We start from the raw sequence: 454,224 nt of genomic DNA, 5'->3' as shown, positions 1-454,224 counted from the left end.
CCCATCCTTCACTGGCGAGAATCCATTGAGCAGCATGACGGCGCTGACTTGGCCGCGGTGACCGGACATCTGGGGGGGCAGCATGTCGAGCGCTCTTCAAAAGCCGTTCACAGGCGCGTCCGCAACCGCAAGATGCGAGGGGACAACTGACGTGATCGGGCTGCAGGAGCCGAGTCAGGCTTTGCGGGGATGCTACTCGGCTGCCTCGGGCGCCCCGAGACTCTTGCTGTAGAAGCCGGACGGATCGAAGCAGCATACCCGGCGCTTGCCCGACGCAAGCATGTCGCAGGCGCTGTCTATCCGGCTTTGTCGGGTTTTCGCCTGCTTGGCCGATTCAATCCAGTGGATCCAGTCCACGCGTGCCAGCGTGGTTGTCTCGTTCCATCCGGTGCCGGCGTTGGGGGAGGCGCGTAGTGCGTCGCGCAGATCATCGGGCAGCTCGGGCTCCGGCTCCTGTTTCACCGGCGCAACCACCACGTCGACCAGGTCGCCGACCCGGATGCCGGACGCGTCGCGTAGCTCCTCACTCACCCGGAGCCAGTGGCTCAATTGGCCATCCGGCTCCAGCGTGGCTTGAAACGAATGGCCATTGAGCGTGCCGTCCACCGTCGTTCTGCCACGTCGGGGAAGCAGGTCGCTGGCCGCCTTTGGCAAGACGAGGAAGGCCCAGTGGTCGTCCTTGGCCGACGTGGCCGGGCGAAGCAGGGTTGCCGCGAAGCGGGCCTTGCCGCATGTCTTGTTCATTGAAAAAATCCCTCCGCTTTCTGCAGTCTTCCCGCTTGCACGATCGCCCCGGGTCGAAACATCGAGGCGATTGCCGTGAGGACACGCGTGGCGGGCTCAGGCCGTCTGGACCATCTTCCAACCGTTCCCCGACGGATCGCGGAAGCCGGCGTCCACGTTGCCGTAGCGTTCGGTCGGCTCCTGGGTGAATTCCACACCATTGGCGCGCAACCGCTCGTACAAGGCGCGGCAATCATCGACATGCAACACCAGCGGAGGCATCGCGCCCTTGGCCACCAATTCGCGCAGGGTTCGTGCCGTCGCCTCGTCATGCATCGGGGCCTGCGGCGTGAACAGTCCCAGCTGGAAGGATGGTTGATCCGGGTGCTGCACCGTGAGCCAGCGGAACGGACCGTTTTGCACATCGGTGTGCACGACAAAGCCCAGCTTGTCGACATAGAAACCGAGCGCCTCATCCTGGTCCCGCACGTACAGCCCTGCCACACCGATCGCATTGCTCATGACACCTCCTCTGGTTGAGCTGTCATCTTGACCTTCACTTCGCGGTGTCGCTTCTCCGAAACTGCGGCATCGAGGTGGGGGCGGCGACCGGCGCTGGCGTAGCATGCCGGGATCCGGGCCAGATCATGTGTCGCGGCGCGCTCATGCCGCCGCGACTCACTCGGGCTCCGGCCGGTCACGTCACGGAACGTGCGGCCGAATGTCCCCAGACTCTGCCAGCCCGTCATGAATGCAATCTCGGTGACGGACAGGTCGGTCTCGCGCAGCAGCGCCGTCGCCCGCTCGAGGCGGCGACTGAGCAAATAGCGATGGGGCGGAATGCCGAAAGCGTCCTTGAACGAGCGCGCGAAGTGGGCCGCCGAGACACGACTGATTTGCGCCAGTCGTTGTACCGGCCACGCCTCGTGCGGAAAGGCGTCCATGCGATCCTTGGCACGCAGCAGACGTCGCAGCAGGGATGGCGTGATCCTGCCCGGCGCTCTTGGCTTGGTGCCTTCCGGTAATGTTTCCATGGCTTTTGGACGCTGACGAGTTGGTGAGAACCGTAGCGAGTAACGCTTGGCGTGCTGACCGGATCCACGTGCGGTTCTGCGGTTGCTGGATTCTGTCATCGAGCCGGACAACGGGTCACCGGGATCTGTTACTTGGGCCGACTGCGCGGTGGATGGATAGCCTTGTCGAACTGCTTGCGCCAGGCGGGTCGCTTGCCGCGGTAAGCGAGGAACAGTTCGCCGGAGCGTCCGTCGCCGGCGTCGCGTGAAAAGAGAAAACTCTCGCCGTCGGGCAGGAACATCGGACCGATCTCGGTGCCGGTGGCGTTGACCGCGGATCCGAGGCGCTCACGTGCCTGCCAGCCGCCGGCCCCGCGTGTGACGCGGAAGAATCCCTGATCGGTGGCCAGAAGAGCCCACTTCCCGTCAGGCGAGGGCAGGAATTCATATTCGGCGCCCGTGCTGTTGATCGCTGGTCCGGCATTCTCCACCTGCCAGTGTCCATCCTTCTCCCGACGTGCGCGCCAGATGTCGTCCTTGCCGATCCCGCCGGCGCGGCGGGATCCGAAATAGAGCCAACCGTCCGATGCCGGCCGCGGGAACCATTCGGCGGCATCGGAGTTGACTGGCACCGGCAGCTGCTGCGGCGTCGCCCATTGGCCGATGTCGTCACGATGAGCCACCCAGATGTCCAGGGCGTCGCTGCTCAAGGCACCCGTGGCTCGAGTGGAAATGAAGAACATCGAACGTCCGTCCGGTGTGAACCAGGGATCGGCCTCCAGACCCGCCGCAGCCAGCGGTGCCGGCTCGGCCTCGGACCATCCGTGCGCAGTGCGACGGCTCAGCAGCAAGCGCCAGCCCGAGAAACTTCGGTCGCTGCGAACGAACCACAGATCCCCGGTAAGCGGATCCAGCGCCGGATGCGATTCCCATCGATCGCTGCTCACACCAGCGGCATCCCAGGGTTCCACCGTGTAATCCAGGGAGTTGTCGACATGCTTCATCGATGTGGCTCTGCCCGGAAATGAGGCCAAGACTGCGGCCAGCGTCGCGACCACGATGGCGATGAGAACACGATGCAGCACCAAGGTGGACTGCAAGCGTGGTCTTCCAAAGAAGATTCCTCGTCCGGAATGAAAGTCGGAAGTGATCTTGTCCATTTTCGACGGCTCGGCCGGTGTCTCCCCGAAAATGGTATCAGCGCAGAACAACGTTTGCCCGGTCGAGCGATGCTGCGTCGTGGGAACGGGAAGCGGCCGGGCTGGATCAGGGTGGCAAGCCGGAAAGCCGGTAGCGTTCACCCCTCAGCAACAGCGCCCGCCGCCTCCCTTGTAACGTGCTTCCTGCCTTTCGAGAAAAAACGCTTCATAGCTCGGCACCTTTCGTTCGGGATGGTGCTGGCGCAGGTGTTTCACGTAGGTGTCGTAGTCGGGAATGCCGCAGCAAAGTCGCGCGGTCTGCACCGCCCACTTGCGGATTGATCGAAAGCGGATATTCATTACGCCCCTCAACCGATGACGCGGACAAGCGCCACGTAAGGCTCTTCGTGCGCGGTTGAATGATTGGTGCGCCATGCCTTGATCAACGCACGCAGGCAGAACAGCAGCATCGCCACGACCAGCGCCATGAACAGGCCGGTGAGGGCCATGTCCACATAGTTGTTGGTGACGATACGCTGCATTTCGGCCGCATTCTTCGCCGGCGCCAGCAAGGCCCCCTCCTGGATACCTTGTGCAAATTTTTGGGCGGCGGCGGTGAAGCTGATCGGGCCGAGCAGTTTCTGGTAACCGGCGGTCATGGTGCAGATGATCAGCCACAGCGCCGGAATGCCCGGCACCCATACGTAGCGTTCGCGCTTGAGTTTCACCACCACCACGGTGGCAAGCATCAGGGCGATCGCCGCCAGCATCTGGTTGGCGATGCCGAACAGCGGCCACAAGGTGTTGATGCCGCCCAATGGGTCGACCGCGCCCTGGTACAGAAAGTAACCCCACAGGAACACGCAGATCGCGGTGGCCAGCAGGTTGCCGGTCCACGATTCGGTTTCCTGCAACGGCCTGTGAATCAGGCCCGCAATCTCCTGGATCATGAAGCGGCCCACGCGGGTGCCGGCGTCCACCGTAGTCAGGATGAACAGCGCTTCGAACAGGATTGCGTAGTGGTACCAGAACGCCATCATGCCGCCGCCGGGCAGGATATGGTGCAGCAGCTGGGCCATGCCCACCGCCAGCGTCGGGGCACCGCCGGCACGACTGAGAATGCTGTTTTCGCCGATGTTGCGGGCCGTCTCGACCAGCTCGGCCGGGGTCACCACGAAGCCCCACTGGCTGATCGTGGTGGCGGCATCCTGCACCGTGCCGCCGATGATCGCGCTGGGCGAATTCATCGCAAAATACACGCCCGGGTGCAGGTAGGTGGCGGCGATCAGCGCCATGATTGCCACGAACGCCTCCATCAGCATGCCGCCGTAACCGACCATGCGCGCCTGGCCCTCGTTGGCGAGCAGCTTGGGCGTGGTGCCGGAGGCAATGATCGAATGCCAGCCGGAGACCGCGCCGCAGGCGATGGTGATGAACAGGAACGGGAACAGGTTGCCGGCGAACACGGGCCCCGTGCCGTCAATGAATTTCGTCACGGCCGGCATTTGCAGGGTCGGCGCGGCGATGAAGATCGCCAGCGCCAGCAGCGCGATGGTGCCGATCTTGAGAAAGGTGGACAGGTAGTCGCGCGGTGCCAGCAGCAGCCACACCGGCAGCACCGAGGCGCAGAAGCCATAGGCGATCAGCAGCCAGGCCAGCGCTCTGGCGTCGAAGTCGAACAGCGGCGCGAGCGTGCCGGAATCGGCCACGTACTTTCCAAACCAGATCGACGCCAACAGTAGAACCAGTCCGATCACCGAGACTTCGAGAATCCGTCCCGGACGGAACCAGCGCATGTAACCTCCCATCAGGAAGGCAATCGGAATCGTGCAGGCCACGGTGAAGGTGCCCCAGGGGCTGTGCGTGAGCGCCTTGACCACCACCAGCGCCAGCACCGCCAGCACGATCATCATCAGTACCAGCACCCCGATCATCGCCACGATGCCGGGGACCGGCCCCAGTTCCTCGCGCAGCATGTGGCCCAGCGAGCGCGCGTCGCGACGGAGGGACAGGCCGAGTATCATGAAATCCTGCACCGCGCCGGCAAACACCACGCCGAACAGGATCCACAGCGTGCCCGGCAGATACCCCATCTGCGCGGCCAGCACCGGACCGACCAGCGGGCCGGCACCGGCAATGGCGGCAAAATGGTGGCCGAACACCACCCACTTGTCGGTCGGCACGTAGTCCAGTCCGTCGTTGCGCAACACCGACGGCGGAGCGCGGGTGGGATCGAGCCTGAGTACCGAATGTTCGACGAACTTGCCGTAGAAGCGGTAGCCGATCGAGAAGACCGCAAGGGACGCGGCGACCAGCCAGATCGCGTTGATCGACTCGCCGCGACGCAGCGCCACCACGCCGAGACAGATCGCGCCGACGATGGCGATGGCGGCCCAGAGAATTTTGCTGGCGGGACTGGACTTGAGCATGGCGGTGGCTTGCATGGGCACGTCTCCTGGCAGTTCGCCAAGATTCCGCCCGGACGCCGCTACGGTCAATGCCGGCGCGTACTTGTTCGCGTGGCGACGGGTCGAGCAAGTCGCGTGGGCCAACGGGCGTACACTGACTCGTCCGACTGCCACCCAGGGAGCTTGTCATGGTTACCCGGATCACTTGCGTTGCTCTCGGTGTCGCCGTCGCCATCATGTCATTGCCCGTGCATGCCACCGGTTCCGGTCAGTTCAAGGACCTGCTCAACAAGGTCAGGCAATCGACGCACAAGACCGATTCGTCACAACTCGACAGCAACCTGCCGACCAGTGACATCGCCGCCGGCCTCAAGGAGGCGCTGGCCCAGGGCACCACCAACGCGATCAACAGCCTCGGCCGCAACGGTGGCTTCTGGAACAACCCCAAGGTACGGATTCCATTGCCGGGCAAGCTGGAACAGGCCGGCAAGCTGGCGCGCCAGCTGGGGCAGGGGGCGAAGGTGGACGCGTTCGAGTTGAGCATGAATCGGGCCGCCGAAAAGGCGGTGCCGCAGGTGGCGCAGATCTTCGGCGATGCGATCCGCAAGATGACACTCAACGACGCCCGCGGCATTCTCACCGGCGGCGACCACGCGGCCACCGACTATTTTCGCCGCGTCGCCGGCGATGCGTTGACCACGCGCATCCATCCGATCGTGGCCAGGGCCACCAGCAGCGTCGGGGTCACGCAGAAGTACAAATCGTTCACCTCCGGCAGCAACGCGGGCGCGCTGGGTGACATGCTGGGCAAGTTCGGCGGCAGCAAGTCCGACCACGGCAGCAGTTCGCTGGATCTGGATGATTACGTGACGAAGCAGACGATCAATGGCTTGTTCACCGAAATCGGCGCGCAGGAACAATCCATTCGCAGCAACCCCGGCGCCCGCACCACGGACTTGCTGAAGAAGGTGTTCGGCGGCAAGTGAGGGCAGGTACATAGGTTTTGTTCACGCGCTGGTGGTCAGCATGTGGGGCGTGAACCACTGGCAACGGCGAGGTGCGCATGATTCGTGAAATCCTGAAGATGGGCGACGCCCGCCTGCTGCGCATCGCGCCGTAGGTACCGTCCTCGATGTTCGGCAGCGCCGAGCTGGATACGCTGATCGCCGACATGTTCGAAACCATGCACGATGCCGATGGCGTGGGGCTGGCCGCTCCGCAGATCGGCGTCGACCTGCAACTGGTGATTTTCGGTTTCGAGCACTCGGATCGTTATCCCGACGCGCCCGAAGTACCGCAGACGATTCTGCTCAACCCGGTGATCACGCCGCTCTCGCATGACATGGAGGAGGGCTGGGAGGGCTGCCTGTCGGTACCCGGCCTGCGTGGGGCGGTGAGCCGGTATTCGCTGATCCGCTACGAGGGTGTCGATCCGCACGGTGCGCGGATCGAGCGCACCGCCGAGGGCTTCCATGCCCGTGTGGTCCAGCATGAGTGCGATCATCTGATCGGCCGGCTGTATCCGACGCGGATCACCGATTTCAGCAAGTTCGGTTACACCGAGGTGCTTTTTCCGGGCGAGCAACTGGGGGACGATTGATGCGAGCCATCTGGAACGACGCGGTGCTTGCCGAAAGTGACGATACGGTCATGCTCGAAGGCAATCACTACTTCCCCGCCGATGCCTTGCGGCGCGAGCATTTTCGCGACAGCGACCACCACAGCAGCTGCCCATGGAAGGGCATGGCGAGCTACTACGACGTGGTCGTGGGTGCCGAAGTCAACCCGAACGCCGCCTGGTATTACCCGCAGCCCAAGGACGCGGCGAAACAGATCGGCGGTCGCGTGGCGTTCTGGAAGGGTGTGCAGGTGGTAGCGTGATCACGTGGTCGCCGCGGTCGATGCCGATGCGCAGCATGCGCTGCGCATCGGCCAAACAGCTGCATGACCACATGTCGCAGGACAGCATCGGAGTTGTTGCAGGATGGCGTTGGTCGGCAATACCTGGGCGCATTCAAACAACTAATGAACCCGCAGTGGCGTACGCTGCAGGGCGCGATCCTCGTCGCCGGAGATGTCCAATGAAGAAAGAAGATGAAACGCACATGCAGATGGTGTCTGCGGAAATCAGTTCCGAGTCACTGACCGGCATGGTGATCTTCCGGCCGCATTGCGCGACGCGGAGCGGCCGCAGCGTAGCGGGTGGCCCCAAGAGCGGAAACTGGTATGCCTTGCGCCCGGCGGAAGTGCGCAGCTTCGCCCGCGCCTTGCTGGATGCGGCGGACGAGCTGGACCTGAAGACAAAGGCGCTGCAGGCGGCGAAGAACGTGGCGGCCGTGGGCTGACGGCGCCCGATTGGCGGCGCCTTGGGTCGGACATCATCGACGCGATCGCGCGGGGCTCGAGGGCGTTGTCGTGGGGCCTTCACCGGCGGCGTCAGAGACTGCATTGTCGCTTGGCAGGCGCGATGCGCAGCTTGGATAGGGTGCCGCTTCTCCAGGAATCCTGGCGCACAGGAAAACCGGCATGAGCTGTTTGAGCCGGCCCAGCCAGTGTTGTTTGTCGAAGGTGACGCGGGTTGCTTGTGCCGGCCCGCGCTCGGCCCACTGGATCGTGTAATAGTCCTGCGTTCCCTTGATCGCGATGATCAGGGCCGCTTCGCTGTGTGGAGTGCCGCCGTCATTGACGGTACCGCATGCCACGAAAGCCAAGGCGGCGGGGTATCCGTCGATGGGCGGATTTCCAAGATCGCCGACGCTGATGGTGTCGGGACAGGCGTTCTTGAATCCGTCTGCAATCCTGTTGAGCAACATTGCTGGAGGCGGCCCGGGATTGGCGGCCACGCCCTTGTAGCCTGTGATGGTGATCATCCGGGTCCATCGCTCGGCAGTTTCTCCCTGCGGCACGGCTTCGCGGATGTAGGCGTGGGCGCTGGTTTGCTCATTGACCACGTGGAAGTCGAGCGGCATCTTGAAGGCCACCAACTGGGTGAAGATCGGCGAAATGGCCAGCAGGCTGGTCGCCTTTTCCGGGCTCGACGTGGTGTGCGGCACCTTCGCGGCGGCCACTTGAATACTGGTGCCGGCGAGAAGCGCCAGCAGGATGGAGCGTATGATCATGGCCAGTCCCTTGTGTGCGTGTCGTGCGTCGCGGTCGCCCCTGCGCGGCATGTGCCGGCAAGTGCATGTCCGCACTCGGGGAATAGCATAGTCAGCCGGCGCGGCGACGCTGTAGGGAAAGGGCGTCGATTGCCGTCAGCGCCTTCTTTTCATGACATCGGCGCGAGCGATCGTCGTTCGGAGCTTGTGAATTGGCGCACGCAAGTGACTTTCTTCCATCACGCGCCCGGCCATTGAGTGCCCGACGCGCGTCAGGTCATCCGTGACCGGGCCTCGCGTTTGAATGGATACCCAGCTCTCAGCGGTGGAGGTTGATCGCGTCGCGCAGGGCCATGGCGGCAGTGCGTGCGGCTGCGGCGAAATGCTCGTCGTGACCGGCATAGATGATGCCGCGCGACGAGTTGATCATCAGGCCGTCGCCCTGCGCGGTGCAGCCTGCGCGCGTCACCGCGTTGATGTCGCCGCCTTGCGCGCCAATGCCCGGCACCAGCAAGGGCATGTCGCCCACCAACGCGCGCACGTGGCGGATTTCCTCCGGCCAGGTGGCGCCAGTGACCAGGGCGCAGTTGCCGTTGGCGTTCCAGTCGCGCGCGATGGTTTCGGCCACGCGCAGGTAGAGCGGGGTGCCGCCGCAATCCAGCGCCTGGAAATCGGCACCGCCGGGATTGGATGTGCGGCAGAGCAGGATCACGCCCTTGTCGGCGCGATCGAGAAACGGCTGGATCGAATCGCGGCCCATGTAGGGGTTGAGCGTCACCGCGTCGGCGCCGAAACGGTCGAACGCCTCGCTGACGTAGTGCTGCGCGGTGGAACCGATGTCGCCGCGCTTGGCGTCGAGGATCACCGGCACGCCGGGATGGTTGGCGTGGATATGAGCGATCAACCGTTCCAGCGCGTCCTCGGCCCGCAGGGCCGCGAAGTGGGCGATTTGCGGCTTGAACGCGCAAACCAGGTCGGCCGTCGCGTCAACGATGCTGCGGCAGAACTCGAACACCGAGTCTGCCTGGTCACGCAGGTGCACGGGGAATTTCGCCGGCTCCGGATCGAGACCCACGCAGACCAGCGAGTCGTGATCTTTCCAGGCTTGCTGCAGCGACTGCATGAAGTGCATCGGGATCTCCTGGTTGAGAAGTGAGGGAAGAGGAGTGAGGAGTGAGAGGAAGCCGGTTCGCCCATCCCTCTCTCTAAATACGCACTCATCCTGCACTCATCCCACTCACTCCTGTTTATCGAGAAGCGAGGCGCAAAGTTGAGCTTGCGAGCCATTGCCTTCTCTCACTTCTCACTCCTCTCCACTCACTTCTGCCTTCAAGCCAGCTTCTTGTACTTCACCCGATGCGGCCGTGCAGCTTCGTCGCCGAGGCGGCGCTTCTTGTCGGCTTCGTACTCGTTGTAGTTGCCAGGGAAGAATTCGACGTGCGAATCGCCTTCGAACGCGATGATGTGCGTGGCGATGCGGTCGAGGAACCAGCGGTCATGCGAGATCACGATCGCGGAACCCGGGAATTCCAGCAAGGCGTCTTCCAGCGCGCGCAGGGTTTCCACGTCCAGGTCGTTGGACGGCTCATCGAGCAGCAGCACGTTGCCGCCCTGCAGCAGGGTCTTGGCCATGTGCAGGCGACCGCGCTCACCGCCGGACAGGCTGCCGACGATCTTCTGCTGGTCGGTGCCCTTGAAGTTGAAGCGGCCGATGTAGGCGCGCGACTGGATCTCGAAGTTGCCGATGGTGAGGATGTCCGAACCGCCGGACACTTCCTGCCACACGTTGTTCTTCGGATCGAGCGCGTCGCGTGACTGGTCGACGTAGGCCAGCTTGGTGGTGTGGCCCAGCTTGACCTCGCCCGAGTCCGGCGTCTCCTTGCCCATGATCATCTTCATCATGGTCGACTTGCCCGCACCGTTCGGGCCGATCACGCCGATGATGGCACCCGGTGGCACCTTGAACGACAGGTCCTCGATCAGCATGCGGTCGCCGAACGACTTGGTCACGTTCTTGAACTCGATTACTTCCTGGCCCAGGCGCTCGCCCGGCGGAATGAAGATCTCGTTGGTCTCGTTGCGGCGCTGGTAATCGACCGAGTTCAGCTCCTCGAAGCGGGCCAGGCGGGCCTTGCCCTTGGACTGGCGGCCCTTGGCGGCCGAACGCACCCACTCCAGCTCCTTGGCGATTGCCTTCTGGCGCGACTTCTCCTGATTGGCTTCCTGCTTCAGGCGCCCGTCCTTCTGCTCCAGCCATTCGGTGTAGTTGCCCTTCCACGGAATACCGCGGCCGCGATCGAGTTCGAGAATCCACTCGGCGGCGTTGTCGAGGAAGTAGCGATCATGGGTGACCGCCACCACGGTGCCGGGATAGTCGTGCAGGAATTTCTCCAGCCAGTCCACCGATTCGGCATCCAGATGGTTGGTCGGTTCGTCCAGCAGCAGCATGTCCGGCTTGGACAGCAGCAGGCGGCACAACGCCACGCGGCGCTTCTCGCCTCCGGAGAGCGGGCCGACGACCGCATCCCATGGCGGCAGGCGCAGTGCATCGGCGGCCACTTCGAGCTGGCGCTCCAGCGCGTGTGCGTCGTTCGCGGCCAGCAGGTTTTCCAGCTGTTCCTGTTCCTTGGCCAGCTTGTCGAAATCGGCGTCTTCCTCGGCGTAGGCCGCGTAGACCTCTTCCAACCGCTTTTGCGCATCGAGGATTTCGGAAACACCTTCCTCGACCACTTCGCGCACGGTCTTTTCCGGGTTCAGGTCCGGCTCCTGCGCCAGGTAACCGATCTTGGTGCCGGGCTGGGCGCGGGCTTCACCCTGGAAATCGGTGTCCACGCCGGCCATGATCCGCAGCACGGTGGACTTGCCCGCGCCGTTGACGCCGAGCAGGCCGATCTTGGCGCCGGGGAAGAAGCTGAGCGAGATGTCCTTGATGATCTGCCGCTTCGGCGGGACGATCTTGCTGACCCCGTTCATGGTGTAGATGTACTGCGAGCTCATGCAACCTCCGAAAGCGTGCGCCGCGCCGGCCGTATGGCGGGTGCGGAAAGGGAATGCGTCAAACCGGGCATTATAAGACACGAGGCGACTTGAGGGGTCAGAGTGCCTTTTCGTCTGGACGAAAAGGCACTCTGACCCCGGTTCCGGACCCCGGCCCCGGCGGCTCGCTGGCCGCAACCGCGCGGCAGCGCTACACTTTCCGGCTAAACCTGCTCCCCATCTGCCGAGGCCCGAATGTTTCCGAAGAACTGCACGATCGCCGGTTATGACGATGAACTGGCCAAGGCCATCGCGGACGAGGGTCGGCGCCAGGAGGATCACGTCGAGCTGATCGCCTCGGAGAACTACGCCAGCCCACGGGTGATGGAGGCGCAGGGCTCCAAGCTCACCAACAAGTACGCGGAAGGCTATCCCGGCAAGCGCTACTACGGCGGCTGTGAGTACGTCGACGTGGCCGAGAAGCTGGCCATCGAGCGCCTCAAGCAACTGTACGACTGTGACTACGCCAACGTGCAGCCGCATTCCGGTTCGCAGGCCAATCAGGCGGTTTATCTGGCGCTGCTGCAGCCGGGAGACACCATCCTGGGCATGAGCCTGGCGCATGGCGGTCACCTCACTCATGGTGCCAAGCCGAACGTCAGCGGCAAGCTGTTCAATGCCGTGCAGTACGGCGTCGACGAGCAAGGCCTGATCGACTATGACGAAGTGCAGCGACTGGCGACCGAGCATCGGCCCAAGATGCTGGTGGGCGGGTTCAGCGCCTATTCGCAGGTGGTCGACTGGGCGCGCATGCGCCAGATCGCCGATTCGGTCGGCGCGATCTTCTTCGTCGACATGGCCCACGTCGCCGGCCTGGTCGCCGCTGGTGTCTACCCGAGCCCGCTGCCGCATGCCCACGTGGTCACCTCGACCACCCACAAGACCCTGCGTGGTCCGCGCGGCGGCCTGATCGTGGCGAAGGGCGCCGGCGAGGAAATCGAGAAGAAGCTGCAGTCGATCGTGTTTCCCGGCATCCAGGGCGGCCCGCTGATGCACGTGATCGCGGCCAAGGCCGTGGCATTCAAGGAAGCGCTGGAGCCCGATTTCAAGGCCTACCAGACCCAGGTGGTGAAGAACGCCAAGGCGATGGCGAAAACCTTCATCGAGCGCGGTTACAAGATCGTCTCCGGCGGCACCGAGAACCACCTGATGCTGGTCGACATGATCGGCAAGGAAGTCACCGGCAAGGCGGCGGAAGAGGCGCTGGGCAAGGCGCACATCACGGTCAACAAGAACGCCGTGCCAAACGACCCGCGCAAGCCGTTCGTCACCTCCGGCCTGCGCATCGGCACCCCCGCCGTCACCACGCGTGGCTACAAGGAAGCGGACGTCACCGAGCTGACCGGCTGGATTTGCGACGTGCTGGACGCACCCGATGACGAAGCCGTCATCGCCCGCGTGCGCGACGCGGTGACGGCGCAGTGCAAGAAGTTTCCGGTGTACGGTTGAGAGCGAGAAGTGAGTGAAGAGGAGTGAGAAGTGAGAGAAAGCCCAGGTTGATGCTTCCCTCTCGTTTCTCACTTCTCTACTCTCACTCCTGACTTTATGCATTGCCCCTTCTGCCAGCACGAAGACACCCGCGTGATTGACTCGCGCCTGACCGAGGACGGTTCGAGCGTGCGGCGTCGGCGCGAGTGCCCGCAGTGCGGTGAGCGCTTCAACACCTACGAGACCGCCGAGTTGAAGCTGCCGGCGGTGGTGAAGAGTGGCGAGCGGCGCGAGGTGTTCGACGAGCGCAAGCTGCGGGTGAGCTTCGAGCGCGCCTTGCAGAAGAGGCCGGTGGCCACCCACGACGTGGATAGTTCGGTCCGCGTCATCGTCAACGACCTGCGCAAGAGTGGCGAGCGTGAGGTGGCGTCGCGCCAGGTGGGTGAGCTGGTGATGCGCGAGCTCAAGAAACTCGATCAGGTCGCCTACGTGCGCTTCGCCTCGGTCTACCGCAAGTTCGAGGACGTCCAGGCGTTTCGCGAGGAGATCGAGAAGCTCGAGCGCGATCTGCCCGAACTGGACGGATTGCAGTTGCCTTTGCTCGACGAGAGCAAACGTGGCAGCAAATGATGTGTGCTCGCAGGCGCCAGTCCCCGTAGGGCGGGCTCTGCCCGCCATCGCGCGTCCGCGCAACGCCGAAACATGCGATGACCGAACACACGCGCTTCGTTCGATGCGACGCGGGCTTGATCTCGTGCACCTTGAAAGGCGGCGGGCGGAGCCCGCCCTACGCGACATCGGACCCGCTGTTGACGCGGGGCATCGGTGGCTGCCCATCCGCATGAAACCAGCGGCACCGGCCTTGGTAGGGCGGGCTCTGCCCGCCATCGCGCGTCCACGCAACGCCGAAACATGCGACGACGGATCACACTCGCTTCGTTCAATGCGTCGCGGGCTTGATCTCGTGCACCTTGAAAGGCGGCGGGCGGAGCCCTCCCTACGCGACATCGGACCCGCTGTTGACGCGGGGCATCGGTGGCTGCCCATCCGCATGAAACCAGCGGCACCGGCCCTCGTAGGGCGGGCTCTGCCCGCCATCGCTTGTGAGCGAGCCAGGATTTTTGCCCGGTTCTCCCATGCCGGCGACAACGCCACATCCAGGTTTTCCGTCGAGTCGGAGGGTGATGCATGAGCGATCCTGCGTTCAGCGCCATCGATCACGTGCACATGGCGCAAGCCTTGCGGCTGGCCGAGCGCGGCCTGTTCACGACCCAGCCCAATCCGCGCGTCGGTTGCGTCATCGCCCATGGCGATGAAGTCGTCGGCACGGGTTTCCATCAGCGTGCCGGTGCACCGCATGCGGAAGTGTTTGCCTTGCGCGCGGCGGGCGATCGCGCGCGCGGCGCCACCGCCTACGTGACGCTGGAGCCATGCGCACACCAGGGTCGTACGCCGCCGTGCGCCGATGCGCTGGTTGCCGCTGGCGTGCGGCGCGTGGTGATTGCCAGCGAAGACCCGTTCCCGCAAGTCAACGGTCGAGGTATCGACAAGTTGCGCGCAGCGGGTATCGCGGTTCAGACCGGGTTGATGCGCGAGGCGGCACGCGAACTGAACATCGGCTTCTTCAGCCGCATCGAGCGTGGCCGTCCATTCGTGCGGGTGAAGCTGGCGATGAGCCTGGACGGGCGCACCGCGCTGGCCAATGGCGAGTCGAAGTGGATCACCGGTGAGGCAGCACGCGTCGATGTACAGCGCTGGCGCGCGCGCAGCTCGGCGATCCTCGGCGGCAGTGGCACGGTACTGGCGGATAATCCGCGATTCACCGTGCGCTTGCCCCGGGGCGAGGCGTTCAGTCCGCCGTTGCGTGTGTTGCTGGATCGTCAGCTGCGTACGCCTTCGGGCAGTCATGTACTCGACGGCTCGGTGCCCACCTTGCTGCTGCATGGCGCCGCGGCATCCTGTGCCGACGACCGCTTCGCGCCGGTCGAACAGATGGTCGTGGCGTCCCCGGGCGACAAGATCGACCTGTCCGCGGTGCTTGAGTTGCTGGCGGCACGTCAATGCAACGAGGTACATGTGGAGGCGGGGCCGACCTTGTGCGGCGCGCTGTTCGCCGCCGGCGTGGTCGACGAACTGCTGCTCTACGTCGCGCCGTTGCTGCTGGGCGACAGCGGTCGGGCGTTGCTGCATTTGCCCAACATTGCCGAAATGGCGCAGCGTTGGCGGCTTCAGGTGCTGGAACAGCGTCAGGTCGGCGCGGATTGGCGCCTGCGTCTGCGGCCGGCCTGAGCGCCCCCGCTTCGTGCCAGCGTGGTGCGGTGTTCCGGCCTGGCAGTGCTAGAATCCGCTGGTCGGCCGTTGGTCGGCAACCAATACAGCGTCTTCAGGGCGGGGCGAAATTCCCCACCGGCGGTAGGCCCTTCGGGGCGAGCCCGCGAGCGCTTCCGGCCACACCGGAAGGTCAGCAGATCCGGTCAGACTCCGGAGCCGACGGTTGGATGCGGGCAACCGCTTCCTCACAGTCCGGATAAAGAGAAGACGGCACGGCTTGCGATCTCCGGATGGCACGTCAGGCCTCATGCCTTGAGGCGTTTTTCGCAGCTTCATCCGACGCGGGAAACGTTTCATGAAATTCAAAGTCACTCTTTGCCGCACCAGCTTCCCGGAAAGCCCGAGCTTCCGGCCTGCGCTCCTGCCGGAGCCGTGCTGATGTTTACCGGCATCATCCAGGCCGTGGGGCGCATCGCGCGACTGGAACCGCGTGGCGGCGATGTGCGCCTGCATGTCGGCACCGCCGACCTCGACTTGGCAGACGTGCAGCTGGGCGACTCGATTGCCGTCTCCGGCGTGTGCCTTACTGCGATCACGCTGGATAGGCACGGCTTCAGCGCGGATGTCTCCAATGAAACCCTCTCGCTGACCTCGCTGGGACAGCTCAAGCCCGGCGACCCGGTAAACCTGGAAAAGGCATTGCGATTGGCCGATCGCCTCGGTGGCCATCTGGTGTCAGGCCATGTCGACGGGTTGGGCAAGGTGGTCTCGATTAGCCCGGATGGTCGCTCACAGCGCTGGACATTCGAGGTGCCGGCAGCGATTTCGCGCTACATCGCGGCGAAGGGTTCGGTGTGCATCGACGGAACCAGTCTTACCGTGAATGAGGTCAGCGGTCACCGCTTCGGCGTCAACCTGATCCCGCACACGGTCGAGCACACCGCGTTCCACGCACGACGCGTCGGTGACGCGGTGAATATCGAAGTCGACGTGATCGCTCGTTATGTCGAGCGGCTGCTGTCCAGTGGTGAAGCGCCAAAGCTGGACGAGGCCTTCCTCAAACAGCACGGTTTCGCCTGAAGGCGAGAAGTGAGTGGAGAGAAGTGAGGAGTGAGAGAGATCTGGCTCGCTCCTGCTTTCTCTCACTGCTCACTTCTCTTCCCTCACTCCGCCATATCCTGAATCATCAAGACGCCCCGAGACCTATCCATGCCCTTCAACACCATCCCCGAACTCCTCGAAGACATCCGCGCCGGCCGCATGGTGGTGATCCTCGATGACGAAGACCGCGAGAATGAGGGCGACCTCATCATGGCTGCGCAGATGGTGCGGCCGGAGGACATCAATTTCATGGTGCGCGAGGCACGCGGCCTGGTCTGCGTCACCTTGACCGAACAGCGCACGCGCCAGCTTGGGCTGCGCCCGATGGTCAGCGACAACACGTCTTCGTACCACACCAATTTCACCGTTTCGATCGAGGCCGCCGAAGGCGTCACCACCGGCATTTCGGCGCACGACCGCGCGCGCACCATCCAGGTCGCGGTGAAGAGCGATGCCAAGCCACAGGATCTCGCCCAGCCCGGCCATATCTTTCCGCTCACCGCGCAGCCCGGTGGCGTGCTGACCCGCGCCGGCCATACCGAGGCCGGATGCGACCTGGCGGGTCTGGCCGGACTTGAGCCGTCGGCCGTGCTGATCGAGATCCTGCACGAGGATGGCTCGATGGCGCGCCGTCCCGAGCTGGAAATCTTCGCGGCGAAACATGGCCTGAAGATCGGTTCCATCGCGGATCTGATCCGTTACCGGCTGGAAACCGAGAAGACCGTGCAGCGCGTGCATGAGGAAGCGGTGGAGACCGAGTTCGGCACATTCCAGCTGGTGGCTTATCGCGACGTGATCCGCCGCGGCCTGCACTTCGCACTGGTGCGCGGGCAGGTGGATGACGGCGCGCCGGTGCTTTCGCGCGTGCATGTGCGCAACACCCTCTCCGACGTGCTGCACCTCAAGCGCGACGACCTCGGCCTCACCGTGACCGCGGCGCTGCGCCAGATCGCCGACGAGGACCGCGGCGTGCTGCTGGTGTTGTCCGGCGAAGACACGCCCGAGGCGCTGCTCGCGCGGTTGCACGGTGAGCCGGCTACGCAAGCCCCGGAGGAGGCGCAGCAGCAGGAGTGGCGGCAACTGGGGCTGGGCGCGCAGATCCTGGGTGATCTTGGCGTGCGCCAGCTGCGCGTGCTGGGTACGCCGCGCAAGCTGGTGGGCCTGGGCGGTTTCGGACTGGAAGTGGTCGAGTACGTCTGACCGGATCAGCTGTCGGCCGGCACCGGCTCGCGCACGCGCAGGGTGAACGCTCCAGCCAGCAGCAAGCTGGCGCCGCCCAGCGCCAGCGCGTAGATCGGCTGGTCATCGAAGCACAGCCGCAACAGCAGGCCAAGCACGCTGGCGGCCATCAATTGCGGGATCACGATGAAGAAATTGAAGATGCCCATGTACACGCCCATCTTGTGTGCCGGCAGGTTGTCCGACAGCATCGCGTAGGGCAGCGACAGGATCGAGGCCCACGCCACACCGACACCCACCATCGACAGCAACAGCCAGTCCGGGTCGCGGATGAGCAGGAACGAGAGCAGTCCTGCGCCACCCAGCCACAGGTTGACCAGATGGCTCCAGCGCAGACCGATGCGGCGCACCAGCAGAGGGATCACCAGGGCGGCCAGCGCGGCGAAGCCGTTGTAGGCACCCATCAACACGCCGACCCAGTTGGCGCCGGTGTTGTAGGCGACCGAGTGCGGATCACTGCTGCCGAATTGCACGGCGGTCACCGCGGGCGTGGTGAAGATCCACATCGCGAACAGCGCAAACCAGGAGAAGAACTGCACGATGGCGAGCCGACGCATGGCATCGGGCATGGCGTAGAGATCGCCCATGACCTGACGCAACATGCCCTGGCTGCGGCTGAAGGCCAGCCACGCGAACAATGCGCCGAACGCCAGCAGGCCGCCGGCCAGCACGTAGAGTTCCTTCTCCAGCGAAAAGTGCCGGATCGCCAGCAGCACCAGCAGGCCGGCGACGAGCAGCAGCAGGCCCGGCCGCCAGGCGCGCGAGGTCTCGACCGGTAGCGGCTCGGCGGTGTCGTCGAAGGCGCGCAGTTGCTCGGGCGGATACTCGCGCGTGGAGATGACCGTCCACAGGACGGTGCCCATCAGCAGCGCGCCACCCGCGTAGAACGCGTACTTGACCGTGTCCGGAATCATGCCGTCGGGCGCCACGTTGCTCACGCCGATCTTGGTCAACAACCATGGCATCAACGAGGCCACCACCGCGCCCACGCCGATGAATACGCTCTGCATCGAGAAGCCGCGTGGTCGCTGGTGTTCAGGCAACTGGTCGCCGACGAAAGCGCGGAATGGCTCCATCGACACGTTGAACGACGCATCCATGATCCACAGCAGGCCCGCAGCGACCCACAGCGCGGGCGAGTTCGGCATCGCCAGCAGGGCCAGCGTGGCGAGCACGGCGCCGGCCAGGAAATAGGGGCGACGACGGCCGAGCCGGTTCCAGGTGCGGTCCGAATAGTGGCCGATGATCGGCTGCACGATCAGCCCGGTGAGCGGCGCGGCCACCCACAGGATCGGGATGTCGTTCACCTCGGCGCCCAGGGTCTGGAAGATCCGGCTCACGTTCGCATTCTGCAGCGCGAAGCCGAACTGGATGCCCAGAAAACCGAAACACATGTTCCAGATCTGCCAGAACGACAGTTCGGGCTTTTTGCTCATGGTGTGCCGGTTCCGTTCGCCAGCGGCGCGATCTGCAAGGCGTCGATGTCAGCCTGGTTCAATGGCCCGTCGATGCCGCCGGCACCGCCGGTGTAGTGCGCGAAGTTCTGCAGGTAGCTCATGTTGAAACCGTCTTGCAGCGCGAACGTGCAGCGGGCGTTTGCCTCGGTGTTGAAATCGGCGTAGGTGGACTGTTGCGTGGCCACGCTGTGCGGCATCACCAGCGGCACGCGCCGCGTGTCGCCGCCGTCGCAGTGGATGGCCAGCCATTTCACCGAGGCGGTTACGCCGGTACTTATCGGGCCGTTGGCGTTTCGATAGTCCACCCACACGCGATAGTTGCCGGTGGCGGGCGCTACCCACTGGCGCGGCCAATGCCCGCTGATCTTGTCGACCTGACCGGCGCAGGTGGCGGGGCTGGGCAGTGATTCCAGGTCGTGCGCATCGACACGAGTGGCGCGCACACAGATGAGCCCGGCGGTTCGCGGCAAGCTGCCGCTGCCATCGATGCTGCTGGCGCGCTTCCCGTTGACGTAGAGCTGGAGCTTGCCGTCACCCTTGACCGTCCAGTGTGTGCCGTCGGCTTCCAGTGTCGGCGCGGCTGGCGCAATCGGCGAATACAGGGGGGCGTCGGTACGCAAAGGTGGCGCGTCCACCTGGATCGACTTAAGCATCACCGTGGTGTGCGTGCCCTGCGTGCGAACGTGACCGGCAACCAGCAGGTTGCCGTCGCGCTGCCTGGGTAATTGCAGGGTGATCTGGCGATCGGGCAGGTTCAGGCTGATCGCGTTGCGCTCGCCGAACAGGGTGGGTATCAGCGAGGAAGGCAGTTTCGGCTGCACGCGGCCGTCCTCGCGGAGGCCGAACACGCCCTCGGTGACCACATCGAGGTAGGCCGCCACCGACCACAGCTGGCGCGGCGAATTGACCACCGGGCCGCTGAGGGTGCCATCGTCGACGTGCTGGCCCTGGGTCAGCAGCTCGTAGTTCTCCAAGTTGGAACCGTACAGCGCGGCGCCGCGCATCACCGAGCGGATTTCGTGGGCGATGCGTGCAGGGTCGTTCACCTTGCGCGCGGCACGCAGCGCGTAGGCGCTGACGAACGGCCAGATCGCGCGGTTGTGGTAGATCGGCTGGTCGATCCGTTCGGGCCACATCACGGGGCTGCCGGCAGGCCACGTGGGATAGTTCTCCAGCGTCTGGCGGGCACGCTCACCGTCTGCCACGCCACTGGTGACCGCCAGCGAGATGCCGAGCAGGTCGTAGCTGTCGATCGGGGTGCCGTCACCACCGATATAGCTCATGTACATGCCGCGTTCCGCGCGCCAGAAATGGCTGTTGATCGCCTGCTTCAGTGCCACCGCCTGGATGCGGTAATTGTTTTCGGCGGTGGCTTCGTGGTGCATCCCGGCCAGCTTTGCGGCCAGTTGCAGTGCCTCGTAGTGCAGCACGTTGGTGGACAGCGCAAACGACTGGCCGATGAAGCGAACATTGTCGGCGGTCCAGTCCGGGTAGCTCTGTTCGCGCCAGTCCATGAACGAGGTTTCGCCGCGATACAGGCCGAACCTGGCGTCGAACACGTATTGCCGATCCTGCACCAGGGTATCGCGCAAGGCGGTCCATACCTGGTCGGCAAACGCCTGGTCATCCAGCAGATGCCGGGCACCCAGGAACCAGACCACGCGGTCGGTGCTGATCGGCCAGCTGCCGCCCGAACCGGTGTCCTGCATCACGTACGAACCCTGCGGCGCGCTCGGCACGCGCACCCCGGACAGCTTGAATTCCAGACCGTTGCGGGCACGCGCCGCATCGAACCGCCACAGGCCCAGGTCGACCGAATAGGAAAGGTCACGCGTCCATACATACGGCCACTTCAGTCCGGTCTCGAAGCAGTGGCAGGGGATCGGCTGGCCGTGATCGAACGCGCCGTCGCGGATCGCGGTGACCGAGTCCAGTCGCAAATCGTCCTGCGCCATGGCGTACAGACCATCGAACAGCGTGCTGGCGGTATCAGCCTTGAGCGGCTGTGAGGAAATCACCCGCTGGCCGAATGGCCACGCCAGCGTGTAGTTGTCCTGCGCGTCGCGACGGATGCTCACATGCACCCCGTGCCAGTCCAGACCGTCCGTCCAGACGGGTGCGGTCGCGGGGGTTGCGGCCATGGTGGCTGCCAGCAGCAGGCTCAGCATGGGGCGGCAACCGGGATCGGGGCGTGGGTCATGTGAGTCATGCGATGGATTCTCCAGCAGCTGTTATGTCATGGCGATGCGCGGCTTGCATGTTGCGACTGCAGCATCGGCACGCCGTCATCCGCCCGGCCATCCCGCATGGTAGGCAGCGACAGCCGCTCGCGGCCAGTCGATGCATACGTATTCATGCCGGGGCTGGCGCTGGTTGCGTACGGATCCTCGGTCACCCCGCATGGCGGGTTCTTGTCAGCGAGTCGGCGCTGACTGCATAGTGATTGTCGTCGCGACGACACTTGGATCAATGCATGCGGGTACGGCTGGAAGATGTAGCGCGCCGCGCGGGCGTATCGCCCAAGACCGTGTCGCGCGTGCTCAACGACGAGGCCAACGTCAGTGACGCCACGCGCCAGCGCGTGTCCGCGGCGATGGAGGCGATGGACTATCGGCCGCTGTCTTCGGCGCGCAGCCTGGCCGGCAATCGCTCCTTCCTGGTGGCGATGCTGTACGACAACAACGACAACCCGGCCTCGACCTACCTGGCCGAGATCCAGGACGGCGTGCTCGAGGCCTGCGACACTCATCGCTACAACATGATGGTGCGTCCGCTGCGCATGCGTGGCGACGATTTCAACCGTCGGCTGGATGCCTTGATCTCGGACCACCATCCCGATGGCGTGGTGCTCACGCCACCGATCACCGACTACAAGCCGCTGCTCCGGCAACTGCGCGAGCGCAATGTCGCCTGTGCTTGCGTGTCGCCGGTGCACCCGGGCAAGGCCATCGGGGTGGCGATGGACGAGGTGCAGGCGGCGGCGGCCCTGGTTCAGCACCTGCTCGAGCTCGGCCATCGACGCATTGCCCATGTGGTGGGCATCCGCGATCACGGGGCGAGTCGGTGGCGGTTGGCGGGTTATCGCGCGGCGATGGCGGCGGCCGGACTGGCCGAGGATCCGGCGCTGGTGGTGCAGGGTGCCTTCAATTTCGGCTCCGGGGTCGCGGCGGCGCGAAAGTTGTTTGCGCTCAAGGATCGCCCCACCGCGGTGTTCGCCGCCAACGACGACATGGCGACCGGAGTCATGTGGGCCGCCAACGAATACGGCTTGAAGGTGCCGCAGGATCTGTCCGTCTGCGGCTTCGACGACATTCCGCTGGCCAGCCAGCTGTGGCCCGCGCTGACCACCGTGCGTCAGCCCAGCCGCGAGATGGGACGCATCGCCGCCACCCAGCTGCTGGAGTTGCTGCGTGGTCGTGGTCCAGGCGCGATGGTGCAGATTCCGTTCGCGCTGCAACTGCGCGAGTCCACCGGCGCGGTGCCGGCCAAACCCCGCAAGCGTTGATCGGGCAGGCCGCGGCTGCGGCCGAAGGAGATTTTTCAGGGTCAGTTGACAGCGCTGTCATTTTCGGAGAATACTCGGCCCCACTGTCCACCGGCGTGATCGAAACGGGCAGTCATCGAGGGGATGCCGTGTACCCAGTTGCTGCCCGTTGCCATCGTGTGATTTGCCTGGCTGGCCTGGTCGCCGCGCTGGCAGTCGTGCCGTTGCCGGCGATGACGGCCTCGGCCGCGGTGCATCCGGATCGCTGGCCGACGGTGCGCCGGGCGCTTCCGGTGGACCCGGCCATCGAGGCACAGATCAAGCGCCTGCTTGCCGGCATGTCGGTCGAGGACAAGGTCGGGCAACTGATCCAGGCAGACATCTCCACCATCACGCCGGACGACCTGAAGACTTATCGTCTGGGTTCGGTGCTGGCGGGCGGCAACAGCGGTCCGGATGGCAATGACTTTGCCAGTGCGGCGCAGTGGAAAGCCCTCGTGGCGCAGTTCCACGCCGCCGCGCTGCAGCCGGTGACCGGTCACAGCGCGATCCCGCTGCTGTTCGGCATCGATGCCGTGCACGGCAACAACAACGTGATCGGGGCCACGCTGTTCCCGCAGAACTCGGCACTGGGTGCCACCCGCGACCCTGCGCTGATCCGCGAGATCGGTCGCGCCACGGCGCAGGAAGTGCGCGCCACCGGTATCGACTGGACCTTCGCGCCCACCGTCGCGGTGCCGCAGGACGACCGCTGGGGACGCACGTACGAGGGCTACGCGCAGGATCCCGCGCTGATCGCGACATACGCGCGTGCCATGGTCGAGGGCCTGCAGGGCCGGCCCGGCGGCGAGGACTTTCTGGGCAACGACCGGGTGGTTGCCACCGCCAAGCATTTCCTCGGCGACGGCGGCACCTTCGAGGGGCGCGACCAGGGCGACGCGCGCGTCAGCGAGCAGCAACTTCGCGACGTGCATGGCGTGGGCTACGTGGCGGCGATCGGCGAGGGCGTGCAGACCGTGATGGCGTCGTTCTCCAGCTGGAACGGGGTGAAGATGCACGGCAACCACGCCCTGCTGACAGATGTGTTGAAGCAGCGCATGGGTTTCGACGGATTCGTGGTCGGCGACTGGAACGCGCACGGCCAGCTGGACGGCTGCAGCAACGAAAGCTGCGCCAGGGCGATCAACGCCGGCGTCGACATGTTGATGGCGCCGGACAGCTGGCGCGGCCTGTATGCGAACACGCTGGCCCAGGTGAAATCCGGTCGGATCTCACGCGCGCGTCTGGATGATGCGGTGATCCGCATCCTGCGCGTGAAGCTGCGCGCGGGTCTGTTCGACCCTGGCCACGACACCACCGGTGGCCTGCCGTTGTCGACGCTGGGCTCGCCTGCGCATCGGGCGCTGGCACGTCGCGCCGTGCGCGAGTCGCTGGTGTTGCTGAAGAACCGTGGGGACGTGCTGCCGATCGATCCGCGCAAGCGCATCCTGGTGGTAGGCGAGGGCGCCGACAATCTGTCGCAGCAATCCGGTGGCTGGACGATCAGCTGGCAAGGGTCGGGGGTGGGTCCGGCGCAGTTGCCGGGCGCGCAGTCGATCTGGTCGGGGATCGAACAGCAGGTCAGGGCGGCTGGTGGCAGCGCGGTGTTGTCGCGTGACGGCAGTTACGCACGGAAACCCGACGTCGCGATTGTCGTGTTCGGCGAGCAGCCCTATGCCGAGTTTCAGGGCGATCTGAAAAACTTCGCCTACCGCCCGGGCAACGACCACGATCTCGATCTGCTGCGCAAGTTCAAGCAGGCCGGCGTACCGGTGGTGGCGGTCTTTCTCGCCGGCCGGCCGCTTTGGGTGAATCGGGAGATCAATGCGTCCGATGCATTCGTGATGGCGTGGCTGCCGGGTTCCGAAGGTGGCGGCGTGGCCGACGTGCTGCTGCGCAAGGCAGATGGCAGCATCGATGCGGATTTCCGCGGCAAGCTGTCTTTTGCGTGGCCGCGCACCGCGATGCAGGTTGCGCAAGCGTCAGGTCAGAAGCCGCAATATCCGTACGGCTTCGGGCTGACGTATGCCGATCACGATCGCGCGGGAGATCTTCCCGAAGTCTCCGGACTCAGCGGCACGCAGGATGCAACCGATGTGTTCTTGAATCACGGCAAGCCGGGCGCAGCCATGCAACTCGTCGTGGCCGACCCGGCAGGGCCGGCACGCGTGGTCGACAGCGTGCCGATGGCCAGCGTGCAGGACGGCGTGCGGATCACCGGGGTCGACTACAAGGCGCAGGAAGACGCGCGCCGTATCCGCTGGAGCGGTGCCGGTGGCACGCTGGCGTTGCGCTCCACGCAACCGATCGATCTTGATCGCGAAACCAACGGCGACCTGATGCTGGTGATGACCATGCGCGCGGATGCCGTGCCGGCCAGCGGCGCGGTGTCGCTGGGCATGGATTGCGCGGTTGCGTGCAAGGCTCGGGTGCCATTTCGCGCTGCGCTGGCGAAGCTGCCCCGTGGCCAGTGGCACACCGTCGGCATCGCGTTGAAATGCATGCGCCAGGCCGGCGCCACGATGGGCGCGCTGCGTGCGCCATTTCTGATCGAAAGTCGCGAACCGCTGCAGCTGTCGCTGTCGCAGGTGCGCCTGGACACCCGCGCGGACACGGTACTGCCGTGCCCGGCGGGTTGAACGACGGCGATGGAGCGCCGGCAACTCGCGGGCAAACGCGCCGCAACGCAGGCGGCCAGAGCGATCCGGTGTGGTTTGGGGGCCGTGCCGGTGGGGATTTCACCCCAGGTTGTCCCGCTCGACGGGTGGCATCCACGCAGTCCATACGTTTCAACGATCGCAAGCACGGGGAGTAAGAACATGAACATGTCCAGCCACAAGGCCTGGCTCACGCGGGGCGCGGCGCTTGCCATGCTGCTGTTGCTGAGCGCGCCGGCCATCGCCCAGGACACGTCGGCTACCACGCCAACGTCGACCACGTCCGGCACGCAGAAGTCGAAAAAGGATGCCACCAACCTGAAACCGGTCATGGTCACCGTGGAGCTTCGCGCGCAGAACCTGCAGAAATATGCAGGTACGGCACAGTCGCTGAGTTCCGAAGATCTGCGCGGCATGTCCATCAACAGCGTCAAGAGCCTGCAGGTGGATGTCCCGGGTCTGAGCATCGCCAATCAGGAAGGCAATGTGGAGATCTTCATCCGCGGCGTCGGTTCGGCGAACAGCACCGAGCTGGGCGACCCGGCGGTGGCGCCGCATCTCAATGGTGACTACATTCCGCGCCCGCGCGGCCTGGGCTTGATGTTCTACGACCTGGACCGGGTCGAAGTGAACAAGGGCCCGCAAGGTACCCTGCGCGGTCGCAACGCGTTGGGCGGCACGCTCAACATCGTCACCAAGAAGCCGGAACTGGGCGTCCTGGGTGGCTATGTCCAGGGCGAAATAGGCAACTCGAACTCGCCCGGCGCCGAGGCGGCGCTGAACATTCCCGTCGGCGAAAAGTCGGCGCTGCGCTTTTCCGGCTACGCCTTGCGCAAGGACAGCAACGAGTTCACCAATGCCGGCGAGGACAAGCGCCTGACGCCAGCCGGCCTGCAGAAGGAAGGTGACGTGCGCGCATCTTTCCTGAGCAAGCCGACCGACCGGCTGTCGATCTTCCTGATGGCCGACTACGGGCACGAGGGCGGCACCGGCTATCCCGGGGCGAACATCTATTCGGCCACCCAGGCCGGCTATTTTCCCGACGATCTTGACTTGCGCAAGGTTGTCTACCGCGGCCCGCAAGGCACGCTGAACAACCACATCTGGGGCGTGCAGACCCAGATCGACTACAAGTTCGATCCCTTCAACCTGGAATACAGCGGCAGCTATCGCAGCGTTCGCTTTGCGCAGACCAATGCTTCGTCCGACGGCGTGCTGTGGCCCGGTCGCGACGTCAGCCCGCAGGGCGAGGATTACGACGTGTGGTCCGACAACTACTGGCAGACCCGCTCCAAGGCCACCACCCACCAGCTGCTGCTGACCTCGCCGGAGGATTCGACGCTGGTATGGACGCTGGGAGGCTTCTACTTCAAGGAGGACCAGCAGGTCGGCTACATGGCGCTAGTGGACAAGGGCTATTGCTGCTACTCGGGCACCGAGTTCACCATGCCCAAGGTGCCGGGTCGCTCGCATGCTTTCTTCGGTGACATCACGTTTCCGGTCAGCGATCGCCTGCGCCTGAAATTCGGCGCCCGCCACACTGAGGAGAGCAAGCAGCGCATCGGCATCGGCGGCAATTGGGCATTGACCATCGGCGGCGACGGCTACGGCTGCTGCTTCGCCACCCGCCTGGGTACCGAGGGCTTCGAGCCATCCCTGCTGGATCGTCCGAGCTTCGATGTCGCCAACCTGACCACGAACGCGCAGAAGGCGCAGTTCCTGATCGATGGCGTGCTCGAGCCGGGCGCGCGCGACACCTTGCTGCAGCAGCTTTCCGGCGTGGTCGACGGCAGCCATTCGAATGGTTTGTGCGTCGATCGTCCGGATACCAACAACGGCGGCGCCGTAACCTGCCCGCCCAATGGCGAGAACTCCTTTCTCAACCTGACCATTCCCGGTCCGCAGCGCGGCAGTTCGAAGTTCAAGTACAACGACTTCCGCACCGGCTTCGAGTTCGACGTCAGCGACACCAGCCTGCTCTATGGCACGGTCAGCACCGGCCACAAATCCGGCGGCTTCAACGACAGCTTCGATCCGAACGTGATTCCCAGCACCTACAAGCCCGAGAAGCTGGTGGCATGGGAACTGGGCTCGAAGAACCAGTTCGACCTGGCCGGCCACCCGGGTACCTTCAACGCGTCCGGCTTCTACTACAACTACACCAACCAGGTGTTCCAGGACCTCACTACAATCGCCGTGGACCAGTTCGGCCAGGCCACCGGCTTCTCGCTGGTCAACCGCAACGTGGCCAAGTCCAAGCTCTACGGCGCGGAGTTGCAGAGCACGCTGCGCTTCGATCACGGCTTCATGCTCGATCTGAACGCCTTGCTGCTGCACACCGAGATCACCAGCGGCATCGTGGCTGACACGCGCAGCCAGAACTTCGCCGGCAATGCAGGTGGCATCACTTCGCTGATCAGCCTCAAGGGCAATGAGCTGCCACTGGCCTCCAGATTCTGGGGCGCCGCGCGACTTCAGCAATACATCGACATGAGTCGCGGCACGTTCGATTGGCAGGCGCTGGTGAGCTATCGCTCGTCCTACTATCTCACTCAGTACAATCTGGATCCGGTGGTTTTCGTGAAGGACAACCTGGGCACGGTCGATCGCGTGGTGGGTGCGGCCGAGGCAGGCTTTCCAGACCGGCAGAAGGGCTTTTTCACCGTCAATCTGGGTTTCGGCTTCTCGCCCGACGGCAGCATCTGGCGCTTCGAGGGCTATGTGTCGAACCTGTTCGACAAGCAGGCCTCGCAGAAGGCGCTGGTCGGCTCAGGCATCAACGTGCGCTTCCTCAACGACGCGCGCTCCTACGGCATCCGCGCCCGCGCCGAGTTCTGACTCGACTGCATGCCGGTACGCCGCTCGCGCGTACCGGCTTTCCCCGTGCTTCCCTCCACCGTCGGCAGCCAGTCGGCGGTGTTTTTTTTGCAGCGCCCAAGACGGCTCGACCACCACCAGGGCCGCAGGCGGAATGCTGATCTTGAATTTGTCTACAGACCGCGAAAGGGTGATCCCTGGGCGCCCGATTCGTCCTTCGACAGCGGCGGGAAGGGCCGAGGGTCGATGTATGGTTGCACCGGAGAGTGGCGTCTGAAGCTGTCCAGCATCTGGAAGGCTTGGCCCTCCGCGCGAGCTTTCTGTACTGCCGTCAGCGGGTGCGGAAGAAAGAAATCCAGGCCAAGACCTGATCGCCAGTCGCCTCTGAGCTCGATAACCCGGGAAACCGCATAGCCGAGCTCCGGATTGCCCTGTTTCGAATACATCAGATAGGCCGCCAGCTTGGAGAGCGCGAAGCTGGAGCCATTCATGCCCGCCGTCATCAGCTTTCCACCGGCTTCCGGATCTCCCCGCATCAGTTGTCGCGACGCGAGCTCGACGGCAGCGACCTGGTCACCATGGGCGGCGGCTTGTTCAAGGGTGAAGTCCGAGGCGCTGGAATACGCAGCCACCTGCTGGCTGTTGGGATAGCCGTTGCGATCCAGCCAGCGCTGTTCCTCCACGCTTTCGGCCACAAACGCATCGTTCTCCAGCGGCAGCCCGTCTCGTGTCCTGGGGACGCGGAAGAACGGATCCATGGGAGCGCGAGGCCGGGGCTTCCCGCCCGTGATCGGCAAGAAGAACGCCGGGCCGCTGTTTCGGCCTGCGCTGTGATCGGCCGCCAGAGCCATGGTTGACGCAGTTGCCGGCGCCTCCGCATGTCGAGCGCGTGCATCCGGCTGATGAGTGTCGCCGGCCGGGTAATACTTCAGCAGAGCAATTCCGAAGACGCAGGCGGCAACCACGACCAGGCCAGTGCGCAGTTTCATGTCGACAGAATCCCTTCACTCCCCAAGTGCTTGTCTTCTAGTGCGTTTGCGTGGCGTCGTCAACTCCCAAATCCAGCCCGCCTGAACGTGGCGCCGGTGTGGATACACCGGACGCCACGTGACTGTCCAGGCCCAACTATTGCGCCAGGATGGCGCCGTAATGACCGTTCACCGTCACCGTGACCTGGCCGTTCTGCACGGTGTAGTGCTGGCCGGAGAGCAGGTCGGTGACGCTGCTGCCGTTGGTCATGCTCAACTGATACACCGGCACGCTCGCGCTGTGGCTGGTGCTGTCGTTGTTCAGCACCACCGCGATGCGGTTGCCGGCATCGAAGCGGCCGTAGGCGTAGAGCTTGCTGGTGTCGTTGGTGAGCAAGGTCATGAACGAGCCGGTACGCAGTGCCGGATACGCCCGCCGGATCGCGGTGAGCTTGCCGGCAAGCGCTACCGCACTGTTGGTGCTGTTGCCGGTGTTCCAGTCGAAGGTGCGGCGGTTGTCCGGATCGGCGCCGCCCTGAATGCCGTATTCGTCGCCGTAGTAGATCGTCGGCGTGCCGACGTAGGTCATCTGGAAGATCAAGGCGAGGTAGGTCTTCCAGATGTCGCCGCCGGCACGGTTGCCGAAACGGGTGATGTCGTGGCTGCTGAGGAAGTTGGACATCGTCTGCTGCACGCCGATGGGATAGTTGGCGCGCGTGCCGCGCAGCCAGTTGTCGAACTGGCTGACGCTGAGCGACGCGCTGCCGCCGCCGTAGTCCTTGCCCGTGATCCACTCCGAGACCGGCTGGGTGAAGCCGTCGTAGTTCATCGCGTTGTCCCACTGGTCGCCGCCGGCGGTCCACGGGGCGGCATTGCCCCAGAACTCACCCAGGATGTCGGCATTGCTGTTGACCGACTTCACCGCACTGCGCAACTCGGCCATGATCTGGTGGTTGGTCGTGTCGCTGCCGCTGCCGCCTCCTGCGTCAAGGTACTGCGCCGCGTCCAGGCGCCAGCCGTCGATCGAGTAGGGTGCCTTGAGGTACTTTTTCACTACCGAGGTGCTGGCGCCGTAGATCGCGTTGCGCACGGCGGAGCCGCTGGCACCGTAGTTCAGCTTGGGCATGCTGGCGATGCCGAAGAAGCCGGAGTAGCTGTTCGGCCAGCTCTGGAACGTGTACCAGCTGTACCAGGTGCTGGACTTCGATTCGTAGGCACCATTGGTCGAAGTCCACCAGTTGTAGCGGTCGAACCATTGGCTGGTGTCACCGGTGTGGTTGAACACGCCGTCGAGGAGCACGTAGCCCTTCGGGCCGTTGCTGGTGGCATGGATGTCGGCAATCAGGGTCTGCAGCGTGGTGTTGCTGCCGAACGCGGGGTCGACGGTGTTGTAGTCCTCGGTGTCGTACTTGTGGTTGGTCGGCGACAGGAAAATCGGGTTGAGATAGATGATGTTGGCGCCAACCGTGTTCTTGATGTAGCCGAGCTTCTGGTCGATGCCGCTCAGGTCGCCGCCGAAGAACACGGCGCTGTTGCAACCGCTCACGTTGGAGACCACGCTGCTGCCCCACGCATGCTTCTCGGTGGCGCAGCCGGCGTATGTGTACTGGCCGTTGCTCACGTCGTTGGCGGTGCTGCCGTTGTAGAAGCGGTCGGGAAAGATCTGGTACATCACGCCGTTCTTCATCCAGTCCGGCGTCTTGAAACCGGGAAGAATGAAGAAGTCGCCGCTGGACGGCTCGGCGGAGGTGGTGCCGGCGGCATTCAGCCACGCCGTCGCGCTGCCGTCGTTGATCTGGAATCGGTAGTACTTCTTCGAGGCGCTGGCTGGCACCGTGCCTTTCCAGTAGTCGAAAGTGCCGGTGGCGTCGTTCGCCGACCAGTTCATCGTGACCCAGTGAAAGGCACCGTCGGCGCTGTCGTAGTACTTGATGTTGGCGCTGGTGATGTCGCCCTTGAACGTGCGCAGGGTCAGTGTCACCGACTGGCTGGCCGTCGGCTCGGCGTGGTTGTCGAACAACGGCCCCTGGTCGTGGAACAGGCCGTTCCATTCCACGTTGTTGTCGTTGCTGGCCGCCTGGGCGGCGGGTACGGCGCTGACCAGCAGGCTGGCGCAAATGGCCATCCAGAGTGCGGCGCGCACCTTGTGTCGTGGTGTGATCCGGGTGGATTGCGGACGGGAAAGCGGTATGGCTTCGTACATCGTTCTTCTCCTCCAGTGGTGAACCCACGCCGATGGCATGGGCTTGTCAGGAACGCAGCCTCCCCCGCACACGGCCATTCAGCCGTGCGTTTGAGTGCTGGTTCCCCCCGAGGGACGTGACGCGAAAACCTACAGCTGCGCTTGTCCCCATATCAGCGCGAATTTGTGCGCCTGGTCCGCGGCCACCTTGAGGTAGGTGACCGGACCGAACCGATCCTTGCCCGTGGCCCAGCCTTCTCCGCCACTGTTCTCGAGCAAATCCAGGCTGTCGAACGAGCGCAGCGTGCTGTTGCTGCGGACTCGTTCGGCAGCGTGGCCATGGATCTTCAGCAAGTAGAACTGCAGCGCCGGCTTGAAGCTGCCGGCGGGAACACCCAGCTCGAGTTGCACCGAGCCTTGCTTGCGCTGCACGCTCAGCCGTTGGCTGAACCAGGCGCCGTGCTCGTAGGCGTAGGTGGTGCCGTCGTCGTCGTAATAGTCGAACGTGCTGCGCCGGTCGCCGGGGAAGACGTCGACCGTGACTTCGGTCAGCGGCTTTTCGCCGACGTAATCCATGGGTGGCTGGGTGGGGATGATGGCGCCTGCGCGCACGAACAGCGGGATGTCAGCCCAACCCTTGCTGTCGATCGGCAACGTGATCGCCTGGCCGCCGCGATAGATCTTGCCGTTGAACCAGTCCGTCCATGTCCCCGCGGGCAGGTAGATGGTCTTTTCGGTCTGACCCTGCTGCACGACCGGCGAGACCAGCAGGTAGTCGCCGAACATCCAGCTGTCGACATCGTTGCGCAGCTTCGGGTCATGCGGCCAACCGAAGATCAAGGGTCGCACCAGACCGACTCCGCTGACGCGGCGCTGGTGTTCGTAGCTGTAGATGTAGGGAATCAGGTGGTAGCGCAGACGGATTGCCGCGGTGGCGGCTTTTTCGGCGACGGGGCCGTAGACCCACGGCTGGCGCTTTTCGTCGAACGTGCCGTGCACGCGGAAGATCGGGGTGAAGGCGCCGAACTCGATCCAGCGCGCGTAGTTCTCGTCCGAAGGATGGCCCTTGAAGCCGCCGCCATCCATGCCCCATTGCATCGCGCCGACGTTGATCGCGCTGAGCATGCGCGCGCGCTGGCCGGCCATGCTGGCGAAGCCGGTGTCGATGTCACCCGACCACAGGCCGTAGGAGTAGCGCTGCGAGCCGAGCCAGAAATTGCGATTGACCGACCACACGCGCTTGTCGGAAACGCGTCGCTGCGCGTCGTACAGCGCGCGCTGCATGTTCATGAACTCGGTGTCGCTGCCGGTGGTGTCGGCTTCGTCGTTCCACCAGCCGACGATGCCCTTGTCGAAGCCGTATTTCACCGCCAGGTCGCCGAACCAGGTGCGTGCGGCGGGGATATCAAAGTCGATGTTCTTCACCGGCTTGTGCGAGAAGTAGTCGTCGCTGACCTTTTCGCCGGGCACCCAGAACTGGTGTTCGGTGGCGTAGCGGCCTTCCACCGTATCGACATGCAGGCGCGGTTTCATGATGCCGGTGAGCTGCATGCCCTGCGTCTGCAGCTGGCTTGCCAGTTTGCCGGTGGGGCCATCGGGGAACTTCACCGGGTTCCAGCGGAACTCGCCGTAGTTGTCCTCACCCCAGGCCTTCCAGTCGAAGTCGAGGGTGAAGTTGTCGATCGGGATGTGTTTGGCGCGGTAGGTGTGGACGATCTGCAGCAGTTCCTTCTGGTCGATGCCCCACTGGCTGTTGGTAAAGCCCATGGCCCATTTCGGGAACAGTGGCGTGTGGCCGCTGAGGTCGGCGATCGCGCCGAAAATCGCCTTGGGCGCGCCCACGATCACATAGAGGTCCATCGGCTTCGGCACAGGTGCGGCGATGTTGATGCTCGCCGGCGCAAGCGTGAACTGACCGCCGTCGATATCTGCCAGTACGGCGTAGCCGGCGGTGCTCCAGGCCAGCGGTGCGCCAGCCCAGCCTTGCTCGCCGGCCTTTGCCTCCAGCTTGCCCTGGCGCAGCATGCCGGCGCTGACGTCGGTTTCGAAGGCGTCGTAGCCGCTGACGCCGTACATCGCATCGTCCGCCGCGTGGTCGAGGGTGAGCTTGCCGCCAGCCAGTGCGGAGAGGTTGGTGGCGTGCAGCAGTACGTGGCCATCGGCAGCGGCGATGGACAGACTATGGGTGGCGCGGTCGTAGCGTACCCGCACTTGCAGCGAGGCCAGGGTGAGTGTCGTCGCCGCTTTGTTGGTGACTGGCGGGGTTGGCTTTGGCGCGGGGTCGAGCACCATCGTCCGTGCGGGCGACTTGCCGTCGACCAAGGCGCTCAAATGCACGACGTTGGCGGCGCGCAGGGTGACCCGCACGGTGCCGGCGTCGGTGGGGATGTCGAGGTGTGTGCTGACCGCCGGTTGGGCCACCGACGCATTGGCGGAGGCCGCAGCGAGCAGCAGCGTCACGGCGAACACACGGGCGAGCGGGGCGGGCGGTCGGATCATGGGCGGATTCCGTGGTGGGTTCGATGCGCTAGCGCACGCGGCTCGGTTGAACGTGGGTGAGCGTAAGGGCGCTGGATTCCCGCCTTTGCGTGTGTGGCGGCTCCTTCCTGATTGACGCGGCGTGGACGACGGGCTTCGTGGTTCATTGCGTCGTGGCCCCGGTTGGCTGCAGCACGGCCGAGCCGTAGGCGGGGAGACGCAGCTTGCCCTGCGTCAGTTCGGTATCGGGCGCCGTGTGCTCGCGCACGACAGCGAAACGTTGCAGCTCGTGAGTGCCCAGCGCGATGGTCTGGGCGTGATCCGACAGGTTGTGCACGACCAGCACATCCGCGTTGGCGTCGGACAACTCCCACGCGATCAGCTGCGGATTGCCGAGGTCGCGCGTGACGAGCGCACCGTCGCGCAGCGCGCTGATGTGGCGCCGCCAGCCGATCAGTTCGCGATAGCGTGCAAGCAACGAGTGCGGGTCGGCCTGTTGCGCCTGCACCGTGATGTCTGGGCCATCGCCTGCAGTGAAGTCCTTCCAGCGCGTTTCGTCGGTACCCAGGGGGTCGCGATACCAGCGCATCGGTTCGCGCAGGTCGGGGTCGGGCTTCTCGCCGCGCATGCCGAGCTCTTCGCCGTAGTAGATGAAGGGCTCGCCGGGCAGGGTCAGCAGCATCGCGGCGGCGATGCGCATCTGCCGCGGGTTGTCGTGCAGCTGGCTCATCACGCGTTCCTGGTCATGGTTGGACAGGAACGGGATGTCCACACCGTGCTTCCCGGTGACGGCGTGGTAGGCGCGCGAGGTGCGATCGAGCAGCCCGGCCAACTTGCCGACCTGCCCGCTGCGGGCACTCTCGATCAGCTGGGTCGCGAGCGGAAAATTGAACACTCCGCTCAGCGGCTTGAACCAGGGTGCCAGCTCCGCTTCGGTGTCGCGCGTCACCTCGCCGACCAGGTACGCGTCGGGGTCGACCGTGTCCACGCCCTGGCGGAACTCGGTCCACCAAGCCAGATTCTTCGCCAGGATCTTCGGGTCGTCGCGCTGGCTCTCGAAGTCGTAGTAGACATGCTGGGCCGCATCGAGGCGGAAACCGTCGACGCCGCGCTTCAACCAGAACCGGCCGATCTTGATCATCTCCTTGCGCACCGCCGGGTTGTCGAAATTCAGGTCCGGCATGTCGGCGACGAAGATGCCCAGGTAGTGCTGTTTGCCCAGCGCGTGCCAGGCCGGCGATCCGGTGGCGCTGATCGCCGCCAGGTTGGTGTGTTTGTCCGACCACTGATACCAATCGTGATACGGGCTCGCCGGATCGCGTGCAGCCTTGAACCACGGATGCTCGCTGCTGCTGTGGTTGATCACCAGGTCCATGATGACCTTGATGCCGCGCTGGTGCGCGGCGGCCAGCAGGCGATCGAAATCGGCCAGCGTGCCGTATTGCGGGTTGATGCCGTAATAATCGGTGACGTCGTAGCCGTGGTAGCTGGGCGAGGGGTTGATCGGCATCAGCCAGATGCCGCTGACGCCCAGCGACTTGAGGTAATCGAGCTTGGCAGTGACACCGTTGAGGTCGCCGATTCCGTCACCGTTGGTGTCGTACCAGCTGCGCACGAAGATCTCGTACCACACGCCCGAAGCGGCTTGCGGCGCGTGGCCGGGGGCCGCTGGCGCCTTCGCCTGCAACGGGCTTGCCGTGACCAGCAAGGCGACCAGGGCAAACAAGGTGTAGCGCAGGCGTATGGGCATGGGGGCTCCGTTATGCAATCAGCAAGGCTGGCGGGCAGTGCCCGCCCTACGGTGGGGGTCGTACATGCGCGTAGGGCGGGCTCTGCCCGCCGGCTCCCACGTGCCGACCACATGGTCTTGGGTGCTCAAGGTCCACCGGCATGGCAATGGTTGGCAACAAAGCGGGCATGGTCGGGCATGCTCGCTGCCGCGCGGCCGATCAGCGTGCGCATGTCCGCGAGGAAACCGTCCAGCTGCGCCTCGCTCAGGGTGTCGGCCAACGGATGATGTGACTGCGGTTCGATGTGCTGGCCGATCATCGCCTGCAGCCAGGCGATTTCGGTGAACAGCTCCTCGTGCTCGCGGAAAATCTGCCCGTGACCGCGGAACAGGGCGATCTTGCGCTCCAGCCCCGGCGGGATGTCCATGGCCGCGCACTGTCGCCAGAAAGCGGAGTCGTCGCGTTCGGTGGCCTTGTAATGCAGGATCAGGAAATCACGAATACTCTCGTATTCGAAGCGGGTCTGTCGGTTGTATTCGTCGACCAGCACGGGATCGCAATCCCGATCCGGAAACATCGCCAGCAGCCGACTGATGCCGGACTGGATCAGGTGGATGCTGGTCGACTCCAGTGGCTCCATGAAGCCCGCGGCCAGGCCCAGTGCCACGCAGTTGCGCTGCCATGCCTTGCAGCGCATGCCGGTGGTGAAGCGCAGCGGCCGCGGATCGCCGAGCGCCTCGCCATCGAGATTGGCCAGCAGCATCGCGCTGGCCTCGTCATCGCTGAGATGCTGGCTGGAATAAACATGCCCGTTGCCAGTGCGATGCTGCAACGGTACCCGCCATTGCCAACCCGCCGTGCGCGCCGTGGCACGGGTGTACGGCCATAGCGGTTCGCTGCGTTCGCAGGCCACGGCCATGGCGCGATCGCACGGCAGCCAGTGTTGCCAGTTTTCGTAACCGGTCTTGAGCGCGCCCTCGATCAGCAGACCACGAAAGCCCGAGCAATCGACGAAGAGGTCGCCCGCGATCGTCTCGCCACTCTCCAGTTGCACGGATTCGATGAAGCCATCGTGTTCACGCAGCTGCACGCTGACGACCTTGCCCTCGGTGCGTTGCACGACGGCCGGATCGCAGCGCTTGCGAAGATATTGGCCGTAGAGCCCGGCATCGAAGTGGTACGCGTACTTGATGCCGCCGAGCGGACTGCTGCCTACCTTGTCCATGCGCGCGAAGCGGTGCTGATTTGCCGCCTGCGTGTTCAGCGAGTACGCCCACAAGTCGCTGTCTGGGTGGCGCTGGCGCTCCCGCAACCAGTAATGATGGAAGCCGATCAGCCCCAACGGCAGGCCGATGTCGCTGAACGCATGCAGGTAGGAGTCGCCCAGGCGCCCGAAGTTGTTCAACTGCACGCCCAGCTTGAAAGTGCCCTGGGTGGCCTTCAGCATGTCGTCCTCGTCGATGCCGAGGAAGGCATTGATGTGGCGGATCTGCGGAATGGTGGCCTCGCCCACGCCGACGATGCCGATCTGGTCCGATTCGATCAGCCGGATCTGCACCGCAGTGCCAAGCGCCTTGGCCAGTAGCGCGGCGGTCATCCAGCCGGCCGTACCGCCGCCGACGATGACTACCTTCTGGATGGGTTGTGCATTCATGCCGTTGCCATGCGCCAGGTTTGTGACCACGGTTCAGTAGCTCAGGTGTCGTGTCCCTGTCAAAAAAAGAGCCCCGTTGATCTTGCGCAACGGGGCTCACAGGGGAGCAGGTTCAATTGCACTTACTGGAACTTGTAGGAGACCCCTAGCTCGTACATGCGACCGTAGCGTTCCCAGGTCAGTACCTGGCGCGGGTCGTTGTTCTGGAACGTGGTGAAGATCTTGTTGGACAGGTTGGAGCCCTGCGCGATGAGGGTCAGCCCCTTCAGCGAGCCGGAATCAAACGTGTAGCTCACCTGGGCATCGTACGTGCTGCCGCCCTGGATGGTCTGCTCGATGCGGCTGGCGCTGATACCCGACACACGGCCAAGGAAGCTCGAACGGTAGCTGTCGCTGACGCGCGCCTCGAAACCCTTGTGCTGGTAGTACAGGGTGCCGTTGGCGACCCACTTGGACAGGCCCGGCACGGTAATCGGGTCGGAGTTGCCCGGGAATACCAGCGAGCTCTTGGTGCGGTTGCCGGTGAGGATCACGCCGAAGCCGTCCAGCGGCTGGGCGATCAGGTTGAACGGCAGGTTCAAGGTGACCTGGGCACCCTTCACGTAACCGCGGCCTTCGTTGGTGGGACCGGACACGATGCCCTGCGTCGTACCCAGCTGGGCCAGCTGCGCCGGGGTCAGGCCGAACGGCAGGAACGAGCTGAAATCGTACAGATACGCCGAATTCGGGTTGATGTAGTCCTTCAGCTTGATGAAGTAGCCGGACAGCGCGACATAGCCGCCACCACCGCGGCACAGGTCGGAATTCTTCTGGTCGGTGGAGCTGCACTGATAGCTGTTGCCACCCGAGAAATAGTGCTCGTAGCTGACGTTGTAGTTGTCGGCCATGGTCGGCTCGAGCTTGGCATTGCCACCGGAAGCGCTGAAGTAGGACTGGTTCGGGTCGGTTTCCTGCAGATGCGTGATGTTGCCGCTCACCCCAAGGCTGGCATTCATCTGATCCATGCGCGGGCGGGCCATGGTGCGGGCCGCGCTGACGCGCAGGTCGTCATTGGCGCTGAAACCGAAGATCAGGTTGGCGCTGGGCAGGTAGCGGTTGAAGCTGGTGCTGCCCACCACCGGGATCAGCGTGATCGCGTTGCCGGTGACTGCACTACCCGGCGCCACGCGCTCGCCGGTGGCACGCTGCGAGGTGTGCGAGGCCTGCACGCCGAAGTTGCCGCGCAGGCTGACGTCGCCCAGGTAGGTGTCGACATTGAATTGCACGTAGGGAGTGAACGTCTTCTCGCGCACCTCCCAGTCTGGCGGCATCGACAGCGAGGAGCCGAACGTCGGCACGCTGTCCAGCGTGCCCTTGCTGATCAGGTCGAGCGGGTTGTAGCAGAGCTGCGAGGCGATACCCATCCACGACAGCGGGTTGCAGGTGTTGCCGGTGAACGGCGCGGTGGTGACGGCGCTGCCGCCGCTGATGGTGCCGCCGCCCAGGGTCAGGAAGCTCTGGTCGATGTGGTAGGTCTTGTTGCGCGTGCTGTGGGTGACGCCGAACTCCACATTGGCGATCGGACCGTCGGCGAAACTGCGCTTGGCCGCGAGGCGCAGGTTGGCGAGGTAGTCCACCGTGTGCGGCGCGTTGATGAAACCGGCCTGCACCACGTCGTTGCCGCCGCCCCAGCCCTGCGGGTCGGTCAGCATCACGCCCTGCGTGTAGTCCAGCGACGAACCGAGATAGAGCAGACCATTGTTACGCTCGTCGAAGTTGACCGTATCGAGCGCACCATTGGCCGCGCCGAAGCCGGTGCCGGAGTAGCTCTCCAGATTGATGTCATCGCGGGTGGCGCGCGAATAGTTCACGTCCGCGTCGATCGACCAGTCCTCGTTGATGGTGAACTGGTTGTCCCAGTTGAAGTTGTAGACCCGCGCCTTGGTGCGGTTGTAATCGTTGCGGATCACCGGTTTGACGTTGGTGTAAGTGCCGCTCTGAATGAAGCCGTTCTGCACTACACCGCCCGGCTGCAGCTGAGCTGAACTGTAGAACAGCGGAAACTCCATACCCTTGGCCTGCTGGGTTTCCTTGAAGTCGTCGTAGGTGACGTCTACGGTTCCGGTGTAGTGCTCGTTCGGCCGCCATTGCACGGTGGCGAGCAGGCCGTTGCGCTTCATGGTGTCAGTGATGCCGTAGTTCTTCGAGCCGCCGATCACCTTGTTGCCGTTGGCATCGTCAGCGTAGCCCCACGGCCCCTGGTGCTGGATCTGCGACGGGCTGTTCTCGACGTCCACGCCGAGGGTGACGCCAAGCGTATTGTTGGCGAACTGGTGAACCCACACGCCGTTGAGGTTGTAGCCCTTGTTGCTCACGCCCGGGCCGTCCGCCAGCTGCGACATGTCGTTCCAGATGTAGCGTGCGTTGATGGCCGCCTCGGGGCCGCTCTTGTCCAGCGGCCGGATGGTGTGCATGTCGACCGTGCCGGTGAGGCCTTGGCCGATCAGGTCCGCGGATGGCGACAAGTGAACCACCACGTTGTCGAACCAGCTCGACGGATACTGGTCAAACTGCACGTCGCGGTTGTTCGAGGTGGATACCTGCTGGCCGCCGTTGATCAACGCGGTGGAGAAATCCGGGCCGAGGCCGTGGATGGAGAGCACCTGCGGGCGACCGCTCACGGTCTGTACCGCCAGGCCCGGCAGGCGACCCAGCGCGTCGGCAATGCTCACGCCGGGCAGCTTGCCGACCTGCTCGGCCGATACCGCCTCGACGATCGTGCTGGCGTTGCGCTTGAGCGCCGTGGAATTCTCGATACTGCTGGCGAAGCCGGTGACCTCAACGGTCTGCAACTGGGTTGCGTTCCGCTTGGTCGTCTTGCGGTCGCGCTTTTCCTTGCTGGTGGCAGCATCCGCCGCAGTGCCGTCCTGTGTCGCCGAAGTGTCTTGCTGACTGGCGGCCTGGGTGGATAGCGGCGTTGCCGCGTAAGCCGTGGTGAACGCGCAGAAGCCGACCGATGCCAATGCCAGCGCAAGCATGTTGTGTTTGAGTATCACCGTTGTCCCCTCCCAGGGTTGTGCCGAAATCTTGTGATGGTTGTGTTGGTTGGCAGAAGCATCCGGTCGGCGACGTCGTGCTACTGGCGTGCGGCCGATTCGGTGAAGCCGATGTTAGGACGGTGATACGCCGTCAAACCGTTCCTGCATACGTATTCATTCTGTTGCGGTGCGTCGCAAACGCGGCGTCGCCGATTCCCCGGGGCCTCCGAAGCTTGCACTGGAATACGGCCATGACGGTATTGCAGATTACGCCCGGAGCGCTTTATTCCAGTGCTTTTTACCGATACGACAGGGTTCGGTATGGACGGCCATATGGCATGGCAAGCGTGGATGTTGCAGGGCGATATGCGCCATCCATGAATACGTATGCACGATCGCGGCACCCGCGCATGCAGCCATTAAGCTGCCTGCCAGGCCCGGCAGTGCGCGTCACGTGGCGTGTGCGGAAATCCGGGCGGCAACTGCATGGACATGCGTAATGAGTGATGCCTCCTGGTGGCGCGGTGCCGTCATCTACCAGATCTATCCGCGCAGTTTCCTCGACACCGACGGCGATGGGGTGGGCGACCTGCCGGGCATTGTCGAGCGGCTGGACTATGTCGCCGACCTGGGCGTCGACGCGATCTGGATCGCGCCGTTCTTCAAATCGCCGATGGCGGATTTCGGCTACGACATTGCCGACTACCGCGATGTCGATCCGCTGTTCGGCACGCTGGACGACTTCGACCGCCTGCTGGCGAAGGCGCACCGGCTGGGCCTGAAGGTGATGATCGACCAAGTGCTCAGCCACACCTCGGTCGAGCACGCCTGGTTTCGCGAAAGCCGGCAGAGTCGCGACAACCCGAAAGCCGACTGGTACGTGTGGGCGGACCCGCGGCCAGACGGCACGGCGCCGAACAACTGGCTGTCGCTGTTTGGCGGCAGCGCATGGCAGTGGGAGCCACGGCGCGGCCAGTATTACCTGCACAACTTCCTGGCCTCGCAGCCGGATCTCAATTTTCATCACCCCGAGGTACGGGCGGCGGCGCTGGACAGCATGCGGTTCTGGCTGGATCGGGGCGTGGATGGCGTTCGCCTGGATGCGATCAACTTCTGCTTCCACGATCGCCACCTGCGTGACAATCCGGCCAAGCCGAAGGAAAAGCGCGTCGGTCGCGGCTTCAGCCCGGACAATCCGTACGCGTTCCAGTATCACCACTACAACAACACCCAGCCCGAGAACCTGGCCTTCCTGGGCGAACTGCGCGCGTTGATGGACTGCTATCCGGATGTCGCCGCGCTAGGCGAGATCTCCTCGGAGGATTCGCTGGCGACGATGGCCGAGTACACCCGCCATGGTCGGCTGCACATGGGCTACAGCTTCGAACTGTTGACCGATGATTTCAGCGCGGCGCACATCCGCGACACGGTGCGCCAGCTGGAAGCGCAGATGACCGAGGGCTGGCCGTGCTGGGCCATTTCCAACCATGACGTGGAGCGCGTGCTGAGCCGCTGGGGCAACGGCGACGCGTCGGCGCAACTGGCCAACCTGTTCACCGCGATGGTCTGTTCCTTGCGCGGCTCGGTGTGCGTCTACCAGGGCGAGGAGCTGGGCCTGACCGAGGCGGACGTACCCTATGAGTCATTGCGCGATCCTTACGGCATCGCGTTCTGGCCGCAGTTCAAGGGCCGCGATGGTTGCCGCACGCCGATGCCGTGGAACGATGCCGACGTGCAGGCGGGTTTCAGTCACGGCATGCCGTGGTTGCCGGTGCCGGAGGAGCACCGCGCACGCGCGGTAGCGCAGCAACAGGCCGATCCGCACTCGGTATTGAACGGCTTTCGCGCCTTCATGCGCTGGCGCCAGACGCAGCCGGCGCTGCGCTGGGGCGAGATCGAGTTCATCGAAACGGCCGAACCGGTGTTGGCATTCGTGCGCCGGTTCGAAGGGCAGGCATTGCTGGTGATGTTCAATCTTGCTGGTGTCGACGTCGATTGTGAGCTGTCCCCGGACTGGCTTGGCGCCAGCGCTGTCGAGGGTCATGGTTTGGCGCAGGGACGGCTGGGCAATGGTCGCCTGCATCTGCCGGGCCATGGTGCGTGGTTTGCCCGCGTCGGTTGAAGCCACATCAGACGAAGGTGTGTCTGGTGTGGTTTCTTGTTTGAGCGTTGTCGCGTTGGGTGGCTTCAGTCGCGATGTTTCTGATGCGGGTTGTCAGCGAGGTTGTCGCGAATTGTAGGAGCGCACCTTGTGCGCGATTGCTCTTATTCGATTTCGATCGTGCGCAATGGCTCGACGCCGTACCAAGAGCATTCGCGCACAGGGTGCGCTCCTACAGACGTGCTATTTGCGCTCGGCCGCCGTGGCTTCGCGCGCGGCGCGGAACTCGGAATCCTTGCTCCAGCCGGGCCATTGGTCCGAATTGGCGAGCTGGCTGCCCACCGTGTAGAGCAGTTGCAGGTCGCGAGCCATGCCGGTGAATGGCCAGCTTGCCTTCCATTCGTCGGAAGGCTGGTGGTAGTGCTTGGCGGTGTACTCCGCTTCCGCGGCCTTGCCGGCCTTCACGCCGCCGTCGATCCAGTCGTTGCCTGAGCCGAACGAGATGGCCGGCACGCCGCGCTTGGCGAAGGAGAAGTGATCGGAGCGGAAGAAATAGCCTGCCTCCGGTTTCGGGTCTGGCGTGTAGACCATGTTGAACTGCTTGGCGTCGGCGACCAGGTCATCCAGCAGGCCGAGCTTGGCGTTGCCCGAGATGGTGAAGTTGCGGGTCGGCCCGTACGGATCGAGTGCGTCCATGTTGATGACGCCAGCGGTCGGGGCCAGCGGATACAGCGGATGGGTGGCGTAGTACTCCGAGCCCAGCAGACCTTTTTCCTCGGCGGTGACATTGAGGAACACCACCGAACGCTCCGGCTGCGGCGCGTGCGCGAAGGCCCGGCCCATCTCGATCAACGCCGCGGTGCCGGTGGCGTTGTCGACCGCGCCGTTGTAGATGCGGTCGCCGGTCTTGTCCGGCAGGCCGATGCCCAGATGATCCCAGTGCGCGCTGTAGATCACGGTCTGGTCCGGGTGCTTGCTGCCGATCACGCGGCCGACGATGTTGTGCGAGGTGATCACGCTCTTGTCGACCTTGAAGTTGGCCGACAGGCTTTCGCCCTTGAGCGCCACCGGCTTGAACGCGCGCGTCTGCGCCTGCTTCTTCAGCGTGTCGAAGTCCAGCCCGGCGTGCTTGAACATCTGCACCGCCAGATCGCGCTGGATCCAGCCCTCGAGTTGCGGATGCACCTTGCCAGGGTCATCCCGCACGATATCGAACATGGTGTTGGTGTTGGAGTTCTTCACCGTGGCCCAGCCGTACGAGGCCGGGGCGGTTTCATGGATCACCAGCAGGCCCAGCGCGCCCTGGCGGGCGGCTTCCTCGTACTTGTAAGTCCAGCGACCGTAATAGGTCATCGCCTTGCCGCCGAAGTCGCCCTTGCCGGTCTCGAAGTCGGGGTCGTTGACCAGGACCACGGCGATCTTGCCGTGCAGGTCGACACCCTTGAAGTCGTCCCAGTTGCGCTCGGGTGCCTTGACGCCGTAACCGACGAAAACCAGCGGGGCATCGCTGATATCCACCGAAGTGGAGCCGTCCATCGGCGCGCGAATGGCGATCTGCTGGCCCTGGGTCAACGGCTCGCTCTTGCTGCCCAGCTTCAGGCTCAGCGAAGGCTGGCCGATGATCTCGGTGCGCAGCAAGGGCACGGCCTGTGTCCACGATCGTTTGCCATCCTTGAGGTCGCCGCCTGGCTGCAGGCCCGCGGCCTTCATCTGCGCCACCACGTAGTCGATGGTTTTCGCTTCGGCCGGGGTGGCCGGGCCACGACCCTCGAAGGCGTCGGAGGACAGCGTCTTGACCACGTCAGAGAGTCGCTGCGTGCTGAAAGTAGGCGTGTCGGCCGCTTGTGCGCCGGCACAGGCGGAGATGATGAGCGCGGACAAGAGCAATCGCTTCACGGGCAGTCACCAGGTGGGGGAAGGGCCCTTGATACTAGCAGCCCGTCGAACCCGGGTCGGCCAATCGGCGAATGCGCGTCCGAATCGCCCCGGGTTTGCTTTCACCCCACCGGCGCATCGTCCGGAGCCACCCGGCCCGACGGCCGGGTGGCATGTCGCCAGGTGGTCCGTGCGCGTCTGGCGACGGACCCGTCGCGGGAGAGTCAATCCGTGCCGATGACCTTGCCGGTGTTTGCGTCAATGCGCAGTTTGACCTTGTTGCCGGCAGCATTGTCCGCCTTGGCTTTCCACACGCCGTCGTCAAAATCGACATCGTGCACGTGCGTGTAACCCTGGGTTTCCAGCGCGGCTTCCACGTCATGCTTGCTCAGCGTCGACACCTGTTCATCCGGGTACACCTTGCCGGTACTGGCATCGATGCGCACGTCCACGTGATCGCCATTGGCGCTCTTGGCCTCGGCGTGCCACATGCCATCCTTGAACTTCAGATCGTGAACCTTGGTGTAGCCCTGCTCGGTGAGCTTGCTGTGCACCTGCGGTTCGGTGAGTGCCTGTTGCGCCATCGCGGCAGAGTTTGTGCCCAGCGAAAGTACGCCGACGGCCAGGGCAAAGACCAGGGTGGGAATGGTGCTTTTCATGAAGGCGACCTCGTTGCTTGCGGAAAGCAAGAGTCTCGGGTGGCCCATGAAAACATGGAGTGAATGTGGGCGTGAACACAGCCCAACGGTTCAGCAAGAAAACCTGTTCCGGCATCTGCCGGAATCGCACGACCGCTGCCGGGGAACTCCCGAGCAGCGGTCGTGCGGGTGGATCAGACCGCGGCGTCCTTCAGCTTCTTCAGCGGGCGCACCTTCACCTTCACGGTGGCGGGCTTGGCCGCAAAGACCTGCTCCAGGCCGGTGAACGGGTTCTTGCCCTTGCGCTTCGGCTTGGCGGGAACCTTCACCGCATTGATCTTGAACAGGCCGGGCAAGGTGAACTGGCCAGCGCCCTTCTTGTTGACCGAGGCAAGCACGGTGGACTCGAGGCCGGCGAGCACAGCCTTGACCGACTTCGCTTCGACGTTGGTCTGCGCGGCGATATGCGCGATCAGCGCGGACTTGGACAAGGGCTCCTTCAGCGGCTTGACCGGAGCGGCGACCTTGGCGGGCTTGGCAGCCTTGGCGGGAGCCTTCTTGGCGGGTGCTTTCTTGGCAGTGGTTTTGGTAGCCATGGATTTCGTCTCGTTAGTAAGAAACTCCGGCTTTGAAGGGCTCGGAGGCCTCGCGGCCTGCACAATGTAGCGAAATTTTGAGCGTTTTACGCAATTCACCTGAAATAAAGTGCTTTGGACGCAGCTGTCGTTCACCCGATCGGGTCGAATCAGGGGTCATTTTCCCGATTGCCGTTGATTGGATAGCTGTTCACCGGCCCGCGCACCGGCTGCCACAGCATGCGGTCCAGACGCAGCTCGCGCGGGTCACGGAACTGGTTGATGCCGATGGTCATGCCGATGTGGCCATCACGCGGCTGCGCCCGATACGTGCCGAACACCCGGTCCCACCACGACAGGTTGAAACCGAAGTTGGAGTTGGTCTCCGCCGGATGCCAGGAGTGATGCACGCGATGCATGTCCGGTGTGACCAGCACCCAGCGAAGCCCTAGATCCAGCCGTCGCGGCAGGCCGACATTGCCGTGGTTGAACATCGAAGTGACATTCAGCACCACTTCGAAGGCCAGCACCGCGACTGCCGGTGTTCCCAGCGCAACGATGACGCCCAGCTTGATCACCAGCGACAACAGGATCTCCAGCGGATGGAAGCGCGCGCCGGTGGTCAGGTCGAATTCGAGATCGGTGTGATGCATGCGGTGCAGCCTCCACAACAGCGGCACCGCATGAAACATCACGTGTTGCAGATAGATCGCCAGGTCCAGCAACAGCATCGACGCCACGATGGCCAACCAGCCCGACATGCCCAGCGCGTGGAACAGTCCCCAGCCATGAGCTTCGGTGTACAGCGCCACGCCGACGGCGGCGGCAGGGAACAGCAGCCGCACCAGCAAGCTGTCGAGCACCACGATGCCAAGGTTGGCTGGCCAGCGCTTCCAACGTCCGATGGCTTGCTCGCGTCTCGGCGCCAGCACTTCCCACAGCGCCATCACCGCGAAGATCCCGGCGAAGGCACCGAGACGGACCGCGGGTTCATGGGCTAAAAGGAATGAGGTCACGATCGACGGTCCGATATGCTGCGGCACGTGCACGATGCTCGCACGAATTTGCCTGGCCAGCATGATGCTGGTGCGCGACCCTGGGCGCGGATGGTCATGGTGATATCTGACTCGTGAGCCGGTTGTGGGCCTGATCTGCCGTGGTCGCCGGATGATGCGGGAATATCCGCAGGACTGAGGCCGCCGCGACGCAGTCCGCAAGGTGGCGCGAACCTCGTCGTGACGGGCTGCGCCGAACGCGTGCACGATCCAATTCGGCGTCCGGTTCGTATCGGAGACACTGCGGTGGCCCGCGCAGTCAAGAAAGGTGTGTAACCGAAGCGCCAGTCCAAGCGAATCAATCGGCACGGGTTCCTCCACTGGTCACGCTTGCATCATCGCTTGCCCGGCTATGCTCGGCGCCAATGACGCCCAAGGTTTTCAAGGTTGATGAAAAGCAAGCTCACCTCAATTCGCTGGCTGGTCGTCATTGCGCTGCTCGGTGCGGTGGTGGCGTTCTTTGCCCTGGGTCTGCAGCACCAGCTGAGCCTGGAGACGCTGAAGGCGCGCCAGCACGATCTGGATGCATTTCGGCAGGCCCACCCGGTCGGGCTTGCTGCCGGGTTCTTTGTGGTCTACGTGGCAGTCACGGCGCTTTCGTTGCCAGCGGCGACCTTGTTGACCCTGGCGGCGGGTGCGGTGTTCGGCCTGCTCGAAGGAACCTTGCTGGTGTCGTTCGCCTCCAGCGTCGGCGCGACGGTGGCCATGCTGGCCAGCCGCTTCGTGTTGCGCGATACGGTGCAGGAGCGTTTCGGCAAGCGCCTGACCACGATCAACGAGGGCATGCGGCGTGAAGGCGCGTTTTACCTGTTCACGCTGCGACTGGTGCCGGTGATCCCGTTCTTCGTGGTCAACCTGGTGATGGGCCTGACCACGCTCCCCGCGCGCACGTTCTACTGGGTCAGCCAGCTCGGCATGCTGGCTGCCACCGTGGTGTTCGTGAACGCCGGCACCCAGCTGGCCGGCCTGCATTCGCTGTCGGGCATTTTGTCGCCGCGGATCATCGGCTCGTTCGTGTTGCTGGGCGTGTTTCCGCTGCTGGCGCGCTGGATCGTGGCGCGGGTGAAGGCGCGGCGGGTGTACGCCCGCTGGCCCAAGCCGAAGAAGTTCGATCGCAACCTGGTGGTGATCGGTGCGGGTTCGGCCGGCCTGGTCAGCGCGTATATTGCCGCCACGGTGCGCGCCAAGGTCACCCTGATCGAAAGGCACGAGATGGGCGGCGATTGCCTCAACACCGGCTGCGTGCCATCGAAGGCGCTGATACACGCCGCGAAGCTGGCTGCGCAGGCGCGTGTCGCAGGCCAGGTCGGGGTGACGACGGCCGCGGTGCAGGTGGATTTTCGTGCGGTGATGGAGCGCGTGCAGCAGGCGATCGCCACGGTGGCACCGCATGATTCGGTCGAGCGCTATCGCGAGCTCGGCGTCGATGTGCAGCGTGGTCAGGCGCGGATCGTTTCGCCATGGATCGTGGAAGTGGACGGCCAGCCGATCACCACCCGGTCGATCGTGATCGCCTCCGGCGCCGAGCCGTTCGTGCCGCCGATCAGCGGCATCGAAGACAGCGGCTACCTCACCTCCGACACGCTGTGGCAACTGCGCGAACTGCCACCGCGGCTGCTGGTGATGGGCGGCGGGCCGATCGGTTGCGAACTGGCGCAGGCCTTCGCGCGACTCGGCTCGCGCGTGACCCAGGTCGAGGCGATGGATCGGTTGCTGCTGCGCGAGGATGACGAGGTGTCGGACTTCGTGCAGGCACGGCTCGAGGCCGACGGCGTGGATGTACGCACGGGACACAAGGCGGTGGCGGTCGAGCGTGATGGCAAGGACCAGGTGCTGGTCTGCGAAGCAGGTGGCGAGCGCGTGCGCCTTCCCTACGACCAGTTGCTGATAGCCGTCGGACGCAAGCCACGCACGACGGGGTTCGGCCTGGAAGCACTGGGCATTCCGGCCGAGCGCACGGTGGAGACCGATGCCTGGCTCGCCACGCCGTACCCGAACATCTACGCCTGCGGCGATGTCGCCGGCCCGTATCAGTTCACCCATACCGCCGCGCATCAGGCGTGGTACGCCGCGGTCAACGCGTTGTTCGGCCAGTTCAAACGATTCCGTGTCGACTACTCGGTGATTCCCGCGGTGACCTTCGTCGATCCGGAGGTGGCACGCGTCGGCCTCAACGAGCGCGAGGCGCGGCAGCAAGGTGTCGCGTACGAGGTCACCCGCTACGAACTGGACGATCTTGATCGCGCGATCGCTGAGAACCATGCGCGTGGCTTCGTCAAGGTCCTGACCGTGCCCGGCAAGGACCGCATCCTGGGCGCCACCATCGTCGGCCAGCATGCCGGCGAGACGTTGGCCGAATTCGTGCTGGCGATGCGCCATGGGCTGGGCCTGAACAAGATTCTCGGCACTATTCATGCGTATCCCACCTGGGCCGAGGCGAACAAGTACGCTGCGGGCAACTGGAAGAAGGCGCATGCTCCCGAACGCGTGCTGGGTTGGCTGGCGCGCTATCACAGGTGGCGTCGCCAATGAATTTTTCGATGAAGGTTTTCGCGCTGTCGTTGATCCTCGCGTCCGCCGCATGGGCTGCGTCCGCCGCCGTCACCTTGCGTTTTTCCGATACGGCGCCCGGTGCCGGCTTGCCGTCGGGGTGGAAAGCCTATGCGATGTCGCGGCATCACCCCGCCGCTCGCATGGCGGTCGTTCGCGATGGCAACGACGTGGTGTTCAACATCGATGCCAACCACGCTGCGGGCGCCATCGCCCACCACCTGGACGTTTCCGCAAACACGACCCTGAGCTGGCGCTGGAAGGTCGATCACAGCGTCGCCAAAGCCAACTTGTCGAAGAAATCGGGCGATGATTTCGCCGCCCGTGTTTATGTGTTCTTCGACGTGCCGCGGTCACGACTGTCCTGGCTGCAACGCATGAAGCTGAATCTGGCTCGCCGGACGCTCGGCCATGAAATGCCAACCGCTGCCTTGTGTTACGTATGGGACAACCGCCATCCGGTCGGCACCATGGCACCCAATGCCTACACCGACCTGGTTCGCATCATCGTCCTGCAGAGTGGCAATGCACATGCGGGTACCTGGCAGCTCCAGCAGCGCGACCTGGCTGCGGATTTTCGCGCCGCTTTCGGTCGCCCCGCACCGCGTGTCACCGGCATCGCGCTGGCCTCCGACACCGACAATACCCGCGGACACGTGAAGGCATGGTTCGGCGACCTGACCCTTGCCTCGGATTCGACGCCGTCGGTGACATCGGGGGCAGGGCGATGAAAGGCAGGCACACGCCAAGTTCGAACGCAATCCTGATCAGGAGCACTCGCCAGTGAACGCTGTTCTTTCCACCAGCCTGCCCTCGTTTGCGCGTACCTTGCGCGAAGCCGGTCTGAGTCTTCCGCGCACACCGCTGGAAATTCTGCAGGTCAACGTGGGCAAGCTGTGCGACCTGGCCTGTCAGCATTGCCATGTCGAGGCCGGACCCAAGCGTACCGAAATCATGCAGGCGGCCACGGTCGACCGCCTGCTCGACTTGCTGGCCGATGCGCCAGCCATTCACACGGTGGACCTGACCGGTGGCGCGCCGGAGTTGAATCCGCATTTCCGCACCCTGGTGCACGGGTCGCGTGCGCTGGGCAAGACCGTGATCGACCGCTGCAACCTCACCGTGCTGTTCCGGCCGGGGCAGGAGGACACCGCCGAGTTCCTCGCCGCGCAGGGCGTCAAGGTCGTTGCCTCGCTGCCGTGCTACAGCAAGGCCAATGTGGAGAAGCAGCGCGGTCAGCATGTGTTCGACCCCAGTTTGCGCGCCTTGCGCCAGCTCAACGCGCTCGGCTACGGCCGGCCGGGCAGCGGGCTGGAACTGGACCTGGTCTACAACCCGATCGGCGCCACCTTGCCGCCGTCGCAGGCGTCGCTGGAGGCGACCTACAGGGACCAGCTGGCCGAGCATTTCGGCATCGTGTTCAACCGCCTGTTCACCATCACCAACATGCCGATCAAGCGCTTCCTGCATCTGCTGGAACGCGAGGGCCGCCATGACAGTTACATGCACACCCTGCTCGATGCGTTCAATCCACGCGCGGCGCTGGGCGTGATGTGCCGCAACCTGCTGTCGGTGGACTGGCGCGGGCAGTTGTACGACTGCGACTTCAACCAGGCGCTGGAGCTGCCGCAGGGCGGGCGCGAACGCAGCATCTGGGATATCCAGTCACTGACCGACGTTGAACGCGATCCGATCGTGTTTGGCGATCATTGTTACGGCTGCACCGCGGGCGCGGGCAGCTCCTGTGGCGGCTCACTGACGTTGTAGGAGCGCACCCTGTGCGCGAATGGCGGGCGCAGCCCGCCTGCCACAACCTACAGCAAAAGCATCGCGCACAGGGTGCGCTCCTACACCAACACATTTGAAGCGAAGCATCGACAATGACCGAAACCAACCGACCCGAAGCCGACGACTCGCAGGTGCGCGACAGTGTTCGCGACTATTACGGTGAAACGCTGAAAAGCAGCGCTGACTTGCGTACCACGGCCTGTTGCAGCGTCGACGCGATGCCGCAGGATGTGCGCACGATTCTGGCGCAGTTGCACCCGGAGGTGCTCGCGCGCTTCTACGGCTGCGGCTCACCGCTGCCGCCGGCGCTGGATGGCATGACCGTGCTCGACCTCGGCTGCGGCAGCGGCCGGGACGCCTATCTGTTGTCGAGCATGGTTGGTGAGCGTGGCCGCGTGATCGGCGTGGACATGACTGCGCAGCAACTGGAGGTAGCGGAGCGCCACCGCGCATTTCATGCCAAGGCGTTCGGACACGCACGCTCAAATGTCGAGTTTCACCTGGGCGACCTGGCCGACCTGGCGACGCTCGGCATCGCCGACAACTCGGTCGATGTGGTGGTATCCAACTGCGTGCTGAACCTGGTGCCGGACAAGCGCCGTGCGTTTGCCGAAACCTTCCGCGTGCTCAAGCCCGGCGGTGAGCTGTACTTTTCCGACGTGTTCAGCGACCGCCGCCTGCCACGCGAGTTGCTGGCCGACCCGGTCCTGCTGGGCGAATGCCTGGCGGGTGCACTCTACGTGGAGGACTTCCGCCGGCTGCTCGCCGAACTGGGCGTGGCCGATGCGCGCGTCTGCGCACGCAGCCCGATCGCGATCACCGATGCGGCCATCGAGCAACGCATCGGTTTCGCCCACTTCGAGTCGATTACCTGGCGCGCTTTCAAGCTGCCGCTGGAGGATCGCTGCGAGGACTATGGGCAGGTCGCCACTTACCAGGGCAGTCTACCCGGGCACCTGCATGGTTTCGATCTGGATGATCACCATCGGTTCGAGCGCGATCGCCCGATGCTGGTTTGCGGCAATACCGCTGACATGCTGTCGGGTACTCGCTACGCGGCGCATTTCCGCATCGATGGCGACAAGCATCGGCATCACGGCTTGTTCGATTGTGCGCCTGCCAGCGTGGCCGGCAGCGCAACCAGCTGCGTCGCACCAGGCTGCTGCTGAGTCCGCCGATGTCCGATATGGATCATCCCCTTGGCACCTCGCTTTCCGTGGTCGTGCCGCTGGCACCGGGTGAAAGCGAATGGCAACCGCTGCTGGTGCAACTCGCGGCGTTGCCAGCCGGCAGTGAGGTGATCGTGGTGTCTGCCGATGACGTGTCGCGGTTGCCGCCCCCGGCATGGCCGGCGCGGTTGCGTTACCGCGCCTGCCGCAGCGAGCCTGGCCGTGCGCGCCAGCAGAACCTGGGCGCGCAGCTGGCCAGCGGCGACTGGTTGTGGTTCGTGCATGCCGACTCGCGCCTGCGCGCGGACACCTTGGGTTCGTTGCAGGACTTCATTGTGCAAGGCAGCGCGGCGCTGGGCTGGTTCTCGCTGGCATTCCGCCATGACGGGCCACGCTGGACCGCGTTGAACGCGGTTGGCGCGAACTGGCGTGCGCGCTGGCTGGGGCTGCCGTTCGGCGATCAGGGTTTGCTGCTGCCGCGCGCGAGCTTCGACGCGCTGCACGGGTTCGATGAGCAGGCCAGTTATGGCGAGGATCACCTGCTGGTCTGGGCTGCGCGCCAAGCCGGTTTGCCGTTGCGGCACATTCCTGCGGTGCTGGAGACCAGCGCACGCAAATATGCGCGGCACGGTTGGCTACGCACCACGCTGCGCCATTGGCGACTGACTGCCGCGCAGGCCTGGCCGGCGTGGCGCGCCGCGCGCAGGAGCCGGGCATGACGGCGGCGCTGGCCATCTTCGTCAAGACGCCCGGTTTGTCGCCGGTGAAAACGCGGCTTGCCGCCGGCATCGGCGTGCCCGCGGCGCAGCGCTTCCACCAACTGGCCGCAGCGGCTACCGCGGACGTCGCGCGTGCTTGCGGGTCCTGGCTGACGCCGTACTGGGCGATTGCCGAAGCCGATCCGGCCGCCGTGGCTGCGTGGCCGGGCTTTGCGTCATTGCATCAAGGGCAGGGTGGTCTTGGTGAGCGTCTGCACTCGGTGTATGCCCGGCTCCAGGCCCGACATGGTGCTGTGCTGCTGATCGGTGCTGATGCCCCGCAATTGACTGTCGCGTTGCTGCAGCGCGCGCTCAGCTTGCTGGACGACCCCCGCACTCCGTTCCTGATCGGCGATGCCAGCGATGGTGGCTTCTGGCTGTTCGGTGGTCGCGCGGCGATTCCCGCCCGGGTGTGGTCGGCCGTGCGCTATTCGCAGGCGCAGACCACATCGGAACTGCGGCAGCAACTGGCACCCCACGGCGTCGCTGCCAACGTGGGGCTCCTGACCGATGTCGACAATGTCGAGGATCTGCCGGCACTGCATGACGCCCTCGGCGCCCTCGATGCGCCGTGGCCGGGGCAGCTGGTCTTGCGGCAATGGCTCGATGGCGTGCTCATGCCCGTTGGTTCGGCGAGGTGTGACGCATGAGCATTGCCCTGTTGATCACCGTCTTGCTGCTGGCGGCAAGCAATGGCGCCAACGACAACTTCAAGGGCGTGGCCGCCCTGTACGGCAGCCGCACGGTGAGTTATCGGGTGGCGCTTGGCTGGGCCAGCGTCACGACGCTGGCCGGCTCACTGGCTTCGGTATGGCTTGCGCAGGCCTTGCTCACGACCTTCACCGGTGCCGGTCTGGTGACCGCGGATATCGCCGCTCAGACGAGCTTTGCGCTGGCGGTGGCGCTCGGCGCGGCGCTGACCATTGCGCTCGCCACCTGGCGCGGACTGCCGGTGTCGACGACACACGCCTTGCTGGGTGCGATGGCCGGAGCCGGACTGATTGCGGTGGGCTCGGGCCTGCATTTCGCTTCGCTGGGGCGCGTGTTTCTGCTGCCGTTGCTGGCCAGCCCGATCATTGCGATCGTCCCGGCGTTCCTGCTCGCGCCGCTGCTGCGCCGCTGGGTCGCCGGTCATCAGGAGCGGCGCACCGAGTGTCTGTGCGTCGAGCGTGACGCGCTGGTCACAGCGGAAGGGTTCGTGTCGCGTCAAAGCCTTGCGCTGCGTAGCGGGTCCCTGGTCGAGTGTGCCGAGCGGAACGCGCAGACCGTGGCGCAGGTTCGCGGATTCAGCCTGGTCGACGCGATGCACTTCCTGCTGGCCGGCGCGGTCGGATTTGCGCGCGGCCTCAACGACACACCGAAAATAGCCGCACTGCTGCTGCCGGCCGCCCTGCTGGACGGCCATGTTGCCGTCGCGGCGGTGGCCGCGGCCATGTTGATCGGTGGTCTGGTGGGCGCGCGGCAGGTGGCGCGAACCATGAGCGACAAGATCACCCGGCTGGACATGGGCGCGGGACTGGCCGCCAGCCTGACCACCGCCTTGCTGGTGGGTACCGCCAGCTTCAACGGCCTGCCGGTATCGACCACCCACGTTTCGGTCGGCGCGCTGGCCGGTGCCGGTGCCAGCGGCGGGCAGGGCGGGGTGGATCGTCAGGTGATGAAAGGCATCGTATGGTCGTGGGTGATCACCTTGCCGATCGGTGCGGTATTCGGCGCGCTGCTTTACGCCGGCATGTCATAGCTCATCGGGTTGCGCGTGCGCACGCGGCACGGGCGGGTGGGGCGTGGTCGCTACGCCTTGCGTTTGCGTCGCGGCTTGGCCTGTGCGGCGGCAATCAAGTTCTGCAAGTAGGCGATGCCTTCCTCCTCCGGGAAAAAGGCGACCACGTCGGCCACGCTCAGCTCATGCCGTTTGCGCAGCGCCAGGAACTCCTCGCGGGCCATCGCCAGGCGTTGCGTGGCGGCGGCCTTCTTGCTCAGCGGTTTGGCGGGCTGCTGCCGTTCGACCTTGCGCTCGAGTCGGGCCAGTTCTTCCTGGAACTGGCGGAAGTCGTATTTCGGGGAAGTCATCTTCGATCGCTTGGGTTGGGCCTGACCCCGTCATTTTCGCATGTTCCCCGCCGCATGCACCGATGCCTGATTCAACCGGTCCGAGCCATCCGCGGCACAACGGCAGGTGCCGGATTGTGACGCGCGGCGGCATATGCCCTGGAAAAGCGTGCCGCACAACTGTCGTTCTCGGTCACTTCGGCTGCCGGCGTACCGGCGCGCTTTACCCGCTCATGCGGCTGGCGCGAACCTGCGCTCACAGCCTCCACGATCGGCGTCTCCGACCGTGAGCGCGCCAGCGCCTCATGCAGGCGGTCTTCGATCGTGGGCCCGGTCAGCGCCTTGCGGCATGCGGCATGGCGCAGCAGGAACTGAATCGCCAGCTCCTCCGGCGAGCAGGTGACATTGGTGCTATCGATGACTTCTTCCATGGCGGCTTCTCGATGTCAGAACCGAAGCGGTTCACCGAGAGTGCAGCAGCATTCGTGCCAACTGCGTCACAAAAACGAACAGACCCGCTTCGTTAGGCGGGCCTGTTCGGTTGTTCTGATGGTGGCCGGGGACGGAATCGAACCGCCGACACGGGGATTTTCAATCCCCTGCTCTACCAACTGAGCTACCCGGCCGGAAACTGGCTGCCACTGGCGACTGCGCGAGCCGCAGATGTTGCGTGGAGCCGCGCATTAGACCGAATGCGCGAGGATTCGTCAAGACTGGTCGCTGGGTGGAGTGAAGCCGGCGGCTTGCGCGACGTCGCCGCCGAACAGGAAATTCTCCATCTGTTCGGCGAGATATTTGCGCGATTTCGGATCGAGCGGGTTGAGGCGGTACTCGTTGATCAGGGTGGTCTGGTGGGCCAGCCATTGTTGCCAGGCTTGCCTGGAGATTTCCGCGTAGATGCGCTGGCCGAGCGGGCCGGGCCAGGGCGCGAAGTCGAGACCTTCGGCGTCAATGTCGAGCTTGCTGCAATGGATGGTGCGACTCATGGTTTCATTCCTGTGCGACCCGCGTGGACGGATCTCGGCAGAGTATGCGGCAGGTGTCCGGTCAGGTTCGCTGATCTGCAGCAGGAGGCATGCGTGCGACGAGCGGGCACGGCGCCTTGGCGGCGCGTCACCGGATTATCGACGATGTCGCGCTGTTGGTCGACGAGTCGGTGGTTGGGGTCGCGTCGCGCACGACGCCCAGGCGCGTTGGCGCGCCCGGGCTTGCCCGCGCTGACCGCGGGCAACGTCGACGAAGCCGGTTTACGCCGCCGCCTGGGTCTCGTTGGCCGAGGCGTAGACCTGGTCGGCCCATTGGGTGGCGCTCAGGTACACCGCCGCCATGCGCTGGATGCGCTGGGGTGTGGCGGATTCGCTGGTCATCTTGCCGGCCTCCCAGGTGAGGATCTGCTTCAGCAGGGAGCCGAACGGGCCGCTGTGGTCGGTGAGGGCATCGCTGACCTCGGGGACCAGTCGCAGATGGCTCAGCAGGAAGTCCATCGGGGCGCACATCAAGGTGTCAAGCAGCGAGAACAGACCGACCGTGAACGCCGTCTCGGGACCGCCGTTGGGCATGCCGGTGGCCAGCTTTTCGCACATGTGGGCGCGGATCAGGGCGGCACGCAGCAGTTCGGGCGGCTGGTCGTCCATGCTGCACATGGACATGGTCTCGATCCAGTTGCGCATGCGGGTCACGCCGAAGAAGATCGCGGCCTGCTGCACGGATTTGAGCTGGCGCGGCAGGGCGAAGTAGGCGGAGTTCACGCAGCTGAGCAGTTTGTAGCTGAGTACCGCATCGTCGCGAATGATGTTGCCCAGCTCGACCGGGCCGGGGTTGTCCTGCTGCAGCGCGCCCATCAGGCGCAGCATGCTCATGCGGTTGCCGGTCAGTACCGGCACGGCGACCGGTTGCGGCATCAGCAGGAAGCGACCCTGGACGGCCTGGATCGGCAGTTCGATGCAGCGTTCGTGGGTTTCGTGCTCGTTGACCTGGCCGAGAATCACGCGCAGGCCGCGGGCATGCAGGGACTCGACCCGTTCTTTCAGGGTTTCGGGGCTGAGCGCAGTGGCATCGAGTCGCACCAGTTGCACCATCTGCAACAGCATCTGCATCGAGCGGTCTGCCTCCAGATCGAGGTCGCCTGCTTCAAGCAGCAACTGGCAACCGCGTTCGGCCATCTGCTGCAGCTGCCTCATCAGGCGTTCGTCGTCGGCTACCGAAGGCGGCACCACCACTCCGAGGCGGGGCTGATGCAACAGCACGTCGGAATCCTCCGGCAGCAGTTCCGGCGGCAGGTTCAGGAACGCGCGGTTGCCGCGAACCAGTCGGGTCAACGAGCCGTCGGTGATCGTGGAGAGCACGCTGCGCAGCAGATTCTCGTCGTCGCCGGGTTCGCGGTGGAAGACGATCTCATAGGCGAACAGGTTGCGTTCGCGATCGAGCATCGGCGTACGCAACACCGGCAATGGGGTGCTTGCCTGATTGTGCTGTGCCCCGGCAACGGCGGGTTGGGGCGAGGCGGCGATGGAGGAGGCTTGGAAGTTGCTCATGATCGGTCATCGCGGTCGGCGCGAGGCAAGCCAGCGGCTGCCTCGCTGTCAGTGGGAGAATCGCCTGCGGGGACAGGTGGCGTGGGCGTGAGGGTTCATGTCGAGAATCATGCCGCGGCACGCACTTGCGAACGCAGGCTGCCATGCAGCTCGCCGGAGCGGCCGTAGAGTTCGTTCTCCCCGGGATGGCCGGTGAGCACGGCGAGCGCCTGACGTACCTGGGTCAGACGCTGGCTGACGAAGCTGCCGTTGCGCTGGTTCAGCGCGTGGCACTCGCGCAGCGACTGCACCACCCGCTGCCACTCGGATTCGAGCATGGCGTGCCGGGCGGGCTGTTCGCGGTGCAGCAACCGGCGCTCGGTATCGAGCTGTTCCAGTTGCTGCATGAATGCCTGCTTCTGTGTGCCTGCCTGGTCCAGTGCCTCGGCGTCGGCGCTGTCCAGCGCGCGGCGTTCGGCATCCAGCACCGTGAGCAGTTGGTCGGCGGCGCGCTGCATGTCGTCCAGAACGGACGCAAGCGCATCGTTCAGTTCGTGCTGCAGCGGCTTGTTCATGCCTTGTCCGTGCCGCCGAGCTGCTGGTCCATGGCGAGCATCTTGTCGGCGATGCGGCTGGCATCCACCTTGTAGCTGCCATCGGCCAATGCCTGACGGATCTGTTCCACGCGTTTGGCGTCGACCGGGGCTGTTTCGTTCTGGCGCGCGGCCTCCTGCAGCGCCCGCGCCGAATCGGTCAGCTTGAGCTGATCGCCGTTGCGAGGCGCCGCCACGGAAGCATCTGCCGGTGCAGCCGTGCCCGCCGAGGCGCTGTTGCCCGGGTTGTTGGTGGTCTGCGGAAACTTCGGCAAGCCGTTGTTTGTAATTGTCGTATTCATGGATCCATTCCTGATGGAGTGTGCCCTGTAACTGGATAATCGGCCGCTTTTGCGGAAACTTTAGGGTCGATTCGCCAGGTCGACGAAAAAATGACGGTCATGGCGGATTTCATGGCAAGGCCACCACCACGCCGGGTGCGCTGACCCTGGCGTCCACGACCCGGCCCGAGCTGGCATTGCGTACGCGCAGGCGGGCGCCGTTGTCGCCGCTGCCCAACGCCACGCCGTCAGCGCGGACCTCGATGCCGTCCAGCCTGGCCAGCACTTGCACATGGTCGCCGGCACGCACCATGCGTCTGCCGCCGAGTGTAGCGGGAGTGAGCACGCTGCCGCGCGCCACCGCACGTGACAGCGAGCGGCCGGCGATCTGCTGGAAATTCTCGATGTAGCCATAGCCGAGCCGGGTGACGTCGCGCTCCTCGCTGCGTACGTCCGCGGCACCGATGCCGTCGCCGCGCAGCAGGGCGTGGGTACTCACCAGCACGTTGCGGAAAAGCTTCAGCCGCACCGGGACGCGTACGGTCCAGCCGCCAGCTTGCGGACATTGCACCGGTACGGTCATGCGCGACCTGGCCTGGGCCTGATCGGAAATGATGGCGCGCAGGGGCTGGTCGCATGGCGCCAGCTGCAGCCGCAGGTCCAGCGGCTCGGTGCTGACTTCGATCCGGCTGCCGGGCTGCGCAAAGTGGCTGCGTATCCCCTGTTCGGCCGCGGCGCGCAAGCTCTCCAGGGATTGTGTGTCGGCCGCGCGCACGGGGCCATGCATGCCAAGCCACAGCATCAGGGCCACCCCGGGGGACGCGATGAAAGCGCGAAGACTCATGCGTCGACCAGCAGCGCGCCGAGCTGTGCCAGCAGGGCGTCTCGTCCGGCTTCGAGTTTCTGTGCGACCTCGTTGGCCTGCTCGAGCTGGCCCTCGTTGAGCAGGGCGACGAAGCGGTTGCCCTGCTCGCTCAGTGCCGTGCCGGCCTGGCTGAATGCAGCGGCGTCACCCGAACCATGGCGTGCCAGGGCAAGGCGGTCGACGCTGCGGGTGAGGGTATGCGTGTCGAACCAGCGACGATCCAGTGCGCTGGGCTCGAGCAGGGCCAGTTCCATCGCCTGACGCAGGTTCAGTGCTGCCTCGCGCACGGTCAGGCTGAGGCTGGCCGGATCGTTGCCGCTTTCGCCTTCGAGCCAGTCGAGACCCAGGCGGTGTGCCAGCAGGGCGGCGCGGTGAAGCGATTCGGATTGCCGGCGTGCTTCGGTGCTGCGCCGTTGCAGTGCACCCAGTGCGGCTTGCGTCGCGGTGGCGCGCGCGTGCTGCGTGTCGTGACCTTGTTGCAGGGTGCGGATACGTTCGCTGGCGGTGCGCAGCGTGGCGCTGCCCTTCTCCAGCAGATTGCTGGACTGGCTTACCCCGGCTTGCGCGCGCTCGAGTTGCTGCAAGCCGTGGCTGACATCACCATCCAGCTGCAATGAGAAGTCGCCGATCGAGCCGGTGACGGACTCGATCTCGGTCGTGGTCAGTGCCGTCTTTTCGGCCAGTTGCTTCACCTCGTCGGCGACCACCGCAAAGCCGCGCCCGGCGTCGCCGGCACGTGCAGCCTCGATCGCGGCGTTCAAGGCCACGAGGTTGGTCTGGTGGGCAATTTCCTGCACCGTGCCGGTGAGCTTGCGGATCTGGGCGACCTGTTCGGCCAGTTTGCTCTGGTTTCGGTTCATCACGGTCAGCGCCGTGCGCAACAGCCGCAGCTGGCCATCCAGTTCCTTGACGCCGTCCGTGCCGGCGCTGCCAGCCTGGCTGGCCTGGTCCAGGTCGACACCCACTTGCTGCAATGCCGTCGAGATCCCGGCGCTTCCATCCGTCAATCGATCGACGCTGCTGCGGCTGTCGGTGGCGGCCTTGTCGAGGGCGGTCTGCTCGCGCGACAGTTGTTGTACGGCGCCGAGCACGAGGCTTTGCTGCTCCATGGTCTGCAGCGCCACCGAGGAGGGCGCGCGGCTGGCGACGCGAGCCAGCAGCGGCGCCAGCGCTTGCGCTGCGCGAGGATACTTGCGCCGCAACACGGCGACCTGGGCATCGTTGCCCTTGGCCGCGGCCTCCGCCAGTGCGGCGATATGCTGATTCCAGATCAAACTCATGAGGCGGGCATCATCTTCTAGGTGGACGGATACGGTGGCTGCATCGGCGAAAATCTTCAGGACTTGAGCAAGCAAGTCACGTGCCATGGGGGAGCGGCCGCTTTGCGCGGGGCATGTCGCGAGGGGTGGCGGGCGGAGCCCGCCCTACGGGGTGCGGTCGCACGATTGCGCTACGGCTAAAGCGTGGGGCCATCCGGTCGATAGCCATGCAGACACCGTCGCGCTGGCGACGACGCACCTTGAGGAGGCCGCATGAGCGGCACATTGCTGGAAAAGGTAGAGCGACATACACGGTTGGCCGGGCACAACCGCGTGGCGATGCTGCTGTTCCGGCTGGGCGACGAGCAGTTGTTCGGCATCAACGTGTTCAAGGTGCGTGAGGTATTGCGGCGTCCCCCGATGGAGCGCATGCAGGGCGTGCACGAGTTGATGGCGGGCAGTTGCGACTATCGCGGCCAGACCATTCCGGTGATCGATCTTGCGGCCGCACTGGGCTACGCGCCGCTGCGTGATGTGGCCTCGGCGCACTTGATGGTGACCGAGTTCAGCCGCTCGGTGCAGGGCTTTCTGGTCGCCGACTTGCAGCGGATGGTGCATTGCCAGGGCGAGGCGATGTCCACGCCGGCTTCTTCGCTGGGCTTCGGCGCGCGGGTCAATGCGGTCACGCGTATCGATGGCGTGCTGCTGGCAGTGATCGATGTCGAGCACGTGCTGGCGAGCATAGATTCGGCATCGCCCGAGCTCTCGGGCCAACTGCAACGCGAAGCCTCCACCCGTTCGTTGGCCAATCGCCGGGTGATGGTGGTGGATGACTCGGGCATTGCGCGGCGGCGCGTGGTCAAGATGTTCAAGCAGATGGAGATGGAGTGCGTGGTGGCCGGCGACGGGCGCGAGGCGCTGGAGCGGTTGCTTGAGCTGGCGGAGGGTGATCCGGCCAACGCCATCGAGCTGGTGGTGTCGGATATCGAGATGCCGCGACTGGATGGCTATGCGTTGACCCGCGCCATCCGCGAGACGCCGGCGCTGCGCCGGCTGAAGGTGGTGCTGCACAGTTCGCTCAGTGGTCTGTTCAACGAGGCGATGATCAAGGAGGTCAAGGCAGACCGCTTTGTCGCCAAGTTCCAGCCCGATCTGCTGGCGCAGGCGGTGATGGAGTTGTTGCCCGAGGAATTCACGCCGGCCCCGGCGGCGTCCGCCAGCTGACACACCGGCAACGCGACGCGCAGGCGTCAACAAACCGTCTTTCCGCGCCGGTGGATGCCTGACGCGTAACGCTCCTGTCTGGAAAATCCAGCAGCGGCAACGACTTGCAGTGCGTGGCATGCAACTTGCCTTTCGCTCCGTGCAGCAACTGCACGCGGAGCAACGCAATGATTCCAGCCACCGACAATCTATTTGGCATCCACACCAAGGCGCTCGACGTATGGCAGCGCCGTACCGAGGTGCTGGCCAACAACCTGGCCAATGCCGACACCCCCGGCTATCTGGCGCGCGATGTCGATTTTCGCAAGGCGCTGGCCGCGGCCAGCGGGCAGGTCAACGGCGTTGCGCTGGAGACCGACAACCCCGGCCAGATCAGCGCCGGCGGCCGCTCCGCCGAAACATTGGCCTACCGCGTGCCGACCCAGCCGAGCATGGATGGCAACACCGTCGATGCCCAGGTCGAGCAGGCCGCCTTTGCCGCCAACGGCGTGCATTACCAGGCCAGCCTGTCCTTCATCACCGCGCAAATCCGCATGTTGCGGACTGCCATCAGCGGGAGTTGAGGGCGATGTCACTCTTTTCCGTTTTCAATGTGGCCGGCTCCGGCATGGCCGCGCAGTCGACGCGCCTGAACACCGTGGCCAGCAACCTGGCCAACGCCGACAGCGTCTCCAGCACGGCCGAAGGCGCGTACCGCTCGCGCGAGCCGCTGTTCGCCGCGGTGAAGAATCAGCTCGATGCCGGCAAGAACGATGTCGGCGAAGGCGTGCAGGTGCTCGGCGTCACCGAGAGCCAGGCCGCGATTCCCAGCCGCTACGAGCCGGGCAATCCGTTGGCCAATGCCGATGGCTATGTCTTCGCCAGCAACGTCAACCCGGTCGACGAGCTGGTCAACATGATTTCCGCCTCGCGCTCCTACCAGAACAACGTCGAGGTGATGAACTCGACGCGCCAGCTGATGCAGAAAACGCTGGACCTCGGCAAGTGAGGCCTGAAGCGATGAACAAGCAACACGCACCCATGAGGAACGCGGCATGAGCGACATGGCAATCGGCGGTCCCGCCACCTCCAGCGCGGCCCAGGCGGCCAGCCTGGGCAAGGAAAAAACCCTGAAACAGTCGGACTTTCTGAGTCTGCTGGTGCAGCAGATGCGCAACCAGGATCCGACCAAGCCGGCCGACTCCTCGCAGATGGTCAGCCAGTTGGCGCAGATCAGCCAGGTGTCGGCGACACAGGCGCTGCAGACCTCGTTCGATGCGCTGAGCCAGTCGATGCAGGGCAATCAGCTGTTGCAGGCCAGCAGCATGGTCGGGCGCAGCGTGGTCGTGCCTTCGGCTGCCGGCACCTTGCAGGACGCAGGTCTGGATGGCGCGGTGAACGTGCCCGAAGGCAGCGGCCAGGTGCTGGTGCAGGTCACCGACGGCGATGGCAACGTGCTGCGCACGCTCAATCTGGGTACGCCCGGACAAGGACTGGCGCCGTTCCATTGGGACGGCAAGGGCGAAGACGGTGTCGCGTTGCCCAAGGGCACCTATGGACTGAAGGCACAGATCGGCAATACCGCGGTGACTACCTACGTGACCGGCAAGGTCAACGGCGTGGGCATGACCGGCGCCGATGGCGCCTATCTGGATGTGGACGGTTTTGGTGGGGTCCTGCTGAGTCAGGTCGCGCAGATCAATTGACGGGCCCGTCGGGCTCCAACACACAGGAATCAAGCAGATGGCTTTCAATATCGCACTGAGCGGTCTCAACGCGGCCTCCAAGGACCTCGAGGTCACCGCCAACAACATCGCCAACACCGGCACCACCGGTTTCAAGGGCTCGCGCGCCGAGTTCGCCGAGCTGTTCAACGCCGCCGGTCCCAACCTCAGCTCCAGCCAGACCGGCAGCGGCGTGCGCCTGACCAACGTGGCCCAGCAGTTCAGCGCCGGCAGCGTGGAAACCACCAACAACAGCCTGGATTTCGCGATCAGTGGCGATGGCTTCTTCACCCTGAAAGACGGCAAGGGTTTCTCCTACACCCGCGCCGGAGCTTTTCACAAGGATCCGAACGGCTTTGTCATCAATGCCGCCCATCAGCGCCTGCAGGTGTATCCGCCGACCCCGAACGGCTTTGACAACAGCACCATGGTCGACCTGCAAATGCTCACCTCGCAGAATGCGGCCAAGGCCAGCAGTGTCGTGCAGATGGCGCTGAACCTGCCGTCGGACGCCACGCCCCCTGCGACGGCGTTCAATCCGCTCAGCGACCCGGACAGCTTCAACCAGTCCACCCCGTTCACCGTCTATGACTCGCTCGGCGCCACCCACAACGGCACCGTGTATTTCGTCAAGGACGCGGCAGCCAACACCTGGGGCGCGAACCTTTACATCGACGGCGCATCGGTGGGTGCGGCGCAGCCGCTCACGTTCAACAGCAGCGGTGCGCTGGTGGCTCCGGCCAACGGCAAGCTGAGCTTCCCCGGCGTGGTGGTCAGCCCCGGTTCCGACCCGATGCAGTTGACCCTGGACTTGGGCAAGGCAACCCAGTTCGGCAATACCTACGGCGTGACCGCGATCAACCAGGACGGTTACCCGACCGGCACCCTGGCGAATATCGACGTGTCCAGCGAGGGCATCGTCCAGGCCAAGTATTCCAACGGCCAGACCACGTCGCTGGGACAGCTGGCGATGGCGAAATTCTCCAACGAGCAGGGCCTGCGCCAGCTCGACAACACCAACTGGGCCGCCTCCTACGACTCCGGTACGCCGGTGATGGGCGCAGCCGGCAACGGCACCTTCGGTGCGATCCAGGCCGGCGCGCTGGAAGCCTCCAACACCGCCGACCTCACCGCGCAGCTGGTCAACATGATCAAGGCGCAGCGCAACTACCAGGCCAATGCGCAGGTGATCTCGACCGACAACCAGCTGACCCAGACCATCATCAACATTCGCAATTGAGAAGTGAGCCGCCAGCAGTGAGGAGTGAGAGAACGCGATTTTCTCTCGTTTCTCACTCCTCTCCACTCACTCCTTGAGGATTTTTTCGTGGACAGATCGCTTTACGTAGCCATGACCGGCGCCACGCAGATGATGCGCGAGCAGTCCGAGGTGGCACACAACCTGGCCAACGCCGACACGGTCGGCTTCAAGGCCCAGCTTTCGGCGTTCCAGCCGCTGACGGTGCAGGGGCCGGGCCTGCCCACGCGCGTCAATGGCGTGGCGCATGGCCTGGGCGTGGACATGCGCCAGGGCGGCCAGATCGAAACCGGTCGCGAGCTGGATGTGGCGGTGCAGGGCAGCGGCTGGATCGCGGTGCAGGGCGCCGACGGCAGTGAGGGCTATACGCGCGCCGGCGAACTGCGACTGACCTCCGACGGCTTGCTCACCGACGCCCGCGGCAACCTGGTACTGGGCGAGGGTGGCCCGATCAGCGTGCCGCAAAGCAGCCAGATGAACATCGGTGCCGACGGCACGGTGTCGGTGGTGCCGATGGGGCAGTCGCCGGAAACCATCGCGGCGGTCGGCCGCATCAAGCTGGTGAATCCGCCAACCGACGAGCTGTCGCTGGGCACCGACGGGTTGATGCATCTGAATGACGGCGGCACGGCCAGCGCGGATTCCACGGTCGCCCTCAAATCCGGCGTGCTGGAGTCCAGCAACGTCAATCCTTCGCAGACCCTGGTGCAGATGATCCAGCTGTCGCGGCAGTACGAACTGCAGATCCGCGCGATCCACAGCGCGGACGAGAACGCGCAGTCGGCCTCGCGCCTGCTGCAGATGACCTGATCCAGCACACGCGCACGCCTTTTCACAGAGACATCCAGACGTCCAGACGGAGTCCATCGACATGTTTTCATCCTTGTGGGTAGCCAAGACCGGCCTCGATGCGCAGCAAACGCGCATGGACGTCATCTCCAACAATCTCGCCAACGCCAACACCACCGGCTACAAGAGCGCACGCGCCTCGTTCCAGGACCTGGTCTACCAGAACCTGCGCCAGCCGGGCGGCCAGACCACCGAGCAGACCCAGGCGCCTTCGGGCCTGATGCTGGGCACTGGCGTGCGCGTGGTGGGCAGCGAGAAGCTGTTCACGCAGGGCAATATCGAGCAGACCGGCAACTCGCTGGACGTGGCCGTGCAGGGTCGTGGTTTCCTGCAGGTGACCATGCCCGATGGCACCATCGCCTACACCCGCGACGGTTCCCTGCACATGGACCAGAACGGCCAGATCGTCACGGCCAACGGCTACGCGCTGGACCCCGCGATCAGCGTGCCGGCCAATGCGCAGAGCATCACCATCGGCAGCGACGGCACGGTCAGCGTGAGCTTGCCCGGGCAGGCGGCCACGCAACAGGTCGGCACCGTGCAGTTGGCCGACTTCATCAACCCTGCCGGCCTGCAGCCCAATGGCGACAACCTCTATCTGGAAACCGCATCCAGCGGCTCGCCGCAGATCGGTCAGCCCGGTCTCAATGGCCTGGGCACGCTGGCGCAAGGTGCGCTGGAAAGCTCCAACGTCAACGTCGTCGAGCAGATGGTCAACATGATCGAGACCCAGCGCACCTACGAGATGAATTCGAAGGCGGTATCCGCTGCCGACTCGATGCTGCAGTTCCTCACCAACAAGACCTGAGACGTGCCGTGATGAAGAATCGTTTTCGCATTCCGCTGGTTCTGTGCGCGCTCGCCGTGATGGCCGGCTGCGCCAGCGCACCGCACGCGCGCGACGATGCCCAGTGGGCACCGACGCCGCCACCGATGCAGGCCGCCGCACCGGTGCAGGCCGACGGTTCCATCTACCACGACGCGCAGAATATGGAACTGTTTGCCGATCCGCGCGCCCATCGCGTGGGCGACATCCTCACCGTGGCTCTGGTCGAGAGCACCCAGGCCAGCAAGAAGGCCAGCACCACCACCAGCAAGACCGACAAGGCCGATATCGGCGCGCCGAACTTGCTTGGCAAGGTGATCACCGCCGGCGGTCGAAGCGCCTCATTCGGACTGGACGGCGAGCGGAAGTTCGACGGCAGCGGCTCCAGCAGCCAGAGCAACCAGCTTACCGGTCAGATCACGGTGACGGTGGCGCAGCGCCTCAGCAACGGCAATCTGATGGTGCGCGGCGAAAAGTGGCTGACCATCAACCAGGGGCAGGAACTGGTGCGCATCTCCGGCATCGTGCGCCCGCAGGACATCGGCCAGGACAACGTGGTGCCGTCGACGCGTGTCGCCGACGCACGTATCAGCTACACCGGCCGCGGCAGCCTGGCTGACGCGAACTCGCGCGGTTGGTTGTCGCGCTTCTTCAATTCCAAATGGATGCCCTTTTGATGAAAGCCATGCAAGCCAATTCACGTGGCGCTGCTTGCTACACGGCGCGCCTGCCGCAGGGTGGCGGGCAGAGCCCGCCCTACGGGCACCGCGTAGGGCGGGCTCTGCCCGCCAGCACAGCCACGCACAACGCGAAAATCTTGCTGGTCACGGCGCTGTTGCTCTTGTTCGGGCTGGCCTCTCCCGCCCACGCCGACAAGATCCGCGACCTGGTGCAGGTGCAGGGCGTACGCAGCAACCAGCTGATCGGCTACGGCCTGGTGGTGGGCCTGGATGGCTCGGGTGACCAGACCACGCAGGCACCCTTCACCACGCAAAGCCTGGAAAACATGCTGCAGCAGTTCGGCATCACCGTGCCGCCCAATGCGCGACCGCAGTTGAAGAATGCGGCGGCGGTGATGGTGACGGCGGACCTGCCGGCATTTGCCAAGCCCGGCCAGACCATCGATGTCACGGTGGCCTCGATCGGCAACGCCAAGAGCATTCGCGGTGGCCAGCTGTTGATGGCGCCGTTGCGCGGTGCCGACGGCAACGTCTACGCGGTGGCGCAGGGCAGCGTGGTGATCGGCGGCATCAGCGCGCAGGGCAAGAGCGGCTCCAGCGTGCAGGTGAACATCTCCGCCAGCGGACGGATTCCCAATGGCGCCTCGGTGGAGCGCGTGGTGCCGTCGTCGTTTGCCGCCGGTGGCGACCTGATGCTGAACCTCAATACCGCGGACTTCACCACGGCTACCCGCATCGCTGCGGCGATCAACAAGGCTTACGGCGCAGGGACCGCACAGCCCGTGGATGGCGGCACCGTTTCGGTGCGCGGTCCGCAGGACCCGGCGCAGAAAGTGGCGTGGCTGGGCGATATCCAGAGCCTCGATGTGCAGCCGGGCGATGCGCCCGCGCGGATCGTGGTCAATTCGCGCACCGGAACGGTGGTGATCGGTTCGGACGTGCGGGTCACCGCCGCTGCGGTGGCGCATGGCGCGATCCAGGTGACGATCTCCGAGCAGCCGCAGGTCAGCCAGCCGGCGCCCTTCAGCCAGGGCCAGACCGCGATCGTGCCCAACAGCAGCGTGCAGGTCAGCGAGGAAGGCGCGCACATGTTCAAGTTCGGCCCGGGCGTGAGCCTGGATGCGATCGTGCGTGCGGTGAACCAGGTCGGCGCAACGCCCAGCGACCTGATCTCGATCCTGCAGGCGTTGAAGCAGGCTGGCGCGCTTCATGCAGACCTTGTAGTGATTTGAACAACGCGACGGAATCATGACGCCTCTCAACAGCACATCACCCGCGCTGGATACCTGGACCGAACTGTCCGGATTCCAGCAATTGCGTGCGCAGGCGCGCAGCGATGGTGGCAAGAGCGCGCTGCCGGCGGTGGCGAAGCAGTTCGAGGCGATCTTCACCCAGATGATGCTGAAGTCCATGCGTGACGCGAATGCCAGCATGGGCAGCGACATTGCCGGAAGCGAGCAGGTCAACTCGTATCGCGACATGTTCGACCAGCAGTTGTCGCTGAGCCTGGCCAACGGCAAGAACGGCCTGGGCATTGCGAAGATGCTGGTACGCCAGCTGGGCGGCAAACACGCGCAGGAGCAGGCGGCGCAGGTACCGGCGCAGGACTTCCGCGTCCCCGCCGCCAGCGTCGTCAATGCCAACGTGCGCGCACTGTTGCAGCTGGGTTCGGAGCCGTCGTCGCGCGAGCAGGATGATGGTCTGCTGGCGGGCAACCTCGGCGGCATGCCGTCGACCGCGGCGCCCGGTTCCTCCTGGCAGCACACGCTCGATCGGATGGCCCGCGGCGCGATGGATGTGGCCAGCACCGCGTCCAAGCTGCTGCCCGGCGGTGATCCGGTCAGTTTCGTGCGTGCACTGGCGCCGCACGCCGAAGTCGCGGCGAAGAAGCTCGGCGTATCAGTGCGTGCATTGTTGGCGCAGGCGGCATTGGAAACGGGTTGGGGCAAGCACTTGCCCAGCCATGGCGACGGCAGCAGCAGCTTCAACCTGTTCGGCATCAAGGCCGGCAGCAGCTGGAACGGCGACAAGGTCAACGTATCCACGCTGGAGTATGAACACGGCATGGCGGTACGCAAGCGGGACGCGTTCCGCGCCTACGATTCCCCGTCCGACTCGTTCGCCGACTACGCGCGGCTGATTTCCGAAAGCCCGCGCTACGCGCAGGCGCTGGGCCAGGGCGAGAACATCGCCGCCTTTGCCCGTGGGCTGGTGCATGGTGGCTATGCCACCGACCCGGCCTACGTGGCCAAGATCACCGCGATCGCCAACAGCGCGCAGATGCGCGAGGCGCTCGCCGGCCTGCCCGTCGACGGAGGTGCAGAGTGAGCTTCCTGGTTTTCGCCGACGAACGTGCGATGCAGAGTGGTGCCGCGCTGTTGCCTGGCTCTTCTCTCACTCCTCACTCCTCTCCACTCACTCCTCCCCCGCCCCGGGGTCAAGAAACCGTCACGCCGGTCGATACCGTCACCACACACCGCGCAAACGCGACGGTGAACTCGTTGCCGAGGATGTTCCACCATGGCTGACATGCTTTCGACCGGCGTGTCCGGGCTGCTTGCCTCGCAGATCGGACTGAGCACCGTGGGCCACAACGTGGCCAACGTGAATACCGATGGCTACAGCCGCCAGTTGGTGTCGTTCGGTGCGCGCCTGCCCGAGGGACAGGCCGGATTCTATGTCGGCACCGGCGTCAACACCGTCGCCGTGCAGCGGGCGTACAGCCAATTCCTGAACAGTTCGCTGTGGTCGGCCGCATCGGGCCAAGGGCGGGCCAGCACGATGTCCAGCCTTACCAGTCAGCTCAACAACCAACTCGCAGGCAGTTCCAACCTGCAGACTTCACTGGACAGCTTCTACGGCGCGGTGCAGGACGTGGCCAATGCGCCGTCGGATACCGCATCGCGCGAAGTGCTGCTGGCACGCGCCGGCGGACTGGCCACGACCTTTCGCGCGCTGTCAGGCCAGTTCAGCCAGCTTTCCGGCCAGGTCCAGCAGCAGATCGGCGACACGGTCGATGCGATCAACAGCGACAGCCAGTCGATCGCCAAGTTGAACAAGCTGATCCGGTCGCACTCGTCCACCGACAGCTCGCCGCCTGCCGATCTGCTTGACCAGCGCGACGCGCTGGTCAAGAAACTGGCTGGCGAAGTCGGCGTGACCGTGGTGCCGCAGAACGACCACACCATCAGCATCTTCGTGGGCAACGGGCAGGCGCTGGTCACCGGTGCCGAGGCCCATCCACTGGGTACGGCAAAAAACGTGTACGACGCTACCCGGGTGGAGGTCGTGGGTGCCGGCTCGGGCAGCGTGATCAGTGGCCGCATCGGCGGTGGTGCCCTGGGCGCGCTGCTGGATTTCCGCAGCAACGTGCTCGACCCGGCGCAGACGCAGCTGGGGCGCTCGGCGCAGGCGCTGGCCGGCGCGTTCAATGCACAGCACGAGCAGGGCGTCGACCTGCACGGCGACGTGGGTGGCCCGTTTTTCAATGTGGCCGGACCGGTGGTGCAGGGTGCCTCGACCAATACCGGTAGCGGCACGCTGGATGCCAGCATCGGCGACCTCGGCGCGTTGACCGGCAAGGACTATCTGCTGAGTTATGACGGCAGCAACTGGAGCATGCGCGACACCCATGGCGCGGCGGTGGCTCTCAGCGGCAGTGGTACCGCGGCTGATCCGTTCACGGCCGCCGGGCTGAGCCTGGTGGTGGGCGGCAGCGCCAGTGCAGGCGACAGTTTCCGCGTGCAGCCCAGTCGCGCCGCCGCAGGCAGTTTCACGGTCGCGATCGACGACCCCGACAAGGTGGCCGCCGCCGCGCCGTTCGCGGTCAGCGCGGGCAGTGGCAACGCCGGCACGGCCTCGCCCAGCGTCAGCATCAGCGATGGCAGCAATGCCAACCTGATGAATCCAAGCTCGATCGTGTTCACTTCACCCACCAGCTACAGCGTCGACGGCGGGGCCGCGCAAACCTTCACGCCCGGTCAGCCGATCGTGCACAACGGCTGGAGCATGCAGCTGAGCGGTGCGCCCCAGGCCGGCGACAGCTTCAGCCTAAAGGCCAACAGCAATGCGCAGGGTGACAACAGCAATGCGCTGATGCTGGGCAAGGTTGCCAATCTTGGCGTGCTCGACGGTGGCGTCACCAGCACCGGTCGCGCCTACAGCCAGCTGGTCAGCCAGGTCGGCAGCGCCGGCGCGCTGGCCAAGGACGACCTGACCACGCAAGCCGCGGTCTACAGCCAGGCGATGAGTTCCCAGCAAAGCGTCTCCGGCGTGAACCTGGACGAGGAGGCGGCCAACCTGGTGCGTTACCAGCAGGCCTACCAGGCCTCGGCGCAGGTCATCAGCACTGCCAACAGCATATTCAGCGCCTTGCTCGGCGCGGTGCGGAGTTAAGTCATGCGAGTTTCCACCAGCTGGATGCAGCAGCAGTCCGTCGGCAACATGATGAACCGGCAGGGCGACCTGTCCGACCTCAACACACAGCTCAGCACGGGCAAGCGGATCAACCAGCCGTCCGACGATCCGGTCGGCGCGGCGCGTGCGCTGGACATGTCGCACCTGATCGCCGATTCCGCGCAATACCAGCGCAATATCACCTCAGCCAACTCACGGCTGGGCCTGGAAGACCAGACCCTGTCCAACACCAGCAATGTGCTGGGGCGCGTGCGCACCTTGTTGCTGCAGGCGGCCAATGGCAGTCAGACCGACGAAACCCGTGGCGACATCGCTTCGGAGATGGTGCAGTTGCGCGAGCAACTGCTGGGCCAGGCGAACAGCACCGACGGCCAGGGCGAATACATTTTTGCGGGCAATCGCACCGGCACCCAGCCGTTCGTGTCGCAGGGCAGCGTCAGCTATTTCGGTGACTCAGGCCAGCGCATGGTGGCGGCCGGCCCCGGTTTGCAGGTGGCCACCGGCGATCCCGGCAGCGCCGTGTTCGTGAATGTTCCGACCGGCAACGGCACGTTCGCCGTGAGCGCCAGCGCCGGCAATTCCGGCAAGGCCGTGGCCGGCGCCAGCAGCGTCACCGATCCCTCGGCGAATCCGTCGGCATGGGATGGCGGCAGCTACAGCATCGTGTTCACTGCCGCCAATGCCTATGAAGTGCGCGATGGTGGCGGCGCCATCCTGGAAAGTGGCAGCTACGACCCGGACAAGGGTGGCAGCATCACCTTCCGCGGCGCACAGGTCGCCTTCAACGGTGCGCCGGACGCGGGCGACACGTTTGCATTGGGCGCTTCCGGCAAGCAGGACATCTTCACCACGCTGGACAACATCATCGGCACGCTGCGCACGCCCAACGGCGGTGGAGCGCAGATGCAGAACGACATCAACACCGAGTTCGCGAATCTCGACCAGGCGATCGACACGATCACCCGAACGCGGGGCAAGGTCGGCGCGCGCATGAATGCGCTCGACCAGCAAGGCGCACTCAATGATGACCTCACCCTGCAATACAAGACGTCGCTGTCGAACGTGCAGGATCTGAACTACTACGACGCCATCAGCCAGCTCGGTGCGCAGACCACGGCACTGCAGGCGGCGCAGCAGACGTTCACGAAAGTGCAGGGTTCAAAATTGTTCGATTATTTACGTTGACAAGGCTCAAGTTTTGGTGTGACGGGTCGAAACAGTCCACAAGGCGGATGCATTCAATGGTGAATCCCCGCCGGATTGTCTGAGCCGACCATTGTCGGCATACCAACTCGATTCGGAGAATTCCCATGGTCATGAGTGTCAACACCAACATCAGCTCGCTGAATGCCCAGAAGAACCTGGCTGCCACGCAGAGCAAGCTCGCCACTGCCATCGAGCGCCTGTCCTCGGGCATGCGCATCAACAGCGCGAAAGACGACGCCGCCGGCCTCGCCATTTCCACCCGCTTCACCACCCAGATCAACGGCCTGAACCAGGCGGTCAGCAATGCCAACGACGGCATCTCGCTGGCGCAGACCACCGAGTCGGCGCTGAACGAGGTGACCAACAACATGCAGCGTATCCGTACGCTGGCCGTGCAGTCCGCCAACGCCACCAACTCCGACAGCGATCGCGCTGCGCTCGATGCCGAAGTTCAGCAGCGTCTGGCCGAGATCACCCGTATCTCGCAGCAGACCACCTTCAACGGCCGCCACGTGCTGGACGGCAGCTTCGGCAGCGCCGCGTTCCAGATCGGCGCCAATGTCGGCGAGACGATTTCGGTGAACCTGAGCCAGGGTGCTGGTGCTTCCCAGATCGGCCAGATGGCTTCTTCGGCCTCGGGTGATGTCAGCAGCTTGTTCCAGTCCGGCGGTAGCGCGGCAACTGCGGCTTCCTACACCTCTGGCACGATCACCGCCGGCGACTACAGTTCCAGTAACAAGACTTTCACCGTCGACGGCAACAGCGTCACCCTGTCAGCGGACTACACCTCCAGTGGCACGAGTGCCATGGCGACCGATATCGGCACGGCATTGGGCGCCAGCTACAACGTCACCGAGGCTGCCGGCAAGATCACCATCGCCAAGGCTGCTGCCGGTGCTGGTGCAGCGCCGACCATCGGTGGTACGGATGCAGCACTGCTTACCGCAGGCGGTACGGCCACGGCGGGTGCGGATTCGGTTGCGGGTACTCCGTCTAACCTGGTCCTGAGCAGCGGCGATCTGACCATCGGTGGCACCGACATGGCGGGCAGCTACAAGGATGCCCAGAGCCTGGTCGACGCCATCAACGGCAAGGGTATCGCCGGGGTTTCCGCCTACTACGACAGCACCAGCAAGAATGTGCACCTGAACTCGCAGACGGATCTGACCGTGGCCGGCACCAAGTCCGGTTCCGGCGCGGGCAACCTGAACTTCAGCGGTGCCGGTTCGGCCATCACGGCGGGTGGCGACCTTGCCTCCAGCAACGTGAAGACCGTCAATGGTGCCAACGACACCATCAGCCGCATCGATGCAGCGTTGGGCACCATCAGCTCCATGCGCAGCGACCTGGGCGCGGTGCAGAACCGCTTCACCTCGACCATCGCCAACCTGCAGACCATCTCGCAGAACCTGTCTGCCTCGCGCAGCCAGATCCAGGACGCGGATTTCGCTCAGGAAACGGCGAACATGTCCAGCGCCAACATCCTGCAACAGGCCGGTGTCTCGGTGCTGGCGCAGGCCAACGCCTCCACGCAGAGCGTGCTGAAGCTCCTGCAGTAACTGCTTGACCCCGAGGTGGCCGCGGAAAATCGCGGCCACCCCCCCATTTCAAGGAACCGCGCTCATGCCAATCACTGTCGGCTCAACTGCACCCACCACGGGTTTGCTGACATCCATGGGCGTGGGTTCCGGACTCGATGTGGCAACGCTGGTGGACAAGCTGGTGGCCGCCAAGAAGGCGCCGCAGCAGAACCAGATCACCAACCAGGCCGCATCGGCCAATACCCAGCTCTCCGCCCTGGGCCAGGTCAGCGCGGCCTTGTCGGCCTTGCAGTCGGCCATGGCCTCGATAACCGACGGCAGTGCCTTCAGTGCGCGCCAGGTCACCTCGGGCGATGCGGATGTGTTGGGCGCCAGCGCAAACGGCAGCCCGGTCAGCGGCAGCTATACGATCGACGTCAGCCGGCTGGCCACCTCGCTCAAGGCTTCCTCCCATGCGTTTGCCGACAGCAGCGCCAAGGTCGGCACCGGCACGCTCACCATCGCGGTGGATGGCCAGTCGATGGCTCTGGAGCTCGACGACAGCAACAACTCGCTGGCCCAGGTGCGCGACGCCATCAACAAGGCCAGCGACAACCCGGGCGTCAGCGCCACCATCGTCAACGGCACCGATGGTGCCCACCTGGTGCTGAGCGGTACTCGTACCGGCGCTGCCAACGGTTTCGTCGTGAGCAGCACGGGCGGTGACGGCGGCCTCGCTGCGTTGAATTACGACGCCGCTGCCGGCAGCGGCAACGCGTTGAACGTGATCACGTCGGCGCAGGATGCGCAGTACACGATCGATGGCCTGGCCGGCAACAGCGCCGGCAACAGTGTCAGCAACGCCATCGACGGGCTCACCCTCAACCTCAACAAGATCGGCGAAAGCACGGTCACGGTCGCCAATGACGGCAGCAAGGCGACCAGCGCGTTGACCAACCTGGTCAACACCTACAACAGTTTCGTGGGGATCTACCAGAACCTTACCAAGTACGACGCCACCAGCGGCACGGCAGGCGCCATGATCGGCGACGCCACCCTCAATGGCATCAACAGCACGCTTTCACGGCTGGTTGGCGGCACGGCCAACGGCAGCAGCCTGTCCTCGTTGGGCATTTCGCTGCAGGTCGACGGCACGCTCAAGCTGGACAACGACAAGCTCAAGACGGCGCTGGCCGATGGCGGCAAGCAGGCGGCCAGTCTTTTCGGCGGGCCCGATGGCTTTGCCAGCAAATTGAATACTCAGCTCGACCAGTGGGTTGGCAGCAACGGCGTGCTGGCCAGTCGCACCGACAGCATCAGCCAGCAACTGACGGATCTGAAGGCCCAGCAATCCACGCTGGACACCCGGATGCAGGACCTCACCGCGCGCTACCAGGCCCAGTTCACCGCGCTGGACACGCTGATGAGCAAGCTCAACAGCACCAGCAGCTACCTGCAGCAGCAGTTCGACGCGCTGACCAACAGCAACAAGAAATAGTCCGCAAGACTCCGGACGGGAGACGATCATGGGTTTCGGTTACGGCGCAGGCGCCTATCAGCAAGTTCGTTCACACGGTGGCGTGGAGTCGGCCAGTCCGCATGGCCTGATCACCTTGCTCATGGATGGCGCGCTCGAGCGCCTGGTGAAGGCGCGAGCACACATGGTGCGCGGTGAAGTGGCTGCCAAGGGCGAGACCATCAGCAAGTGCATAGAGATCATCGGCGGGCTGCGTGACGGACTGGATCCGAAAGTGGAGCCGGCGATGGTCGAGCGCCTGGACTCGCTTTACGAGTACATGAGCCGGCGCCTGCTGCAGGCCAATATGCAGGATGACGCCACCATCATCGACGAAGTCAGCAAGCTGCTGCAGCAAGTGCGCGACAGCTGGGTGCAGATCGCGCCGGCCGCGGCCAGCCGTGCCGTGGGAGCGTGAGCATCGACATGTCCATTTGTGTCGACGACCCGCCGTTGACCCAAGCGCTGGCCATCACCCGCGCGATGCTGGCGGCAGCCAAGGTCGCCGATTGGGACGAGTTGCAGCAGCTGGAACAGGTCCGCGAGCCGCTGGTACGCCGCGAGCATCCCACCGACGTGATCAGCCGCGCCCAGATCGAACAGATCCTGGCCTACGATCGCCAGTTGCAGGCCTTGCTTGGCAACGCCCGCAATGAAGTGGCCCGTTCGTGGCAGGGCGAGCACGCCCGTTTCCAGGCCATCGCCGCCTACGCCCGACCCTGAAACCCCGGTCGCTGCCATACGGCTCCATGCGGGAGCAGGGCAAGCCGGCACCTGATGTGCCATGCAGGGCCTCATATCGAAGTACGATGGCGTGCATCGGCCGACTGAGGGGAGCGCTGCGATGGGTAACGCCAGATGGGATGAATTCGAGCAGCGGGTGAGCGTGGAGGAACTGCTCCACCTGACGGTCGAACCGATATCGTGGCCGATGCCGCGGGCGCGGACGATGGCCCTGACCGAGAAGAACAGCAATGCCCTGGCCGCGATCGCCGCACTCGAGGAGCGCCGCGTGGAAGCGGCCGAGGACGACAATCCGCTGGTGCAGGAAATTCGCCGGATGGATGCCAAACTCACCGCCCTGGTGGATATCCTCAATCAACTCCTGACTCCGACCGAGAGTCTGCCGGGGCTGCGTCTGGTTCGCTTCAACGCGCGTGGCGCGGTGATACCGACGGAGCTGGTGCCGGCCAGTGAGGCGATGCTTTTGAGCCTGCGTTTCGATCATTGCCGCAGTTTGTCGCTGGAGCTTCCGGCTCGGATCGAGCGTCAACTGGAGGATGGTCGAACCTTCGTGGCGTTCCTCACGCCGAACGATGCCCAAAGTGACGCAATTGAGCGACTAGTTTTTCGCCATCACCGACGTAAAGTGGCAGAGTCGCGCCAGTTGCCCGAGTGAGTCGGCCAACTTCCATGTGCGCGGGCGTGACATGGATCAAGCATGCGCGTGACGCAGTTCGCAAAATTGGATGCACATGTGTAGGGATTCCCCTGCATGGCACGGCATGCCAACCGCGCGGCAGCGCGCGGGTTCCCTGCAAGTTTCCGCGCACGTAAATTCTCCATCCGTTTGGCATCAGTCATTTACGCGGCACAACTAGAACTCGTTGAGGAACTTTCACGACGTAAAACTTCTGACAGGTGACATTTCACCGACACCAGAGCGCCAAAATTTGGCCTCCTTATTGCACTTGGTTCATCAGGCCAGCGACGGATCGTCGGCACGGATGAAACAGCGGCCTCACCGGACGTGGGGACCGAGCCAAAAGTTGCGGTACGGAGAATGAGATGCAGAAGTTTGACTTCCTGGTGATCGAATCGGACGAGGCACGTGTCAACGCGGTGATGTCGGCGCTCCAGTTCCTGGGCTACCACCCGCAGCACGGCGCAAGTTGCGATGACACCAGTGAATCCACCCATGCCTGGCGTGGGCTTTACGTGGGTCATGTCGAGAACGATGCCGAGGCGGAGCGCCAGCTTTCCATGCTCGGTGCCAGCGCCGCGCATATCCCCCTGCTGCTGGCCGAGGACTCTTCCTGGCGTCAGCGCTTGAGTGCCCCGAAATCGCCGTTCGCCGAGCGCGTGGCCCCGCTGAGCTTCCCGCTCAGTTACGAAAAGCTGACCGAAGCCATGCGCAACGTCTATGCGCGGCTGCTGGGTGATCAGGGCGGCGCTCTGCGCTTTGTCGGCAATTCCGCGCCCATGGTTCGCGTCAACGGCTTGATCCGCCAGGTGGCGCCGTTCGATTCGAGCGTGCTGGTGTTGGGTGAGTCCGGTACCGGCAAGGAAATGGTTGCCCGCGCCATTCATGAAAACTCGCCGCGTCGCGACAAGCCGTTCGTGGCGATCAACTGCGGCGCGATCCCCGCCGAACTGCTCGAAAGCGAACTGTTCGGCCACGAGAAGGGGGCCTTCACTGGCGCGATCAGTGCGCGCAAGGGCCGTTTCGAGATGGCCGAGGGCGGCACCCTGTTCCTGGACGAGATCGGCGACATGAGCTTGCCGATGCAGGTGAAGCTGCTGCGCGTGCTGCAGGAGCGCGCCTACGAGCGTGTCGGCGGCAACAAGACCCAGCGTTGCGACGTGCGCATCATCGCCGCTACCCATCGCAACCTGGAGCAGTCGATCGCCGAGGACCGTTTCCGCGAAGACCTGTATTACCGCCTCAGCGTGTTCCCGCTGGAGCTGCCCTCGCTGCGCGAGCGGCTGGAAGATCTGCCGACCCTGATCTCCGAATTCAACCTGCGCCTGGCGCGCCGCGGACTGGGCGCGGTGCGCTTCAGCACCAGCGCGATGCAGTCACTGCGCGCGCATGCCTGGCCCGGCAACGTGCGCGAGCTGTCCAATCTGGTCGAGCGGATGGCGATCCTGTTCCCGCACGGCGAGGTCCGCAGCAGCGACCTGCCGGCAAAGTATCGCGGTCACGCAGTCTCCGACGACGTCAACGGTGCGGCCTTGCTGGCGATGATGGCCGAAGAGCCGCCGATGACCGAGGCCGTCGCGCAACACGCGGTTCAGTCCGAGCGCCTGTTGCCGGAAGATGGCCTGGACCTGAAGGATCACCTGGCCGACATCGAGGTCGGGTTGATCCGTCAGGCGCTTGACGCCACCGGCGGCGTGGTGGCCCATGCCGCACGCCTGCTGCACATGCAGCGCACCACCCTGGTGGAGAAGCTGCGCAAGTACGGCTTGCAGAACAGCATGGCGGCTTAGAAGGCCGGGATTGGGGATTCGGTACTTGCTACGAGGTACCCCAAAGGCCGTCGCCAACCATGCCCGACCCCAACAAGTCCCAGGCACCGAACACCGAACACCAAAAAGTTCTGGCACGCGTAATGCATCCACCCTCAAGCAAACCCGTCACGTGCCGGGATTCCGTCACCAAGGAAGCACCGAGATGAGCTCCATCGACGTCAACAACCTGCTGTCACAGATGCGCCAGATGAGCGCCCAGGTCCGCCCCCTGGATGCCGCGCCAAAGGCTGCGCCGATCGGTGCGCCACAGGCCGGAGGACAGGCAGACTTTTCCTCCTTGCTCAAGCAGTCGATTTCAGCCGTGGGACGCAGCCAGATGGAAGCGGGCCGCATGGCCGCGAGTTTCGAGCGTGGTGATCCGGGTGCGGATCTCGGCCGCACGATGATCGCGGTGCAGAAGGCCGATCTCTCGCTGCGCACCATGGTGGAAGTACGCAACAAGATGGTCGATGCGTACAAGGACATCATGAACATGCCGGTCTGACGTTTCGCGCATAGACCCCATTCCGCCTTCATCACAAGAGCAACACCATGGCAGACAACGCCATCGCGGCCACCGACAACACGGAAGGTGCGCGACCGGACCCCTTCAAGCAGATAGCCCGCAGCCCGGCCACGCGCCAGATCCTGCTGCTGGTCGGCATTGCCGCCGCGGTGGCGTTCGGCGTGGCGGTGGTGTTGTGGTCGCGCGGGCCGAACTATGGCCTGTTGTATGCCGGGCTGGATCAGAAGGATGCCGCCGCTGTGGCGCAGGAGCTGCAAGGCTCCAACACGCCGTTCCAGTTGAGCAGTGATGGCTCCTCGATCATGGCGCCCGCCGCCGACCTGGCCGCCTTGCGCCTCAAGCTGGCTGCCAAGGGCCTGCCCCAGGGCAGCGCGGGCAGCAGCGTGCTGCCGGGCAACGATTCTCCCTTTGGCATGAGCGACCTGGCCGAACGGACTCGCTACCAGCAATTGCTGGAGTCGGACCTCAGTTCCACCATCAGCGGTTTGCAGTCGATCCGCGCCGCCCGCGTGCATCTGGCGATGCCCAAGCCCTCGGCCTTCATTCGTGACAACCGCGAAGCCAGCGCCTCGGTGCTGGTCACGCTGTACCAGGGGCGGCAACTGGATGCTGGCCAGGTCGCCGCGATCGTGCACCTGGTCGCTTCCAGCGTGCCGGGGCTCGACGCCCGCCAGGTTTCCGTCATCGATCAGCAGGGGCAATTGCTGACCACCGACCCGAGCAGCCCCGCTGCGGTGGGGGACGACCGCATGCGGATGGCCACGCGCATCGAAAACACCTATGCACAACGCATCGAGGAATTGCTGACGCCGTTGGTCGGCCCGGGCCGCGTGCGTGCGCAGGTCTACGCCGATCTCGACTTCAGCAAGTCGGAAAAGGCCACCGAAACATTCGGACACGATCATCCGGCGCTGCGCAGCGAGCAGACTAGCAGCGAACGGCGTGGCGGCGGCGCGGCAGCGGGCGGCGTGCCCGGCGCCCTCAGCAATCAGCCCCCCACCATGGTGGCGCAGCCGACGGCGGCCAATCCCGATGCCGGCAAGGCCAATGGCAAGCCGAGTCCCACCAGCAACACCGCTACCACCGCGGATGCCGGTGGTGACGTGTCGAGCAGCGCCACCCGCAACTACGAGCTCGATCGCACCATCAGTCATGTGAGCGACCCGGCCGGGCGCCTGGCGCGCCTGACCGTCGCCGTGGTGCTGGACAACAAGCTGGTGGACAAGGGGCCGGCCACTGCCGGCAGCTCCAGCACGCCAGCGAATGCCACGAGCGTGCCGTTCACTGCGGAGGAACTGCAGCGCCTGACCGAGTTGACCAAGAACGCGGTTGGCTTCGATGCCGCGCGAGGTGACAGCGTCACCGTGGTGAATCAGCCCTTCCATCGTCCGGCGGCGCTCGACGCTCCGCCCGAGCGCCCGCTGTGGGAGCAGCCGGGTGTGATGGACCTGATCAAGCAGGGCATTGGCGTGCTGATCGCCTTGCTGGTGGCCTTTGGCCTGTTGCGGCCACTGTTGAAGGGCGTCACCCGCAGCGAGGCCACGGCGAAAGCCTTGCCGGCGCCCATGCCGAAGATATCGGTGAAGGTGGATGACGACGCATCGGCCGACGCGCCGGCAAAACTTTCCCACGCCGCTCCCACACTCGAATACGAACAGCGCATCGGGCAGGCGCGCCAGATGGTCGGCGAAAACTCCAAACAGGTAGCGCAGGTCGTGAAGAACTGGGTGAACGCAGATGGCAACTAATCGAGCCGAAGCACCGGTCAGCGGTGCCCAGCGTGCGGCAATCCTCCTGCTCACCCTGGGTGAGCAGGATGCGGCCGAGGTACTCAAGCATCTCAGCGCGCGCGACGTGCAGACGATAGGCACCGCCATGGCAGCCCTTTCCAGCGTGTCGCGCGAGCATGTCCAGCAAGTGCTGGACAAGCTCGACGAAGACATGGGCCGGCAGACGTCGCTGGGCGTCGGTACCGAGGAATACATCCGCAAGATCCTGGTCAATGCGCTGGGTGAGAGCAAGGCAGGTGGGCTGATCGACCGCATTCTGCTGGGCCGCAGCAGCAAGGGCCTGGAATCGCTGAAGTGGATGGAAAGCCGCGCGATCGCCGAGATGGTCAGCAACGAGCACCCACAGATCATCGCCCTGGTGCTGGCGCACCTCGATCCGGACCAGGCTGCCGAAGTGATCGGCTACCTGCCGCCGCGCGTGCGTTCGGACGCGGTGATGCGCATTGCCACGCTTGACGGCGTGCAGCCGCATGCATTGAACGAACTGGATGAAGTCATGGAGCGGCAGTTCTCGGGCAGTTCCAACAAGTTGAAATCCGCCAATGTGGGCGGCATCAAGGCCGCCGCCGACATTCTCAATGCGATGGAAGGCAGCCGCGAGAGCGAGTTGATTGCCGCGATCCGCAGTCAGGACGAGTCGCTGGGCGAGAAGATCGAGGAGCTGATGTTCGTGTTCGAGGACCTCGTCGGTCTGGACGATCGCGGCATGCAGACCCTGCTGCGCGAAGTGCCGTCGGCCACCCTGATCACGGCCTTGAAGGGCGCCGAACCGGATATCCGCGAGAAGATCTTCGCCAACATGTCCAAGCGTGCGGCCGACATGATGCGCGACGACCTGGAGGTGAAGGGTCCGGTGCGCTTGAGTGAGGTCGACGCCGCCCAGAAGGAAGTGCTTGGTATCGCCCGCAAGCTGTCCGACGCGGGCCAGCTCAGCCTGGCCGGCGGCGGGGATGAATACGTCTGATGACCAGCGTGTTCCACAGCATGGACGACGACTTCCAGCGTTGGGAGATGCCCGACGTAGGCATCCATGACGGCAGGTCGGATGCTGCCAACGCCATGGCGCAGCCCACCGTGCACGAACTGGAGGCGTTGGAGCAGCAGGCTCGCGACGAAGGCTATGCCGCCGGCATGGCCCAGGGCTTGGCCGAAAGCCGGGCAAAGGCAGAGCAGCAACTGGGCGAGCGCATGGCCGAGCTGGACGCGCTCTACCGGGCTGCGGCGCAACCGCTGCAGTTGCTGGATGACCAGGCGGCCGACGAATTGGCGCAGCTGGCGCTGGTGGTGGCGCGACGGGTGGTCATGCACGAGCTGAAAGCCACGCCCGCGTTGATTGCCAACGTGGTGCGCAAGGCCGCCGACGCGCTGCCCATGGCCACGCGCGAGCTGCGCGTGCATCTGCATCCTGATGACCTGGCCCTGGTGCAGGAGCTGGGCAGCGCCGATCGGCACTGGCTGCTGCTTGCCGATGCCAGCCTGGAACGCGGTGGCTGCCGCCTGGAGAGCGAACGGTCACGCCTGGATGCGCGCGTGGAAACTCGCCTGGCCGCCGTGATCGATGCCGTGCTTGGCGACGAATCCGCCCGCGACGGGGAGGATGCATGAATCCCGAATTGACCGATCAGGCGCGCAACGCCCGCTGGCGCGACCAGTTTGCGGCCAGTCGCACGCGTGCCGGGCAGGCTCATGTCCTGTCGGTGGAAGGCAGCCTGCGTCGGGTCGTGGGCCTCACGCTGGAGGCGGAAGGTTGCGAAGCGGCGCTCGGCGCGCGCTGCCTGGTGGATACCGCCGACGGCGCCACCCTCGATACGGAAGTGGTCGGCTTTGCCGATGAACGCCTGCTGCTGATGCCGGTGGGCGACATGCATGGCGTCCTGCCCAACGCACGCGTGCGACCGTGTGCGCGGACGGGCGGTCTGCCGGTGGGCACGGCCCTGCTTGGTCGCGTGATCGGCGCCGACGGGACGCCGCTGGATGGCCTGGGTCCGCTGGATTCGAACGAACACGCCGCACTAAAGTGCGCACCGATCAACCCGATGGCACGCAAGCCGATCGATGCGCCGCTCGACGTCGGCGTGCGCGCCATCAATGCCTTGCTCACCGTCGGTCGCGGCCAGCGATTGGGACTGTTCGCCGGTTCCGGCGTGGGCAAGTCGACCTTGCTCGGCATGATGACGCGCTACACCAACGCGGACGTGGTCGTGGTCGGCCTGATCGGCGAGCGTGGCCGCGAGGTGAAGGAGTTCGTCGAGCAGACCCTGGGCGAGGAGGGTCGTCGTCGCGCCGTGATCGTGGCCGCGCCGGCCGACGCGCCGCCGCTCAAGCGACTGCGCGGCGCGCAGTACGCCACCGCCATTGCCGAATGGTTTCGCGACCGCGGCCAGCGCGTGTTGTTGCTGATGGATTCGCTGACCCGTTACGCCCAGGCACAGCGCGAGATTGCGCTGGCCATTGGCGAGCCACCGGCGACCAAGGGCTATCCGCCGTCGGTGTTCGCGATGATGCCGGCACTGGTCGAGCGTGCCGGCAATGATGCCGAGGGTCGTGGTTCGATCACCGCCTTCTACACCGTGCTGACCGAAGGCGACGATTACCGCCATGACCCGATTGCCGACGCCTCGCGCGCCATCCTGGACGGCCACATCGTGCTGTCGCGTGATCTGGCCGAGGCCGGACACTACCCCGCCATCGACATCGAGGCTTCGATCAGCCGCGTGATGCCCGCCGTGGCGATGCGCGAACACATGCGCTCTGCACAGCGCTTCCGCCAGATCTACTCCGCCTACCGCCAGCAGCGCGATCTGATCGCGGTGGGTGCCTACCAGAAAGGTTCCGACCCGCAAGTGGACCTGGCCATCGAAATGTGGCCGCAACTGCGCGCCTTCCTGCAGCAGGAAGTGGATGAACCGATGACCCTCGACCAGGCGATTGCCAGCCTGGCCGAACTTGCCGAACAGGTGAACGCATGAATTCGCGAGCCAGCCGACTGCAACCTGCCGTGGATCAGGCCAAACAGCGCAGCGAGGACGCCCTGGCCCAATTCGCATCGCAGCAGCAGGTGCTGACCAAGGCCGAGCACCAGCTGAGCGAGCTGCGTCGCTACCGCGAGGAATATGCCAGCACCGGTGATGCACTGCCCAGCGTGAGCGCCATGCTCAACCGGCAGAGCTTCATCCAGCGTATCGACCAGGCGATCGCGCAGCAGACCACCGAGATCGCGCGCCACCAGCGGCAGCTCGAAAAGGCGCGCGAGCAATGGAAACACAACCATGCGCGCGAATGCGCGCTGGACAGCGTTGTTGCCCAGCATCTCGAAACCGAACGCCGCGCGGAAGAGCGCCACGAGCAGTCCGAGATCGACGAACGCTTCCAGCACCGGCGGTCCTCATGACGGACGTCGCCGGAGATCCCATGAACAGGCACACCTGTCCCCGCGTGCACCAGAGCTGCAGCGCACGCTCGTTCCTTGCAGGAGTTTTCATGCCATGACCGCCCACGCCGTCGGCACACCCTCTGCCGTCCCCGTATCGCCGAAAGGTGCGCCCAACACGCCTGCGCAGGGAGCGGCTGCGGGGTTCGAGCAGCAACTGCATGCCGCGCGTCAACGCGGTGGATCGGCGTCGCGGGAACAGGGCGCCGCCACCCAGCCGCATCCGCAGCGAGACGCGGACCCTCGTCCTGATCGTCGGAGCGATATGTCGCCGACGAGGCCAGACTCACGTCCTTCGGACAGCAGTGCAGGCCGATCGGACAAGGGTCGGGTCGGCGCTTCCGGCGCGACTGCGGCGGCATCGACGGAAACCTCCAAACCCGCCGTTGCGGCCGACGCGCAGGTGCCACCGGCCTCGAGTACGTCAGCACCATCAGTGGTGGAGGCCATCACGGATACTGCGCCGGGAGAAGCCGAGCCTGTGGCCAAGGATGGCGACGGCAACGAACAGGGCGCGGCCGCACTGGTTGGCGCGATGCTGGCCCTGATCGGTCCGGCGGCGGGCAAGGTTCTGGCGCCTGCTGCTGCCGCTTCACCGGCGCATTCGGGCGATCCCGTCGCTGCCGCGGCCGGAGCCCCCATGCTGCTGCAGGTCGGTGATGCCGCCGCGATGGCGGTGACCACCAGCATCGCCAGCACCGCCATGCCGGCCCAGCTGCTCGCTGCCGACGGCCTGTCGCTCAGCCCGAAAAGTGTGCGCGACCCGGTCCGCACCGACGCGGCGTCGGCGCTGATCTTGTCGGCGCCGCCAGCGGCCGCGCATACGGCGCCGGTCAGCGTACCGGTCGCGGCTCCGGCCGGCAGTCATGCTTTCGCGCAGGAGCTGGGCCAGCAGATGAGCTGGTTCGTCGGCCAGGACGTCAAGCACGCGCGCATCCGGCTGCACCCCGAGGAGCTCGGTTCGCTCGACTTGAAGATCAGCGTGAACCACGGACGGGTCGACGTCGTGTTTCATGCACAACATCCCGGTGCAGTCACCGCCGTGCAGCAAAGTCTCCCGCAGCTGGACCAGATGCTGGCGCAGCACGGGCTCTCGCTGGGCAATACCGAAGTAGGGCAGCATGATCGCGGCGAACATGCCGGCAACGGTAGTCATGGCGACGGTGTGGCCGAGATCGACGAGGTCCAGGGCCCGGGTTTGACCACGCCAGTGAGCCGGCTGGGCCTGCTCGATGCGTTTGCGTGACAAGGACCGTCTGGCGCGCCGGAACGACCTGATCCGCAGCGAATCATCGCGCTGAACGCCGTCGCTTTCCCCGCGACGCGGGGGAAGCTGCCCGAAGGGCTGATGGGGGCGCTCTTGTCATGCCCGGAATACATCACAGCGCCCACTTCCGCCTTCGGCATCTTCCCGCCGCTCCGATCCGCGGATCGGCGTCGGCATGACGACACTTCCGCCGACCTGGTGCTGATGGCGTCGCGTCGCCGTACCGGCGCGCGTCAAGAAAGCGCCACCGGGTCGGGCGCAGATCTTTGACGGATACGCAACGCATTGAAATAACGAAATATATTTTGATGGCACGCGGATTGCTTTATTCGCTTGTGCCATCGCTGGCGCTTCCATTTCATTCAACCCAACAAGAGGTTTCCATGGACAACGACGAGCAGCCTGAAGTGGCAGAGGAATTGCCGGCAAAGCGCCGCTTTCCCATGAAGATGGTTGTCGTTCTGATCGTGTTGGCAGTCCTGGGTGGCGGCGGCTACTTCTGGATGTCGGGCCATGCAGGCGCAGCCAAGGCGGACAAGGCGAAGGTGACCGAGGCCAGCAAGCCGGAGATCTATCTCCCGCTGGAGCCGGCCTTCGTGGTGACGTTTCGTGACGGCGATGCGCTGCGCTACCTGCAGGTGGGCATCACCTTGATGGCGCACGATCAAAAGGCGATCGACGTGGCCAAGGAGGCCAATCCGGTCGTGCGTGACGGCTTGGTGTCATTGTTCAGCGATCAGAAATTTGACGTCATCAGCGAGGCGGCCGGTCGCGAGAAGTTGCAGGCAGATGCGCTTGCCAGCGTGCGCGAGATCGTGAAGAAGCGACTCGGCCGGCCCGGCATAGACGCCTTGTACTTCACCAGTTTCGTGATTCAGTAACCGGGGTCCGCGCGCATGAGCGATCTGCTTTCCCAGGATGAAATCGACGCGTTGATGGATGGCGTCACCGGTGGCGCGGTTGCCACCGGCAATGACGAACCGTTGCCGAGCGATGCCGTCGTCCCGTTCGACTTTACCCAGCAGGACCGCATCGTCCGCGGTCGTCTTCCGACCCTGGAGATGGTCAACGACCGCTTCGCCCGATTCTTCCGCACCGCACTGTTCGGCGTGCTGCGCAAGACCTGCGAAGTGTCCGTGCTGGGCGTGAAGATGGTGAAATTTGCCGAGTACGTGCATGGGCTATCGCTGCCGAGCAACCTGAACCTGGTTCGGATCAAGCCGTTGCGCGGCACTGCGCTGGTGGTATTCGAGCCGCGCCTGGTGTTCACCGTCATCGACAATTTCTTCGGCGGCGACGGGCGCTTTCACGCGCGCATCGAGGGCCGCGATTTCACGGCGACCGAGAATCGGGTGATCCAGATCATGCTGACTGAGCTGTTCGGCGCGATGCATGAAGCATGGGCGCCGGTGCTCGGGCTGGACTTCGAGTACCTCAGTTCCGAGATCAACCCCCAGTTCGCCAACATCGTGAGCCCGACCGAAACCGTGGTGGTGTCGCGCTTCCACGTGGAGCTCGATGGCGGCGGCGGGGAAGTGAACCTGACCATGCCCTACGCGATGGTCGAGCCGATCCGCACGCTGCTCGACGCCGGCGTGCAGAGCGACCGGATGGATCGCGACGACCGTTTTGCCGAGATGCTGCAAGAGGAAGTGCTTGACGCCGAGGTGGACCTCAGTTCGCTGCTGCTGGAAACACGCCTCAGCCTTGGCGAGTTCCTGCACTTGCGACCCGGCGACGTGATTCCGGTGCAGTTGCCCGAGATGGCGCTCGTCTACGCCGAGGATGTTCCGGTGTTCCGCGGGCGCTATGGCCGCTCCAATGGCCGCAACGCCATACGTTTCCATGCCCAGACGGGTCGCCGCGAAAGAGCTGCGATCAAAGATCAAATCAAACAGAAGAGCCCAGCATGAACGAGACCACAGACACAGCAGTTGCCGACGCCGGCGAGCGCGTCCAGTTCGATGCCTTGCAAGGCGCGGCGACGGATGGCGGCGACGTCAACCTCGACATGATCCTGGATGTGCCGGTAACCCTGGCGATGGAAGTCGGGCGTACCCGCATCAGCATCCGCAACCTGCTGCAGCTCAACCAGGGTTCGGTGGTGGAGCTGGATCGCGCCGCGGGCGAGCCCCTGGATGTATTCGTCAACGGCACCCTGGTCGCGCATGGCGAGGTGGTGGTGATCAACGAGAAGTTCGGCATCCGCCTGACCGACGTGATCAGCCCTGCCGAGCGGGTGCGAAAGCTGCGCTGATGAGCACCATGGGCCTTATCCTCGCTGCCGCGCCAGCGGCCGCACCCGAGTTCAACGCGGCGGGCGAGCTGGCGCGAGTCATTCTCAGCCTGGTCGGCATCATCGCGATGATCCTCGTGGCCGGCTGGATGACCCGGCGCATGCAGCGCCGCGGGCCAGGCGGCGGCAGTCGCCGGATTCGTTGCGTGGAGTCGTTCGCGGTGGGCACGCGCGAGCGTTTGCTGCTGCTCGATGCCGATGGCAAGCGCATGTTGATCGGGATGGGCCCTGGCGGCATGCGCACCTTGCATGTCTACGAAGGCGCGGCACCCGACGATGCGGAGAATCCGCAGACCACGGGCACGGCCAAGCCGGTATTCGCGGACATGCTGGCACGCCTGAGGGCGCGCACATGAAGCACTGGCGCTGGATACTCGCGGCCCTGTTGCTGGTGCTGCCGGCGACCACGCTGGCGGTGACGCCGGGCATTCCGCTGGTGAACGTGCAGCCCGCCGCGGGTGGCGGTCAAAGCTGGACGCTGTCGCTGCAGATGCTGGCGTTGATGACGGCCTTGACCCTGCTGCCGGCCATCGCGCTGATGATGACCTCGTTCACCCGTATCATCATCGTGCTCGGCTTCCTGCGCCAGGCCTTGGGCACGCAATCGACGCCGCCGAACCAGGTGCTGCTCGGCCTGGCCTTGTTCCTGACCCTTTTCGTGATGTCGCCGGTGCTGACGCGCTCGTACCAGGACGGCGTGAAGCCGTACATGGACGGCCAGATCACCGCCGAGCAGGCGTTGCCCGCCGCGTCCGGACCGTTCAAGCAGTTCATGCTCGACCAGACGCGGGAGGCGGATCTGCAGTTGTTCACCCGGTTGGCGAAGGAGAAACCTTATGCCAGCAAGGCGGACGTGCCGTTCAAGGTGGCGATGCCGGCGTTCCTCACCAGTGAGCTGAAGACGGCCTTCCAGATGGGCTTTCTGCTGTTCATCCCGTTCCTGATCATCGATCTGGTGGTGGCCAGCGTGCTGATGTCGATGGGCATGATGATGGTGTCGCCGATGATCATCTCGCTGCCATTCAAGATCATGTTGTTCGTGCTGGTCGATGGGTGGACGTTGTTGCTGGGAACGTTGGCGGGGAGTTTTTACACGTGAATGCGCTCGCGCAAACCACCCGGGCCCTCCATTTTGCGGATGTGCAGGCAAAGAGACTTTGTGGGCCGGCGCTTGCAGCAGCGGGCCACCCTCATCTGCACTTATGGCGTTCGCTGCGCGAACGCAATGCCAGCGCACGTCACCACTCCACCGTCATCCCAGCTTTCGCTGGGACGACGAGCCGGAGAGCGGCAATTCGGCGTCCCCCGCTGCAGCTCCGCGCGTGCGGAGCTTTTCTCTCATCCCTCTTCGCTGCAGCCCACCGTCCCGCCGTCATCCCAGCGAAAGCTGGGATCCAGCGCCTTCGGAGCGCTGTGGAGTCGCTGGGTCCCAGCTTTCGCTGGGACGACGAGCCGGAGAGCGGCAATTCGGCGTCCCCCGCTGCAGCCCGCGCGTGCGGAGCTTTTCTCTCATCCCTCTTCGCTGCAGCTCACCGTCTCACCGTCATCCCAGCGAAAGCTGGGATCCAGTGCCTCGAAGTGCCGTGGAGTCGCTGGGTCCGAGCGTTCGCTGGGGCGACGAGCCGGAAAACGGCAATTCGACGTTTCCCGCACCAGCTTTCCCGCGCGCAGTGCTTTTCTCTCACTCCTCACTCCTCTTCACTCACTCCTCTTCACTCACTCCTCTCCCTTCACTCCTAGCCCGCCATGACCCCTGAATCCATCATGGAAATCGGCCAGCACGCGCTGTATGTCGCGATGATGGTCGCCGCGCCGCTGCTGCTCACTGCCCTGGCGGTGGGCCTGCTGGTAGGTGTGATCCAGGCGGCGACGCAGATCAACGAGATGACGCTCAGCTTTATTCCCAAGCTGATCGCGATGGCGCTGGTGGCGTTGGTCGCCGGCCCGTGGATGCTTCGGCTGCTGGTGCAGTTCACGACACAGCTGATCGAAGGTTTGCCCGGCGCAATCAAATGACAGCGGTGGACCTGGCCTTGCTGCCAGCATGGCTTGGCAGCTTCTTCTGGGCGCTGGGGCGGGTCAGTGGCTTGTTCCTGATCGCGCCGGTGTTCAGCGCCACCGTGATTTCCGCGCGTATCCGCATCGGTCTGGTGGTGGTGGTGACGCTGGTGCTGACTCCGCTGGCACCGGTCACGATCGATCCGATGAGTGGGGCCGGCATCGCCACGATGGCTGGCCAGGTACTGGTGGGTGCGGCGGTGGGGTTTGTGCTGAAGCTGGTGTTCGAGGCGGTGTCCTTCGGCGGCGAACTGGTGGCGCAGAGCATGAGCCTGGGTTTTGCCGAGGTGGTCAATCCGCAGGCGGGCGGCAGTTCCACCGTGCTCAGCCAGTTCTACCTGCTGTTGGTGACCCTGCTGTTTCTGGTGATGAATGGCCACCTGCAACTGATCTCGCTGCTGGCCGACAGCTTCCACAGCCTTCCGCCCGGTACGCCGGCGATCAGCGCGAATGCGTTGCACGCGGTGGTGGCCTTTGGCACCGAACTGTTTGCGGGCGCGGTGCGTGTGGCGCTTCCGGCGATGACCTCCCTGCTGGTGGTGAACATCGGCTTTGCCGCGATCAGTCGGGCGGCGCCGTCGATGAATCTGTTCGCGGTGGGTTTTCCCATCACCGTTTCGCTGGGCTTCATTGCCTTGTGGCTGGCGCTGCGCAGCCTGCCTGGCGCCTTCGAGGCGTTGCAGGGCCATGCGTGGTCGCTGATGCGCGAACTTTTCGGGAGCTGAGATCATGAGCAGGCTCTGCGATGTCTGACGACAGCGACCAGGAAAAAACCGAAGAACCTACCGAAAAACGACTGCGCGAATCTCGCGAAAAGGGCGAGGTTCCGCGATCGCGTGACCTGTCGGGCGCGATCGTGGTGCTGGCCGGTGTGGCTGCGCTGATGAACAGCGGCGAGAGTGGCTTGCGCCACGCGAAGCGCATCTTCGAGTTGGGTCTGGGTTATTCGCGCGAATCGCTGTTCTCCGACGCCTTGCCGGGGCGCTCGCTGCACGCGGCGATGCATGAGGCGCTGCTGCTGTTTGCGCCGGTGGCCATTGCCACGATGGTGGGCACCCTGGTCGCGCCGCTGCTGCTGGGCGGGATCAACTTCAGCGCGAAGGCGCTGGAGCCGAAGTTCGAGCGGCTCGATCCGATCAAGGGGCTGGGCAAGATCTTTGCGCTGCGTGGGCTGGTCGAGCTGGGCAAGGCGCTGCTGAAGCTGTTGTTCATCGGCACCGCGCTGGGGCTGCTGCTGATGCACTGGCAGGGCGCGCTGCAAGCCACCGGCCGCGGCTCGGTGACGGCCGGCATTGCGCAGTCGATCGGCCTGCTCGGCCAGGCCGCGTTGTGGTTCGGTTCGATGCTGGCGCTGATCGGCGCCATCGACGCGCTGTACCAGAAGTACGACCACGCGAAGAACCTGCGCATGACCAAGCAGGAAATCAATGACGAGATGAAGGAGAGCGAGGGCAACCCCGAGATGAAGGGGCGCATTCGCCAGGTGCAACAGGCGCAGTCGCGTCAACGCATGATGGAGGAATTGCCCAAGGCCGATGTGGTGGTGGTCAACCCCACCCACTTTGCCGTGGCGCTGCGCTACGACGACGGGCGGATGGGTGCCCCGCGCGTGATCGCCAAGGGCGCGGACGTTCTGGCGCAACAAATCCGACTCGTGGCGGGAACCCATCACATTCCCCTGGTCGAGGCGCCGCCGTTGGCACGCGCCTTGTATGCAACGACTGAGGTGGGTCGGGAAATCCCGGCGTCGCTGTTTGTCGCGGTGGCCCAGGTGCTTGCCTACGTCTACCAGCTGAAGCAAGCAACGGCGCAGGGTGAGAGCCCGCCCGACGCACCAAACCCCGAGGTCGATCCGGACCTGATGGGCCCATATCGCGATGCATGACGAGTCAAAACCATGACGGGTGCAGATGTACTAGGCAACTTCAAACACCTCGCGCGACGGGGTGTTGGCGCTCCAGTGATGATGCTGGCGATGCTTGGCATGCTGATGCTGCCGATGCCGCCCTTCATCCTGGACATCCTGTTCAGTTTCAACATCGCGCTGTCGCTGGTGATCCTGCTGGCCGTGGTCTACGTGATGCGCCCGCTGGAGTTCGCCGCGTTCCCCACCGTGGTGCTGATGGCCACCTTGCTGCGCCTGGCGCTCAACATCGCCTCCACCCGAGTGGTGCTGCTGCACGGGCATGACGGCCCCGGTGCCGCCGGCAAGGTGATCGAAGCCTTCGGCGAATTCGTCATCGGCGGCAACTTCGCGGTCGGCCTGGTCGTGTTCGCGATCATCGTGGTGATCAACTTCGTGGTGATCACCAAGGGCGCCACCCGCGTGTCCGAGGTGACCGCGCGATTCACCCTCGATGCGATGCCCGGCAAGCAGATGGCAATCGACGCCGATCTCAACGCCGGCCTGCTGACCCAGGAACAGGCGCGCGAGCGGCGCCAGGAAGTGCGCGAGGAGGCGGACTTCTACGGCTCGATGGATGGTGCCTCCAAGTTCGTGCGCGGTGACGCCACCGCCGGCATCCTGATTCTCTTCATCAACATCATCGGCGGATTCTTCGTCGGCGTGATGCAACACAACCTTTCCGCCGCCGAATCGGCCAAGACCTATACGCTGCTGACCATCGGTGACGGTCTGGTGGCGCAGGTGCCTGCGCTGATGCTGTCGGTGGCGGCGGCGATCATCGTCACGCGCGTGTCCAAGTCGCAGGACATGGGTCGGCAGGTGCTTGGCCAGGTCTTCGGCCAGCCCCGTGCGCTGGCCGTGGCCGCCGTGGTGCTGGGCGTGATGGGCATCATCCCCGGCATGCCGAACGTGGCGTTCCTGCTGCTGAGCGCCGCCTGCGGTGCCGTCGCCTGGTTGCTGCACAAGCGCGAGCGCGAAACCCGCGCCCGTCTGGCCGAAGCGGTGGAAGAAGCGCCGGCGGCCAGCACGCCTGCCGAGCGGCTGGAGCTGGGCTGGGAGGATGTGGCCAGCGTCGACCCGCTCGGTCTGGAAGTGGGCTACCGCCTGATACCCCTGGTGGATGTGCACCAGGGAGGCGAGTTGATGGGCCGGATCAAGTCGGTACGCCGCAAGCTGTCGCAGGAACTCGGCTTCCTGGTGCCGGCGGTGCATATCCGCGACAACCTGGACCTGGGGCCCAACACGTATCGGATCACCCTGATGGGCGTGCCGATGGGCGAGGCCGAGGTGCACAACGATCGCCTGATGGCGATCAACCCGGGCCAGGTGCACGGCACCCTGCAGGGCATTGCCACGCAGGACCCGGCGTTCGGCCTGGAAGCGGTATGGATCGAGAGCGGGCAGCGCGAGCTGGCGCAGAGCTACGGCTATACCGTGGTCGACCCCGGCACGGTGATCGCCACCCACCTGTCGCACATCCTGCAGGGCCACGCGCACGAGCTGCTCAGCCACCAGGACGTGCAGCAGCTGCTTGATCGCCTCGCCGCCACCGCGCCGAAGCTGGTCGAGGACCTGGTGCCCAAGCGCCTGTCGCTGGGCGTGGTGGTCAAGGTGCTGCAGAACCTGCTGGCCGAACGCGTGCCGATCCGCAACATGCGCAGCATCGTCGAATCCTTGGCGGAGCACGCGGCGCAGAGTCAGGATCCCGGCGTTTTGAGCGCCGCCGTGCGCGTGACGCTGGGTCGCCAGATCGTGCAGGAAATCACCGGGCTGGGCACCGAGGTGCCGGTCATCACGCTGGCGCCGGAGCTCGAACAGATCCTGCTGGGTTCCCTTGCCGGCAGCGGCGGGGTGGCCGGAGCCGCGGTGGAACCGGGCCTTGCCGACCGTCTGCAGCAGAGTGTGGCGGACGCCGCGCGTCGCCAGGAAATGAGCGGCGAACCCGCCGTATTGCTGGTCGCGCCGCAGCTTCGGCCGTGGTTGGCGAGGTTTACGCGCCATGTGGCACAAAACCTGCACGTACTGGCTTACAACGAGGTGCCGGACAACCGCAGCGTGCGTTTGGTCCAGGCATTGGGGCGATGAAAAGCAGGGAATCGGGAATGGGAAATAGAGACTCGCAAATGCCAAGTTCGCAGCGACCCACCGGGAGTCTTGCTTTGACCGATTCCCGATTCCCCGTTCCCCATTCCCGTTCGCGGAGCAAGCAATGAAAATCAAACGTTTCGTGGCCGCCGACATGCGCCAGGCCATGCGCGACGTACGCGAAGAGCAGGGCCCGGACGCCGTGATCCTGTCGACGCGCCGCATTGACGACGGCATCGAGATCATCGCCGCGCTCGATTATGACGAGGCGCTGATGCGCGAGGCCTCGCGTCAGGGCACGCCCAAGGCGGAAGCACCTGCGCCGCGCGCGGAAAGCCCGGCCTCTTCGGCGCGCCCGCCATCGATGCCGCCTCCGCTCGCGCCACGGCCAGTGCCTGAAACGCCGGCGCCGGTTGCGGCCAAACCCGCGCCCCAGGCATCGCCGCGTCGTGTGGCGGCTCCCGCCGCGGCAACGCCGCGTACGGCGACAGCTGCCGCGCCGGAGCCCGCGCCGCTCGCGACGGAGCGCCCGGTGCTGCTGCCGATGATGGAGCGCGCCGCGCACGACACCGCGCAGCTGCGCAGCGAGCTGGGCAGCATGCGCGAACTGCTGGAAATGCAGCTCTCGAGCCTGGCCTGGAACGACATGGAGCGGCGCCAGCCGTTGCGTGCGCGGGTGTTGCGCGAGATGACCCGCATCGGCATCGAGTCGGACGTGGCCCGCATTCTGGTCGACGAACTCCCCGAACAGATCAATCCCGAGCAGGCGCGTTACCTGCCGCTGGGCATGCTCAGCCGCCGCCTGGCCGTGAGTGGCCGCGGCCTGGTCTGCGACGAACCCGGCGTCACGGCCCTGGTCGGGCCCACCGGCGTGGGCAAGACCACCACCATCGCCAAACTTGCCGCCCGCGCGGTGCTGCGTCGCGGCGCCGACGAAGTGGCCCTGGTCAGTACCGATCATTACCGCATCGGCGCCGCCGCCCAGCTCGAACACTATGGCCGCCTGCTCGGCGTGCGCGTCTATCCCGCCTACGACGGGGAGAGTCTGCGCAAGGTGCTGGAGATCCTGCGTGGTCGCCACACCGTGCTGATCGACACCGCCGGTGTCGCCGGCAACGATCCGCGGCTCAACCAGCAACTGGACATCCTCGCCGACGCCAACGAGTTGCGCGCGACCCTGGTGCTGGCGGCCAACACCCATGCGCAGTCGCTGGACGACGCGGTACGCGCCTACCTGCCGCTGAAGCCGCACTCCTGCATTCTGACCAAGCTGGATGAGGCGCCGAACCTGGGTGGCGCGCTGTCGGTGCTGATCCGGCACAACCTGCCGCTGGACTACACCACCGACGGCCAGCGTGTGCCCGAGGACATCGCTGCCGCCGACGCGCGCGCGCTGGTTTGCCGCACCGCCCAATCACTGAAGAGCAACGCCCCCGATGATGGCCTGATGGCCGAGAAATTCGGTTTCGCGGTGGCGAACGCATGAACGGAGTACTTGCAATGGATCAGGCCTCCGGGCTGCAACAGATGCTGGCCAAGGCCGCGGCGCAACCTGCGGCCCAGCCGACGGCACCCACGGTCGTCCCGGTCAGCCACCAGGCCAGCAGTCTCCTTGGTGCGGGCAAGCAGCAACGCACACCGTGTCGCGCGATTGCCGTGGCTGGCGGCAAGGGCGGCGTCGGCAAGAGCACCGTGGCGGTGAACCTGGCGATGGCCTTGTCGATCGCCGACCACGAAGTCGTGTTGCTGGATGCCGACATGGGCCTGGCCAATGTCGACGTCATGCTCGGCCTCACGCCATCTCGTCATATCGGGCACCTGCTCGATGGCGAGTGCACGCTGGAGGAACTGCTGCTGCCGGCCGCGCGCGGCCTGCAAGTGGTGCCGGCCGGTTCCGGCACGCGCCGCCTGGCGCAATTGAACAACGGCGAGCACGCCGCAATCATCCGCGCGTTCGACGAGCTGGCCCGTCCCCCCGAATACCTGGTGGTGGATACCGCCGCCGGGCTTGCCGACAACGTGACCATGTTCGCTGCCGCCGCCTCCGAGGTGATCCTGGTGGTTTGCGACGAGCCGGCTTCGCTGACCGATGCCTACGGACTGACCAAGGTGCTCAGTCGCGACTACGGCGTGCGCCGGGTCCGCATGGTCGCCAACATGGTGCGCAACGAAGGTGATGCGCGCGTGCTGCATCAAAAGCTGGCGCGAGTCAGTGACCGGTTTCTCGATGTGGTGATCGATTTCAGTGGATGGATACCGCATGACGAGCGTCTGCGCCAGGCCATTCGCAGGCAATGTGCCGTCGTCGACGTGTGGCCATCGAGCCATTCGTCGCAGGCATTCAAGAAATTGGCTGACCTGGTCGATAAATGGGCGGAGCCTGACCGCGCCGCGCTCGACCGGATCGCCTTCTTTGGCGGTCGGACCGTACCGGCTGGTGAGGTGCCGTGATGAGTGTGGCTTCGGAATATCTGCAAGTTTCCCGCGAAAGTGCCGATGACCTGGTAAAGCGGCATGCGCCACTGGTGCGGCGGATCGCCTATCACTTGATGGGCCGGTTGCCAGCCAGTGTCGACGTGGGTGACCTGATTCAATCGGGAATGATCGGTTTGTTGGAAGCAGCGCGAAATTTTGCACAGGACCGGGGCGCCAGCTTCGAGACCTTTGCGGGGATCCGCATTCGCGGCGCGATGCTGGATGAGTTGCGTCGTACCGACTGGGCGCCGCGTTCGGTTCATCGCAAGACCCGTGAAGTGGCCGAGACCATTCGTCAGATCGAGACTGAAACCGGTGCGGAGGCGGACGAAAAAGAGGTTATCCGGCGTCTGGGGATCAGCGCCGAGGAGTATCACCAGGTGCTGGCCGATGCCGCTTGCGTGCGCCTGCTGAGCCTGACCGCGTCGGACGACAGCGAAGAGGGCGGCGTGATGGACGTGGCCGACGAGGGCAGCCTCGGGCCGGAGGACAGCATCGAGCGCGACGGCATGCGCGAGGCGTTGGCCGAAGCGATCACCGGGCTGCCCGAGCGCGAGCAGCTGGTGATGTCCCTGTACTACGAGCAGGAGTTGAACCTGAAGGAAATCGGAGCAGTGCTGGGGGTGAGCGAATCGCGCGTCTGCCAGATCCATGGGCAAGCCGTCGTCCGGCTGCGCTCGAGACTCACCGGGTGGCGCGCCTGACCAGGCTCGGCATTCGATCAATTCAAGGGCCGCCGAACGGCCCGTAGCGCACGTGGAGAGAGCGTTGGACAAGAACATGAAAATCCTGGTGGTGGACGACTTTTCCACCATGCGGCGAATCGTACGAAACCTGCTGGTGGAGCTCGGCTTCAGCGGCGCCCTGATCCAGGAGGCGGATGATGGCGAGAGCGCGATCGCGCTACTCCGCAGCACGCCGTTTGATCTTGTCGTGACGGACTGGAACATGCCCAACATGACCGGCATCGACTTGTTGCGTGCCATACGGGCCGAAGAGTCCCTGAGGGGCATGCCGGTGCTGATGGTGACCGCCGAGAACAATCGCGACCAGATCATCGCTGCCGCCCAGGCCGGCGTGAACGGCTATATCGTCAAGCCGTTCAGTGCTGCCACGCTGCAGGAGAAGCTCACCAAGATCTTCGAGCGCATCGCCGCCAGTGGAGCCGCCGCATGAGCGCCCTGCACGCCATCGCGGCCAGCGACGCCTTGCCCAGCGAGCTGCGCGAGTTGCTCAACAGTCCCGAAGGCCCGGCCTTCGAGCAGGCCCTCGACGCCATCGTGCGCCAGCGCGAACAGAACATGTTTCGCGCGTTGGGCCAGCTTGCGCGCGACCTTCACGACGCGGTGCGCCGACTGGGTAGCGACCTGGCCCAAGATGGCTTTCGCGGCAATGTCGCCGACGCCCGCCAGTACCTGCAGGATGCGCTGGAGATGAGCTCTGCAGCAGCCCATCGGACGATCGATTTCGCCGAACGCATGCGGCCGCAGGCCGAGGCGCTGGCCGTCGACGCTGCCGAGGTACTCAAGTGGACGCAGGGCAGTGATCCGGCCGGCGTGCTGGCGCGTGAGTCGGTGATGTTTGCCGACAGCTGCCGCGAAGGCCTGGCCGACCTGGTCGTGGCGCAATCGTGGCAGGACCTGACCGGCCAACGCATCAAGAAGGTCGACAGCTTCATCGGCACGGTCGAATCGACGCTGCTCGAACTGGTTCGCCTGACCGGTGCACTGGCGGGTACCGACATGCCGGAAAGCGTCGCCAAAATATCCAGCCAGGAAGAAGCCGACCGCCTGCTCAGCGAATTCGGGTTTTGAAGAGAGCCTGCTTATGGTCCCCAAGCATCCCGCGTTGTCATCGAGAGGCCGGCAGGTGCTAGTGCGTGGCGCAGCGCCTGATTGGCCGTCAGGTCAAGCCGCGTGCTGGCGCGTGGCGGCCTCTCGAGGACAACCCCGACACTTGTCAGTGCCGGGGCCGGGCCTGTTTGCCCCCGTGCGGGCGTCATCACTCAGTCGTGGACGGACGTCCACTCCCGCGTTTTTCCTTGGCCTGCGCGCAAACAGCTCCCGGCGCGGGGCGCTTGGGGACCACAAGCAGGCTCTGGCGTCATGAACGCGGAATTCGACCTCGAGTTGCGCCAGGATTTCCTGGTCGAGGCCGGCGAGTTGCTGGAGCGGCTCGGCGAGCAGCTGGTTGCGCTGGAAGCCTCGCCGCGCGACAGCGAGCTGCTCAACGCCGTATTCCGCGCATTCCACACGGTCAAGGGCGGTGCCGGCTTTCTGGCGCTGGAGCCGATGGTGTTGCTGTGCCATCACGCCGAGGATCTGCTGAACGAGGCACGCAACGGCAAGGTGTCGCTCAACGCCAACCATATGGATGCCTTGCTGCAGGGACTCGACCTGCTCAACGACATGATGGCCGGGGTCAGTGCCGATACGCCGCTGTCGACGCCTCCACCGGCTCTGCTGCAGGCGCTGTTGCCACGTGTCGCCGCGCCGGTGGTGGCGCCGCCGGCAGCATCGCCCGCTGCCGAAGGTGCACCGATCAACGACGACGAGTTCGAGGCCTTGCTCGACAGCATGTACGGAAACGCCGTGCCCGGCACGGTCGAGCCGGCGCCGGTGCCGGTGGCGTCAGCGCCAGCCGCCACCATCGACGATGACGAATTCGAGGCGCTGCTCGATACCTTGCACGGCAAGCCAGCCGCGGCTGACGCCAAGCCTTCGCCGCCAGCGCCGCCGGTGGCGGAAGCCAAACCGGCGGCACGCCACGCGGTGACCGCCGAGAGCTCGGTGCGGGTGGATACCGCCAGGCTCGATCTGCTGGTCAACTACGCGGGTGAGCTGGTGCTGGTACGCAATCGCCTGCTCAGTCTGGCGGCGCGTCTCGGTGACGAGTCACTGGCGACGGCCGCGGGCGAGCTCGACCGCGTGACCGATGATCTGCAGGGTGCCGTCATGGGCATGCGCATGCAGCCGGTGGGACGATTGTTCCAGCGCTTTCCGCGCATCGTGCGCGACCTGGCTCGTCAACTGGGCAAGGACGTGGAGCTGGTGCTGGAAGGCGAGGGCACCGATCTCGATCGTGGCCTGGTCGAGGCCCTTGCCGATCCACTCATCCACCTGTTGCGCAATGCACTCGATCATGGCGTGGAGATGCCGGCCGACCGCGAGCATGCCGGCAAGCCGCGCAAGGGCCGCATCTGTCTGTCCGCGAGCCAGCGCGGTGAGCGCATCGTGATTTCGGTGAGCGACGATGGCGGCGGCATGGATCCGGAAATCCTGCGCCGCAAGGCGCTCGAGAAAGGCGTGATCGACCGGGCACAGGCCGAGCGTCTGAGTGAAGCAGAGTGCTACGAATTGATCTTCCGTCCCGGCTTCAGCACGGCGGCGGCGGTGTCGGACATCTCCGGCCGCGGTGTCGGCATGGACGTGGTGAAAACCCGCGTGGCCGAGTTGGGCGGCACCTTGCGCGTGCAATCGAAGCTGGGCCAGGGCAGCGAACTGGAGTTGACCGTGCCGCTGACGCTGGCGGTATTGCGTGTGCTGATGGTGCGCGTCGACAACCGCCTGCTGGCGCTGCCGCTGGGCAACGTGGAAGAAGTGTTCGAACTGACCCCTGGCCAGGATCGCATGCTCGACGGACGGTTGGTGGCCGATCATCGCGGTCGTGCCTTGCCGCTTGCCGATCTGTCGTTGTGGGTTGGCGTCGAGACCGGCTTTGCGCGACACGTGGTGGTACTGCACATCGGCCACCAACGCGTGGGCTGCATGGTGCATGAGGTGCTCGGTCGGGAGGATGTCATCGTCAAACCGCTGGGCTCGCTGTTTTCCGACGTGTCCGGCATTGCCGGCGCCACCGTGACCGGCGATGGCCGACTGGCCCTGGTGATGGATCTGGCTGGCCTGGTCGCAGGTACCGACCAGCTGTTTGCTTCGCTGCAACTGGAAGGCTGACCGGCATGGACAGAATCAGCACCATCGGTACGATCCTGGGATTCGTGGTGATCATCCTCGGCACCGTGCTGAAGGGATCGACGGTGGAAGCACTGTGGAACCCGGCCGCGTTCGTCATCGTGTTCTTCGGCACGCTGGCGGCGCTGCTGGTGCAGAACCAGGGCAAGGTGATCAAGCACGCGCTGTCGATGATGAAGCTGATCTATCGACCGCCGCAGCATCAGCCGCACGACCTGATCAGCCGCATCGTGGGCTGGAGCGAAATCACCCGCCGTCAGGGTCTGCTGGGGCTGGAGCCGCAGATCGACCAGGAACGCGACCCGTTCATCAACAAGGGTCTGCAGATGCTGGTCGACGGTGGCGAGCCGGACACCATCCGCAGTGTGCTGGAGGTGGACCTCGATACCCGCGAGGCGGTAGACCTGGCTGGTGCCAAGGTCTACGAGAACGCCGGCATCTACTCGCCTACGCTGGGCATCATCGGCGCGGTGATGGGGTTGATGGCGGTGATGCAGAACCTGTCCGACCCGAGCAAGCTCGGTCACGGCATTGCCGCGGCGTTCGTGGCCACCATCTATGGCGTGGCGTTGGCCAACATGTTCATGCTGCCGATGTCGGCGCGGTTGAAGGCGCTGGTCGGCAAGCAGTCGCGGATGCGCGAGATCCTGATCGAAGGGCTGGTGTCGATTGCCCAGGGTGACAACCCGCGCCAGATCGAGGCGCGCTTGCAGGGTTACATCGAATGAGGAAGCACAAACACGAGGAACATCTCAACCATGAGGCGTGGGCGATTCCCTACGCCGATCTGATGACCTTGTTGCTCGCGTTTTTCGTGGTGATGTATGCCGTTTCGGTGGTCAACGAAGGCAAGTACCGGGTGATGTCCCAGTCGCTGATTCAGGCCTTCAATGGCTCCAGCAGCGCGATCGCGCCGTCGCCTGGCAAAGCGAGTACGCCTGGTGTCGTCTCGCTGGATCGGGCCGCGGCGACCAGCCATGTCGCGTTGCCGATCGTGCTGCATTCACCGCCGGCGTCAGCGGATCAGGGCCGTCCGGGACTCGCGCCGCAGAACCTCGACACCATCGAGAATCAGGTGCGTCACGCGCTGCAGCCGCTGATCGACCGCAATCTGGTGGTCGTGCGACACAAGAAGGACTGGCTGGAGATCGAAATCCGCACCGATATCCTGTTCCCAAGCGGCGTGGCGCAGCTTTCTTCCTCGGCTGACGCGGTACTGCAGAACCTGGCAACCATCCTGGCCCGATTCCCGAACCCGTTGCGGGTGGAGGGGTTCACCGACAACGTGCCGATCAGCACGCCGCAATATCCATCGAACTGGGAGTTGTCGGCGGCGCGTGCCGCCAGCGTGGCGCGATTGTTCGCGGACGGCGGCGTGGCACCGGATCGGCTGGGCATCATTGGCTGGGGCGAAGTACGACCATTGGCCGACAATGCGACCGCAGCCGGCCGCAACCAGAACCGGCGCGTGCTGGTGGTCGTAATGAACGCGGCGAATGCCAACCCGCGGCAGCAAAGCGATATGGGCCATCTGCGTGACATGGCCGGTCCGTCAGGCCCGGCGCTGAGCGCCGATGGCGTCACCGCAGCGGCGCGTGCGCCCGCGGTGCGGGCAGCGGCCGATGATCACGCCGGCCTGCCGACCACTCCGTCGATGATTGCAACGGAAGCGACGTCTCGCGGTCAGGCCGCGCAGCCCGCCGACGAATCATCGCGCCCCGTGACGCGACGCGTCAGTCCGGATCGGTGATCCGATGTCTTCAGCCCTTGATCGTGAAAATTTGCCATGAACGCTCCTGCTTCCACTGCAACACCTGCGCAGGCCGACCAGCAATGGCTGTCATTCCAGATCGGTCCGCAGGTGTACGCGGCGCCCCTGGTGGCGGTGAACGAGGTGATCCGCGATGGCGACATCACACCGGTACCTGGCGCCGCCGCCGACATCCTGGGCGTGCGCCATTTGCGTGGGCGGATCGTTCCGGTGCTGGACGGTTGCCGGCGGATGGGCGTGACCCCACCGAAGCTGGATCCGGCCAGTGTCCGCATCATCATGCTGGCACATGCCGGCCAGCTGATCGGGTTGCGGGTAGACGCGGTGGGCGAGCTGTTGTGTACTGAGGGCATCGAGATCGAGCCGCCGCCGCCGGGTCGTGCCAGGCGCAGCGATGATCCGGTGACCGGCGTCCTGTCCTGGCAGGGCGGATTCGTGGCATTGCTTGACGTACGCAAGCTGTGTCGACTCAGCGGAGAAGGTGCGCATGTGGCTTGAGATCGGGGTTGCGGTCCTGCTCCTGCTGGCACTGGCCCAGTCGGCCCTGCTGTTTCATTTGTGGCGTGAGTCTTCCCGGCTCAGGCAACGCGTCGAGCTGTTGTCGCATGGCGCCTCGCACGCATTCACCGATGTGCCGACCTCGATGCTGGTCACGGCGCTGGGGCGGCTGGAACAGCAGCTACGCCAGATCGTGCAGGAGCCGCCACCGACCCGCCAGTCCTACGAGCTGGCCCAGCAACTGGCGCGGGAAGGCGCCGACCTGGAGCAGCTGGTCAGTCGTTGTGGCTTGTCGCGCGACGAGGCCCGGCTGGTCATGCAGATGCACCCGGCCAATTCCTGATCCCACCCTGCTATTCCTCGGCGGCGTCGTAGATCGTCGCCAGCACCGAGGCGGCCGAGGCGTAGAGCTGTACCGGAATGTCGTCGCGCAGGCGCAGCGCGGCCAGCAGCGCGGCAATCTGGGCGTCATGATGCAGTGGCACGCCGAGTTCCCTGGCACGCGCCAGCAACAGCTCCAGTGACTGGGGCGGCATCGGTTGCGCCTCATCGTCGCCACTGGACAGACGCAGGCTGACCCGACGTACTGGCGGCTGGGTACTCATGCCGTCGCCTTCAGCAGCAACGCGCCGCTGCTGCCATGGGATTGCGGTACGCCGACCTGGCAGCTCAGCTGGTCGAGCAGCACGCCGCAGGCCGCCAATCGCTGTCGCAGGGGAGTGAACTGCCGCTCCAGCTTCTGTGCCGTTTCGCTCCGTTCGGCCCACATGCGCACCGACAGTCGCGGTTCGCGCAATTGCAGTTCACCCTGGATCGGACCCAGCGCCGGAAGATCCAGGGCAAAACCCAGGTTCCAGCTCTGACCACCATCGACGGTGTCGACGCTGTGTTCCAGTCTGATCTGCAATACGTCGTGTCCATCCTTGCCCAGCAGCGGGATCTCGACGACCCAGGCCGCGGCGGGGTTGGCACTGGCATCGAGCTGGGCCACCTCGATGCGCGCCAGTGCCGCCTTGACGTCCCCGTGCAGGCGTTGCAACAGCGTTGCCACATCGGTGTCCGCGGAAAGCGGAGGCAACGGCAGGCGCGCCTGCGCCTGCAGATTCCGCTGCAGAAGAGGCGGGTCGATGTCGGCACGGCCCGACGGCGGCGGCGCCGCCTGGCGCTTGTCGAGCAAGCCGGCCAGACGCAGCAGGGCACCCTTCCAGTCGTCGGTGGTCAACGCGGGTTGTTGCCCGTGCGGGCCCAGCAGGCGGGACTCGAAGAACAGCCCGCTGCGTCGGATCGCTTCGCGCAGTCCGTCGCCCTTGGTGATCTCCGCCGGCGTGCGCAATGCCTGCTCCAGAACCGCCAGAGCGGTTCGTATGTCGGGCGGCAATTGGCGCAGCGCTGGCCGCTGGGCCAGCGCCGTCAGCGTGGCGAGCAATGGCGTATAGCCATTCTGCTGCGGCAGCCGTTCGCGCAACATGCGCTGGAAGGTGGGATCGGCGGTATGCGCGAGGACCTCCAGCTGCGGCTGCGCGCCCAGGCTGAGCACGCGAACCTGGAAGTGGGACGGCAGCTGGCCATGTGCCACATCCGCCTCGACGGTGAGGGCTCCCACCTGCAGCACCAGCAGCCCCGTCGGGCTTACCCCCAGCGGCCGCGCCGACAGCACGGCGCCAATACGCCAACTCTGGGCCGTGGTGCCGGAAGCGGCACCAGCCCAGGTAAGCGCAGCGATGCTGATGGGTGGAATGTTCAAACGTGGGCTTCCTGCGCCGGGCGCGGGTAGGGAAAGGGGGCGGTCGTAGTGGACATCGGCCGCTCTGGAGAATACTTGAGCGAATATTTCGAAAGAATTTTCGAACGAGGCGACTCCACCAGCGTACTTGAGAAACCCGCCTTGCGTCTGCCGCCTGGAGGCGCTTTGACCGGCGGGTCGTTTGCAGCTCATGGTTTGAAGCCCATGGGCACCACACGAAGCCATGCCGCCATGTGGCATCGCGGCACTCGCTGTCGACTTGACCAGCGCGGGCCTAAAGCGATCCGCCGATCGGCCGATAGAACCGACGTCAGCGCGTATCGCGCAATCGGAGTCGAGGCATGACCGGCAAGCGAACGACCAAGCGGACCAAGGCGGACAAGGCGCAGATGGAGACATCCGCCGCTGCAGCAGGCACGGATGATGCCGCGGCCGTGGTGGAACTTCCGGCGGACTGCCGGCTGGCCGCGCAGGCCGTCTTGAAGGCGCGGTTGGAGGAAGTCTTGCACAGGGGCGAAATCGTGCTCGACGTGGAAGGGCTCGAGCGCGTCGATACCGCGGCCCTGCAATTGCTGGTGCTGTTCCGGCGTGAGCTGGAGAGCCAGGGTGGAGCGCTCCGCTGGCGTGGTGCGAACGCAGTCTTGAGTGAAGCGGCCGGCCTGCTCGGGCTGGAGCAGTTATTGAACCTGCCAGCGGCAACGCTGGCCTGATTACTGAGGTGGCAGCATGGCAAAGATTCTTGCAGTAGACGACTCGGCTTCGATGCGCGGCATGGTGGCGTTCACCCTGCGTGGAGCGGGCCACGAAGTGACCGAGGCGGAGAATGGGCAACTGGCGCTCGACGCCGCGCGCGGCAGCGCGTTCGAACTAGTGCTGGCCGACGTCAACATGCCGGTGATGGACGGCATTGCCATGGTGCGCGAAATGCGCGCCATGGATGCGTACAAGGGCGTGCCGATCCTGATGCTCACCACCGAGTCGCACACCGAAAAGAAGATGGAAGGCAAGGCCGCCGGCGCCACCGGCTGGCTGGTCAAGCCGTTCGATCCGGAACAGCTGCTGTCGACGGTCAAGCGCGTGCTGGGCTGAGCAACGGTCCCTTGCTGCCGGCATCGCGGGACATTCGTGCCAGCCAACGGCCGCGGGTGAAGCCGCGGCGTCGGCTCATCGGGACTCTTCCGGCGTTCGCGGCATACCGTTTCTGAAGCAGCCGGCGAGGCTCTGGCCGCGACGGCGGAATCTGTCACACCCCTGAAGGAAAATCCATGAGTGCGGTCGATCTGACTCAATTCCACAAGACGTTCTTCGAAGAAAGCCTGGAAGGGCTGGACGCGATGGAGGCTGCCTTGCTGGCACTGGATTCCGGTTCGACCGACAGCGAACTGGTGCACACGATTTTCCGTGCTGCGCACTCCATCAAGGGCGGCGCGGCCACGTTCGGCTTCACCGACGTGGCAGCGTTCACGCATGTCGCCGAGTCGCTGCTGGAAGAGGTGCGCAGCGAGCGACGCGGCGTGGACGAGCAGTTGATCGACCTGATGCTGCGGTCGGTCGATTGCCTGCGTGCGATGCTTGCGCGATCCCGCAGTGGCCAGACGGTGGCCGACGCGGAGACCGAGGCCTTGCGCGCCGAACTGGTTTGCCTGGTCAGCGGCGAGTCGGCTGCGCCGGCGGCGACTGCTGCAGCGGCGGCGGCGCCGGGGGCGGGCTGGAACATCCGTTTCGTCGCGCTGCCGCACCTGCTGCAGACCGGCAACGACCCGCTGCGTCTGTTCCGCGAACTGCAACAACTTGGGCGGCTGGAAGTGTTGCGCGCCTTTGTGGTCGATGCCGCACCGGCCACGCTGGCCGAGCTCGACCCGGGTCAGTGTTTTCTCGGGTGGGAGCTGCGCCTGCACGGCGACGTGGCGCGCGCCGATGTCGATGCCGTCTTCGATTGGCTCGACGGCGACTGCGAACTGACCATCGAGCCAGTCGCCGACGCAGCGCCGATGGCGCCCGCATCGCCGCCCGCGGTCGCACCGGCGGCGGCCGCTGCTGCGCCGGCACCGCGACCGGGGCAGTCGCCGCGTCCGGTACGCGAGACCGCGACGGCTTCCAGCGACAGTGGTTCGATCCGCGTCGGCGTGGACAAGGTCGATGCCTTGATCAACATGATGGGTGAGCTGGTCATCACCCAGTCGATGCTCAGCAACATCGGCGAGCATTTCGACCTCTCGCAGCTGGAGCGTTTGCGCGAGGGCCTGGTGCTGCTGGAACGCAACACGCGGGAACTGCAGGAAAGCGTGATGCGCATACGCATGCTGCCGATCGCCTCCGTATTCAACCGCTTCCCGCGGCTGGTGCGCGACCTCGAACACAAGCTCGGCAAACAGGTCAAGCTGGAACTGCACGGTGAGCACACCGAGCTCGACAAGTCGGTATTGGAAAAAATCGGCGACCCGCTGGTGCACCTGGTGCGCAATGCGATCGATCATGGCCTGGAATCGCCCGAGAAGCGTCGCGCCGCGGGCAAGCCGGAAACTGGTACGCTCCGGCTCGACGCCCATCACGAGGGTGGCAATATCGTGGTGCAGATCAGCGACGACGGCGCCGGTCTCAATCGCGCGGCCATTATCGGCAAGGCCGAGCAGCGTGGCCTGATCAGTCCCGGTCAGAAACTCGACGACGCCGAGGTGGCTGAGCTGATCTTCCAGCCGGGCTTCTCCACCGCCGACCAGGCCACCGACCTTTCCGGTCGTGGCGTCGGCATGGACGTGGTGCGCCGCAACGTGCGCGATCTCGGTGGCAGCGTCAGCGTGCGCAGCGAGACCGGCAAGGGCAGCGTGTTCACCATCGCATTGCCGTTGACCCTCGCCATCATCGATGGCCTGGTCACCGCGGTCGGGCACGAGCGCTATATCGTGCCGCTGATCTCCATCGTCGAATCGTTGCGACTGCGCCCGGACATGGTGCGCAAGATCGCCGGCGGTGGCGAGGTATTCCACTTCCGTGACGCCTACCTTCCGATCATGCGCCTGCACCGTACGTTCGGCTGTGGCGAGGCCGTCACGGATATCGAGCGTGGCATCGTGGTGGTGGTCGAAGAAGAGAATCGTCGCGTGGGCCTGCTGGTGGATGACCTGCTCGGCCAGCAACAGGCGGTGGTGAAGTCGCTGGAGGCCCACTACCAGCGCGTCGAGGGCATTTCCGGCGCGACCATCCTGAGCGATGGTTCGGTGGCGCTGATTGTCGACGTCAGCGGCGTGGTGCGGTTGAGCCAGCAGAGCAAGGCCAAGGCAGCCTGAGCGACGGCAAAGCCCGATCCTGCCGCAACGGGCAAAGCCTCGCGCCCGAGCCGAGATGCGTAGCGGCAACCCCAGGTTTCCTCCCGGCTTCAGGAGCAGTCATCCGCGAACGCGGGTCGTCGGCGCGTCTCTGCGGCGGTCGTGCGCGTGGTGGCTGATGCCCAAGGCCCGATCAGCGTTGGTCCCGGGGATTCCCTCGCACCGCTCAAGTTTCGCGTCCTCACGCCGAAACAGACAGGGAAATCGGTCTCGGCAAAGCTCCTTCACGAGGTAACCCTTCCATGTATCAGAACGACCAGGGCACGGCACCAACCGTGCAGCAGCTGACTTTCAACCTGGCGGGCGAAGAGTATGGCGTCGACATCCTGTCAGTGCGCGAAATCCGTGGCTGGTCGCGTGTCACCCGCATACCGCAGACGCCAGCGCACCTGCTTGGCGTCTTGAACCTCCGTGGCGCGATCGTGCCGATCATGGATTTGCGCCTGCGTTTCGGCCTGGAGCGCGAGGATTACGGCGAAAACACGGTGGTGATCATCGTAGCCGTTGCCGAACGCTTGTTCGGCATCGTGGTGGACGCGGTGTCTGACGTGGTCGATATCGATCCGGGCGCGATCAAGCCGGTGCCAGACATGGGTGCCGTGGTGGATACGCGCTACCTGAAGGGGCTCGCTACCCACGTCGAACGCATGGTGATGTTGCTGGACGTGGAGAAGCTGATGCGTCCGGAAGATGTTGAAACGCTGGATGTTGCGCTTGCGCAAGTCCAGGAAGTCGAAGTTGCCGCATGAATCGGGGGAAATCCATGAAGATCAAGAACGTCCTGGCGCGCTTCGCCAAACTGTCCAGCCTCAGCGTCAAGGCGCGCCTGATCGGCGTACTCGGCCTGCTCGGCGCCATGCTGATCATTGGTGCGGTCGTTGGCCTTGAGGCCATGAAGATGCAAAACGACGCCACGCGCCAGATCTACGAGGAGGGCATGGTCCCGGCCAATCTGGTCTCCAGCATCGCGCAGCGCTCGCTGATGTCGTACATCGCCCTGGGTGAGGCCGTCTCGTTGCTCGACCGGCCTGACCAGATGAAGCAGAAGGTCGACGACTTCCACAAGGCGCAGGCCGACATCATCGCGTTGCGCAAGAAGCTGGCTGCGATCCCGATGGATGACGCGGTCGCAAAACTCTACAAGGGGTGGACGGCAAGCGACCCCGACATGGAGTCGGGCAGCAACGACTTGCTGCAGGCACTGGCCGCCAAGGACGAAAGCTCCCCCGACATGCTCGACATGCAGCTGCGTCCCTTGATGCTGGATCGGCAAGGCCGCCTGGCCAAGGTCCTGGAGCAGCAACGTGCCGACGCACAGCAGAAGTTTCTGCAACAAGCGAAGCACTACGAGAGCGTCCGCAGGATGACCCTGGCAGCGCTCGCTGGTGGCCTGCTTCTGGCACTGATCATGGCGGTCCTGTTGATCCGCTCGATCACCGGCCGGCTGGCGCGTGCCGTGTCCTATGCCCATGCCATCGCCGAAGGGCGACTGGGTCACAACATCCGCGTCGGCCGCATGGACGAGCTGGGCCGGTTGATTGATGCGTTTCGCACGATGGACGACAGGCTCAGTGAAATCGTCGGCGAGGTACGCCAGGGCTCCGACGCGGTGAGTACCGCGGCGCAGCAGATCACCCGTGGCAACGACGATCTCAGCCAGCGCACGCAGGAGCAGGCCTCCAGCCTGGAGGAAACAGCCTCGTCGATGGAGGAAATGACCTCCACCGTGAAGCAGAACGCGGAAAATGCGAGTCACGCCAACCAGTTGGCCCGCGGGGCCCGCGAGCAGGCCGAAGTCGGCGGCGAAGTGGCGGGCAGGGCGATTGCCGCCATGGCCGAGATCGACGCCTCCAGCCGCAAGATCGGCGACATCGTCGGCCTGATCCAGGACATCGCCTTCCAGACCAACCTGCTGGCGCTCAATGCCGCCGTGGAAGCGGCGCGTGCCGGCGAGCAGGGTCGCGGGTTTGCGGTGGTGGCTACCGAGGTGCGCAGCCTGGCGCAGCGCAGCGCCGGTGCGGCCAAGGAGATCAAGGGTCTGATCGCCGACAGCGACGAGAAGGTGCGCACCGGTTCGGAGCTGGTCAACCAGTCGGGCAAGGCGCTGGCCGAGATCGTCGACAGCGTGAAAAAGGTCACCGACATCGTGGCGGAGATTGCCGCCGCCAGCCAGGAACAGTCCGCCGGCATCGACCAGGTCAACAATGCCGTGATGCAAATGGACGAGATGACCCAGCAGAATGCCGCCCTGGTGGAGCAGGCCTCGGCCGCCGCCCGCGCGATGCAGGAGCAGGCCGGCGAACTGAACAGCCAGGTGAGCTTCTTCCGCGTGGCCAATGGTGGCGCTGCCGAGGCAGAGTCCTCGGCGCATCGCGTCCGCAATGTCAGCGTCGAGACTGAGGCCGTGTTTGCGGCCGTGCGCAACAGCGCTCCGCAGAAAGCAAAAGCGGTGGTCGAAGCGCAGCCCGTGGAGGCTGGCGCCTGGACGGAGTTCTAGCGTGAACACCGCTGCAGCCGCGCATGATGAACTGGCAACTGCCGAAAGTGGCGCGCCCTCCGTGCTGGGGGACGCCGAGTTCGAATTCTTGCGCAAGTTCGTCTACGAGCACTGTGGCATCTCGCTGGGTGAGCACAAGCGCCAGCTGGTCCAGGGGCGCCTGTTCCGTCGTCTGCGCGCCCTGGGTCTCCCGGGCTTCGCCAGCTATTGCGACCTGTTGCGCAACGATCCGCAGAGTGAACTTGGTGAACTGGCCAGCGCCATCAGCACCAATGTCACCTCGTTTTTTCGCGAAGTGCATCACTACGACCTGCTCGAGAACGACCTGTTGCCGCGCTGGCTGCAGGAAAAGCGCCGTTGCAACGACCGTTTGCGAATATGGTCGGCGGGTTGCTCCACCGGCGAGGAGCCCTACGCGCTGGCGATGGTGCTGGCCGAGGCGATCGACAAGCATGGCGCCAGCGGCGCCAACGCGAAGATTCTCGCAACGGATCTGTCACCGCAGGCGCTGGAGACGGCCCGAAAAGGCGTCTATCCGCTGGAGCGACTGGCCGGGATCAGCGACGATCGTCGTCGTCGCTGGATGTTGCGTGGTTCGGGCCAATACGAAGGGCTTGCCAGCGTGCATCCACGGCTGCGCGAACTGGTCTCGATCCAGCCGCTGAACTTGTTGCATGCGTGGCCGATGAAGGGACCATTCGACGCGATCTTCTGTCGCAACGTGGTGATCTACTTCGACCAGCGGACCAAGCAGCGGCTGTTCCAGCGCTACGCACAGTTGCTGCCGGTGGGGGGCTATCTGTTTCTCGGACACAGCGAATCGCTGCACGGCATCAATGACGATTTCGAGCTGATGGGCCGGACTGTCTACCGGAAGAAGCGCTGATGACTGTACTGGTTGCCGATCGCCGCGTGACGCCGGCCATTTCGCCGGCTCCGCCCGGCTTCGAGCATCTGCGTCGGTTCTGGGATCCGGTGCATGCCTGCATGACGGTGAAGGTATTGCCTGGCGAGTACTACGTCAGCGATCAGGAGGAGATGGTCAGCACCGTGCTCGGATCATGCGTGTCGGTCTGCATCCACGACGCGCGCCTGCGTTTCGGTGGCATGAACCATTTCATGCTGCCCGAACCGGTCGGTGAGCGCGACAGTTGGTCCTCCACCGTGGGGCGTGCGGCGCGTTACGGCAGCGATGCGATGGAGCAGCTGATCAACGCGATCATCAAGGTAGGCGGCAGGCGTGCGGACATGCGTCTGAAGGTGTTTGGCGGTGGGCGCGTATTGGCCCAGATGAGCGATGTGGGCAAGCGCAACATCGAATTCGTGAAGCGCTACATCGCGACCGAGGAGCTTACCCTGCTGGCCTCCGACCTCGGGGGCGAGTATCCGCGCCAGGTGCAGTTCTTTCCGCACAGTGGCCGTGCGCGCGTACGCCTGCTGCAGCGCAGTGACGACCGCAAGCTGGTGGCCGACGAACGCGGTTACCTCAAGCGTTTGGCAAATGATCCGATAACAGGTGAGGTCGAGCTCTTTTAGCACCGCTTCGCGGACAGGGCTTCGATACGGTGGCACTCCGGTACACACGGGTTTTGCGACCACACGGCAAGGTGAGATGGGAAAACAATGGAAAGAGTGCGCGTTCTTGTAGTCGACGATTCCGCATTGGTGCGCAAGCTGATGTCGACCATGCTTGCCTCCGATCCGGGCATCGACGTGGTGGGAACCGCGGCCGATCCTTTGATTGCGCGCGAGAAGATCAAGCAGCTCAATCCCGACGTGCTGACGCTCGACGTCGAGATGCCGCGCATGGACGGCATCACCTTCCTGGAGAACCTGATGCGGTTGCGGCCGATGCCGGTGGTGATGGTGTCGTCGCTGACGGTGGAAGGCGCCGAGGTGACCCTGCGTGCGCTGGAAATGGGCGCGGTGGATTTCTTCGGCAAGCCTGACCAGGACCTGGCCAGCCGGTTCAACGAAAGCGCGCAGGAGATCTGCGAGAAGGTCAAGCTGGCGGCACGCACCAAACCCCGGGCACGCACCACGGTACGCAAACTGGACGTACCCCCGCGGCTATCCGCCGATGCGGTATTGCCGCGGGCGCAAACGGCGGGCACGCGCGGCGGCAGCCCGATCATCGCCATCGGCGCGTCCACGGGAGGTACCGAGGCAGTGCGCGTGGTGCTGGAGTCGATGCCGCCGGATGCGCCGCCGATTCTGGTGACCCAGCACATTCCCGCGGCTTTCAGTGGTCCGTTCGCCCAGCGCATGGATCGCTGTTCCGCGATGCGGGTATGCGAGGCGCGCGATGGCCAGCCGATCCAGACCGGTCACGCCTACATCGCTCCCGGTGGCCAGCATCTGCTGGTGATGTGGGATGGCGCGAAGCATGTCTGTCGACTGCACGACGGTCCGGCGGTCAACCGGCACAAACCCAGCGTGGACGTGCTGTTCCGTTCGATGGCCGCCAGCGCTGGCGCGGCGACGATCGCGGCCCTGCTGACCGGCATGGGCGATGACGGCGCCCGCGGCCTGCTCGAGCTGCGCCAGGCCGGCGCGGCCACGCTGGTGCAGGACGAGAGCAGCTCGGTGGTCTGGGGCATGCCCGGATCTGCATGGAAACTTGGTGCGGCCAGCGAAATGCAGCCGCTCGACCACATTGCATCGCGCCTGCTCGCACTGGCGCGTCAACCCCAAGCCGTCGCCGCGCGCGGCTGACACCAGGTATCACATCATGGCCCTCCTATCCTCATCCTTCTTCACTGCGCGACCGGTCATCGGCGGCGTCGCCAGCGCACTGGCCCTGCTGCTGTCGCTGCTGTGGCAGCCGCCCTGGCTGGCGCCCGTGTTGGTGATCGTGCTGACCATCGTGTGGATCATCGAGACCCGGCCGCGCCGCGAAGCGATCGCGCCACCCGCCGCAGCCAGCAATTCCGTACCGGTGCGCGAGGCGCTGGAGGACGTGCGCGGCGCCCTGGTCGACGAGCTCGGGCATGCCACCCGCGAACTTCATCAGGGCCTGGACCTGCTGCGCGATGCCGTGCTGGAGCTGGGTGGCGGTTTTGATGGCCTCTCCAACAAGACGGCCCTGCAGCAGTCATTGCTCAAGCAGATCATCGACGTGCAGGACGGCGGCGTTTCGGTGCAGGACTTCGCCACGCGCACCAGCGACCTGCTGGAGCACTTCGTGGGCATGATCGTGCAGATGTCGCGCGAGAGCCTGCGCATCGTCTACCGCATCGACGGCATGGCGAAAGAGATGGACGCCGTGTTCGGCCTGCTGAAGAATGTCAACACCATTGCCGAGGAAACCAACCTGCTGGCGCTGAACGCCGCCATCGAGGCAGCCCGTGCCGGCGAATCCGGTCGCGGCTTCGCCGTGGTGGCCGGCGAAATCCGCAATCTGGCCAGCAATTCCAACCAGTTCAACGAGCAGATCGGCAGCCATGTCGAGCGCGCCCGCACCGCGATGGGTCAATTGCGCGGCCTGGTCGGCGCGATGGCTTCGCAGGATCTCAACGTGGCGTTGTCGGCCAAGGGCGGTATCGACGCGATGATGGCGCACGTCACCGAGAGCGATGCGCGCACCAGCGCGGTCGCCGACCAGGTGGTGGAAATCAATCGCGGGCTCGGCAGCGACGTATCCACCACGATCCGCTCGCTGCAGTTCGAGGACATCCTGAGCCAGCTCATCACGCAAACCCGCACGCGGCTCATGGAGCTGCAGGAAGTCACTGCCGAATGCACCCGCGACATCGAGGAATTGGCCTGCGCGCCGCTGGAGGCCGATGCCTTGGAGGATCGTGCCCAGCGTGTACGCAGTCGGCTGGCCATCCAGCGCGAGAAGGCGCGGCTGCGCTCACGCGGCCCGGCCCTGCAGAGCTCGATGGATGCGGGCGAAATCGAACTCTTCTGAAGGACAAAAGCCATGATCGTTCATCACGACAGCGAACACGATTGCCTGACCCTGCAACTGGGTGAGCGATTCGATTTCAGCATCCACCGCGACTTCCACGAAGCCTGCCTGGGCAATGGCAAGGTATCGCGCAGCTATCTCATCGATCTGGGCGAGGTCACGCACATGGACAGCTCCGCGCTGGGCATGCTGCTGTTGCTGCGTGAACACGCCGGTGCAGAGCGCGCCGATATCCGCATCGTCAATGCGGGCAGCGAATTGCGCGGCACGCTTCGCGTGGCTGGGTTCGACAAGCTGTTCGTGTTGCATTGAGCCAGTCGCGGGTTGCCTTCACAGTACGGAAAGACCGGCGGGCGGAGCCCGCCCTACGGTTGCGGGCTTCGATCATCTTCCCGGCGCCGTAGGGCGGGCTTTGCCCGCCGGCCCTTGCCGCAGCGGTGCCCACATTCCCCCAAGCTCTCTTTGCCGGCTTCGGAAAAGCGCCCAGCAAAAAGGCTCCTTGCGGAGCCTTTTTGCTGGGCGCTTGTCGATCGGGTTACCAGGAGCGTACGCCGACGATGCTGGCAGTGAAGCTGGCCATGCCGGGCTGATAGTGGAACAGGCGACCGAGGTCGAACTTCACCGTCTGGCCGGGGGTGATGTTTGAAGTGCCGGCCGGCCATGCCTTCTTGGTCTGGATGACGTTGCCGGCGTCGTCCTTGATGTCGATGCGGACTTGCGCCGCCGAGGCGGTCGCGCAATTGTTCATCAGCTGGCCTTCCAGCGTAAGCCGAGTACGCAGGCCGCTTGCCACCGCCGGCTTGAAATCGGTGATGGCGAAATCCTTGATGCTGCATTCCGCGTGGACAGCGAGCGGCGCCAGCAACAGGACGGAGGAAATGAGCAGTTTTTTCATGGGTGGATGCCGTCCCCGCGTGGTTTCAGAATGGGTACGTATCTCATCGACCGGGCGGCCGGAAACTTTAGCGGATCATCGAAAAACGCCCGGAACCGTTGCTATCGGAGGCAGGTCAAGCGTGGCAACCGGCGGGCGCTCAGCGGTTTCAGCCGACCATTTTCGCGAGCATCGCCTGGCCGTGGTCCGGGTCAGTTCGCGACGAATCGGCGCTCGCGCTACAACCAGCGTGCGCGCTTGAGCCCGATGTAGATGCCGCCGACGATGGTCGCCATCAAGACGATCATCGCGGGGTAGGCCCAGGGGCGGCTGAGTTCGGGCATGTGCGTGAAATTCATGCCGTACCAGCTGGTGAGCAGGGTAGGCGCGGCCAGCATGGCGGCCCAACCGGCCAGCTTCTTCATCACTTCGTTCTGGCGCAGGCTGACCAGCGAGAGGTTGACGTTGATGGCGGCGGTGAGCATTTCGCGCATCGCGCTGATGGCTTCGTTGACACGGAAGGCGTGGTCGTAGACGTCGCGGAAATACGCGCGCAGCTCGTCGGGGATCAGGTTTGGATGCAAACGGATCAGCTGCTGCACGATGTCCTGCAGCGGTGCCACGGCGAGCCGCAACGTCATCAGGTCGCGCTGCATGTCGTAGAGCCGACGCACGGTGCTGCTCTTGAACGTCTCGCCGAAAATGTCCTGTTCGAGTTGCTGAACCTCTTCGCGGAAGTCACGCACGATCGGCAGCAAGTTGTCGACGATGAAATCGAGTACGCCGTAGAGGCCGTAGCTGGGGCCATGCGCCAGCAGCTCCGGGGCCTGCTCGCAGGTGCGCCGCGCGGGCGCGTAGGAGAGCGAGGCGCCGTGGCGGATGGTGACCAGGTACCGCGGGCCGAGAAAGATGTGGGTTTCGCCGAATTCCAGCTCGCCATTGATCAGCTGGGCCGTCTGTACCACCAGGAACAGCGAGTCGCCGTAGCTCTCGATCTTGGTGCGCTGGTGCGCATTGTGCGCGTCCTCGATGGCCAGGTCGTGCAGGCCGAATTCCTCCTGCAGTTTTTCCAGCAGCGGCTCGTCCGGTTCGTGAAGGCCGACCCAGACAAAAGTGTCGGGATCCTCCAATACGTCGCTGATCCCGTCGAGGGTAATCTCGCCCACCCGCTTGCCGTCACGGTGATAGGCGATGCAGTTGACCACCATGGGCTCGTCGCTGGTGGGCGGGTCGGCGGGTGGTGGAATCAGGTTCATGCCCGCATGATGCCGTGCCGCGGGAGAAGGGGCAACGCATTCACGCTGGCGAAAGCGGATATGACGAGTTTCGGGAGTCGCGCCGTGTGCGCAACGCGGAATCAGTGATTGCGGCGCAGGCTCCACGCCAATGCCAGCCAGCAAGGCAGTGCGAACAGCAGCCACGGCTGGTTTTGCTGCACAGTACCGGGCAGCAGGTGCAACGCCACGGCGGCGACCGCGGCGAGCAGTTGCACGGCGATCACCCCGTCGATGAAGCGTGACGCGGCGAATCCGCGGCGTGATCGCCACAGCGTGGGCAGCAGCAGGAAGGCCAGCGGATTGAACAGCAGCAAATTCGCGTTGGCCCAGGCCGCGTGATGGCTGGTCAAGGTCCACAGGCCCAGCAGGAACAGGCCGACCAGTCCGGCCGCTACCAGATAAATCGTGCCGAGCACGGCATAACCGGTGGGCCAGCCGCGCCGGCACAGCACGATCAGCACGCCCAGGGCCAGGCCAGCCGCGCCCAGTGGCAGGCGCAGGTCCGGCGGCGATGCGGGCGGCACGTCGAGCCGGTTGGGGGAGAGCAGCTTCTCGCTCTGGACGAGTGCCTGCGGCGCCATGCCCGGTGCCGCAATGCGGACTTCGCGCACCTGCTCCTGCAGCACGCGGGGCAGGAAACTCTCCTGCCAGGCATTGAGTGGCCGATCGGCGTAGGGGCCCAGTCCCAGGTCGAGCAGCACCATCAACCAGGGCTGCGCGCTCATCAGGCGGTCGGTTTGCTGGCGGAACGTCATGCCACCCGGTCGCGCGGTGAGTTGCTGCTTCAGCGCGCCACCCAGGGCCTTGTCGAGTGCGTCGCGCACCCGGGTGGCACAGTTGTCGTCGAAATAATCGTAGTTGTAGCCGGCGTTCGCCGGGCGAAGGTTCCACAGCAGGTCGTCGCGCAAGTCGGCGGCCTGGTCGGCGCTGAGCGCCAGCCGCTGGCGCGTCACCGATCGGCCCACGCCCACGTAGTAGGACACTTCCTCGTCGGTCGGCTCGGCGTCCATCATGTAGTGCATGTGGCCGCGGGCGAAATTCAGCAGGAAGTTCTTCTCGGCGAAATCGAAGACGCCGTAGTTGAAGTTGACGGCTTCGCCAGACACGCGGTCGCGCAGCTCGATCGCGTCATGGCCGAATCGCTCCCAATATGTTTCGCCAGGACCATAGGTGACCAGCGAAACCTCAAGGTCCGCTCCGGGCGCGTCAGCCACTCCGGCACGGGCAGGTACGGGCGAAGCAAGGAGCGCAGCCACCAGCAGTGCGAGCATGCACAAGAAGGGTTTCATGCGTCCTGCACATCGGATTGCCGTGCCACGCGGAACTGCTGCACGCGCCGGTCATCCGCTTCGGTGACGTGGAACAGGTAGTCGCCGATCATGGTCTCCTCACCCACTTCCGGCAGATGGCCGAACTCGGAGGTGACCATGCCGCCCACGGTGTCGTACTCCTCGTCGGAGAACACCGCGCCGGTGTTCTCGTTGAAATCCTCGATCGGTGTCAGCGCGCTGACCAGCCAGTCGCCGCCGGGTTGCTGGTGCATCAGTTCGGGCTCGTCGTCGTCATCATGCTCGTCGTCGATCTCGCCGACGATTTCCTCGAGCACGTCCTCGATCGTGACCAGGCCGGCCACGCCACCGTATTCGTTGACCACCAGCGCCATGTGGTTGCGCGACAGCCGGAATTCCTCCAGCAGCACATTCAGCCGCATCGACTCGGGGATAAGTACCGCCGGGCGCAGGATCGAACGGATGTCGAAATGCTCGGCCGCACCGAAATACTTGAGCAGGTCCTTGGCCAGCAGGATGCCGAGGATCTCGTCCTTGTCCTCGCCATGCACGGGGAAACGTGAATGGCCGGATTCGACCACCACGGACAGCAGGTCGGAAAGCGTTGCGTCGATGGGGAGCATCACGATCTGGGCGCGCGGCACCATCACGTCGTCGACGTCGAGTTCGGTGACCTTGATCGCACCCTCGACCATGGTGAGCGTGTCGGCGGACAGCAAGCCGTTGGTCTGTGCTGCGCGCAGCTCATCAAGCAACTCGTTGCGGTTGCGCGGCTCGCCGGAAAACAGGTGGCCCAGTCGATCCCACCAGGTACGGTGGACCGGGCCGCTGGTACTGCCAGGGTCGTCGTTCATCACTCTTTGCGATTCAGCCGGAAAACAGGCGGAAAGCCGATTCTAGCGGAAAAATAGCCGTGCTTCAGGGCAGCCGTTCAGGTGCCGTGGCTGATCTGCAGCCGTCTCAGGCGTAGGGATTGGCGATGCCCAGGTCGGCGAGAATGCGTGTTTCCAGCGCTTCCATCGCCTCGGCTTCGCGATCTTCGATGTGATCGTGCCCCAGCAGGTGGAGCACGCCGTGGATGGTCAGGTGGGCCCAGTGGTCACGCGCAGCCTTGCCCTGCTCGGCAGCCTCGCGCCGAACCACCGGGGCGCAGATGGCCAGGTCGCCGATCAGCGGCAGCATCACCCCCGGCGGCAGTTCGGCCGGGAAGGAGAGCACGTTGGTGGCGTAATCCTTGCCGCGATAGTCGCGGTTCAGCGCGCGTCCTTCATCGGTGCCGACGATGCGGAGCGACAGCTCGGCCGGCTTGCGCCGTTTCGCGCCCCGCAGCGCCGCCTCGACCCAGCGGCGAAAGCTGGTGGACGCGGGCAGGCCGGCGCGCGGCACGGCATACCCGACATGTACGGTGACGGATTGCCCGCTCATTGCCTGTCTTCGTCCGACTGCTCGAACGATTCGTAGGCACGCACGATTTTCGCCACCAGCGGATGACGCACCACGTCGCGCGAGCTGAAGAAGGTGAAGCTGATGCCGTTGACGCCGCGCAACACCTCGATCGCCTGGCGCAGGCCCGAGCGGGTCTGGCGCGGCAGGTCGACCTGGGTGACGTCGCCGGTGATTACCGCCACGGTACCGAAGCCGATGCGGGTGAGGAACATCTTCATCTGCTCGACCGTGGTGTTCTGCGCTTCGTCGAGGATCACGTAGGAGTCGTTGAGCGTGCGTCCGCGCATGTAGGCCAGCGGGGCGATCTCGATCACGTTGCGCTCGATCAGCTTGGCAACCTTCTCGAAGCCGAGCATTTCGTAAAGTGCGTCATACAGCGGGCGCAGGTAGGGGTCGACCTTCTGGCTGAGATCGCCGGGCAGGAAGCCCAGCTTTTCGCCGGCCTCGACGGCCGGGCGCACCAGGATCAAGCGCTGCACCCGGTTCGCCTCCAGCGCTTCCACCGCACTGGCCACGGCGAGATAGGTCTTGCCGGTACCGGCCGGGCCCACGCCGAAGTTGATGTCGTGGGTGGCGATGGCATGCAGGTAGCGCGCCTGATTCGGTCCGCGGCCCTTGATCACGCCGCGTTTGACCTTGATCACGACTTCCTGCGTGCCTTCGGTGTCGGCAACGAGCTCATCAATGCCGGATTCCGCCAGGTGCAGGTTGACCTTGGGGCCAGTCAACGCTTCGTCTGCGGTACTGGCGTAGAGCGCGCGGAGTACCTTTTCGGTGGCCTTGGCCGGGGCATCGTCACCGATCACCTGGAAGATGCTGCCGCGGTGGTTGATCTCCACGCCCAGCCGCAACTCCACCTGGCGCAGGTGTTCGTCGAACGGTCCGCACAGGTTGGCCAGCCGCGCGTTGTCTTCCGGGTCGAGCGCGAAATCGCGCTGGTTGATGCCGTTGGTCATGGGGCCTCTGGATTGCGGTGGTTTGCCGGTGCATGCCTGCAGAAACAGAGATCTCAGGCCGCCACGTCGTCGGCGACTTTCACCCGCCCACGCAACGAGTTGGCCATGGCCTCGGTGATTTCCACGTCGATGAACTGGCCGATCAGGCGGGGATTGCCCGGGAAGTTCACGAAGCGCATGTTCTCGGTACGGCCGGTGAGCTCGCTGGGGTCGCGGGTGCTGGGCTTTTCCACCAGCACGCGTTGCACGCTGCCGATCATGGCCTGGCTGATCTTGCGGGCGTTGGCGTTGATGGCCGCCTGCAGGCGCATCAGCCGCTCGTGCTTTTCCGTCGCCGGGGTGTCGTCGGCCAGGTTTGCCGCCGGGGTGCCGGGGCGGGCGGAAAAGATGAAGGAGAAGCTCTGGTCGAAGCCGATATCCTCGATCAGCTTCATGGTCTTGCCGAAGTCTTCCTCGGTTTCGCCCGGGAAGCCGACGATGAAATCGGACGAGATGCAGATGTCCGGGCGCACCGCGCGCAGCTTGCGGATCTTCTGCTTGAATTCGAGCGCCGTGTAACCGCGCTTCATCGCGCTGAGGATGCGGTCCGAACCGGCCTGCACAGGCAGGTGCAGGTAATTGGCCAACTGCGGCACGTTGGCGTAGGCCTCGATCAGCGAGTCGGAAAATTCCAGCGGATGCGAGGTGGTGAAGCGGATGCGGCCAATCCCGTCGATCTGCGCGATGGCGTGGATCAACACGGCCAGGTCGGCCAGGCCGCCGTCGTGCATGGGGCCGCGATACGCGTTGACGTTCTGGCCGAGCAGGTTCACTTCGCGCACGCCCTGCGCGGCAAGCTGGGCCACTTCCACCAGCACGTCGTCGAACGGACGACTGATCTCCTCGCCACGGGTGTACGGCACCACACAGTAGCTGCAGTATTTCGAACAGCCTTCCATGATCGAGACAAAGGCGGTCGGACCTTCCGCACGCGGCTCGGGCAGGCAGTCGAACTTCTCGATCTCGGGGAAGCTGATGTCGACCTGGGGCAGGCCGCTGCTGCGCTGCTTTTCGATCAGCTCGGGCAAACGATGCAGGGTCTGCGGGCCGAACACGAGGTCGACATAGGGCGCGCGCTTGACGATGGCCTCGCCCTCCTGCGACGCCACGCACCCACCCACCCCGATCAACACCGGCTTGCCGTCGCGCTTGTGCTGTTTCCATCGGCCGAGCTGGCTGAATACCTTTTCCTGCGCCTTCTCGCGGATCGAGCAGGTGTTGATCAGGATCACGTCCGCCTCGGACTCGTCCTGGGTCAGTTCCATGCCGTGCGACTCGCGCAGCACGTCGGCCATCTTGGCCGAGTCGTACTCGTTCATCTGGCAGCCGTGGGTCTTGATGAAGAGTTTGCCGCTCATCGGATGGACACCGTGGTTCGTGGATCAGAAGCGGAAATCCGCTGAACCGCGCAGTTTACCCTTGTGGCGGTGCACCTGCCAGATCAAGCACTTGGGTGCACGGTGGCCGGTGCCGGCGCGAATCTCGGCTTCGCGACGACGGAGGGTTGAACCAGAGCGGCGCGCAGTGCCCGCCCTGCAGGACCATGGAATGAGAACTACGCACTTGGCGTCGGCGGCGCATGGCGGCACACTGCGCCCATGTCCGGTGCCGCCAGCTACGGGGGAAGCGTCGATCGGTCGGCCCGTTGCTTCCCGTTACGTTCGATCCTTGCCGGGGTCGCGCTGCTGGCTGCCTGTCTGTATGGCGACGCGGCGCTGGCCGGTACGCTCTACCAGTGCACCGGCAACAGTGGCGAAACGGTGTACAGCAGCAGCCGTGCCGGCTACCGCGGTTGCCATCCGATCCGCAGCTATGCGGAACCCAGGGTGCAAAAGCCGCGGCGCCAGGCGCCACCACGTGCGCGCACCTCATTGAGTGGCGTGACCGGCGCCGTCACCACCACCGGACGCAGCCTGTTTGCCGACGGTGCGCGGGCGGTGTCGATCGATGGTGTTCGCGGGAGTGTCGTCACCACCGGGCAGGCCGTGGGTGGCGCCCGGGTGCAGCGCGAGTCGCTCGCGTCCGTGAGCGGCTCGGCGGCGACCACCGCCAAGCTGCCGTTGGCTGCGGCTGCGGCGGGTACGCCGGGTCAGTGGCGCTATCGCGAATCGCAAGCCGACACGACATTGGCTGCACCGGCAGTGGCGAGCGCCTCCGACAATCGGGTACTGCGCGGAGCGGTCTATCGCGTCGTGCGCAGCGACGGCAGCGTGGAATACACCAACGTCCGGCCGGCCGGCGGCAAGGGGCGGGCGGTGACCATGCTGTTCAGCTACATCTCGACCTGCGTCGCCTGCAATCTGCACTCGACGATCCGCTGGAACAGCGTGGCGTTGAATCTCGATGCCTATGCCGACACGATTCGCGCCGCCAGCATCGAGTACGGCGTCGACGAGGCCTTCCTGCGCGCCATCATTCACGCCGAGAGCGCGTTCAATCCGCGGGCGCTCTCGATCAAGGGTGCGCAGGGGCTGATGCAGTTGATGCCGGGCACGGCCAGCGACATGGGCGTGCTGGATGCGTTCAATTCCGACCAGAACATCCGTGGTGGCGCCCGCTACCTGAGCCTGCTGCTGCATGATTTTCACGGCAACGAGCGTCTGGCTGCAGCCGCCTACAACGCCGGCCCGGGGGCGGTGCAGCGCTACCAGGGCGTGCCGCCCTACGCCGAAACCCGGGTTTACGTGGAGCGGGTGGAGACCCTGCGCAAACGTTACGGTGAGGCGATCCATCCACCTCTGGCGTCACGCGGATCTGGTTGAGCGCGGGTTCCGTGTTGTTCGGCACATGGCGGCCGTGTTTCCGCGGCAGCGACCGTGGCTACTGCTCCAGCGTGGCGTTGCCGCGCATCGCCGGCCGCTGCGCCAGGGTTATTTCGACCTGAAACGGGCTGCCGTTGCGCAGTCCGGAGACCTTCACCTGACTGCCGGGCTTCAGCGCAGCCTCGCGCCGACGCAGGTCGGCCGGGTCCAGGATATCGTGCTGGCCAATGCGCAGCAGGATATCGCGTGGCCTGAGTCCAGCCTGCGCCGCAGGTCCGCCCGGATAGACCGCAGTGACCTGGACGCCACGTGCCGCTGCTGGCAAGCCGCTGTTGGCGGCTACCGGCACAAACGCGTAGTCGGCACCGATCCAGCCGCGCACCACATGGCCACTGGTGATCAGCTGGTCCAGCACCTTGGTCGCGGTCGCCACCGGAATGGCGAAACCGATACCTTCGGCATTGGCGGCCTGGCCCTTGCCGATCAACAACGTATTGATACCGACCAGTTGGCCCTGGGTATTGACCAGCGCGCCACCGGAATTACCCAGGTTGATGGCGGCGTCGGTCTGGATGAAGTCCTCCGCGCTGGAGCTGTTCAGCTGGCGTCCGATGGCGCTGACGATGCCCATGGTGACGGTCTGATTGAGTCCGAACGGATTGCCGATCGCCAACACCACGTCGCCGGGGCGCAACTGTTTCGGGTCGGCCATGTGAATCACCGGCAGGTTGCTGGCGTCGATTTTCAGCACGGCCAGGTCGGTTTCCTGGTCGGAGCCGACCAGGCTGGCCTTGGCGATGCGGCCGTCGTACAACAGCACCTGGATGTCCTGCGCGTTGGCGATCACGTGGTTGTTGGTCAGCACATAGTCCTGCCCGCGGGCGCTGACGATCACGCCGGAACCCAGGGTCTGCTCACGGTGTTGATAGGTGGTGGGCTGGCCGCCAAACAACTGCTGCAGCACGGGGTTGTCGTACATGCGCAGGGCTTGTTCGGTGACGATCTTGTTGGCGTAGATATTCACCACTGACGGTGCTGCCGCGGCTACCGCGTCGGCATACGAGGTCGGGCCGGAGCTGACATGGCTTATGCTGGTTGCCGGAGCTTGCGCGGGAGCCAGTCCGAATCTCATGCGCAACCGCTCGCCGCTGCCCGGCCAGAGCAGGCCGACGACGAAAGCCAGCGCCAGGCCCAAAATGACGAAGCGAGCGATGAAAAGCAGTGTGCCGGCGGCATGTTTCATGTCGAGATGGGGTCTTCCGGCAAGCAGAGTCAAAAGGTGTCGGGCGGACCCGTCGCGTATCCGGTTTATTGTACGAGGCCGCCCCTGACGCTACACTAACGCGATTTTTCGGGGCCCCAAACCCCACCCTGGGATGACACTTGCATGTATCGGAGAGCCTGATGGCGAACGAAGTCGTCGATCACGGCCGCCGCCGTTTCCTGACAGCAACCACTGCGGTGGTTGGTGGTATCGGAATCGTCTCGGCAGCTGTGCCTTTCATCAAGTCATGGGAACCCAGCGCGCGGGCCAAGGCCGCTGGCGCTCCGGTTACCCAGTCGCTGAAAAAGGTCGAGAAGGGCCAGCAGCTGATTGTGGCCTGGCGCAGCTTGCCGATCTTCATCGTCAACCGCACGCCGAAGCAGCTGGCGCAATTGCCGAAGGTGGATTCCCTGCTGGTCGATCCCAAGTCGGAAGTCGACCAGCAGCCCAAGTACGCGCAGAACGAAACGCGTTCGATCAAGCCCGAGTGGCTGGTGATGATCGGCATTTGCACGCATCTGGGCTGCGTGCCGGATTTCTATGGCGAGATCAAGCCGGAGCCGTTTGATCCGAACTGGAAAGGCGGCTACTACTGCCCCTGCCATCATTCGCATTACGACATTGCCGGCCGCGTCTACAAGAACATGCCGGCGCCGAAGAACATGCAGATCCCGCCGTATCACTTTGTGGACGACACGACCGTGCAGATTGGCGTGGATCCGAAGGAGGCTGGCTGATGGCCAACGTATTCAGCAACATCGGCGCATGGGTCAACGAGCGTGCGCCGGGCATGATGCCGATGTATCGGGCGCACATGACCGAGTACTACGCGCCGAAGAACTTCAACCTCTGGTATTACTTCGGCTCGCTGGCGATCCTGGTGCTGGTCAACCAGATCGTCACCGGCATCTTCCTCACCATGAACTACAACCCGAGCGCGGCGGGAGCCTTCGACTCGGTGCAGTACATCATGCGTGACGTGGAGTGGGGCTGGCTGATCCGCTACATGCACTCGACCGGCGCCTCCTTGTTCTTCGTGGTGGTGTTCCTGCACATGTTCCGCGGCATCATGTACGGCTCGTACAAGAAGCCGCGCGAGCTGGTGTGGCTGCTCGGCATGCTGATCTTCCTGGTGCTGATGGCCGAGGCCTTCATGGGCTATGTGCTGCCGTGGGGCAACATGTCGTTCTGGGGCGCCAAGGTGATCATCTCCCTGTTCGGCACCATCCCCTACATCGGCAGCTCGCTGGTGGACTGGATCATGGGCGACTTCCTGCCTGGCGATGCCACGCTGAACCGCTTCTTCGCCCTGCACGTGATCGCGTTGCCGCTGGTCTTGCTGCTGCTGGTGGTGCTGCACATCGCAGCACTGCACGAGGTAGGCTCGAACAACCCCGATGGCGTGGAAATCAAGAAGGGTCCCAAGGGCAACCGCTGGGATGCGTTGAAGCCCGCTGACGGCATTCCGTTCCACCCGTACTACACGGTGAAGGACCTGGTTGGCGTGGGCTTTTTCCTGCTGATCGCGGCGTTCATCATCTTCTTCGCGCCAACCCTGGGTGGCTGGTTCCTGGAACATGACAACGCCATTCCGGCCAACAACCTGCTGACGCCCGCCGAGATCAAGCCGGTGTGGTATTTCACGCCGTTCTACGCGATCGTGCGAATGATCCCGTCCTTCCTTGGCAGCGCGGTGTGGGGTGTGATCGCGATGTTCAGCGCGATTGCCGTGCTGTTCGCGATGCCGTGGCTGGACCGCGGCGAGGTCAAATCGATCCGCTATCGCGGCACTGGCTACAAGGTGGCGCTGGGCATCTTCGTGCTTTCCTTCCTTGGTCTTGGTTCAGTGGGCGCGGGAATTACCGCCGAGGTCATTCCGGCATGGTTCGGCAACGTCGACATGACGTTCTGGGAGAACCTGTTCGGCCGGCTCATGACGCTGCTGTACTTCGGTTTCTTTGCCTTCCTCTGGGCTTATACCTATTTCGGCTGGGAGAAGACCAAGCCGGTTCCGGATCGGGTGACCACGCATGACTAAGCCGCAGACCACGATGAAGTATCTCCTTTCGGGCATCGCACTGGCGTTCGGCCTGCTGGTCGGCAATCTGCCGGCGCATGCCGAAGGTGGCAAGGTCCCGCTGATGAAGTCCGGCGCCGATGTGCGCGACCAGGCTTCGCTGCAACGTGGCGCAAGGTTGTTCTTCAACTATTGCGTCGGTTGCCACTCGTTGAAGTACATGCGCTACTCGCGCATGGCCGACGATCTTGGCCTGACCGAGAACGAGGTCATGCAGAACCTCAACTTCACCGGTGGCAAATTTCAGGATCCGGTGATTTCGCACATGCCTGCGGATCTGGCCAAGACCTGGTTCGGCAAGGACCCGCCCGACCTCTCGCTGGAAGTGGATGCGAAGGGTGCCGACTGGGTCTATACCTATCTCAACTCCTTCTACCTCGATCCGCACAGTCCGATCGGCTGGAACAACACGGCCTTGCCGAATGCCGCGATGCCGTTCCCGTTGTGGGAACTGCAAGGGATGCAGACCGCCGTGATGAATCCGGCGGAGGACGGCGGCAGCGCCACGGTCCAGAAGCTGGTGTTGTCGCAGCCGGGCAAGATGACCCCGGCGCAGTACCAGCAGGCAACGCGTGACCTGACCAGCTTCCTGCAGTACGTCTCCGAACCGGCAGCCCTGCAGCGACATCATTACGGCATATGGGTCATTCTCTTCCTGGCCTTGCTGACCTTCCTGTTTGCCCTGCTCAAGAAGGAATACTGGAAGGACGTCCACTGAGCCCGATGGCACTCACGGACGCGGCGACCCACGGGTCGCCGCGTCCGTATCAACGATGGGGAATCACGCATGGTTCAAAGCCCCCGCTTGCGTAACGCATTGACGCTGTACACGACGGCAGGTGACATCCAGTGTCATCGCGCACGGCTGGTTCTGGCCGCCAAGGGGGTCAGTTACGAGCGCGTGCTGGTGGATCCGGCCAAGCCGCCACAGGATCTGATCGACCTGAATCGCTACGCCAGCACGCCGACCCTGATTGATCGGGACCTGACCCTGTTCGACACGGCGGTGGTGTGCGAATACATCGATGAACGCTATCCGCATCCGCCGCTGATGCCGATCGATCCGCAATCGCGCGCGCGGCTGCGGGTGGCGGCGGTGAGGGTGGAAAAGGACTGGGTCAGCGAGGTTGACACGATACGCGCAGGTGGTCGGGCGGCGGATGGTGCCCGCAAGCGGCTGCGCGAGCAATTGCTGTCGAGCGTACCGCTGTTCAAGGCGTCGAAGTTCTTCCTCAACCCCGAGATGAGCCTGGTCGATTGCCTGGTGGCACCGGTGATCTGGCGACTGCCCTGGTTGCAGGTGGATCTGGGTCGCGAAGGCAAGCCGATCATCGACTACGGCGAGCGCCTGTTCCATAGTCAGGGTTTTTCGCGCAGTATGACTGACGAGGAAAAGGCGATGCGGCAGGTCCATGAACAAGCGTGACGACGTCCCGATGAGCTCCAATCGCCCGTACCTGCTGCGGGCGATCTACGACTGGATCAGCGACAACCAGTTGACGCCCTATATCCTGGTGGACGCTGGCGCGCCTGGCGTGCGGGTTCCGCCGCAGGTCATCCAGAATGGGCAGGTCGTCCTCAATCTGGCCACCCGTGCCGTGGTCAATCTCGATCTCGGCAATGACTGGATCAGCTTCCAGGCGAGGTTTTCCGGCGTCAGTCAGGCCATTCAGATCCCGGTGCAGGCGGTGCTTGCGCTGTACGCCCAGGAGAACGGGCAGGGCATGATGTTCCCGGCCGACGGTGAAGGGAGCGACAGTCCGCCGCCGTCCGATTCGCCACCGGACGAGCCTTCCGCCGGCGACAGCGAAGGTTCCGACAAGCCCAAGCGCGGTGCGCCGCATTTGCGCGTGGTGAAGTAATCACCTGTTGTTGCCGCGACGGTTGGGCGTCGTCAGTGCAGCCGATTCCCTTGCCGTGGGCGCAAGGCAACGACTTTGCCCGGACCAGTCGCGGCGCCGTTGTCTCCCGGTGGCAGCGCTTCGATGCTGGGCAAGCTCACGCTGGTGAGCGAGCTTCCGATCATCCACAGCCGGCCCGGGGCCCGGTCATGCCCCTCGATGCTCACCTCGAAGCCGTAGCAACGCTCGACCCGACGCAGGCCGTTGACGCGGCGCAGGCGCAGGGCATGCAAACCAACAGTTTCGTCGAGCAACTGCAAATTGTGCAGCTGGCATTGTCGTCGCGCCTCGCGCACCGCGCGCTCACGCGCCACGCTGAGCTTCAGCCAAAGCCCGACCGTGGCGCCAAGCACCAGCAAAAGCAGAAGGTTGGACAAGTCGGACATGTCCCCAGTGTGTGGGCGGGGGTGTCCCGGCGCAAGGCGCCGCTCGCGCTATACGCTCCGTCCGCTTGCGGCAGCTGCGCGAGTTGGTGGCGGCTCAGTGCAGTTGCAGGCGCAAGGACAGGTCGATGGCGCGTACATGCTTGGTCAGTGCGCCAACCGAGATGAAGTCGACGCCGGTACTGGCAAATTCGCCGATCGTCTGCAGATCGACATTGCCGGATACCTCCAGCGGGACCCGTCCGCCCGTGCGCTTCACTGCTTCGCGCATGTCGGCCAGTTCGAAATTGTCCAGCATGATCCGGTCGGCGCCGGCACGCAGCGCCTGCTCGAGTTCGTCGAGGTTTTCCACCTCCACCTCCAGCGGCAGCTCGGGGTGAAGCTCCCGCGCTGCGGCTACCGCGGCGGCAATGCCGCCCGCCGCGATGATGTGGTTTTCCTTGATCAGGATCGCGTCGTAAAGGCCCATGCGCTGGTTGTGACCGCCGCCACAACGTACGGCATATTTCTGCGCCACGCGCAGGCCGGGCACGGTCTTGCGTGTGTCCAGCACACGCACGCCACTGCCGGCCACTGCGGCGACGTAGTCGGCGGTGATGGTGGCGGTGGCCGAGAGCAGTTGCAGAAAATTCAACGCCGACCGCTCCGCACTGACCAGCGAGCGTGCTTGCCCGGAGAGGCTGCAGATCAGGCTGCCGGGAGCGACGCGATCGCCATCCCGAACCCGCCAGTCGATCCGCACGGAAGGATCGAACCGCCGGAAGCACGCATCGAACCACGCGCTGCCAGCGATCACCGCGGCATCGCGACAGGTCAGCCGGGCCTGCGCTTGTGCCTCGACCGGCAACAAGCCACCGGTGGCATCGCCGCTTCCCAGGTCTTCCTCCAACGCACGCTCGACATCGGCGGCAACCTGTTCTGCATCAGGTTGCCCGAACAAATCTGCTTGCGTCATGTGGCGTCCGTCGAGGGTTCGGGGGCGTCCTCGGTCTGGCTCAGCTTGCCCACGATCGCGGTCATGGCACGGTCGAACAAGGCGTTGGCTGCCAGCACGCGGGCGTGACCGTCGCTGAACAGCGCGGCCAGTTCACGCGGTGCGTAATCCGCCACCTTCAGGCCGCGCCGATTGACGAACAGGTAGCGACCACTCATCGGGCTGATCCAGGACAACTTGGCCCGGGCAGGAGGTTCGTCCTCGAGCGTGAACTCGAGCCAGTTCCCGGGCTGCAGTGCCTGCACCTGATGCCATTCGGGACTGTCCGGCGGCACTTCGACCAGTTCCTCGGCATCAAGGATGTCTTCGGGTTCGGCCTGCTGATCGATCACAGGCTGGATATTGTCGGGAATTGCCAGCATCGCCGTGTCTTCTTCGCCCATGGCGGCAGCGTCCGGCGCGCCCTGTTGGGGTGCTTCGCCAAGTTGCTGACGGTAGTAGGCGCGCAACTGCCCCAGCAGCTTTTCGACGTCCTGCTCCTGGAAAGCGACATTGGCCAAACCCAGCCGCAGGGCGCGCTCGATGCCCGGGAGCATCGAACGCAGGGTCTGTCGGCTGGTGGTGTCGTTGGCCGGATGGGTGCTGGCGATGAACTCGTCGATGAAACGCAGCCCGCTCTTGAACTCGGGCGAGTCGTCACCCTGGCGCAACAACGTCAGCACCAGGTGGTTGGCCCAGGCGCGGGCGAGCACGCCATGCACCAGCGGCGGCAATTTCTGCGTGCCAATGCGGTCCAGGATCTCGCGCGCCGCACGGCGGCGGGCCTGATCGAGCTTCTCGCGACCGCGGGTGGATTCGGCCACGCGCTGCTCGGCCAACTCGGAGCGACGCTTGTTGACCTCCTGGAATTGCTGCAGGTCGGTCAGCAGGCGCTCGAAGATGCTCATGTCGTCGTCGAAGTCGTGCAGCAACTGGTCGACGATCGACTTCACTTTTTCATGCAGGCGATGGTCACGGTCCGATTCCTCGGACCAGCCCTTCGCCTGTTCCGCCAGGCAGTCCAGCAAGCGCCGTGCAGGATGCTGACGGTGTGCGAACAGCTTGCGGTCGAGGATGGCGGCCTTCAGGTAGGGGATCTGCAGCCGTGCCAGCATCACCTGCATCGCAGCCGGCAGGTTGCGGTCTTCCAGGATGAACTCGAACAGCATGCCGACGAGGTCGATGGTGTCCTCGTCCATGCTGGCAACATGGCTGGGACGTTCGCCGCGCAGGGCGCCGATCTGGGTAAGCAGTTGCGCCTTGAGCTGCATGACTTCGCGGCTCAGCGCGGCGGCATCGCCCACGTCGTCGTAGGACAGCGGACCGGCGCTGACGATCTGGCTTTGCAGCACGCTGAGCGCACCAAGCAGTTCGTTGGCTGATGGCAGCGGGCCGCTTGCTGTGGCGTGTGCGCCAGCTTCACGGCCGATGCCGCCGCCAGCGTGACCGCGGCGCGCACTGAACAGCGCATGCAGGGTATGCAGCAGATCGTCGGGAATCTCTCCGTTCTCGTCGCCAACGGTTGATCCATCGGGACCGGAGCCTGCCGCACCCGATGCGCGAGCCGGCATTTTCTGGCCACCGCGCGCAACCTGATGCCGCAATTGCGGCAGGACGCCGGCGCGAACCAGTTCGTTGTTGATTTCCTGGTAGAGCTCTTCCAGCAACGACAGCACGTAGCGATCAAACAGTTTGTAGATGATCAGCTTGACCCGCATGTCGGCGGTGAGCTCCTGCAGCGCCTGGCGGAACGCCTGGGACAGGATGGCGGGGGCCACCGGGTTGTTGGTTTCGTCGATCTTGTGGCCGCCACAGATCACGGACAGCCGCTGGTTGACCGCGAACAGATCCCGCGCCAGGCGCGCTTCGTTCTTGCTGATCATGCTGGTGATGGCCAGCGATTCCTCCAGCTCGCTTTCCGCCACCAGGCTCAATTCCGCCGAACCTATCGAAGGCTGCTCGGTTGGCCCGGTCTTGGAATTCGAAGGGTGTGCCAGATTGCTCAGATTGCGGGCGATGGTGCCGAGAAAATTCCGTTCGATGCCGGGGCGCTGTTTGCGGACCTCCCGCATGCCATCGAAATAATGCATCTGGGCCGCGTTGTTTTCGGCCTTTTCCGCCAGGTCAAAAAGCGCGTCATCAACTTGCTCGAAGGCATTGCCGACCCACTGCAGGAGTCTCTTGCCGGCGATGCGGCGGACCGCACTGAGCAACTCGCCAACACGCTCGCTGGACGGATCCATGCGCTGGCTCAAGTTGACAACTTTGGTAGGCTCGCTGGCTTCGTTCATCGCCACATCCCCGTCATAGGTGCTCCGCGCGCGCTTAGCCGGGCCAAGAAAAATGGCGCAGGAACCGACGATAAGCCAAATTGCGGTCTTGCGCCATGCCCGTCAATCCCGTGATCCAACATCGGAGTCCGGAATGTGACGTGGTCAAGGTTTCATCAGCCCGTTCCCCGCGCCTCGCTTTCCGCAGGGGTCCGATTGAGGCGTGGTGACAGGGTCTTGCCACCTGGATCGAAGCGGGTCTCTCGATGACATCCTGCTGGTCGCGCGTCGCCAGCATTCAGGCCATCGGAAACTCCGACAACTGCAAGGTGCCGATACCTTCTTCGGGCAGCATGACCGGAATGCCGTCCTCGATCCGGTAAATCACCTTGTCGTCGGTGGTGATGAGGGCGTCGGCGAGGTGCTCGCGCACCGGCACGCCGGCGACCGTCTCGACCTTGCCGGCGGCGATGGCCTGGTTCAGTGCATCCAACTGCGAACGCAGCAGCGGCCGTATCGGCATCTTGCTGACCGGGCAGCACAGGATTTCGAGAAGACGCTTGTCCATGGTCGCCTGGGTTCGGGTGTGTCTGGTCGGGAAAGCCCGTACAATAGCCGTTTTTGGGCGTTCCGGCCATGACAACAGCATCCAAGCCGCCGCGCGTGGGCGTGGTGATGGGTTCGCGTTCGGATTGGGAAACCATGCAGCACGCGGCCGAGGTACTGACCGAGTTGGGCGTGGCGCACGAGGTGCGCGTGGTCTCCGCGCATCGCACGCCGGACCTTCTTTTCAGCTATGCCGAGCAGGCGCCGGAACGGGGCATCCAGGTGATCATCGCCGGTGCCGGTGGTGCCGCTCATCTGCCCGGCATGCTGGCTGCCAAGACGCGGCTGCCGGTGTTCGGCGTGCCGGTCCAGTCGAAGGCACTCAACGGGATGGATTCGTTGTTGTCGATTGCCCAGATGCCGGCGGGCATTCCGGTGGGCACGCTGGCGATCGGACGGGCCGGCGCGGTGAATGCCGGTTTGCTGGCCGTCGCGGTGCTGGCCCTGCATGACCCGGATTTGTCTCGCGCGCTGGACGATTGGCGGTCGCGTCAGACCAAGGCCGTGCTCGAACAACCGGATCCTCGCGCATGAGTGGGCAGCATCAACCCGTGGTGGGCATTCTCGGTGGTGGGCAACTGGCCCGCATGCTGGCGCTGGCTGCTGCGCCGCTCGGCGCCAAGTCACTGGTGGTGGATGGTTCGGCTGATGCCTGCGCCGGCCAGGTCGCTCCGCTGGTGGTGGCCGACTGGACCGATTACGCGGCGCTGGAGGCCTTTGCTGCGCAAGTCGACGTGGTCACCTTCGATTTCGAGAACGTGCCAGCTGAAACTGCGCGCTGGCTGACCGAGCGCGTGGCAGTCTGCCCCGTACCGCGGGCGCTGGCGGTGGCGCAGGATCGGCTGGCCGAAAAGACCCTGTTCCGCGAATGCGGCCTGTCGACACCGGACTTCATGACGGTGGATACCCGTGAAGAACTGGACCAGGCGCTGGCGGCGGTCGGCGCGCCGGCGATCCTGAAGACGCGCCGGTTCGGCTATGACGGCAAGGGCCAGTTCCGCCTGCACAAGCTGGCCGATGCCGATGCGGCGTGGGCGGCACTTGGCGCGCAGGCGTCGCAGCACGGCCTGATCCTGGAGGCCTTCGTGCCATTCGAACGCGAGCTGTCGGTGATCGCCGTGCGTGGGCGTGATGGTGATTTCCGTACCTGGCCGCTGACCCGCAACTGGCATGTCGACGGGGTGCTGTCGATGAGCCTCGCACCCGCGCCACACCTGGGCGAACTGCAGCAGCGCGCCACCGAGCTGGCGCGCACGCTGGCCGAGCGGCTGGATTATGTCGGCGTGTTTGCGTTGGAGCTGTTCGTCAAGGATGGCGAGTTGCTGGGCAACGAGATGGCGCCGCGGGTGCACAACTCCGGTCACTGGACCATCGAGGGCGCCCACACCAGCCAGTTCGAGAATCATGTGCGTGCCGTGCTTGGCCTGCCGCTGGGTGATACCGGGGCGCGCGGGTTGTCGGCGATGCTCAATTGGGTGGGAGACCTGCCCGAGCGGGACGCCGCACTCAAGATTCCCGGCGCGCATTGGCACGACTACGGCAAGCAGGCGCGCCCGGGTCGCAAGGTGGGTCACGCCACGGTGTGTGCGGCCGACGCCGGAACACTGGCTGAGCGGCTGGACGCCCTGGCTGGTGCGCTGGGTCGTCAGGCGCAGGTACAACCCACCGTCGACGCATTGCGCAGCTGACCGTCAGGAGCTGCGTGTTACCGCTGGTCTGGTTTGTTCCAGGCGGTTTTTTCGTGGTGTCGCCGCCATCCCTTGACGCGCGTTGCCACCGATCTCCCGTTCCCGAAGAGGTCGCGGAGCCTTCGCGACTGGTGCGGAGATCGACAAATTCCAAGGATCCCCCGATGTACCTTTCATTCGCGCAAGCGAAGAACAACACCCTGTCTGGCCTTACGGTCGCCTTCGCGCTGGTGCCGGAGGCGATCGCCTTCGCGGTGATTGCCCACGTCAACCCGCTGACCGGCCTGTATGCCGCTTTCATGATGTGCCTGATCACGGCGGTGCTCGGTGGCCGGCCCGGGATGATTTCCGGGGCGACCGGTGCCATCGCGGTGGTGATCGTGGCGCTGGTGGTGCAGCACGGCGTGCAGTACCTGTTTGCCGCCGTGGTGCTGATGGGCTTGCTGCAACTGCTGTTCGGTGCGCTGCGCCTGGGCAAGTTCATCCGCATGGTGCCGCACCCGGTGATGCTGGGTTTCGTCAACGGTCTGGCGATCGTGATCTTCCTGGCCCAGATGCCGCATTTCCAGCAGCACGGTCACTGGGTGGCCGGCCGGGTCCTGTGGGTGATGCTGGGCCTGGTGGCGCTGGCGATGACGATCATCTACCTGCTGCCACGCGTGACCAGGGCGGTCCCTTCGGCGCTGGTGGCTATCGTGGCGGTCGCCTTGCTGACCAATGCCGCCGGCATCGATACGCGCACGGTGGGCGACCTGGCTTCGATCAAGGGTGGTCTGCCCAGCTTCCATCTTCCCGACGTGCCATGGGATCTCGACACCCTGCGCATCGTGTTTCCCTATGCCCTGATCATGGCGATGGTCGGGTTGATCGAGTCGCTGCTGACGTTGAACCTGATCGACGAGATGACCGACACGCGCGGCAAACCGAACCGTGAGTGCCTGGCGCAGGGCACGGCAAACATGGTCACCGGGCTGTTTGGTGGCATGGGTGGTTGCGCCATGATCGGGCAGAGCATGATCAATGTCGGCGCCGGCGCCACCCATCGCCTGTCCGGGATCGTCGCCGGGCTGGGTCTGCTGAGCTTCATCCTGTTCGGTTCGGCGCTGATCGAGCGGATTCCGCTGGCGGCGCTGATCGGGGTGATGTTCGTGGTAGCCGCGAAGACCTTTGCCTGGGGTAGCGTGCGCGTGCTGCGCAAAGTGCCGCGCGCCGATGCGGCGGTGATCGTGGCAGTCACCGTGGTGACCATCTTCACCGACCTGGCCGTGGTGGTGGTGCTCGGCGTGGTGATCTCCGCGCTGGTGTTTGCATGGCAGCATGCCAGCCAGATCGAGGTGCGCACGCGCATCGACGCCGCCGGAGCCAAGGTCTACGAATTGAAGGGCAGCCTGTTCTTCGCCTCGACCCGGGGCTTTCAGGGCTTGTTCACGCCGAAAGACGACCCGTCGCGGGTGATCGTGGAATTCGGTCAGGCCAGGGTGATGGACCACTCGGCGATCGAGGCGATCGACGCGCTGGCCGAGCGCTACCAGAAACTTGGCAAGAGCCTGCATCTGCGCCATCTGAGTCCCGACTGCGCCGAGCTGTTGCTCAAGGCCGGCGGCATGGTCGAATCCAATGCCGTGGAAGATCCGCACTACCACCTGGCCGACGATCGCCTCGGCTGATCCGGTGGGCCGGCCATGAAAAAAGCGGAGCCGTCACCGGCTCCGCTTGTTGATCAGGCTGCGGGGCTCAGGCGAGGTTCTTCGCCGCGAATTCCCAGTTCACCAGATGCCAGAACGCCTCCAGATACTTCGGGCGGGCGTTGCGGTAGTCGATGTAGTAGGCGTGCTCCCACACATCGGCGGTGAACAGCGGCTTGTCGCTGCCGGTGATCGGGGTAGCCGCGTTCGAGGTGTTGACGATGCCGAGCGAGCCATCCGGACGCTGCACCAGCCAGGTCCAGCCGGAGCCGAAGTTGCCGGCGGCGGACTTGCTGAACTCCTCCTTGAACTTGGCGAACGAGCCGAACGCCTTGTTGATGGCGTCGGCCAGCTTGCCGCTGGGCTCACCACCGCCCTTGGGGCTCATCGAGTTCCAGTAGAACGTGTGGTTCCAGGTTTGCGCGGCGTTGTTGAACATGCCGCCGGAGGACTTCTTGATGATGTCCTCGAGTTTCGCATCGGCGAACTCGGTGCCCTCGATCATCTTGTTGAGGTTGGTCACGTAGGCTTGATGATGCTTGCCGTAGTGGAACTCCAGCGTCTCGGCGGAGATGTGGGGTTCCAGGGCATTTTTTTCGTAAGGAAGCGGCGGAAGTTCGATGGCCATGGTTGGCTCCTTGGCGGTTGCTGAGGGAGAGAATGTCGGCGCTGCAGCCAGCGCGTGACGGGCGGCTGATACAATACCGGACTGCCTGCATTGTAAAGATGAAACCGCAACCATGGATATCAACGACCGAATCAAGGCGATGCTGGCCGCGCATCCCATCGTGCTTTTCATGAAGGGTACGCCGCAGTTTCCGATGTGCGGCTTTTCCAGTCGAGCCGCCAGGGCACTCGCCGAGGCCGGTGCGCAGTTCCATGCCGTCAACGTGCTGGCCGATCCGCAGATTCGCGCTGCCCTGCCGCACTTCGCCAACTGGCCGACATTCCCGCAGTTGTACATCCATGGCGAACTGATCGGTGGTTGCGACATCATCGAGGATTTGATGGCGGCCGGCGAACTGGGCCGCATGGCCAGTGATGTCGCGGGGATGGCGTCGTGACCGGTTTGTCCGTGGAGCATCTGCCCACCGCCTGGCAGCCGACAGCCGACTCCCTTGCCGGTCGCGTGGTGCTGGTCACTGGCGCCTATGGCGGCCTTGGCAGTGCCGTGGCGCGTGCGGTCATGCGTGCCGGCGCGACCGTGGTCATCACCGGCAAGCGCAAGCGCCAGTTGGAAAAACTCTACGACGCGTTGCGCGAGGATGGCCTGGCCGAACCGGTGATCCATCCGCTGGACATGGAGGTGGCCACGCCGAAGGAATACGCCGCGCTGGCGGGAGGGCTGGAGCGCGATTTCGGTCGTCTCGACGGCATCGTGCACTGCGCCGCCAGTTTTGCCGGCCTGACCCCGATCGCCATGCACAAGCCGGATGACTGGCTGCGCGCCATGCATGTCAATGTCAACGCACCGTTTGCCCTGACCCAGGCCTGCCTGCCCTTGCTAACCCAGGCCAGCGACAGCGCCGTGGTGTTCGTGCTGGACAACCCCGAACTGCTGCAGCGTGCGCATTGGGGCGGCTACGGCGTGTCAAAGGCGGCGCTGGAGCGGCTGGTGGCGATCCTGCACGAGGAAACCGACGAAAGTCCGCTGCGGGTACACGCCCTGTTGCCCGCGCCGATGCGCACCTCGTTGCGGCAACTTGCCTATTTCGGCGAGGACATCATGCAGCAACCGACACCCGATGCCAGCGCGGACGCGGTGGTCTACCTGCTCGGTCCGGAAGCGCTGGCCGCACGCGGTGCGGTGCTGGACCTGCGCGCGGAATGAACGGCGGTCACGAGCATCGAGCAGCGGAGCGGAAATGGAATCGCAAATGACCACGCTGTCAGCGGGAATCATGTTGTTCCTGATCATGGATCCGCTCGGCAATATCCCGTTTTTCCTGAGTCTGCTCAAGGGCGTACCGCCGCGCCGCCGACGCGTCATCATGGTGCGCGAGCTGCTGATTGCCCTGGGGGTGTTGCTGGTCTTCCTGTTTGGTGGTCAGCAGTTCCTGCACGTGATGCAGTTGAAACCGGACTCGATCAGCATCGCCGGCGGCATCGTGCTGTTCCTGATCGGCATTCGCATGGTGTTTCCGCCGGCCGATGGTGGCGGTATCTTCGGCAAACCGGGGCAGGGCGAGCCATTCATCGTGCCGATGGCGATCCCCGGCGTGGCCGGCCCCTCGGCGATGGCAGCCCTGCTGTTGCTGACCAATACCCAGCCCGGTCGCACCGCCGACTGGGTGATGGCGCTGCTGCTGGCGTGGCTGGCCACGTCCGTCATCCTGCTCAGTGCCACCTACCTGTTCCGCTGGCTGGGCGAAAGCGTCCTGACCGCGCTGGAGCGCGTGATGGGCATGCTGTTGATCGCCCTGTCGGTGCAGATGTTCATGGCCGGTGTGGCGTCGTTCCTGCATTCGGTGCCGTGAAGCCACGGGAACGGGATGATCTGGCGTTCGGGACGCGTCGCCGCGGCACGCCGTCCATCGCGTCGGCGACAGGTTGATTCAGGGCAGGGGCGGATGCTCACGCGGGACACGAACCCGTGTTCCGGCTGACATCTGGCACCCGTCCGCGGGCCATCGCGGATGACGTGCCAATGTCGTAAAAGTGTCATACAATGTCGTTAAACTCCTCTTAACAATTAGTTGGCAGATGGGAAGTATTCCTGCGCGCCAACAAGTTCGTCACCGACCTGTTGCGGGAAGGTGCGGATGCAGGATCAGGGGCTACCAAGTGGAATCGCTGCAATGCCTGGGTCGTCCGGGCTGCAGCTGATTTGATTCCGTGACGTAAATACTTTCGTTGTGAACCCGAGGGTCGAACAAGATATGAACAGCCGAATTCGCGCCAAAGTCCTGCCGTTTGCGATTGCCGCCTTGCTTGCGGGCGCACCGGCCATGGCCCAGAACGTGACCTCGTCCGCCGTGACGGGGCGAGTCCTCGACGCCAGTGGCCAGCCAGTCGCCGGAGCCTCCGTGCAGATCGTGCACGAGCCATCGGGCACCACCAAGACGGCCACGACCGATGCCGATGGCCGCTACTCCGCGCAGGGTTTGCGCGTGGGCGGTCCGTTCGACATCACGGTGTCCAAGACCGGCATGGGCCAGGCGGAGAAGACCAACGTCTATCTGCAGCTTGGTCAGGTTTCAGCGGTCAACCTGCAGATGAGCACGTCCGGTATTCAGGCCAAGGATCTCAGTGCGGTCACTGTCACCGCCTCGGCGCTCAGCCAGATCTTCTCGGCGGACAACAAGGGCCTGTCGATGAACGTCTCGCAGCGCCAGCTCGAGACGACCCCCCAGGGCAACCGTTCCATCGATGACATCGCCCGGCTGGATCCCCGCATCAACGTCACCGATCAGGGCGACGGCTCGATCTCGATGGCCGGCTTGCCGAACCGCTACAACAACATCAGCGTCGACGGCATCTCCCAGGGCGACCCCTATGGCCTGAACGCCAACGGCCTGCCGTACCAGGGTTCGCCGATCTCGGTCGACACGATTGGTGAGTACAACATCTCCACCGCCAACTTCGACGTCACCTCCGACACGGTCGGTGCCGACATCAACGCGGTCACCAAGTCGGGTACCAACGAGTTCCATGGCTCGGTGTACTACGCCTATCGCAATGCCAACAAGATGGTCGGCAACGCCGGCTGGCTGGACAAGGGTGACCCTGGTTACGACTACACCGGTTATCAGCGCGACTGGACCGGCGGCGTCACGGTTGGCGGTCCGATCATCAAGGACAAGCTGTTCTTCTTCTTCTCCGCCGAACAAGAGAAGACCACGGGCATTGGCGCCGACTCGTCCAATGGCCTGGATCCGTCGCTGACCGGCCCGTCCACCTCCAACAAGATCTCGCCCAGCGACCTGCAGCAGGTCATCGACACCGCCAAGGCACTCGGCCTGCAGCCGGGCACCTTCGGTGCCGGCGCGGTCGGCCTGACCGACAAGCGCTACCTCGGCAAGATCGACTGGAACATCAACAACAACCATCGTGCCAGCCTGACCTACCAGTACACCAAGGAAAACCAGCCCATCGTGCAGGGCAACAGCTCCAACCAGGTGGGCTTGAGCAGCTACTGGTACAGCAAGGACAGCCTGACCAAGAACGCCGCGCTGCAGTTCTATGACGATTGGAGCGAGAACTTCTCGACCGAGGCCAAGATCAGCTACCAGACGTTCGAACAGCTTGCCGGCAATGCAATCAACCAGCCGCAGGTCAAGGTGTATCTGGATGCTTCCGGGCGTGGCCCGTCCGTGAACCTGGGCGAGGATCAGTATCGCCACGAGAACGCCATCAACACGAAGAAGTGGTCGGCATTCATCGCCGGCACCTATTTCCTGGGCGATCACACGATCAAGGGCGGTATCGACTTCCAGCGTGACCAGATCTACAACCTGTTCGGCCGCACCGAGCACGGCAATTACACGTTCTACGGACTGGCCAATTTCGCCAACGCCGACTACGACTCGTATTTCCTGTATCAGCCGGCGCCGGGCTACACGCTCAACGACGTGGCGGCGCAGTGGGTGTACAGCCAGTACAGCCCGTTCATCCAGGATACCTGGCAGGTCAACAGCAACCTGTCGCTGACCTATGGTCTGCGCATGAACATTCCGCAGTCGAACCACAAGCCGTTCTACAACGCGGAGTTCGAGCAGGCGTTCGGCTATCCGAACAACAACAGCCTGGGCAGCAAGAACAAGGTGGTCGAGCCGCGCTTTGCGTTCAACTATGCCTTCAACACCGAACGCATGATGCAGCTGCGCGGTGGTATCGGCCTGTTCCAGACCTTCCCGCCGACGGTGTGGATGACCAACCCGTACCAGAACAACGGACTCACGGTGGCCAGCTACTCGTCGTTCGATCCAGCCAATGCGGCATTCAGCCCCGATCCGTATCACCAGAACATTCCTACCGGCACGCAGGTGCAGCCGGCGGGCGTCGTCGATACGATCTCCTCCGACTTCAAACTGCCCAGCGTGTGGAAAACCACGCTGGCGTTTGATGCCGAGCTGCCCTGGTGGGGCGTCGTCGGGTCGGTGGAGTTGCAGCACATCCAGGCCAAAGACGCCATTTTCTACCAGGCGATCAACATCGGCGCGCCGACCGGCACGTTGCCAGACGGACGCTTCCAGTATTGGAAGACGCCCGGCGAGCGTGGCAGCAGCAAGGATGCCGCCGCAAACCGCAACCCGGCGTTTGACCAGCAGTCCACCCTGCTGACCAATACCAACAAGGGCAAATCCGACAGCCTGACGCTGGCACTGTCCAAGCCGTTCTCGCAGAACTGGTTCGGCGACGTCAGCCTCACCTTCAGCCATGCCACCGACGTCAATCCGGGCAACAGCTCGCAGGCGTTCTCCGGCTACAAGTACATCGTGCGCACCAACGTGAACGACGAAGTAGTGGCCACTGCCGACCGCAATATTCCCAAGGCGCTCAAGGCGTCGTTGACCTGGCAGCATGCGTTCTTCGGCGACTACAAGACCAGCGTGTCTGCGTTCTACAACGGCCACAGCGGCCTGCCGTACAGCTGGATCTTCTCCGGCGACGTGAATGGCGACGGCATCACCTATCAGGATCCGGTCTACATCCCGACGGTGAACGACGCGAAAGTCAGTTATGGCAGCGCATCGCCCGAGCTGATCCAGCAGTTCCAGGACTATATTGCCGGCAACAAGTACCTCAGCCGGCATCGTGGCCAGATCGCCGGGCGCAATGCCGATCACTACGGCTGGGTGAACCAGCTCGACATGAGCTTCTCGCAGGAAGTCCCGGGCATCTTCAAGGGCAACAAGGGCGTGGTGCGCCTGGATGTCTACAACTTCCTGAACCTGCTCAACAATGACTGGGGTCAGACCGTCAATGGCCAGTTCAATACCCGCACCCTCGCCGGTTACAATGGCGTGAATGCGCAGGGACAGTACATCTACTACCTGCCCACCGACCAGAACGGCAATTACCAGCCGCAGCAACTGACGGTGTATGACGCCGGTTCCAACCCGACTCGTGTGGTGTCGCGCTGGTCGGCCATGCTGACCTTGCGTTACACGTTCTGAGCTTCCCGCTGGTCGTGATCAGAAGCCGGCGCCTTCGGGCGCCGGTTTTTTTTCAGGGTGTGCCTTGACCTGACTGTTGCCACGCGTGAAGCTAGCCGACTCGCCACGGCACTGCATGACGCAGCGACGCCGTCAGCGATGGAGAGCTGGACGAATGAAACAAACTGAAACTACCGCGGTCGCCAAAGCGGCTACCGTCAGTGCCCGCGTATCCCCGATTGGTGGCCTGGATATTCTTTCACGCAACGAAGTGGCGAAGCTGCGCGACGCCAGCGGCTCTGGCCTGCATGCCTTGCTGCGCCGCTGCGCGCTGGCAGTGCTGACCTCGGGCAATATCAGCGACGACCCCCGCGCGATCCTCGAACAGTACCCGGACTTCGACATCCAGGTATTGCAGCAGGATCGCGGGATCAAGATCGAGCTGTCGAACGCGCCGGCGCAGGCCTTCGTCGACGGTCAGATCATTCGCGGCATCAACGAGCTGCTGGTTGCGGTGGTGCGCGACATTGTCTACGTATCGACCCAACTGGAGCAGCCCGGTCATGAACTCGAGGGTTCGGAGGGGCTGACCCAGAGCGTGTTCGAAATCCTGCGCAACGCGCGCATCCTGCACCCCAACATCGACCCCAGTCTGGTGGTGTGCTGGGGCGGCCACTCGATTTCGCGCGAGGAATACGACTACACCAAGGCGGTGGGCTACCAGCTGGGGTTGCGCGGCCTTGATATCTGTACGGGCTGCGGCCCCGGCGCGATGAAGGGTCCGATGAAAGGCGCCACCATCGGCCACTCCAAGCAGCGCCACCTGCCCAATCGCTATATCGGCATCACCGAGCCGGGCATCATTGCTGCCGAATCACCGAACCCGATCGTCAACCACCTGGTGATCATGCCGGATATCGAGAAGCGGCTAGAGGCTTTCGTGCGCATGGGACATGGCATCATCGTGTTCCCCGGTGGCGTGGGTACGGCCGAGGAGATCCTTTACCTGCTCGGCATCCTGCTGCACCCGGACAATGCAGGCATTCCCTTCCCCCTGGTATTCACCGGACCGCGGGAATCCGCTGCCTATTTCGAGCAGATCGACCGCTTCCTGCGGCTGAGTCTGGGCGAGGAGGTCGCAAGTCACTACCAGATTATCGTGGACGATCCGGCACGGGTCGCACGCACGATGGTCAAGGGTCTGGACAAGGTACGCCAGAACCGGCTCGACACCAAGGATGCGTTCTTCTTCAACTGGGCACTGCAGATACCCCTGGAATTCCAGCAGCCATTCCGGCCCACCCACGAGGCGATGAGTGCGCTGCAGATCCATCATGATCGGCCGGTGCATGAATTGGCGGCGGATCTGCGCCGCGCATTTTCCGGAATCGTTGCCGGCAACGTGAAGGAGGAGGGCGTTCGCGCCATCGAGCAACACGGGCCTTTTGCGATCGACGGCGATACGGACATCATGCGTGCTCTGGACAAGCTGCTGCAGGCCTTCGTGCAGCAGCACCGCATGAAGCTGCCCGGGGGCGCGGCCTACGTACCGTGCTATCGCGTGGTGACCCATTGATCGAGACTGCATTCTTTGCAGTTGCACCTTGACAGTTCGCTGTCGCGTCGACAAACTACGCAGCTCACGCCCGAATAGCTCAGCTGGTTAGAGCACTTGACTGTTAATCAGGGGGTCGCTGGTTCGAGTCCAGCTTCGGGCGCCAGACAGAACAAAAGGCCGGCAGGAAACTGCCGGCCTTTTGTATTTTCCGCACGCGTGAAAAAGGGCGCCGGAGCGCCCTCGGGTCATGTTGCGAAACACGCCGCGTTCAGCGCACCTTGAACAGCACCGGCATCCAGTTGCCCCCTGCATAGGACTCCTTGCGGCGGCGATGCATGCGCTCGATGGTTTCCACGCGCCGTGCTTCGGCCCATTCGACCCGATTCAGCATCAAACCCTGGGTGCTCTCGCCGCGGCGTGTCGCCTCATTGTCGCGCCAATGACGGAAGTCGTTGTAGGCCTCTATCTCGTGGTGCAGCTCACGCACGCAAAGCTCGATCATGATGGCGTCGTCGAGGAAGCCCAGCACAGGAACATTGTCCGGGAGAATGTCGTCCGGGCTCGAGAAGTAGGCGAGCGCCGCGAGCACGTTGTCCCGGTCGGCCTCGGGCAGGCCGAAGCCGGCGTCTTCGACCATGGCAACCATGGTGTGCAACTGCTTCAAGCGGCTCGTGATGAAATCGGGCAAATCCTTGCCCTCGGTCTGATTCAGCAATTCACGTGTGGCGCCGACGATGCTCACCGCGTCGAGCGTGTCCACCTTTTTCTCCGCATTCTTGATGCTGTCCACAAACAACTTCAGATCCGAGTCGCTGAGGGTGATGCAGATATCCAGGCTCATGGGGGAAACTCGCAGGTGGCTGGGGAAAGATGCAAAGCGTATGCCTGCAAGCACGCGGCAGTCAATTGGCACGACCCCGGGGCTCGAGCGCGCTGCGCCGTCCAGCTGCGGCTGCGACCATGTCGTCGAACCGCACGACCCGGGCGCATGATTCTTCCCCGGGGAATTCAGGATGTCGGGGACGCCGGGAAGTGGTCAGGATGATTTCGATCGTTGTGTGATCGGATCAATCTTCTGCCTTGCTGCCGGCTTCGACCAGTTCCTTGAGGAGTTGAAAGATCTCCCGGTAGGCCTTGGGCGGCTTGTTCGGTGCATCCTTCTCGATGCGAGCCTGCCGCACAAGTGAGCGCAGGCGCTGTCGATCCACCTGTGGGTGCTCGGCAATCAGTTCGGACAATGCGTCTTCATCCCCGGCAACGAGGCGGTCACGCATCGATTCGAGCCTATGCATCGCCGCAGTGTCCTGGCGCTGTTTCTCGCGGTTTTCGCCCAGCTCGGCCTTCACGGCGGCGAAGTCTTCGTCATCGTGGCGGCGCATGACCTTGGCCAGAAAGGCGAGCTGGCGCTTTCTTGCGCCGTGTGCGCTCATGCGACGGGTGATGTCGATCTCGCGACGCACGTCGTCGGGCAACGGGAGTTTCGCCAGCCGGCTTGGTGCCAGCTCGACCAGTTGGCCGGCGAGGGTCAGCACCGCGAGTGCTTCGCGTCGCTGCTGGGTACGGCTGGGGCCGTAGTCCTCGTCGTCGAGTTCGTTCTGGTTGCGGCTGCGGCTGGGGCTCACGATGGATTCCGGAATGGTGGTGGGTCAGGTTTGCGGATGGTCAACGGAGGACGCGTCGTCGGGTTGTTCCAGCGCGAAACGGGCGATGGGCACGCCGTCCAGCCGGATGGTTTCGCAGAACATCGCGAGCGGGCGTACCCACAGACCGTATCCACCGTAGAGCGCCTGGTAGACCACCAGTGGTTCCATGGTCTCGCTGTGTCGCGCCGTACCCAGCACGCGGTAACGTTGGCCCTTGTAGTGACGGTAGACGCCGGTGACGGGTTGCATGCGATCAATGGCTGGCGTCGCCTTTCAATATGGCTGGGGCGACCCCATCTGCCTCTGGTTATGCGTCGACCGTCTATTCTACCCGCCCCATGCCGAGGAAAGCCCCACGTGAGTGAAGTTGCCATCAGCGAGGATCGCAGCACGTCTGAACTCGACCGACTTGCCGACCTGGCCGAGAATGTGATTCGTCGCGCCCGTGCCGCCGGTGCCAGCCAGGCCGAGGTCGCCGCCAGCATCGACACCGGCCTCAGCGTGAACGTGCGCCTGGGCGAGGTCGAGACGGTCGAACACACCCGCGACCGCGGTTTCGGGCTCACGGTGTATTTCGGTCAGCGCAAGGGCTCGGCCAGCACGGCCGACCTCAATCCCGATTCGATCCAGGCCACGCTCGACCAGGCGTGCGCGATTGCCCGCTACACCGAGGCCGATCCGGCCGCTGGCCTGGCCGATGCGGCGCGGATGGCCACGGCATTCCCGGACCTCGACCTGTGGCATCCGTGGGAGATCGACACGGCGCGCGCGATCGAGCTGGGCATCGAAATCGAGGACGCCGGACGCGCTCATCCCGGTATCCGCAACTCCGAGGGTGCCAACGTGCAGGCAGGGCAGGGTTTGTCGGTGTACGCCAACTCCCATGGTTTCGTGGGGCGCGAGCGCGGCACCCGCCATGCGCTGTCGCTGGCGCTGATCGCCGGTGACGAAGACGGCATGCAGCGCGACTACTGGTACGACAGCGTGCGTGATGCCGCCCACTTCATGAGCGCCAAGGCGCTGGGCGACAAGGCCGCCCAACGCACCTTGGCGCGGATGGGCGCGCGCGGCCTGTCGACGCGGCAATGCCCGGTGTTGTTCGCACCGGAGCTGGCGCGCAGTCTGATCGGCCATCTGCTCGCCGCTGCCAGCGGTGGCTCGCTGTATCGGCGCGCCAGCTTCCTGCTCGATCAGGTGGGCAAGCCGGTGATGCCGGCATGGCTGAACATCCGCGAGCGACCGCATCTGGTCGGCGGGCAGGGTTCGGCGAATTTCGACGCCGAGGGCGTGGCCACGCGCGACAGTTCCCTGGTCGAAAATGGAGTGCTGGCGCGCTACATGCTCGGCAGCTATTCGGCACGTAAGCTCGGGCTGGAATCCACCGGCAACGCCGGCGGCGTGCACAACCTGATCGTGGAAGCCGGGGCGCAGGACGCCGAGCGTTCCGACTTTGCCGGCATGCTGCAGCGCCTGGGCACCGGCCTGCTGTTGACCGAGGTGATGGGTCAGGGAGTTTCCATCGTCACCGGCGACTATTCGCGTGGGGCGTCAGGCTTCTGGGTGGAGAACGGTCAGATCGCCTATCCGGTGGAAGGCATCACCATAGCCGCCAACCTGCGCGGCATGTTCAACGGGATCGTCGCCGTGGGCACGGACGTCGATGAGCGTTCGCACGTGCTGACGGGCTCGATCCTGCTCGACCGGATGACGGTGGCCGGCGAGTAGCGCATCGCGATGACGAGCCCGCCATGCCGCGGGTTTGCAAGGTGTTGGTGCTCACTGCCGCAGGGGCGGGCTTTGCCCGCCGCCCTGTGACCCAGTGCACCGCCGCTGAGACGGCGGGCAGAGCCCGCCCTTCGGCGCCTTGTCAGTCCGTGCCGAAAGTCCACTCGGCAGCGCGCCCGATGCTTGCTAGCATCAACCCACCGGCGAACCGTTGCCGCACGTTCCCACTTCGTAGGAGATGCGCATGAGTGTTCCACCCGAATCCGTGAATCCACCCCCGCCAAGCGAGCCCGTGGCCGGTATCCCGCCCGCCGAGGAACGGCAGTGGGCGATGTTTGCCCATCTCTCGGCGCTGCTCGGTGCCATCCTTACCGGCGCCTTGGGCGGCGGCTGGGGCTGTTTCATCGGCCCGCTGGTGATCTGGCTGATCAAGAAGGACACCATGCCGTTCGTCAATGACCAGGGCAAGGAGGCGTTGAACTTCAACATCACGGTGGCCATCGCGTTCGTGGTGTTGATGCTGTTGACCGTGATGACACTCGGTATCGGCCTGATCATCACGATCCCGTTATGGATCATCATCGGCATCGGCTGGCTGGTGTTCACCATCATCGCGGCCATCAAGGCGAACGAGGGCGTGCTCTACCGCTACCCATTCACTTTGCGACTGATCAAGTAACTGCGTTATCAGGATGACAACAGGAAGGCAGCCCAGCGGCTGCCTTCCTGTTTCAGTTGCGGCGGCTGGCCGAGTAGTGCGCCAGTTCGCGCAGCAGGCTGGCGCGCTCGCCCCACGGCGCGATGGCAGCCAATGCGATTTCGGTCAGTTCGTTGAGGCGGGTGCGCGAGGCGTCCAGCCCGATGATCGATGGAAATGTCGGCTTGGCGGCGGCGGCGTCCTTGCCCGCAGTCTTGCCGATCACCGCCGATTCGCCTTCCACGTCGAGGATGTCGTCGCGCACCTGGAAAGCCAGGCCGACGGCGCTGGCGTAGGCATCCAGTGCCGCGAGTGCATGGTTGTCTGCGCCCGCGGTGAGGGCACCCAGTTGCACCGAGGCGCGGATGAGCGCGCCGGTCTTGCAGGCGTGCATGTGTTCGAGTTCGGCGAGGCTGAGGGACCGCCCCACGGCGGCCAGGTCCAGTGCCTGGCCCCCGGCCATGCCTTCGGCGCCGCAGGCGCGGCCCAGCGCCTGCAGCATGGCAATGCGTACTGCCGGTTCGATGGCATCGACGTGATGCTCGGCCAGCAGCTCGAAGGCGAGTGCCTGCAGGGCGTCGCCCGCGAGGATCGCCATCGCTTCGCCGAACACGACGTGACAAGTCGGGCGGCCGCGCCGCAGGGCGTCGTCGTCCATGGCGGGCAGATCATCGTGGACCAGCGAGTAGGCGTGGATCAGCTCCACCGCACACGCGGCCGCATCCAGCGACGGACCGGTTTCGCCCAGTACCGCCGCCGCCGCATACACCAGCATCGGACGCAGCCGTTTGCCGCCGCCGAGTACCGCATAACGCATGGCACGGTGCAGTTCGGCAGGGGAATGATCGGCCGCTGGCAGATGGCGATCCAGCGCCTGCTCGGCGCGCCGGATCAGTGACTGCAGCGCGGGGCCGAGCTCGGTGGGCTCAGGTTTCGGGTTCAAACGGTTCGGCGTCGTCGGGGGCTTCGGGATCAAGCAGCAGGCGTACGCGAAGTTCGGCCTGTTGCAGCGATTGCTGGCAGTGGCGGAACAGCCCGATGCCGCGCTCGAACGAGGCGAGCGATTCGTCCAGGCTCAGCTCACCGCCCTCCATCTTCGCGACCAGTTGCTCCAGCTCATCGAGGGAGTGTTCGAAGTCGGCGGCGGGAGCGGATTCGGCGGGTGCGGGAGCGGTCTTGGCCATGGGCCGCCAAGCTAGCGCAGCAGGCGTGAGGAATCAATCCGGAAAGCTGATTCATCAAGCGATCCGATTCACCAATGATGTGCGAGCCCGCGACTCCCGCCGGGCAGGGTCGCCTCCTTTCCCGCTGGCCAGAGGGCATTGAGGAGTGCGAGCCTGTCGAAGCAGATCAGCGTCCCGGTCGCCAGCATGGGCGCGTGGCGGCATGCTCGAAGATGCGGGTTCCGTGCGCACTGGCCCAGCGATCGGCTACCGCAACCAGCTCATCGTCGGCGTAAAGCAGCGGGCAGGCGTTGCGTTGCCATGGCGGCAATCGTGCCTGTTGGAACAGGTCGCGCAGTTCGCGCGTGTGTGCGTCGCCGGCGGGTTTGAGGCGCTCGCCGCCGCGGCGCAGCCGAACTTGCAGCGGCGCAGCGAGACGGGTTTCGCTGAGCTCCAGCGCCAGCTCGCCGCCGTCGGGCAGGGATAGCGGCTCGCCGCGCCACGCGCGCTGCCAGTCGGAGGAAATCGGGTCTTGCGCGGGCAGGGCCCATAACCGCCCCCTCCAGATATGCAGCTCGGTGCCAGCCCAGCGGACGCAAGGGAGTTGGCCTGTCCGCGCGCCGCACTGGCGTTCGATCTGCCGGCGCTGCGCGGCGCTGGGCGCGCTCAGCCCGCGAGCGTGCAGCCAGTGGTCCAGCAACGGCTCGCGCAGCGCCGGCAAGAGTGCCAGCCAGCCCCGGGCATCCAGGCTGCCGCTGGCGGGGTCGTGGAGCGTGTCGAAGGCGCCCAGCCACTGGCTGCGCAGCGCCTCGGCCGCGGCGCGACTGAGCGCAGCGCTATGCAGGATCGAGTCGGCTGCCTGCGGCCAGTGCCTGGCAAGGCGTGGCAGGATCTCATGCCGCAGGTGGTTGCGTGCCAGCCGGGTATCGTCGTTGGACGGATCGTCGATGCACGGAAGCTGGTGGCTGTCCACGTAGGCGCGCAATTGCGTGCGAGGCAGTGTCAGCAGGGGTCGCCACAAGTGGCCGCGACCGAACCGGCGCAGAGCGTGCATGCCGCCCAGGCCGTCCGGCCCAGCGCCACGCAACAGCTTCAGCAGGACCGTCTCGACCTGGTCGTCGCGATGATGGGCGAAAAGCAGATACTCGCCCTCGCCAAGCCGGTCCGCGAGGGCGGCGTGCCGCGCATCGCGTGCGGCCGCCTCCAGCCCCTTGCCGCTGTCGTGTGCCACTGCCACGTGCAGCACTTCGCAGGCCACGTCGAGCGAGCCGCAGAACTGGCGGCAATGTTCGGCCCAGCCAGCGCTGTCGACCTGCAGGCCATGGTCGACATGCAGCGCACGCAGACCACGCCCTCGCGCGTCCGGCGATTGTGCCAGTGCATGCAGCAGGGCGGTGGAGTCGGCGCCGCCGCTGAAGGCCACCGCCAGCGGTGCTGCGGGCAGCCCTGCCAGCGCGGCGGACAGGTGTCGGTGCAGCGGGTCGCTCACTTCCGGCCGCTGCGGGGGCGCACGTACAGGTGCTTGCCATTGCCGATCTGGCGTTCGTCCGTCTCGAACAGACCGATGCCGTTGATCAGGCCACTGAGCTTGGCGTAGCCGTAGTTGCGGGAATCGAAATCGGGCGACTGCTTGTTGATGATGCTGCCGACGACGCCGAGACTCGCCCAGCCCGAGTCATCCGAGGCCGCCTCGATTGCGTTGCGCAGCAGGTTCATCAGTTGGCTGTCGCCGCGCAGTTCCTTCACACTGCGGCGCTTCACGCCACCGCTGGGTTCGGCCTCGGTGGCTTGCACCAGCACTTCGGTATAGATGAACTTGTCGCAGGCGGTGCGGAACGGCTCGGGCGTTTTCCTCTCGCCGAAACCGTAGACGGTCTGGCCCGATTCCCGGATGCGCGAGGCGAGTCGGGTGAAATCACTGTCGCTGGAGACGATGCAGAAGCCGTCGAAGCGCTCGGAGTAGAGCAGATCCATCGCGTCGATGATCATCGCCGAGTCGGTGGCATTCTTGCCCACCGTGTAGCGGAACTGCTGGATCGGCTGGATCGAGTGCCGCAGCAGCACATCCTTCCAGCCGTTGAGATCGGGCTTGGTCCAGTCACCGTAGATACGCTTGACGTGCGCCGTGCCGTACTTGGCCACCTCGGCCATCAGGCCTTCGACAATCGCCGGACGGGCGTTGTCGGCGTCGATCAGGACGGCAAGTTTGTCGTGGGCCATGACGGGTTCCGGCAGCAGGGGGCAGTGCTGATGGTAACGCCACGGGATGATTGACTGCAGGAGCGCATCGCGCACCGGGTGAATATGCCGCGCGCGCTCATGGTCGTGGCACGCCGTGGGGCGGGCTCTGCCCGTCGGCGTTGCCACGAGGTGATGCAAGAGCGGCGGGCGGAGCCCGCCCTACGCGAGCAGAAAAGGCATCGCGCGCGGGGCGCGTCTATTCCTGGAAGGCGCCGTAGCTGCGCAGGCGCTTGTAGCGCCGTTCGAGCAGGTCGGGCACGGGTACCGCCTCGAGTTCGTCCAGTTGTTTGAGAAGCACGGCTTTCAGGCGGATCGCCATCGAGCGCGGGTTGCGATGGGCGCCGCCCAGCGGCTCGCGGATGACCTTGTCGACGAGGCCCAGTTCAAGCAGGCGTGGCGCGGTCATGCCAAGCGCCTCCGCCGCGTCCTTCGCCTTGTCGCCACTTTTCCACAAGATCGAGGCGCAACCCTCGGGTGTGATCACCGAATAGGTGGAGTACTGCAGCATGTTGGTGAGGTCGCCCACGCCGATCGCCAGTGCGCCGCCGGAGCCACCTTCGCCGATCACGGTACAGATGATCGGCACCTTCAGTTCGGCCATCTCCAGCAGGTTGCGGGCGATCGCCTCGCTCTGGCCGCGCTCCTCGGCGCCGACACCGGGATAGGCTCCGGGGGTGTCGATCAAGGTCAGCACGGGAAGGTTGAAGCGCTCGGCCATCTGCATCAGGCGCAGCGCCTTGCGGTAACCCTCCGGTCGCGGCATGCCGAAATTGCGGCGCACCTTGGCCTTGGTGTCGCGGCCCTTCTGGTGGCCGATGATCATCACCGCCCGCCCGTTGATACGACCCAGTCCACCCACGATGGCGGCATCCTCGGCGTACATGCGGTCGCCAGCCAGTTCGTGGAACTCCTCGCAGATCACGCCGATGTAGTCCAGCGTGTACGGACGTGCGGGGTGCCGTGACAGCTGGGTGGTCTGCCATGAATTCAGGTTGCGGAAAATGTCGGCGGTCTTGACCTTCACTTTCTGCCGAAGGCGGGCCACCTCCTCGTCAATATTGAACGCCTGATCGTCGCTGGCATGGCGAAGCTCTTCGATCTTCGCGTCCAGTTCGGCGATGGGTTGTTCGAAATCAAGGAAGTTGGGATTCATCTGCTGCATTTTGAGGCACCGAAGCGTTCCAGTATACCGTTCCGCCAACAAAGGCGAGAACGGCGCCGTATGGCTGTGACCCGGTCCTCACAAGCCTGCAGCAGGCGGCGCCATTGCGCTATCGTGGGCCTGTCAGGCATCCACCCCAGCGGAACTCCCTCATGTCAGGCAAATCAGTCATCGACAACGCCAAGCTCGATCGCATCGTGGCCGAAGCACGCCGCAACGCCGAGCAGCGTGAACGGGGTTATCGCGAACGGGCACTGAAGATGTATCCGTGGGTATGCGGCCGCTGCGCGCGCGAGTTCACCCGCGCCAACCTGCAGGAGCTGACCGTGCATCACCGCAACCACGATCACGACTTCAACCCGCCCGATGGCAGCAACTGGGAGCTGCTGTGCGTGTATTGCCACGACAACGAACACGCGCGGCATATCGACCACGTGCGCGGCGGCGTGATGGCAGTCGAGGAAGCGCCGCCGGCGACCGGCAATCCGTTCGCCGACCTGAAGACGATGATGGAGCGCGGCAGGAAATGAACGCGTCATCGCAACCGCTCGCGTAGGGCGGGCTCTGCCCGCCGCTCCTGCATCACATCGTCGCGAAATCGGCGGGCGGAGCCCGCCCTGCGATGTGCCGCGACGCGCAGGCGCGCACAGGGTGCGCGCCTACGCGTCAGGTTGCTTGACGATGCGCAACCGCACCGCCTGCACGCCAGGTAGCGCCCGTACCACGCGCAACAGATCGGGGATGGCGTCCACGCGCCAGTCCTCACCCAGCTCGAGGTCGGCCTGGGCGCTCTGGTTGCGATAGCCGTGCAGGGTGACGCTGGCGCGGCCGCCACGGTAGCCGGCCAAGGCCTGTTGCAGCTGGCCGACAAAATCCGGGCCGATACCGTTCAATTTCAACTGCAGCAGTCGAGCATGCTTGCGGCAAGCGTCGCTCAGCGAGCAGGCGCTGCGTGCGCGCACCTGAAAACCGCCGCCGGAAAACTCGTCGATGCGCAGGCCGCCCTCGACAACCAGAATCTCGCCGCGGGTCAGCAGCGGCGCCACCTGCTGGTACAACTCGCCGAAGAAACTCACTTCGATGCTGCCGCCACCGTCCTCCAGGCGCACGAACGCGTCGCTGTCGCCGCGTTTGCGCACGGCGCCGACCATGCCGGCCACGGTCCACGGCGTGTCCGGGCCGCGGCGGAAGCGGTTGTTGTCACCGTCGTCGTTCTTGCGCGGTCTTGGCGGTTGGTAACGGTCGACAATCTCGCCGAGCGGGCAGGTTGACAACTGTGCCAACTCCTCCTTCCAGGGATCGGTGGGATGGCCTGAGAGATAGTGACCCAAGGTGTCGCGCTCGCCCTGCAGCCGCTGCTCCAGCGGCCACTCCGGGGCCGTAGGCAGATCGATCTTGAGCACGGGCGTGGCGCTGCCCACCGCGGCGCCGAACATGTCGTTCTGGCCAGATTGGCGGTCGCGCAGGTGTTGTTCCGCAGCCTTGATTGCATCGGGCAGTTGCAGCATCAGGCTGGCGCGGTTGGCTGCCAGGGTATCCAGCGCGCCGGAGAGGATCAGCGCCTCCAGCACCCGCCGGTTGAGCTTGTTCGGATCGACCCGGCGGCAGAAGTCGGCCAGATCGGTGTAGGCGCCGTTGCCCCGCTCGGCGACGATGGCCTCGCAGGCGCCGTGCCCGACCCCCTTGATCGCGCCCAGCCCGTACTGGATGACCTTGGGCTCGATCGCCACGAACATGTAGTCGGAAGCATTGACGTCCGGCGGTTGCACCACGATGTCCAGTGCGCGCGCCTCGTTGAGAAAGGTCACCACCTTGTCGGTGTTGTCCATGTCCGCGGAAATCGTGGCGGCCATGAATTCGGCGGGGTAATGGGCCTTCAGCCACGCGGTCTGGTAGGAAACCAGCGCATAGGCGGCCGCATGCGACTTGTTGAAGCCGTAGCCGGCGAACTTCTCCATGAGGTCGAAGATCGAATCAGCCGTCTCGCCTGACAGGCCGTCCCTGGCGGCACCCACGCGGAAGATGGCGCGGTGCTTGACCATCTCCTCGACTTTCTTCTTGCCCATGGCACGGCGCAACAGGTCGGCGCCGCCGAGCGTGTAGCCGCCGACGATCTGCGCCATCTGCATCACCTGCTCCTGATAAACCATGATGCCGTAGGTCTCTTTCAGGATCGGCTCGACGCGCGGATCGGGATATTCCACTTCCTCACGGCCGTGCTTGCGCGCGATGAAGCTGGGAATCAGGTCCATCGGGCCGGGCCGGTACAACGCCACCAGCGCGATGATGTCCTCGAAGCGATCGGGTTTGGCATCCTTCAGCATGCGCTGCATGCCGGAGGACTCGAGCTGGAACACCGCCACGGTCCGGGCTTTCTTCAGCAGCTCGTAGGGTTTGGGGTCATCCAGTGGAATCTGCGAGATGTCCAGCGGTGCCTCACCCAGGCAATCCGCTGTTGCCGCAGGCTGCTCACCATTTTCTTCCCCTGCGTGCATGGAAAGATGCCCGGCGGGCAGGTGGGGTCGCTCTTTCGCGCGGCGCTGATTGATCGCCTTGACCGCCCAGTCGATGATCGTCAGCGTGCGCAGACCGAGGAAGTCGAACTTCACCAGGCCGACGGCCTCCACATCATCTTTGTCGTACTGGGTCACCACGCCGCCGCCGCCGGCTTCGCAGTAAAGCGGGGCGAAGTCGGTGAGCGGGGTGGGTGCGATCACCACGCCGCCGGCATGCTTGCCGGCATTGCGGGTGAGGTTTTCCAGCTTCAGTGCAAGATCGATCAGCGCGCGTGCGTCCTCGTCCTGCTGGTAGGCATCGCAGAATTCCTTGACGACGCGATCGGTTTCCTTCTTCGATTTTTCCGAGAGACCCAGTGCGTCGGACAGGGTCAGGTCGAGCGGGCGCGGCGGCACCATCTTGGCCAGTCGATCGACCTGGCCGTAGGGCATGCTGAGCACGCGACCGGAATCACGCAGTACGGCCTTGGCCGCCATCGAGCCGTAGGTGATGATCTGGCTGACCTTGTCGCGGCCGTATTTGCGCGCGACGTAGTCGATCACCTCGTCGCGCCGATCCATGCAGAAATCGATGTCGAAGTCAGGCATCGACACGCGTTCGGGGTTGAGGAACCGCTCGAACAGAAGGTCGAACTGCAGCGGGTCGAGATCGGTGATCTTCAGCGCCCACGCCACCAGCGAGCCGGCGCCGGAACCGCGGCCGGGACCGACCGGAATACCGTGCTGCTTGGCCCAGTTGATGAAGTCCGCCACGATCAGGAAGTAGCCGGGGAAGCCCATCTCGATGATGACGTCCAGCTCGCGTTCCAGCCGTGCCTCGTAGTCGGCCAGCGTGTGGTTGGCGGCCAGTGGCGCCGCGCTCAGACGATCGCGCAAGCCCTGGCGCGACAACTCGCGGATATGGCTGTTGAGGTCGTGGCCGTCGGGTACCGGAAAATCCGGGAGGTAATACGTGCCGAACTCCAGCTCCAGGGTGCAGCGTTTGGCCAGCTCGACGGTGTTTTCCAGCGCCTCGGGGAGATCCGCGAACAGCGCGGCCATCTCCTCGGGTGTTTTCAGGTACTGCTGGTTGCTGTAGTCACGCGGACGTTTGGGATCGGCCAGCACCCGGCCCTGGTTGATGCACACGCGCGCCTCGTGGGCATCGAAATCGTCCTGCTTGAGGAAGCGGGTGTCGTTGCTGGCCACCACCGGCAGGTCGAGTTCGGCGGCCAGCAGCAAGGCGGCGCTGTTCCAGTTCTCCTCACCGTCGCGACCGCAGCGGGTGAGTTCCAGGTAGAGCCGGTCGGGGAACAGGCGCGCCAGCGGCCGCAGACTTGCCAACGCGGCGTTGCTGCCCTGGTTGAGCGCGATGCGCGCCACCTCGCTGTCGCGCCCGAGCAGGGCGATCAGGCCGCTGCATGCCTCTCCTTGCAGCCAGCTGGCGTCGACCAGTGCGCGCCCCCCGTGCTGGCCTTCCTGCCACGCGCGCGAGACCAGACGCGACAGGTTCAGATAACCGTCACGGTTCTGGCACAGCAGGGTCATTCGCCACGGTCGCGGGTCGTCGGGCGCGGCCACTTGCAGGTCGCAGCCGCCAATCGGTTTGATACCGGCGGCGTTGCAGGCCTTGTAGAACTTGACCAGCGCGAACATGTTGCATTCGTCGGTCAGCGCCACGGCCGGTATGCCGTCGCGCACGCAGGCGGCGACCAGCGCCTTGATGCGGATGGTCGAATCGACCAGCGAATATTCGCTGTGCAGATGCAGGTGGGTAAAGCTGACGGTCATGCCGATCTACGCAAGGTATCCTCGCAGGCTACCCGGCGCTGCGTGCAGCGGCAAGATTGACTTGTACGGCGTTTGCGCGAAGGGCGCTGGACCTTGGTACGAACGTGCATTCAGCGTGTCGGGACGGTTGTCGTGGCAACTGAGGGTTCGCGCAGCAACGCGTTGATTTCACCGACCAGGGTGTCCAGCATGTCTGCGTCATAGCCCACATGAACGTGCGCGATGGTTCCGTCGCGATGCAACATCACCATCACCGGTATGCCGCTGACGCCGTAGGGTTTGCCGATGGCGCCATCACGATCCCAGGTGACGAGCAGTTCCGGCAGGCTCTTGTGCAAGGCCCTTGACGCGCGGACGAAGGTCTTGCGCTCCTCACGATGATTGATGGCAACGACCTGCAGCGCCATGCCACGCTCGGTAGCCAGCGCCTGCATCCTTGCCAGCACCGGCATTTCCTTCATGCAGTAGCCGCACCAGGTGGCCCAGAAGCTGATCACCACGACCTTGCCTTGCAGCGAGGAGATAGTCACATCTTGTCCACGCAGCGTGGTGCCCAGCGTGTCCGGCGGCGTATCGCCTGGCTGCAGCCCCGATGTGCCGCCGGCATTGGCCACGGCGCTGCAGCTCAACAGCAGACCAAGCAGTGCTATCGCGATTCTGCGCATGTCGTCTGTTCCCCCAAGACTGTTGCCAGCATAGCAACGAGTAGCCATCCTGCGCGGTGATGAGGCCCGGCGCGTGAGCCCGGAACACTCAGAATAGCCTCGCCTGATCCAGCAGGACGCGCACTGGCGCGAAGCTGCGTCGGTGTTGCGCGCATGGCCCGAGCTCACGCAGCGAAGCGAGGTGCGCAGGGGTCGGGTAGCCCTTGTGTATGGCGAAGCCGTAGCCCGGATGCAGGCCATCGAGCTGCACCATCAGGCGGTCGCGGGTGACCTTGGCCAGGATCGACGCCGCACCGATCGCCGGTTCCAGCGCATCGCCGCCGACGATGGCTCGACCCGGGCAGGGCAGGTCCTTCGGCAGTTTGTTGCCGTCGATCAGCGCTTCGATGGCGGCAGGTGCGAGGGCACCGACGGCGCGGCTCATGCCGGCCATGGTGGCCTGGAAAATATTCAGCCGATCGATCTCGTCAGGCTCGATCAGCACGATGCAGTACGCCAGTGCACGCTCGATGATTTGCGGGTAGAGCGCCTCGCGGCGCTGGTGGCTGAGCTTCTTCGAATCATTCAGCCCGGTGATCGGTCGCGCCGGATCCAGGATGACGGCAGCCACCGCCAGGGGACCGGCCAGCGGACCACGGCCAGCCTCGTCGACCCCGGCCACAAGCGCCCCGCACCCATCGCGTTCCACGGTTCTTGCGTTCGCTTCGACTTCCCTCCGGGGGGAGGGCTGAGGCGATGGGCTGGTGCCGGGAGAAGACTCAGCCATGGGGCGGCGCTGGCTCCTCGATAAGCTCCGCAATGGCCGCCGCCGCGCGGCCGCCGGCTTGCCCCTCCAGTCCGCTGCGCAAGGCAAGGTGCAGATGCTCGAAGGCGGCGACGATCGCCCCGCGTCGCTCGCTGTCCCTGAACAAGTCGAGCGTGGCGGCAGCCAGGTTTTCGGCGGTGCAGTTGTCCTGCATCAATTCGGGTACGAGCAGTTCGCCACCCAGGCCACTGGCTCGGGCCAGGATATTCGGCAGCGAGTAGATGTCGGTCTTCACCATCTTCAGCGCATGGGCGATGCGGTAGCTGGTCGGCGTGACCCGATAGCCCACTACCATCGGTCGCTTGGCCAGCATGGCCTCCAACGTGGCGGTGCCTGACGCCAGCAGCACCACGTCGGCGGCCAGCATCGCTTCGTGCGCCTGGCCGTCCAGCAGCAGCGGTGTCGACTCGGCGGCTGGCATCGTGGCGAGCAACTCCTGAAGGCGTGCGTGCACCCGAGGATTGGCTGCCGGAATGACGATGCGCAGCCCGGGCAGGGCAGCGGCGACTTGACTGGCTGCCTCAAGGAAAATCCTTCCAAGCCGCTTCACCTCGGACAGGCGGCTCCCCGGCAGCACGGCCAGGACAGGTGCCTGCTGCGGCAGCTGAAGCGTTTCCCGCGCACCGCTGCGATCGGCGACGAGCGCAAAGCGGTCGGCCAGCGGATGTCCGACGAAACGCGCATCGACGCGATGCTTGGCATAGATCGCCGGCTCCATCGGGAACAGGCAAAGCACGCGGTGGGCGCTGCGCCCGATTTTCTCGGCGCGCTTTTCGCGCCAGGCCCAGACCGAGGGACTCACATAGTGCACGGTACGCAAGCCCGCCTGCTTCAGGCGCTGCTCCACGCCCAGGTTGAAGTCCGGCGCGTCGATACCGACCACCACGTCCGGCCGGATCTCCAGCAATCGCGCGACGAGCGAGCGGCGCAGGCGCAACAATCGCGGCAGATGGCTGATGACTTCGCTGAAACCGAACAGCGACAACTCGCGGATGTCATACCAGGATTCGAAGCCTTCGCGCTGCATGCGCGAACCGCCTATGCCGACGAAGCGTGCTTGCGGATAGCGCTGCCGCAGCGCGCTGATCAGGTCGGCGCCGAGCTGGTCGCCGGAGTCCTCGCCAGCCAGGATGGCGATGGTTGGGGAGCCGGGAATCGGGAATCGGGAATCGGAGATTGCGGGGGCCTCTTTGCGTACTGGTTCGGTCGAAGTCATGGTGTCAGCGGAAAAGCAGGCGCGAAACGCCTGCGGATGATGGAGTGCGACTGGACGCTTCGCTCTGCAGCCATTCCCGATTCTCCATTCCCGATTCCCGGCCTAGCGCGCCAGCGAACGTCCGCTGTGATCGAGGAAATCCAGCATGGCGCGCACGTCATCGCTCTGGGTGGCCTGTTCGGCGAGCTTTTCGCGCGCCTCGGGCAGCGACAGGCCGGCCATGTACAAGGTGCGATAGGCGCGCTTGATCGCGGCGATGCGCGTGCTGTCGAAACCGCGGCGCTTCAGGCCCTCGCTGTTGATGCCGCGCGGCCGGCCCTGCTGCTCGTTCGCCATCATCACGAACGGCGGCACGTCGTGGCCGACCAGGCAGCCCATGCCGATGAAGGCATGCGCGCCGACCTTGCAGAACTGGTGCACGCCGGAATAGCCGGAGAGAATGGTCCAGTCGCCGATTTCCACGTGTCCGGCCAGCGCCGAATAGTTGGAGAACACGACGTGGTCGCCGATCTGGCAGTCATGGGCGATGTGCACGTAAGCCAGCACCCAGTTGTCGTTGCCGAGGCGGGTGGCGCCGCCGCCGTCGCCGGTGCCGCGGTTGATGGTGACGAATTCGCGGATCAGGTTGCGGTCTCCGATCACCAGTTCGGTGCGTTCGCCGGCAAACTTCTTGTCCTGCGGATCGCCGCCGAGCGAGGCGAACTGCGCGATGCGGTTGTCGCAGCCGATTCGGGTCGGGCCTTCGATCACCACATGCGGGCCGATCACCGTGCGCTCGCCGATTTCCACCTCGGCGCCTATGACGCTGTAAGCGCCGACGGTGACGTTGGCGCCGATGACGGCGGATGGATCGATCTGGGCGGTAGGATGAATCGGGCCGGGTGGGCTCACTTTTCGGACCTCGCAGCGCACATCAGTTCGCAGCTGGCTATCTCCTTGCCATCGACCACGGTGCGCGCAAGGAACAAGCCCATGCCACGCATTTGCCGCTTCAGGCTCACTTCCAGGCGCAACTGGTCGCCAGGTACCACCGGCGCGCTGAAGCGCGCGTTGTCGACCTTGGCCAGGTAGAAAAGCGGGCTGCCGTTGTCGCCCTTGAGGCGGCGACTGATCTGGGTCAGCAGGCCAGCGGCCTGGGCCATGGCTTCGATGATCAAGACACCGGGCATCACCGGATGTCCGGGGAAATGTCCCTCGAAAAAGGGTTCGTTGATGGTCACGTTCTTCAGTGCCACCACGCTCACTTCCGGCACGATCTCGACCACGCGATCCACCAGCAGGAACGGATAGCGATGTGGCAGCAGCTGCTTGATCTGCCCGATGGTGATCGGCATGGTCACGGCGCCGACTTGTTCATTCATGGTTGCTGTCCTTCTCCAGCGCCGACCATCGGCGCACATACTCGTCCAGTCGCTTGAAGCGTGCTGCGTTCTTTCGCCACAGTCGATTGTCCTGCAACGGGGTGCCCGAGGAGTACTCGCCCGCTTCGCGGATCGAATGCGTCACCAGGCTTTTTGCCGTAATGGTAACCCGGTCAGCCAGTTCCAGATGACCGAGTACGCCGGCATTGCCGCCGATCATGCAGTAGCGGCCGATTTTCGCGCTTCCAGCCACCGCCGCACAGCCTGCCATCGCCGTGTGCGCACCGACATGCACGTTGTGGGCGATCTGGATCTGGTTGTCCAGGCGCACGTCTTCCTCCAGCACGGTGTCATCCAGCGCGCCGCGGTCGATGGTGGTGTTGGCGCCGATCTCGCAGTCGTCGCCGATGCGCACGCCGCCGAGCTGCGGCAACTTGATCCAGGCGCCGTGGCCGGGAGCATCTCGGTCGAATGCCAGGCCGAATCCATCGGAGCCGATCACCGCGCCCGGATGGATCAGCACGCGCTTGCCCAAGGCTACCCGCGTGACCAGGGTCACCCGCGCCACCAGTCGCGACTGGGCGCCTACCGTGCAGCGTTCACCGATGATGCAGTGCGGCCCCAGAACGACGCCATCCTCGATCACGGCCCCCGCTTCGATCACGCAGCCGGGGCCGATGCTGGCGCTGGCGCTCACCCGCGCATCAGGCGCCACCACGGCACTGGGGTGCACGCCCACGGGCGCCGCGGGCAACTGTTCGAACAGGGAGGCAATCCGCGCGTAGGCGACGTAGGGATCTTTCGCGACCAGCGCGCTGGTCGGGCAATCGGCAAGGTTTTCCTCGCGCAGTACCACGGCGCCGGCACGGGTCGAGAGCAGCTGGGCGGTGTACTTGCCGTTGGACAGGAAGCTCAGCTCGCTGCTGCCTGCGCCAGCCAGCGTGCCGACGCCAGTCACCACACGGGCAGGATCGCCATGCATCCCCAGCCCGAATCGCTCGGCCAGTTCGGCTACCGAATAATGGATTGCATTCATGCCTGCTCCGGACTATGCGGGTCATTGTAGGGCGTGATCCTGCCCGGCGCAGCGCGCCCCCACGGGAGCGGGCAGGCGTGGCAGCGCCACGCCCGCCCGTCGCGCCCGCTGCATCAGGGCGCGCGGACAGTGCTCAGAACTGGCTGCCGAAGGTGAACTGGATCCGCTCCTCGTAGTGACTGTCTGCGGCCTGCGAGCGGAACGGCACCGCCAGGCTGATGATCAGCGGGCCGATCGGCGCCTGCCAATGCACCGACACGCCGGCGGACGCGCGCAGGGTGCTGGCGTCGAAGCTCTGGTAGTTCTTGTACGCATTGCCGACGTCGGTGAACAGCGACACGCGGGCGGTGTTGACGTCCTTCAGGAAGGGCAACGGCAGGTACAGCTCGGCGGTGCCGAGCACCTTGAATGCGCCGCCGATGGGCTGCGCGTAGTAGCCCAGCGAGCATTGGCCGTTGGCTGCCGGCACGCTGCCATCGATGCAGACGCGTGGCCCCAGCGTGTTGTCCTGGAAACCGCGCACGTCGCGCACGCCGCCGGAGAAGAAGTTGGCGAAGAACGGGAAGTCCTGGCGCATGTCCTGCATCACGTAGCCGGGCCGCGCGGCTTCGGTGGCTGCTTTGAGCGCGGCGAATTGGGTGTCGTCGATGCCGTTGCTGCCATAGGTCTTGCCGTAGCCGACCTGGCCATCGAGATACAGCACGAAGCCCTTGCCGACCGGCCAGTAGTGGTTGGCCTCGGCAGTCAGCTTCCAGTACTGCACGGTCGAGCCGGGCAACGCGATTTCAGTCGAGGCGGACAACAGACCACCGCGCGTCGGCGCCCAGTAACCGTTGCGGGTATCGTGGTTCCAGCCCAGAGTGCCGGTCCAGGAATGGATCGTCTTGTTGCCGATCTGGTTCTGGTAGTCGATAAGCTGCTGCGGGCTGTAGTTCGGGATCAGGTTGACCTTGTTGCTGCTGATGCCCAGGCCGACGCGCACGCCATCGGTTTCGCTGATCGGAATGCCCAGGTAGGTGGAGAAGCCCTTGGCGCTGGTGCTGTAGTTGGCGAAATCCTGGTTGCCGTAGTCGGTCTTCGAATAGTTGACGCTGTAGCCGATACCGATGCCGTTGTCGGTCAGGTACGGGTTGAAATAGTTGGCCCCGAAGCTGGTCTGGTAGGTGCTGCGCGAACCGCTCACGGAGAAGCTGTCGCCGCTGCCGAACAGGTTGTTCTGGCTCAGCGAGGCGTTCAGGATGAGGCCGGCGTACTGCGAGTAGCCCACGCCGAACTGAACGCTGCCGGCAGACTGCTCCTCGACCTTGACGGTGACATCCACCTTGTCCTCGGTGCCGGGCACCTTCTTCTTGTCGATGTCGACAGTCTTGAAGTAGCCCAGTCGCTGCAGGCGGATCTTGGAACGGTCGATCGCGGCCTGCGAGTACATCGAACCCTCGAGCTGACGCATTTCACGACGCAGCACGTTGTCTTCGGTCTTGGTGTTGCCCTGGAAGATCACGCGGCGCACGTACACGCGCTGGCCCGGCTCGATGTACATGGTCAGGTCGACCGTGTGCTTTTCCTTGTCGAGTTTCGGGATCGGCGTGACCTTGGCATAGGCATAGCCGATATTGGCGAGCACGGCCTTGATCGCCTTGCTGCTGTTTTCGATGGCGCCGCGGTTGAAGATGTCGCCATCCTTGACGAATACCAGTCGACGCATCGTCGCCTCGGGCAAGACCAGATCGCCGAGCAGGTGGACGTCGCTGACCTTGTAGATGTCGCCTTCCTTGATGCTGGCATCGATGTACATGTTGCGCTTGTCCGGCGAAATGGTCACCTGGGTGGAGTCCACGCCGAAATCCGCGTAGCCGCGGTTCATGTAATACGACTGCAGCTTTTCCAGGTCGCCGGAAAGCTTCTCGCGGGAATACTGGTCGTTCTTGGAGTACCAGGACAGCCAGTTCGGCGTGCCCGATTCGAAATCGCTGCGGATCTGCTTGTCGGTGAAGGCGTGGTTGCCGAGGATGTTGATCTCCCGGACCTTGGCCGCCTTGCCCTCGCGGATCTCGATGTCGATGGCGACGCGGTTGCGATCAAGCCGGGTGACGTGCGGGTCGACCGACACGTTGTACTTGCCGCGGTTGTAGTACTGCCGGATCAGTTCCTGCTGCACGCTGTCGATCGCCAGCCGATCGAAGGTTTCACCTTCGGCGATGCCGGTCTGCTTGAGTCCCTTCTTCAGGTCGTCGGTCTTGATGTCCTTGTTGCCACGAATGGTCAACTTGGCGATCGACGGCCGTTCGGTCACTTTGATCACCAGGATGTTGCCGTCGCGATCGAGTTCCACATCGCTGAAGAACTTGGTCTGGTACAGCGCCTTGATCGCGCGTTGTGCCTCGGCATTGGTGAGCCGGTCTCCCTTGTTCACCGGCAGGTAGTTGAATACCGTGCCTGCGGAAATGCGGCTGAGACCGTCGATGCGGATGTCCGAGACCACGAAGGGCTCGAATGCAAACGCATTGGCGGTGAGGGAGGCAAGCAGGATCAGCGCGGCGATACGCTTCATCGTCGATTCCGTTGGGTTATTTCGATGGAGCAGCCTGCGCGGCCGCTCCGATCAACGCATGCGACAGGGGCGAGCCCTGTCGCGAAAAAAAGACCGCGTCCCGCGAATACACCGCCGGCCAGGCCAGCGCGATCGAGTGCGACTGGTGCTGGCTGACAGGTCGTCGCCGGGTCGAGGTCGAGGGCGGTCCGCGTCACGACAGCAAGGTACGTTGAATGTCGTTGTAAAGCGTCCACCCGACCAGACTGAACAGCAGCATCAGTCCGATGTACTGGCCTACGACCATGACCTGCTCGCTGACCGGGCTGCCCTTGACCAGTTCGATCAGATAATACAGCAGGTGCCCGCCATCCAGAACCGGGATCGGCAGCAGGTTCAGGATTGCCAGGCTGAGCGAGACCATCGCCAGAAACTGTAGGAACCAGGCCAGTCCCATGCTCGCTGACGCGTTGGCGTACTGCGCGATACCGATCACGCTGGAGATGTTCTTGGTCGAGGCGTGGCCGTCGAGCATGCTGCCGATCATGCTGAAGGTCTGCCGGGTATTGCGCCAAGTGGTGGCGAGCGCGGCTGAAAGCGCCCTGATCGGGCCGTACTGGACGGTGGCGGGTTCCGGCCGGGGCGGAGAAACGCCAAGCATCCATTTTGCCGGCTGGCCAGCCAGCGATTCCCACTTGGCGGTGACGTCGATGTTCAGCGGTCGGCCATCGCGCTGCACGGCGATAGTCAGTCGGGGCGACTTTGCGGCGGCGCTCTGCACGAGCTGGCCGAGGCTGTCGAAATCCGTCACCGGCTGCCCATTCACGCTGACGATCCGGTCGCCGCCCTGGATGCCGGCCAGCGCGGCCGGCTGGCCCGCCTTCACCGTGCCGGCAATCGCCGGCGGTGGCGCCAGGGTGAGGCCGAGCTGCTTGAAGTACTGGTCGATCGGTTTGCCGGCAGGCAACCGGTCCAGCGGCAGCGTCAACTGGCGCACCTGACCATCGGGCTGGCGTACGGTCATCGGCAGCGGGGTCAGTGCCAGCAGGGCGTTGCCGATGGTCTCCATCGAGTCGCTCCAGGTGGAGACGTCGCGTCCGTTCACGCTGAGGATGCGATCGCCCGGCTGGACTCCGGCTTCGGCGGCGATGCTTTGCGGCGCGGCCGTCACGATGGGTGCGAAATCGCTGCGTCCGAGCATGAACATCAGCCACAGCGCCGCGATCGTGAAGATCACGTTGAAACCCGGTCCGGCCGCCACGATGGCGATGCGTTTCCATACCGACTTGCCGGTGAACTCCTGGTCACGCAAGGCTGGATCGACTTCGCCTTCGCGCGCGTCGAGCATCTTCACGTAGCCGCCCAGCGGAATTGCGGCGATCCAGTATTCGGTGCCATCGCGGCCCACGCGCTTCCAGATGGCCTTGCCGAAACCGACCGAGAAGCGCAGCACCTTCACCCCACAGCGGCGCGCGACCCAGTAGTGGCCAAATTCATGGAAGGTCACCAGTACGCCAAGCGTCACCAGCAACCAGAACACCGAGCCGAAAAAGGAAGTCATCAAGTACCGGGGCGGAAAGTCATCTGGGCAAGAATATCAGCAAGCACTGCGCAACACGCGCCGGGCTGCTTCGCGGGCCATCTGATCGCGCTGCAGCAAGGTCTGGATATCGACCACAGCTTGCGCCGGCAGTTCCGCAAGCACGCTGTCGACCACGTCCGCAATCGACAGGAACGGCAGCGCGCCGGCCAGGAATGCCTCCACGGCGACCTCGTTGGCGGCGTTCAGCACGGCCGGGGCGTCGCCGCCGGCACGGAGCGCCTGATAGGCCAGTGCCAGGCAGCGGAAGGTGGCCAGGTCCGGGGCTTCGAACTGCAGCGGCGCGCAGGCGGCCAGGTCCAGTGACGCCACGCCGGATTCGATCCGTTCAGGCCAGGCCAGCGCATGGGCGATCGCCGTGCGCATGTCCGGGTTGCCCAACTGGGCCAGAACGGAACCGTCGACATATTCGACCATCGAATGGATCATGCTTTGCGCGTGGACCACCACGTCGATGGCGTCGGCTGGCGCACCGAACAGATGGTGCGCCTCGATCACTTCGAGTCCCTTGTTCATCAAGGTGGCCGAGTCGACCGAGATCTTGCGGCCCATCACCCAGTTTGGATGCTTGCAGGCCTGGTCCGGGGTGATCTCGGCCAGCTCGGCACGCGAACGACCGCGAAACGGTCCACCCGAGGCGGTGAGTATCAGGCGGCGGACACCGCTCCTGTCCAGCTCCGGGCGGCCACCCGGCAGGCACTGGAAGATGGCGTTGTGTTCGGAATCCACCGGGATCAACGTGCTGCCGCCGTCGGCCACGGCCTGCAACAGCAGGGGGCCGGCCATCACGATGGATTCCTTGTTCGCCAGCAGCAGGCGCTTGCCGCTGCTGGCGGCGGCCAGGGTGGATTCCAGCCCGGCGGCGCCGACGATCGCGGCGACCACGGTGTCACACAGGCTGCCGGCCGCGGCGGCGGTCAGGGCCGCCGGGCCGCTGGCCACTTCGCAACGCACGCCGGCGGCTGCCAGTCTGCGCGAGAGTTCCGCTTCCAGCGCTGCGTCGGCAATCACTGCCAGGTCCGGCCGGTGTTGGGCGCACAGGGCGACCAGCGCTTCGACCTGGCGGTGTGCGGTGAGCACCGTGGCGCGGAAGCGCTCCGGGTGGCGCGCTATCACGTCAAGCGTGTTGCCACCGATCGAACCAGTGGCGCCGAGGACGGCAACCTTGTGCATCATGAGCAGGCTCTAGAGATCCAGCAGCAGCAGGCCGGCGGCGAAGATCGGCAGCGCGGCAAACACGCTGTCCAGTCGGTCCATCAGGCCACCGTGACCGGGAAAGATGCTGCCCGAATCCTTCACCTGGGCATGCCGCTTCATCAAACTCTCGATCAGGTCGCCGACAATCGAGACGGCCACCGTGATCGCCGCCAATAAGGCCAGGCCAAGCAAGGCGGCGCCACGGACGCCGAGCAGCCAGCCACCCAGCTCGGCCACCAGCACCCCGGCCACCATGGCGCCGTACGCGCCGGCCCAGGTCTTTCCCGGGCTGATCTGCGGCGCCAGCTTGCGCTTGCCGAACGTGCGGCCGCTGGTGTACGCACCGATGTCAGAGGCCCACACGATCACCAGCGCCAGCAAGGTCCACCAATGGCCGTGCGGCACCCGGGCATGGATGCTGGTCAGTGCGACCCAGGTCGGGAAGATCACGAACGCGCCGGCGATCAGCTTCAGCGCGAGGTTTTCGCGAGTCGGTGCGGCGGCAAACGCGAAATGACGCAGCCACAGGCACGCCACGATCCACCACGCGACGCCACCAGCCAGCAGCCATGGCGTCCAGGCCGTGTCCTGGGCAAGCCAAAGCAGTACAAACGCAGTGGCGGCCATGACCAGCAGCACGATGCGACCGGCGAGGTTCTTGAGTCCGCTCAATTGCGCCCATTCCCACCATGCGGCGAGAAAGGCCAGGGCGACGATCGCTCCGAAAATGCCGGTGTCCGGCAGCAGGATGATCAGGATCGCCAGCGGCGCGAGCACCAGGGCGGTGAGAATGCGCTGAAGCAGCATGGGAATCCTCTAGGTGGCGACCTGCTCGCTGGTGCGGCCGTAGCGGCGCTCCCGGCGAGCATAGTCATCGATGGCCTCGCGCAGGCAAGCCTGGTCGAAATCGGGCCACAAGGTGTCGGTAAAGTACAGCTCGGCGTAGGCGACCTGCCACAGCAGGAAATTGCTGATGCGGCGTTCGCCTCCGGTGCGGATGAACAGGTCCAGCGGTGGCAGTTCGGCCAGGCTCATCCATTGGCCCAGTCGCGCCTCACTGATCTCGTCGGCCTTCAGCTCGCCGCGGCCCACGGCCGCGGCAGCCTGGCGGCAGGCCTGCACGATGTCCCAGCGGCCGCCGTAGCTCACCGCCACGTTCACGTGCAGGGTGTCATTGCCCGCGGTATGCGCCATCGCTGCCCGCATGCGCTCGCGCAGCGGCGCGTCGAAGGCGGCCAGGTCACCGATGAAGCGCAGGCGCACGCCGTGACCGTGCAATTCGTCCACTTCCTTGTCCAGTGCGCGCAGGAACAATCCCATCAGCGCCCCGACCTCGTCCTCCGGTCGTTGCCAGTTCTCGCTGGAGAACGCGAACAGGGTGAGGACCTGCACGCCCTCGCGCAGGCAGGCCTCGACCGTTTCCCGCACCGCCTTGCGGCCGGCGTTGTGGCCGAAACTGCGTGGGCGATGCCGCGCTCTTGCCCAACGTCCGTTGCCGTCCATCACGATGGCGATGTGACGCGGTACCCGGGCGCTGTCGATGCTGTTCGTCATCGGCTGCGTGTTCCACGAGCCGGCACCGCATTCCGCCCGATCACGCCGGGGAACGACAACAGGGCCGGGGTCACGTGCGGATTCGCCACGACAGGCTGCGCGGGTGCGTGGACGTCAATGGCTCCCGGCCGATCCATCATCAAAGGGCCATCAGCTCCTCTTCCTTGGCCTTCACGACGGCATCGACATCCTTGACGGCGCCATCGGTCAGCTTCTGGATTTCGTCGTCGAAGCGGCGATCGTCATCCTCGGTGATCAGCTTTTCCTTGAGCAGATCCTTTACTTGCTGCAAGGCGTCGCGGCGCACATTGCGAATCGCGATCTTGGCGTTCTCGCCTTCGTGGCCGACCAGCTTGGCCAGCTCCTTGCGGCGCTCTTCGGTGAGTGCCGGCATGTTGAGGCGGATCACCGTGCCGGCGGTGGTCGGCGTGATGCCGATGTCGGAGGCCATCAAGGCCTTCTCGATCGGCGCCACCATGGTTTTCTCCCATGGCGTGATGAGGATGGTGCGCGCGTCCGCCAGCGATACCGAGGCGACCTGCGACAGCGCGGTGTCGGTGCCGTAGTAGGACACCTTGATGTGGTCCACCAAGGTGGTGCTGGCACGGCCGGTGCGGATCCGCGTGAGGTCGTGCTTGAGCGATTCGATGCTCTTGCCCATGCGGGTCCGGGCATCGTTCTTGATGTCGTTGAGCATGTATTTATTCCCGGTGGATCTGGCAACGTTCAAGTATAGCAGTGGCAGTCGCTTCGCCTGCCGGCAGAGCCGGCTTCGGCAGGCGAGGATCAGTGGACCAGGGTGCCGACCGACTCGCCGCGCATGATGCGCATCAGGTTGCCCGGCACGGTCATGTTGTAGATGCGCAGCGGCATGCCGTGGTCACGGCACAGCGCGATGGCGGCGGTATCCATCACCTGCAGGTTGCGCTGGATCACGTCGCTGTAGGTCAGCTCCTCGTAGCGCGTCGCGTTGGCGTCGCGTGCCGGATCGGCGGTGTACACGCCGTCGACCTTGGTCGCCTTCAGCACCAGGTCGGCACCGATCTCCACGGCGCGCAGGGCAGCGGCCGAGTCGGTGGTGAAGAACGGATTGCCGGTGCCGGCGGCCAGCAGCACGATGCGCCCCTTTTCGATGTGGCGGATCGCGCGGCGGCGGATGTAGTCCTCGGCGACGTCGTGGATCTGGATCGCGCTCATCACGCGCGCGTAGCCGCCGCGCTTCTCGATCGCGTCGGCCATCGCCAGTGCGTTCATGACCGTGGCCAGCATGCCCATGTGGTCGCCGGTGACGCGGTCCATGCCTGCGGCAGCCAGGCCGGCGCCGCGAAAGATGTTGCCACCGCCGATCACGATGCCGATCTGCACGCCGGTGCGCTGCACCTCGATGATCTCGTCGGCCAGCCGGCCGATCACCTTCGGATCGATGCCGTAGTCGGCATCGCCCATCAGCGCCTCACCGGAGAGCTTGAGCAGGATGCGGTGGTACGTGGGCTGGTCGCTCATGAGGTCTCCGGATTATGTGGGGCAAACCGGCGCATTGTAGCCCAGCGCGGCGCTCTTGAACGAAGAGTCGGCCGGAACAGCCGGGAAATGCATGTCCGCGAAGCCTGGCCCCCACGGCCTGCAAAACAACAAGGGCCACGGTTTCCCGTGGCCCTTCGTATGCAGTACCTGGATCTTGCTTGAAGGCCGGCCATCGATGGCCGGTACTTCGGATTACCGCAGGCCTGCCTGCTTCATCACTTCGGCGGCGAAATCCTCTTCGGCCTTCTCGATGCCTTCGCCAACCGCGAGACGGACAACCGAGGTCACGTCGGCGCTTTCCTTCTTCAGCGCGTCGGCCACGGTCATGTTGGTGTCCAGCACATAGGCCTGGCCCAGCAGGGTCACTTCGGAGACGATCTTGTGGATCTTGCCGGTGATGATTTTCTCGAGGATCTCGGCCGGCTTGGCCTTGTCCTTGTCGGACATCACGCTCAGCGCGATTTCCTTTTCCTTGGCGATGAACTCGGCCGGCACGTCCTCGGCACGGATGTGCGCGGGGTTCATGGCGGCCACGTGCATCGCGATGCCCTTGGCCAGGTCTTCGGAACCGCCGGTGAGCGCCACCAGCACGCCGATGCGGCCGCCGTGGATGTAGCTGCCGATCACGCCGTCACTCTCCACGCGAGCCATGCGGCGCACGTCGATCTTCTCGCCGACCGTGACGACCAGCGACTTGGCGGCCTCTTCGACGGTGCCTCCGCCCGGGAACGATGCAGCCTTCAGGGCCTCGACATCGGCGGCGCCGGACTTCAGGGCCACGTCGGCGACGGCGTCGCTGAACTTCAGGAAGCTGGCGTCCTTCCCGACGAAATCGGTTTCGCAGTTGATCTCGACCAGGACGGCCTTGCCGTGGTCCTGGGCGGCCACGACCCGGCCTTCGGCGGCGATGCGGCTGGCTTTCTTGTCGGCCTTGGCCAGGCCGGACTTGCGCAGCCACTCCATCGCGGCGTCGATGTCGCCCGTGTTCTCGACCAGGGCCTTCTTGCATTCCATCATGCCGGCGCCGGACCGCTCGCGCAGCTCCTTCACCATTTGGGCGGAAATGTTGCTCATCGGTAATTCTCCAATGCTTTGGAATGCGCGACAGCGACTGAACGCTGTCGCGCGTTGAACTTGAAGCAGGGCCTGGCGGCGGGGTCAGTGACCGCCGCCGCGGCGCTTACTTGGCGGCGGGAGCGCCGTCGCGCGAACCACGGCCGCCGTCACGGCGCGGGGCAGCCTTGCGTGGTGCGGCTTCGCGGCGCGGACGGTCGACCTTGGCCACCGGGTTGCCTTCCTCGTCAAGCTCGACGAAGTCGTTGCCGTCACCCTGGGCGGCGGCAGGCGCGGCGGCCTTGCCTTCGAGGATGGCGTCGGCGGCGGCGCGGGCGTACAGCTGGATCGCACGGATCGCGTCGTCGTTGCCCGGAATGGCGTAGTCGACCAGGTCCGGGTTGTAGTTGGTGTCGACCACGGCGACCACCGGAATGCCGAGCTTCTTGGCTTCCTGCACGGCGATGTCTTCGTGGCCGATGTCGATCACGAACAGCGCGTCGGGCAGACGATTCATGTCCTTGATGCCACCCAGCGAGGCCTGCAGCTTGTCGCGCTCGCGGCGACGGGCCAGCACTTCGTGCTTGACCAGCTTGTCGAAGCTGCCATCGGTCTCGGCCGCTTCCAGCTCCTTCAGGCGTGACACGGACTGCTTCACGGTGCGGAAGTTGGTCAGCATGCCGCCGAGCCAGCGCGAAGTGACGAACGGCATGCCGGCGCGCGCTGCCTCTTCGGCCAACGGCTCACGGGCCGAACGCTTGGTGCCGACGAACAGGATGGTGCCGCGCTTCTGCGCCATGCCCGACAGGAAATTCATCGCGTCGGTGAGCAGCGGCAGGCTCTTTTCGAGGTTGATGATGTGGATCTTGCCGCGGGCGCCGAAGATGTACGGTGCCATCTTGGGGTTCCAGTAACGGGTCTGGTGACCGAAATGGACGCCGGCTTCCAGCATCTGACGCATGGTGACTTGTGCCATGGGTGTAACTCCGATTGTCGGCTCCCTTGGAGGGAACCTGGGGGTTGGGACCTCCACGCATCCCCGGCTTCGACCGCGACTGGCCCGATTCAAGTGGTGGGCAAGGCGCAGCACCCCGAAGGCGGTGCCGATACGTGTGTGGCGTTGGTTTGGGGTGTTGTACCGCTCGGCGCTACAATCCCCGTTCGCTTTGCGCTGGCAGATCGTCGAAACGGCGACGTCAGATCAGCAAAACTCCGAAATTGTAGCCGGTTCGCCGGCAGCGCGGCAAGTCACTGGATTCCAGGGAATTGCGCCGCCATATGAGTGGAATCCATGGCCATTACCCTGAAATCCCCCCAAGACCTCGACGGCATGCGTGTCGCCGGCAAGCTCGCGGCCGAAGTGCTGGCCATGCTCAAGGAGTACGTCAAGCCCGGCGTCACCACCGAGGAGCTTGATCGCCGCGCCTACGAGCACATCGTCAATGTGCAGAAGGCGATCCCCGCCAACGTGGGTTACCACGGCTTTCCCAAGACCCTGTGCACCTCGGTCAACCATGTGATCTGCCATGGCATACCCAATGAAGGCAAGGTGCTCAAGGACGGCGATATCGTCAATATCGACGTGACCGTGATCAAGGATGGCTGGCACGGCGACACCAGCCGCATGTACGTCGCCGGCACCCCGTCGGTACTGGCCAAACGGCTGGTCGATACCACGTTCGAGGCGATGATGTGCGGCATCCGCGCGGTGCGCCCGGGTGCCACCCTGGGCGATGTCGGTCATGCCGTCCAGCAGCATGCCGAAGCGGCGGGATTTTCAGTGGTTCGCGAGTACTGCGGGCACGGCATAGGCAAGATCTACCACGACGAGCCGCAGGTGCTGCACTATGGCAAGCCCGGCACCGGCATCGAGCTGAAGAAGGGCATGACCTTCACGGTCGAGCCGATGGTCAACGCCGGCAAGCCGCAGACCCGCCAGTTGCCTGACGGCTGGACCGTGGTGACCAAGGATCACTCGCTCTCGGCACAATGGGAGCACACCTTGGCGGTGACCGATGACGGTTTCGAGATCCTCACGCCCTGGCCCGATGCCTGATTGATCCGGGACGCGGGCAGCAGCCCGCTGCCGGGCTGCGCTGTCGCCATCGTTGGTGTCTTCAGGCTGCTGCGATTCCCGATTCCCGATTCCCGATTCCCGATTCCCGGCCTAACGCATCACCCGCGCGCGAGTTACTACCGATACAGGCCTCTGACGTCATGTCGCCAGCAACCGCCACGCTTGTCCTGCCACCCTTGCCGCGTCTGCCGGTGGCCGTGCCCCGTTCCGGCGTATCGAAGGACGCGCGCCGCGCACTGCGTCAGCTGCTTGGCGACGTCGACCGGTCACTGGCCACCGCGTTCCGCGACGGCGCTGATGCCGGCGAACTCGCGCGGCGGCGTGGCGCTTCGGTGTCAGCGGTGGTCGCCCACGTCTGGATGGCGTGTCTGGGCGAGGTCACCGATACCGCGCTGTTCGCGGTAGGCGGTTTCGGACGAGGCCTGCTGTTTCCCTGTTCCGACGTGGATCTGCTGGCGCTGGCGACGGCACCGGAGCCGGCGCGTCTGCGTGCGCTGGAGCAGTTTTTCGCCACCTTGTGGGACATCGGCCTGAAAGTCGGCAACGCGGTGCGCGAGCCGGAACAGTGCCGGGAATTGGCCGCGCACGATGCCAGCGTGTTCACCAGTCTGCTGGATGCGCGGCGGCTGGCCGGCGACCCGGCATTCGATGCCAAGCTGCGCGCCATCGTCGATGATCCGGCGCTGTGGCCGCCGCGTGAGTATCTCGCCGCACGCCTGGCCGAGCGCAATGCGCGGCACGCCCGTTTTGACGACACCGCCTACAACCTGGAGCCGAATCTCAAAGACGGTCCCGGTGGGCTGCGCACGCTGGATTCGTTGCGCTGGATGGGCCGGCGGCTGGCGCAGGCGGGCGATCTTTCCGAAATGGTCGCCGAGGGTCTGCTGGACCCGGCCGAACAGACCCAGTTGGAGCAGGCCGAGTCGACCTTGCGCCGCTACCGCTATGCCCTGCATCTGGAAGCCGGCCGAGCCGAGGAGCGCTTGCTGTTCGACTATCAGCAAGGCCTGGCGAAGCGATTGGGCTTCGAGGACGAACACGCCAAGAATCTTGGCGTCGAGCAATTCATGCAGGGCTACTACCGGGCGGCCAGCCAGGTCGAGCGACTCGGCGTGCAGGTGGCCGAACGCTTCGAGGAAATGCTGGAGTCGCCCGGCGAAGAACAGCCGGTAGGCACCGACTTCGTGCGTTACGGCACGCGCCTGGCCGCGCGCGATCCGGAGTTGTTCATGCAGCGACCTGCGGCCCTGGTCGAGATATTCATTGCCCGGCTCGACCAGACGGGCGTGGCCGGTTTCAGCGCCAACACCATGCGGCGCATCCACCAGGCCACGGATGCCCACGGCGGCTTGCTGGCCCAGGATGACGAGGTGCTGGCAGCGTTCCTGCGTCTGCTCCGGCGCGGCGCCCCGGCGGTGGAAGCGTTGTGGCGGATGAACCGGCACGGTCTGTTGGCCGCGATCCTGCCCGCGTTCGGGAAAGTGTTCGGGCGCATGCAGTACGACCTGTTCCACGTCTACACGGTCGACGAACATACCCTGCGCGTCCTGCGTAACATGGCGCGTTTCGCCGACCCGGCGGCCCGTGCCGAGTTTCCGCTGGGTTGCGAGATCTGGGGCAAGTTGCCGAAGCCGGAAATCCTGTTGCTGGCGGCCTTGTTCCACGACATCGCCAAGGGCCGCGGCGGCGACCATTCGGTGCTTGGCGAGCAGGATGCACGTGAATTCTGCGCGCGCCTCGGGCTGCCTGCGGGTGACATCGAGCGGGTGGCCTGGCTGGTGCGTCACCATCTGCTGATGAGCACCACCGCCCAGCGCCAGGACATCACCGACGCCGAAGTGGTGCACCGCTTTTCCGAGCTGGTGGGCGAACGGGAACGGCTCAGCCAACTGTATCTGCTGACCATCGCCGACATCATCGGCACCAGTCCGCGGTTGTGGAACGGCTGGAAGGACCGCCTGCTCTCCGATCTCTACACGGCGACTCGCTATGCCCTGCGTAGCGATGTGGAACTGCCGCTCGATGCGGGCGTGCGGATGCGCGAGTGTCAGGAGCATGCGCTGGCCCTGCTGCGGGATGATGATTTTTCCGAAGCGGAGGTGGAGCGTGTCTGGAGCGAATTTCCCCAGCTCAGCTTCCTGCGTCACCGTCCCGAGCAGATCGCCTGGCAGACGACGGAGATCCTGCGTGCGCAGGGCAAGCTGCCGTTGGTGGCGGTGCAGCCGCTGTCGGTGCGCGGCAGCACCGAACTGTTCGTCTATGCGCCGGATCGTGACGGCCTGTTTGCCACCGTCACGGCGGTGCTGGACCGCCTGCGTTTCTGGGTGATGGAGTCGCGCATCCTCAGTTCGCCGACGGGCATGGCGCTGGATACCTTCCAGTTGCTGGAGGCCGACAGTCAGAAGCCGGCCAGCGCGGCGCGCGCCGAAGAACTGCAGCAGCGCCTGCAGCGTGCCCTGGCATTGTCGGACGGGGTGCAGCCCAGCAAGCGCAATTTGTCGCGTCACCAGAAGCACTTCCAGATGACGCCGAAGATCAGCTTTCATGCCGCTGGCGAACGCACCCAGATGGCGCTGGTGGGCACCGACTGGCCCGGCTTGCTGGCAGCCGTGGCGCAGGTGATGGTGAGCGAGGACGTGCGTGTGCACGACGCGCGCATTGCCACGTTCGGCGAACGTGTCGAGGACTTCTTCCAGCTCACCGACCGGCACAATGCACCGCTCGATGCGGCGCGACAGGAACGATTGCTGCAAGCCTTGCTTGCGCGCGTGGGTCCCGAGCGGGAGTGATACCGGCGCATCGCGTTATCATGCCGACCGCTGCGCTGCGCAGCGGCCACCTATTTTCGTCATGACCTACCTGTTGATCAAGTCGCTGCACCTGCTGTTCGTGATTGCCTGGATGGCCACCGTGTTCTATCTGCCGCGCATCCTGGTGAACCTGGCGGAGGCTTCGGGCGAGCCCGCGGTGCAGGCGCGACTGCAGTTGATGGGGCGTCGCCTGTACAAGTTCGGCCACAACATGTTCGGCATCGCCTTCGTCTTCGGGTTGGCCTTGTGGCAGGGTTGGCGCGTATTTCCCACGGCGCTGCCACACGTCACCGCCGGTACCCACTGGATCGACGCCAAGCTCACCCTGGTGGCATTGCTTTTCGTGTATTTCGTGTGGGCCGGCCGTATGCTCAAGCGCAGCATCAATGGCGGTGCACTGCCCGCCGCGCGCACTCTGCGCTGGTTCAACGAGTTGCCGGTGCTGCTGTTGTTCGGCGTGATCTACCTGGTGATCGCCAAGCCGTTCTGAACACGTGGCGTCCGTTGTCAGGCACTCTCCGACATCCCTGATGCGAGCAAAGCGGATGTCGTTTCGTTGCTCCCCGTTTCGCGGCAATGGCGAAGTGGCAGCGCAGACTGTTGATAATTCGCGCGTCTCGCGTTCGTGGCGTCATGGTTGGTGACAGCTTCATGGAATGCCTTTCCGAGGTCAGCCCCGGTTCGTGCTTCCGAGCAGCTTCTATCCAGTCCTGCGGCGCACTGGCGTTGACACCGCCGGCGCGCCGGGCTAGCTTTTCGCTATCCGCGACCGACCAAGGTGGCCCGCAGGCAACTGCCGGCCGAGAGTGCGACATGGACACTACGACTTTCTGAAGCTGGCTCTTCGCGCCGAGGCATCCGGGGGCGCGTGGCGCCCTTTTTTATTGGATTCGACTTTTCCGTCCATGGCACGGGCAGGGGACATCGGATCTCCCCGACAGACTTTCCAGCAATGTACGCCGCAGCGGCGTGCCGGTAATCGAACATGATCCAGATCACTCTCCCCGACGGCAGCAAGAAGCCTTTTGAACATCCTGTTACGGTGCAGGACGTGGCCGCCTCGATCGGCGCCGGCCTGGCCAAGGCCACCCTGGCCGGCAAGGTCGATGGCCAACTGGTGGACGCCAGTTTCCCGATTGAACGGGATGCCAGCCTGCAGATCGTCACCGAAAAAAGCCCCGAGGCGCTGGAAATCCTGCGCCACTCCACAGCGCACCTGATGGGTCAGGCGGTGCAGCGGTTGTTTCCCGGCGCGCAGGTCACGATCGGGCCGGTGATCGAAAACGGCTTTTACTACGACTTTGCCTACGAGCGTCCGTTCACGCCCGAAGACCTGCCCAAAATCGAAGCCGAAATGCACAAGATCGTCGACGAAAAGCTGCCGGTGACGCGCAGCGTGAAGTCGCGCGACGAGGCGGTGGCGTTCTTCCGGGGCCTCGGCGAACACTACAAGGCCGAGATCATCGAGGGCATTCCGGCCGATCAGGATCTTTCCCTGTATTCACAGGGCGAGTTCACCGACCTGTGCCGCGGCCCGCACGTGCCGAACACCAGCAAGCTGCATTCGTTCAAGCTGATGAAGGTGGCTGGCGCCTACTGGCGCGGCGATTCTAACAACGCGATGCTCAGCCGCATCTATGGCACCGCGTGGCTCAACGACAAGGACCTGAAGGCGTACCTGTTTCAGCTGGAAGAGGCGGAAAAGCGCGACCACCGCAAGATCGGCAAGCAGTTGGACCTGTTCCACCAGCAGGAAGAGAGCCCCGGCATGGTGTTCTGGCACCCCAACGGCTGGGCGATCTGGCAGCAGGTCGAGCAATACATGCGCAATGTGTACCGCACCAGCGGTTACCAGGAAGTACGTTGCCCGATGGTGCTGGACGTGTCGCTGTGGAAGAAGTCCGGGCACTGGGACAACTACAAGGAGAACATGTTCTTCACCGAGTCGGAGAAGCACACCTTCGCGTTGCGCCCGATGAACTGCCCCGGCCACGTGCAGATCTTCAACGAAGGCCTGCGCAGCTACCGTGACCTGCCATTGCGCTACGGCGAATTCGGTGGCTGCCACCGCAACGAACCCTCGGGTGCGCTGCACGGCATCATGCGCGTGCGTGCGTTCACGCAGGACGACGGCCACATTTTCTGCACGCCTGAACAGATCGAATCGGAGGTCACCGCCTTCCATCAGCAGGCCATGCAGGTTTACGCCGACTTCGGCTTCGAAAACATTGACGTGGCCCTGGCCTTGCGCCCGGAGCAGCGTATCGGTGACGACGGCGTGTGGGATCGCGCCGAAGCTGCGCTGCGTGGAGCATTGGCTGCGGCTGGCGTGACGTGGACCGAACTGCCGGGCGAAGGGGCTTTCTACGGTCCCAAGATCGAGTACCACATGAAGGACTCCATCGGCCGCGATTGGCAGGTCGGCACCATGCAGGTGGATTTCATGATGCCCGAACGGCTTGGCGCCGAATATGTGGACGAGCAGTCGCACAAGCAGCATCCGGTGATGCTGCACCGGGCCATCGTGGGCTCGATGGAGCGTTTCATCGGCATCCTGATCGAACACCATGCCGGGCTGTTGCCACCCTGGCTGGCGCCGGTGCAGGCGGTGGTCCTCAACATCACCGACGCGCAGGCCGATTACGTCGCGCAGGTGACGCAAACCCTTGTCGACAAAGGTTTCCGGGTACAATCGGATTTGCGCAACGAGAAAGTCGGCTATAAAATCCGCGAACATACGATGCAGAAAGTGCCGTACCTGCTCGTGGTCGGTGACCGCGAGAAAGAGACAGGCAATGTTTCTGTGCGTACCCGTTCCGGCGAGGATCTGGGCAGCATGGCGCTGGCCGATTTCGTCGAACGACTCGGGGCCGAAACGCGACGCTAGGGCGTCGAGCGGCCTTTTTCATTACTTCTTCTGGAGGATCGTGGTATCGCAACCACCGACAACAAGGGCAATCGTCGCAATCAGGAAATCCGTGTGCCGCGGGTACGTGTCATTGGCGCGGATTCCGAGCAGCTTGGCATTCTGAGCCGTGACGAGGCGCTGGCACTGGCACAGGACGCCGGCATGGACCTGGTCGAAATCCAACCGAACGGCGACCCACCGGTCTGCCGGATCATGGATTACGGCAAGTACAAGTTCGAGGCCCAGAAGAAGGCCCAGGCCGCCAAGAAGAAGCAGAAGCAGGTCGAGATCAAGGAAGTGAAATTCCGCCCGGTCACCGACATCGGTGACTACCAGATCAAACTGCGCAAGATGCTCGCCTTTCTGGAAGAGGGCGACAAGGTCAAGGTCACCATCCGCTTCCGCGGTCGCGAAATGTCGCACCAGGATCTGGGCCAGAACCTGGCCCGCAAGATCCAGGAAGATGTGGGCGACAACGGTCAGGTCGAGTCGTATCCGCGGCTTGAGGGTCGCCAGATGGTCATGATGATCGGACCGAAGAAGAAATAGGCCGGCGCCTGCGGCGTCGCGTTTGGTAGGAGCGCACCCTGTGCGCGATGGCTCTGGAAATGGTTCGGCGTTCCGAAACAAGGGCAATCGCGCACAGGGTGCGCTCCTACTGGTATCGGGGTGGGGAACTCCGTATAATCGCCGGTTCGACCCGCCGGATGGGTCGTGCACCGATCGTGGCAGGACGGAAAGCGTGGTCCCCCGGGCCACCGCCAGATCAGTCAGAAACCGGAGCGGTCCAGACCGGATCAGCTCCATACAAGGAACTACCCATGCCCAAGATCAAGACAAACCGGGCGGCTGCGAAGCGTTTTCGCAAGACCGCGTCGGGCAAAATCAAGTGCGGCCATGCCTTCCGGTCACATATCCTGACCAAGAAGTCGACCAAGTTGAAGCGCAGCCTGCGTGCCAAGAACCACCTGAAGGCGTGTGACGTCCCGGGTGTTGCTCGCATGTTGCCCTATTGAAGACGAGGAGATAAACCATGGCTCGTGTAAAGCGTGGCGTTACCGCCCGTCGTCGTCACAAGAAAATCATCGGTCGCGCGAAGGGTTACTACAATGCCCGCCGCAAGGTCTTCCGCGTTGCCAACCAGGCCGTCATCAAGGCTGGCCAGTACGCGTACATCGGCCGCAAACAGCGCAAGCGCCAGTTCCGTGCCCTGTGGATCGTCCGCATCAATGCGGCGGCCCGCATGTTCGGCCTGTCCTACAGCCGCCTGATCAATGGCCTGTCCAAGGCCGGTATCACGGTGGACCGCAAGGTGCTGGCCGATATCGCCGTGCACGACATCAAGGCTTTTGGCGTGATTGCCGAGAAAGCGAAGGCCAGTCTGGCGGCGTAGTTTGTGCGCTCATCCTTGATCGCGTAGATCAAGAGCGGTCATCCATGGCCGCACTCTTCAAAAGAGCGAACGTTCGCGGGGAGGGGGCCAAAGCCTCTTCCCCGTTTTCGTTTCTGTGGGTCCTCAGTGGGAATCGCATCGATGGACGATCTGGACAGCCGCGCCGCGCAGGCGCTGGCCGATATCGACAAGGCCGACACGCTGGAGGCGCTCGACGCGCTGCGCGTGGGCCTGTTGGGCAAGAGCGGCATCGTTACCGCTGCGCTGAAAACGCTGGGCGCGCTGGCGCCGGACGAGCGCAAGGCGCGCGGTGCCGAGGTGAACCTGGTCAAGCAGCGTCTCGCCGATGCGCTCGCTGCGCGCAAGACGGTACTGGAGCAGGGCGAACTGGATCGTCGGCTGGCCTCCGAGACGATCGACATCTCGCTGCCCGGTCGGGACGGTGAACGTGGCGGCATCCATCCGATCACGCGGGCACTGGAGCGCATCGCCGCCATTTTTTCGCGGCTGGGTTACCAGCGCGTCGACGGCCCGGAAATCGAGGATGACTGGCACAACTTCGAGGCACTGAACTTTCCGCCGCACCACCCGGCGCGCGCGATGCATGACACCTTCTACTTCGGTGACGGGCGCCTGCTGCGCACGCATACCTCGCCGGTGCAGATCCGCGCGATGGCCGGTCGCCAGCCGCCGATCCGGATCATCGCGCCGGGCAAGGTCTACCGCAGCGATTCGGACCAGACCCATTCGCCGATGTTCCACCAGATCGAGGGGCTGCTCGTGGACGAGACTTCCAGCTTCGCCGATCTCAAGGGCACGCTGGGCGAATTCGTGCGCGCCTTCTTCGAGCGCGATTTCGAGATGCGCCTGCGCCCCAGCCACTTCCCTTTCACCGAGCCCTCGGCCGAAGTGGACATCCGCTGGGTGGCCGAGGACGGCAGCTCGCGCTGGCTCGAAGTGCTGGGTTGCGGCATGGTGCATCCGAACGTGCTGAAGAATTGCGGCATCGATCCGGAGCGCTATACCGGTTTTGCGTTCGGCCTGGGCGTGGAGCGCTTTGCGATGCTGCGCTATGGCGTCTCCGACCTGCGCGCATTCTTCGAGAACGACCTGCGCTTCCTGAAACAATTTGCCTGAGAAGCGCGGGATTCGGGATTGGGGGTTCGGGATTCGCAAGAGCCTCGATTCCTCGCTTTTCCGAATCCCCAATCCCAATTCCGAATCCCGGACTTCAATCCATGAAATTCTCCGAAAACTGGCTGCGTGAACTGGTCGAGATCAAGGCGGACCGCGCCGCGCTGGCGCATGCCCTGACCATGGCCGGGCTGGAAGTCGAAGAGCTCACGCCGCTGGGCGATGACCTGAACGGTGTGGTGGTGGCCGAGATCGTCGCTGCCGAGAAACATCCGCAAGCCGATCGCCTGCAGGTGTGCGCGGTTGACGCGGGGCAGGGCACGCCGCTGCAGATCGTTTGCGGTGCACCGAGCGCGCGCGTCGGCATCAAGGTTCCGTTGGCGACGGTCGGGGCCACGTTGCCCGGTGGTATCGCCATCAAGGCGGCAAGGCTGCGCGGCGTGGAATCGTCGGGCATGCTGTGCTCGGCGAAGGAATTGGGTATCGACAACGATGCGTCGGGCCTGCTCGAGTTGCCGCTGGACGCACCGGTGGGCCAGTCGCTGGCCGAATATCTGGGTCTGCCCGATGCCAGCATCGAACTGAACCTCACGCCGAACCGGCCGGATTGCCTGGGCATGCTGGGTCTGGCGCATGACGTGGCGGCCTTGTTCGGCAGCGCGGTGAAAGTATCGACACAAGCGGCTGCGCCGGTGACCAGCGAGGCCCGTCGCGGCATTCGCCTGGACGCAGGCAAGGATGCACCACGCTATCTCGGCCGCATCATCGAAGGCATCGATGCGACAGCGCGCACGCCGCTATGGCTGGCTGAACGCCTGCGTCGCGCCGGCCTGCATCCGATCAGCGCCGTGGTCGATGTCACCAATTACGTGATGCTGGAACTGGGTCAGCCGCTTCACGCGTTCGACAACGACGCGCTCGAGGGCGACATCGTGGTGCGTCACGCGCAAGCGGGCGAGACGCTGAAGACCCTCGACGGTGCCGAGGCCAAGCTCGACCCGGGCTTCGTGCTGATTGCCGATGAAAAGAAGGGCCTGGCCGTGGCCGGCGTCATGGGTGGTTACGACTCGCGGGTCACCGACGCCAGCAGCAGCATTTTCCTGGAGTCCGCGCATTTCGCGCCGGCAGCGATCATGGGGCGTGCACGCAAGCTTGGCTTGCACACGGATGCTTCGCATCGCTTCGAGCGCGGCGTGGACCCGGAGCTGCCACGACGCGCGTTGGAGCGTGCCACCGAACTGCTGCTGGCGATTGTCGGGGGGCAAGCGGGGCCGGTGCTGGTCGCGGAGAACCTGGCCGACCTGCGGGCACCGACTGCGGTGACGCTGCGCCGTGCCCGGCTCAGGCGCGTGCTGGGCGTCGAGGTGGCTGATGCCGAGGTCGCACGCATCTTCACTGCGCTGGGCATGCAGGTGGTGGTGACGCCCGATGGCTGGCAAGTCACTGCGCCGAGCAGTCGCTTCGACATCGTGCGGGAGGAGGACCTGATCGAGGAGGTCGCCCGCATCTTCGGCTACGACAACATCCCCACGGCCACGCCGACCGGCGCATTGACGCTGGCGATCGAGCCGGAGGCGCGGATCGGTGAACTGGCCTTGCGCGAACAGCTCGCGGCCCGCGGCTATTACGAAGCAGTGAACCTGTCGTTCGTGGCGGCGGATCTTTTGACCCGTTGGGGCTTCCGTGAACGACTGGTGCCGCTGGCCAATCCGTTGTCGGCCGACCTGGCCGTGATGCGGCCATCGTTGCTGCCGGGCCTGATCGAATCCCTGCGCCACAACCGCGCGCGCCAGCAGGATCGCGTACGTCTGTTCGAGCTCGCTCGCGTGTTCAGGCAAGACGCGTCCCTGTCCGAAACATCGGCCATGCCTGACCGCGCTCCTCGATCCGCCGGTGATCCGCCGGTGGAAACACCCAGCCTCGCCATCGTGGCCTGCGGCAACGCGCGCGCGGAACAATGGGGCGAGCCGGCGCGGGCGCTGGACTTCCATGATCTCAAAGGCGATCTCGATGCCTTGATCAGCTGGGGTGGCGAGCCTCAGCGATGGACCATGCACAGCGACGGCCTGCCGAGCTGGCTGCATCCGGGACGTGGCGCACGGGTAGCACGAGATGGCGAAACCGTCGGCTATCTCGGTGCGCTGCATCCGCAGCTCGCCAAGGACCTGGGCCTGGGTGCCGATGTCCATGTGCTCGAAGTGGCGCTCGAGCCCATGCTGGCCCGTCGCCTGCCGCAAGCGACTGCAATTCCCCGCTTCCCCGCCGTACGTCGCGATATCGCCATGGATCTGCCGGAAACCGTCAGCTGGTCACAGATCGAGAAAGCGGTTCGCAGCACGCTGGCGGGGCGGCTGAAAGAGCTGCGCCTGTTTGATCGTTACAGCGGCAAAGGTGTCGAAGCGGGCCGAAAGAGTCTCGCTATGGGCTTGATTTTACAGGACGCTTCGCGCACGCTTACGGATGACGACGCGGATCGCTGGGTGCGCGAAGCGGTGAATGCGTTGGAGCAGATATGTCAGGGGAAACTGCGAGGATGAGATGGCGCTGACCAAGGCGGAAATGGCCGAGCGGCTTTTCCTTGATGTGGGTCTCAACAAGCGTGAGGCGAAGGAATTCGTGGACGCCTACTTCGAGGTCGTCCGCGGTGCACTGGAAAATGGCGAGCAGGTGAAGTTGTCCGGTTTCGGCAATTTCGACCTGCGTATGAAAAACCAGCGGCCGGGACGCAACCCCAAGACCGGCGAGGAGATCCCGATCTCCGCGCGGCGGGTGGTAACGTTCCGACCGGGGCAGAAACTCAAGGTGAGAGTCGAGGGCTATGCTGGATCAAGGGAATAACACCGAACTGCCAGCCATTCCGGCCAAGCGCTACTTCACCATTGGTGAAGTGGGCGAGTTGTGCGGTGTGAAGCCCCATGTGCTGCGTTACTGGGAGCAGGAGTTTCCGGCACTCAACCCGGTCAAGCGTCGCGGCAATCGTCGCTATTACCAACGCCACGATGTGCTGATGATCCGCCAGATCCGCTCGTTGCTGTACGACGAAGGGTTCACCATCACCGGCGCCCGTGCGCGCCTGGAAGGTCCGCAGGCACGCCTGGAATCAAGCATGTCGCACCAGATCGTCCGCCAGGTACGACTTGAACTGGAAGAAGTGCTGGCGCTGCTGCGTCGCTGAATGCTTCCGAAGGTGATACACAGCTGCTAGAATTGCCAGCTTGCCGCAAGTCGGGGCGTAGCGCAGCCTGGTAGCGCATCTGCCTGGGGGGCAGAGGGTCGTCGGTTCGAATCCGGCCGCCCCGACCAGTTGGCATGGACATGAAAAAAGCGCCCATCGGGGCGCTTTTTTCATGTCGGGATTCGGGATTCGGGATTTGGACGAGCCAGAGCTCTGGCATCGCGGTCGCTTTTGCAATTTCCAAATCCCAAATCCCAAATCCCGTCAATCAATACAACACCCGGCTCCGCAACGTCCCCGGAATTGCCGCCAGCTTGGCCTTGAGTTGGTGCGCCTGCGTCTCGTCGGCGCTCACGTCGATCACGACGTAGCCGACCTCGCTGTCGGTCTGCAGGAACTGCGCGTCGATGTTGAGGTTGCCGGCCGAGAACAATTCGTTGATGCGCGACAGTGTGCCGGGCACGTTCCTGTGAATGTGCAGCAGGCGCATGCTGTCGGGATGCTCGGGCAGAGTGACCTCGGGGAAGTTCACGGCCGACAGGGTGGAACCGTTGTCGCTGTAGCGCACCAGCTTGCTGGCCACCTCGATGCCGATATTGTCCTGCGCCTCGAGCGTGCTGCCGCCGATGTGCGGGGTCAGGATCACGTTGTCCATGCCGACCAGTGGCGAGATGAACGGGTCGCCGTTGCCCTTCGGCTCGACCGGGAACACATCCACCGCCGCACCGGCCAGTCGGCCCTCGCGCAAGGCCTCGGCCAGCGCGTCGATGTCGACCACGCTGCCGCGCGAAGCGTTGATCAGCATCGCGCCGGCACGCATCCTGGCCAGTTGTTCGGCCTTGATCATCATCTGTGTCGCCGGGGTCTCCGGCACATGCAGAGTGACCACGTCCGAGCGCTCCAGCAGCTCGTCCAGACTGGAGACCGCACGCGCATTGCCGAGTGACAGCTTGGTCTCGATGTCGTGGAAGATCACGCGCATGCCGAGACCTTCGGCCAGCACGCCGACCTGGGTGCCGATGTGACCGTAGCCGACGATGCCGAGTACCTTGTCGCGTGTCTCGTAGCTGCCGCTGGCTGACTTGGCCCAGCCGCTTCGATGGCATTGCGCGTTCTTCTGCGGAATGCCGCGCAGGAGCATGATCGCTTCGGCGATCACCAACTCCGCCACGCTGCGGGTATTCGAATAGGGTGCGTTGAACACCGGCACGCCCAGCCGACGTGCCGCGCGCAGATCCACCTGGTTGGTCCCGATGCAGAAGCAGCCCACGGCGATCAGGCGCTTGGCATGGGCCAGCACCTCATCCGTGAGCTGGGTGCGTGAGCGCAGGCCGACGATATGCGCATCGGCGATGCGTGCCTTCAACTCGTCTTCCGGAAGCGATTTGGCGTGCAGTTCGACCTGGCTGTAGCCGGCGCGGTGGAATGTCTCGACCGCGCTGGCGCTGATCCCCTCCAGCAGCAATACCTTGATGTCCTGACGGGGAAAGGAAGTCTGCATCGCACCGGCCCATGTGTGGAGGAGGCCCTACTATGCCAGAGCTTGCGACAAATTGCGGCACTGCAGCACTGGACGTGGATGGATGCGGCTGGCAGGCTGTGCCCTTCACTCCGGAGCCGCGCATGTCCGAACCCCGTCTCGCCGAACTGGCCCGCCAATGGCCCGACCTGCGCTTGCTCACCGACCCAGGTGATCTGGAGCATTACGGTCGCGACTGGACGCGCCGCTGGTCCCCCGCGCCGCTGGCCATCGCCTTGCCGTCCAGCGTGGACGAAGTGCAGGCCATCGTGCGCTGGGCGAACGAGCAGCGCGTGGCAATCGTGCCGTCCGGTGGCCGCACCGGCCTGTCCGGCGGCGCGGTAGCGGCGAACGGCGAGCTGGTGGTGAGTCTGGAGCGCATGAACCGGGTTGTGGAATTCAACGAAGTGGACCGCACCCTCACCGTGCAGCCGGGCATGATCCTGCAACAGGTGCAGGAGGCGGCGTGCGGGCGCGGGCTGGTCTATCCGGTCGATTTCGCTGCGCGTGGCTCGTGCTCGATCGGCGGCAACATTGCCACCAACGCCGGCGGCATCCGGGTGATCCGGTACGGCAATACGCGGGAGTGGATCGCCGGCCTCAAAGTGGTTGCCGGCAACGGCGAGTTGCTCGAGCTCAACCGGGGCCTGATCAAGAACTCCAGCGGCTACGATTTCCGCCAGCTCGTGATCGGTTCGGAAGGCACCCTGGGCATCGTGGTCGAGGCCACGCTTAAGCTGACCGATCCGCCGCCCCCGTCGCAGGTGATGTTGCTAGCGCTGCCCAACATGGATGCGCTGATGGAGGTGTTCGCACTGTTCCGTGCGCGACTGTCCTTGCAGGCATTCGAGTTCTTCACCGACCGCGCGCTGCAACACGTGCTGGCGCATGGTGCGCAGCGCGCCATCGACGGCGATCACCCGTACTACGTGGTCACCGAATTCGACGCGGCCGACGAGCAGCAGCAGGAACTGGCGTTGACGGCGTTCGAGCATGCGTTGGAGCAGGGCTGGGTCAGCGACGGTGTCATCGCACAGAGCGAGGCGCAGGCAGCGGCCTTGTGGCGACTTCGCGAAGGCATCACCGAGAGTCTGGCACCGCGACGGCCGTACAAGAACGATGTGTCGGTACGGATCAGTGCGGTGCCCGGCTTCCTGTGCGAGATGCAGGCCTTGCTGGCGCACGAATATCCCGGCGTCGAGGTGGTCTGGTTCGGCCACATCGGCGACGGCAACCTGCACATCAATGTGCTGCGCCCGGAGGGCCTCGACGAAGAGGCGTTCATCGCGCAGTGCGAGCAGGTGACCCGATTGCTGGCCGCCACCTTGCACTGCCACGGCGGCAGCATTTCGGCCGAGCATGGCATTGGCCTGGTCAAGCGCGCCTATCTCGAAAGTACGCGAAGCAAGTCGGAGATTGCCTTGATGCGGGGTGTGCGCAAGGTGTTCGATCCGAACGGCATCCTCAACCCCGGCAAGCTGTTCGCTGGCGAGTGAGGGTCGGCAAACCGCGCCCGTGCTAGGCTTGTGGGCTTGTCCGTCGGATTCGAGGAACTTTCATGTCGTCGTCGCCGTTGCGTGCGCTGTATCCCGAGATCGAGCCTTACGACCGCGGTTTCCTGCAGGTATCGTCACTGCACACGCTGTACTACGAGCAGAGCGGCAATCCGGAAGGCAAACCGGTGGTGTTCGTGCACGGAGGTCCCGGTGGCGGCACCAGCCCGAAATGCCGGCGTTTCTTCGATCCAGCGGTCTATCGCATCGTGCTGTTCGACCAGCGCGGCTGTGGCCAGTCCACGCCGCACGCGGAGCTGACCGACAACACCACCTGGGACCTGGTCGCCGACATCGAGCGGGTGCGCGAGCATCTGGGCATCGAGCGCTGGCAGGTTTTCGGCGGCTCGTGGGGTTCCACGCTGGCGCTGGCCTATGCGCAGACCCATCCGGACAAGGTGACCGAGCTGGTGCTGCGCGGCATCTTCATGCTGCGTCGCCGGGAGCTGGAGTGGTTCTACCAGGAAGGTTGCGACATGCTCTATCCGGACGCGTGGGAGACTTATGTCAACGCGATTCCCGAGGCCGAGCGCGGCGACTTGATGAGTGCCTATCATCGCCGTCTGACCAGTCCCGACGCGAAAACACGCACGGACGCCGCGCGTGCATGGTCGGTGTGGGAAGGCGCCACCAGCTTCCTCCATCAGGACAAGTCGCACATCGAATCCAGTGGCGAAGACGAATTCGCGCTGGCCTTCGCACGCATCGAATGCCATTACTTCGTCCATGGCGGATTCTTCGAGCACGACGACCAACTGCTGCGAAACGTCGATCGCATCCGCCATATACCGGCGGTCATCGTGCAGGGCCGCTACGACGTGGTTTGCCCGCTGCGCAGTGCATGGGATCTTCATCGCGCGTGGCCCGAGGCCGACCTTCACATCGTGCAGGATGCCGGTCATTCCGCCTTCGAACCGGGCATCTTGCATCAGTTGCTGGAGGCAACGGATCGTTTCGGCGCCTGACGATACGTCTGGATCACAAGAGCCGCGCCCAATCGGGCGCGGCTCTTGTGTTTCATCCGCCCGGCAGTTTCCACGCTGACGGACCGAGTGTGTTCACCAGTGCGATCGGTGGATCAGGGGAACGAACAGATCCACCACGAATCCATCGTGGTCGGATACGCCGATGGCGCGGGTCCAGTCGGTGGCACTGGCGGCGTCGTCCTGGGTCTGTACCGGCGCATCGAGGTCGGCACGGCCGAATTGCATGCGCACGAAGCGCAACCGTGCCGGCAGGTTGAGCAAGGCGTGGTCGAGCACCTGGAAGGTCGGCACGGTGCGTCCCGGATTGCCGCTTCCAGCCTTGGTATAACCCTGGATCTCGCCGAAATCCTGCGTGTAGAGGAAGGAATACCGGTCGTTGGCCGGCACCGAGGTCACCGCATTCCACAAGGCCGGGCGCACGATGTTGCCGCCGAGCTTGAGCAGGTTCTGGCTGTCATCGTAGCGACCGGCGATGAGGTTCACCACGTCGGTCCAGCCGTCCGTGAACTGATAGGCATTGAAGTCGCCCACCACCATCAGCGGCATTCTCGGGTCGGCCTTCTGCAATGCCTCCACCTGGGTGGCCACCGACTTGGCCTGCAGGAATCGCTTCTCGCGATCGCGCACGGCTGCTGCGGTGTCGTCGTCGACGTTCTGGCGTGCTTTCATGTGCACGGCGATCACGTGGAACTGCATCCGTCCGGCGCGCGCGGTGAGCAGCAATGGCGGGTGGTCGTGGAGGTAGGCGGTATGCCCGCTGTCGTCCCAGGTGTCCTCGGCAGCGAGCTGCTGTACCGAGAGAACCTGCACGCGATCAGGACGAACCAGAAAGCCCACGTTGATCCCACTGGGGTCGTGGCCGGGCAGCAGGTAGGCGTTGTAGGTTACGCCGTAGTCGTCGTGGAGCTGGCGAGCCAGGCCCTGCAGGAGTGGCAAGGTTTCAACTTCTTCCACGGACAGCACGTCAGGTAGCCCCAGCACGCTGCCCACGTAGCTGGACAGGCGCCGGGTCTTCAGCGCCACCTCGTCCGGCGTGGGTTCATGGCTGCCGCCGCTGCAGGTGTACACAGTGTCGAATACGCTGTCGCAGAAGCGTTCCATGTTGAACGCGCCGATGCGCAGCGCCAGCAACGGGGTGGGCGAAACCGGGCGCGGTATCGGAGCGGCGTAGGTCAACTTGAAGTGGGTCGGGATGAAGGTGTATGCGCCGAAGTCATAGGAGATCACGCCTTCCGCGCGGAACGTACTGCCGCCGTTGAACGGGGTGTCGAGGGGTACGGCGCCGAAGTCGGCAGTGTTCATCTTGAACACCTCCGGATTGCCGCTCCAGTTGGGCAAGTCCACGCCGGCCGGCACCGCTACGCCGAACACCACGCCGGGTTGGCGTAGCGAGCGCTGGCCATTGGCCGTGATGCTCACCTCGGCATACGGTTCGCTGCTGAAGCGCTTGTTGCCCGTGTTGATCATGCCGTGATTGATCCGCACCCGCATGCTCATGAAGCACTGGAAGTTGGTGGCGCCGCAGGAAAGCTGGTTCGGATCCGATGAAGGCGTGTTTCGGTTGAACATGATCGCGCGCGGCAAGGGCGCATGCTGATCGACCACGGTGACCGTAGGATTCTTGAGCTCGGTGAGGCCGTAGAAGTCATCCACCACGGCCGCCACGTCCACCGCGTTGCCCACGCTTACGGTGGGGGCGCTGCCGGTGAAGACATACACGCCGTTGGAGGTGAGCGGGCTGGCATCGGCCCTCGCGTCGGGCGTCTGCATGGTGAAGCCCTGGGGACCCACGACGGTGACCACGTTGTCGTGGGTGAGCACTGGCTTCCCAAGCAGGGCGGGGCTCTGCCCGCTGCCGTTGATCTGCCAGATTTCCGCGGCAATCGGGATGTCATAGAGGATCGTGCCGGTCGCACTGGCATGACCCAGGGCCACGCCGTCGCCGGGGTCGCTCAGCTTTGCGGTGAAGGTCTTGTTGTCGCTGGGCGAGGTGCGGCCGTGCACCAGCACATTGAACGTGACCTGGGTCGCCCCGGCGGCGACGGTCAGGGTCGTATCCACCGGTTCGTAGTCGACTCCGGCTTGCGCACTGCCATCCTCCGTCGCCACATGCACGCTCACGCCATCGGCGGGTGCGGGCTGGCTCATGCTGATGGTGAATGGCATTGCCACGTCGCCAGCGCCGCGTACGCTGAAGCTGCTGTCGGCGATCGACAGCGAGGGGCCCAGCGTGATGCAAGGGCTGCTGCTGTTGTGTGGAGCGGTAGGACTGACCTGGACGAAGTCGGCACTGTTGTCGCCGGTGTCCTGGGGCAGGCCGGCGGCACTCTGCCGCCGTTGGTAGCCCTGATCAGTATTGCTGCTGCCCAGCGAGGCCAGTGGTGTGCCGGCCTTGTAGGCCGAGCCGCTGCTCAGACCGACCTGGTCGACGATGCTGCCGCTCGTGTCGAGCACAGCCAGACCGCCGGTATCGGTGATGCCGGTGGCGTAGGTGAGGTCGCCCGGTACGCTGCCGGAGTAGCCGCTGCTGGCGCTGTTGGTCAGCAGCAGGTAGCAACCGGGAGGCAGCTGGGTGCCGGTGGGGAAGGTCAGTCGCGTGCCGGTCGTGCCGCTGGCGTTGGAGGCATTGAGCTTGTAGCCGGACAGGTCGAGTGCTGCCGGTCCGGCGTTGAACAACTGCACGAATTCGTCATTGCCGCCGGCCGGGCCGCGGACGCGAAACTGGTCGATACTGAGGTCCGCAGCCTGCGCCGCGAACGTCGAAACCAGGCCAGCCAGCAACAGCCAGAGGCCGCGTTGCGCGTGCTTTCCGAACATGATGTTTCCCCGTGGCGTCCGGAGGGCCGGAACGGGACGAGTTTAGTAACGCACGGTGACGATTTCGTGAAGTCTGTAGGGTGGTCGCCGAGGCGCAGCCTGCGCCCGGATACAGGGGCGGCTACCCGGATGGCAGCTGCTTGGTGCCGAAGATCTTGTCGCCGGCGTCGCCCAGGCCAGGCAGGATGTAACCCTGTTCGTTGAGTCGCCGGTCGATCGATGCCGTGTAGATCTCGATGTCGGGATGGGCGGCGGTGATGCGCTCCAGGCCTTCCGGTGCGGCGACCAGGAACAGGCCCTTGATGCGTTTGCAACCGGCCGCCTTGAGCATGTCGACGGTGGCGACCAGCGTGCCGGCGGTGGCCAGCATCGGGTCGACGATCAAGGCGATGCGTTCGTCCATGCGGCCGCTCAGCTTCTCGTAATAGGCCACCGGTTTCAGGGTCTTCTCGTCACGCTGCACACCGACCACGCTGACCTTGGCCGCAGGGATCAGGTCGAGGACGCCCGGCAACATGCCCAGACCGGCGCGCAGGATCGGCACGATGGTGATCTTCCGGCCCTTGATCCGTTGCACTCGCAGCGGGCCTGCCCATCCCTCGATCTCTTCCTCGATGGTTTCCAGATCCTTGGTAGCCTCGTAGGTGAGCAGGGCGGCGACCTCGGCGGCCAGCTCGCGGAACTCCTTGGTGCTGATGCCCGCGTGGCGCATCAGGCCGAGCTTGTGCTGAATCAGGGGATGGCGAACTTCGACGATCTTCATCAGTGACTGTCTTCGCGTGGCGGCGCGTGGCGCGACAGTCCGAAGCTTAGCGAAGCGGCCCTGCCCACGCACCCTCGCGGGTAGGCGTGAGCAAGGCCGGGCTGTGGTGACGTGGCCTATTTCGCTGCGGCTGCGGCACCGCCTTTCAGGCAACCGCTCATGAAGGTCTTCCGTTCGGCGCCCTTGAGTGCCTTGGCCTTGGCGTCCGCATTGCAGGCTTTCATCTTGTCCTGCTGCGCCTGCCGGGCTGACGGAGCGGCGGCATGGCCCTTCAGGCAGGAACTCATGAAGGCCTTGCGTTCAGCACCCTTCTTGCCGGTCGCCTGCTTGTTGCAGTCGATCATGCGATTTTGTTGAGCGGTATGCGGTTTGCTGGCCGGAGCCGCGCGGCTGGCTTGCGGGGCGGCCGCGAAGGCGGCGCCGGCGAAGGCAAAGGCGGCACTGACGGCAAGCAGGCGTAGAGATATCGACATCGTGGAATCCTCCCTCGGTTGGCCGGCGGTTGCCGGCTTGAGGAGTCTATGCCCGGCATCGGCTTCCGGGCAGTAGGTGAATTCCGATGATCGTGAAGTATTCAGCTGCGGCGGGCGGAGGGCCTCGCCGCAGCTGCGCCAGGGCATCCCTGGTGGCCGGACTCAGGCGGCTTCGGCCTTCGCCTTGCGCGGGCCTTCCAGCAGCGCCTTGCGCACGTGGGCGACGACCAGGTCGACCTCGGCACTGGTGACCTTGAAATGCGGGGTGAAACGCAGCGAGTTGGTGCCGCCGTGGATCACGCCGATGCCGTGCTCACGCATGAATTCCTCGGTGGAGTCCGCGCCGTAGCACTTGTACTCCGGTGCCAGCTCGCAGGAGAACAGCAAGCCGGTACCCTGCACCTTGGTGATCAGGCCACCGAGTTCGTTCTTCAGCGCGTTGAGCTTGTCGACGAACTCCTTGCCGCGCTCGCGGATATTGGTGCGCACTTCTTCGTTCAGCTCGCCCAGGGTTGCCAGGGCCACGTCCAGCGCGCGCGGGTTGGCGGTCATGGTGTTGCCATAGATGCCCTTGCGGTAGAGCTTGGCCGTGGCGTCGGTGACGGCCAGCACGGACAGCGGATACTGACCGGCGTTGAGTGCCTTGGAGAAGGTCTCCATGTCCGGGGCCGGCAGTGTTTCGAAGCCGGGGTAGTCGGTGATCGACAACACGCCATGCGCGCGCAGGCCGGCCTGGATCGAATCGACCAGCAGCAAGGTGCCATGCGCCTCGGTCAACGAACGCGCAGCCTTGTAGAACTCCACGGTGACCGCGCGGCCCGGATCGCCTTCGCCCATCACCGGCTCCAGGAACATCGCCTCGATGAACCAGCCATGCTTGTCCGCGTCGGCAAAGGCGGCCTCCAGTTGCGCCACGTCGTAGGGCGCCACGGTGATCACGCTGTTTTCGTGGCGGTAGCTGGCCAGGTGCTGCTGGTATACCTTGCGCGTGGAGTCGGAATACAACGCCGGCTTGTCGGTGCGGCCGTGGAAGGCGCCCTTGACGACCAGGCGCTTGATCGTGCGGCCAGCGTAGCGGCCATCGGTGTCGGTCATGGCCTTGGCATTGACATCCGCGATGCGGCAGGCCAGCGAGACGGACTCGGAACCGGAATTGAGGCACATGTAACGGGCGTACGGGCTGCCGCCACGCCGGCGACCGAGTTCCTTGTCCATGGCCGCGCTGAAGTGCAGCTGCGCCACGCTTGGCGACATCACGTTGGCCATCACCTGGGGGCGGGCCAGCGCGTCCAGAATGGACTGGTCGTTGTGACCGAAGCCGAGCATGCCGTAGCCGCCGCTGTCATGCACCACGGCACCCTTCAGGGTGACGATCCACGGGCCGCGTGCGGCTGCCGCCAGGTACGGGTTGATCGCATCGTCCGGATAGAAATTGACGAAGCCCGCCTGCGCCTGGGCAAGTTGTTCGGCCTCGTCCAGCTTCAGGAAGTCGGCCATGTCGGCACGCAGCTCCTGGTGCCGCGCCACGGCTTCGGCAACCGCCTGTCCCAGCAGCGGATCGCTTTCCGCCATGCGTTCGATGCTGGCGTCGTCCAGACCCGTGGTGCGCGGCTTGCCGCCGAAGTCGCGCAATTCGCGCAATTGGTTGATGATGCCCATGTTGAATCCTCCTCAATCTCCGCCGGACGGCATGCAAGGCCGGGTGGCGGGTGGCGGGTGATGAAAGCGTGGCGGGAAGCGCAGGATGAAAAGCGTTTCCTCAATGTTTTCAGCTCGTTCAGGCAGCTGCTGGAGTGCGATATGCGCCGGTCTTATCCGTCACAGGATACCTTGACGCGGCGGCCGCCGTAACCCCGTGCCCATCGCCGGATGACGCCTGTCACCTTCGACGGCTGACGCCGGCGACTGCCATCGCAGGCATGTTTTGCAGAGGATGAACGGCACTGGAGGAGTCTCATGCCACATGCCCGTCATCCCATTGCCCGCCTCGATGGCGCCGTCAAGCGCTATGGCCCGCTCACTGCGCTCGACGGGGTCGATCTGCAGCTGAAATCCGGCGAACTGCTGGCCTTGCTCGGCCCCAACGGGGCGGGCAAGACCACCGCGATCGGTCTTTTGCTGGGGCTGATCCGCGCCGATCTCGGCACGGTCGACCTGTTCGGCATGGACCCGCAGCGGATCGAGGCACGCCGCCGCATCGGCGTGATGTTGCAGAACGCCGAGCTGCCGCCGACCTTGCGGGTAGGCGAATTGCTGCGACTCACGGCCAGCTACTACCCGGCGCCGCGCACGCCGGCCGAAAGCGCAGAACTGGCCGGAATCACCGACCTGCTGCAGCGGCCCTACGCGAAGTTGTCCGGGGGCCAGCAGCGGCGTGTGCAGTTTGCGCTGGCGTTGTGCGGCAGGCCGGAGCTGCTGTTTCTTGACGAGCCGACCGTGGGCATGGATATCGAGGCGCGCCAGAACCTGTGGACGGCGATCCGTCAATTGCTGGCCGAGGGTTGTTCGGTGTTGCTCACCACGCATTATCTGGAAGAGGCCGAGGCGCTGGCCGACCGCGTCAGTGTGATGGCGCATGGCCGCATGATCCACGAGGGTACGGTCGACCAGTTGCGCGCACGGGTGGCGTTGAAGCGCATTCGTTGTCGCAGCGCGCTGTCGGTCGACACCGTGCGTGATTGGCCGGAGGTGAGCGAGGCGCGTCTGCAAAGCGAGCACCTGCACATCGCGGCTGCCGATGCCGAGGCCGTGGTGCGGCGCCTGCTCCATGCCGATGCGAGCTTGTGCGAACTCGAAGTGCAGCGTGCCGGTCTGGCCGAAGCTTTCAGCGAACTGACCCGCAATGCCGACTCGCCCGCGACGACCGACCGACGCGAGGCCGCCTGAGATGGAAACCCGCATGACTGCCCGGACATCCACCTTGCCCCAAGGCATGCCCCGCGCCCGTGTCATCGGCGCCTATCTGGAGGAGGCGCGCAGCGAATGCCTGCGCTACATGCGTAGCCCCGCCTTCATGTTGCCGATCATGTTGTTTCCGGCGATGTTCTACCTGCTGTTCGGCGTGCTGATGGCCAAGGCCAATGGTGCGGACGCCGCGCGTTACCTGCTGGCCAGCTATGGCGTATTCGGCGTGATGAGTCCGGGCCTGTTCGGCTTCGGCATTTCGCTGGCGCTGGAACGCGACGGCGGCTTGCTCACTTACAAGCGAGCTCTGCCGATGCCGCCGGGTGCCTACCTGCTGGGCAAGATGGTGATGGCGATGGCCGCCGCCGGCGTGGTCATCCTGCTGCTGCTGGCGATGGCAGTGACGGTCGGCCATGTGACGCTGAGTCTGCAGCAGGCGGGTGCCTTGCTGCTCACCGGCGTGCTCGGCGTGCTGCCGTTCTGTGCGTTGGGCATGTTCGTCGGCACATTGATCAAGGGGCAGGGCGCGCCCGGCATGCTGCAAATCATCTATTTGCCGATGGCGTTCATGTCCGGGCTGTGGTTTCCGCTGCCGATGTTGCCGAAGTTCCTGCAGCAGATCGCGCCGGTCTGGCCAAGCTACCACCTCGACATGCTGGCGCTCGCTGCGGTGGGCGTGAAGCAGGGGTCGCTGCCGGGACATGTGCTGGTGCTGACCGGATCCACTGCAGGCTTCCTGCTGCTGGCGGCGCGACGTCTGCGCCGGTACGGTTGAAGTACGATGTTGGCTGAGCCTGTTTCCGTGTGGATTGTGAAGCGATGATTCCGGAATCTATCGCCCGATGGTTCGTTCCCGCGCCGGATTCCGCCGTCGCCGACGATGTTCGCCGGGGAAAATCACCCTGGGCCGACAGCGTGCACCTGATGTGGTCGTTCTGGATCTTCATCACGCCGTTGTTCGACCGTGGCTTGAGCGGCTACACCAGCACCTGGTTGCTGTTTACCCTGGGCACCTATCCGGTATTCCTGTTGCTGTTCGCCAAAATTCAGTTGGCATCGCGCAAATCACGCCACTTCTATGCCTGGGGCATGGCGGCGCTGTGTTTTGGCGTGATGCGCTGGTATCCCAGCGGCTTGAGTTACTTCGTGTATGCCTGCGTGATGCTGGGCCACTGTGATCTGCGCCACTATCGCCGCTACGTGGCGCAGATCGTGGCGCTCAACCTGATTTACGTCGCGCTGGGCTGGTGGATGGGCTATCCAAGGGCACTGCTGGTGATCATGCCGGTCACAGTCCTTGTCATCTGCACGATAGTTGCGGTGGAGCAACTCAACGAACAAAAAGACGCCGCGCTCAGCCTTTCGCACGATGAAGTGCGTCGGCTGGCCGCCACCGCCGAGCGCGAGAGAATCGGGCGCGACCTGCATGACCTGCTCGGTCACACGCTGTCGCTGATCACGCTGAAGCTGGAATTGTCGCGCAAATTGTTCGATCGCGATGTGGACGCGGCGAGGCGTGAAGTGGAGGAGGTCGAAAAGGTTGCTCGGCACGCGCTGGCCGAGGTACGCAGCGCGGTTACCGGCATCCGCAATACGGATCTGGCCGAAGAGCTGGCGTCGGCGCAGTTGCTGCTGGAGTCCTCCCGGGTGCATCTTGATTACGACCATCCACCCACCGATTTGCCGCAGGATACGGAGCGGGTGTTTTCCCTGATCCTGCGCGAAGCGGTCACCAATATCGCGCGTCATGCCGAAGCCAGTTCCGCCACGATCCATTTCGTGCGCGAACACGCGGGCGTGCGCATGCTGGTCAGCGACAACGGCCGTGGTGGAATCGATGGTGACGGCAACGGTTTGCGCGGCATGCGCGAACGCGTGCGGGCGCTGGGCGGCACGCTGGAGATCGATTCGCCGCGTCGCGGCGGTACCCGCTTGCTGGTGAAGGCATCGGTGCCCGTGTTGCGGTTGGTGGCATCATCTACCGCGGGCGGGCCGACCACGACTGCGGCAAACGGACACTCTGTCGCCTGATCTTTCCTCTCTTCGGTGCAATCCATGACGATTCGACAACGGCCGCAACCGTGCAGTCAGCTGCGGGGCGCATCCACATGATCCGCGTCCTGCTGGCCGAGGATCAGGCGATGGTGCGCGGCGCGCTCTCCGCGCTGCTCGCGCTGGAATCCGACATCGAGGTGCTCGGCTCGGCACCCGATGGCGAAGCGGCATGGCGCGAGATCCAGCGCCTGAAACCCGACGTGCTGGTCACCGACATCGAAATGCCTGGGTTGACCGGACTGGAGCTGGCCCAGCGCATCCAGCGCCAGGAATTGCCGATCAAGGTGGTGATCGTCACCACGTTTGCTCGCCCGGGCTTCCTGCGGCGTGCGCTCGATGCCGGCGTGTCCGGCTATCTGCTCAAGGACGCGCCGGCCGAAAACCTTGCCGAGGCGCTGCGCACCGTACACCGCGGTGGTCGGTCGATCGACCCGCAGCTGGCGCTGGAGGCCTGGTCGGAAGCCGACCCGTTGAACGATCGCGAACGTCAGGTGTTGCGTCTGGCCGGCGAAGGCCAGTCCGCGAGCGACATCGCCACGCAATTGGGTTTGTCGCATGGCACCGTGCGAAATTATCTTTCGGAAGCCATCGGCAAGCTTGGCGTGGCCAACCGCATCGAGGCGTACCGGTTGGCGCGGCAGAAAGGCTGGCTGTGACGCCGCTGTGGGCAGGTTCTGTCAGGGCTGATTGTGCGGGCTCCTGATACCCGCCGGGCGGGGCAGGAGTTCGTCAATCCGTGGCGCGGGCAACCCATCCATCACGATGGGCGATGCGCAGCGCCACCCATGCCATGGCCCCGGCTCGCGTCAGCATGAAACCCAGAAATGCCAGCCACAGCCCGTGATTTCCCCAGCCGCGCAGGCCCAGCGCCAGCAGCACGAAAACCACGCCGGCGAACAGCATGGTGTCGCGCATTTCCCGGGCGCGGGTAGCACCCACGAAAAGACCATCCAGCAGGTAGCTCCACACCCCGATCAAGGGCAGCAGGGCCAGATAGGGGAGGTATTGATACGCGATCGCGCGCACGCCAGCCATGTCTGTCTGCAGATCGATGAAGCCGTGGCCGGCGATGCCGAAGAACACGGCGAAAAACAGGCTTCCGATCAACGACCAGCCGCCAGCAACGACAAGTGCGCGACGCAAGGCGGGACGGTTGCCGGCACCGATCGCGGCTCCGCTGAGCGCCTCCACCGCATTGGCCAGGCCATCCAATGCAAAGACAGCCAGCACCAGGCCGTTGAGCAGCAGCGCATTGGCGGCGACCACGCCGGAGCCCATGCGCGCGCCCAGAATGGTGACCGCAAAGAACACGCCTTGCAGCACCAGGCTGCGAATCAGGATGTCGCGATTGACCGACAACAGGGGACGCCAGGCGCTCCATGAGCGCAACGTTCCGCGCTGCAGGTTGCCGGGATGTCGGCGAAGTTGTCGCGGCACGGCAGCGAGTCCCGCCAGCACGCCGAGCCATTCGCCGCAGACCGATGCTGCGGCAATACCGGCCACGTCCCAGTGAAAGCCCAGCACGAAGAGCAGGTTCAGCGCGATGTTGACCAGGTTGGTAACGACCGTTACACGCAGAGCCATCCGGGCGTTGTGCATGCCCAAAAACCAGCCCACCAGGGCGGCGTTGATCAGCGCCGCAGGGAGGCCCAGCAAGCGGATATGCAGATAGGTGCGGGTCAGCGCATCGAGCGCCGACGATGGCTTCATCAGCTGGAGTACGGATCCAAGCAGCGGCAGCGAGAGCAGCAACACCGCCGTCGCGAGCCCCAGCGCAAGCAGCATGGCCTGCACCAGCAGGCGCCGCAGCGCGTCGCCATCGGCGCGGCCGCTGGCTTGCGCGGCAAAACCTATGGTGCCCATGCGCAGAAAGCCGAACACCCAGATCGGCAGCGCGTATACGGCACTGCCGACGGCTACCGCGGCGAGTTGTCCGGGATGCGACAGATGTCCGGCCACCGTGCTGTCGACCAGCGACACCAGTGGCACGGTCAGGTTCGACACGATCATCGGTGCGGCAAGCATCCAGACCTTGCGATGGGTCGGGCGATGTAGCCAATCGTGGCGCAGTGGGTGCATGCGGTTGCCGGTTCGGACTCTCCGCATTCTCCCATCCGCGACAAGCCATGCCCATCCGGCGGTCGCGGATGCCAGTCAGGACGTGCTGCGCGATAATGCACTGTTGCCCGCCGTCCGCGGGCGCCAGCAGAGCCATGTGTGAAGAAGTCCGATTTCGATTTCGAGTTGCCCCACGAACTGATTGCCCAGGTGCCGCTGCCGGAGCGCTCGGCCAGCCGCATGCTGGTACTGGATGTGGCGGCGCAATCGAGGCAGGACCGCATGTTCCGCGAGCTGCCGGAGATCCTGCGTCCCGGTGATCTGCTGGTGTTCAACGACACCCGGGTATTGCCGGCGCGACTGTATGGACGCAAGGAAAGCGGTGGCGCCGTGGAGATCCTGATCGAGCGGGTCACCGGTGCGCACGAGGCCACGGTGCAGCTGGGCGTCAGCAAGAAGCCGAAGGAAGGCGGTCGGATCGAACTGGCTGACGGCAGCCACGCGGTGGTGCTGGGACGCGACGAAAGCTTCTTCCGGTTGCGTTTCGAGGCGCCGGAACCGTTGGAGAAGCTGCTGCTGAAACTGGGCGAGATGCCGCTTCCTCCCTATATCGAGCGGCAGGCCGATGCCAACGACATGGAGCGATACCAGACGGTGTTTGCGCGCGAACCCGGTGCCGTGGCGGCGCCGACCGCCGGGTTGCATTTCGATGAGGCCATCCTGGCTCAGCTGCGCGAGCGCGGCGTCGACTTCGGTTACGTGACCTTGCATGTCGGCGCCGGCACGTTCCAGCCGGTACGCGCGGACGATCTGGAAAACCACCACATGCACAAGGAATGGCTGAATGTCGGTGCGCATCTGATCGGGCAGATCCGTCGTACCCGCGCCAACGGCGGTCGGGTGATCGCGGTCGGTACCACCGTGGTGCGCGCGCTGGAAAGCGCCAGCAAGGATGGTGTGCTGCATCCCTTTTCCGGCGAGACGCAGATCTTCATCTTTCCCGGCTACAAGTTCAGCAGCATCGACGGCCTGCTCACCAACTTCCATCTGCCGCAGTCCACCCTGGTCATGCTGGTGTCGGCGTTGGCCGGGCGCGAGTTCATTCTGGACAGCTACCGCCATGCGGTTGAACAGCGCTATCGCTTCTTTTCGTATGGCGATGCGATGTTGATCTTGCCGCACGGGATGGGGTCAGAGTCACTTTTCGCAGGCGAAAAGTGACTCTGACCCCTCGCGGAACCGATAATGCCCGGATGACTTCCCTCCGATTCGACCTCCACGCCACCGACGGCGCGGCCCGCCGTGGCCAGCTCACTTTTGCGCGCGGCACGATCCAGACGCCGGCCTTCATGCCCGTGGGTACCTACGGTTCCGTCAAGGCGATGACACCGCGGGATGTCGTCGCGACGGGCGCCGAGATCATCCTGGGCAATACGTTTCACCTGTTTCTGCGGCCCGGGCTGGAGATCGTCGAGAAGTTCGGCGGACTGCACAAGTTCATCGGCTGGGACAAGCCGATTCTCACCGACTCGGGCGGCTTCCAGGTGTTCTCGCTGGCGCACAAGCGCAAGATTTCCGAGCAAGGCGTGACGTTTGCGTCGCCGGTGGATGGTTCGAAGGTCTTCCTGTCGCCGGAAGTGTCGATGCGGATCCAGAAGGCGCTGGATTCGGACATCGCGATGATTTTCGACGAGTGCACGCCCTATCCGGCGACCGAGAAGGTGGCCGGCGAATCCATGGAACTGAGCCTGCGCTGGGCCGAGCGCTCGCGCCGCGCCTTCGACGACCTTGACAACCCCAACGCGCTGTTCGGCATCGTGCAGGGCGGCGTGCATGAAAACCTGCGCCGGCGTTCCGCTGCCGGCCTGGTCGGGATCGGGTTCGACGGCTATGCGGTAGGTGGCCTGGCCGTGGGCGAGCCGGAGGCCGAGCGCAACCACGCGCTGGACTTCACCGTGCCGCTGTTGCCGGTGAATTGCCCGCGCTACCTGATGGGCGTGGGCCGGCCCGAGGACATCGTCGAAGCGGTGCGCCGCGGAATCGACATGTTCGATTGCGTCATGCCGACCCGTAACGCGCGCAACGGTTTCCTGTTCACGGCCGAAGGCACGCTGCGTATCCGCAATGCGAAATACGCCGGCGATACGGCGGTGATCGAGGAGGGTTGCGACTGCTATTCGTGCACGCACGGCTTCAGTCGTGCCTACCTGCGGCATCTCGATCGCTGCAACGAGATCCTGGGCAGCCAGCTCGCCACCATGCACAACCTGCGCTACTACCAGCGTTTGATGGCCGGCCTGCGCGAGGCGATCGCGGGCCGCACGCTGGACGCCTTCGTGGCGGAGTTCTACGCCAGGCGGCAGGCTGCGGCGATGATGTCGAGGTAATCCGGTACGGTAGGGCGGGCTCTGCCCGCCGCTGTTCCCGGGGCGCCATTGTAAAGACGGCGGGTGGAGCCTGCCCTGCGGCGCCGGGGTGACCCGACGTGCGGCGAGCCGGTCACGCCGGGCTTGCAATGTTCCCGGTCTGCCCTCAACAAGGCACCCATGCTTGTGGTTACGTGCCAAGAGGCGCCGTGCACGCGTTGAGGGTGCATGGCATAATCGAGAATCTTTTATCGGGCGTTCAGCTGAAATCGCTGATGGCGCCACAACTTGCGAGACAGAATGATGAGTTTTCCGCTTTCCCCCGTGATCGCCCAGGCCGCTGCACCGCAGGGTGGCGGCATGTCCATGATCATCATGATGGTGGTCCTGTTCGGCCTGATGTATTTCATGATGATCCGGCCGCAGATGAAGCGGCAGAAGGAGCATCGCGCGCTGGTGGCTGCCCTGGCCAAGGGCGACGAAGTGGTCACCAATGGCGGCATTGCCGGCCGTGTGGAAGAGGTGGGCGAGACCTTCATCACGGTGGAAATCGCGGCCAACGTGAAGATCAAGGTGCAGAAGGGTGCGGTTCAACAGGTGCTGCCCAAGGGCTCGCTGAAGTCCGCGTGATGGTGTCGGGACATGCCTGCCGGCCCGGTGCTGGCGCAGGCATGACCCGTTTTCCTCGATTGTTGCTACCGCCGCGGCCAGGTTGCCGCGGCTTTGACGGGCTCAACGCATGAGTGATTTTCCCCGCTGGAAGTACGCGCTGGTTGCGCTGGTGATGCTGTTCGGCGTGATTTACGCGCTACCGAATGCCTTCATCCCCGTACCTGCTGTCCAGGTCTCCGCCAACCGCGGCGCTCCGCCGATCGACCAGACCTTGCGCCAGAGCGTGGAGGCAACGCTGCAGCAGAAGCACATCCCGTTCGGCCATGTGCAGGTGGAGGGCGACAACCTGCTGGCGACGTTCTCCAATACCGACGTGCAGAAGAGCGGTTCGGATGCGATCAAGGAGCTGCTGGGCGACAAGTACACCGTGGCCTTCAAGTTGCAGTCCACCGTGCCGGCCTGGCTGGGTGCGATCGGAGCCCGTTCCATGCCGCTGGGCCTGGATTTGCAGGGCGGCGTGCACTTCCTCATGAAGGTCGACGAGAACGACGTCATCGACAAGCAGGAGAGCAGCTACGCGGACGATATCCGCAGCCTGCTGCGCGACAAGAAGATCCGTTACGAGTCGGTGGCGCGCAGCTCGGTGCGCGGCCAGGGCATCACGGTGGTGCTGCGCTCGGCCGAAGACCGCTCCAAGGCATCGGACAGCATTGCCAACGAATACAACGACCTGCTCGTTTCCAACGGACCCAGCACCGGCGACCGCTATGTACTGAAGGCGGTGATCAAGCCCGACAAGCTGCGCGAGATCTCGCGCGGCGCGATCACCCAGAACCTGCAGACGTTGCGCAACCGCATCAACGCGTTGGGCGTTTCCGAGCCGCTGATCCAGCAGCAGGGCGAAAACCACATCGTCGTCGACCTGGCGGGCGTGCAGGATCCGGCCGAGGCAAAGAAGTTGATCGGCACGGTCGCGACGCTGGAGTATCGGCCGGGCATCGGCCATCCGGGCGATCCGCAGGCGGTGGAAGCCGCCAGGACCGGGAATATCCCGCCGGACGCCAACCTCTACTACATGCGTGATGACCACCGCCCGGTGCTGGTCAGCAAGAAGGTCATCGTGACCGGCAAGGATCTGGTTGACGCTTCCTCGGGCATCGATCAGCAAAGCGGCACGCCCAAGGTCGACGTAACCCTGAATGCCGCCGGCGCACGCAAGATGAGCGATTTCACCAATGCCAACGTCGGCAAGCCGATGGCGGTGGTCTACGTCGAGCGCGTGACCGAGACCACGATGGTCGACGGCAAGGAAGTGCGCACCCCCAAGGTCACCGAATCGGTGATCAACGACGCCAACATCGCCAGCCCGTTCGGCAAGCAGTTCCAGACCACCGGCCTGGGCAGCCCGAAAGAGGCTTCCGACCTTGCGCTGCTGCTCAAGGGCGGTGCGTTCGCGGCTCCGGTGGACATCATCGAGGAAGGCGTGATCGGTTCCAGCCTGGGTGCCGACAACATCGACAAGGGCTTCAAGTCGGTGATGCTGGGCCTGGCCCTGGTGCTGCTGGCCGCCGCGATCTACTACAAGCTGTTCGGCCTGGTCGCCGATATCGCGTTGTTCTTCAACCTGGTGATCCTGATTGCGGTGATGTCGCTGATCGGGGTGACCCTGACCATGCCCGGCATTGCCGGTATCGTGCTGACACTGGGCATGGCTATTGACGCCAACGTGCTGATTTGTGAGCGCGTGCGAGAGGAGTTGCGCAATGGCTCCACCCCGCACGCCTCGATCCGCGCCGGTTACGAGAAGGCCTGGTCGACCATTCTGGACGCCAACGTCACCCACTTGATCGCCTCGCTGGCATTGACCACGATGGGTACCGGTGCGATCAAGGGTTTCGGCGTCACGCTGATGATCGGCATCCTGACCTCGCTGTTCACCTCGGTAACGCTGACCCACGCGTTCACGGCGGCGATCCACGGCAACCGCAAGCTCAAGACGCTGTCGGTCTAAGGAACCCTCATGGAAATTTTCAATCACGACAGCAACATCAACTTCCTTGGGATGCGCAAGTACAGCATCGCCATTGCGCTCCTGCTGATGATCGGTTCGATCGTGCTAATCGCGACCAAGGGGCTCAACTACGGGATGGACTTCACCGGCGGCGTCTCCATGACGGTCGACTACGACCAGCCGGTGGAGATCGCCGACGTGCGCGGTGCGCTGGCCAAGAGCGGCTTCGCCGATGCCGTTGTGCAGAGTCTGGGTGGCACGCGCGTGGTCTCGATCCGCTTCCAGGCCAAGGACGACAAGGAGGCGATTCTGGCCAACGGTACGGTCAATCTCGATCGGGTCTCCGCCGACGTGATGAAGGAGCTGCAGGCCGCCAGGCCGGATGCGAAGCTGAAGAGTCGCGACTTCGTCAGTGCCGAAGTCGGTGCGGAGCTCAAGACCGACGGCACCTGGGCCGCGCTGTTCGTGATCCTGGGCATCATGGCCTACCTGTGGATCCGCTTCGAGCGTCGCTTCGCGATTGCCGCCGTGGCGACGGAAATCCATGACGTGTTGGTCACGCTGGGCATCATCGCGCTGGTGCAGCGCGAGTTCGACATGACCGTGCTGGCCTCGGTGCTGGCGGTGATCGGCTACTCGATCAACGACAAGGTGGTGGTGTTCGACCGCATCCGCGAACTGTTCCGCCTGGCACGCAAGGCCGAGCCGGAGGAGATTCTCAACCGCTCGATCAACAACACCTTGTCGCGAACCATCATCACCTCGCTGTTCACGGGTATCACCATGGGCGCGATGTGGCTCATCGGCGGCCCGGCGGTGCACGGCTTCGCCATCACCATGCTGATCGGCATTCTGGTCGGCACCTTGTCCTCGATCTTCGTGGCCAGCCCGATCCTGCTGTGGCTGGGCGTGTCGAAGAAGGACCTGATGCCGGTGACCAAGGACAACCCGGAACTGGCACGCCGTCCCTAGATCTGGCTCGGTTGTCTTCGACGAAAGGCCCGGCATCGCCGGGCCTTTGCTTTTTCGGGGCGCCGACAGGCCATGCGTAGTCGGGTCGAATATCACGCTACATATTTTCCGCGAGTGGTCGATAAGAGGGAATCGATCCACGTAATGGAACTACCATGCTTGTTGTCGTCGGTACCCTGGTTGTCCTTGTCAGCGTCCTGGGTGGTTACCTGCTGTCGCATGGACAGCTGTTGGCGTTGTGGCAACCTTACGAGCTGCTGATCATCGGTGGCGGCGCGGCGGGAGCCTTCCTGACGGCCAACCCGATGAAGATCGTGAAGGCAGCATTTCGCGACATGATGGGGCTGCTCAAGGGTCCCAAGTACCGTCGCCAGGACTACGTCGACCTGCTGTCCCTGCTCTACGACATCTTCAGCCTGATGCGCAAGAATGGACTGCTCAGCCTGGAATCCCATATCGAGGATCCAGCCAGCAGCGAGGTGTTTGCCGCCTATCCGCGCCTTCTCGCGGAGCATCACCTGATCGAGTTCATCACCGACTGCCTGCGCCTGGTCGTGGGGGGCAGCATGAATCCGATGGAGCTCGAACAGCTGCTGGAAGTCGAGATCGAAACCCATCATCACGAAGCCGAAGCACCCGCGATGGCGGTGATGAAATCCGCCGACGCGCTGCCAGGGTTTGGCATCGTGGCGGCCGTGCTCGGCATCGTGACCACCATGTCGCAGCTCAGTGGCGATACCTCCAAGATCGGCGAACACATCGCCGGCGCACTGGTGGGTACCTTCCTGGGCATCCTGCTTTGCTATGGATTCGCGGGGCCGCTGGCATCGGCGATGGAAAGCAAGGTGCAGGAGGACGGCAAGGCCTTCGAATGCGTGAAGGTCGCGATGATGGCCAACTTGCGAGGCTACAACCCGATGGTGTCGGTGGAGTTTGCGCGCAAGTCACTGTCCGGCCAGGCGCGCCCGAGCTTCGTCGATCTTGAAGGCCACCTCAAAGGCGCACGTGCCGGGGCAGCCTGATGAGTGAAGACTCCGTACAGCCCATCATCATCCGCAAGGCAAGGCGCCAGAAGCACGGCCATCACGGCGGTGCGTGGAAGGTGGCTTATGCGGATTTCGTCACGGCGATGATGGCTTTCTTCCTGGTGATGTGGATCATCGGCATAGGCACCCGCGAACAAAAGGCGGCGATTTCGGAGTATTTCAAGAACCCCAGCATGACCCCGGGCGCGGCAACCATGGCGCCACCGGGCAAGGCCGGTCCGGGCGGCGCCAGCGACAGCATGATCCAGTTGGGCGGCGCGATGGATCTGCCCCGCGGGCCGGGCGCGGACAAGCATGGCGCGCCGGCGGTCAAGAAAGATGTCAAGGACGCGCTCAAGCAAGCGCGCGAGGCGGACAAGGCACGCTTGCAACAGTTGATGAAACAATTGAATGCGGCAATCCAGAACAGTCAGGCGCTGGCGCCGTTCAAGGATCAGTTGCTGCTGGATATCACGCCGGAAGGTTTGCGCATCCAGATCGTCGACAAGCAGAATCGGCCGATGTTCGACATCGGCAGTGCCAGGCTCAAGCCCTATACGGTGGAGATCCTGCACGAGCTGGGCGAGTCGATCGACGGCGTGCCCAACAAGATCAGCATCTCCGGCCATACCGACGATGCGCCGTATACCAGCGAGCACAACTACAGTAACTGGGAATTGTCGGCCGATCGCGGCAATGCCGCGCGACGTGCACTGATCGCGGGCGGGCTGGAGGCCGACAAGATCTCGCGCGTCGTGGGTCTGGCCGCTTCGGTGCCCTTCGACAAGCAGAACCCGGCCGATCCGATCAACCGCCGCATCAGCATCATCGTGATGACCTCCCAGGCCGAGAATGCGGCGCGCTCCCAGGAAATGGCAGAGGGCAAGGACACGGTTCCGGCGACACCGCCAAAACCCTTGCCCGCCACAAACCCGCCGGCCCCGCTGATCGTGCAGCCCCGCCCCACGACCGCGCAGGCGCGGTTGCCGGCTGCGCCTGCGGTGATTCGTCCAGCCACTGCCTCGGACGTGCAGGCAAACCTGGTTCAGGTATCTTCGAAACCTGCGTCGCCGTGAACCTCAGCGCGGGTGCCGCCGCCAGCGGCGGCTGTGATATCGGCGTCGAGGCGGGCAAGCCGGGCGGGAGTGCCGACATCCGTCCACCGACCTGCGTGGCGGGTGCCGGTGACGGCCTGGTTGGCGATCGCAGGCCCGAGCACCTCGCGCAGCTTGAATGAAGGCGGCTGGATCGGGGCGCCGCTGGTTTCAACAGCCGCGCCCTTCCACCCCTGCGGCAATTCGCGGCGAAACACGCCGATACCGCTGAAAGTCAGCTTCGGCTCGCCCGACAGCTGCAGCACGCCCTGCGCGTCCAGCGCAAAATCGCCTTCCGGGTGATGCGCCGGATTGTCCACCATCAGCAGATGCGCCAGCCCGACCGGTTCGGCCGGCAACATGCCGAGGTCGGCGTCGCACCAGATGTCGCCGCTGATCGCGAGAAACGGTTCCGGTCCCAGCAGCGGCAGCGCGTTGAGCATGCCGCCGCCGGTTTCCAGCGGCGTTGGCCCTTCATAGGCGTAGCGGATGCGCAGGCCCCAGCGCGAGCCGTCGCCAAGCGTGTCCGGGAACTGTTCGGCCAGGTGCGAGGTGTTGATCACCACGTAGTGCACGCCGGCTGCGGCGAGCCGCTCCAGATGCCATGCGATCAGTGGCTTGCCGCCCACCGGCAGCAAGGGCTTGGGCGTCTGGTCGGTCAGCGGGCGCATGCGCTCGCCCAGACCAGCGGCAAAGATCAGGGCGTGCCTCATGCAACGGCCACGCGCAGGTCGCGCTCGCCGACGCAGCGTTCGAGCAGCGTCGTGAAATCGGCCAGTTCCGGATATCGTCCGGCCACCTCGATCACGTAGTCGTACACCCGCGGCAGGTCTGCCAGATAACCCTGTTTGCCGTCGCGATAATGCAGTCGGCAAAAGATACCCAGCACCTTGATGTGCCGCTGCAAGCCGATCAGGTCGAACCAGCGGCGGAAGCGCTCCTGGTCGATGTCGGCACCGATCAGCTGCGCCGCGTGCAGCCGTCGCCGGTAGTTTTCGGCCCAGGCCTCCACCCGCTCGCGCTCCCACCGGATGTAGCAGTCGCGCAGCAGCGAGGCGAGGTCATACGTGATGGGGCCGAACAGGGCGCCCTGAAAGTCGATGATCCCCGGATTGTTGCTGTCGACCACGAGCAGGTTGCGGCTGTGGAAATCGCGATGCACGAAACAGCGCGGTTGTTCCACCGCGCTGGCCAGCAGGAGGGTGAAAGCGGCTTCCAGCACGTCCCATTCCCCGCATTCGGGCGTGAAGCCGAGATGTCTCGTGAGAAACCACTCCGGCATGATTTCCAGCTCGCGCTGCAGGAACGCACGGTCGTACGACGGCATGCCTGCCACATCGACATCACGCTGCATGCGCAACAGAGCGTCCATCGCATCGCCGTAGAGCGCGTCCACGCTGGCATCGTTCAACGCCGGCAGATAAAGGCGGTCGCCCAGATCCTCGATCAGCAGAAAGCCCTGGTGCAGATCGTGCGCATGAACGGCGGGCACGTGCAGGCCGGCGGCGGCCAGGCGTGCGCCGATCTGCAGCCAGGGTGCGGGATCTTCCTGCGCCGGCGGCGAATCCATCAGGATGCAGCTGCGTTCGCCGCGCCATGTGCGCCAGTAGCTGCGGAAGCTGGCATCGACGGAGGCTGGTACCAGGGTGGCGGCCGGGTCGCCAAGCGTAGTGCGAAGCCAGCAAAGGCGGGCGCTGGGGCGGTCTTGAAGGCTGTCCATGAAGTCGGTCGCTGACGAAACGTCGACAGCTTATCAGGCCATGACGACGCGTCCCGCGATCAGGACAAATTGTAGGCACGCTCTTCGTGCAGCGCCAGATCCAGGCCGATCTGCTCCTGCTCGTCGCTGACGCGCAAGCCGATCGTCCAGTCGACCAGCTTCAGGATCAGCCAGCTCAGCAGGGCGCTCCACAGGATGGTGAAGCCGACGCCCTTGGTCTGGATCCACAGTTGTCCGCCCATACTGCTCACATGGCCAAAGCCACCCAGCGAGGCCGAGGCAAACGGTCCGGTCAACAGGGCGCCGACAATGCCTGCGACGGCGTGCACGCCAAACACGTCCAGCGTGTCGTCGTAGCGTAGCCAGTGCTTGAGTCGGGTGGCGGTGAAGAAACACACTGCGCCGGCGATCAGGCCCAGTATCAGTGCGCCACCCGGTCCGATCGTGCCGGCGGCCGGGGTGACCGCGACCAGGCCGGCGACGGCGCCGGAGACGATGCCGAGCACGCTGGCGCGTCGATGGATCAGCCATTCCACGCTGATCCAGCCAATCGCCGCGGCGGCGGTGGCGATCTGGGTGGCCAGCATGGCCATGCCGGCACTGCCGTTGGCGGCCAGCGCCGACCCGGCATTGAAGCCGAACCAGCCCAGCCACAGCAGGCTGCCGCCCATCACCGTGAAGCCGAGGTTGTGCGGGGGCATGTGCAGGTGCGGCCAGCCGCGTCGCTTGCCGAGCACCAGGCAGGCGACCAGGCCGGCGATGCCGGCGTTGATGTGCACCACGGTGCCGCCCGCGAAGTCGATCACGCCCATGTCGCCCAGCAGCGAGCCCGGTCCGCTCCACACCATGTGTGCCATCGGCAGGTACACGAAGGTCATCCACAGCGCGCTGAACCACAACATCGCGCTGAACTTCATGCGTTCGGCGAAGGCGCCGATGATCAGTACCGGGGTGATGATCGCGAAGGTGAGCTGGAACATCACGTACACACTTTGCGGCACCGTCTGCACCATCGAGTCCGGGCTCATGCCGGCGAGCATGGCGTGATGGAAGCCGCCGAGGATCGAATGCCAGTTGAAATGACCGGCGACCATGCCGCTTGTGTCGAAAGCCAGGGTGTAGCCGTAGATCACCCACAGCACGGTGACCATGGCGGTGATCGCGAAGCACTGCATCATCACCGAAAGCAGATTCTTGGCCCGCACCATGCCGCCATAAAACAGCGCGGCGCCGGGTAGCGTCATCATCAACACCAGCATGCTGGCCACCAGCATCCAGGCCGTATCGCCACTGTCGAGTGCGGTCGATCCTTGCGCGTGAGCGGACCCTGCAAATGCCAGCAATCCAGCGCACGCCGCAAGACGAACCGGCGCGCGGCCTCTGCCGATTCCCGATTCCCCACTCCCCATTCCCGGCTCAAAGCGCATCGACGTCGACCTCCTGCGTGCGGATACGAATGACCTGTTCCAGCTCGGTCACGAAGATCTTGCCGTCGCCGATCTTGCCGGTGCGGGCGGCGCTGCCGATCGCCTCGATGGCGTGATCGAGACGCTCGTCGCTGACCGCCAGCTCGATCTTCAGCTTGGGCAGGAAGTCGACCACGTACTCGGCGCCGCGATACAGCTCGGTGTGACCGTGCTGCCGCCCGAAGCCCTTGACCTCGGTCACGGTCATCCCCTCGACGCCGACCTCGCTCAGGGCTGCGCGCACGTCGTCAAGGGTGAACGGCTTGATGATCGCCGTGATCCACTTCATGGCATGCCTCCGCGCTTGAGTCTTGATCCTGCTCAGCAGGATGCGTGCCAGCCCGCGGCGGTGGGGCAAGAGCCCGGTTTGTGCGTCATTCGCGTGTCGACATGCACGAAACACGCGCAATCGGGGCGCCGGGTTGCCCGATTCTGGTGCGCGCGTCGGCATTGACCCCGGCGGCTCGAATCAGTACCATTTTAGTCCCGATTCAATCCGTTCGAGCCCGAACGCCCATGCTCCGCGTCAGCCGACTCACCGATTACGCAACCGTGGTGATGACCTGCATCGCCGCGCATCCGACCGATGTGCTCAGCACGGCGCAGATTGCCGACGAGACGCATCTGGAACTGCCCACGGTGAGCAAGCTGCTGAAGGCCCTGGGCCACGCCGAACTGGTCGAGTCTTTTCGCGGGGTCAACGGTGGCTACCGGCTGGCCCGTCCGGCCAGCACGATTTCGCTGGCCGAGATCGTCGAGGCCCTGGAAGGTCCGATCGGCATGACCGAATGCAGCGTGGCCGACGGCCAGTGCGACCGCGAGGCGCAGTGTGGCGTGCGCGGCAGCTGGCAGCGCATCAACAGCGTGCTGGACCAGACGCTGCGGGCCGTCAGCCTGGCCGACATGCTCAAGCCGTTGCCCGCGAAGCGAAAAATTGCCGTGACCGTGAAAACCGGCGAGGCCATCACCGAATGAACAGCATGATCAACGAAAGCAGCAGCGCCACCACCTTGCGCGACAACGCCGACGTGGCCGAGGTACTCGGCCGCACGTATTCGGCCGGCTTCATCACCCAGATCGAGATGACCGGCTTGCCGCCGGGGCTGGACGAGGGCACGGTCCGCGCCATTTCCGCGATCAAGCACGAGCCCGAGTGGATGACCCAGTGGCGACTGGACGCCTTCCGCCACTGGCAGACCATGCCCAAGCCTGACTGGGCCAAGCTCAAGATCGACCCGATCGATTACCAGGCGATCAGTTACTACGCCGCGCCCAAGGTGCAACCGAAGTCGCTGGACGAGGTAGACCCCGCGCTGCTGGAAACCTACGAGAAACTCGGCATCCCCCTGCACGAACGGGCCGCGCTGGCCGGCGTGGCGGTGGATGCAGTGTTCGATTCGGTTTCCGTCGGCACCACCTTCCGCAAGCAACTGGCCGACGCGGGCGTGCTGTTCTGCTCGATGAGCGAGGCGATCCGCGAGTATCCGGACATCGTGCGCAAGTATCTCGGCAGCGTGGTGCCCACCGGCGACAATTTCTTCGCGGCGCTGAACTCGGCGGTGTTTTCCGACGGCAGCTTCGTGTTCATTCCCAAGGGCGTGCGCTGCCCGATGGAGCTGTCCACCTACTTCCGCATCAATGCGCAGAACACTGGCCAGTTCGAGCGCACTCTGATCGTGGCCGAGGAGGGCAGCCATGTGTCCTACCTCGAAGGCTGCACCGCGCCGAAGCGCGACGAGAACCAGCTGCATGCGGCGGTGGTCGAGCTGGTGGCGCTGGAGAAGGCGCAGATCAAGTATTCGACGGTGCAGAACTGGTATCCCGGCGACGAGAACGGTTTGGGCGGCATCTACAACTTCGTGACCAAGCGCGGCGACTGCCGTGGCGACGACTCGAAGATCAGCTGGACCCAGGTGGAAACCGGCTCGGCGATCACCTGGAAATACCCCAGCGTGATCCTGCGCGGGGACCGCTCGGTCGGCGAGTTCTACTCGGTGGCGCTGACACACCATCACCAGCAGGCCGACACCGGCACCAAGATGATCCACCTGGGCAAGCAGACCAAGTCCAAGATCGTTTCCAAGGGCATCAGCGCCGGGCGCAGCTCCAACAGCTACCGCGGCCTGGTGAAGATGGAGAAGGGCGCCGAGGGCGCGCGCAACTACACCCAGTGCGACAGCCTGCTGATCGGCAAGAAGTGCGGCGCGCACACTTTCCCGTACATGGAAGTGAAGAACCCCACCGCGATCGTCGAACACGAAGCCACCACCTCGAAGATCTCCGACGACCAGATGTTCTACTGCCGCGCCCGCGGCATCGGCGAAGAAGATGCCGTGTCGATGATCGTTGACGGCTTCTGCAAGCAGGTGTTCCGCGAGCTGCCGATGGAGTTCGCGGTGGAGGCGAAGAAATTGCTTGAAGTCAGTCTTGAGGGTGCTGTTGGCTGACTGACGTCGGGATTCGGGATTCGGGATTCGGGATTGGCAAGAGCCCTCCCGGGTGCCTGACCCGAATCCCGAATCCCGAATATCAAATCCCGGATCTTGAAATGCTGAAAATCGAAAACCTGCACGCCCGTGTCGAGGGCAAGGAAATCCTCAAGGGGCTCAGCCTCACCGTGAATGCGGGTGAAGTGCACGCGATCATGGGTCCGAATGGCGCCGGCAAGTCGACCCTGGGCAACGTGCTGTCCGGACGCGAAGGGTATGAGGTGACCGACGGCACGGTCAGCTACAACGGCATGGATCTGCTCACGATGGCGCCGGAAGCGCGCGCCGCGACCGGCGTGTTCCTGGCGTTCCAGTACCCGGTGGAAATTCCCGGCGTCAACAACACCTATTTCCTGCGCGCGGCATTGAACGCGCAGCGCAAGACCCGCGGCGAGAAGGAGCTCGATTCGATGCAGTTCCTGAAGCTGGTGCGTGAAAAGCTGAAAGTGATGCAAATCTCCGACGAGCTGCTGCATCGCGCGGTCAACGAGGGCTTCTCCGGCGGCGAGAAGAAGCGCAACGAGATTTTCCAGATGGCGGTGCTGGAGCCGAAGCTGGCGATCCTCGACGAGACCGATTCCGGGCTGGACATCGATGCGCTGAAACAGGTGGCGCAGGGCGTCAATACGCTGCGCTCGCCCGATCGAGCCTTCCTGATGATCACCCACTACCAGCGCCTGCTCGACTACGTGGTGCCGGATTTCGTGCATGTCCTGGCGGACGGCCGCATTGTCGAGAGCGGTGACAAGTCGCTGGCGTTGAAGCTGGAGGAACACGGTTACGCCGGTCTGGCCGATCGTCACCCCGCGGGAGCGGTGGCATGAGCCAGCCCGCTTCATTGCCGCTGGTGGATTCGCTGCTGCATGCGCCGCTGCCGCGCAGCGGGATCGCCTGGCTGGACGATGCGCGGCAGGAAAACCTCGAGGCATTCGTCGCCACCGGCTTGCCCGATGCGCGGGTGGAAGCGTGGAAATACACCGCGCTGCGCGCGCTGGGCCAACGTCGATTTGTCGCTGCCGATCCGGCGGCGTCGGACGTCGCCGTGGACGCGAACCGCATGGCGCTGCCGGGGGTGGACGGACCCCGGCTGGTTTTCGTCAACGGCGTGTTTCGTGCCGAGCTGTCGGAACTGGGCAAGCTGCCCGAAGGGTTGACCCTGCAGCCGTTGTCGCAGGCGCTCACGGGTGACTCGGAGCCGCTGCGCTTCGCCCTGTCCCGGCACTACCGCGAACCCGGCGATGCATTTGCCCGCATCAACGCCGCGCAGGCACGTGACGGCGTGGTGTTGCGGATTGCGGCCAAGGCGAAGATCGTCTTGCCAGTCCACCTTGTGTTCATGGCCGCGGCCACCGATGCCGATCTGGCGTGGCATGTCCGCAACGTGATCGAGCTGGGTGACGGTGCCGAACTGGAACTGGTGGAACACCATCTGGCCAACGGTGAGCCGACGCATCTTGGCACCCTGGTCAGCGACATCGCGCTGCGTGAGGGCGCGCGGCTGCAGCACACCGTGCTGCAGAACGCGGCGATCGGCACCAACCTGATCCGGCGCAGCAGCCTGCATCTGCAGGCCCGGGCCGAGGCCACCCTGCATGTGTTCGAACTGGGCGGTGCGCTGGTGCGCCATGACCTCAGGGCCGAGCTGGTCGGCGACGGGGCGCAGCTGCATACCCGCGGCGTGTTCATGCCGCACGGTCGCCAGCACATCGACACCCAGCTGGCGATCCGCCATCAGGCACTGAATACCACCTCCGATTCCAATTGGCGTGGCGTTGCCAATGATCGCGCACGAGGCGTGTTCCGTGGCGCCATCGTGGTGGCGCCGGGCGCCGATGGCACCGACGCCAATCTCAGCAACAAGAACCTGTTGCTGTCGCGCAGCGCCGAGATCGATACCAAGCCGGAGCTGGAAATCTATGCCGACGAAGTAAAGGCCGCCCATGGCGCCACCGTCGGCCAGCTCGACGAGCGATCGCTGTTCTACCTGCGTTCGCGCGGCATCCCGCTGGCCGAAGCGCGTGCCCTGCTCACGGCCGCCTTCTGTCGCGCGGTGCTGGGCGACCTGCCCAACGAACCGCTGCGTGAGCATCTGTCCACCCTGCTGGTCGAACAATTGCCCAATACATGAACCACCTGGCCAGCGAGCACGTTGACGTCCGGAAAACCCTCACCCCAGCCGGGAGAGAGCTGGGGTGAGGGGGGCTGTCGAAGCGACCGCGCCGTAGGGCGGGCACTGCCCGCCGGCTCTTGCCGAGGGACGAAGAAGTGGCAAGCCGGTGCCCAACCCGGCCCACGCAAAAGCTGCATCACACCAACAAGACCACGCCCCCATGACCGAAGCCACCAGCACCCCCACCGTCTTCGACGTCCAGCGCATCCGCGCGGACTTCCCGCTGCTCGCCCGCAGCGTGCACGGCAAGCCGCTGGTGTATCTGGACAACGCCAACACCAGCCAGAAGCCGCTGACGGTGATCGAGGCGATGAACACCCACTACCGCGAGCACAACGCGAACGTGTCGCGGGCGGTGCACCAGCTGGGCGAGGAAGCCACGGCGGCATACGAAGGAACGCGCGACAAGCTGGCGCGCTTCATCAATGCGCCTTCCCGCAACGAGCTGATCCTCACCTCGGGCACCACCCAGGCCACCAACCTGGTGGCCTACAGCTACGTGCTGCCGCGGCTGAAGCCCGGCGATGCGATCCTGACCTCGGTGATGGAGCACCACGCGAATATCGTGCCGTGGCAACTGGTGGCCGCGCGCAAGGCGGGCGTGGTGAAGGCGGCGCCGATCAACGAACGCGGCGAGCTGGTCGTCGAGCAATACCTCGACATGCTGACGCCGGAAGTGAAGCTGGCCTGCGTCACCCAGGTTTCCAATGTGCTTGGCACGGTCAATCCGGTACGCGAGATTGCCAGGGAATGTCGCAAGCGCGGCATTCCGCTGCTGGTCGATGGCTCGCAGGCCGTGCCACACCGGCCGGTGGACGTGCAGGCGCTGGGTTGCGATTTCTATGCGTTTACCGGCCACAAGATGCTGGCGGCGACCGGCACCGGCGCGCTGTGGGCGAAGGCTGAGCACCTGGAGGCGATGCCGCCATTCTTCGGCGGCGGCGAGATGATCCGCGAGGTTCGGTTCAGCGGCACCACGTTTGCCGCGCCCCCGCACAAGTTCGAGGCGGGTACGCCGAACATCGCCGGCTTCGTCGGCATGGCCGCGGCGATCGACTACTACCAGTCGGTGGGCTTCGAGGCGATCCATGCGTGGGAGCAGAAGTTGCTGGCCTACGCCACCGAACGCCTGCGCGAAATTCCGGGCCTGCGCATCTTTGGCGAGGCGCCCGAGAAGGAGCCGGTGATCTCGTTCCTGATTGAAGGTGCGCAAGCCACCGACCTGGCCACCCTGCTCGACCTCGAAGGCGTGGCCGTGCGCTCCGGCCACCATTGTGCGCATCCGTTGATGCAGTTCTACGGCGTGCCCGCCACGTTGCGTGCCTCGTTGGCGTTCTACAACACGCGCGAGGAAATCGACGCCTTCATCACGGCGTTGCTCAAGGTGCGACAGCTGCTGCGCTGATCTGCCGCCGGCCTGCTGCAGGGTTCCTGCCACCGTGGCAGGGCATTATGCTGGCCGTAGTCCCCATCGATCATCCCCATGCTTGCCACGTTCCCTTCGTTCATCCGCGTACCGCTGGCGATGCTGGCGCTCACGCTCAATATCCTGCTGCATATCATCTTCGTGTTCCTGTTCACCTTGTTCAAGCTGGTGCTGCCGATCCCGCTGATCCGGCGTGCCTGCTCGCGCGCGTTGGTGTGGATCGCGGAGAGCTGGATCGGCGTCAACAACGTCTTGTTCGGACTGTTCACCCGTATCCGCTGGCAACTTGAAGGGCTGGACGGTTTGCGGCGTGATGGCAGCTACCTGGTGCTGTGCAACCACCAGAGCTGGGTGGACATCCCGGTACTGCAAAAGATCTTCAATCGACGGATTCCCTTCCTGCGCTTCTTCCTGAAGCAGGAACTGATCTGGGTGCCGCTGCTGGGGCCGGCGTGGTGGGCGCTGGATTTTCCGTTCATGAAGCGCTATTCGCGGCAAACCCTGCTGCGCCATCCGGAATTGCAGGGCAAGGACCGCGAGGCCACCCGGCGGGCCTGCGAGAAATTTCGTCACATGCCGGTGTCGGTGATGAATTTTGCCGAGGGCACGCGCTTCACCCAGGCCAAGCACGATGAGCAGAAGTCGCCGTTCCGTCACCTGTTGCGGCCCAAGGCCGGTGGCGTGGCCTTCGTGCTGGACGCCATGGGCGACGCGCTGCACGCCATACTCGATGTCACCATCGTCTATCCCGCTGGGGCGTGCACGATGATGGACCTGATCGCCGGGCGCGTGCGCGAGGTTCGGGTGCACGTGCGCGAACGCCCGATCGGTCCCGATCTGATCGGCAGTTACGATGACGACCCGGCTTTCCGCGGGCGAGTGAAGGCGTGGATGAAGGACCTGTGGGCGGACAAGGACGCCGAGGCCGCCCGCATGCACCTCGATCCGGTGGGCTCGCCTGAAGGAGGGTGACATGCGCATTCTGATCGTGGGTGCCGGTGCCACGGGTGGTTACTTCGGCGGCCGCCTGTTGCAGCACGGACGCGACGTGACCTTCCTCGTGCGCGACCGGCGTGAGCAACAGCTGCAGCGGCACGGTCTGGTGATCCGCAGCGCCACCGGCGATACGGATCTGCCCAATCCACCCGTCGTGGCTTCAGCTGCGCTGCGCGAGCCGTTCGATCTGGTTGTGCTGAGCTGCAAGGCGTATGGCCTGGAACAGGCGATGACCGATATCGCCCCGGCGATAGGGCCGGACACCGCCATCCTGCCCTTGCTCAACGGCATGCGGCATCTCGATCTGCTCGACGGCAAGTTCGGCAAGCAGCACGTGCTTGGCGGCCAGTGCGCGATCTCCGCCACCCTCGATGCGCAAGGCGCCGTGCATCACCTGAACCGGATGCACAGCCTCACCTTCGGCGAGCGTGACGGTAGCGCGTCGGCACGCATGCAGCGGATCACCGAGGCCCTTGCAGACGCGGGCTTCCACTCGCGCCCCAGCAACACGGTGATGCAGGAGATGTGGGACAAATGGATCTTCCTGGCCTCCCTGGCCGGCATCACCTGCCTGATGCGCGGTCCGGTCGGGCTGATCGTGGCCAGTCCTGGCGGGGCTGCGGCCGCACTGGCCCTGTTCGAAGAGTGCCGTTCGGTGGCGGAGCGTTTCGGACATGCTCCAGATGAACGCGTTCTGGAGCGTGCCCGCGGCATGTTGACCGAACCGGGTTCCGAACTGGCTGCCTCCATGCTGCGCGACCTGCAGGGTGGCCATCCGATCGAAGCCGACCAGATCATCGGCGACATGCTGATTCGCGCCCGGCAGCATGACCTGCCAGCCGCGATGCTTGCGCTGGTCTGCACCCATCTCAAGGTTTACGAAGCCAGCCGACTGGCCAGCCAGCCTGCCTGAGTCGCATCAAGCCGCACGCCGTCTGCTGCAGATCATGGTGGCTGGGCGGTGGCCGGCATTATCATGCGACCGATGACCAACACGACTACCCTCTTTTCGTTTCGTTCGGCTGCGACCGCCGATGTCCCTGCCATCGTCGCCCTGGTCGAATCGGCCTATCGTGGCGAATCCGGCCTGCGCGGCTGGACCACGGAATCGCACTTGCTCGATGGCCAGCGCACGGATGCAGCAGACGTGGGGGCATTGATCGCGCGGCAGCACAGCCGCGTGCTGCTCGCCGAGCGTGACGGTCAGCTCAAGGCGAGCTGCCATGTCGAACGACAGGGCGTTGTCGCGTATTTCGGCATGTTCGCGGTGGACCCGGGCGAGCAGGGCAGTGGCCTGGGCAAGCGGATGCTGGCCGAAGCCGAGCGCATGGCGCGCGACGAATGGCATTGCCCCGCGATGCGCATGAGCGTGATCGTGCAGCGCGACGAGCTGATCGCCTGGTACGAGCGTCGTGGTTACCGGCGCACCGGTGAGTATCAGCCGTTTCCCTACGGCGACGAGCGTTTCGGCATACCGCGTCGCGACGATCTGCACTTCGAGGTATTGCTCAAGGATCTCACGGAGTTGAGCGCATGAATGACTGGATCAGGGTAGGTACCCGCAGCGAATTCCTGCCGGGCGAATTCAAGGTGGTGTGGGATGGCGACACGCCCATCGCGGTGTACAACATCGACGGCGCCCTGTACGCCGTCGAGGACACCTGCACGCACGATGGCGGTGATCTTGCCGGTGGCGAGGTATTCGGCTTCGAGGTGGAGTGCCCGCGGCATGGAGCACGTTTCGACTTGCGCACCGGTGCGGTGACCAGGCCGCCGGCGTACGAGCCGATCGCCAGCTTTCCGGTACGCGAGGAGGATGGGGCGATCTGGACCCGGGACGATCGGTGAGAATGGCGCGCCTGGGCCGATAGTGGCGTCCGGGAACCAGCCGTCAGCATGCCGGGACGGCCGCCTTCCCGGCTGCTGCGGTCGTCGTCCGACCATGTTGCCTCATCGGCTTTGCATGCAGCGAGCTGTCTGGGCGGGTGTGGCCGGAGCGCCGCGGACCCGCCCCGCGTTTGATACCACGACGGCCAGTGCCGAACGCTTGCTGCCGGGTTCACAGAACACCAGCGTCAGGTTGCTGCCGCCGGCACTTCCGTCGGGCTGGAACCGCACGTCGTGGCGTCCGCGGCTGCTGGTAATGTGCAGGCCGGCGTAGGCAGCACGTGTGTATGACGGCCCACCATCGGGTTGGTGGTCGCCATCGATGTCGTGGCCGATCAGCCAGCCGTGCTCCCATCGGGTGCCACCACTGCACTGCCTGCCGTCCGGGGTCGGGCAGAACAAGGTGCGCTTGCCGCTGGTGGCGGCGCGGCTGCGCGCGTGCTGCAGCGCGGTCATGAAGTCGCTCTGCGCCACCTGCAGCCGGTTGCGACCGAGCACGTGCCGCAGCGACGGCAGCGCAACGCCGGCAAGGGTGCCGATGATGGCGAGGATCATGATCTGCTCGATCAGGCTGATGCCACGTTGGGCGCGAGGTACTCCGGATCTCGGTGACGGGATCATCATTCCGCTTCCTGCGATATGCCGAGATCCCATGCTAGGGGGGCGACGTGACCGTCCCAGCAGCCTGGTGCAGGCATTCCTGTCGGCTTCTGCTGACGCGGCTTGTCAGCAGGCCTGATTTAAAATGGCATGCCTCGCCCACATCTGTAGCCGATGACTGACCGCTTCCAGCTCGCCGCCCCCTACCAGCCCGCCGGTGATCAGCCGCAGGCGATCGAACGCCTGGCCGAGGGGTTCGAGGCCGGACTGGCGGCGCAAACCCTGCTTGGCGTCACCGGCTCGGGCAAGACCTACACCATTGCCAACGTGATCGAGCGCGTGCAGCGGCCGACCATCGTGATGGCGCCGAACAAGACGCTTGCTGCGCAGCTTTACGGCGAATTCAGGGAATTCTTTCCGCACAATGCGGTGGAGTATTTCGTCAGCTATTACGACTACTACCAGCCGGAAGCCTACGTGGTGGCGTCGGACACCTTCATCGAGAAGGATTCGTCGATCAACGACCACATCGAGCAGATGCGACTGTCGGCCACCAAGGCGTTGCTGTCACGACGCGATGCGATCATCGTGGCATCGGTCTCGGCGATCTATGGTCTGGGCAATCCCGAGGATTACCTGTCGCTGCGTCTGATCCTCGCCAAGGGCGAGCGCATCGACCAGCGCAAGCTGATCCACCAGCTGACCGAGCTGCAATACACGCGCAACGAGATGGAGCTTCGCCGTGGCACCTACCGCGTGCGTGGCGAGATCATCGACGTGTTTCCCGCCGAGTCCGAGACCGAGGCCTTGCGCATCGAGCTGTTCGATGGCGAAGTGGAAAACATGGTGCTGTTTGATCCCCTGACCGGCGAGACCATCCGCAAGGTGCCGCGTTACACGGTCTATCCGCGTACCCACTACGCCAGCACGCGCGCCAGCGTGCTCAACGCGATCGAGACGATCAAGGTCGAGCTGAAGGATCGGCTGGAGTATCTGTACAAGGAGAACAAGCTGGTCGAGGCGCAGCGGCTGGAGCAACGTACCCGCTTCGATCTGGAGATGATGGCCGAGGTCGGTTATTGCCAGGGCATCGAAAACTACTCGCGTCACCTGACCCGGCGCGAACCCGGTGAACCGCCCCCCACGCTGTTCGATTACCTGCCCGCCGACGGCCTGCTGGTGGTGGACGAATCGCACGTCACCGTGCCGCAGCTGGGCGCGATGTTCAAGGGCGACCGCTCGCGCAAGGAGACCCTGGTCGAGTTCGGCTTCCGGCTGCCGTCGGCGATGGACAACCGACCGCTGCGTTTCGAGGAATGGGAAGCCCGGGTGCCGCGTGCCATCTACGTATCGGCCACGCCGCGTGATTATGAGCTGCAGAAATCCGGCGATGCGGTCACCGAGCTGGTGGTACGCCCGACCGGCCTGGTCGATCCGGAAGTCGAGGTGCGTCCGGTGCGCACCCAGGTCGACGACCTGCTCAGCGAGGCGCACAAGCGCGTGGCGATGGGCGACCGCGTGCTCGTCACCACACTCACCAAACGCATGGCCGAGAACCTCACCGAATACCTCGCCGAGCATGACGTCAAGGTGCGCTACCTGCATTCGGACGTCGATACCGTCGAGCGCAGCGAGATCATCCGCGACCTGCGCCTGGGTGAGTTCGACGTGCTGGTCGGCATCAACCTGCTGCGTGAAGGCCTGGACATGCCCGAGGTGTCGCTGGTGGCCATTCTCGATGCCGACAAGGAGGGCTTCCTGCGCTCCACCGGCTCGCTGATCCAGACCATCGGCCGCGCCGCCCGCAACGTCCGGGGCAAGGCGATCCTGTATGCCGATGCGGTGACTCGCTCGATGCAGGCAGCCATGGATGAGACCGCACGGCGTCGCGAAAAGCAGGTGGCCTACAACGAGGCTCACGGGATCACCCCAAAGACCGTGGTGCGACGCATTGCCGACATCATGGAAGGTGCGCGCAGCGAGTCGGGCAATCGACGCGGCAAGTCACAGTCGCGCAGCCGCGCGGTGGCCGAGCAGGGGGCGGACTACGCAGGTCTCGACGCACAGCAGGCGGCAAGCATGCTGAAGAAGCTGGAAGCACAGATGTACAAGCACGCGCAGAATCTGGAATTCGAGGCAGCGGCCCGCCTGCGCGACCAGATCCATCAGCTGCGCGAACAGACCCTGCGTTGATATTGTCCAGGCATATTGTCGCCAGCCGCGCGCTACCGTATACTGCGCGGCTCGCGCGGCATGGCCGATGCGACGGGCGGTTAGCTCAGCGGTAGAGCACTACCTTGACATGGTAGGGGTCACAAGTTCGATCCTTGTACCGCCCACCACATTCCAGGACCCACTCGATCGAGTGGCGCAGAAAAGGGGAGCCCGTCCGGGCTCCCCTTTTCGCTGTGTGGCTCGGCCCGCGGACGGCGTTCCGGTCGGAGTCGCCGCTGCTGCGATATTCAGGCGTAAGCGCGGCCGCGTTCGCGCTGTGGCGGGTAATAGGCGAACACATGGCTGTTGCTGCCGTAGAAATCCATGTTGTCGATATGCTCGCCGCCGAGACGTTCGGCCAGCCGGTCGGAGGCTTCGTTGCCGATGCGCACCAGGCTGATTACGCGTTGGGCATGCAGCTGTTTCCAGGCGAAATCGAGCACCGCGCTGCCTGCTTCGGTGGCGTAACCCTGGTGGCGGTAGTCCGGCTTGAGCATCCAGCCCAGTTCCAGGTCCGGCCAGCCGTCGGGGTACATCAGGCCGGCGCGGCCGATGAACTTGCCGCTGTCCTTGAGCTCGAGCGCCCACATGCCGCAGCCGCGCAGTTGCCAGTGGCCAAGCAGCATGGCCAGCGAGCGCCAGGCATTGGTGCGGTCCAGCGGTTGGCCGTCGCCGACCCAGCGCGTACTCTCCGGATCGGCCAGCATCGCGGCGTAGTCGTCGAAGTGTTGCTCGGTGAGCGCGGTCAGGCGCAGTCGCGCCGTTTCAATGGTAGGTATTTCAAACATCACGATTGACTATCAGGCAGACCATCACGTCCGGATCGGAGTGGTTGCCAGCAGTTCGGCGAGGGCCCGGGTACTGCTGGCCAGACTCTCCTGCCAGGACAACCCGGTTATTGTCTCACCTGTGGCCGAATCGACAAAATCCTCGGCCTGGCCGGGTGGCAGCAGGTGGCGATAGTCCACCGTGATCTCGCTGCCTGGCGGCAGTTCGGTCAACGCGAACACAAAACCCAGGTGCCACAGTGCGTTGGGCGTGAAACTGTGGTTGAGATAGCACTCGTCAGGCCAGTCCGGCGACAGCGTGTAGCGGTCCTCGAACCAGCGTGCCGCCGCGTGCCATTGGCTGCGCAGCTCCGCCGAGGCGTCGATCTCGGCCTGGTGAAACGTCTGGTCGATGCCGTCGGGCGCCGTGATGATGCGTCCGGCAGCCACCGTCTCGTCGATGAACAGCCCCTTGCCGGCCCCGGCGATCGTGGATGCGGCAATGTGATAGCGCGGAAGGATCATGACGAGGTGGCGGCAGCTGCGGCGCGCGAGTGTAACGCAGGCGACGCGTCCGCGGCGCCACCTGCGAGGAACGTCAGAACGCCGGAAACGGGCTATCCGGCATCTGCGGACTTGCGTTGACGGGGCCCGGTCTTGGCGGCCGCATTCGTTGCGGCCGTTTGGTCGGAAAGAAGAATCGCACTGCGGTTGCGTTCGATCGTGGCCTTGCCGATGCCCTTGACGTGCTTCAGGTCGTCGGCCTTCTTGAACGGGCCGTGCGCTTCGCGCCAGGCCACGATGGCCTGGGCCCGCGAGGCGCCGATGCCGTCGAGCGACTTGGCGATGGTCTTGGCGTCGGCCTGGTTGATGTTGACCGGGGTGGCCGCGAACAGCAGGCCGGGTGCGGCCAAGGTCAGCGCAAGGGCGAGCGTGGCGAGTTTGTGGAACATGGCTTTCCTCCATGAATGACAAATGGTTGAGGTGTTGCGGCGGGTCGACGCCGCGTCACCACGATGCGCGGCGCCGGTGGCGCGCACAGTCGGGCTTGCAGCCCCGTCACCGTGCGGATTGCGCGCGTGCGGTTGTGGGTGTGGACCGTGCGCGGTGTCGGTGCCGCCGGAGCGCGCTGCTACAATGTCCCATTGTTCGCAAGCCGGAGTGCCGTCCATGGATACCAACCGCCTGTCCCGTTTCGTCAGTGATTTGTGGGATGCCGAGATCGTGCCGCAACTTGTGGAATACATTCGCATTCCCAACAAGTCGCCGATGTTCGACAAGGACTGGGCCAGTCACGGGCACATGGATGCCGCGGTGAAGCTGATGGAAACCTGGGCGAATTCCAAGCTGAGCCAGCTGCCCGGTGCCACGCTGGAGGTGGTGCGGCTGGAAGGGCGCACGCCGCTGATCTTCATCGACGTGCCGGGGCAGGGCGACGATACGGTGATGCTCTACGGCCACCTCGACAAGCAGCCGGAAATGACCGGCTGGGCCGACGATCTCGGCCCGTGGAAGCCGGTAATCAAGGGCGACAAGCTCTACGGTCGCGGCGGTGCCGATGATGGTTACGCGATCTTCGGTTCGCTGGCCGCGCTGCTGGCGCTGCAGGAGCAGGGCATCCCGCATGCGCGCTGCGTGATCATGATCGAGGCTTGCGAGGAGTCGGGCAGCTACGACCTGCCGCACTATGTGGATCACCTGGCGCCGCGCATCGGCAGCCCGTCGCTGGTGGTGTGCCTGGATTCGGGCTGTGGCAATTATGACCAGCTGTGGCTGACCACGTCGCTGCGTGGCATGACCGGCGGCAACCTCAGCGTGCAGGTGCTCGAAGAAGGCGTGCATTCCGGCGATGCCTCCGGCGTGGTGCCATCCAGCTTCCGCATCCTGCGCGACCTGCTGTCGCGACTGGAGGATCCGGCAACCGGCAAGATCAAGCCGAAGGAGCTCTACGTCGAGATTCCGGCCGAGCGGGTCGAGCAGGCGAAGGCTTCGGCGGATGTGCTGGGCACCGACATCTACAGCAAATTCCCGTGGGTCGACGGCATGCAGCCGGTCACCGACGACCTCACCGAACTGGTGCTCAACCGCACCTGGCGCCCGCAACTGGCGGTGACCGGTATCGGCGGCATCCCGCCGCTGGAAAGCGCCGGCAACGTGCTGCGCCCGCACACGGCAGTGAAGCTCAGTCTGCGCGTGCCGCCCACGCTCAGTGGCGCCAAGGCCGGCGCCTTCGTCAAGGAATTGCTGGAAACCGATCCGCCGTATGGCGCCAAGGTCAGCTTCACGCTGGAGAAGGACGGCAGCGGCTGGAATGCGCCGGCGCTGTCGCCGTGGCTGGCCGAGGCGGTCAGCGAAGCTTCGGAGCATTACTTCGGCGCACCGGCCACCTACATGGGCGAGGGTGGCAGCATCCCGTTCATGGGCATGCTGGGCGAGAAATTCCCGAAAGCCCAATTCCTGATCACCGGCGTGCTCGGCCCGCATTCCAACGCGCACGGTCCGAACGAGTTCCTGCACATTCCCACCGGCAAGAAGGTCTCGATGGTGGTGGCCGAGGTGGTGGCACGCCATCACCAGCAGGGCGGCAAGGCCTGATCCAGGTCTTCAGCGCATGGAAACCGACACCGGCTGGCTGACGGAAAACTGGACGCAAATCCAGCGCCGCGTCGAGGCGGCCTGCCTCGAAGCCGGTCGCGATCCATCCGAAGTCACCATTTTGCCAGTCAGCAAGACGTTCGGCCCGGAGATCATCCGGGCCGGCGTGGCGTTGGGCATGCGCCGCTTCGGCGAGAACAAGGCGCAGGAGATCCGTGACAAGGCCGAGCCGCTGGCCGATTGCGGCATCGACTGGGTGATGATCGGCCACCTGCAGACCAACAAGGCCAAAGACGTCGCCCGCCTGGCCAGTGAGGTGCAGTCACTGGACAGGCCGGCCTTGGCCGAGGCCCTGGATCGCCGGCTGCAACTCGAAGGTCGGGCCATCGACGTGCTGGTGCAGGTAAAGACCTCGTCCGAGCCGAGCAAATACGGACTGCCGCCTGAACAGCTGCCCGGTTTTCTGGATGCTCTGCGCGGCTATGACACTTTGCGCGTGCGCGGCCTGATGACCCTGGCGATCCAGTCCCGCGATCCGGTCGAGATCCGTGCCTGTTTCCGGTTGTTGCGTGAGCTGCGTGATCAAGCGGAATCGCAAGGCCATGATTTACCGAAACTTTCCATGGGCATGAGTGGGGACTTCCCGCTCGCCATCGCCGAAGGTGCGACCGAAGTGCGGATCGGCACGGCGATTTTCGGCAAGCGGCCCTATCCCGATTCGTATTACTGGCCTGAATCCCCAACGAAGTCGTAACCGTCGCAAAATCAATGACTTGGATGAAGTGTGTCCGGTGTCCCGGTTTTCTGAAACGACAGAGTTCAATTAACGCCGATCCAACATCTGGACTATTCCCCTTTGCTAACTTCACGGGCTAGTCACGTCGTCAGCATCTGCAGGCGGCAAATCCTGTGAATCTCTGGGGATTTTCCCTGCATGCCCATCCATCGCCTGACCGTGTTCGCCGTGCTCGCCTCGGTGCTGCTTATTTCCGGTCCCCTGCACGCCACCGATACGCCGACCGCCAGCCAATCGTTGATCAGCGCTCCCGTGGCGGCCAAGGTGGCTTCACCGCTATTGCATCAGCTGCCGGCGTTCAGCCCCGCATCTCGCCTCGGGCAATCGGTACTTCCCGACGACACGCAGGCGCTGCTGGCCAGTGCCGCGACGCCGGATTCGAAAGCGACCACAGGATCGGACGCCAACCCGGATACTGCGGCCAGCATCGCCAAACAGAACATCACGGACCTGCGCAAGGCACTGCTTGCGGCCGCGATGAGCCTGCGCGACATCCGTTACGTGCGCGGTGGCCGTGATCCTTCCACCGGATTCGATTGCAGCGGCTTCGTGCGCTACGTGTTCGCGCACGCGATCGGCCTGCAGCTGCCGAGCACCTCGGCGACGCAGTTCATGGCGGGCGTCAAGGTCAAGCGCGCCGACATCAAACCCGGCGACCTGGTGTTTTTCCACACACGCGGCCGCCGCATCTCGCATGTGGGAATCTACATTTCCAATGGACGTTTCATCCACTCGCCGACCACCGGCAAGTCGGTGGAGATCTCCAGCCTGGACGATGGCTACTGGGCCAAGCGCTTCGTTGGCGCCAAGCGACCTGAAGCGATGGAACTTGCTGCCAGCAAGGGTTGAGCTTGATCCCGTCGAGTCCAGCAAGAGCCGCCTTCGGGCGGCTTTTTCGCCATCAGGGCGCCCGTGTCATCCTGGCGCACGGTGAACGATTCCCCGTGGCCCGGGTCAACGCAGGGCGCATGGTTTGGCGGGCGCATTCGCCGCATGGCCATAACTGACCATCACCGTTACGCTTGTCCGATTTCATGGAAGCTGCTCGATGCCTTTTGATCTGCCACCTGTTACGCGCAACCTGCTGATCGCCAATGTCGTGGTGTTCCTGCTTCAGTTGGCCATGCACGACCCAGGCAGCCTGGCGCTGACCCAGCATTTTGCGCTGTGGCCGATCGGCCCGGATGTCAGCGGGATTGCGCCTGACGGAAATCTGGTTACCGGTGGCTTTCGCGTTTGGCAATTGGTGACTTATGCGTTCCTGCACGGCGGTTTCGCGCACATTGCGTTCAACATGTTCGCCTTGTTCATGTTCGGCGGCGCGATCGAGCGCACGTTCGGCGCGCGCAATTTCGTCATTTACTATTTCGTCTGCGCGATCGTGGCCGCGCTCGCTCAGCTGATCGTGGTGCACTACTTCACCCACGGCTTCTATCCGACGCTGGGTGCCTCGGGTGCAATCTTCGGTCTGCTGCTGGCATTCGGCATGCTGTATCCGCACGAGAAGATGATGCTGATCTTCCTGCCGGTGCCGATTCCGGCGTGGATCTTCGTGATCGGTTATGCCGCGGTGGAACTCGTGCTGGGCGTTACCGGCACCCAGGCCGGCGTGGCCCATTTTGCCCATCTCGGCGGCATGGTCGGTGGCATCGTCTTGATCCAATACTGGCGCGGCAAGTTTCCGATCAAGCCGAAACGGCGGTTGATGCGCTGAGAGCGCCAGCATCACTTCGGGCGGGTGCGGCCACGCCGGTTTTTCACGTTTCGTCCGTAACCTGCGCAAGAGCGGCGGGCAAAGCCCGCCCTACGTGCTCGCTCTCGTAGGGCGGGCTCTGCCCGCCGCTCTTCCTGCACCAGCGAGACAAAACGCACAAGTCCGGCGGGCCCGCCCTACGGGGATGGGCTCAGCGCAGTGACAGGAAGTCCGCGCTGACGACGAAGCGCACGGCATCCAGGCGGACGCGCGATGAGGGGAGGGCGGCGAGCAGGGCGCTGCGTTCGTCAGTGACGGCGGTGATTTCGGCGTCGCTGATCGAGGGGTTCACGGCGCGCAGCGCCAACAGGCGCGAGAGTTCGGCATCGAGGGTTTCGGTGGCCAACGTCAGGGCCGAATCGATGCTGGCCTGGCTGTGGGTGCTGGCCAGTGCTTCGGTGCGGGCGAGCATCGGCGGCACCAGCTTGCCGAGGAACTTGCGGTAGCGCGCCACCTCGATGTTGCGGTCGCCGGCCTTGCGCAGCGCGGTCTCGCTTGGCGTGAAATCGACACGCTCGGAAAGCCTGGTGTCGACGGTGACGACGATCGGCATCGGCGGCAGGAAGCGTTCGGCGTCGAGCCGGCGGTCGGCGACGCATTCCAGCACGTATACCGCCTGCAGCAGGGCGGTGCGCGCCGGCAGCGCATCATCCACCATGAACGCAGCGTTGCCCAGTTCGCCGGACAAGGCCAGATCCAAGGCGCCAGCGACCAGCGGATGGTCGAGCCGGAGCAGCGGCAATTCCTCGCGCGCCAGGGCCACCTCGCGCGCGAACGTTACGGACTGCGGACCCTCGGCGAAGCCGGGCAGGGCATCGGTGGACAGGTATTGCGGATCGAGCAGCAGAACCTGGCCGCCGAGGTCCTCGACGTGGATGCCGAAGGCTTCGAGCAGGCGCTGGATGAAGGCGTCGCGGGCGGGATCGTTGTCGTCGCGCGCGAACGCCTGTGGCAGCTCGTCGGCGTGCAGGTCGCGGCTGGCCGCCAGTTCCAGCAGATGGTCGCGGCCACCACGGATCAATTCGGCCATCTGTTTGTGACTGGCCCGCGTTTCGGCCAGCAGGGCGTCCAGTTCCTGGTCGCGGTTGTCATCGCCGCGGGCGTGTTCGTCGGCCAGTTGGGCCAGCGGTTCACCGTAGCGACGCAGCAATTCGCGACCGTCCGCGGGGCTCATCTGGAACGCATTCACGCCCTGGTCGTACCAGCGTGCCAACACGTGTTGGGCGCTGTCGGTGACGGCCAGGATGTGGATGTGGATATCGTGCTTCTGGCCGATCCGGTCGAGTCGTCCGATACGCTGCTCCAGCAGGTCGGGGTCGAGCGGAAGATCCCACAGGATCAGCCGGTGGGCGAACTGGAAGTTGCGTCCTTCCGAGCCGATTTCCGAACACAGCAACAGCCGCGCGCCGTCCGGCTGGGCAAAGTACGCGGCGTTGCGGTCGCGCTGCACGATGCCCAGACCCTCGTGGAAACGTGCCACGCCAACGCCACTCCGGGTGCGCAGCACCTCTTCCAGCGCCAGCACCTTGGCCTGGCTGCGGCAGATCAGCAGGAACTTGTCCTGCGGATGCTTCTCGAGCAGATCGACCAGGGCGTCCACGCGCGGGTCGGCGCTGTAATCCACTTCGACCAGGGTCGCGGGTTGCTGGGTGTCGCCATGGAATTCGGCCAGCAGCGCCTGGCGCGTGCTTTCGTCCACATCATCGGCGTCGATCAGGTGCCATTCGGGCAGGCGCTTCGGAAAGCCGCCCACGCCGGCGCGGTTGTTGCGGAACATCGCGCGGCCGGTGCCGTGGCGGTCGATCAGCGCGGCGAGCAGCTCGCGCGCGTTGGCCGGTTTGGTTGAATCCGCCAGCTGCGCGGTGAGGGTCTCGTCGCCGTCGAACGCCTCGGCGAGGATGGCGCGCTGGCTGTCGTCCAGCGCCTCGCCGTCGAGCAGGCGGTCGGCGATCTTCGACAATGCCTGCCAGGTTTCTGCCTCGGCCAGATAGCCGTCCAGATCGTGATAGCGCTGCGGGTCGAGCAGGCGCAGGCGGGCGAAGTGACCGCTGCGGCCTAGCTGTTCCGGCGTGGCGGTGAGCAGGATCACGCCGGGGATCGCCTGGGCCAGTTGCTCGACCATGCGATAGCGCGGACTAGCCTCTTGCGGTGACCATGCCAGGTGATGCGCCTCGTCGACCACCAGCAGGTCCCACGGAGCGTCGAGCAGTTGCTGCGCGTGTTTCGGCGAATTTTCCAGGAAGCCGAAATCGGCGATCACCAGTTGCTCGTCTTCGAAGGGATTGACCGCCGCGTCATCGCCAGCCTGTTCGAGCGCCTCGCAGCGTTCCGCGTCGTAGATCGCAAAGCTGAGGTTGAAGCGGCGCAGCAGTTCGACGAACCATTGGTAGACCAGGGTGTCGGGCAGCAACAGCAGCACGCGCGAGGCGCGGCCGGTAGCCAGTTGGCGCGCGATGATCATGCCCGCCTCAATTGTTTTGCCCAGGCCGACTTCGTCGGCCAGCAGCACGCGTGGCGGCCGTCGCGCCGAGGCGATGCCGGCCACGCGCAGCTGGTGCGGTACCAGCCCGATCCGCGCGGCGGCCAAGCCCCACATCGGCGATCGGCGCGCTTCGGCGCGGCGGCGAAGCCCTTCCAGGCGCAGCTCGAACTGCGCCACCGAATCGGTGCGGCCACCGATCAGGCGGTCGTCGGCCTGGCTCACGCTTTGCTCGTCGTCGAGCTGGCCTTCCTCCAGTTCGCGACCTTCACCGCGGTAAATCAGCAGTTCGTCGCGGATTTCCACGCGTTCGACCAGGAAGGCGATGCCCTTGCCGGCGACGCGCTGTCCCGCGCGGAACTCGGCGCGCAGCAGCGGCGCCGAATCGATCGCGTACGGCCTGAGCACGCCGGCCTTGGCAAACAGCACCTGCACGCCGCGCCCTTCGACACGGAGCACGGTGCCGAGACCCAGTTCGGGCTCGGCGGAGGAGATCCAGCGTTGACCAGGAACAAACATTGCACAGCCAGTGACGTCGGGGACCGACAATTATCCGCTGTGGGGGGCGTCGATGGAACCGTTGTCTGGAGATTGCCGATTCAGGTTTCGGCCCACTGCCGCAGCAGGTTGTGATACACGCCGGTCAGTTGCAGCACGGCAGCGATATCGGCGCCGGTGCGGGAAAGCGTCTGGATCGAGGTATCCAGCTCGAACAGCAGGCGGCGCCGGCCATCGTCGCGGATCAGGCTTTGCACCCAGAAGAAGGATGCCAGCCGTGCGCCGCGGGTGACCGGGGCCACGCGATGCAGGCTGCTGGAAGGGTAGATGATCAAATCGCCGGCGGGCAGCTTCACCTCATGCTCGCCATAGGTGTCGCTGATGATCAGTTCGCCGCCGTCGTAGTCCTGTGGCTCGTTGAGGAACAGCGAGCAGGAGATGTCGCTGCGCAGCTGCACACCGTCGTCCGGCAAGGCCATCACCGCGCCATCGACGTGGAAGCCATACTGTCCGCCATCGGCGTAACGGTTGAAGCGCGGTGGTAGCATGCGTTGCGGCAGGGTTGCCGCGTGGTACAGCGGATGTCGTGCCAGCGCGGCCTGCACATGTTGGCCGAGTTGCCGCCGCAACGGCGAACCATCGGGCAGTTGCTGGTTGCGCTTGACCTGCGCCCCCTGCGTACCCACGGTTTCGCGGCCATCGGTCCAGTCCGCTGTCTCCAGCGCCGCGCGCATCTGCGCGACTTGTTCGGCATTCAGGACGTCAGGGATGTGAAGCAGCATGACTTTATTTTCGGGATTGGGGATTCGGGATTCGGGATTCGGGATGTGCAGGAGCCGCGCGTGCGGCGCGCGCCCCCTGCACGGTTTCGTCGGTCAGAAGCTGAAATTCGCGGTCAGCATCGCCGAGCGTGGTGCACCCGGGATGTAACGATAGCCGCTCTTGTTGATCGAGGCGACGTAGTTCTTGTCGAACAGGTTGTACACGTTCAATTGCAGCTCGACGTGCTTGTTCACCGGATAGCTGGCCATCGCGTCGACCACCCAGTACGAGTCGGTGTAGGTCGGCGTGCCGATTGCGCCATCGGTGCCGCGATGCAGTTTGCCCGCGTAGCGCGCACCACCGCCAATGGTGAGGTTGAAGGGCAGGCGGTAGGTGGTCCACGCGGTGAAGGCACTTTTCGGCGTATAGGCCAGCGCGCTGGATCCATCGGAGGTGACGGCACTGCCCTTGGTCACCTTGGTATCCATCACGGTGTAACCCGCGCTGACGGCCCAGTTGCGGCTGAGTCTGCCGACGGCGTTGATTTCCACGCCCTGCACACGCTTCTTGCCGACCTGATAATAGTTCGCCGGATCGGTCGGATCCTGCTCCAGCTGGTTGTTCACCGTGGTGCGATACAAGGCGCCGGTGAGCAGCAGCTTGTCGTCGAGCAGGTTCCACTTGGTACCGAATTCCACGGTGCGCGATTGCTGTGGATCGAGGTCCGGGTTGTCCAGGCTTCTGCTTGAACTGCTGAAAGTCAGCGTATTGCCGCCAGGCGGGTCCTGCGCCATGGCAAAGTTGGCGTAGATGCTGCCGTTGGCGCTGGGCTTGAACAAGATGCCGAGTTTGTAATTGGGCAAGTTGTCGGAGACGCGGGTGTTGATGTACGGCACGATGCTGCCGTCGGGCAACGTGCCGCAGGATGGCCCGCGGCGCCCGCCGCAGGCGGCGGTGCTGCTGTAGTCGGTGCGGTAGTGATCGAGCCGCGCGCCGGCATTGAGCTGCCAATGCTTGCCGAACTTCAGCGTGTCGAAGACGTAGGCTGCCACGGTGTTGGTCTTGCCGTTGGTGTAGGCGCCGGTGGGGCCATACACAAGACCGCTGACGTCGGCATCGGGACGATAGAGGTTGGCGGCCGGCCAGCTGCTGCCGTCGCCTGCCGCCATGCCGAGCGTCGTGGCCTTTTCCTGGGTCAGCTCGATGCCCGTGCTGAGGTTGTGGGTGACGGCGCCGGTCTCGAACTTTGCGGTCAGATTGGTCTGGTTGGTGACGATACGGTTCGCCTGGTGCTTGAAGTTCGGCAGGTTGCGCGTCACCGTCCAGGAGGTCGGATCGGTCGGGTCCGGGGTGAGCAGATTGGCTGCCGTCGCCGTGAACGAGGTCAACAGGTAATCCTGTCGCGTACGGCCCCAGCGCAGCGTGTCGTGCAACGCCAGGTTGTCGGAAAAATCGTGCTGGATGATGGCGGTGAACATGTCCGCCTGGACATCGTCATGGTCTTGCCGGGTGCCGTAGAAATTGTGCGGGTCCACTTTCGGAGCGTCGCCGACGAAGGGCCGAATCGGATCGGGGCTGCTGTAACCAGGCAGGCCGATCGTGGGGACGCCGCCGTCAGGGGTGTTGTCCTGCTTCACGTGCAGCAGGTCGAGGTAGACGCGCGTCGGCGTGCCCAGTCCGAAGGCCAGCGACGGTGCCACACCCCAGCGGTTGTTCTGCACGTGGTCGCGCCCGGCCAGACCGCTGTCTTGGCCCATCACGTTGAGCCGGAACGCGGTATTCTCGCCGATCGCCTGGTTCCAGTCGGCGGTGGCGCGCTTGTGCTGGCCGCTGCCGTAGGCGATCGAGCCGGATACGCCGTTGTCCAGCAAAGGCTGCTTGCTGACCATGTTGATCGCACCGGTGGGCGCGGTGCGGCCGTATTCGGTGCCGTCCGGGCCCTTGGTGATCTCGATCTGCTCGACGTTGAACACGTCGCGCGAGATCGAACCGAGGTCGCGCACGCCATCGACGAAGATGCTGCCGGAGCTGTCGAAACCACGCATGAAGATCGCGTCACCGGTGCTGGTGGAGCCGTTCTCGCCAGCGTAGAAGGTGCCCACACCGGGGCTGTTGCGCAGGGCCTCGGTCAAGGTGGTGGCGCCCTGCTGCTGGATCAGGTCGCGCCCGATGATGCTTACCGTCTGGGTGGTATCCAGCAGCGGCTGGGTGAATTTCGGCGAGGACAGCTGGTCGATGCGGTAGTCGGGGCCGGCGTAGCCGTCGACCTGGACGCGGGGCAAGCTTTTCGCTTGCGCGATCATGGCCTCGGTCGACGGCGAAGGTTCTGGCGCGTCCGCGCCGTGGACGGGCGAGGCCAGGGCGAGACTGCCGAGCAAGGCCGTGGTCAGCAAGCCGGGAACTAGTGATGGCGTGGCACGGCGGACGGGATGCTTCCGGCTCTTGATCGGACTCATGAAGGTTCCTCTGGATGAATGACTGGATGGGATTCGCTGGCACGCTTGCGCGGCGTCGACTCCCGCTGGCAGCAAGCCAGCGCGAATCGCGTGCGTCCGGCGGCAACGACCACGGCGGCGCACACGATATTGCCAATGAGAATGATTTGCAATAACTATGACGCAGGTCATGGCACCGGCCGGCGCTTCAGTCGCACGCGGAAAAGCAAACGGCCCTGCGCTTTCGCGCAGGGCCGTTTGCTTGCGTCGCCTCACTGATGCCGCATCGGACTCATCCCGACAGGAAGATCCGGGCGGCGTGCGGCATGGGTGTTACCAGATCTTCACCTGCTTGTCGGCTGGCCGGACCATGGCGTCGCCGGCTTTGCATTGAAACGCCTGGGCGAACGCCGGCATGTTGGACGGCGCACCGATGGCGCGGAACTTCATCGGCGAATGCGGATCGGCGTTCAAGTAGACCATCTGCGCCTTGTCGCGGATGCTGCCACGCCACACGCGTGCCCAGTTGAGGAAGAAACGCTGGTCCTCGGTATAGCCGTCGATCTTTTCCTTGGCTTCCGCCGGATGATTCTTCAGTGCAGTCTGCAGCGCGTCATAGGCGATGTTCAGGCCACCCAGATCGGCGATGTTCTCGCCCAGGGTCAGCTTGCCGTTGACGTGCAGGTCGGGGTGATCGGGCAGCGGAGCGTAGTTGTCGAACTGATCGACCAGTCGTTGTGCGCGTTCGTCGAACTGCTTCTTGTCCTCCGGCGTCCACCAGTTGTTCAGATTGCCGCTGCCGTCGAACTGGCTGCCCTGGTCGTCGAAGCCATGGCTGGCTTCGTGGCCGATCACCGCGCCGATGCCGCCGTAGTTGATGGCGTCGTCGCCATGCGCATAGAAGAACGGCGGCTGCAGGATCGCGGCCGGGAAGTTGATGGTGTTGTCGGTGGGGTTGTAATAGGCGTTGACCGTCTGCGGCGTCATGAACCACTCCTTGCGGTCCGTCGGCTGGCCGATCTTGGCGATGTCGTAGTCGTAGTCGAACTTTTGAGCCGCCTCCATGTTGGCGAAGTAGTTGTCCGGACTGATTTTCAGGCCGTCCCAGCTGCGCCACTTGTCGGGGTAGCCGATCTTGGGCAGGAACTTGTTCCACTTGTCGATCGCCTTGGCCTTGGTTTCGGCGCTCATCCAGTCCAGGTTCTCGATGCGGTGCTTCAGGGCGTCGCGCACGTTGGTGACCAGCTGCTCGGCGCGCTGCTTCGCGTCCGGCGGGAAATACTTGGCCACGTACAGCTGGCCCAGCGCCTGGCCCATCGCATCGTTGACCGAGCTCAGTGAACGTTTCCACTGCGGCTTCTGCTCGGGCTGGCCGCGCAGGGTCTTGTCGTAGAAATCGAAACGCGCATCGACGAACGGCTCGGACAGCGCGTCGGCGGCGCCGGAGATCGTGTGAGCCGCCAGGTAGGCCTTCCATTCGGCCAGCGGCGCGCTGGCCAGCAGCTTGTCCATCTCGGCGAAGAACTTGGGCTGCGACAGCGAGAAACCCTTGTCGATGGTGACGCCTTGCGCCTGGAAGAACTTGTTCCAGTCAAAATGCGGGGTGACCTTGTTGGCCTCGGCCACGGTCACGAAGTGGTACTGGTTTTCAGGCTTGCGCATCTCCACGCGGGGAATGGAATGCTTGGCCAACTCGGTTTCGAACTTCATCGCCAGGTCGGCCTTCTTCGCCGCTTCCTTGGCCGGGGTGCCGGTCAGTTCGAACAACTTGGCCAGGTATTTCACGTACTCGGCGCGGACGTCCTTGTATTTGGCGTCGGTGTAGTAGTCGGGTGTGGGCAAGCCCAGACCGCCCTGCACCGCATAGGCGATCTGCATCTTGGCGTTCTTGTAGTCGGCGCGAGCGCCAAAGCGGAACACGGCGCTGTCACCCCTGGTGAAGGACTGGTTCAGCCATGCCGGGATGTCCTTGTTCGACTTCAGCGCGTCGATCTTCGCCAGGTAGGGCTTGAGCGGCTCGAAACCGGCCTTGTTGCGGGCGTCCATGTTCATGCTGGAGCGGTACAGCCAGCCGATTTTCTGCTCGATCGAGCCGGGCGCCGCACTGTCGGCGTTCTTGTCCGCGGCGTCGACCAGTTCGTGCTGATCTTTCAGACTCTTTTCGCGCAGCAGGTTGAACGAACCCCACACGGTCTGGTCGGCCGGGATCGGGTTGGCGGCGATCCACTTGGCGTTGACGAACTGGTTGAAGTCCTGGCACGCCTGCTGGGACGTGCCCAGCTCGCTGACATCGAACACGCTGGGTGCCGGTGCCGGTGCCGCGGCCGTGCTCGAGGCGCTGGCCGTGCTGGCGCTGCTGGCGGGGGCAGCCGGGGTGTTGGCGGACTCCTGCTTGCCGCAGGCGGTCAGCGCCAACGCCACGCTGGCAGCGAGTACCAGCGGTTTCAAATAGGTTTTTGTCATGGCTCGAGTCTCCGGTGTGGGTTTGCCCGCAGGCGCTGCGTTGGATCCGTGCGGCCGCAGCAAGGCTCAAGGCTGCGGCAGCGCCGATCCACGCTAGGCCAAACGTCATGGGTCAGACAGTGTCAAAGGTCAGGGGCGGGGGTGCCGCGCGTGGACGCCATCGGCAGTGAAGCACGGGTGATGTTCTGCGGGTGCGAAGGGGGTTGCCTGGTCGCCCGGCGGCGCAAGAAAAGAGGCTCCGCATCTGCATGCGGAGCCTCGGGGCTTTCAGGTGAAAGCAGGTTGCGGGCTTACCAGATGTTTACCTGCTTGTCGGTTGGCCGCACCATCGGGTCGCCTGCCTTGCACTGGAACGCCTTGGCGAACGCCGGCATGTTCGACGGCGCGCCCATCGCGCGCAGCGAAGCCGGAGCGTGCGGATCGGTGTTCAGGCGCAACAAGGCCTGCTTCTCGCGGATGCTGCCGCGCCACACGCGCGCCCAGTTGAGGAAGAAGCGCTGGTCTTCGGTGTAGCCGTCGATCTTCTTGCCGGCTTCTTCGGGGTGCTGTTTCAGGGCTACCTGCAGCGCGTCATAGGCCACGTTGAGGCCACCCAGATCGGCGATGTTCTCGCCCAGGGTCAGCTGGCCGTTGACGTGCGCATCCGGCTTGTCCTTGATCGGCGTGTAATCGTTGAACTGCTGTACCAGCTTGGCGGTGCGTGCGTCGAACTTGGCACGATCGTCCTTGGTCCACCAGTTGACGTTGTTGCCGGCCCCATCGAACTGGCTGCCCTGGTCGTCGAAGCCGTGGCTGGCTTCGTGGCCGATCACCGCGCCGATACCGCCGTAGTTGATCGCGTCATCCGCCTTGGCATCGAAGAACGGCGGCTGCAGGATCGCGGCCGGGAAGTTGATCGTGTTGTCGGTGGGGTTGTAATACGCGTTGACCGTCTGCGGCGTCATGCCCCATTCCTTGCGGTCGGTGGGCGTGCCGATCTTGGCGATGTCGTAGTCGTAATTGAACTTCGAAGCCGCCTCGAGGTTGGCGTAGTAGTTGTCCGGAGTGATCTTCAGACCATCCCAGCTGCGCCACTTGTCGGGGTAGCCGATCTTGGGCAGGAAGGTGTCCCACTTGGCGATCGCCTTGGCCTTGGTCTCGGCGCTCATCCAGTCGAGGTTCTCGATGCGTGCCTTCAGCGCATTGCGCACGTTGGTGACCAGTTCCTCGGCGCGCTGCTTGGCTTCCGGGGTGAACTCCTGCTCCACGTAGAGTTCGCCCAGCGCCATGCCCATCGAGCCGTTGACCGCGCTCAGCACCTGCTTCCAGCGCGGCTTCTGCTCCGGCTGGCCGGACAGGGTCTTGCCGTAGAAGTCGAACTTGTTGTCGCGGAAGTTCTTGCTCAGCGCATTGGAGGCGTCATCGATGGTGTGGAAGCGCAGGTACGCCTGCCACTGGCTGACCGGCGCCTTGGCCAGCAGCTTGTCGAACTCGGCGAAGAACTTCGGTTGCGACAGCGAGAAGCCCTTGTCGATGGTCACGCCCTGGGCCTTGAAGAACTTCTCCCAGCTGAAATGCGGCGTGACCTTGTCGGCGTCCTTGATGCTGACGAAGTGGTACTGGTTTTCCGGCGTGCGCAGCTCGACCGGGGCCAGCGAGGCAGCGGCCAGCTTGGTTTCGAAGGCCATGACCTGATCGGCCTGCTGCTTCGCGTCGGCGGCAGGGACGCCGGTCAGCTCCAGCGTCTTGGCGATGTAGTCAAGGTAGGCCTTGCGCAGGTCCGCGTGCTTCGGGTCGGTGTAGTAATCCTTGGTCGGCAGGCCCAGGCCGGACTGGAAGGTGTAGCCGATCTGCGTTTCCGCGTGCTTGAAATCGGCGCCGGAGCCGAACTGGAACACCTGCATGTCGCCGCTGGCGAAGCTCTTGTTCAGATAGTCCCCCACGTCCTGGCTGTTCTTCAGCTTGGAGATCTCGGCCAGCTTGGGCTTGATCGGATCGAAGCCGGCCTTGTCGATGGCCGCTTCGTCCATGCCGGACTTGTACAGGAAGCCGATCTTCTGCTTGATGGAGCCATCAGCTGCCTGGTCGGCGTTTTTGGCCGCATTCTCGACGATGGTGTGCTGGGTCTTGAGGCTGTTCTCGGCGAGCTCGTCGAAGGCGCCCCAGCGGGTGCGATCGGCGGGGATCGGATTGGCGTCGACCCACTTGGCATTGACGAACTGGTTGAAGTCCTGGCACGCCTCGGTCGGCGCGCCCAGTTCGCTGACGTCGAAGATGCTCTTGCGGTTGTCTACCGCGGCGGTGGTGCTGGCGGTGGCAGGCGCGCTGCTGCTGGCGCTGGGTGCATTGTTCGCCGCGTCGGGCTTGCCGCAGGCCGTCAGCGCAAGGGCTACGCTGATCGCCAGTGCGATCGGCTTCAGATACTGCTTGGTCATGGATGTCCTTCTGGATGAGTGGGGTTGCCCGTCGGGCAGGTTGAAAAGCGGGATGGCCGCGCGCGTATGCTCCCCCGGTGGCGCGGACATGGCCGGTTACGCTAGGTCAATCGTCATGGGTCAGATAGTGTCAAAGGTCAGGGTAGCCAGGTGCTGGTTCCTGCGCGGATGCCGGGGGCGACCGGTTCCTCGGGAGGCTCACTCGTTGGCGTCGGTGCCGACGTGCCGCGCGATGGTCGATGGCGAGGCGGGCAGGAAGTCGGGTGCCACAGCGCCGCCGGAAATGATGAATGCCATGGCCTGGTCCATGGTCCAGTCGGTCGGGGTCAACTCATCGACCGGCACCAGCTCCAGATAGCCGCCGGTGGGATTGGGTGTGGTGGGGATATACACCGCCGCCATCTCGCGGCCGGTGCCTTCCTCGATCATTACCCGGGTGACGAAGCCGACCACCTTCATGCCACGGCGTGGAAAGTCGATCAGCACCACGCGTTGCAGGCCGCCGGGCTTGTTCTGCAGTGCGGCCATCAGCTTCTTGGTGCCACCATAAATGGTCTGCACCCACGGGATGCGGGCCAGCAGTGCGTCGAAGCCGTTGAGGAAGCGCTGGCCGATCACGCGAGTTGCCACAAACCCCAGCACGTACAGCGACACCAGCGTGATCAGCAGCGCAACGACGAAGGTCAGCCATTGCGCATTCAGCGCATCCGCCGTTCGCGGCGCGACCAGCGACAGGGCGCCGAGCAAGGCGGCAACCAGCGGTGCGCCGATTCCCGCCAGCACCCCCAGCACGAATTTGAACACCAGCCAGGTCACCCATAGCGGGATGAAGGTCAGCAGGCCGGTCAGCAGGTAGCGTTTGAGGCGCAGCGGTGGCATCGATCTATCCCTTGGTGCGGGTTTCACATTGTAAGTGGTGACGCCATGCCTGCAGTGATTCCGTGAACGGAATCGGCACGCGTCTGGCGGGGCATGAGACGTGCCCAAGATGGGCCGCCTTGGCAGTGATCGTCGGATTGGGCTAGCTTGCATGTTTTCACGGGGGGATTTCCATGAAGCGACTGCTTGGCGTGCTGCTGTTCGCGTTGCTTGTTGTGAGTGCGGTCCATGCGCAGGCGGTTGCGACGTCATCGCCACCTCCAGCGCCGGCGCAGACGACCCGGATGACTGAATCCGCTGCCCCGTTCAACGTCAACGCCGCCACCGAAGCCTACATGGCCGAGCTGACGCCGGCGCAGCGGGCCAACTCCGATGCGTATTTCGAAGGCGGTTACTGGCTGATCCTGTGGGATTTGCTGGTGGCGCTGGGCGTGGCCTGGTTGCTGCTGGGCACGAGGTTGTCCGCGCGCATGCGCAACCTCGCCGAGCGTGCGACCCGCCTGCGCTGGTTGCAGACAGCGATCTATGCCGTGCAGTACATCGTGCTGGTGACCCTGCTGACCCTGCCCTGGAACATCTACGAAGGCTACTTCCGCGAGCACCAGTACGGCCTGTCCAACATGACCTTCGGCAGCTGGCTGGGCGAACAGGCGACGGGATTGATGGTGGAATTGATCCTGGCCACGGCGGCGCTGGTGATCATTTATGCGGTTATTCGCAAGGCCACGCGCACGTGGTGGCTGTGGGGTGCCGGCGTGGCGATCGTGTTCGCGATGTTCACGGCCACCATCGCGCCCGTGTACATCGCACCGCTGTTCAATACTTACAAGTCACTGCCGGACACTCCGCTCAAGGCGGAGATCCTGTCGATGGCTCGCGCCAACGGCATTCCCGCGACCGATGTCTACTGGTTCGACGCCTCGCGCCAGAGCAAACGCATCAGTGCCAACGTCAGCGGCATGTTCGGCACTACCCGCATCAGCCTCAACGACAACCTGCTCAAGCGCGGGTCGCCGGAGGAGGTCAAGGCCGTGCTCGGTCACGAGATGGGGCACTACGTGCTCAACCACGTCTACAAGGGCATCGTCTTCTTCGGCGTCATCATCGTGATCGGCTTCGCTTTCGTGCGCTGGGGCTTCGGCTGGGCGGAACGGCGCTGGGGTGAGCGCTGGGGGCTGCGCGGGGTCGGTGATGTGGCCGGCTTGCCGCTGATCGTCGCCTTGTTCGCGATTTTCATGTTCGTGATGACGCCGGTGAACAACACCATCACCCGCAGCATGGAGGCCGAGGCCGATGCGTTCGGCCTGAATGCCGCGCGCCAGCCCGACGGCTTTGCCCAGGCGGCGGTGCAGCTTTCCGAATACCGCAAGATGCATCCCGGCCCGATCGAGGAATTTCTGTTCTTCGACCATCCCAGCGGGTGGCAGCGCATCCATCGCGCGATGGTATGGAAGGCCGAACACTTGAAAGATGCCGACGTGCGTCGCGGCGACGCGTTCGCGCCGCCGGGCGCGCACTGAGGCAGCCCATGCAACCAATGCGCGTAGCGGCAAGCTGCGCGCGTTGTCATTACCGTTCGGCGGGCTGCTTGCTCAGCATTTCACCCGTCCGCCGGCAAGCTGCGTGCAAGGTTGGTACACCGGTGGTGACGGCGGTGTCCAACGGCTGCCTGGGTCGCGATCGTGGCGGTACGGCCCGCGCCAGTACGGCGGAGGTATTCCGCCCCAGTAGGTGGGCGCGTACTCGGGCACCGGCTGGGACAATTCATCGCGGTACTGCTCGTTCTGCTGGCGCAGCGCGTCGTTTTCCGCTTCCAGTCGGTTGCGGTCGGCGATCTGGTCCTGCATGGCTTGCTGTTGCGCTTGGTACTCGCGTTGCTGCGCGGCGAGGGCCTCCTCATGCTGACGTTGGGCCTTTTCTTCCTGCGCTTGTCGATACGCCGCCAGGCGCGCCTCGTAGAGCGCGTCGAGGTGGCGGGCGTCGGCATACTGTTTGGCCAGCTTGTCCTGGCCCAGGCGCAGGTAGCGATCGATCACCTCGCTGTCGTCGGCCTTGTGCAGCAATTCACCGTTGCCGGCGGGGCAGGGGTGATCCGTGTAGGCAACGGTGCCGCCCGGCTGCGGGCATTTGTAGATGTTCTGCGCAGAGGCAGCCGGTGCGAGCAGCCACAGCGCGATGGCAACACCCGGAAGAAGCAATCCGTAAGTCGAGGCTTTCATGGCAGCATTCACTCTGCATCAGCGTGGCTTAACATCGCGTGGATGAAAGCTTGCGCGTCGCGCAGGCCGGTGTCCAGCCGTTGGCGGCGCGTTCACTCCTTGCCGGGGATTTGCAACCCGCGTGCCACTGCCGGTCGCGCCAACGCGCGCTCCAGCCATGCGGGGACGTGTTTCAGGTGATCGTATTCCACCAGCTCGCGTGCCTCGTAGAAGGTAATCAGGTTGTCTACCCAGCCGAGCGTGGCGATGTCGGCAATGCTGTAGTCATCGCCCATGATCCAGTGGCGGCCGGCGAGGCGATCGTCGAGCACGTGAAGCAGCCGTTTCGATTCGTTGACGTAGCGTTCGAGCGGGCGCTTGTCGGTGAGCTCCTTGCCGGCGAACTTGTTGAAGTAGCCAAGCTGTCCGAACATCGGGCCGATCGAGGCCATCTGGAAGAACACCCACTGGATGCACTCCCAGCGCTGCGCTGGCTCGGTCGGGATGAAGCGGCCGCTCTTGTCGGCCAGGTACAGCAGGATCGCGCCCGACTCGAACAAGGCCATCGGCTCACCACCCGGACCGGTCGGATCGATGATCGCGGGAATCTTGCCGTTGGGGTTGAGCGACAGGAACTCCGGTGTATGGCTTTCGTCGGCCGTGATGTCGACCAGGTGCGGCTCATACGGCAAGCCGGTTTCCTCCAGCATGATCGATACCTTCACGCCGTTCGGCGTGTTCAGCGAATACAGCTGGATGCGGTCGGGATGTTGCGCGGGCCAGCGCGTGGTGATGGGGAATCGCGACAGGTTTGGCAAACTCGTTCTCTCCGTCATTGAACATGCGTGGTGCATGGAGCGCATGGACCAGCAAGGGGGAATGCGAGCTTATCGGAACAGCCGTGAAGTGTTTTCAATTCGTCGCATGCATGCGCTTGATGCGTACCGTGCTGCCGCCCTTGAAGGTGACGACGAAGGTCGCGCCGTCATGCTTTTGCGACTGCACCGGAATCGGGGCCGCGGTTCTGGCAGCTTGCAGTGCATGCCGGTTTTCGGCGGCCAGCAGTCCCACCGGAATCAGGGTCAGTGGCGGGCTGATCGCCTGGAAGTTGTTGAAGCGGCTGCCGCACAGTCGGCAGCTCATCCCCGCGCCCAGCCACGGCAGTTGCTTGAGCCAGATGAAGTATTTGTTCTCGTGCTTGATCCAGATCCGGTTTTCGCTGTTGGCGACCGTTCCGGTCGCACCACCGGCGTTCCACACGCGCACGACGTGGGCCTCGCTGCAATCGGCGCGGGCGCACTCCTGCAACACCAGGTACTCATCGTCCGCAAGCTGGATCGGCTGGATGCTGAGGATGTCGTCCTTGACCAGCGCCTGCGCCGGGAACACCACGAATGGCATGCGTGAGTCGACCTTGAAATCGCCGGAAATCAGGTAGCCGCGGTGCGTCCTGCTGTAGGGGGCGGTGACCGTGACTTCGGGCAGGTTGGTTTGTGGCAGCGTCGGATCAGTCTGTGCCAGCGCTGGACAAACCAGCAGGCACAGGCACCATCCGATGACGACAGGAACGATCCATGGCTTGTTCATGGCGTCTCCTCTTGATCCATCGCGTCGGTGCAGGGCTTCTTCGCCGCAGGATACGCCGACCAAGATTTTGTTTCAGGAGGATGCCGCGGGTGCTTCCAACGCAGGCTGCGCGCCGGCATGGCGCCAGGCACGCAGGCCGATGACTGCCAGCACGACGAAGCCTGCATAAAGCACGGACGTGATCAGCAGGTGCTTGTAGATGTATTCGCCGACATAGATCACGTCGACCGCAATCCACAGCCACCACGCCGCGATGTGGCGGCGGCCCTGCCACCATTGCGCGACCAGGCTGAAGGCGGTCAGCGCCGCGTCCAGCCAGGGCAGCGCGGCATCGGTCCAGCGATGCATGGAGTAGCCGAGCAGCAGCGCCGCCAGCGCGCCGATCGCCACGTGGCCGATCGCCTGCATGCGCGGCAGCGGCGCAACCTGGACGCGGCCATCGTCACCCATATGCTGCAGCCAGCGACGCCAGCCGTAGATGATCAGGCCGGCGAAGGCCAACTGCAGCAAGGCATCGGAATACAACTTCGCGTCGATGAAGATCCCGCTGTAGACAAGCACCGACACCAACCCGACCGGCCAGCACCATGGTCGCCGTTTGGCCGTGAGCCATACGGCCCAGGCGCTGATCAGGGCGCCGATGAGTTCGATCCAGGCCATCAGAAGGCGTAGCTCAGTGACAGGCGGGCCAGTCGTGGTGCGCCGGGGAACAGGTAGCTGTCGCCACCGGTGGTGCCCGTGTCGCGCCAGTAGAAGCGGTTGAACACATTGTCCACCGACAGCCGCCAGGTCAGCGCATGATTGTTCCACGTCGTGGCATAGCGCAGCCCGGCATCGAACACGTGGTAGGCCGGCACGCGAACCGCGCCATCCGGCGTGGCGACGTTGGAAGAGGCGTAGCGCCAGCCGCCGAGCAGGCTCAGCTTTGGCGCGAACGGCAGCCGGTAGTCGGCATGCAAGGCGCTGCGGAAGCGTGGCACGTTGACGACTTGATGGCCTTCGTACGACGGCGTGCCTGTGTTCTCGGCGCGCGCCTGGATGACGTTGGCACTGGCGACGATCCGCAGGTTGTCGCCGAGTTTGCCGTGTGCGCCAAGCTCGAGACCGCTGTGCACTTCTTGTCCGCGTTGAATGAAGGTGAAGCCTTCGGGCGTGCTGTCCGGTTGGGCGAACTGGTAGGGCTGGTGGATGCGATAGACCGCACCGGTGAGATCCAGCGCATCGCTGACCTGGACCTTGAGTCCGGCCTCTACCTGACGCGAGAGCCGCGGACCCAGCAGAGTGCCGCCGTTGCTGGTCCAGTAGGGCGCTTCGATGCCCAGCGAAAGCCCTTCGCTGTAACTCAGGTAGACGGTGGTCGGCGCATTCGGCTGCCACAGCACGGCAGCCTGTGGCAGCGCCTTGCTCAGTCGGGTATCGCGCTCCGGCGCACCGGTGTCGTCGTAGCTGCGTTCGTGCAGGTGCACCAGGCGCTCGCCGGCGATCAGCTGCCAGTGGTCGCCGAGGTGGACGCGATCGAGTGCGAACAGCGGATGCTGCCAACTGGTCAGTCGACGCACGGAGATGCCGGGCTGGTTGGGCGACGGCGCGAAATAGGGCGGATCGACCTGGTCGATATTGCCGGTGCCAACGTAGTCGTACACGTAGGCACGGCGGTCGATGGTGCGGCGGAATGCGCTGGCGCCGATGCTCAGCTCATGGCTCAGCGCACCGGTGTACAGGTGGCCTTCGAGGACGGCGCGCGCCTCGTCGCTGACCCGGGTGTCGTCGGGGCTGCGGAAATCGTAGATGTCGTAGTCGCCATTCGGCGCAAAGAACCAGCCGGGCGTGGTGCCGTCGGCGCAGTCGCTGGAGTAGAAGCAGCCATAGGCGAAGGCCACGTTGTCGTCGATCACGCTGCGGCTGTGGCCACCGGCCAGGCGCAGGCGCCAGTCGTCGCTCAGCGTGTAGTCGAAGCGCAGGCTGCTGTTGGACGAGTCGATGCCAACCGGCTGTTGCCACGGTTCGAAGCCGAGCATGCGCGAAGCATCTGCATGTTCCGGAATGGTGGTGCCGCCGAGCAGCTGGTAGCCGGATACCGAACGCTGGCCGCTGGTCTGGTAGTCGCTGTCCAGCTCCAGCGTGGCCTTGTCGCTGACTTTCCAGTCGGCTGCCAGAGACAGCATGCTGCGCCGGCCATCGGCGTGGCGCACATAGGAGTGGATGTCCTCGTGTGCCGCATTCACGCGCAGTCCGAATGTCGGCGTGAGCCAGCCACCGATGTCCAGCGCGCCGTAGCGCGAGCCGTGCGAATCGGTGCCCAGGGTCACGGTGCGTACATCGGCCGGCCGCTTGCTGACGTAGTTGACCACGCCGCCCGGCGCCATCACGCCGGCCTCGATCCCGGCCAGACCTTTGAGGATTTCCACGCGCTGGCGATCTTCCAGCGGAATCTTCTGCTCGCCGGTGATGTTCAGATTGTTGCCGCGGAAACCGGTGGCCGGGTCCAGCGGATAGCCGCGGATCGAGATGTCCTGGTAGTAGCCGACCGGCGCGTAGTTGTCGCCCAGTGAGGCGTCCTCGCGCGCCAGTTCGCTCAGCGTGCGGACCTGGCGATCGTCCAGCTGTTCACGTGTGACCACCGTGACCGAGGCCGGGGTGTCGTGCAGCGAAGCATTGCCGTAGCTGTCGATCCCGCTGTTGCGCTTTTCCGGGGCGCGGGCCTCCACATGCACGGGGCTGAGGTCGGTGGCCTGCGGTGCACCGGTCGATTCGGCCAGCGCGGTGGCGTCGGGTTTCGCGTCAGCGGCATGGGCGGCATGGGTCAGGCCGAACGTGGCCAGCAGGGCAAGTACAAGGGGGGAGCGTGTCATCGTCGTCGCCTTCGGGGTTGCAGACGAAGCGACGGCAAGCCGACACGCCCGCCCGGACGCATCGACTTTGCAAGCTCCCTACGCCGGTACAAACCGGATCAGGTTCCAAGGGACTCTCTCAGCCCGGCTTCGCCAGGCACCCCCGCTTCAAGAGCGCGTATTGAAACACGAATGGGCACAGTTTGCCGAGACCGTCTCGCATGCCACAAAACTTCCGACACGCAGGGCAGGCTCCGCCCGCCGCTCGCGCTCCGCGTTCTACCACACCACAACGCAAAAGGCCGATGGCAAGTGCCCGCGATTACGCGCCGCTGGAAAGCCCGCGAATAGACTGCAGCAGCACCTGCCCGGCGGGCGTGCCGAACCACGCGGCGTGGCCACACAGGAACGCGTCGTAGGCAACATCGGCGCTCGCCGTCGAGTGCGTGATGGCGTGGAAGTACTCCACTTCGGACAGCGCGAAATCCACATGGACCAGCGGCAGCAGATCGGCCAGCAAACAAATGTCATCATCATCCAGTGGCCGGATCTCGCGATAGCCTTCGATCAGCGCTCGGGCGATGTCGGGATGAATCGCCTGCAAGCCGGTGTCCAGTCGCAGCCAGGCGATGGCATTGCGCTCGATGGCGGTGGCCAGATCGAACAGCGCGCAGTTCGCGGCAGCCAGGCCGAAGTCGAGGACTGCGGTGATGCTTGCGTCGTCGCCGGCGTCACTCCAGCACAGGTTCGAGACATGCCAGTCGCCATGGGTCCACATGCGTGGCTCACGAATCAGCCGCGGCTGGAGCCTGGCATGCCACGGAGCGAACAATGCGGCGAGATCCTCCTGCCAATCGCGGCGTCGGAGATAGTCCGCCAGGCCGGGTCGTTGCGACAGGTCCGCACGCAACGCCGCCACCGGATCGGCGGCGGCAATCAGCTCGCTGCGTGCCACGAGGATGTGGGTTCGGCGCTGCGCGGCGTCGTAGTCCGTGCCTGCCTGGTGCAGCCTGGCGAGCATGCGTCCGGCGCTGAGCGCGTGCCTCCGATTGGCCAGCGGCTCCCAGGAAATCGTCTCGCGATAGAGGTCGATGCCGGCGGCGCGCTGGTGTATTTCGTAGGTCCAGTCGCCCATTGATACGGCGCTTTCGCCTTCCAGATCGAGCATCACTTCCGGGACGGGCATGCCCTGGCCGCGCAGGTGTGCCATGAAGCGATGCTCTTCGGTCAGCGTGGCGACGGTGCGCACGCGCTGGTGATGCCGCTTAACGAAATACGCGCCCGCGGTGGTCTCGACCAGACAGGCCGCCGATAGCGGTCGCGGACTGTGCCATGCGATGCGCAGTGGCGAACCCGGTTGCGGATAGCGCTGCAACAGCGACTCGAGTTCCGACGAGGTCAAAGCTGGCCAGTCCGGCGCGATTTCGTCGCCGGCCAGTCCGTGCACGAGATGATCGGAATTCATGGAGAGGTGCAGGCAACCTTGCCGATAAGTCGGGCTGGATTATGGCCGATGGGCACCGCCGCTGCTTTCCGCCCGCGCCGCTATCGCGTTTAATGGGCGGCTCATTCCGAGGTCTGCCGTGATTCCATGAGTGCATTGCTGTTGCTTTTCGTGTGCCTGTTCCTGGGCGTGCTGGTGGCCCGCTTTGCCAGGCCGCCGGCCGGCATCGTGCAAGGCATCAACTGGTGGGTGCTGAACGTGGCCCTGGCGGCGTTGGTGCTGGAGTTGATTCCGAAGCTCAAGGTCGATGCGCAGCTATGGTTTCCGGTGGCGGCGATGTGGCTCACCTTTGGCGGCGCATGGCTGCTGTTCGGCCTGCTCGGCCCGCGCCTGGGCTGGTCGCGGCAACGAACCGGCGCGCTCATTCTGGTGTGCGGTCTGGGCAACACCGCCTACATGGGGTACCCGCTGATCCAGGCCTTGCATGGCAAGGCCGGATTGGCGGTGGCGGTGGTGGCCGACCAGCTAGGCGCATTTCCGGTGCTGGCTTCGGCCGGCATCGTGGTGGCGTCGATCTACTCGGGACGTACGCCGCATCCGCGTCTGATGCTTCGTCGGGTCCTGTCCTTCCCGCCGTTCCTGGCGCTGCTGCTGGGCATCGTGGTCGGTCGGCTTGGTGGCTGGCCGGACTGGATGAATGGCGTCCTTGCGCCGATCGGAGCCACGCTGACTCCCCTGGCGCTGTTCTCGGTCGGACTGCAGTTCAAGTTCCACCCGGGCCAACGCCAACTCGGCGCGACAAGCCTGGGCTTGGGGTGGAAACTGCTGCTGGCCCCGTTGCTGTGCTGGCTGATGGGTGCGGCGGCCGGGGTGGATGGCCTGGTGCTCACGGTGGGAGTGCTGCAGGCGGCGATGGCGCCGATGGTGTCGGCGGCCATTCTGGCCGATGAGTACGATCTCGAACCGGCCTTGGCCAACACGGTGCTGGGCGCCGGGATTGTGCTGTCGCTGCTCACGGTGCCGCTGGGCAACCTCTTGCTGGGAGGCGCAACGCCGTGACGACGCTTGCTTCCGGAGGGCGCTGCACCGAGACTTGGCAAGGGATTCCAGAGAGCAGGGGCTCGTGTCATGTCTGGCTTTGAGCTGATCCGCAAATTCTTCGGAGGGGAGCATGGCGAGCGCCGTGCGGTACCGCGCAGCGGCGTGCCCAGCAATGCACACATTCTGGTGGTGGATGACTCGCCCACGATCCGGGCCGTGCTTGGCAAGATGCTGAGTCAGGACAGCCACATCGTGCTCAAGGCAGGTGATGGCGAGACGGCCATCAAGATGGCTCGTGCCGAGCTGCCTGACCTGATTTTTCTGGACATCGTGATGCCGGGCATGAACGGCTTCGCCGTGCTGCGCGCTTTGCGCCGCGAACCGCTTACCCACGATATTCCCATTGTGATGATCAGCGGCAACCTGCAGGCGACCGAACAGTTTTACGTGCAGCGCTTCGGCGCCGACGATTTCATGAAGAAACCATTCGGTCGCGGCGAAGTGTTCGCGCGCTTGCAGCACCTGACCCAGTCCGGTCGATTGGTGGTGCGTCCTCGCACGACGGCGCCGGTGTTGCCAGACGAGCCCGCGCTCACTTCGGACGAGCACGCCGCGATTCCGGACATCGCCATGCCGGATCCGGAAGACATGGTGCCGCCGCGAGGCGAAGCGTCCTGACCCGTCTGGTGGAGTGCTGGCCGCGATGACGCTGCCCGATTCCGGATCCGCCGAACTGCGTGCCGACGTCTGGTTGTGGGCGGCGCGGTTTTTCAAGACGCGCGGCCTGGCCCGACAGGCGATCGAGGCGGGTCGGGTCGAGGTCAATGATGCCGGTTGCAAACCTGCCAAGGCCCTGCACGTGGGAGACCAGTTGCGTATCGGGCGCGGCCAGGAGCGTCTGGAAGTCGCCGTGCTGGCCCTTGCATCACGACGCGGGCCGGCCAGCGAAGCCCAGCAGCTCTATCGCGAAACGGAGGCCAGTCGGATCGCGCGCGAAGCCTTGCGCGAACAGCGTCGCCTGAGCGGAGCGGCGTTTGACCATCCGCCGAAGCGCCCGGACAAACAGGCTCGACGGCAATTGCGGAAGATCAAGGACTTGCGCTGAAAACCTCGCGTTGAGCAGTACGTCGCAAAACGTCGGATGCATCTGCGCGAGTATGCGTGCATTCCCACGAGGCGCGCCTGTCGCGCACCTCCCGCGACCCGGAGAACTGCATGGACGGACTGGTACGCAAGAGCGGCATCGGTTTCATCAAGCGACTGCTGGGCGGGCAAGCCGTCGAGGCCCAGCATGCGCAGACCACCCACGGCGCACGCATGCTGGTGGTGGATGACTCGCCCACGATCTGCGCCGTGCTGGGCAAGATGCTGGGCCAGGATGGCTACCACGTGCTGAAGGCGACGGACGGTACCGCTGCCATTGAACTGGCACGCAGCGAGACGCCGGCCTTGATTTTTCTCGACGTGGTGATGCCCGGCATGAACGGTTTCAGCGTGTTGCGTGCGCTGCGCCACGATCCGCTGACGCGCGAGATCCCGATCATCATGATCAGCGGCAACCAGCAAGCCACCGAGCAGTTCTACCTGCAGCGTTACGGCGCCGATGATTTCATGAAAAAGCCGTTCGACCGCGATGACGTGTACGAGCGCATTGGGCACCTGGTGGCTGCCGGGCGACTGGCGGCACGTGACGCCTCGGCAGCAGGGGCGCTTTCACTGCCGGTGTTGCAAGCCGAAGTGCTCGACAGCATCCCCGACATCGCGATGCCCGATGCGGGTGAGTCGGGCCATGGCGAGACGCCGGTGGTGGCACTGGAACACGTGGCCTGAATCCCGCGCGGCGTCCAATGCGCCGCAAGAATGGTTTTCCGCGGTCGCGGCTCAAGCCTCATCTTCGGATCGGTAGATCGCCAACTCGGGGTTGCGCCGGAACGTGAAGATCAGGCTGGTTTCGATGTGTGCCACCTCGGGCCGGGTCGTGAAGGCGTCCAGGGCGAAATCGCGCAGGTGATCGCTGTTGGCCACTGCCACGTGCAGCAGATAGTCGTTGGCGCCGGCCACGTGGTAGAACGCCAGCACCTCGCGCAGGGTCAGCAGGTAGGCATGAAATGCATTCAGGTCGTCGCGGGAATGGCGTGCCAGGCGCACGCTGATCATTGCCTGCAGACCGATTCCCACGGCGGCCGGCGCGATCTCCGCGTGATAGCCGCTGATCGCACCACTCTCGCGTAACCGACGCACCCTTTCCAACGCCGTCGAGGCTGCCACGCCGATGCGTTCGGCCAGCGTCTTGTTGGGCAGTCGAGCGTTCTTTCGCAGCTCGCGCAGTATGGCGAAGTCGATTCGATCAAGGCGCATTGCAGAGGCTTCCTCGAAATATAATTCGGTGATGAATTTTCGATGCGGCCAATGATTCTAGACTGGGACTAATTTGTCGAATGGAGTGGGTCCTGATGTCACGTCTCGAAACCCTCGGTGTGCATGCCGGTCGCGAAGATTTCGGCGAGCTTGGCGTGCATGCACCACCGCTGGACCTGTCCACCACCTATCCGGTGCGCGATCTCGCCGAAGGCACCGCCAGCTTCGACGCGCTGGTGGGCGGCGCGGCCACGGCCGCCAATCCGATCTACGCGCGGCTGCACAATCCCACGGTGGCGCGCTTCGAAAACGCGCTGGCCCAACTGGAGGGCACCACCGACGCAGTGGCGTTCGGTTCCGGCATGGCGGCGATGTCGGCATGCCTGCTTGCTGCAGGGCAGCGCGGCAAGCATGTACTGGCGGTGCGTCCGCTGTACGGCACCAACGATCATCTGCTGAAATCCGGCCTGCTCGGTATCACCACGCGCTGGGTCGAACCGAAGGATGTGGCCGGCGCGGTCAACGCCGACACGGCGCTGGTCATCATCGAGACGCCGGCGAATCCCACGCTGGACCTGATCGACATCGCCGCCGTCGTGAAGGCCGCCGGGTCGGTGCCGGTGCTGGTCGATTCCACCTTTGCCACGCCCGTGCTGCAGCAGCCTGCGGCGCTCGGCGCCACGCTGGTCTTGCACAGCGCCACCAAGTTCCTCGGAGGCCACGGCGACGTGATCGCCGGCGTGGTTGCCTGCGATGCGGAGTGGGGCGCGGCGCTGCGCCAGGTGCGCGCGGCAACCGGCGGTCTGTTGCATCCGCTGGGCGCCTACCTGTTGCATCGCGGCTTGCAGACACTGTCGCTGCGCGTGCTGAAGGCGCAGGACAATGCGCGCAAGTTGTCGAAGTTGCTGGCCGCGCATCCGGCGGTGACCAAGGTCTGTTATCCCGGCCTCGGTACCGTGGCGAATGCGCATCTGGTGGACACCCAGATGTCGGGACCGGGCAGCCTGATGGCATTCGAAGTGCGCGGCGGTCATGCGGCGGCGGCCCAGGTCATGGCGGCAGTGCGACTGGCCACGCCGGCGGTGAGCCTGGGTTCGGTCGACACCCTGATCCAGCATCCGGCCGGACTGACCCATCGCGTCGTCGACGCGGCGACCCAGGCGCAACACGGCATCACGCCGGGCCTGCTGCGCCTGTCGGTCGGCATCGAGCATCTGGACGACCTCTGGAACGACCTGGCGCAGGCGCTGCGCGGCATATCGGCGGCCGAGGCGGCCTGAGCCGCCGCTTGCCATGCAGGCCACCTTGGTGATGCCGAGGGCTGAAGGCATCTGACTCATGGTTTGCGTAAGTCCCTTCCCCCGTTTACGGGGGAAGGTGCCCGACAGGGCGGATGGGGGCGCTTTGATTGGCGGTTCGCACGCGGCGCATCGACACGGCTCGTCGCCACGGCAGGGTTGATCAAGGATCGAACGCAGGCGCGGCCACGTCTGCATACGGCTTGCGGGGCTGGAGATCGACGAGTTCAGCGCGGCCTCAAAAGTCGATGACGTTGCCCACCACGATCTGCAATCCGTTTGACACACCCGGCCCCTGACGCAGGGGTCGGGACACCGTGAAATACAGAACGCGATCGTAGGCGCCGCGCAGGTTGCCGATGCGGAATCCGGCGCCGGCCGAGGCATACCACGGGCTCCAGTCGGGCGAGGTGCTGCCTTCGACGCGGGCGGCATCGACAAAGACCACGTAGCCGAGCTGGAAGGTGTTGAACAACACCGTCGAGGAGACCAGTCGGTCGGCCACCGTCAGCCGCAGCCGGCGCGATCCGGTGGCATAGAAATTGGGGTAGCCACGCAGGGCCTGGAAGCCACCGACATAGAGCCGGTTTTCGGGATCCGGGTGGTTCAGCAAGGCATAGTCGGCATGCGCGACCAGGGTTTGCCGCGGCGACACCTGGGCATATGCGGTTGCCGACATGCGCAGGTCCAGGTTGCGCCATTGTCCGCTGCGTTGCCGACCCGCCAGCGACGCGTTTGACAGGATCAGGACTGCCGGAGCCGGTTGCCAGCCCTTGCTTGCTTCCAGCGACAGCGCGGGGCCACTTTGGGTGCTGCCCAACGCGGTGCTGTCCAGCAGCAGGTTGCCGGACAGGTCCCAGCCCAGGTTGTAGTCCTCGACCCGCGCCACGGACTGGATGTTGGTGAAACTGGCGTAGCGGTCCTGGTGCAGGTTGAAGCTTGGACCGACCCCGGCCAGCGTGCGCTGATCGGCGAATGGCGGCGGCAACTGATTCGGCTTGATCAGCCGCGGCGCCGCGTAACGGTAGCTGGCACGCCGCGCCGCAAGACCCAGCCGCAACACGGTGTCGCCTGATGCATATATGCGGTGCTGCCATTGTGCCTTGTACGAGTTTTCGCGTGCCGGCAACTGCCAGACCTGATCGCCACGTTCGTAGAAGTTGAGATCGAGCTTCTGGTTCAGCGCGTCGAAACTGCTTGACCATGGCGTGGTGTCGAGCCGGAACGGCCGCGCCACCGACAGCATGGCGCGGCGTCCGTCAGACAAACGCGCGTATTGCGCCCCCAGCGTCCATGACGTGCCGGCCAGCGCAGGTGAGGAATACGCCACATAGTCCTCGCTGCGCTCCAGCGTCTTCTGGTGCCCGATGCCGATGCTGCGGCCGCTGCCGAGCACATCGGTATCCTGGATATTGAAGCGGAACTGGTTGGCATTGCCTGCATGGGAGAAACGTGCGTCAAGGCGCAGTGTCCAGGCGTCCCTGACCCTCACCTGCGTGGTGACCGTGCCGTCGCTGCACGCTACCGGAACGATGTCCGCAGAGCGCAGGTAGACCTGCTGACGCAAGCGCCGCGTGGCCTGGTAGACGCGCTTGGCCGAAACCGGCTCACCCGGTGCAACCAGCAACAATTGCCGTATCACCCAGGCGCGCGTGGGGATGTGCAGGTGGTTGGCCGTGCGTGCGTACCACACGTTCTGGCCGGGTTGGTCCGGGTCGTAGACGTTGGTGACCCGGACGTCGATCGCGCCGAAACGCAGGCCGGCTCGCTCGATGGCCAGCCACTGCGCCTGACCCGCCCAGCGGGACCGGGATTCGGAGTCGGGCTCCGGGCACGCTGCGCTGGCGCCGGTACTCATGGCGAGCAGGCCCACGAACGCTGCACACGATCTGAGCATGACGTACTCCAATCCATCCGCAGGAGATGGTTTCGAGTCAGGCAGGGTCATGCTAACCCGGCGTGGGTGCGGTGAAGTGTCTATCGTGTTAAGTAGTCGGTGGGAGTGTCGTGGGTGGGTGCCGTGATTTTGCGGACAGCTTCGATCCATGACGTCTTTTCAGCCTTGGAGCCGAGCCTGTGACCGACCCCAGCCATGCCCTGATCCAGTCCGATCCTGCGGTGCTTGGCGTGTTGTTCGCCGTCCTGGCGCTGGTGTTCTGGACCAGCAACAAGCCGCAACGGGGCTGGCAGGCGTTCTATCGTTTCGTGCCGGCCTTGCTGCTGTGCTATTTCATCCCCGGCCTGCTCAATACGCTGGGCGTGATCGACGGCCACGATTCGAACCTGTATCCGGTGGCGCGCGACTACCTGCTGCCCGCGGCGCTGATTTTGCTGACCCTTTCCAGCGACCTGGGCGGGATCGTGCGACTGGGACCCAAGGCCATCGTGATGTTTCTGGTCGGCACCGCCAGTGTCGTGATCGGCGGGCCGATCGCCTTCTTGCTGATGAACGCGATCGACCCGGCGTTGATGCATGCGGGCAGCGGTTCGGATGCGGTATGGCGCGGCATGACCACGGTGGCCGGAAGCTGGATCGGCGGCGGCGCCAATCAGGCGGCGATGAAGGAGGTGTTCGAGGTCGGGCCCGACAACTTCGCCCGTTTCATCGCGGTGGACGTGATCGTGGCCAACCTGTGGCTGGCGGTGCTGCTTTGGATGGCCGGCCGCGCGCGCCAGATCGATGCCTGGACCGGTGCCGACACCAGCGCCCTGGACGATTTGCGCAAGCGTATCGAAGGCTTTCAAGCCGAGCACCGGCGCGTCCCCAGCCTGACCGACCTGATGGTGATTGCCGCCATCGGTTTCGGTCTCACCGGGCTGTCGCATGCGTTGGCCGGCACGATCGCGCCGTGGCTGGCGATGCATGCGCCGGGACTGGCGCGCTTCAGCCTGACGTCGCATTTTTTCTGGGTGGTGGTGCTGGCCACCAGTTTCGGATTGCTGCTCTCTTTCAGCCGCGCGCGCAAGCTCGAAGGTGCAGGGGCATCCACCGTAGGGTCGGTGTGTCTTTATGTGCTGGTCGCAACCATCGGCATGCACATGGACATTCGCACGGTATTTTCCGACCCGCATCTGTTCGCGCTGGGCGCGATCTGGATCGCCTTTCATGGCCTCGCCATGCTCGGCGTGGCCTGGCTGATCCGCGCGCCGGTGTTCTACATGGCGGTCGGCTCGCAGGCCAACATCGGCGGCGCGGCCTCGGCGCCGGTGGTGGCATCGGCATTTCATCCGGCACTGGCCTCGGTCGGCGTGCTGCTGGCCGTTTTCGGCTATTCGCTGGGCACCTATGCGGCCTGGGCTTGCGGTCAGTTGCTGCGCCTGGTGGCGGGCGGCTGAATTGCTCTGGCACGCGGCCGGTGTCGTGTCAGCGGGTCGGGAGCGCGCGCGAGCTCATCGAGCTCGTGGCCAGAGTCACCCTGCGCACTGTGTGGTCAGGTGATGTCCTTGAGTCGATACAGCGCCTGCAACGCCTCGCGCGGCGTCAGGCTGTCCGGGTCAAGTTCGGACACAGCCTTTTCGACGGCGGAGGGCGCCTGCGCGGTGAACAGGCCCAACTGCGGTGAACTGGTTCCGGATTCGCCCGTGTTCGCAAGAGGGTTGTTGTGCATGCCCTTCTCCAGCCGGAGCAGGGTCTTGCGCGCGTCGGCGATGACCGCCTTGGGCAGGCCGGCGAGGGCGGCCACCTGCAGTCCGAAACTGCGATTGGCCGGGCCGTCTTTCACGGCATGCATGAATACCAGTTGCTCGCCCCGCTGCTGGTCGTGAATCTCGACCGCGTCCAGATGCACGTTGGCGATCGACGGGAACTCGCCGGCCAGTTCGGTCAGTTCGAAATAATGGGTGGCGAACAGCGTGTACGCGCGGCAATGGCGCGCCAGGTGCACCGCGGCGGCGCGGGCCAGTGACAGTCCATCGTAGGTGCTGGTGCCGCGACCGACCTCGTCCATCAGCACCAGGCTGTCGGCCGTGGCGTTGTGCAGGATATTGGCGGTTTCGCTCATTTCCACCATGAAGGTGGACTGTCCGCGCGATAAATCATCGCCGGCGCCGATACGGGTGAAGATGCGGTCGATCGGACCGATCACGGCGCGACTGGCGGGCACGTAACTGCCGATGTGGGCGAGCAGCACGATCAGCGCGTTCTGGCGCATGTAGGTGCTCTTGCCGCCCATGTTCGGACCGGTGATTACCAGCATGCGACGGTGGTCGTCGAGTTGCAGATCGTTCGGCTCGAACGGCTCGTCGCGGACTTTCTCCACCACCGGGTGCCGACCCCGTTCGACCGCTATGCCGGGATCGTCGCTGAGTTCGGGGGCGCTCCAGTCCAGCGCCTCGGCGCGCTCGGCCAGGGTGGCGAGCACATCCAGCGCAGCAATGGCGCTGGCTGCCGCCTTCAGTGGTTCGAGCCTTTCGGTGAGCGTGTCGAGCAAGGCCTCGTACAAGGCGCGTTCGCGCATCAGCGAACGTTCCTTCGCCGACAGCACCTTGTCCTCGAAGTTTTTCAGCTCCTCGGTGATGTAGCGCTCGGCATTCTTGGTGGTCTGGCGGCGCGTGTAATGGGTGGGCGCCTTGTCCGATTGTGCCTTGCTGATCTCGATGTAGTAGCCGTGGACGCGGTTGTAGCCGACCTTGAGCGTGCTGATGCCGCTGGCCGCTTTCTCGCGTTCCTCCAGCTCGACCAGGTACTGGTCGGCGTGGGTGGACAGGCGGCGCAGCTCGTCCAGCTCCGCATCGTAGCCGTCGGCGATCACGCCGCCGTCGCGTTGCAGCACTGGCGGCTGGTCGACCACGGCGCGAGTCAGCAGCGATGCGGTGTCTGCATGGTCGCCAATGCTTTCGACCAGGGTGTGCAGCAGCGGGCTGTCCAGCCTGGCGATGCTTTCGCGCAACTTCGGTGCGGCCCCCAAGCCATCGCGCAGGGTGGACAAGTCACGCGGACGCGCCGAGCGCAGGGCCACGCGGGCGAGGATGCGTTCCAGATCGCCGATGCCGCGCAGCAACTCGCGCAGACTGTCGTGACTGCGGCTGTCGATCAGCATGCCGATCGCCTGATGCCGTCGGCGCAGCACCGGGCGCGAACGCAGCGGGCGGGTCAGCCAGCGGCGCAGCAGTCGCGCACCCATCGGCGTCACCGTCTCGTCCAGCACGCCGAGCAGGGTGTGCTCGGTGCGCCCGCTGGGGTGCGTATCCAGTTCCAGGTTGCGGCGGGTGGCGGCATCCAGCGCAATCGTCTCGCTGGCGCTTTCCACCGCCATGCCGGTGAGATGCGGCAGCGCGCTTTTCTGGGTTTCCTCGACGTAGCCGAGCAGGCAGCCCGCGGCGGCGATGGCCAGCGGCATGCCTTCCACGCCGAAGCCACCAAGGTCCCGGGTACCGAAGAAGCGGTTGAGCTCGCGTTTTGCCGCATCGGCGTCGAAGTGCCAGGGTGGCCGCTTGCGCAGGCCGGGCAGGGCGCTGACCAGTTTCGGCCAGGCCACGTCCTCGCCGATCAGGGTTTCTGCAGGCTGCAGTCGCGCCAGTTCGGCAGCCAGCGCCTCGGCGCTGGGTACTTCGCTGAGCAGGAAACGGCCGCTGGACAAGTCCACCCATGCCAGGCCGTAGCTCGCGTTCGGACCGGCGGCAATGGACAGCAACAGGTTGTCGCGTCGGTCTTCCAGCAGCGCGGCGTCGGTCACCGTGCCGGGTGTGATGATGCGTACCACCTTGCGCTCGACGATACCCTTGGCCAGCGCCGGATCGCCGATCTGTTCGCAGATCGCCACCGACTCGCCCAGCCGTACCAGTCGCGCCAGGTAATTCTCAGCCGCGTGATACGGCACGCCCGCCATCGGAATCGGTGCGCCAGCCGATTGCCCGCGCTGGGTCAACGTGATGTCGAGCAGACGCGCGGCCTTGCGCGCGTCGTCGTAGAACAACTCGTAGAAATCGCCCATGCGGAAGAACAGCAACACGTCCGGGTGCTCGGCTTTCGCCGAGAGGTACTGGCGCATGAACGGGGTGTGCTTGGTGAGATCGTCTTGGCTCATGCAATGCAAGTCTTGGCGTGGTCGCGTGGAACGGGTAGAACAGTGGATTTGCGCTTGGCGCAAACGCATTCAAGTCCGGGAGTCTCGCATGGAGTTGTCATCCGTTCCTACCGACGCCGAACTGCTGGCACTCGCCAGCGAGGTGGCCGATGAGGTGCAGCGCTGTCGATTGACGCTGGTCACGGCCGAATCCTGCACCGGTGGCTGGATCGCCAAGACCTTGACCGACCTGCCGGGCAGCTCGGCGTGGTTCGATGCCGGCGTGGTGACCTACAGCTATGAGGCAAAAGAGGCGCTGCTGGGGGTCAATCCGCGCACGTTGGAGCTGACCGGCGCGGTGAGCGAGGAGACCGTGCTGGAGATGGTCGCCGGTGCCCTGGCTCGGTTTGGCGCCGGTGTGGCGGTAGCGGTGACCGGTATTGCCGGCCCCACCGGTGGCACGTCGGACAAACCGGTCGGCACGGTATGGATCGGCTGGAAGTGCCGCGGCGGCTACGCGCATGCCCGCATGTTCCGGTTTCCGGGCGATCGCGAGGCCGTGCGTCGGCAAACCGTGGCGGCGGCGCTCGAAGGTTTGCGGAAAACCCTGACGGCATGAGGCGTCGCAGGCCGCCAGACCGGCTTGACGTATGTGGGATACTGCGATTTCCCGCCGCCGGCCATTCGCGATCGCGCCGGCCCGCCCGGCCGCTGATCGCAGCCGGTGAGATTCGACCCGGGCATCATGCCTGCCATTCACAGCCCAACCGGAATACACACGATGGATGACAACAAGCGCAAGGCGCTCACCTCCGCCCTCGGCCAGATCGAAAAGCAGTTCGGCAAGGGTGCCGTGATGCGCATGGGCGACCGCGTCAACGAAGCGATCGAAACCATCTCCACCGGTTCGCTGGGGCTCGATATCGCCCTCGGCGTCGGCGGCCTGCCGCGTGGCCGAGTGGTCGAGATCTACGGCCCGGAATCCTCCGGCAAGACCACCATGACCCTGCAGGCCATCGCCAGCTGCCAGCGCGCCGGCGGCACCGCGGCCTTCATCGACGCCGAGCACGCGCTTGACCCGACCTATGCCGAGAAGCTGGGCGTCAAGGTGGACGACCTGCTGGTGTCGCAGCCCGATACCGGCGAGCAGGCGCTGGAAATCGCCGACATGCTGGTGCGCTCCGGCGCGGTGGACATGGTGGTGGTCGATTCGGTTGCCGCGCTGACTCCGAAGGCGGAAATCGAAGGCGAGATGGGTGATTCCCACGTCGGCCTGCACGCCCGCCTGATGAGCCAGGCGCTGCGCAAGCTCACCGCCAACATCAAGAAATCCGGCTGCCTGGTGATCTTCATCAACCAGATCCGCATGAAGATCGGCGTGATGTTCGGCAGCCCCGAGACCACCACCGGCGGCAATGCGCTGAAGTTCTACGCCTCGGTGCGCCTGGATATCCGTCGCATCGGCGCGGTGAAGAAGGGCGAGGAGATCATCGGCTCGGAGACCCGCGTGAAAGTGGTCAAGAACAAGGTGGCGCCGCCGTTCCGCAAGTGCGAGTTCGAGATCCTCTACGGCGAGGGCACCTCGCGCGAAGGTGAGATCATCGAGCTGGGCGTGGCCGAGAATCTGATCGACAAATCCGGTGCCTGGTACAGCTACAAGGGCGACCGCATCGGCCAGGGCAAGGAGAATGTGCGCCAGTTCCTGCGCGACAACCCCGCCATCGCCAACGAGGTGGACGCGGAACTGCGTGCCCGCCTGCTGGTGCCGGTCGGCAAGCCTGCCGCCGCGGGCCCGGAAGAGGCCCTCGAGGAAGCGTGATCCGTGGCGGTTGATGCCACTGGCTGCAATGCATGGCCCGGTCTGTCCGGGCCATGTGCGTTTGCATGGCCATGAAACGCCGGCCCGGCCGGGATCGATCCGGCACCGGCGCATCCGGTGACAAGGCCGCCCGACCCAGGCGCAGCGCCTACGACAAGGCACTGGGTCTGCTCGCGCGCCGGGAACATTCGCGCAAGGAGCTCCAGGCCAAACTGCGCCAGGGTGGCTACGACGGCGAAGAAACCGCCGCCGCGATTGATCGGCTCGGTGAGCAGCACTACCAGGACGATGATCGCTTCGCCGAAGTGCTGCTGCGCAGCCGAATCGCCCAGGGTTATGGTCCGCTGCGCCTGCGCATCGAGCTGAAAAGTCACGGCGTTCCCGACACGCGCATTCGCGAATTGCTGGAAGAGGCCGATGCCGATTGGGACGCGCTGGCCGCGGCCCAGTTGCGGCGCCGCTACGGCGCAGCGGGCAGCGCGGACCACGCCGAACGCGCCCGTCGCGCGCAGTTCCTCTTGCGTCGCGGCTTTCCGGCCGCCACAGTACGGAGTGTCACCCACGCCGAAGTGGACGAGGCCGCCGACGATATTTCCTGAAATCCATCATCCGAAGATGCTGGGTGGATGGATCGACTGGCCCGTTTGCCGCGTGGATTCCTTACGCCAGCCACCGCGATACGCATGAAAACCTCAGAAATCCGCTCTGCCTTCCTCGAATTCTTCCGCGCGCGGGGCCACACCGTGGTGCCGTCCAGTTCGCTGGTGCCGTCCAACGATCCGACCCTGATGTTCACCAACTCGGGCATGGTCCAGTTCAAGAACGTATTCCTGGGCAGCGAGAAGCCCGGGTACGTCCGCGCGGTCGACGTGCAGCGCTGCCTGCGTGCCGGTGGCAAGCACAACGACCTGGACGCGGTGGGTTACACCGCGCGGCACCACACGTTCTTCGAGATGCTGGGCAACTGGTCGTTCGGCGACTACTTCAAGCGCGAGGCCATCGCCTGGGCCTGGGAAATGCTGACCCAGGTGTTCAAGCTGCCGCCAGACCGGCTTACCGTCACCGTCTACCACACCGACGACGAGGCCTGGGCGATCTGGCACGACGAGATCGGCGTACCGGCCGAGCGCATCATCCGCATCGGTGACAACAAGGGCGGTCCATTCGCTTCGGACAACTTCTGGCAGATGGCCGACACCGGCCCGTGCGGTCCCAGTTCGGAAATCTTCTACGACCACGGCCCGCACATCGCCGGCGGTCCGCCGGGCTCGCCGGAGGAGGATGGCGATCGATTCATCGAGATCTGGAACCTGGTGTTCATGCAGTTCGACCGGGCGCCGGACGGCACGCTTAGCCCGCTGCCGGCACCGTGCGTGGACACCGGCATGGGTCTGGAACGGCTGGCGGCGATTCTGCAGAACGTCCATTCAAACTACGAGATCGACCTGTTCGCCCGCCTGATCCGCGTTGCCGCTGAACTGACCGGCACGAAGGACCTCGGCAACAAGTCGTTGCGCGTGATCGCCGACCACATCCGCGCCTGTGCGTTCCTGATTGTCGATGGTGTGTTGCCATCCAACGAAGGCCGCGGCTACGTGCTGCGCCGGATCATCCGCCGCGCCCTGCGCCATGGCTGGATGCTGGGTGTGCGCGGCGACTTTTTCTGGAAGATGGTCGCCCCGCTGGTGGCCGAGATGGGCGAGGCCTATCCCGAACTGGGCGCCAAGCAGGCCTTTGTCGAGGATGCGCTGCGCACCGAAGAGCAGCGTTTCGGCGAAACGCTGGAACACGGCATGCGCTTGTTCGACGACATTGCCGACAAGATCGGCACCGGCAAGGGCGGCAAAACCATTCCGGGCGACGAGGCGTTTCGCCTCTATGACACCTACGGCTTTCCGGTCGACCTCACTGCCGACATCGCGCGCGAACGCGGGCTCGAGGTGGACATGGCCGGCTTCGAGCAGGCCATGAACGAACAGCGCGAGCGCGCCCGCGCTGCCGGCCGGTTCGAGGCGAAAGGGCAAATCCCCGCCGATCTGGTCAGCCAGCTTGCGCCTACCACATTCCTGGGCCACGACGCCTTGCATGGCAGCGGCAGCAAGGTGCTCGGCATCGTGCAGAAGGGCCGGCAACTGGAACAACTGGCCGATGGCGAGCAAGGCATCCTGATCCTGGACCGCACGCCGTTCTACGCCGAATCCGGTGGCCAGGTAGGCGACACCGGCACGCTGTCGAACGCCGCCGGTCGCTTCGATGTAGGCGATACCTCGAAGTTGGGTGGCGCGTTCTTCGGCCATGTCGGTACCTGGCGCGGCAAGCAGCCCCTGCGCAGCGGCGACCTGCTTGATGCCGAGGTGGATGGCGCGCGTCGCCAGTCCATCGTGCTCAATCATTCGGCCACGCATCTGCTGCATGCGGCGTTGCGCCAGGTGCTGGGCGAGCATGTCACGCAGAAGGGTTCGCTGGTGGCGCCCGAACGCCTGCGCTTCGACTTCTCGCACAACAAGCCGGTCAGCCGCGAGGAACTGGATCGGGTCGAGGCGATGGTGAATGCCCAGGTGCGTCGCAACGCGGCCGCCGAGGTAAGCAACATGGGTTACGACGAGGCGATCGAATCGGGCGCCATGGCCCTGTTCGGCGAAAAATACGGTGACGAGGTGCGCGTGCTGAAGATGGGCGACTTCTCCACCGAGCTCTGCGGCGGCACCCATGTCGGCCGCACCGGTGACATCGGCTTGTTCAAGATCGTCAGCGAGTCCGGCGTGGCCTCCGGTGTGCGCCGCATCGAGGCGGTCACTGGTGAGGGCGCGCTGAGCTGGGTAGCCGACGAGGAGCGCCGTCTCGACGAGTTGTCGCACCTGCTGTCGAGCAGTGGCGAAGAAGTCGTGACCAAACTGCGCCAATTGCTGGATCGCCAGAAAAAGCTGGAGCGCGAGCTGGAGTCACTGCGCGCCAAGGCCGCTGGCTCCGCCACCGCCGATCTGGCCGGTTCGGCCACCGACGTGGCTGGCATCAAGGTCGTTGCCGCCCGCCTGGAGGGGCTTGATGCCAAGTCGTTGCGTGACAGCGTTGACCAGCTCAAGCAGCAGCTCGGCGATTGCGTGGTGCTGCTCGCGGGCGCGGCCGATGGTCGCGTGTCGCTGATTGCCGGTGTGCACGGCAAGGCGCTGGAGAAGGTCAAGGCTGGCGATGTCGTCGCCCATGTGGCGGCCCGGATCGGCGGCAAGGGTGGTGGCCGCCCGGACATGGCTCAGGGCGGTGGATCCGACACCCCGGAGTTGCCGGCCATCCTGGCCGAGCTGCCCGGTTGGGTTGCCAGTCGATGACTCGCAACCCAACCAGCTCCCCGATTTGTCGGTTGGCCGCATTGCGTCGATGATTCCTGACCGGTTAGTATCCGCAGAGGTCGACTTTGCCAAAAAGGTGAAGCCGCCAGTCAGGACCCTCAGGAGGTGTTTTGGCTGTGAGCCGGGAAGGCGGTAGGGCCTTCGACGGATCAAAACGTCGAGTTGTGGATGGACGGACGCTCAGGGGTGAGGCAGCGTCGATCCACTAGCCTGTGACCAGCAGCTTATTTATGGAGTAGTAAACATGTTGATTCTGACCCGCCGGGTCGGTGAGACCCTGATGATCGGCGACGAGGTGACCGTCACCGTTCTTGGCGTAAAAGGCAATCAGGTACGCATCGGCATCAACGCACCGAAAACCGTGGCCGTCCATCGCGAGGAAATCTACCAGCGAATCAAGGGCGAAAACGACGGTGACGTTGCGCCTGAAGGCACTGGCGAGCACTGATCGCACCATTCAGGACTTTACCTGGACCGCGCCGGTCAGTATCCTTGCCGGCTCCGCAGCAATGCGGAAAAACCCCGGAGAGATGCCCGAGTGGCCGAAGGGGCTCCCCTGCTAAGGGAGTATCGGGCTAAACACCTGATCGAGGGTTCGAATCCCTCTCTCTCCGCCAGATACGCAAAGCGCCCCGCAAGGGGCGTTTTGCGTATCTGGCGGAGAGAGAGGTGTGGACGAACCCTCTGGTTCGACAATTTTGTCTGGAACAAAATTGGACAGCCGAAGGCTGGCCCCGCAGCGCGCAGCGCGTAGGGGTGAATCCCATGGATGGGATTCACAATCCCTCGCAGACTCCATGCCGACCCGCACCCCATCGAAGCCGGCGTTTTGCGTATCTGGCGGAGAGAGAGGTGTGGACGAACCCTTCGGTTCGACAAAATTGTCTGGAACAATTTTGGACAGCCGCAGGCTGGCCCCGCAGCGCGCAGCGCGTAGGGGTGAATCCCATGGATGGGATTCACAATCCCCTGACTCCACGCCACCGGCTCGTTCATTGATGCCCGTTGCCCCGCAAGGGGCGTTTTGCGTATCTGGCGGAGAGAGGTGGTGGACGAACCCTCCGTTCGACAAATTCGTCTGGAACGAATTTGGACAGCCGAAGGCTGGCCCCGAAGCGCGCAGCGCGCAAGGGTGAATCCCATGGATGGGATTCACAATCCCGGACTCCACGCCGCGCTGTCGCCGATTGATAGCACGTGGCCCCGCAAGGAGCGTTTTGCGTATCTGGCGGAGAGAGATGTGTGGACGACCCTCCCGGTTACTCGGCACGTCCTGTGCCTCGCCCTTCGGGCCATCGGCTACGCCGATGTTCGCTCCGGCATCCTGCGTCCGCGAGCGACAATTTCGTCTGGAACGTCAAGGATAGCCGCAGGCCGGCCCTGGAGCACGCAACGCGTAAGGGAGAACTCCCCATCAACGCGATGCTGAACGAAGCAAGCCCCCGTCGGGGCGTTTTCGCGTGTCTCGCGGAGAGATGTGGTAAGCGCACCCTTGCGGCTACTCGGCATATCCCACATGAGTGAAAAGAGACTGATTACAGCGCATTGGCGAGCGACTGCTTATGCCGACCGACCAATTCCGACCCATTTCCGCCGGTCGCGAGTGGCTGCTTTGTGGCAGCCATTTGAGGAGTCGACCGGCTGTTATCGGCCCGAGCAATCTTGGGCTCCGCTTTGACTGCTCCTCGCCGATCTAAACCTGGCGCGTACACGTTCACTGAAGCAAAGGGCGGGTTTCACCCACAACTGACTGGTGGCGGTAGCCAAGTACCTCGTACCCAACGACGGTGATGGCTGGCACGCAGGTGACGACAACCAGACAGATCGCCATCTCGACACCGAGGACGGCCGCGACAACGGCACCGGCCAACGTCACCGCACTCGCGGCGAGAAGCCACACGTGGAGAGGGTCCGGGCGACGCACGAGGTAATGGTAAAGGCCATACACGAGGCCGATGAATACGCCTACCGGAACCGCCACGGTGAGCAGGGCGCCAAGCGCACCAGTGGCCGTCTTTCCTTCTACGAAAAGCGCAGCCACACGCAAGCCGGCGCCGACTGCGATGATCGAGGTGACGATGAACATCTGTGCGTAGGCCCAGGCGAAAGCGCGGGATCGATGCTCGTGCAGGGCTCGCCCCGAGGGAAGCAGGTAATAGACCCACCACAGACCAAACGTCAGTCCCACGCCGGCAACGCAAACAAGCACTGCGTCCAGCGTCCAGCCTTGCCGCCCGATCACGGCGCTCATCGCGTCGACCGTGCCGACGACTGACTCGCCCAAGGCAATGACCGCAAAAAGACTGTAGCGCTCGGCGATGTGATGAGCGTGCCACGGCGTGCCGCCGTCCTTGCGCTCGGCCAGCCACGGTGCTGCAAATTCGATCGACCAGAGTACGCAGAAAATTACCACGCCCAGGACTAGACTCGTGTTGAGGAAAGCCCACGCGACCCAACCGATCTGGGCGATCGAGATGGTGATGGCATAGGTCAGACAAGCACGCCGCCGGCGCGGGTCTTGCCACGCAGCGCGCGACCACTGAAAGACCATCGCGGCGCGCATCACCACATAGCCGAGCACCGTTCCGGAGGCGTCAAGATGCACCCCATGCCCGATCGACTTGAACATCGGCGGCAGGCCGATGGCCAAAATTAATACGCCGGTCATCTGCACCATGGTGGCCACGCGAAACACCCAATCGTCGGTGTCATAGGCCGAGGCAAACCACGAAAAATTGACCCAGGCCCAGCAGATAATCGAGGCGGCGAAGCCGAAGCCGAGGAATGCGGCTCCGTAGTGAGCCGCACCAAATGCCTCCGCGAACTGGAAGGCCGCCACGCCAAAGCTCGTTGCGAAGGTCAGGTCGAACAGCAGTTCGAGTGGGGTAGCCACCCGATGCTGTTCATGCGGGTCGCGTCCGACCATGCGCCGAACGTGGTGGTGGACAGATTCTGCGCTGGACGACGATGTGCTCATGGGGAATACCGCGGCTCATTGATATCGTCATTGTGTCGCTGTGAGTCGTTCGAATGAAGATGTCCCTCATTCCTATGAGCGAAAACCCTGATTTGTCCTGCCGGAATTGTCGACGCCGAGGTTTCCTGCAGATGCAAGTCCGCGGAATTGATGGCTGTCTGGATCGGGGCTCCGCGGTCGTTGCGCGCCGAGCCTCTTGAATGTTGCGCTTCAACGCCGCCCACGCGATGGCGAACCACGGTGCGTGCATGCCCATAATTGACTCGCGTCAAGAACTCGCTCGCTTGGCAAGAATCCGCTGACCGTGTGAGCGTCAATTTCGTCAGTGCAGGGTGATGCTCAACGGCTTTCGAACGGCCCCGTTGCGGCAAGCATCCGAAGTAGCCGACCGGCCGTTCTTGGCCGACAACAGCCACTTGCGTCGAAATTCGATCATCCTCTCGTTGGGCCATCCCACGGCAGCGAGTTCGCACGACCATCACCATCAATCCGCCCACAAAACCACATCTGATTTCAACCAACTCCCAATCCCCGCAACTCCACTCCATCTCGATCCACCCGCAGCACCGACCCGTGCTCATACCAATCCCCCAGCACGATCCGCTCCGCAGGCTCCCCGTCCAGCTCGAACCGATGCACGGCCGGCCGATGCGTATGCCCATGAATCAACCGGCTCACGCCGGCCTTGCGCATCGCATCCGCCACCGCACTGGCATTCACATCCATGATGCTCTCCATCGTGCTGCCGGTATGCGCCTTGCTGTCTGCGCGTGCTTTTGCCGCAAACGCGCGACGGGCCTCAAGCGGCATCGACAGGATCTGCGCCTGCCACTCGGGCGTGCGCACTTGCCGTCGCACCGCCTGATAGGCGACGTCGTCGGTGCACAGCACGTCGCCGTGCATCAGCAGGGTGGGGCGGCCTCCAATCTCGTGCACGACGCCGTCGTCGAGTACGGTGAAGCCGGCACGTTCAGCGAATTGCCGGCCCAACATGAAGTCGCGGTTGCCGACCATGAAGTACACCGGTACGCCGGCATCGCGGAGGGCACGGGTGGCGGTGGCAATGCGTCGCGGCAGTTCGGCATCGTCGTCGTCGCCAATCCAGGCTTCGACCAGGTCGCCGAGGATGTACAACGCGTCTGCCTGGCGCACTTCGTCGCTGGCCAGGTAGCGCTCGAACAGATCGGTGATGTGTGGTCGGGCGGCATCCAGATGCAGGTCGGCGATGAACAGCGTGGCCATCCTGCGCTCAACCCTTGGCCGGATGCTTGACGGGCTTGGCTGCAGCGGGTTTGGCAGATTTCGCCTTGGCTGGTGCGGCGGCGCTACTGCCCGACGCTGGCGTGCCTTCACTGACGATGCGCGCGCTTTCGATCACCACCAGCGGCTTGGGCACGTCGCCGGCAAATGGACCAAGTGCACGCGTGGGCAGCGCGGCGATCTTGTCCAGCACATCCATGCCCTTGGTGACCTTGCCGAACACCGCGAAACCCCAGGTAAGACCGCTCTGGTTGCCGACGAAATCCAGCCGGCGATTGTCGACCAGGTTGAAGAAGAACTGCGCCGTGCCGGAATTGGGATCAACGCCGCGCGCGACGGCGATGGTGCCGCGCAGGTTCGAAAGGCCGTTGTCGGCCTCGCTGGGGATTGCCGGTCGGGTCCGCTTGGGCTGCAGCTCGCGCGTGTACAGGCCGCCTTGCACCAGATAGCCGGGGATCACCCGGTGCAACACGGTGCCATCGTAGAAACCATCGCGCACGTATTGCAGGAAATTCGCCACGCTCTTGGGCGCCTTGTCCGGGTACAGTTCCAGCGTGATGTCACCCTCGGAGGTGTGCAGCAGCACCTGGGGTTCAGCCGCGGCAGGCGTCGCGTCGGCGGTGGCGGGCTTGGCGTTTTGCGCCGGCAGGCCGGGCGGCAGGATCAGCAAGGCGGCGACGAGCAGAGATTTCAACATGGGCATGAGGCTGTCCGGATATGCGCACATGATACGCGGCAACGCGTGGAGGGGTTTTTCATGGCCGTGGCCGTCACTTGCTGGAGATGTCCAGTTTCACGCCGAGGTCAGCCATGGGTGACTGCTCCTGCTGCAGGTCGGCGGCGGTGAGCGGGCGCTGCTCGAACCAGCCGACAGGAATTTTCAGGCGCAGCGACTTGCTGCTGGCGGAAAGCTGCATTTGCGGCAGCGACTCGGCGCGCCGGGCACGCCGGAACAGCACGGCCAGGCGCAGCAGGGCGGTGATCTGCCGGGCCAGCGCGCGATAGCGCAACGGCAAGGCGCTGATGATGGACTTGTCCGGCTTCCGTCGATGCATCTCGACCACGGCAGCTAGCAGCTCCTGTTCCTGGCGCGAGAAGCCGGCCAGGTCGGCGTGGCGCAGGATGTAGGCGCCATGACGGTGGTGCTGGCTGTGTGCGATGGCGAGGCCGATTTCATGCACGCGTGCGGCCCAGGACAGCCATTCCCGTGCATCGGCATCAAGTTTCCAGCTGCGCGCCACCTGGTCGAACAGCATCAGCGCAGTCGATTCGACGCGTCGTGCCTGCGCGCGATCGACGCCGTAGCGCGTGGCCAGAGCGTCGATGCTAGCCGTGCGCGGATCGCTGCCACCGGCACGCCCGAGCAGATCCCACAGCAGGCCTTCGCGCATCGAGCTTTCGCATACGCGCAGCCGCTCGATGCCGAGCGCGGCAAATGCCGCCTCCATGATCACCACGCCGCCGGCGAGCACCGGCGCACGCTCGGCCGCCAGGCCCGGCAGTTTCAGCGTGCCGATCTGGCCGTGGTCGATCAACGCATCGCGCAACGAGGCGAGTGCTGCCGGCGTGATGCCGTCATCGCAGAATTTCATGGCTTGCACCACCGCGCCGATCGACTTGGTGGTGCCGGACGAACCGTAAGCATCCTGCCAGCCGGACTCGCGGTAATCCTCGGCGAATTGCTGCAACAGCACGCCGATCTCGCTGGTGGCACGCTGCCAGCGCTTGGTGGTGAGCTTGCCGCCGGGGAAGAACCGCAGCGTCGAGGCGATGCAGCCGGCTTGCACGCTCTCGGTGTGCAGCGGCGCCAGGCCACGGCCGATGATGAATTCGGTGCTGCCACCGCCGACGTCGATCACCAGCCGAGGCTCGCGCGACGCGGGCAAGTCGTGCGCCGCGCCGAGGAAGATCAGGCGACCTTCCTCGCGGCCGGATACCACTTCGACCGGATGGCCGAGGGCGGCTTCGGCGGCACTCAGGAAGGTCTGCGGCGAGGCCAGCCGGCGCACGGTGTTGGTGGCCACGGCGCGTACCCGCATCGACGGCAGCCCGGCGATGCGCTGGCCGAAGCGAGCCAGGCAGGCCAGCGCGCGGCTGCGACGCTCGGCGTCGAGACTGCCGTCGGGACGCAGGCCGGCGGCCATGCGCACGGTGTCGCGCAGGCGGTCGATCACGCGGGGTTCGCCGTGCTCCATCCGCGCGACCACCATGTGGAAGCTGTTGGAACCCATGTCCACGGCCGCCATCAGCTCGCCATCGCGGATCGGGGTCGGTTCAGTCGGGCTCACGCCGGGGCTCCCGCAGCGGCAAAGCGTCGATTCTCGCACGCATGGGCGCGCTGCGTGCGCGCGCTGAAGCTCACTGGCAGATCCTTGCCAGCAGGCCCTGTTGCGCGCTGTAGGGCGGGTTGTTTCCAGGCTCGGCGCGCACGTAGCGGCCATCGCTGCCGAGCAGCCAGGCCTGGGTGTTGTCGGCCAGGCCGTTGGCCAGCGTTTCCTCGAAGACGCGCGCGGCCAGCTCGGGGTCGAGGATGGGGAATGCCACCTCGATCCGCCGCATCAGATTGCGTTCCATCCAGTCGGCGCTGGCGCAGTAGATTTCAGGTTCGCCGTTGTTGGCGAACCAGTACACGCGGCTGTGTTCGAGGAAGCGTCCCACGATGGAACGGACCCGGATGCGCTCGGAAATACCGGGCAAGCCGGGGCGCAGGGTGCAGGCGCCGCGCACGATCAGGTCGATCTCCACACCCGCTTGCGAGGCGCGATAGAGCGCCTCGATCACGCGCGCGTCGTTGAGTGCGTTGAGCTTGGCCACCAGGCGCGCGGGACGACCTGCCAGCGCGTGGGCAGTCTCGCGTTCGATGCGCGCCAGGATGCCCGGGTACAGCGTGAACGGTGAATGCAGCAGTCGTTTCAGTTCGATGATGGGGCCCAACCCCGACAGCTGCTGGAACACCTTGTGCAGGTCTTCCCCGATTTCCGGGTTCGCCGTCATCAGGCCGATGTCGGTGTAGACGCGGCTGTTGGCCTGGTGGTAGTTGCCGGTGGACAGGTGCGCATAGCGGCGAAGCGTGTTGCCCTCCCGGCGCACGATCAACATCATCTTGGCGTGGGTCTTGTAGCCGACCACGCCATAGACCACCTGTACGCCCGCCTCCTGCAGGCGTGTGGCCAGGCGGATGTTGGCCTCTTCGTCGAAGCGCGCGCGCAGCTCGATCACCACGGTGACATCCTTGCCCTGGCGCGCTGCCTCCACCAGCAGGTCGACCAGCGGGGTGTCCTCGCCGGCGCGGTACAGGGTCTGCTTGATCGCCAGCACCTGCGGGTCGGCCGTGGCCTGGCGCAGCAGGTCGATCACCGCCGCAAAGCTCTGGTAGGGATGGTGCAACAGCACATCGCGTCGGCTGATCAGCTCGAACTTGCTGTGGGTGGCGTCCAGCGCGGGCGGCAGTTGCGGGGTGAAGCGCGGAAACTTCAGTTCGGGACGATCCAGCCAGTCATAGATCGAGCCGGCGCGAATGATGTTGACCGGGCCGTCGCAACGGTAGACGTCGGCATCGTCGAGCTGGAAATTCTCCACCAGCATGGCGGTGATCGCCTGCGGGCAGTCGTTGGCGATCTCCAGTCGCACCGGGCGTGCGTAGCCACGACCGACCAGCTCCTCGCTGAGGGCGAGCGCGAGGTTTTCCACCTCGGCCTCCTCGACGATAAGCTCGCTGTTGCGGGTGACCCGGAACTGGTACGAGCCGACCACCTTGAGACCGGGGAACATCAGGTCGACGAAGGCCTGCAGCAGTTCGGCCAGGAACACGAAGTGATCGCCCGGTCCGCTGACCTCGTTGGGTACGCGGATGATGCGCGGGAGCGAGCGCGGCGCACGGACCAGGGCCATGTGGCCCTCGTGGCCGAAGGCGTCGCGCCCCTGCAGCACCACCGCGATGTTCAGCGTCTTGTTGAGGATGCGCGGAAACGGATGCGCCGGGTCGAGGCCCAGTGGCGACAGCACGGGCAGCACCTCATGCTCGAAATAGCCCTGCAACCAGCGGTGCTGGCGCGGCGTCCATTGCTTGCGGGTGAGGATATGGACCTTTTCCTGCTCAAGCTGTGGCCGAATCTGCTCCTGCCAGGCGGCGTAGACCTCCGCAACCAGATCCAGCACGCGGCTGCGGATCTGTGCCAGCAATTCGCCCGAGGGGACGCCGTCCGGACCGGGCGCGGCCGAGCCGTAAGCATGGTGGTGCTTGAGCATCGCCACCCGTACCTCGAAGAACTCGTCGAGGTTGTTGGCGACGATGCTCAGGTAGCGCACACGCTCCAGCAAGGGCACGGCCGTATCACGCCCCATCGCCAGCACGCGGAAGTTGAACTCCAGCGCCGCCAGCTCGCGGCTGAAATACAGCTGCGGAGCATCGAGGTCGACATCGCGTGGCATGCGGGCAGAGGGTCTGGACATACCCCATTCTGGCGCATGGCGCGCGCCAAATACATGGTGCGGCGCGGTGGCGCATCCTTTCGCTCGTCATTCCAGCGCAAGCTGGAATCCAGTGTCTTCCAGGAGTTGCGGCGACACCCGATCCGGCTCGTCAGAATGACGGCTTGTTCAGATCTTCGCTAACCGTGTGCCTGCCAGGCATTTGCCGGCGTCGCGTCAAGTCCGAAGCACAGGCGCCCACGGCAAGCTTCACCCGGCTGCAGCTGTTGACCGTCGGGGTTGTCCTTGGTCTGGATCCTGCGCTTGCGCAGCTCCAGCAACAGCGGCGTGAGTTCGGTGATGCGGGCCTGGATGCGGGCGCGTGCGTAGTAGTCCAGGTCGTCGCGCTTGAGCAGGCGCTTGAGCTGTTCCATCGCGTCGAACGGCCGCCCGGAGTAGTAACTGGCATCGGCGTAGGCTTCGCCGGCGCGCACGCTGTCGCCGGCGGCGTCGCTGGCGCGCGCGTAGGCGCTGTAGATTTCCGGTTCGCTGGCATCGTTGAGCATCGGCCGCAGCAGGCTCGCGGCGAGGCCGGCCTGGGTCTTGTCGGCACCGGCCGTCAGCGCCTTGGCGTAGGCGAGCGCCACCGCCCGATCGCGCGGTGATTGCGCGTTGAGCTCCTGATAGATCGCCAGCGCGGAGGCGCGCTGGCCGGCTTGCAGCTCGGCGTCGGCCAGCGCCAGCTTCAGGATCTGGTTGTCCGGCGCGCTGCGCAACAACGGCTGCAACTGGCCGATCGCAAGCGCGCCACGTCCGCTGCGAGTGAGCGCAAGTGCGTAGCCGTAGCGGTTGGCCGGCGTGTCGAACTCGCGGCGGTTCTGCAGGTTGGAGCTGTAGTAGGTCGCCTCGCGCGTGGCGTCCCCGGCCAGCACACGCACCCGTTCGCGCATCAAGGCATAGGTGTCGTCGCCGGCGCCGGGTTTCGCCGGCGCGTTGAGGACGGCCGGATTCTTGACGAAGGCGATCGGCGCGGTGGTCATGGCCCATTGCCTGCTATCCAGAGTGGCCGCAGGGCGCTGCTTCTGGCCCGCAATCAGCGTACCGGCACGCGCCTTCGCGTCGCTGATGCGCATGGTCGTCACCGGGTGGGTCTGCAGCAGGGCCGGCACATCCCGGCCGCCGGCACCGGTGCTGAGCACATCCTGCATGCGCTGGAAGAAGTCGGCCATGGCGTTGGGATCGAAGCCCGCCCGCGCCAGGGTCTGGATGCCGACACGGTCGGCCTCGATCTCGTCCTTGCGCGTGAAGTTGATCGACTTCTGCGCTATCAGGCCCTGGCCACCGGCGAGCACAGCCATCGGCGCATCGCCGCTGTGGCTGGTGGCGCCGGCCGCGATGGCGCCGAGCAATACCAGCGCCATCAGCGGGGCGTCCTTTTTGGAATCCTCGAAGGCACGCTGCAAATGTTTTTGCGTGATATGGCCGATTTCGTGCGCGATCACGCTGGCCAGTTCGCTTTCGTTGCGCGTGATCGTGAACAGGCCGGAGTTGATCGCGATATAACCGCCGGGGGCAGCGAACGCATTGATCTCCGGATCCTTGGCGATAAAGAAGGTGAAGTGATCCTTGGGCTGGTCGGAGCTGGCCGCCAGTCGATGGCCCAGGTCGTTGATGTAATCGTCGAGCAGGGGGTCGTCGACCACCATGTCGAGCGCACGCATCTGGCGCAGCATGGAGGCGCCGTAGTCCTGCGCCTCCTGCGGCGAAATCAGCGCTTCGGCCGAGCTGCCCAGGTCGGGCAGGCGTACGTCATCCTGGGCCCCGGCCGTGCAGGCGAGGCTGGCGGTGATCAGCGCCGTCAACAGGCGCGCGCTAAGACGTCGTGGTGTCATGGCCATCGGTACGCGACAATAGCATTGTGACCGCGGGCAAGGGTGTCGGTTCCTCGGCTTGCGTTGTGTCCGGACGGTCCCCATTTAATCAACTGGATTTTCGCTATTTCGGAGTTTTCGTGATGCCCAAGATCGAGGTCTATTCCACGGCGGTTTGTCCTTACTGCGTGGCCGCCAAGAACCTGCTCAAGTCGCGTGGACTGGAGTGGACCGAGGTGCGCGTGGACACCGATCCGGCGCAGCGTGAGACGATGCTGGCGCGCAGCGGTGGCGCCCGTACCGTGCCGCAGATCTTCGTCAACGACCAACACGTCGGTGGTTTCGACGAGTTGGCGGCGGCCGATCGCAGCGGCAAGCTGAAGCAGATGCTGGAGTCCGCCGCATGAGCGACAAGTTGGCCGAGTTCAGCGCGTTCCGCCAGCGCATGAACGAGCGCATCCTGGCCGAGGACAACCAGGTCGTGCGCCGCTTCTTTGCGCTGGATACGCAGACCTACAAGGCCGGCGCGCTCGACGTGAAAACCAAGGAGATGCTTGGCCTGGTCGCGTCGATGGTGCTGCGCTGCGACGATTGCATCAGTTATCACGTGGCCCAGTGCAAGCAGGCCGGGGTGCAGCGTGACGAGTTCTTCGAGATATTCAGCGTGGGGCTGGTGGTCGGGGGATCGATCGTGATCCCGCACTTGCGCCGTGCGGTGGATTTCCTCGACCAGCTCGAAGCCGGCGAGCCCAGCACGCCGGAATGCGCCGATCACGCCTGACAGCCTGTAGGGCGGGCTCCGCCCGCCGGCTTTTCCTGGATGCCACGGCGGGCAGAGCCCGCCCTACGCAAATCCGCCGCGTTCCCGACTCCCGGTCATGCGAGTTTCCGCGATGGTCCGTGCGAGGATTTGCAACGCCTCATTCGCGCTGCAGGCTGTCCGGCAAGGGCAGCTTGAGCGATAATGGGCGGTCTTGACGTGCGCCTTTTCATGCGCGCATGCGATCAGTCCCCAAGGAGTCCCCCATGAACAAAACCATCGCCGTGATCCCGGGCGACGGCATCGGCCCGGAGATCATGACTGCCACGCTGCGCGTGCTCGACGCGCTGGACTGTGGCCTGAAGTACGAAATGATCGACGCCGGCATGGTCGCCCTGGAAAAGCACGGCGACCTGCTGCCCAAGGCCACGCTGGACAAGATCGCCGAGCACAAGGTGGCCCTGAAAGGCCCGCTGACCACGCCGATCGGCGGAGGCTTCACTTCGGTCAACGTCACGCTGCGGCGGCACTTCGACCTCTACGCGAATGTGCGCCCCGCGGTCAGCTTCCCGGGCACCAAGTCGCGTTACGAGAACATCGACATCATCACCGTGCGCGAAAACACCGAAGGTGCGTATCGCGCCGAGGGACAGACCCTGTCCGAAGACGGCGAGATCGCCGAATCGGTGGCGCGCAACACGCGCAAGGGCAGCAGCCGGATCGTGCGCTACGCCTTCGAGTTGGCGGTGAAGAAGGGCCGCAAGAAGGTCACCGCGGTGCACAAGGCGAACATCCTCAAGACCAGCTCGGGCCTGTTCCTCAACGTGGCGCGCGAGATCGCCAAGGAGTATCCGCAGATCGAGTTCAACGAGATGATCGTGGACAACACCTGCATGCAGCTGGTGATGCGCCCCGAGCAGTTCGACGTGATCGTCACCACCAACCTGTTCGGCGACATCCTTTCCGACCTGTGCGCCGGCCTCGTCGGCGGCCTCGGCCTGGCGCCGGGGGACAACATCGGCGAGCACGCGGCGATCTTCGAGGCGGTGCACGGCTCGGCGCCGGACATCGCCGGCAAGGGCATAGCCAATCCGTGCGCGCTGCTGCTGGCCGCCGCCGACATGCTCGACTACCTGGACATGGTGGCCAAGGGCGACCAGCTGCGCCATGCGATCCGCGCCACCATGACCGACGACCGCGACAGCGTGACGCCCGACCTTGGCGGCAAAGGCAGCACCAGCAGCTTCGCCGACGCCATCGTGAGGCGCATCAAGGGCTGAGCCCCGATGGTGCCGGGATCAAGACAGCCGCGGCTTGTCACCGCGGCTTTTTGTTGGTGCATCCGTTAGCCAGTTGCATGAAGCGTCAATGCATGATCGGCCAGGGCGCCAGGAAGATAATCCACAGCAATGCCAGGATGCCGACGTACTTGCCGGCCTTGTAAACCCCCTTGTGCCGCCGCTTGAACTCCTTCTTCCAGTGGTGCATCGCGCCCTTGCGCTGGCTGAGCGCATACAGCCGGTTGATGAAACCGGTCTTCTCGGTGTCTTCGTTCGGCGAGGCGGTGATCTTGCCCATGAACGCGCCGACGCGATGATTGATCGCGCTCATCCAGCGCGTGCGCAAGGGCCGCTCGACGTCGGCGAACAGGATCACCCGGGTCTGGTCGGTCTTGTTTTCGACCCAATGCACGAAGGTCTCGTCGAACACCACGTCCTTGCCGTCGCCCCAGGCGTGTTCTTCGCCGTCGACGAAGATGCGGCAGTCGCGCGAGTTCGGCGTGATCAGGCCCAGGTGATAGCGCAGCGAGCCCGCGAACGGATCGCGATGGGGATTGAGCTTGCTGTTGGGTGCCAGGGTGGCGAACATCGCCGCCTTGATCCCGGGGATGGCATTGAGCAACTCGACCGTCTTCGGGCACAGCGCCTGCGCCGACGCCAGCGGCTCGCCGTACCACTTCAGGTAGAAGCGCTTCCAGCCCTGCTTGATGAAACTGTTGAAACTGGCGTCGTCGTTCTTCGTGGTGCCACGGATATGCCCCCGGTCAGTCAGGTGCAACGCCTCGTCGCGGATCGTTTCCCAGTTCGCCTGCAGCAAATCCAGCTCGGGAAAGCCGCGCCGGTCGAGGATCGGCTTGGCCGGCACCGCCGAGAACGCATACATCAACAGGTTGTAGGGCGCGAACACCGCCGAGTGGTCCACCAATTGCCGGTCGAAGCGCAGCCGCACACGCCCGCGCAGATGTACCAGCAGCACGCACAGTGCGAAGAAGACGAACAGGGCGAGCAGAATCAGGCGCGGCGTGAAGATCATGGCGGCGGTACGGCATGGGGTGATCAGGGGGCCATTGTAGCGGGATGCCGGAGGCGGGCTGGGTTGAGAGCAGTGTTCGGTGTTCGGTGTTCAGTTTTCAGTGACGAGCCTTCAAGATGCCGAGCACCGAACACCGAACACCGAACACCGAAAGCCGAAAGCCGAAAACCAGCCCCTACATCATCTCCGCCGCAAAGTCCGCCAACCTCGACCGCTCGCCGCGCCGCAAGGTGATGTGCGCCGAATGTTCCCAGTCCTTGAATCGATCCACCGCATAGGTAAGCCCGGAGGTCGTTTCGGTGAGGTAGGGCGTGTCGATCTGCTCGACATTGCCCAGGCAGATGATCTTGGTGCCGGGGCCGGCGCGGGTGATCAGGGTTTTCATCTGTTTAGGAGTGAGGTTCTGGGCCTCGTCGATGATCAGGTAGCGTGACAGGAAGGTGCGCCCGCGCATGAAGTTGAGCGAGCGGATCTTGATGCGCGAGGCGAGCAGGTCGTTGGTGGCCTGGCGGCCCCAGCTGCCGCCGTCTTCGGGGTTGGCCAGTACTTCCAGGTTGTCGGTCAGGGCGCCCATCCATGGCGTCATCTTTTCCTCCTCGGTGCCGGGCAGGAAGCCGATGTCCTCACCCACCGACACGGTGGCGCGGGTCATGATGATCTCGCGATAACGCTGCTGGTCCATGACCTGGGCCAGTCCGGCAGCCAGCGCGAGCAGGGTCTTGCCGGTACCGGCATTGCCGAGCAGGGTGACGAAGTCGATCTCCGGATCCATCAGGGCGTTCAGCGCGAAATTCTGCTCGCGGTTGCGCGCGCCGATGCCCCATACGTGGTGATTGGCGTGGGAGTGGTCGTCCAGCAGCACCAGCGTGGCGTGCTCGTCATCGAGTTTTAGTACGCGCAGTTCGATCTCGTTGTCGCCCGGCAGATACAGGCACTCATTCGGGTGCCATTCTTCATCGTCGCGGCGATCGAGTTCGTAGTAGGTGCGGCCGTGGTCGGTCCACGAGCGGACTTCCGGATGCCGATCCCAGAAGTCGGCGGGCAGTTCGGCCGAGCCGGTGTAGAGCAGGGAGAAATCGTCCAGCGCGCGGTCGTTTTCGTAGTCTTCGGCGACCAGCCCGTTGATGCGCGCCTTGATCCGCAGGTTGATGTCCTTGGTGACCAGGATCACGTCGCGATCGGCGTTCTGGTCACGCAGCTCGATCACCGCGGCGAGAATCTGGTTGTCGGCCTTGGCGTGGCCGTTGCTGCTGGTGCGGTGCTGAAAGTACAGCCGTCCCACGGAGCCGCCGCGCTTGAGCTTGATGCCCTGCGGGTTGGCCAGTTCCAGGCCTTCGCCGAGATCATGCTGCTTGCCTGTCTCGATCAGCTCGTTGAGGAAGCGGCTGACCTGGCGGCCGTTGCGCGAGACTTCCGAAGCACCTTTCTTCTTCTCGTCGAGTTCCTCCAGCACGGTCATCGGGATAAAGACGTCGTGCTCTTCGAAGCGGAACAGCGAGGTCGGGTCATGCAGCAGGACGTTGGTATCGAGAGCGTAGATGCGCTTGCTTCCGGTCATGCGGAAGTGTCCTCACTGGTGGGTGGATTAAACGAGCGGTCGAGGGTCATGCAAGATCAGCTGGTGGGAATCGCGTCCAGCACGGCCTGGGCGTGGCCGGGGACTTTGACTCCACGCCATTCGCTTGCCAGTTTGCCGTCGGGGTCGATCAGGAATGTGCTGCGCACGATGCCCATGTGGCGCTTGCCGTAGAGCACTTTTTCGTGGATCACGTCGAACGCGCGGCACCAGGTTTCATCCGGGTCGGACACCAGCGGGAAGGGGAGTTCCTGCTTGCTGGCGAAGTTCGCATGCGATTTTTGCGAGTCGCGCGAGACACCCACGATCTGCGCGTTGCGCTTGCGAAAACGCGGGTAGAGGTCGCGAAAATCCTTCGCTTCGTTGGTGCAACCGGGGGTCGAGTCTTTCGGATAGAAATAGACCACGACCCATTGGCCTTTGAGACTGTTCAGTTTCAGCTCGCTGCCATCGCCGGTGACGCCTTTCAGCGCCGGCAGCTTTTTGCCGATATCGGGCATGACGACTCCTGCACGGCGATGTGAAGCCGTGACGTGAAGGGGGAAATGATGGCTGGATTTGCGGGGGCGCTTGCCGTGACCTCGGCCAGGTCGTCTGCTGCGGCGGACTTGACGGTGGTGAATCGACGCGCTGGCTGCAATGCAACGGCCCTCCGGCTGGCTTGTGACCACAGACTAGCGCGGTTGAGTTGCTCCGGGACAGCCCTTGTCAGCGGGGCGATATCGCGCGATGCTCGGCGGATTGTCAGCAGTCCGTCGGCTCAGAATTTCACCGGATCCATGATCGCGTCGAGATTCAGGCCATCGCAAAGCTCGAGGAAGTCATCGCGCAACGCGGCAATGTGGATGTCCGCCGGAATGCCGATGGTGAACTGGGCCTGGAACATCTCCGCGCCGGTCTGCATGGCGTGGTAGCGGGTGGAGTTGAGCTGCTCCACGCTGATGTCGCGCTGGCTGAAGAATTCCACGATTCTGGCCACGATGCCGGGGCGGTCGGCGGCCACCACTTCCACCAGATAGGGCAGCAGGTGCGCGCTGTTTTCGCGTGGGCCGGTGCGGTAGTGCACCAGGTGCAGGCTCTCGTCGCGACCCAGCTTGGCCAGCGCCGTTTCCAGCTTGGCCAGCGCGTCCCAGGCGCCACTGGCCAGCAGCATCAACGAGACTTCCGTGCCGATCGTCGAGACGCGCGATTCGGAAAGATTGCAGCCGGCATCGGCAATGCGTCGGGCCAGCGCCAGCAACGGAGACTTGCCCGCCGGCGTGAGCGCCTGGATCAGCAGATGGTTGTCGTTGCCCGCACGGCTGACCGCGGGGGGAGCAGCGGAGGAAGGTTTCAAGAAAGTCCACCTGTGGGTGTCGTTCTGCGCGTTGCGAAAGCGCCAGACTACTCCGATCAAGCTTACTTGCCCGTCTTGCGAGGCGGCAAGTAACATGTGTGGCTTGCCTTGGCAGCAGGATCGGGTCGTGAACATTCGTGGAAGCATCTGTGCACTGGTCACGCCGTTCGCGGCTGACGGTGCGCTCGACCTGGAGGCCTTCGGGCGTCTGCTCGACTACCAGATCGATGGCGGCACCCAGGCGCTGGTGGTGGCCGGCTCGACCGGTGAAGCACACATGCTTGAGCATGACGAGTTCGATCGTCTGCTGGCGTTTGCCATCGAGCACGTCGCCGGCAGGGTTCCGGTGGTCGCCGGCACCGGCGAGGCGGGCACCGCCAAGACCGTGGCGATGACCCGTCGCGCACAGGCGCTAGGCGCCGACGCGGCGCTGGTGGTGACGCCTTTCTACGTGCGACCCACGCAAGAGGGTCTGTATCGGCATTTCATGGCGGTGGCTGACGGGGCCGGCTTGCCGGTGCTGCTGTACAACGTTCCGGGCCGTACCGGCTGCGACCTGTTGCCCGACACCGTGGCCAGATTGCGCGAGCACCCCGCGATCATCGGCATCAAGGAGGCGCGCGGCGATCAGGAGCGGATTTCGGCGCTGGCGGAACTTGTGCGCGAGGATTTCGTCTATCTGTCCGGCGATGACGGTAGCGCCAGCCAGGCAATGCTGGCGGGCGCGGCCGGCACGGTGTCGGTGGTGGCCAACCTGGTGCCGCAGGCCTTTCGTGCGCTGTGCGACGCAGCGACCGGTGGTGACAAGGCCGGGGCGCAACGTTGTCATGCAGCGCTGGAGCCCCTGTTGCGGGCGCTGGATTGCGCGCCGAACCCGATTTCGGTCAAGGCGGGCCTGCCGCCACTGGGCCTGGGTCTGGCCTTGCCCCGTCTGCCCCTGGTGGAACTGAACGAGGGCGCGGAACGCACCCGATTGCACCAGGCGCTGTCCAGTCTGGCATGCTTGGCGACTGCGGCTGGTTGAAGTCGGCCTCACTCATACTCACGGAATTTGACTCAATGAAGAAAACCTCCCTCCTCGTGGCCTTGCCGGCACTGGCCCTCTCCGGCCTGCTGCTCTCCGGCTGCGGCATGTTTCGTTCGCACAAGGCGTGGGAAAAGGCCCGGCAGGAGGCACCACTGGAGATCCCGCCGAGTCTCGACCGCCCGTCTACCAGCGATGCGCTGGTGATTCCACCGCCCGGTGCCAACCAACCGACGGCCAATGGCGCAACGGCCGCGGTGGCGGGCGTTCCCGGTCAGGCTGGACAGGTGTCGGACGGTTTCGTGCACTCCGGCGGCGTCGACAGTGTCTACCAGCAGGTGGGCCAGACACTGGCCGATGGCAGCCTGGGGCAGGTCGTCAGCCATGATGACGCCACGCATACCTACGTGATCAGCGTTGCCGGCACTGCGGTCAAGCACAAGAAGCGGGGCTTTTTCAGCCGCCTGTTCGGGCGCGACAAGAATGATGCCGCTGGCACCAGCGACGGTGGCACGCATCAGGTGCAGATCAGCATCGGCAACAGCGGTACGGACGCGAGCGAGATCCGCGCCCAGAGCGATTCGCTGGCCGTCGTGGCCGGCGTGATCGACGTCCTGAAATCGAAGCTGGGCAAATAAGCAGCAGTCGCCCGGCACGGCGCGTGCCACAGATGAAAAAGCCGCCTCGAAGGCGGCTTTTTCGTATCGGGGATTGCCGGTGATCAGCGTTCCAGCAGATCCAGCTTGCCTGGCTTGCCTTCCCAGTCTTTCGCGTCGGCCGGAGCATCCTTGCGCTCGGTGATCACCGGCCAATCCTTGGCCAACTCGGCATTCAGCGCCACCAGCGCTTCCTGACCGGCCGGCACGTCGTCTTCCGGATAGATCGCGTTGATCGGGCACTCCGGCTCGCACAAGGTGCAGTCGATGCACTCGTCCGGATCGATCACCAGGAAATTGGGACCTTCATGAAACGCGTCGACCGGACACACCTCGACACAGTCGGTGTACTTGCACTTGATGCAATTGTCGATGACAACAAAAGTCATGGAGCAAAGCTCGTCTGAATGACACGGTGAGCGAGTGTCGCAGAACGCGGGCTCTTGTGAGAAGTGCGGCCAGCGATGGCCGCCTGTGATCTCTGTTCGAACCGTGGACTGCACGTGGCAGTCCGCTACCCGGAGTGCGGCGATCAGGGATGATCGCACAAATAATGGTACTCCCTACGAGACTCGAACTCGTGTTCCCGCCGTGAGAGGGCGGTGTCCTAGGCCACTAGACGAAGGGAGCGTTGTGCTGCGAGGCGCGCTAGTATAGCGGAATTGTTTCGTGCGGCAACTTCCGGTTGGCAGCCCCTGGCGTCGAATTCGGAGTGCGCCACACGGATGTGCTTGTTGCCGTCATGCCGGAGGATCGGCGATGCTCGGCATCGTGAATCAAGGCTACTACGGGGCGACGCCGCCCCGCCAAGGATCTCAACCGCTTGAATCTTCAACCAGGCACCGATTTTGCACCCGCGCTGCGGATCATTCCGCGCGATCAGCACATCATTTCGCGGAAGAACATCTCCAAGGCGGCGTTGCGTGTGCTGTACCGGCTCCACGACGCCGGTTATGACGCCTATCTCGTCGGCGGCGCCGTGCGTGACCTGTTGCTGGGCGTGCAGCCCAAGGATTTCGATGTCGCCACCAACGCGACCCCGGATGAAGTGAAAAAGCTGTTCCGCAACTGCCGCCTGATCGGCCGCCGATTCCGGCTCGCGCATGTGGTGTTCGGACCGGAGATCATCGAGGTGGCGACCTTCCGTGGCACTGGCGAGGAAGGTGGCGACGGCGACCGCCATATCGTCGACGGACGCATCGTGCGCGACAACATCTGGGGCACGATCGAGGAGGACGCGATTCGCCGCGACTTCCGCGTCAACGCCATGTACTACGACATCAGCGACTTCTCGGTGCGTGATTATGTCGGCGGCATGCAGGATCTCGAAGACCGCGTGCTGCGGCTGATCGGCGATCCCGAGGTGCGCTATCACGAAGACCCGGTGCGCATGCTGCGCGCCGCGCGCCTGGCGGCCAAGCTCGGCATGCATATCGATGCCGCCGCGATGGCGCCGTTCGAATCACTGGGCCCGCTGCTGGCCGATGCCGCGCCGGCGCGCCTGTTCGATGAATCGTTGAAGATGTTCCTGAGCGGCAATGGCCTCAAGAGTTTCCGCATGCTGGAACATTGCGGCTTGCTGAAGTTCCTGTTTCCGGCGACCGCGCGGGCGCTCAAGCGCGGCGATGCCGCCCTGCGTTCGCTGGTCGAGCAGGGGCTGGCCAATACCGATGCGCGGATCAGCGAAGGCAAGTCGGTCACTCCGGCTTTTCTGTTCGCCGTGCTGTTGTGGGGTGAAGTGCGCGGCCAGGCGATCCAGGCCATCGAGGCGGGCCAGGATGGCAACGAGGCCTGGGCTCGTGCTGCCACCAAAGTGGTCGGGGAGCAATGTCAGCGCGTGGCGATCCCGCGGCGGTTCACCTTCACCATGGAGGAGATCTGGTCGCTGCAGCCGCGTTTCGAGCAGGTCCAGCGCAAGCGCGTGTTCCGCCTGATGGCGCACCCGCGCTTTCGCGCAGCGTTCGATTTCCTGTTGCTGCGTGCCGAGGAGTCCGCGACTACGCGCGAACTGGGTCAATGGTGGGCGCATGCACAACGATTGCCGCACGAGGTCCTCGCCGCGGCATTGCCGGCAACGGCGGGCTCGGCCGCGGCTGAAGCCATGCCGGCACCGGCGGTGCGCAAGCCGCCGCGCCCGCGGCGGCGGCGCCGCAAGCGCAGCGACACGTCGAGTTCCGAGTGAGCCTGGCCTACGTCGCACTGGGCAGCAATCTCGGCGATCCGCGGCAACAGGTACTCGATGCCATGGCGGCGCTGGGCGACTTGCCCGGAACTCGCGTGCTGCAGCGTTCGGCGCTGTACCGCACGGCGCCATGGGGCGTGCTGGACCAGCCGCCGTTCATCAATGCCGTGGTCGAACTGGAGACCGATTTGTCGGCGCAGGCGTTGTTGCAGCGCTTGCTGCTGATCGAGCAGCAGGCCGGCCGGGTCCGCGCCGAACGCAACGGGCCGCGCACGCTGGATCTGGATCTGCTGCATGTCGACGACGCGCAATGCCACAGCGACGCCTTGACCTTGCCGCACCCGCGCCTGGCCGAGCGGGCCTTCGTGCTGCTGCCGCTGCACGATGTGGCGCCGACCTTGCAACTGCCCGGTCTGGGCAACGTGGCGGAATTGCTGGCCCGGGTCGATCTTGCCGGTTGCGAGCGATTGCTTGGGCCATAATTGGCGACTGTCCCCCCCTGATCAGGAACTGCCGTGTACGTGCAAAACGCCAATGTGCCCGACCGCAAGCGAGTGACCGTGCCGGGGCTGCGCGCGATGAAGTCACAGGGGAAGCGCATCGTCATGCTCACGGCCTATGACGCCAGTTTTGCGTGGCAACTGGAAGCAGCCGGGATCGACGTGGCGCTGGTCGGGGACTCGCTCGGCATGGTGGTGCAGGGGCATGCCAGCACCTTGCCGGTGACGCTGGAGCACATGGTCTATCACACCGCTGCGGTGGCCCGCGGTTTGTCCGCGACCCTGCTGGTGGCCGACCTGCCGTTCATGGCCGATCGCGACGTGGCGCACGTGCTCGAGGCCGGCGCCAGGTTGGTCGGTGAAGCGGGTGCGGCGATGGTGAAGATCGAGGGCGCGTCGGCCCACGTCCTGGAGGGGATTTCGGCGTTGACCTCTCGTTCCATTCCGGTCTGTGCCCACCTGGGACTGACCCCGCAATCGGTGCATCGCTTCGGTGGTTTCCGTATCCAGGGTCGCGAGCAGGACGCCGCGGACCGCGTGCTGGAAGAGGCATTGGCCGTGCAGGCTGCGGGCGCCGAGCTGCTGGTGATCGAGGGGGTGCCGGTCGAGTTGGGCCGCCGCGTGACCGAGGCGTTGATGATCCCGGTGATCGGCATCGGCGCAGGTCCGCATTGCGACGGCCAGGTGCTGGTGATTCATGACATGCTCGGCGTCACGCCCGGCAAGCGGCCGAAGTTCAGCAAGGATTTTCTGGCCGGCCACGACTCGGTGGCGGCGGCGATCACGGCGTATGCCGAGGATGTGCGCAATGGCGTGTTCCCGGCGCCAGAGCACTGTTTCAACTGAGCCACTTCGACTGAGCCACGGGTCCCGGCGCCATGCAAACCGTACAAGATGCTCCCGCCCTGCGTGCCGCCATTCGCGGTTGGCGTGACAAGGGCCAGATCGTCGGCTTCGTGCCGACCATGGGCAACCTGCACGCGGGCCATCAGTCGCTGATCCGGCTGGCGCGGGCGCGCGCGGATCGGGTCGTCGCCAGCGTGTTCGTCAATCCCACGCAGTTCGGGCCGAACGAGGATTTCGAACGCTATCCGCGCACCCTGGTGCAGGATCAGGCGGCGCTGGCGGACGAGTACTGCGACCTGCTGTTTGCCCCCGATGTGACCACGATTTATCCGTACGGCGCCTCGCACAGCGTGAGCCTGCGGGTGCCGCAGATCACCGAGGTGCTGGAGGGCGCGCATCGGGCCGGTCATTTCGACGGTGTGGCGACCGTGGTGTGCAAGCTGTTCAACCTGGTGCAGCCCGATCTGGTCGTGTTTGGCCAGAAGGATTTCCAGCAACTCAAGGTGATCGAGCGGATGGTGCGCGACCTGTCGTTGCCGGTGAAGGTGATTGCGGCGCCGACCATGCGTGCGGAGGATGGCCTGGCGCTCAGTTCGCGCAACCAGTACCTGTCCGCCGCCGAGCGTGCACGCGCGCCGGTGATCCACGACACCTTGACCACCATGGCTGAACTGCTGCGCAAGGGTCATCCGTGGCAGGCATTGGAGCAGGTCGCCGACGCGCGGCTGCGGCGGGCCGGTTTCAGCCCCGACTATGCCGTGATCCGACGTGCCGAAGACCTGGCCGAGCCGGCAGAAGGGCAGCGCGATGGCCTGATTGCCTTGATCGCCGCTCGTCTGGGCACCACCCGCCTGATCGACAACTTGCTCATCGACTGAAACGTCCCCATGTTTCTGCACGTCGGCCGCTGATGTTGCAGTGCAGCGCCATCGGCTCGATAATCAACGACTTTGCAGCGTCCTGCGGGAATCTTTTTCATGCACCTGAACATGCTCAAGGCCAAGATCCACCGTGCCACGGTGACCCACGCCGAACTTCATTACGAAGGCTCGATCGCGATCGACGGCTTGCTGCTGGATGCGTCCGGGATCCGCGAGTACGAACAGATCCACGCGTGGAACGTCAACAATGGCAAGCGCTTCGTCACCTATGCGCTGCGTGCCGAGGAAGGCTCGGGCATCATCTCGGTGAACGGCAGTGCGGCTCACAGCGCCACGCCGGGTGACATCGTGATCATCGCGGCGTTCGCGCAGCTGAACGAGGCGGAGCTGGAGAAATTCAAGCCGACCTGCGTGTACATCGCCGCCGGTGCAGGCAACCACATCAGTCACACCAATCGCTCGATTCCCAAGCAGATGGCTGCTGCCTGAAGCCGGCGTGATTCAAGGTGCCTGCACCACGGTGCCTTGGTGAAACACGATCTTCCATTCGCCTGATTCGCGCCGCCAGATCGTGCTTCGTCGGGTGAGTCGCTGGCTCTGGCGCAGCGTGTAGGTGAGCAGGTAGAGCGCACTGGCGAGCTCGCGGCAATGGAAGTCTGTCGATTCCCACTCCGATTCGTCCACACTCTGGTGCTGGCGTGCGTCGAGCACGTTCAGCACGTACTGGCGGCTGTAGCGTTGGCCGGAGGCGCCGATTTCCCAGAAATCCGCCGTGGTCATGCGCTCGTGGTCAGCACGGGACTGGCCGAATTCGCGTTGATGGAAAATCGGCTCGCGCCGGCGCAGTTCCTCCAGTACGCCGGCCAGGTGTGGCGCGGTGGTCCGGTCGGGTTCTTGTTCGCTGCTCATGCTGGGGCCTTGTTATCTGCTTGGCGCTGCAGCGCCCACGCCACATGTTCGCGCACCACCGCCGACGCATCGTCGGCGCGCTGGTTCAGTGCCACGCAGATCGCCTCGCTGGGCGGCGCGTTGCCCAGCGCCACCGCGATGTTGCGCAGCCAGCCCTCGTAGCCGGTGCGGCGGATCGCCATGCCCTCGGTGCGCTTGAGAAATTCCTGCTCGGTCCAGGCGAACAGTTCGATCAGCTTGGCGCCATCCAGGCTGTGCCGCGGCGCGAAGTCCGCTTCGGTGGCGACCTGGGCGAATTTGTTCCAGGGGCACACCAGCTGGCAGTCGTCGCAACCGAAAATGCGGTTGCCCATCGGTGCGCGTAGCTCTTCGGGGATGCTGCCCTTGAGCTCGATCGTGAGATACGAGATGCAGCGCTTGGCATCGAGCTGGTGCGGCCCGAGGATCGCCTGGGTCGGGCAGACTTCGATGCAACGCGTGCAAGTGCCGCAATGCGCCGTGGCAGGCGGGTCCACCGGTAGCGGCAGATCCGTGTAGAGCTCACCCAGGAAAAAGTACGAACCCGCGCTGCGATTGATCAGCACGGTGTGCTTGCCGATCCAGCCCAGCCCGGCGTTGCGCGCCAGCGCCTTTTCGAGCACCGGGGCTGAATCCACGTAGGCGCGGTAGCCGAAATCGCCAACCACGCCGTGTATGCGTTCGGCCAGTTTCTGCAGGCGGTTGCGCATCAGCTTGTGGTAGTCCCGACCCAACGCATAGCGCGACACATAGCCGGCCTCGCCATCGCCCAGCACGTCCCACGCATTGGCGGTGCCGGGCGGGATGTAATCCATGCGTACCGAAATGACCCGTTGCGTGCCGGCCTCGAGCTCGGCCGGACGGGTACGCTTGGTGCCATGACGCGCCATGTATTCCATCTCGCCGTGATAGCCCGCATCGAGCCAGCGCTCGAGGTGCTGCTCGTCCTCGGCCAGGTCGGTGCCACTGATGCCGGCATCGGCAAAACCCAGTTCGATCGCCCATTGCTTGATGTTGCGGGCGAGCGCGGTGTAGTCAGGAGTAGTTGGGTTGGGCATGGACATCTGTCCATTGTAAGCGTGGCTCTATAATCCGCGGCATGCCCGAGTACCAGCACCGCCGCGATCTGCACACCGTCGAACGCATGCGCGAGATCGATCGGGCGGCGCTGGCGACGCTGGACATCTCCGGGATCGAGTTGATGCGTCGCGCCTCCGGCGCCGCATTGACGAGTTTGCGTCGGTACTGGCCGCAAGTGCGCAGGATCTGTGTGCACTGCGGACCAGGCAACAACGGCGGCGACGGCTTCCTGCTGGCCGTGCTGGCGCGCGACGCCGGGATGCATGTCGATGTGGTGGGCTTGACCGAGGCCTCGCACGGTGATGCCGCGAAGGCGCGCGCCGAATGGGAGCAGGGCGGCGGTCGGATCGATGTTTGGGATGAGCACGACGAGTTGCCCGAGGCGGAACTGCATGTGGACGCCATGTACGGCATCGGCCTCAATCGCGAGCCCGGCCCGGCTGCCGCGAGCCTGATCGAATGCCTCAACGCCAGCGGCGTGCCGGTACTGGCACTGGATGTGCCATCCGGACTGAATGCGGACACCGGGCAATCCCCCGGTGCCGCCGTTCGCGCGGATCTGACCGTGAGCTTCATCGCCAACAAGCGTGGCCTGCACACGGGCCGCGCCGCCGATCTTGTCGGCGCGCTGGAACTGGCCATGCTCGGCGTGCCTGCCAGCGTGTATGCGAAGGTGCCGCCGGACGCGAGGCTGCTGACTGCCGAAGCACTGCCGCCGCGCGCTCATTACGGCAACAAGGGCAACTACGGCCATGTGCTGGTGATCGGTGGCGGGCAGGGCATGGCGGGCGCGGTTCACCTCGCCGGTGCGGCGGCACTTCGCGCTGGCGCCGGCAAGGTGAGCGTGGCGACGCGTGCCGAACACGTGTCTGCACTGAACGCGGCGCGGCCCGAACTGATGGCGCGCGGCGTCGATGGACCGCAGGTGCTGCAGTCGATGCTCGAGCATGCCGACGTGCTGGCACTCGGCCCGGGACTGGGCCAGTCGGCATGGGGGCATGCGCTGTGGTTCACGGCGCTGGAACATGACGGTCCGCTGGTGCTGGATGCCGACGGGTTGAATCTGCTGGCGAAAGAGCCGCGACAGTTCCAGGCGCCGACGGTGTTGACCCCGCATCCCGGCGAGGCGGCGCGCCTGCTCGGGATCGACGTGGCCGAGGTCGAACGCGACCGCTTCGCGGCTGCGCGAGAGTTGGCCAGCCGATACGCCGCCGTCACGGTCCTGAAAGGTGCGGGTAGCCTGATTGCCCATCCGGATGGACGTCTGGACGTCTGTCCGTGGGGCAACCCCGGGATGGCCTCGGGCGGCATGGGCGATCTGCTCACCGGCATCATTGCCGCCTTGCTGGCGCAAGGCTGCAGCGCGTGGCAGGCGGCCTGCATCGGTGCGGGTCTGCACGCGCGTGCCGGCGATCGCGCGGCTCAGGCGGGCGAGCGCGGGCTGCTGGCCAGCGACTTGCTGGCTCCCCTGCGTATGCTTGGCAATGGCTTGCCTGTAGACGAGCGTGAAGCATGACAACGACAGTCGACACCGAACCGCTCTGGCCACTGCCCGATGAAGCGGCGACCGCAGCGCTGGCGCGGCGCATGGCCGGATTGCTGGATGAAGGGCTGGTGCTCTACCTGCACGGTCCGCTGGGCGCGGGCAAGACCAGTTTTGCGCGTGCTTTGCTGACCACCCTGGGCGTGGGCGAACGGGTAAAAAGTCCGACCTACAGCTTGATGGAAGGCTATACGGCAAGGGATCGACCGGCCTGGCATCTGGATCTCTATCGGATCGCCGACCCCGGCGAACTCGAATGGCTGGGCCTCGACGCACTGACCGATCCCGAGGCGTTGGTGCTGGTGGAGTGGCCCGAGCGCGGAGCCGGCGCCTTGCCAGCCGCGGACCTCGAGCTGTGCCTGGACTACGCCGGCGAGGGCCGCCAGGCGAGACTGCGGGCTTTCACCGCGCGCGGTGACCGGCTGCTCCAGCGAATGCGCTGACCACGGCCAAGTACTTGCTCCAGCTTGGAATTTTCCTGATCCGACCGATCCGGCAAGGATCTGTTCGGAATGCGTAACTTGCGGTTGATTGCTTGATATCGCCTGATGAATGGCTTGCAGGTGGCGGATATTAAAAGGAAAAGCTTCTTGCATTCGCTTCGCGACTGCGCTTCAATGCGGCTCATGAGGGGCTACCTGAACAACCTGGCCGGTCTTTTCGTCGCTGCGATCCTGGCGAGCGCCCCGCTGGCCGGTGCGCGGGCCGCCGAGGTCAAGGACGCGCGTGTATGGGCAGGCCCGCAGTACACCAGGGTGGTGCTCGACGCGAACGGGCCGCTGCATTACAAGATCGACCAGAAGGATGGCCAGATCGTGGTCGACCTGAGCGACAGCAAGGCCGCGGTCGATTTTTCCGCACCGGCGGCGCAGGGGTTGTACCGCGGGCTGAGCCATGCGCGCAGCGGCAACAACCTGCTGCTCACCGCCAATGTCGACCCGTCCAGCCGGCTCAAGAGTTTCGTGCTCAAGCCGGCCGGCGGTGAAAACTACCGATTGGTGCTGGATCTCTACCCCGGCGAGGCCAAGGGCGCCGACAGCGCGGCAGGGACAGCGTCACCTGTGACCTTGTCCTTCAGCAATCCCACGCACAGTCGCCGGGTGGCCGCCGAGCAAGCCGCGGCCATGCTCAACGGACAACGCGCCGTCGTCGTGGCGATCGATGCCGGCCACGGCGGCAAGGATCAGGGCGCGCATGGTCCGCGCGGTACGCTGGAGAAGAACGTGACCCTGGCCGTGGCGCGTGATCTGGCCAAGGAAATCAATCGCCAGCCGGGCATGAAGGCGGTGTTGACCCGTGACAGCGACGTCTTCATCCCGCTCAAGCAACGCTACGAGATTGCGCGCGAGCACAACGCGGACCTGTTCGTTTCGATCCACGCCGACTCCTTCACCAGCGATGACGCGAGGGGATCATCGGTGTGGGTGCTGTCGCCGCGCGGCAAGACCAGCATGGCGGCACGCTGGCTTGCCGATGGCCAGAACCGTGCCGACCTGATCGGCGGCATCAGCCTGGACGACAAGGACGACAGCCTGGCCAAGGTCCTGCTGGACCTCCAGCAGGGCTGGGCCATCCAGGCCAGCGACGAGGTGGCCAACAACGTGCTCAAGGCACTGGCCAAGCTGGGCCCCACGCATCGCGGTCATGTCGAGCATGCCAACTTCGTGGTACTGCGCTCGCCTGACGTGCCCTCGATCCTGGTCGAGACGGCCTTCATCAGCAATCCGGTGGAAGAGCGCAAGTTGCGCGATCCGGCCCACCAGAAGCTGCTTGCCAACGCGGTGATGTCTGGCGTGAAGGGCTATTTCGAATCGACGCCGCCACCGGGCACCTGGTTTGCGGCGCAGGCGGCCAAACGCAACGGCACGCGCCTGGCCTCGGTCGCCAGCCCGACCAGTGGCAAGTCGATCGGCACGTTGCCCGCACACTCGGACCGGCACCGGGTGGGACGCGGTGAGAGCCTGAGCAGCATCGCGCGGCAATACGGCGTCAGCGTGGGCGCGCTGAAGAGCGCCAACCAGATGAACACGAATACCGTGCGTGCCGGTGCGGTGTTGACGATTCCCGCGGGCTGATAGCGAACCACGGCCTGCGGGCTGTTAAAGTTCGCGGATGCCTGTCATCCGCCCGCTTCCCCCCGAACTCATCAACCAGATCGCCGCGGGCGAGGTCATTGAGCGACCGTCGTCCGTGGTCAAGGAACTGGTCGAAAACAGCCTCGACGCCGGTGCCACCCGGATCGAGGTGGACGTGGAGGCCGGTGGTGCGCGACTGATCCGCGTGCGTGATGACGGTGGCGGCATTCATGCCGACGAATTGCCGCTGGCCGTGGCCTCGCACGCGACCAGCAAGATCGGCAGCTTCGACGACCTGGAGCACGTCGCCAGCATGGGTTTTCGCGGCGAGGCATTGGCGTCGGTGTCGTCGGTCTCGCGCTTCACGCTGACCTCGCGAGTGCGCGGCCAGGACGCGGCGTTCCGGGTCGAGGTCGATGGCGGCAAGTTGCAGGCTGCGCGCCCTGCGCAGCATCCGCCAGGCACCAGCGTCGAGGTGCGCGACCTGTTCCACAACGTGCCGGCACGACGAAAATTCATGCGTGCCGAGCGCACCGAGTTTGCCCATATCGACGACTTGCTCAAGTCGTTGGCGCTGGCACGCAGTGCGGTGGAGTTTCGCCTCAGTCACAACGGCAAGCCGGTGCGCATCTGGAAGGCCGCGCGCGACGAACAGGCCGCGTTGCAGCGGGTCGCCGAAGTGCTCGGCGCGGAATTCCCGCAGCAAAGTCTGCGGATCGATCATGCGGCTGCCGGACTGCATCTGTCCGGCTGGGTCGGGTTGCCGACCGCGTCGCGATCGCAGGCTGATTCCCAGTATTTCTACGTCAATGGTCGGCTGGTGCGCGACCGCATCGTGGCGCACGCGGTGCGGCAGGCCTATGCCGACGTGCTGTTTCATGGTCGCCACGCCGCTTTCGTGCTGTACCTGGAACTGGACCCGGCCGGCGTCGACGTGAACGTGCATCCGGCCAAGCATGAGGTGCGCTTCCGCGAGCAGCGGCTGGTGCATGACTTCCTGTTCCGCACCCTGCACGAGGCGCTGGCTCGGACGCGCGCCGGGCAGGTGGCTTCGCAGGCGCGGGAATCCGATGGCGGCCTGCGCATGGCCACCGCCGCATCAACGCCTGCGACCATGCAACCGGCGTGGCCGGCGCGTGCCGACCAGAGCCGGTTGTCGCTGGGCGTGCGCGACCAGCCCTTGGCCGATTACGCGGCATTGCTTGGCGAGCCGTCATCGACCGCGGTCATCGCCGAGATGGAGCCGGGCGAAGCGCCGCCGCTGGGTTTTGCCATCGCCCAGCTCAAGAGCATTTACGTGCTCGCCGAGAATGCGCACGGTCTGATCCTGGTCGACATGCACGCGGCGCACGAGCGGATTACCTACGAGAAGTTGAAAACCGGCCGATCCGGCAGCAACCTGCGCTCACAGATGCTGCTGGTGCCGCTGTCGATCGCGGTGAGCGCGAAGGAAGCCGCGGCGGCGGAAGAATATGCCGAGCCATTGGCGGGCTGGGGCCTGGAGCTGTCACGCAGTGGTCCGGCCAGTGTCGTGGTGCGCCGCATTCCCGCCCTGCTTGAAGGTGCCGATGTGGCGCAGCTGAGCCGTGACGTGTTGTCCGAGTTGGCTCAGCACGGCAGTTCGCGGCGACTGCAGGAACTGGAGAACGAGCTGCTTTCGACCATGGCCTGCCATGGTTCGGTGCGCGCCGGTCGCCGCCTGACCATCCCGGAAATGAACGCGCTGCTGCGCGAGATGGAAGCCACTGAACGCTCCGGACAATGCAATCATGGCCGCCCCACCTGGGTGCAGCTGGGCATGGGCGAGCTGGACAAGCTGTTCATGCGCGGTCGCTGAAGGTGTCGGGACAAATTCGAATCTGGGGAAAATTGATGATACGCAGCAGTCTGATCGTTGCCGCCGCCATACTGGGAGTCGCTACCGTGCACGCCACCGACGTTGATCACTACAAACAGGACATCGAGCAGTGGCACGCCGGTCGGGTCGAACGGCTGACCGCGCCGGATGGCTGGTTGAGTCTGATCGGCCTGGAATGGCTCAAGCCCGGCGACAACCGCATCGGCAGCGCTGCCGACAACGACATCGTGCTGAAGGCCGGACCCGCGCACCTGGGTGTGATCACGCTGGCCGCGGATGGCCGCATGCAACTCACCCTTGCGCCGGACAGTGGCGCGCTCATCGACGGCAAGCCCATCGCGCAGGCCGTGCTGGTCGACGATGCGCATGCCGGCGATGCCGCCCCCACCACGGTGAGCTTCGGTACGGCGAGCTTCTACGCCATCGACCGCAGCGGCCGCAAAGGGCTGCGCGTGAAGGACACCAACGCACCGACCCGCAAGCACTTCGCGGGCATCGACTCATTCCCGATCGACCCGTCGTGGCGGATCGAGGCGACCTGGGTACCCGCCAAGCCCGGCGAAACGCTGGAGATGGGGACGGCCATCGGCACGGTCGACAAGTTCCCGGTGCCGGGCAAGCTGGAGTTCACGCGGGACGGCAAGGCATTCGCGTTGCTGCCGGTGATCGAGGAGCCGGGCGATGCGCAGTACTTCGTGGTGTTCGCCGACCGTACCAGCGGCAAGGAAACCTACGGTGCGGCTCGCTTCGTCTATGTCGATCCGCCCAAGGACGGCAAGGTCGTGCTGGATTTCAACAAGGCCTACAACCCGCCGTGTGCCTTCACGCCATTCGCGACGTGCCCGCTGGCGCCGCCGGAAAACCGGCTGGACTTGCGCGTGACGGCTGGCGAGAAGAAATACGCCGGCGGGCATTGAGCCAGCTGACTTCACGCAGGGCGGACTCCGCCCGCCGGCTGTTCCCCGGGACGCCGATGGCGGGCATAGCCCGCCCTACGGTATCGGCGCAATGCCTGAGTCATCCCTCATCACGCCTTGAACCCCCACGTAGGGCGGGCTCCGCCCGCCGGCTGTTCCGCGGGACGCCGATGGCGGGCATAGCCCGCCCTACGGCATCGGCGCAATGCTTGATTCATCCCTCATCATGCCTTGAACCCCCACGTGGGGCGGGCTCCGCCCGCCGGCCGTTCCGCGAGACGCCGATGGCGGGCATAGCCCGCCCTACGGCATCGGCGCAATGCCTGAGTCATCCATCATCATGCCTTGAACCCCCACGTCGGGCGGGCTCCGCCCGCCGGCTGTTCCGCGGGACGCCGATGGCGGGCATAGCCCGCCCTACGGCATCGGCGCAATGCTTGAGTCATCCATCATCACGCCTTGAACCCCACGTAGGGCGGGCTCCGCCCGCCGGCTTTGGCGGGGCATGATAATGGCGGGCAAAGCCCGCCCTACCGACCCTTGAATTCGGCCTTGCGCTTTTCCAGGAAGGCGCTGGTGCCTTCGCGCATGTCGTCAGTGGAAAACGCCAGTGCGAAGCCCTGCGTTTCGAACTCCAGGCCCTGGTCCAGTGCGGTTTCACCGCCTTGCAGCACTGCATCGAGAATGCCCGCGGCTGCCAACGGCGCCGCGGCGGCGAGCTGATCGGCCAATGCGCTGACTGCCTCGTCCAACCCCTCGGCGGCGACCAGACGAGTCACCACGCCCAGCTCAAAGGCGCGCTGGGCGTTTATCACCGCGCCGGTCAGGCACAGCTCCAGCGCCGCGCCGCGGCCGGCCAGCCGCAGCAGGCGCTGGGTGCCGCCGAAGCCGGGAATCAGGCCGAGGTTGATTTCCGGTTGTCCGAATTTCGCCTTCTCGCTGGCCACGCGCAGGTGGCAGGCCATGGCCAGTTCCATGCCACCACCGAGCGCGAAGCCCTGGATACGGGCGATCACCGGTTTGCCCAGACGCTCGATCGAACTCATCAGGCGCTGGCCGGCGCGCGAGAAGGCCTGTGCCTGGGTCGGCGTGTAGGCGTTCATCTCGGCGATATCGGCACCGGCCACGAACGCCTTTTCGCCTGCGCCGGTCAACACCACCACCCGCACGGCATCGTCCTGGGCGGCCTGCGCAAAGGCCAGCGTCAACTCATTGAGCGTGTCACGGTTCAGCGCATTGAGTTTGTCGGGGCGATTGACCACGATGGTGCGTACCGCGCCGCGGTTGCTGGTTTCCAGGTTGCGAAAGGCCATGATCGGCTCCATGGGGAACGAGTTGTCGATGGTAGCAGCGGGAACCTTTGCGGGCGGCGGGTTTCTCAGACCCGTATGCATGGCGGCATGCGATGCAGGGTTCATGCATGGCACGCGCGGCTCATCTTCATCAGAGAGAGCATGGATTGATGGCGACAAGTGCAACACGGCTTATTGGTTTTCTGCTCGTTGGTGCGTTGCTGGGCGGCGCGCTGCGAGCGCAGGAGTCCGCCCCGGCCGCGAGCACGACGACCCAGCCGGACAAAGCCGAGCTTTCCTATGCGATCGGGTACCAGATCGGCAGCCGCTTTGCCGAAGGCACGCCGGATGTCGACTTGCCCACGCTGCAGCGGGCGATTGCCGACGCCTACGCCAAACGCAAGCCGGCGGTGCCGATCCAGCAGATGCAGGCACAACTGCAGCAGCTGCAGGAGCAGATGCACCGCGACGCGCTGGCCCAGTTCAAGCGCATCGCTGCGGCCAACGCACGCAAGAGCGCGGCATTCATGGCGCAGAACCGCAAGAAGCCCGGCGTGGTGCAATTGCCGTCGGGTGTCCAGTATTCCGTGCTGAGCAAGGGTGCCGGCACGGTACACCCCACGGTCACCAGCACCGTGGTGTTGAACTATCGCGGCATGCTGGTCGATGGCACCGAGTTCGACAGCACCCTGGCGCACGGTGCGCCGGTGAGTTTTCCGGTGGACAAGATGATCCCCGGCTGGCGCGACGTGATTCCGCGCATGCATGTGGGCGATCGCTGGAAAGTGGTTATCCCGCCGCAACTCGCGTACGGCGAGGAGGGCATGTTGCCCCGCATCGGCCCGAACGAGGCACTGCGATTCGAGATCGAATTGCTGGCCATCAAGCCTGATCATGACCAGCGCTGAGGGGCGCCGGTGCTACCATGAGTCGGCATGTCGAACGCCCCGGATACTTCGCCCCCCGCCCCGCTGACCCCCTGTACCGGCGTCTGCCGATTGGACGGGCGCGGCTTTTGCGAGGGTTGCCAGCGCAACGGCGAGGAAATCGCTCGCTGGCGGACGATGAGCGATTTCGAGCGGCTGCATGTGATGCAGGTGATCCTGCCGCGGCGCCGGCAGCCGTGATCGATGAGAAGCTCGACGACGTGGTCGGCGCGTTGTTGCCGCTGACGACGCCACCGACCGGTTCGGGTTGGAACCATGCGGACATGTCGCGACTGCTCGGTACCCCCGAACGCCGACCTGCAGCCGTACTGGTGGGCTTTCGCGAAGGCGTGCAGCCGCGGTTGGTGCTCACGGTGCGCAACGACAACCTGCATGCGCACGCCGGCCAGGTGGCCTTCCCCGGTGGCGGTACCGAGCCCGGCGATGATGACGCCCTGACCACGGCATTGCGCGAAAGCGAGGAGGAGATCGGGCTGGATCGCAAGCTGGTGAGGCCGCTGGGTTATCTGGATCGGTTCGAGACCATCAGCGGCTTCTGCATCACGCCGGTGGTGGCGGCGATCGACGCCAGTGCGCGCCTGTACCCGGCACCCGACGAAGTCTCCGAGGTGTTCGAGGTACCGTTGTCGTTCCTGCTGGAGCCGGCAAACCTGCGGCGCTACACCATGGAGTGGCGCGGCCATCGCCGGCCGATGGTGGAGTTCGTCCATGGTGGCCATCGCATCTGGGGTGCTACCGCCGCCATGCTCTACAACCTGCTCGAGAGGATGGGCCGAACATGACGCTGAAGACCAGCTTGATCGACGTCGCCGAACTGGCAGCATTGCCGTCGGAAACGGTGGTGATCGTTGATTGCCGCTTCGATCTGGGCGATCCCGACAAGGCCGAGCAGGATTATCGGCAGGGTCACATTCCCGGCGCGGTCTACGCCAGCCTGGATCGCGACTTGTCGGACCTGTCGCGGATCAGCGAAGGCCTCGGACGGCATCCGCTGCCGCTGCAGGCCGCGTTCGAGGCCTTGCTGTCGCGCTGGGGGTGGCAAGCCGGCATGCAGATCGTCAGCTACGACGCTGCCGGCGGTGCGCTGGCTGCGGCGCGGCTGTGGTGGTTGTTGCGCCTGGCCGGAGTTCGCACTGCCGCGGTCTTGAACGGCGGCTACCCGGCATGGTTGGCAGCAGACTTGCCGACCGAGTCGGGCGTCGCGGCGTCCCGACCGGCGAGCAGCGTGTCATTGCAATACGACGCAAGCCAGGTCCTGATCGACCACGCGGCTGTCGCCGACGGCGCGGCGGGGCAATTGCTGGACGCCCGCGCCGCGCCGCGTTATCGCGGCGATGTCGAGCCGCTGGATCGTGTGGGTGGACACGTGCCTGGCGCGTTGAACCGGCCGTTCGCCGACAACCTGGGCAGCGATGGCCGCTTCAAGCCGGCGGCGCAGTTGCGCGACGAATTCAATGCGGTGCTTCATGGCACGGCATCCGACCAGGTGATCCACATGTGCGGCTCCGGTGTCACCGCCTGCCACAACCTGCTGGCGATGGAATATGCCGGCCTGCATGGATCACGGCTGTACGCACCGTCGTGGAGCGGTTGGGTCAGCGACCCGGCCCGTCCGGTGGCCAAGGGCTGATCTGCAGGAATGCACTCCTGCAGACATGCGGGTCTCAGCCTTTGCTCTTCAAACGTGCAACCAGCTGTTGCAGCACGGCCTGTGTCTCGGGGTGGAAGAACGCTTCGATGAAGTCGTCCAGCGGAAGTGCGTCCATATCGGCGTAGGCGTTGGCAAGATCCGCGCGGGCCAGTTCGCGGGTGGTCAACATGGCGTGCGAAGGCAGCGCCAGCAGTTCTCCCAGCCAATGCAGGGCGCGCTTGGTGACCTGGTCGACGCCGGTGAGTTCGTCGACGAAGCCACAGGCGAGCGCGTCGGCGGATTCGATCATCGCGCCGGAGACCAGCAGCCGCTCGGCGCGGTAGGTGCCCACCACGCGGCGCAGCGCCAGCTGGATCGCTTCGGGGACGATCAAGCCCACCTGGACTTCATTGAGGCCGATCCGAAACGGACCTTCGGCCATCACCCGGTAATCGCAGAACAGCGCCAGCACGGCGCCGCCAGCCGGGCTGTGGCCGGTGATCGCCGCCACCAGCGGAATCGGTGCACGCGCCATGCTGCCGCACAGGGCGAAAAATTCCTGCCAGTATTCACGCACGCCCTGGCGGTCGAGTTGGAGTAGGGCAGGCACATCCACGCCCGCGGAGAAAAGCCCCTGCGCGCCGGACAACACGATGCCGCGCACGCCTTCACGGACGCTGTCGTCGATCGCCTTGTGCAGCGCCTGCAGCAATTCCAGGTTCAGCGCGTTCACCGGCGGTCGGGCCAGCTGGATTTCGCGGATGGCGCTGTCGTGGGTGGTCAGTTTGAGCATGGTGTACTCCGTTTGAATTACTGCGGCTGTTCGTCGGCAGTCCAGCTGTAGCGCACGGCATAGTTCAACGTGGCCTTGCCGTGGGCGGGCACCTCGACGCGGAATTCGAGGGTGTCGGTGGTCTGGGTGGTCGGCTTGCTGCTGGAGGAAACCAGCTTCCACTCGCGCCAGCGGTTCGGATGTTCGCGTACCGTCACCGTGCGCGCCTGGTCGCCGGCATTGCTGAGGTCGATGCGGAAGGCCTCGTCCAGCGTGCGGCCCTGCTTGTCGACATGGAAACTGGTGCGCGAGCGCTCGGCACGCAGGTCGAACGGCGTGCCCAGCGTGATCGTGGCGTCACTGCCCTTGGGGGTATCGTTGATGCGGCCTTCGCCGACGAATTGCGGAACACCGTGGCGATCAGCCGTGAGCACGCGCAGGTAGCCGGCGGGCAGGCTGTCGAACGCCTTCAATTTCAGCGTGCTGATGATGGCGCCGCCAGACTGGTCGAAATCACGATTGAGATTGGGCTGCCGCGGCTGGTACGCGTTGCCGTTTTCCAGCAGGGTAGTGCGCACGCAGTCCAGCGCGCGCGTGGCGTACAGCGGCACCTGGCTGACGCTGCCGTCGGGCAGGTTGACCGGGTCGGGCAGGGTGAAGCTGCGATAGTCGCCGACGCTGTCTTGTTGCGGCATGGCTTCGGCTTTGGCGTTGAAGCCTCGCGCCATCGCCATCATCGGGCGCGGGCCGGAAGGCTTGGACATGTTCGGCTCGCCGGCGATCAGGGTCAGCTCGGCGTCGTTCCAGTTGCGCCCGCTGCGATTGGCAATGCTGGCGCGTGCTTCGAACTGCATGCGGCAAGTGGCGCCCGGCTGCAGCGTGGCCACGTAGGCGGCGCGCCAGCCGAGACCGGAGGTGGGATAGCTGAGCGAGGCCTTGGCCGGGCCACTGCGGCTGGCATCCACGAGCAGATCCAGGCTTGAACCGGTCGGGAACGAGCCGTCGCCCGAACGCACCGCCGCGTAGTCTTGAACCAGCGTGGTCCCGGCTACGCCTTTGACCAGCAACCCGTTGCCCGCACGCAGCAGGGTGCCATCCGCGAGTGATTCGCCATTGCTGCCCAACACGTTGATCTTGTGCCCGACCAGCCCGGTCAACGCACCCGACGCGCCTTCGGCAAGCAGCAGGCGTTGCGACAAGACCTTGGCATTCCCATCGGGAAAGCCAAGGGCGATCGCTTCGGGATCGATGTGGAGGGGAAGATCGCCGAGGGTCACGTCATGCGTGCCGGCAGCGAGTTGCAAGGTCCGCTGCTCGCGCACCACGGCATAGCCGTCGTCGACGCTGCCCTCGCCACTGCTGGCATACAGCGCGCTGCTGTCGCTGCGATACACCGTCAGTGCGGTGGGGCTGGCTGCATGGGCCGGCGCAAGCCCGGCCAAGGCGAGAGTGCATGCAACGGAAAGGGTCAGTGCGCTGCGCGGTGATGTGGTCATCGAGCAAACTCCATCATGGAAACCAGGCCCCATCATAATGATGGCAGGTGAATGGTTTGCGTGGGTGGGATCTTCCGCGCAACGCCTCGGCACCATCAAGGAGTGGCATCGTGAGCTGCAGCCCGGATCGAAGCGGGCAGCGCCGCCGACTTGCCGGTGGCGGGGTTCATCCACACCATCACCACATGACCGTCGCTGTACAGGCAACTGGCGGCATCGGCATCGACGATGCGGTGGGCAAGCGTCAGCGAGCTGTTGCCCAGTCGCGTGCAGCGCAGCTCGATGTGCAGCGTGGCCGGCCAGGCGATCGGGCGACGATATTGCAGTTCGCTGGCCGCCAGGACCGGCATGGCATCCTCGCTGAACCAGTCGCGCACGTGCCGCAGCCACTGCAGGCGTGCTTCTTCCAGGTAGGTCAGGTAGTTGGAGTTGTTGACGTGGTTGAACGCATCGAGGTCACGCCAGCGCACGCCGAGGGTGGCGACGAACAGTGGCGTGTCGGTGTTGACGGCGGCGCTGGATTCAGCGGATTTCATGGGCGTTTTTTCCTTCCGCGCATCGGCTTGTACTTGTCGGCCGAGGCGATGTGTTTGGTGGCGGCTTTGACCCGCTTGGGAGCACCCGGTTTTTTTGACTTGACCGGCTTCAGATGGGGCGCGAGAAAGTGTCCCGTGTGCGAGGCGGCTGTGGCCGCGACCGTCTCCGGCGTGCCGGCGACGAGGATGCGGCCGCCGCCGTCACCACCTTCAGGACCAAGGTCGACGACCCAGTCGGCGGTCTTGATCACATCGAGGTTGTGTTCGATCACCACCACCGTATTGCCCTGGTCGACCAGCTGGTGCAGCACGTCGAGCAGCTGTTCGATATCGTGGAAGTGCAAGCCGGTGGTGGGTTCGTCGAGGATGTACAGGGTGCGGCCGGTATCGCGCTTGGACAGTTCCTTGGACAGCTTCACGCGTTGCGCCTCGCCGCCGGACAGCGTGGTCGCGCTCTGGCCGAGCTTGATGTAGTCCAGCCCCACCGCCCGCAGCGTGTCGAGCTTGCGCGCGATGGTCGGTACGTTCTCGAACAACTTCAGCGCATCCTCCACCGTCATGTCGAGCACGTCGGCGATGGTGTGGCCCTTGTACAGCACTTCCAGCGTCTCGCGGTTGTAGCGCTTGCCGTGGCACACGTCGCAGGGCACGTAGACGTCGGGCAGGAAGTGCATTTCCACCTTGATCATGCCGTCGCCTTCGCAGGCCTCGCAGCGGCCGCCGCGCACGTTGAAGCTGAAGCGACCCGGCGTGTAGCCGCGGGCGCGTGCTTCAGGCACCTGCGCAAACATCTCGCGCAACGGCGTGAACAGCCCCGTGTAGGTGGCGGGGTTGGAGCGCGGGGTGCGGCCGATCGGCGACTGGTTGATGTCGACGACCTTGTCGAACAGGTCCATGTTCTCGACCGACTTGTACGGTGCCGCCTGCGTGCCGGCTCCGTTCAATTCGGCGGCAGCGAGGTGGAACAGCGTGTCGTTGATCAGGGTGGACTTGCCCGAGCCGGACACGCCGGTGATGCAGGTGAACAAGCCGGCCGGCACCGACAGGTCGATGTTCTTGAGGTTGTTGCCGCTGGCTCCCCTGAGGTGCAGCCACGACTCCTCGTTGATCGGCTGGCGGCGTTCCTTCGGTACTTCGATCGCGCGTGCGCCGGAGAGGAACTGCCCGGTGACCGAGCGCGGCGAATCGAGCATGTCCTGCACGCTGCCCTGCGCCACGATCTCGCCGCCGTGCACGCCGGCGCCGGGGCCGATGTCGAGCACATGGTCGGCCATGCGGATCGCGTCCTCGTCGTGCTCGACCACGATCACCGTGTTGCCGAGATCACGCAGACGAGTGAGCGTACCGAGCAGGCGCGCGTTGTCGCGCTGGTGCAGGCCGATCGAGGGTTCGTCCAGCACGTACATCACGCCGACCAGGCCGGCGCCGATCTGCGAGGCCAGGCGGATGCGCTGCGCTTCGCCGCCCGACAAAGAGTCGGCCTGGCGATCCAGGGTGAGGTAGTTCAGGCCGACATCGTTGAGGAAGGTCAGGCGCTCACGGATCTCCTTGACGATCTTCGCCGCAATTTCGCCACGCCAGCCGACCAGCTTGAGGTCGGCGAAGAACGCCAGCGCGTCGTCGATCGAGCGATGGGTCAGTGACGGCAGCGCGTGGTCCGCGACGAACACGTTGCGCGCCGAGCGATTCAGTCGCTGGCCCTCGCAAGCGGGGCAGGGCTGGTCGCTGATGTACTTGGCCAGTTCCTCGCGCACGGCAGAGGATTCGGTTTCCTTGTAGCGCCGTTCGAGGTTCGGCAGGATGCCTTCGAACGCATGCTCGCGGGTCACCTTGCCGCCGCGTTCGGTGAGGTAGCGGAACGCGATCCTTTCCTTGCCGCTGCCGTAAAGCACGGCCTTCCGTACTTCGGCGGAAAGCTCCTGCCACGGCGTGTCCACGTCAAAGCCGTAGTGCGCCGCCAACGAAAGGATCAGTTGGAAGTAGTGCGCATTGCGCCGGTCCCAGCCGCGCACCGCGCCGCTGGCCAGGGAGAGTTCGGGATGACGTACCACCCGTTCCGCATCGAACACCTGGGTCACGCCCAGGCCGTCACAGCCCGGGCACGCGCCGATCGGCGAGTTGAACGAGAACAGGCGCGGCTCCAGCTCCGGCAGCGAGTAGTCGCACACCGGGCAGGAAAAGCGCGAGGACAGCAGTTGTTCGGGCACGGCCGGATCATCCATGTTGGCCACGATCACCAGACCGTCGCCAAGGCGCAACGCCGTCTCGAATGACTCGGCCAGGCGCTGCTTGATGTCCTCGCGCGGACGGAATCGGTCGATGACGGCTTCGATGGTGTGCTTCTGGCGCAGGGTCAGCGGCGGCACCGCATCCAGGTCGTGGACTGTGCCATCGACGCGTGCGCGCACGAAACCCTGCGCGCGCAGTTGTTCGAACACTTGCACGTGTTCGCCCTTGCGCTCGCGGATCACCGGCGCCAGCAACATGTAGCGCTTCTCCGCATCCAGCGCCAGCGTGGCGTCCACCATCTGGCTCACCGTCTGCGCTTCCAGCGGCGTGCCGTGGTCCGGGCAACGCGGGGTGCCCACGCGGGCGTACAGCAGGCGCAGGTAGTCGTACACCTCGGTGATCGTGCCCACGGTGGAGCGCGGATTGTGCGAGGTGGATTTCTGCTCGATCGAGATCGCCGGCGACAGGCCTTCGATATGGTCGACGTCGGGCTTTTCCATCATCGACAGGAACTGGCGTGCGTACGCGGAAAGAGATTCCACGTAGCGCCGCTGGCCTTCGGCATAGATCGTGTCGAAGGCCAGCGAGGATTTGCCCGAACCGGACAGGCCGGTGATCACGATCAGCTGGTCGCGTGGCAGGTCGAGGTCGATGTTCTTGAGGTTGTGCGTGCGTGCGCCGCGGATGCGAATGGTGTCCATGGACGCCGTATATGGGGGGGATCGATTACTATACCAAGTAGTTCTGCTGGTTCAGCGAATCGTGGGTACTGGTGTGACCTGGTGAAGCCTTCACCGCCACCCGGGCAGACCTCCAACTATCGACAGGAGAAGAAAGTCATGCGCAAGCGGATCGGAATCGTGGTTGGCGCGGCCTTCGCCCTGGCCGCCAGCTGTCAGGTCGCGGCGGCACCGCCCAGCAAGCAGCAGGTGCGCCAATTGTTCGAAGTCATGCATCTGGACCAGATGTTCGGCCAGATGAACTCGCAGATGGCCGGCATCATGGGCCAGGCGGCGCCCTGCGTGCCTGCGTCGTACTGGCAGAACTTCATCGACGCCAGTGGTACCGAGCAATTGATGGACAAGATGGTGCCTGTGTACCAGAAGCACTTCACCGCCGAGGACGTGGCCGGCCTGCTGAAGTTCTACAAATCGCCGCTGGGCCAGAAGGTCATCAGCCAGATGCCGGTGACCATGGCCGAGGGCATGAAGATCGGCCAGCAGTGGGGGCGTGAGCGCGGCGAGGCGATGATCAAGGAGCTGCAACAGAAGGGCACGCTGGACGCCAATGGCCGCTGCCTGGCCAGTCCTGCGACGGCGGGGTCGGCGGCGGCGCCGCCCACCGGTCACTGAGCCGTCCCGCCGCCCCTGCCGCGATGCCTTCGCGGGCCCGGTTCGGGCTGGATGGTCAGTATTTGACCAGCCCGGACTTCGCTCGCTATAATCCGCGATTCGCCGGGCCTGAATGGGCGCGGACGATACCCAAGAGAATAACGACAGAAGGGCATTCCCATGAGTTATGCAGTCATCAAGACCGGTGGCAAGCAGTACCGTGTGCAGCAGGGAGACGTGCTGCGCGTGGAGCTGTTGACCGCCGATGAAGGCGCCACGGTGAGCTTCGACCAGGTGTTGCTGGTCGGCACGGGCGAGTCGATCACGGTCGGTGCGCCGGTCGTGGAAGGCGCCACCGTCAGTGCCACCGTGCGCAAGCATGGTCGCGCCGACAAGATCCGCATCATCAAGTTCCGCCGCCGCAAGCACTACAAGCGTCAGCAGGGCCATCGGCAGCATTTCACCGAAATCGAGATCACGGGCATCAACGCCTGAGCAACTGGAGCATTGAGTCATGGCACATAAAAAAGGCGTAGGTTCCAGCCGCAACGGTCGCGATTCGAACCCGAAATACCTCGGCGTCAAGGTCTACGGTGGCCAGGCCATCGAAGCCGGCAACATCATCGTGCGTCAGCGCGGCACCCAGTTCCATCCGGGTACCGGCGTGGGCCTGGGTCGCGACCACACGCTGTTCGCGCTGGTCGATGGCAAGGTCCATTTCGCCGTGCGCGGCGACAAGAACCGTCGATTCGTCGACGTCGTGCAGGCGTAAGCCTTTCGCGATGCGGCAGCGAAGGCCCCGCTTCGGCGGGGTTTTTCGTTTTTGCGCGGGATTCGGGATGACCAGACATTCGTCTGTTGAAAGCGGGGATTCGGGATTCGCAAGAGCCCCGACACTCTGCGTCCCGTACCATATCCACGATTGCCCGCTCTTTCCAATCCCGAATCCCGACTCCCCAATCCCGGCCCTCAAATGAAATTCGTCGACGAAGCAATCATCAAAGTCCAGGCCGGCGATGGCGGCAATGGCTGCATCAGCTTCCGGCGCGAGAAGTTCATCCCGTTCGGCGGTCCCGACGGCGGCGACGGCGGATCCGGCGGCTCGGTCTGGCTGGTCGCCGACGAAGGCCTCAATACCCTGGTCGATTTCCGCCATCAGCGCAGCTTCAAGGCGCAGCGCGGCCAGAACGGCATGGGTAGCCAGATGTATGGCAAGGGCGGCGACGACAACACGATTCGGGTGCCGGTCGGCACCATGATCACCAATGTCGACACCGACGAGGTGATCGGCGACCTGACCAGCCACGGCCAGCGCATGCTGGTGGCACAGGGCGGCAAGGGCGGGCTGGGCAATATCCATTTCAAGAGTTCGGTAAACCGCGCGCCGCGCAAGGCCACGCCGGGCACGCCGGGCGACGTGCGCGAGCTCAAGCTTGAATTGCGCCTGCTGGCCGATGTCGGGCTGCTTGGCTTCCCCAATGCCGGCAAGTCCACCTTCATTCGCGCCGTATCGGCGGCAACGCCGCGCGTGGCCGATTACCCGTTCACCACCCTGCATCCAAACCTCGGGGTGGTAAGCCTTGGCGTGGACCAGAGCTTCGTGATCGCCGACATTCCCGGCCTGATCGAGGGTGCCGCCGAGGGCGCCGGGCTGGGCATCCAGTTCCTGCGCCACGTCGCGCGCACCAGCCTGCTGCTGCACCTGGTCGACATCGCGCCGATCGATGGTTCCGACGTGGCCGAGCAGGTGCGTGCGATCGAGCTGGAACTGGAAAAATTCAACCCGGAACTGCTGGAACGCCCACGCTGGCTGCTGCTGAACAAGGCCGACATGCTGGCGCAGGACGAGCGCGACGAGGTAGCGCGCAAGGTCATTGCCGAGCTGGGCTGGACCCAGCCTTGGTTCCTGATTTCGGCCATCGCCCGCGACAACACGCTGGAGGTCTGCCAGCAGGTGCAGCAATTCTTCGAGACCGCGCGTCAGGTCAGCGAGGAGCGCACCGAAATGTTGCCGGGCGACGTGCGCCGGCGCGGGGAAGATCCGCAGGATTGATGCGACGCACGGGTCACGGTGCGAGCAAGCGCCGCACACTGTCGAGTTGGTGCCTGGCCAGACGCTGACGCGCTGCGGCATCCATGTCATCCATGTGCTGCAGGGACCATCGATCCATGGCCTGCAAGACCGCAAACACCAGTTCGCCCTGCAGCGACGCTGGCAGGTCGCTGCGCACCGCGCCACAGTCCCGACCGGTCGCCAGCACTTGCTCCAACCATTGCGCGGCACGGCCCAGCGCCTGTTGCAGCGCCGGGCTCTGCGCGACTGGCGCATCGGGCAGGTAGAAGAGCTTGCCCGCGTCGGTGTACCACGGCTGCCGGGCGGATACCGCCAGCAACCGGGCCATCAGCTCGGCGATGCGGTCCCAATAAGCGGCCCCCGCGAGCGCAGCCGGCGCTGGGACGTCCAGATCGCGGACCAGGGCCTCGGTGGCTGCCGTCACCACGTGCTCGAACAGCGCCTGCTTCGATGAAAAGTAGTGATAGAACGAACTCTTGCTCATCGCGCAGGTGTGGATGATCGCGTTCAGCGATGCGCGTTCGTAGCCCGCCCGCGCGAACTCGTTGGCGGCCGTGACCAGCAAGTGCTGGTAGCGCTCGGGCTTCATCGAAACGGCTGCGGAAGGAGACATGGGGCACAGCGTAGCTTGACTGGACCGGCCGGTCCAATCTGGTTAGGATGCACCGATTGGACCGACCGGTCCAGTGGGAGAACGCCATGCTCACATCCGTTTCCGTGGAACAGCAATTGGATCAGGTGCAGGACGACCCATTGCGCGTATTGATCGTGGGTGCCGGCGTCGCCGGCCTCACCCTGGCGCAACTGCTGCGCGCGCAGGGGCTGAATCCGGTACTCGTGGAACGCGAGAGCGCCGCTGCCGATGAGGGCTACATGCTCGGTTTGTTGCCGCTGGTCGATTCGGCGATCTCGCACATCGGCGTGCAGCGCGCGTATCGCCAGCGCAGCATGTCCCTGCATCGCTACCAGGTGCGCGGGCGCCACGGGCAGGTGCTGCGCGAATACGAGCTGGGGGAGTTGTTCAACAATTTCGGTGACTACCGCGGCATCGCGCGCGGTGCATTGCTGCAGGCGTTGGCCGAGGGTGGCGCGCCGGTGAGTTACGCCGCGACGCTCAAGGCCGCGACGGCAACCGATGACGCTGTAGCCGCCATCCTGCAGGACGGGAGTGCAAAGCCCGAGCACGAGATCGACGCCGAGTTCGACCTCGTGGTGGCAGCCGACGGCATCCACTCGTCGACGCGCGGATTGATTCTGCGACCGGACCAGGTCACGACCTACGACTCCGGCTGGGGTGGCTGGGTGACATGGATGGATGGCGATCCGGCGCAGGCCGATCTGTACGAGGAAATCTGGGGTGCCGGATTCTTCGTCGGTGCCTATCCGGTGAAGGACCGCGTCGGCGTATTCATCGGCGGCGATCAGCGCGACACCCGGCACGGAGCGCAGCATTTCGTCGAACGCATTCGCGCCGATCTGTCGGCGCCGGGCGCACGCATGACTCGCGCCATAGACGCACTGGCGGCCAACGTCGAGCCGTATTACTGGCATCTCGCCGATTGCCGCAGCGCAGTCTGGTCGGTAGGTCGCACGGTCCTGCTCGGCGATGCGGCGGCCGGTTTTCTGCCGACCGCCGGGGTGGGCGCGGCGATGGCGATGGAGTCGGCCGGCGTGCTGGCCGCGCGACTGACTGGCGCCAGCCGAACGGCCGTGCCGCAAGTTCTGCGCGACTACGAACGTACCCAGCGGCCACGGGTCGAGGCGGCGCAGGACAATTCGCGGACGCTGGCCAAGCTGATGTTCCACCGCAGCCGTGCACTCGCGGCCGTGCGCGATGCCATCACCCCGCACATCACGCTGAAGCGTGCGCTCGGCCCGATCCGCAGCTTGCTGGAAAACGCTCCGCAGGATTGAACCGCATTACATCCGGAACACGCCGTAACGCTGTGGCTCGATCGGGGCGTTCATCGACGCCGAGATGGCCAGCCCCAGCACGCGGCGGGTATCGACCGGATCGATGATGCCGTCGTCCCACAGCCGGGCACTGGCGTAATAGGGGTGGCCCTGGCGTTCGTACTGCTCGCGCAACGGCGCCTTGAAGGCTTCTTCCTCATCGGCGGACCACTCACCGCCGCGCGCCTCGATGCCGTCGCGCTTGACCGTGGCCAGCACGCTGGCCGCCTGCTCACCGCCCATCACGCTGATGCGCGCATTCGGCCACATCCACAGGAAGCGGGCGCCGTAGGCGCGGCCGCACATCGCGTAGTTGCCGGCGCCGAAACTGCCGCCGATCACCACGGTGAATTTCGGCACGTGCGAGCACGCCACCGCGGTCACCATTTTGGCGCCGTCCTTGGCGATGCCGGCCTGTTCGTACTTCTTGCCGACCATGAAGCCGGTGATGTTCTGCAGGAATACCAGCGGCACGTTGCGCTGGTTGCACAGCTCGATGAAGTGCGCGCCCTTGAGCGCGCTCTCGGCGAACAGGATGCCGTTGTTGGCGACGATGCCGACCGGGTAGCCGTGGATGTGGGCGAAGCCGCAGACCAGGGTCTTGCCGTAGCGCGCCTTGAACTCGTGGAATTCGGAGCCGTCGACGATGCGCGCGATCACCTCGCGGATGTCGAACGGGCGACGCGTATCGGCAGGGATCACCCCGTACAATTCCTCGGCCGGATACTTCGGCTCCACCGGCGTACGCAGCGCCAGCGGCATCTGCCTGGTGCGATTGAGATGCCCGACGATGTCGCGCGCGATCGACAGCGCGTGCGCATCGTTCTCGGCGAAGTGATCGGCCACGCCGGAGATCGAGGTATGGACATCCGCGCCACCGAGCGTTTCCGCATCCACCACCTCGCCGGTAGCCGCCTTCACCAGGGGCGGCCCGCCCAGGAAGATCGTACCCTGTTCGCGCACGATGATGGTCTCGTCACTCATCGCCGGTACATAGGCGCCGCCGGCGGTGCACGAACCCATCACCACCGCGATCTGCGGAATGTTCAGCGCCGACATCCGCGCCTGGTTGTAGAAGATCCGGCCGAAGTGCTCCTTGTCCGGGAACACCTCGTCCTGCAGCGGCAGGAAGGCGCCGCCGGAGTCGACCAGGTAAACGCAGGGTAGGCGATTTTCCAATGCCACTTCCTGCGCTCGCAGATGCTTTTTCACCGTCATCGGGAAATACGTGCCGCCCTTGACCGTGGCGTCGTTCGCGACCACCACCACCTCGGTGCCGTTGACCCGGCCAATGCCCGTGATCAGTCCCGCGGCAGGCGCGGCATCGTCGTACATGCCATGTGCCGCCAGCGGCGAGAGTTCCAGGAAGGGTGAGCCCGGATCGAGCAGGGCGCGGATGCGCTCGCGCGGCGGCAGTTTGCCGCGAGCCACGTGCTTCTCGCGAGCCTTGGCTCCGCCGCCTTCCGCCGTGCGTGCCAGTTCGCGCTGCAAGTCTTCGACCACGCTGCGCAATTGCGTGCTGCTGGCCTGGAACTCGGGAGAACGGGGATCGATCTGCGATGTAATGACACTCATGGATGCGGGCTCACGGAGAAATGAAAGGCTCCCAGGGACGCTCCATGATAGCCGGCGATCGCCAACCACCGAAATTGCCTTCTGGTCCATCAAGCGACCCACAAAAAAAACGGCCGCGCGAGGCGGCCGTTTTTCATGCACAGTGCGGAAAGATCAATGACCCTTCGCAGCGTCCTTGGCCTTGTCAGCAGCGTCCTTCGCGTTGCTGGCAGCGCTCTTGGCAGCGTCAGCGGCCTTGTCGGCTGCATCGGCAGCATTGCCTGCGGCATCCTTGGCCATCGACATCGAGTCCTTGGCGGCGTCGGATTCGGCCGGAGCCATTGCCGAAGCTGCACTGGCAGCGCTGGCGGCCTGGTTTGCCGCGTTGCTGGCCGCGTCAGCCGCGTTGCCAGCCTGGCTCGCAGCCTGCTCGGTAGCGGTGTTCGGAGCAGCCGCAGCTGCCTGCTGGGCCTGATCCGCAGCCTGCTGAGCGGTGTCAGCGGACTTTTGGGCGTCTTGCGCGGAATCCTGCGCGCCATTGCTGCATGCCGCCAACAGCGCGACGAGCGCGGCGGCGAGTAGGGTACGCGTAAACTTCATGGTGGATCTCCTTTGCCGTGGAATGCCGTTTGGCCGTGTATTAATAACGCGTTCGCGGGAATTGCGCCACATCTTTGTGGTGTCGAATGGGGAGTAATTGAAAACCGATTTACGCAAACGTCAGGTGAAGGCTTCGAGGTGCTCCTGATTCGTCGCGTGGTTTGACTCCGGATGCTTCGACTCATCGAGCACGACCCGGCCGCCCGTTGAACCGATCCGGTCGTCCTCAGTCGATGCATTCCAGGGCGATCGCCGTCGCTTCGCCGCCACCGATGCACAAGGTGGCCACGCCACGACGCAGGCCGCGGGTTTTCATGGCGTTGATCAGGGTGACCACCAGGCGTGTGCCGCTGCAGCCGATGGGGTGGCCCAGCGCGCAGGCGCCGCCGTTGACGTTGAGCTTGTCGTGCGCAATGCCCAGTTCCTTCATTGGGGTCATCGCGACTACCGCGAAGGCCTCGTTGACCTCCCACAGGTCGACGTCCTCGACCTTCCAGCCGGCCTTGTCCAGCACTTTCTGGATCGCGCCCACCGGCGCCGTGGTGAACCACTCCGGCTCCTGCGAGTGGGTGGCATGCGCCACGATGCGTGCCAGCGGCTTCAGGCCACGCTTGGCGGCATCGTCGGCCGACAGCATCACCACGGCCGCCGCGCCGTCGGAGATGCTTGAGGAACTGGCGGCGGTGACCGTGCCGTTTTCCTTGCGGAAGGCCGGACGCAGGTTCGGGATCTTGGCGACATCGGAGCGGCCCGGCTGTTCGTCGGTGTCGACCTGCACGTCACCCTTGCGGCCGCTGACCGTCACCGGCACGATTTCATCGGCAAACGCGCCATTGGCCTGGGCGGCCTTGGCCCGGTTCACCGACTCGATCGCGAAGGCGTCCTGGTCTTCGCGGCTGAAGTGGTACTTGTCGGCACACGATTCGGCGAACACACCCATCGACTTGCCGTCGTAAGGATTGGTCAGGCCGTCCCAGGCCATGTGGTCGACCAGTTGGCCGTCGCCGTAGCGGATACCGGTGCGGGCGTTGACCATGTGCGGCGCGTTGGTCATCGACTCCATGCCGCCGGCCACCACCACACTGGCCGAGCCGGCCTTGATCAGGTCGTGTCCCAGCATGATCGACTTCATGCCCGAGCCGCACACCTTGTTGATCGTGGTGCAGCCGGTGCCGGTGGGCAGGTCGGCGGCCAATGCGGCCTGGCGGGCCGGTGCCTGGCCGAGGTTCGCCGGCAGCACGCAGCCCATGATCACCTCGCTGACGTCGGCAGGAGCCACGCCGGACTGCGACAGCGCGGCACGCATGGCGATGGCACCCAGGGTCGGGCTGGGGACGCCGGTGAACTGACCAAGGAACGAGCCGATGGGCGTGCGCTTGGAACCGACGATGACGACACTGGAATCCGACATGGTGACACTCCGCTGGGTAACTGGAAGGCGCGAACGCCAGGAAACTATCTCCCGATTATCGCAGTCCGGCAGGAACGGCAGCAAATCGGGAGGGCGCGTGCAGGAACCGGCGCTGTCGCACGTTTCATTGGCTTTTCGTTGTGCCAAGATGCGCAAGGGAGCGCGGCAATCCGGATCGGGGGGAATGCCTGCGCAGATAGTCAATTCGGGAGGGATGCAGGATGAACGGGATCGAAGCTGGGTGGCGCCGTACCAACGTGGCCCTGGTGGCGGCGCTGGCCTTGGCGTTGAGCGCGTGTGGCGGTGGCGGCAATGGCCTGATCAAGCCGCCGCCGGTGAACCCCTCCGGACCTCCTGCACCGCCACCGGCGCCACCCCCGGCACCACCACCTGCGCCGCCGCCGGCGGATCAGCCGCCGCTGGATGCCCAACTGGCGCTGACCAATACGTATGTGGCGCACGATCAAGGCTTCATTGGCAGCGGTATCACCATCGGCGTCGTCGACAGCGGCATCATGCGCAACAATCCGGCCGTGGCCGGGCGGGTCAAGCAGGAACTGATCTACGTCGACTCGACCGTGAACAATACGAAGATCGATGACGTGGTCGGGCACGGCACGTGGGTCTCCCAGATCGCGGCCGGCAAGGCATTCGACAAATTCCCGGGTGGCATTGCGCCCGGAGCAAGCCTCGTGTCAGCCCGTATCATCAGCGACAAGGAGCCGCAGGATGACGGTTCGGGCCAGGGCAACAAGGTCACCGCCGACGATGCCTCGTTCTTTGCCAACACGCTCAACCCGGCCTTGATCAGCGCCGGCGTGCAGGTGATGAACAATTCCTGGGGCGGCATTTACTGGGACACCACCGACGCCACGATCAACAAGGCATTTGCCGACGCCTACCGTCCCTTCGTGGTGCAGCACGGCGGCCTGGTGGTATTTGCCGCAGGCAACGATTCCAGGAGTGATCCCAGCGATATTGCAGCCTTGCCCAACCTGGACCCGCAGCTCGAACAAGGCTGGCTGGTCGCGGTGGCGGTGGACAGCAACCATCCGGGTCAGCTGGCCAGCTACTCGAATGCCTGCGGCAAGGCGATGAGCTACTGCCTGGCCGCACCGGGCGACGTGATCGTGCTGGACAAGGACACCACCAGCGCCACCACCTCCCCGGACTACTACATCGTCAAGGGCACCTCGTTTGCCGCGCCCACGGTATCGGGTGCCGCCGCCGTGGTATGGCAGGCCTTCCCGTATTTCACCAATGATCTGGTGCGCCAGACCCTGCTGGGTACGGCCGACGACCTCGGTGATCCGGGTCCGGACGCCGTGTTCGGCTACGGCGAGCTGAACGTCGGCAAGGCGGTGAATGGTCCGGGCAAGTTCGATTGGGGCGATGTCACGGTGAGCTTCAGCGGGCAGTCGACCTGGAGCAACCCGATTTCCGGTGCCGGTGGCCTGATCAAGCAGGGCACGGGTACGCTGAACCTCACGCAGCCCTCTACCTATACCGGCACGACCCGGATCGAAGGTGGCGTGTTGACGGCCAAGGCATTGGCCGGCACGGTCAACATCGATGCGCAAGGTACCTTGAGCGGCACGCCGACGATCGGCGGCGGCGTCAACAATGCCGGTGTGCTCGGTGTGGCGGGTGGCGACGTCAACGTGGCCGGCAACTACACCCAGAGTGGCAACGGCCGGCTGGCGCTGTCGCTGGGCTCGGCGCTGCGCGTGAGCGGTACGGCCAGCATCACCGGCGGCGATCTGTACGTGACCGGCATGGAAAGCGGCTACGTGGTCAATTCGCATACCGATGTGCTCACTGCCGACGGCGGCTTGAGCGGCAAGTTCAGCGCGCTCAACAAGAGTTCGAACGTCACCTTGCTCACCGCCACGTTGAACTACGACACCAACAGCGCCTGGCTGGACGTGTCGCAGGTCAAGGTCACCGCGGTGCAGGGCATGAGCTACACGCCGGCCTCCTTCGGTGCCGCGCAGCGGGTGCAGAAGGCGTTCGACCAGATCAACGTCCAACTGGGCCCGGCCGCACCGTCCGGAATCGCGCCGGCATCGGCCAGCTTCATCCAGGGCGCGGGCAGCCTGCAGCACTCGTCCAGCATCGACACCATGCAGAACTCGCTGCAGAGCCTCTCGGGCCAGCTGCATGCCGCCAGCGCAGCGATGACGCTGCAGGCCATCGACGCGGGAACGCGGGCCTTGTCCAGTCACTTCGATGACCTGGTCGATCACCCGCAAGCCGGTGGGTGGACGCAGAACCTCGGCTATCACGGTGACCTGTCGCGCAGCGGCTACAGCAATGTCGGCGTCGACCTCAGTGGCTGGCTGGTCGGCCAGGACTTCCGCGTCGCCGGCAACGGCGTGGCGGGTTACGCAATCAGCCAGAGCCAGGGCCTCGGGCGGCTGGCAGACAGCGCCGACCAGGGCCGTAGCCACGCGCTGGAAGGCATGCTGTACGGCGGCGTGATCCGTGGTTCGTGGTACACGATGGGTCGCTTCGGCGTGGGCGCGTACCGGGAAAACATGCGCCGACAGGTGCAGCTGGGCGACCAGTTTGCCGGCGTGGCGAGCAATGTGAACGGCCGTTACGGCGTGGCCTATGGCGAAAGCGGCTATCGCCTGTCGCTGGGCCGCACCCAGGTGACGCCCTACATCAACCTGCAGTACGCCCAATTGCAACGGGATGGCTTCAACGAATGGGGCGCGTACGGTTTCGGCCTGAAATCCTCGGCGCAGACCACGGCCTTGTGGAAGGCCGGCGCAGGATTCCGTGCCACCCGTTCCTGGGCATTGGCCAACGGTGGCAGCCTGAGCCTGCAAGGACGCATGCTGTGGCAGCGTTCGTTCGGTGTGCGTGGGGAGCTGTTTGACGCCAGCTTCAGTGGCATCAACCAGTTTGCTCCGGTCAGCGGCATCGGCCTGTCGCGCTACGGTGGCGTGGCCGGCACCACGCTGGACTGGACGATGAACCCGCGCGCAAGCCTGCAGCTGGGATACGACCGATCCTTCGGTCAGCGTCAGCAAGCGCAGATGGGTAGCTTGAGTTTCAACTGGGCGTTCTGACGGCGTCGCCCGATCGTGGACGACGCCGTAGGGCGGGCCATGCCCGCCGCTCCGACCCGCGTCGCAAACGGCGGGCGGAGCCCGCCCTACACAAGCGGCTTGCGTGGTGCACGGCACCGTAGGGCGGGCTGTGCCCGCCGCCCGGTCCGCGTCGCAAATGGCGGGCGGAGCCCGCCCTACAAAAGCGCACAGATGGATCACCGCGTAGGGCGGGCTATGCCCGCCGCCTTCGACTCGCGTCGCCATTGGCCTCGTGTGCGAGCGTCAAGCCTTGCCGTGGAACAGCTCGCGGCCGATCAGCATGCGCCGGATCTCATTGGTGCCGGCGCCGATCTCGTACAGCTTGGCGTCGCGCAACAGGCGTCCGGCCGGGAACTCGTTGATATAGCCGTTGCCGCCCAGGCTCTGGATTGCTTCCAGCGCCACCTGCACCGCGTTGACCGAGGCATTGAGCAGGCAGGCGGCCGGGTCGATGCGTGACTTCACGCCGGCATCGAACTGTTGCGCCACCATGTAGGCGAAGCCGCGCGAGGATTGCAGCCGCGTGTACATGTCGGCGATCTTCGCCTGCATCACGCCGAAGGTGCCGATCGGCGCGTTGAACTGCTTGCGCTCGCGCACGTAGGGCAGGGCGATGTCCAGCGCCGCTTGCATCAATCCGAGCGGGCCGCCGGAAAGCACCAGTCGCTCGGTGTCCAGGCCGCTCATCAGCACGCGCACGCCTTCGTTGACCTCACCGACGATGTTCTCCTCGGGAATCTCGCAATCCTCGAACACCAGCTCGCAGGTGTTGGATCCGCGCATGCCGAGCTTGTCGAGCTTCTGCGCCGTCTGGAAACCCTTCATGCCTTTCTCGACGATGAAGGCGGTCATGCAGCGGCTGCCGGCGGTACGCGGCGCGGTGCGCATGTAGACCAGCAGCACGTCGGCGTCGGGTCCGTTGGTGATCCACATCTTGTTGCCGTTGGCGACCCACACATCGCCCTTCTTCTCGGCCTTGCAGGTCATCGAACCGACCACGTCCGAGCCGGCGCCGGGTTCGCTCATCGCCAGCGCGCCCACGTATTCGCCCGAGCACATCTTCGGGATGTACTTGCGCCGCTGCGCCTCGTTGCCGTTATGGAAGATGTTCTGCACGGCGAGATTGGAATGGGCGCCGTAGGACAGACCGACCGAGCCCGAGGCGCGCGAGATCTCCTCCATCGCCACCATGTGGGCCAGGAAACCCAGGCCGCTGCCGCCGTACTCCTCCGGAATCGTCACCCCGAGCAGGCCCATCTCGCCGAATTTTTTCCACAGGTCGGCGGGAAACAGGTTGTCGCGGTCGATCCTGTCGGCGCGCGGCGCGATCTCCTTTTCCGCGAAACCGTGCACGGACTCGCGCAGCAGGTCGATATCTTCTCCAAGCGGAAACGGTCGCATCGCTTACTCCATGGGTGCAGGCTGGGGTGTCCAAGGCCATGATTTTAGCGCACGCAGCACCTCAACGCCGGACCGTGGGGCGGACCGTGCGCGCGCCGGGAGGGCCGATCCGCGCAACGCCTGTTACAGCTGCGATTCGATCGGCAGCCAGCTCATCGCGCGAGTGACGGTGCGCAACCACCAGCCCGCGTCGGGTTCATGCGTGAGTACCCTCGGCGGTTGCGTGCTGCCATCCAGCCATTGGGTCGAGCCGTCCGGGCCAAGTTGCACCAGATAGCTCAACGTGGGCGAAGCCAGACGCAGGTATTCCTGGCGCAAATCGTGCGCCAGTCCGGCGTCGTCGAACAGCACGCCCATCTCGGTGTTGAGATTGGCCGAGCGCGGGTCGAGGTTGAACGAGCCGACGAAGCCGCGCTCGCCGTCGATCACGAAGGCCTTGGTATGCAGGCTGGCGCCGCTGCTGCCGAACAGACTCTGGCCCAGCTTCGGGCCGTTGCGGCGGATCTCGAACAGATGCACGCCACCTTCGAGAAGTTTCCGCCGGTAACGCTCGTAGCCACTGTGTACCGCAGGTACATCATTTGCAGCCAGCGAATTGGTGACCACGCCGACCCGTGCGCCTGCCCGCGACAGACCCACCAGTGTCGCGGTGCCGTGCGTGCCGGGTACGAAGTAGGGCGAGATCAGCAACACCTCGCTGTGCCCGCCAGCCAGATGCGCGCTCAGACGCTGCACCAGCCAGTGGCTGCGGTCGCTGGAGCGTGCCTTCAGCGGCGGATCGGAGGCGACCACGATGTTGGCGCTCCAGTGCACGGACAGTTCGTGATTCACCAGTCGCTGGGCGGACGGCGAGTCGGCGACACGCTGCAGATATGCCTTTGCGCCCGGCAGTGCGGCCTCGCTGGTGAGCTGCGCCACCAGGGTCTGCAGGGCCTGCGGTGTCTGCGGGTTCAGTGCCCCGATCGGCACCGCCGCGCTGGAGTTCCAGAAGTCGTCGAAGATGGCGCTGGCGTCGGCGACTGCCGGGCCGGCGAGGAGCATGTCCAGGTCGCGGAAGTTCACGTGGCTTTCGGCGTCGAAATATTCATCGCCGATGTTGCGGCCGCCGACCACGGCGAGCCGGCCGTCCACGATCCACGCCTTGTTGTGCATGCGATGGTTGACGCTGAAGAAGCGCTGCACCATCTCCAGCGATCGCCAGATGCCACTGCGGTTGCGGAACGGGTTGTACAGGCGCACCTCGATATTCGGATGCGCATCCAGCGCCAGCATCGCGGGGTCCAGCGCCTTGGTGTTGATGTCATCGAGCAGGATGCGCACGCGCACGCCGCGCTCGGCGGCGGCATAAGCCTCGCGTGCCAGCAGGTGGCCGACCAGGTCGTCGTGCCACATGTAGTACTGCAGATCCAGGCTGCGCCCGGCCAGGCGTGCCGATGCCGCACGCACCGCGAAGGCGTCCAGTCCCTCCGGCAGCAAGGTCGCCGCGGTCTGGCCGGGATGACTGGCGAGGTAGGGCGCGAGTTCGCGGTCGAGCCGAGTCTGCGCCGGTTGCACGGGCAAGGCCGTGCTGGGTGCGCCGGTGGCGCGCGGGGTCAGGTGGTCGGCGAGCAGCAGCCCGCTCAATACCAGCAGCACCAGGGCCAGCAAACCCCAACCCAGCCAGATCATCATCCTGCGCATCCTTGACACCTCCTGCGCACGATTATTCCGTTTATGACGCTATATGTGCAAAGGCCTGCCGCGATCAACGGCAGGCCTTTGGCGATCACGCGTACCAACATCAGGCACGGCGCGGTGGAGCGTGCTTACTGTCCGCGCATGCGGCCCTGGAAGCGGGTGCCGTTGTTGCCCATGTGCGGCAGTTTGATCTTGCCGATCGCGGCAATGCGCTCCTCGGCCATGCGGTCGGCGGCCAGGTAGGTCGGGATGTTCTCGGTCTTGCTGATCTCGAAGATCCGGCCCAGGTTGTAGTAGATCGTGCGCATCATGCGCATCGCGCGCTCGCGGTTGTAGCCGTCGATCTCCAGCGACACGTTCATCACGCCGCCCGCGTTGACCGCATAGTCCGGCGCGTAAAGCACGCCGCGACGGGTCAGCTCATCGCCGATCTCGTCGGTGGCCAGCTGGTTGTTGGCCGGGCCGCAGATGATCTTGGCCTTGATCCGGTCGATGGTCTGTTCGTTGACCGTGCCGCCCAGGGCGCACGGGCTGTACACGTCCGCGTCCACGTCGTAGATCTCGTCCAGGCCCACGGCTTCGCAGCCCAGCTCGTCCACGCAGCGCTGCACCACGTCCTTGTTGATGTCGGTGACGAACACCTTGGCACCCTGCTCGCGCAGCAGTTTGATGAACTCGCCGCCGACATGGCCCGCGCCCTGCACGGCGTAGCTGTACTTGCCCACGTCCTCGTTGCCGTGCTTGAACTGCAGCGTGGCCATCAGGCCCTGCAGCGTGCCGTAGGCGGTGAACGGCGAGGGGTCGCCCGAACCGCCATGGACCTGGTGCACGCCGGTGACGTACTCGGTCTCGCGAAATACATACTCCATGTCGTTGACGTCGATGCCGACGTCCTCGGCGGTGATGTAGCGACCGTTGAGCGAGTTGATGAAGCGACCGAAGGCGCGGAACAGCGCCTCGGACTTGTCCTTGCTCGGATCGCCGATGATCACCGCCTTGCCGCCGCCCAGGTTCAGGCCGGCCACCGCGTTCTTGTAGGTCATGCCGCGCGACAAGCGCAGCACGTCGTTCACCGCTTCGGCCTCGGTCTTGTACGGCCACATGCGCAGGCCGCCGAGCGCGGGGCCCAGCACCGTGTTGTGGATCGCGACGATGGCTTTCAGCCCCGCATCCTTGTTGTGGCAGAACACGACTTCTTCGTGACCGGTCTTGTCGATGGTTTCAAAGATCATTGCAGCGGTGACTCCATGGATTGACGTTGCCCGAAGGCATCGCCCGATGAGCAGCGGGATTGATGTTGACCCGCCAGACGTGAATAAACATTCGAAACTGATCGCCCCGGCCGTAGCCAGGGCGATCGATCAAAACGCGAAGTTTAGTACGTCGCATCGCTGCGCGATGATGCGGTGCGTCAAGTCACCACCGTATGGCGGCGCGCAAGCCTGCCCGTTCGCGGTGGCTGGCGCCGTCGGCGATCAGCCGCTGACCCACACACCGGCACGCCAGTGCCAGCCATCGCCGCGGCGCACCCAGTGCGGGTGCTCGTAGCGGTAGCCGGCGCGCACCGGCTCCCAGTGGCCGCGCACGGCCACATAGCGGCGACCGTTCCAGCGCCAGTAGCCGTGTGCCCAGATATAGCCCGGGCGCGGGCGAACCCGTTCCACCACCCATACCGGTGGCGCTTGCGGGGCCACCAGTTCCACCGCCCCTCCATATACAGGTCGCTCGACCACGACCGGTCGCCGGTGTACCGGTGCCACCACGCAACCGCTGGCGAGTGCCACTGCCATCACCAGCGGAACCAGTGCAATACGACGCAATGCCATCATCAGTTCAGTCCTTACGGTGCAGGTTGGAAGGTGGTGTGCTCAGCGTGCCCAGTAACCGGCGTGGAAGCGCCAGTCGCGGCCGTGACGGACCCAGCGTGCCGGGCGGTAGTGGTAGCCGGGGCGCACGTGTACCCAGTAGCCACCCACCCACACGTGACGATGGGCGGGGGCATTCCAGCGCCAGTAGCCTGGTGCCCAGATGTAGCCGCGACGCGGTGCCGGGACACGCTCGACGCGAACAGGCGGCGGCGGAACACCGATGCGGACGCCTACCGCGACCTGCGTGTGTGCGGCGGCGGGTGGCGCCCAGCTTGCTCCGGCAAAGGCCAGGCCGAATCCGGCCAGCAAGGCCAGCTTGAGTGGGGTGCGGGTCATCGCGTTCTCCGTCGGCGCCGCGTTGTGCGGCTGTCACGACGAAAAACGACGGAAAGCGCGCGTCGTTGACGGCGCGCGCCGGTCTCGTTCAGCTGGCGATTAGGCCGTCGGGCCTACATCCGGCAGTTCGGCGCATGCCCGCTGGCGCGCGCCTGCTGGTACACCGGCAGCAGTTGCTGGGCCTGCCGGCCCAGGGTCTGCGCCCGGCCGCCCGGGGACGGATGGGTGGACAGGAACGCCGGCGGCTTGCTGCCGCCTTGCGCATCCATCTTCTGCCACAGCGTCACCGCCGCGCGGGGGTCGAACCCGGCCTTGGCCATGTAGCGCTGGCCCAGCGTGTCGGCCTCGCTTTCCTGGGTGCGCGAGAACGGCAGCAGAACACCCAACTGAGCGCCAGCACCGAGCAAAGCGCCCACCTGGTCCGGATTCACGCCGCGGCTGCCCGCATACGCCGAACCCGCCGCCACCGCCGCCTGCGCAGCCAGGTTGTCCGACACCCGTTCAGCCCCATGGCGCGCGACCACGTGAGCCAGTTCGTGCCCCAGCACCACCGCCAGTTGATCCTGGTTGCTGGCCAGCTTGAACATGCCCTGGTTCACGCCAATCCGGCCGCCGGGCAGGGCGAACGCGTTGGCGCTGTCGTCGCCGACGATCTGCACCTCCCATTGCTGGGTGTTCCATGGCGGCGGCAGCACCGCAATCAGCGCGTTCGCCACGCACGTCGCGTAGGCGCGCTCGCGCGGCGCGTTCACGAATTTGCCCTGCTTGCGCATGTCGTTGAAGGCAGACAGGCCCATCTGGCTCATCTGGCTGTCCGAGACCATCATCAATTGCGAGCGCCCGGTGGGCGAGGTGACACAGCCGGCCAACGCGGTGGCGGCAACGGCGACAAGCAGGTAGCGGTGTTTCATCGGTGATCCCTCAAAGTCATCATGACAAGTGCTCGCAGATGCCATCAGCAGACCATGCGCGCAGTCAACGCGATGTTCATTTCCCGGTCCGATGACTACGCAGCCTTGCCGGAGCACACTGGCATGCAGCACGTGGCTGGCATGGTGCCACAGGCGGTCGCACGCGACTTTTCCGCGTGTTTACGGCGGTTCCACTAGAATCGACGGGTTAAGCAACGATGCCGGAGTAGTCATGAGTTCCCCTGCCCACCACGTTCCCGCCAGCACCGCGCCCGCCGAAACGGCCCCGCTGCGCTTCGTCACCGCCGCCAGCCTGTTCGATGGCCACGACGCGGCCATCAACATCATGCGGCGCATCATCCAGAGCCAGGGGGCGGAGGTCATCCACCTCGGCCACAATCGCTCGGTCGAGGACGTGGTGCGCGCCGCGCTGCAGGAGGACGCCGACGCCATCGCCATGTCGTCCTACCAGGGCGGCCATGTCGAGTACTTCAAGTACATGGTCGACATGCTCAAGGAGAAGGGCGCCAGCCATATCCGCGTGTTCGGCGGCGGCGGCGGCACCATCACGCCCGAGGAGATCAAGGAGCTGGAAGCCTACGGCGTGGAGCGCATCTACCACCCCAACGACGGCATGCACCTGGGTCTGGTGCACATGATCGAGGATGTCATGAGCCGCACGCGTGCGGCTCGGGATTCGAGATTGGGGATACGGGATTCGAAAAAGCTGGAAAACGTCAGCGTCGAGGATGAAATCAGCATCGGCGCGATGCTCAGTGCCATTGAAGAAGGGCATTTTTCCGAAGACGAACTCGCCAAACTCCGGAAGCAGTGGGCACGCGGTTCTGCCGAAACTCCCACAAGGGGACTTCCCTCCGGTCGCCAAATCCCGAATCCCAAATCCCGGACACCCGTACTCGGCCTCACCGGCACCGGCGGCGCAGGCAAGTCGTCCGTGGTCGACGAACTGCTGCTGCGCTTCCTGCAGGCATTCCCCGAGATGCGCATCGCCGTACTGGCCGTCGACCCCACCCGCCGTCGCAGCGGCGGCGCACTGCTGGGCGATCGCATCCGCATGAATTCGCTGCGCAGCCATCGCGTCTACATGCGGTCCATGGCCACCCGCCGCCAGCACGCTGCCACCAGCGTGGTACTGCACGACTGCATCGACTTCCTGAAAAGCCAGCCCTACGACCTGGTGATCGTGGAAACCGCCGGCATCGGCCAGAGCGATTCGGAGATCGTCGACCTGGTCGACTTCCCCGCCTACGTGATGACCAGCGACTACGGCGCCGCCAGCCAGCTGGAGAAGATCGACATGATCGACTTCGCCGAGCTGATCGTGCTCAACAAGTTCGACAAGCGCGGCGCCGAGGACGCCCTGCGCGACGTGCGCAAGCAGTGGAAGCGCAACCGCACCGCGTTCAGTGTCAAGGACGAGGACGTCCCCGCGTACCCCACCATCGCCAGCCAGTTCAACGACCCGGGCATCACCTGGATGTTTGTCAACCTGTGCCGTCTGATGCGCGAAAAACTGAACCTCGGCGAGGAACCCGACCACAACACCGCCCCTGTAGGAGCGCACCCTGTGCGCGATCACGTCGCGACAGACGCCGAGGAGAAAAGTATCGCCCACAAGGTGGGCTCCTACACAAGCAAATGCGACTGGAAGCCCGACCTCGACACCACGCTGAAGGAACCGCGCGCCACCGTGCTGATCCCCGGCGCCCGCGTACGCTATCTGGCCGAAATCGCCGAGCAGGGCCGCGCCATCAACAAGGCCATCGAAAGCCAGGCCGAGTACGCCAGCAAGGCGCAGCACTATTACGAGGCACTCAAGGAACTGGGCGACGACAAGCTGCCCAAGCCACTGGAGTTGTATCGCAACGCCGAACTGCACGATGCCGTCATCCCAGCGAAAGCTGGGATCCAGTCAAGTACACCGCGCGAAGCGCACGACACCCGCTCTGAGTCACTGGACCCCAGCGTTCGCTCGGGTGACGAGGAAAAGGGTCAAGCCTCCTCGCGCGGGGTCGACCGCTCCATGCTCCTCCTGCGTCAGCGCTACAACTCCGCGCTCAAGGAACTAACCCACGAAGCCATCGAGCAACTGCGCCACTGGCCGGCCCTGTTCGAATCCGTCACCGCCGACGTCAACCAATACAAGGTGCGCGACAAGGTCATCCGCGTCGACAACTACCGCGAATCCCTGAGCCACCAGAAAATCCCCAAGGTCGCCCCGCCCAAGTCAAAAGATTGGGGTGAACTGCTCACCTTCCTCGGCAAGGAAAACCTGCCCGGCCACTACCCCTACACCGGCGGCGTATACCCGTACCGCCGCAGCGGCGAAGACCCCACCCGCATGTTCGCCGGCGAAGGCACGCCCGAGCGCACCAACCGCCGCTTCCACTACCTCAGCCAGGGCGGCGCCGCCACGCGCCTGTCCACCGCGTTCGACTCGGTCACCCTGTACGGCGAAGACCCGGCCCCGCGCCCGGACATCTTCGGCAAGATCGGCAACTCCGGCGTCAACATCGCCACCCTGGACGACATGAAGAAGCTGTACTCCGGCTTCGACCTGTCCGCGCCGACCACCTCGGTGTCGATGACCATCAACGGCCCCGCGCCGATGATCCTGGCGATGTTCATGAACACCGCCATCGACCAGAACGTGGAGAAATACCTGCGCGAAGACAACGCCCGCTGGGCGGCGGCGCAAAAGAAGATCGACAAGCTCTACGAGGGCAAGCAGCGCCCGCAGTACCACGGCGAGTTGCCCAAGGGCAACGAAGGCCTGGGGCTGGGCCTGCTCGGTGTCTGCGGCGATGAACTGGTCGATGCCGAAACCTACGCGAAGATCAAGACCGACACCCTGACCAGGGTGCGCGGCACCGTGCAGGCCGACATTCTGAAGGAGGACCAGGCGCAGAACACCTGCATCTTCAGCACCGAATTCGCGCTGCGCATGATGGGCGACATCCAGCAGTACTTCGTCGACCACAAGGTGCGCAACTTCTACTCGGTGTCGATCAGCGGATACCACATCGCCGAAGCCGGGGCCAACCCGATCAGCCAGCTCGCCTTCACCCTCAGCAACGGCTTCACCATCGTCGAGTATTACCTGGCCCGCGGCATGAAGGTGGACGACTTCGCGCCCAACTTGAGCTTCTTCTTCTCCAACGGCATGGACCCGGAATACACCGTGATCGGCCGCGTCGCCCGCCGCATCTGGGCCCGCGCCATGCGCGAGCGCTACGGCGCCAGCAGCCGCAGCCAGATGATGAAGTACCACATCCAGACGTCCGGCCGCTCACTGCACGCGCAGGAGATCCAGTTCAACGACATCCGTACCACGCTGCAGGCGATGTATGCCCTGTTCGACAACTGCAACTCGCTGCACACCAACGCCTACGACGAGGCGATCACCACGCCCACCGAGGACAGCGTGCGCCGCGCGGTGGCGATCCAGATGATCATCAACAAGGAGCTGGGGCTGAACTTCAACGAGAACCCGTGGCAGGGGAGTTATGTGGTCGACACGCTGACCGACCTGGTCGAGGAGGCGGTGTACAAGGAGTTCGAGGCGATCAGCGAGCGGGGCGGGGTGCTTGGCGCGATGGATACGATGTACCAGCGCGGGAAGATCCAGGAAGAGTCGATGTATTACGAGCACAAGAAGCATGATGGGTCGTTGCCGTTGATTGGCGTGAACACCTTTTTGCCGAGGGAGCATGCGGGGGAGATTGCGACGGAGATCGAGTTGATTCGGTCGACGGAGGAGGAGAAGGGGGTGCAGATTGCTAATGTGCGGAGCTATGGGGAGGCTCGGAACTCGCTGGCTGCGGATAGCTTGAAGGTGCTACAAATGACGGCGCGGGAGAGGCGGAATGTGTTTGAGCAGTTGATTGAGGCGGTCAAGTACAACTCGTTGGGGCAGATTTCGCATGCGTTGTATGAGGTGGGGGGGGAGTATCGGAGGAATATGTGAGGAGGGCAAAACCTTACCTTTAGTAAGGAACAATCTGGGCCGATCCTACGATTTTCACCATATACGCCGTTCGCTTATCCGAAAGATAATCACATCAAGGAATCAGTAGAAAATCATGGCTACGATGAAAATCGAATCGCTTGGCATTGGAAAACTGCTTGATAGCCTCAGATCATCGGCATGGCTCGTTCCGTCATTTCAACGCGATTTCGTGTGGTCTGAGGGAGACGTTGTCAATCTTGTGACGTCGATAATTGACGCCCGCCCTATTGGAATGGCTACTCTATGGGAGCAGCCGGACGAGACTGCACTCGATCTGGATGCAGTAAATATTCCTGATCGTACAAATGCCGATGGTACGCCAGGATTTGCCAGATTCTCTGATCCCAGTAACCGGCCGAATAAGGTTTTCGCGATACTTGATGGTCGGCAGAGGTGCACTGCCATCGCGATGGCCTTTGGCGGTTTCCGGGCGAAAGACTCGCGACGCAAGTTCTCTGGTAGGTTCTACCTAAACGTGGCCGCGGAAGATCCGCTTCAACGCATTGTCTATTTGAAAGATCCTGAGGTCCGGAGCCGCCAGCTTGACACGGAAGCAAACTGCATAGCTCAAGGTCTCTTCCCGTTGGCAAGCTATGTTCCGGATGAGCCACTCTTCCAGCAGTGGATGAGATATCTTCAGGCGATATATAAGCCAGAGTTCTACCCAAGCGGTGTGTTGCCTGCTGAAGGCGAAATAGCGAGACGAGATGAAATTTTAAAATCAGCGTTTAGCGGAATCAACGAAACCCTTTTGGCAGTCTATATTGTTCCTCAGACTTATAGTCTTGGAGAAATATGTGAGATATTCGAAACTTTGAATACCACCGGAACCAAAGTTTCAACCGTCGACTTGATTCATAGCTGGCTTTACACGGACACGTCGCGCGATGGCCTTCAGCCGCTTTCCTTGAGGGACTGGATAGATGAGTTAGGTCAGCTTAGGGGTGCAGTCGGTTGGTCGGACCGCGCCAATCGTCCCGAGCTCATAGCCCAGGTAGTTACTGCGTGTTACATCGCGAGAGGCGAGGAAAAGCCTCACCCCCGTAAGGTCGGAAGGCGAAATATTGCAACTGTAAACTCTGTGAAGGCCGGTGACCTGCTAGCTACGCCTTCGGAGCATTGGATCGAAATTTCAAATAACACCGACCGAGTCGCTGAGTTTCTTGATGGATTTCAACGCTGCGTAGCTAATGGGAATTTTCCATATTGGCAATCCCCTTATCCAGTCACGGCCGCAATATACGTTGCGGTTAGGTGGTTTATGTTGGTCGACGCTGGATATAGACAGCAATGGTCGCTCGCAGAGCTTGAGGCTATATTCCGCGCCTTCTACTGGAGGAACGCGTTGCTTGGCAGGTACGATCAAGGCTTCCTTAGTCAGCTAGGCACCGATCTTCGCGAATTGATGAGTCAGCTCTTGCAGCGCAAGGAATTCGATTCTTCGAATAGATGGGCTATCGAGTCTGATAATTGGTTATCAACTTATATGACAGGAATTATGCCTACACGTGAACAGCTCATTGAAGCGCTTACAGATGGGCGGCCCAGCGGTGCTCGCTTGCGCGCTCTGACTCTGCCTCTTCTGACGAGTGTGCGCCGAGACCTCCTAGATCCAAATATTGACCTGACGTATCCGAGTGAGTCGGCGCTGGAGTTGCACCACATCTATCCCAAGCAGTGGTGCAAAGACAATAGACACGGTGACCTCGCAGCTGTTCTGGATCCTTCACTGGCAGGAAAGGACTATGTAAATTCTATATCGAATTTGATGCCACTTTGCCGTGATTCTAATCAAAGATGGAAGGCACGACTTCCAGGGCGTGCACTTACGGACGCTGATATCAGCTACCAGAACGCAGGTCCGAGATTGGATGAGCTTTTTATTGATCGGGCCTGTTACGACGCCCTTACGGCATCCCAGCCAAGCCCGGGTCTTTTTTGGGAGAAAAGAGCCGCTTTAATTGCGGACAGGCTCATTTCCTTGTGCAATATATCGATTAGGTAAGTCAAGCAATGCCGGTTCCTACCACCTTGGCAGGTTTTATGGCTGCTGCTTACGGGCGGGGGTGCGAAGCTTCGCTATCCGATCTCGCATTGCTTTTGGGGCTCCCGCTGGAGGCGCATCCATTTGATACATCCGCTGCGATCCAAAAGAGACTCGATGAGTTCGGCCTATTGCTAGTGCCCGCGTTGCCTTTCGGTAGTTTCGAATCACCTCGTCTTGTGTGTTGTGACTCAGTTGATGTTGACGAAGAGAAGGTGAAATTCGAGCTATCTGAGGGTGAAAGCGCGACGGTCGAATTTAAATCGTCGTTGCTTTTCGATCATCAGCGCGCACAAACGGGTCACTTTCAGAAGCGGGCAGATCTTCGCTCAGAGGCTGTCCTGGACAGTACCTTAAAGACCGTCGCAGGTTTCATGAATGCGGATGGTGGCGTTGTTTACATTGGCGTTGACGATGCGTCAAAGTGTATTGGTATAGCGTACGACTTTGAATTTCTTGGCGCAAAAGCTGATATTGATGGGTGGGAGTTATTTTTCCGGGATAAAGTGAAGGCTAACTTTCTTGATGGAACCACCGCAAACAACTTTGTCCGGAATCGATACTTTCAGTTAAACGGTGTGACGATTGTCAGAGTTCAAGTGTCTGCAACGAGGAGCGTTGCGTATTTGAAAAGGTCTGGCCGAGGCGCGTTCGAGGTATTCGTTCGTCAAGGAAACCGGACAGTGAGTCTGTCTATGCCAGAATTCGAGGCGTTTGTCAGCGCACGCGTTGCCGGAGCCGCGCGGTAACAAAAGGCAACAAAGACGGGGAGCCGGAGAGCTAACCGGGTCAGAGCGTGAGGTTTGCCCACGAATTCATGTCACAAAAGGGGTCAGAGACATTATTGTCCACAAAAAAAAGATGACAAAGGGGTCAGAGATATTATTTTGTAGAAGATAAATGTCGCTGACGCTTTGTTTCTGTCTAACCATTAACGTCATGTGCAAGGAGCTGGGCGTGAATCCTGATATCTTCATTACAGATTTCGAACGAACAGAAAACACTGATCGAATCCATGCGGTTCTCGGCAGGGCCCTGATACTGGCGACGCGATTTGATTCAATGTGTGAGAAGGCTGCGGTATTCTTACAATTGAGGGAGGGTTTAGTTGTAAGCGGCTTGATTGGGGAAGCGGAATACGCCGAGTTCGCTTTGAAGGTCGCCGAGAAAGACGAGCGTCTTGTTGATAACATTAATTCTCTCCCACTTTCGAAAAAGGTACTAGTTATACTTCATGATGCGAGAAAGGCGCGAAATTTGGTCGCTCATGATCTCGCTAGAAATTTGACAGGTTGCTTAGACACTAAAGTTGATGAAGCCGAGTTGTTTCGGACGGTGTCTGATCTCGTTATTGATATCGCGTATGGTGATTTGGCGATTTGTCTCGCACTTACCGATCTTGATCATGGGCCGGCGCCTATAGACGCATTCGTAATTCCGTACAAAGACAAGATCGTGAACTGGGTAGTTGGGATATAACGCAAAAGAAAACAGGAAAAAGGTGTCCAGGAGCACAGGAGCATGCAGGAGCATGGGGTCACAGGAGCACAGGAGCACAGGAGCATGCAGGAGCACAGGAGCACAGGAGCACAGGAGCACAGGAGCACCGAATAAAGGGGACGTGGCCAATCGAGCCCGGGGTCAGGTCTAGCATCGTAGCATCTGCCGGAGTAGGCTCAATCGCATGGCCCGACCTGTTCGCCTTGAATTCGGTGGTGCGCTTTATCACGTGACGGCGCGTGGAGATCGCCGTGAGGCAATTTATGAGGATGACGTAGACCGCGAGCACTTTCTGGAGGTGCTTGGTGAGGTGGTTGGGCAGTTCAACTGGTGTTGCCATGCGTACTGCCTGATGAGCAATCACTACCACCTGGTGATCGCGACGCGGGACGGGAATTTGTCGAAAGGTATGCGCCAGCTCCATGGCGTGTTCACGCAATGGAGCAACCGTCGCCACCACCGCACGGGTCACCTGTTCCAGGGACGCTATAAGGCAATCCTGGTCGATGCCGACAGTTATCTGCTGGAATTGACGCGTTACGTTGTGTTGAATCCGGTGCGCGCGTACATGGTGGACTCACCCGCCAAGTGGCCGTGGAGCAGCTATCGAGCGGTCACCGGTGAGGCCTGTGCACCGGTGTGGCTGGAGACCGACGGCCTCCTTGCGCAGTTTGGAACGCGCCGCGCGCGAGCCGTAGCGGCGTACGAGAAGTTTGTGCATGAGGGGATAGAAGGCGAGTCGATCTGGAAGCATTTGAATCGCCAGGTATTCCTCGGGGACGATGCCTTTGTCTCCGGCGCGCACCAGAAGGCCGAACAGCGACCGGACGACGTCAACATTCCTCGCGCTCAGCGGCGGCCGCCGGCGCCACCATTGAAGGCGATTGCGAAAGCCTACCCGGATCGCGACAGCGCCATGCGGGCGGCGTGGGCGACCGGTGAGTACAGCTACACACAGATTGCGGCCTACTTCGGCGTTCACTTCACCACGGTCGGACGCATCGTCCGCCGGGCTGGTTAGAAGCTCGACTGCAATTATGCTGGACCTACCCCTTTGACGGTGACTGTGCTGTGGGTGCGCCCGTCAGCGGTAGGCATGAGCTTGATTGTCCTCGCCTCTTTTGCGCACTTTATGCTGCGCCCCCGTTTCGCGGGCAAGGGCCAAACATGTGTTACAAAGCTGGGCCTGTCCTTTGCTTGAGCGCCCATGTCTCGTCTGGTTGATCAGATCAAGCAAGCTGTCGCGGCCTTTGTCGGCTGCAAGACCAGCCCTGCGCTGATCGGGGGCTTGGCGCTGGCCGCGCACCAAGTGGTTCGTGCCACGCGCAACGTCGACTTTCTCGCCGACGCAGATGACGCGGAGCGGTTGCACGAAATTCTGCTGGCGCTCGGCTATCGTTGCGTTCACCGCAGCGAGGATGCCGCCAACTATCTCCGTGATGACGAAGGGCTGGATCTGCTCTACGCCCATCGACCCATCGCGCGACGATTGCTGAGCGAAGCCATCGAGCGTGAAACCGTCATGGGGACATTGCGCGTGATCAGTGCGGAAGGCCTGATCGGGTTCAAGCTGCAGGCGCTGGTCAACAATCCTTCCCGCCTGCGAGACATCGAGGATATCCAGGCGCTGTTGCGTGCGCAGCGCGACCGGCTCAACATGGCCGAAGTGCGAGAATATTTCGTGATGTTTGATCGTGCGGAGATGCTGGATGGGATACTCGACGAAATCGCTGCCGAAGATCGCTGAGGGTATGCGAGAGCCGCTTGCTGGGGGGCGTGTTCTCGACATTGTCCAGTTGGGGAAGGGTGATTTGTCGGACTGGGTAGAGTTGATGGAGGCGGTAGAGGCGTTGTGCCCGGTGTGGCCAATTGTTGAGCGAGAGATGGCGCTGACTGGCAAGACCAAGCTCTAACGAAACAAGGGCTAATTGGCCACGTCCCCTTTTTTCACCTTTTCGACCCCGGTTTTGGATCGCGCCGGCGGTCACCAGCGGCCGTCTTGGCGGCCGGAGGTCGCTTCCCTCAGGCAGCCGCTTTGCGATTGCGCGGGCCTGCCTCAGTCAGTCTTTTTCCGGCACCAGCATCGTTGGTGCAATGCCGAACATGCGACGGCAGGTGCGGCTGAGATGGGCTGAATCGGCAAAGCCGGCCTGCTGCGCCGCCTCCGTCCACGAACCGCCTGTCATGCCCCGGGCAACGGCGAAGCCGACACGTGCCCACAGCAGGTAGGCGCGAAAGGAAATGCCCGTCTGGGCGACAAAAAGATGGCGAAAGCGGCTTGGGGACAGGTGAGCCATGGTGGCCGCCTGGGCCAGCGTGAGCGCCTCGCCAGGGTGCCCGCGTATGCGGTCGATCACGACAGCGATGCGCCGGTCGACGGTTTCCTGCGCTACCGGTACCCGGGCGAGGTGTTCGACGAGGCGTTGCGCCGCGTCGATCAGTGCGCGTTCCGTACCTCGCGCGTCGAACACGTCAAGGAGCGCGGCAGCCGGTGATGCGAGAGCGTCATTGCGCAAGAGGCTGATGTCTTGCTGGCCGTGGCGTTCGATCAGCGTCCGGCCGGCTGCGGTTTCCGGTTCAACGAAGACAATCGCGACAGTGTGACCGCAACCGTCGAAAACGTGCCAGCGATCGGGCATGACCAGCGCCGCTGAGGTCTTTCGCCAGACATCTCCTGCGTCGCCGCGGATCCGGAAGGTTCCTGTCGCCGTGAGCGTGATCTGGATCGCGTGGTGGCAGTGCGCCTGCGCCTGGCCGGTGTTGCGACCGATCCAGACACTGCCGCCTTTCCACATGGCCACGCGGCCAATCCCGATGACGCTTCGGTGAGGTGCGGGGTCGACGAAATCAGGGGCTGCTGACATGGCAGTTTCAGCGGTGACCAAGTGGGTGAAGATTAGCCGTTTGATTCAAGCGCGCGCCAGTGAGGACCGCGAAAATGGCTCCACGGATCGACGTCCGTAACCTCATCCACCAGGAGATATCCAATGAATACATTCAACACCATGGCTTGCGAATGCACGACCTGCGCGGGCGTGACCTGTACCTGCGGCTGCCAGGCTGCACCGGTTGCCTGCGCTTGCGGCTGCGCGGACGGTCGTCCCTGCCGCTGCGATGATGCGGCGTGATATCCAATCCGGCGGCGTGCGATGTGCACGCCGCCGGTGGGATGCAGTCATGAATCATGACCTAATCATTTTCGACCTGGATGGCACGCTGGCGGATTCGTTTCCGTTCTTCGTCAGCGTGCATAACCTTCTGGCGGACCGGCACGGTTTCCGCCGCCTGGAAGCGGACGAGATCGAGGCCTTGCGAGGCCATTCCCCACGCGAATTGATGCACCATGCGCGACTTCCGCGATGGAAGCTGCCCTTTGTCGCCCGGAGTTTCATGAAGCTGATGCGTGATGCTGACGTGCAGCTGTTCGATGGTGTTGGCGAAGCCCTGCAGGCGTTGCATGCAAGCGGTGTACTGCTCGCGCTGGTCTCGTCCAATGCCGAGGACAATTGCCGGCGGATACTGGGAGCAGTGCATTGGCGGCGCTTCGCGCACACCGAGTGCGGCGTGTCGATTTTTGGCAAGGCCAAGCGGATCGCGCGTGTGCTCGACGCTACCGGCACGTCGCCGTGGCGTGCGCTGTATGTTGGTGACCAGATCACGGATGCCGAGGCGGCGCACGCGGCCGGTGTGGACTTCGGCGCCGTTGCCTGGGGGTACGCCACGGCGCGGTCCCTCAGGCGCGGACATCCCACGCACGTGTTCAGCGACGTGGGCGAACTGGTGATGCTCGCCCGCGCGGCCGGAAGGTCGAGGCCTGCGAAGGTGCAGTGACGGCACGCTTGCATGTCAGCGGCGTGCGGGTTGAAGCCGGATGACTCAGGCATCGAAAGTGTTGCGCGCAACCCGCAAGGAGTTTCGCCATGACCAGGCGCTTTTGTGCAGCCCGAATCCCTCGGCGTTCCACGGAAAGCCCATGGTGTGCCCGATGCATCGCAAGTGGGATCGCGAAACAGGGGTCGCGAAACAGAGGTCAGTGTGCACTTTCGGTGAGAAGATCCGCTCGCAAGGGAAACCGGGACGGAGGAAGTTAGATCCCCGCGCCATCGGCTTCGGCGTGACTCGGGCAATAAAGGAAACGTGGCCAATTAATCCTCATCCTTTGCGCGGAAATTGTCCCTGACGCCCTTTCCGAAATTAATCCCATAAGCCAATTATGTTGCTTTGGGTATTAGGAGAGCCACACTTGGGGCACTGAATGCGAGATTCCGCGGCTGTCGTCCGTACTAGCCCCAGCAGCCTCCTGGTCTGTGGCGGCGAGTAGGTTTGTGCCGGAGAACACTCGGTGTCGCAACGTGGGCACTGGCAGTGGCTATTGCCTAGCGCGAGCAATGACGAGCGCTCGCGGCGAGCCCCCGCTGTACCCGAGAACAAAAGTTCGCAATGAGTGCACACCAATATTTCTTGTGGACCAGATCCGAGCATGCCTGAGCCGATATGCAATTGATCCGACTCATAGCCACATTGAGTACAGGAGACCATTTTTATGATGCCCATATTGCATCTCTCCGAATCAGGGGTGGCCAGAAACAGGGGTAGAAACAGGGGCCAGAATGCACTTTCCGCGTACCACTCTTGAGTTTTTTGCGCGGGCGTCCGATTTTCGCCGGCCCTGCGCGACGTGACAGCTGCGGCGAGACAGGGGTCAGTGTGCACTTTCGGCGAGAAGATGCTCTCGTAAAGTCGAATTTGACCCCTGGTTCGGACCCCTGTTTCGATTGGAAGAGGCTGTTTCTGGACGCCGGGCCGTGTATCCGAGAGAATCGGTGATCACTAGTCAAGAAGGTGGCTCGATGACGCAGAACGGCACAAGGATCTGGATGTTCGCGCGCGTGCAGGCTGTGCTTTCGGTGCTGTTGATTGTTCTGGCTCGATGGTATCAGTCCATGCATCCACCGCACGGCTCCTCCGTTGGTAGCAGTTTCGCCATCATTGGTTTGCAGATGGCCGATTCGGTCGTATTGTCGTTCCTTGCTGGACTCGTGACCTGGGCAATCCTCGGGCGCACGCTCCGGTACGCACCCGCCGCCTTTTTTGGTCTGCGCTACACACTGCTCGCATTGCTTGGCATGCTTTTGATTTGGGGGCTGGCACTGTCGCTCACGCACTTCGGGGAGCCATTCTCGGACCTGATGTTATTCGTGAACATTTTCGTCTACGGCGCACCGATCATGATGGTCCTCGCCGGGGCGGTGGCGGCTCGCGGCGGGCGACGAAGCGCATCCTCGGTCGCGACACCTCGCGCTGGTTTGTAATCGTGATTCGAGGCTAATCGGGTAAGAGCCCCTTTCAGGCTGAGTCGCACTGGGCTAATCCGGCGGGAGCGTAGCCTGGAGCGACGGGGTGGATGGTTGGCAGGCTTGGGTGGTGTTTGATTTGAGGCAAGGGTGGCAGGGACAGGTTTTGACGAGGGGACGTGATGCAGGGATTGGTTCCATTGCTGCTTGTTGCCGTTGCGTTCGCGCTCGGCATGTTGCCAATTTTTCTCGTTGTCGTGTGGGTATGGTGGCAGCGCCGATGTGATCTGAGGCGGTCCCCGCTGACCGAGGAGCTGCTGAATCTTCCCGGCGAACAGGCGCAGCGCGAAGCCTATCGCTTGATGGAGGTCGGCGGCGAACGGCTTCTTCTCGCCGTCGTTGTCGGTCCGATGATGCTCGCGATGTGGGCGCTTCAACGGGTTGACAGGCAATTCTTCCGCTTTGGAATTGCGGAAGCGACTTCGCTGGTCATCGTTTTTGCGGTAGCGGGCTGGAGCGCATGGTCGGCGGCGAGGATTCTGCGCAGGCGACGCAAGTATCTCGATGGCCTTGCAGCGGAACGCGCAACCGCTCAAGCGCTTGCTTCGCTCACGTCGCGTGGCTGCGCGATCTATCACGACTTTCCCGCTGGCAAGTTCAACCTTGATCACATCGTGGTGGGGCCTAGCGCCGTTTTCATGATCGAGACCAAGTCGAGGCGAAAACCCGCAGCGCCCGGAAAGAAGAGTGCGGCTGTCAGATTCGATGGCGAAGTGCTGGAGTTTCCGGACTTCCGTGACGTGAAGATGCTTGACCAGACGCGCGCTCAGACTCGTTGGCTGAGCGACTACCTGTATCGCAAGACCGGAGAGCGGGTGCCTGTTGAACCTGTCCTGGCTCTCCCGGGCTGGTACGTGACATGTTCCGTGCCGTCACCAACGGTGCGCGTCATCAACCCCAAGATGTGTAAGTTCATGGGCGATGCCAACGGCAAGCCGATGCCCACGCCGCAGCGCCGCAGGATCATGACCGCCATCGAGGAACGCTACGAAAAAGGGTGACGTTCACTTGTAGTCGATTGAATGGTTGCGCGGTAGGCCGCCATGTTTCGATCAAACAAAGGGGACGTGGCCAATTAGCAAAAGTGGCATGCAGAAGCGTGGTCGGGTTCATTTACAGTCGTTTGAATCTGCGAGCCCCCCTATTTGAGAATCGCTTCCCTCAGTAGCGTCAGGTAACGTCGTCGATCGGGGTCATCGAGAAAGCAGGGCGGGCGGTTGTTGCCGCGCTGAACCACGTGTTGCCGAATGCCGGGCAAGTCGCGTCGTGGTTGTCCGGCCATGGCCGGAGGATCGGCCTGGCCAGGCCGCACCGATAACATTACTTGTCAGCATGAGTTGTCGGTGATGAGCTCTTGCGTCTGTTCGACCAGTACATGGCCCACGAAGCGCCCACTGAAAGCACGATCAGGTCAAGCACTACCGCAAAGATTCCGAAAACCGTCCGCCCTGCCAATGCATTGGTGGCAGCGTCCATCGGGACGGAACCACCTAGCGGCGCCGCGGAAATCTCGAATTGCCTGATGCCCGGTCCGAATGCAACCCAGTTCAGCGCCAGAATGAACCCGGCAGCGACGATTGCAACGCTGCAGCGGATCGATATTGTCGCTATTGCATCAAACCCCAATCCCCACAACACGCAGCCGATCCCGAATGCGGCAAAGATCGCCGTCACGGTCGCGACCCATGGCCAATCCCCGGCAGTAAAGCGGTGCGTGCCTGGAACCAGCCCACAGGCTGCGAAAACCAGCAGCGCAGCCCCGAGCACGAACAAGATGCCAAACGGAATAGCTGCCATTCGCAGCATGATTCAATTCTCCTGACGTGTCTGGGCGAAGAATGCGTGGCGTTGCGGTGTTGCGGGTGAGTATCCCGCCATCGTGCAGCAGCGGATAGGTGGGTCGTTGCTGCAGCGTGTTGAACCCACCAGCGTGTCGGGCGACGGTATGGCAAAAGGGTGCCGGGAATGAATGGCACTCACTCAAGCGCAAAGCCCCGCAGTTCCGTCATTTCTGCCAAGGCAGGAATTCAGTGCCGGCGGTCTTCGTCGTGCCAGCGAGGCTCCTGCATGCGCATGACCGATCATCCATGCTTCAGCTGCTGCAGATAGGCCCGGATACGCCGTGCATTGGTGCCCACATCGCTTTTGCCCACACGCGACACGGAACGCACGTCGATGCGGCTGCCGTCGGCGGCGGGGGCCACACGGATCACCACGTCGTCCTTGAAACCGAACCATGGCGTGGTGTCGGTGGCTTCGATGCGACCCGTGGATGGATCGCTCGCCACGATCTGCCAGCCCATGGCATGTGCTGTCTGCAACGCTCGGTTGAAGGCCTGGGGCGGCGCTTCCGTGGTGATGTACGGGAGGATATCCGGGTACGCCTGCGCCTGCTGCGTTGCCACGGGCGGCCCGCCGTAGGTCGCCGGGTTGGGGGCGTTGGCGCGCAGAGGAAGGATTGCCACGAACGCTGGCGGGTGCGTGGTGTCCGTGCTGATGTCATGGATTGGCGGCACGGTTTTCGCCAGGCGCAGATTGTTCCATGGCACGAATGCCACACCCGCGCCGAGCACCAGCGCGATGCCGAGCATGCGGCCATGGCCTCGGCGCAATCGCGGCAGCAGCAACATGACCAAGGCGCTTGCGGCAGCGGCGAGCCCGATGTACGTGGCCCAGCGCATCAGGCTGAAGCCGGTGCCGAAGTCCCACAGGGCCAGGCGGGTGCCTGGCCCGGCGACCAACAGCAGCAAGGCAGCAACGATCGCCAGGGTGATTGCAAGATGTGGAGGCTTCATGGCGTGCTCTCTGGTTGGCGCGGAATGTCCGGTGCGAAACGCGGCGGCCGCTGGGTATGCAGGAGCAGCGTACCGGTCCCTGGGTCGCTGCGCACCGTTACCGAGAAAACAGGGGGAAGCCACAGCGCGCCGGCACCGACGAGGACGGGCAGCGTGAAAGGCTGCAGGACCTGCTTGCATCTGACCCGCGGCGCCGATGGCGCGCACCGGGCGAAGAAAATCACCGGGGGAGAATGACGTTTCCCGAGATTTGCCGGGCCTGCGGGAGCGACTGATCTTGAAGGATCCGACGCAGCTTGCGGCAGCGCCCAATGGCTCAGCGGCATGTCTGGCGTGTGCGCACTTCCGTCGCCATGCGCGTAGCATCGGGGCCGCTTTTCGCCGGGCCGTTGTTGTCGGATGGATTCGGCTGAAAGCGGTGAGTCTTCGACGCCAGATATCAAGATGGGGAGAAGTCCATGAGCATCGCGCCAACAGGCAGCATTCCGATTCAAAGCGTTCTGGACCTGATCAAGTTCAGCGTGGTCGTGGTGGCCATTCTGGTGACCGGGTTTTCGCTGGTGGGGGCGATTGCCCTTTGGCGGGCCGGGCAGGACGGCACGAAAGAGTTTTTCCAGATGTTCGAGCGGTTGCAGATGCTGCATCTGCTGACGGTGATGTTCGTCATCGGCTCGGCGACCGTGCTTGGTTTGCTCGGCATACTCGATTCCAACGGAATCACCGGTATTCTCAGCGGCGTCGCCGGCTATGTGCTTGGTGGTCTGAATCGCTCGCCTGCGGCTGGCGTGGTCAAGAGGTCCTTCCGGCCATCTTCCCAGTCGGGCGTTCAGCGGGGCCGGGCCTAGCCTGGGTCAGGTCTGGGCGCAGGAAGACAACGGCATCAAATGCAACGGCAGGACTCTCATTCCGTCGGTCACGATCCCCAACAAGAAATGCGCTGACTGCGGCCAGCCTTGGGCTCACGCAAGCTTCAGACGCCAGGGAATGTACTCGCCTGTTCAACCATTTTCGTTGCTGTTTGGCCGAAGTGGACCCGACCCCGTTCCGCGAGGCCTTGTGCCAGGTGGTCGAGCAACTGGCGCACTTTGGGCGACAGGTGGCGGTTGTGCGGGTAGACCGCCCAGATGCCTTCCTCGGGCTGCTGGTACTGCGTCAACAGGGCGATCAGCTGCCCCGAGTCCAGGTGCGGCTGCACGTAGTAGTCCGGCAGCTGCACGATACCCACGCCTTTCAGGGCCGCGTCGAGCAAGGCCCAGCCGCTGCCGCAACTGATGTTGCCCTTGATCCTGAGGCTTCGGGCCTTGTGGTTTTCCTGGAAGCGCCAATGGTCCTGGCTGCCTCGCAGGCAGTTGTGATTTTCCAGCTCGGACAGGGAATGCGGGGTGCCGCGGTTTGCCAGGTACCGGGGTGACGCACACACGTACTGGGTTCGTGAGGCGAGCCGCCGGGCCATCAAGGTGGAGCTCTCCAGCGTGCCCATGCGCACGGCCAGGTCGTAACCCTCGGCCACCAGGTCCAGCGTGCGGTTGGTCAGGTTCAACTGCACGTCGAGCTCCGGATACTGCAGCACGAGATCATTGACCAGTGGCGCGATGGCTTTTTCGCCATAAATCACCGGTGCGGTGATCCGCAACTTGCCGCGCGGGGCCGATTGAAAATTGGTGACCGTGCGTTCGGCTTCCGCCAGTGCGTCGAGCACCTGGCGGCAATGCTGGAAATAGATCTGCCCGGTTTCCGTCACCGAGACCTTGCGGGTGGTTCGGTGGAACAGCTTGGTGCCCAGCCGGGCCTCCAGCGCGCTGACCTGCCGGCTGACCTGGGCGGTGGAAATCCCCAGCCGCTTCGCCGCCTGCGTGAAACTCTCCGTCTCGGCGACGGCCACGAATTCGGTGACACCTTCCCATCCAAACATGGTCAGCCCTGGTGCTCGACATGCCGTCGGAACGCGCAGGTCAGCGCGCTCGTATTGTTACTACAGGGTAAAAGTGCTTTGTCCAATGATGTGATTATAGGTTTGTGTGTAATCAATACAATAGTGTCACGGCGCCACTCAATCACGGCGCGAACGGACGCCAATGCCCTGCCACCGGCTTTCTGGAGCCCACGACATGACCGATTTCATGCGGTCGATCACTGGCTCCCATGGCCTGAGCTCCACGTGTCAGCGTCACGATCCGGCTTCACCGTGAGCGCCACGCCGTCCTTCCGCGCCGCGCACCACGCACCTCACGACGCGGCCCCTCCAGGTTTCTCGAATCGCGCAACCCACCGAGGATAAACATGTCCCAGATCATCAAATCCCGGGCCGCCATTGCATGGGGTCCCAACCAGGCACTGTCCATCGAGGAAGTGGATGTGATGCCGCCGCAAGCCGGCGAGGTGCGGATCCGCATCATCGCCACGGGCGTCTGCCATACCGATGCGTTCACCTTGTCCGGCGCTGATCCGGAAGGCATTTTCCCGGTCATCCTCGGCCACGAGGGTGGCGGCATCGTGGAGTCGGTCGGTGCAGGCGTCACCAGCGTCAAAGTGGGCGACCACGTGATCCCGCTGTACACGCCGGAATGTGGCGAGTGCAAATTCTGCAGGTCTGGCAAGACCAACCTGTGCCAGAAGATTCGCGAGACGCAGGGCAAGGGACTGATGCCGGACGGCACCACCCGTTTCTTCAAGGATGGCAAGCCGATATTCCACTACATGGGCTGTTCGACGTTCTCCGAGTACACGGTGCTGCCGGAAATCGCGCTGGCCAAGGTCAACCAGGAGGCGCCGCTGGAAGAGGTCTGCCTGCTGGGTTGTGGCGTGACCACCGGCATGGGCGCGGTGATGAACACCGCCAAGGTCGAGGAGGGTGCCAGCGTCGCCATCTTCGGGCTGGGTGGCATCGGCTTGTCGGCGATCATCGGCGCCACCATGGCCAAGGCCGGCCGCATCATCGCGATCGACATCAACGAGTGCAAGTTCGAGCTGGCGCGCAAGCTGGGTGCCACCGATTGCATCAACCCGAAGGACTACGACAAGCCGATCCAGGAGATGATCGTCGCGTTGACCGACGGCGGCGTGGATTACTCGTTCGAGTGCATCGGCAACGTCAACGTGATGCGCTCCGCGCTCGAGTGCTGCCACAAGGGCTGGGGTGAGTCGGTGATCATCGGCGTGGCCGGTGCCGGCCAGGAGATCTCGACCCGCCCGTTCCAATTGGTGACCGGTCGCGTCTGGCGTGGTTCGGCGTTCGGCGGCGTCAAGGGCCGCTCGGAGCTGCCCGGCATCGTCGACCGCTACATGCAGGGTGAATTCAATCTCGACGACTTCATCACCCACACCATGGGGCTGGACCAGATCAACGAAGCCTTCGAGCTGATGCATGCGGGCAAGAGCATCCGCAGCGTGATCCATTTCAACAAATAAGGCGGCGCGGCCACTCCAAACGGGTGGCCGCCCTGATGACGAGGACCATCCGATGACGATAGAGAATGTGAGTTGCAACCGCATGTTCGGTGGCTGGAACAAGCAATACCGGCACGCTTCGAGCAGCCTCGATTGCGATATGCGCTTTGCCATCTATTTGCCGCCGCAGGCGTCCAACGGGCACAAGGTGCCGGTGCTGTACTGGCTCTCGGGCCTGACCTGCACCGACGAGAACTTCATGCACAAGGCTGGTGCCCAACGCATCGCCGCCGAGCTCGGCATCGCGATCGTGGCCCCGGACACCAGCCCCCGCGGCGACGCGGTGGCGGATGCCGACGGTTACGACCTGGGCCAGGGCGCCGGCTTCTACGTGAATGCCACGCAACGTCCGTGGAGCGAGCACTACCGGATGTACGACTACGTGCTGGATGAGTTGCCGCAACTGATCGAGTCCACCTTCCCGGTCAACAAGGAGCGCTCGATCTCCGGTCACTCCATGGGTGGCCACGGCGCGCTGGTGCTGGCGCTGCGCAATCCGGAGCGGTTCAAATCGGTGTCGGCCTTCAGCCCGATCAGCAACCCGGTCAATAGTCCGTGGGGCAAGAAGGCGCTGTCTGCTTATCTGGGAAAAAACACCGACAGCTGGGCGGACTACGACGCCAGCCTGCTGATGCGCCGTGCCAGCCAGTTCGTGCCGGCTCTGGTCGATCAGGGTGAGGCCGACGAGTTCCTGGCCGAACAGCTCAAGCCCGAGGCGCTGCTGGCCGCCGCCAGGACCAGCGGGTATCCGCTGGTGCTCAACCGCCATGAAGGCTATGACCACAGCTACTTCTTCATCGCCAGCTTCATCGAGGAGCACCTGCGCTTTCATGCCAGGCACCTGAGGAAGGACTGAACAAGTCCTGCCAGTACGTCATTCCCGCGAAGGCGGGAATCCAGCGTCCTTGATTTTCATTGGCTTGGAGTCGCTGGATCCCAGCTTTCGCTGGGATGACGAGCGAGAGCCGACTGGTTCGGTGATTCCGGAAGGTCTTAACAAGTCCTGCCACTACGTCATTCCCGCGAAAGCGGGAATCCAGCGTCCTTGATTTTCACGGGCCTGGAGTCGCTGGATCCCGGCTTGCGCCGGGATGACGAGCGAGAGCCGACTGGTTCGGTGGTTCCCTGAGAGGAAGGTCTTACAAGTCCTGCCACTACGTCATTCCCGCGAAGGCGGGAATCCAGCGTCCTCGATTTTCACGGGCCTGGAGTCGCTGGATCCCGGCTTGCGCCGGGTTGACGAGCGAGAGCCGACTGGCTCGGGGGTTCCCTGAGAGGAAGGTCTGAACAAGTCCTGCCACTACGTCATTCCCGCGAAAGCGGGAATCCAGCGTCCTCGATTTTCACGTGCCTGGCGTCGCTCGATCCCGGCATGCGCCGGGATGACGAGCGAGAGCCGACTGGTTCGGGGGTTCCCTGAGAGGAAGGTCTGAACAAGTCCTGTCAGTACGTCATTCCCGCGAAAGCGGGAATCCAGCGTCCTCGATTTTCACGTGCCTGGCGTCGCTGGATCCCGGCTTGCGCCGGGATGACGAGCGAGAGCCGACCGGCTCGGGGGTTCCCTGAATCGCTGGTGCCATTCCGGCGAGGCGCTACCGGAGTGAGTCGAGGTTGCCGCGCGGAGCGGGCGGGGCGGCGACAAAGAGACTGCAGTTTTCGCGCTGGTTTTCCGGAGATCGTTTAACTTCACTTTTACCGGCGTCTGGTACTTGGTATATCTGCTGTCGAAGACTTGTTACAGGACCCGGGGGATTGATGGCGCGCGGATGGTTGGTGATTCTTGGATTTGTCGTCAGCGCTGCTTTGCGTGCGGGTGCCCCTGAAGGTTCGGTAGACCATGTCATCGACGGCGAGATGTCTGCTTCCGGAATGCCCGGACTGGCCTACGCGATCGTCACGGACGGCCAAATCACATCCGTAGGGGAGCGCGGAGTGGTCAGGATGGGAGGCGACAGGAAAGTCACGCCGGATACGACCTTCCTGACCGGATCCATCTCCAAGAGTTTTACGGCGCTCGCCGTGATGCAGCTGGTCGAAGCAGGCAAGGTCGATCTGGATGCCACGATCTCGCATTATCTTGACGATTTCGCGGGGCACCCTGCCGGCGCCATCACGATCAGGCAGCTGCTAAGTCACACCAGCGGCTTCTCCACACTGCAAGGCAACACCTCACCCGCGGTCACCACCCGGGGCAAGGACGCGCTGACGCGCCGGGTTGAGCAACTGGCAGCGGTGACGCCGGCCTACAAACCTGGCGAAAGGTGGGAGTACTCCAATACGAACTACCAGATTCTTGGCCGCCTGATCGAAGTCGTGAGCGGGCAGGAATACCAGGCCTACGTGGCAAGCCACATCCTGCAGCCGGTCGGCATGCAGCACAGCTTCGTCGCCGACGGCGAGATCCATCGCTCGATGGCGATCGGTCACCGGCCATGGTTTGGCACCGAACGACCGCTGCCCGTCCACCGGACCGATCGCACCACGGCTCCGCAAGGGGGCATTGTTGCCAGTGCCGGGGATCTTGCGCGTTATCTGCGCATGATGATGAATGGCAAGGACGATGTGCTGAGTGCAGCCGGCAAGGCGCTGATGATGCGTCCCGCCAGCAAGGCGTCGCCGTTTTACGGCTTTGGCTGGTTTGTGGATTCCGGCAGCGGGAAGGTCTGGCACGGTGGAACGAGCCCCGGTTTCGAAACGCGCGCGACGATGCTGCCGGCCGAGAAGAAAGCCGTGGTCGTACTGGTCAACGCGGGAAGCGGACTGGGTTTTGCACAAACCGCTCCGCTGCTTGATGGCATTACCGCCAGAGCGCTTGGGTTGCCGTACGAGAACGAAGGGTCCGGATGGGCACTGAAGGCCTGGTTCATCGGTGTGGTGGTTCTGCCTGTCATCTACGCGCTGAGCATGGTTTGGGCATGGCGCTTCCGCGTCAGGCTTCGCGCCAAGTCCAGATCGGGCTTGTTCGGCATCTTCAGCCTGTGGTTCCCGTTGCTCACCACGCTTGGCGCGGCATGGGTCTTTCTCAGTCTGGCGCCAACATTGAATGGGGCTCCCCTCAGCACGATCATCCTGTTTCAGCCCGATTTTGGTTGGGCGCTGATCGCAAGCGCGGTGGCTGGATTGCTCTGGGCGGTGTTCCGGCTTGGGGTGGCTTATACCGGAAAGCCTGCGGCGGACCGGGTCGAATGATTTTCGGCACGCATCGTTCACATGGCCCGGGCAAGGCATGAGCTGGAGGAAGCACATGCGTAACCATGTGCATTCCAGTCGGTCACAACCCAGGCCCCAACACACGCAACCGATTCCCCATGACGCGAATATCGCCGTGACCGTCACGATCCACGGCACGTCTGCGACCGTGAAAACCCGTGCACTCGGAACGACGCCGCCAGCGGCGAGAATCCGCGATTCCGCACCGAGCAGGAACGAGAGTCCAAACGGGATGGCTGCCATTCGCAACACCATTCAATCATCCTCACGAAGTTGGCGATGATCCGGGCCAGGAGCCTGGAAGCCGGTGATGGCGGGCATCGATCGCTGCAACGCGATTTCCCCGGATGCATGGGGCAATAATTTGGGCAAGTAGCAGCGTCACGTGGCAATTTCCGACGCCTTGTTTCCGCAACTGAACGACGCCAGTCCCCTTGTCTACCTGACACCTGCTGCTCTCGTCTTCCTGCACGCGTGTCCCTCTCGAATCCTGTGGCGCGCCGTGCGCGAGGTGGCTCGCGTGAGTCCGTCGGGCGGCATGGCCCGACCCGACGGCAAAGGAGCGGATCGGCCGCTCACCCCGGGTTGCTCCGCAGTACTTTCGGCACGCTCCTCGGGATGTGGTTGCGTCTAATTTTGGCGCGCCTCGAGCATCCGATTCGTTCAAGGGGAAGGAGCGACATGCCAACCATGAACCGCCGTGCATTCCTGAAACTGTCCGCGGCATTGGGCGCGGCCCTCGCTGTCGGCTGCGTGCCGGTACGGCCGTCGTCGAGCGGCTGGCGGGAGCGTCGTGATCTCTATCCGCAGGGTGTCGCGTCGGGCGATCCCGACGACCAGAGCGTGCTGCTGTGGACGCGACGTCCGTATGCTGACGGGCGTGGGAACGGCGTCTTGCTGGTTGAAGTGGCGGACGATGCAGCGTTTACGCGCGTCGTCGCCACGACTACGGTGCGGGTGCTGGCCGAGTCGGACTGGACTTGTCGCGTGCTGGTCGCGGGCCTGCAACCGGCGCGCGAATACTGGTATCGCTTCACTGACGAGGCGGGCAACGGCAGTCGGATCGGGCGCACGTTGACGGCGCCATCGCATGATGATCCGCGGCCCGCGCGATTCGCGTTTGTCAGCTGCCAGGATGTCTGCGAAGGCGCGCTCAACGCCTACCGGAGAATGATCTGGGAGGACGAACGCGCCGCGCAGGAAGACCGCCTCGGCTTCGTGCTCCACCTGGGCGACTTCGTCTATGAGGTGGTGCAGTATCCGGATCAGGTCAGGGACGGTCATCGCTACGACCGCATCATCACATTTCCGGTGCGCTTTCCGCATGGAAAGACGGTCGCCGGGAACCGCTTCTGGGTTCCCGCATCGCTGGACGACTACCGCGTGCTCTATCACGCCTACCTGCAGGATCCTGACTTGCAGGATGCGCGCGCACGCTGGCCGTTCGTCGCGATCTGGGACAACCATGAATTTTCCTGGCGCGGCTGGCAGTCCATCCAGGAATTCGACGAGGGCCTGGTTCCCGCGCAGACGCTCAAGGTGGCGGCGAACCAGGCCTGGTTCGAATACCAGCCGGCCCGCGTATCGCCGCCGGGCCGAAGCCTGGAAGCATTCGACGCGCCCGACGTGGTCGATACGCCGGTGACGGATTTTGATGACCATGGCCTGGGACTGGAAGCCAACAACCTCGCCGCCATCGACAGCCTGATCGCCTATCGTGCGCTGCGTTGGGGCCGGCATATCGACCTGATCATCACCGACCAGCACAGCTTTCGCTCGCGCGACCCCGCTTCGCACGACGGAGTGCGTGCGCTGTTCAAAGGCGACGCGCTGGGTTGGGTTCCCGAGGAACTGGCAATGCAGCTCGACGGTGGCCGCGAATTCGCCAACGGCCACCCGCCGGCGAAGTTGTCGTTCGGCGACAACAGCGTGGCCAATTATCGCGCGGGCGAACCCGCGCAGACGATGCTGGGAGCAACGCAGAAGGCCTGGTTCCTCGAGCGTTTGAAGGGCGCGACGGCTACCTGGAAGATCTGGGGCAATTCGCTGGGCACCCCCGACTGGCGCGTCGACCCGCAAAATCTCCCGGCGGCGCTGGGTCAGTGGCCGGGCGCGGGGTTTGCGGTCATGGCCACCAGCGACTGGGGCGGCGCGTATCACGAACGCGCCGAGATATTCGATGTCGTGCGCGACGCCGGCATCACCGGTTTTGCGATCGTCTCCGGCGACCGGCACAGCTTTTGGGCGGGCTACGCAGCGAAAGCCTTGCCGCCCGCGCCGTTCGAGCCCGTAGGCGTCACCTTCGTCGGTGGCTCGATCTCCTCTCCGGGCATGGCCGAAGCCAACGAGCACAACCTGAAAATGGACAATCCATTGCGGCCGCTGTACGTCGCCAACCCCGGTGGGGGGCCCGCGCAGCCCACGGTCAACCTGCTGCTCCATCATGGCGTGCGCTCGGCGCTCGAATACGCACGCAGCGGCGACCTGGCGAAGGCGCACGCAGCACGCAACCCGGAATTGGCGCCGCATCTTTCCTTCGTCGACATGGGTGGGCACGGCTATGCGACGGTTCGCGTCGACGGCGAAGCGATGCTGACGGAGTTCGTGTGCATACCGCGTCCGATTGCGCGCAGTCCGCGCGAAGACGGCGGACCACTGCGCTATCGCGTACGGCACGAAGTGCCGTTGTGGCGCCCCGGTGAAAAACCCCGCATGCGACAGACGATCGTGGAAGGCGATCCGGGATTGGCGGTGTGAAGCATTCCCGCGTCATGGCCGAACATGGGAGAGCGGCTCAGGCACACAACGCTGCTTGCGGACCCGCGAAGCGCTGCGGCTCCCACGTTCTCGCGAACGCAGGAACCCACCGCCCTGGGCTTTCTCCAAGGTTTTCAGGATCCTTCCCTTGGGGAAGATGATGGTTCAAACCACTACCAGCCTTGCCAAAGCCTCGCCAGCACCATGGAGGTGGCCGGGGTCGTTACCCCTCGCGCTTGCGCCATGCGCAGGTGCGCAACACGGCGAGCAGGCCGAGCCCGAGTCCAAGCATGGACAGGGCACCGGGCTCCGGCACCGAATGAGGCTGGCCCGGAATGAACGTGTCGGCCGTGACGTTGACGGCATAGCCGTTGGTTACCCCGTGGTCCTCCAGCAGGATCTGCAGGAAATGCGTGCCTGCGCCAAGATCACCCAGGGCGTAGGAATATTCTCCCAGATAGAACGAGCCGGGTGCACGGGCTCCGCCGATATAAGTGCCATCGAGCCAGACGAACAGACCGTTGTCGACACCGAATTGCGCCACCACGTTGGTCGCGCCCAGAGTGTCGAACCGATAGATCACCGCGACTTCGGTGCCAACCGCCCAGCCGTTGGGAATGGAGGACTCGTAGCTCCAGTTCGCATTCAGATTGAGCGGATCGGCGAGCCAGTTGCCGAGTGCGGCATTGGCAGCCGTAAGGTCCGGCGCGGTGGCGAAGGTGACCGTCGAATCGTTGGAAGTCGGAAAGTACCCCGTCGAGGTGTTCCCGCCGTTGGTATCGTTCAGCGCGTTTCCAATGCTGTCGTTGTAGTAGCCGGGATCGCTGGTCTGCACCAACACCACGGTCCCATTCGCCACTCCAGCCACCGCAAACAAGGCGGCGACGGAGAAGATTTGCAGAGTCTTCATCTGGATTCCCCAAGTAACGGCCAATCCGGCATGGATTTCTGGCCACCGGAACTCAAGCAATTATCAGGCCAGTGCCGGCATGGGTTTCAAAACAATGCGTTGGAGGTATGGGCGGCATGGTTCTTGCCGAAACTGTAAAGTTTTCCGACAAAATGGAGGGCGCGCCCAGCGCCGGGTGGAACGAGCCGGTGAGTGCAGCGCGCCCCCGGGCAGCTCGACCGGGTGTCTGGTATCGAAACGCAACGCGTGGTGCTGTTCGGTATGAGAGCCTGGGGGCGCGGGGGCTGGTGAGACGATGGCGTCTGGCCGGCCTTGTTGAAAATCTGAAGCCTGTGGTTCCATCTGTCGGCCGAGGCGTGAAAGCTCTTCCCGCCCGGGTCGGGCTCGAAGGAGGTGCCATCCAGCGTCCTCGTGTGCGGGAGTCAACCGCAAGCGCGCCGGACGGTTTGCCCGGGTCTTCCCTCAGGCTGGGCGTGTTGCCGTCGCGGGCAAATGACACCCCCGAGGTTCCTGCCCGGCTTTTCAGGAACACTTTTTCTACACATCCAATAAGGTGCATTGTGCGCACGTCGTACACATCGACGTGGCGATCTCAGCCATACCGGACAAATCCTGCAGGGGGATTCCATGAAGAAGTATCTGCAATTGCTCGCCTTTGGCTGGCTCACCTGCCTGGTGATGCCCGCGGTAGCCACTGACACTCACGCCGCGCTGCTGAAGAGCGTGCACGGTGATGTACAAATCACACGGCACGACAAGACATTCCCCGCGGTCAGCGGCGGCACGTTGGAGGTTTCGGACCGGATCGTCACGGCGCCAGGTGCGCAAGCGGCCATCGTGTTCCGGGATGGCACGCTGCTCACCCTGGGTTCGGGCGCCGATATCCGCGTGCGCGACTACGTGTTTGAACCCAAGAGCGACAAGTTTGCCTTTTCGCTTTATCTGGCCAAGGGGTCAGCGATCTACGAGTCCGGCAAGATCGGCAAACTGGCGCCGCAATCCGTGAAGGTCGAGACACCGAAAGCGACCGTAGGCGTGCGCGGCACGCGCTTTCTCATCGAAGCCAACTGATACGGCGAAGATGATTCGAGCATGAGCGATCCAGGCATGAGCAGTTGGCGCATGAGCACGCGGTGGTTTGCGCTCGTGCTGCTGGTGATGGGAGGGGTCCTGTCCGGTTGCGCGACCACCCGGGTCACGTTGCTGCCCGATCATGGCGGCCACGTCGGTGCGGTCACGGTGTCCAATGCGCACGGTACGCAACGCATCGACCAGGCATTCAGTACCGTGTCGGTAGGGTCGTCCGCAGCACCGGGGACGCCGCGCGCGGAGGACCGTCAGGCATTCGAGAAGGCGCATCAGGCATTGCTGGCCGCGCAGCCGACGCCGCCGCGGGTGTTCAGGCTGAACTTTCTGTTCGACAGCCTGGAACTGACCCCTGCCTCCAGGGAATTGCTGCCCAAGGTCATGCAGGTGGTGCTGGAGCGCAGTCCCACCGAGGTCACCGTGTTCGGTTACGCCGACTCGGCAGGAACCGCGGCCTACAACCTGGAACTGTCGGCGCAGCGCGCCCGGTCGGTGGCGCGTCTGTTGAAGCGGATCAATCCCCGACTGCCGATCGAGATCAGGTATTTCGGCGACAAGGATCCGCTCGTGCCTTCGCCGCCAGGCGTGCCCGAACCTAGAAACCGGCGGGCCGAAATTGTCATTCTTTGAGCGGTCGGCGATGAGTTTGGGGGCCTCGTCCGCTCGGCTGCCGCGGCGCCAGGCTTTCTGCCTGTTCCTGGCGGGCATGGCAATCGCGTTGCTCATCGGATTGGCTGGCTTGTTCGAGGTGGGGCCTTCGGCGAGGTTGAACAGGGTCCTGCTGGACGGCTTGTTGGTGCATACCGCATCGCATGCACCAGCGGCCGGCACGGTGGTGGTGGATATTGATGACGTCAGCCTGTCGGCCCTCGGCCAGTGGCCCTGGCCGCGCTATCGCATCGCGGAACTGGTCAAGCGCATCGCCGCTGCGCGTCCTGCGGCAATCGCGATGGATGTGGTGTTTCCCGAGCCCGACCGTACCTCGCTCGCCGACGTGCAGAAGACATTCCGGCGCGACTTCGGCCTGGATGTCTCGATCAGTGGCGTGCCCGCCGGATTGCTCGACAACGATGGCTACCTCGGCCACGAAATGGCCCTTGCCGATGTCGTTGGCGCGCGCTACTTCTACTTCGACCACGTCACCCGAACAAGCGCTCCGGTACGCCCGGGAGTGGGCTTCGAAGGTCGTCTCGACCTGTTGCAGATCGCGCAGGCGCCCGGGGTTCTCGAAAGCGTCGATCCGATTGCCTCGCAAACCCGGGTCAGCGGATTCCTGAACAGCCGGGCGGACGATGATGGTGTCCTGCGACGGCTGCCGTTGATGATCCAGTACGACGGCGTGATGCATGCCAGCCTGGCCCTTGCCGCGACCATGCGCGCGCTCGGTGTCGGATCTGCCTCGGTCAAGTCCGGTCCGAACGGACTGTCCCTGCAGGTGGGGTCCCACCGCATTCCCATTGACCGTGCGGGCTATGCGGTACTGCGCTTCAGTGGACTTTCGCAGCACTATGCTGGCGTGCCCGCCGTCGACGTCCTGGACGGACACGTGCGTGACGCGGACTTGCGCGGCAAGATCGTGTTCATCGGCTCGTCGGCGGTCGGCCTGCGCGACGTGGATCGCACGGCCGTCGATCCCACATTCTCCGGCTTGAAGGTCCAGTCGGTGATGGCACAGGATATTTTGGACAACAACGCCGTGCGATTGCCCGCATGGGGTGGCACAGCGGCATTGCTGCTTGGCCTGCTTGTTGCCCTGGTGTGTTGTGTGCTGTTTGTCAGCGGTCGCGGCCTTCTCGCTCTGGTGATTTTCTGCGTGTCGTCCGGCGCGGTGCTGCTGGCGGTTGCTACCGCGGTCTTCGTGCGCAGCGGGATATTCGTCCCGGTGGCGGTTCCGCTGCTTGTTGCAGCGACCCTGCTGGTGCTCTCCTTCATCGTGCGCTTCGCGCTCAACCACCGCCGTGCGCAACGACTGCGCAAGCAGTTGGAGAACGCCCGCCAGATCACCATCGAGTCGATGGCGGCGGTGGCTGAAACCCGCGACTCAGACACTGGCGCGCACATCAAGCGCACCCAGCACTACGTGCGAGCCATCGCCAGGCAGTTGCAGCGCACGGGCAAGCATCCCGCGACGCTGACCAGGGAATACATTGACCTGCTGTTTCTGTCCGCACCGCTGCATGACATCGGCAAGGTCGGGGTGCCGGACAACATCCTGCTCAAGCCCGGACCGCTGACCGCCGACGAACTGAAGATCATGCGGCAGCACGCGAAGTTCGGGCGGGAGATCATCCTAAGCACGGCGAAACACATCGAAGGGGAGAACTTCCTGGCGATCGCCGGCGACATCGCCGCCACGCACCACGAAAAATGGGACGGTACGGGTTACCCGGACGGGCTCAGCGGCGAAGACATTCCGTTGTCGGGCCGCATCATGGCGGTCGCCGACATTTATGATGCCTTGATCAACCGTCGTTGTTACAAGGACCCGTTCCCCCACGATCGGGCGAAGGCGATGATGGAGGAGCTGCGTGGCACCACGTTCGATCCCGCAGTGCTGGATGCGTTCTTCGCGATCGAAATGGAAGTCGTGGAGATTGCCACGCGCTTCAGCGACACCCAATAGCGCCCGGGCCGATCACCGAGTTCGCCTTTACCGGCTCTGCCTGGATCCGCGCAAGATTGACGATCGGTGACTCACGTCCCTGAAGTGCTTGCAGGCTCGCCGCAATCAGGGCCGCGCGGACAATCCGCGTTCGCGGGGCTCGCAAGAAGGTTCCTCATCGGTTTATTCTCGCGTCTCCTGGGGTTCATCGCGTCAAGACACCGGAAATTCGTCGCGGCATGCATTGGCGTGGCGCGGCTACCGGTCGGGGGAGGGGAACTTGATCTTTTATGTGACGGCCTTGGTGCTCGTTGTCGGCACGATCTGGCTGTTCAATCAGCTGACACGCCTGCGCAACCAGGTTCGCAATGCGTGGAGCGACGTCGATGTGCAGCTGCAGCGCCGCCATGACCTCGTGCCCATGTTGGTTGAAGCGGTCAAGGGTTACGCCACTCATGAGCGACAGTTGCTGGAGAGGATCGCAGTGGAACGGGGTGCTGCGTTGCGCGCCCTCGGCCCCGCGCAGCGGATAACGCCGGAGATCGCCCTCGGGGGGTGTTTGGATCGGCTGATCGCGCTGCGGGAGGCCTATCCTGCGCTCAAGGCCAGTGGAAACTTCACGCAGCTATCGACCCAGTTGGTGGAGGTCGAAGACAACCTGCAACATGCGCGACGCTTCTACAATGGTTCGGTTCGTGACTACAACACAGCCAAGGAAACTTTCCCTGCGGTATTGATCGCGCGCGCGTTCGCGTTCAAGGCAGCGGAATTCTTTGCCGCCGGCGCCGATGCCGCTGCCCCCGTCGCGGTGAAGGTCGGGGAGCCTGCGTGAGTGGCGGCGGGTGGTCGCTGAAGCTTGCGGGCATTTCCGTGCGGGACGGGTGCGTACGCCAGTTGTTGCTCCTGCTGCTTGCGCTGCTTGCGACTGGCGCCAGCGCGCAACAGGCGCGCCCATACAGTGGCAACCCGGTCATCATGGATCGCACCGCGTCGATCACAGTCAACGATGATCGCTCGATCACGGTCAGCGAGACTACCCGCGTCGATCAAGTCGTGCCGCTGCCGTTCCATCGCGACATCGCGCTCGGCAACCGCGATTGGTCGGCGACTGATGTCGTCGTGCTCAGTGCCAGCGCGGACGGCAATCCCGTTCCGGCACAAGTTGGTGATTACGCTGGCGGTGTGCGCATTACGCTGGGGACCGCAGGTGCCCGAGGCATGCGCGAGTACAAACTGATGTGTCGCATTGACCATGCGGTGGTCCATTACGCCAACGAGGATCGCCTGGATTGGCCCGTGGTGTCACGGAGCAACCCTTTCGCGCTGGATGAAGCGGAAGTGCATATCGTGCTGCCGGAAGACGCGCCGCCGCAGCGGACCCGCGCGTGGTTTCGTCATGGCCGCGATGACCTCCACATGTATTCCGACCAGGACAGCGTGCACGACAACAAGGTGCTGCTCTACTGGCCTCACGGACTTGGCGCCGAGCAAACGCTTTCGGTGGCGGTTTCGTATGTGCCGGGCGGGGTCGTCCCGGAGTCGGCGGTTGTGGCGCCCGGACCTGCCGCGCCGCCGGGATGGATGTTTGATGGTCGCGTATGGCTGGCACTGCTGGTGGTGTATTACCTGCTGGTCAGATTTGTCTTCGCGCGTCCTGATCGCAAGGCGTTGATCCCGGAGTACGGTCCGCCACACGGTTATTCCGCGGCGGCATTACGCATGCTGTGGAACAAGGGCTATGACAGCAAATGCCTTGCGACCGGCATACTTGGGGTTGCCGCCAAGGGCGGGCTGCGACTCGGGCAGCAGGCGGACGGCACCTACGTGGCGACCCGTGACGGTCCCGACGATATTCCCGCCCTGACGATCGACGAGCGGGCGTTGCGTTCCTCGCTGTTCACGCTGGCGCCTTCGATGGCATTCACCGCCGCAAATGCCGACGGCCTCGATCTGGTCGAAACCCGTTTCCGCGCCGTGTTGGGATTTCGCGGCATGCACGAGCCCGAGGACAATCAGGATTGGCTGCTCTTTCCGGGCTGGTTGATCACCCTGGCCGGGGTGGCCCTGTTGTTCTTCGCCGGCCGCGATCCGCTGCTGCCAGCCGCGGAACTGGTTGCCACCATGGCGATCGTCACCATGGTTGTGGCCGTGTTGATCAGAATGGTTCCAGCGGGCTTGCTGCGCGCCATTCGCGTTCAAGCGGTCGCTGCCGCGTTGATCTGCATCGCGGCATGGATCGTCGGCGGTGGCGGCGCCAACGCGTGGTGGGTCACGATACTGCTGGCGGCGCAGATGGTCGCCGGTTGGTGGGTGCTGCAGCTGCCGTCCGGCGAGTCCGAGCTGGTACGCAAGATACGGGGCTTCCGCTGGTACCTTGGCACGGCAGAACAGCAGGACATGGATGCACGCTACCGGCCATCGCTGCATCCTGATCTGCACGAGAGCTTTCTTCCCTACGCGATGGCGCTTGATGTCGAGGTGGCCTGGAACCGACGTTTCGCGGAGACGCTGCAGCAAAACGACGGGCAGGGCTTCGTGGAGAGCCTCAACCAGGACCGCCCGGGTCACACCAAAGCGGCGCTTGACCTTCTGGCGTTTGCCAGGGCCTTGGCCGAGTCCCGCGTGCCGACAGCCTGAGGGAAGCGCGGCCGACGTCCAAGGTGTGCTCGCCGGGTCTGGTGCCGATCGTCGCGTAGGTCAGCGCTTGCCGCACGCGCCGACCTCCGGGGATTGAATGTCGGGTCGCCGACTTGAATCGTCGACTGGTCGAGAGGCTCGCAGATGTCGAGATCAGCCGCGCCGGGCGGCCTCGATTGCGGCAATGTCGATCCTGGTCATTCCCATCATGGCATCGAACGCGCGCTTGGCCACGGCGGGATCAGGATCCGTGACCGCGGCAGTCAGCGCCCGGGGGGTGATCTGCCACGACAGACCCCATCGATCCTTGCACCAGCCGCAGTTGCTGGCCTCGCCGCCGTTGTCGATGATCGCGTTCCACAATCGGTCGGTTTCGGCCTGATCGTCGGTCGCCACTTGAAATGAAAACGCCTCGCTCGGGGTAAATGCAGGGCCTCCGTTCAACCCCAGGCATGGAATGCCCATGACCGTGAACTCGACCGTCAGTACGTCGCCCTGCTTGCCGGCGGGGTAGTCCCCCGGAGCACGATGGACGGCGCCCACGCGGCTATCCGGAAACGTGGCTGCGTAGAACGTGGCTGCCTCCAGCGCGGTGCCGTCATACCAGAGGCAAATGGTGTTCTTGCTGATCATGGGGGTTCTCCTGGACATGGGTTGCGTGTGCTTCCTGTTCCTCGACGCATGGAGGGCGCGCAGATCGACACACGGACATCGGCCAATTCATGCCACGCCGGATGGGCCAGGGGCCGAACTCCCAGGGCTCCAGCGCGGCGTGAAGCTTGTCGATGGCCGTTTCCGGAAACTGTCGCCATTCTTTACAAAATTTGCCGTTCCGCCGCGTCCTGTGCAGGTCAAGTTTCGCAAGAACAGTCATTTGAATCATTGGCATATTTGATGCTCAACGAAGTTGACAGGGGTAACCGACGGACCTGCGACTACGCGCAGGGAGTCCACGAAGTGAGGGTAAGACAGATGAATACCCAAAGACCCGGGATCGTGCGCACCGGATTTGTTACCGCGGCAGCGTTGGTCCTGTTTGTACTCGTTCCGATGGCCAGCGCCAACGTCGTCCGCATCAACTTCCACGGAGCTGCCGGCAACGGTTACGCCGACTTGACACTCGCCCCGGCCGCAGGAGCCGACGTGGTCAATCCCGCACATCCCCCCTTGACGATCTCAACGGCAAGCGGCAGCTTCAATGGAGCAGGCATCACCGGCGTGCAGGCTCTCAACCACGCACCGCTACCGGCCGGCGAAGTGCTGCCGGACAGCTACAGTCTGTTTTCCATTCCGGGCTACGGCGACCACGACGGTGTTTCCTACGACAATTTGTTCTACCCGAACGGCTCGCCTCTGATCTGTTATGTGAACGGGGATCTCGTCTATCCGTTTTCCGGAGGATTCCTGGACCTGATGGGCGTGATGTTCACGCTGGACAATGGCAACTACCTGGACTTGTGGAGTTTCGGGGTGACAGCTCCCGAATTCTTCGGACCATCCTGGCCGGGCGGGTTGGCCTATGGAATGAAGGTCATCACGCCGACTGCCGACGGATACGAAGTCTTGCCATTCGCACCGTTCGCCACGGCCTCGGTACCGGAACCGGACTTGCTGTGGATGTTTGGCGCTGCGCTGGTGGCACTGTTTGGATGGCGCCGCTGGGCGGAGTCACGCAGGGTCCGATAAGCCGGGTATGCAGCGGGCCACTGAAGCGAGCAGCGCGGACAACACCTCTCACCGCGCTGCTCGACTGGCGAGCTTGCCATGCGGGAGTCCCGCCACTCGTCGCTTCCCGCTTCAGCCCCAAGCCAACTCACTTGCTGCACACAAACGATTGGTCAGTCTTCACAGGGTGTGACCCGTTTTTGCCTGGTGGAGAGATCGATGTCCGAAGATATTGCCAAGACCGACGCCGACTACGTACAGGACACGCTGGCTCAGTTGAAGGAGATGCAGCATTACTCCAAGAACAATATTGAAGCGCTATCCAGCGCGTGGATGTTGTTCGAGGGCAGATTGTCCGGCCTCAAGCGCACCGAGCAGATCGGTGATCTGATGGACCGCCAGGGACAGCTTCACGACGCGCTGGAAGCCATGATCACGGATCTTGAGGAAGTGTGGGAGAAGTTGCAGCCCGAGCCACCGCAGGAGTGAGCCAGCCCGCGGTCCGGCGCGACCGGGTGGCTCCAGGGTTCTTGCTGGCATGGTAGCGGGGCCGGATTGGCCGGGAGTTTGCGGGTCGTGAACGCCGCGATGAAGTTTGCGGCCCACACCCGGCGCCGGCTGAGTCCTGTTGATCCCCTTGACCCCCACAAGCAAAGACGCCAGGACTTGCCTGGCGTCTTGTCTGTCGTGAAAGCTCCGGCTGGGGAGTGTCGGCGTCATCCATGACGCGTGCCCCGGATGAGGCAAGGCTGACGAGGGTGGCGCTGCAGAGTTGTGCATCCGGCGACTGATGCGAACTCCATGAACTACGCCTTTCCCTCTCAGCCAGTGTCCATTTCGACTACAACATCGATAGGTGCATGACGCAACGACGGAATCGCTTCACGACTGCCGGGCGGCTTTGCGTTGCCGCATCACACCCAGCCCGATCAGCCCGAGGCCCAGCAGAAAGATGCCGGCAGGCTTCGGCTCCGGGACGGTCACGGGATCCAGGCCCTCGATGACGTCGTTGCCGCAATACATGGTCCAATGGAAGCCGAAGCTGTTGGGATCAAGGTTCAGGCCCGTCGTATCAAAACTGAAACTCAGAAAGTCGCTGCCGACAGTCCACGACCCGGTGTTGTTCGTCGCAGTCGCCCGGGACTTGTTCACCGCCACTTCCTGCCCATTGCGGTAGATGCAGCGGCCGGCGCAATTCATGAAGTCGTCGGAGAGCAGCGCGTCGGGGTTGTGGTTGCCAGCGCTACCAGCGCCAAGCGCGTAGACGGTGCCGGTGCCACCCGTGTTGCTGAGCGGGTTGTCCAGCGAAAACGCGTATGTCCAGTGATTGCCGTTGGCGGCATTGTCGCTGTCGTAAGGGCTTGAGCCCTTCGGCGTCCAGCCGGTTGAGAGGAACAGATCGCCGTAGCCTATCCCCGTACCATTCTTGGTCCACTGCGCATCTATGCCGGCGTGCCCGGCGAATTTGGTATGTATGATGACGGTGAGCTGGTTGCCGGACCGACTTCCTTCCATGCTGTCGATATTGAAGGTGGTCACTCCGGGGCTGCTGATCACGTCCCCGCGACCGTGCCCGTTGCCACCGTGGTAGGTATCGTTCAGCACCGTGGCCGAGGCGCTGGAAAAAACGACCGTCAGGCCGAGCGCCGCGATCCATATCGGTAATCTAGATTTCATGATGTCCCCCTGTGGACTGACAAACCCCCGGAGATGGGCCTTGGCTTGGTAGTGACTGGTCTCCCAATCGGCCTGGCGTTCCCTCTCGGGGCGTACGTTTCGATGGCCGCAAATTACTCGATGCCGGTTCGCGGTCAGTCAAAAACCAGCAAAATGCGTGCCGCGTCATGATGTGTTTAAAATCAGTGACTTGGGGAGACGCCGGTTCTTCCATCAGCCAATTTTGTAAATTATCTCGACAATTATGGCCGCGACAGGCAGTGCCACCATGTCGTGGCTGGAGTTCATCGTGCGACCATGACTTGATCCGTCATGCTTGCTTCCACCCGGGACGCGATATGGAAACCATCCACGTGGTACAGCCGTTCGACCGTGCGAAGGACGGCTTGAAACCAGGCGCCGTCCTGCAGTTCAAAACGGCTGACGAGGCGGCGCGCCGGGCAGGGTTGCTGGCTGACAAGCATGTCGGCGTCATTGCCTACAGCATGGATGTGGACGAAGACAGCGGAGACTACGGCACGCCGCGAGTGTTGTTCGAGTCGGGGGAAGTACCCGAACTCGGATAGCCCTGAAAAGTGGTTGGGGTTCACGGGATTCCGTCCCGACCCCACGCAGGCCTGAGGGAGCCAGGGCGGCTATCATCGCGGCATGTCCAAGCTGCTCATGAATCTGCGTAATGTCCCCGATGACGAGGCCGACGATGTGCGCGCGATGCTCGACGCGCACAGGATCGCGTTCTACGAAACCAGGCCCAGCATCTGGGGTGTCTCGGCCGGCGGAATCTGGATCACTGAAGACTCCGATTTTGCGGATGCCAGGCGTGCGATGGACAAGTACCAGCAGCAGCGCGCCACACGTGCCCGTGCCGAATACGCCGCTGCCAGGCGCGCCGGCACCGCAGACACGTTCATCACGCTGCTTCGTGCAGATCCCGCGCGCGTCGTGCTGAGTGTGTTGGGCATACTTTTCGCGCTGGCCCTGGTGACGCTTCCGTTTTTCCTGCTGCGCGGGTAGGGCTGCCGGTCGGGAAAAGTGAATGGGTGCTCCTGGCTTCCCACCAGCACGGCGCATGCAGTTTGCAGCGAGTGTCGAGCGTTCCGGTCTAGTGTTGCCTGGCCTGTTGTTGCTTGCGGCGTCCCTTCCTGAGTAGGCCGCCGAGCACGAGCAGGCTCAAGCCGGGAAAGAAGTTGGCCAGCTTGCTGACGAAGCCGCGGCTGGCTGGCATGATGATTTCGAGTGGCGCCTTGGTCAGTGCGCGATCAAGGATCGCGTCCACGACTTCCTGCGTGCTCAGCGAGCGCCCGCCGGAAAAGGTCAGGGCGGCCTGTTCGTAATCGACCTGCAGCTCCAGCATTGGCGTCTGTACGGCGTCGGGACAGACCACGGTCAACTTGACTCCGCTGTCGCGCAGTTCCTGCGCCACTGCGAGCGTGTAGCTGCGCACCGCGAACTTCGAGGCGCTGTACAGCGACAGTCCGGGGATCGCGGCGATGCCGGCCAGCGAAGCCACGTTGACGATATGGCCGTGGCCTTGCGCCTTCATCAGCCGCGCTGCGGCGCGGGTGCCATGAATCGTGCCCTTGGTGTTGATGTCGATGTGGAAGTCCACGTCGGCCGCGGTGGATTCATGGCAGTAGCCTGGCTTGAGTACGCCGGCCACGTTCACCAGAACGTCGAGCTGGCCCCAGCGCTGCTGCAGTTGATCGAACAAGCCATCCCACGCTGCCGCATCGCGTACATCCAGCGCCGTGATCCACAGCTGTTCGGGAGTGGCTGCAAATGGCTGCAGCGATTCCATCGGTGCCGGGTTGACGTCCGTGGCGCAGACGCGCTCGCCACGCTGAAGCAAGGCCGTGGCCAGTTGCGCGCCGATGCCGGAGGCTGCGCCGGTAACAAGGTAGGTCTTCAACGCTTCAGTTTCCGTACAGAGCAGGATAATGACGGTTACGCGCGCCTCGGCAGCTGCAACGTACCGTACTGCAGATCGCCCACGCTGACGGTGGGATGCGTGCGCGGGAACAGCCAGTGTCCCTGTGCTTCGGAGCTGGGCGCCATGTTCGGGTAGCCGTCGAAGCGTGGCGACGGCCCGGCGATTTCCTTTTCCTGGATCATCGAGATGTACTGGTCCACGCCGTATTCCAGCGTATTGCCGTTGAGGATCACCTCGGCGCCGGTGTAGCGCGCGAACTCCGCCACCCCGGGCACGCGTGAATGCAGTGGTGCGTACGCGTCCAGCGATACGCCGTTCTCGCTGGTGACATGCACGCCGCCGTCGGTGGAGGCCACGATCGAGTGGTTGCCTTCGGTATGTCCCTTGGTGCGCACCAGTGCCACGCCTTCGCCAAGGAACACGTCGTGATCGAGCAGCACCACCTTGTTCGGCGGCACGTGCTTGACGCCGTCCGGACAGTACCACTGGTTCTGCCAGGGAATAAGCGACTGCGCGCTCTCCCATTCCTCGCGCATCACCAGCAGTTTCGCGTTGGGGAAGATAGCCGGCTGCTCGTCATTGCCGAGCCAGCGCGTCACCCGCTGTGTGTGCAGGTGGTCGTAGGTGAGGTAGTCGATGTCCTCGGGCCCGAGGCCGATGCTGGCGAGGCAGTTCAGCACGGTGTTGGTCTTCTTGAAGATCAGACGTTCGACCATGCTCTCGAACGGGCCGCTTTTCTTGCCCAGCCGGGTGAAGAATGGGGTCTCTTTCTGGTGCTCCCAGTCCGAAGGCGATGCCAGCAACGTCTTGACGCCCTCGGTCGACTGGAACTGGATCACGAACAATCGATTGACCAGATGCAGGTACGGCGAGAACGAACTGAATGCATTGAGGTAGGCGAACCTGGTCGGGTATGGCACCCGCACCAGCTCGAATGAGCGGTAGAACAACACCTTCGATTGCGCCAGCAGGTCGCGACGGAAATCCCCGGCCGCCTCGCGCACATTGTCGATGCGCTCCAACGGTCGCGCCGCGTTGCGCGTGCCGTCGAAGTACTTGCTCTCACGAATGATGCTCATCGAACCACCCCGTGCATGTTGATGATCGGCCCACGCTTCTACGTCACACGCCGATTGCCGCTGTGGTCGACAGGATAGTCCAGCGCAGCGCGATCCCACTCGCCAGCCTCGGCCGCAGCCTCGTAGGTGCTTTGCAGGAAGGCCAGCAGTGCGTCGTCGGGCACATCGGCCCTGCGCACGGCCTCGTAAGGCAGAACGAATTCGCCCAAGCCCTGGTGATAATAGGCCGCCGCCGGCTTGACCGGATACTCGGCGAAGCCGTCCGGCGCCGGATAGGCGTAAGCGTAGAACGCTGCTTCGCCGAGACCAGACCCCGCCCAGAACCCGGCGCTGGAGAGTTCGTGGGAATAGGCCTCTCGCATGACCCAGTCGGCGCAGTTCGGCGCGCCGCCCGGATGAGGTGGTGCGTTGCGGCCAGAAAAGCGCGTCACGGCCAGATCGAACGAGCCCCAGAACAGGTGAACCGGGCTGACTTTGCCGAGAAAGCGTGCGCGAAACACGGTCAACACGCGGTCCACCTGCACCAGCGCCTGCCAGAAGCGATGCATGGCCTCGGCATCGTAGCTTGTGTCCGACGTGTTGCTTTCAAACGGAATGGCGACTTCGACCTCGACCGGACGCGTGAAAATATCGACCCGGATGCCCAGTTCGCGCAGGCTGTCCATCAGCTGGCGGTAAAATGCGGCCACAGTCATGGGGCGCAGCCCGAAATGGCGTTCGTCCCCATCGGAGGTGCGCACAGCGAGCGCGTGATTGGCGAAATCAAAGTCGATCGCAAAGCTTCGGCCTTGGTATGGAATGGGCGACGTCGTCAGCCCACGTGGAGTCACGTACAGTGCGTTGCCCCAGGAATGATTGATCCAGGGGCCAAGTTCCAGGCGTATCTTGCCCACGATCTGCGACCACATGTGCACGGTGTCAGCGGTGCCCTGCCAATCCGCGAGGGCAGGCAGTTCGGGCCACCGGTTCGGGCTCGCGATATCGATCATGCCAGTACTCCTCTTTTGCGTTATGGGCTGCATACTGCGGCCATGCACTGCGTCACCGTCCGTTCTCTTTCACCAACGTAGGCTGCAAGGTTCAGACTTTCGCATGAAAGAGGGTCGTGCCAAACAACACGATCGACAACGAGCCGGCCGGGCCTGAAACAACCCATCGGCGCCGATCACGCCGGCATTCAAACCTGGCAATCCCAAGGAGACTGTTTGATGAAACTGACCATCGTCCTGACCAGCACCCGCCCCGGCCGGGTCGGCAAGACCGTCGCGGATTGGTTCCACGCCCATGCCCAGGCCAACCCGGCCGGTTTCGAAATCGGGTTTGTGGATCTTGCAGAGGTCGACCTGCCGCTGCTGGATGAACCCAATCATCCCGCCATGCAGAAATACGAGCACGCGCACACCAAGCGCTGGTCGAAGATCGTTGGCGAGTCGGATGCGTTCATCTTCGTGCTGCCGGAGTACAACTACACGGCGCCGCCGTCTTTCATCAACGCGATTGATTACCTGTACAAGGAATGGAACTACAAGCCGGCCGGCTTCGTGAGCTATGGCGGCATCTCGGGCGGCATTCGTTCGACCGAGACCGCCAAGCACATCCTGACCACCGTCGAGATGGTGCCGATCAAGCAGCAGGTGATGATTCCGATGGTGGCCAATCACCTGGTGGATGGCACGTTCACGCCGACCGAGGTTCATGAGCGGAGCGCCAGCACCCTGCTGGACACCATGGCCCTTTGGGCCAAGGCGCTGAAGAGCATGCGCTGAATCCGGGATGGGTCTGGAGGGTCGCGCCTCAACGGGCCAGCCCTCCACGGGTGACAGGCACAAGTGACCGGAGTCTGAGAATCACGCACATTTTCGGGGCCTGCGCGCACGCTGGCGCGCCCTCCACCATCACATTGCGCATGGCCGCCATGAAGAAAGCACTGGTTTTCGGCTCCACCGGCTTCATCGGCTCGCAACTGCTGCCGATGCTGCTCGCGAGTACCGATTACGACCGCGTCACGATCGTCGTCCGGCGCGATCCGGGCGTGGCACACGCAAAGCTGGTCACGCTCGTCGGCGATCTCGACACGCTGCCCTCATTGGCCGAGCGGATTGACGTGGACGACGTCTTCATCGCTCTCGGCACGACCAAGGCCAAGGAGCCCGATGAGGCCGCCTACTACCGCATCGACCACGACTACCCCGTGCAGGCTGCCGCGCTGGCACAGTCACGCGGTGCGTCGGGCGTGTTTCTGGTCTCGGCTGTCGGTGCGGATCCGGGCTCGTCGGTGTTCTACCTCCGTACCAAGGGTGAGGCCGAGCGCGATGTCACCGCACTGGGCATCGCGCGCACGCACATCTTCCGGCCTTCCCAGTTGCTGGGGCAGCGAGAGGAGAATCGACCGCTCGAGCGCTTCATCATCGCGGTGTGGCCGGCGATCGACTGGATGCTGGTGGGCGGCGCGCGCAAGTACCGCGGCATTGCGGGCGTGGACGTTGCGCGAGCGATGTTGGGCGCCGCCAGCGACGGCGCGAAGGGCGTGCATATCCATGAATGGGCCGACCTGCAGGCGCTGGCCTCGCGCTGAGTCGAAACATGCGATGCCGCCCTGCCGGGCAAACGAACCAGGGAAATGTCAGCGACAGTTTCCGAACGGTGCCGTCTACGAGTTCGGTGGGGTGGCGCCTGAAAATTTCACCGCGTTGGCGCCACTGATCGGCCCGGCAACTCTGGCTTGTTCGCTGATGTAGAGCTTGACCGGTCGTTTGAAGGTCAACGGGCCGTTCACGCTGGCGCCCGCGCCGATCACGATTCGCGGCACGTGGTTGTCGCCGAAGTTGAAGTGGAAACCGAAGATGCTGTTTCCCTTGCCGTTGTCGCTGGTCTTTCCCACGTCGATGCCGCCATCGACCACGGCGTTGCCCGCAATGTGTATATCCCCATTCGTCGTGGTGATGCCATGGCCGACGTGGGCGCCATTGATCTGGATGCGACCGTTGACGTTGGTCAGGGCACCGTTCACGGCCGAGCCTGCCGCAAGGTTGAGCGCGCCATTGACCGTCGTTGCGTCGCCCGAAACCGTGGCGTTCTCTCCGAGCGTGATGTCGCCGTTGACGGTAGTGGCCGAGCCCGCTTGCGCGCCGCTGGCGAGCTGGATGGACCCGTTGACTGTGGTTGCCTTGTCGGCCCTGGCGTTGGTCTGCAGATGTACCGAGCCGTTCACCGTCCTTGCGTCGGAGACGTGGGTGCCCGCAGCAACCTCCACGGAGCCGTTGACGCCGTTCACGCAGGCGGCGAGGGCGAGTGGCAATACCAGCAGGGTGAAGACGTATGTGGCCAGACGTGCGCGTCGCATGGCAGCCTCGTGCGCGTGACGGAGAAAGGACCCGGGAAAATGATCCTGCAGCAGCGCCGGTCGTTTGCCAATAGGCCTTTTGCCAGGGTCCCTCGAAACCATGGCGCGTTCCCCGGCAGTACAGAGGGCCCGCTGGGCATCCGCTCCGGCCGCTGTACGGGATCAAGCCTCGGCGGGTTTGCGCGCAGCCACGTTGACCAGCGTTTCCTCGCGTTGGCCCGGTGGCGGCGGACGCTTCAAGTGCCAGCGTTCGAGCAGGCCGAAATCGCGGGCGCGACTCCACCACAAATAGGGCAGCGATACCTGCTCCTGGTCGAAACGGAAGCCCTGCTCGCGCAGCATCTGCAGGTAACCGTCGGCGCTTTTCTGCACATGCATCGGATGACGGAAGAACCAGCGGATCACCCAGGTGTCGATGTATGCCTTGGTCGATTCGGCGAACAGCAACCAACCGCCCGGCTTCAGCACGCGCCAGAATTCGGCCAGCGCGCGTTCCTGTTCAACCAGGTGATGGAAGGTCTGGTGGCAGAAGACGATGTCCACGCTGGCGTCCGGCAAGCGGATGCTCGCGCAGTCGCTGGCCATCAGTTCGAGCCCCAGCTGTTGGCGCTCGGCCTCCGCGCGCGACAGCTCCAGGCTGTGCGGATCGGCATCCAGCCCGATCATTCGCTGCGGTTCAAAGGCCTCGCGCAACAGCTTGAACGATTTGCCCTGGCCGCAACCGACATCCAGCAGCACGCCGCCGCGTGGAGCTTGTTCGCCGCACAGGCGCTTGAGATCGTTGATGGCCACGCGCAGCACATGGTGCTGCCACACGAAGGTGCTGAGGAAGCGGAATCCGATACGGGTCTCTTCGACGTAGGTCGGACTGGCGCAAGTCATGGTGGGCTGATCGGGCGGCATGTGCGGACTCATGGAGGACAAAAATGGAGGGTGCACTTTATCCATAAATCCGACTCCGTTCCGAATGGCGTCGACTCAAGTTCGTCTTCCTCGCGAAAGCGAGGGGCCAGAGGCCTTTGGTGGTCTGGCGAAGACCGAAGGCACTGGATTCCTGCATTCGCAGGAATGACGACATGGCGGGACTCCGTGCTTGAGTCAGGGCCATTCGCCTTCGCTGCCGCTTTTGTCCTTTCGACCAAGTCGCCGCCGTGCGTGTTCGATGTCGGCGAGATGCTCTGCTATGGCGTGGAACCTCCGTCAGTGCCGCCAAAGCTGCGATCCGTCGCCTCAGCTGCAGTCGAGACGGTCGCCAGCGGGAGTCGGGGTACACTTTTGCGTTGCAATCAATCTCGCGGCATCACGCCGGCAACCCACACTGGAACAAGGTGGACGTCATGCACACATCCCGATCTTCCGGCGTTGATCCTGACGGTCTGCGCGAATACTCGGTGGTCTTCACCGATCGCGCGCTCAATCACATGTCGCAGCGCTTTCAACAGGTCATGCGCGATCTGTCGACGCATCTGAAAGCGGTCTACCACGCCGATGCTGTCGCGCTCGTTCCCGGCGGCGGTACCACCGGCATGGAGTCCGTGGCGCGTCAGTTCGCGCACGGCAAAGACGTGTTGATCATCCGCAATGGCTGGTTCAGTTATCGCTGGAGCCAGATCCTCGACACCGGCGGGATACCCGCATGCACGATCGTGCTCAAGGCTCGCCCGACCAGCGCCGCGCATCAGGCTCCGTTCGTGCCGCCGCCCATTGATGAAGTCATGGCCAGCATTGCCGAACACAAACCTGCGCTGGTATTCGCCGCGCACGTCGAGACGTCCTCCGGCATCCTGCTGCCTGATGACTATCTGCAGAGCGTGGCTACGGCTGTTCACGCGCATGGCGGTCTGTTCGTGCTCGACTGCATCGCCAGTGGCGCGCTCTGGGTGAACATGCGACAGATAGGCGTGGATGTGCTGCTTTCGGCTCCGCAAAAATCCTGGAGCTCGATGCCGTGCGCGGCCCTGGTGATGTTGTCGGCGAACGCGGAGGCGTGCCTCAAGACGACGCAAAGCTCCAGTTTCACGCTGGATCTGGCCAAATGGCGCGCCGTCATGCTGGCCTACGAAAAGGGCGGTCACGCCTACCACTCCACCATGCCCACGGACGCGCTGGCGCGCCTGCGCGATGCGATGGCTGAAACCATCGAATTGGGTCTGGACAACGCCCGCCAGGCACAAATCGAACTTGGCCGAAAGGTACGCGCCTTGCTGGCCAGGCGTGGCCTGCCCAGCGTCGCGGCGGAGGGTTTCCAGGCTCCCGGTGTCGTGGTGAGCTACACCGACGACGACGCCATCCACGGTGGCAGTGCGTTTGCGGCGCATGGCATGCAGATTGCCGCCGGCACTCCGCTGGCTTGCGACGAGCCCGACGACTTCAAGACTTTCCGGCTGGGCCTGTTCGGCATCGACAAGCTCAAGGATGTGAACGGCACGGTGCAGGCGCTGGACGACGTACTCGCGCAAATCCAGGGGTGAAGGCAGCGGGTCCAACCGCCAATCAAAACGGGCTCGCGTCCTGACGGCTCCGTGCGGTCATGGCGATGCCGGATAGCCATGTTGCCTGAGGATGCGCAGCACCTTGTCGACCGGCAGGGCATCGACCTTGTGTCCATCGCGCCCGGTCATGTCGTCGGCCTGGAACAGGGAGTTGATGATCGCCTCTTCGGTTGCCTCGATCGCGGCCATGAACAGTGGCGACATGGCGTCATTGTCCAGCGCAGTGACCTGGCGCGTGGGTTCCCTCGCGTCGTACGCGACGCGGTTTGCCTCGTAGGTCGAGAACGCGACCACATAATCGCCGCTCCCGTTCGACGCGATGCCGCCGGTTCGTGCCAGGCCAAGCATTCCCCGCTTGGCAAGACGCTGGAGGTTGCGCGAACCCAGTGGCGCGTCGGTGGCCACCACGATCATGCACGAACCGTCGGGCGACTCGTTCAATTTGTCGCTGAGGTAGTACTTGTGCAACGCCTTGCCGATCGACACGCCATTGACGCGCAGCACGCCACCGAAATTGGTCTGCACCAGCACGCCAACCGTGTAGCCGCCGAGGTTCGCCGGCAATTTCCGCGAGGACGTGCCAATGCCGCCCTTGAAGCCGAAAGCGACGGTGCCGGTGCCGGCACCGACATTGCCTTGCTGCACCTTGCCACCGGCGGCTGACGCGATGGCGTCCAGCACGTCCTGCCGGGCCACATGGCGACCGCGGATATCGTTCAGGTAACCATCATTGGTTTCTCCGACCACCGGATTGACGGAATGCACGTCGCCATTGGCAGGGAACGAGAACGTGTAGTCGATCAAGGCCTCGGCCGCTGCCGGGACGCTCAGGGTGTTGGTCAGCACGATCGGCGTCTCGATATTGCCGAGCTCCGCAATCTGGGTAGTGCCGATGAGTTTGCCGAAGCCATTGCCGACGTATACCGCGGCGGGAACCTTGTGTTGGAAGACATTTCCCGCGTAGGGCAGGATCGCCGTCACGCCGGTGCGGATGTTGTCTCCCTTCACCAGTGTTTTCTGGCCGACCTCGACGCCCGGCACGTCGGTGATGGCGTTCAGGGTGCCGGGCTGCAGCACGCCGATCACGACGCCGTACTCGCGCAGGTTCTTGTGCTGGGCCATGGCTGGTGCGGACACCAGGCAGAGCAGCCCCACGAGAATGCTGGCGTTGCGCATGCGACGGACCTCCACATCGGCGGAAAGCGGAGTCTACCGTGTCGTGCGGCGGCTGGTGACTTGGGGGCGGTCACACCATCGCCTCGAGCTCCCCGATCGCGCGTTCAAACCGGTCCAGCGCTCGTCGATAAGGATCTGGCGTGGCGAGATCAACGCCTGCCGCGGCGATGAGTTTGTACGCGTCGTTCGAATTGCCCGCCCGCAGCATGTCGAGGTAACGCTCGCGCGCCGGCGTGCCTTCGCGATGAATGGCATCGAGCATGGCGGTGGCGGCCGTCAGGCAGGTGGCGTACTGATAAACGTAGAAGTCCATGTAAAAGTGGACCACGCGCGTCCACATGACGTTGCTGTGCGGATGCATCTGGATCTTGGGGCCGTAGTATTCCGCGAGGAGCTTGCCGTATGTCTCGCTCATCTGCGGTCCCGAGGGCGGCGCACCCTGTTCGGCGGCCGTGTTGATGGCCAGCTCGAAGTCGGCGAACAGCGACTGGATGAAAAGCGTGCCGCGATACTGTTCGCAGAAGCGGTCGAGGTAGAAAACCTTTTCCTCCCGCGTGTCGGCGTGGGCGGCGAGGTACTCCAGCAACAGCAATTCGTTGAGTTTGGAGGGGATCTCGGCCACGAACGTGGGGAAGTCGAACAGTGGATGCGGCTGCGCGCGCGCCAGCCAACTGTGCATGGCATGGCCCCACTCGTGTGCGTAGGTCGACAGGCTGTCGAAGTTTTCGCGGTAATTGAGCAGCACATAGGGGTGGGTGTAAGCCTGCCCGATCACGAAACCGCCGTCGCGCTTGCCTTTCCGCGGCAAGGTGTCGGCCCATCGCTTCATCGTGTTGGCGGCGAATTCACCCGCGTAATCGGGCCCCAGCGGCGCCACTGCGCGCATGGTGGTTTCGCGCGCTTGCGCGAGTGTCCACTTCCGGTTCAGGGATACAGCGGGGGCGTTGATGTCCCAGATGGCCAGGCGATCCACGCCCAGCAGCCGGCGCTTGGTCTCGAGGTAGCGGTGGTGTAGCGGCATGCGTGCCTTGACCTCGCGCAGCAGCGTGTCATAGACGGCCCTGGGTGTATTGGTGGCATCCAGACTGGCGGCCAGCGAACTCGGATACCCGCGTGCCTTCGAAAGGAAGGCGTTACCGGCTACCTCGGCGCCAAGCACGTCGCCGAGCGTGCGTTCATAACCGTGCAGCGTCGTGGCGAACAAGTCGTACGCGCGGGCGCGGTCGGCGGGCCCGGCAGTATTCATGGCTGTCGTGTAACCTTCCAGGTCGAGCCGGAGCTTGCCGGACGGAAGCTCGATTTTCGGAAACACGATGTCGGATGAGAGCAGAGTCTGGCGTGTTCGCTGGGGCGCAGCGAGGACGGCCTGGGACGAAGCCAGCAACGCTTCCCCCTGGGCATCGAGGGTGTGAGGGGCCTTACGGAAAGTCGACGTCAGCGGGTAGCGGTAGATGTCCAGCCGGCTGTCCTGGGCAAGCATCGCCAGGACGCGACTCTCGCCCAGCTCCAGCAGGGCCCGGTTGCGCCAGGCCATGGCCTGGTTAAGTTGAGCCGCCAACGCATTGGCACGCGCGGCGCGTTGGGCATTGGCTGCAACGCGCAAGTCTTCGCTCGACTTGAGCATGGCATACACCTGCAGACGCAGGGTGCGCAACGAGACGGCATCATGATGGTTCAGCGTGGCGAACAGTGTTGCGGCGCTGTCCAGCCCATTCGCGGGTGGCGCCAGCGACGGGACCAATCCCTTCAGCACTTCGGCTTCTGCGTCCCACGCTGAGGCGCTTGGGAAAAGATCGGCCAGATCCCAGGTGGTCGGTACTTCGCCGGCTGAGGCCTTGGCACCTGCGCCTTTTGCGACCTGCGCGATGCCTCCCAGGCCGGCGCCGAGCGGCAGCAGGAGCAGGGCGGTGTTGAAGCGGCGGCGGGAAAGGGAGATACATGGAGACGTCATGGAGTTCCTTGATTCGGTCGATTCATGCGGACGCCATCCCTCTTCCGCATGGGGTGCTTGCATGAATCCTGAGATACGGTGCACGGTGCTGGCTTGGACGTTATTGCTGGGCGTACTTTCCGGGAGAAATTCCGAGAACACGCTGGAAGTGACGTGTGAAATGGCTCTGGTCGCAATAGCCCATCTCCAGTGCTACCTCGGCGATCGGCCGCCCCGCGAGCAGGGCGGCGCGTGACTCAAAAACACGTCGCTGGTTGCGATAGGCAATGGGGCTCAGCCCAACGTCACCGCGAAAAAGATGGGCCACGCGATAGACGCTCAAACCGCAGGCCGTCGCCAATTCCTCGAGTCCGAAGTCTTCCCGGAAATGTTCGTCGATGAAATCGCGAGCGCGCGAGATCGCGTGGCGAATTGACGGGAGCTCGGTGTCCGGGGAATTCTCCGTGTTGTTCGCAGCGAGTGCGTGGACCAGCGCCATCATCACCGCCTCCTGTTCGAGTCTGCTCTCCGGCGCGGCCCAGAGCGCCCTGTGCGCACCAAGGAGCGCACGTCCGAGCGCCTTGTCAGCCGATCTGGGACCGGCAAACGCAAGGCGTGATACACGCATGCCGTCTTGCAGGAAGATCGAAACGACATGCTCGGGAAGATAGAAAACGCGGGAGGAAAGCACTTCCGCTCCGACGCACCGATTGGCATGCGCTTCGCCTGGATGAAGCTGCAACACGTCGCCCGTCTCGATGAGATGGTCCGTATCGTTGACGCGGAGGATTTGCGTGCCTCTCACCAAGGTGCCCACGACGTACTCGGGATGCGCGTGCAAAGGAAACGCGCGATGCAGATACGACGCATGCACGAGCTCGACCCCGGGGAGATGGCTTGGTCGGCGAAAGAGGGTTTGGTCGCGATGTGCTCGTGTCGTCATGGATTCTGTGCCAGCGAATGGCTCTTCAGATTGCGTAGTCGCCGGTGGGCGCTTTCGTCGCAGGCGTCAGTAGTGGATCCAGGCAGGTTGGTACGCTGGCTCGCCACCCGTGTCGGTTTCGGCCAGCAACAGGTAGGTCGCATGGCCCAACCTTGGTGCGGGCCTGATCAAGGCATTTTAAACAATGAATGTGCGGATGGTTGGTGCTCGCGATCGCGCGCCGCCGGATCTCTGCATGCGGCCAGCATGCAATTCGTACGCGGGTTCATCTCGCCAATCACGGGTGCTGGCGGTAGAACTGCGTGAGAAGTCGATACACCTCCGGCAAGTGCTGGCGCAGTGCTGCCGGCGCTTCGAAAAACTGCTCACTGGCCACCGCGAAGAACTCGGCCGGGCTCTCCAGCGCATACGGGTCGATGGGCAGCTCGGCCCCCGAGCGCTTCTCCTCCTGCAGCCGGTCCCATGCGCTCGAGAAGATCTCCCACCATGCGTGACGGTCCATGCGTCGGTGCAGTGGCGGAAAGCCGTTGGCGTCGCCGTTGAGCATGTCGAGCTTGTGGGCCATTTCGTGAATGACCACGTTGTGGCCGGGCTGCTGCCCGATCTTTAGCACATCCGCCCACGACAGGATTACCGGCCCGCGTCCCCACGCTTCACCGGCCAGCACGGCGTTGGTCTGGTGGACTACGCCCGCGGCATCCACGTGCTCGCGCCGCGGAATGAACGCGGCCGGGTACACGATCACGCTGTGCCAACCGTCGTACCAGTCGAAGCCCAGCTTCAGGATCGGTACGCAGGCGTGGGTTGCCAGCAAGACGCGGTCGGCTTCATCCAGATGCAAGCCCTGCACCGGTTCCAGCGATTTGCGGTCCAGGAACAGCGTAGCCAGCACGCGCAGCGTGGCCTGGTCCGAAGCACCCAGCCGGCGCGCCGGGGCACAGTGCTCGAGCGCGGCTCGCCAGGGCGCTTCGGCGATCGGGCGCCGGGCGATGAGGCGCCGCACGCGCCAGTTTCTGATTTTGTCGAACATGGCCGGATCCCGGAAGGAGTCGCATGATCCGAAGATGGGGGCGCGTTCCCCGGATGCCACAGCCCGGCGACGGCCGTCGCCCGGCGTTAGACTGCAGCAGAACTTTCTGGCCCAGGCGGAGACGACATGAAACGCGTAACGGGGATCGGCGGCATTTTCTTCAAATCGAATGATCCTGAAGCGCTTGGTGCCTGGTACCGGGATCACCTTGGCTTGGACTTGACCGATTGGGGTGGCGCCGTTTTCAACTGGGGCGGCCCCGGCAGCGAAAAAGGCATGACGCTCTGGAGCGCTTTCAAGCAGGACACGCCCTATCTGGAGCCTGGAACGGCCAGCTTCATGGTCAACTTTCGGGTCGCCGACCTGCATGCGCTGCTTGCTGCGCTGAAAAGCGAAGGCTGTAATGTCATGGACAAGACCGACGAATCGGAGCAAGGCAAGTTCGGTTGGGTGATCGACCCCGAAGGCAACAAGGTCGAGCTGTGGGAACCGCCCGCCACAGAGTGACTGGCGGCCTGTGGCCGTGCGCGTTTTCGTGGCAGCGGCAAGGTTTCGCCGCGCTTTGGGTACACTGCACCGGTATTTTTCCCGTCCCGCGACTCACCATCCCGCCTGCTTCGCGGGCGACATCATTCCCATCCTTGCAATGCTCCACCTCATCAGCGGCGTGACTGACAGCATCTTCCCGACCATCTTTGCCCCGTCGTACCACGAGCGACGCCCGGTCTCCGGGGCCGATCTGCCGTGCGGCCGCGGGGTGCGCTGATGGCCGGGTATCCATTCGGTCGCGTGCGCGACTTTGGCCGGAGCTCCGTCGTCGAGGTCGGCGCGGTGAGGGAGCTGCCACTCACGCCATGAGCAGCATGTTCCATTCGCTCAAGAGCTATAACTACCGGCTGTGGGCGGGTGGTGCACTGGTGTCCAACGTGGGCACCTGGATGCAACGCGTCGGGCAGGACTGGCTGGTGCTTACCGTGCTCACCGATCACAGCGCGACGGCGGTCGGTACGGTGATGGCGCTGCAGTTCGGGCCGCCCCTGTTGCTGCTGCCGCTGAGCGGACTTGCCGCCGATCACCTGGACCGCCGCAAGCTGCTGATCGTCACCCAGGGCCTTGCCGGGCTGCTGGCGCTGGGCCTGGGTCTGGTCACGGTTACCGGCGTGGTGCAGCTGTGGCAGGTGTACGGCTTTGCGTTGGCGCTGGGCTGCGTCACCGCATTCGACGCGCCGGCCCGCCAGGCGTTCGTGTCGGATCTGGTCTATGACGAGGATCTGGCCAATGCCGTGGCGCTGAACTCGGCTTCCTTCAATGCCGCGCGCATGTTCGGTCCGGCGGTGGCGGGCGTGTTGATTGCGGCGGTTGGCGAAGGCTGGTTGTTCCTGATCAATGCGGGTTCCTACGCGGCGGTGCTGGTGTCGCTGTGGTTTCTTCGAATTCACGAACTGCACGTCGAGGCGCGACCGGCAAGCACGCGCGGCAGCTTGCTGGCGGGGTTTCGTTATGTGGGACAGCGGCCCGACCTGATCGCGGTGCTGGTGATGCTGTTCCTGCTCGGCACGTTCGGCTTCAATTTCGCGATCTTCATCTCGACCATGTCGGTGACCGTGTTCCACGGCGACGCCAGTCAATACGGCTTGCTGACCTCGGCGATGGCGGCGGGCACCATGTGTGGCGCCTTGCTGTCGGCGCGCCGGGCGTTTCCCGGCATGGTCCTGATGGCTTCGTCATCGGCTGCCTTCGGCATCACCCTGGCCGTGGCGGCCGCAATGCCCGGCGCCTACCTGTTCGCGGCCGTGCTGTTTTTCGTCGGCCTGGCGGCGCTCACCTTCATGACGGCCAGCAACTCCATGATGCAGCTCACCACCGAGCGCGCCATGCGCGGCCGGGTGCTGGCGCTGCGTATCGCCGTGGTCATGGGCGGTACGCCGATCGGCGCGCCGCTGGTCGGTTGGGTGGTTGATCGTTTTGGTGCGCGCTGGGCGTTGGGCGTCGGCGCGCTGGCGGGCCTCGCGGCAGCCGGCGTCGCGGTGGCGTATCTGGTCAGGCATCGCCATCTGCGTCTGTCTCGGGCTGATGGACGGCTGCGCCTGGCCATCCACCCCGAGCCGGCGGACGTGATAGCCGCTCGCGTGGCAGCCGGCGAGCGGGTGACCTGAGCCGAAGGCGGCCGCGTCGCCAGGTTCCTTTCCTGCATGCGCTTCCCGTTGCCGGTTCAGGCTTTCCCCAGCGGCAACAATATCGCGCTGCGCCCGTCGGACCCGTGCTCGATCGTCACCGTCGCCTTGTGATAATCCGCCGGCTTGGCGAAGAGGATGTTGGGCACCCAGGTTTGCGGGTTGCGGTCGTAGAGCGGGAACAGGCTGGACTGGATCTGCACCATGATCCGGTGACCGGGCTTGAACTCGTAGTTCACGGTCGGCAGGCGGAACTTGTATTCCTGCACCAGGTTTGCCGGAATCGGTGACGGATCGGCGAAGCTGCTGCGATAGCGCCCGCGGAAGATGTCGAGCGAGACCGGCAGCTCGTAGCCGCCCATGGCGGGATCGGCGGGGTCGGTGCCGGGATAGACGTCAATCAACTTGACCACGAAGTCGCCATCGGTGCCGGTGGTCCGGGCGAAGAGGTCGGCGATCGGCGCGCCCTGGACCGTTACGGTTTGGGTCAGTACCGGCGTGGTGTAGGACAGCACGTCGGGCCGGTCCGTCACGAAGCGCTGGTCGTGGACCAGCCATGCGCGCCAGCGGTCGTTCTTCGCCGGAATCGGACGCGGCAGGTACGGCACCGGCTTGGCCGGATCGGACACGTAGCTGTCGCTGCCGCCGTTCGGCTGCTGGAAACCCAGCCCCATGTTTGCCTGCAGGTAGAGCGGGGTGAGTTGCTGGTCGCTTGCCGCCTCCCAGTCGGTGAAGCTGTCCCAGCGCTTTTCCACTGCGTTGTAGATCATCGCTTCGGGGAGTGGCTTGGCCAGCGGCGTGTCGCGCAGGTAATGGTTGAACCAGGGAATCATCACCTGCCGGCGGAACTGGGCGGTGGTGTTGCCAGGCCACTTGAGTGGCCCGATGTGCCAGCCATCGCGGTTGATCTGGCTGTGCCACCAGGGGCCGATCACGAGGTGGTTGTTGCTGCGGTGCCCGGCCTTCTCGAGCGCTTCCCAGGCGTGGACGGCGCCGTAGATATCCTCCTGATCCCACAAGCCCTGCAGCCACGTCGTGGGCACGCTGGAATGATGCGCGGCGAGCATCTTGTCCAGGGCCTGGAGCTGCCAGAAGGCGTCGTAGGCCGGATGGGCAGCAAAACGGTTCCACCAGGGAAGCTGCCTGAAACCGTTGGCGTCCGCGTAGTCGCCCGCCGAACCGGCCTGGAGGAAGTTGGTGTAGTCGTCGTAATTCGCGCGCGGAATGCCTTCTCCCGAACCCTTCACCGTGGTCTGGCCGCTGAAGTAATCGAGGTTCACCTGGCGCAGGGCGCCGTAGTGGTACCAGTCGTCACCCATCCAGCCGTCTATCATCGGGCTCTCCGGCGCTGCAGCCTTCAGTGCGCGATGCGGGTGGAGCAGGGCCATCGCGACGGTCCAGCCGTCATAGGAGGAGCCGATCATGCCGACCTTGCCGTTCGATGCCTTGATGTTCTTCACCAGCCAGTCGATGGTGTCCCAGGCATCGGTGGTGTCGTCGGTCCTGGTCGGGTTGAGCGGCCCCATCGGCGGCCGCGTCATGACGTACTTGCCTTCGGAGCCGTATTTGCCGCGCACGTCCTGCCACACCAGGATGGTGCTGCCGTCGGCCCAGTCCTTGTCGCCCGACCACACGGCGTCGGCCATGTGCAGGCTGTTGTTCGGGATGAAGCCGTCAGCCTTGTACGGCGTGCGTTCCAGCAGCATCGGCAGATCGTGCGCGCCCTTCGGGATCATGATCACGGTGTGCAGCTTCACGCCATCGCGCATCGGGATCATGACTTCGCGCTTGACGTAGTCGAAGTTGCCCTGCGGCTGTTTCCAGTTGGCCGGAATGTCTGACCCGGTCTGCACCATGTCCGGTGTGACCTTCGCCGAAGCCTGACCGGTTGCGGGTGCAGCAAATGCGGCGGCCGACCAGAGCAGGGCAAGCGGGACGAATAGCAGGCGCAAAGCGGCAGTTTTCATGTGGGTAGGGTCCTCATGATGGCGAAGGTGTCGGGGCTGCGCGGGTCACGTATCGGCTGCGCAGCGCGATCCAATCATCCAGCTTGACCATCTGGAAGTCGACTCCTGCAGCGCTGCTCGGGAAAGCTGCCCTCATCCGCCCTGCCGCGCACCTTCCCCGTGAACGATGGAAGGGCACTCTGCGGCAGCCCATTCACGACGGCGTCCGTGAACTGTCCCTTCCCCCGCAAAGCGCGGGAAGGTGCCCGACTGGGCGGATCGGGCGCCTTTACTATGCGGGCAAGCAAGTTTCAGACATGTCTGCCCTCAGCGGACATGCGCTCGGTCCACTGTTTGAGCAGATCCCGAAAGAGTCAGGGACGTCCCGTCGGCAGCTTCAGGCCCGCAGCAATGCGGGAATGTCGACATCCAGATCCAGCGCGTCTTCGATGCCGACAATGGCGTCGGACTGATCGTCAAGATCGAGCTGGACGGGCTCGATGTCCTCGTTGGAGGACAGGTTACGGAAAGCCTTCACGGTCGGAGTCAGGGTGCTGTTGTGGCCCTGGGCCAGAACCACGGCGAGACGATCGGATTGCAGTCGCACCAAGGTGCCGGTGGGGTAGATCCCGATCATTCTGACGAAGGTGTGGAATATTTCGCGATCGAAATGGCCGTCCTGCCATTCGGCCATGCGCCGAATGGCTTCGACGGGCTCCCAGCCTTTCTTGTAGGGACGGTTGGAGGTGATCGCATCGTACACGTCGCAGATGGCGCCCATGCGCGCCGCACGGCTGATGTTCGCTTCGGAAAGCTTGTCGGGATAGCCGCTTCCATCGATCTTTTCGTGGTGGTGAAGGCAGACGTCGAGTGTGACCGCATGGGTGCCGGGAACACTGCGCAGGATGTCCCAGCCGATCTGCGGATGCAGTCGGATGGAAGACATCTCCAGCGGATCCAGACGCCCGGGCTTGTTCAGCACCTTGTCGGCGATGCCTACCTTGCCGATGTCGTGCAGCAGCCCGGCCATGCCCAGCTCCCGCAGGTCCCCACCTTCGACGCCGAGTCGGCGGCCCAGTGCCATCATCAGCGCGGCAACCGCGACCGAATGCAGATAGGTGTAGTCGTCCTTCTTCTTCAGTCGCACCACGCTGAGCATGGCCGCCGGGTTGCGCATGATTGCGTCGTTCACCTCCTCGACGATGTCGGTGGCGGCATCCATGCTCAATGCCCTGCCCATGCGCGCATCGTGAAACAACGCCTTCGCCACGCCCTTGGCGCGATCGCGCACAGCCTCGGCTCGAACCACTTCGTTGCCGAAGGCCGTGCGCGGCGGTACGAGTCCCGTTTCCGCAACGGGCGTCGCGGCGGCCTCGTCCGGGTTGGGCGCTGACGTGTCCGACACCATCGGAACGACATCCGCACCCTTGTCGGTATCGATCCAGACCTCCTTGTCACCCAGCGCCCGCAAGGTGCGGAGAGTCTTTGCGTCGGACACCAGAAACGACCCTTTCCAGAACGGATGGTCGATCCACTTGCCGCAAATTTTGTGGACGTACATGCCCCGTGTGACCTGGGTGATCGGGACTTTTTTCAGCGGCGAGTTCATGCGTTTGTGCGTCCGAGGCTCGTCAATCTGCAGCACCTTCCATTCGATCGGCCGACCACAAGTGCGCTGATGCGCACCGCCAGACGCGTCCGTCATCCACTTGATGAACGTGGTTTCTCCACGAAGCGGGGGTACCTCGTACGCCTATCGGCGCTGCTCGCCGAAACTTTAGTCGTGGCTATTTTTGTCACGGCAAGGACTCGTGTGGACTTGCGTTCGGCAAGCGGATGTCCCGCAGTCATCACGCGGCGCCGCGGGCGGCGTCGGCTCCGTGATGCGCCGATCGCCGATGGCAACCTGCGATGTCACCCTTGTCCTTGACAACTATTTTCGAGCGCCTTGCTCGGGCACTCTTGCATGCAGACGTCAGGCCACGCGCCGGTGGGACATTCCATCCGCCTGGCAAGCCTCGCAGCCATTTGACCACCTCGCGCACGCACGTTGTTGGGCAACAGGTTTTTCGTGAGGGCCCTGGAATCCACCGCGCGTGACTGTCGTCCTTCGACTTCCCAAGACATAGAGAGTGCCGATGACTCAAGGCCACAACTTGACCGCCACCGACACCGATGCCGCACGCATCAACCAACACATCAGTTCGTTCCGCATGGCCCGCCTGGCTGCCCTTGTGGCATTTTTCCCCGCCACGTCGGCTTGGGCTGCCACCGCGCCAGCCACGAAGCCCGACGATCGCATCAATGCGCTGTTCGCCCCGGTGGCGCAGGCCATTTCCGATGTGGTGTTCTATCCGATTCCACTGGGCAACGGCGCCACCATGCCGGCGATGGTGCTGTGGCTGATCGTGGCGGCGACTTTTTTCACCGTGTATTTCCGCTTCATCAATTTGCGCGGTTTCAAGCAGGGGCTGCGGTTGATCCGCGGGGATTATGCCCATCGTCACGACAAGGGTGAGGTCACCCACTTCCAGGCGCTGGCGACGGCGTTGTCGGGTACGGTGGGTCTGGGCAACATCGCCGGCGTCGCCATTGCGATCAGCATCGGCGGGCCCGGCGCCACGTTCTGGATGATCGTTGCCGGCCTGCTGGGCATGAGTTCGAAATTCGTGGAGTGCACGCTGGGCGTCAAGTACCGCCGGCACAACGCCGATGGCAGCGTGTCCGGGGGCCCGATGCATTACCTGACCCGCGGCATTGCCGAGCAGTACCCGCGCCTCAAGGGGTTCGGCAAGCTGCTGGCGATCGTCTTTGCGGTCTGCTGTATCGGTGGCTCGCTGGGTGGTGGCAACATGTTCCAGGCCAACCAGACCTTTCAGCAGTTCGTCGCCATGAGCGGCGGCCAGGCCAGCGTGCTTGCCGACAAGGGGTGGTTGTTCGGCCTGGTGATGGCCGTGATGGTAGGGCTGGTGATCATCGGCGGGATCAAGTCGATCGCGCGGGTCACCTGCAAGCTGGTGCCGTTCATGGCGATCCTCTATGTGGCCTGCAGCCTGTGGATCATCTTTTCCGACATCGGTTTCGCTGGCCAGGCTTTCCAGGCCATTGTCTCCGGGGCTTTCACGCCCGAGGCCGGGTATGGCGGCTTCGTCGGCGTGTTGATCCAGGGCTTCCGCCGCGCCGCGTTCTCCAACGAAGCCGGCATCGGTTCGGCGGCGATCGCCCATTCGGCGGTGCGCACCGCCGAACCGGTCACCGAAGGCCTGGTCGCGCTGTGGGAACCGTTCATCGATACCGTCGTGGTCTGCACCATGACCGCGGTTGTCATCGTCATCACCGGCATGTATCAGCAGGAAGGCGTCGGCGACGGCGTCGCACTGACGTCGATGGCTTACGCCTCGGTGCTGCCGTGGTTCCCGTATCTGTTGACGGCCGCCGTGTTCATGTTCGCATTCTCGACCATGCTGGCGTGGTCCTACTATGGCGAGAAATCCGCCTGTTACCTGTTTGGTGAATCCAGGCGCGTCGCGATCGGGTACAAGCTGTTGTTCTGCGTGTTCGTCGTGGTCGGCGCAGCCAGCAACATGGCGGCGGTGGTCGAGTTCTCCGATTCGATGATCTTCGTGATGGCGCTGCCCAACGTGATCGGCCTGTACCTGCTGGCGCCGGTGGTCAAGCGCGAGCTGGACAGCTACCTGGCGCGCGTCCGCAGCGGCGAAATCCGCAACTACCGGAAACGGCCGATGGCGGAACCCGCGGGCTGATGGCCAATTGCCGGCATAGGGCTGGATCGAGTGGCTCCGTGTTCACCGGGCGTCCTTGTCCGGCGGATGTCCTGCTGGCCGATGCCCACGTTGACCCGGGCAGCGCAATCCCGTCGCGAGATTGCGTCCCAGGCCCGCGACGAATCGGAATCGACGACGTGTCCCGTCCCTCAGGTCGCCTCGGCGCGAATCAGCCACAGTTCGCCGCGTCGCGCCGGGGGGTGGCGACCAAACAGGACGAACATCGGCGCGAGCAATCGCACGTCCCAGCCAAGTCGGCGTATGCGGCGGAAAGGGCTGCAAACCACCTGCTCGGCGCGGATGGTGAAGCCTGCCTCATGCAGTGCTTTTTCAAGTACCCACGGACTCAGTGGCGTAATGTGGCCCTGCTCGCGATAGTCGACATCGCGGAACCACTGGAACTGGCCGCTGCGCAGAAACAGCGCCTGCGACACCGGATTGGCAATATTCGGGGTGGAAAGCACCAGTTGTCCGCCGGTGGGCAGCAAGGCCCGGATCTGGCGCAGTACCTCTCGCGGATTTTCCAGGTGTTCGATGATTTCCAGGGCCATCACAGCGTCAAAGCCCCGTGGCCATTGTGCAGCGAACGCGCCATTGAGATCAGCCGCCACGAAAGGCACGTGCGCGGGTTTGAAACTCTCGGCGAAAAGGTCGCTGGCGGTGACGTCGAAACCCAGGTCAGCCAGTCGCAACGACATCGCGCCGCTGCCGGCGCCGAATTCCAGTACACGCGCGTGACTGGCGACGGCGTTGCCCAGCAGCCGCGCAGCCGCCTCGTGCAACCCGGGCGCGGCGTAGATCGGCAGTCCCTTGTATTCGCGCATGGGCCGCCCGTCAAAGCCGGTACGAAAGCTCTCGGCGCGGCTGTTGACCTGATCGTTGTCCGGCGGAAGCGTGGCTGGCATCGGGTGATGCTCGGGGAGAGCGCCAGGTGCGCGTGGCGCGAGTGTACCAGTCCCGTCCCGGACAACACCCACTGGCAGCCTGTGTGCTAGAAGGTCGGTTCTTTGCCACTTGCCCGGCCGTGCGCCACGGTGCATCTCAAGCTTTCCCGGGTTTGCGCGATACAGTGATGACTTCCGAGTGAGACGGCACCCGAGCATGGATATTCGCTACGAGCCGGTGACCGGGCCGGTCAGTTCGCTGCAACTTGGTGATCTCATCGGTGCGTTCAGCTATGCGCTGGATCTAACCGAAGGCCAGCCGCCGGGCCATTGCGTGCGCTGCGCATGGATCGGCGTCCATGTCGGGCGGCGCCTGGGCATGGATGCTGACGCCTTGTGGGCGCTGTACTACACCCTCCTGCTCAAGGACCTGGGTTGCAGCAGCAATGCCGCACGCATTTGCGAGTTGTACCTGGCGGACGATCGCCGGTTCAAGCACGATTTCAAGCGTGTCGGCGCGAACGCGTCGAGTCTGATGCGCTTCGTGGTCAGTCACACCGGACCGGGTGATCGTTGGCACAAGCGGTTGTCGGCGCTGTTGTTCATCATGCGCAATGGCTCGCAGGTGTCCCGCGAGTTGATCCAGACCCGCTGCACGCGAGGGGCCGACATCGCGCGTCAGCTGCGCTTTCCCGAAAGCGTCGCCGGCGCGGTGCATGGGCTGGACGAGCACTTCGACGGCAGTGGTCAACCGGAAGGGCGCGGCGGCGACGCGATTCCACTGGGTTCGCGGATCGCGCTGCTGGCGCAAGTGGTGGACGTGTTTCATTTCAGCAGCGGTCGCGAGGCGGCGCTGGCCGAGGTACGCAGCCGGTCCGGCAGCTGGTTCGATCCCGTGGTGGTCGAGGCGTTCGAGGCCGTCGCGGCCGAACCGGCGTTCTGGCAGACCCTGGCGGGTGAGGACATCGATGCAGCGGTTCGAACGCTGGAACCGGCCGGGGCCGCGTTTGCGGTGGACGAGGATTATCTCGATGCGATCGCGCTGGCGTTCGGCAGCGTCGTGGATGCCAAGAGCCCGTTCACCGCTGGCCACAGCGGCCGCGTCGCGGATGTCTCCGATCGTGTCGCCGAGCACCTGGGGGTTCCGGCAGCGCGTCGACGCTGGCTTCGGCGAGCCGCACTGCTGCATGACGTGGGCAAGCTTGGCGTGAGCAACACGATCCTGGACAAGCCGGGCAGACTCGATGCCGAGGAATGGGAGTCGATCAGGAAGCACGCGTCGTACAGCGAGGACATCCTTGCCCGCGTTCCACCTTTCGCCGAGTTGGCACGGATCGCCGGGGCGCACCACGAGCGTCTTGACGGCGGCGGCTACCCACGCGGCCTGACGGGCACGCAGATCGCGCTGGAAACCCGCATCATCACGGTCGCCGACATCTTCGACGCGATCACCTCCGAACGCCCCTATCACGCGGCTACCCCGGTGGAGAAGACACTGGACATCATGCGCGGCATGGTAGGCGCGTCGCTGGACCGGAGCTGCTTCGAGGCACTGGAGTCGGTGGCGCGCGCGTGACGCGGACGGGCGCGCGGCATGCGGCTGTACTGACTGTCGAGGCATTCCGTCAGCAGCTTAAGGTGGCGCATTTTCATGCAACGCTTGATGCGGATCGTGCTTTGACGCAATGACGCACCGCCTCGGCGCGGCTCCACGCTGCGCCGGCACGTGGCCGAATGTCCTGCCGCGGCGTGATTCTCGCGATGCGCCGATTCAGAGTCGTTCGAGCGGGCTCACATCTGATCGGGCGTCAAGGAAAATGACTCGATCCTTCCCACCTTGCGCAGGGCTTGCTGCACCGCCGGCCGCGCAACGACCGCGTTCCAACGTTTGCTCAGCTTGGCGCCAAGCGGGGTGTGACGTATTTCGGCGTAATGCTGCATCTCGACCAGGGCACTGCTTCGCCACGACTCATTCTTGAGGCGTTGGATGAGTAGTGTGGCGGCGCCATCGCGATCGTTGTCGACCAGCAGTGCCTGCTGCCACAAGCCGATCGCGTCTGCCTGATGCTTGCGCATGTAGGCCAGGTATTTGTCGATGGCGGGCTGGTCGTGTTGTTGTACCGCGACCTTCAGCTTTACCAGCTGCAGGTTCATCCGGCCGTATGGGCTCATTTCGCCCAGTTCGGAGACCATGTCGAGCGCGCGGACGGGTTGCATGAGATTCGCGTAGTAGTCGCCCAGATTGATGATCTGACTGACGTTCATGCCGCCCCGTTCTGGTCTCCGGGCGGCGACGGCCCATTGTTCGGCCGCGTCGTCCCAGCGACCGAGTCGCATGAGCGCACGGGCGCGCTGGGCAAGGATCCAGACATATCGGTCGTCGAAGTCCGAATAGATGGATTTGCCCTTGCCGGCGCGGGCTGCCGCCACCACGGCATCGGTGACGGCCAGTACCTGCTCGTATTGCCGGGTATCGAGAAGCAGGGCCTGCAGCGTGGTGAGCGGGCGTAGCCGGTCGGGGTGGGCGGCAACCGAAGCATGCGCGGCGGCAAGTTCTGCGGCGACCGCCCGATCCACACTGAACGTCTGCAGGTTGTGCAGCGTCACGGGATCGAAGCGCTTGTCGACAAGCATGGACAGGATGACCCGGGCCGAGTTGATGCGCGACGCCGTGGTGACAGCCTGCGCGGTGTTGCCTTCCTTCTGCAGCAAACCGGCGAGATCGCGCCAGAGCATGCTGGGTTGGCCGTCGCGATCCGTCCATCTGGCATCGAACAGCGCCTGCAACATGGCTTGCCTGACATGGGTATGCGCTGTGTCCGCCGCGAGTTCGTTGTTGATGACGTAGATGGGCTGGTCGGAGATCGTGCGGAGCACGTCGGGCCAATGCCGTCCGAGGACGGTAATGGAGAATGCGCTGTCTGCGTAATCCCCGATGGCATAGGCCGTTCCCGCTCGATCCAGCCAAGCTTCGCTGTCAGCGCGCGGGAGTGCGGTGGCCCGTACCAGCATGCCGTGCGCCTCGGCCTGGCGGTCGGTGTCCCGCATCGCCAGTGCGCCGATCGTGAACAAGGTCTTGTAGCGCAATTCGTCCGAAAGTTGCGCGAAACGGCTGTCATATGCGGCTTGGTACAAGAGCGGCGTTGCGCTTTCCGGGTTGTCTTGGGCAGCTTCGCGCAGGCCGGCCATCACGGTCTGGATGAGCGCCTTTGGCGCTGCGGATGACTCGCTGGATTTCTTCGCTGCCGCTGCGGCGTCGAAAGCGTGTGCTGTACACGTTGCGGCGAGCAACGCCACGATCATCAAGATGGAGCGCATGATTTCCCCTGTCGGAAGCTGGATGCGCGCAATGGAAACCGCGGCTCGCTTCCCAACCGGGAATCTACAACATGGATGCGGGTCCCTGCAGCATGGGTGGAGCATGAGGCGGCAGCGAGGGCAAGGTGTCCGGGAGGCGCTCGTTGCGGGTACGGGCTTGATCGGTGACCGACGAGGTGGAAATTTACCTGGTGCCGCCAGCGCCTTGCGGATCCGGCACGGGCCGGAGAGCGTGCATGGTCGCGCCGCTTCGAGCGACTGACGAGTGCGTTACACGCGTCCTGTCACGGGTATCAGCGCTCCCGTGATTGCCGAGGACTGCTCGGACAACAGAAACAGGATCACGTTGGCGAGCTGCTGCGGCGTGACCCAGCGGGCGAAGTCGGCGGTGGGCATGTCGGCGCGGTTGGGCGGCGTATCAAGGATGCTGGGCAGCAGCGCGTTCACGGTGATGTCGCGCTCCTTGAGTTCCTCGGCCAGGGTTTCGGTGAGGCGCATCACGCCAGACTTGGAGGCGGTATAGGCGCCGATGCCGGCGCCGGCCTTCAACGCGGAAGCCGCGCCGATATTGACGATGCGGCCACCGGCCTCGAGGTGTTCCAGCGCGGCCTGACTGGCGGCCACCGCGGTGCGCAGGTTGATGCGGTACAGCAGATCCCAGGTGTCCAGATCACCGTCGGCCACGGTTTCGTAGCGGAAGGTACCGGCGATATTTACCAGCGCGTCGAGTCCGCCCATCGATGTCGCCGCCGCAGTCAGCGCCTCCTTCGCGGCATGCGGATCGGCAAGATCCACACCGCCCAGGCATGTGGCATCGCCAAGCCCGCCAGCCGGCGGATCGGTGCGATCGATGGCGACCACACGGGCACCTGCGCCGAGCGCGGCATGAACGGTGGCGCTACCCAGCGCGCCGAAACCACCGGTGACTGCGATGCGTCGATTTTCCAGTTGCATGGTGTTCTCCCGTACGGTCAATGGGGAAGGATAGCCCGCGCACCTTGTGCCGCAAAGGGAGATGGGCAGGCAAGCTCGGATTGACGATGGCGGTGACGCACGCAAGCTGCTGTTCTGATCCTGCTGCAGCAAGGCAAAATCACGCTTTCACAACCCGCTCCGGGCTACGTTTCAGGGATTGCGGCAAGCACCGCGTTCCTTGGAGTAGTGTCATGCAAAAGAATCTCGTTCATTTCATTCCCGCGTTGCTGCTTGCATGCGCGACGCCCATCGCTGCGCAGGCGGCTGACGGTACCAGCGCGGCGTCGAAGCAGGTGGCGACTGCCACCTCGCATGCCGGCATGGCGCTCGGTGCGGGTGATGTGAACATGGTGCATACGCATCTGCATCACGTCATCAACTGTCTGGTCGGGCCCATGGGCGAGGCATTCGACAGCTCGGCCGGGAACCCCTGCAAGGGCATGGGCAATGGCGCGATTGTCGACGCCAAGGGCGAAGCGGCGATCGAGGGTACGTTGCGCACGGCGTATCGCGAGGCGGAAGAAGGCCTGCAAGCGAAGACGCTCGACCGTGCCCACGCCGATGCGCAGAAGGTGCTGAGCACGCTGCAAGAGGTCAAGTAGGCAGCTTGTCGCTTGTCGACGGGCCCGCTCCGGGCGTGCGTCCCGGCCCGGGCAGCACGGCTTTGTCCGAGTAGATCGGGCGGCTGAACCGATCATTCTCTGACGGCGGCGGATTCCGGTAGGATTCGGAGCTTGGGGGGGAATCGGAGCAGGGCCTTGGGGATGCACGGGATGCGCTCGGCGTGGCGTACGTGGGCTACGCAGGACGGTTGGTTGAGGGCGGCCGTGATCGGCACTCTGCTGATACTGATGCCTGCCGTCGGGTTCGCGGCGGAGTACGCGATCGGGCCGGTTCCTGCGTGGGTGGTCCCCACCCGGCCCGGCGTGTCCGGCGCGAACCAGGCCAGTCAGGGCAGCGATGGCGTGGCCTATCTGTTGACGGACAAGCAGATCCTGGCGGGCGATCAGTATGTGACGTATCACCGGCTGGTCAGCACCGCGCTCAATGCCGATGGCGTGGACTCGGTGGCAAACATCGAGATTCCATTCGATCCCTCCTATCAGAAGCTGGTGCTGCACTCGATCCGCATCGTGCGCGATGGCCGGGTCATTCCCAAGTTGGCCACGGCCAAGATCCGCGTGCTGCAACGCGAGACCGAGCTGGAGACGCGGATCTACGACGGTACCAAGACGGTCAACGTGTTCCTCGACGACGTGCGCGTGGGCGACACGATCGACTACGCGTACAGCAGGTTCGGTCGCAATCCCGTGTTCCATGGACGCGATTTTGGCGGATTGGGACTGCAGTTCGGGGTGCCGGTGGCGCGCGTTCACGTGCGACTGCTGGTGCCGCTGGATCGGCACCTGACGATCGCCCTGCGCAACATGACGATGCAGGGGACCGTCAGCGAACACGACGGGCTGCGTGAGCATGTGTGGGACCTGGTCGACCCGCCGGTGCTTCACGTGGACAAGGGCGCGCCTGACTGGTACTCGCCATACGCCGAAGTGAACTGGAGCGAGTTTCCCGACTGGTCGGCGGTGGCGCGCTGGGCACAGCCGCTGTACCGGGTGCCGGCGACGCTGGACCGGTCGCTGCAGACGCAGGTCGATCGCATCGCGAAGGCCGAGAAGACGCCCGCCGGGCGGATGCTGGCGGCGTTGCGCCTGGTCCAGGGCGAGGTTCGCTACCTCGGCGTGGAGATTGGCGAGAATTCGCATGCGCCAAACCCGCCCAGCGTGGTGTTCGCGCGTCGCTTCGGTGATTGCAAGGACAAGACCCTGCTCACCCTGACCCTGCTGCAGCACCTGGGCATCGAGGCGCATGCGGCGCTGGTCAACACGCGCCTGCAGCGTGGTCTTGCCGACGTGCTGCCCAGTCCTGGGGCATTCGATCATGTGCTGGTCCAGGCACATGTTGACGGCAAGACGTGGTGGATCGACCCCACGCGCCGTACCCAGAACGCCGATCTTGCCCATCTGTATCAGCCGGATTACGGCCCGGCGCTGGTCGTGGATGCTGCGACGCAGGGACTTGTCGCGATGGCGCGGGCCAGGCCCGACGCATCGAGCCAGAAACTGCGCGTGATGTTCGATGCCAGCGATGGCTTCGACAAGCCGGTGCGCTACACGGTGGAAACCACGACCAGCGGCGCCGCTGCCGAATCGATCCGTGGGTACTTGTCCTCGACCAATCTGGCGGATGTACAGAAGAACTACCTGAATTTCTACGCCAGCGACTATCCGCACCTCACGGTGGCTGCGCCGATTCAGGTCCACGACGATGAGGCGGCCAATCGCGTCACCACCCTGGAGACGTACACCATCCCCGACATGGCCTCGCCATCGGCGGATGGCGCGGGTCACGTCGCGGCAGTCCATCTGTCCGACATCGTGCAGGCACTGCGTGATCCGGCCGTGACCGTCCGCAAGTCTCCGTTGCAGCTGGCCTATCCGTATGATGTGAGCCAGCGCACCGAGGTGCGCATGCCGGAGGACTGGTCGGTCAAGCCACACTCGACGACGATCGATGATCCGGCCTTCCACTTCGTGCAAACGGTGGCGAGGAATGGACGGCAGCTGATCATCACCGACCACTTCCAGACGCTGACGGACGAAGTGCCCGCGAAGGACATGGCACGCTATCTGGGCAATCTGGCGCGCGCGCGGAATCTGGCCGGGTATCAGTTCTCGTGGGGCAACCCCCTGGCAAACAGCTCCGGCAGCCAGGCGTCGGGAATGGATCGAATGAACTGGCCGGTCGCTTTGCTGGCGCTGGGCATGCTCGGATTCTTTGCCTGGTTGGCCAGGGTCACCTACACGTACGATCCGGTGCCCGCGAAAGATCCCGACACCAGCTTGGTCGGGATCGGCGGCTGGTTGTTGGTACTGACGTTGATGCTGGCGATAAGGCCGCTGGCGTTTGGCGCCGGTCTGGTTCGCATGGTCGACGCCTTGTCGATCGACAGATGGTCGTTGCTGACAACCTACGGGAGCAGCAGCTACAACGCCTTGTGGGCGCCTCTGCTGCTGTTCGAACTGGCTGCCAATCTGGCACAGGTCGTGTTTTCCCTGTTGTTGCTTGTCCTGCTTTTCAAACGCCGCAGCAGTTTCCCGCGAATGGCGATCGTACTGCTGGTGGCTGCCATCCTGCTGCAGGTGAGCGATCTGGTGCTCATGAAAGCGATACCGGGCCTGACGGTATCTTCGGACGACATTTCGAGGGTGGTGGGGGGTGCCCTCGGGGTCATGCTCTGGGCGGCCTATCTGTCGAACTCGCAGCGCGTCAAGGCAACCTTTGTGAGGCGATATCGCGCAAGTGTTCCGCCGCTGCCCGAGCCAGCCAGGGCGGCTGGCGTTGGCCGGTTGGCGATGGTCGAGGAGGCCAGCCGAACCGATTGAACCCGGACATCCGGCGGTGACCCAAGCCCGCGTTGGAGCTTGCTGCCGCGGACGGACTTGAATCGATGGCAGAGCGCGCGTTTCGCGCGCTTGCGACCGATGCTCGCGGGCCAAGGAAGGAACTGATATCCGGAATTGACTGCGCCGGACCTGTAAAACCGGCGTCGTGGTGCTAGTTTTGTCGACCTGTTCCTGTCGGAGTTCATCATGTCATCTGCTTCCCCCGCTCACTTTCGGCAAATGACAGGACATGTTGCGGCCTGTCTTGCCCTTGCTGCATCGCTGGCGTTTGTCAGCGGCCCGGCATCTGCGCAGCAGCAACGCAGCAACCAGGTGCCAGCGCCGCAGGACACGCCGTACCCGGGCACCATCACGCTCCAGGTCGATGCCAGCAATACCGCCCAGGGCATCTTCCGGGTGCACGAATCGATTCCGGTGGCGGCAGGCCCGTTGACCCTGTTGTATCCGCAATGGATTCCCGGCAGCCATTCGCCGGTGGGTCCGGTCGACATGCTGGCCGGGCTCAAGCTGAGCGCGGATGGCAAGCCGATCAAGTGGACGCGCGACAAGTACAACGTTTACGCGTTCCACCTTGACGTGCCTGCGGGCGTCACAAAACTTGAAGCGGACTTCCAGTATCTGTCCCCGCGCACGGGCGGGTTCGAGGTCACCGACCGCATGATGGACATGATGTGGAGCAGCATGTCGCTGTATCCCGCGGGTTACTACTCGCGCGGCATCACCTTCGCGCCAAGTGTGAAGCTGGCGAAGGGCTGGCAGCTGGGCACCGCACTGGAGACGGCGTCGCACTCGGGCGATACGACCACCTTCAAGCCGGTCCCGTACAACACGCTGGTCGATTCGCCGATTTACGCGGGCCGCTACTTCAAGCGCGTCGATCTCAATCCGGGCGCCAAGGTACCGGTGCACCTGGACATCGTCGCCGACGCGCCAAAGTACCTGGAGATGACGCCCGAGCAGCTGAAGGTGCATCGCGCCCTGGTGACCCAGGCGCTGAAGTTGTTCGACTCGCAGCACTACGATCACTACGACTTCCTGTTCTCGCTGTCGGACGTGCTGGCGGGCAACGGTACCGAACACCATCAGTCCAGCGAGGACGGGATGGACGCGGATTACTTCACCGCGTGGGCCGACAATGCGCCCAACCGCGATCTGCTGGCGCACGAGTACACCCATTCCTGGAACGGCAAGTTCCGCCGCCCGGCGGACCTGTGGACGCCGAATTTCAACGTGCCGATGGGTGACTCGTTGTTGTGGGTCTACGAGGGGCAGACCCAGTACTGGGGCTTCGTGTTGACCGCGCGTGCGGGCATGTGGACCCCGCAGCAGTTCCGCGATGCGCTGGCGATGGTGGCGGCCAATTACGACCGCAACCGACCGGGCTTCGGCTGGCGCACGCTGGAGGACACCACCAACGATCCCACCGCGGCGCGGCGCTCGGGCCTGCCGTATCGCAGCTGGCAGATGAGCGAGGAGTATTACAGCGGCGGCCAGATGATGTGGCTGGCGGTGGACGCCAGGATTCGAGCGCTCACCCACGATCGCAAATCGCTGGACGATTTCGCGCGCGCGTTCTTCGGCATGGATGACGGTAGCTTCGTCACCAGGACCTACACCTTCGACGATGTCGTGGCGGCGCTGAACGGCGTGGTGAAGAACGACTGGGCCGAGTTCCTGCGCGCCCGTGTCGATACGCTCGACCCGCCATTGCAAGGCGGCCTGGCCGCATCCGGCTGGAAGCTGGTCTACACCGACAAGGAAAGCACCTACGAGAAGCAATACAACAGCCGGCGGGAATCCCCGCGGCATCTGTTCAACTTCACCTGGTCGATCGGGCTGACCATGGGCAAGGACGGACAGATCAACGACGTTCGCTGGAACGGCCCCGCATTCAAGGCTGGTGTCAGCACCGGCGCCACCCTGGTTTCGGTCAACGGCCAGGCCTATACGCAGGACGTGCTGAAAGACGCGATCGCGGCGGCGAAAAACGACAAGGCGCCGATCAAGCTGATGCTGAAATACCAGGGCGAGTTCAAGACCGTGCCGGTGGACTACCACGACGGCCTGCAGTATCCGCATCTGGTGCGGATCGACGGTACGCCCGACTATCTGAGCCAGATCATCGCGGCACGAAAGTAGGAGTGACGCAGAGCCGCGCGGTGTCGCTGACGTTGCCTGGTTTCCGGTTGGGGTTGGCGCCAACGGCGGGGCATGGGTTCCATCGATGGTGTGGAGGAGATGTGTCATGAATTTGCGTGCTGGTTTGTCGGTGTTTGCATGCGTGCTGAGCCTCGGGCTGGCCGCGCCGGCGTGGGGCGCGAGCGCCCCGCTGCGGGTGATGACGTTCAATGTGCGGGTACCGGTGGATACCGGCATGAACGCGTGGGCGAACCGGCGCGACCTGATGGTGCAAGTCATCAAGGCCGAGCATCCGGACGTGCTCGGCACGCAGGAGCTGACCCAGGAGCAGGGCGAATATCTCGCGGCGCACCTTCCCGGTTACGCCTGGTTCGGACAAGGGCGCGATGGCGGTACCAGGGGTGAGCACATGGGCGTGTTCTATCGCACGGACCGCCTGAAGGTGCTGCGTTCCGGTGACTTCTGGTTGTCCGATACGCCAGACATCCCCGGCAGCAAGACCTGGGGCCAACCGTACCCGCGCATGGTGACCTGGGCGCGGTTCCGGCTACGCGACGGCGGCGGCACGTTCGACTACTTCAACACGCACTTTCCGTACCTTGAGCAGGATGTCCACGCTCGCATGTTGAGTGCGCAGGAGATCATGCGACGGATCACGGCGCTGCCGTCATCGGATCGGGTGATCCTGGCCGGGGATTTCAATTGCAGTCCCGACACCCCCGTCCACGCGAAGTTGACCACGACGCTGCATGACGCCTGGGTCACGGCAGCCGCGCGCTCCGGCCCGGCCAAGACGTTTCACAACTTCACCGGCACGCCTGACCGGCGCATCGACTGGATCCTCACGCGTGGTTTCAAGGCGCGCGATGTGCGTACCGTCACCACCCACGAAAGTGCGCGTTACCCGTCCGACCATTTTCCGGTAGTGGCAGATCTGATCAAGGAGTAGCTGGCCTGCCAGTTGTCGTCGCACCTCGGCTGCAGGCGGTCCTTCACGTAGGGCGGGCTCTGCCCGCCGGCTTTTGTGCAAGTCGCGGCGGGCAGAGCCCGCCCTACGGGTTCGTTGCGGTGGTTCGGGTTTGCCGCGATTTGGTTATCCAAATGGAGGCTCTGCGGCGTGAGCCGGCGCGCGCCATCGCGGGTGACGTGCATGTCGCCGTCGCGCCACAGCTGCACGCGGTCGCGCCACGCACCACGTAGGGCGGGCTCTGCCCGCCAGCTTTTGTGCAAGTCGCGGCGGGCAGAGCCCGCCCTACGGGTTCGTTGCGGTGGTTCGGGTTTGCCGCGATTTGGTTATCCGAATGGAGTCTCTGCGGCGTGAACCGGCGCGCGCCATCGCGGGTGACGTGCATGTCGCCGTCGAGCCACAGCTGCACGCGGTCACACCACGCACCACGTAGGGCGGGCACTGCCCGCCGGCTTCTCGGCTTCTGCGCAAGTCGCGGCGGGCGGAGCCCGCCCTACGGGTTCGTTGCGGTGATTCGGGTTTGTCGCGATTTGGTTATCCGAATGGAGGCTCTGCGGGGTGAGTCGGCGCGCGCCATCGCGGGTGACGTGCATGTCGCCGTCGAGCCACAGCTGCACGCGGTCACGCCACGCACCACGTAGGGCGGGCTCTGCCCGCCGGCTTCTCGGCCTTTGCGCAAGTCGCGGCGGGCAGAGCCCGCCCTACGGGTTGGTTGCGGTGATTCGGGTTTGTCGTGATTTGCTTAGCCGAACGGCTGCTCGATCGACGGGCTCTGCGGCGTGAACCAGCGCGCGCCGTCGGGGGTGATGTGCATGTCGTCTTCGAGCCGCACGCCGAATTCACCGGGAATGTAGATGCCGGGCTCGTCACTGAAGGTCATGTTCGGTTCGAGTCGACGCGTATTGCCTTGTACCAGGTAGTACCACTCGTGCATGTCCATGCCGATGCCATGGCCGACGCGGTGGCTGAAGTATTTGTAGCCGGGACCGTAACCGGCATCCACGATCACCTGGCGCGCAGCGGCATCCACGGACTCCATCGTGGCGCCCGGATGCGCCGCCTTCAATGCGGCCTGCTGGGCGCGGCGCACGATGTCGAATACGCGCTTCATCTTGTCGGTGGCCTTGCCCAGCACGAAGGTGCGGGTGAGGTCGCTCTGGTAGCCGCCGACCTTGCAGCCGTCATCGAGCATGATCACTGTGCCTTCGCTGATGTGCTGCGGTACGGGTGAGCCGTGCGGCGAGGCGGTGAACGCGCCGACGTTGATACTGACCTCGCCCTGCAGGCCTTGCTGTGCATAGGCCGCATCGACCAGATCGGAAATCTGCTGCTGGGTCATGCCCGGTTGCAGCGCCTTCCACACGGCGTGATAGACGGCCAGGGTGGCGTCGTTGGCCAGTTGCATCAAGGCCAGTTCCGCCGGGCTCTTGATCGAGCGGCAACCGGCGATGACCGGCGTGGCGCTGACCAGGGTGACATGGGGTGCCGCCTGGGCAATGCCGAATTGCTTGGCCGAGCGCAGTTGCTCCTCGATGCCCAGCGTGCCTGTGCTGGCGTGCCATTCGGCGAGGACGCCGGCAATCAGCTTGTAGGGATCTTCGTTTTCCTGCCAGGTACGCACGTCTTTCTTGCCGACGCTGATCTGCTCGAGCGTGCGCTCGCGCTCGAACGCCGGGGTGATGAAGACCGGATCGCCGGACCTGGGCAACAACATGCCCGTGGTGCGCTCGCTGACCCACCAGCGAATGCCGGTGAAATATTCCAGTGAGGTGCCGCCGCCCATGAAGATGGCGTCCATCCCGTGATCCGCCATCAGCCGTTGCGCCTTGCGCAGTCGGGCTTCTCGCTCGGTATCGGTGATCGGCACGGCAAGTGGCGCGACTGGCTTCAAGGCCGTGATCGAGGGTGGCAACGGGGTGGCGCAGCCCTCCGCTCTCGCTGCGCCCGTCGCCAGCCATGGCAAGGCTGCCGCCCCCAACGAGGTGGCTTTGAGGAATCGACGGCGTTCAGGTTTCATGTCTTCATCAATGTGCATCGGCCACTCCGTGCATGCAGGAAATTCATTCTTGCACCAGAGAGCGCACCGCGATACATGCGGAAGTTCCGCATCCGTCGATGTCCTGTCAGGCCCGCAGACCTACGCGCCGGACTTTTTGTCCTTCTGCTTGCGTGCCTTGGCCCGGGCCTGGGCACTACCGGCCTTGCGTTGTCGAGGATGATCGCGTGCTGCAGCGTCTTCCTGTTCGTGCTTGGCGTTTTCGGTGCCGCGCTTGGCCATTTGCCGGTCGTCGGTTTTCATGAGGTTCTCGCCTGTGATGGGTTGGCACACCATGCGGGGCATCGGGTTAAGAGGGCATCATCGTTGCGTCGAGGGAGGAGCGTTGCGCGGTGAAACTTCGACGTCAGGCACTCATCAAGTTCTAGAATGGGCTGTTGCCTGATCTTCATTCGATGGACGATCTGAACGTCCTCTCCGTCAGCCCCAGTCTCCGGAAAATTCCATGCGTTCGCTTGTCTGCTTCTGTCTGTTGCTCGCTTTGCCTGCTCTCGCTTCGCCACCGGCGTTGGCCAAGGACAAGCAGAGCGTCGGCCAGCAACGCGAGGATGTGCTGTTCTGGACCCAGGCCCAGCACACCGCACGCTTCTCGCGGATGTACGAAATCTTCCCGGCGGATCGCGTGGCGCACGGTACCCATGTGCATGCCCTGGTGCAGGGCGCAGCACTTGTTCCGCGTTGGGCTGACGGCTCCACCACGCTGGTCAGCTACATGAAGCAGCACCACCTGGCTGGCGTGATGGTGCTTCAGCACGGGCGTATCCGCCTGGAGCGCTATGCGGCCGGTTTCGGGCCGGACAAGCGCTGGACATCCTTTTCCGTGGCCAAATCGGTCACGTCCACCTTGCTGGGCATCGCCTTGCAACGCGGAGACATTCACAGCCTCGACGACACGCTGGATACCTACATCCCGCAATTGCGCCACAGTGCGTATGCCAAGGTGACCGTGCAGCAGTTGCTGACCATGACCTCCGGCGTGCGCTGGAACGAGGATTATGCGGACCCGCACTCCGACGTGGCGCAGATGTACCGCAGTGCTTGCGAGAACGGTCAGCCGCACGTGATCTCGTACCTGGCGAAGCTGCCGCGCGAGTGGCCTGCGGGCAGCCATTGGAACTACAACACGGCTGAAACCGATCTGCTCGGCATCCTGGTCCAGCGTGCCACCCAGGAATCGCTGGCGAGTTTCCTGTCGCAGACGATCTGGAAGCCCTATGGCATGGCTGCGGACGCCTACTGGCTGAAGGACGAATGCGACGGCAGCGATACCGGTGGCAGCGGTCTGTCCGCCACGCTCGCCGACTACGCCCGCATCGGCCAATTCATGCTTGATGGTGGGCGCATCGACGGCACGCCGATGATCGCCGACGCCTGGATGCATGGCGCCCTGCGTCGGCAGCAGGAGGTGAACAGTCCCGGCCATGGCTACGGTTATCTGTGGTGGACCGATGCGGATGGGAGTTACGCCGCAATCGGCATCTACGGCCAGATGGTCTACGTCGATCCGGCGCGGCAACTGGTGATCGTGCAACTGGGTGCCTGGCCACAGGCAACATCGAAGGCGCTGGTGGCGTCACGGCGGGCGTTCGTGGCAGCCGTCAAGCGGGCCGCTGACGCGACACCTTGAGTGCGTCGCGCACCGCGCCGGTCAGTGGCGTGTGGCCAGCACACCATCCAGTGCCAGTTGCGTCTTGAACCCGGCTTTCTCCAGCCGCTTCGCCACCTCGCGTGGTACGTCGCGACCGCTGGTCAGCTTGTTCGGGCTGCCGGTGTAGTGGAACAGGCGCCCGCCGGAACGCAGCACGCGAGCAAGCTGGTCATAAAACACCTGCGAATACAGCTCGCCGGCGATGCCGAAGCGCGGCGGATCGTGCAGCAGCGCGTCCATCGACGCGTCGCCGATGCGGGTGATCGCCTGTGACACGTCGGCATGTTCCAGCTGCAAGCGGCCACCACTGCTGATTGCATCAGGATCCGGCGACCACGGATTGAGCGTGCGCAACCACAGCACGTCGACGTTCTTCTCGAACGAATGGATACGCGCCGCGCCAGCCTCCAGGCAACAGGCGGCGAAGTAGCCCAGGCCACCGCAGGTATCGAGCACCTGCTTGCCGCGAGCCCCGACCAGCGCCACCTTGCGGCGCGCATCCTCGATGGGCGATTCCTTCGACGTCGGCAGCATCTTGATGCCGTCGATCTCGAACGTCGGCGCACCCCATTCGGTCGGCACCAGCTTGATCAGCGAACCGGAAAAGCGCGCGGCGGGAACAAATTCGTCGCCATCCCAACAGTAGATCGTGCGGTCCTTCAGCTTGGGCGGATACGGGTAGCTCTGCGCGCGCCGGCTCCAGGCCCCGGGTTGCAGCGAAACGTCTTCCGTGGAGAGCCCGAGATCAAGCGAGCCGGTCCATGCCGTGCTGCCCGTATCGCGCGCGGCCGCCAGGGCTTCAGCAACCTGGCGCGTGAGCAGGGGGCCGGAATAATGCGACACGATGGGAACTCCCTGGGTGGTGTTGGTCGTTGGGATGGCATCTGCCTGACGCGCTCGGCGCCCACGTGCTCGTCGAAAGTGTACAGGGCGACGCAAGCGTGCAGGCCTTGAGCAGGAGCGAGTCCTGCGCGGGGAACGCAAGGTGCATGAGCCAACCGTTTCTTGCGCTCGACGGGCGTAGACTGGCAGCTAGCATTTCGTGAGTTTCCCCTTCGGAGGTATTCATTCCCATGTCAACGATTACAGGTTGGGTCGCCACGGCCCCCAAACAGCCGCTCCAGTGGCAGACCATCGATGCCGGCGCGCTCGGCGCGGAAGAGGTCGAGGTCCGCGTCGACTATTGTGGCGTCTGCCATTCCGATCTGTCGGTACTGCACAACGACTGGGGGAACGCGCGCTATCCGTTTATTCCCGGCCACGAAGTGATCGGCACGATCACGGCACTCGGGCCACAGGCCAAGGGCTTGCAGGTCGGGCAGCGCGTCGGCATCGGCTGGACCAACGGCAGCTGCATGCATTGCCAATCGTGTCTTTCCGGCGACCAGCACCTGTGCAGGGAATCGGTGGCAACCATCCTGGGTCACAACGGCGGCTTCGCGGACAAGCTGCGCGCGCATTGGGCGTGGGCGATTCCGCTGCCGGAGACGATCGACCTGGCCAGCGCCGGTCCGTTGCTGTGTGGCGGCATCACGGTATTCAAACCGTTCCTCGCCTACGACATCCCGCCGACGGCACGGGTCGGTGTGGTCGGCATCGGTGGACTGGGCCATATGGCGATCAAGTTTGCCGCCGCCTGGGGTTGTGAAGTCACCGCATTCACTTCCACGCCGGCCAAGGCGGAGGAGGCGCGCAGCTTCGGGGCGCATCACGTGGTGGGCAGCCGTGATCCGGAGGCGCTGAAGTCGATTGCCGGGTCGCTCGACCTGTTGCTGGTCACGGTCAACGTGCCGATGGATTGGAACGCCTTGCTCGGCACCCTGGCCAAGCGCGGTCGCATGCATGTCGTCGGCGTGGTTACCGAGCCGATTCCGGTGCCGGCATTCGCCCTGATTTCCGGCCAGCGCGATGTATCCGGTTCGCCGACCGGCGCGCCGGTGGATCTGGCGCGGATGCTGGATTTTGCCGCGCGCCACGACATCCGCCCGCAAGTGGAGCATTTCCCGATGAGCCAGGCCAATGAAGCGCTGGCCCACCTCGAAGCCGGCAAGGCTCGCTACCGCATCGTGCTGGATGCGCAGGGCGGCAAGTAAACGTTGCCCAGGGCTTTTGCTGATGCAGGTCATCACGTCCGCGGGTGCAGCGCCGTAGCATGAAGTGGGCGCACCCGCGCACGGCATGGCGCAATCCGGGAGGCTTGCAGCAGCATGGGCATGTTCAGATCAGAATGGTTTTCCGCTCAAGGCGATACGGTTTCGCTTGCGGGCATGCATCGTGTCGTTTCCATGCCAGCCACGCCCGCACCTGCCTCCCTGACGGGAACACAACCTCCGGTGCGGGTGATCTACGCCAGCGAAACGGGCGTGGCCGAGCACCTTGCGCACGACACCTTGCGTTCCTTGCAACACGCCGGAGTAGCTTGCACGCTGCTGCCGTTCGATGAGCTCGACCTCGAGATGCTGAAGACTATCGGCCACGCCTTGTTCGTGGTCAGCACCTGCTACGACGGTGATCCTCCGGACATGGCCGAGGAGTTCTGCCGCCAGTGCATGGGCCAGCCGGTGCCGTTGCCGCACCTTCGCTATGGCCTGTTGTCGCTGGGTGACAGCTATTACGACGAATTCTGCGGTTTCGGGCGGCAGCTGCACCGATGGCTGCAGGCCGGCGGTGCGCAAACCTTGTTCGAGCCGGTCGAGATGGATAACGAGGATGAGGATGCAGCGCGGCGCTGGCACGAGAATGTCGACGTCGTGATCCGGCTTCGTCGTGGCGGCGCCAAGGCATGAGTGCGCCGACACGTTTCTCGTGGTGTGAACGCATCAGCCCGGCGCTGCCATTTGCAGTGATGGCAGCGCTCGCCATCATCGGTGGCGGAGCGCTCGCTGCCGCGATGGCGCACGCGCCGAGTCGAAAGTTGTTGTGGACGGTGGCCTACCTGGTGCTGGTCGTCGGCGTGACTCAGGCAGCGCTGGGCGTGGGGCAGGCGCTGCTGGCGACCAGCGAGACGGCGAGGTCGATGCGGGCGGTCGAATGGGTGATGTTCAACCTCGGCAGCACCGGCGTGGTCGGCGGGACGTTGTGGTCGTGCGGCCTGCTGGTCCAGGCCGGGACCTTGCTGTTTGCAGTGGCGCTGGCGATGTTCGCCTACGCGACTCGTCGTGCACAGGCAGGCTGGCCGATTCATGCCTATCGCGCACTGCTGGTGTTCATCGGCGGGAGTGCCGTCGTCGGCCTCGTCCTGGCTGCGCTGCGTGGCTCATCCTGAGCACCGGCAGCCTGTGGGGTCGCGACCGGCATGGTGCGCGATTTGCGTAACGTTGAAGAGCCGGCGGGCAGAGGCCGCCCTACGGCGCGGCGGGAGCGTGGCGCGTAGGGCGGGCTTTGCCCGCCGGCTTTTCGCCACTCCTGCGACCAATTCTCGCACCGGCTCACCCAAGCTGGACGAGAGCTGAAGCGCGCACCGTGATGTGTTGACCCTCGGTGCCTGCGGCGTATAGTAGTTGTTGTTATGACTACTAACAAACACGACACGACCACTTCGCATGCGCTGCAACAACTCGGCTTCACCGAATACGAGGCGCGTGCCTACACCGCTCTGGTGACTGGCGGTGAGCTCAACGGCTATGCGCTGGCCAAGGCCAGCGGCATTCCGCGAGCGAACATTTATGCGGTGGCGGACAAGCTGGTGCTGCGCGGCGCCGTCCAGCGGGTCGAGCGTCCGACGGGCGCGGCGTATGTCGCCGTTGCCCCGGAAGCCTTGCTGCAGCGCATGGAAGGCGAGCGGCGCAAGAGCATGGACGAGGCACGGCAGGCGCTGGCCCGGCTGTCACGGGAAAACCATCCCCCGCTGGTTCTCAACCTGCGCGATGCCGAAGTGCTCGAGCGCGCGGCACAGCTGATCGATGCCAGCACCAAGAGCCTGCGCATCGCACTGCAACCCTCGGAAGCGGCGCAACTGGCTTCACACCTGCGTGAAGCGCGCGAGCGCGGGGTTGCGATTACCACGTTGTGCATGGATCGGTGCGAGACCGAGTGCGGTGGGTGTGTGGGCAATATCCACCGCGGCCATCCCACGCCTTCGGGCGACTCGCGCTGGCTGCTGATCGTGAGCGACAACCTTGCCGCCGTGCTCGGTTACTTCGCGCCCGCCAGCGTCACAGCCGTATTCACTGAACAACCCCTGGTGGTGGAACTGGCCACCGCCTACATCCAGCAAAGCACCACGTTGGCGATCCTGGCCGGTGCGCTGGCCGGACGCTTCGAAGACTTGCTGCCGACCAAGACTCGGCACGCGCTGGATAGCTTGTACCCGGCCAGAGATTTTCTCGCGCATATGCGCGACTTGAGCAATGCCACGCCCTGAACGACGTGACGCGTTTCCACGTAATGGAGGTTTGATCATGAACATGCGTAAAAATGTATTGGTGGCTGTGCTGGCCCTGGGCGGCATTGCGTTTGCCGGAACTTCGATGGCGGCCGGTGAAGCGCCGGCGGCAACATCTGCGGCGCAGTCGCAGATGAATGCGTCGACGATGAACTGGTTTGGTGGTGAGGCCTACAATGGCGCGCCGGCGCTTGAGGTCACGGCAGCCCTGGTCAAGGCCGGTGGCGGCGCCAGCAACTTCAAGTTCTCCACCGCGCTGGTGTCGATGCTGGGCGAGAAGACGGTCAACGCCGAAGTCGCCAAGCTGACCAAGCAGTACGGTCATGAGAACGTCACGAACTTCATCAATGGCATGACGTTTGCCGTCAAGGACGGACTCAAGCGCGCCACCGCGGCCGGCGTCAGGCTGCCGGCCGCACCGGCCGACCTCAAGGGCGTCAAACTCGCCGAGACCCTGGTGAGCGCGGGCACGACCTCCGACGGTACCTGGTGGTCGGGCTTCCTGTTCGACAAGGCACTGTCGCATGACATCCACGTCCAGGTGATGCAGGACATCGACGCCAAGTATGGTCATGGCGCCGATGAAAACACCCACAAGATCCTCAACCAGGCGATGTACGACGTCGCCCAGGCGTTGAAGGTGAAGAACGTGAAGCTGGCATCGTTGCACTGATACCGGGCACATGCCGGCTCGCAGTCTCGAGCCGGCACGACGAGGCGAGGGCGCAGGCTCTCGCCTCGTCGTATGTGCGAGATGCGGATTTGGCGAAAGCATGATCGGCATGGCGCTAACGCGGGGTGTACATGCGCGCGACTAGGCTGAGTGACGGACTGCGCGCATCATGGTCGTTGAGTCCTGGAACGTGCTGGCGGCATCGGCCTTCGCATCGGGAGAATTCGAGATGGCATCGGAAACGGGATTGCAACGATTTGTCGCCGCGCGGGATTTCCTGCTGGCGCATCGCAACGACCGGGATGGTGCATGCCGCGACTTTCGCTGGCCCGAGCTGAACGAGTTCAACTGGGCGCTGGATTATTTCGATGAGCTTGCCCGCGGTGAGCACGCGGAGCACACGGCCCTGTGGCTGGTGGACGAGGATGGCAGCGAGGTGCGCCTGAGTTTCGCGGACTTGTCGGCACGCTCCAACCAGGCGGCCAACTTCCTGCGCGAGTTGGGCGTCAAGCGTGGCGATCGCATCCTGCTGATGCTCGGCAACGTGGCGCCGCTGTGGGAGGCGACGCTGGCGGCCATGAAGCTTGGCGCAGTGGTGGTGCCGACCACGATGCTGGCCGGCAGCGATGACCTGCGCGATCGCATGCAGCGCGGCGAGGTGAAGTACGTGATTGCCGCGGCCGACCAATGCGACGGTTTCGAGGCAGTCGGCCTCGACTTCACCCGCATTGCCGTGGGCGCGGCGCCTCGTGGCTGGCATGAGTATGCACAGGCCTATCGGCTGTCGAGCGATTTCACGCCCGACGGCATCACGCATGCCGAAGACCCGATGCTGCTGTATTTCACCTCGGGCACCACGTCGCGGCCCAAGCTGGTGATGCATTCGCAGCAGAGCTATCCGGTGGGGCATCTGTCGACGATGTACTGGATCGGGATCAAGCCGGGTGACATCCACCTCAATGTCAGCCAGCCTGGTTGGGCCAAACACGCGTGGAGTTGCCTGTTCGCACCGTGGAATGCGGCGGCCACCATCTTCCTCTACAACAGCGCGCGCTTCGATGCCGTCGGCCTGCTTGGCGCGCTGGAAAAATATGCGGTGACGACGATGTGCGCGCCGCCGACCGTGTGGCGGATGCTCATCCAGCAGGACCTGGCCCGCTTCAAGATGAGCCTGCGCGAGTTGTGCAGTGCGGGCGAACCGCTCAACAGCGAAGTCATCGGGCAGGTGCGCAAGGCGTGGGGACTGACCATTCGCGATGGCTACGGCCAGACCGAAACGACGGCGATCGCCTGCAATCCGCCCGGGCAGGAGGTGGTCCCGGGTTCGATGGGGCGGCCGTCGCCCGGTTTCCGGATCGAGCTGCTGGATGCCGACGGCAAGCCGGCCGACGAGGGCGAAATCGCCCTGGCGATGGAGCCGCGACCGCTGGGGCTGATGATCGGCTATGCAGACGACGCCAGCCGCTCGCGGCATATCGGTACGGACGGCTATTACCGTACCGGCGACGTGGCCGCGCGCGACGCCGATGGCAACATCACCTACATCGGCCGCGCCGATGACGTGTTCAAGTGCTCCGACTATCGGATCAGCCCGTTCGAGCTGGAAAGCGTGCTGATCGAACACCCGGCGGTGGCCGAGGCGGCGATCGTGCCCAGCCCCGATCCCGTGCGCCTGTCGGTGCCCAAGGCCTTCGTCAGCCTGGTCGTCGGGCGCGAGCCGAGTATGGAACTGGCCGGCGATATCCTCCAGTTCGTGCGCGGGCGTCTGGCGCCGTACAAGCGCATCCGACGGCTGGAGTTCGTGGACCTGCCCAAGACCATCTCGGGCAAGATCCGCCGCGTCGATCTGCGCAAGGCCGAGCTTGCGCGTGACATCGATCAACGTTTGCCGGGCGAGTATTTCGACCGGGATTTTAGTCATTGAGACGGGTTGCTTGCTTGCTCGTCGTCGCGAAAATGCACTACCGACCCCCTGCAACCCTTGAATTGCTGCACTCGTGCATCAATTTTTGCAAGGCCGACCACTGTATGTACGCAAGAGGTTCGATTCCATCCAGATGAGCAAAATCAGACCATTTCGCGAACAATCCGTGCCGCCATGGAAGCGCGCCGTACTGAAGGTGGGCAGCAGCCTGCTGGCCTCCGTGAACGGTGGTCTGGGGACGCGTTATGCGCTCGGCCTGGCGCAATTCATCACGGCCTGCCACGCATCCGGCCGCGAAATCGTCCTGGTGTCCTCTGGCGCGGTGGCGGCAGGGCGGATGCTGCTCAAGGAACATTCCGACGACGACACCAGCAGCGCTGCGCGGCAGGCCATGGCCGCACTGGGCCAAACGCACACCGTGGCGCTGTGGCAGCGCCTGCTCGATCGCCCGCTGGCCCAGGTTCTGTTGACCCATGACGACCTGCGCAATCGCCGCCGCTATCTCAATGCGCGTTCGACCTTGCGCGAGTTGCTGAAGCACGGCGTGTTGCCGGTGGTCAACGAAAACGACACGGTGGCCATCGACGAGCTTACCCTCGGCGACAATGACAACCTGGCGGCCATCGTGGCTGCACTGGTCGATGCCGACCTTCTGCTGATAGCGACCGACATCGATGGCCTCTACACCTCCGATCCTCGTTACAGCGAGGACGCGCAGCCGATCGACGAAGTCAGTGAATTGACGCCCGAAATCATGGCGATGGCCGGGGCCGCCGGCACTTCGCATGGCACAGGTGGCATGCGCACCAAGCTGGAGGCCGCAGAGAAGGCCGCCGCCGCGGGGATCGAGACGATCCTCTTCAATGGTTGCGACAACCAGGTGGTCAGCCTGCTTTCACGCGATCTGCTGCGCGGGACACGTCTGCGCACGGGGTCATCACGCCTGAAGGAACGAAAGTACTGGTTGCGCCATGCGCCAGCGGCCAACGGCTTCATTCGCGTTGATGACAGTACAAGTGCTCTCATCAGTTCCGGTGGTGCGTCGCTTCTGCCACGCGGAATCACCGCCGTCGACGGTGAATTCCACCGCGGCGACGTGGTGGAAGTGGTAGGTGGCAATGATGACGACACCTATCCGGTCGGTCGCGGCATCACGCAATACGGCGCGGCGGAAATCAATCGCATCATCGGTTGTCATTCCCATGAAATCGCCGAACGCCTGGGTTATACCTACGGTGAGCCGGTGATGCATCGCGACGACCTGGTTACCCACGATCCTCGCAACGAGGAGCTGGTGTCACGCCATTCCGGAGCTGCCCCGTGACACGGAGCGCCGCGCCGCAGGCTCTGCAACAACAGGGTATCAGTCGGGCGACAGGCGCTGCCTGATCTTGTCCGCCACGCGCAAGGCGTTGGCGATGATGGTCAGGGTGGGATTCACCGCGCCGATCGAGGGAAAGAAGCTGGCGTCGGTGAGGTAGAGGTTGTCCAGCTCGTGCGCCTTGCAGTCCAGGTCGAGCACTGAACACGTCGGGTCGGTGCCGAAGCGCGCCGTACCGGCCTGGTGCGCCGTGCCGCCGATCGGAATGTTCTTGCCAAGATACAGCTTGCGTTCGAGCAGTACCGGATGGGCATTCTGTCTGCTCAGCATCTGCTCGAGCTTCTTCTTGAGGCGATGGTGCGCCTCCATGTTGTTTTCAGTGAGTTCGAGGATCACCTTGTCGCCGTCGTAGCGGATGCGGTTTTCCGGGCGCGGCAGGTCTTCGCTGGATAGCCAGAAATCCATCGAGTGTCGCGCCATCGTTTCGAACGGCATCTTCGGTAGCCACTCCAGCCACTCGGGCAAGGCTTCGCCGCGGATCTGCGCCCCATGCGATTTCGCGCACATCTGCATCAGGCCCAGCGGATATTCCCAATCATCGCTGCCGAAGTACCAGTCGCTTACGGCCAGGGTCTTCTGGAATACGGTGTTGTTCGGCTCCTTCAGCAGGGCCATCAGGATCGACTGGTTGTGACGCATGTAATTCCGTCCGACCTGATCCGAACCGTTGGCCAGACCGTTCGGATGCTTGTCGTTGGCCGAGCGCAACAGCAGCAGTGCCGACGAGAGCGCGCCGCAGGCGACGACCACGATGTCGGCGCCGTAGCGTTCCTGCTCGCCATTGCGGGTGACGTTGACCGTCGAAACCGTCCTGCCGGAGGCATCGGTTTCCAGCGTGGAAACATACGCGCCGGTGAGCAAGGTGAGATTGGGGTGTGCCTTCAGCGCCGGGTCGACGCACATCACCTGGGCATCCGCCTTGCCGTTGAGCGGGGAAGGGTAGCCATCGAAGTAGGGCGTACGGATGCACGGGCTGTCGGGTGCGGTCTTGCCGTCCTTCTCGTCGAGCAGGATGCCCATCGGCAGGTGGAACGGATGCAGCCCGTCGCTCTGCAGGCTGTCGTGCAGGGCCTGTACACGAGGCTCATGTGCCACGGGGGGATACGGGTAAGGGCTGTTGGACCACGGTTCGTTGGGGTCCTCGCCGCGTTTGCCATGCACGTGGAACAATGCTTCGGCTTCGCCGTAGTATGGCTCGAAATCGTCGTACTTCAGCGGCCACGCCGGCGAGATGCCGTCTTGGTGCCGGAGCTCGCCGAAGTCTCGCTCGCGCAGTCGGAACAGCGCGGCACCGTACACCTTGGAGTTGCCACCGACGTAGTAGTGCAAGCCCGGGTGAAATGTCTCGCCGTCCTTGCCGTACCAGGTTTCCGGTGCCTGGTATTTGCCTTCGACGAAGACCTTCTGCGAGTCCCAGTTGTCCACCGAACGCGGCAGATAGTCACCACGCTCCAGCAGCAGGATCTTCTTGCCGGTGGGCGCGAGCTTGTGTGCCAGCGAGGCGCCACCGGGGCCGCTGCCGATGACAATGATGTCGTAGTGATTGTCGGACATGCCCGCTCAGCCGCCGGTGGCGAAGCCGGGGTACAAGGTCATGCCGCCATCCACGAACAAGGTCGTGCCGAGCACGTAATCGGATTGGTCCGAGGCCAGCCACACGGCTGCGCGCGCGATGTCTTCGGGCTCGCCGATGCGGCCATAGGGCACCAGCGTCATCAGCGCCTTGTAGGCATCGGCTGTGTTCCACGCGCTGGTGTTGATGGGTGTGCGTATCGCGCCGGGCGCAATCGCGTTGACACGTATCTTCAATGGCGCCACTTCCTGGGCCAGGCTTTCCATCAGCTGCTTGATGCCGCCCTTGGATGAGGCGTAATTGGCATGCCCGGCCCAGGGAATCTCCTGATGCACCGAACTCATGCAGATGATCTTGCCGGCGGCGCAGGACACTTCCGGCACCACGCCGCGACGGCTGAACTCGCGCACCGCCTCGCGGGCGCACAGGAATTGCCCCGTGAGATTGACGCCGATCACCTTGTTCCACTCCGCCAGGGTCATTTCCCTGAAGGCGGAATCACGCTGCAAGCCGGCATTGGCCACCAGGATGTCGACCGTGCCGAACGTCCCGATCATCTGCTTGAACATCGCCGCGACCTGATCTTCGTCGGACACGTCGGCCTTGATCTTGGTGGCTTTGACGCCAAAACCCTCAATCTTGTGGACCACCGCCTGCGCTGCATCGTCGTCGACGACGTAATTGACCACCACGTCGGCACCGGCTTCGCCCAATGCCAACGCCACGCCACGTCCGATGCCGGAGTTGGCGCCGGTGACGATCGCCTTCTGACCTTTCAACAGTTTCGGGACGGCAAGTTTCGGAGCGGTGGATTCGGGATCGGTTTGCGACACGAAGACATCCTCATGCAGTGGGCTTCACAAGGCCGTCAGCATGCTCGTCGTGCCGTCATGCGCATGTGACAAAGCGGCCGGCCGCTGGCGCAAGTTCTCGCGATTCTGGGTCGGTGCCTGCCCCCATCGTGGCTCGCGTCGCTGTGCTTTCCGTGGAGTGTGTCGAGTCCGTTGACCGGAAGGCGACAGTCCATTCACCGAGGTACTCGCATGCTTGATTCTTGTGGCATCACCGGGTCGGTCATTTGTTCAGTCTTGTCGTCAGCTTTCTCATCCGCCTCGTGCTGGTGGCGTTGTTCCTGCCGTTCAGTGCGATGGACAAGCTGCTCAACACCGATGCAGCGGTGGATCAGGCCCAGGGCAGCGTGCACTCGCGTGCGTTGTCCTGGGTGTTGATCGGCGTGGCCTTGTTCGTCGAGGTGGTGATGTCGCTGGCGATACTCACCGGCGTTCTCGACCGTCTGGCCGCGGTGATTCTCGCCGGCTATTGCATGGTCACCGCGCTGCTCTGGAAGCAGTTCTGGAAGGCCGACGACTTTCGCCTCAACGGCCCGAGCAAGGGCCGCGAGGTGTTCTGGGACTTCCTGAAGAACTTCGCCGTGGCCGGCGGCTTTCTGGTGCTGGCGACGGGGGGCACCGCCTACGGTGTCACCCATCTGATGCTGCATCCGCTTTCTTCCTCGCATCCCTATAGTTCGGTGCCGCTGGATCTGCACGCGCCGAACGTGTACGCCACCAATCCGCCTGCAGGAGTGTTGCGATGAGCGAACAGACAAAGCCGAGCGTGCCGTACTGGCACATCTGGACCGACAAGGACGGGGTCAGCCATCAGCAGCAATGTGCACTCACCGAGTTCGAACTGGGTTCGATGGGCGGCGGTGCCGATCCCCAGTGGAAGGGCAACAAGACGACCGGCAAGATGACCACCATGGTCACCGTGCAACCCGTCGGTTGGGTCGGCGAATGGCACGAGAACCCGAAGCCGCAGTGGATCATCCCGTTGTCCGGCCGCTGGTCGGTCGAGTCGATGGATGGCACGAAAGTCGAGTTGGGGCCGGGCGATCTTTCCTTCGGTGGCGACCAGCATTGCAAGGAAAAGGACGGCCGCAAAGGCCACCGATCGGCCACGGTGGGCGACGCGCCGACGGTCTTGATGGTGGTGCAGTTCGAGGGGATTCCCACGCCGAAGTCACCCTGCGTCTTCGAATGAGGCCATTGTCATGAGCGACACCGATGCTTTTGTCACCTTCGATCCCGTCTTCAATCAGTACGTGTTGCCGAATGCGCCGCTGGAGGAGCTTGCCGGGGGCTTCCGCTGGGTGGAGGGGTTGGTGTGGATGGGTGACGCGGACTGCCTGCTGTTCGAGGACCTGCCGCGCAACCGCACCATGCGTTACATCGAGAATGCTGGTGTCTCGGTCTACCGGGAGCCATCGCACTACGCGAACGGCCAATGTCGCGACCGCCAGGGGCGGCTGATCTCCTGCTCGCATCGCGATCGCTGCCTCTATCGCACCGAATTGGACGGCAAGGTCACCAAGCTGGTCGACAAGCACGCCGGCAAACGCCTCAACGCGCCCAACGACGTCACCGTGAAGTCCGACGGCACGATCTGGTTCTCCGATCCGCTGTATGGCATCCAGCGCGATTACGAGGGCGGCATCCAGGAATCCGAGCAGTCGCCCGCGCTTTACCGGTTCGATCCCGACAGCGGCAAGATCACCATCGCCGCGGGGGATTTCGACGGCCCCAACGGGCTGGCCTTTTCGCCCGACGAAAAGCGCCTGTACGTCTGCGAAACCGGCGACATGACCACCGAAAACCCCAAGCAGTACATCCGCGCGTTCGACGTGGACGCCAAGGGCAAACTGCACGGTGGCGAGATCTTCCACAAGGTCGATCCGGGCTTTGCCGATGGCATCGCCATGGACGAGGACGGCAACATCTGGTCCAGCGCGGCAGATGGCGTGCATTGCATCGACCCCAAGGGGCGCCTGCTGGGCAAGATCCTGGTGCCGTACCTGGTGTCCAACCTCACGTTCGGAGGCTACTGGAAGAACCGTCTCTTCATCGGCGGTTCGCACACCCTGTATGCGATCTTCCTCAATCGACGAGGTGCGGGATGGCCGTGACTTCACGCACTGCCGGCATTCACGTGGCGGGTCTGCTGCATCTGCGCCTGTGCAGCGCGCAGGCGAAGTCGCTGGCGACGTTCTATGAGACGGCGCTGGGGTTTCGTCGGCTCGCGGTGGAGCATCTTTCCGGCGCGCGGGCACAAGAGCGTTTCGGGATCACGGGGCGCGCGCTGCGCATCACGCTGGAACTAGGCGCGCAGCGAATCAAGCTGTTGCAGTTTGTCGACCAGCCCGGCCGCGACTATCCCGCCGACAGCAGCGCCTCGGATCAAGCCTTCCAGCACTTCGCGATCGTGGTCACCGACATGGCCGAGGCGATGGCGCAGTTGTCACGGGTATCCGGCTGGACTCCGATCACGCGCGATGGCCCGCAACAGCTGCCCGCATCGTCCGGTGGCGTCACCGCGTTCAAGTTTCGCGATCCCGAAGGCCACCCACTGGAGCTCCTGGCCTTTCCGTCCGACAACATGCCGGCACGCTGGGCGGCCCAGCAGGGTGCCGGCCCGTTCCTTGGCATCGACCACTCCGCGATCAGCGTGGCAGACGGCAAACGGAGCGCGGCCTTCTACGAGTCACTCGGGCTCACGCAGTCCCAGCGCTCCGTGAACGACGATCCGGCACAAGCCAGGCTCGATGGTCTCGAGCATCCGCAGGTGGAAGTGATTGCGATGGAGCCGGCCCGGGCGACACCGCACGTGGAGTTGCTGTGCTACGGCGATGCGGAAAAGGATGGCCAGCTCGCTCTGCGTGCGAATGACGTGGCGGCAACTTGCCTGGTGTTCGAGCCCGACCAGCATTGCATCCGACCCGAAGCGTCCTTTGCGCCCGTACTGGATCTGATGGACCCGGATGGGCATCGACTCGCCGTCGTCTGGCCGGAGCGCTGACGGGAACCTCGCGTTTGGGGATCACCCATGCCCCGCATACTTCATCAACGATTTCAGGGGCGCCTGCCGATGTGTTTCTCCGCCACCGCCAGCTTTGCGAGCAGTGCCGTCATTGGCGTCATCGGAATTGGCACCCTGGCGCGCACCAGGCATCGCAACGAGTGGCTGTTCGCCTCGATTCCCTTGCTGTTTGCCTTGCACCAGTTCGCCGAGGGTGCGGTCTGGCTCGGTCTGACCGGGGATGGCGTGCTGGGAGCGGTCAAACCCTGGGGTTTCGCCTACATGTTGTATGCGCAGGGGCTGCTGACCCTGTTGATCCCGCTCAGCGTGTGGTTGATCGAGCCGGATCGCACGCGCCGCCGGATGGTGCTTCCGTTCCTGCTGCTTGGCGCGGCCATGACGCTATACATGCTGTGGGCGCTGGTGACATTTCCCACGGCAATCTACGTGGAAGAGCACAGCGTGGTGTACCGGAACGCCGCCAGCAGCCACTTGTGGATCGCCGTGCTTTACGTCATCGCCACCTGCGGCGCGCTGTTCTTTTCGGGTTATCGCTACATCGTGGCGTTGGGCGCGGTGAACCTGGCTGGCGTCCTGTTGACCATCTGGTTCAAGCAATATGCCTTCACCTCGGTCTGGTGCGCCTACGCTGCTGTCGTCAGCGCGCTGGTCTACGTTCATTTCAGCCGTCGTCGCCGGGCCGAGCGGCGCGGGAAGGTACTCAAGCACTGAGTGTGTCAGTGCCATCCGACTGCGGTGGCATCTTGCTCACGGGGACCCGGGGATCGCCATGCGTATCGCCAGGCTCGCCATGATCCAGATCGTGCCGGCCACCATGATGGTCAGCAGCAGCACCGAGAACAGGATCAGTTGCAGGTCGTCACGCTTCTTCTTGAAGCCGATTTGCAGAAAAAAGCGGAAGTGCACCAGCATCTGCACCAGTGCAAACGCGCCGATGATGATCAACAACGTGGTGCGCGAAATGCCGCCGGGCGTCCACTGCACCAGCGCAAAGGGCACGAGCGTGAGCAGCAGGGCCAGGCCGGCACCCCAGACGTAGGAGTGAAAGTGCTGCCGTTCTTCACGTTTGAGTTCGGCACGATCTTCGGCCGTGTGTGTTGGCTCGCTCATGTCAGCCCCGCCAGGTAAACCACCGAGAAGATGGCGATCCAGATAATGTCCAGAAAGTGCCAGAACAGCGCCAGCCGCATGATGCCCAGCTTGGTTTTCGTATCCAGCCCGTAACGCGCGATCTGGCCCAGCAGGCAGATCAACCAGAGGCAGCCGGCCGCGACATGCACGCCGTGCAGTGGCACGAGGTCGAAGAACGCCGAAAGGAAGCCGCTGCGGCTGGGTACGCCGCCCTTGGCGAACATGCTGCTGAAATCATGCAGCTCGAAACCCAGGAAGGCCACCCCCAGCACCAGGGTGACCAGCATCCAGCCGACCAGCCGGGTCTTGCCGTGCTTGTATTTCAGCGCCAGCGAGGCCATGCCGAAAGTGAAGCTGCTGGCCAGCAGCAGCATGGTCTCGCTGAACACGCTTTTGATGTCGTACAGGTCGCGTGGCCCCGGACCTCCGGCGGTGGCGTGCAATGAAGTCACGTAGGTGGCGAACACCATGCCGAACAGGATGGCATCGCTCATCAGGAATGCCCAGAACCCGAACATCACGGTTCCGGCTGCCTCGTCGTCCTTGCCGTGCGCAGGCCCCAGGTTGAGGCCCGGATGCTTGATCACTTGCTCGCTCATGGGACCACTCCGTCAGCTTCCTGTCGGGCCAGCCCGACGTTGGTCGGCTTGCATTCGTCGGCGCGGGACACGGCCGTGGCCTGGGTGACGGCATCGACCCACCGATGGTGTTCCTGCCGCACCTGCTGCGCGGAGACGATGCGGGTCGTCTCGCGCGCGAAGCTGCGAATGATCATGCTGGCTATCGCGGCGAGGAAGGATGCGATCACCAACCACCAGATATGCCAGACCAGACCGAACGCGAGCGCGAAGCCGATGGCGGCGATCGCCGGGCCCATCGCGCTGTTCCTCGGCAGCTCGATGTCGACGTAGGTATCCGGCCGCTGGTATGCACGCCCCTGCTCCTTGGCCGCAGTGAATGCATCACGACCTTCCACGTGCGGGATCACCGCGAAGTTGTACTCCGGCGGCGGTGCAGAATTTGCCCATTCCAGGGTGCGACCTGCCCAGGGATCGCCGACGAACACGCGATTGTCGTTGCGGTCCCGGATCGACACCCACAATTGCCACAGCAAGGCCAGCAGAGCGACCAGAATCAGCAGTGCGCCCACGAAAGCCACCCATTCCAGCGGCACATAACGCGCTTCGGTATAGGCTACGGTGCGGCGTGGCAGGCCCATGATGCCCAGCGCGTACAGCGGGAAGAACGCACCGACGAAGCCGAAGATCCAGCACAGCGCCGAGATCAGGCCCCAGCGTTCGTTGAGGCGGAAACCGAACGCCTTGGGAAACCAGAAGTGGTAGGCGGAAAGCATGCCGAACAGCACGCCCGGCACGGCCACATTGTGGAAGTGTGCCACCAGAAATACCGTGTTGTGGACCTGGTAGTCGATGGTGGGGTTGGCCAGCAGGATGCCGCTCATGCCGCCCAGCACGAACAACACAATGAAGCCCAGCGCGTAGACCATTGGCACCGTGAGACGCACGCGACCGCGAAACATGGTCCACATCCAGTCGTAGATTTTCACGCCGGTCGGAATTCCGATCAGCATGGAGGCAATGCCGAACACGGCGTTGATGTTCGCGTTCTGGCCCATGGTGAAAAAATGGTGCAGCCAGACCGTGAACGACAGGATCGCGATGGTCATGGTGGCCATCACCAGCGACCGGTAACCGAACAGCGCCTTGCCGGAAAACGTGGAGATCGTTTCGGAGTACACGCCGAACGCCGGCAGGATCAGGATGTAGACCTCGGGGTGGCCAAACAACCAGAACAGGTTGGCGAAATTCATCATGTTGCCGCCAAGGTCGTTCGTGAAATAGTGGAAGCCGAGGTAGCGATCCAGCGCCAGTTGCGCCGTGGCCACGGTCAGTGGCGGCATCGCGAAAATCATGATGATGGCGGTGCACAACGCGGTCCACGTGAACAGCGGCATCCGCATCAGCTTCATGCCCGGTGCCCGCTCCTTGTAGATCGTCACCGCAAAGTTGATGCCGGTGAGGGTCGAGCCTAGCCCTGCAAGACCGAGCGACCAGATCCAGTAATCCGGCCCAACACCGGGGCTGAAATTGGCCTCCGTGTAAGGCGGATAGCCGAACCAGCCGCCGGTGGAAAACTTGCCGATCACCAGCGAGACCATCACCAGCGCGGCGCCAGCGGCGGTCAGGCCGAGACTGATCGAGTTCAGCACGGGGAAGGATACGTCGCGTGCGCCGATCTGCATCGGCATCACGTAGTTGATGACGCCGGTGAGGAACGGCATCGCCATGAAGAAGATCATGATCGTGCCGTGGGTGCTGAACAGTTCAGCGAAATGCTCGGGCGAGAGAAATCCGCCACCCAGTCCGAACGCCTGTTGCGCCCGCATCAACACCGCCTCGATCAGCGCGCGTGCCAGCATCACCAGGGCGATCACGATGTACATGATGCCGATCCTCTTGTGGTCCGGGCTGGTCAGCCAGTTCGACCACAGCGGACGCCACAGCTTGTACCTGGTCAGCAGCACGACAAGCACGACCGCTCCGATCACCACCAGGGAGGCGGCGCCGGTAGCGATGATTCCGTTGATGACGTTGCCCCTGGTCGGATGCTGCAGCATGTCCCAGAACGGCAGCGACGACCACTGCAGCCGCCCCAGCGGGTGGTCGAAGATGGCGGCGATGTTCATCGTGTTTGTTCCGTTGCGGCATCGGCGGCGTCATGGGTCTGCGTCGCTGCGTGTTTGTGATCGAAGGCGGACTCCGGAAGCGTCGACGTTCCTTCCATGGTGGCTTTGACCACGGCCGGGAAAAGCGATTTGCTGGCGCCCGTGAAATACACGTTGCCATCCATCGAGCGCGCGCCGGGCAGGGCGGCAATCAAGTCTGCCCGGGAACTGCGCCGCGCGAGAATCGTCAGGTTCTTTGCGTCCAGCGGCAAGCCGGTCGTGCGCGCCTTGTTGATCCACGCCTTGAAGTCGGCTGGCGACATCGCCACCGCCGAGAACTTCTGCAGATGGAAGCCGTTGCCGTTGTACATGGTGTTTTCGCCCAGGGATTTGCCGGGCTTGCTTGCCTCCAGGTTGAGCTGCGACACCATGCCGCCCATGGCATAGATCTGGCTGCCCAGCGAGGGAATGAAGAACGACTGCATCACCGTGGCCGAGGTCATGTGCAAGGACACCGGTCGTCCCACCGGCAGCGCCAGCGTGCCCACGCTTGCGATGCCCTGGTCGGGATAGATGAACAGCCACTTCCAGTCGTAACCGATGACCTGCACCCGCAGCGGCGCCTGATGGGATGCGATCGGCTTGTACGGATCGAGCTTGTGCGTGTCGCGCCAGACGAAAGTTGCCAGCACGATCACGATGACGACGGGACCACTCCACGACATGATTTCGAGGAACCTGGAATACTCCCACTTCGGCGTGTACCCGGGTTTCTTATTGCCATAGCGGTAGCGCCAGACAAAGAGCGGCAGCAGCAGGAAGATCGGCCCAGCCACCAGCACGGCCATCACGCCGACCACCCAATAGAAGTGCCAACGCTGCTGGTGCGCGATGGGTCCTTGCGGGTCGAGAAACGTGAGATGGCTGTCCCCCGCGCAGGCGGCCAGAAGCAGCACGCCACAGCAAAGCGCAGCCATTCGCAGCACATGAAGCACCAAGCCCCGGCGTGCGCCGAGCTTGTGCGATGTTGGGAACAAACAGGAGAGTCCAACCGTCCGCGCGCTGGTTCGCTCGCCACCAATGCGCGCGCTTGAGCAATCGTCCGTGCGATTCACGATATCATTTTCCTCATTCTCAGGCCGAACCGAGGCTCGCGTGTGCGTCGATGCGCACGCGTCTGCCCGATGGCCGCCGTGTTTCCACAAGCCGGTTTCAGCTCAACCAGCCACCGCGGAATCCAAGCCGTTTCAGGCCCTTCACGAACACACTGGAGCTTCTGCACAACTCCCAGATCAGTCCGGTGCGTGCGTTCTCGATCATCATGACCACGAGCCCCTGATCAATGCCGAAGCAAGCCGGCGCCACCCAGCCGGTTCGCGTGTCACCGGGCAGGGAAGGATTGATCGCGCCTACGAATTGGCCGTGATTCAGCGCGTCAGGATAAGTATTCAGCATGGCGCGGATGCCGTTCATGGCCGGCTCGGGAGCGTGCGCGACGCAGGTGCTGGCTGCCCACGGCACCAGCGTGCCGTCGTCCGGTCCCGCGGTCACGCCGCGAGCTGCATAGCCGTCGAACTGGATCGTGTCGCCGTTGCGCAAGGTCAGCTTGCCGTGCGGGCCCGCGCACGCCGACAACCCCCAGATGTGTTCGCCATAACCTACATGGTTGCGCGGATTGAGCCGCGCATACTCCCGTTGCACGTCAATCGCGCGACGAGTGTTCTCGAAGTAGTCGATATCCGCGTGGCGGTTCACGTGACCGTCCTGCAAGCCGCGCAAGTCGAGCCACGCTTGCGGAAAGAGATGTATGAATAGCGGCGTGGCGTGTATCCATTCCAGGCCGGCGTTATAGTGCCAGGCGTAACCTTCGGCGTCCTTCTCGAACGCCTCACGCGGCAACGGGTGCGATGTCGACGCCACTCCGATAACGTAGAGAAGCAGCGCTTCGGTATAGCCTTCCCAGTCAGCCTTCCTGAAGCCGTCGCCGGGTTTCCATGATTGGTTGATCTCGCCGTTCGCGTCCAGCGTCCAGCTCCAGTCGGCGCGTTCCAGCAGCTCGCTGGCCAGGGAACGAATCTCCTGTTCTGACTTGTTCTTGCGGTCAAAATAGGTGCTCGCGACATTCATGCCGGCGAACAGCATCGCTGTGTCGATGGTGGACAGCTCGCTTGCCTGCGCCCGTTCGCCGCTTTTCATGTCGAGGAAGTGGTAGTAGAAGCCTTTGTGCCCGGTGGCGCAGGCGTCGCTGCCCTGGCGACTCTCGGCGAAAAATCGCAATGTCCTCAAGGTAACCTCTGCCGCCTGCTTGCGACTCATCCAGTTGCGTGCCGCAGCCACCGGATAGCAGGACAGGGCGAATCCTGTGGCGGCGGTGCTGGCCGGGGCGCCCGGCTTGCTGCTGTCCGCAATCAGTCCATTGTCCGGGTTGGCGTTCTCGGTGAAATAGCGGAAAGCGTCGGACTGCAGTTTGTCCAGCAGGTTCTGGTCGCTGGCGCTGAACGCGTGCGGCGGATCCGTATCAGCGCGAGCTTTCGTCGCCGATTTCTCTTCCGTCTCGAACTGCAATTCGATGGCGGTGACCGACTGCGGTTGCACGGTGACTTCCAAGCCGGCCGTCTTGCCGGAAACCTGGAGCTTGAGGCTTTCAGGCTCCATCCGCGACGCTGCGACCATCGCCGCGACTTCGTCAGCGTCGGGATAGCGCGGCTCGCCCTGGATCTTCCATACGGCCTTGGCATTGGCATGGTCCGCGTCAATGCGAAACAGCCGCGCACTGGCTACCCCTGGCAGTTTGAAGAGTTCCAGGTTTATTGTTTCGGCCTTGACCGGATGCAGCGGCAACGCCAGGTTGACGATGATCACCGTTGCGCGGCCGTCGCCCCTGACGACCCACACCTGCACCGTGTCGTGCTCGCCCTTGACCGGCAGCTTTTCCTCGCCGAGCCGATGCAACAGCTCGTAGGTACGGTAGACGGGTTTGGGAATGCCGTGGATGGTCATCATTCCGAAGCCACCCTGGAACGGTTTGGACGGGAAATAGTTTTCCTCGAAGATGTCCGAGAAGGTCCAATAGCTGTACGCGTCCACCAGGGTGCCCATGTTCAACATCGCCTGCATCACGTAGGCAGCGGCGTATGGCTCATCGTGCAGTTCGTCGCGGGGATTCGATGACGTGCACCACTCGGTGTAGTAGAGCGGCCTCTTGCCGACCTGCTTGCGCACCTTCTTCGCGCGTTCGCGCAGGATGCCGATCTTGCTGTCCGAAAGCGTCTGCCTGGTGTCGTCTCCGGGGCTGCCACGTGCGTCGGTGGGATAGGTGTGCGTGCTGACGAAGTCCGGTGGCACCCCGGCCTTCGAGCAGAAGTCCAGGAACTCGTCGATCCAGGCGTTCTGCGCCGTCACTGGCCCGCCCACGGTGATGTCGGGGTGTACATGCTTGAGCGCCTTGTGCGTGACCTCGAACAGGTGGAAATAGTCTTCCCGGCTGCCGGTCCAGAAGCTCTCCATGTTCGGTTCGTTCCATACCTCGATGGGCCATGTGGCCACTTCGTTGGCGCCGTAGCGATCGATCCAGTGGCTGACCGCCTTGGAGACCAGCGTGGCCCATTGGCCGTAGTCGGCTGGGGGCGTGACGTTTGCCTTGTAATGAAAGGTAGTCTGGTCGCCGGAGGCCAACGGCGTCGGCATGAAGCTCAGCTCCACGATGGGACGCATGTCGATCGATCGCAGGAAATCGTAGATCTGATCGGCGTTGTGGAACGAATAGATGAGTTCATCGTCCTGGTCGATGACGGTATTCATGTCGTCGTCGAGCAAACCGTGGAAGCGGACATGGCGAAAGCCGAGTTCCTCCCGGCACTGCCTGAGTTGGGCCTGCCAGTCCGCGCGGAGGGCGAGGGTGGCATGACCGCTGCCGACACAGTGCTCCCAGAAGTGCGGCAAGGCTTCGGGCTTGGCGGAAAAATCGCAGGTGAAACGTGTGGTCATGGTGGAGTCGCTCGACGGAGTGGACACGATCGCAAGCGAGCCAGACACGGGATGGGCCGGGATGACCCGGGCGCAAGATGTCTGGCGGGCGGCAGATCAAAAACGGTAAACCTGCCAACGTGACGATTCAGCGATGGCGACACGATCAGACGTCGGACACCGGGTCGCATGAATATCCGTCTGCAGCTTCTTGCGGAACTCGGCGCATGCCATCGGACACCACGCTTCACCATCCGCGCACGGGAGATGTACCTCATTTTCATGGGCGGACGCGCAGCCTTGCGAAGTCGCTGTACGCAGCGCCCTCTTCGAGTCACCTCAATCCCGGGACCACCATGAGCCAGACAGTTGCCGACTACATCCTCCAACGCCTCAGTGATTGGGGCATCCGCCGCATCTTCGGTTTTCCCGGTGATGGCATCAACGGCATCATGGGCGCGATGGGACGCGCCGACGACCGCTTCGACTACGTGCGCGTAAGGCATGAGGAGATGGCCGCGTTCATGGCCGGTGGGCATGCCAAGTTCACCGGCGAAGTGGGCGTGTGCATGGCTACCTCCGGTCCGGGCGCCATCCATCTGTTGAACGGCCTGTACGACGCGAAGATGGACCACATGCCGGTGGTCGCCATCGTCGGGCAGCAGGCACGCAGCGCCCTGGGGAGCGACTACCAGCAGGAGGTGGACCTGCAGACCCTGTTCGGCGATGTCTGCGGATACGTGGAAACCCTGATGGTGCCGGCGCAGGCCCGCGTGGTGGTGGATCGTGCCATCCGCATCGCTGCCGCCGAACGCTGCGTGACCTGCATCATCGTGCCCAACGACTTGCAGGAACTTGACGCCGTGTCCAGTCCCCCGCGCAAGCATGGCGAGGTGTACTCGGGCGTCGGGTACGCCAATCCCCGCCCGGTTCCGACGGATGAAGACTTGCAGAAGGCGGCTGACGTGCTCAACGCCGGCCGCAAGGTGGCGATCCTCATCGGTGCCGGGGCCTTGCAGGCGGGTGATGAGGTGATTGCCGTGGCCAACCGGCTGGACGCGGGCGTGGCCAAGGCGCTGTTGGGCAAGGCCGCGTTGCCGGATGACTTGCCGTTCGTCACCGGCTCGATCGGCTTGTTGGGAACCAAGCCCAGCTGGCAGATGATGAGCGATTGCGACACCTTGCTGATGGTCGGCACCACCTTCCCGTATGCCGAGTTCCTGCCCGAGGACGGGCAGGCGCGGGCGGTGCAGATCGACATTGATCCGCGCAACGTGTCGATGCGCTATCCGACCGAAGTGAACCTGATCGGTGACAGCGCAGCCGTGCTCAAGCGCCTGCTGCCGCTGCTCAAGCCCAAAGACAATCCCGATTGGCGCGAACGGATCGAGGTGAACGTGCGCAAGTGGTGGCGCGCGCTGGAAGCCAAGGCAATGGAGCCGGCGAACCCGATCAATCCGCAGCGCATCTTCTGGGAGTTGTCGCCACGACTGCCCGACGACGTGATCCTTTGCGGCGATTGCGGCTCGCACACCAACTGGTACGCGCGCGACGTGAAGATGCGCAAGGGCATGATGGGTTCGCTGTCGGGCAAGCTGGCGACCATGGGCAGCGGCGTTCCCTATGCAATCGCGGCCAAATTCGCTCATCCCGACCGGCCGGTGCTGGCGATCGTGGGCGATGGCGCCATGCAGATGAACGGCAACGCGGAGCTGATCACGGTCAAGCAATACTGGAAGCAATGGAGCAACCCCACCTTCGTGGTCATGGTGCTGGTCAACCATGACCTGAACCAGGTGACATGGGAACAGCGCGTGCTGGCCGGTGATCCCAAGTACGAGGCATCCCAGTACGTGGAAGACTTTTCCTATTCGCGCTATGCCGAAGACATGCTCGGCTTCAAGGGCATCCGGGTGGACAAACCGGAAGATCTCGGCAAGGCATGGAAGGACGCGTTCGCAGCGGACCGCCCCGTTCTGCTGGAAATCATGTCCGATCCGGACGTGCCCCCGCTGCCGCCGCACATCACGCTCGCCCAGGCCAAGGCATTTACCGAGACTCTGATGAAGGGTGACCCGAACGAAGTGGGCATCATCCGGCAGAGCGTGCGCGACCTGATGGCGGGCCTGCTGCCTGGCGAGAAGGATTGACCGGAGGGGTCCCGTGACAGCCGCGCGCAAACAGACGGGAACGGCCCCGGTGAAACCGGGGCACAAGGCCGGCGCCGCACTTTCGTCGTTGCCCCGGATCGATGCGGTCGAGGCGGTAGCCTACAGTGTTCCCACGGACTCCCCGGAAGCCGATGGCACGTTGGAATGGGATGCGACCACGATCGTGATTGCCACCATTCGCAGCGGCGACCACGCCGGCATCGGCTACACCTATGCACACCGCGGCACCGCGCTGGTGATAGTCGACGCGCTGCGCGATGCGCTGCTCGGCGGTTGTCCGCTCGATATCCCCGGCCTGTGGACGTCCATGTACCGCAGCATCCGCAACATCGGCAGGCCCGGGATGGGGATGATGGCCATGGCGGCCGCAGATCACGCGCTTTGGGATCTCAAGGGCAAGCTGCTTGGCCGTTCCGTGATCGACCTGCTTGGTCATGCGCGCCCCGCCGTGCCCGTGTATGGCAGCGGGGGCTTCACGTCCTACCCGGTGAAGCAACTGCAGGAGCAGCTCTCCGGCTGGGTGGAGCAGGGCATCCCGCAAGTGAAGATGAAGGTCGGAACCAATCCCGCGGTCGACCCGGCAAGGGTGCGTGCGGCACGCAAGGCTATCGGCAAGGATGCCCGGCTCATGGTGGATGCCAATGGCGCCTACACCCGCAAGCAGGCACTCGCGCTCGCGCGGGAATTCGCGACCGAGGACGTGTGTTGGTTCGAAGAGCCGCGCCCGTCGCGGGATCTCGATGCCTTGCGCCTGATCCGTGACCGCGCACCCGCCGGCATGGACATCGCCGCGGGTGAATACGGCTGGGGTGACCATCATTTTCGCGCCATGCTGAGTGCTGGCGCGGTCGATGTCCTGCAGATCGACAGCACCCGCTGTGGTGGCTTCACCGGTTTCATGCAGTGCGCCGCCGTGGCGCGGGGTTTCGAGATCCCGGTATCCGCGCACTGCGCGCCGCATCTGCATGCGCATGTGTGCAGCGCCGTGCCGCTGCTGGAACACGTCGAGTATTTTCACGACCACGTGCGCATCGAGTCGATGTTTTTCGACGGGCTGCCGCAACTTCGCGACGGAACCCTGCGCGTGGATCGCTCGCGGCCTGGCCTCGGACTGGAGCTGAAGCAACGCGATGTGGAGCGCTTCCGCGTCCAGACGTGACACTACCCAAGAGGAGACTGCGGATGAATTCGACCACGCCAGGGCCGATCGGCCAGCATCAATGGGCCATTGCCGAGGGGTATATCCCACCGGGGAGCACGGACGGAGGCGATGCCCGACTGGTCAGCCACGAAGCGGCCTGCATCCTCAATGCCGGCGACAAGGAGGCGCATGTCGTGCTGTACATCTATTTCAAGGACCGGGAGCCGGCCGGCCCCTACCGCGTGACGGTACCGCCCCGCCGCACGCTGCACTTGGGTTTCAACGACCTCGAAGAACCCGAGCCGATACCGCGTGACACGCCCTATGCCAGCGTCATCGAATCCGACGTGCCGATCGTGGTGCAGCATACGAGGCTGGATACGCGCCAGGCTGCCCTTGGCGTGATGACAACGGTCGCATACGCGGGCGGCGGTTCCGGTTGAGACGGTCTCGCAAGCCAGATGCGCACGGCCTCAAGCCGACGCAGGTCGCGGCGGCGGCGTTGAGGACGCACATCAGGACGGGCCTCTCGGGAATCATCGGATGATCACTGCGCGAATAGCCCTCAGGCTGGACACGAAGGCCGCCTTGCGGCGGCCTTCCTTCCAGCGAGGAGACTCGCTGGGCTATCGGACGTAGTATGCGTTCATCTTGTCGGTGAACTGCTGATCCGCGAAGTCCGGCCAGTGGTCCTTGTCGAAGCCTGGCGCGTTCTTGAGATACTCCTTGTCCATCTTCAGCAGCAGCTGTTTGTTCTCGCCATCGACGACCAGCGCCTGCCATGGCACGGCGAACAGCTTTTCGCCCATGCCCAGAATGCCGCCGAACGAGAGGACGGCATAGGCAACCTTTCCGGTCGTGGTGTCGATCATGATGTCCTTGAGATCACCGAGCGACTCATCCTTGTGATTCTTGACGGCATCGCCGTTCAGGGTCGATGCGGAAAGAAAACGTGGGGCCTGGGTCATGGGAATGTCCTGTGGTTGGAAGGCGGCGCATGGGCCGCGGGTACGACTACTGTCGCAGCGGGCACGTCTTCTTGCGGTCAACGATTTGTCCACCGCGGGTCACGAGCGCTCGCCAGACAGCGGTCACCGCTCGGTGGACACGGGCATCATCGCGGGGTCGCCATTCGAGCGAAACGGAATCGCCCCTGGCGTCTCGCCCGGCAGGGCCGGGTGGGTGCGTCCCAGTGTGATGTTCTTGGCGGCTCGCACGTGTCGGTTGGCGTAGGTCCAGATCTCGCCGGTTTCGGTAATCAACACCGTCCAGTAAAGATCGGATTCCGGACCGTAGTCCAGCAAGATGTGGGCGAAACCCTCGCCCTTGGGTGTCGTCATGGGGATGGGTGGGTCCAGCTGCAGCATGCTCATGGGCTTGTCTTTGGCAGTTCTTCCGGGCAATGGGGTGACCTTCGTGGCCGGACAGGGGAGCGGCGGATGGCTCTCCTGTTCCGCGCGTTTCGCTACGGCGTGGTGCGACGCGGATAGCGGTGCAGGTGATAAACACGATGTACCTGGCCTGCACCCAGCCACCCACCCAGCGAGGCGGCGACCAGCGCGAGCAAGGCACTGATGAAGGCTATCCAGAGCGTCATCGCCGCATAGTGGGCTGCCTTGTCGGCGGCGAGCTTCGAGTCGCGCGTGGCCGATTGGATCTCCGGCGCCAGTTGTGAGAGCGAACTGGCTGCATCGGCCTGACTGGTGCCGCTCTCCGCTGCAAGGAGCGCGCTGGCGGTGTCTTGATGGCCGGCGATGAGCGCGGCGGTAATCGGCGCGGCCAGGGTGCGATCACGGCGGACGTCCGGGGAGATCAGCCGGGCGATGTTTGCGTCCAACACGGTCACTGTGGCGGGAACGGTCGGAGTGGTCGCCGTTGTAGTGCTTCCAGCCTCGGAGGCATGCAGGTTCGCGATGGCTCCGTGCGAGGTCACGGCCTGGGAAAGACCAAAGGCGATCCAGATGGCTGTGGCCACCATCGACATTCCCCATACGGCCACTCCGTGGACCGCACCGATCGTGTCGTCATTGCGACCATCGAACCAGCTCGCGAACATTCCACCGAGGAACAAGGCTGCCACCCAGGTGAGAATCATCCAGATCGCCGTGCCGATGCCGATGCCTTTCGCGCTGTCCGCAGCGTCCCACGCGTTGAAACTGGAGAATCCGAGCGCAAGGCCTGCAACGTAGAGCAGGGCGGCGATACCGGTGGCTACGAACCACCCGGCAAAAATTGCCTTGAAGCTCAGGGAAGGCGTGTCGATGACATCGCCTGGGGTCAGTACAGCATCGACGACGGGCATGGCTCTCTCCTGAATGGATGATGCGGCAAGGACGGCGCGGGGGGAGTCATGCGCAGCCGCGGAGCAACGCGATGATGATCAAGATGGGAATCGGCACGCCGAGAAGCCACATCAAGACATAGCCGATGCCGCCCTTCTGGTTGCCGGCACCGCTGCCGAGCTTGCGATCGTTGATGCCCATGGGGTTGCTCCGCAAGAGTGAAAGTGATGGGGTGGCGAGAGAAAGATTGATCGCATCCTTGTCTATGGGTCGTGATGCGAGGCTTCAGCGTCGCAGCGCATGAATGACGTCTGCATGCAATCGATTGCGTGACGTTCAAGTCGCGGCGTCCATCAATCCGTCCAGGCCCTGGTTCACGTCGCCGATACCAGCCCACGGATCGGAACGCAGCCGCGCCAACCGTTTCGGTGTGGTCACGATGTCATAGTCATGTCCACTCTTGAGCTTGCCCAGCTCGGTCCAGCGCAGCGGAACGGCCACCGGCGCGCCCGCGCGGGCACGCAGGGAGTACGACGCCACGCTCGTTGCGCCGCGCGCATTGCGCAGATAGTCGACATAGATGAGCCGATTGCGACGTGCCTTGCTGGCAGTGGCAATGAACTCCAGAGTATGCGATTTCGCCAGCGTGCTGGCGAAAGCCTGCGCGAAGTCCTTGGCCTGCGGCCACGGACAGCCGGGTTTGAGCGGAACCACGACATGCAAGCCCTTGCCACCCGTGGTGCGCACGAAAGATTCCAGCCCGAGATCGCGCAGCCGGTCCCGAATCAGCCGCGCGGCCGCGATCATGCGCGACCAGGCGACGTCCGGTCCGGGATCGAGGTCGAACACGAGGCGGTCGGCGAGATCAGGGTCCGTCGTCGTGGCGCCCCAGGGGTGAAATTCGAGTGAACCAAACTGCACCAGCTCGATGACGGATTGAGCATCGCGCGGGAATATGTATACCGCCGAGCCACCGGACTCCTCCTTCAAACGTACTTCGCCTACGTGTTCCAGTCCCTGGATTACGTGCTTCTGGAAAAAGCAGGATTTCGCCGTTCCCTCCGGGCATCGGATGACCGACGTGGGTCGATCCATCACGCCCGGCAGGAACCATTTCATGACCTTCGTGTAGTAATCGGCCACATCCTGCTTGGTATACCCATCCTCGGGGAATACGACCCGCTCGGGGTGAGTGATCTTGATCTTTGCACGTGATGTTGTTGCGGCCGGCTTGCGACCTGAAGAGCGATGCTTGTTCGGTTTGCCCGCCGGAGTACGGTCGGCATCGCTCAGGTCCAGTACGGTTTTGTCATGGCGCATGGTTTTCAGGCTCGGCTGGCGAAGAAGATTATTGTTTCCGATGCCGCGATAGAACACTTCGACTACCGACGAGGGTTTGACCCAGCGTGCCCCGCGCAGCAAAGGGTCGATGCCGCTGAGCTTCATTGGCGGTTTGTCGAGACCACGTCCCGCAAGTTGCGCGCCAAGTTCCTGCAGCTGGGCCTCGGTGAAGCCCGTGCCGACGCGCCCTGCGTAGATCCATGCGGATGCCACCTTCGGGTCGGGACGCGCCAGCAAGAGTGAGCCGAAGCCATTTAGGCTACCCTTTGGCGCGGTGTAGCCCACCACCGCGAACTCGTCGCTTTCCAGCCGCTTCACCTTCAGCCAGTCGTCACCGCGACCGGCGCGATATGGTGAGTCGACACGCTTGCAGATGATGCCCTCCAGCTTCTGCTCGCTGGCCATGCGAAATGCGGCGTCGCCGTTGCCGATGGTGTGCGTGCTGAACGCCAGAGCCGTCGGTGCGTGCGCCAGCAGGTCCTGCAGCAGGCGCTTGCGGTCGAGCAAACTGCATCGGCTCAGGTCGCTGCCCTCCAGGTAGGGCATGTCAAACAGCATGTAGACCAACGGCCGCTGTGCTTCGCCGGAGAGGGTCTTTTGCAGGCCGTTGAAGTCGCTGTGGCCATTGTCGTCCAGCGCGATCAGTTCGCCGTCAAGACGTGCCGATTGCAGACCGAGCTCCGCCAGAGAGCGCGCGATATCGGGCAGGCGATCATTCCAGGCCAGCGCGTTGCGTGACCAAAGCCGCACTTCGCCACCGGCGATCGCCGCCAGGATCCGGTAGCCGTCCCACTTCACTTCATGCAACCAGCGGTCGCCTTGCGGCGGCGCATCCCGCAGGCGTGCAAGCTCGGGCTTGAAGAAGTCGGAACTGGCGGCTGAAGTGCGGGCGCCATCCAACGCCTGCGCCGCCCTGGCCAGCCGGGCACGGGGCACTCGTCCAGGCTTGGGCGGCTTCTTGGTGCGTGCCGTGGACTTTCTGGCGGCAGCTTTCAATGCGGGAGTCCGGGCCGCGTCTTTCGTGCTCCGCTTCATCCGGACATCCAGCAAATCGTCCGCTTCGACATCGCCGGCATAGGCATCCCTGGCCTTGATGAGGAACCACGCAGGCTGGCGTTCCTTGCGACCACTGCGAACAAGGTGCCAGCCGCCCTTGAGGCGGGAGCCAAACAGTTGGAAACGCAGGTGACCCTTGAGCAACTGAGTGTCGGCATCACCCTCTGTGCTCCAGACACCTGTATCGAACTGGTCCACATGGCCCTTGCCGTAGCCATGCTCGATATCACCCTCGAAATCGGCATAGGACACCGGATGGTCTTCCACTTCGACTGCCAACCGCTTCACCTTGGGATCGTAACTTGGACCCTTGGGAACAGCCCAGCTTCTCAGCACATCACCTACCTGCAGACGGAAGTCGAAGTGACGACGACTGGCGTGATGGAGCTGCACCACGAAGATCGCGCGCTTTCCCGGTCCCGACGTGGTGGTTGCAGTCGGTTCGCGGGTTTTGCTGAAGTCCCGCTTGCGTTCGTACTCACGCAGTGTGCTCATGTCGGATCGTCGCTCAGGCCGTCCGGAGGCCATCGGAAGTCAGCTGGTGGGACCGCCCATCACCGGCAAAACGGCTCCGGAGATATAGCTGGCGCAAGAAGGCGCTGCCAGGAATACATAGGCCGGCGCGACTTCTTCGGGCTGGGCCGGTCTTTCCATGACGCTGGATTTGCCGAACTTCCGAATCTGCTCGCGCGTCTGGTCGGCAGGGTTGAGCGGGGTCCACACGGGCCCCGGCGCGACGGCGTTGACCCTGATACCGCGTTTGACCATGTTCAGCGCGAGCGCCTTGGTGAAGGCGTGGATGCCGCCCTTCGTCATCGAATAATCCAGCAACTTGTCGTTGCCGAACAGGCCGGTCTCCGAGCCCGTATTGATGATCGAGCATCCGCTGCCAAGGTGCGGCGAGGCTGCGCGGGCCATATGGAAATATCCATAAAGATTGGTGCGCAAGGTTTCGTCGAAATGCGCGTCGGTGATGTCCTCGATGGACTCCACGTGTTCCTGGAATGCCGCGTTGTTGACGAGCACCGACAGTTTGCCAAAGGCCTTTACCGTCTGTTCCACCGCTTGCCGGCAGAACGCGGGATCGCGGACGTCGCCGCGGATCAGCAGGCAACGCCGGCCTTCGCCCTCCACGTGATCACGCGTCTCCTGCGCATCCACATCTTCGCTCAGGTATACGATCGCAACGTCGGCTCCTTCGCGCGCGAACAACACCGCGACTGCGCGGCCGATACCGGAGTCGCCGCCTGTGATCAACGCGCTCATCCCGGCGAGCTTGCCGCTGCCGACATAGCTGGGGGCCAGAAACTGTGGGCGAGGATCAAGGTCGCTTTCGATGCCGGGTTTGCGATGATGCTGCGCTGGCAAGGGGTTGGACGGCCTGACCTCATCCGATGTCGGTTTGCCGGATGACTTCTTGCCCTGACGTTCCCTTTTTTTGGTCAAGCGTTCGGCGGCGGCCTGAATCGCACGCTGGCGTTCCTGTGTGGCTCCCGCTGACGTGCTGGAAGAAGTCGATTTGGTGGCGGATTTTGCTTTCCTGGATGTGGCCATGCGTGGACTCCGATTCGTGCCGTGGCACCCTACGACCGGCTGCGTCGGTTGAAAGTGAAGTCTCCGACGAATTCTTTGACAACGTCTCCACATCGCTCGGTCGATAGTCCGCGAACTTGACAAGCGCTCCGGGAGCAAGGCCATGCCAGAAAAGAAAACGCGCGCCGCTGCCGCCAAAGACAAGAAGCAGGGCAAATCGGCGTCTACCCAGGCTGGTGAGTACGTCCAAGAGGAGATCGAGCACGTGCGGGAAGGCAAGCACGGTGCGCGATCGACCAAACAGGCCATCGCGATTGGCTTGTCCAAGGCCAGGCGCGATGGCGTCGACGTGAAGCCCGGCAAGACGGCGAGCAAGTCGACGAAAAAGAAGGCCGCACAGGACAAGAAGGCCTCGCATGATCGCCACAAGCCGTCGTCCACGCGGTCCAAGGCAACCAAAAAGGCGCTGAACAAGGAAGGGCACACCGCCGCGTCCAAATCGTCCCTGTCGAAACATGCGAAGAAGTCGGCAAGTGAGCGAACTGCGGCTTCACGTTCGGCGGCCGCCAAAAAGGCCGCGCAAACCAAGGGCGCCGCAGGGCGCTCGGCGGCAGCGAAGAAGGCCGCGCGTACCAGGGCACGCAACCAGTCCTGATAGCCATCACGAGGCACCGGAGATCGCACCCATGGCTCGTCCCATCTGGACTGGAACCCTTTCTTTCGGGCTGCTCAACGTACCGGTGTCGTTGATGTCCGGGCAGCGCAGCGTCGACCTGCACTTTCGCATGCTCGACAGCCGCAGCAACACGCCGGTCCGCTACGAGCGTGTGAACGCGGAGACCGGCGAAGAGGTGCCCTGGAAGGAAATCGTCAAGGCGTTCGAATATGCCAAGGGCAGCTACGTCGTGCTGGAGCCGGACGACATAAAAGCCGCTTCTTCCGAAGGGCGCGAGGCGGTAGAGGTGGAGGCGTTCGTCGATGCCGATGCGATAGGACCCGAATACTTCGAGAAGCCGTACATCCTGGTGCCGGGAAAGAAGGCGGAGAAGGGTTACGTACTATTGCGTGAAACGCTCAAGCGCACCGGCAAGATAGGCATTGCGCGAGTCGTCATACGCACTCGCGAGTACTTGTCGGCAGTGATGCCGCACGACGATGCGCTCATGCTGCTGTTGTTGCGCTACCCGCAGGAGCTGATCGACGCCGACGATTACAAGATTCCGCAAGGCACCGCATCGCAATTCCGCATCTCGGCAAAGGAAATCGAGATGGCGGAACAGCTGATCAAATCCATGAGCAGCGAATGGAAGCCGGGCGACTATCGCGACGAGTTCCGCGAGCGCCTGCGCAAGGTGATCGAGAAGCGCATGAAGTCCCAGGGCGTGGTGTCGCCGGCAGCTGAGGATGATACCGAGATTCCCGAGAACGCAAGCACCAACGTGGTGGACTTCATGGCACTGCTGAAACAAAGCCTGGACAGCAACAAGCGTACTCCAGCCAAGAAGGCCGCGGCGAAGTCCTCGACCGCAAAGAAGTCGAAAACCTCCAAGTCATCGGCTTCCTCTGGCACGAAAAAGAGTTCCGCCGGGAAAGCCTCAAAAGCAAAGGCTGCGCGCAAGACGGGTTGACCGCCAGCGGTGTCACGCGAAGCGGACCGCCAGATCAGCTGGCGTCGTGGCGATGCAGGACTTCTTTCACCACGCAATCCGGGTGCCGCAGGCGCAATTGGACTGAGCGGGAGGAGAGGTGCACCGAATGGATATGTTTGAGATGAGTTTGCCTTGGTGGATGTTTATCCTGCGCGGTGTTGTCGCGTATATCGGCCTGCTGGTGCTGTTGCGCTGCACGGGAAAGCATAGTCTGGGTGAGCTGTCGCCATTCGACATGCTGGTGCTCGTTTTCGTGGGCAGCATGATGCGCACGGCGATCCTGGGCGACGATCACTCGCTGATTGGCCCGTTCATTGCGGTTGCATCAATTTTCGGCCTGGACAAGATTCTGGCGGTCTTGTCCGCGCGTTCGCGGCGATTCAACCGGCTTCTCGAAGGGGTGCCATCGTTGCTGGCCAGCGGAGGCAGGGCCATGCCGGATGCATTGCGCCAGCATTCGATACCCCAGGAAGCGTTCGAGCGCGCATTGCGCACGCATGGCGTGCGTAATGTCGACGAGGTGGAGGAGGCCCGATTGGAACCAAACGGCACCATAACCATCATCAAGCGGTCGTCCAAACCCTAGGTGTCGCGGCTCGCGATTGCCTTGGCAGGGCACGAGGCGTCGACGTACACACTCGAGAGGGTCGGCGCCTCTCAAAAGTAGAGTTGAGCCCGTACTTCGAATACTTGCGGATCCACTGGTGCAAGGTAAGCATTGACCGGACTGTGGTCCGCGCGGGCGCGAACGTAATCAGCCTGCAATTTCAGATGCTCTCCCAGATACCAGTTTGCGCCGAGGGTCCAGTCATGCTGGCGACCGCCGCGGACAACGCCGTCCTGCAGGGAGAGTTCGCTGTAGCGAATCGCGAGTTCCACGGCACCGTAGCGATGCGCCGGCCTGGTGTTGACGAAGTAGCTGTCCTTGTAAACGCGCGACTCGCCGGTAAGCATCCAGGAGCCGAACAGGTAGTAGCCGCTTCCTCCGAAATCTGGAAGGTTATTCGTGCGATGGACGCGCACCTGCAGATATTCGCCTTGCGTGTAGAACGGACCATGCATCACGCCAATTTCCAGGCCCGCGCGGTCGACGGAATGGCTATCAGGCATCTTGCCGGTGTCGACGAGAGTGGTTTGAGTCAAGCCGGCTTCGGGCGGGCTGCTGAATTGGGCAACGCGATTTTCCGGAAGCTCCCGCGAGGCAGATATGCCCAGGTGCACCGTATCTGTCTGCGTCTTGACAGGCGCATAAACCACGCGACCGGAATAGCCGTGCCCGTCATGTTGGCCATCCAGATCGCCTCCGGAGTAGTACGCAGCGGACAACAACCAGTGCGGTATCTTGTCGTAACTCCAATCGACCCCGAGTCGGCGATCTTCATAGATCGCCGCCACCGGCAACGAGGGTTCCAGGAAAGTCGCGGCAGTGGCGCTTTCGGTCGACTCCCAACCGACCTGGGTCTTGAACTGACCGACGCGGAAGTCGCCCGCCTTCGGCGAGCTGTACTTGAGGTAGTTATCTGTCCAGCTTGCCGACCAGTCGTAGCCCAGATCCACCTCGAACCCGTTGGGCGCCTTGATGTATGCGTCGAGCTCCTTGCGTCGCCAGGCATGCGCGTCCTCGAACAGCGGTGTGCCTGTCGCGGGATCAAGAACATCTCCAGAGAAGTCGTTGAGGTCGTATTGGTAAAGTCCGTTGAGGCCGTATTCATATCCGGCGCTCGTGGTGGTCTTGGTGGGCCAGTCGCCGAGCAGATCCGCGGCGCATGCTTGTGACACGCAACCCCATGCGATCAGTCCCAAAACGATCCCATGCCACTTCATTGCCAAGCCCTCCCGATAGCCGTTTGCCCCGTGTGATCACTCGCTGCCTTTCTTTCGAAGGTTCGTGCGCATCTTCGCCACGTCTGCCGCGGATACCGTACTGGCGTGATTGCCCCACGCGTTGCGGATGTAACTGACGACCGCAGCGACTTGCGCATCGTCGAGCTTTTCGTTGAATGCGGGCATCCTGAGTCCGGTGGGTTTGGTCTCCGTCGCGGCAATTCCCGCACCGCCGAGCACCACTCGTATCATCGTTTCCGGTTTGGCGGCCTGCACCGCGGAACTTCCTTTCAACTCCGGAAACACCTGCGGCTGGCCCTGTCCACCATCCATGTGACAGCCGGCGCAGTCATCGACATAAACGGCAGCCCCGAGAGATCGCGTGTTGTTGTCCAGATCGCTCGAGTCTGCTTTCGACTCCGGCGCGGGCATGTCCTTCAGAAAGCTGGCGATGGCATTCAAGTCCGCGTCTGACAGGTACTGCGTCGAATGGGCAATGACTTCGGCCATTGCGCCCGCCGCTGCCGTCTTGTCGTTGGAACCGGTCTTGAGGTATTCGACGATCTCCGGTGCCGTCCAGCCGCCCAGCCCGTCACGCAAGCCACCCGCCAGACTTGGCGCGAAAGACCCTACCAGCAGGCCGCCATGGAGCGGTTTGCCGGTGGGTGCGCCGGCGAAGTTCGGGTCGGTGTGGCAGGCGCCACAATGTCCGACGCCCTCGACCAGATAGGCGCCGCGGTTCCACTGGTCCGATTTGTGCGGGTCGCGAGCGAACGTGCCCTCGTTGAAATACATCTTGTTCCATACCCCCATGACGCTTCGATCGGACATCGGCCACGGCAACTCTGGTTTGCGGTCGACCTGACGCACCGGTTTGAGCGTGTCCAGATAGGCCTTGATGGCGCGCACATCGTCCGGGGTGACCCGCGTGTACCAGAGGTAGGGCATGGCGGGGTACAGGTGATCTTTCTGGCGATCGAGCCCCCGGTGCATCGCGCGATAGAAGTCCGTCTCGCTCCATTTGCCGATGCCGGTGTCGTTGTCCGGGGTGATGTTGGTGGAGTAGATGATGCCGAACGGTGTCAGTACAGGCCGCCCGCCGGCGAACGGCTCGCCACCATCGGCCGTGTGGCAGTACGCACAGTCACCGGCGCGCACCAGGTAGCGACCGCGCTGCACCGTTGAAAACCCCGGGGCGTCGTGTGCTGGCAGGATCGTGCCGGCCCAGTCCGCACGCGTGACAGCGTTGTCGTGGTGGCACGCGGAGAGTGTGATTCCTGTCGTCGCGACTATCGCGGCCGCAAACCATCGAGTTACGGATTTCATGCGCATGCCTTCCATAACGGCGGACCCTGGCCTCAGGCCTGTACCAGGGGCCCCGGATTCTTGATGTACAGGTTCTTGATGGCGTCGGCGGCCCAGAAGGCCAGCGCGCCTACCGTGCCGGTGGGGTTGTAGCCGGCGTTCTGCGGAAACACGCTGGAGCCCACCACGAATACGTTGGGCACATCCCACGACTGCAGGTAGCGGTTGACCACGCTGGTTTTCGGATCGTCGCCCATGGCCGTGCCGCCGGTGTTGTGGGTGGTCTGGTACGGGATGATCGAGTAGTGACCCTTGCGTGGTTTTGCGTGGTACGAGCGTGGTTTCATCGCCTTGGCGATCAAGGTGGCCTTGTCGGTGAGGAAGTCCGACATGTCGTGTTCGTTCTTGTGGAAGTCGAACGTCATGCGCAACAGCGGGTTGCCGTAGCTGTCGCGATAGGTCGGATCAAGGTCCAGATAGGAGTCGCGATAGCTCATCACGCTGCCATGCGTGGCGATGCTGGCGGCCTTCAGATAGTTTTCCTGCATGCCCTTCTTCCAGCCGGCGCCCCACTTCGGGGTGTCCTCGGGAAGATAATGCTGCAGGATCGGGCGGCCGCCGGTGCTCCACAGCGCGATATAGCCACCGCCGACGAAACCCAGCGGACCGTGATCGAAGTTGTCGCCATTGAATTCGTCGATAGCCTGGCCAAGCGCACCGGCTCCCATGAACGGATTGAGGGTCTCGTTGGTGAATACGTCCACCGCCGAGGTGATCTGATATGCATAGTTGCGCCCGACCACACCGGTGTTGGCGATCGGGTCGTAGGGTTGTCCGATCTTTGACAGCAGGAGCATGTGCACATTGTGCTGGGCGAATGCACAGCTGATCACGAGCCGGGCCGGTTGCACGAATTCACGGCCTTGCGCGTCGACGTACGTGACGCCGGTGGCACGCTTGCCAGTCGAGTCCAGGTTGATGCGAGTTACTTCGCATTGGGTACGGTAGGAGAAGTTGCTCTTCTTCAGCAGCACCGGCAGGATCGTCGTCTGTGGGCTGGCCTTGGAATAGTTGCCACAGCCGAACCATTCGCAGTACCCGCAATAGGTACACGCCCCCATCTGCACGCCGTAGATGTTTTTGTACGGTTGCGAGGTGTTTGAAGCGGGACAGGGGAATGGCTTGAAACCGTTCTCTTTGGCGGCCTTGTCGAACAGCACGGTGGCAGCGCTGCGCTTGAGTGGCGGATTGGGGTACCCGCGCTGGCGCGGTCCCTCGAACGGGTTGCCGCCGGGCTGGATTTCCCCCTTGATGTTGCCGGCGTGCCCCGATACGCCATTGAGATAATCGAAGCGATCGTAGTGCGGCTCCAGGTCGTCGTAGGTGACGCCCCAATCCTGGATCGTCATGTTCTCCGGAATGAAGTCCTTGCCGTAGCGCTGTTCGTAGTGGCTGCGAATCTTGAAATCGCTGGGCAGGAATCTCCAATGCTGCCCGTTCCAGTGCACCGCCGCACCGCCGACACCCGCTGCGGGCAGGAACGAGCCGAGATGTCGCATCGGCAACGCGGTCTGGTCCATTGAATTGCGGAACGTCAGCGTTTCGCGCTCGGGCTCCTCGAACAAGCCGTTGCGCACGGCGTAACGCAGTTCATCCTGGATCGTTGTCGTTGAGAAATCCGGCACCGTGTCGCGAAATCCGCCGCGTTCCAGGGCCAGCACTTGCAGTCCTGCATCGGTGAGCTCCTGCGCGAGGATGGACGCGGTCAGGCCGAATCCGATCAGTACCACTTCCACTTCCGGCAGCTTGGTCGCCATCGTTCAACCCCCGTCGCGCTCAAGGTCACCGCGGCCCTTCAAGCCGACTACAGGCAGCGTGTAGGCCTTTCCGTACTGCTCGATCTGCGCGACATAGTTGTAGCGCGGCCCGGGAAAGCCGATGAGCTTCCAGCCAGCAAAATCGCGGTTGCCTCCATACATCGGGTCGGCCAGATACCCCTCCTGGGTGTTCTTCCACAACATCGTGAAGAACTCCTTCGACGGGGCGTCGGGCAGTTCGATATCTCCGCTCTCCAGACCATGCAACACCTCGTCTCGCGTTGCGGACGGCAGCTCATCGAAGCGCTTGCGGTATTTGTTCCGGCAATACGCCTCTATGTCACGGATCGCCGTGCGATACAGCTGCGCGGGACTGAGCTTGGATTGATAGCCCTGCTGCTTGGTGCCCTCCTTCCACGGACCGCGCATGTACCAGGTCTGGGCCATGCCGTACGGTCCACTCAACTGACGGTCGATGAAGGTGGTGACGCCGGCTCCCTTCGCGCCGGGGTGCTGGGCATCATCGGGGATCAACTGCTCCATCGCGGCGTCCAGGAAGCGCTTTTCGTCACTGCTGAGAAATTGCGGTCCGGGCCGATTGGCGGCGACGAGGTCCGCGTGAGGGGAGGGTTTGGTGCAGCCAAATAGTGCAGTTGCAGGAACCGCCAAGCCCACGGCCTGGAGGAAATGCCGACGCGAGGTAAGGGTGTCCATGTTCGCTCTTCTTTTTGCGATCGATTGGGTCACGACACGAGATCGAGCGGGAACCTAAACCTGAAATAGTCAACGAGTAGTGAAACCATTCGAAGTCATTCGGCGTCCGGACCAACACGAAGTCGTCCTATGGAGCGCCGTGTGTCCCCTGCACGCCGGATAGGCGTTTCACCACGCGGGCTGCGCGTAGATGCGACCCCTCCCGGGCACGTTTCATGGTGATGGGTGGCCGTGCGCAATCGCCGCGACGATGAACTCTGCTCGGTCGGCATTCTTGAAATCGATGGGTTGGATGCAAGGTCGTACACGAAACAAACATCTTCGCTTCACGACAGCGCGTGCACGTTCTCACGGAGGAAATGAAATCCTGGATGACAGAGCACGTCCGCTTTCACCGCGTCGGTTCTCCATGGGCGACTCATGGAACTGTCATTCGGGACGGAATGCCCAAAGCATCGGCGCACTTCGTCGGATTTCAATCATCAGTTGTCGCGAACACGGGAACGCCCATGAAAGACCGGTCGGAAGTCGTCGTCATTACTGGAGCATCTGCCGGTGTGGGTCGAGCCACGGCGAAGCGCTTTGCACGTGACGGAGCAAGCATTGCGTTGATTGCCCGCGGCAGCAAGGCGCTCGATGGAGCGGCGGAGGAGTTGCGCGAGACGGGTTGCAATGTGCTGGCAATTGCCGTGGATGTTTCGGATGCAGAGCAAGTCGAGGCAGCCGTCGAGCGCATCGAGCAGGAGCTGGGCCCGATCGACATCTGGATCAACGCGGCCATGGCAACGATCTTTGCGCCGGTCAGCGAGATCAGCGCCGCCGAATTCCGGCGTGCTACCGAGGTGACATACCTGGGCACCGTGCACTGCACGATGTCGGCACTCAAGCGCATGCGGTCGCGCGATCGCGGAAAAATCGTGCAGGTGGGCTCGGCGCTGGCGTATCGCGCCATTCCACTGCAGTCGGCGTATTGCGGCGCCAAGTTCGCGATTCGTGGTTTCACCGATGCGCTTCGGGTGGAGCTGATGCACGAGAAAAGCAAGGTCACTGTAACGATGGTGCAGCTGTCGGCGTTCAACACGCCACAGTTCCAATGGGGGCGCACCCGATTGCCACGCCGACCGCAGCCGGTACCGCCCATCTTCCAACCTGAGGTTGCGGCCGACGGCATCCATTACGCAGCACATCATCGGCGACGTGAGCTATGGGTCGGATTCCCCGCCGTGAAGGCGATCCTCGGCAATGGGCTGGTGCCGTGGCTGGCTGATCGAAAGCTCGCGAAGGCGGGCTACTCCGGGCAGATGGACGATCAACCCGTACCAGCAGATCGGCCAGATAACCTGTTCGAGGCTGTGGACCGGGATCTCGGCACCCACGGGCGTTTCGACGATCGCTCGCGCAGCTTCAGTCCGCAGTTGTGGGCGACTACGCATCGATGCGCCGTCGCGGCGGCGCTGATGGCGGCCGCATGGGTCATGACGCGGGCGATGCGGCCCGATCGGGGAAGCCGGCGTGACGGGCGGGGTAGCGACGAATGAACCTGATTGGCGCGGCGCGGGCCGCCGGACGGCCTCCTGCGCGGAGGAAAGATGGATGATGCAACCTCGACGCAGTGATACCACGACGCTATTCCTGCTGGGTGGGTTGGCTGTTGCTGCGGCTGCGCTGGGCCGGCGCAGGCCGACGGGTGTCTCGCGTCGGCCGTTGCCGAGGAATCCGAAGCAGCCGAAGAAGGTTCCGGTCGCCCGTCAGGAGCAGGTGCATATCACCTCGGCGCGCCGCTTCAACCACAGCTCGTCGCTGCTGGCGCTCTCGGTCCTCGCAGACAGCGGGATCGAGCACTACCGCGGATCGTTCGAGAACCCGGCGATGTACGTTCCGCTGGCGTCCGCCACGTTGTCCTTGTTTGCCGGCCTTCACGGCGGTCACGATCGGCGTTCCGCGGCGCATCCGGTGCGGCACGGCATTTACGCGTTCGCCTGTCTGGCTGGTCTGGCGGGCACCGGGTTTCACCTTTACAACGTGACCAAACGAGTCGGCGGCTGGAGCTGGAACAACTTGTTCTACGGGGCGCCGCTGGGCGCGCCGACGGCGCTGCTGCTGTCCGGGGGTCTGGGCGCGATCGGAGAGCGCCTGCGCGACCAGCCTGCCGAAGAGCCGCGACTGCTCGGCATGCCGGCGGGCCGCGCGCTGGCGCTGGCGGTCAGTGCCGGGTTGGTCGGTACGGTGGCCGAGGTAGGTTTGTTGCACTTCCGCGGCGCGTTCCAGCATCGGGCAATGTATGCGCCGGTACTCATCTCCCCGGTGACCGCGGTGCTGATGGCGGGGACGGCGCTGGCTCGGCCGCACGCGCGGCCGCTCACTCGCTGGTGGCTGAAACTGACTACATGGCTCGGTCTGATCGGCGTGGCCTTCCACGCCCGCGGCATCGCCCGTTGCCAAGGCGGCTGGCGCAACTGGAGCCAGAACATCCTGAGTGGTCCGCCGTTGCCGGCGCCACCGAGTTTCACTGCGCTGGCGCTGGCCGGTCTGGCCGCACTCCGATTGAGGCAAACCGAGAAATGAGCGAGAACGTTAGCCGCACGCGCTACCCCGGCTATGACGTACTGGCCAAGCGCGATACGCCTTCCTGGGATCCGATTACGCGCAAGGTCGTCGACGCGCGCCTCGCCATACCGTTGCAACCGCGCTTCCTCGACCAGACGCAGTGGAGTGCTGCTGCCACGCTGTGCAACTGTGTCGTGGCACAGCCTGCGGATCGCCCGTCGGTGCCACTTGCGGCAATGCTCGATGCGCGGCTGTTCGAAAATCAGGGTGACGGCTGGCGCGATGCGCGATTGCCGCCGTTGCGGGAGGCCTGGCGTATCGGGCTGGCCGCGCTGGATGCAGAAAGCAGGTCAGCGCATGGCGTCTTGTTCTCGCAACTTGAACTGGATCACCAGATCGCGCTGGTCATTGCGATGCAGCGTGGCGAGCTGCATGATCCGGCGTGGCAGGACATGCCATGCGAGCTGTTCTTCAGCGAGCGCGTGCTGCATGACTTGTACGGCGCGTACTACTCCCACCCGGCGGCATGGAGCGAAATGGGATTCGGCGGCCCCGCGAACCCGCGCGGCTATGTACGCCTCTACAAGAATCGGCGCGACCCGTGGGAGGCAGTGGAAGCCGCACCCGACAGCACGGATCAAGAGCGTGCGCAGGTGGGCAAGGAGAATGCGCGTGTCCGCTGACGCCATGACACGGCCGCGTGGTGCGGGCGGCCGCGCACCCGATGTATTCCGCAAGCGCGGCTGGATGCCGATGCGGCAACACGAGCTCGACCAGGAGGTCGACTTTCTCATCGTGGGTACGGGGGCTGGCGGTGCCACCCTGGCGTGTCGCCTCGCCGAACAGGGTTTCAGCGTGGTCGCACTGGACGCAGGAGCCTGGTGGCGCCCGCTGGAGGAGTTTGCGTCCGACGAGGCTCACCAGCAAAAGCTGTATTGGAACGACGAACGCATCTGCGATGGGGAGAATCCGCTGAAGATGGGCAGCAACAACAGCGGCAAGGCGGTCGGGGGCAGCACGGTGCATTTCGCCATGGTCTCGCTGCGCTTCAGGCCGGAATGGTTCAAGAGTCGCAGCGTGCTCGGCTACGGTGCCGACTGGCCGGTTGACTGGCGCGAGATGTGGCACTACTACGACGAGGTCGAGCAGGCGTTGGCCATCGCCGGACCGGTGAACTACCCCTGGGGGCCGCCGCGCAAGCGCTACCCGTATCGTTCGCACGAGCTCAACGCCTCCGCCATGGTGCTGGCACGCGGTGCGGAAGCGATGGGCATTGCCTGGACACCGACGCCGCTGGCCACGGTGTCGGCTCCGCGTGGCAAGTCGCCGCCGTGCGTCTATCGCGGATTCTGCGTTGCCGGTTGCGCCACCAACGCCAAGCAGAGCGCGCTGGTGACGTGGATTCCTCGTGCGCTCAAGGCAGGTGCTGAAATTCGCGACCTTGCGATGGCCGGGCGCATCGAAACCAATGACGCCGGCCGCGCGGTAGGTGTGGAATATTTCCGCGATGGCGCATGGCGTTTCCAGCGTGCCCGCAACGTGGTGGTGGCAGGCTACGCCATCGAGACGCCGCGCCTGTTGCTGATGTCGGCCAATCATCGCTTTCCCGATGGCCTGGCCAACAGCTCCGGTCTGGTTGGCAAGAACCTGATGGTTCAGTCGAACCAGGCGGTATGGGGGGTGATGGAGGAGGAGGTGCGCAGCTACAAGGGGCCGCCCTCGCTTTCAATCAGCGAGCATTGGAACTATGAGGACAAGGGCAAGGACTTCTTCGGCGGTTATGCCTACATGAGTCAGGGCCCGCTGCCAGCGGGCTGGGCGTCGACATTGAATGGACGCGGCCTGTGGGGCGCCGATCTTGCCCGCGAGATGCAGAAATACAACCATCAGGCCGGCCTGAAGATCGTCGGGGAGACGTTGCCGCAGGAGCGCAACCGGGTCACCCTGGCTGATGAAAAGGACCAGTACGGATTGCCGATCACGCGCATCACCTACTCGTTCTGCGACAACGACAAGAGACTGATTGCCCATTCCCTGAACTTCATGGAGCAGGCGTTGGAAGCTGCTGGCGGCAAGGAGATCTGGCGCGAGGAAGACGATACCTGCCACCTCAACGGCACCGCGCGCATGGGCGCGGATCCGAGCACCAGCGTGGTCAATGCCGACTGCCGCAGCTGGGATATCCCGAATCTCTGGATTTGCGACGGATCGGTGTTTCCGACCGTGGGCGGTGTCAATCCTTCGTTGACGATCCAGGCAATCGCCTGCCGCACCGCCGACCGGATTGGCGTGCTTGCTTCTCGTGGCGAACTGTAGGCCGTTTTCACGACCCAGCCTGTGTCCATCGCGGGAGCCTAATCCGGCCGGTTCGTGATGGCACCCTCGTTCCGCGACCAACCCTGGCGGCGAGAGGGTGATACAGCGTGGGCGACTCGGTTTCCTTCGGCTCGGCTTCCGGACGCTCAGTCGATGCGTATTCGCTGATAGCGTGCCTTGGCGATCTGCGCCAGACCGAAGGCGATCAGCCCCGTCGCCATGGCGCCCAGCAACCAGGCGCCATAGGGTTGATGACGCAGCAACTGCAACGCTCCGGCGAGGCTGGCTGACTGGTTTGGTTCATCGCGCCACGCGGCGTGAATCAGGAAGGCGCCAATGAGCCCGAACAGCGCACCGCGGGCGGCATAGCCAAGCACCCGCAGCAGCAGGATCGGAACGCGCAATGGCGTGTCGGAGAGATCCATCCGCGAGTCCTTTTGCGGGCGGCAAGCCAGGATCCATTGCACCAGTGCGAACGCCACGATCCCGGCACCAATGCCGCCCACCAGCCAGCGACCACCCGGGAGCTGCAGCGCTACCGCGGTCAGGCGCTCTTGCGTCTGGCCACCGGTGCCGCCATGACCAAACCCCAGCAGCTGGAACCCCGCGATGCCCACCAGCCCACAGTGCAGTGCGGCACTCCACAGATGGTGGATACGCAGCACGAGCCGCCGGATACGCCATCGACCTTCCGTACATTCCGGGTCCAGAACGCTCAACACCAACTGCCACAGCACATAGGCGAGCAGACCCAACGCGAGGAGTGCGAGCATCACGTCTCCCAGTGGAAGCTTGGCGAGTTTTGACATGGCGCCGTTGGATCCACTGGGACGCTGCGTGGGGTCAAACGCGGCGGCCAATGCCAGGCCGCCGATCAACAGGTAGATCGTGCCTTCGGCCACGACACCGGCGCGAGCAAGCCACCGCAGCCAGGGAGCGGCGCGATGGCCTTCGTGTTCGTCCGTGGTGCTGTACATGACTTTGGGTGGCCTGGTTGACGCCCGGAAAGAATCCGGCAACGCCAGTAGCGATGGCGTGAGCGAGCGTTCGGAAAGCGTCCGGTCGCCCGCCGGTTCGCCTACAACTGCGCGCGCAGCAGTCTCGCCATTCGATTGACCGCGCGCTTCCACGGTGTCCAGCGCTCGACCTCGTCCAGCGTGACTTCGCGCGCGTGGGCAAGATCATCGTCAAACGCGCGATTCAATGTCTGCGTGAACGCACTGTCGTACACGACCAGTGCCTCCTCGTAATTCAGGGCAAACGAACGCGTATCGAAATTGGGCGAACCGATCAAGGCATAGGCGCCATCCACCGTCACCGTCTTGGTGTGGATCATGCTCGGTTGATACTCATGGATCGCCACACCCGCCAGTAACAGTCGCCGGTAGTACGTCTTGCTGGCGCGCGATACCAACTGCGTGTCGATATGTGGCCCGGGAACCAACAGCGTCACCCGCAAGCCACGTCTTGCCGCGGCAGCCAGTCCCAGATGCAGGCGGGGGTCAGGCACGAAGTACGGAGTGGTGATGCGAATCTCCCGGCAGGCGGCGCGAGAGAAAAGCCAGTACGTGAAAGCGATCGTCGAGATGCGTGTGCTTGGCGCCGCATCGATCGCCACGATGCGGGTGGGTCCGGCATCGGGCAGATCCGGAAACAATGCCGCGCCAACCAGCACTTCGCCAGTGGACTGACGCCAGTTCACCGCGAATGATCCTTGCAGGTAACGCACCGCCGGACCGCGCAGGCGGAAGTGGTCATCGCGCCAGTGATCCGGGTCCTGCGCGTGCCCGGTCCAGACCTCGGCAATGCCTACGCCACCGGTGAAACCCAGCTTCCCATCCACCACCATCACCTTGCGGTGCGTGCGATGGTTGAAGCGACCCAGGTTGTACCAGCGCAGTGGCCGGAACCAGGCAAACGTGCAGCCGGACCGCTTGAGCTCGTCGACCATCGTGCCGTCCATCCTGGCGCCGCCCATGGCATCCACCAGCAACCGCACCTGGATGCCGCGTCGAGCCGCCGCGATGAGCTCATCGGCAAACTGGCGCGCGATGTCGCCCTGCCAATAGATATAGGTCAGCAAATGGATCGAGTGCTGCGCCTCGCGTATGGCCTCGAGCATCGCGGGGAAGATCTCGTCGCCATTCAACAGCACGTCGATGGCATTGCCGTCCAGCAGAGGCGCATTGAGGTTGGCGGACAGTGCCCGTGCCGATTCCTGCGCATTCAGCGGCACATCTGATGACAGGTCGCGCGGCGCGATTTCGGACTGGTCGGGCACCAGCCAGTCGTAAAGCACCGCGCACAGCGCCACCGCGCCGATGGCAGCGAGGATGACCAGGTAAATCATGGCGGCGCATACCCCATGCCAGGAGCATCATGGATCGGCCGTGATCTTTCCGCGAAACGAGTCCGGGAGCCTCATGCGATCTGTCGGTCTCGAGATGGTGGCGTCAACCGTGCTGCCGCCGCGGAGTTGTGGCGGCCACGCTTCCCGTCATGACCTGCGCCGCTGAGCCATTCGCTCCGAATGCATCTCGCATCGACGCCGATTTTTCCGCTGCCAACTCACTGGCACTTCACCCGACACGGAACAAGCTGAGCCACTCCCCACCCCCCGGAGTGACCCATGGCCACCAGGAAAAAGACCGCTCCGCGCTCAGGCGCAGGTGCAGGTGCAGAAAACTGCGCTGCCGACGAATCGCGCGGGAATGCCGACGAATTGCACCAGTTGGCCGGTGGAAAGCACCCGCCGATGACCACCAACCAGGGAGTGCCCGTCAGCGACGACCAGAACTCATTGCGACCTTTCCCGCGTGGGCCGACTCTGCTGGAAGACTTCATCCTGCGTGAAAAGATCACCCACTTCGATCACGAGCGCATCCCCGAGCGCATCGTGCATGCGCGTGGTTCCGCTGCGCACGGCTATTTCGAGCTGACTCGCTCGCTGAAGAAGTACACCACGGCAAAAATCCTCACCGAGGTGGGCAAGAAGACGCCGCTATTCACGCGCTTCTCCACCGTTGCCGGCGGCGCCGGCTCGATCGATACGCCGCGCGACGCGCGCGGCATCGCGGTGAAGATCTACACCAGCGAGGGCAATTGGGATCTGGTGGGCATCAATTTCGCACCGTTCTTCATCCAGGATGCCATGAAGTTTCCCGATCTGGTCCATGCGCTGAAAATGGAGCCGGACCGCGGTTATCCCCAGGCGGCCAGTGCGCACGACACGTTCTGGGATTTCGTCTCCCTGACGCCGGAGACGCTGCATGCAGTGACCTGGCTGATGTCCGACCGCGGCATTCCGCGCTCGCTGCGCATGATGGAAGGGTTCATGATCCACAGCTTCCGCCTGCTGGCTGCCGATGGCAGCAGCACATTCGTGAAGTTCCACTGGCGGCCGAAGCTGGGCGTGCAATCCACGGTGTGGGATGAAACCGTCAAAATCACGGGCGCCGATCCGGACTTCCATCGCCGCGACCTGTTCGAAGCAATCGAGCGCGGCGATTTCCCGGAATGGGAACTCGCGGTGCAGCTGTTCACCGAAGAAGAAGCGGACGATTTACCGTTTGACCATCTGGACCCCACCAAGCTGATACCCGAAGAACTGGTGCCGCTTACCGTGATCGGACGCATGGTGCTGGATCGCTGGCCCGACAATTTCTTCAGCGAGACCGAACAGGTGGCGTATTGCCCGTCGCATCTGGTGCCCGGCATCGACTTCTCCAATGATCCGCTGCTGCAAGGACGGCTGTTCTCCTACCTCGACACCCAGCTGTCACGTCTGGGTACGCCGAACTTCCATCAGCTGCCGATCAATGCCCCAAAGTGCCCGTTTGCCAACCTGCAGCGAGATGCGCAGACGCAGATGCAGTCACCGGCTGGTCGCGTGAGCTACGAACCCAACTCGCTCTCCCAGGACAGTCCGCGGGAAACGCCGCAAGGCTTTCCGCATGCGGCGGAGCCGTCGGCAACCGGCACCAAGGCCCGCATTCGCGCCGAGTCCTTCGCGGATCACTACAGCCAGGCACGCCGCTTCTATCGATCGCAGGTCAAGGCGGAACAGGCGCATATCGCCAGCGCATTCGTGTTCGAACTCTCCAAGGTGGCCACGGTGCACATACGCGAGGCCATGGTCGGTCACCTTCGCCATGTCGACGAGGATCTCGCTGCCCGCGTGGCCGATGGCCTCGCACTGTCGCCGATGCCACCGGCGCCGCCGGCGAAGGTGGCTGCGGCCGACCTGCCGCTGTCACCCGCGCTGCAGACTATCGGCAAGATGAAGGACACGCTGAAAGGCCGGTTGGTGGGCATCCTGATTCACGACGGTTCGGATGCAGCCACCATCAAGGCCTTGCGCAAGGCGGTCGAGGCGGCCGGCGCTGCCGTCCGGATCGTCGCGCCCAAGGTCGGTGGCGCCAAGTTGTCGGATGGGAAGATGATGGCGGCCGACGGTCAGCTTGCAGGTACGCCGTCGGTGTTCTTCGATGCGGTCGCGGTCGTGCTGAATGAGGCCGCTGCCAAGGAGCTTGTGGCGGAATCGGCAGCGCGGGACTTCGTCAGTGACGCATTTTCCCATCTCAAGGCCATCGCGGTGAGCGCCGGCGCACAGGCATTGACCAAGGTCTGCGGAGTGAAAAAGGATGCTGGCATCGTGGATGCCACGGATCCGAAGGCCTTCGTCGCCGCAGCCCGGACGCGACAATGGGCGCGAGAACCCAAGGTGCGGCTCCTGCCGTGAGGTGACAAGCAGGCGAGTCAATTCCGTTTCGTGCTTGCAGCGAGGTAGAAGTGAGCCTGGTAAGGCGTTCCGGTCCGGTGAGCGTGCTTGACCTGATTGCGGCGGTGTTGACCTCTACCGCGCTGCCGGCATGGGTCAACGCGCGCTTTCATCGTGTTCCGACCATTGTCGGGACCATGGTGCTGGCGATGTCGTGGCGAGCTGCGCCCCAGTAGGCGAGCTACCGTTCTGAAGGTCAGGTTTGACCGGTCGCGCAGCAAGAACATCGGTTCTTCACGTCCTTGTGCGCACCATGCGCAGACTGGCGTCACGCCATTGTTGCGGGCACGGTGCGCAAGGCATGGTTCGACCCGGGTGCGGCAGCGCAGGCGAATGAGGAGAGGTCCCATGCATTCATGTGATTGGCGCAATCCAGGCTTTGCGGGCGAAACTTCGTCGCCGTCGTCTCACCGACGAAACGAACCCAGGAGTCCACACCGAAACGGCCGGCTCGACGTGTCGAGTGGTCAATTCTCCGCCACGACCGACGACGTGCCCGTGTTTGACGGTGGGCGCAACCAGATAGGATTCATTCGCGCGCCGACCGCTCCGGGACAACGTCCGCCTACGCCCGCGGAGTGGATGAGTCATTGCATGAACGCTCCGGTCACCTGGTTCTCGGAGGAGCAGACTGGCGGGTTGAAATCCCACACTTGCCTGCGCAGAGTTCCCCTCGTGGGCAACGGCAAATTTGTATGTGGGGTGGTGGTTCTCTACACGAACCCTCGGCCGTAAGGCACTACGTGGCTCCGCTTGGCCGTCGGCGCCGCGGCGTGAGGTCGATCCGGCGAAGCTTGCGTGTCACGCCCCGCTCACGGCGAAACGACGCTGCTTGCATGTGGAAAAGATCATGCTTTGACTCCAGTAATCGGAGTGAGCCCATGCACTCAAACAAACTCGACGGACGGCGGGTCGCCATTGTCGCCACCGATGGTTTCGAACAATCCGAACTCACCGACCCCAAGCGGCTATTGGAAGACGCCGGGGCGCAGACCTTTGTCATCGCTCCGGCTGGTGCCAGCAGCATCAAGGGTTGGAGCGGCAAGGACTGGGGTAAATCCGTGAAAGTGGATCGAGCTCTGGAAGACGCCAAGGCGGACGACTACGACGCCTTGGTACTTCCCGGTCGCGTCATGAATCCGGACAAGCTGCGGCTGGAACCCGAGGCCATCGCCTTGATCAAGGCTTTCGGTGCTGCAGGCAAGCCGGTAGCGGCAATATGCCATGGCCCCTGGACCCTGATCGACGCCGGTTTGGTGAAGAATCGCCGCGTCACGTCATGGCCATCCCTGCGCAAGGATCTGGAGAATGCCGGCGGGCACTGGGAAGATCACGACGTGGTACGCGATGGCACGTTGATCACCAGCCGCAAGCCTGAAGACATACCCGCATTCACAGAAGCGCTTGTGGACGCACTGATGGTGGGAGCTGGCTGATCTTTCCCGGACAGGAAAGGACGGGCTTGGCTTCACGAACGGATCGCCCCGCGGCGACCAGCGGGGTTCTGAAGCAATTGTTCAGACAGGCCCCTGTAAACCGGCTGTCAGCATCTGCTGCATCGCATGGCTCAGCTGCCTCTGATCGTAAGGCTTCGTCAATCGAGGCATTTGCGTGAAACGCTCGGGGATATGGTCCTCGCTGGAACCGGTGGCCAACAGCGCGGGGATGTTGCTGTCGACAAGCCGGTCCAGGATCGGGGAGGCATCAAGGCCGTGCAGGTCCAGGTCCACCACAGCCAGGTCGAAGGAAGCGGCATTCACCACCAGCAATGCCTCGCTCAAACTGCCGCAGCAGTGGACAACGTGACAACCCAACCGGGTCAGCGCATCGGTCAAGGCTTCGGCAAGAAGGTAATCGTCTTCAAAAATGACCACGCGCGTCACTGTCGCCACGGCCCACCTCCCGGCTAGCTACGTCCATTGCTTGCCACCCGAACGCCCCCGCGGGAAGAATATCCGCGCACGCCCACTGACAGCAAGAGTCATGCGCGCGGAGATCGGCCGCCGACCATCGCCTGCAGCACTGCCAGCAACGCTGCGGCGCGATACGGCTTTTCCAGCAGGGCGCAATCGTCGTAGGCCGCCGGCAACTGTCGCCGACCGTAGCCGCTCAGTACGCATGCCGGTACGTTCTGTTGCGCCAGCAGCGGCAGCAATGGCTCGGTGGTGCCATGAGCCAGGCGATAGTCGATCGACGCCATGTCGGGGCGATGGGTGTTCAATAGCTCGATGGCGTCCGCAACCGTTGCAACCGGTCCAAGAAGGCGGTAGCCGTGTGTCTCGAGTACCATCTCCAGCGAGGTCGCGATCAACAGCTCGTCCTCCACTAGCAGCACCAGCGGTGGCGCAGCGCGTCCGGCACTCATGGGGTTCCACTGGGTGATTGGCGTGGCACATGCAGAGTGGCAATCACGCCGTCGACCGCGTAGTCGAGGTGGCATTGCGCATCCAGTTCGTAGGCGAGTTGGCGCTCGAGTAGTTGGCTGCCGAAGCCGCGGCGTCTGGGTGGCGACACCGGTGGTCCACCCCGTTCCTGCCAGCGCAAATGGAAAGACGAATCCGGCGGCGTGCCAATCGTCCAACTGACTCGTACGCGACCGTCCTGGTTGGACAAGGCGCCGTACTTGAGTGCGTTGGCAGCCAGCTCGTGCAACGCCAGGCACAGCGCCAATGCTTCGCGCGGAGTGAGTTTCAGCGCCGGACCGCACACCTCGAAGCGTTCGGAATCCGCGACGATGGTCAATTCCTCTCTAATCAGTGCACCCAGGTCCATATGTGACCAGTCATTCTCGGTCAACAGCTTGTAGGTGCAGGCCATGGCATGTAGGCGGCCCATGAATATGTCCAGAGTCTCGGGTGCCACGGCGCCGGCCAGTGTCTGCTGGCTGATCGCGCTGATCACGGCCAACATGTTCCGCACGCGATGGTTGAGTTCGCCGATCAACGTCTTCTGCAGGTCAATCTGGACCAGCGGACTTCCGTCGGCAAAGGTCACGACGACGCCGCCGCTTTCCTCGGAAATGCCGGTGTAGGGCGCTATTTTCATGAGGTAATGGCGATGTGCATCACTGCGCCTGACGCGCAGTTCGACCGGCTGCCCTTGCCGCAGGGCGCGTTCCAGTTCCGCACGCAGGTCCACGTCAGCCAACTTGTGCCTCAGATCGGTGATCAGGCGACCCGTGTCGGATGGAATAAGGTTGAAGATGTCGGTGGCCGCCTTGGTATAGCGCCGGATCGCCATGTGGCGGTCGAGAAAGATGATGGCAATGCCAATGCTCTCCAGCAAGTTGGCCAGATCCGCGTTGGATCGCGTGAGCGCCTCTCTGTGACGCGCCATTTCGGCGTTGACCGTGGTCAGCTCTTCGTTTGTCGATTGAAGCTCTTCCTTGGAGGTTTCAAGCTCCTCGTTGGATGATTGCAACTCCTCGTTGACGGACATCAGTTCCTCGGTCGATGCGCGCAACTCGCGTACCATGGATTCGGATTCGTCATAGCTGGATTGCAATTCCTCCCGCGATTCGTACAACCTGCGTTCGAGCAGCTCGATCATCCTTCGGCTTGCCTCATCTGCATCGTTCTGAGTTGGCACGGCCGCGCCGCAGTCTTTGAACAGCACCAGGTAAAGCGACGTCCCACCATGCTCGAACGGCTCGACCGTGACCTGGATGCGGCGCAGCTCGCGTCCTCGATCGAGCGTCACGTCCGGCAGCACAACCCTGGTCCGCGAGGCGGCGGCATCGTGCAAGCCGCGGCGCAGAGCCAGGCGCAATTCCTTGCGGGTGTTCTGCAACAAATCGCGACTGGGTGCCCCTGTCGCAAATTCCAGGTACGCCCCGGTGCGGCTGGAATGGAATAGCGCTTCCCCGCGCTCGTCGACCAGCACATGCGCCGGCGCATGTTCATTCAGCACATGCGCCTCGACTTGGCGCTGCAGTTCATTCCGGGCTGGCTGGGAACTCTTGGAGATCGATGGGCGAAGCGGTTTGGGCCGGTCGTGGGTGGGCAGCAGCGGCAATGTTACTGGCTCGTCCGTGTTTGGCGCGCGCTGAAAAACGCAGTGCGCCTTGTTGATCGATCGGAACAGCGTTTCGTTCTGGCCAGTCCCTTCAGCAGAGCCCAGAAACAGAAAGCCACCGGGCACCAGCGCATAGTGAAAAATCGGGAAGATGCGCTGCTGCAAATCTGGTGCGAGATAGATCATCAGGTTGCGGCATGACACCAGGTCGAGACGGGAAAACGGCGGGTCGCGCAGCACGTTGTGTGGTGAGAATGTACAAATATCGCGCAATCGAGGTTGTACCCGGAAGTGGTCATGAGCGTTCACGAAGAACTGTTGTCGGCGCGTCGCCGTCATCGAATCCAGCAGAACCGAGGGATAACGCCCCTTGCGCGCAATGGCCAAGGCATGCTCGTCAATGTCCGTGGCGAATACGCGCAGCGCCGGAGAGTGGCCGCCCAACTGGTTGGCGTATTCGAGTAGCAGTATGGCCAGTGAATACGCCTCCTCGCCGGTGGCGCAACCTGGTACCCAGACGCGCACTTCATCGCTTGCATGTTTGCCGTTGAAAAGAGTGGGGATGATCTGTTGCTCCAGGAATTCAAACGACTCCGTCTCGCGAAAGAAGCTGGTGACGCCGATCAACACGTCACGAAACAGCAGGGTAGCTTCGTCCGGCGTGTGCCTGAGGCAGTCGACGTAGGCATGCATCGAGTCCAGGCCGAGCACGCGCATCCGCCGTTGTGTCCGACGCAGGAAGGTACCGCTCTTGTAGCCGCTGAAATCATGACCGACCTGCTCCAACATCTATGCGCAGATTTGTTCGCGCATCGATTCCGTGGAATCGTCAGCCTCGTGCGTCGCGCGACCTTGCGTTTCCATCGACTTCACCGCGGAGAGCAGTCGCGGACCGATGTGTTCCAGCGAGAGCTGCAGGTCGACCGCATCGATTGCGATTGCGCTTTGCGGCATGTCGGAAAACTTTGGCTCGGTGCCATCTGCCACTTGGGCAATGGTCAGGCCACCCCGCTCTTTGATCGCTTTCAGGCCAAGCGCACCGTCGCTGCCGGAGCCCGAGAGCACCACGCCGATCGCCTTCTCGGAAAAATTTTGCGCCAACGAATCAAACAGGCTATCGATGACCTCCGACACAGACTCGTCCGGATTGACTCGGCTCAGTCGCAGGGTCTGCTTGCCGGCTGTCATGACCATGCCCGGCGGCAACACATAAACATGGTTGCGTTCGATCGGCATGCCGTGCGCGGCATGGCAGACGGGCATGTCCGTGCGCTGGGCGAGGATCTGAGGTAGGCAGCTGGCGCGACCTTCGGACACATGCATCGCAATCAGGAACGCCGCGCCGGAGCTGGACAATTCCCGGTTGAACAGCGCAGCCAAGGCGTCAACGCCGCCGGCAGAAGCGCCAATGCCGATGATCACGGCAGCTATACCACCGTTGTCGGAAATTCGAGTATCCGAATGGCCGGGGTCAGTCACGGTTTCGCGGTCCCCAAATCACCACGGGCAAGCACGAGCGCCAGTAGAAAATGCACCACCAATCAATACTCTACGGCAACTCTCCCAAGGCACGCTACTGCGCGGGGCGAAAAAGCTGCGCGAAGACCAGACCGGTGGTTCCTGGCGACGGCGGATCCGAGGCCGGCCTGGGGACCTGCACGATAAACCATCAACGAAAAGCGGCATCCCCGCGTGACTGAGGAATCAGCCGGCTATCCGCGTTTTGCCGCTCGTGGGCGGACATTCGTGTACCTGCTCCCTTGCCGCGAGGAGGACACGGTGAAAGTCGGATTTTCGCGAAACCCACTGCAGCGCCTGCACACCTTGCATCGGCGCTATTTCCATTTTTTCGATCTTGACCGGGCCCTGCTGGTGGAAGTGGACTATCTGCGCGACGCGCGCCGGATCGAACGCTTGCTGATCACCCGGTTGGCCGAGTACCGCACCCCGGCTCCCCTGGTGATCCGGGAAGCGGCGGCCGGACGCACGGAATGGTTTCGAGGCGTCGCGGACGAGGCAGGCCGGTTGATGCGAACGCTGGCCGCCGACGAGGGCCTGATGGTCCATGCGCCGCTGCGTCACTGGTTGCGCCAGCGGTTCAGCGAGCATGCGGACGCGCTGTACGATTACACGTCGAGGCTGCTGGAAGCGGTCGAGTACGAACAATTCAACGTCCCGCCCGACGAGCAGTCCGGGCACGCTGCATCCGCGATGCGGCATTTGCTGGATGCTTGCGAGGCGGTGCAGCTGGATCTGGACAAGCTCGTGCCTCGACCCGTGCTGACCTGGTACCGCCATTCATTGTTCGAGTGAATGATGGCTGTGATGTGATTTTGCCCTGAACGCCGTATTCACACGATGCGCATGACAGCTCCCGCAGACTGCGGCCGCGAATGGAGTAACGCATTCGCTCCAGGATTCTGCGCAAGGACTGCTCCCGGCCAGAAGCGCCGCCCTTGGTACTGAGGAATCGTCATGCTCTACTACGCCATCGTCTTTCTCATTATCGCCCTGATCGCCGGCTTCTTTGGCTTTTTCGGCGTGGCAGGCACCGCAGCTGTCATTGCGAAGGTGCTGTTCTTCCTTTTCATCATATTGTTCATCGCGTCCTTCTTCTTCGGCCGGGGGCGGCGCGTCTGAGGCGGCGCGTTTGGTTCATTATCCTGGCCGGCGGCAAGCCGCGTGCGCCAGCGAGTACTCTCGTGCCGCTGGTCACGCGCGGCTTCACCAAGGGCCGATCACTGCGCGCTTGAATCTTGACGGTGCGGACAGGGCAGATGAAACACCAATTGACAAGTGAAACTGCCGAACTCAAGACTTGGGTCGTCGTGCTTGACGAAGGCGACGAGGTGAGTGATTGTCTTCTGGATTTTGCGCGCTCACAACAGTTGAGCGGAGCACATTTCACGGCCATCGGCGCATTCCGGCGATCCGTTATCGGTTATTTCGAATGGGACAAGCGCGAATACCGAAAAAACGTGTTTGATCGGCAACTCGAAGTGGTTTCGCTGATCGGCGATGTGTCGCTCAAGGATGGCGATCCCAAACTGCACATGCATGCGGTACTTGGCTCCGACAACGGCAACGCGCTCGGCGGCCATTTGCTGGAGGGTCATGTTCAACCCACGCTGGAAGTCGTGATCACCGAAACTCCGGCACATCTCCGTCGGGAATATGACGATCATGCGGGCACCGCCTTGATCAAACTCGGTGGTCATTGACCGTGACGGTATCCGTGGCTTTCCGGTTTCGACGCACTTCTCTGCAGATGCCAATCTGCCGCTGATTGCGTGCAGCGTTGCCCAAGTGCAGTCCGCTGGTGGCGAAGCCGACGACAGGGTCTGGTTGGTGCAGCCGTTCAACAGCTGACTGCTCATCGAGGCAGTTGCCCAGAGAGACCTGGCGGGCCGTGGCCGCGGGGTGGTTTCGCGGTCGGCCCATCTGCAGTTACGGCTTACCAGGGTGGCGGAACCGGCACTCGCGCCAGGAAATCGGTCAACGAAATGCCGATGAGCATGGCCAGCCAGATGAAACCCAGTGCGGAGGCCATCCGCGTCAGGTTTCGCGCCTTGGTCTCGTGCATGAAGACCGCCATCACGAGCAGGGTCTTTGCCACGGACACGCCCATGTTGATGACGGTGTTGAACGCGCCCATCCTGATCAGCGCGGTCCCCGCGCTCAGGGCGAGCAGCGCGAGCAAGGCCACCAGGATCCACAGGTAGCGTGACACCGGTGTGACTTCTGGGGTGTGCGTCTCGGGTTTGGCGGTTCTCTTGCTCATCCGGCGCGCCCCACGAGGTAGATGACCGGGTAGACGAAGACCCACACGATGTCGACCAGATGCCAGTAAAGCGCGGCCAGTTCCGGCGTGTTGTAGTCATCCGACCCGAACGCACCCCGCGCCACCCGGATAGCGAGGGTGAAAATGAGCACCACGCCGATGATGACGTGCAGCGAATGGAAGCCGGTGATGAAATAGTACAGGCAGTAGAACAGCTCCATCGCGCGCGAATGGGGTCCGGGCTGGTCGAAGTTGAGGCCCGGCACGAGGTGCTCGGTGTACTCGCTGTAGTACTCGAAGCCGTGCATGACCAGGAATGCCACCCCCAGCGAAGCCGTGCCGACCATCAACCACGCAGCTGCACGCCGCTGGCCCAGCTTGATCGAGCGCAGCGCCAGCGCGACCAGTGAGCTGCTGGTGAGCAGCACGGCGGTTTCGATCGTGCCCAGCAACATGTCGGTATGCCGACTGGCCTCGGCGAAACCCTCCGGGTGCAGCACGCGGCAGATCGTGTAGCTGGCGAACAGCACGCCGAAGAACATGATCTCGGTGGCCAGGAACAGCCACATGCCGAGCGTGGCTGCCTCGCGCTGCTGCTCCGCGTCGCTGAATTGCTCCTCGGGTCGGGTTCCGCGTTCGTCGATGTCGATCGCGACGGCGTTCATGGCGCTGGCTCGTTGTAGGCATATGCCTCGCGCACCACGGGCATCTGCAGGAAGTTCTCCTTCGGTGGCGGCGAAGAGGTCTGCCATTCCAGCCCGCGCGCGCCCCAGGGGTTGTTGCCGGCGTGCGCTCCGTGGCGCAGCGACCACAACAGATATAGCACCGGCAGCACGTAGGACACGGCCAGGATCGAGGCTCCGGCAGAAGAAAAGATGTTGAGCACCTGGAACTGCGGAGGATACGAGTGGTAGCGGCGCGGCATGCCTTCGTAACCCAGAATGTACTGCGGAAAGAAGGTGAGGTTGAAGCCGACGAACATCAATATCGCGGAAAACTTGGCCAGGGCCTCCGAATACATTCTGCCGGTGATCTTGGGCCACCAGTAGTGGATCCCGCCCAGGTAAGCCATGACCGTGCCGCCCACCATCACGTAGTGGAAGTGCGCTATCACGAAGTAGGTGTCGGTCAGCGGCACGTCGAGGGCCGGCGCCGCCAGCACAATCCCGGTAAGGCCGCCCATCAGGAACAGCCCCACGAAGCCCAATGCGTACAGCATCGGTGCCTCGAAGGTGATGTCGCCCTTGTGCAGGGTGGCGGTCCAGTTGAACACCTTGATCGCCGACGGCACCGCCACCGTGAAACTCAGCAGCGAGAAAATCATGCTGGCGTACACCGATTGGCCGGATACGAACATGTGATGGCCCCACACCATGAACCCGATGACCGCGATGGCAACCATCGAATAGGTCATGAACTTGTAGCCGAAAATGCGTCGACGCACGAAGCAGGAGATCACCTCGCTGACCAGGCCCATCGCCGGCAGGATCATGATGTACACCGCCGGGTGTGAGTAGAACCAGAAAAGATGCTGGAACAAGAGGGGATCACCGCCCAGGGCGGGGTCGAACACGCCCACCCCGAATCCGCGCTCCAGGCCGATCAGCGCCAGGGTCATCGCCAGCACCGGCGTGGCCAGCACCATCACCAGACTCACCGTGTACATCGCCCACACGAACAATGGCAATCGCATCCAGTGCATGCCGGGCATGCGCAGGCTGTGCGTGGTCACGATGAAATTGATACCGGTGAAGATCGTGGAAAAGCCGGTGATGAACACGCCCACCACCACCAGGATCACGTTGGTGTTGGAAAACATCGTGGAGAACGGGGTATAGAACGTCCAGCCGGTATCCACTCCTCCGAGCACCAGCGCGGATACCGTGAACAATCCGCCGACCACGAACAAATACCAGCTCGCCAGGTTGAGCCGGGGAAACGCCATGTCGCGTGCACCGATCATGATTGGCAGCAGAAAGTTGCCCAGGGTGACGGGAATGGAGGGAATCAGGAAGAACCAGACCATGATCACGCCGTGGAAGGTGAAGGCCTTGTTGTAGGTTTCCGCGTCAAGCAGTCCGCTGGGTTCGACCAGATTCAGGCGGATCATGGCTGCCGCCACCCCGCCCATGACGAAGAAGATGGTTATCGTGATCGCGTAGAGGATGGCGATGCGCTTGTGGTCGCGCGTGGTCAGCCAGGAAGCGAAGCCTTCCTCCACGGAAAGAAAATTGCGCGCGACGGGCGAGGCGCGCAGGCCGGCATCAATGCTGCTCATGGGTACTCTCCGCGCCGACTGCTGGCGGCTGGCTTGCCTTGGTCGAAGTCGATTTCAGGTAGGCGATCAACGCCAGCATCTCGCTTTCGCTGATCTGGCCGTGGAAGGAGGGCATGATCGGTGCATATCCGGCCACTACTTGCGTGTCCGGCAGCATGATCGAGTCATGGATGTAACGGTCGTCCGCGACCACCGTGCTGCCGTCGGCAAGATGCACGCGACGTCCGTAGATTCCGTCGAGGTCCGGCGCATGCACCGACGCGTTGGCGCCGTGGCATCCACTGCAGCCGCGCTGGCGGAACACCGTCGCCCCGCGCGCGGCCAGGCTGTCCGGCCCGGCGTGGCGGTCCAGCCAACGCGCGTAGTCGGCCGGACGCATTACCACGATGCTGCCCCCCATCTTCGAATGGTCCAGGCCGCAATACTCGGCGCAGAGCAGATCGAAGCGTCCGAGTTTGGTGGCGGTGAACCATGCGCGCGTGTAGCGGTCAGGCAGTACGTCCTGCTTGATCCGGAAAGCCGGTACATAGAAGCTGTGGATTACGTCCTGCGAGGTCATCGTCAGCCGTACCGGCTGTCCAAGCGGCACGTGCAGCGTGTTGATCTCGCGCTGGCCGCCCGGATGCTGGATTTTCCACATCCATTGCTTGGCCACCACGTAGATCGTCTGCGATCCTTCAGGCGGCGTGTGCAGGCGCGCAAACAATACCAGGCTCCACACGAACAGGCCGATGAACATGAAGAACGGCACCAAGGTCCAGGTCAGTTCGACCCCCAGGCTCTGTGCATGGCGGTTGCTGCGGTCGGCGTTGCTGCCGCGGCGGTAGCGCACGGCGAAAATCAGCATGACCGTGAACACGCCCACCGAAACCAGGCCGCACAAGCCGATCATCAGCCACCACAGCACGTCGATGTCGGGCGCGATACTCGAGGCTTCGGGC

General features: G+C 64.1%; 403 protein-coding genes, 6 tRNA genes, 2 pseudogenes and 2 riboswitches (1 of these 413 only partly in view). Of the genes and pseudogenes, 232 read left to right on the top strand and 179 right to left on the bottom strand.

Features of this window, described 5'->3' with window-relative positions; translation table 11 throughout:
• Nucleotides 1–192: 192 nt before the first annotated feature.
• From AC0L58_RS12220 to AC0L58_RS12195, 6 genes are all read right to left on the bottom strand, one after another.
• On the bottom strand, nucleotides 193–744 hold the full coding sequence (locus tag AC0L58_RS12220) for a YdeI/OmpD-associated family protein (RefSeq protein WP_473683755.1): 552 nt from the start codon (nucleotides 742–744) through the stop codon (nucleotides 193–195).
• A gap of 96 nt (nucleotides 745–840) precedes the next feature.
• Nucleotides 841–1,245: a VOC family protein gene (locus tag AC0L58_RS12215; protein ID WP_473683753.1), complete on the bottom strand. Its 405-nt coding sequence runs from the start codon at nucleotides 1,243–1,245 to the stop codon at nucleotides 841–843.
• A complete protein-coding gene (locus tag AC0L58_RS12210; protein ID WP_473683751.1) occupies nucleotides 1,242–1,667 on the bottom strand; it encodes a helix-turn-helix domain-containing protein in 426 nt (141 codons plus the stop codon). Before AC0L58_RS12210 ends, AC0L58_RS12215 begins: the two co-directional genes overlap by 4 nt.
• Nucleotides 1,668–1,885: 218 nt before the next feature.
• Nucleotides 1,886–3,037 (bottom strand): TolB family protein, encoded by a 1,152-nt coding sequence (locus AC0L58_RS12205; RefSeq protein ID WP_473683749.1) that lies wholly within the window; start codon nucleotides 3,035–3,037, stop codon nucleotides 1,886–1,888.
• Between the two features lie 3 nt (nucleotides 3,038–3,040).
• Entirely contained in the window at nucleotides 3,041–3,235 is a 195-nt protein-coding gene (locus AC0L58_RS12200; RefSeq protein ID WP_473683747.1) for a YbdD/YjiX family protein, read from the bottom strand.
• Between the two features lie 8 nt (nucleotides 3,236–3,243).
• Nucleotides 3,244–5,319: a carbon starvation CstA family protein gene (locus tag AC0L58_RS12195; protein ID WP_473683746.1), complete on the bottom strand. Its 2,076-nt coding sequence runs from the start codon at nucleotides 5,317–5,319 to the stop codon at nucleotides 3,244–3,246.
• Nucleotides 5,320–5,471: 152 nt separating this feature from the next.
• On the opposite strand from AC0L58_RS12195, the gene AC0L58_RS12190 reads away from it, so the two are divergent.
• The 4 genes and pseudogenes from AC0L58_RS12190 to AC0L58_RS12175 all read left to right on the top strand — a co-directional run bounded on the left by AC0L58_RS12190 (nucleotide 5,472) and on the right by AC0L58_RS12175 (nucleotide 7,628).
• The gene (locus tag AC0L58_RS12190) at nucleotides 5,472–6,269 is read left to right on the top strand and encodes a DUF4197 domain-containing protein (protein WP_473683744.1); all 798 of its coding nucleotides are present in this window, start codon (nucleotides 5,472–5,474) and stop codon (nucleotides 6,267–6,269) included.
• Between the two features lie 77 nt (nucleotides 6,270–6,346).
• A pseudogene (gene def / locus AC0L58_RS12185) lies at nucleotides 6,347–6,883 on the top strand (peptide deformylase).
• Complete coding sequence (locus AC0L58_RS12180; protein ID WP_473683742.1) at nucleotides 6,883–7,164, top strand: DUF427 domain-containing protein; 282 nt, start codon at nucleotides 6,883–6,885, stop codon at nucleotides 7,162–7,164. Before def ends, AC0L58_RS12180 begins: the two are co-directional and overlap by 1 nt.
• 200 nt (nucleotides 7,165–7,364) lie before the next feature.
• Nucleotides 7,365–7,628, top strand: a complete 264-nt coding sequence (locus AC0L58_RS12175; protein ID WP_473683740.1) for a hypothetical protein — start codon at nucleotides 7,365–7,367, stop codon at nucleotides 7,626–7,628.
• A 33-nt stretch (nucleotides 7,629–7,661) separates the two neighbouring features.
• On the opposite strand, the gene AC0L58_RS12170 is transcribed toward AC0L58_RS12175, so the two are convergent.
• The 3 genes from AC0L58_RS12170 to ettA all read right to left on the bottom strand — a co-directional run bounded on the left by AC0L58_RS12170 (nucleotide 7,662) and on the right by ettA (nucleotide 11,378).
• The gene (locus AC0L58_RS12170) at nucleotides 7,662–8,402 is read right to left on the bottom strand and encodes a hypothetical protein (RefSeq protein ID WP_473683738.1); all 741 of its coding nucleotides are present in this window, start codon (nucleotides 8,400–8,402) and stop codon (nucleotides 7,662–7,664) included.
• Between the two features lie 298 nt (nucleotides 8,403–8,700).
• Nucleotides 8,701–9,513, bottom strand: a complete 813-nt coding sequence (gene pyrF, locus AC0L58_RS12165) for an orotidine-5'-phosphate decarboxylase (RefSeq protein WP_473683736.1) — start codon at nucleotides 9,511–9,513, stop codon at nucleotides 8,701–8,703.
• 197 nt (nucleotides 9,514–9,710) lie between these two features.
• On the bottom strand, nucleotides 9,711–11,378 hold the full coding sequence (gene ettA / locus AC0L58_RS12160) for an energy-dependent translational throttle protein EttA (protein ID WP_473683734.1): 1,668 nt from the start codon (nucleotides 11,376–11,378) through the stop codon (nucleotides 9,711–9,713).
• A 234-nt stretch (nucleotides 11,379–11,612) separates the two neighbouring features.
• Here ettA and glyA point away from each other — a divergent pair, with 234 nt between their 5' ends.
• From glyA to ribBA, 5 genes are all read left to right on the top strand, one after another.
• On the top strand, nucleotides 11,613–12,866 hold the full coding sequence (gene glyA / locus AC0L58_RS12155) for a serine hydroxymethyltransferase (protein WP_473683732.1): 1,254 nt from the start codon (nucleotides 11,613–11,615) through the stop codon (nucleotides 12,864–12,866).
• Between the two features lie 96 nt (nucleotides 12,867–12,962).
• Nucleotides 12,963–13,475 (top strand): transcriptional regulator NrdR, encoded by a 513-nt coding sequence (gene nrdR / locus AC0L58_RS12150; protein ID WP_473683729.1) that lies wholly within the window; start codon nucleotides 12,963–12,965, stop codon nucleotides 13,473–13,475.
• A gap of 597 nt (nucleotides 13,476–14,072) precedes the next feature.
• Complete coding sequence (gene ribD / locus AC0L58_RS12145) at nucleotides 14,073–15,134, top strand: bifunctional diaminohydroxyphosphoribosylaminopyrimidine deaminase/5-amino-6-(5-phosphoribosylamino)uracil reductase RibD (protein ID WP_473688717.1); 1,062 nt, start codon at nucleotides 14,073–14,075, stop codon at nucleotides 15,132–15,134.
• Nucleotides 15,135–15,220: 86 nt separating this feature from the next.
• Nucleotides 15,221–15,389, top strand: a riboswitch (FMN riboswitch).
• A gap of 165 nt (nucleotides 15,390–15,554) precedes the next feature.
• On the top strand, nucleotides 15,555–16,196 hold the full coding sequence (locus tag AC0L58_RS12140; RefSeq protein ID WP_473683727.1) for a riboflavin synthase: 642 nt from the start codon (nucleotides 15,555–15,557) through the stop codon (nucleotides 16,194–16,196).
• 129 nt (nucleotides 16,197–16,325) lie between these two features.
• The gene (gene ribBA, locus AC0L58_RS12135) at nucleotides 16,326–17,417 is read left to right on the top strand and encodes a bifunctional 3,4-dihydroxy-2-butanone-4-phosphate synthase/GTP cyclohydrolase II (protein ID WP_473683725.1); all 1,092 of its coding nucleotides are present in this window, start codon (nucleotides 16,326–16,328) and stop codon (nucleotides 17,415–17,417) included.
• Nucleotides 17,418–17,422: 5 nt separating this feature from the next.
• On the opposite strand, the gene AC0L58_RS12130 is transcribed toward ribBA, so the two are convergent.
• On the bottom strand, nucleotides 17,423–18,892 hold the full coding sequence (locus AC0L58_RS12130; protein WP_473683723.1) for an MFS transporter: 1,470 nt from the start codon (nucleotides 18,890–18,892) through the stop codon (nucleotides 17,423–17,425).
• The gene (locus AC0L58_RS12125) at nucleotides 18,889–21,081 is read right to left on the bottom strand and encodes an alpha-L-rhamnosidase-related protein (protein WP_473683721.1); all 2,193 of its coding nucleotides are present in this window, start codon (nucleotides 21,079–21,081) and stop codon (nucleotides 18,889–18,891) included. Before AC0L58_RS12125 ends, AC0L58_RS12130 begins: the two co-directional genes overlap by 4 nt.
• Before the next feature lie 305 nt (nucleotides 21,082–21,386).
• Between AC0L58_RS12125 and AC0L58_RS12120 the strand changes: the two genes are divergently transcribed.
• The 3 genes from AC0L58_RS12120 to AC0L58_RS12110 all read left to right on the top strand — a co-directional run bounded on the left by AC0L58_RS12120 (nucleotide 21,387) and on the right by AC0L58_RS12110 (nucleotide 27,931).
• On the top strand, nucleotides 21,387–22,418 hold the full coding sequence (locus tag AC0L58_RS12120; RefSeq protein WP_473683719.1) for a LacI family DNA-binding transcriptional regulator: 1,032 nt from the start codon (nucleotides 21,387–21,389) through the stop codon (nucleotides 22,416–22,418).
• Between the two features lie 128 nt (nucleotides 22,419–22,546).
• Nucleotides 22,547–25,075: a glycoside hydrolase family 3 protein gene (locus AC0L58_RS12115; protein WP_473683717.1), complete on the top strand. Its 2,529-nt coding sequence runs from the start codon at nucleotides 22,547–22,549 to the stop codon at nucleotides 25,073–25,075.
• 180 nt (nucleotides 25,076–25,255) lie between these two features.
• On the top strand, nucleotides 25,256–27,931 hold the full coding sequence (locus tag AC0L58_RS12110; RefSeq protein ID WP_473683715.1) for a TonB-dependent receptor: 2,676 nt from the start codon (nucleotides 25,256–25,258) through the stop codon (nucleotides 27,929–27,931).
• A gap of 152 nt (nucleotides 27,932–28,083) precedes the next feature.
• Here the strand turns inward: AC0L58_RS12110 and AC0L58_RS12105 are convergent, their stop codons facing one another.
• The 6 genes from AC0L58_RS12105 to AC0L58_RS12080 all read right to left on the bottom strand — a co-directional run bounded on the left by AC0L58_RS12105 (nucleotide 28,084) and on the right by AC0L58_RS12080 (nucleotide 39,957).
• Entirely contained in the window at nucleotides 28,084–28,899 is an 816-nt protein-coding gene (locus tag AC0L58_RS12105; protein WP_473683713.1) for a hypothetical protein, read from the bottom strand.
• Between the two features lie 136 nt (nucleotides 28,900–29,035).
• Nucleotides 29,036–31,081: a glycoside hydrolase family 13 protein gene (locus AC0L58_RS12100; RefSeq protein WP_473683711.1), complete on the bottom strand. Its 2,046-nt coding sequence runs from the start codon at nucleotides 31,079–31,081 to the stop codon at nucleotides 29,036–29,038.
• Between the two features lie 129 nt (nucleotides 31,082–31,210).
• Nucleotides 31,211–33,559 (bottom strand): glycoside hydrolase family 31 protein, encoded by a 2,349-nt coding sequence (locus AC0L58_RS12095; RefSeq protein WP_473683709.1) that lies wholly within the window; start codon nucleotides 33,557–33,559, stop codon nucleotides 31,211–31,213.
• A 142-nt stretch (nucleotides 33,560–33,701) separates the two neighbouring features.
• Entirely contained in the window at nucleotides 33,702–35,288 is a 1,587-nt protein-coding gene (locus AC0L58_RS12090; protein ID WP_473683707.1) for an alpha-amylase family glycosyl hydrolase, read from the bottom strand.
• A gap of 125 nt (nucleotides 35,289–35,413) precedes the next feature.
• Nucleotides 35,414–36,922: a tryptophan halogenase family protein gene (locus tag AC0L58_RS12085; RefSeq protein ID WP_473683705.1), complete on the bottom strand. Its 1,509-nt coding sequence runs from the start codon at nucleotides 36,920–36,922 to the stop codon at nucleotides 35,414–35,416.
• 122 nt (nucleotides 36,923–37,044) lie between these two features.
• Nucleotides 37,045–39,957 (bottom strand): TonB-dependent receptor, encoded by a 2,913-nt coding sequence (locus tag AC0L58_RS12080; RefSeq protein ID WP_473683703.1) that lies wholly within the window; start codon nucleotides 39,955–39,957, stop codon nucleotides 37,045–37,047.
• Nucleotides 39,958–40,438: 481 nt separating this feature from the next.
• Here AC0L58_RS12080 and AC0L58_RS12075 point away from each other — a divergent pair, with 481 nt between their 5' ends.
• On the top strand, nucleotides 40,439–42,061 hold the full coding sequence (locus tag AC0L58_RS12075) for an alpha-glucosidase family protein (RefSeq protein ID WP_473683701.1): 1,623 nt from the start codon (nucleotides 40,439–40,441) through the stop codon (nucleotides 42,059–42,061).
• 222 nt (nucleotides 42,062–42,283) lie between these two features.
• Here the strand turns inward: AC0L58_RS12075 and AC0L58_RS12070 are convergent, their stop codons facing one another.
• The 4 genes from AC0L58_RS12070 to AC0L58_RS12055 all read right to left on the bottom strand — a co-directional run bounded on the left by AC0L58_RS12070 (nucleotide 42,284) and on the right by AC0L58_RS12055 (nucleotide 46,207).
• Entirely contained in the window at nucleotides 42,284–43,936 is a 1,653-nt protein-coding gene (locus AC0L58_RS12070; protein ID WP_473683699.1) for a M28 family metallopeptidase, read from the bottom strand.
• Between the two features lie 203 nt (nucleotides 43,937–44,139).
• Entirely contained in the window at nucleotides 44,140–44,574 is a 435-nt protein-coding gene (locus AC0L58_RS12065; protein ID WP_473683697.1) for a PepSY domain-containing protein, read from the bottom strand.
• Nucleotides 44,575–44,747: 173 nt separating this feature from the next.
• On the bottom strand, nucleotides 44,748–45,149 hold the full coding sequence (locus AC0L58_RS12060) for an HU family DNA-binding protein (protein WP_473683695.1): 402 nt from the start codon (nucleotides 45,147–45,149) through the stop codon (nucleotides 44,748–44,750).
• Nucleotides 45,150–45,298: 149 nt separating this feature from the next.
• The gene (locus tag AC0L58_RS12055) at nucleotides 45,299–46,207 is read right to left on the bottom strand and encodes a sterol desaturase family protein (RefSeq protein ID WP_473683693.1); all 909 of its coding nucleotides are present in this window, start codon (nucleotides 46,205–46,207) and stop codon (nucleotides 45,299–45,301) included.
• Between the two features lie 366 nt (nucleotides 46,208–46,573).
• Here AC0L58_RS12055 and AC0L58_RS12050 point away from each other — a divergent pair, with 366 nt between their 5' ends.
• From AC0L58_RS12050 to AC0L58_RS12020, 7 genes are all read left to right on the top strand, one after another.
• On the top strand, nucleotides 46,574–48,715 hold the full coding sequence (locus AC0L58_RS12050; RefSeq protein WP_473683691.1) for an FAD-dependent oxidoreductase: 2,142 nt from the start codon (nucleotides 46,574–46,576) through the stop codon (nucleotides 48,713–48,715).
• Nucleotides 48,712–49,464, top strand: coding sequence for a DUF3047 domain-containing protein (locus tag AC0L58_RS12045; RefSeq protein ID WP_473683689.1), 753 nt, complete (start codon nucleotides 48,712–48,714; stop codon nucleotides 49,462–49,464). The genes AC0L58_RS12050 and AC0L58_RS12045 overlap by 4 nt, the downstream gene beginning before the upstream one ends.
• A 52-nt stretch (nucleotides 49,465–49,516) precedes the next feature.
• Entirely contained in the window at nucleotides 49,517–50,500 is a 984-nt protein-coding gene (arsS, locus tag AC0L58_RS12040) for an arsenosugar biosynthesis radical SAM (seleno)protein ArsS (RefSeq protein ID WP_473683687.1), read from the top strand.
• A 113-nt stretch (nucleotides 50,501–50,613) separates the two neighbouring features.
• A complete protein-coding gene (locus AC0L58_RS12035; RefSeq protein WP_473683685.1) occupies nucleotides 50,614–51,690 on the top strand; it encodes a methyltransferase domain-containing protein in 1,077 nt (358 codons plus the stop codon).
• Between the two features lie 17 nt (nucleotides 51,691–51,707).
• Entirely contained in the window at nucleotides 51,708–52,409 is a 702-nt protein-coding gene (locus AC0L58_RS12030) for a TIGR04283 family arsenosugar biosynthesis glycosyltransferase (protein ID WP_473683683.1), read from the top strand.
• Nucleotides 52,406–53,098, top strand: a complete 693-nt coding sequence (locus AC0L58_RS12025) for a TIGR04282 family arsenosugar biosynthesis glycosyltransferase (RefSeq protein WP_473683681.1) — start codon at nucleotides 52,406–52,408, stop codon at nucleotides 53,096–53,098. Before AC0L58_RS12030 ends, AC0L58_RS12025 begins: the two co-directional genes overlap by 4 nt.
• Nucleotides 53,095–54,189 (top strand): anion permease, encoded by a 1,095-nt coding sequence (locus AC0L58_RS12020; protein WP_473683679.1) that lies wholly within the window; start codon nucleotides 53,095–53,097, stop codon nucleotides 54,187–54,189. Before AC0L58_RS12025 ends, AC0L58_RS12020 begins: the two co-directional genes overlap by 4 nt.
• A 50-nt stretch (nucleotides 54,190–54,239) precedes the next feature.
• Here the strand turns inward: AC0L58_RS12020 and AC0L58_RS12015 are convergent, their stop codons facing one another.
• The 9 genes from AC0L58_RS12015 to AC0L58_RS11975 form a co-directional block, all read right to left on the bottom strand.
• Nucleotides 54,240–54,518 carry a 2-hydroxyacyl-CoA dehydratase gene (locus AC0L58_RS12015; RefSeq protein ID WP_473683678.1) on the bottom strand — a complete coding sequence of 93 codons (279 nt, stop codon included), beginning with the start codon at nucleotides 54,516–54,518 and terminating at the stop codon, nucleotides 54,240–54,242.
• A gap of 71 nt (nucleotides 54,519–54,589) precedes the next feature.
• Complete coding sequence (locus tag AC0L58_RS12010; protein ID WP_473683676.1) at nucleotides 54,590–54,928, bottom strand: hypothetical protein; 339 nt, start codon at nucleotides 54,926–54,928, stop codon at nucleotides 54,590–54,592.
• 119 nt (nucleotides 54,929–55,047) lie between these two features.
• Nucleotides 55,048–55,123: transfer RNA gene (locus AC0L58_RS12005), tRNA-Phe, on the bottom strand.
• 81 nt (nucleotides 55,124–55,204) lie between these two features.
• Complete coding sequence (locus tag AC0L58_RS12000; RefSeq protein WP_473683674.1) at nucleotides 55,205–55,483, bottom strand: oxidative damage protection protein; 279 nt, start codon at nucleotides 55,481–55,483, stop codon at nucleotides 55,205–55,207.
• Between the two features lie 261 nt (nucleotides 55,484–55,744).
• Nucleotides 55,745–57,031: an EAL and HDOD domain-containing protein gene (locus tag AC0L58_RS11995; RefSeq protein ID WP_473683672.1), complete on the bottom strand. Its 1,287-nt coding sequence runs from the start codon at nucleotides 57,029–57,031 to the stop codon at nucleotides 55,745–55,747.
• Between the two features lie 107 nt (nucleotides 57,032–57,138).
• Nucleotides 57,139–57,585, bottom strand: a complete 447-nt coding sequence (locus AC0L58_RS11990; protein WP_473683670.1) for a flagella synthesis protein FlgN — start codon at nucleotides 57,583–57,585, stop codon at nucleotides 57,139–57,141.
• Nucleotides 57,582–57,905 carry a flagellar biosynthesis anti-sigma factor FlgM gene (flgM, locus tag AC0L58_RS11985; RefSeq protein WP_473683668.1) on the bottom strand — a complete coding sequence of 108 codons (324 nt, stop codon included), beginning with the start codon at nucleotides 57,903–57,905 and terminating at the stop codon, nucleotides 57,582–57,584. Before flgM ends, AC0L58_RS11990 begins: the two co-directional genes overlap by 4 nt.
• Nucleotides 57,906–58,014: 109 nt before the next feature.
• Nucleotides 58,015–58,728 carry a flagellar basal body P-ring formation chaperone FlgA gene (gene flgA, locus AC0L58_RS11980; RefSeq protein WP_473683666.1) on the bottom strand — a complete coding sequence of 238 codons (714 nt, stop codon included), beginning with the start codon at nucleotides 58,726–58,728 and terminating at the stop codon, nucleotides 58,015–58,017.
• Nucleotides 58,725–60,029 carry a methyl-accepting chemotaxis protein gene (locus AC0L58_RS11975; protein WP_473683664.1) on the bottom strand — a complete coding sequence of 435 codons (1,305 nt, stop codon included), beginning with the start codon at nucleotides 60,027–60,029 and terminating at the stop codon, nucleotides 58,725–58,727. The genes flgA and AC0L58_RS11975 overlap by 4 nt, the downstream gene beginning before the upstream one ends.
• A 252-nt stretch (nucleotides 60,030–60,281) precedes the next feature.
• Between AC0L58_RS11975 and AC0L58_RS11970 the strand changes: the two genes are divergently transcribed.
• From AC0L58_RS11970 to AC0L58_RS11755, 44 genes are all read left to right on the top strand, one after another.
• A complete protein-coding gene (locus AC0L58_RS11970) occupies nucleotides 60,282–61,232 on the top strand; it encodes a chemotaxis protein (protein ID WP_473683662.1) in 951 nt (316 codons plus the stop codon).
• A 167-nt stretch (nucleotides 61,233–61,399) separates the two neighbouring features.
• Nucleotides 61,400–61,795 (top strand): flagellar basal body rod protein FlgB, encoded by a 396-nt coding sequence (flgB, locus tag AC0L58_RS11965; protein WP_473683660.1) that lies wholly within the window; start codon nucleotides 61,400–61,402, stop codon nucleotides 61,793–61,795.
• A 5-nt stretch (nucleotides 61,796–61,800) separates the two neighbouring features.
• Nucleotides 61,801–62,220 (top strand): flagellar basal body rod protein FlgC, encoded by a 420-nt coding sequence (gene flgC, locus AC0L58_RS11960; protein ID WP_473683658.1) that lies wholly within the window; start codon nucleotides 61,801–61,803, stop codon nucleotides 62,218–62,220.
• Nucleotides 62,221–62,266: 46 nt separating this feature from the next.
• Nucleotides 62,267–62,917: a flagellar hook assembly protein FlgD gene (locus tag AC0L58_RS11955; protein WP_473683656.1), complete on the top strand. Its 651-nt coding sequence runs from the start codon at nucleotides 62,267–62,269 to the stop codon at nucleotides 62,915–62,917.
• Nucleotides 62,918–62,954: 37 nt separating this feature from the next.
• Nucleotides 62,955–64,175 carry a flagellar hook protein FlgE gene (flgE, locus tag AC0L58_RS11950; RefSeq protein WP_473683654.1) on the top strand — a complete coding sequence of 407 codons (1,221 nt, stop codon included), beginning with the start codon at nucleotides 62,955–62,957 and terminating at the stop codon, nucleotides 64,173–64,175.
• 87 nt (nucleotides 64,176–64,262) lie between these two features.
• Nucleotides 64,263–65,003: a flagellar basal-body rod protein FlgF gene (gene flgF / locus AC0L58_RS11945; RefSeq protein ID WP_473683652.1), complete on the top strand. Its 741-nt coding sequence runs from the start codon at nucleotides 64,263–64,265 to the stop codon at nucleotides 65,001–65,003.
• A gap of 61 nt (nucleotides 65,004–65,064) precedes the next feature.
• Entirely contained in the window at nucleotides 65,065–65,850 is a 786-nt protein-coding gene (gene flgG / locus AC0L58_RS11940; RefSeq protein WP_473683650.1) for a flagellar basal-body rod protein FlgG, read from the top strand.
• A gap of 11 nt (nucleotides 65,851–65,861) precedes the next feature.
• A complete protein-coding gene (gene flgH, locus AC0L58_RS11935; protein WP_473683648.1) occupies nucleotides 65,862–66,545 on the top strand; it encodes a flagellar basal body L-ring protein FlgH in 684 nt (227 codons plus the stop codon).
• A 143-nt stretch (nucleotides 66,546–66,688) separates the two neighbouring features.
• Nucleotides 66,689–67,780, top strand: a complete 1,092-nt coding sequence (locus tag AC0L58_RS11930; protein ID WP_473688715.1) for a flagellar basal body P-ring protein FlgI — start codon at nucleotides 66,689–66,691, stop codon at nucleotides 67,778–67,780.
• A gap of 16 nt (nucleotides 67,781–67,796) precedes the next feature.
• A complete protein-coding gene (flgJ, locus tag AC0L58_RS11925; RefSeq protein WP_473683646.1) occupies nucleotides 67,797–68,876 on the top strand; it encodes a flagellar assembly peptidoglycan hydrolase FlgJ in 1,080 nt (359 codons plus the stop codon).
• A gap of 192 nt (nucleotides 68,877–69,068) precedes the next feature.
• Nucleotides 69,069–70,943: a flagellar hook-associated protein FlgK gene (gene flgK, locus AC0L58_RS11920; protein ID WP_473683644.1), complete on the top strand. Its 1,875-nt coding sequence runs from the start codon at nucleotides 69,069–69,071 to the stop codon at nucleotides 70,941–70,943.
• Between the two features lie 3 nt (nucleotides 70,944–70,946).
• Nucleotides 70,947–72,149: a flagellar hook-associated protein FlgL gene (gene flgL, locus AC0L58_RS11915; RefSeq protein ID WP_473683642.1), complete on the top strand. Its 1,203-nt coding sequence runs from the start codon at nucleotides 70,947–70,949 to the stop codon at nucleotides 72,147–72,149.
• Nucleotides 72,150–72,274: 125 nt separating this feature from the next.
• Nucleotides 72,275–73,729 carry a flagellin N-terminal helical domain-containing protein gene (locus AC0L58_RS11910; protein WP_473683640.1) on the top strand — a complete coding sequence of 485 codons (1,455 nt, stop codon included), beginning with the start codon at nucleotides 72,275–72,277 and terminating at the stop codon, nucleotides 73,727–73,729.
• Nucleotides 73,730–73,793: 64 nt separating this feature from the next.
• Nucleotides 73,794–75,188: a flagellar filament capping protein FliD gene (gene fliD, locus AC0L58_RS11905; RefSeq protein ID WP_473683638.1), complete on the top strand. Its 1,395-nt coding sequence runs from the start codon at nucleotides 73,794–73,796 to the stop codon at nucleotides 75,186–75,188.
• Nucleotides 75,189–75,216: 28 nt separating this feature from the next.
• Nucleotides 75,217–75,624 (top strand): flagellar export chaperone FliS, encoded by a 408-nt coding sequence (gene fliS, locus AC0L58_RS11900; RefSeq protein WP_473683636.1) that lies wholly within the window; start codon nucleotides 75,217–75,219, stop codon nucleotides 75,622–75,624.
• A gap of 8 nt (nucleotides 75,625–75,632) precedes the next feature.
• Nucleotides 75,633–75,929 carry a flagellar protein FliT gene (locus AC0L58_RS11895; RefSeq protein WP_473683634.1) on the top strand — a complete coding sequence of 99 codons (297 nt, stop codon included), beginning with the start codon at nucleotides 75,633–75,635 and terminating at the stop codon, nucleotides 75,927–75,929.
• A gap of 61 nt (nucleotides 75,930–75,990) precedes the next feature.
• Entirely contained in the window at nucleotides 75,991–76,605 is a 615-nt protein-coding gene (locus tag AC0L58_RS11890) for a PilZ domain-containing protein (protein WP_473683632.1), read from the top strand.
• A 389-nt stretch (nucleotides 76,606–76,994) separates the two neighbouring features.
• The gene (locus AC0L58_RS11885) at nucleotides 76,995–78,419 is read left to right on the top strand and encodes a sigma-54 dependent transcriptional regulator (protein ID WP_473683630.1); all 1,425 of its coding nucleotides are present in this window, start codon (nucleotides 76,995–76,997) and stop codon (nucleotides 78,417–78,419) included.
• A 184-nt stretch (nucleotides 78,420–78,603) separates the two neighbouring features.
• Nucleotides 78,604–78,945 carry a flagellar hook-basal body complex protein FliE gene (fliE, locus tag AC0L58_RS11880; RefSeq protein WP_473683628.1) on the top strand — a complete coding sequence of 114 codons (342 nt, stop codon included), beginning with the start codon at nucleotides 78,604–78,606 and terminating at the stop codon, nucleotides 78,943–78,945.
• A 47-nt stretch (nucleotides 78,946–78,992) separates the two neighbouring features.
• On the top strand, nucleotides 78,993–80,714 hold the full coding sequence (fliF, locus tag AC0L58_RS11875) for a flagellar basal-body MS-ring/collar protein FliF (protein ID WP_473683626.1): 1,722 nt from the start codon (nucleotides 78,993–78,995) through the stop codon (nucleotides 80,712–80,714).
• Nucleotides 80,704–81,720, top strand: a complete 1,017-nt coding sequence (fliG, locus tag AC0L58_RS11870; RefSeq protein WP_473683624.1) for a flagellar motor switch protein FliG — start codon at nucleotides 80,704–80,706, stop codon at nucleotides 81,718–81,720. Before fliF ends, fliG begins: the two co-directional genes overlap by 11 nt.
• Entirely contained in the window at nucleotides 81,720–82,361 is a 642-nt protein-coding gene (locus AC0L58_RS11865) for a flagellar assembly protein FliH (RefSeq protein WP_473683622.1), read from the top strand. Before fliG ends, AC0L58_RS11865 begins: the two co-directional genes overlap by 1 nt.
• Nucleotides 82,358–83,725, top strand: a complete 1,368-nt coding sequence (fliI, locus tag AC0L58_RS11860; protein WP_473683620.1) for a flagellar protein export ATPase FliI — start codon at nucleotides 82,358–82,360, stop codon at nucleotides 83,723–83,725. Before AC0L58_RS11865 ends, fliI begins: the two co-directional genes overlap by 4 nt.
• Complete coding sequence (gene fliJ / locus AC0L58_RS11855; protein WP_473683618.1) at nucleotides 83,722–84,147, top strand: flagellar export protein FliJ; 426 nt, start codon at nucleotides 83,722–83,724, stop codon at nucleotides 84,145–84,147. The genes fliI and fliJ overlap by 4 nt, the downstream gene beginning before the upstream one ends.
• Before the next feature lie 478 nt (nucleotides 84,148–84,625).
• Nucleotides 84,626–85,432: a flagellar hook-length control protein FliK gene (locus tag AC0L58_RS11850; protein ID WP_473683616.1), complete on the top strand. Its 807-nt coding sequence runs from the start codon at nucleotides 84,626–84,628 to the stop codon at nucleotides 85,430–85,432.
• A 287-nt stretch (nucleotides 85,433–85,719) separates the two neighbouring features.
• Entirely contained in the window at nucleotides 85,720–86,334 is a 615-nt protein-coding gene (locus AC0L58_RS11845) for a flagellar basal body-associated FliL family protein (RefSeq protein ID WP_473683614.1), read from the top strand.
• Between the two features lie 15 nt (nucleotides 86,335–86,349).
• Nucleotides 86,350–87,366: a flagellar motor switch protein FliM gene (gene fliM, locus AC0L58_RS11840; protein ID WP_473683612.1), complete on the top strand. Its 1,017-nt coding sequence runs from the start codon at nucleotides 86,350–86,352 to the stop codon at nucleotides 87,364–87,366.
• The gene (gene fliN / locus AC0L58_RS11835; RefSeq protein WP_473683610.1) at nucleotides 87,363–87,710 is read left to right on the top strand and encodes a flagellar motor switch protein FliN; all 348 of its coding nucleotides are present in this window, start codon (nucleotides 87,363–87,365) and stop codon (nucleotides 87,708–87,710) included. The genes fliM and fliN overlap by 4 nt, the downstream gene beginning before the upstream one ends.
• Nucleotides 87,710–88,105, top strand: a complete 396-nt coding sequence (locus tag AC0L58_RS11830; RefSeq protein ID WP_473683608.1) for a FliO/MopB family protein — start codon at nucleotides 87,710–87,712, stop codon at nucleotides 88,103–88,105. The genes fliN and AC0L58_RS11830 overlap by 1 nt, the downstream gene beginning before the upstream one ends.
• On the top strand, nucleotides 88,102–88,848 hold the full coding sequence (gene fliP / locus AC0L58_RS11825; RefSeq protein WP_473683606.1) for a flagellar type III secretion system pore protein FliP: 747 nt from the start codon (nucleotides 88,102–88,104) through the stop codon (nucleotides 88,846–88,848). The genes AC0L58_RS11830 and fliP overlap by 4 nt, the downstream gene beginning before the upstream one ends.
• Before the next feature lie 647 nt (nucleotides 88,849–89,495).
• Nucleotides 89,496–89,765: a flagellar biosynthesis protein FliQ gene (gene fliQ, locus AC0L58_RS11820; RefSeq protein ID WP_473683604.1), complete on the top strand. Its 270-nt coding sequence runs from the start codon at nucleotides 89,496–89,498 to the stop codon at nucleotides 89,763–89,765.
• Nucleotides 89,762–90,532 carry a flagellar biosynthetic protein FliR gene (fliR, locus tag AC0L58_RS11815; RefSeq protein WP_473683603.1) on the top strand — a complete coding sequence of 257 codons (771 nt, stop codon included), beginning with the start codon at nucleotides 89,762–89,764 and terminating at the stop codon, nucleotides 90,530–90,532. Before fliQ ends, fliR begins: the two co-directional genes overlap by 4 nt.
• 20 nt (nucleotides 90,533–90,552) lie before the next feature.
• Nucleotides 90,553–91,692, top strand: coding sequence for a flagellar biosynthesis protein FlhB (flhB, locus tag AC0L58_RS11810; RefSeq protein ID WP_473683601.1), 1,140 nt, complete (start codon nucleotides 90,553–90,555; stop codon nucleotides 91,690–91,692).
• A gap of 12 nt (nucleotides 91,693–91,704) precedes the next feature.
• Nucleotides 91,705–93,798 (top strand): flagellar biosynthesis protein FlhA, encoded by a 2,094-nt coding sequence (flhA, locus tag AC0L58_RS11805; RefSeq protein ID WP_473683598.1) that lies wholly within the window; start codon nucleotides 91,705–91,707, stop codon nucleotides 93,796–93,798.
• A gap of 124 nt (nucleotides 93,799–93,922) precedes the next feature.
• The gene (gene flhF, locus AC0L58_RS11800; protein WP_473683596.1) at nucleotides 93,923–95,284 is read left to right on the top strand and encodes a flagellar biosynthesis protein FlhF; all 1,362 of its coding nucleotides are present in this window, start codon (nucleotides 93,923–93,925) and stop codon (nucleotides 95,282–95,284) included.
• Between the two features lie 14 nt (nucleotides 95,285–95,298).
• Nucleotides 95,299–96,249, top strand: a complete 951-nt coding sequence (locus AC0L58_RS11795) for a MinD/ParA family ATP-binding protein (protein WP_473683594.1) — start codon at nucleotides 95,299–95,301, stop codon at nucleotides 96,247–96,249.
• Nucleotides 96,249–96,977 carry an RNA polymerase sigma factor FliA gene (locus tag AC0L58_RS11790; protein WP_473683592.1) on the top strand — a complete coding sequence of 243 codons (729 nt, stop codon included), beginning with the start codon at nucleotides 96,249–96,251 and terminating at the stop codon, nucleotides 96,975–96,977. Before AC0L58_RS11795 ends, AC0L58_RS11790 begins: the two co-directional genes overlap by 1 nt.
• A 64-nt stretch (nucleotides 96,978–97,041) precedes the next feature.
• Complete coding sequence (locus AC0L58_RS11785) at nucleotides 97,042–97,449, top strand: chemotaxis response regulator CheY (protein WP_473683590.1); 408 nt, start codon at nucleotides 97,042–97,044, stop codon at nucleotides 97,447–97,449.
• Complete coding sequence (locus tag AC0L58_RS11780) at nucleotides 97,446–98,087, top strand: protein phosphatase CheZ (protein WP_473683588.1); 642 nt, start codon at nucleotides 97,446–97,448, stop codon at nucleotides 98,085–98,087. Before AC0L58_RS11785 ends, AC0L58_RS11780 begins: the two co-directional genes overlap by 4 nt.
• A gap of 291 nt (nucleotides 98,088–98,378) precedes the next feature.
• A complete protein-coding gene (locus tag AC0L58_RS11775) occupies nucleotides 98,379–100,226 on the top strand; it encodes a chemotaxis protein CheA (protein ID WP_473683586.1) in 1,848 nt (615 codons plus the stop codon).
• A gap of 5 nt (nucleotides 100,227–100,231) precedes the next feature.
• Nucleotides 100,232–100,972 (top strand): flagellar motor protein, encoded by a 741-nt coding sequence (locus AC0L58_RS11770; RefSeq protein WP_473683584.1) that lies wholly within the window; start codon nucleotides 100,232–100,234, stop codon nucleotides 100,970–100,972.
• Nucleotides 100,969–101,994, top strand: coding sequence for a flagellar motor protein MotD (motD, locus tag AC0L58_RS11765; protein ID WP_473683582.1), 1,026 nt, complete (start codon nucleotides 100,969–100,971; stop codon nucleotides 101,992–101,994). Before AC0L58_RS11770 ends, motD begins: the two co-directional genes overlap by 4 nt.
• A 36-nt stretch (nucleotides 101,995–102,030) precedes the next feature.
• On the top strand, nucleotides 102,031–102,513 hold the full coding sequence (locus AC0L58_RS11760) for a chemotaxis protein CheW (RefSeq protein WP_473683580.1): 483 nt from the start codon (nucleotides 102,031–102,033) through the stop codon (nucleotides 102,511–102,513).
• Nucleotides 102,503–102,856, top strand: coding sequence for a DUF2802 domain-containing protein (locus AC0L58_RS11755; protein WP_473683578.1), 354 nt, complete (start codon nucleotides 102,503–102,505; stop codon nucleotides 102,854–102,856). The genes AC0L58_RS11760 and AC0L58_RS11755 overlap by 11 nt, the downstream gene beginning before the upstream one ends.
• 10 nt (nucleotides 102,857–102,866) lie before the next feature.
• Here AC0L58_RS11755 and AC0L58_RS11750 read toward each other — a convergent pair whose 3' ends face one another.
• Entirely contained in the window at nucleotides 102,867–103,118 is a 252-nt protein-coding gene (locus tag AC0L58_RS11750) for a flagellar biosynthesis protein (RefSeq protein ID WP_473683577.1), read from the bottom strand.
• The gene (gene fliK / locus AC0L58_RS11745; protein WP_473683575.1) at nucleotides 103,115–104,257 is read right to left on the bottom strand and encodes a flagellar hook-length control protein FliK; all 1,143 of its coding nucleotides are present in this window, start codon (nucleotides 104,255–104,257) and stop codon (nucleotides 103,115–103,117) included. Before fliK ends, AC0L58_RS11750 begins: the two co-directional genes overlap by 4 nt.
• A gap of 341 nt (nucleotides 104,258–104,598) precedes the next feature.
• Between fliK and AC0L58_RS11740 the strand changes: the two genes are divergently transcribed.
• From AC0L58_RS11740 to AC0L58_RS11695, 10 genes are all read left to right on the top strand, one after another.
• Nucleotides 104,599–104,967 carry an STAS domain-containing protein gene (locus AC0L58_RS11740; protein WP_473683573.1) on the top strand — a complete coding sequence of 123 codons (369 nt, stop codon included), beginning with the start codon at nucleotides 104,599–104,601 and terminating at the stop codon, nucleotides 104,965–104,967.
• Nucleotides 104,968–104,983: 16 nt separating this feature from the next.
• Complete coding sequence (locus tag AC0L58_RS11735) at nucleotides 104,984–105,346, top strand: response regulator (RefSeq protein WP_473683571.1); 363 nt, start codon at nucleotides 104,984–104,986, stop codon at nucleotides 105,344–105,346.
• A gap of 176 nt (nucleotides 105,347–105,522) precedes the next feature.
• Nucleotides 105,523–107,544, top strand: a complete 2,022-nt coding sequence (locus AC0L58_RS11730) for a chemotaxis protein CheA (RefSeq protein WP_473683569.1) — start codon at nucleotides 105,523–105,525, stop codon at nucleotides 107,542–107,544.
• A gap of 281 nt (nucleotides 107,545–107,825) precedes the next feature.
• Nucleotides 107,826–108,332, top strand: a complete 507-nt coding sequence (locus AC0L58_RS11725; RefSeq protein WP_473683567.1) for a chemotaxis protein CheW — start codon at nucleotides 107,826–107,828, stop codon at nucleotides 108,330–108,332.
• A gap of 14 nt (nucleotides 108,333–108,346) precedes the next feature.
• Entirely contained in the window at nucleotides 108,347–110,080 is a 1,734-nt protein-coding gene (locus AC0L58_RS11720) for a methyl-accepting chemotaxis protein (protein ID WP_473683565.1), read from the top strand.
• A gap of 1 nt (nucleotide 110,081) precedes the next feature.
• Nucleotides 110,082–110,966 carry a CheR family methyltransferase gene (locus AC0L58_RS11715; RefSeq protein ID WP_473683563.1) on the top strand — a complete coding sequence of 295 codons (885 nt, stop codon included), beginning with the start codon at nucleotides 110,082–110,084 and terminating at the stop codon, nucleotides 110,964–110,966.
• Complete coding sequence (gene cheD / locus AC0L58_RS11710) at nucleotides 110,966–111,616, top strand: chemoreceptor glutamine deamidase CheD (RefSeq protein ID WP_473683561.1); 651 nt, start codon at nucleotides 110,966–110,968, stop codon at nucleotides 111,614–111,616. The genes AC0L58_RS11715 and cheD overlap by 1 nt, the downstream gene beginning before the upstream one ends.
• Nucleotides 111,617–111,703: 87 nt before the next feature.
• Complete coding sequence (locus tag AC0L58_RS11705; protein WP_473683559.1) at nucleotides 111,704–112,795, top strand: protein-glutamate methylesterase/protein-glutamine glutaminase; 1,092 nt, start codon at nucleotides 111,704–111,706, stop codon at nucleotides 112,793–112,795.
• Nucleotides 112,796–112,811: 16 nt separating this feature from the next.
• Nucleotides 112,812–113,993, top strand: coding sequence for a methyl-accepting chemotaxis protein (locus AC0L58_RS11700; protein ID WP_473683557.1), 1,182 nt, complete (start codon nucleotides 112,812–112,814; stop codon nucleotides 113,991–113,993).
• Between the two features lie 12 nt (nucleotides 113,994–114,005).
• A complete protein-coding gene (locus tag AC0L58_RS11695; protein ID WP_473683556.1) occupies nucleotides 114,006–114,305 on the top strand; it encodes an STAS domain-containing protein in 300 nt (99 codons plus the stop codon).
• A 223-nt stretch (nucleotides 114,306–114,528) separates the two neighbouring features.
• On the opposite strand, the gene AC0L58_RS11690 is transcribed toward AC0L58_RS11695, so the two are convergent.
• The 7 genes from AC0L58_RS11690 to miaB form a co-directional block, all read right to left on the bottom strand.
• On the bottom strand, nucleotides 114,529–114,888 hold the full coding sequence (locus AC0L58_RS11690) for an FxLYD domain-containing protein (protein WP_473683554.1): 360 nt from the start codon (nucleotides 114,886–114,888) through the stop codon (nucleotides 114,529–114,531).
• Between the two features lie 218 nt (nucleotides 114,889–115,106).
• A complete protein-coding gene (corA, locus tag AC0L58_RS11685) occupies nucleotides 115,107–116,123 on the bottom strand; it encodes a magnesium/cobalt transporter CorA (RefSeq protein ID WP_473683552.1) in 1,017 nt (338 codons plus the stop codon).
• A gap of 101 nt (nucleotides 116,124–116,224) precedes the next feature.
• Nucleotides 116,225–117,433 carry a lipoprotein N-acyltransferase Lnb domain-containing protein gene (locus AC0L58_RS11680; RefSeq protein WP_473683550.1) on the bottom strand — a complete coding sequence of 403 codons (1,209 nt, stop codon included), beginning with the start codon at nucleotides 117,431–117,433 and terminating at the stop codon, nucleotides 116,225–116,227.
• Nucleotides 117,430–118,287: an HlyC/CorC family transporter gene (locus AC0L58_RS11675; RefSeq protein ID WP_473683548.1), complete on the bottom strand. Its 858-nt coding sequence runs from the start codon at nucleotides 118,285–118,287 to the stop codon at nucleotides 117,430–117,432. Before AC0L58_RS11675 ends, AC0L58_RS11680 begins: the two co-directional genes overlap by 4 nt.
• A gap of 106 nt (nucleotides 118,288–118,393) precedes the next feature.
• Nucleotides 118,394–118,858: an rRNA maturation RNase YbeY gene (ybeY, locus tag AC0L58_RS11670; RefSeq protein WP_473683546.1), complete on the bottom strand. Its 465-nt coding sequence runs from the start codon at nucleotides 118,856–118,858 to the stop codon at nucleotides 118,394–118,396.
• A complete protein-coding gene (locus tag AC0L58_RS11665) occupies nucleotides 118,855–119,835 on the bottom strand; it encodes a PhoH family protein (protein ID WP_473683544.1) in 981 nt (326 codons plus the stop codon). The genes ybeY and AC0L58_RS11665 overlap by 4 nt, the downstream gene beginning before the upstream one ends.
• 53 nt (nucleotides 119,836–119,888) lie before the next feature.
• On the bottom strand, nucleotides 119,889–121,232 hold the full coding sequence (gene miaB / locus AC0L58_RS11660) for a tRNA (N6-isopentenyl adenosine(37)-C2)-methylthiotransferase MiaB (RefSeq protein WP_473683542.1): 1,344 nt from the start codon (nucleotides 121,230–121,232) through the stop codon (nucleotides 119,889–119,891).
• Nucleotides 121,233–121,472: 240 nt separating this feature from the next.
• Between miaB and AC0L58_RS11655 the strand changes: the two genes are divergently transcribed.
• A complete protein-coding gene (locus AC0L58_RS11655) occupies nucleotides 121,473–122,636 on the top strand; it encodes a lytic transglycosylase domain-containing protein (protein ID WP_473683540.1) in 1,164 nt (387 codons plus the stop codon).
• Between the two features lie 58 nt (nucleotides 122,637–122,694).
• Here the strand turns inward: AC0L58_RS11655 and AC0L58_RS11650 are convergent, their stop codons facing one another.
• Nucleotides 122,695–123,879: a S1C family serine protease gene (locus tag AC0L58_RS11650; protein WP_473683538.1), complete on the bottom strand. Its 1,185-nt coding sequence runs from the start codon at nucleotides 123,877–123,879 to the stop codon at nucleotides 122,695–122,697.
• A 161-nt stretch (nucleotides 123,880–124,040) separates the two neighbouring features.
• Between AC0L58_RS11650 and petA the strand changes: the two genes are divergently transcribed.
• From petA to AC0L58_RS11625, 5 genes are all read left to right on the top strand, one after another.
• Nucleotides 124,041–124,637, top strand: coding sequence for a ubiquinol-cytochrome c reductase iron-sulfur subunit (gene petA / locus AC0L58_RS11645; protein ID WP_473683536.1), 597 nt, complete (start codon nucleotides 124,041–124,043; stop codon nucleotides 124,635–124,637).
• Complete coding sequence (locus AC0L58_RS11640) at nucleotides 124,637–125,938, top strand: cytochrome b (RefSeq protein ID WP_473683534.1); 1,302 nt, start codon at nucleotides 124,637–124,639, stop codon at nucleotides 125,936–125,938. Before petA ends, AC0L58_RS11640 begins: the two co-directional genes overlap by 1 nt.
• Nucleotides 125,931–126,695 (top strand): cytochrome c1, encoded by a 765-nt coding sequence (locus AC0L58_RS11635; RefSeq protein ID WP_473683532.1) that lies wholly within the window; start codon nucleotides 125,931–125,933, stop codon nucleotides 126,693–126,695. Before AC0L58_RS11640 ends, AC0L58_RS11635 begins: the two co-directional genes overlap by 8 nt.
• 69 nt (nucleotides 126,696–126,764) lie before the next feature.
• Nucleotides 126,765–127,403 (top strand): glutathione S-transferase N-terminal domain-containing protein, encoded by a 639-nt coding sequence (locus AC0L58_RS11630; protein ID WP_473683530.1) that lies wholly within the window; start codon nucleotides 126,765–126,767, stop codon nucleotides 127,401–127,403.
• A 10-nt stretch (nucleotides 127,404–127,413) separates the two neighbouring features.
• Entirely contained in the window at nucleotides 127,414–127,839 is a 426-nt protein-coding gene (locus tag AC0L58_RS11625) for a ClpXP protease specificity-enhancing factor (RefSeq protein WP_473688713.1), read from the top strand.
• A gap of 32 nt (nucleotides 127,840–127,871) precedes the next feature.
• Here AC0L58_RS11625 and AC0L58_RS11620 read toward each other — a convergent pair whose 3' ends face one another.
• The 4 genes from AC0L58_RS11620 to AC0L58_RS11605 form a co-directional block, all read right to left on the bottom strand.
• Nucleotides 127,872–128,264: a DUF3301 domain-containing protein gene (locus tag AC0L58_RS11620; protein ID WP_473683528.1), complete on the bottom strand. Its 393-nt coding sequence runs from the start codon at nucleotides 128,262–128,264 to the stop codon at nucleotides 127,872–127,874.
• A gap of 94 nt (nucleotides 128,265–128,358) precedes the next feature.
• Nucleotides 128,359–129,216 carry a carboxylating nicotinate-nucleotide diphosphorylase gene (gene nadC, locus AC0L58_RS11615; protein ID WP_473683526.1) on the bottom strand — a complete coding sequence of 286 codons (858 nt, stop codon included), beginning with the start codon at nucleotides 129,214–129,216 and terminating at the stop codon, nucleotides 128,359–128,361.
• The gene (locus AC0L58_RS11610) at nucleotides 129,213–131,525 is read right to left on the bottom strand and encodes a DUF1631 domain-containing protein (protein WP_473683525.1); all 2,313 of its coding nucleotides are present in this window, start codon (nucleotides 131,523–131,525) and stop codon (nucleotides 129,213–129,215) included. The genes nadC and AC0L58_RS11610 overlap by 4 nt, the downstream gene beginning before the upstream one ends.
• Before the next feature lie 277 nt (nucleotides 131,526–131,802).
• Complete coding sequence (locus AC0L58_RS11605; RefSeq protein ID WP_473683523.1) at nucleotides 131,803–132,072, bottom strand: Trm112 family protein; 270 nt, start codon at nucleotides 132,070–132,072, stop codon at nucleotides 131,803–131,805.
• A 68-nt stretch (nucleotides 132,073–132,140) separates the two neighbouring features.
• On the opposite strand from AC0L58_RS11605, the gene purE reads away from it, so the two are divergent.
• From purE to AC0L58_RS11590, 3 genes are all read left to right on the top strand, one after another.
• Nucleotides 132,141–132,644 (top strand): 5-(carboxyamino)imidazole ribonucleotide mutase, encoded by a 504-nt coding sequence (gene purE, locus AC0L58_RS11600; protein WP_473683521.1) that lies wholly within the window; start codon nucleotides 132,141–132,143, stop codon nucleotides 132,642–132,644.
• Nucleotides 132,641–133,798, top strand: coding sequence for a 5-(carboxyamino)imidazole ribonucleotide synthase (locus AC0L58_RS11595; protein WP_473683519.1), 1,158 nt, complete (start codon nucleotides 132,641–132,643; stop codon nucleotides 133,796–133,798). The genes purE and AC0L58_RS11595 overlap by 4 nt, the downstream gene beginning before the upstream one ends.
• A gap of 164 nt (nucleotides 133,799–133,962) precedes the next feature.
• Nucleotides 133,963–135,465 carry a SulP family inorganic anion transporter gene (locus AC0L58_RS11590; RefSeq protein ID WP_473683517.1) on the top strand — a complete coding sequence of 501 codons (1,503 nt, stop codon included), beginning with the start codon at nucleotides 133,963–133,965 and terminating at the stop codon, nucleotides 135,463–135,465.
• Between the two features lie 67 nt (nucleotides 135,466–135,532).
• On the opposite strand, the gene AC0L58_RS11585 is transcribed toward AC0L58_RS11590, so the two are convergent.
• Entirely contained in the window at nucleotides 135,533–136,111 is a 579-nt protein-coding gene (locus AC0L58_RS11585; RefSeq protein ID WP_473683515.1) for a superoxide dismutase, read from the bottom strand.
• A gap of 112 nt (nucleotides 136,112–136,223) precedes the next feature.
• On the opposite strand from AC0L58_RS11585, the gene grxD reads away from it, so the two are divergent.
• From grxD to AC0L58_RS11555, 6 genes are all read left to right on the top strand, one after another.
• Nucleotides 136,224–136,547, top strand: coding sequence for a Grx4 family monothiol glutaredoxin (gene grxD, locus AC0L58_RS11580; protein WP_473683513.1), 324 nt, complete (start codon nucleotides 136,224–136,226; stop codon nucleotides 136,545–136,547).
• A complete protein-coding gene (locus tag AC0L58_RS11575) occupies nucleotides 136,544–137,314 on the top strand; it encodes an SDR family NAD(P)-dependent oxidoreductase (protein ID WP_473683511.1) in 771 nt (256 codons plus the stop codon). Before grxD ends, AC0L58_RS11575 begins: the two co-directional genes overlap by 4 nt.
• A gap of 46 nt (nucleotides 137,315–137,360) precedes the next feature.
• Entirely contained in the window at nucleotides 137,361–137,960 is a 600-nt protein-coding gene (locus AC0L58_RS11570; protein ID WP_473683509.1) for a YhgN family NAAT transporter, read from the top strand.
• A 402-nt stretch (nucleotides 137,961–138,362) separates the two neighbouring features.
• On the top strand, nucleotides 138,363–141,602 hold the full coding sequence (locus AC0L58_RS11565) for a TonB-dependent receptor (RefSeq protein WP_473683507.1): 3,240 nt from the start codon (nucleotides 138,363–138,365) through the stop codon (nucleotides 141,600–141,602).
• Between the two features lie 154 nt (nucleotides 141,603–141,756).
• Nucleotides 141,757–143,157 carry a nucleotide 5'-monophosphate nucleosidase PpnN gene (ppnN, locus tag AC0L58_RS11560; RefSeq protein ID WP_473683505.1) on the top strand — a complete coding sequence of 467 codons (1,401 nt, stop codon included), beginning with the start codon at nucleotides 141,757–141,759 and terminating at the stop codon, nucleotides 143,155–143,157.
• A 68-nt stretch (nucleotides 143,158–143,225) separates the two neighbouring features.
• Nucleotides 143,226–143,302: transfer RNA gene (locus tag AC0L58_RS11555), tRNA-Asn, on the top strand.
• Nucleotides 143,303–143,407: 105 nt separating this feature from the next.
• On the opposite strand, the gene AC0L58_RS11550 is transcribed toward AC0L58_RS11555, so the two are convergent.
• From AC0L58_RS11550 to AC0L58_RS11540, 3 genes are all read right to left on the bottom strand, one after another.
• On the bottom strand, nucleotides 143,408–143,899 hold the full coding sequence (locus tag AC0L58_RS11550) for a YkvA family protein (RefSeq protein ID WP_473683503.1): 492 nt from the start codon (nucleotides 143,897–143,899) through the stop codon (nucleotides 143,408–143,410).
• Between the two features lie 307 nt (nucleotides 143,900–144,206).
• Entirely contained in the window at nucleotides 144,207–144,761 is a 555-nt protein-coding gene (gene yjgA, locus AC0L58_RS11545; protein WP_473683501.1) for a ribosome biogenesis factor YjgA, read from the bottom strand.
• Nucleotides 144,762–144,785: 24 nt separating this feature from the next.
• A complete protein-coding gene (locus AC0L58_RS11540) occupies nucleotides 144,786–145,031 on the bottom strand; it encodes a DUF1653 domain-containing protein (RefSeq protein WP_473683499.1) in 246 nt (81 codons plus the stop codon).
• 108 nt (nucleotides 145,032–145,139) lie between these two features.
• Between AC0L58_RS11540 and pmbA the strand changes: the two genes are divergently transcribed.
• Nucleotides 145,140–146,507 carry a metalloprotease PmbA gene (gene pmbA / locus AC0L58_RS11535; RefSeq protein ID WP_473683497.1) on the top strand — a complete coding sequence of 456 codons (1,368 nt, stop codon included), beginning with the start codon at nucleotides 145,140–145,142 and terminating at the stop codon, nucleotides 146,505–146,507.
• A 244-nt stretch (nucleotides 146,508–146,751) separates the two neighbouring features.
• On the top strand, nucleotides 146,752–147,186 hold the full coding sequence (locus tag AC0L58_RS11530; RefSeq protein ID WP_473683495.1) for a DUF4870 domain-containing protein: 435 nt from the start codon (nucleotides 146,752–146,754) through the stop codon (nucleotides 147,184–147,186).
• Between the two features lie 52 nt (nucleotides 147,187–147,238).
• Here AC0L58_RS11530 and AC0L58_RS11525 read toward each other — a convergent pair whose 3' ends face one another.
• From AC0L58_RS11525 to AC0L58_RS11505, 5 genes are all read right to left on the bottom strand, one after another.
• Nucleotides 147,239–148,147 carry a polyprenyl synthetase family protein gene (locus AC0L58_RS11525; RefSeq protein ID WP_473683493.1) on the bottom strand — a complete coding sequence of 303 codons (909 nt, stop codon included), beginning with the start codon at nucleotides 148,145–148,147 and terminating at the stop codon, nucleotides 147,239–147,241.
• Nucleotides 148,131–148,388 carry an exodeoxyribonuclease VII small subunit gene (locus AC0L58_RS11520; protein ID WP_473683491.1) on the bottom strand — a complete coding sequence of 86 codons (258 nt, stop codon included), beginning with the start codon at nucleotides 148,386–148,388 and terminating at the stop codon, nucleotides 148,131–148,133. Before AC0L58_RS11520 ends, AC0L58_RS11525 begins: the two co-directional genes overlap by 17 nt.
• 166 nt (nucleotides 148,389–148,554) lie before the next feature.
• Nucleotides 148,555–149,856 (bottom strand): tRNA lysidine(34) synthetase TilS, encoded by a 1,302-nt coding sequence (tilS, locus tag AC0L58_RS11515; protein WP_473683489.1) that lies wholly within the window; start codon nucleotides 149,854–149,856, stop codon nucleotides 148,555–148,557.
• Nucleotides 149,853–150,587: an NYN domain-containing protein gene (locus AC0L58_RS11510; RefSeq protein WP_473683487.1), complete on the bottom strand. Its 735-nt coding sequence runs from the start codon at nucleotides 150,585–150,587 to the stop codon at nucleotides 149,853–149,855. The genes tilS and AC0L58_RS11510 overlap by 4 nt, the downstream gene beginning before the upstream one ends.
• A 217-nt stretch (nucleotides 150,588–150,804) precedes the next feature.
• A complete protein-coding gene (locus AC0L58_RS11505) occupies nucleotides 150,805–151,761 on the bottom strand; it encodes an acetyl-CoA carboxylase carboxyltransferase subunit alpha (protein WP_473683485.1) in 957 nt (318 codons plus the stop codon).
• A 161-nt stretch (nucleotides 151,762–151,922) separates the two neighbouring features.
• Here AC0L58_RS11505 and AC0L58_RS11500 point away from each other — a divergent pair, with 161 nt between their 5' ends.
• Nucleotides 151,923–152,300 (top strand): YajD family HNH nuclease, encoded by a 378-nt coding sequence (locus tag AC0L58_RS11500; RefSeq protein ID WP_473683483.1) that lies wholly within the window; start codon nucleotides 151,923–151,925, stop codon nucleotides 152,298–152,300.
• A gap of 129 nt (nucleotides 152,301–152,429) precedes the next feature.
• Here the strand turns inward: AC0L58_RS11500 and dnaE are convergent, their stop codons facing one another.
• The 16 genes from dnaE to rpsB all read right to left on the bottom strand — a co-directional run bounded on the left by dnaE (nucleotide 152,430) and on the right by rpsB (nucleotide 171,573).
• A complete protein-coding gene (dnaE, locus tag AC0L58_RS11495; protein ID WP_473683481.1) occupies nucleotides 152,430–156,056 on the bottom strand; it encodes a DNA polymerase III subunit alpha in 3,627 nt (1,208 codons plus the stop codon).
• A 110-nt stretch (nucleotides 156,057–156,166) separates the two neighbouring features.
• Nucleotides 156,167–156,721, bottom strand: a complete 555-nt coding sequence (locus tag AC0L58_RS11490; protein ID WP_473683479.1) for a TlpA family protein disulfide reductase — start codon at nucleotides 156,719–156,721, stop codon at nucleotides 156,167–156,169.
• 88 nt (nucleotides 156,722–156,809) lie between these two features.
• Nucleotides 156,810–157,487, bottom strand: a complete 678-nt coding sequence (rnhB, locus tag AC0L58_RS11485; protein WP_473683477.1) for a ribonuclease HII — start codon at nucleotides 157,485–157,487, stop codon at nucleotides 156,810–156,812.
• Nucleotides 157,480–158,742 (bottom strand): lipid-A-disaccharide synthase, encoded by a 1,263-nt coding sequence (lpxB, locus tag AC0L58_RS11480; RefSeq protein ID WP_473683475.1) that lies wholly within the window; start codon nucleotides 158,740–158,742, stop codon nucleotides 157,480–157,482. Before lpxB ends, rnhB begins: the two co-directional genes overlap by 8 nt.
• 102 nt (nucleotides 158,743–158,844) lie before the next feature.
• Complete coding sequence (lpxA, locus tag AC0L58_RS11475; protein ID WP_473683473.1) at nucleotides 158,845–159,633, bottom strand: acyl-ACP--UDP-N-acetylglucosamine O-acyltransferase; 789 nt, start codon at nucleotides 159,631–159,633, stop codon at nucleotides 158,845–158,847.
• Nucleotides 159,630–160,103, bottom strand: a complete 474-nt coding sequence (fabZ, locus tag AC0L58_RS11470) for a 3-hydroxyacyl-ACP dehydratase FabZ (RefSeq protein ID WP_473683471.1) — start codon at nucleotides 160,101–160,103, stop codon at nucleotides 159,630–159,632. Before fabZ ends, lpxA begins: the two co-directional genes overlap by 4 nt.
• Nucleotides 160,096–161,139: a UDP-3-O-(3-hydroxymyristoyl)glucosamine N-acyltransferase gene (gene lpxD, locus AC0L58_RS11465; protein WP_473683469.1), complete on the bottom strand. Its 1,044-nt coding sequence runs from the start codon at nucleotides 161,137–161,139 to the stop codon at nucleotides 160,096–160,098. Before lpxD ends, fabZ begins: the two co-directional genes overlap by 8 nt.
• Nucleotides 161,140–161,272: 133 nt before the next feature.
• Complete coding sequence (gene bamA, locus AC0L58_RS11460) at nucleotides 161,273–163,690, bottom strand: outer membrane protein assembly factor BamA (protein WP_473683467.1); 2,418 nt, start codon at nucleotides 163,688–163,690, stop codon at nucleotides 161,273–161,275.
• Between the two features lie 193 nt (nucleotides 163,691–163,883).
• On the bottom strand, nucleotides 163,884–165,230 hold the full coding sequence (gene rseP, locus AC0L58_RS11455) for an RIP metalloprotease RseP (protein ID WP_473683466.1): 1,347 nt from the start codon (nucleotides 165,228–165,230) through the stop codon (nucleotides 163,884–163,886).
• A gap of 36 nt (nucleotides 165,231–165,266) precedes the next feature.
• Nucleotides 165,267–166,442 (bottom strand): 1-deoxy-D-xylulose-5-phosphate reductoisomerase, encoded by a 1,176-nt coding sequence (locus tag AC0L58_RS11450; protein WP_473688712.1) that lies wholly within the window; start codon nucleotides 166,440–166,442, stop codon nucleotides 165,267–165,269.
• 12 nt (nucleotides 166,443–166,454) lie between these two features.
• Complete coding sequence (locus AC0L58_RS11445; RefSeq protein ID WP_473683464.1) at nucleotides 166,455–167,273, bottom strand: phosphatidate cytidylyltransferase; 819 nt, start codon at nucleotides 167,271–167,273, stop codon at nucleotides 166,455–166,457.
• 9 nt (nucleotides 167,274–167,282) lie between these two features.
• A complete protein-coding gene (gene uppS / locus AC0L58_RS11440; RefSeq protein ID WP_473683462.1) occupies nucleotides 167,283–168,020 on the bottom strand; it encodes a polyprenyl diphosphate synthase in 738 nt (245 codons plus the stop codon).
• Nucleotides 168,021–168,159: 139 nt separating this feature from the next.
• On the bottom strand, nucleotides 168,160–168,717 hold the full coding sequence (frr, locus tag AC0L58_RS11435) for a ribosome recycling factor (protein WP_473688710.1): 558 nt from the start codon (nucleotides 168,715–168,717) through the stop codon (nucleotides 168,160–168,162).
• 89 nt (nucleotides 168,718–168,806) lie between these two features.
• Nucleotides 168,807–169,523 (bottom strand): UMP kinase, encoded by a 717-nt coding sequence (gene pyrH / locus AC0L58_RS11430; protein ID WP_473683460.1) that lies wholly within the window; start codon nucleotides 169,521–169,523, stop codon nucleotides 168,807–168,809.
• A 213-nt stretch (nucleotides 169,524–169,736) separates the two neighbouring features.
• The gene (gene tsf / locus AC0L58_RS11425; protein ID WP_473683458.1) at nucleotides 169,737–170,618 is read right to left on the bottom strand and encodes a translation elongation factor Ts; all 882 of its coding nucleotides are present in this window, start codon (nucleotides 170,616–170,618) and stop codon (nucleotides 169,737–169,739) included.
• Between the two features lie 106 nt (nucleotides 170,619–170,724).
• Nucleotides 170,725–171,573: a 30S ribosomal protein S2 gene (gene rpsB, locus AC0L58_RS11420; protein WP_473683456.1), complete on the bottom strand. Its 849-nt coding sequence runs from the start codon at nucleotides 171,571–171,573 to the stop codon at nucleotides 170,725–170,727.
• 315 nt (nucleotides 171,574–171,888) lie between these two features.
• Here rpsB and map point away from each other — a divergent pair, with 315 nt between their 5' ends.
• The 12 genes from map (at nucleotide 171,889) to AC0L58_RS11360 (ending at nucleotide 184,222) form a co-directional block, all read left to right on the top strand.
• On the top strand, nucleotides 171,889–172,653 hold the full coding sequence (gene map / locus AC0L58_RS11415) for a type I methionyl aminopeptidase (protein ID WP_473683454.1): 765 nt from the start codon (nucleotides 171,889–171,891) through the stop codon (nucleotides 172,651–172,653).
• A gap of 161 nt (nucleotides 172,654–172,814) precedes the next feature.
• Nucleotides 172,815–175,463: a [protein-PII] uridylyltransferase gene (gene glnD, locus AC0L58_RS11410; protein ID WP_473683452.1), complete on the top strand. Its 2,649-nt coding sequence runs from the start codon at nucleotides 172,815–172,817 to the stop codon at nucleotides 175,461–175,463.
• Between the two features lie 61 nt (nucleotides 175,464–175,524).
• On the top strand, nucleotides 175,525–175,974 hold the full coding sequence (locus AC0L58_RS11405) for a CopD family protein (RefSeq protein WP_473683450.1): 450 nt from the start codon (nucleotides 175,525–175,527) through the stop codon (nucleotides 175,972–175,974).
• A gap of 495 nt (nucleotides 175,975–176,469) precedes the next feature.
• On the top strand, nucleotides 176,470–178,371 hold the full coding sequence (gene thrS, locus AC0L58_RS11400; protein WP_473683448.1) for a threonine--tRNA ligase: 1,902 nt from the start codon (nucleotides 176,470–176,472) through the stop codon (nucleotides 178,369–178,371).
• A 45-nt stretch (nucleotides 178,372–178,416) separates the two neighbouring features.
• Nucleotides 178,417–178,941: a translation initiation factor IF-3 gene (infC, locus tag AC0L58_RS11395; RefSeq protein ID WP_473688708.1), complete on the top strand. Its 525-nt coding sequence runs from the start codon at nucleotides 178,417–178,419 to the stop codon at nucleotides 178,939–178,941.
• A gap of 272 nt (nucleotides 178,942–179,213) precedes the next feature.
• Nucleotides 179,214–179,408, top strand: a complete 195-nt coding sequence (rpmI, locus tag AC0L58_RS11390) for a 50S ribosomal protein L35 (RefSeq protein WP_473683446.1) — start codon at nucleotides 179,214–179,216, stop codon at nucleotides 179,406–179,408.
• Nucleotides 179,409–179,425: 17 nt separating this feature from the next.
• On the top strand, nucleotides 179,426–179,785 hold the full coding sequence (gene rplT / locus AC0L58_RS11385; protein WP_007804486.1) for a 50S ribosomal protein L20: 360 nt from the start codon (nucleotides 179,426–179,428) through the stop codon (nucleotides 179,783–179,785).
• Between the two features lie 141 nt (nucleotides 179,786–179,926).
• Nucleotides 179,927–180,922 (top strand): phenylalanine--tRNA ligase subunit alpha, encoded by a 996-nt coding sequence (gene pheS / locus AC0L58_RS11380; RefSeq protein WP_473683444.1) that lies wholly within the window; start codon nucleotides 179,927–179,929, stop codon nucleotides 180,920–180,922.
• Nucleotides 180,923–181,023: 101 nt separating this feature from the next.
• Entirely contained in the window at nucleotides 181,024–183,456 is a 2,433-nt protein-coding gene (pheT, locus tag AC0L58_RS11375; RefSeq protein ID WP_473683442.1) for a phenylalanine--tRNA ligase subunit beta, read from the top strand.
• A gap of 1 nt (nucleotide 183,457) precedes the next feature.
• Complete coding sequence (ihfA, locus tag AC0L58_RS11370) at nucleotides 183,458–183,757, top strand: integration host factor subunit alpha (RefSeq protein WP_136257360.1); 300 nt, start codon at nucleotides 183,458–183,460, stop codon at nucleotides 183,755–183,757.
• Nucleotides 183,738–184,094, top strand: a complete 357-nt coding sequence (locus AC0L58_RS11365; RefSeq protein WP_473683440.1) for a MerR family transcriptional regulator — start codon at nucleotides 183,738–183,740, stop codon at nucleotides 184,092–184,094. Before ihfA ends, AC0L58_RS11365 begins: the two co-directional genes overlap by 20 nt.
• Before the next feature lie 51 nt (nucleotides 184,095–184,145).
• Nucleotides 184,146–184,222, top strand: a tRNA-Pro gene (locus AC0L58_RS11360).
• Nucleotides 184,223–184,362: 140 nt separating this feature from the next.
• On the opposite strand, the gene serA is transcribed toward AC0L58_RS11360, so the two are convergent.
• Nucleotides 184,363–185,595: a phosphoglycerate dehydrogenase gene (serA, locus tag AC0L58_RS11355; protein WP_473683438.1), complete on the bottom strand. Its 1,233-nt coding sequence runs from the start codon at nucleotides 185,593–185,595 to the stop codon at nucleotides 184,363–184,365.
• A 122-nt stretch (nucleotides 185,596–185,717) separates the two neighbouring features.
• On the opposite strand from serA, the gene AC0L58_RS11350 reads away from it, so the two are divergent.
• Both AC0L58_RS11350 and pip read left to right on the top strand, forming a co-directional pair.
• On the top strand, nucleotides 185,718–187,109 hold the full coding sequence (locus AC0L58_RS11350; RefSeq protein WP_473683436.1) for an FAD-binding oxidoreductase: 1,392 nt from the start codon (nucleotides 185,718–185,720) through the stop codon (nucleotides 187,107–187,109).
• 62 nt (nucleotides 187,110–187,171) lie between these two features.
• A complete protein-coding gene (pip, locus tag AC0L58_RS11345; RefSeq protein WP_473683434.1) occupies nucleotides 187,172–188,131 on the top strand; it encodes a prolyl aminopeptidase in 960 nt (319 codons plus the stop codon).
• 93 nt (nucleotides 188,132–188,224) lie between these two features.
• Here the strand turns inward: pip and AC0L58_RS11340 are convergent, their stop codons facing one another.
• The 4 genes from AC0L58_RS11340 to AC0L58_RS11325 all read right to left on the bottom strand — a co-directional run bounded on the left by AC0L58_RS11340 (nucleotide 188,225) and on the right by AC0L58_RS11325 (nucleotide 193,864).
• Nucleotides 188,225–190,969, bottom strand: a complete 2,745-nt coding sequence (locus AC0L58_RS11340; RefSeq protein WP_473683432.1) for a lamin tail domain-containing protein — start codon at nucleotides 190,967–190,969, stop codon at nucleotides 188,225–188,227.
• 121 nt (nucleotides 190,970–191,090) lie between these two features.
• Entirely contained in the window at nucleotides 191,091–191,732 is a 642-nt protein-coding gene (gene upp, locus AC0L58_RS11335; RefSeq protein ID WP_473683430.1) for a uracil phosphoribosyltransferase, read from the bottom strand.
• 116 nt (nucleotides 191,733–191,848) lie between these two features.
• Nucleotides 191,849–192,205: a PsiF family protein gene (locus AC0L58_RS11330; protein ID WP_473688706.1), complete on the bottom strand. Its 357-nt coding sequence runs from the start codon at nucleotides 192,203–192,205 to the stop codon at nucleotides 191,849–191,851.
• Between the two features lie 162 nt (nucleotides 192,206–192,367).
• Entirely contained in the window at nucleotides 192,368–193,864 is a 1,497-nt protein-coding gene (locus AC0L58_RS11325; RefSeq protein WP_473683428.1) for an aminotransferase class III-fold pyridoxal phosphate-dependent enzyme, read from the bottom strand.
• A 297-nt stretch (nucleotides 193,865–194,161) separates the two neighbouring features.
• Here AC0L58_RS11325 and AC0L58_RS11320 point away from each other — a divergent pair, with 297 nt between their 5' ends.
• From AC0L58_RS11320 to AC0L58_RS11305, 4 genes are all read left to right on the top strand, one after another.
• Nucleotides 194,162–195,091: an ABC transporter ATP-binding protein gene (locus AC0L58_RS11320; RefSeq protein WP_473683426.1), complete on the top strand. Its 930-nt coding sequence runs from the start codon at nucleotides 194,162–194,164 to the stop codon at nucleotides 195,089–195,091.
• A 13-nt stretch (nucleotides 195,092–195,104) separates the two neighbouring features.
• On the top strand, nucleotides 195,105–195,884 hold the full coding sequence (locus AC0L58_RS11315) for an ABC transporter permease (RefSeq protein ID WP_473683424.1): 780 nt from the start codon (nucleotides 195,105–195,107) through the stop codon (nucleotides 195,882–195,884).
• Between the two features lie 44 nt (nucleotides 195,885–195,928).
• Entirely contained in the window at nucleotides 195,929–197,140 is a 1,212-nt protein-coding gene (locus AC0L58_RS11310) for a sensor histidine kinase (protein ID WP_473683422.1), read from the top strand.
• A 77-nt stretch (nucleotides 197,141–197,217) separates the two neighbouring features.
• Complete coding sequence (locus tag AC0L58_RS11305; protein ID WP_473683420.1) at nucleotides 197,218–197,820, top strand: response regulator; 603 nt, start codon at nucleotides 197,218–197,220, stop codon at nucleotides 197,818–197,820.
• Nucleotides 197,821–197,893: 73 nt separating this feature from the next.
• Here the strand turns inward: AC0L58_RS11305 and AC0L58_RS11300 are convergent, their stop codons facing one another.
• Complete coding sequence (locus AC0L58_RS11300) at nucleotides 197,894–199,243, bottom strand: MATE family efflux transporter (RefSeq protein ID WP_473683418.1); 1,350 nt, start codon at nucleotides 199,241–199,243, stop codon at nucleotides 197,894–197,896.
• Between the two features lie 138 nt (nucleotides 199,244–199,381).
• On the opposite strand from AC0L58_RS11300, the gene queA reads away from it, so the two are divergent.
• The 7 genes from queA (at nucleotide 199,382) to motB (ending at nucleotide 207,284) form a co-directional block, all read left to right on the top strand.
• A complete protein-coding gene (queA, locus tag AC0L58_RS11295) occupies nucleotides 199,382–200,443 on the top strand; it encodes a tRNA preQ1(34) S-adenosylmethionine ribosyltransferase-isomerase QueA (RefSeq protein ID WP_473683416.1) in 1,062 nt (353 codons plus the stop codon).
• A gap of 32 nt (nucleotides 200,444–200,475) precedes the next feature.
• Complete coding sequence (gene tgt / locus AC0L58_RS11290; RefSeq protein WP_473683415.1) at nucleotides 200,476–201,609, top strand: tRNA guanosine(34) transglycosylase Tgt; 1,134 nt, start codon at nucleotides 200,476–200,478, stop codon at nucleotides 201,607–201,609.
• Nucleotides 201,610–201,891: 282 nt separating this feature from the next.
• Complete coding sequence (yajC, locus tag AC0L58_RS11285; RefSeq protein WP_473683414.1) at nucleotides 201,892–202,218, top strand: preprotein translocase subunit YajC; 327 nt, start codon at nucleotides 201,892–201,894, stop codon at nucleotides 202,216–202,218.
• 109 nt (nucleotides 202,219–202,327) lie between these two features.
• Nucleotides 202,328–204,211, top strand: coding sequence for a protein translocase subunit SecD (gene secD, locus AC0L58_RS11280; protein ID WP_473683413.1), 1,884 nt, complete (start codon nucleotides 202,328–202,330; stop codon nucleotides 204,209–204,211).
• A gap of 9 nt (nucleotides 204,212–204,220) precedes the next feature.
• Nucleotides 204,221–205,183 (top strand): protein translocase subunit SecF, encoded by a 963-nt coding sequence (gene secF, locus AC0L58_RS11275; RefSeq protein WP_473683412.1) that lies wholly within the window; start codon nucleotides 204,221–204,223, stop codon nucleotides 205,181–205,183.
• A 155-nt stretch (nucleotides 205,184–205,338) separates the two neighbouring features.
• A complete protein-coding gene (gene motA / locus AC0L58_RS11270) occupies nucleotides 205,339–206,205 on the top strand; it encodes a flagellar motor stator protein MotA (protein ID WP_473683411.1) in 867 nt (288 codons plus the stop codon).
• On the top strand, nucleotides 206,205–207,284 hold the full coding sequence (gene motB / locus AC0L58_RS11265; protein ID WP_473683410.1) for a flagellar motor protein MotB: 1,080 nt from the start codon (nucleotides 206,205–206,207) through the stop codon (nucleotides 207,282–207,284). Before motA ends, motB begins: the two co-directional genes overlap by 1 nt.
• Here the strand turns inward: motB and murU are convergent.
• The 4 genes from murU to AC0L58_RS11245 all read right to left on the bottom strand — a co-directional run bounded on the left by murU (nucleotide 207,254) and on the right by AC0L58_RS11245 (nucleotide 210,777).
• Nucleotides 207,254–208,015, bottom strand: a complete 762-nt coding sequence (murU, locus tag AC0L58_RS11260; RefSeq protein ID WP_473683409.1) for an N-acetylmuramate alpha-1-phosphate uridylyltransferase MurU — start codon at nucleotides 208,013–208,015, stop codon at nucleotides 207,254–207,256. The genes motB and murU overlap by 31 nt on opposite strands.
• The gene (locus tag AC0L58_RS11255) at nucleotides 208,012–209,022 is read right to left on the bottom strand and encodes an aminoglycoside phosphotransferase family protein (RefSeq protein ID WP_473683407.1); all 1,011 of its coding nucleotides are present in this window, start codon (nucleotides 209,020–209,022) and stop codon (nucleotides 208,012–208,014) included. The genes murU and AC0L58_RS11255 overlap by 4 nt, the downstream gene beginning before the upstream one ends.
• 59 nt (nucleotides 209,023–209,081) lie before the next feature.
• Nucleotides 209,082–210,296, bottom strand: a complete 1,215-nt coding sequence (locus tag AC0L58_RS11250; RefSeq protein ID WP_473683405.1) for an ammonium transporter — start codon at nucleotides 210,294–210,296, stop codon at nucleotides 209,082–209,084.
• 142 nt (nucleotides 210,297–210,438) lie between these two features.
• Nucleotides 210,439–210,777: a P-II family nitrogen regulator gene (locus AC0L58_RS11245; protein WP_473683403.1), complete on the bottom strand. Its 339-nt coding sequence runs from the start codon at nucleotides 210,775–210,777 to the stop codon at nucleotides 210,439–210,441.
• 227 nt (nucleotides 210,778–211,004) lie between these two features.
• On the opposite strand from AC0L58_RS11245, the gene AC0L58_RS11240 reads away from it, so the two are divergent.
• The 9 genes from AC0L58_RS11240 (at nucleotide 211,005) to AC0L58_RS11200 (ending at nucleotide 219,417) form a co-directional block, all read left to right on the top strand.
• The gene (locus AC0L58_RS11240; RefSeq protein ID WP_473683401.1) at nucleotides 211,005–211,463 is read left to right on the top strand and encodes an SUF system Fe-S cluster assembly regulator; all 459 of its coding nucleotides are present in this window, start codon (nucleotides 211,005–211,007) and stop codon (nucleotides 211,461–211,463) included.
• Nucleotides 211,464–211,468: 5 nt separating this feature from the next.
• Nucleotides 211,469–212,935, top strand: a complete 1,467-nt coding sequence (gene sufB / locus AC0L58_RS11235; RefSeq protein ID WP_473683399.1) for a Fe-S cluster assembly protein SufB — start codon at nucleotides 211,469–211,471, stop codon at nucleotides 212,933–212,935.
• A gap of 101 nt (nucleotides 212,936–213,036) precedes the next feature.
• Nucleotides 213,037–213,801, top strand: a complete 765-nt coding sequence (gene sufC / locus AC0L58_RS11230; RefSeq protein ID WP_473683397.1) for a Fe-S cluster assembly ATPase SufC — start codon at nucleotides 213,037–213,039, stop codon at nucleotides 213,799–213,801.
• Nucleotides 213,798–215,105, top strand: coding sequence for a Fe-S cluster assembly protein SufD (gene sufD / locus AC0L58_RS11225; RefSeq protein WP_473683395.1), 1,308 nt, complete (start codon nucleotides 213,798–213,800; stop codon nucleotides 215,103–215,105). The genes sufC and sufD overlap by 4 nt, the downstream gene beginning before the upstream one ends.
• Nucleotides 215,106–215,307: 202 nt before the next feature.
• Nucleotides 215,308–216,552 carry a cysteine desulfurase gene (locus AC0L58_RS11220; RefSeq protein WP_473683393.1) on the top strand — a complete coding sequence of 415 codons (1,245 nt, stop codon included), beginning with the start codon at nucleotides 215,308–215,310 and terminating at the stop codon, nucleotides 216,550–216,552.
• A 78-nt stretch (nucleotides 216,553–216,630) separates the two neighbouring features.
• A complete protein-coding gene (locus AC0L58_RS11215; RefSeq protein WP_473683391.1) occupies nucleotides 216,631–217,545 on the top strand; it encodes an acyltransferase in 915 nt (304 codons plus the stop codon).
• A 1-nt stretch (nucleotide 217,546) separates the two neighbouring features.
• Entirely contained in the window at nucleotides 217,547–218,482 is a 936-nt protein-coding gene (gene panE, locus AC0L58_RS11210; RefSeq protein WP_473683389.1) for a 2-dehydropantoate 2-reductase, read from the top strand.
• 72 nt (nucleotides 218,483–218,554) lie between these two features.
• Nucleotides 218,555–219,106, top strand: a complete 552-nt coding sequence (locus tag AC0L58_RS11205; RefSeq protein ID WP_473683387.1) for a GNAT family N-acetyltransferase — start codon at nucleotides 218,555–218,557, stop codon at nucleotides 219,104–219,106.
• On the top strand, nucleotides 219,103–219,417 hold the full coding sequence (locus tag AC0L58_RS11200; RefSeq protein ID WP_473683385.1) for a non-heme iron oxygenase ferredoxin subunit: 315 nt from the start codon (nucleotides 219,103–219,105) through the stop codon (nucleotides 219,415–219,417). Before AC0L58_RS11205 ends, AC0L58_RS11200 begins: the two co-directional genes overlap by 4 nt.
• A gap of 102 nt (nucleotides 219,418–219,519) precedes the next feature.
• Here AC0L58_RS11200 and AC0L58_RS11195 read toward each other — a convergent pair whose 3' ends face one another.
• Entirely contained in the window at nucleotides 219,520–220,080 is a 561-nt protein-coding gene (locus tag AC0L58_RS11195) for a GspH/FimT family pseudopilin (RefSeq protein ID WP_473683383.1), read from the bottom strand.
• A gap of 150 nt (nucleotides 220,081–220,230) precedes the next feature.
• Here AC0L58_RS11195 and uvrB point away from each other — a divergent pair, with 150 nt between their 5' ends.
• Together uvrB and AC0L58_RS11185 are read left to right on the top strand one after the other, a co-directional pair.
• The gene (uvrB, locus tag AC0L58_RS11190; RefSeq protein WP_473683381.1) at nucleotides 220,231–222,249 is read left to right on the top strand and encodes an excinuclease ABC subunit UvrB; all 2,019 of its coding nucleotides are present in this window, start codon (nucleotides 220,231–220,233) and stop codon (nucleotides 222,247–222,249) included.
• A gap of 74 nt (nucleotides 222,250–222,323) precedes the next feature.
• A tRNA-Val gene (locus tag AC0L58_RS11185) sits at nucleotides 222,324–222,398 on the top strand.
• 120 nt (nucleotides 222,399–222,518) lie between these two features.
• Here AC0L58_RS11185 and AC0L58_RS11180 read toward each other — a convergent pair.
• From AC0L58_RS11180 to AC0L58_RS11170, 3 genes are all read right to left on the bottom strand, one after another.
• Nucleotides 222,519–223,058 carry a GNAT family N-acetyltransferase gene (locus tag AC0L58_RS11180; protein WP_473683379.1) on the bottom strand — a complete coding sequence of 180 codons (540 nt, stop codon included), beginning with the start codon at nucleotides 223,056–223,058 and terminating at the stop codon, nucleotides 222,519–222,521.
• A gap of 24 nt (nucleotides 223,059–223,082) precedes the next feature.
• Complete coding sequence (locus AC0L58_RS11175) at nucleotides 223,083–223,562, bottom strand: SET domain-containing protein-lysine N-methyltransferase (RefSeq protein WP_473683377.1); 480 nt, start codon at nucleotides 223,560–223,562, stop codon at nucleotides 223,083–223,085.
• 92 nt (nucleotides 223,563–223,654) lie between these two features.
• Nucleotides 223,655–223,990, bottom strand: coding sequence for a ComEA family DNA-binding protein (locus AC0L58_RS11170; protein WP_473688704.1), 336 nt, complete (start codon nucleotides 223,988–223,990; stop codon nucleotides 223,655–223,657).
• A 217-nt stretch (nucleotides 223,991–224,207) separates the two neighbouring features.
• On the opposite strand from AC0L58_RS11170, the gene AC0L58_RS11165 reads away from it, so the two are divergent.
• From AC0L58_RS11165 to AC0L58_RS11150, 4 genes are all read left to right on the top strand, one after another.
• Nucleotides 224,208–225,632 carry a M20 family metallopeptidase gene (locus AC0L58_RS11165; RefSeq protein WP_473683375.1) on the top strand — a complete coding sequence of 475 codons (1,425 nt, stop codon included), beginning with the start codon at nucleotides 224,208–224,210 and terminating at the stop codon, nucleotides 225,630–225,632.
• Between the two features lie 16 nt (nucleotides 225,633–225,648).
• Nucleotides 225,649–226,386, top strand: coding sequence for a YggS family pyridoxal phosphate-dependent enzyme (locus tag AC0L58_RS11160; RefSeq protein ID WP_473683373.1), 738 nt, complete (start codon nucleotides 225,649–225,651; stop codon nucleotides 226,384–226,386).
• A 180-nt stretch (nucleotides 226,387–226,566) separates the two neighbouring features.
• On the top strand, nucleotides 226,567–227,277 hold the full coding sequence (locus AC0L58_RS11155) for a C40 family peptidase (RefSeq protein WP_473683371.1): 711 nt from the start codon (nucleotides 226,567–226,569) through the stop codon (nucleotides 227,275–227,277).
• 199 nt (nucleotides 227,278–227,476) lie between these two features.
• Entirely contained in the window at nucleotides 227,477–228,142 is a 666-nt protein-coding gene (locus AC0L58_RS11150; protein WP_473683369.1) for a rhomboid family intramembrane serine protease, read from the top strand.
• 190 nt (nucleotides 228,143–228,332) lie between these two features.
• Here the strand turns inward: AC0L58_RS11150 and rapA are convergent, their stop codons facing one another.
• From rapA to AC0L58_RS11120, 6 genes are all read right to left on the bottom strand, one after another.
• A complete protein-coding gene (rapA, locus tag AC0L58_RS11145) occupies nucleotides 228,333–231,179 on the bottom strand; it encodes an RNA polymerase-associated protein RapA (RefSeq protein ID WP_473683367.1) in 2,847 nt (948 codons plus the stop codon).
• Nucleotides 231,180–231,259: 80 nt separating this feature from the next.
• Nucleotides 231,260–231,940 (bottom strand): Fe2+-dependent dioxygenase, encoded by a 681-nt coding sequence (locus tag AC0L58_RS11140; protein WP_473683365.1) that lies wholly within the window; start codon nucleotides 231,938–231,940, stop codon nucleotides 231,260–231,262.
• Nucleotides 231,941–232,033: 93 nt separating this feature from the next.
• Entirely contained in the window at nucleotides 232,034–234,376 is a 2,343-nt protein-coding gene (locus tag AC0L58_RS11135; RefSeq protein ID WP_473683363.1) for a catecholate siderophore receptor Fiu, read from the bottom strand.
• A 312-nt stretch (nucleotides 234,377–234,688) separates the two neighbouring features.
• Nucleotides 234,689–236,818, bottom strand: a complete 2,130-nt coding sequence (locus AC0L58_RS11130; RefSeq protein ID WP_473683361.1) for a M13 family metallopeptidase — start codon at nucleotides 236,816–236,818, stop codon at nucleotides 234,689–234,691.
• A 290-nt stretch (nucleotides 236,819–237,108) separates the two neighbouring features.
• Nucleotides 237,109–239,232 (bottom strand): M13 family metallopeptidase, encoded by a 2,124-nt coding sequence (locus AC0L58_RS11125; protein WP_473683359.1) that lies wholly within the window; start codon nucleotides 239,230–239,232, stop codon nucleotides 237,109–237,111.
• 198 nt (nucleotides 239,233–239,430) lie between these two features.
• Entirely contained in the window at nucleotides 239,431–240,111 is a 681-nt protein-coding gene (locus tag AC0L58_RS11120; RefSeq protein WP_473683357.1) for a DUF502 domain-containing protein, read from the bottom strand.
• 173 nt (nucleotides 240,112–240,284) lie between these two features.
• Between AC0L58_RS11120 and AC0L58_RS11115 the strand changes: the two genes are divergently transcribed.
• Nucleotides 240,285–241,631: a M48 family metallopeptidase gene (locus tag AC0L58_RS11115; protein ID WP_473683355.1), complete on the top strand. Its 1,347-nt coding sequence runs from the start codon at nucleotides 240,285–240,287 to the stop codon at nucleotides 241,629–241,631.
• Between the two features lie 72 nt (nucleotides 241,632–241,703).
• On the opposite strand, the gene AC0L58_RS11110 is transcribed toward AC0L58_RS11115, so the two are convergent.
• The 6 genes from AC0L58_RS11110 to AC0L58_RS11085 all read right to left on the bottom strand — a co-directional run bounded on the left by AC0L58_RS11110 (nucleotide 241,704) and on the right by AC0L58_RS11085 (nucleotide 248,192).
• On the bottom strand, nucleotides 241,704–242,330 hold the full coding sequence (locus tag AC0L58_RS11110) for a DUF4124 domain-containing protein (protein ID WP_473683353.1): 627 nt from the start codon (nucleotides 242,328–242,330) through the stop codon (nucleotides 241,704–241,706).
• 92 nt (nucleotides 242,331–242,422) lie between these two features.
• Nucleotides 242,423–243,145: a glutathione S-transferase N-terminal domain-containing protein gene (locus tag AC0L58_RS11105; protein ID WP_473683351.1), complete on the bottom strand. Its 723-nt coding sequence runs from the start codon at nucleotides 243,143–243,145 to the stop codon at nucleotides 242,423–242,425.
• 76 nt (nucleotides 243,146–243,221) lie between these two features.
• Nucleotides 243,222–243,896 (bottom strand): hypothetical protein, encoded by a 675-nt coding sequence (locus AC0L58_RS11100; protein ID WP_473683349.1) that lies wholly within the window; start codon nucleotides 243,894–243,896, stop codon nucleotides 243,222–243,224.
• A gap of 72 nt (nucleotides 243,897–243,968) precedes the next feature.
• A complete protein-coding gene (gene pnuC / locus AC0L58_RS11095; protein WP_473683348.1) occupies nucleotides 243,969–244,556 on the bottom strand; it encodes a nicotinamide riboside transporter PnuC in 588 nt (195 codons plus the stop codon).
• Nucleotides 244,556–246,748, bottom strand: a complete 2,193-nt coding sequence (locus tag AC0L58_RS11090) for a TonB-dependent siderophore receptor (RefSeq protein ID WP_473683346.1) — start codon at nucleotides 246,746–246,748, stop codon at nucleotides 244,556–244,558. Before AC0L58_RS11090 ends, pnuC begins: the two co-directional genes overlap by 1 nt.
• Nucleotides 246,749–246,806: 58 nt before the next feature.
• Nucleotides 246,807–246,902: riboswitch (TPP riboswitch) on the bottom strand.
• Nucleotides 246,903–247,049: 147 nt separating this feature from the next.
• A complete protein-coding gene (locus tag AC0L58_RS11085) occupies nucleotides 247,050–248,192 on the bottom strand; it encodes a phosphotransferase enzyme family protein (RefSeq protein WP_473683344.1) in 1,143 nt (380 codons plus the stop codon).
• 126 nt (nucleotides 248,193–248,318) lie between these two features.
• On the opposite strand from AC0L58_RS11085, the gene AC0L58_RS11080 reads away from it, so the two are divergent.
• From AC0L58_RS11080 to AC0L58_RS11065, 4 genes are all read left to right on the top strand, one after another.
• Nucleotides 248,319–249,230, top strand: a complete 912-nt coding sequence (locus AC0L58_RS11080; RefSeq protein WP_473683342.1) for an AEC family transporter — start codon at nucleotides 248,319–248,321, stop codon at nucleotides 249,228–249,230.
• Between the two features lie 69 nt (nucleotides 249,231–249,299).
• Nucleotides 249,300–249,890 carry a response regulator gene (locus tag AC0L58_RS11075; RefSeq protein WP_473683340.1) on the top strand — a complete coding sequence of 197 codons (591 nt, stop codon included), beginning with the start codon at nucleotides 249,300–249,302 and terminating at the stop codon, nucleotides 249,888–249,890.
• Between the two features lie 25 nt (nucleotides 249,891–249,915).
• The gene (locus AC0L58_RS11070) at nucleotides 249,916–250,317 is read left to right on the top strand and encodes an RNA-binding S4 domain-containing protein (protein ID WP_473683338.1); all 402 of its coding nucleotides are present in this window, start codon (nucleotides 249,916–249,918) and stop codon (nucleotides 250,315–250,317) included.
• Nucleotides 250,318–250,427: 110 nt separating this feature from the next.
• Nucleotides 250,428–251,042 (top strand): response regulator, encoded by a 615-nt coding sequence (locus tag AC0L58_RS11065; RefSeq protein WP_473683336.1) that lies wholly within the window; start codon nucleotides 250,428–250,430, stop codon nucleotides 251,040–251,042.
• A 51-nt stretch (nucleotides 251,043–251,093) separates the two neighbouring features.
• On the opposite strand, the gene AC0L58_RS11060 is transcribed toward AC0L58_RS11065, so the two are convergent.
• Nucleotides 251,094–251,570, bottom strand: a complete 477-nt coding sequence (locus tag AC0L58_RS11060; protein WP_473683334.1) for an Lrp/AsnC family transcriptional regulator — start codon at nucleotides 251,568–251,570, stop codon at nucleotides 251,094–251,096.
• A 95-nt stretch (nucleotides 251,571–251,665) separates the two neighbouring features.
• Between AC0L58_RS11060 and AC0L58_RS11055 the strand changes: the two genes are divergently transcribed.
• A complete protein-coding gene (locus tag AC0L58_RS11055; RefSeq protein ID WP_473683332.1) occupies nucleotides 251,666–252,850 on the top strand; it encodes a trans-sulfuration enzyme family protein in 1,185 nt (394 codons plus the stop codon).
• A gap of 256 nt (nucleotides 252,851–253,106) precedes the next feature.
• On the opposite strand, the gene AC0L58_RS11050 is transcribed toward AC0L58_RS11055, so the two are convergent.
• A complete protein-coding gene (locus AC0L58_RS11050; protein WP_473683330.1) occupies nucleotides 253,107–254,765 on the bottom strand; it encodes a BamA/TamA family outer membrane protein in 1,659 nt (552 codons plus the stop codon).
• Nucleotides 254,766–254,944: 179 nt separating this feature from the next.
• Between AC0L58_RS11050 and AC0L58_RS11045 the strand changes: the two genes are divergently transcribed.
• The gene (locus AC0L58_RS11045; RefSeq protein ID WP_473683328.1) at nucleotides 254,945–256,204 is read left to right on the top strand and encodes a DUF819 family protein; all 1,260 of its coding nucleotides are present in this window, start codon (nucleotides 254,945–254,947) and stop codon (nucleotides 256,202–256,204) included.
• A gap of 95 nt (nucleotides 256,205–256,299) precedes the next feature.
• Here the strand turns inward: AC0L58_RS11045 and mutS are convergent, their stop codons facing one another.
• Nucleotides 256,300–258,894, bottom strand: a complete 2,595-nt coding sequence (gene mutS / locus AC0L58_RS11040; RefSeq protein WP_473683326.1) for a DNA mismatch repair protein MutS — start codon at nucleotides 258,892–258,894, stop codon at nucleotides 256,300–256,302.
• Between the two features lie 88 nt (nucleotides 258,895–258,982).
• Between mutS and AC0L58_RS11035 the strand changes: the two genes are divergently transcribed.
• The 6 genes from AC0L58_RS11035 to AC0L58_RS11010 all read left to right on the top strand — a co-directional run bounded on the left by AC0L58_RS11035 (nucleotide 258,983) and on the right by AC0L58_RS11010 (nucleotide 264,656).
• A complete protein-coding gene (locus tag AC0L58_RS11035; RefSeq protein ID WP_473683324.1) occupies nucleotides 258,983–259,492 on the top strand; it encodes a CinA family protein in 510 nt (169 codons plus the stop codon).
• 162 nt (nucleotides 259,493–259,654) lie between these two features.
• Nucleotides 259,655–260,692: a recombinase RecA gene (gene recA / locus AC0L58_RS11030; protein ID WP_473683322.1), complete on the top strand. Its 1,038-nt coding sequence runs from the start codon at nucleotides 259,655–259,657 to the stop codon at nucleotides 260,690–260,692.
• Between the two features lie 65 nt (nucleotides 260,693–260,757).
• Complete coding sequence (locus AC0L58_RS11025; RefSeq protein WP_473683320.1) at nucleotides 260,758–261,291, top strand: regulatory protein RecX; 534 nt, start codon at nucleotides 260,758–260,760, stop codon at nucleotides 261,289–261,291.
• 84 nt (nucleotides 261,292–261,375) lie between these two features.
• Nucleotides 261,376–264,018: an alanine--tRNA ligase gene (gene alaS, locus AC0L58_RS11020; protein WP_473683318.1), complete on the top strand. Its 2,643-nt coding sequence runs from the start codon at nucleotides 261,376–261,378 to the stop codon at nucleotides 264,016–264,018.
• Nucleotides 264,019–264,283: 265 nt separating this feature from the next.
• Nucleotides 264,284–264,487 carry a carbon storage regulator CsrA gene (gene csrA, locus AC0L58_RS11015; protein WP_473683316.1) on the top strand — a complete coding sequence of 68 codons (204 nt, stop codon included), beginning with the start codon at nucleotides 264,284–264,286 and terminating at the stop codon, nucleotides 264,485–264,487.
• 76 nt (nucleotides 264,488–264,563) lie between these two features.
• Nucleotides 264,564–264,656 (top strand) — tRNA-Ser (locus AC0L58_RS11010).
• Nucleotides 264,657–265,753: 1,097 nt separating this feature from the next.
• Here the strand turns inward: AC0L58_RS11010 and AC0L58_RS11005 are convergent.
• The 6 genes from AC0L58_RS11005 to AC0L58_RS10980 all read right to left on the bottom strand — a co-directional run bounded on the left by AC0L58_RS11005 (nucleotide 265,754) and on the right by AC0L58_RS10980 (nucleotide 274,584).
• The gene (locus AC0L58_RS11005) at nucleotides 265,754–267,016 is read right to left on the bottom strand and encodes a low temperature requirement protein A (protein ID WP_133951669.1); all 1,263 of its coding nucleotides are present in this window, start codon (nucleotides 267,014–267,016) and stop codon (nucleotides 265,754–265,756) included.
• A gap of 513 nt (nucleotides 267,017–267,529) precedes the next feature.
• A complete protein-coding gene (locus AC0L58_RS11000; protein WP_473683314.1) occupies nucleotides 267,530–268,258 on the bottom strand; it encodes a UDP-2,3-diacylglucosamine diphosphatase in 729 nt (242 codons plus the stop codon).
• 7 nt (nucleotides 268,259–268,265) lie between these two features.
• On the bottom strand, nucleotides 268,266–268,973 hold the full coding sequence (locus tag AC0L58_RS10995; RefSeq protein WP_473688702.1) for a peptidylprolyl isomerase: 708 nt from the start codon (nucleotides 268,971–268,973) through the stop codon (nucleotides 268,266–268,268).
• Nucleotides 268,974–269,046: 73 nt separating this feature from the next.
• Entirely contained in the window at nucleotides 269,047–270,564 is a 1,518-nt protein-coding gene (locus AC0L58_RS10990; protein WP_473683312.1) for a Ppx/GppA phosphatase family protein, read from the bottom strand.
• A 70-nt stretch (nucleotides 270,565–270,634) separates the two neighbouring features.
• The gene (ppk1, locus tag AC0L58_RS10985; RefSeq protein ID WP_473683310.1) at nucleotides 270,635–272,728 is read right to left on the bottom strand and encodes a polyphosphate kinase 1; all 2,094 of its coding nucleotides are present in this window, start codon (nucleotides 272,726–272,728) and stop codon (nucleotides 270,635–270,637) included.
• A 158-nt stretch (nucleotides 272,729–272,886) separates the two neighbouring features.
• Nucleotides 272,887–274,584: a beta-barrel assembly-enhancing protease gene (locus AC0L58_RS10980; RefSeq protein WP_473683308.1), complete on the bottom strand. Its 1,698-nt coding sequence runs from the start codon at nucleotides 274,582–274,584 to the stop codon at nucleotides 272,887–272,889.
• A 116-nt stretch (nucleotides 274,585–274,700) separates the two neighbouring features.
• On the opposite strand from AC0L58_RS10980, the gene grxC reads away from it, so the two are divergent.
• The 3 genes from grxC (at nucleotide 274,701) to AC0L58_RS10965 (ending at nucleotide 276,597) form a co-directional block, all read left to right on the top strand.
• Nucleotides 274,701–274,964 (top strand): glutaredoxin 3, encoded by a 264-nt coding sequence (gene grxC / locus AC0L58_RS10975; RefSeq protein WP_473683306.1) that lies wholly within the window; start codon nucleotides 274,701–274,703, stop codon nucleotides 274,962–274,964.
• Nucleotides 274,961–275,338 (top strand): carboxymuconolactone decarboxylase family protein, encoded by a 378-nt coding sequence (locus tag AC0L58_RS10970; RefSeq protein WP_473683304.1) that lies wholly within the window; start codon nucleotides 274,961–274,963, stop codon nucleotides 275,336–275,338. The genes grxC and AC0L58_RS10970 overlap by 4 nt, the downstream gene beginning before the upstream one ends.
• A 245-nt stretch (nucleotides 275,339–275,583) precedes the next feature.
• Nucleotides 275,584–276,597 carry an isocitrate dehydrogenase gene (locus AC0L58_RS10965; RefSeq protein ID WP_473683302.1) on the top strand — a complete coding sequence of 338 codons (1,014 nt, stop codon included), beginning with the start codon at nucleotides 275,584–275,586 and terminating at the stop codon, nucleotides 276,595–276,597.
• A gap of 85 nt (nucleotides 276,598–276,682) precedes the next feature.
• Here the strand turns inward: AC0L58_RS10965 and AC0L58_RS10960 are convergent, their stop codons facing one another.
• The 4 genes from AC0L58_RS10960 to AC0L58_RS10945 form a co-directional block, all read right to left on the bottom strand.
• Nucleotides 276,683–277,630: an aspartyl/asparaginyl beta-hydroxylase domain-containing protein gene (locus AC0L58_RS10960; protein ID WP_473683300.1), complete on the bottom strand. Its 948-nt coding sequence runs from the start codon at nucleotides 277,628–277,630 to the stop codon at nucleotides 276,683–276,685.
• Nucleotides 277,631–277,805: 175 nt separating this feature from the next.
• Nucleotides 277,806–279,188 (bottom strand): PhoH family protein, encoded by a 1,383-nt coding sequence (locus tag AC0L58_RS10955; RefSeq protein ID WP_473683298.1) that lies wholly within the window; start codon nucleotides 279,186–279,188, stop codon nucleotides 277,806–277,808.
• Between the two features lie 56 nt (nucleotides 279,189–279,244).
• A complete protein-coding gene (locus AC0L58_RS10950; RefSeq protein ID WP_473683296.1) occupies nucleotides 279,245–279,706 on the bottom strand; it encodes a peroxiredoxin in 462 nt (153 codons plus the stop codon).
• Nucleotides 279,707–279,966: 260 nt separating this feature from the next.
• The gene (locus tag AC0L58_RS10945) at nucleotides 279,967–280,542 is read right to left on the bottom strand and encodes a glycine cleavage system transcriptional repressor (RefSeq protein ID WP_473683294.1); all 576 of its coding nucleotides are present in this window, start codon (nucleotides 280,540–280,542) and stop codon (nucleotides 279,967–279,969) included.
• Between the two features lie 127 nt (nucleotides 280,543–280,669).
• Here AC0L58_RS10945 and dapA point away from each other — a divergent pair, with 127 nt between their 5' ends.
• The gene (dapA, locus tag AC0L58_RS10940; protein WP_473683292.1) at nucleotides 280,670–281,566 is read left to right on the top strand and encodes a 4-hydroxy-tetrahydrodipicolinate synthase; all 897 of its coding nucleotides are present in this window, start codon (nucleotides 280,670–280,672) and stop codon (nucleotides 281,564–281,566) included.
• A gap of 35 nt (nucleotides 281,567–281,601) precedes the next feature.
• Complete coding sequence (locus tag AC0L58_RS10935) at nucleotides 281,602–282,204, top strand: hypothetical protein (protein ID WP_473683290.1); 603 nt, start codon at nucleotides 281,602–281,604, stop codon at nucleotides 282,202–282,204.
• An 83-nt stretch (nucleotides 282,205–282,287) separates the two neighbouring features.
• Here the strand turns inward: AC0L58_RS10935 and fdxA are convergent, their stop codons facing one another.
• Complete coding sequence (fdxA, locus tag AC0L58_RS10930) at nucleotides 282,288–282,611, bottom strand: ferredoxin FdxA (RefSeq protein ID WP_473683288.1); 324 nt, start codon at nucleotides 282,609–282,611, stop codon at nucleotides 282,288–282,290.
• Nucleotides 282,612–282,776: 165 nt separating this feature from the next.
• A tRNA-Glu gene (locus AC0L58_RS10925) sits at nucleotides 282,777–282,852 on the bottom strand.
• A 193-nt stretch (nucleotides 282,853–283,045) separates the two neighbouring features.
• On the opposite strand from AC0L58_RS10925, the gene pcnB reads away from it, so the two are divergent.
• The 5 genes from pcnB to panD all read left to right on the top strand — a co-directional run bounded on the left by pcnB (nucleotide 283,046) and on the right by panD (nucleotide 287,120).
• Nucleotides 283,046–284,404 carry a polynucleotide adenylyltransferase PcnB gene (pcnB, locus tag AC0L58_RS10920; protein ID WP_473683286.1) on the top strand — a complete coding sequence of 453 codons (1,359 nt, stop codon included), beginning with the start codon at nucleotides 283,046–283,048 and terminating at the stop codon, nucleotides 284,402–284,404.
• Nucleotides 284,401–284,886, top strand: a complete 486-nt coding sequence (gene folK, locus AC0L58_RS10915; protein WP_473683284.1) for a 2-amino-4-hydroxy-6-hydroxymethyldihydropteridine diphosphokinase — start codon at nucleotides 284,401–284,403, stop codon at nucleotides 284,884–284,886. The genes pcnB and folK overlap by 4 nt, the downstream gene beginning before the upstream one ends.
• A gap of 33 nt (nucleotides 284,887–284,919) precedes the next feature.
• Nucleotides 284,920–285,750, top strand: coding sequence for a 3-methyl-2-oxobutanoate hydroxymethyltransferase (gene panB, locus AC0L58_RS10910; RefSeq protein WP_473683282.1), 831 nt, complete (start codon nucleotides 284,920–284,922; stop codon nucleotides 285,748–285,750).
• Between the two features lie 32 nt (nucleotides 285,751–285,782).
• Nucleotides 285,783–286,628, top strand: coding sequence for a pantoate--beta-alanine ligase (gene panC / locus AC0L58_RS10905; protein WP_473683280.1), 846 nt, complete (start codon nucleotides 285,783–285,785; stop codon nucleotides 286,626–286,628).
• A 99-nt stretch (nucleotides 286,629–286,727) separates the two neighbouring features.
• A complete protein-coding gene (panD, locus tag AC0L58_RS10900; RefSeq protein WP_473683278.1) occupies nucleotides 286,728–287,120 on the top strand; it encodes an aspartate 1-decarboxylase in 393 nt (130 codons plus the stop codon).
• 12 nt (nucleotides 287,121–287,132) lie between these two features.
• Here the strand turns inward: panD and AC0L58_RS10895 are convergent, their stop codons facing one another.
• The gene (locus tag AC0L58_RS10895; protein WP_473683276.1) at nucleotides 287,133–287,540 is read right to left on the bottom strand and encodes a nuclear transport factor 2 family protein; all 408 of its coding nucleotides are present in this window, start codon (nucleotides 287,538–287,540) and stop codon (nucleotides 287,133–287,135) included.
• Nucleotides 287,537–288,622, bottom strand: a complete 1,086-nt coding sequence (queG, locus tag AC0L58_RS10890) for a tRNA epoxyqueuosine(34) reductase QueG (protein WP_473683274.1) — start codon at nucleotides 288,620–288,622, stop codon at nucleotides 287,537–287,539. The genes AC0L58_RS10895 and queG overlap by 4 nt, the downstream gene beginning before the upstream one ends.
• A gap of 35 nt (nucleotides 288,623–288,657) precedes the next feature.
• Here queG and AC0L58_RS10885 point away from each other — a divergent pair, with 35 nt between their 5' ends.
• From AC0L58_RS10885 to AC0L58_RS10865, 5 genes are all read left to right on the top strand, one after another.
• Nucleotides 288,658–290,154 carry an NAD(P)H-hydrate dehydratase gene (locus tag AC0L58_RS10885; protein WP_473683272.1) on the top strand — a complete coding sequence of 499 codons (1,497 nt, stop codon included), beginning with the start codon at nucleotides 288,658–288,660 and terminating at the stop codon, nucleotides 290,152–290,154.
• Nucleotides 290,151–290,624 carry a tRNA (adenosine(37)-N6)-threonylcarbamoyltransferase complex ATPase subunit type 1 TsaE gene (gene tsaE / locus AC0L58_RS10880; RefSeq protein WP_473683270.1) on the top strand — a complete coding sequence of 158 codons (474 nt, stop codon included), beginning with the start codon at nucleotides 290,151–290,153 and terminating at the stop codon, nucleotides 290,622–290,624. The genes AC0L58_RS10885 and tsaE overlap by 4 nt, the downstream gene beginning before the upstream one ends.
• A 183-nt stretch (nucleotides 290,625–290,807) precedes the next feature.
• Complete coding sequence (locus AC0L58_RS10875) at nucleotides 290,808–292,256, top strand: N-acetylmuramoyl-L-alanine amidase (RefSeq protein WP_473683268.1); 1,449 nt, start codon at nucleotides 290,808–290,810, stop codon at nucleotides 292,254–292,256.
• Between the two features lie 37 nt (nucleotides 292,257–292,293).
• Nucleotides 292,294–294,093: a DNA mismatch repair endonuclease MutL gene (gene mutL / locus AC0L58_RS10870; protein ID WP_473683266.1), complete on the top strand. Its 1,800-nt coding sequence runs from the start codon at nucleotides 292,294–292,296 to the stop codon at nucleotides 294,091–294,093.
• 35 nt (nucleotides 294,094–294,128) lie between these two features.
• A complete protein-coding gene (locus AC0L58_RS10865; RefSeq protein WP_473683264.1) occupies nucleotides 294,129–295,031 on the top strand; it encodes a DUF1684 domain-containing protein in 903 nt (300 codons plus the stop codon).
• A gap of 530 nt (nucleotides 295,032–295,561) precedes the next feature.
• Here AC0L58_RS10865 and AC0L58_RS10860 read toward each other — a convergent pair.
• The gene (locus AC0L58_RS10860) at nucleotides 295,562–296,344 is read right to left on the bottom strand and encodes an enoyl-CoA hydratase-related protein (protein ID WP_473683263.1); all 783 of its coding nucleotides are present in this window, start codon (nucleotides 296,342–296,344) and stop codon (nucleotides 295,562–295,564) included.
• Nucleotides 296,345–296,493: 149 nt separating this feature from the next.
• Here AC0L58_RS10860 and AC0L58_RS10855 point away from each other — a divergent pair, with 149 nt between their 5' ends.
• Genes AC0L58_RS10855 through AC0L58_RS10840 form a run of 4 tightly spaced genes read left to right on the top strand, consistent with a single transcriptional unit; the run spans nucleotide 296,494 to nucleotide 298,900 of the window.
• A complete protein-coding gene (locus AC0L58_RS10855; RefSeq protein ID WP_473683261.1) occupies nucleotides 296,494–297,231 on the top strand; it encodes an FKBP-type peptidyl-prolyl cis-trans isomerase in 738 nt (245 codons plus the stop codon).
• Between the two features lie 27 nt (nucleotides 297,232–297,258).
• Nucleotides 297,259–297,450, top strand: coding sequence for a DUF1289 domain-containing protein (locus AC0L58_RS10850; protein ID WP_473683259.1), 192 nt, complete (start codon nucleotides 297,259–297,261; stop codon nucleotides 297,448–297,450).
• Nucleotides 297,447–298,052, top strand: coding sequence for an NUDIX hydrolase (locus AC0L58_RS10845; protein WP_473683257.1), 606 nt, complete (start codon nucleotides 297,447–297,449; stop codon nucleotides 298,050–298,052). Before AC0L58_RS10850 ends, AC0L58_RS10845 begins: the two co-directional genes overlap by 4 nt.
• Nucleotides 298,049–298,900, top strand: a complete 852-nt coding sequence (locus AC0L58_RS10840) for a sulfurtransferase (RefSeq protein WP_473683255.1) — start codon at nucleotides 298,049–298,051, stop codon at nucleotides 298,898–298,900. Before AC0L58_RS10845 ends, AC0L58_RS10840 begins: the two co-directional genes overlap by 4 nt.
• 34 nt (nucleotides 298,901–298,934) lie before the next feature.
• On the opposite strand, the gene AC0L58_RS10835 is transcribed toward AC0L58_RS10840, so the two are convergent.
• The 4 genes from AC0L58_RS10835 to uvrA all read right to left on the bottom strand — a co-directional run bounded on the left by AC0L58_RS10835 (nucleotide 298,935) and on the right by uvrA (nucleotide 304,634).
• Nucleotides 298,935–299,693: an enoyl-CoA hydratase/isomerase family protein gene (locus tag AC0L58_RS10835; RefSeq protein WP_473683253.1), complete on the bottom strand. Its 759-nt coding sequence runs from the start codon at nucleotides 299,691–299,693 to the stop codon at nucleotides 298,935–298,937.
• Nucleotides 299,694–299,710: 17 nt separating this feature from the next.
• Nucleotides 299,711–301,168: a DUF4139 domain-containing protein gene (locus AC0L58_RS10830; RefSeq protein ID WP_473683251.1), complete on the bottom strand. Its 1,458-nt coding sequence runs from the start codon at nucleotides 301,166–301,168 to the stop codon at nucleotides 299,711–299,713.
• Between the two features lie 95 nt (nucleotides 301,169–301,263).
• The gene (locus AC0L58_RS10825) at nucleotides 301,264–301,704 is read right to left on the bottom strand and encodes an acyl-CoA thioesterase (protein ID WP_473683249.1); all 441 of its coding nucleotides are present in this window, start codon (nucleotides 301,702–301,704) and stop codon (nucleotides 301,264–301,266) included.
• Nucleotides 301,701–304,634 carry an excinuclease ABC subunit UvrA gene (gene uvrA / locus AC0L58_RS10820; protein WP_473683247.1) on the bottom strand — a complete coding sequence of 978 codons (2,934 nt, stop codon included), beginning with the start codon at nucleotides 304,632–304,634 and terminating at the stop codon, nucleotides 301,701–301,703. Before uvrA ends, AC0L58_RS10825 begins: the two co-directional genes overlap by 4 nt.
• 138 nt (nucleotides 304,635–304,772) lie before the next feature.
• Here uvrA and AC0L58_RS10815 point away from each other — a divergent pair, with 138 nt between their 5' ends.
• The 4 genes from AC0L58_RS10815 (at nucleotide 304,773) to cgtA (ending at nucleotide 307,317) form a co-directional block, all read left to right on the top strand.
• Nucleotides 304,773–305,285 carry a DUF2059 domain-containing protein gene (locus tag AC0L58_RS10815; RefSeq protein ID WP_473683245.1) on the top strand — a complete coding sequence of 171 codons (513 nt, stop codon included), beginning with the start codon at nucleotides 304,773–304,775 and terminating at the stop codon, nucleotides 305,283–305,285.
• Between the two features lie 159 nt (nucleotides 305,286–305,444).
• Nucleotides 305,445–305,759 (top strand): 50S ribosomal protein L21, encoded by a 315-nt coding sequence (rplU, locus tag AC0L58_RS10810; RefSeq protein ID WP_473683243.1) that lies wholly within the window; start codon nucleotides 305,445–305,447, stop codon nucleotides 305,757–305,759.
• Between the two features lie 19 nt (nucleotides 305,760–305,778).
• On the top strand, nucleotides 305,779–306,036 hold the full coding sequence (gene rpmA, locus AC0L58_RS10805) for a 50S ribosomal protein L27 (protein ID WP_077514119.1): 258 nt from the start codon (nucleotides 305,779–305,781) through the stop codon (nucleotides 306,034–306,036).
• Nucleotides 306,037–306,237: 201 nt separating this feature from the next.
• The gene (gene cgtA / locus AC0L58_RS10800; RefSeq protein ID WP_473683240.1) at nucleotides 306,238–307,317 is read left to right on the top strand and encodes an Obg family GTPase CgtA; all 1,080 of its coding nucleotides are present in this window, start codon (nucleotides 306,238–306,240) and stop codon (nucleotides 307,315–307,317) included.
• A gap of 13 nt (nucleotides 307,318–307,330) precedes the next feature.
• Here cgtA and AC0L58_RS10795 read toward each other — a convergent pair whose 3' ends face one another.
• Entirely contained in the window at nucleotides 307,331–307,951 is a 621-nt protein-coding gene (locus AC0L58_RS10795; RefSeq protein ID WP_473683238.1) for a TetR/AcrR family transcriptional regulator, read from the bottom strand.
• Nucleotides 307,952–308,037: 86 nt separating this feature from the next.
• On the opposite strand from AC0L58_RS10795, the gene AC0L58_RS10790 reads away from it, so the two are divergent.
• The gene (locus tag AC0L58_RS10790) at nucleotides 308,038–309,252 is read left to right on the top strand and encodes an FAD-dependent oxidoreductase (RefSeq protein WP_473683236.1); all 1,215 of its coding nucleotides are present in this window, start codon (nucleotides 308,038–308,040) and stop codon (nucleotides 309,250–309,252) included.
• A 6-nt stretch (nucleotides 309,253–309,258) separates the two neighbouring features.
• Here AC0L58_RS10790 and AC0L58_RS10785 read toward each other — a convergent pair whose 3' ends face one another.
• From AC0L58_RS10785 to AC0L58_RS10775, 3 genes are all read right to left on the bottom strand, one after another.
• Nucleotides 309,259–310,866, bottom strand: a complete 1,608-nt coding sequence (locus AC0L58_RS10785) for a carboxyl transferase domain-containing protein (RefSeq protein ID WP_473683234.1) — start codon at nucleotides 310,864–310,866, stop codon at nucleotides 309,259–309,261.
• Between the two features lie 153 nt (nucleotides 310,867–311,019).
• A complete protein-coding gene (locus tag AC0L58_RS10780; protein ID WP_473683232.1) occupies nucleotides 311,020–311,445 on the bottom strand; it encodes a hypothetical protein in 426 nt (141 codons plus the stop codon).
• Between the two features lie 226 nt (nucleotides 311,446–311,671).
• Nucleotides 311,672–312,856 carry a thiolase family protein gene (locus AC0L58_RS10775; RefSeq protein ID WP_473683230.1) on the bottom strand — a complete coding sequence of 395 codons (1,185 nt, stop codon included), beginning with the start codon at nucleotides 312,854–312,856 and terminating at the stop codon, nucleotides 311,672–311,674.
• 221 nt (nucleotides 312,857–313,077) lie between these two features.
• Between AC0L58_RS10775 and AC0L58_RS10770 the strand changes: the two genes are divergently transcribed.
• Nucleotides 313,078–315,933 carry a S8 family serine peptidase gene (locus AC0L58_RS10770; protein WP_473683228.1) on the top strand — a complete coding sequence of 952 codons (2,856 nt, stop codon included), beginning with the start codon at nucleotides 313,078–313,080 and terminating at the stop codon, nucleotides 315,931–315,933.
• A gap of 264 nt (nucleotides 315,934–316,197) precedes the next feature.
• Here AC0L58_RS10770 and AC0L58_RS10765 read toward each other — a convergent pair whose 3' ends face one another.
• The 6 genes from AC0L58_RS10765 to AC0L58_RS10740 all read right to left on the bottom strand — a co-directional run bounded on the left by AC0L58_RS10765 (nucleotide 316,198) and on the right by AC0L58_RS10740 (nucleotide 322,147).
• Complete coding sequence (locus tag AC0L58_RS10765) at nucleotides 316,198–317,355, bottom strand: isovaleryl-CoA dehydrogenase (RefSeq protein WP_473683226.1); 1,158 nt, start codon at nucleotides 317,353–317,355, stop codon at nucleotides 316,198–316,200.
• Between the two features lie 123 nt (nucleotides 317,356–317,478).
• Entirely contained in the window at nucleotides 317,479–319,026 is a 1,548-nt protein-coding gene (locus tag AC0L58_RS10760; RefSeq protein ID WP_473683224.1) for a phospholipase D family protein, read from the bottom strand.
• A 134-nt stretch (nucleotides 319,027–319,160) separates the two neighbouring features.
• Complete coding sequence (locus AC0L58_RS10755; RefSeq protein WP_473683222.1) at nucleotides 319,161–320,264, bottom strand: Glu/Leu/Phe/Val dehydrogenase dimerization domain-containing protein; 1,104 nt, start codon at nucleotides 320,262–320,264, stop codon at nucleotides 319,161–319,163.
• Nucleotides 320,265–320,507: 243 nt separating this feature from the next.
• Nucleotides 320,508–320,861 (bottom strand): YXWGXW repeat-containing protein, encoded by a 354-nt coding sequence (locus AC0L58_RS10750; protein WP_473683220.1) that lies wholly within the window; start codon nucleotides 320,859–320,861, stop codon nucleotides 320,508–320,510.
• 39 nt (nucleotides 320,862–320,900) lie between these two features.
• Complete coding sequence (locus tag AC0L58_RS10745) at nucleotides 320,901–321,236, bottom strand: YXWGXW repeat-containing protein (protein WP_473683218.1); 336 nt, start codon at nucleotides 321,234–321,236, stop codon at nucleotides 320,901–320,903.
• A gap of 113 nt (nucleotides 321,237–321,349) precedes the next feature.
• Nucleotides 321,350–322,147, bottom strand: a complete 798-nt coding sequence (locus AC0L58_RS10740; protein WP_473683216.1) for a M48 family metallopeptidase — start codon at nucleotides 322,145–322,147, stop codon at nucleotides 321,350–321,352.
• Between the two features lie 232 nt (nucleotides 322,148–322,379).
• Between AC0L58_RS10740 and AC0L58_RS10735 the strand changes: the two genes are divergently transcribed.
• From AC0L58_RS10735 to AC0L58_RS10710, 6 genes are all read left to right on the top strand, one after another.
• Entirely contained in the window at nucleotides 322,380–326,135 is a 3,756-nt protein-coding gene (locus AC0L58_RS10735) for a methylmalonyl-CoA mutase family protein (protein WP_473683214.1), read from the top strand.
• 115 nt (nucleotides 326,136–326,250) lie between these two features.
• On the top strand, nucleotides 326,251–328,182 hold the full coding sequence (locus AC0L58_RS10730) for a DUF262 domain-containing protein (protein ID WP_473683212.1): 1,932 nt from the start codon (nucleotides 326,251–326,253) through the stop codon (nucleotides 328,180–328,182).
• Between the two features lie 8 nt (nucleotides 328,183–328,190).
• Nucleotides 328,191–328,970, top strand: a complete 780-nt coding sequence (locus AC0L58_RS10725; protein ID WP_473683211.1) for an AlbA family DNA-binding domain-containing protein — start codon at nucleotides 328,191–328,193, stop codon at nucleotides 328,968–328,970.
• 208 nt (nucleotides 328,971–329,178) lie between these two features.
• Entirely contained in the window at nucleotides 329,179–329,700 is a 522-nt protein-coding gene (locus AC0L58_RS10720) for a hypothetical protein (protein WP_473683209.1), read from the top strand.
• 205 nt (nucleotides 329,701–329,905) lie between these two features.
• Nucleotides 329,906–330,742 (top strand): transposase, encoded by an 837-nt coding sequence (locus AC0L58_RS10715; protein ID WP_473683207.1) that lies wholly within the window; start codon nucleotides 329,906–329,908, stop codon nucleotides 330,740–330,742.
• A gap of 186 nt (nucleotides 330,743–330,928) precedes the next feature.
• Nucleotides 330,929–331,468 carry a nucleotidyltransferase family protein gene (locus tag AC0L58_RS10710; RefSeq protein WP_473683205.1) on the top strand — a complete coding sequence of 180 codons (540 nt, stop codon included), beginning with the start codon at nucleotides 330,929–330,931 and terminating at the stop codon, nucleotides 331,466–331,468.
• A 313-nt stretch (nucleotides 331,469–331,781) separates the two neighbouring features.
• On the opposite strand, the gene AC0L58_RS10705 is transcribed toward AC0L58_RS10710, so the two are convergent.
• On the bottom strand, nucleotides 331,782–332,585 hold the full coding sequence (locus AC0L58_RS10705) for a helix-turn-helix domain-containing protein (RefSeq protein WP_473683203.1): 804 nt from the start codon (nucleotides 332,583–332,585) through the stop codon (nucleotides 331,782–331,784).
• Nucleotides 332,586–332,898: 313 nt separating this feature from the next.
• Between AC0L58_RS10705 and AC0L58_RS10700 the strand changes: the two genes are divergently transcribed.
• From AC0L58_RS10700 to AC0L58_RS10690, 3 genes are all read left to right on the top strand, one after another.
• Nucleotides 332,899–333,552, top strand: coding sequence for an HAD hydrolase-like protein (locus AC0L58_RS10700; protein ID WP_473683201.1), 654 nt, complete (start codon nucleotides 332,899–332,901; stop codon nucleotides 333,550–333,552).
• A 1,019-nt stretch (nucleotides 333,553–334,571) separates the two neighbouring features.
• Entirely contained in the window at nucleotides 334,572–335,033 is a 462-nt protein-coding gene (locus tag AC0L58_RS10695) for a hypothetical protein (protein WP_473683199.1), read from the top strand.
• A gap of 164 nt (nucleotides 335,034–335,197) precedes the next feature.
• On the top strand, nucleotides 335,198–336,076 hold the full coding sequence (locus tag AC0L58_RS10690; protein ID WP_473683197.1) for a nuclease-related domain-containing protein: 879 nt from the start codon (nucleotides 335,198–335,200) through the stop codon (nucleotides 336,074–336,076).
• 319 nt (nucleotides 336,077–336,395) lie between these two features.
• Here AC0L58_RS10690 and AC0L58_RS10685 read toward each other — a convergent pair whose 3' ends face one another.
• The gene (locus tag AC0L58_RS10685; RefSeq protein WP_473683195.1) at nucleotides 336,396–336,881 is read right to left on the bottom strand and encodes a hypothetical protein; all 486 of its coding nucleotides are present in this window, start codon (nucleotides 336,879–336,881) and stop codon (nucleotides 336,396–336,398) included.
• 275 nt (nucleotides 336,882–337,156) lie between these two features.
• Nucleotides 337,157–337,870 carry a DUF1499 domain-containing protein gene (locus AC0L58_RS10680; RefSeq protein WP_473683193.1) on the bottom strand — a complete coding sequence of 238 codons (714 nt, stop codon included), beginning with the start codon at nucleotides 337,868–337,870 and terminating at the stop codon, nucleotides 337,157–337,159.
• A gap of 458 nt (nucleotides 337,871–338,328) precedes the next feature.
• On the opposite strand from AC0L58_RS10680, the gene AC0L58_RS10675 reads away from it, so the two are divergent.
• Nucleotides 338,329–338,715, top strand: coding sequence for a hypothetical protein (locus AC0L58_RS10675; protein ID WP_473683192.1), 387 nt, complete (start codon nucleotides 338,329–338,331; stop codon nucleotides 338,713–338,715).
• Nucleotides 338,716–338,840: 125 nt separating this feature from the next.
• Here the strand turns inward: AC0L58_RS10675 and AC0L58_RS10670 are convergent, their stop codons facing one another.
• Nucleotides 338,841–339,782: a LysR substrate-binding domain-containing protein gene (locus tag AC0L58_RS10670; protein WP_473683190.1), complete on the bottom strand. Its 942-nt coding sequence runs from the start codon at nucleotides 339,780–339,782 to the stop codon at nucleotides 338,841–338,843.
• 380 nt (nucleotides 339,783–340,162) lie between these two features.
• Here AC0L58_RS10670 and AC0L58_RS10665 point away from each other — a divergent pair, with 380 nt between their 5' ends.
• The 4 genes from AC0L58_RS10665 to AC0L58_RS10650 all read left to right on the top strand — a co-directional run bounded on the left by AC0L58_RS10665 (nucleotide 340,163) and on the right by AC0L58_RS10650 (nucleotide 347,284).
• Entirely contained in the window at nucleotides 340,163–341,278 is a 1,116-nt protein-coding gene (locus tag AC0L58_RS10665) for an S-(hydroxymethyl)glutathione dehydrogenase/class III alcohol dehydrogenase (protein ID WP_473688700.1), read from the top strand.
• 58 nt (nucleotides 341,279–341,336) lie between these two features.
• Nucleotides 341,337–342,173, top strand: coding sequence for an S-formylglutathione hydrolase (gene fghA / locus AC0L58_RS10660; protein WP_473688698.1), 837 nt, complete (start codon nucleotides 341,337–341,339; stop codon nucleotides 342,171–342,173).
• A gap of 917 nt (nucleotides 342,174–343,090) precedes the next feature.
• Nucleotides 343,091–344,506 (top strand): serine hydrolase domain-containing protein, encoded by a 1,416-nt coding sequence (locus AC0L58_RS10655; RefSeq protein WP_473683188.1) that lies wholly within the window; start codon nucleotides 343,091–343,093, stop codon nucleotides 344,504–344,506.
• 606 nt (nucleotides 344,507–345,112) lie between these two features.
• On the top strand, nucleotides 345,113–347,284 hold the full coding sequence (locus AC0L58_RS10650) for an alkaline phosphatase D family protein (RefSeq protein ID WP_473683186.1): 2,172 nt from the start codon (nucleotides 345,113–345,115) through the stop codon (nucleotides 347,282–347,284).
• A gap of 223 nt (nucleotides 347,285–347,507) precedes the next feature.
• On the opposite strand, the gene AC0L58_RS10645 is transcribed toward AC0L58_RS10650, so the two are convergent.
• Nucleotides 347,508–348,194, bottom strand: coding sequence for a PEP-CTERM sorting domain-containing protein (locus AC0L58_RS10645; protein ID WP_473683184.1), 687 nt, complete (start codon nucleotides 348,192–348,194; stop codon nucleotides 347,508–347,510).
• A 627-nt stretch (nucleotides 348,195–348,821) separates the two neighbouring features.
• Here AC0L58_RS10645 and AC0L58_RS10640 point away from each other — a divergent pair.
• The 5 genes from AC0L58_RS10640 to AC0L58_RS10620 all read left to right on the top strand — a co-directional run bounded on the left by AC0L58_RS10640 (nucleotide 348,822) and on the right by AC0L58_RS10620 (nucleotide 354,519).
• Nucleotides 348,822–349,265: a FecR family protein gene (locus AC0L58_RS10640; protein ID WP_473683182.1), complete on the top strand. Its 444-nt coding sequence runs from the start codon at nucleotides 348,822–348,824 to the stop codon at nucleotides 349,263–349,265.
• A 21-nt stretch (nucleotides 349,266–349,286) separates the two neighbouring features.
• Nucleotides 349,287–349,910: an OmpA family protein gene (locus AC0L58_RS10635; protein ID WP_473683180.1), complete on the top strand. Its 624-nt coding sequence runs from the start codon at nucleotides 349,287–349,289 to the stop codon at nucleotides 349,908–349,910.
• A 76-nt stretch (nucleotides 349,911–349,986) separates the two neighbouring features.
• Complete coding sequence (locus AC0L58_RS10630; protein WP_473683178.1) at nucleotides 349,987–351,903, top strand: CHASE2 domain-containing protein; 1,917 nt, start codon at nucleotides 349,987–349,989, stop codon at nucleotides 351,901–351,903.
• A gap of 259 nt (nucleotides 351,904–352,162) precedes the next feature.
• Nucleotides 352,163–352,714, top strand: a complete 552-nt coding sequence (locus tag AC0L58_RS10625) for a LemA family protein (protein ID WP_473683176.1) — start codon at nucleotides 352,163–352,165, stop codon at nucleotides 352,712–352,714.
• Nucleotides 352,711–354,519, top strand: coding sequence for a DUF2207 family protein (locus AC0L58_RS10620; protein WP_473683174.1), 1,809 nt, complete (start codon nucleotides 352,711–352,713; stop codon nucleotides 354,517–354,519). Before AC0L58_RS10625 ends, AC0L58_RS10620 begins: the two co-directional genes overlap by 4 nt.
• 153 nt (nucleotides 354,520–354,672) lie before the next feature.
• On the opposite strand, the gene AC0L58_RS10615 is transcribed toward AC0L58_RS10620, so the two are convergent.
• Nucleotides 354,673–355,152 (bottom strand): VOC family protein, encoded by a 480-nt coding sequence (locus tag AC0L58_RS10615; protein WP_473683172.1) that lies wholly within the window; start codon nucleotides 355,150–355,152, stop codon nucleotides 354,673–354,675.
• Nucleotides 355,153–355,413: 261 nt separating this feature from the next.
• Here AC0L58_RS10615 and AC0L58_RS10610 point away from each other — a divergent pair, with 261 nt between their 5' ends.
• The gene (locus AC0L58_RS10610) at nucleotides 355,414–356,205 is read left to right on the top strand and encodes a PEP-CTERM sorting domain-containing protein (protein WP_473683170.1); all 792 of its coding nucleotides are present in this window, start codon (nucleotides 355,414–355,416) and stop codon (nucleotides 356,203–356,205) included.
• 198 nt (nucleotides 356,206–356,403) lie between these two features.
• On the top strand, nucleotides 356,404–356,673 hold the full coding sequence (locus AC0L58_RS10605; RefSeq protein ID WP_473683168.1) for a hypothetical protein: 270 nt from the start codon (nucleotides 356,404–356,406) through the stop codon (nucleotides 356,671–356,673).
• Between the two features lie 393 nt (nucleotides 356,674–357,066).
• Here the strand turns inward: AC0L58_RS10605 and AC0L58_RS10600 are convergent, their stop codons facing one another.
• Nucleotides 357,067–357,723: a VPLPA-CTERM sorting domain-containing protein gene (locus tag AC0L58_RS10600; protein ID WP_473683166.1), complete on the bottom strand. Its 657-nt coding sequence runs from the start codon at nucleotides 357,721–357,723 to the stop codon at nucleotides 357,067–357,069.
• 476 nt (nucleotides 357,724–358,199) lie between these two features.
• On the opposite strand from AC0L58_RS10600, the gene AC0L58_RS10595 reads away from it, so the two are divergent.
• Together AC0L58_RS10595 and AC0L58_RS10590 are read left to right on the top strand one after the other, a co-directional pair.
• Nucleotides 358,200–358,427, top strand: coding sequence for a hypothetical protein (locus tag AC0L58_RS10595; RefSeq protein WP_473683164.1), 228 nt, complete (start codon nucleotides 358,200–358,202; stop codon nucleotides 358,425–358,427).
• A gap of 82 nt (nucleotides 358,428–358,509) precedes the next feature.
• On the top strand, nucleotides 358,510–358,875 hold the full coding sequence (locus tag AC0L58_RS10590; protein WP_473683162.1) for a DUF6164 family protein: 366 nt from the start codon (nucleotides 358,510–358,512) through the stop codon (nucleotides 358,873–358,875).
• Between the two features lie 88 nt (nucleotides 358,876–358,963).
• On the opposite strand, the gene AC0L58_RS10585 is transcribed toward AC0L58_RS10590, so the two are convergent.
• From AC0L58_RS10585 to AC0L58_RS10575, 3 genes are read right to left on the bottom strand one after another with little or no spacing between them, the layout of a single operon-like run.
• Nucleotides 358,964–359,770, bottom strand: a complete 807-nt coding sequence (locus AC0L58_RS10585) for an SDR family NAD(P)-dependent oxidoreductase (RefSeq protein ID WP_473683160.1) — start codon at nucleotides 359,768–359,770, stop codon at nucleotides 358,964–358,966.
• A 35-nt stretch (nucleotides 359,771–359,805) separates the two neighbouring features.
• Nucleotides 359,806–360,870 (bottom strand): MBL fold metallo-hydrolase, encoded by a 1,065-nt coding sequence (locus AC0L58_RS10580; RefSeq protein ID WP_473683158.1) that lies wholly within the window; start codon nucleotides 360,868–360,870, stop codon nucleotides 359,806–359,808.
• Between the two features lie 38 nt (nucleotides 360,871–360,908).
• Nucleotides 360,909–361,859, bottom strand: a complete 951-nt coding sequence (locus tag AC0L58_RS10575) for a DUF5996 family protein (RefSeq protein ID WP_473683156.1) — start codon at nucleotides 361,857–361,859, stop codon at nucleotides 360,909–360,911.
• Between the two features lie 219 nt (nucleotides 361,860–362,078).
• Here AC0L58_RS10575 and AC0L58_RS10570 point away from each other — a divergent pair, with 219 nt between their 5' ends.
• Both AC0L58_RS10570 and AC0L58_RS10565 read left to right on the top strand, forming a co-directional pair.
• Nucleotides 362,079–362,636 (top strand): NADPH-dependent FMN reductase, encoded by a 558-nt coding sequence (locus AC0L58_RS10570; RefSeq protein WP_473683154.1) that lies wholly within the window; start codon nucleotides 362,079–362,081, stop codon nucleotides 362,634–362,636.
• A 140-nt stretch (nucleotides 362,637–362,776) separates the two neighbouring features.
• The gene (locus AC0L58_RS10565) at nucleotides 362,777–363,445 is read left to right on the top strand and encodes an NAD-dependent epimerase/dehydratase family protein (protein ID WP_473683152.1); all 669 of its coding nucleotides are present in this window, start codon (nucleotides 362,777–362,779) and stop codon (nucleotides 363,443–363,445) included.
• Between the two features lie 75 nt (nucleotides 363,446–363,520).
• Here AC0L58_RS10565 and AC0L58_RS10560 read toward each other — a convergent pair whose 3' ends face one another.
• Nucleotides 363,521–364,213, bottom strand: coding sequence for a DUF4097 family beta strand repeat-containing protein (locus tag AC0L58_RS10560; protein ID WP_473683150.1), 693 nt, complete (start codon nucleotides 364,211–364,213; stop codon nucleotides 363,521–363,523).
• Nucleotides 364,214–364,375: 162 nt separating this feature from the next.
• The gene (locus tag AC0L58_RS10555) at nucleotides 364,376–365,116 is read right to left on the bottom strand and encodes a class I SAM-dependent methyltransferase (RefSeq protein ID WP_473683148.1); all 741 of its coding nucleotides are present in this window, start codon (nucleotides 365,114–365,116) and stop codon (nucleotides 364,376–364,378) included.
• 434 nt (nucleotides 365,117–365,550) lie between these two features.
• On the opposite strand from AC0L58_RS10555, the gene AC0L58_RS10550 reads away from it, so the two are divergent.
• On the top strand, nucleotides 365,551–366,684 hold the full coding sequence (locus AC0L58_RS10550; protein WP_473683146.1) for an aminotransferase class V-fold PLP-dependent enzyme: 1,134 nt from the start codon (nucleotides 365,551–365,553) through the stop codon (nucleotides 366,682–366,684).
• A 57-nt stretch (nucleotides 366,685–366,741) separates the two neighbouring features.
• Here the strand turns inward: AC0L58_RS10550 and AC0L58_RS10545 are convergent, their stop codons facing one another.
• The 4 genes from AC0L58_RS10545 to AC0L58_RS10530 form a co-directional block, all read right to left on the bottom strand.
• Nucleotides 366,742–367,881 carry a DmpA family aminopeptidase gene (locus tag AC0L58_RS10545; protein ID WP_473683144.1) on the bottom strand — a complete coding sequence of 380 codons (1,140 nt, stop codon included), beginning with the start codon at nucleotides 367,879–367,881 and terminating at the stop codon, nucleotides 366,742–366,744.
• Nucleotides 367,882–367,951: 70 nt separating this feature from the next.
• Entirely contained in the window at nucleotides 367,952–369,973 is a 2,022-nt protein-coding gene (locus AC0L58_RS10540; protein WP_473683142.1) for a M3 family oligoendopeptidase, read from the bottom strand.
• Entirely contained in the window at nucleotides 369,933–370,754 is an 822-nt protein-coding gene (locus AC0L58_RS10535) for a helix-turn-helix domain-containing protein (RefSeq protein ID WP_473683140.1), read from the bottom strand. The genes AC0L58_RS10540 and AC0L58_RS10535 overlap by 41 nt, the downstream gene beginning before the upstream one ends.
• Nucleotides 370,755–371,031: 277 nt before the next feature.
• Nucleotides 371,032–371,784: a M90 family metallopeptidase gene (locus tag AC0L58_RS10530; protein ID WP_473683138.1), complete on the bottom strand. Its 753-nt coding sequence runs from the start codon at nucleotides 371,782–371,784 to the stop codon at nucleotides 371,032–371,034.
• Between the two features lie 126 nt (nucleotides 371,785–371,910).
• Between AC0L58_RS10530 and AC0L58_RS10525 the strand changes: the two genes are divergently transcribed.
• Nucleotides 371,911–372,291 carry a VOC family protein gene (locus AC0L58_RS10525; protein ID WP_473683136.1) on the top strand — a complete coding sequence of 127 codons (381 nt, stop codon included), beginning with the start codon at nucleotides 371,911–371,913 and terminating at the stop codon, nucleotides 372,289–372,291.
• Nucleotides 372,292–372,638: 347 nt separating this feature from the next.
• Nucleotides 372,639–373,940 carry an MFS transporter gene (locus AC0L58_RS10520; RefSeq protein ID WP_473683134.1) on the top strand — a complete coding sequence of 434 codons (1,302 nt, stop codon included), beginning with the start codon at nucleotides 372,639–372,641 and terminating at the stop codon, nucleotides 373,938–373,940.
• 56 nt (nucleotides 373,941–373,996) lie between these two features.
• Here the strand turns inward: AC0L58_RS10520 and AC0L58_RS10515 are convergent, their stop codons facing one another.
• Nucleotides 373,997–375,925, bottom strand: coding sequence for a CocE/NonD family hydrolase (locus AC0L58_RS10515; RefSeq protein WP_473683132.1), 1,929 nt, complete (start codon nucleotides 375,923–375,925; stop codon nucleotides 373,997–373,999).
• A 376-nt stretch (nucleotides 375,926–376,301) separates the two neighbouring features.
• Complete coding sequence (locus AC0L58_RS10510; RefSeq protein WP_473683130.1) at nucleotides 376,302–377,513, bottom strand: HD-GYP domain-containing protein; 1,212 nt, start codon at nucleotides 377,511–377,513, stop codon at nucleotides 376,302–376,304.
• Nucleotides 377,514–378,042: 529 nt separating this feature from the next.
• Between AC0L58_RS10510 and AC0L58_RS10505 the strand changes: the two genes are divergently transcribed.
• Nucleotides 378,043–379,668, top strand: a complete 1,626-nt coding sequence (locus tag AC0L58_RS10505; RefSeq protein WP_473683128.1) for an alanine/glycine:cation symporter family protein — start codon at nucleotides 378,043–378,045, stop codon at nucleotides 379,666–379,668.
• A gap of 170 nt (nucleotides 379,669–379,838) precedes the next feature.
• Here AC0L58_RS10505 and AC0L58_RS10500 read toward each other — a convergent pair whose 3' ends face one another.
• Entirely contained in the window at nucleotides 379,839–380,594 is a 756-nt protein-coding gene (locus tag AC0L58_RS10500; protein ID WP_473683126.1) for a class I SAM-dependent methyltransferase, read from the bottom strand.
• A 196-nt stretch (nucleotides 380,595–380,790) separates the two neighbouring features.
• Between AC0L58_RS10500 and AC0L58_RS10495 the strand changes: the two genes are divergently transcribed.
• Complete coding sequence (locus AC0L58_RS10495; protein WP_473683124.1) at nucleotides 380,791–382,149, top strand: HD-GYP domain-containing protein; 1,359 nt, start codon at nucleotides 380,791–380,793, stop codon at nucleotides 382,147–382,149.
• Between the two features lie 215 nt (nucleotides 382,150–382,364).
• Here AC0L58_RS10495 and AC0L58_RS10490 read toward each other — a convergent pair whose 3' ends face one another.
• Nucleotides 382,365–383,876: a hypothetical protein gene (locus tag AC0L58_RS10490; protein ID WP_473683122.1), complete on the bottom strand. Its 1,512-nt coding sequence runs from the start codon at nucleotides 383,874–383,876 to the stop codon at nucleotides 382,365–382,367.
• 285 nt (nucleotides 383,877–384,161) lie between these two features.
• Entirely contained in the window at nucleotides 384,162–384,845 is a 684-nt protein-coding gene (locus AC0L58_RS10485) for an SDR family oxidoreductase (protein WP_473683120.1), read from the bottom strand.
• Between the two features lie 212 nt (nucleotides 384,846–385,057).
• Between AC0L58_RS10485 and AC0L58_RS10480 the strand changes: the two genes are divergently transcribed.
• The 4 genes from AC0L58_RS10480 to AC0L58_RS10465 all read left to right on the top strand — a co-directional run bounded on the left by AC0L58_RS10480 (nucleotide 385,058) and on the right by AC0L58_RS10465 (nucleotide 391,418).
• On the top strand, nucleotides 385,058–385,468 hold the full coding sequence (locus AC0L58_RS10480; protein WP_473683118.1) for a hypothetical protein: 411 nt from the start codon (nucleotides 385,058–385,060) through the stop codon (nucleotides 385,466–385,468).
• Nucleotides 385,469–385,693: 225 nt separating this feature from the next.
• On the top strand, nucleotides 385,694–388,309 hold the full coding sequence (locus tag AC0L58_RS10475; RefSeq protein WP_473683116.1) for a DUF3857 domain-containing protein: 2,616 nt from the start codon (nucleotides 385,694–385,696) through the stop codon (nucleotides 388,307–388,309).
• A gap of 240 nt (nucleotides 388,310–388,549) precedes the next feature.
• On the top strand, nucleotides 388,550–390,469 hold the full coding sequence (locus AC0L58_RS10470) for a M61 family metallopeptidase (RefSeq protein WP_473683114.1): 1,920 nt from the start codon (nucleotides 388,550–388,552) through the stop codon (nucleotides 390,467–390,469).
• Between the two features lie 106 nt (nucleotides 390,470–390,575).
• Nucleotides 390,576–391,418 carry an endonuclease/exonuclease/phosphatase family protein gene (locus tag AC0L58_RS10465; protein WP_473683112.1) on the top strand — a complete coding sequence of 281 codons (843 nt, stop codon included), beginning with the start codon at nucleotides 390,576–390,578 and terminating at the stop codon, nucleotides 391,416–391,418.
• A gap of 760 nt (nucleotides 391,419–392,178) precedes the next feature.
• Here AC0L58_RS10465 and AC0L58_RS10460 read toward each other — a convergent pair.
• Both AC0L58_RS10460 and AC0L58_RS10455 read right to left on the bottom strand, forming a co-directional pair.
• The gene (locus AC0L58_RS10460; protein WP_473683110.1) at nucleotides 392,179–393,453 is read right to left on the bottom strand and encodes a M24 family metallopeptidase; all 1,275 of its coding nucleotides are present in this window, start codon (nucleotides 393,451–393,453) and stop codon (nucleotides 392,179–392,181) included.
• Nucleotides 393,454–393,573: 120 nt separating this feature from the next.
• Nucleotides 393,574–393,735, bottom strand: coding sequence for a hypothetical protein (locus tag AC0L58_RS10455; protein ID WP_473683108.1), 162 nt, complete (start codon nucleotides 393,733–393,735; stop codon nucleotides 393,574–393,576).
• 202 nt (nucleotides 393,736–393,937) lie between these two features.
• Here AC0L58_RS10455 and AC0L58_RS10450 point away from each other — a divergent pair, with 202 nt between their 5' ends.
• Nucleotides 393,938–395,119: a serine hydrolase domain-containing protein gene (locus AC0L58_RS10450; RefSeq protein ID WP_473683106.1), complete on the top strand. Its 1,182-nt coding sequence runs from the start codon at nucleotides 393,938–393,940 to the stop codon at nucleotides 395,117–395,119.
• Nucleotides 395,120–395,140: 21 nt separating this feature from the next.
• On the opposite strand, the gene AC0L58_RS10445 is transcribed toward AC0L58_RS10450, so the two are convergent.
• Nucleotides 395,141–395,983 (bottom strand): class I SAM-dependent methyltransferase, encoded by an 843-nt coding sequence (locus AC0L58_RS10445; RefSeq protein ID WP_473683104.1) that lies wholly within the window; start codon nucleotides 395,981–395,983, stop codon nucleotides 395,141–395,143.
• Nucleotides 395,984–396,213: 230 nt separating this feature from the next.
• On the opposite strand from AC0L58_RS10445, the gene ahr reads away from it, so the two are divergent.
• The 7 genes from ahr (at nucleotide 396,214) to proB (ending at nucleotide 403,445) form a co-directional block, all read left to right on the top strand.
• Nucleotides 396,214–397,233 carry an NADPH-dependent aldehyde reductase Ahr gene (ahr, locus tag AC0L58_RS10440; protein WP_473683102.1) on the top strand — a complete coding sequence of 340 codons (1,020 nt, stop codon included), beginning with the start codon at nucleotides 396,214–396,216 and terminating at the stop codon, nucleotides 397,231–397,233.
• A 240-nt stretch (nucleotides 397,234–397,473) separates the two neighbouring features.
• Nucleotides 397,474–397,926 carry a flavodoxin domain-containing protein gene (locus AC0L58_RS10435; RefSeq protein WP_473683100.1) on the top strand — a complete coding sequence of 151 codons (453 nt, stop codon included), beginning with the start codon at nucleotides 397,474–397,476 and terminating at the stop codon, nucleotides 397,924–397,926.
• Nucleotides 397,923–398,405 carry a hypothetical protein gene (locus tag AC0L58_RS10430; RefSeq protein ID WP_473683098.1) on the top strand — a complete coding sequence of 161 codons (483 nt, stop codon included), beginning with the start codon at nucleotides 397,923–397,925 and terminating at the stop codon, nucleotides 398,403–398,405. The genes AC0L58_RS10435 and AC0L58_RS10430 overlap by 4 nt, the downstream gene beginning before the upstream one ends.
• Before the next feature lie 243 nt (nucleotides 398,406–398,648).
• Nucleotides 398,649–399,503 carry a TrmB family transcriptional regulator gene (locus tag AC0L58_RS10425; protein WP_473683096.1) on the top strand — a complete coding sequence of 285 codons (855 nt, stop codon included), beginning with the start codon at nucleotides 398,649–398,651 and terminating at the stop codon, nucleotides 399,501–399,503.
• Nucleotides 399,504–399,540: 37 nt separating this feature from the next.
• Nucleotides 399,541–400,197 carry a hypothetical protein gene (locus tag AC0L58_RS10420; protein ID WP_473683094.1) on the top strand — a complete coding sequence of 219 codons (657 nt, stop codon included), beginning with the start codon at nucleotides 399,541–399,543 and terminating at the stop codon, nucleotides 400,195–400,197.
• A 169-nt stretch (nucleotides 400,198–400,366) separates the two neighbouring features.
• Nucleotides 400,367–402,121, top strand: a complete 1,755-nt coding sequence (locus tag AC0L58_RS10415; RefSeq protein ID WP_473683092.1) for an AMP-binding protein — start codon at nucleotides 400,367–400,369, stop codon at nucleotides 402,119–402,121.
• A gap of 133 nt (nucleotides 402,122–402,254) precedes the next feature.
• On the top strand, nucleotides 402,255–403,445 hold the full coding sequence (gene proB, locus AC0L58_RS10410; protein WP_473683090.1) for a glutamate 5-kinase: 1,191 nt from the start codon (nucleotides 402,255–402,257) through the stop codon (nucleotides 403,443–403,445).
• A 39-nt stretch (nucleotides 403,446–403,484) separates the two neighbouring features.
• Here the strand turns inward: proB and AC0L58_RS10405 are convergent, their stop codons facing one another.
• Complete coding sequence (locus tag AC0L58_RS10405) at nucleotides 403,485–405,056, bottom strand: FAD-dependent oxidoreductase (RefSeq protein ID WP_473683088.1); 1,572 nt, start codon at nucleotides 405,054–405,056, stop codon at nucleotides 403,485–403,487.
• A gap of 6 nt (nucleotides 405,057–405,062) precedes the next feature.
• Entirely contained in the window at nucleotides 405,063–405,908 is an 846-nt protein-coding gene (locus tag AC0L58_RS10400; protein WP_473683086.1) for a glucose 1-dehydrogenase, read from the bottom strand.
• Between the two features lie 245 nt (nucleotides 405,909–406,153).
• Here AC0L58_RS10400 and AC0L58_RS10395 point away from each other — a divergent pair, with 245 nt between their 5' ends.
• The 5 genes from AC0L58_RS10395 to AC0L58_RS10375 are packed head-to-tail and all read left to right on the top strand — an operon-like array spanning nucleotide 406,154 to nucleotide 409,662.
• Nucleotides 406,154–406,672, top strand: coding sequence for a DoxX family protein (locus AC0L58_RS10395; protein ID WP_473683084.1), 519 nt, complete (start codon nucleotides 406,154–406,156; stop codon nucleotides 406,670–406,672).
• Nucleotides 406,669–407,118 (top strand): cupin domain-containing protein, encoded by a 450-nt coding sequence (locus AC0L58_RS10390; protein WP_473683082.1) that lies wholly within the window; start codon nucleotides 406,669–406,671, stop codon nucleotides 407,116–407,118. The genes AC0L58_RS10395 and AC0L58_RS10390 overlap by 4 nt, the downstream gene beginning before the upstream one ends.
• 10 nt (nucleotides 407,119–407,128) lie before the next feature.
• Complete coding sequence (locus tag AC0L58_RS10385) at nucleotides 407,129–408,040, top strand: SMP-30/gluconolactonase/LRE family protein (RefSeq protein WP_473683080.1); 912 nt, start codon at nucleotides 407,129–407,131, stop codon at nucleotides 408,038–408,040.
• Complete coding sequence (locus AC0L58_RS10380; RefSeq protein ID WP_473683078.1) at nucleotides 408,037–408,930, top strand: VOC family protein; 894 nt, start codon at nucleotides 408,037–408,039, stop codon at nucleotides 408,928–408,930. Before AC0L58_RS10385 ends, AC0L58_RS10380 begins: the two co-directional genes overlap by 4 nt.
• A gap of 27 nt (nucleotides 408,931–408,957) precedes the next feature.
• Nucleotides 408,958–409,662: a DUF6629 family protein gene (locus AC0L58_RS10375; RefSeq protein ID WP_473683076.1), complete on the top strand. Its 705-nt coding sequence runs from the start codon at nucleotides 408,958–408,960 to the stop codon at nucleotides 409,660–409,662.
• Nucleotides 409,663–409,698: 36 nt separating this feature from the next.
• On the opposite strand, the gene AC0L58_RS10370 is transcribed toward AC0L58_RS10375, so the two are convergent.
• The 5 genes from AC0L58_RS10370 to AC0L58_RS10350 are packed head-to-tail and all read right to left on the bottom strand — an operon-like array spanning nucleotide 409,699 to nucleotide 416,755.
• Nucleotides 409,699–410,061, bottom strand: coding sequence for a cytochrome o ubiquinol oxidase subunit IV (locus tag AC0L58_RS10370; protein ID WP_473683074.1), 363 nt, complete (start codon nucleotides 410,059–410,061; stop codon nucleotides 409,699–409,701).
• Nucleotides 410,058–410,681, bottom strand: a complete 624-nt coding sequence (locus AC0L58_RS10365; protein WP_473683072.1) for a cytochrome c oxidase subunit 3 — start codon at nucleotides 410,679–410,681, stop codon at nucleotides 410,058–410,060. The genes AC0L58_RS10370 and AC0L58_RS10365 overlap by 4 nt, the downstream gene beginning before the upstream one ends.
• The gene (locus AC0L58_RS10360) at nucleotides 410,678–412,789 is read right to left on the bottom strand and encodes a cbb3-type cytochrome c oxidase subunit I (RefSeq protein WP_473683070.1); all 2,112 of its coding nucleotides are present in this window, start codon (nucleotides 412,787–412,789) and stop codon (nucleotides 410,678–410,680) included. Before AC0L58_RS10360 ends, AC0L58_RS10365 begins: the two co-directional genes overlap by 4 nt.
• Complete coding sequence (locus AC0L58_RS10355) at nucleotides 412,786–413,973, bottom strand: cytochrome ubiquinol oxidase subunit II family protein (RefSeq protein WP_473683068.1); 1,188 nt, start codon at nucleotides 413,971–413,973, stop codon at nucleotides 412,786–412,788. Before AC0L58_RS10355 ends, AC0L58_RS10360 begins: the two co-directional genes overlap by 4 nt.
• A 7-nt stretch (nucleotides 413,974–413,980) precedes the next feature.
• A complete protein-coding gene (locus AC0L58_RS10350; RefSeq protein ID WP_473683066.1) occupies nucleotides 413,981–416,755 on the bottom strand; it encodes a GH39 family glycosyl hydrolase in 2,775 nt (924 codons plus the stop codon).
• 335 nt (nucleotides 416,756–417,090) lie between these two features.
• Here AC0L58_RS10350 and AC0L58_RS10345 point away from each other — a divergent pair, with 335 nt between their 5' ends.
• Genes AC0L58_RS10345 through AC0L58_RS10335 form a run of 3 tightly spaced genes read left to right on the top strand, consistent with a single transcriptional unit; the run spans nucleotide 417,091 to nucleotide 420,489 of the window.
• Nucleotides 417,091–418,884 (top strand): thiamine pyrophosphate-requiring protein, encoded by a 1,794-nt coding sequence (locus AC0L58_RS10345; RefSeq protein WP_473683064.1) that lies wholly within the window; start codon nucleotides 417,091–417,093, stop codon nucleotides 418,882–418,884.
• Nucleotides 418,885–418,933: 49 nt separating this feature from the next.
• A complete protein-coding gene (locus AC0L58_RS10340; RefSeq protein ID WP_473683062.1) occupies nucleotides 418,934–420,064 on the top strand; it encodes an enolase C-terminal domain-like protein in 1,131 nt (376 codons plus the stop codon).
• 23 nt (nucleotides 420,065–420,087) lie between these two features.
• Entirely contained in the window at nucleotides 420,088–420,489 is a 402-nt protein-coding gene (locus AC0L58_RS10335; protein ID WP_473683060.1) for a sensory rhodopsin transducer, read from the top strand.
• A gap of 183 nt (nucleotides 420,490–420,672) precedes the next feature.
• Here the strand turns inward: AC0L58_RS10335 and AC0L58_RS10330 are convergent, their stop codons facing one another.
• From AC0L58_RS10330 to AC0L58_RS10305, 6 genes are all read right to left on the bottom strand, one after another.
• Complete coding sequence (locus AC0L58_RS10330; RefSeq protein WP_473683058.1) at nucleotides 420,673–421,014, bottom strand: PRC-barrel domain-containing protein; 342 nt, start codon at nucleotides 421,012–421,014, stop codon at nucleotides 420,673–420,675.
• Nucleotides 421,015–421,137: 123 nt separating this feature from the next.
• A complete protein-coding gene (locus AC0L58_RS10325; protein WP_473683056.1) occupies nucleotides 421,138–421,419 on the bottom strand; it encodes a hypothetical protein in 282 nt (93 codons plus the stop codon).
• Between the two features lie 92 nt (nucleotides 421,420–421,511).
• Nucleotides 421,512–422,348, bottom strand: coding sequence for a hypothetical protein (locus AC0L58_RS10320; RefSeq protein WP_473683054.1), 837 nt, complete (start codon nucleotides 422,346–422,348; stop codon nucleotides 421,512–421,514).
• A gap of 46 nt (nucleotides 422,349–422,394) precedes the next feature.
• Nucleotides 422,395–422,529 carry a hypothetical protein gene (locus AC0L58_RS10315; RefSeq protein ID WP_473683052.1) on the bottom strand — a complete coding sequence of 45 codons (135 nt, stop codon included), beginning with the start codon at nucleotides 422,527–422,529 and terminating at the stop codon, nucleotides 422,395–422,397.
• Nucleotides 422,530–422,664: 135 nt separating this feature from the next.
• A complete protein-coding gene (gene ligD / locus AC0L58_RS10310; protein ID WP_473683050.1) occupies nucleotides 422,665–425,220 on the bottom strand; it encodes a DNA ligase D in 2,556 nt (851 codons plus the stop codon).
• Nucleotides 425,221–425,259: 39 nt separating this feature from the next.
• The gene (locus AC0L58_RS10305; protein WP_473683049.1) at nucleotides 425,260–426,279 is read right to left on the bottom strand and encodes an SDR family oxidoreductase; all 1,020 of its coding nucleotides are present in this window, start codon (nucleotides 426,277–426,279) and stop codon (nucleotides 425,260–425,262) included.
• A 142-nt stretch (nucleotides 426,280–426,421) separates the two neighbouring features.
• On the opposite strand from AC0L58_RS10305, the gene AC0L58_RS10300 reads away from it, so the two are divergent.
• The 3 genes from AC0L58_RS10300 to AC0L58_RS10290 all read left to right on the top strand — a co-directional run bounded on the left by AC0L58_RS10300 (nucleotide 426,422) and on the right by AC0L58_RS10290 (nucleotide 428,493).
• Nucleotides 426,422–426,913 carry a DUF6496 domain-containing protein gene (locus AC0L58_RS10300; protein ID WP_473683047.1) on the top strand — a complete coding sequence of 164 codons (492 nt, stop codon included), beginning with the start codon at nucleotides 426,422–426,424 and terminating at the stop codon, nucleotides 426,911–426,913.
• Between the two features lie 31 nt (nucleotides 426,914–426,944).
• The gene (gene ku / locus AC0L58_RS10295; RefSeq protein WP_473688696.1) at nucleotides 426,945–427,886 is read left to right on the top strand and encodes a non-homologous end joining protein Ku; all 942 of its coding nucleotides are present in this window, start codon (nucleotides 426,945–426,947) and stop codon (nucleotides 427,884–427,886) included.
• A gap of 127 nt (nucleotides 427,887–428,013) precedes the next feature.
• Nucleotides 428,014–428,493: a DUF421 domain-containing protein gene (locus tag AC0L58_RS10290; RefSeq protein ID WP_473688694.1), complete on the top strand. Its 480-nt coding sequence runs from the start codon at nucleotides 428,014–428,016 to the stop codon at nucleotides 428,491–428,493.
• Between the two features lie 71 nt (nucleotides 428,494–428,564).
• Here the strand turns inward: AC0L58_RS10290 and AC0L58_RS10285 are convergent, their stop codons facing one another.
• The 4 genes from AC0L58_RS10285 to AC0L58_RS10270 are packed head-to-tail and all read right to left on the bottom strand — an operon-like array spanning nucleotide 428,565 to nucleotide 433,567.
• Nucleotides 428,565–429,731 (bottom strand): OprO/OprP family phosphate-selective porin, encoded by a 1,167-nt coding sequence (locus AC0L58_RS10285; RefSeq protein ID WP_473683045.1) that lies wholly within the window; start codon nucleotides 429,729–429,731, stop codon nucleotides 428,565–428,567.
• 36 nt (nucleotides 429,732–429,767) lie between these two features.
• Nucleotides 429,768–431,057 carry a c-type cytochrome gene (locus AC0L58_RS10280; protein ID WP_473683043.1) on the bottom strand — a complete coding sequence of 430 codons (1,290 nt, stop codon included), beginning with the start codon at nucleotides 431,055–431,057 and terminating at the stop codon, nucleotides 429,768–429,770.
• Nucleotides 431,058–431,089: 32 nt separating this feature from the next.
• Nucleotides 431,090–432,853 carry a GMC family oxidoreductase gene (locus AC0L58_RS10275; RefSeq protein ID WP_473683041.1) on the bottom strand — a complete coding sequence of 588 codons (1,764 nt, stop codon included), beginning with the start codon at nucleotides 432,851–432,853 and terminating at the stop codon, nucleotides 431,090–431,092.
• Between the two features lie 3 nt (nucleotides 432,854–432,856).
• Nucleotides 432,857–433,567: a gluconate 2-dehydrogenase subunit 3 family protein gene (locus tag AC0L58_RS10270; protein ID WP_473683039.1), complete on the bottom strand. Its 711-nt coding sequence runs from the start codon at nucleotides 433,565–433,567 to the stop codon at nucleotides 432,857–432,859.
• A 359-nt stretch (nucleotides 433,568–433,926) separates the two neighbouring features.
• Between AC0L58_RS10270 and AC0L58_RS10265 the strand changes: the two genes are divergently transcribed.
• From AC0L58_RS10265 to AC0L58_RS10250, 4 genes are read left to right on the top strand one after another with little or no spacing between them, the layout of a single operon-like run.
• Nucleotides 433,927–435,105, top strand: coding sequence for an SDR family oxidoreductase (locus AC0L58_RS10265; RefSeq protein WP_473683037.1), 1,179 nt, complete (start codon nucleotides 433,927–433,929; stop codon nucleotides 435,103–435,105).
• 55 nt (nucleotides 435,106–435,160) lie between these two features.
• The gene (locus AC0L58_RS10260; RefSeq protein WP_473683035.1) at nucleotides 435,161–436,132 is read left to right on the top strand and encodes a hypothetical protein; all 972 of its coding nucleotides are present in this window, start codon (nucleotides 435,161–435,163) and stop codon (nucleotides 436,130–436,132) included.
• Nucleotides 436,129–436,797, top strand: coding sequence for a gluconate 2-dehydrogenase subunit 3 family protein (locus tag AC0L58_RS10255; RefSeq protein WP_473683033.1), 669 nt, complete (start codon nucleotides 436,129–436,131; stop codon nucleotides 436,795–436,797). Before AC0L58_RS10260 ends, AC0L58_RS10255 begins: the two co-directional genes overlap by 4 nt.
• Nucleotides 436,760–438,430 carry a GMC family oxidoreductase gene (locus AC0L58_RS10250; protein WP_473683031.1) on the top strand — a complete coding sequence of 557 codons (1,671 nt, stop codon included), beginning with the start codon at nucleotides 436,760–436,762 and terminating at the stop codon, nucleotides 438,428–438,430. The genes AC0L58_RS10255 and AC0L58_RS10250 overlap by 38 nt, the downstream gene beginning before the upstream one ends.
• Nucleotides 438,431–438,576: 146 nt before the next feature.
• Here the strand turns inward: AC0L58_RS10250 and AC0L58_RS10245 are convergent, their stop codons facing one another.
• Nucleotides 438,577–439,407: a DUF1206 domain-containing protein gene (locus AC0L58_RS10245; protein WP_473683029.1), complete on the bottom strand. Its 831-nt coding sequence runs from the start codon at nucleotides 439,405–439,407 to the stop codon at nucleotides 438,577–438,579.
• A 101-nt stretch (nucleotides 439,408–439,508) separates the two neighbouring features.
• On the bottom strand, nucleotides 439,509–440,780 hold the full coding sequence (locus AC0L58_RS10240; protein WP_473683027.1) for a phospholipase D-like domain-containing protein: 1,272 nt from the start codon (nucleotides 440,778–440,780) through the stop codon (nucleotides 439,509–439,511).
• 279 nt (nucleotides 440,781–441,059) lie between these two features.
• On the opposite strand from AC0L58_RS10240, the gene AC0L58_RS10235 reads away from it, so the two are divergent.
• Both AC0L58_RS10235 and AC0L58_RS10230 read left to right on the top strand, forming a co-directional pair.
• A complete protein-coding gene (locus AC0L58_RS10235; RefSeq protein ID WP_473683025.1) occupies nucleotides 441,060–443,171 on the top strand; it encodes a catalase in 2,112 nt (703 codons plus the stop codon).
• 920 nt (nucleotides 443,172–444,091) lie between these two features.
• Nucleotides 444,092–444,646 carry a type 1 glutamine amidotransferase domain-containing protein gene (locus AC0L58_RS10230; RefSeq protein WP_473688692.1) on the top strand — a complete coding sequence of 185 codons (555 nt, stop codon included), beginning with the start codon at nucleotides 444,092–444,094 and terminating at the stop codon, nucleotides 444,644–444,646.
• An 81-nt stretch (nucleotides 444,647–444,727) separates the two neighbouring features.
• On the opposite strand, the gene AC0L58_RS10225 is transcribed toward AC0L58_RS10230, so the two are convergent.
• The 5 genes and pseudogenes from AC0L58_RS10225 to AC0L58_RS10205 form a co-directional block, all read right to left on the bottom strand.
• On the bottom strand, nucleotides 444,728–445,102 hold the full coding sequence (locus AC0L58_RS10225; protein WP_473683023.1) for a response regulator: 375 nt from the start codon (nucleotides 445,100–445,102) through the stop codon (nucleotides 444,728–444,730).
• Nucleotides 445,103–445,191: 89 nt separating this feature from the next.
• Nucleotides 445,192–445,575, bottom strand: a complete 384-nt coding sequence (locus AC0L58_RS10220; RefSeq protein ID WP_473683021.1) for a response regulator — start codon at nucleotides 445,573–445,575, stop codon at nucleotides 445,192–445,194.
• A complete protein-coding gene (locus AC0L58_RS10215; protein WP_473688690.1) occupies nucleotides 445,572–447,854 on the bottom strand; it encodes a CheR family methyltransferase in 2,283 nt (760 codons plus the stop codon). The genes AC0L58_RS10220 and AC0L58_RS10215 overlap by 4 nt, the downstream gene beginning before the upstream one ends.
• 42 nt (nucleotides 447,855–447,896) lie before the next feature.
• Nucleotides 447,897–448,013 (bottom strand): annotated as a pseudogene (locus AC0L58_RS10210) (hypothetical protein); the annotation flags it as partial.
• Entirely contained in the window at nucleotides 448,014–448,646 is a 633-nt protein-coding gene (locus tag AC0L58_RS10205; RefSeq protein ID WP_473683019.1) for a chemotaxis protein CheB, read from the bottom strand. It lies immediately after the preceding pseudogene.
• A gap of 270 nt (nucleotides 448,647–448,916) precedes the next feature.
• Between AC0L58_RS10205 and AC0L58_RS10200 the strand changes: the two genes are divergently transcribed.
• The 3 genes from AC0L58_RS10200 (at nucleotide 448,917) to AC0L58_RS10190 (ending at nucleotide 450,445) form a co-directional block, all read left to right on the top strand.
• Nucleotides 448,917–449,537 (top strand): GIY-YIG nuclease family protein, encoded by a 621-nt coding sequence (locus AC0L58_RS10200; protein ID WP_473683017.1) that lies wholly within the window; start codon nucleotides 448,917–448,919, stop codon nucleotides 449,535–449,537.
• Between the two features lie 162 nt (nucleotides 449,538–449,699).
• Nucleotides 449,700–449,864, top strand: a complete 165-nt coding sequence (locus AC0L58_RS10195; RefSeq protein WP_473683015.1) for a DUF1328 family protein — start codon at nucleotides 449,700–449,702, stop codon at nucleotides 449,862–449,864.
• Between the two features lie 137 nt (nucleotides 449,865–450,001).
• The gene (locus AC0L58_RS10190) at nucleotides 450,002–450,445 is read left to right on the top strand and encodes a PPC domain-containing DNA-binding protein (protein WP_473683013.1); all 444 of its coding nucleotides are present in this window, start codon (nucleotides 450,002–450,004) and stop codon (nucleotides 450,443–450,445) included.
• A 233-nt stretch (nucleotides 450,446–450,678) separates the two neighbouring features.
• On the opposite strand, the gene AC0L58_RS10185 is transcribed toward AC0L58_RS10190, so the two are convergent.
• The 4 genes in view from AC0L58_RS10185 to coxB are tightly spaced (each overlapping or abutting the next) and all read right to left on the bottom strand, a layout consistent with a single transcriptional unit that may run on beyond the window.
• Nucleotides 450,679–451,005 (bottom strand): cytochrome C oxidase subunit IV family protein, encoded by a 327-nt coding sequence (locus tag AC0L58_RS10185; protein ID WP_473683011.1) that lies wholly within the window; start codon nucleotides 451,003–451,005, stop codon nucleotides 450,679–450,681.
• The gene (locus AC0L58_RS10180; protein WP_473683009.1) at nucleotides 451,002–451,670 is read right to left on the bottom strand and encodes a cytochrome c oxidase subunit 3 family protein; all 669 of its coding nucleotides are present in this window, start codon (nucleotides 451,668–451,670) and stop codon (nucleotides 451,002–451,004) included. The genes AC0L58_RS10185 and AC0L58_RS10180 overlap by 4 nt, the downstream gene beginning before the upstream one ends.
• Nucleotides 451,667–453,283 (bottom strand): cytochrome c oxidase subunit I, encoded by a 1,617-nt coding sequence (gene ctaD / locus AC0L58_RS10175; RefSeq protein WP_473683007.1) that lies wholly within the window; start codon nucleotides 453,281–453,283, stop codon nucleotides 451,667–451,669. Before ctaD ends, AC0L58_RS10180 begins: the two co-directional genes overlap by 4 nt.
• Nucleotides 453,270–454,224 carry the 3' portion of a cytochrome c oxidase subunit II gene (gene coxB, locus AC0L58_RS10170; RefSeq protein WP_473683005.1) on the bottom strand. Its footprint extends 23 nt past the window's final position, so only the last 955 of its 978 coding nucleotides appear in the window; its start codon lies off the right edge, out of view; the stop codon is at nucleotides 453,270–453,272. Before coxB ends, ctaD begins: the two co-directional genes overlap by 14 nt.

Source organism: Rhodanobacter sp. G2-10, from assembly GCF_055809185.1.
The sequence above is the reverse complement of the archived record's forward strand: the minus strand, read 5'-3'. Positions and strand labels throughout refer to the sequence as shown.

What these genes read in the sequence shown, in the direction of transcription:
- AC0L58_RS12220 (WP_473683755.1), bottom strand. Translation starts at nt 744, where the DNA reads ATGAACAAGACATGCGGCAAGGCCCGCTTCGCGGCAACCCTGCTTCGC.
- AC0L58_RS12215 (WP_473683753.1), bottom strand. Translation starts at nt 1,245, where the DNA reads ATGAGCAATGCGATCGGTGTGGCAGGGCTGTACGTGCGGGACCAGGAT.
- AC0L58_RS12210 (WP_473683751.1), bottom strand. Translation starts at nt 1,667, where the DNA reads ATGGACGCCTTTCCGCACGAGGCGTGGCCGGTACAACGACTGGCGCAA.
- AC0L58_RS12200 (WP_473683747.1), bottom strand. Translation starts at nt 3,235, where the DNA reads ATGAATATCCGCTTTCGATCAATCCGCAAGTGGGCGGTGCAGACCGCG.
- AC0L58_RS12195 (WP_473683746.1), bottom strand. Translation starts at nt 5,319, where the DNA reads ATGCAAGCCACCGCCATGCTCAAGTCCAGTCCCGCCAGCAAAATTCTC.
- AC0L58_RS12190 (WP_473683744.1), top strand. Translation starts at nt 5,472, where the DNA reads ATGGTTACCCGGATCACTTGCGTTGCTCTCGGTGTCGCCGTCGCCATC.
- AC0L58_RS12180 (WP_473683742.1), top strand. Translation starts at nt 6,883, where the DNA reads ATGCGAGCCATCTGGAACGACGCGGTGCTTGCCGAAAGTGACGATACG.
- AC0L58_RS12175 (WP_473683740.1), top strand. Translation starts at nt 7,365, where the DNA reads ATGAAGAAAGAAGATGAAACGCACATGCAGATGGTGTCTGCGGAAATC.
- AC0L58_RS12170 (WP_473683738.1), bottom strand. Translation starts at nt 8,402, where the DNA reads ATGATCATACGCTCCATCCTGCTGGCGCTTCTCGCCGGCACCAGTATT.
- pyrF (WP_473683736.1), bottom strand. Translation starts at nt 9,513, where the DNA reads ATGCACTTCATGCAGTCGCTGCAGCAAGCCTGGAAAGATCACGACTCG.
- ettA (WP_473683734.1), bottom strand. Translation starts at nt 11,378, where the DNA reads ATGAGCTCGCAGTACATCTACACCATGAACGGGGTCAGCAAGATCGTC.
- glyA (WP_473683732.1), top strand. Translation starts at nt 11,613, where the DNA reads ATGTTTCCGAAGAACTGCACGATCGCCGGTTATGACGATGAACTGGCC.
- nrdR (WP_473683729.1), top strand. Translation starts at nt 12,963, where the DNA reads ATGCATTGCCCCTTCTGCCAGCACGAAGACACCCGCGTGATTGACTCG.
- ribD (WP_473688717.1), top strand. Translation starts at nt 14,073, where the DNA reads ATGGCGCAAGCCTTGCGGCTGGCCGAGCGCGGCCTGTTCACGACCCAG.
- AC0L58_RS12140 (WP_473683727.1), top strand. Translation starts at nt 15,555, where the DNA reads ATGTTTACCGGCATCATCCAGGCCGTGGGGCGCATCGCGCGACTGGAA.
- ribBA (WP_473683725.1), top strand. Translation starts at nt 16,326, where the DNA reads ATGCCCTTCAACACCATCCCCGAACTCCTCGAAGACATCCGCGCCGGC.
- AC0L58_RS12130 (WP_473683723.1), bottom strand. Translation starts at nt 18,892, where the DNA reads ATGAGCAAAAAGCCCGAACTGTCGTTCTGGCAGATCTGGAACATGTGT.
- AC0L58_RS12125 (WP_473683721.1), bottom strand. Translation starts at nt 21,081, where the DNA reads ATGCTGAGCCTGCTGCTGGCAGCCACCATGGCCGCAACCCCCGCGACC.
- AC0L58_RS12120 (WP_473683719.1), top strand. Translation starts at nt 21,387, where the DNA reads ATGCGGGTACGGCTGGAAGATGTAGCGCGCCGCGCGGGCGTATCGCCC.
- AC0L58_RS12110 (WP_473683715.1), top strand. Translation starts at nt 25,256, where the DNA reads ATGAACATGTCCAGCCACAAGGCCTGGCTCACGCGGGGCGCGGCGCTT.
- AC0L58_RS12105 (WP_473683713.1), bottom strand. Translation starts at nt 28,899, where the DNA reads ATGAAACTGCGCACTGGCCTGGTCGTGGTTGCCGCCTGCGTCTTCGGA.
- AC0L58_RS12100 (WP_473683711.1), bottom strand. Translation starts at nt 31,081, where the DNA reads ATGTACGAAGCCATACCGCTTTCCCGTCCGCAATCCACCCGGATCACA.
- AC0L58_RS12095 (WP_473683709.1), bottom strand. Translation starts at nt 33,559, where the DNA reads ATGATCCGACCGCCCGCCCCGCTCGCCCGTGTGTTCGCCGTGACGCTG.
- AC0L58_RS12090 (WP_473683707.1), bottom strand. Translation starts at nt 35,288, where the DNA reads ATGCCCATACGCCTGCGCTACACCTTGTTTGCCCTGGTCGCCTTGCTG.
- AC0L58_RS12085 (WP_473683705.1), bottom strand. Translation starts at nt 36,922, where the DNA reads ATGAATGCACAACCCATCCAGAAGGTAGTCATCGTCGGCGGCGGTACG.
- AC0L58_RS12075 (WP_473683701.1), top strand. Translation starts at nt 40,439, where the DNA reads ATGAGTGATGCCTCCTGGTGGCGCGGTGCCGTCATCTACCAGATCTAT.
- AC0L58_RS12065 (WP_473683697.1), bottom strand. Translation starts at nt 44,574, where the DNA reads ATGAAAAGCACCATTCCCACCCTGGTCTTTGCCCTGGCCGTCGGCGTA.
- AC0L58_RS12060 (WP_473683695.1), bottom strand. Translation starts at nt 45,149, where the DNA reads ATGGCTACCAAAACCACTGCCAAGAAAGCACCCGCCAAGAAGGCTCCC.
- AC0L58_RS12055 (WP_473683693.1), bottom strand. Translation starts at nt 46,207, where the DNA reads ATGCTGGCCAGGCAAATTCGTGCGAGCATCGTGCACGTGCCGCAGCAT.
- AC0L58_RS12050 (WP_473683691.1), top strand. Translation starts at nt 46,574, where the DNA reads ATGAAAAGCAAGCTCACCTCAATTCGCTGGCTGGTCGTCATTGCGCTG.
- AC0L58_RS12045 (WP_473683689.1), top strand. Translation starts at nt 48,712, where the DNA reads ATGAATTTTTCGATGAAGGTTTTCGCGCTGTCGTTGATCCTCGCGTCC.
- AC0L58_RS12035 (WP_473683685.1), top strand. Translation starts at nt 50,614, where the DNA reads ATGACCGAAACCAACCGACCCGAAGCCGACGACTCGCAGGTGCGCGAC.
- AC0L58_RS12030 (WP_473683683.1), top strand. Translation starts at nt 51,708, where the DNA reads ATGGATCATCCCCTTGGCACCTCGCTTTCCGTGGTCGTGCCGCTGGCA.
- AC0L58_RS12025 (WP_473683681.1), top strand. Translation starts at nt 52,406, where the DNA reads ATGACGGCGGCGCTGGCCATCTTCGTCAAGACGCCCGGTTTGTCGCCG.
- AC0L58_RS12020 (WP_473683679.1), top strand. Translation starts at nt 53,095, where the DNA reads ATGAGCATTGCCCTGTTGATCACCGTCTTGCTGCTGGCGGCAAGCAAT.
- AC0L58_RS12015 (WP_473683678.1), bottom strand. Translation starts at nt 54,518, where the DNA reads ATGACTTCCCCGAAATACGACTTCCGCCAGTTCCAGGAAGAACTGGCC.
- AC0L58_RS12010 (WP_473683676.1), bottom strand. Translation starts at nt 54,928, where the DNA reads ATGGAAGAAGTCATCGATAGCACCAATGTCACCTGCTCGCCGGAGGAG.
- AC0L58_RS12000 (WP_473683674.1), bottom strand. Translation starts at nt 55,483, where the DNA reads ATGAGTCGCACCATCCATTGCAGCAAGCTCGACATTGACGCCGAAGGT.
- AC0L58_RS11995 (WP_473683672.1), bottom strand. Translation starts at nt 57,031, where the DNA reads ATGAGCAACTTCCAAGCCTCCTCCATCGCCGCCTCGCCCCAACCCGCC.
- AC0L58_RS11990 (WP_473683670.1), bottom strand. Translation starts at nt 57,585, where the DNA reads ATGAACAAGCCGCTGCAGCACGAACTGAACGATGCGCTTGCGTCCGTT.
- flgM (WP_473683668.1), bottom strand. Translation starts at nt 57,905, where the DNA reads ATGAATACGACAATTACAAACAACGGCTTGCCGAAGTTTCCGCAGACC.
- flgA (WP_473683666.1), bottom strand. Translation starts at nt 58,728, where the DNA reads ATGAGTCTTCGCGCTTTCATCGCGTCCCCCGGGGTGGCCCTGATGCTG.
- AC0L58_RS11975 (WP_473683664.1), bottom strand. Translation starts at nt 60,029, where the DNA reads ATGAGTTTGATCTGGAATCAGCATATCGCCGCACTGGCGGAGGCCGCG.
- AC0L58_RS11970 (WP_473683662.1), top strand. Translation starts at nt 60,282, where the DNA reads ATGAGCGGCACATTGCTGGAAAAGGTAGAGCGACATACACGGTTGGCC.
- flgB (WP_473683660.1), top strand. Translation starts at nt 61,400, where the DNA reads ATGATTCCAGCCACCGACAATCTATTTGGCATCCACACCAAGGCGCTC.
- flgC (WP_473683658.1), top strand. Translation starts at nt 61,801, where the DNA reads ATGTCACTCTTTTCCGTTTTCAATGTGGCCGGCTCCGGCATGGCCGCG.
- AC0L58_RS11955 (WP_473683656.1), top strand. Translation starts at nt 62,267, where the DNA reads ATGAGCGACATGGCAATCGGCGGTCCCGCCACCTCCAGCGCGGCCCAG.
- flgE (WP_473683654.1), top strand. Translation starts at nt 62,955, where the DNA reads ATGGCTTTCAATATCGCACTGAGCGGTCTCAACGCGGCCTCCAAGGAC.
- flgG (WP_473683650.1), top strand. Translation starts at nt 65,065, where the DNA reads ATGTTTTCATCCTTGTGGGTAGCCAAGACCGGCCTCGATGCGCAGCAA.
- flgH (WP_473683648.1), top strand. Translation starts at nt 65,862, where the DNA reads ATGAAGAATCGTTTTCGCATTCCGCTGGTTCTGTGCGCGCTCGCCGTG.
- flgJ (WP_473683646.1), top strand. Translation starts at nt 67,797, where the DNA reads ATGACGCCTCTCAACAGCACATCACCCGCGCTGGATACCTGGACCGAA.
- flgK (WP_473683644.1), top strand. Translation starts at nt 69,069, where the DNA reads ATGGCTGACATGCTTTCGACCGGCGTGTCCGGGCTGCTTGCCTCGCAG.
- flgL (WP_473683642.1), top strand. Translation starts at nt 70,947, where the DNA reads ATGCGAGTTTCCACCAGCTGGATGCAGCAGCAGTCCGTCGGCAACATG.
- AC0L58_RS11910 (WP_473683640.1), top strand. Translation starts at nt 72,275, where the DNA reads ATGGTCATGAGTGTCAACACCAACATCAGCTCGCTGAATGCCCAGAAG.
- fliD (WP_473683638.1), top strand. Translation starts at nt 73,794, where the DNA reads ATGCCAATCACTGTCGGCTCAACTGCACCCACCACGGGTTTGCTGACA.
- fliS (WP_473683636.1), top strand. Translation starts at nt 75,217, where the DNA reads ATGGGTTTCGGTTACGGCGCAGGCGCCTATCAGCAAGTTCGTTCACAC.
- AC0L58_RS11895 (WP_473683634.1), top strand. Translation starts at nt 75,633, where the DNA reads ATGTCCATTTGTGTCGACGACCCGCCGTTGACCCAAGCGCTGGCCATC.
- AC0L58_RS11890 (WP_473683632.1), top strand. Translation starts at nt 75,991, where the DNA reads ATGCAGGGCCTCATATCGAAGTACGATGGCGTGCATCGGCCGACTGAG.
- AC0L58_RS11885 (WP_473683630.1), top strand. Translation starts at nt 76,995, where the DNA reads ATGCAGAAGTTTGACTTCCTGGTGATCGAATCGGACGAGGCACGTGTC.
- fliE (WP_473683628.1), top strand. Translation starts at nt 78,604, where the DNA reads ATGAGCTCCATCGACGTCAACAACCTGCTGTCACAGATGCGCCAGATG.
- fliF (WP_473683626.1), top strand. Translation starts at nt 78,993, where the DNA reads ATGGCAGACAACGCCATCGCGGCCACCGACAACACGGAAGGTGCGCGA.
- fliG (WP_473683624.1), top strand. Translation starts at nt 80,704, where the DNA reads ATGGCAACTAATCGAGCCGAAGCACCGGTCAGCGGTGCCCAGCGTGCG.
- AC0L58_RS11865 (WP_473683622.1), top strand. Translation starts at nt 81,720, where the DNA reads ATGACCAGCGTGTTCCACAGCATGGACGACGACTTCCAGCGTTGGGAG.
- fliI (WP_473683620.1), top strand. Translation starts at nt 82,358, where the DNA reads ATGAATCCCGAATTGACCGATCAGGCGCGCAACGCCCGCTGGCGCGAC.
- fliJ (WP_473683618.1), top strand. Translation starts at nt 83,722, where the DNA reads ATGAATTCGCGAGCCAGCCGACTGCAACCTGCCGTGGATCAGGCCAAA.
- fliM (WP_473683612.1), top strand. Translation starts at nt 86,350, where the DNA reads ATGAGCGATCTGCTTTCCCAGGATGAAATCGACGCGTTGATGGATGGC.
- fliN (WP_473683610.1), top strand. Translation starts at nt 87,363, where the DNA reads ATGAACGAGACCACAGACACAGCAGTTGCCGACGCCGGCGAGCGCGTC.
- AC0L58_RS11830 (WP_473683608.1), top strand. Translation starts at nt 87,710, where the DNA reads ATGAGCACCATGGGCCTTATCCTCGCTGCCGCGCCAGCGGCCGCACCC.
- fliP (WP_473683606.1), top strand. Translation starts at nt 88,102, where the DNA reads ATGAAGCACTGGCGCTGGATACTCGCGGCCCTGTTGCTGGTGCTGCCG.
- fliQ (WP_473683604.1), top strand. Translation starts at nt 89,496, where the DNA reads ATGACCCCTGAATCCATCATGGAAATCGGCCAGCACGCGCTGTATGTC.
- fliR (WP_473683603.1), top strand. Translation starts at nt 89,762, where the DNA reads ATGACAGCGGTGGACCTGGCCTTGCTGCCAGCATGGCTTGGCAGCTTC.
- flhB (WP_473683601.1), top strand. Translation starts at nt 90,553, where the DNA reads ATGTCTGACGACAGCGACCAGGAAAAAACCGAAGAACCTACCGAAAAA.
- flhA (WP_473683598.1), top strand. Translation starts at nt 91,705, where the DNA reads ATGACGGGTGCAGATGTACTAGGCAACTTCAAACACCTCGCGCGACGG.
- flhF (WP_473683596.1), top strand. Translation starts at nt 93,923, where the DNA reads ATGAAAATCAAACGTTTCGTGGCCGCCGACATGCGCCAGGCCATGCGC.
- AC0L58_RS11795 (WP_473683594.1), top strand. Translation starts at nt 95,299, where the DNA reads ATGGATCAGGCCTCCGGGCTGCAACAGATGCTGGCCAAGGCCGCGGCG.
- AC0L58_RS11790 (WP_473683592.1), top strand. Translation starts at nt 96,249, where the DNA reads ATGAGTGTGGCTTCGGAATATCTGCAAGTTTCCCGCGAAAGTGCCGAT.
- AC0L58_RS11780 (WP_473683588.1), top strand. Translation starts at nt 97,446, where the DNA reads ATGAGCGCCCTGCACGCCATCGCGGCCAGCGACGCCTTGCCCAGCGAG.
- AC0L58_RS11775 (WP_473683586.1), top strand. Translation starts at nt 98,379, where the DNA reads ATGAACGCGGAATTCGACCTCGAGTTGCGCCAGGATTTCCTGGTCGAG.
- AC0L58_RS11770 (WP_473683584.1), top strand. Translation starts at nt 100,232, where the DNA reads ATGGACAGAATCAGCACCATCGGTACGATCCTGGGATTCGTGGTGATC.
- motD (WP_473683582.1), top strand. Translation starts at nt 100,969, where the DNA reads ATGAGGAAGCACAAACACGAGGAACATCTCAACCATGAGGCGTGGGCG.
- AC0L58_RS11760 (WP_473683580.1), top strand. Translation starts at nt 102,031, where the DNA reads ATGAACGCTCCTGCTTCCACTGCAACACCTGCGCAGGCCGACCAGCAA.
- AC0L58_RS11755 (WP_473683578.1), top strand. Translation starts at nt 102,503, where the DNA reads ATGTGGCTTGAGATCGGGGTTGCGGTCCTGCTCCTGCTGGCACTGGCC.
- AC0L58_RS11750 (WP_473683577.1), bottom strand. Translation starts at nt 103,118, where the DNA reads ATGAGTACCCAGCCGCCAGTACGTCGGGTCAGCCTGCGTCTGTCCAGT.
- AC0L58_RS11740 (WP_473683573.1), top strand. Translation starts at nt 104,599, where the DNA reads ATGACCGGCAAGCGAACGACCAAGCGGACCAAGGCGGACAAGGCGCAG.
- AC0L58_RS11735 (WP_473683571.1), top strand. Translation starts at nt 104,984, where the DNA reads ATGGCAAAGATTCTTGCAGTAGACGACTCGGCTTCGATGCGCGGCATG.
- AC0L58_RS11730 (WP_473683569.1), top strand. Translation starts at nt 105,523, where the DNA reads ATGAGTGCGGTCGATCTGACTCAATTCCACAAGACGTTCTTCGAAGAA.
- AC0L58_RS11725 (WP_473683567.1), top strand. Translation starts at nt 107,826, where the DNA reads ATGTATCAGAACGACCAGGGCACGGCACCAACCGTGCAGCAGCTGACT.
- AC0L58_RS11720 (WP_473683565.1), top strand. Translation starts at nt 108,347, where the DNA reads ATGAAGATCAAGAACGTCCTGGCGCGCTTCGCCAAACTGTCCAGCCTC.
- cheD (WP_473683561.1), top strand. Translation starts at nt 110,966, where the DNA reads ATGACTGTACTGGTTGCCGATCGCCGCGTGACGCCGGCCATTTCGCCG.
- AC0L58_RS11705 (WP_473683559.1), top strand. Translation starts at nt 111,704, where the DNA reads ATGGAAAGAGTGCGCGTTCTTGTAGTCGACGATTCCGCATTGGTGCGC.
- AC0L58_RS11700 (WP_473683557.1), top strand. Translation starts at nt 112,812, where the DNA reads ATGGCCCTCCTATCCTCATCCTTCTTCACTGCGCGACCGGTCATCGGC.
- AC0L58_RS11695 (WP_473683556.1), top strand. Translation starts at nt 114,006, where the DNA reads ATGATCGTTCATCACGACAGCGAACACGATTGCCTGACCCTGCAACTG.
- AC0L58_RS11690 (WP_473683554.1), bottom strand. Translation starts at nt 114,888, where the DNA reads ATGAAAAAACTGCTCATTTCCTCCGTCCTGTTGCTGGCGCCGCTCGCT.
- corA (WP_473683552.1), bottom strand. Translation starts at nt 116,123, where the DNA reads ATGAACCTGATTCCACCACCCGCCGACCCGCCCACCAGCGACGAGCCC.
- AC0L58_RS11680 (WP_473683550.1), bottom strand. Translation starts at nt 117,433, where the DNA reads ATGAAACCCTTCTTGTGCATGCTCGCACTGCTGGTGGCTGCGCTCCTT.
- AC0L58_RS11675 (WP_473683548.1), bottom strand. Translation starts at nt 118,287, where the DNA reads ATGAACGACGACCCTGGCAGTACCAGCGGCCCGGTCCACCGTACCTGG.
- ybeY (WP_473683546.1), bottom strand. Translation starts at nt 118,858, where the DNA reads ATGAGCGGGCAATCCGTCACCGTACATGTCGGGTATGCCGTGCCGCGC.
- AC0L58_RS11665 (WP_473683544.1), bottom strand. Translation starts at nt 119,835, where the DNA reads ATGACCAACGGCATCAACCAGCGCGATTTCGCGCTCGACCCGGAAGAC.
- miaB (WP_473683542.1), bottom strand. Translation starts at nt 121,232, where the DNA reads ATGAGCGGCAAACTCTTCATCAAGACCCACGGCTGCCAGATGAACGAG.
- AC0L58_RS11655 (WP_473683540.1), top strand. Translation starts at nt 121,473, where the DNA reads ATGTCCGGTGCCGCCAGCTACGGGGGAAGCGTCGATCGGTCGGCCCGT.
- AC0L58_RS11650 (WP_473683538.1), bottom strand. Translation starts at nt 123,879, where the DNA reads ATGAAACATGCCGCCGGCACACTGCTTTTCATCGCTCGCTTCGTCATT.
- petA (WP_473683536.1), top strand. Translation starts at nt 124,041, where the DNA reads ATGGCGAACGAAGTCGTCGATCACGGCCGCCGCCGTTTCCTGACAGCA.
- AC0L58_RS11640 (WP_473683534.1), top strand. Translation starts at nt 124,637, where the DNA reads ATGGCCAACGTATTCAGCAACATCGGCGCATGGGTCAACGAGCGTGCG.
- AC0L58_RS11635 (WP_473683532.1), top strand. Translation starts at nt 125,931, where the DNA reads ATGACTAAGCCGCAGACCACGATGAAGTATCTCCTTTCGGGCATCGCA.
- AC0L58_RS11630 (WP_473683530.1), top strand. Translation starts at nt 126,765, where the DNA reads ATGGTTCAAAGCCCCCGCTTGCGTAACGCATTGACGCTGTACACGACG.
- AC0L58_RS11625 (WP_473688713.1), top strand. Translation starts at nt 127,414, where the DNA reads ATGAGCTCCAATCGCCCGTACCTGCTGCGGGCGATCTACGACTGGATC.
- AC0L58_RS11620 (WP_473683528.1), bottom strand. Translation starts at nt 128,264, where the DNA reads ATGTCCGACTTGTCCAACCTTCTGCTTTTGCTGGTGCTTGGCGCCACG.
- nadC (WP_473683526.1), bottom strand. Translation starts at nt 129,216, where the DNA reads ATGACGCAAGCAGATTTGTTCGGGCAACCTGATGCAGAACAGGTTGCC.
- AC0L58_RS11610 (WP_473683525.1), bottom strand. Translation starts at nt 131,525, where the DNA reads ATGAACGAAGCCAGCGAGCCTACCAAAGTTGTCAACTTGAGCCAGCGC.
- AC0L58_RS11605 (WP_473683523.1), bottom strand. Translation starts at nt 132,072, where the DNA reads ATGGACAAGCGTCTTCTCGAAATCCTGTGCTGCCCGGTCAGCAAGATG.
- purE (WP_473683521.1), top strand. Translation starts at nt 132,141, where the DNA reads ATGACAACAGCATCCAAGCCGCCGCGCGTGGGCGTGGTGATGGGTTCG.
- AC0L58_RS11595 (WP_473683519.1), top strand. Translation starts at nt 132,641, where the DNA reads ATGAGTGGGCAGCATCAACCCGTGGTGGGCATTCTCGGTGGTGGGCAA.
- AC0L58_RS11590 (WP_473683517.1), top strand. Translation starts at nt 133,963, where the DNA reads ATGTACCTTTCATTCGCGCAAGCGAAGAACAACACCCTGTCTGGCCTT.
- AC0L58_RS11585 (WP_473683515.1), bottom strand. Translation starts at nt 136,111, where the DNA reads ATGGCCATCGAACTTCCGCCGCTTCCTTACGAAAAAAATGCCCTGGAA.
- grxD (WP_473683513.1), top strand. Translation starts at nt 136,224, where the DNA reads ATGGATATCAACGACCGAATCAAGGCGATGCTGGCCGCGCATCCCATC.
- AC0L58_RS11570 (WP_473683509.1), top strand. Translation starts at nt 137,361, where the DNA reads ATGACCACGCTGTCAGCGGGAATCATGTTGTTCCTGATCATGGATCCG.
- AC0L58_RS11565 (WP_473683507.1), top strand. Translation starts at nt 138,363, where the DNA reads ATGAACAGCCGAATTCGCGCCAAAGTCCTGCCGTTTGCGATTGCCGCC.
- ppnN (WP_473683505.1), top strand. Translation starts at nt 141,757, where the DNA reads ATGAAACAAACTGAAACTACCGCGGTCGCCAAAGCGGCTACCGTCAGT.
- AC0L58_RS11540 (WP_473683499.1), bottom strand. Translation starts at nt 145,031, where the DNA reads ATGCAACCCGTCACCGGCGTCTACCGTCACTACAAGGGCCAACGTTAC.
- AC0L58_RS11530 (WP_473683495.1), top strand. Translation starts at nt 146,752, where the DNA reads ATGAGTGTTCCACCCGAATCCGTGAATCCACCCCCGCCAAGCGAGCCC.
- AC0L58_RS11520 (WP_473683491.1), bottom strand. Translation starts at nt 148,388, where the DNA reads ATGGCCAAGACCGCTCCCGCACCCGCCGAATCCGCTCCCGCCGCCGAC.
- AC0L58_RS11510 (WP_473683487.1), bottom strand. Translation starts at nt 150,587, where the DNA reads ATGGCCCACGACAAACTTGCCGTCCTGATCGACGCCGACAACGCCCGT.
- AC0L58_RS11505 (WP_473683485.1), bottom strand. Translation starts at nt 151,761, where the DNA reads ATGAATCCCAACTTCCTTGATTTCGAACAACCCATCGCCGAACTGGAC.
- AC0L58_RS11500 (WP_473683483.1), top strand. Translation starts at nt 151,923, where the DNA reads ATGTCAGGCAAATCAGTCATCGACAACGCCAAGCTCGATCGCATCGTG.
- dnaE (WP_473683481.1), bottom strand. Translation starts at nt 156,056, where the DNA reads ATGACCGTCAGCTTTACCCACCTGCATCTGCACAGCGAATATTCGCTG.
- AC0L58_RS11490 (WP_473683479.1), bottom strand. Translation starts at nt 156,721, where the DNA reads ATGCGCAGAATCGCGATAGCACTGCTTGGTCTGCTGTTGAGCTGCAGC.
- rnhB (WP_473683477.1), bottom strand. Translation starts at nt 157,487, where the DNA reads ATGGCTGAGTCTTCTCCCGGCACCAGCCCATCGCCTCAGCCCTCCCCC.
- lpxB (WP_473683475.1), bottom strand. Translation starts at nt 158,742, where the DNA reads ATGACTTCGACCGAACCAGTACGCAAAGAGGCCCCCGCAATCTCCGAT.
- fabZ (WP_473683471.1), bottom strand. Translation starts at nt 160,103, where the DNA reads ATGAATGAACAAGTCGGCGCCGTGACCATGCCGATCACCATCGGGCAG.
- lpxD (WP_473683469.1), bottom strand. Translation starts at nt 161,139, where the DNA reads ATGAATGCAATCCATTATTCGGTAGCCGAACTGGCCGAGCGATTCGGG.
- bamA (WP_473683467.1), bottom strand. Translation starts at nt 163,690, where the DNA reads ATGAAGCGTATCGCCGCGCTGATCCTGCTTGCCTCCCTCACCGCCAAT.
- rseP (WP_473683466.1), bottom strand. Translation starts at nt 165,230, where the DNA reads ATGACTTCCTTTTTCGGCTCGGTGTTCTGGTTGCTGGTGACGCTTGGC.
- AC0L58_RS11450 (WP_473688712.1), bottom strand. Translation starts at nt 166,442, where the DNA reads ATGCACAAGGTTGCCGTCCTCGGCGCCACTGGTTCGATCGGTGGCAAC.
- AC0L58_RS11445 (WP_473683464.1), bottom strand. Translation starts at nt 167,273, where the DNA reads ATGCTGCTTCAGCGCATTCTCACCGCCCTGGTGCTCGCGCCGCTGGCG.
- uppS (WP_473683462.1), bottom strand. Translation starts at nt 168,020, where the DNA reads ATGACGAACAGCATCGACAGCGCCCGGGTACCGCGTCACATCGCCATC.
- frr (WP_473688710.1), bottom strand. Translation starts at nt 168,717, where the DNA reads ATGCTCAACGACATCAAGAACGATGCCCGGACCCGCATGGGCAAGAGC.
- pyrH (WP_473683460.1), bottom strand. Translation starts at nt 169,523, where the DNA reads ATGAGCGACCAGCCCACGTACCACCGCATCCTGCTCAAGCTCTCCGGT.
- tsf (WP_473683458.1), bottom strand. Translation starts at nt 170,618, where the DNA reads ATGAGCAACATTTCCGCCCAAATGGTGAAGGAGCTGCGCGAGCGGTCC.
- rpsB (WP_473683456.1), bottom strand. Translation starts at nt 171,573, where the DNA reads ATGGCACAAGTCACCATGCGTCAGATGCTGGAAGCCGGCGTCCATTTC.
- map (WP_473683454.1), top strand. Translation starts at nt 171,889, where the DNA reads ATGGCCATTACCCTGAAATCCCCCCAAGACCTCGACGGCATGCGTGTC.
- glnD (WP_473683452.1), top strand. Translation starts at nt 172,815, where the DNA reads ATGTCGCCAGCAACCGCCACGCTTGTCCTGCCACCCTTGCCGCGTCTG.
- AC0L58_RS11405 (WP_473683450.1), top strand. Translation starts at nt 175,525, where the DNA reads ATGACCTACCTGTTGATCAAGTCGCTGCACCTGCTGTTCGTGATTGCC.
- thrS (WP_473683448.1), top strand. Translation starts at nt 176,470, where the DNA reads ATGATCCAGATCACTCTCCCCGACGGCAGCAAGAAGCCTTTTGAACAT.
- rpmI (WP_473683446.1), top strand. Translation starts at nt 179,214, where the DNA reads ATGCCCAAGATCAAGACAAACCGGGCGGCTGCGAAGCGTTTTCGCAAG.
- rplT (WP_007804486.1), top strand. Translation starts at nt 179,426, where the DNA reads ATGGCTCGTGTAAAGCGTGGCGTTACCGCCCGTCGTCGTCACAAGAAA.
- pheS (WP_473683444.1), top strand. Translation starts at nt 179,927, where the DNA reads ATGGACGATCTGGACAGCCGCGCCGCGCAGGCGCTGGCCGATATCGAC.
- pheT (WP_473683442.1), top strand. Translation starts at nt 181,024, where the DNA reads ATGAAATTCTCCGAAAACTGGCTGCGTGAACTGGTCGAGATCAAGGCG.
- ihfA (WP_136257360.1), top strand. Translation starts at nt 183,458, where the DNA reads ATGGCGCTGACCAAGGCGGAAATGGCCGAGCGGCTTTTCCTTGATGTG.
- AC0L58_RS11365 (WP_473683440.1), top strand. Translation starts at nt 183,738, where the DNA reads ATGCTGGATCAAGGGAATAACACCGAACTGCCAGCCATTCCGGCCAAG.
- serA (WP_473683438.1), bottom strand. Translation starts at nt 185,595, where the DNA reads ATGCAGACTTCCTTTCCCCGTCAGGACATCAAGGTATTGCTGCTGGAG.
- AC0L58_RS11350 (WP_473683436.1), top strand. Translation starts at nt 185,718, where the DNA reads ATGTCCGAACCCCGTCTCGCCGAACTGGCCCGCCAATGGCCCGACCTG.
- pip (WP_473683434.1), top strand. Translation starts at nt 187,172, where the DNA reads ATGTCGTCGTCGCCGTTGCGTGCGCTGTATCCCGAGATCGAGCCTTAC.
- AC0L58_RS11340 (WP_473683432.1), bottom strand. Translation starts at nt 190,969, where the DNA reads ATGTTCGGAAAGCACGCGCAACGCGGCCTCTGGCTGTTGCTGGCTGGC.
- upp (WP_473683430.1), bottom strand. Translation starts at nt 191,732, where the DNA reads ATGAAGATCGTCGAAGTTCGCCATCCCCTGATTCAGCACAAGCTCGGC.
- AC0L58_RS11330 (WP_473688706.1), bottom strand. Translation starts at nt 192,205, where the DNA reads ATGTCGATATCTCTACGCCTGCTTGCCGTCAGTGCCGCCTTTGCCTTC.
- AC0L58_RS11325 (WP_473683428.1), bottom strand. Translation starts at nt 193,864, where the DNA reads ATGGGCATCATCAACCAATTGCGCGAATTGCGCGACTTCGGCGGCAAG.
- AC0L58_RS11320 (WP_473683426.1), top strand. Translation starts at nt 194,162, where the DNA reads ATGCCACATGCCCGTCATCCCATTGCCCGCCTCGATGGCGCCGTCAAG.
- AC0L58_RS11315 (WP_473683424.1), top strand. Translation starts at nt 195,105, where the DNA reads ATGACTGCCCGGACATCCACCTTGCCCCAAGGCATGCCCCGCGCCCGT.
- AC0L58_RS11310 (WP_473683422.1), top strand. Translation starts at nt 195,929, where the DNA reads ATGATTCCGGAATCTATCGCCCGATGGTTCGTTCCCGCGCCGGATTCC.
- AC0L58_RS11305 (WP_473683420.1), top strand. Translation starts at nt 197,218, where the DNA reads ATGATCCGCGTCCTGCTGGCCGAGGATCAGGCGATGGTGCGCGGCGCG.
- AC0L58_RS11300 (WP_473683418.1), bottom strand. Translation starts at nt 199,243, where the DNA reads ATGCACCCACTGCGCCACGATTGGCTACATCGCCCGACCCATCGCAAG.
- tgt (WP_473683415.1), top strand. Translation starts at nt 200,476, where the DNA reads ATGACTTCCCTCCGATTCGACCTCCACGCCACCGACGGCGCGGCCCGC.
- yajC (WP_473683414.1), top strand. Translation starts at nt 201,892, where the DNA reads ATGAGTTTTCCGCTTTCCCCCGTGATCGCCCAGGCCGCTGCACCGCAG.
- secD (WP_473683413.1), top strand. Translation starts at nt 202,328, where the DNA reads ATGAGTGATTTTCCCCGCTGGAAGTACGCGCTGGTTGCGCTGGTGATG.
- secF (WP_473683412.1), top strand. Translation starts at nt 204,221, where the DNA reads ATGGAAATTTTCAATCACGACAGCAACATCAACTTCCTTGGGATGCGC.
- motA (WP_473683411.1), top strand. Translation starts at nt 205,339, where the DNA reads ATGCTTGTTGTCGTCGGTACCCTGGTTGTCCTTGTCAGCGTCCTGGGT.
- motB (WP_473683410.1), top strand. Translation starts at nt 206,205, where the DNA reads ATGAGTGAAGACTCCGTACAGCCCATCATCATCCGCAAGGCAAGGCGC.
- murU (WP_473683409.1), bottom strand. Translation starts at nt 208,015, where the DNA reads ATGAGGCACGCCCTGATCTTTGCCGCTGGTCTGGGCGAGCGCATGCGC.
- AC0L58_RS11255 (WP_473683407.1), bottom strand. Translation starts at nt 209,022, where the DNA reads ATGGACAGCCTTCAAGACCGCCCCAGCGCCCGCCTTTGCTGGCTTCGC.
- AC0L58_RS11250 (WP_473683405.1), bottom strand. Translation starts at nt 210,296, where the DNA reads ATGCTGGTGGCCAGCATGCTGGTGTTGATGATGACGCTACCCGGCGCC.
- AC0L58_RS11245 (WP_473683403.1), bottom strand. Translation starts at nt 210,777, where the DNA reads ATGAAGTGGATCACGGCGATCATCAAGCCGTTCACCCTTGACGACGTG.
- AC0L58_RS11240 (WP_473683401.1), top strand. Translation starts at nt 211,005, where the DNA reads ATGCTCCGCGTCAGCCGACTCACCGATTACGCAACCGTGGTGATGACC.
- sufB (WP_473683399.1), top strand. Translation starts at nt 211,469, where the DNA reads ATGATCAACGAAAGCAGCAGCGCCACCACCTTGCGCGACAACGCCGAC.
- sufC (WP_473683397.1), top strand. Translation starts at nt 213,037, where the DNA reads ATGCTGAAAATCGAAAACCTGCACGCCCGTGTCGAGGGCAAGGAAATC.
- sufD (WP_473683395.1), top strand. Translation starts at nt 213,798, where the DNA reads ATGAGCCAGCCCGCTTCATTGCCGCTGGTGGATTCGCTGCTGCATGCG.
- AC0L58_RS11220 (WP_473683393.1), top strand. Translation starts at nt 215,308, where the DNA reads ATGACCGAAGCCACCAGCACCCCCACCGTCTTCGACGTCCAGCGCATC.
- AC0L58_RS11215 (WP_473683391.1), top strand. Translation starts at nt 216,631, where the DNA reads ATGCTTGCCACGTTCCCTTCGTTCATCCGCGTACCGCTGGCGATGCTG.
- panE (WP_473683389.1), top strand. Translation starts at nt 217,547, where the DNA reads ATGCGCATTCTGATCGTGGGTGCCGGTGCCACGGGTGGTTACTTCGGC.
- AC0L58_RS11205 (WP_473683387.1), top strand. Translation starts at nt 218,555, where the DNA reads ATGACCAACACGACTACCCTCTTTTCGTTTCGTTCGGCTGCGACCGCC.
- AC0L58_RS11200 (WP_473683385.1), top strand. Translation starts at nt 219,103, where the DNA reads ATGAATGACTGGATCAGGGTAGGTACCCGCAGCGAATTCCTGCCGGGC.
- AC0L58_RS11195 (WP_473683383.1), bottom strand. Translation starts at nt 220,080, where the DNA reads ATGATGATCCCGTCACCGAGATCCGGAGTACCTCGCGCCCAACGTGGC.
- uvrB (WP_473683381.1), top strand. Translation starts at nt 220,231, where the DNA reads ATGACTGACCGCTTCCAGCTCGCCGCCCCCTACCAGCCCGCCGGTGAT.
- AC0L58_RS11180 (WP_473683379.1), bottom strand. Translation starts at nt 223,058, where the DNA reads ATGTTTGAAATACCTACCATTGAAACGGCGCGACTGCGCCTGACCGCG.
- AC0L58_RS11175 (WP_473683377.1), bottom strand. Translation starts at nt 223,562, where the DNA reads ATGATCCTTCCGCGCTATCACATTGCCGCATCCACGATCGCCGGGGCC.
- AC0L58_RS11170 (WP_473688704.1), bottom strand. Translation starts at nt 223,990, where the DNA reads ATGTTCCACAAACTCGCCACGCTCGCCCTTGCGCTGACCTTGGCCGCA.
- AC0L58_RS11165 (WP_473683375.1), top strand. Translation starts at nt 224,208, where the DNA reads ATGGATACCAACCGCCTGTCCCGTTTCGTCAGTGATTTGTGGGATGCC.
- AC0L58_RS11160 (WP_473683373.1), top strand. Translation starts at nt 225,649, where the DNA reads ATGGAAACCGACACCGGCTGGCTGACGGAAAACTGGACGCAAATCCAG.
- AC0L58_RS11155 (WP_473683371.1), top strand. Translation starts at nt 226,567, where the DNA reads ATGCCCATCCATCGCCTGACCGTGTTCGCCGTGCTCGCCTCGGTGCTG.
- AC0L58_RS11150 (WP_473683369.1), top strand. Translation starts at nt 227,477, where the DNA reads ATGCCTTTTGATCTGCCACCTGTTACGCGCAACCTGCTGATCGCCAAT.
- rapA (WP_473683367.1), bottom strand. Translation starts at nt 231,179, where the DNA reads ATGTTTGTTCCTGGTCAACGCTGGATCTCCTCCGCCGAGCCCGAACTG.
- AC0L58_RS11140 (WP_473683365.1), bottom strand. Translation starts at nt 231,940, where the DNA reads ATGCTGCTTCACATCCCTGACGTCCTGAATGCCGAACAAGTCGCGCAG.
- AC0L58_RS11135 (WP_473683363.1), bottom strand. Translation starts at nt 234,376, where the DNA reads ATGAGTCCGATCAAGAGCCGGAAGCATCCCGTCCGCCGTGCCACGCCA.
- AC0L58_RS11130 (WP_473683361.1), bottom strand. Translation starts at nt 236,818, where the DNA reads ATGACAAAAACCTATTTGAAACCGCTGGTACTCGCTGCCAGCGTGGCG.
- AC0L58_RS11125 (WP_473683359.1), bottom strand. Translation starts at nt 239,232, where the DNA reads ATGACCAAGCAGTATCTGAAGCCGATCGCACTGGCGATCAGCGTAGCC.
- AC0L58_RS11120 (WP_473683357.1), bottom strand. Translation starts at nt 240,111, where the DNA reads ATGCCACCGCTGCGCCTCAAACGCTACCTGCTGACCGGCCTGCTGACC.
- AC0L58_RS11115 (WP_473683355.1), top strand. Translation starts at nt 240,285, where the DNA reads ATGAAGCGACTGCTTGGCGTGCTGCTGTTCGCGTTGCTTGTTGTGAGT.
- AC0L58_RS11110 (WP_473683353.1), bottom strand. Translation starts at nt 242,330, where the DNA reads ATGAAAGCCTCGACTTACGGATTGCTTCTTCCGGGTGTTGCCATCGCG.
- AC0L58_RS11105 (WP_473683351.1), bottom strand. Translation starts at nt 243,145, where the DNA reads ATGACGGAGAGAACGAGTTTGCCAAACCTGTCGCGATTCCCCATCACC.
- AC0L58_RS11100 (WP_473683349.1), bottom strand. Translation starts at nt 243,896, where the DNA reads ATGAACAAGCCATGGATCGTTCCTGTCGTCATCGGATGGTGCCTGTGC.
- pnuC (WP_473683348.1), bottom strand. Translation starts at nt 244,556, where the DNA reads ATGGCCTGGATCGAACTCATCGGCGCCCTGATCAGCGCCTGGGCCGTA.
- AC0L58_RS11090 (WP_473683346.1), bottom strand. Translation starts at nt 246,748, where the DNA reads ATGACACGCTCCCCCCTTGTACTTGCCCTGCTGGCCACGTTCGGCCTG.
- AC0L58_RS11085 (WP_473683344.1), bottom strand. Translation starts at nt 248,192, where the DNA reads ATGAATTCCGATCATCTCGTGCACGGACTGGCCGGCGACGAAATCGCG.
- AC0L58_RS11080 (WP_473683342.1), top strand. Translation starts at nt 248,319, where the DNA reads ATGAGTGCATTGCTGTTGCTTTTCGTGTGCCTGTTCCTGGGCGTGCTG.
- AC0L58_RS11075 (WP_473683340.1), top strand. Translation starts at nt 249,300, where the DNA reads ATGTCTGGCTTTGAGCTGATCCGCAAATTCTTCGGAGGGGAGCATGGC.
- AC0L58_RS11070 (WP_473683338.1), top strand. Translation starts at nt 249,916, where the DNA reads ATGACGCTGCCCGATTCCGGATCCGCCGAACTGCGTGCCGACGTCTGG.
- AC0L58_RS11065 (WP_473683336.1), top strand. Translation starts at nt 250,428, where the DNA reads ATGGACGGACTGGTACGCAAGAGCGGCATCGGTTTCATCAAGCGACTG.
- AC0L58_RS11060 (WP_473683334.1), bottom strand. Translation starts at nt 251,570, where the DNA reads ATGCGCCTTGATCGAATCGACTTCGCCATACTGCGCGAGCTGCGAAAG.
- AC0L58_RS11055 (WP_473683332.1), top strand. Translation starts at nt 251,666, where the DNA reads ATGTCACGTCTCGAAACCCTCGGTGTGCATGCCGGTCGCGAAGATTTC.
- AC0L58_RS11050 (WP_473683330.1), bottom strand. Translation starts at nt 254,765, where the DNA reads ATGCTCAGATCGTGTGCAGCGTTCGTGGGCCTGCTCGCCATGAGTACC.
- mutS (WP_473683326.1), bottom strand. Translation starts at nt 258,894, where the DNA reads ATGAGCCAAGACGATCTCACCAAGCACACCCCGTTCATGCGCCAGTAC.
- AC0L58_RS11035 (WP_473683324.1), top strand. Translation starts at nt 258,983, where the DNA reads ATGGAGTTGTCATCCGTTCCTACCGACGCCGAACTGCTGGCACTCGCC.
- recA (WP_473683322.1), top strand. Translation starts at nt 259,655, where the DNA reads ATGGATGACAACAAGCGCAAGGCGCTCACCTCCGCCCTCGGCCAGATC.
- AC0L58_RS11025 (WP_473683320.1), top strand. Translation starts at nt 260,758, where the DNA reads ATGGCCATGAAACGCCGGCCCGGCCGGGATCGATCCGGCACCGGCGCA.
- alaS (WP_473683318.1), top strand. Translation starts at nt 261,376, where the DNA reads ATGAAAACCTCAGAAATCCGCTCTGCCTTCCTCGAATTCTTCCGCGCG.
- csrA (WP_473683316.1), top strand. Translation starts at nt 264,284, where the DNA reads ATGTTGATTCTGACCCGCCGGGTCGGTGAGACCCTGATGATCGGCGAC.
- AC0L58_RS11005 (WP_133951669.1), bottom strand. Translation starts at nt 267,016, where the DNA reads ATGAGCACATCGTCGTCCAGCGCAGAATCTGTCCACCACCACGTTCGG.
- AC0L58_RS11000 (WP_473683314.1), bottom strand. Translation starts at nt 268,258, where the DNA reads ATGGCCACGCTGTTCATCGCCGACCTGCATCTGGATGCCGCCCGACCA.
- AC0L58_RS10995 (WP_473688702.1), bottom strand. Translation starts at nt 268,973, where the DNA reads ATGTTGAAATCTCTGCTCGTCGCCGCCTTGCTGATCCTGCCGCCCGGC.
- ppk1 (WP_473683310.1), bottom strand. Translation starts at nt 272,728, where the DNA reads ATGTCCAGACCCTCTGCCCGCATGCCACGCGATGTCGACCTCGATGCT.
- AC0L58_RS10980 (WP_473683308.1), bottom strand. Translation starts at nt 274,584, where the DNA reads ATGGCCATGACACCACGACGTCTTAGCGCGCGCCTGTTGACGGCGCTG.
- grxC (WP_473683306.1), top strand. Translation starts at nt 274,701, where the DNA reads ATGCCCAAGATCGAGGTCTATTCCACGGCGGTTTGTCCTTACTGCGTG.
- AC0L58_RS10970 (WP_473683304.1), top strand. Translation starts at nt 274,961, where the DNA reads ATGAGCGACAAGTTGGCCGAGTTCAGCGCGTTCCGCCAGCGCATGAAC.
- AC0L58_RS10965 (WP_473683302.1), top strand. Translation starts at nt 275,584, where the DNA reads ATGAACAAAACCATCGCCGTGATCCCGGGCGACGGCATCGGCCCGGAG.
- AC0L58_RS10960 (WP_473683300.1), bottom strand. Translation starts at nt 277,630, where the DNA reads ATGATCTTCACGCCGCGCCTGATTCTGCTCGCCCTGTTCGTCTTCTTC.
- AC0L58_RS10955 (WP_473683298.1), bottom strand. Translation starts at nt 279,188, where the DNA reads ATGACCGGAAGCAAGCGCATCTACGCTCTCGATACCAACGTCCTGCTG.
- AC0L58_RS10950 (WP_473683296.1), bottom strand. Translation starts at nt 279,706, where the DNA reads ATGCCCGATATCGGCAAAAAGCTGCCGGCGCTGAAAGGCGTCACCGGC.
- AC0L58_RS10935 (WP_473683290.1), top strand. Translation starts at nt 281,602, where the DNA reads ATGAAGAAAACCTCCCTCCTCGTGGCCTTGCCGGCACTGGCCCTCTCC.
- fdxA (WP_473683288.1), bottom strand. Translation starts at nt 282,611, where the DNA reads ATGACTTTTGTTGTCATCGACAATTGCATCAAGTGCAAGTACACCGAC.
- panC (WP_473683280.1), top strand. Translation starts at nt 285,783, where the DNA reads ATGCAAACCGTACAAGATGCTCCCGCCCTGCGTGCCGCCATTCGCGGT.
- panD (WP_473683278.1), top strand. Translation starts at nt 286,728, where the DNA reads ATGCACCTGAACATGCTCAAGGCCAAGATCCACCGTGCCACGGTGACC.
- AC0L58_RS10895 (WP_473683276.1), bottom strand. Translation starts at nt 287,540, where the DNA reads ATGAGCAGCGAACAAGAACCCGACCGGACCACCGCGCCACACCTGGCC.
- queG (WP_473683274.1), bottom strand. Translation starts at nt 288,622, where the DNA reads ATGTCCATGCCCAACCCAACTACTCCTGACTACACCGCGCTCGCCCGC.
- AC0L58_RS10885 (WP_473683272.1), top strand. Translation starts at nt 288,658, where the DNA reads ATGCCCGAGTACCAGCACCGCCGCGATCTGCACACCGTCGAACGCATG.
- tsaE (WP_473683270.1), top strand. Translation starts at nt 290,151, where the DNA reads ATGACAACGACAGTCGACACCGAACCGCTCTGGCCACTGCCCGATGAA.
- AC0L58_RS10875 (WP_473683268.1), top strand. Translation starts at nt 290,808, where the DNA reads ATGAGGGGCTACCTGAACAACCTGGCCGGTCTTTTCGTCGCTGCGATC.
- mutL (WP_473683266.1), top strand. Translation starts at nt 292,294, where the DNA reads ATGCCTGTCATCCGCCCGCTTCCCCCCGAACTCATCAACCAGATCGCC.
- AC0L58_RS10865 (WP_473683264.1), top strand. Translation starts at nt 294,129, where the DNA reads ATGATACGCAGCAGTCTGATCGTTGCCGCCGCCATACTGGGAGTCGCT.
- AC0L58_RS10860 (WP_473683263.1), bottom strand. Translation starts at nt 296,344, where the DNA reads ATGGCCTTTCGCAACCTGGAAACCAGCAACCGCGGCGCGGTACGCACC.
- AC0L58_RS10855 (WP_473683261.1), top strand. Translation starts at nt 296,494, where the DNA reads ATGGCGACAAGTGCAACACGGCTTATTGGTTTTCTGCTCGTTGGTGCG.
- AC0L58_RS10850 (WP_473683259.1), top strand. Translation starts at nt 297,259, where the DNA reads ATGTCGAACGCCCCGGATACTTCGCCCCCCGCCCCGCTGACCCCCTGT.
- AC0L58_RS10840 (WP_473683255.1), top strand. Translation starts at nt 298,049, where the DNA reads ATGACGCTGAAGACCAGCTTGATCGACGTCGCCGAACTGGCAGCATTG.
- AC0L58_RS10835 (WP_473683253.1), bottom strand. Translation starts at nt 299,693, where the DNA reads ATGCTCAAACTGACCACCCACGACAGCGCCATCCGCGAAATCCAGCTG.
- AC0L58_RS10830 (WP_473683251.1), bottom strand. Translation starts at nt 301,168, where the DNA reads ATGACCACATCACCGCGCAGCGCACTGACCCTTTCCGTTGCATGCACT.
- AC0L58_RS10825 (WP_473683249.1), bottom strand. Translation starts at nt 301,704, where the DNA reads ATGAAATCCGCTGAATCCAGCGCCGCCGTCAACACCGACACGCCACTG.
- uvrA (WP_473683247.1), bottom strand. Translation starts at nt 304,634, where the DNA reads ATGGACACCATTCGCATCCGCGGCGCACGCACGCACAACCTCAAGAAC.
- AC0L58_RS10815 (WP_473683245.1), top strand. Translation starts at nt 304,773, where the DNA reads ATGCGCAAGCGGATCGGAATCGTGGTTGGCGCGGCCTTCGCCCTGGCC.
- rplU (WP_473683243.1), top strand. Translation starts at nt 305,445, where the DNA reads ATGAGTTATGCAGTCATCAAGACCGGTGGCAAGCAGTACCGTGTGCAG.
- rpmA (WP_077514119.1), top strand. Translation starts at nt 305,779, where the DNA reads ATGGCACATAAAAAAGGCGTAGGTTCCAGCCGCAACGGTCGCGATTCG.
- cgtA (WP_473683240.1), top strand. Translation starts at nt 306,238, where the DNA reads ATGAAATTCGTCGACGAAGCAATCATCAAAGTCCAGGCCGGCGATGGC.
- AC0L58_RS10795 (WP_473683238.1), bottom strand. Translation starts at nt 307,951, where the DNA reads ATGTCTCCTTCCGCAGCCGTTTCGATGAAGCCCGAGCGCTACCAGCAC.
- AC0L58_RS10790 (WP_473683236.1), top strand. Translation starts at nt 308,038, where the DNA reads ATGCTCACATCCGTTTCCGTGGAACAGCAATTGGATCAGGTGCAGGAC.
- AC0L58_RS10785 (WP_473683234.1), bottom strand. Translation starts at nt 310,866, where the DNA reads ATGAGTGTCATTACATCGCAGATCGATCCCCGTTCTCCCGAGTTCCAG.
- AC0L58_RS10780 (WP_473683232.1), bottom strand. Translation starts at nt 311,445, where the DNA reads ATGAAGTTTACGCGTACCCTACTCGCCGCCGCGCTCGTCGCGCTGTTG.
- AC0L58_RS10775 (WP_473683230.1), bottom strand. Translation starts at nt 312,856, where the DNA reads ATGTCGGATTCCAGTGTCGTCATCGTCGGTTCCAAGCGCACGCCCATC.
- AC0L58_RS10770 (WP_473683228.1), top strand. Translation starts at nt 313,078, where the DNA reads ATGAACGGGATCGAAGCTGGGTGGCGCCGTACCAACGTGGCCCTGGTG.
- AC0L58_RS10765 (WP_473683226.1), bottom strand. Translation starts at nt 317,355, where the DNA reads ATGCGACCGTTTCCGCTTGGAGAAGATATCGACCTGCTGCGCGAGTCC.
- AC0L58_RS10760 (WP_473683224.1), bottom strand. Translation starts at nt 319,026, where the DNA reads ATGATGATCTGGCTGGGTTGGGGTTTGCTGGCCCTGGTGCTGCTGGTA.
- AC0L58_RS10755 (WP_473683222.1), bottom strand. Translation starts at nt 320,264, where the DNA reads ATGATCTTTGAAACCATCGACAAGACCGGTCACGAAGAAGTCGTGTTC.
- AC0L58_RS10750 (WP_473683220.1), bottom strand. Translation starts at nt 320,861, where the DNA reads ATGATGGCATTGCGTCGTATTGCACTGGTTCCGCTGGTGATGGCAGTG.
- AC0L58_RS10745 (WP_473683218.1), bottom strand. Translation starts at nt 321,236, where the DNA reads ATGACCCGCACCCCACTCAAGCTGGCCTTGCTGGCCGGATTCGGCCTG.
- AC0L58_RS10740 (WP_473683216.1), bottom strand. Translation starts at nt 322,147, where the DNA reads ATGAAACACCGCTACCTGCTTGTCGCCGTTGCCGCCACCGCGTTGGCC.
- AC0L58_RS10735 (WP_473683214.1), top strand. Translation starts at nt 322,380, where the DNA reads ATGAGTTCCCCTGCCCACCACGTTCCCGCCAGCACCGCGCCCGCCGAA.
- AC0L58_RS10730 (WP_473683212.1), top strand. Translation starts at nt 326,251, where the DNA reads ATGGCTACGATGAAAATCGAATCGCTTGGCATTGGAAAACTGCTTGAT.
- AC0L58_RS10725 (WP_473683211.1), top strand. Translation starts at nt 328,191, where the DNA reads ATGCCGGTTCCTACCACCTTGGCAGGTTTTATGGCTGCTGCTTACGGG.
- AC0L58_RS10715 (WP_473683207.1), top strand. Translation starts at nt 329,906, where the DNA reads ATGGCCCGACCTGTTCGCCTTGAATTCGGTGGTGCGCTTTATCACGTG.
- AC0L58_RS10710 (WP_473683205.1), top strand. Translation starts at nt 330,929, where the DNA reads ATGTCTCGTCTGGTTGATCAGATCAAGCAAGCTGTCGCGGCCTTTGTC.
- AC0L58_RS10705 (WP_473683203.1), bottom strand. Translation starts at nt 332,585, where the DNA reads ATGTCAGCAGCCCCTGATTTCGTCGACCCCGCACCTCACCGAAGCGTC.
- AC0L58_RS10700 (WP_473683201.1), top strand. Translation starts at nt 332,899, where the DNA reads ATGAATCATGACCTAATCATTTTCGACCTGGATGGCACGCTGGCGGAT.
- AC0L58_RS10695 (WP_473683199.1), top strand. Translation starts at nt 334,572, where the DNA reads ATGACGCAGAACGGCACAAGGATCTGGATGTTCGCGCGCGTGCAGGCT.
- AC0L58_RS10690 (WP_473683197.1), top strand. Translation starts at nt 335,198, where the DNA reads ATGCAGGGATTGGTTCCATTGCTGCTTGTTGCCGTTGCGTTCGCGCTC.
- AC0L58_RS10685 (WP_473683195.1), bottom strand. Translation starts at nt 336,881, where the DNA reads ATGCTGCGAATGGCAGCTATTCCGTTTGGCATCTTGTTCGTGCTCGGG.
- AC0L58_RS10680 (WP_473683193.1), bottom strand. Translation starts at nt 337,870, where the DNA reads ATGAAGCCTCCACATCTTGCAATCACCCTGGCGATCGTTGCTGCCTTG.
- AC0L58_RS10675 (WP_473683192.1), top strand. Translation starts at nt 338,329, where the DNA reads ATGAGCATCGCGCCAACAGGCAGCATTCCGATTCAAAGCGTTCTGGAC.
- AC0L58_RS10670 (WP_473683190.1), bottom strand. Translation starts at nt 339,782, where the DNA reads ATGTTTGGATGGGAAGGTGTCACCGAATTCGTGGCCGTCGCCGAGACG.
- AC0L58_RS10645 (WP_473683184.1), bottom strand. Translation starts at nt 348,194, where the DNA reads ATGAAGACTCTGCAAATCTTCTCCGTCGCCGCCTTGTTTGCGGTGGCT.
- AC0L58_RS10640 (WP_473683182.1), top strand. Translation starts at nt 348,822, where the DNA reads ATGAAGAAGTATCTGCAATTGCTCGCCTTTGGCTGGCTCACCTGCCTG.
- AC0L58_RS10635 (WP_473683180.1), top strand. Translation starts at nt 349,287, where the DNA reads ATGAGCGATCCAGGCATGAGCAGTTGGCGCATGAGCACGCGGTGGTTT.
- AC0L58_RS10630 (WP_473683178.1), top strand. Translation starts at nt 349,987, where the DNA reads ATGGCAATCGCGTTGCTCATCGGATTGGCTGGCTTGTTCGAGGTGGGG.
- AC0L58_RS10615 (WP_473683172.1), bottom strand. Translation starts at nt 355,152, where the DNA reads ATGATCAGCAAGAACACCATTTGCCTCTGGTATGACGGCACCGCGCTG.
- AC0L58_RS10610 (WP_473683170.1), top strand. Translation starts at nt 355,414, where the DNA reads ATGCTCAACGAAGTTGACAGGGGTAACCGACGGACCTGCGACTACGCG.
- AC0L58_RS10605 (WP_473683168.1), top strand. Translation starts at nt 356,404, where the DNA reads ATGTCCGAAGATATTGCCAAGACCGACGCCGACTACGTACAGGACACG.
- AC0L58_RS10595 (WP_473683164.1), top strand. Translation starts at nt 358,200, where the DNA reads ATGGAAACCATCCACGTGGTACAGCCGTTCGACCGTGCGAAGGACGGC.
- AC0L58_RS10590 (WP_473683162.1), top strand. Translation starts at nt 358,510, where the DNA reads ATGTCCAAGCTGCTCATGAATCTGCGTAATGTCCCCGATGACGAGGCC.
- AC0L58_RS10580 (WP_473683158.1), bottom strand. Translation starts at nt 360,870, where the DNA reads ATGAGCATCATTCGTGAGAGCAAGTACTTCGACGGCACGCGCAACGCG.
- AC0L58_RS10575 (WP_473683156.1), bottom strand. Translation starts at nt 361,859, where the DNA reads ATGATCGATATCGCGAGCCCGAACCGGTGGCCCGAACTGCCTGCCCTC.
- AC0L58_RS10570 (WP_473683154.1), top strand. Translation starts at nt 362,079, where the DNA reads ATGAAACTGACCATCGTCCTGACCAGCACCCGCCCCGGCCGGGTCGGC.
- AC0L58_RS10565 (WP_473683152.1), top strand. Translation starts at nt 362,777, where the DNA reads ATGGCCGCCATGAAGAAAGCACTGGTTTTCGGCTCCACCGGCTTCATC.
- AC0L58_RS10560 (WP_473683150.1), bottom strand. Translation starts at nt 364,213, where the DNA reads ATGCGACGCGCACGTCTGGCCACATACGTCTTCACCCTGCTGGTATTG.
- AC0L58_RS10555 (WP_473683148.1), bottom strand. Translation starts at nt 365,116, where the DNA reads ATGCCGCCCGATCAGCCCACCATGACTTGCGCCAGTCCGACCTACGTC.
- AC0L58_RS10550 (WP_473683146.1), top strand. Translation starts at nt 365,551, where the DNA reads ATGCACACATCCCGATCTTCCGGCGTTGATCCTGACGGTCTGCGCGAA.
- AC0L58_RS10545 (WP_473683144.1), bottom strand. Translation starts at nt 367,881, where the DNA reads ATGCGCAACGCCAGCATTCTCGTGGGGCTGCTCTGCCTGGTGTCCGCA.
- AC0L58_RS10535 (WP_473683140.1), bottom strand. Translation starts at nt 370,754, where the DNA reads ATGACGACACGAGCACATCGCGACCAAACCCTCTTTCGCCGACCAAGC.
- AC0L58_RS10530 (WP_473683138.1), bottom strand. Translation starts at nt 371,784, where the DNA reads ATGTTCGACAAAATCAGAAACTGGCGCGTGCGGCGCCTCATCGCCCGG.
- AC0L58_RS10525 (WP_473683136.1), top strand. Translation starts at nt 371,911, where the DNA reads ATGAAACGCGTAACGGGGATCGGCGGCATTTTCTTCAAATCGAATGAT.
- AC0L58_RS10520 (WP_473683134.1), top strand. Translation starts at nt 372,639, where the DNA reads ATGAGCAGCATGTTCCATTCGCTCAAGAGCTATAACTACCGGCTGTGG.
- AC0L58_RS10515 (WP_473683132.1), bottom strand. Translation starts at nt 375,925, where the DNA reads ATGAAAACTGCCGCTTTGCGCCTGCTATTCGTCCCGCTTGCCCTGCTC.
- AC0L58_RS10510 (WP_473683130.1), bottom strand. Translation starts at nt 377,513, where the DNA reads ATGAACTCGCCGCTGAAAAAAGTCCCGATCACCCAGGTCACACGGGGC.
- AC0L58_RS10505 (WP_473683128.1), top strand. Translation starts at nt 378,043, where the DNA reads ATGACTCAAGGCCACAACTTGACCGCCACCGACACCGATGCCGCACGC.
- AC0L58_RS10500 (WP_473683126.1), bottom strand. Translation starts at nt 380,594, where the DNA reads ATGCCAGCCACGCTTCCGCCGGACAACGATCAGGTCAACAGCCGCGCC.
- AC0L58_RS10495 (WP_473683124.1), top strand. Translation starts at nt 380,791, where the DNA reads ATGGATATTCGCTACGAGCCGGTGACCGGGCCGGTCAGTTCGCTGCAA.
- AC0L58_RS10490 (WP_473683122.1), bottom strand. Translation starts at nt 383,876, where the DNA reads ATGATCGTGGCGTTGCTCGCCGCAACGTGTACAGCACACGCTTTCGAC.
- AC0L58_RS10485 (WP_473683120.1), bottom strand. Translation starts at nt 384,845, where the DNA reads ATGCAACTGGAAAATCGACGCATCGCAGTCACCGGTGGTTTCGGCGCG.
- AC0L58_RS10480 (WP_473683118.1), top strand. Translation starts at nt 385,058, where the DNA reads ATGCAAAAGAATCTCGTTCATTTCATTCCCGCGTTGCTGCTTGCATGC.
- AC0L58_RS10470 (WP_473683114.1), top strand. Translation starts at nt 388,550, where the DNA reads ATGACAGGACATGTTGCGGCCTGTCTTGCCCTTGCTGCATCGCTGGCG.
- AC0L58_RS10465 (WP_473683112.1), top strand. Translation starts at nt 390,576, where the DNA reads ATGAATTTGCGTGCTGGTTTGTCGGTGTTTGCATGCGTGCTGAGCCTC.
- AC0L58_RS10460 (WP_473683110.1), bottom strand. Translation starts at nt 393,453, where the DNA reads ATGAAACCTGAACGCCGTCGATTCCTCAAAGCCACCTCGTTGGGGGCG.
- AC0L58_RS10455 (WP_473683108.1), bottom strand. Translation starts at nt 393,735, where the DNA reads ATGAAAACCGACGACCGGCAAATGGCCAAGCGCGGCACCGAAAACGCC.
- AC0L58_RS10450 (WP_473683106.1), top strand. Translation starts at nt 393,938, where the DNA reads ATGCGTTCGCTTGTCTGCTTCTGTCTGTTGCTCGCTTTGCCTGCTCTC.
- ahr (WP_473683102.1), top strand. Translation starts at nt 396,214, where the DNA reads ATGTCAACGATTACAGGTTGGGTCGCCACGGCCCCCAAACAGCCGCTC.
- AC0L58_RS10430 (WP_473683098.1), top strand. Translation starts at nt 397,923, where the DNA reads ATGAGTGCGCCGACACGTTTCTCGTGGTGTGAACGCATCAGCCCGGCG.
- AC0L58_RS10425 (WP_473683096.1), top strand. Translation starts at nt 398,649, where the DNA reads ATGACTACTAACAAACACGACACGACCACTTCGCATGCGCTGCAACAA.
- AC0L58_RS10420 (WP_473683094.1), top strand. Translation starts at nt 399,541, where the DNA reads ATGAACATGCGTAAAAATGTATTGGTGGCTGTGCTGGCCCTGGGCGGC.
- AC0L58_RS10415 (WP_473683092.1), top strand. Translation starts at nt 400,367, where the DNA reads ATGGTCGTTGAGTCCTGGAACGTGCTGGCGGCATCGGCCTTCGCATCG.
- proB (WP_473683090.1), top strand. Translation starts at nt 402,255, where the DNA reads ATGAGCAAAATCAGACCATTTCGCGAACAATCCGTGCCGCCATGGAAG.
- AC0L58_RS10405 (WP_473683088.1), bottom strand. Translation starts at nt 405,056, where the DNA reads ATGTCCGACAATCACTACGACATCATTGTCATCGGCAGCGGCCCCGGT.
- AC0L58_RS10390 (WP_473683082.1), top strand. Translation starts at nt 406,669, where the DNA reads ATGAGCGAACAGACAAAGCCGAGCGTGCCGTACTGGCACATCTGGACC.
- AC0L58_RS10385 (WP_473683080.1), top strand. Translation starts at nt 407,129, where the DNA reads ATGAGCGACACCGATGCTTTTGTCACCTTCGATCCCGTCTTCAATCAG.
- AC0L58_RS10375 (WP_473683076.1), top strand. Translation starts at nt 408,958, where the DNA reads ATGCCCCGCATACTTCATCAACGATTTCAGGGGCGCCTGCCGATGTGT.
- AC0L58_RS10370 (WP_473683074.1), bottom strand. Translation starts at nt 410,061, where the DNA reads ATGAGCGAGCCAACACACACGGCCGAAGATCGTGCCGAACTCAAACGT.
- AC0L58_RS10365 (WP_473683072.1), bottom strand. Translation starts at nt 410,681, where the DNA reads ATGAGCGAGCAAGTGATCAAGCATCCGGGCCTCAACCTGGGGCCTGCG.
- AC0L58_RS10360 (WP_473683070.1), bottom strand. Translation starts at nt 412,789, where the DNA reads ATGAACATCGCCGCCATCTTCGACCACCCGCTGGGGCGGCTGCAGTGG.
- AC0L58_RS10350 (WP_473683066.1), bottom strand. Translation starts at nt 416,755, where the DNA reads ATGACCACACGTTTCACCTGCGATTTTTCCGCCAAGCCCGAAGCCTTG.
- AC0L58_RS10345 (WP_473683064.1), top strand. Translation starts at nt 417,091, where the DNA reads ATGAGCCAGACAGTTGCCGACTACATCCTCCAACGCCTCAGTGATTGG.
- AC0L58_RS10335 (WP_473683060.1), top strand. Translation starts at nt 420,088, where the DNA reads ATGAATTCGACCACGCCAGGGCCGATCGGCCAGCATCAATGGGCCATT.
- AC0L58_RS10330 (WP_473683058.1), bottom strand. Translation starts at nt 421,014, where the DNA reads ATGACCCAGGCCCCACGTTTTCTTTCCGCATCGACCCTGAACGGCGAT.
- AC0L58_RS10325 (WP_473683056.1), bottom strand. Translation starts at nt 421,419, where the DNA reads ATGAGCATGCTGCAGCTGGACCCACCCATCCCCATGACGACACCCAAG.
- AC0L58_RS10320 (WP_473683054.1), bottom strand. Translation starts at nt 422,348, where the DNA reads ATGCCCGTCGTCGATGCTGTACTGACCCCAGGCGATGTCATCGACACG.
- AC0L58_RS10315 (WP_473683052.1), bottom strand. Translation starts at nt 422,529, where the DNA reads ATGGGCATCAACGATCGCAAGCTCGGCAGCGGTGCCGGCAACCAGAAG.
- ligD (WP_473683050.1), bottom strand. Translation starts at nt 425,220, where the DNA reads ATGAGCACACTGCGTGAGTACGAACGCAAGCGGGACTTCAGCAAAACC.
- AC0L58_RS10305 (WP_473683049.1), bottom strand. Translation starts at nt 426,279, where the DNA reads ATGGCCACATCCAGGAAAGCAAAATCCGCCACCAAATCGACTTCTTCC.
- AC0L58_RS10300 (WP_473683047.1), top strand. Translation starts at nt 426,422, where the DNA reads ATGCCAGAAAAGAAAACGCGCGCCGCTGCCGCCAAAGACAAGAAGCAG.
- ku (WP_473688696.1), top strand. Translation starts at nt 426,945, where the DNA reads ATGGCTCGTCCCATCTGGACTGGAACCCTTTCTTTCGGGCTGCTCAAC.
- AC0L58_RS10290 (WP_473688694.1), top strand. Translation starts at nt 428,014, where the DNA reads ATGGATATGTTTGAGATGAGTTTGCCTTGGTGGATGTTTATCCTGCGC.
- AC0L58_RS10285 (WP_473683045.1), bottom strand. Translation starts at nt 429,731, where the DNA reads ATGAAGTGGCATGGGATCGTTTTGGGACTGATCGCATGGGGTTGCGTG.
- AC0L58_RS10280 (WP_473683043.1), bottom strand. Translation starts at nt 431,057, where the DNA reads ATGAAATCCGTAACTCGATGGTTTGCGGCCGCGATAGTCGCGACGACA.
- AC0L58_RS10275 (WP_473683041.1), bottom strand. Translation starts at nt 432,853, where the DNA reads ATGGCGACCAAGCTGCCGGAAGTGGAAGTGGTACTGATCGGATTCGGC.
- AC0L58_RS10270 (WP_473683039.1), bottom strand. Translation starts at nt 433,567, where the DNA reads ATGGACACCCTTACCTCGCGTCGGCATTTCCTCCAGGCCGTGGGCTTG.
- AC0L58_RS10265 (WP_473683037.1), top strand. Translation starts at nt 433,927, where the DNA reads ATGAAATCCTGGATGACAGAGCACGTCCGCTTTCACCGCGTCGGTTCT.
- AC0L58_RS10260 (WP_473683035.1), top strand. Translation starts at nt 435,161, where the DNA reads ATGATGCAACCTCGACGCAGTGATACCACGACGCTATTCCTGCTGGGT.
- AC0L58_RS10255 (WP_473683033.1), top strand. Translation starts at nt 436,129, where the DNA reads ATGAGCGAGAACGTTAGCCGCACGCGCTACCCCGGCTATGACGTACTG.
- AC0L58_RS10245 (WP_473683029.1), bottom strand. Translation starts at nt 439,407, where the DNA reads ATGTACAGCACCACGGACGAACACGAAGGCCATCGCGCCGCTCCCTGG.
- AC0L58_RS10240 (WP_473683027.1), bottom strand. Translation starts at nt 440,780, where the DNA reads ATGATTTACCTGGTCATCCTCGCTGCCATCGGCGCGGTGGCGCTGTGC.
- AC0L58_RS10235 (WP_473683025.1), top strand. Translation starts at nt 441,060, where the DNA reads ATGGCCACCAGGAAAAAGACCGCTCCGCGCTCAGGCGCAGGTGCAGGT.
- AC0L58_RS10230 (WP_473688692.1), top strand. Translation starts at nt 444,092, where the DNA reads ATGCACTCAAACAAACTCGACGGACGGCGGGTCGCCATTGTCGCCACC.
- AC0L58_RS10220 (WP_473683021.1), bottom strand. Translation starts at nt 445,575, where the DNA reads ATGAGTGCCGGACGCGCTGCGCCACCGCTGGTGCTGCTAGTGGAGGAC.
- AC0L58_RS10195 (WP_473683015.1), top strand. Translation starts at nt 449,700, where the DNA reads ATGCTCTACTACGCCATCGTCTTTCTCATTATCGCCCTGATCGCCGGC.
- AC0L58_RS10190 (WP_473683013.1), top strand. Translation starts at nt 450,002, where the DNA reads ATGAAACACCAATTGACAAGTGAAACTGCCGAACTCAAGACTTGGGTC.
- AC0L58_RS10185 (WP_473683011.1), bottom strand. Translation starts at nt 451,005, where the DNA reads ATGAGCAAGAGAACCGCCAAACCCGAGACGCACACCCCAGAAGTCACA.
- AC0L58_RS10180 (WP_473683009.1), bottom strand. Translation starts at nt 451,670, where the DNA reads ATGAACGCCGTCGCGATCGACATCGACGAACGCGGAACCCGACCCGAG.
- ctaD (WP_473683007.1), bottom strand. Translation starts at nt 453,283, where the DNA reads ATGAGCAGCATTGATGCCGGCCTGCGCGCCTCGCCCGTCGCGCGCAAT.